This window comes from Dactylosporangium sp. NPDC000521 (genome assembly GCF_042898305.1).
Taxonomy (GTDB): Bacteria; Actinomycetota; Actinomycetes; order Mycobacteriales; family Micromonosporaceae; genus Dactylosporangium.
This window is the reverse complement of sequence record NZ_JBIAYW010000007.1, coordinates 228,334-585,137: the sequence shown is the minus strand read 5'-3', so window position 1 is coordinate 585,137 and position 356,804 is coordinate 228,334. Positions and strand designations below refer to the sequence as shown.

At 72.1% G+C, this 356,804-nt stretch carries 305 protein-coding genes, 1 tRNA gene, 7 pseudogenes and 2 riboswitches (1 of these 315 running past the window's edge); of the genes and pseudogenes, 156 read left to right on the top strand and 157 right to left on the bottom strand.

The genetic code is table 11. The features are described from left to right. Positions 1-348 precede the first annotated feature (348 nt). The gene (locus tag ACFY3L_RS25560) at positions 349-975 is read right to left on the bottom strand and encodes a TetR/AcrR family transcriptional regulator (protein WP_389328830.1); all 627 of its coding nucleotides are present in this window, start codon (positions 973-975) and stop codon (positions 349-351) included. A gap of 298 nt (positions 976-1,273) precedes the next feature. Between ACFY3L_RS25560 and ACFY3L_RS25555 the strand changes: the two genes are divergently transcribed. The 13 genes from ACFY3L_RS25555 to ACFY3L_RS25495 all read left to right on the top strand — a co-directional run bounded on the left by ACFY3L_RS25555 (position 1,274) and on the right by ACFY3L_RS25495 (position 14,741). Then, complete coding sequence (locus ACFY3L_RS25555; RefSeq protein WP_389328827.1) at positions 1,274-2,128, top strand: fumarylacetoacetate hydrolase family protein; 855 nt, start codon at positions 1,274-1,276, stop codon at positions 2,126-2,128. A 61-nt stretch (positions 2,129-2,189) separates the two neighbouring features. Then, the gene (locus ACFY3L_RS25550) at positions 2,190-3,614 is read left to right on the top strand and encodes an amidohydrolase family protein (RefSeq protein ID WP_389328824.1); all 1,425 of its coding nucleotides are present in this window, start codon (positions 2,190-2,192) and stop codon (positions 3,612-3,614) included. A gap of 103 nt (positions 3,615-3,717) precedes the next feature. After that, on the top strand, positions 3,718-4,881 hold the full coding sequence (locus ACFY3L_RS25545) for a sugar ABC transporter substrate-binding protein (protein WP_389328821.1): 1,164 nt from the start codon (positions 3,718-3,720) through the stop codon (positions 4,879-4,881). A gap of 1 nt (position 4,882) precedes the next feature. Beyond that, positions 4,883-6,427: a sugar ABC transporter ATP-binding protein gene (locus ACFY3L_RS25540; protein WP_389328818.1), complete on the top strand. Its 1,545-nt coding sequence runs from the start codon at positions 4,883-4,885 to the stop codon at positions 6,425-6,427. Then, positions 6,424-7,473, top strand: coding sequence for an ABC transporter permease (locus ACFY3L_RS25535; protein WP_389328815.1), 1,050 nt, complete (start codon positions 6,424-6,426; stop codon positions 7,471-7,473). The genes ACFY3L_RS25540 and ACFY3L_RS25535 overlap by 4 nt, the downstream gene beginning before the upstream one ends. A 40-nt stretch (positions 7,474-7,513) precedes the next feature. After that, positions 7,514-8,449, top strand: coding sequence for an MBL fold metallo-hydrolase (locus tag ACFY3L_RS25530; RefSeq protein ID WP_389328812.1), 936 nt, complete (start codon positions 7,514-7,516; stop codon positions 8,447-8,449). 2 nt (positions 8,450-8,451) lie between these two features. Beyond that, the gene (locus ACFY3L_RS25525; RefSeq protein ID WP_389328810.1) at positions 8,452-9,189 is read left to right on the top strand and encodes a CoA transferase subunit A; all 738 of its coding nucleotides are present in this window, start codon (positions 8,452-8,454) and stop codon (positions 9,187-9,189) included. After that, complete coding sequence (locus ACFY3L_RS25520) at positions 9,176-9,835, top strand: CoA transferase subunit B (protein WP_389328807.1); 660 nt, start codon at positions 9,176-9,178, stop codon at positions 9,833-9,835. The genes ACFY3L_RS25525 and ACFY3L_RS25520 overlap by 14 nt, the downstream gene beginning before the upstream one ends. Next, positions 9,832-11,010 (top strand): thiolase domain-containing protein, encoded by a 1,179-nt coding sequence (locus tag ACFY3L_RS25515; protein ID WP_389328804.1) that lies wholly within the window; start codon positions 9,832-9,834, stop codon positions 11,008-11,010. The genes ACFY3L_RS25520 and ACFY3L_RS25515 overlap by 4 nt, the downstream gene beginning before the upstream one ends. A gap of 2 nt (positions 11,011-11,012) precedes the next feature. Further along, positions 11,013-12,176 carry a CaiB/BaiF CoA transferase family protein gene (locus ACFY3L_RS25510; protein ID WP_389328801.1) on the top strand — a complete coding sequence of 388 codons (1,164 nt, stop codon included), beginning with the start codon at positions 11,013-11,015 and terminating at the stop codon, positions 12,174-12,176. Further along, on the top strand, positions 12,173-13,048 hold the full coding sequence (locus ACFY3L_RS25505) for an HpcH/HpaI aldolase/citrate lyase family protein (RefSeq protein WP_389328798.1): 876 nt from the start codon (positions 12,173-12,175) through the stop codon (positions 13,046-13,048). Before ACFY3L_RS25510 ends, ACFY3L_RS25505 begins: the two co-directional genes overlap by 4 nt. Positions 13,049-13,310: 262 nt before the next feature. Further along, the gene (locus tag ACFY3L_RS25500; RefSeq protein ID WP_389328795.1) at positions 13,311-14,378 is read left to right on the top strand and encodes a cellulose binding domain-containing protein; all 1,068 of its coding nucleotides are present in this window, start codon (positions 13,311-13,313) and stop codon (positions 14,376-14,378) included. 54 nt (positions 14,379-14,432) lie between these two features. Then, positions 14,433-14,741 (top strand): DDE-type integrase/transposase/recombinase, encoded by a 309-nt coding sequence (locus ACFY3L_RS25495; RefSeq protein WP_389328792.1) that lies wholly within the window; start codon positions 14,433-14,435, stop codon positions 14,739-14,741. A gap of 29 nt (positions 14,742-14,770) precedes the next feature. Here ACFY3L_RS25495 and ACFY3L_RS25490 read toward each other — a convergent pair whose 3' ends face one another. Both ACFY3L_RS25490 and ACFY3L_RS25485 read right to left on the bottom strand, forming a co-directional pair. Next, on the bottom strand, positions 14,771-14,977 hold the full coding sequence (locus tag ACFY3L_RS25490) for a hypothetical protein (protein ID WP_389328789.1): 207 nt from the start codon (positions 14,975-14,977) through the stop codon (positions 14,771-14,773). 292 nt (positions 14,978-15,269) lie between these two features. Further along, positions 15,270-16,610, bottom strand: a complete 1,341-nt coding sequence (locus ACFY3L_RS25485) for a ricin-type beta-trefoil lectin domain protein (RefSeq protein WP_389328786.1) — start codon at positions 16,608-16,610, stop codon at positions 15,270-15,272. 376 nt (positions 16,611-16,986) lie between these two features. Here ACFY3L_RS25485 and ACFY3L_RS25480 point away from each other — a divergent pair, with 376 nt between their 5' ends. Beyond that, positions 16,987-18,447, top strand: a complete 1,461-nt coding sequence (locus ACFY3L_RS25480; protein WP_389328783.1) for a M1 family metallopeptidase — start codon at positions 16,987-16,989, stop codon at positions 18,445-18,447. Between the two features lie 441 nt (positions 18,448-18,888). On the opposite strand, the gene ACFY3L_RS25475 is transcribed toward ACFY3L_RS25480, so the two are convergent. The 5 genes from ACFY3L_RS25475 to ACFY3L_RS25455 form a co-directional block, all read right to left on the bottom strand. Then, positions 18,889-23,847: a carbohydrate-binding protein gene (locus tag ACFY3L_RS25475; protein WP_389328781.1), complete on the bottom strand. Its 4,959-nt coding sequence runs from the start codon at positions 23,845-23,847 to the stop codon at positions 18,889-18,891. A gap of 9 nt (positions 23,848-23,856) precedes the next feature. Then, positions 23,857-24,618 (bottom strand): cobalt transporter, encoded by a 762-nt coding sequence (locus tag ACFY3L_RS25470; protein ID WP_389328778.1) that lies wholly within the window; start codon positions 24,616-24,618, stop codon positions 23,857-23,859. Continuing rightward, complete coding sequence (locus tag ACFY3L_RS25465) at positions 24,615-25,307, bottom strand: hypothetical protein (RefSeq protein WP_389328775.1); 693 nt, start codon at positions 25,305-25,307, stop codon at positions 24,615-24,617. Before ACFY3L_RS25465 ends, ACFY3L_RS25470 begins: the two co-directional genes overlap by 4 nt. Before the next feature lie 399 nt (positions 25,308-25,706). Further along, complete coding sequence (locus ACFY3L_RS25460; RefSeq protein WP_389328772.1) at positions 25,707-26,276, bottom strand: SMI1/KNR4 family protein; 570 nt, start codon at positions 26,274-26,276, stop codon at positions 25,707-25,709. Between the two features lie 118 nt (positions 26,277-26,394). Further along, positions 26,395-27,432, bottom strand: a complete 1,038-nt coding sequence (locus ACFY3L_RS25455; protein WP_389328769.1) for an NAD(P)-dependent alcohol dehydrogenase — start codon at positions 27,430-27,432, stop codon at positions 26,395-26,397. Positions 27,433-27,618: 186 nt separating this feature from the next. Here ACFY3L_RS25455 and ACFY3L_RS25450 point away from each other — a divergent pair, with 186 nt between their 5' ends. Beyond that, the gene (locus ACFY3L_RS25450) at positions 27,619-27,798 is read left to right on the top strand and encodes a hypothetical protein (RefSeq protein ID WP_389328767.1); all 180 of its coding nucleotides are present in this window, start codon (positions 27,619-27,621) and stop codon (positions 27,796-27,798) included. Positions 27,799-27,946: 148 nt separating this feature from the next. On the opposite strand, the gene ACFY3L_RS25445 is transcribed toward ACFY3L_RS25450, so the two are convergent. Beyond that, positions 27,947-28,483, bottom strand: coding sequence for a cyclophilin-like fold protein (locus tag ACFY3L_RS25445; RefSeq protein WP_389328764.1), 537 nt, complete (start codon positions 28,481-28,483; stop codon positions 27,947-27,949). Between the two features lie 90 nt (positions 28,484-28,573). Further along, on the bottom strand, positions 28,574-29,449 hold the full coding sequence (locus ACFY3L_RS25440) for a helix-turn-helix transcriptional regulator (protein WP_389328761.1): 876 nt from the start codon (positions 29,447-29,449) through the stop codon (positions 28,574-28,576). Positions 29,450-29,550: 101 nt separating this feature from the next. On the opposite strand from ACFY3L_RS25440, the gene ACFY3L_RS25435 reads away from it, so the two are divergent. The 9 genes from ACFY3L_RS25435 to ACFY3L_RS25395 all read left to right on the top strand — a co-directional run bounded on the left by ACFY3L_RS25435 (position 29,551) and on the right by ACFY3L_RS25395 (position 36,437). Then, positions 29,551-30,834 (top strand): multidrug effflux MFS transporter, encoded by a 1,284-nt coding sequence (locus ACFY3L_RS25435; RefSeq protein ID WP_389328758.1) that lies wholly within the window; start codon positions 29,551-29,553, stop codon positions 30,832-30,834. Positions 30,835-31,103: 269 nt separating this feature from the next. Further along, positions 31,104-31,982 (top strand): helix-turn-helix transcriptional regulator, encoded by an 879-nt coding sequence (locus ACFY3L_RS25430; RefSeq protein WP_389328755.1) that lies wholly within the window; start codon positions 31,104-31,106, stop codon positions 31,980-31,982. A gap of 204 nt (positions 31,983-32,186) precedes the next feature. Next, positions 32,187-32,840, top strand: coding sequence for an alcohol dehydrogenase catalytic domain-containing protein (locus tag ACFY3L_RS25425; RefSeq protein ID WP_389328752.1), 654 nt, complete (start codon positions 32,187-32,189; stop codon positions 32,838-32,840). Further along, a complete protein-coding gene (locus ACFY3L_RS25420) occupies positions 32,837-33,214 on the top strand; it encodes a DUF2255 family protein (RefSeq protein ID WP_389328749.1) in 378 nt (125 codons plus the stop codon). Before ACFY3L_RS25425 ends, ACFY3L_RS25420 begins: the two co-directional genes overlap by 4 nt. Positions 33,215-33,228: 14 nt before the next feature. Beyond that, a complete protein-coding gene (locus tag ACFY3L_RS25415; protein WP_389328747.1) occupies positions 33,229-34,005 on the top strand; it encodes a carboxymuconolactone decarboxylase family protein in 777 nt (258 codons plus the stop codon). Beyond that, entirely contained in the window at positions 34,002-35,018 is a 1,017-nt protein-coding gene (locus tag ACFY3L_RS25410; protein WP_389328744.1) for an aldo/keto reductase, read from the top strand. Before ACFY3L_RS25415 ends, ACFY3L_RS25410 begins: the two co-directional genes overlap by 4 nt. A gap of 47 nt (positions 35,019-35,065) precedes the next feature. After that, a complete protein-coding gene (locus ACFY3L_RS25405; protein WP_389328742.1) occupies positions 35,066-35,263 on the top strand; it encodes a hypothetical protein in 198 nt (65 codons plus the stop codon). A gap of 92 nt (positions 35,264-35,355) precedes the next feature. After that, a complete protein-coding gene (locus ACFY3L_RS25400; RefSeq protein ID WP_389328739.1) occupies positions 35,356-36,237 on the top strand; it encodes an SDR family oxidoreductase in 882 nt (293 codons plus the stop codon). Positions 36,238-36,266: 29 nt separating this feature from the next. Continuing rightward, positions 36,267-36,437 carry a hypothetical protein gene (locus ACFY3L_RS25395; RefSeq protein ID WP_389328736.1) on the top strand — a complete coding sequence of 57 codons (171 nt, stop codon included), beginning with the start codon at positions 36,267-36,269 and terminating at the stop codon, positions 36,435-36,437. 104 nt (positions 36,438-36,541) lie between these two features. Here ACFY3L_RS25395 and ACFY3L_RS25390 read toward each other — a convergent pair. Next, a pseudogene (locus ACFY3L_RS25390) lies at positions 36,542-37,953 on the bottom strand (acyltransferase). 94 nt (positions 37,954-38,047) lie between these two features. Beyond that, positions 38,048-39,880, bottom strand: a complete 1,833-nt coding sequence (locus ACFY3L_RS25385; RefSeq protein ID WP_389328733.1) for an AMP-dependent synthetase/ligase — start codon at positions 39,878-39,880, stop codon at positions 38,048-38,050. Positions 39,881-40,117: 237 nt separating this feature from the next. Here ACFY3L_RS25385 and ACFY3L_RS25380 point away from each other — a divergent pair, with 237 nt between their 5' ends. From ACFY3L_RS25380 to ACFY3L_RS25370, 3 genes and pseudogenes are all read left to right on the top strand, one after another. Beyond that, positions 40,118-42,556 carry a phosphoketolase gene (locus ACFY3L_RS25380; RefSeq protein ID WP_389328730.1) on the top strand — a complete coding sequence of 813 codons (2,439 nt, stop codon included), beginning with the start codon at positions 40,118-40,120 and terminating at the stop codon, positions 42,554-42,556. Positions 42,557-42,854: 298 nt separating this feature from the next. Continuing rightward, complete coding sequence (locus ACFY3L_RS25375) at positions 42,855-43,220, top strand: two-component system response regulator (RefSeq protein WP_389328727.1); 366 nt, start codon at positions 42,855-42,857, stop codon at positions 43,218-43,220. Between the two features lie 252 nt (positions 43,221-43,472). After that, a pseudogene (locus tag ACFY3L_RS25370) lies at positions 43,473-43,715 on the top strand (AAA family ATPase); the annotation flags it as partial. A 125-nt stretch (positions 43,716-43,840) separates the two neighbouring features. On the opposite strand, the gene ACFY3L_RS25365 reads toward ACFY3L_RS25370, so the two are convergent. Together ACFY3L_RS25365 and ACFY3L_RS25360 are read right to left on the bottom strand one after the other, a co-directional pair. Then, entirely contained in the window at positions 43,841-44,731 is an 891-nt protein-coding gene (locus ACFY3L_RS25365) for an NAD(P)-dependent oxidoreductase (RefSeq protein ID WP_389328724.1), read from the bottom strand. Between the two features lie 578 nt (positions 44,732-45,309). Further along, complete coding sequence (locus ACFY3L_RS25360) at positions 45,310-45,741, bottom strand: MarR family winged helix-turn-helix transcriptional regulator (RefSeq protein WP_389328721.1); 432 nt, start codon at positions 45,739-45,741, stop codon at positions 45,310-45,312. Between the two features lie 82 nt (positions 45,742-45,823). Here ACFY3L_RS25360 and ACFY3L_RS25355 point away from each other — a divergent pair, with 82 nt between their 5' ends. After that, entirely contained in the window at positions 45,824-46,750 is a 927-nt protein-coding gene (locus tag ACFY3L_RS25355; protein WP_389328718.1) for a zinc-binding alcohol dehydrogenase family protein, read from the top strand. 837 nt (positions 46,751-47,587) lie between these two features. Here the strand turns inward: ACFY3L_RS25355 and ACFY3L_RS25350 are convergent. Next, positions 47,588-49,861 (bottom strand): ATP-binding cassette domain-containing protein, encoded by a 2,274-nt coding sequence (locus tag ACFY3L_RS25350; RefSeq protein ID WP_389328715.1) that lies wholly within the window; start codon positions 49,859-49,861, stop codon positions 47,588-47,590. A gap of 51 nt (positions 49,862-49,912) precedes the next feature. Between ACFY3L_RS25350 and ACFY3L_RS25345 the strand changes: the two genes are divergently transcribed. Both ACFY3L_RS25345 and ACFY3L_RS25340 read left to right on the top strand, forming a co-directional pair. Further along, complete coding sequence (locus ACFY3L_RS25345) at positions 49,913-50,248, top strand: hypothetical protein (RefSeq protein ID WP_389328713.1); 336 nt, start codon at positions 49,913-49,915, stop codon at positions 50,246-50,248. 139 nt (positions 50,249-50,387) lie between these two features. After that, positions 50,388-50,969 (top strand): hypothetical protein, encoded by a 582-nt coding sequence (locus ACFY3L_RS25340; protein WP_389328711.1) that lies wholly within the window; start codon positions 50,388-50,390, stop codon positions 50,967-50,969. Here ACFY3L_RS25340 and ACFY3L_RS25335 read toward each other — a convergent pair. Next, positions 50,966-51,700 carry a GNAT family N-acetyltransferase gene (locus ACFY3L_RS25335; protein ID WP_389328709.1) on the bottom strand — a complete coding sequence of 245 codons (735 nt, stop codon included), beginning with the start codon at positions 51,698-51,700 and terminating at the stop codon, positions 50,966-50,968. The genes ACFY3L_RS25340 and ACFY3L_RS25335 overlap by 4 nt on opposite strands. Before the next feature lie 71 nt (positions 51,701-51,771). Here ACFY3L_RS25335 and ACFY3L_RS25330 point away from each other — a divergent pair, with 71 nt between their 5' ends. Together ACFY3L_RS25330 and ACFY3L_RS25325 are read left to right on the top strand one after the other, a co-directional pair. After that, on the top strand, positions 51,772-52,431 hold the full coding sequence (locus ACFY3L_RS25330; protein ID WP_389328707.1) for a DUF4184 family protein: 660 nt from the start codon (positions 51,772-51,774) through the stop codon (positions 52,429-52,431). Further along, positions 52,428-53,090 (top strand): DUF4253 domain-containing protein, encoded by a 663-nt coding sequence (locus ACFY3L_RS25325; RefSeq protein WP_389328705.1) that lies wholly within the window; start codon positions 52,428-52,430, stop codon positions 53,088-53,090. The genes ACFY3L_RS25330 and ACFY3L_RS25325 overlap by 4 nt, the downstream gene beginning before the upstream one ends. Positions 53,091-53,096: 6 nt before the next feature. Here ACFY3L_RS25325 and ACFY3L_RS25320 read toward each other — a convergent pair whose 3' ends face one another. Next, positions 53,097-54,107, bottom strand: a complete 1,011-nt coding sequence (locus ACFY3L_RS25320; RefSeq protein ID WP_389328703.1) for a zinc-binding dehydrogenase — start codon at positions 54,105-54,107, stop codon at positions 53,097-53,099. A gap of 172 nt (positions 54,108-54,279) precedes the next feature. On the opposite strand from ACFY3L_RS25320, the gene ACFY3L_RS25315 reads away from it, so the two are divergent. After that, positions 54,280-55,677, top strand: coding sequence for a trehalose-6-phosphate synthase (locus tag ACFY3L_RS25315; RefSeq protein WP_389328701.1), 1,398 nt, complete (start codon positions 54,280-54,282; stop codon positions 55,675-55,677). Between the two features lie 751 nt (positions 55,678-56,428). Here the strand turns inward: ACFY3L_RS25315 and ACFY3L_RS25310 are convergent. The 3 genes from ACFY3L_RS25310 to ACFY3L_RS25300 form a co-directional block, all read right to left on the bottom strand. Further along, a complete protein-coding gene (locus ACFY3L_RS25310; RefSeq protein ID WP_389328699.1) occupies positions 56,429-56,869 on the bottom strand; it encodes an NUDIX domain-containing protein in 441 nt (146 codons plus the stop codon). Positions 56,870-56,873: 4 nt separating this feature from the next. Further along, complete coding sequence (locus tag ACFY3L_RS25305; RefSeq protein WP_389328696.1) at positions 56,874-57,623, bottom strand: tetratricopeptide repeat protein; 750 nt, start codon at positions 57,621-57,623, stop codon at positions 56,874-56,876. A gap of 242 nt (positions 57,624-57,865) precedes the next feature. After that, on the bottom strand, positions 57,866-59,512 hold the full coding sequence (locus ACFY3L_RS25300) for an HDOD domain-containing protein (protein WP_389328693.1): 1,647 nt from the start codon (positions 59,510-59,512) through the stop codon (positions 57,866-57,868). A gap of 111 nt (positions 59,513-59,623) precedes the next feature. Here ACFY3L_RS25300 and ACFY3L_RS25295 point away from each other — a divergent pair, with 111 nt between their 5' ends. The 4 genes from ACFY3L_RS25295 to ACFY3L_RS25280 all read left to right on the top strand — a co-directional run bounded on the left by ACFY3L_RS25295 (position 59,624) and on the right by ACFY3L_RS25280 (position 69,413). Continuing rightward, complete coding sequence (locus ACFY3L_RS25295) at positions 59,624-62,272, top strand: glucosidase (RefSeq protein ID WP_389328691.1); 2,649 nt, start codon at positions 59,624-59,626, stop codon at positions 62,270-62,272. Then, positions 62,269-64,203: an amylo-alpha-1,6-glucosidase gene (locus ACFY3L_RS25290; protein WP_389328688.1), complete on the top strand. Its 1,935-nt coding sequence runs from the start codon at positions 62,269-62,271 to the stop codon at positions 64,201-64,203. The genes ACFY3L_RS25295 and ACFY3L_RS25290 overlap by 4 nt, the downstream gene beginning before the upstream one ends. Before the next feature lie 30 nt (positions 64,204-64,233). Next, positions 64,234-65,163 carry a hypothetical protein gene (locus tag ACFY3L_RS25285; protein WP_389328685.1) on the top strand — a complete coding sequence of 310 codons (930 nt, stop codon included), beginning with the start codon at positions 64,234-64,236 and terminating at the stop codon, positions 65,161-65,163. A 374-nt stretch (positions 65,164-65,537) separates the two neighbouring features. Next, positions 65,538-69,413 carry a ThuA domain-containing protein gene (locus tag ACFY3L_RS25280; RefSeq protein WP_389328682.1) on the top strand — a complete coding sequence of 1,292 codons (3,876 nt, stop codon included), beginning with the start codon at positions 65,538-65,540 and terminating at the stop codon, positions 69,411-69,413. 51 nt (positions 69,414-69,464) lie between these two features. Here ACFY3L_RS25280 and ACFY3L_RS25275 read toward each other — a convergent pair whose 3' ends face one another. Further along, on the bottom strand, positions 69,465-70,100 hold the full coding sequence (locus ACFY3L_RS25275; RefSeq protein ID WP_389328679.1) for a methyltransferase domain-containing protein: 636 nt from the start codon (positions 70,098-70,100) through the stop codon (positions 69,465-69,467). A gap of 230 nt (positions 70,101-70,330) precedes the next feature. Between ACFY3L_RS25275 and ACFY3L_RS25270 the strand changes: the two genes are divergently transcribed. The 3 genes from ACFY3L_RS25270 to ACFY3L_RS25260 all read left to right on the top strand — a co-directional run bounded on the left by ACFY3L_RS25270 (position 70,331) and on the right by ACFY3L_RS25260 (position 72,936). Then, positions 70,331-70,780, top strand: coding sequence for a hypothetical protein (locus tag ACFY3L_RS25270; protein ID WP_389328676.1), 450 nt, complete (start codon positions 70,331-70,333; stop codon positions 70,778-70,780). Between the two features lie 95 nt (positions 70,781-70,875). Further along, positions 70,876-71,346: a uridine kinase gene (locus ACFY3L_RS25265; protein ID WP_389328674.1), complete on the top strand. Its 471-nt coding sequence runs from the start codon at positions 70,876-70,878 to the stop codon at positions 71,344-71,346. A gap of 33 nt (positions 71,347-71,379) precedes the next feature. Beyond that, positions 71,380-72,936 (top strand): TIGR03086 family metal-binding protein, encoded by a 1,557-nt coding sequence (locus tag ACFY3L_RS25260; protein WP_389328671.1) that lies wholly within the window; start codon positions 71,380-71,382, stop codon positions 72,934-72,936. A 6-nt stretch (positions 72,937-72,942) separates the two neighbouring features. Here ACFY3L_RS25260 and ACFY3L_RS25255 read toward each other — a convergent pair whose 3' ends face one another. The 6 genes from ACFY3L_RS25255 to ACFY3L_RS25230 all read right to left on the bottom strand — a co-directional run bounded on the left by ACFY3L_RS25255 (position 72,943) and on the right by ACFY3L_RS25230 (position 76,312). Then, positions 72,943-73,617, bottom strand: coding sequence for a hypothetical protein (locus ACFY3L_RS25255; protein ID WP_389328668.1), 675 nt, complete (start codon positions 73,615-73,617; stop codon positions 72,943-72,945). 68 nt (positions 73,618-73,685) lie between these two features. Beyond that, positions 73,686-74,168: a hypothetical protein gene (locus tag ACFY3L_RS25250; protein ID WP_389328666.1), complete on the bottom strand. Its 483-nt coding sequence runs from the start codon at positions 74,166-74,168 to the stop codon at positions 73,686-73,688. A gap of 24 nt (positions 74,169-74,192) precedes the next feature. Beyond that, complete coding sequence (locus ACFY3L_RS25245) at positions 74,193-75,191, bottom strand: serine hydrolase domain-containing protein (RefSeq protein ID WP_389328663.1); 999 nt, start codon at positions 75,189-75,191, stop codon at positions 74,193-74,195. 41 nt (positions 75,192-75,232) lie between these two features. Next, positions 75,233-75,421 (bottom strand): hypothetical protein, encoded by a 189-nt coding sequence (locus ACFY3L_RS25240; RefSeq protein WP_389328660.1) that lies wholly within the window; start codon positions 75,419-75,421, stop codon positions 75,233-75,235. Continuing rightward, a complete protein-coding gene (locus ACFY3L_RS25235) occupies positions 75,384-76,151 on the bottom strand; it encodes a hypothetical protein (RefSeq protein ID WP_389328657.1) in 768 nt (255 codons plus the stop codon). The genes ACFY3L_RS25240 and ACFY3L_RS25235 overlap by 38 nt, the downstream gene beginning before the upstream one ends. After that, complete coding sequence (locus tag ACFY3L_RS25230; RefSeq protein ID WP_389328654.1) at positions 76,148-76,312, bottom strand: hypothetical protein; 165 nt, start codon at positions 76,310-76,312, stop codon at positions 76,148-76,150. The genes ACFY3L_RS25235 and ACFY3L_RS25230 overlap by 4 nt, the downstream gene beginning before the upstream one ends. Positions 76,313-76,351: 39 nt before the next feature. Here ACFY3L_RS25230 and ACFY3L_RS25225 point away from each other — a divergent pair, with 39 nt between their 5' ends. Continuing rightward, entirely contained in the window at positions 76,352-76,981 is a 630-nt protein-coding gene (locus tag ACFY3L_RS25225; RefSeq protein WP_389328651.1) for a DUF998 domain-containing protein, read from the top strand. Positions 76,982-77,324: 343 nt separating this feature from the next. Here ACFY3L_RS25225 and ACFY3L_RS25220 read toward each other — a convergent pair whose 3' ends face one another. From ACFY3L_RS25220 to ACFY3L_RS25205, 4 genes are all read right to left on the bottom strand, one after another. Beyond that, positions 77,325-77,837, bottom strand: coding sequence for a GNAT family N-acetyltransferase (locus ACFY3L_RS25220; protein WP_389328648.1), 513 nt, complete (start codon positions 77,835-77,837; stop codon positions 77,325-77,327). Between the two features lie 133 nt (positions 77,838-77,970). Further along, positions 77,971-79,149 (bottom strand): GNAT family N-acetyltransferase, encoded by a 1,179-nt coding sequence (locus tag ACFY3L_RS25215; RefSeq protein ID WP_389328646.1) that lies wholly within the window; start codon positions 79,147-79,149, stop codon positions 77,971-77,973. 287 nt (positions 79,150-79,436) lie between these two features. Further along, on the bottom strand, positions 79,437-80,711 hold the full coding sequence (locus tag ACFY3L_RS25210; protein WP_389328643.1) for an MFS transporter: 1,275 nt from the start codon (positions 80,709-80,711) through the stop codon (positions 79,437-79,439). A gap of 1 nt (position 80,712) precedes the next feature. Then, positions 80,713-81,372 carry an ArsR/SmtB family transcription factor gene (locus tag ACFY3L_RS25205; protein WP_389328640.1) on the bottom strand — a complete coding sequence of 220 codons (660 nt, stop codon included), beginning with the start codon at positions 81,370-81,372 and terminating at the stop codon, positions 80,713-80,715. 99 nt (positions 81,373-81,471) lie between these two features. Between ACFY3L_RS25205 and ACFY3L_RS25200 the strand changes: the two genes are divergently transcribed. Beyond that, positions 81,472-81,972 (top strand): hypothetical protein, encoded by a 501-nt coding sequence (locus tag ACFY3L_RS25200; RefSeq protein ID WP_389328637.1) that lies wholly within the window; start codon positions 81,472-81,474, stop codon positions 81,970-81,972. A gap of 41 nt (positions 81,973-82,013) precedes the next feature. On the opposite strand, the pseudogene ACFY3L_RS25195 reads toward ACFY3L_RS25200, so the two are convergent. From ACFY3L_RS25195 to ACFY3L_RS25175, 5 genes and pseudogenes are all read right to left on the bottom strand, one after another. Continuing rightward, positions 82,014-82,250, bottom strand: a pseudogene (locus ACFY3L_RS25195) (BTAD domain-containing putative transcriptional regulator); the annotation flags it as partial. Further along, entirely contained in the window at positions 82,247-82,753 is a 507-nt protein-coding gene (locus ACFY3L_RS25190) for a GNAT family N-acetyltransferase (protein WP_389328634.1), read from the bottom strand. The pseudogene ACFY3L_RS25195 and the gene ACFY3L_RS25190, both read right to left, overlap by 4 nt. A 99-nt stretch (positions 82,754-82,852) precedes the next feature. Then, positions 82,853-83,680, bottom strand: coding sequence for a hypothetical protein (locus tag ACFY3L_RS25185; RefSeq protein ID WP_389328631.1), 828 nt, complete (start codon positions 83,678-83,680; stop codon positions 82,853-82,855). Positions 83,681-83,717: 37 nt separating this feature from the next. After that, positions 83,718-84,101 (bottom strand): DUF4247 domain-containing protein, encoded by a 384-nt coding sequence (locus ACFY3L_RS25180; protein ID WP_389328628.1) that lies wholly within the window; start codon positions 84,099-84,101, stop codon positions 83,718-83,720. Between the two features lie 59 nt (positions 84,102-84,160). After that, entirely contained in the window at positions 84,161-85,099 is a 939-nt protein-coding gene (locus ACFY3L_RS25175; RefSeq protein ID WP_389328625.1) for a GlxA family transcriptional regulator, read from the bottom strand. 95 nt (positions 85,100-85,194) lie between these two features. On the opposite strand from ACFY3L_RS25175, the gene ACFY3L_RS25170 reads away from it, so the two are divergent. Then, positions 85,195-85,857: a DJ-1/PfpI family protein gene (locus ACFY3L_RS25170; protein WP_389328622.1), complete on the top strand. Its 663-nt coding sequence runs from the start codon at positions 85,195-85,197 to the stop codon at positions 85,855-85,857. Between the two features lie 2 nt (positions 85,858-85,859). Next, positions 85,860-86,156, top strand: a complete 297-nt coding sequence (locus ACFY3L_RS25165; protein WP_389328619.1) for a hypothetical protein — start codon at positions 85,860-85,862, stop codon at positions 86,154-86,156. Here ACFY3L_RS25165 and ACFY3L_RS25160 read toward each other — a convergent pair. Next, complete coding sequence (locus tag ACFY3L_RS25160) at positions 86,137-86,916, bottom strand: NAD-dependent deacetylase (RefSeq protein WP_389328616.1); 780 nt, start codon at positions 86,914-86,916, stop codon at positions 86,137-86,139. The genes ACFY3L_RS25165 and ACFY3L_RS25160 overlap by 20 nt on opposite strands. 110 nt (positions 86,917-87,026) lie before the next feature. Between ACFY3L_RS25160 and ACFY3L_RS25155 the strand changes: the two genes are divergently transcribed. Beyond that, positions 87,027-88,253 carry a glutamate-cysteine ligase family protein gene (locus ACFY3L_RS25155; protein ID WP_389328613.1) on the top strand — a complete coding sequence of 409 codons (1,227 nt, stop codon included), beginning with the start codon at positions 87,027-87,029 and terminating at the stop codon, positions 88,251-88,253. Positions 88,254-88,297: 44 nt separating this feature from the next. Here ACFY3L_RS25155 and ACFY3L_RS25150 read toward each other — a convergent pair whose 3' ends face one another. Then, the gene (locus tag ACFY3L_RS25150; RefSeq protein WP_389328610.1) at positions 88,298-88,897 is read right to left on the bottom strand and encodes a TetR/AcrR family transcriptional regulator; all 600 of its coding nucleotides are present in this window, start codon (positions 88,895-88,897) and stop codon (positions 88,298-88,300) included. Between the two features lie 94 nt (positions 88,898-88,991). Here ACFY3L_RS25150 and ACFY3L_RS25145 point away from each other — a divergent pair, with 94 nt between their 5' ends. Continuing rightward, positions 88,992-89,945, top strand: a complete 954-nt coding sequence (locus ACFY3L_RS25145; protein WP_389328607.1) for an NADP-dependent oxidoreductase — start codon at positions 88,992-88,994, stop codon at positions 89,943-89,945. Between the two features lie 4 nt (positions 89,946-89,949). Here the strand turns inward: ACFY3L_RS25145 and ACFY3L_RS25140 are convergent, their stop codons facing one another. Next, the gene (locus ACFY3L_RS25140) at positions 89,950-91,404 is read right to left on the bottom strand and encodes a TerD family protein (RefSeq protein ID WP_389328604.1); all 1,455 of its coding nucleotides are present in this window, start codon (positions 91,402-91,404) and stop codon (positions 89,950-89,952) included. A gap of 14 nt (positions 91,405-91,418) precedes the next feature. Next, positions 91,419-92,804 (bottom strand): IS607 family element RNA-guided endonuclease TnpB, encoded by a 1,386-nt coding sequence (gene tnpB / locus ACFY3L_RS25135; RefSeq protein WP_389328601.1) that lies wholly within the window; start codon positions 92,802-92,804, stop codon positions 91,419-91,421. A gap of 264 nt (positions 92,805-93,068) precedes the next feature. Here tnpB and ACFY3L_RS25130 point away from each other — a divergent pair, with 264 nt between their 5' ends. Then, positions 93,069-93,665 carry a VOC family protein gene (locus tag ACFY3L_RS25130; protein WP_389328598.1) on the top strand — a complete coding sequence of 199 codons (597 nt, stop codon included), beginning with the start codon at positions 93,069-93,071 and terminating at the stop codon, positions 93,663-93,665. Positions 93,666-94,274: 609 nt separating this feature from the next. Here the strand turns inward: ACFY3L_RS25130 and ACFY3L_RS25125 are convergent. Both ACFY3L_RS25125 and ACFY3L_RS25120 read right to left on the bottom strand, forming a co-directional pair. Then, positions 94,275-97,304: an FAD-binding and (Fe-S)-binding domain-containing protein gene (locus tag ACFY3L_RS25125; protein WP_389328595.1), complete on the bottom strand. Its 3,030-nt coding sequence runs from the start codon at positions 97,302-97,304 to the stop codon at positions 94,275-94,277. Beyond that, positions 97,301-99,073: a thiamine pyrophosphate-dependent enzyme gene (locus ACFY3L_RS25120; protein WP_389328592.1), complete on the bottom strand. Its 1,773-nt coding sequence runs from the start codon at positions 99,071-99,073 to the stop codon at positions 97,301-97,303. Before ACFY3L_RS25120 ends, ACFY3L_RS25125 begins: the two co-directional genes overlap by 4 nt. Positions 99,074-99,296: 223 nt before the next feature. Between ACFY3L_RS25120 and ACFY3L_RS25115 the strand changes: the two genes are divergently transcribed. Continuing rightward, complete coding sequence (locus ACFY3L_RS25115; protein ID WP_389328589.1) at positions 99,297-99,827, top strand: MarR family winged helix-turn-helix transcriptional regulator; 531 nt, start codon at positions 99,297-99,299, stop codon at positions 99,825-99,827. A gap of 193 nt (positions 99,828-100,020) precedes the next feature. Beyond that, the gene (locus ACFY3L_RS25110; protein WP_389328586.1) at positions 100,021-102,768 is read left to right on the top strand and encodes a beta-L-arabinofuranosidase domain-containing protein; all 2,748 of its coding nucleotides are present in this window, start codon (positions 100,021-100,023) and stop codon (positions 102,766-102,768) included. A 48-nt stretch (positions 102,769-102,816) separates the two neighbouring features. Here the strand turns inward: ACFY3L_RS25110 and ACFY3L_RS25105 are convergent, their stop codons facing one another. Next, entirely contained in the window at positions 102,817-103,314 is a 498-nt protein-coding gene (locus ACFY3L_RS25105) for an HIT family protein (RefSeq protein WP_389328582.1), read from the bottom strand. A 103-nt stretch (positions 103,315-103,417) separates the two neighbouring features. Then, on the bottom strand, positions 103,418-104,656 hold the full coding sequence (locus ACFY3L_RS25100) for an FAD-dependent monooxygenase (protein WP_389328579.1): 1,239 nt from the start codon (positions 104,654-104,656) through the stop codon (positions 103,418-103,420). A 118-nt stretch (positions 104,657-104,774) separates the two neighbouring features. Between ACFY3L_RS25100 and ACFY3L_RS25095 the strand changes: the two genes are divergently transcribed. Both ACFY3L_RS25095 and ACFY3L_RS25090 read left to right on the top strand, forming a co-directional pair. Continuing rightward, positions 104,775-105,950: a CapA family protein gene (locus ACFY3L_RS25095; protein ID WP_389328576.1), complete on the top strand. Its 1,176-nt coding sequence runs from the start codon at positions 104,775-104,777 to the stop codon at positions 105,948-105,950. 95 nt (positions 105,951-106,045) lie between these two features. Continuing rightward, complete coding sequence (locus ACFY3L_RS25090) at positions 106,046-106,336, top strand: DUF2283 domain-containing protein (RefSeq protein ID WP_389328573.1); 291 nt, start codon at positions 106,046-106,048, stop codon at positions 106,334-106,336. 208 nt (positions 106,337-106,544) lie between these two features. On the opposite strand, the gene ACFY3L_RS25085 is transcribed toward ACFY3L_RS25090, so the two are convergent. Next, positions 106,545-106,919, bottom strand: a complete 375-nt coding sequence (locus ACFY3L_RS25085) for a hypothetical protein (protein WP_389328570.1) — start codon at positions 106,917-106,919, stop codon at positions 106,545-106,547. Between the two features lie 257 nt (positions 106,920-107,176). On the opposite strand from ACFY3L_RS25085, the gene ACFY3L_RS25080 reads away from it, so the two are divergent. Then, positions 107,177-107,890, top strand: a complete 714-nt coding sequence (locus ACFY3L_RS25080; RefSeq protein WP_389328567.1) for a DUF2625 family protein — start codon at positions 107,177-107,179, stop codon at positions 107,888-107,890. Positions 107,891-108,157: 267 nt separating this feature from the next. Here ACFY3L_RS25080 and ACFY3L_RS25075 read toward each other — a convergent pair whose 3' ends face one another. After that, positions 108,158-108,718 carry a TetR/AcrR family transcriptional regulator gene (locus tag ACFY3L_RS25075; RefSeq protein ID WP_389328564.1) on the bottom strand — a complete coding sequence of 187 codons (561 nt, stop codon included), beginning with the start codon at positions 108,716-108,718 and terminating at the stop codon, positions 108,158-108,160. Between the two features lie 103 nt (positions 108,719-108,821). Here ACFY3L_RS25075 and ACFY3L_RS25070 point away from each other — a divergent pair, with 103 nt between their 5' ends. Continuing rightward, on the top strand, positions 108,822-109,760 hold the full coding sequence (locus tag ACFY3L_RS25070; protein WP_389328561.1) for an NADP-dependent oxidoreductase: 939 nt from the start codon (positions 108,822-108,824) through the stop codon (positions 109,758-109,760). Positions 109,761-109,817: 57 nt separating this feature from the next. On the opposite strand, the gene ACFY3L_RS25065 is transcribed toward ACFY3L_RS25070, so the two are convergent. Beyond that, the gene (locus tag ACFY3L_RS25065) at positions 109,818-110,210 is read right to left on the bottom strand and encodes a tyrosine-type recombinase/integrase (protein ID WP_389328558.1); all 393 of its coding nucleotides are present in this window, start codon (positions 110,208-110,210) and stop codon (positions 109,818-109,820) included. 71 nt (positions 110,211-110,281) lie between these two features. On the opposite strand from ACFY3L_RS25065, the gene ACFY3L_RS25060 reads away from it, so the two are divergent. Continuing rightward, a complete protein-coding gene (locus tag ACFY3L_RS25060) occupies positions 110,282-110,971 on the top strand; it encodes a hypothetical protein (protein WP_389328555.1) in 690 nt (229 codons plus the stop codon). A 338-nt stretch (positions 110,972-111,309) separates the two neighbouring features. Here ACFY3L_RS25060 and ACFY3L_RS25055 read toward each other — a convergent pair whose 3' ends face one another. The 3 genes and pseudogenes from ACFY3L_RS25055 to ACFY3L_RS25045 form a co-directional block, all read right to left on the bottom strand. Next, positions 111,310-111,759, bottom strand: coding sequence for a DUF1152 domain-containing protein (locus ACFY3L_RS25055; RefSeq protein ID WP_389328552.1), 450 nt, complete (start codon positions 111,757-111,759; stop codon positions 111,310-111,312). Positions 111,760-111,903: 144 nt separating this feature from the next. Continuing rightward, the gene (locus ACFY3L_RS25050) at positions 111,904-112,176 is read right to left on the bottom strand and encodes a hypothetical protein (protein WP_389328549.1); all 273 of its coding nucleotides are present in this window, start codon (positions 112,174-112,176) and stop codon (positions 111,904-111,906) included. 37 nt (positions 112,177-112,213) lie between these two features. Then, positions 112,214-112,306: pseudogene (locus ACFY3L_RS25045) on the bottom strand (DNA-binding response regulator); the annotation flags it as partial. Between the two features lie 250 nt (positions 112,307-112,556). On the opposite strand from ACFY3L_RS25045, the gene ACFY3L_RS25040 reads away from it, so the two are divergent. Then, positions 112,557-114,173: a cellulose binding domain-containing protein gene (locus ACFY3L_RS25040; protein ID WP_389328546.1), complete on the top strand. Its 1,617-nt coding sequence runs from the start codon at positions 112,557-112,559 to the stop codon at positions 114,171-114,173. A gap of 558 nt (positions 114,174-114,731) precedes the next feature. Here ACFY3L_RS25040 and ACFY3L_RS25035 read toward each other — a convergent pair. Further along, complete coding sequence (locus tag ACFY3L_RS25035) at positions 114,732-118,223, bottom strand: DUF4132 domain-containing protein (RefSeq protein WP_389328543.1); 3,492 nt, start codon at positions 118,221-118,223, stop codon at positions 114,732-114,734. A gap of 32 nt (positions 118,224-118,255) precedes the next feature. Further along, positions 118,256-120,604, bottom strand: a complete 2,349-nt coding sequence (locus ACFY3L_RS25030; protein ID WP_389328540.1) for an ATP-binding cassette domain-containing protein — start codon at positions 120,602-120,604, stop codon at positions 118,256-118,258. 87 nt (positions 120,605-120,691) lie between these two features. On the opposite strand from ACFY3L_RS25030, the gene ACFY3L_RS25025 reads away from it, so the two are divergent. Further along, complete coding sequence (locus ACFY3L_RS25025) at positions 120,692-120,817, top strand: hypothetical protein (protein ID WP_389328878.1); 126 nt, start codon at positions 120,692-120,694, stop codon at positions 120,815-120,817. On the opposite strand, the gene ACFY3L_RS25020 is transcribed toward ACFY3L_RS25025, so the two are convergent. Then, positions 120,801-121,817: a PaaX family transcriptional regulator C-terminal domain-containing protein gene (locus tag ACFY3L_RS25020; RefSeq protein WP_389328537.1), complete on the bottom strand. Its 1,017-nt coding sequence runs from the start codon at positions 121,815-121,817 to the stop codon at positions 120,801-120,803. The genes ACFY3L_RS25025 and ACFY3L_RS25020 overlap by 17 nt on opposite strands. A 165-nt stretch (positions 121,818-121,982) precedes the next feature. Here ACFY3L_RS25020 and ACFY3L_RS25015 point away from each other — a divergent pair, with 165 nt between their 5' ends. Next, complete coding sequence (locus ACFY3L_RS25015; RefSeq protein ID WP_389328534.1) at positions 121,983-123,320, top strand: PHB depolymerase family esterase; 1,338 nt, start codon at positions 121,983-121,985, stop codon at positions 123,318-123,320. A gap of 18 nt (positions 123,321-123,338) precedes the next feature. Then, positions 123,339-123,464, top strand: coding sequence for a hypothetical protein (locus ACFY3L_RS25010; protein ID WP_389328531.1), 126 nt, complete (start codon positions 123,339-123,341; stop codon positions 123,462-123,464). An 81-nt stretch (positions 123,465-123,545) separates the two neighbouring features. On the opposite strand, the gene ACFY3L_RS25005 is transcribed toward ACFY3L_RS25010, so the two are convergent. Beyond that, positions 123,546-124,502, bottom strand: coding sequence for a helix-turn-helix transcriptional regulator (locus ACFY3L_RS25005; protein ID WP_389328528.1), 957 nt, complete (start codon positions 124,500-124,502; stop codon positions 123,546-123,548). A 59-nt stretch (positions 124,503-124,561) separates the two neighbouring features. Between ACFY3L_RS25005 and ACFY3L_RS25000 the strand changes: the two genes are divergently transcribed. Together ACFY3L_RS25000 and ACFY3L_RS24995 are read left to right on the top strand one after the other, a co-directional pair. Then, positions 124,562-125,098, top strand: a complete 537-nt coding sequence (locus ACFY3L_RS25000; RefSeq protein WP_389328525.1) for a DUF664 domain-containing protein — start codon at positions 124,562-124,564, stop codon at positions 125,096-125,098. A gap of 81 nt (positions 125,099-125,179) precedes the next feature. Further along, the gene (locus tag ACFY3L_RS24995) at positions 125,180-126,571 is read left to right on the top strand and encodes a hypothetical protein (RefSeq protein WP_389328522.1); all 1,392 of its coding nucleotides are present in this window, start codon (positions 125,180-125,182) and stop codon (positions 126,569-126,571) included. A gap of 56 nt (positions 126,572-126,627) precedes the next feature. On the opposite strand, the gene ACFY3L_RS24990 is transcribed toward ACFY3L_RS24995, so the two are convergent. From ACFY3L_RS24990 to ACFY3L_RS24980, 3 genes are all read right to left on the bottom strand, one after another. Further along, positions 126,628-127,785: a hypothetical protein gene (locus ACFY3L_RS24990; protein WP_389328519.1), complete on the bottom strand. Its 1,158-nt coding sequence runs from the start codon at positions 127,783-127,785 to the stop codon at positions 126,628-126,630. Continuing rightward, positions 127,782-128,282, bottom strand: coding sequence for a SigE family RNA polymerase sigma factor (locus ACFY3L_RS24985; RefSeq protein WP_389328516.1), 501 nt, complete (start codon positions 128,280-128,282; stop codon positions 127,782-127,784). Before ACFY3L_RS24985 ends, ACFY3L_RS24990 begins: the two co-directional genes overlap by 4 nt. Positions 128,283-128,424: 142 nt before the next feature. After that, complete coding sequence (locus tag ACFY3L_RS24980) at positions 128,425-129,834, bottom strand: S8 family serine peptidase (RefSeq protein ID WP_389328513.1); 1,410 nt, start codon at positions 129,832-129,834, stop codon at positions 128,425-128,427. Between the two features lie 229 nt (positions 129,835-130,063). On the opposite strand from ACFY3L_RS24980, the gene ACFY3L_RS24975 reads away from it, so the two are divergent. From ACFY3L_RS24975 to lepB, 8 genes are all read left to right on the top strand, one after another. Beyond that, the gene (locus tag ACFY3L_RS24975) at positions 130,064-133,213 is read left to right on the top strand and encodes a BTAD domain-containing putative transcriptional regulator (RefSeq protein ID WP_389328510.1); all 3,150 of its coding nucleotides are present in this window, start codon (positions 130,064-130,066) and stop codon (positions 133,211-133,213) included. A 41-nt stretch (positions 133,214-133,254) separates the two neighbouring features. Further along, positions 133,255-134,112, top strand: coding sequence for a CPBP family intramembrane glutamic endopeptidase (locus tag ACFY3L_RS24970; protein WP_389328507.1), 858 nt, complete (start codon positions 133,255-133,257; stop codon positions 134,110-134,112). Beyond that, positions 134,112-134,762, top strand: coding sequence for a hypothetical protein (locus tag ACFY3L_RS24965; RefSeq protein ID WP_389328504.1), 651 nt, complete (start codon positions 134,112-134,114; stop codon positions 134,760-134,762). The genes ACFY3L_RS24970 and ACFY3L_RS24965 overlap by 1 nt, the downstream gene beginning before the upstream one ends. A gap of 5 nt (positions 134,763-134,767) precedes the next feature. Continuing rightward, positions 134,768-135,661 carry an NAD(P)H-binding protein gene (locus ACFY3L_RS24960; RefSeq protein ID WP_389328501.1) on the top strand — a complete coding sequence of 298 codons (894 nt, stop codon included), beginning with the start codon at positions 134,768-134,770 and terminating at the stop codon, positions 135,659-135,661. A gap of 87 nt (positions 135,662-135,748) precedes the next feature. After that, the gene (locus ACFY3L_RS24955) at positions 135,749-136,987 is read left to right on the top strand and encodes a WD40/YVTN/BNR-like repeat-containing protein (RefSeq protein WP_389328498.1); all 1,239 of its coding nucleotides are present in this window, start codon (positions 135,749-135,751) and stop codon (positions 136,985-136,987) included. A 49-nt stretch (positions 136,988-137,036) separates the two neighbouring features. Continuing rightward, positions 137,037-137,432, top strand: coding sequence for an MmcQ/YjbR family DNA-binding protein (locus ACFY3L_RS24950; RefSeq protein ID WP_389328495.1), 396 nt, complete (start codon positions 137,037-137,039; stop codon positions 137,430-137,432). A 229-nt stretch (positions 137,433-137,661) separates the two neighbouring features. Then, positions 137,662-138,117: a tellurite resistance TerB family protein gene (locus tag ACFY3L_RS24945; protein WP_389328492.1), complete on the top strand. Its 456-nt coding sequence runs from the start codon at positions 137,662-137,664 to the stop codon at positions 138,115-138,117. A gap of 564 nt (positions 138,118-138,681) precedes the next feature. Further along, positions 138,682-139,305 carry a signal peptidase I gene (lepB, locus tag ACFY3L_RS24940; protein WP_389328489.1) on the top strand — a complete coding sequence of 208 codons (624 nt, stop codon included), beginning with the start codon at positions 138,682-138,684 and terminating at the stop codon, positions 139,303-139,305. 39 nt (positions 139,306-139,344) lie between these two features. Here the strand turns inward: lepB and ACFY3L_RS24935 are convergent, their stop codons facing one another. Both ACFY3L_RS24935 and rox read right to left on the bottom strand, forming a co-directional pair. Beyond that, positions 139,345-139,578, bottom strand: coding sequence for a CGNR zinc finger domain-containing protein (locus ACFY3L_RS24935; RefSeq protein WP_389328872.1), 234 nt, complete (start codon positions 139,576-139,578; stop codon positions 139,345-139,347). A 122-nt stretch (positions 139,579-139,700) separates the two neighbouring features. Next, positions 139,701-141,134, bottom strand: a complete 1,434-nt coding sequence (rox, locus tag ACFY3L_RS24930) for a rifampin monooxygenase (protein ID WP_389328869.1) — start codon at positions 141,132-141,134, stop codon at positions 139,701-139,703. A gap of 351 nt (positions 141,135-141,485) precedes the next feature. On the opposite strand from rox, the gene ACFY3L_RS24925 reads away from it, so the two are divergent. Beyond that, positions 141,486-141,608 carry a hypothetical protein gene (locus ACFY3L_RS24925; RefSeq protein WP_389328486.1) on the top strand — a complete coding sequence of 41 codons (123 nt, stop codon included), beginning with the start codon at positions 141,486-141,488 and terminating at the stop codon, positions 141,606-141,608. Positions 141,609-141,618: 10 nt separating this feature from the next. Here ACFY3L_RS24925 and ACFY3L_RS24920 read toward each other — a convergent pair whose 3' ends face one another. From ACFY3L_RS24920 to ACFY3L_RS24900, 5 genes are all read right to left on the bottom strand, one after another. Next, positions 141,619-142,764, bottom strand: a complete 1,146-nt coding sequence (locus ACFY3L_RS24920) for an RNA polymerase sigma factor (protein WP_389328483.1) — start codon at positions 142,762-142,764, stop codon at positions 141,619-141,621. After that, positions 142,761-143,168, bottom strand: a complete 408-nt coding sequence (locus ACFY3L_RS24915; RefSeq protein WP_389328481.1) for a YciI family protein — start codon at positions 143,166-143,168, stop codon at positions 142,761-142,763. The genes ACFY3L_RS24920 and ACFY3L_RS24915 overlap by 4 nt, the downstream gene beginning before the upstream one ends. A 67-nt stretch (positions 143,169-143,235) precedes the next feature. Next, positions 143,236-143,757: a hypothetical protein gene (locus ACFY3L_RS24910; protein ID WP_389328478.1), complete on the bottom strand. Its 522-nt coding sequence runs from the start codon at positions 143,755-143,757 to the stop codon at positions 143,236-143,238. Next, the gene (locus ACFY3L_RS24905; protein WP_389328475.1) at positions 143,754-144,515 is read right to left on the bottom strand and encodes a hypothetical protein; all 762 of its coding nucleotides are present in this window, start codon (positions 144,513-144,515) and stop codon (positions 143,754-143,756) included. Before ACFY3L_RS24905 ends, ACFY3L_RS24910 begins: the two co-directional genes overlap by 4 nt. Next, positions 144,512-145,222 (bottom strand): ABC transporter ATP-binding protein, encoded by a 711-nt coding sequence (locus ACFY3L_RS24900; RefSeq protein ID WP_389328473.1) that lies wholly within the window; start codon positions 145,220-145,222, stop codon positions 144,512-144,514. Before ACFY3L_RS24900 ends, ACFY3L_RS24905 begins: the two co-directional genes overlap by 4 nt. A gap of 112 nt (positions 145,223-145,334) precedes the next feature. Here ACFY3L_RS24900 and ACFY3L_RS24895 point away from each other — a divergent pair, with 112 nt between their 5' ends. From ACFY3L_RS24895 to ACFY3L_RS24870, 6 genes are all read left to right on the top strand, one after another. After that, complete coding sequence (locus tag ACFY3L_RS24895) at positions 145,335-146,177, top strand: sensor histidine kinase (protein ID WP_389328470.1); 843 nt, start codon at positions 145,335-145,337, stop codon at positions 146,175-146,177. A 14-nt stretch (positions 146,178-146,191) separates the two neighbouring features. Further along, positions 146,192-146,839, top strand: a complete 648-nt coding sequence (locus ACFY3L_RS24890) for a response regulator (protein ID WP_389328866.1) — start codon at positions 146,192-146,194, stop codon at positions 146,837-146,839. Positions 146,840-146,900: 61 nt separating this feature from the next. Then, positions 146,901-148,127, top strand: a complete 1,227-nt coding sequence (locus tag ACFY3L_RS24885) for a sugar efflux transporter (RefSeq protein ID WP_389328467.1) — start codon at positions 146,901-146,903, stop codon at positions 148,125-148,127. A gap of 36 nt (positions 148,128-148,163) precedes the next feature. After that, the gene (locus tag ACFY3L_RS24880; RefSeq protein ID WP_389328464.1) at positions 148,164-148,844 is read left to right on the top strand and encodes a GPP34 family phosphoprotein; all 681 of its coding nucleotides are present in this window, start codon (positions 148,164-148,166) and stop codon (positions 148,842-148,844) included. A 47-nt stretch (positions 148,845-148,891) separates the two neighbouring features. Continuing rightward, a complete protein-coding gene (locus ACFY3L_RS24875; RefSeq protein WP_389328461.1) occupies positions 148,892-150,079 on the top strand; it encodes a winged helix DNA-binding domain-containing protein in 1,188 nt (395 codons plus the stop codon). 26 nt (positions 150,080-150,105) lie between these two features. Then, positions 150,106-150,654: a hypothetical protein gene (locus tag ACFY3L_RS24870; protein WP_389328458.1), complete on the top strand. Its 549-nt coding sequence runs from the start codon at positions 150,106-150,108 to the stop codon at positions 150,652-150,654. 153 nt (positions 150,655-150,807) lie between these two features. Here the strand turns inward: ACFY3L_RS24870 and ACFY3L_RS24865 are convergent, their stop codons facing one another. After that, on the bottom strand, positions 150,808-153,033 hold the full coding sequence (locus tag ACFY3L_RS24865; RefSeq protein ID WP_389328455.1) for an ATP-binding protein: 2,226 nt from the start codon (positions 153,031-153,033) through the stop codon (positions 150,808-150,810). Positions 153,034-153,199: 166 nt separating this feature from the next. Here ACFY3L_RS24865 and ACFY3L_RS24860 point away from each other — a divergent pair, with 166 nt between their 5' ends. From ACFY3L_RS24860 to ACFY3L_RS24850, 3 genes are all read left to right on the top strand, one after another. Continuing rightward, positions 153,200-153,655: a carboxymuconolactone decarboxylase family protein gene (locus ACFY3L_RS24860; protein WP_389328453.1), complete on the top strand. Its 456-nt coding sequence runs from the start codon at positions 153,200-153,202 to the stop codon at positions 153,653-153,655. Between the two features lie 26 nt (positions 153,656-153,681). Further along, a complete protein-coding gene (locus ACFY3L_RS24855; RefSeq protein ID WP_389328450.1) occupies positions 153,682-154,119 on the top strand; it encodes a hypothetical protein in 438 nt (145 codons plus the stop codon). Positions 154,120-154,225: 106 nt separating this feature from the next. Further along, entirely contained in the window at positions 154,226-155,017 is a 792-nt protein-coding gene (locus ACFY3L_RS24850) for a class I SAM-dependent methyltransferase (protein WP_389328447.1), read from the top strand. On the opposite strand, the gene ACFY3L_RS24845 is transcribed toward ACFY3L_RS24850, so the two are convergent. From ACFY3L_RS24845 to ACFY3L_RS24835, 3 genes are read right to left on the bottom strand one after another with little or no spacing between them, the layout of a single operon-like run. Then, on the bottom strand, positions 155,018-155,440 hold the full coding sequence (locus tag ACFY3L_RS24845) for a hypothetical protein (protein ID WP_389328445.1): 423 nt from the start codon (positions 155,438-155,440) through the stop codon (positions 155,018-155,020). An 11-nt stretch (positions 155,441-155,451) separates the two neighbouring features. Further along, entirely contained in the window at positions 155,452-155,709 is a 258-nt protein-coding gene (locus ACFY3L_RS24840) for a hypothetical protein (protein ID WP_389328442.1), read from the bottom strand. Beyond that, positions 155,709-156,086, bottom strand: coding sequence for a DUF2089 domain-containing protein (locus ACFY3L_RS24835; RefSeq protein ID WP_389328439.1), 378 nt, complete (start codon positions 156,084-156,086; stop codon positions 155,709-155,711). Before ACFY3L_RS24835 ends, ACFY3L_RS24840 begins: the two co-directional genes overlap by 1 nt. A gap of 133 nt (positions 156,087-156,219) precedes the next feature. Between ACFY3L_RS24835 and ACFY3L_RS24830 the strand changes: the two genes are divergently transcribed. After that, positions 156,220-156,813: a hypothetical protein gene (locus ACFY3L_RS24830; protein WP_389328436.1), complete on the top strand. Its 594-nt coding sequence runs from the start codon at positions 156,220-156,222 to the stop codon at positions 156,811-156,813. Positions 156,814-156,819: 6 nt separating this feature from the next. Here the strand turns inward: ACFY3L_RS24830 and ACFY3L_RS24825 are convergent, their stop codons facing one another. Next, positions 156,820-157,395 carry a CGNR zinc finger domain-containing protein gene (locus tag ACFY3L_RS24825; RefSeq protein ID WP_389328433.1) on the bottom strand — a complete coding sequence of 192 codons (576 nt, stop codon included), beginning with the start codon at positions 157,393-157,395 and terminating at the stop codon, positions 156,820-156,822. 99 nt (positions 157,396-157,494) lie between these two features. On the opposite strand from ACFY3L_RS24825, the gene ACFY3L_RS24820 reads away from it, so the two are divergent. The 3 genes from ACFY3L_RS24820 to ACFY3L_RS24810 all read left to right on the top strand — a co-directional run bounded on the left by ACFY3L_RS24820 (position 157,495) and on the right by ACFY3L_RS24810 (position 162,239). After that, the gene (locus ACFY3L_RS24820) at positions 157,495-158,223 is read left to right on the top strand and encodes a metallophosphoesterase (RefSeq protein WP_389328430.1); all 729 of its coding nucleotides are present in this window, start codon (positions 157,495-157,497) and stop codon (positions 158,221-158,223) included. Continuing rightward, on the top strand, positions 158,223-158,828 hold the full coding sequence (locus tag ACFY3L_RS24815) for a LysE family translocator (RefSeq protein WP_389328428.1): 606 nt from the start codon (positions 158,223-158,225) through the stop codon (positions 158,826-158,828). The genes ACFY3L_RS24820 and ACFY3L_RS24815 overlap by 1 nt, the downstream gene beginning before the upstream one ends. A gap of 348 nt (positions 158,829-159,176) precedes the next feature. After that, positions 159,177-162,239: an ExeM/NucH family extracellular endonuclease gene (locus tag ACFY3L_RS24810; protein ID WP_389328425.1), complete on the top strand. Its 3,063-nt coding sequence runs from the start codon at positions 159,177-159,179 to the stop codon at positions 162,237-162,239. Positions 162,240-162,295: 56 nt separating this feature from the next. On the opposite strand, the gene ACFY3L_RS24805 is transcribed toward ACFY3L_RS24810, so the two are convergent. Continuing rightward, complete coding sequence (locus ACFY3L_RS24805; protein WP_389328422.1) at positions 162,296-163,444, bottom strand: endonuclease; 1,149 nt, start codon at positions 163,442-163,444, stop codon at positions 162,296-162,298. Positions 163,445-163,694: 250 nt separating this feature from the next. Here ACFY3L_RS24805 and ACFY3L_RS24800 point away from each other — a divergent pair, with 250 nt between their 5' ends. Next, positions 163,695-164,027, top strand: coding sequence for a hypothetical protein (locus ACFY3L_RS24800; RefSeq protein WP_389328419.1), 333 nt, complete (start codon positions 163,695-163,697; stop codon positions 164,025-164,027). A gap of 16 nt (positions 164,028-164,043) precedes the next feature. On the opposite strand, the gene ACFY3L_RS24795 is transcribed toward ACFY3L_RS24800, so the two are convergent. Then, a complete protein-coding gene (locus ACFY3L_RS24795) occupies positions 164,044-165,012 on the bottom strand; it encodes an aldo/keto reductase (RefSeq protein WP_389328416.1) in 969 nt (322 codons plus the stop codon). An 87-nt stretch (positions 165,013-165,099) separates the two neighbouring features. Here ACFY3L_RS24795 and ACFY3L_RS24790 point away from each other — a divergent pair, with 87 nt between their 5' ends. Continuing rightward, a complete protein-coding gene (locus ACFY3L_RS24790; RefSeq protein ID WP_389328413.1) occupies positions 165,100-166,221 on the top strand; it encodes a threonine synthase in 1,122 nt (373 codons plus the stop codon). Here the strand turns inward: ACFY3L_RS24790 and ACFY3L_RS24785 are convergent. Next, positions 166,214-167,746, bottom strand: a complete 1,533-nt coding sequence (locus ACFY3L_RS24785; protein WP_389328410.1) for an ankyrin repeat domain-containing protein — start codon at positions 167,744-167,746, stop codon at positions 166,214-166,216. The two genes, ACFY3L_RS24790 and ACFY3L_RS24785, sit on opposite strands and share 8 nt — an antisense overlap. A 31-nt stretch (positions 167,747-167,777) precedes the next feature. After that, a tRNA-Arg gene (locus tag ACFY3L_RS24780) sits at positions 167,778-167,850 on the bottom strand. A 151-nt stretch (positions 167,851-168,001) separates the two neighbouring features. Here ACFY3L_RS24780 and ACFY3L_RS24775 point away from each other — a divergent pair. From ACFY3L_RS24775 to ACFY3L_RS24765, 3 genes are all read left to right on the top strand, one after another. Continuing rightward, the gene (locus ACFY3L_RS24775; protein ID WP_389328407.1) at positions 168,002-169,354 is read left to right on the top strand and encodes an SWIM zinc finger family protein; all 1,353 of its coding nucleotides are present in this window, start codon (positions 168,002-168,004) and stop codon (positions 169,352-169,354) included. After that, entirely contained in the window at positions 169,351-172,227 is a 2,877-nt protein-coding gene (locus tag ACFY3L_RS24770) for a DUF6493 family protein (RefSeq protein WP_389328405.1), read from the top strand. The genes ACFY3L_RS24775 and ACFY3L_RS24770 overlap by 4 nt, the downstream gene beginning before the upstream one ends. 231 nt (positions 172,228-172,458) lie before the next feature. Beyond that, positions 172,459-173,145, top strand: coding sequence for an MOSC domain-containing protein (locus ACFY3L_RS24765; protein ID WP_389328402.1), 687 nt, complete (start codon positions 172,459-172,461; stop codon positions 173,143-173,145). 2 nt (positions 173,146-173,147) lie between these two features. Here the strand turns inward: ACFY3L_RS24765 and ACFY3L_RS24760 are convergent, their stop codons facing one another. Together ACFY3L_RS24760 and ACFY3L_RS24755 are read right to left on the bottom strand one after the other, a co-directional pair. After that, positions 173,148-173,516, bottom strand: coding sequence for a hypothetical protein (locus ACFY3L_RS24760; protein WP_389328400.1), 369 nt, complete (start codon positions 173,514-173,516; stop codon positions 173,148-173,150). After that, positions 173,513-173,785, bottom strand: coding sequence for a hypothetical protein (locus tag ACFY3L_RS24755; protein ID WP_389328398.1), 273 nt, complete (start codon positions 173,783-173,785; stop codon positions 173,513-173,515). Before ACFY3L_RS24755 ends, ACFY3L_RS24760 begins: the two co-directional genes overlap by 4 nt. Positions 173,786-173,918: 133 nt before the next feature. On the opposite strand from ACFY3L_RS24755, the gene ACFY3L_RS24750 reads away from it, so the two are divergent. Further along, positions 173,919-176,108: a DUF4132 domain-containing protein gene (locus ACFY3L_RS24750; RefSeq protein ID WP_389328395.1), complete on the top strand. Its 2,190-nt coding sequence runs from the start codon at positions 173,919-173,921 to the stop codon at positions 176,106-176,108. Between the two features lie 174 nt (positions 176,109-176,282). Then, positions 176,283-178,661: an ATP-binding protein gene (locus ACFY3L_RS24745; RefSeq protein ID WP_389328392.1), complete on the top strand. Its 2,379-nt coding sequence runs from the start codon at positions 176,283-176,285 to the stop codon at positions 178,659-178,661. Between the two features lie 242 nt (positions 178,662-178,903). Here ACFY3L_RS24745 and ACFY3L_RS24740 read toward each other — a convergent pair whose 3' ends face one another. Beyond that, the gene (locus tag ACFY3L_RS24740; protein ID WP_389328390.1) at positions 178,904-180,136 is read right to left on the bottom strand and encodes a HEAT repeat domain-containing protein; all 1,233 of its coding nucleotides are present in this window, start codon (positions 180,134-180,136) and stop codon (positions 178,904-178,906) included. A 124-nt stretch (positions 180,137-180,260) separates the two neighbouring features. On the opposite strand from ACFY3L_RS24740, the gene ACFY3L_RS24735 reads away from it, so the two are divergent. Continuing rightward, positions 180,261-181,199, top strand: coding sequence for a GNAT family N-acetyltransferase (locus tag ACFY3L_RS24735; RefSeq protein WP_389328387.1), 939 nt, complete (start codon positions 180,261-180,263; stop codon positions 181,197-181,199). Here the strand turns inward: ACFY3L_RS24735 and ACFY3L_RS24730 are convergent. From ACFY3L_RS24730 to ACFY3L_RS24720, 3 genes are read right to left on the bottom strand one after another with little or no spacing between them, the layout of a single operon-like run. Then, a complete protein-coding gene (locus ACFY3L_RS24730) occupies positions 181,175-181,426 on the bottom strand; it encodes a hypothetical protein (RefSeq protein WP_389328384.1) in 252 nt (83 codons plus the stop codon). The two genes, ACFY3L_RS24735 and ACFY3L_RS24730, sit on opposite strands and share 25 nt — an antisense overlap. Positions 181,427-181,434: 8 nt before the next feature. Then, positions 181,435-182,649, bottom strand: coding sequence for an NAD(P)-binding domain-containing protein (locus ACFY3L_RS24725; protein ID WP_389328381.1), 1,215 nt, complete (start codon positions 182,647-182,649; stop codon positions 181,435-181,437). A 10-nt stretch (positions 182,650-182,659) separates the two neighbouring features. Beyond that, positions 182,660-183,208: an OsmC family protein gene (locus tag ACFY3L_RS24720; protein ID WP_344499896.1), complete on the bottom strand. Its 549-nt coding sequence runs from the start codon at positions 183,206-183,208 to the stop codon at positions 182,660-182,662. 87 nt (positions 183,209-183,295) lie between these two features. On the opposite strand from ACFY3L_RS24720, the gene ACFY3L_RS24715 reads away from it, so the two are divergent. Genes ACFY3L_RS24715 through ACFY3L_RS24705 form a run of 3 tightly spaced genes read left to right on the top strand, consistent with a single transcriptional unit; the run spans position 183,296 to position 186,302 of the window. Next, positions 183,296-184,501: a homoserine O-acetyltransferase gene (locus ACFY3L_RS24715; RefSeq protein WP_389328378.1), complete on the top strand. Its 1,206-nt coding sequence runs from the start codon at positions 183,296-183,298 to the stop codon at positions 184,499-184,501. Further along, positions 184,498-185,814 carry an O-acetylhomoserine aminocarboxypropyltransferase/cysteine synthase family protein gene (locus tag ACFY3L_RS24710; protein WP_389328375.1) on the top strand — a complete coding sequence of 439 codons (1,317 nt, stop codon included), beginning with the start codon at positions 184,498-184,500 and terminating at the stop codon, positions 185,812-185,814. The genes ACFY3L_RS24715 and ACFY3L_RS24710 overlap by 4 nt, the downstream gene beginning before the upstream one ends. Continuing rightward, positions 185,814-186,302, top strand: a complete 489-nt coding sequence (locus ACFY3L_RS24705) for a CoA-binding protein (RefSeq protein ID WP_389328372.1) — start codon at positions 185,814-185,816, stop codon at positions 186,300-186,302. Before ACFY3L_RS24710 ends, ACFY3L_RS24705 begins: the two co-directional genes overlap by 1 nt. Before the next feature lie 40 nt (positions 186,303-186,342). Here the strand turns inward: ACFY3L_RS24705 and ACFY3L_RS24700 are convergent, their stop codons facing one another. The 3 genes from ACFY3L_RS24700 to ACFY3L_RS24690 all read right to left on the bottom strand — a co-directional run bounded on the left by ACFY3L_RS24700 (position 186,343) and on the right by ACFY3L_RS24690 (position 188,232). Beyond that, a complete protein-coding gene (locus ACFY3L_RS24700; RefSeq protein ID WP_389328369.1) occupies positions 186,343-186,864 on the bottom strand; it encodes an RDD family protein in 522 nt (173 codons plus the stop codon). Positions 186,865-187,085: 221 nt separating this feature from the next. Then, entirely contained in the window at positions 187,086-187,832 is a 747-nt protein-coding gene (locus tag ACFY3L_RS24695; protein ID WP_389328366.1) for an SDR family oxidoreductase, read from the bottom strand. A gap of 28 nt (positions 187,833-187,860) precedes the next feature. After that, positions 187,861-188,232, bottom strand: coding sequence for a cupin domain-containing protein (locus tag ACFY3L_RS24690; RefSeq protein ID WP_389328363.1), 372 nt, complete (start codon positions 188,230-188,232; stop codon positions 187,861-187,863). 114 nt (positions 188,233-188,346) lie between these two features. Here ACFY3L_RS24690 and ACFY3L_RS24685 point away from each other — a divergent pair, with 114 nt between their 5' ends. Continuing rightward, complete coding sequence (locus ACFY3L_RS24685; protein ID WP_389328360.1) at positions 188,347-188,919, top strand: hypothetical protein; 573 nt, start codon at positions 188,347-188,349, stop codon at positions 188,917-188,919. 127 nt (positions 188,920-189,046) lie between these two features. Further along, positions 189,047-189,559 carry a hypothetical protein gene (locus ACFY3L_RS24680; protein WP_389328357.1) on the top strand — a complete coding sequence of 171 codons (513 nt, stop codon included), beginning with the start codon at positions 189,047-189,049 and terminating at the stop codon, positions 189,557-189,559. Here ACFY3L_RS24680 and ACFY3L_RS24675 read toward each other — a convergent pair. Further along, on the bottom strand, positions 189,556-190,023 hold the full coding sequence (locus tag ACFY3L_RS24675) for a hypothetical protein (RefSeq protein ID WP_389328354.1): 468 nt from the start codon (positions 190,021-190,023) through the stop codon (positions 189,556-189,558). The genes ACFY3L_RS24680 and ACFY3L_RS24675 overlap by 4 nt on opposite strands. After that, positions 190,020-190,955 carry a methylenetetrahydrofolate reductase gene (locus ACFY3L_RS24670; RefSeq protein WP_389328350.1) on the bottom strand — a complete coding sequence of 312 codons (936 nt, stop codon included), beginning with the start codon at positions 190,953-190,955 and terminating at the stop codon, positions 190,020-190,022. The genes ACFY3L_RS24675 and ACFY3L_RS24670 overlap by 4 nt, the downstream gene beginning before the upstream one ends. A 138-nt stretch (positions 190,956-191,093) precedes the next feature. On the opposite strand from ACFY3L_RS24670, the gene ACFY3L_RS24665 reads away from it, so the two are divergent. Then, the gene (locus ACFY3L_RS24665) at positions 191,094-191,834 is read left to right on the top strand and encodes an ABC transporter ATP-binding protein (RefSeq protein ID WP_389328346.1); all 741 of its coding nucleotides are present in this window, start codon (positions 191,094-191,096) and stop codon (positions 191,832-191,834) included. A 23-nt stretch (positions 191,835-191,857) separates the two neighbouring features. Further along, on the top strand, positions 191,858-194,416 hold the full coding sequence (locus ACFY3L_RS24660) for an FtsX-like permease family protein (RefSeq protein WP_389328343.1): 2,559 nt from the start codon (positions 191,858-191,860) through the stop codon (positions 194,414-194,416). 19 nt (positions 194,417-194,435) lie between these two features. Here ACFY3L_RS24660 and ACFY3L_RS24655 read toward each other — a convergent pair whose 3' ends face one another. Together ACFY3L_RS24655 and ACFY3L_RS24650 are read right to left on the bottom strand one after the other, a co-directional pair. After that, positions 194,436-195,083: a response regulator gene (locus ACFY3L_RS24655; protein ID WP_389328340.1), complete on the bottom strand. Its 648-nt coding sequence runs from the start codon at positions 195,081-195,083 to the stop codon at positions 194,436-194,438. Then, entirely contained in the window at positions 195,071-196,234 is a 1,164-nt protein-coding gene (locus ACFY3L_RS24650; protein ID WP_389328337.1) for a histidine kinase, read from the bottom strand. Before ACFY3L_RS24650 ends, ACFY3L_RS24655 begins: the two co-directional genes overlap by 13 nt. A gap of 86 nt (positions 196,235-196,320) precedes the next feature. On the opposite strand from ACFY3L_RS24650, the gene ACFY3L_RS24645 reads away from it, so the two are divergent. Then, positions 196,321-197,808, top strand: a complete 1,488-nt coding sequence (locus ACFY3L_RS24645) for a phenylacetate--CoA ligase family protein (RefSeq protein ID WP_389328334.1) — start codon at positions 196,321-196,323, stop codon at positions 197,806-197,808. Positions 197,809-197,838: 30 nt separating this feature from the next. On the opposite strand, the gene ACFY3L_RS24640 is transcribed toward ACFY3L_RS24645, so the two are convergent. The 3 genes from ACFY3L_RS24640 to ACFY3L_RS24630 all read right to left on the bottom strand — a co-directional run bounded on the left by ACFY3L_RS24640 (position 197,839) and on the right by ACFY3L_RS24630 (position 200,680). Next, entirely contained in the window at positions 197,839-198,762 is a 924-nt protein-coding gene (locus ACFY3L_RS24640) for an ion transporter (RefSeq protein WP_389328331.1), read from the bottom strand. 144 nt (positions 198,763-198,906) lie between these two features. Further along, entirely contained in the window at positions 198,907-199,131 is a 225-nt protein-coding gene (locus ACFY3L_RS24635; protein WP_389328328.1) for a hypothetical protein, read from the bottom strand. A 301-nt stretch (positions 199,132-199,432) separates the two neighbouring features. Further along, a complete protein-coding gene (locus ACFY3L_RS24630) occupies positions 199,433-200,680 on the bottom strand; it encodes an amidohydrolase family protein (protein ID WP_389328325.1) in 1,248 nt (415 codons plus the stop codon). A gap of 88 nt (positions 200,681-200,768) precedes the next feature. On the opposite strand from ACFY3L_RS24630, the gene ACFY3L_RS24625 reads away from it, so the two are divergent. After that, positions 200,769-201,425, top strand: coding sequence for a trimeric intracellular cation channel family protein (locus ACFY3L_RS24625; protein ID WP_389328322.1), 657 nt, complete (start codon positions 200,769-200,771; stop codon positions 201,423-201,425). A 78-nt stretch (positions 201,426-201,503) separates the two neighbouring features. Here ACFY3L_RS24625 and ACFY3L_RS24620 read toward each other — a convergent pair whose 3' ends face one another. Next, the gene (locus tag ACFY3L_RS24620) at positions 201,504-203,090 is read right to left on the bottom strand and encodes a polysaccharide lyase family 1 protein (protein ID WP_389328319.1); all 1,587 of its coding nucleotides are present in this window, start codon (positions 203,088-203,090) and stop codon (positions 201,504-201,506) included. Between the two features lie 120 nt (positions 203,091-203,210). Next, positions 203,211-204,074 carry a LysR family transcriptional regulator gene (locus ACFY3L_RS24615; protein ID WP_389328316.1) on the bottom strand — a complete coding sequence of 288 codons (864 nt, stop codon included), beginning with the start codon at positions 204,072-204,074 and terminating at the stop codon, positions 203,211-203,213. A 69-nt stretch (positions 204,075-204,143) separates the two neighbouring features. Here ACFY3L_RS24615 and ACFY3L_RS24610 point away from each other — a divergent pair, with 69 nt between their 5' ends. After that, complete coding sequence (locus ACFY3L_RS24610; RefSeq protein WP_389328313.1) at positions 204,144-204,671, top strand: hypothetical protein; 528 nt, start codon at positions 204,144-204,146, stop codon at positions 204,669-204,671. Between the two features lie 39 nt (positions 204,672-204,710). Here ACFY3L_RS24610 and ACFY3L_RS24605 read toward each other — a convergent pair whose 3' ends face one another. From ACFY3L_RS24605 to ACFY3L_RS24595, 3 genes are all read right to left on the bottom strand, one after another. Then, positions 204,711-205,427, bottom strand: a complete 717-nt coding sequence (locus ACFY3L_RS24605; RefSeq protein ID WP_389328310.1) for a VOC family protein — start codon at positions 205,425-205,427, stop codon at positions 204,711-204,713. A 30-nt stretch (positions 205,428-205,457) separates the two neighbouring features. After that, positions 205,458-205,952, bottom strand: a complete 495-nt coding sequence (locus tag ACFY3L_RS24600; protein ID WP_389328307.1) for a flavin reductase family protein — start codon at positions 205,950-205,952, stop codon at positions 205,458-205,460. A gap of 72 nt (positions 205,953-206,024) precedes the next feature. After that, the gene (locus tag ACFY3L_RS24595) at positions 206,025-207,320 is read right to left on the bottom strand and encodes an NtaA/DmoA family FMN-dependent monooxygenase (RefSeq protein ID WP_389328304.1); all 1,296 of its coding nucleotides are present in this window, start codon (positions 207,318-207,320) and stop codon (positions 206,025-206,027) included. 158 nt (positions 207,321-207,478) lie between these two features. Between ACFY3L_RS24595 and ACFY3L_RS24590 the strand changes: the two genes are divergently transcribed. Further along, the gene (locus tag ACFY3L_RS24590; RefSeq protein ID WP_389328301.1) at positions 207,479-209,155 is read left to right on the top strand and encodes a nitrate/nitrite transporter; all 1,677 of its coding nucleotides are present in this window, start codon (positions 207,479-207,481) and stop codon (positions 209,153-209,155) included. Here the strand turns inward: ACFY3L_RS24590 and ACFY3L_RS24585 are convergent. The 3 genes from ACFY3L_RS24585 to ACFY3L_RS24575 form a co-directional block, all read right to left on the bottom strand. Continuing rightward, positions 209,103-210,461 (bottom strand): WD40 repeat domain-containing protein, encoded by a 1,359-nt coding sequence (locus ACFY3L_RS24585; protein WP_389328298.1) that lies wholly within the window; start codon positions 210,459-210,461, stop codon positions 209,103-209,105. The genes ACFY3L_RS24590 and ACFY3L_RS24585 overlap by 53 nt on opposite strands. After that, positions 210,458-210,964, bottom strand: coding sequence for a SigE family RNA polymerase sigma factor (locus ACFY3L_RS24580; protein ID WP_389328295.1), 507 nt, complete (start codon positions 210,962-210,964; stop codon positions 210,458-210,460). Before ACFY3L_RS24580 ends, ACFY3L_RS24585 begins: the two co-directional genes overlap by 4 nt. Before the next feature lie 91 nt (positions 210,965-211,055). Continuing rightward, complete coding sequence (locus ACFY3L_RS24575; protein WP_389328292.1) at positions 211,056-213,488, bottom strand: SpoIIE family protein phosphatase; 2,433 nt, start codon at positions 213,486-213,488, stop codon at positions 211,056-211,058. A 423-nt stretch (positions 213,489-213,911) separates the two neighbouring features. Here ACFY3L_RS24575 and ACFY3L_RS24570 point away from each other — a divergent pair, with 423 nt between their 5' ends. Further along, on the top strand, positions 213,912-215,648 hold the full coding sequence (locus ACFY3L_RS24570; RefSeq protein WP_389328289.1) for a S8 family serine peptidase: 1,737 nt from the start codon (positions 213,912-213,914) through the stop codon (positions 215,646-215,648). Between the two features lie 725 nt (positions 215,649-216,373). Here ACFY3L_RS24570 and ACFY3L_RS24565 read toward each other — a convergent pair. Beyond that, on the bottom strand, positions 216,374-217,159 hold the full coding sequence (locus ACFY3L_RS24565; RefSeq protein WP_389328286.1) for a hypothetical protein: 786 nt from the start codon (positions 217,157-217,159) through the stop codon (positions 216,374-216,376). 256 nt (positions 217,160-217,415) lie between these two features. Between ACFY3L_RS24565 and ACFY3L_RS24560 the strand changes: the two genes are divergently transcribed. The 3 genes from ACFY3L_RS24560 to ACFY3L_RS24550 all read left to right on the top strand — a co-directional run bounded on the left by ACFY3L_RS24560 (position 217,416) and on the right by ACFY3L_RS24550 (position 221,253). Continuing rightward, positions 217,416-218,759 (top strand): extracellular solute-binding protein, encoded by a 1,344-nt coding sequence (locus tag ACFY3L_RS24560; protein WP_389328283.1) that lies wholly within the window; start codon positions 217,416-217,418, stop codon positions 218,757-218,759. A gap of 78 nt (positions 218,760-218,837) precedes the next feature. After that, positions 218,838-219,641 carry an SAM-dependent methyltransferase gene (locus tag ACFY3L_RS24555; protein WP_389328280.1) on the top strand — a complete coding sequence of 268 codons (804 nt, stop codon included), beginning with the start codon at positions 218,838-218,840 and terminating at the stop codon, positions 219,639-219,641. A 121-nt stretch (positions 219,642-219,762) separates the two neighbouring features. After that, complete coding sequence (locus ACFY3L_RS24550) at positions 219,763-221,253, top strand: methyl-accepting chemotaxis protein (RefSeq protein WP_389328277.1); 1,491 nt, start codon at positions 219,763-219,765, stop codon at positions 221,251-221,253. 50 nt (positions 221,254-221,303) lie between these two features. On the opposite strand, the gene ACFY3L_RS24545 is transcribed toward ACFY3L_RS24550, so the two are convergent. The 3 genes from ACFY3L_RS24545 to ACFY3L_RS24535 all read right to left on the bottom strand — a co-directional run bounded on the left by ACFY3L_RS24545 (position 221,304) and on the right by ACFY3L_RS24535 (position 223,547). Then, positions 221,304-221,450, bottom strand: coding sequence for a hypothetical protein (locus ACFY3L_RS24545; RefSeq protein WP_389328274.1), 147 nt, complete (start codon positions 221,448-221,450; stop codon positions 221,304-221,306). 213 nt (positions 221,451-221,663) lie between these two features. Next, on the bottom strand, positions 221,664-222,872 hold the full coding sequence (locus tag ACFY3L_RS24540) for a globin domain-containing protein (protein ID WP_389328271.1): 1,209 nt from the start codon (positions 222,870-222,872) through the stop codon (positions 221,664-221,666). Positions 222,873-222,938: 66 nt separating this feature from the next. Continuing rightward, complete coding sequence (locus ACFY3L_RS24535; RefSeq protein WP_389328268.1) at positions 222,939-223,547, bottom strand: DUF4142 domain-containing protein; 609 nt, start codon at positions 223,545-223,547, stop codon at positions 222,939-222,941. 305 nt (positions 223,548-223,852) lie between these two features. On the opposite strand from ACFY3L_RS24535, the gene ACFY3L_RS24530 reads away from it, so the two are divergent. From ACFY3L_RS24530 to ACFY3L_RS24520, 3 genes are all read left to right on the top strand, one after another. After that, a complete protein-coding gene (locus tag ACFY3L_RS24530; RefSeq protein WP_389328265.1) occupies positions 223,853-225,124 on the top strand; it encodes an ABC transporter substrate-binding protein in 1,272 nt (423 codons plus the stop codon). 86 nt (positions 225,125-225,210) lie between these two features. Next, complete coding sequence (locus tag ACFY3L_RS24525; protein WP_389328863.1) at positions 225,211-226,095, top strand: carbohydrate ABC transporter permease; 885 nt, start codon at positions 225,211-225,213, stop codon at positions 226,093-226,095. After that, the gene (locus tag ACFY3L_RS24520; protein ID WP_389328262.1) at positions 226,092-226,994 is read left to right on the top strand and encodes a carbohydrate ABC transporter permease; all 903 of its coding nucleotides are present in this window, start codon (positions 226,092-226,094) and stop codon (positions 226,992-226,994) included. Before ACFY3L_RS24525 ends, ACFY3L_RS24520 begins: the two co-directional genes overlap by 4 nt. Before the next feature lie 124 nt (positions 226,995-227,118). On the opposite strand, the gene ACFY3L_RS24515 is transcribed toward ACFY3L_RS24520, so the two are convergent. Then, entirely contained in the window at positions 227,119-227,496 is a 378-nt protein-coding gene (locus ACFY3L_RS24515) for a hypothetical protein (RefSeq protein WP_389328259.1), read from the bottom strand. A 196-nt stretch (positions 227,497-227,692) separates the two neighbouring features. Here ACFY3L_RS24515 and ACFY3L_RS24510 point away from each other — a divergent pair, with 196 nt between their 5' ends. Further along, complete coding sequence (locus ACFY3L_RS24510; RefSeq protein WP_389328256.1) at positions 227,693-228,565, top strand: GyrI-like domain-containing protein; 873 nt, start codon at positions 227,693-227,695, stop codon at positions 228,563-228,565. 130 nt (positions 228,566-228,695) lie between these two features. Here ACFY3L_RS24510 and ACFY3L_RS24505 read toward each other — a convergent pair whose 3' ends face one another. Both ACFY3L_RS24505 and ACFY3L_RS24500 read right to left on the bottom strand, forming a co-directional pair. Next, a complete protein-coding gene (locus tag ACFY3L_RS24505) occupies positions 228,696-229,256 on the bottom strand; it encodes a hypothetical protein (RefSeq protein WP_389328253.1) in 561 nt (186 codons plus the stop codon). A 90-nt stretch (positions 229,257-229,346) separates the two neighbouring features. Then, positions 229,347-230,345, bottom strand: coding sequence for a GlxA family transcriptional regulator (locus tag ACFY3L_RS24500; RefSeq protein WP_389328251.1), 999 nt, complete (start codon positions 230,343-230,345; stop codon positions 229,347-229,349). Between the two features lie 181 nt (positions 230,346-230,526). On the opposite strand from ACFY3L_RS24500, the gene ACFY3L_RS24495 reads away from it, so the two are divergent. Further along, complete coding sequence (locus ACFY3L_RS24495) at positions 230,527-232,290, top strand: hypothetical protein (RefSeq protein ID WP_389328248.1); 1,764 nt, start codon at positions 230,527-230,529, stop codon at positions 232,288-232,290. A 52-nt stretch (positions 232,291-232,342) separates the two neighbouring features. On the opposite strand, the gene ACFY3L_RS24490 is transcribed toward ACFY3L_RS24495, so the two are convergent. The 4 genes from ACFY3L_RS24490 to ACFY3L_RS24475 form a co-directional block, all read right to left on the bottom strand. Beyond that, entirely contained in the window at positions 232,343-233,176 is an 834-nt protein-coding gene (locus ACFY3L_RS24490) for an SDR family NAD(P)-dependent oxidoreductase (protein ID WP_389328245.1), read from the bottom strand. Further along, positions 233,173-235,170 (bottom strand): prolyl oligopeptidase family serine peptidase, encoded by a 1,998-nt coding sequence (locus tag ACFY3L_RS24485; RefSeq protein WP_389328243.1) that lies wholly within the window; start codon positions 235,168-235,170, stop codon positions 233,173-233,175. Before ACFY3L_RS24485 ends, ACFY3L_RS24490 begins: the two co-directional genes overlap by 4 nt. Then, a complete protein-coding gene (locus tag ACFY3L_RS24480; protein WP_389328860.1) occupies positions 235,151-235,450 on the bottom strand; it encodes a RidA family protein in 300 nt (99 codons plus the stop codon). The genes ACFY3L_RS24485 and ACFY3L_RS24480 overlap by 20 nt, the downstream gene beginning before the upstream one ends. 173 nt (positions 235,451-235,623) lie before the next feature. Beyond that, the gene (locus tag ACFY3L_RS24475; RefSeq protein WP_389328240.1) at positions 235,624-236,385 is read right to left on the bottom strand and encodes a hypothetical protein; all 762 of its coding nucleotides are present in this window, start codon (positions 236,383-236,385) and stop codon (positions 235,624-235,626) included. A 103-nt stretch (positions 236,386-236,488) separates the two neighbouring features. On the opposite strand from ACFY3L_RS24475, the gene ACFY3L_RS24470 reads away from it, so the two are divergent. Beyond that, positions 236,489-237,445, top strand: a complete 957-nt coding sequence (locus ACFY3L_RS24470) for a LysR family transcriptional regulator (RefSeq protein WP_389328237.1) — start codon at positions 236,489-236,491, stop codon at positions 237,443-237,445. A 194-nt stretch (positions 237,446-237,639) separates the two neighbouring features. Here the strand turns inward: ACFY3L_RS24470 and ACFY3L_RS24465 are convergent, their stop codons facing one another. Further along, on the bottom strand, positions 237,640-239,088 hold the full coding sequence (locus ACFY3L_RS24465; protein ID WP_389328234.1) for a fibronectin type III domain-containing protein: 1,449 nt from the start codon (positions 239,086-239,088) through the stop codon (positions 237,640-237,642). A 352-nt stretch (positions 239,089-239,440) separates the two neighbouring features. On the opposite strand from ACFY3L_RS24465, the gene ACFY3L_RS24460 reads away from it, so the two are divergent. Both ACFY3L_RS24460 and ACFY3L_RS24455 read left to right on the top strand, forming a co-directional pair. Further along, positions 239,441-239,950 (top strand): hypothetical protein, encoded by a 510-nt coding sequence (locus ACFY3L_RS24460; protein WP_389328231.1) that lies wholly within the window; start codon positions 239,441-239,443, stop codon positions 239,948-239,950. A gap of 780 nt (positions 239,951-240,730) precedes the next feature. Further along, positions 240,731-241,651, top strand: coding sequence for a cation diffusion facilitator family transporter (locus ACFY3L_RS24455; protein WP_389328228.1), 921 nt, complete (start codon positions 240,731-240,733; stop codon positions 241,649-241,651). Between the two features lie 90 nt (positions 241,652-241,741). On the opposite strand, the gene ACFY3L_RS24450 is transcribed toward ACFY3L_RS24455, so the two are convergent. Genes ACFY3L_RS24450 through ACFY3L_RS24435 form a run of 4 tightly spaced genes read right to left on the bottom strand, consistent with a single transcriptional unit; the run spans position 241,742 to position 244,880 of the window. Continuing rightward, the gene (locus tag ACFY3L_RS24450; RefSeq protein WP_389328225.1) at positions 241,742-242,818 is read right to left on the bottom strand and encodes an ABC transporter ATP-binding protein; all 1,077 of its coding nucleotides are present in this window, start codon (positions 242,816-242,818) and stop codon (positions 241,742-241,744) included. Continuing rightward, positions 242,815-243,639, bottom strand: coding sequence for an ABC transporter permease (locus ACFY3L_RS24445; protein WP_389328858.1), 825 nt, complete (start codon positions 243,637-243,639; stop codon positions 242,815-242,817). Before ACFY3L_RS24445 ends, ACFY3L_RS24450 begins: the two co-directional genes overlap by 4 nt. A gap of 18 nt (positions 243,640-243,657) precedes the next feature. Then, on the bottom strand, positions 243,658-244,470 hold the full coding sequence (gene modA, locus ACFY3L_RS24440; RefSeq protein WP_389328222.1) for a molybdate ABC transporter substrate-binding protein: 813 nt from the start codon (positions 244,468-244,470) through the stop codon (positions 243,658-243,660). Beyond that, entirely contained in the window at positions 244,467-244,880 is a 414-nt protein-coding gene (locus tag ACFY3L_RS24435) for a molybdopterin-binding protein (RefSeq protein ID WP_389328219.1), read from the bottom strand. The genes modA and ACFY3L_RS24435 overlap by 4 nt, the downstream gene beginning before the upstream one ends. A gap of 353 nt (positions 244,881-245,233) precedes the next feature. Between ACFY3L_RS24435 and ACFY3L_RS24430 the strand changes: the two are divergent. Then, positions 245,234-245,410, top strand: a pseudogene (locus tag ACFY3L_RS24430) (class I SAM-dependent methyltransferase); the annotation flags it as partial. A gap of 206 nt (positions 245,411-245,616) precedes the next feature. Here ACFY3L_RS24430 and ACFY3L_RS24425 read toward each other — a convergent pair. The 4 genes from ACFY3L_RS24425 to ACFY3L_RS24410 all read right to left on the bottom strand — a co-directional run bounded on the left by ACFY3L_RS24425 (position 245,617) and on the right by ACFY3L_RS24410 (position 249,713). After that, a complete protein-coding gene (locus ACFY3L_RS24425) occupies positions 245,617-245,997 on the bottom strand; it encodes a DUF779 domain-containing protein (protein WP_389328216.1) in 381 nt (126 codons plus the stop codon). Further along, on the bottom strand, positions 245,998-247,521 hold the full coding sequence (gene adh / locus ACFY3L_RS24420) for an aldehyde dehydrogenase (protein WP_389328213.1): 1,524 nt from the start codon (positions 247,519-247,521) through the stop codon (positions 245,998-246,000). Positions 247,522-247,599: 78 nt separating this feature from the next. After that, positions 247,600-248,886 carry a transcriptional regulator gene (locus tag ACFY3L_RS24415; RefSeq protein ID WP_389328210.1) on the bottom strand — a complete coding sequence of 429 codons (1,287 nt, stop codon included), beginning with the start codon at positions 248,884-248,886 and terminating at the stop codon, positions 247,600-247,602. A 272-nt stretch (positions 248,887-249,158) separates the two neighbouring features. Then, a complete protein-coding gene (locus tag ACFY3L_RS24410; protein WP_389328207.1) occupies positions 249,159-249,713 on the bottom strand; it encodes a PadR family transcriptional regulator in 555 nt (184 codons plus the stop codon). 82 nt (positions 249,714-249,795) lie between these two features. Here ACFY3L_RS24410 and ACFY3L_RS24405 point away from each other — a divergent pair, with 82 nt between their 5' ends. Next, a complete protein-coding gene (locus ACFY3L_RS24405) occupies positions 249,796-250,800 on the top strand; it encodes a hypothetical protein (RefSeq protein WP_389328204.1) in 1,005 nt (334 codons plus the stop codon). A gap of 266 nt (positions 250,801-251,066) precedes the next feature. On the opposite strand, the gene metE is transcribed toward ACFY3L_RS24405, so the two are convergent. The 7 genes from metE to ACFY3L_RS24370 form a co-directional block, all read right to left on the bottom strand. Next, positions 251,067-253,304, bottom strand: coding sequence for a 5-methyltetrahydropteroyltriglutamate--homocysteine S-methyltransferase (gene metE, locus ACFY3L_RS24400; RefSeq protein WP_389328202.1), 2,238 nt, complete (start codon positions 253,302-253,304; stop codon positions 251,067-251,069). A gap of 114 nt (positions 253,305-253,418) precedes the next feature. Beyond that, a riboswitch (cobalamin riboswitch) is annotated at positions 253,419-253,632 on the bottom strand. 119 nt (positions 253,633-253,751) lie between these two features. Beyond that, the gene (locus tag ACFY3L_RS24395) at positions 253,752-254,798 is read right to left on the bottom strand and encodes a ribonucleotide-diphosphate reductase subunit beta (RefSeq protein WP_389328199.1); all 1,047 of its coding nucleotides are present in this window, start codon (positions 254,796-254,798) and stop codon (positions 253,752-253,754) included. Next, on the bottom strand, positions 254,789-257,191 hold the full coding sequence (locus tag ACFY3L_RS24390) for a ribonucleoside-diphosphate reductase subunit alpha (RefSeq protein ID WP_389328196.1): 2,403 nt from the start codon (positions 257,189-257,191) through the stop codon (positions 254,789-254,791). Before ACFY3L_RS24390 ends, ACFY3L_RS24395 begins: the two co-directional genes overlap by 10 nt. A 124-nt stretch (positions 257,192-257,315) precedes the next feature. Beyond that, positions 257,316-257,536, bottom strand: a riboswitch (cobalamin riboswitch). Between the two features lie 159 nt (positions 257,537-257,695). Next, a complete protein-coding gene (locus ACFY3L_RS24385; RefSeq protein ID WP_389328193.1) occupies positions 257,696-258,439 on the bottom strand; it encodes an SGNH/GDSL hydrolase family protein in 744 nt (247 codons plus the stop codon). A gap of 220 nt (positions 258,440-258,659) precedes the next feature. Beyond that, on the bottom strand, positions 258,660-259,241 hold the full coding sequence (locus ACFY3L_RS24380) for a hypothetical protein (RefSeq protein WP_389328190.1): 582 nt from the start codon (positions 259,239-259,241) through the stop codon (positions 258,660-258,662). A gap of 9 nt (positions 259,242-259,250) precedes the next feature. Beyond that, positions 259,251-260,153, bottom strand: a complete 903-nt coding sequence (locus ACFY3L_RS24375) for a C39 family peptidase (RefSeq protein WP_389328188.1) — start codon at positions 260,151-260,153, stop codon at positions 259,251-259,253. 259 nt (positions 260,154-260,412) lie between these two features. Continuing rightward, the gene (locus tag ACFY3L_RS24370; protein ID WP_389328185.1) at positions 260,413-262,386 is read right to left on the bottom strand and encodes a DUF4118 domain-containing protein; all 1,974 of its coding nucleotides are present in this window, start codon (positions 262,384-262,386) and stop codon (positions 260,413-260,415) included. Positions 262,387-262,776: 390 nt separating this feature from the next. Between ACFY3L_RS24370 and ACFY3L_RS24365 the strand changes: the two genes are divergently transcribed. The 3 genes from ACFY3L_RS24365 to ACFY3L_RS24355 all read left to right on the top strand — a co-directional run bounded on the left by ACFY3L_RS24365 (position 262,777) and on the right by ACFY3L_RS24355 (position 268,105). Beyond that, positions 262,777-263,139, top strand: coding sequence for a hypothetical protein (locus ACFY3L_RS24365; RefSeq protein WP_389328182.1), 363 nt, complete (start codon positions 262,777-262,779; stop codon positions 263,137-263,139). Positions 263,140-263,277: 138 nt separating this feature from the next. Next, a complete protein-coding gene (locus ACFY3L_RS24360) occupies positions 263,278-266,688 on the top strand; it encodes an ATP-binding protein (RefSeq protein WP_389328179.1) in 3,411 nt (1,136 codons plus the stop codon). A 67-nt stretch (positions 266,689-266,755) separates the two neighbouring features. Continuing rightward, positions 266,756-268,105, top strand: coding sequence for an FAD-binding oxidoreductase (locus tag ACFY3L_RS24355; RefSeq protein ID WP_389328176.1), 1,350 nt, complete (start codon positions 266,756-266,758; stop codon positions 268,103-268,105). 16 nt (positions 268,106-268,121) lie between these two features. Here ACFY3L_RS24355 and ACFY3L_RS24350 read toward each other — a convergent pair whose 3' ends face one another. The 4 genes from ACFY3L_RS24350 to ACFY3L_RS24335 form a co-directional block, all read right to left on the bottom strand. Beyond that, positions 268,122-270,041, bottom strand: coding sequence for a multicopper oxidase family protein (locus tag ACFY3L_RS24350; protein WP_389328173.1), 1,920 nt, complete (start codon positions 270,039-270,041; stop codon positions 268,122-268,124). A 153-nt stretch (positions 270,042-270,194) separates the two neighbouring features. Then, positions 270,195-273,137, bottom strand: coding sequence for a M36 family metallopeptidase (locus tag ACFY3L_RS24345; RefSeq protein WP_389328170.1), 2,943 nt, complete (start codon positions 273,135-273,137; stop codon positions 270,195-270,197). Positions 273,138-273,553: 416 nt separating this feature from the next. Continuing rightward, positions 273,554-274,204 carry a dihydroxyacetone kinase subunit DhaL gene (dhaL, locus tag ACFY3L_RS24340; RefSeq protein WP_389328167.1) on the bottom strand — a complete coding sequence of 217 codons (651 nt, stop codon included), beginning with the start codon at positions 274,202-274,204 and terminating at the stop codon, positions 273,554-273,556. Then, positions 274,201-275,337, bottom strand: a complete 1,137-nt coding sequence (locus ACFY3L_RS24335; protein WP_389328855.1) for a dihydroxyacetone kinase subunit DhaK — start codon at positions 275,335-275,337, stop codon at positions 274,201-274,203. The genes dhaL and ACFY3L_RS24335 overlap by 4 nt, the downstream gene beginning before the upstream one ends. A gap of 42 nt (positions 275,338-275,379) precedes the next feature. On the opposite strand from ACFY3L_RS24335, the gene ACFY3L_RS24330 reads away from it, so the two are divergent. From ACFY3L_RS24330 to ACFY3L_RS24285, 10 genes are all read left to right on the top strand, one after another. Next, the gene (locus ACFY3L_RS24330; RefSeq protein ID WP_389328164.1) at positions 275,380-276,792 is read left to right on the top strand and encodes a pyridoxal phosphate-dependent aminotransferase; all 1,413 of its coding nucleotides are present in this window, start codon (positions 275,380-275,382) and stop codon (positions 276,790-276,792) included. A 2-nt stretch (positions 276,793-276,794) separates the two neighbouring features. After that, the gene (locus tag ACFY3L_RS24325; protein WP_389328161.1) at positions 276,795-277,748 is read left to right on the top strand and encodes an ABC transporter substrate-binding protein; all 954 of its coding nucleotides are present in this window, start codon (positions 276,795-276,797) and stop codon (positions 277,746-277,748) included. 13 nt (positions 277,749-277,761) lie between these two features. Then, positions 277,762-278,712: an amino acid ABC transporter permease gene (locus ACFY3L_RS24320; protein ID WP_389328158.1), complete on the top strand. Its 951-nt coding sequence runs from the start codon at positions 277,762-277,764 to the stop codon at positions 278,710-278,712. Beyond that, entirely contained in the window at positions 278,709-279,494 is a 786-nt protein-coding gene (locus ACFY3L_RS24315; protein ID WP_389328155.1) for an amino acid ABC transporter ATP-binding protein, read from the top strand. The genes ACFY3L_RS24320 and ACFY3L_RS24315 overlap by 4 nt, the downstream gene beginning before the upstream one ends. Before the next feature lie 51 nt (positions 279,495-279,545). Further along, positions 279,546-280,433: a dihydrodipicolinate synthase family protein gene (locus tag ACFY3L_RS24310; RefSeq protein ID WP_389328152.1), complete on the top strand. Its 888-nt coding sequence runs from the start codon at positions 279,546-279,548 to the stop codon at positions 280,431-280,433. A 46-nt stretch (positions 280,434-280,479) separates the two neighbouring features. Next, on the top strand, positions 280,480-281,214 hold the full coding sequence (locus ACFY3L_RS24305) for a GntR family transcriptional regulator (protein ID WP_389328149.1): 735 nt from the start codon (positions 280,480-280,482) through the stop codon (positions 281,212-281,214). Beyond that, positions 281,124-282,551: an aldehyde dehydrogenase (NADP(+)) gene (locus ACFY3L_RS24300; protein WP_389328852.1), complete on the top strand. Its 1,428-nt coding sequence runs from the start codon at positions 281,124-281,126 to the stop codon at positions 282,549-282,551. Before ACFY3L_RS24305 ends, ACFY3L_RS24300 begins: the two co-directional genes overlap by 91 nt. A 97-nt stretch (positions 282,552-282,648) precedes the next feature. After that, a complete protein-coding gene (locus tag ACFY3L_RS24295; RefSeq protein ID WP_389328146.1) occupies positions 282,649-283,491 on the top strand; it encodes an MEDS domain-containing protein in 843 nt (280 codons plus the stop codon). Further along, positions 283,488-284,441, top strand: coding sequence for an anti-sigma factor RsbA family regulatory protein (locus ACFY3L_RS24290; protein WP_389328143.1), 954 nt, complete (start codon positions 283,488-283,490; stop codon positions 284,439-284,441). Before ACFY3L_RS24295 ends, ACFY3L_RS24290 begins: the two co-directional genes overlap by 4 nt. Positions 284,442-284,515: 74 nt before the next feature. Beyond that, entirely contained in the window at positions 284,516-285,151 is a 636-nt protein-coding gene (locus ACFY3L_RS24285; RefSeq protein ID WP_389328140.1) for a superoxide dismutase family protein, read from the top strand. A gap of 29 nt (positions 285,152-285,180) precedes the next feature. Here the strand turns inward: ACFY3L_RS24285 and ACFY3L_RS24280 are convergent, their stop codons facing one another. After that, positions 285,181-285,915 (bottom strand): hypothetical protein, encoded by a 735-nt coding sequence (locus ACFY3L_RS24280; RefSeq protein ID WP_389328137.1) that lies wholly within the window; start codon positions 285,913-285,915, stop codon positions 285,181-285,183. Between ACFY3L_RS24280 and ACFY3L_RS24275 the strand changes: the two genes are divergently transcribed. Next, on the top strand, positions 285,910-286,197 hold the full coding sequence (locus ACFY3L_RS24275; RefSeq protein ID WP_389328134.1) for a CGNR zinc finger domain-containing protein: 288 nt from the start codon (positions 285,910-285,912) through the stop codon (positions 286,195-286,197). The two genes, ACFY3L_RS24280 and ACFY3L_RS24275, sit on opposite strands and share 6 nt — an antisense overlap. An 89-nt stretch (positions 286,198-286,286) precedes the next feature. Here ACFY3L_RS24275 and ACFY3L_RS24270 read toward each other — a convergent pair whose 3' ends face one another. Continuing rightward, positions 286,287-286,958, bottom strand: a complete 672-nt coding sequence (locus ACFY3L_RS24270) for a hydrolase (RefSeq protein ID WP_389328131.1) — start codon at positions 286,956-286,958, stop codon at positions 286,287-286,289. A gap of 274 nt (positions 286,959-287,232) precedes the next feature. On the opposite strand from ACFY3L_RS24270, the gene ACFY3L_RS24265 reads away from it, so the two are divergent. After that, entirely contained in the window at positions 287,233-300,975 is a 13,743-nt protein-coding gene (locus tag ACFY3L_RS24265) for a hemopexin repeat-containing protein (RefSeq protein ID WP_389328128.1), read from the top strand. A 16-nt stretch (positions 300,976-300,991) separates the two neighbouring features. On the opposite strand, the gene ACFY3L_RS24260 is transcribed toward ACFY3L_RS24265, so the two are convergent. Both ACFY3L_RS24260 and ACFY3L_RS24255 read right to left on the bottom strand, forming a co-directional pair. Further along, entirely contained in the window at positions 300,992-301,198 is a 207-nt protein-coding gene (locus ACFY3L_RS24260; RefSeq protein ID WP_389328125.1) for a hypothetical protein, read from the bottom strand. Positions 301,199-301,312: 114 nt separating this feature from the next. Continuing rightward, positions 301,313-301,453 (bottom strand): hypothetical protein, encoded by a 141-nt coding sequence (locus tag ACFY3L_RS24255; RefSeq protein WP_389328122.1) that lies wholly within the window; start codon positions 301,451-301,453, stop codon positions 301,313-301,315. Between ACFY3L_RS24255 and ACFY3L_RS24250 the strand changes: the two genes are divergently transcribed. The 11 genes and pseudogenes from ACFY3L_RS24250 to ACFY3L_RS24200 all read left to right on the top strand — a co-directional run bounded on the left by ACFY3L_RS24250 (position 301,437) and on the right by ACFY3L_RS24200 (position 312,755). Next, positions 301,437-304,247, top strand: a complete 2,811-nt coding sequence (locus tag ACFY3L_RS24250) for a hypothetical protein (RefSeq protein WP_389328119.1) — start codon at positions 301,437-301,439, stop codon at positions 304,245-304,247. The two genes, ACFY3L_RS24255 and ACFY3L_RS24250, sit on opposite strands and share 17 nt — an antisense overlap. Positions 304,248-304,395: 148 nt before the next feature. After that, complete coding sequence (locus ACFY3L_RS24245; RefSeq protein ID WP_389328116.1) at positions 304,396-304,698, top strand: urease subunit gamma; 303 nt, start codon at positions 304,396-304,398, stop codon at positions 304,696-304,698. Positions 304,699-304,853: 155 nt separating this feature from the next. Continuing rightward, positions 304,854-305,144: pseudogene (gene ureB / locus ACFY3L_RS24240) on the top strand (urease subunit beta); the annotation flags it as partial. A gap of 108 nt (positions 305,145-305,252) precedes the next feature. Further along, entirely contained in the window at positions 305,253-306,968 is a 1,716-nt protein-coding gene (locus tag ACFY3L_RS24235) for an urease subunit alpha (RefSeq protein WP_389328113.1), read from the top strand. A gap of 32 nt (positions 306,969-307,000) precedes the next feature. After that, positions 307,001-307,564 (top strand): urease accessory protein UreE, encoded by a 564-nt coding sequence (gene ureE / locus ACFY3L_RS24230; protein WP_389328110.1) that lies wholly within the window; start codon positions 307,001-307,003, stop codon positions 307,562-307,564. Then, positions 307,561-308,268 (top strand): urease accessory protein UreF, encoded by a 708-nt coding sequence (locus ACFY3L_RS24225; protein ID WP_389328107.1) that lies wholly within the window; start codon positions 307,561-307,563, stop codon positions 308,266-308,268. The genes ureE and ACFY3L_RS24225 overlap by 4 nt, the downstream gene beginning before the upstream one ends. 45 nt (positions 308,269-308,313) lie before the next feature. After that, positions 308,314-308,940 (top strand): urease accessory protein UreG, encoded by a 627-nt coding sequence (gene ureG / locus ACFY3L_RS24220; protein WP_389328104.1) that lies wholly within the window; start codon positions 308,314-308,316, stop codon positions 308,938-308,940. Further along, on the top strand, positions 308,937-309,854 hold the full coding sequence (locus tag ACFY3L_RS24215; protein WP_389328101.1) for an urease accessory protein UreD: 918 nt from the start codon (positions 308,937-308,939) through the stop codon (positions 309,852-309,854). The genes ureG and ACFY3L_RS24215 overlap by 4 nt, the downstream gene beginning before the upstream one ends. Positions 309,855-309,966: 112 nt before the next feature. Continuing rightward, positions 309,967-310,968 (top strand): urea transporter, encoded by a 1,002-nt coding sequence (gene yut / locus ACFY3L_RS24210; protein ID WP_389328098.1) that lies wholly within the window; start codon positions 309,967-309,969, stop codon positions 310,966-310,968. Between the two features lie 86 nt (positions 310,969-311,054). After that, a complete protein-coding gene (locus ACFY3L_RS24205; protein ID WP_389328095.1) occupies positions 311,055-312,476 on the top strand; it encodes a Fic family protein in 1,422 nt (473 codons plus the stop codon). Positions 312,477-312,509: 33 nt separating this feature from the next. Further along, positions 312,510-312,755: an acyl-CoA thioesterase gene (locus tag ACFY3L_RS24200; protein ID WP_389328849.1), complete on the top strand. Its 246-nt coding sequence runs from the start codon at positions 312,510-312,512 to the stop codon at positions 312,753-312,755. Here ACFY3L_RS24200 and ACFY3L_RS24195 read toward each other — a convergent pair. The 3 genes from ACFY3L_RS24195 to ACFY3L_RS24185 are packed head-to-tail and all read right to left on the bottom strand — an operon-like array spanning position 312,744 to position 315,376. After that, positions 312,744-313,787, bottom strand: a complete 1,044-nt coding sequence (locus tag ACFY3L_RS24195; RefSeq protein ID WP_389328092.1) for a phosphotransferase family protein — start codon at positions 313,785-313,787, stop codon at positions 312,744-312,746. The two genes, ACFY3L_RS24200 and ACFY3L_RS24195, sit on opposite strands and share 12 nt — an antisense overlap. Further along, on the bottom strand, positions 313,780-314,967 hold the full coding sequence (locus tag ACFY3L_RS24190) for an acyl-CoA dehydrogenase family protein (RefSeq protein ID WP_389328089.1): 1,188 nt from the start codon (positions 314,965-314,967) through the stop codon (positions 313,780-313,782). Before ACFY3L_RS24190 ends, ACFY3L_RS24195 begins: the two co-directional genes overlap by 8 nt. Next, positions 314,957-315,376 (bottom strand): SDR family NAD(P)-dependent oxidoreductase, encoded by a 420-nt coding sequence (locus tag ACFY3L_RS24185; RefSeq protein ID WP_389328086.1) that lies wholly within the window; start codon positions 315,374-315,376, stop codon positions 314,957-314,959. Before ACFY3L_RS24185 ends, ACFY3L_RS24190 begins: the two co-directional genes overlap by 11 nt. Positions 315,377-315,437: 61 nt before the next feature. On the opposite strand from ACFY3L_RS24185, the gene ACFY3L_RS24180 reads away from it, so the two are divergent. The 3 genes from ACFY3L_RS24180 to ACFY3L_RS24170 all read left to right on the top strand — a co-directional run bounded on the left by ACFY3L_RS24180 (position 315,438) and on the right by ACFY3L_RS24170 (position 317,806). After that, complete coding sequence (locus ACFY3L_RS24180) at positions 315,438-316,031, top strand: TetR/AcrR family transcriptional regulator (protein ID WP_389328083.1); 594 nt, start codon at positions 315,438-315,440, stop codon at positions 316,029-316,031. Between the two features lie 165 nt (positions 316,032-316,196). Further along, positions 316,197-316,673 carry an SPW repeat protein gene (locus ACFY3L_RS24175; protein WP_389328080.1) on the top strand — a complete coding sequence of 159 codons (477 nt, stop codon included), beginning with the start codon at positions 316,197-316,199 and terminating at the stop codon, positions 316,671-316,673. A gap of 230 nt (positions 316,674-316,903) precedes the next feature. Next, positions 316,904-317,806, top strand: a complete 903-nt coding sequence (locus ACFY3L_RS24170) for a DMT family transporter (RefSeq protein WP_389328077.1) — start codon at positions 316,904-316,906, stop codon at positions 317,804-317,806. 18 nt (positions 317,807-317,824) lie between these two features. Here the strand turns inward: ACFY3L_RS24170 and ACFY3L_RS24165 are convergent, their stop codons facing one another. Genes ACFY3L_RS24165 through ACFY3L_RS24155 form a run of 3 tightly spaced genes read right to left on the bottom strand, consistent with a single transcriptional unit; the run spans position 317,825 to position 321,834 of the window. Continuing rightward, positions 317,825-319,714 (bottom strand): 1-deoxy-D-xylulose-5-phosphate synthase, encoded by a 1,890-nt coding sequence (locus ACFY3L_RS24165; RefSeq protein WP_389328074.1) that lies wholly within the window; start codon positions 319,712-319,714, stop codon positions 317,825-317,827. Positions 319,715-319,740: 26 nt separating this feature from the next. Then, entirely contained in the window at positions 319,741-320,649 is a 909-nt protein-coding gene (locus ACFY3L_RS24160; protein WP_389328071.1) for a DMT family transporter, read from the bottom strand. Between the two features lie 18 nt (positions 320,650-320,667). Continuing rightward, on the bottom strand, positions 320,668-321,834 hold the full coding sequence (locus tag ACFY3L_RS24155; RefSeq protein WP_389328068.1) for a glycosyltransferase: 1,167 nt from the start codon (positions 321,832-321,834) through the stop codon (positions 320,668-320,670). Between the two features lie 108 nt (positions 321,835-321,942). On the opposite strand from ACFY3L_RS24155, the gene ACFY3L_RS24150 reads away from it, so the two are divergent. Further along, positions 321,943-322,695: an SDR family NAD(P)-dependent oxidoreductase gene (locus tag ACFY3L_RS24150; RefSeq protein WP_389328065.1), complete on the top strand. Its 753-nt coding sequence runs from the start codon at positions 321,943-321,945 to the stop codon at positions 322,693-322,695. A 31-nt stretch (positions 322,696-322,726) separates the two neighbouring features. Here ACFY3L_RS24150 and hpnH read toward each other — a convergent pair whose 3' ends face one another. The 8 genes from hpnH to ACFY3L_RS24110 all read right to left on the bottom strand — a co-directional run bounded on the left by hpnH (position 322,727) and on the right by ACFY3L_RS24110 (position 332,223). Beyond that, positions 322,727-323,731, bottom strand: a complete 1,005-nt coding sequence (hpnH, locus tag ACFY3L_RS24145) for an adenosyl-hopene transferase HpnH (protein WP_389328062.1) — start codon at positions 323,729-323,731, stop codon at positions 322,727-322,729. Further along, positions 323,728-325,284, bottom strand: coding sequence for a 4-hydroxy-3-methylbut-2-enyl diphosphate reductase (ispH, locus tag ACFY3L_RS24140; protein WP_389328059.1), 1,557 nt, complete (start codon positions 325,282-325,284; stop codon positions 323,728-323,730). Before ispH ends, hpnH begins: the two co-directional genes overlap by 4 nt. After that, on the bottom strand, positions 325,281-327,191 hold the full coding sequence (gene shc, locus ACFY3L_RS24135) for a squalene--hopene cyclase (RefSeq protein ID WP_389328056.1): 1,911 nt from the start codon (positions 327,189-327,191) through the stop codon (positions 325,281-325,283). The genes ispH and shc overlap by 4 nt, the downstream gene beginning before the upstream one ends. Further along, on the bottom strand, positions 327,191-328,204 hold the full coding sequence (locus tag ACFY3L_RS24130) for a polyprenyl synthetase family protein (protein ID WP_389328053.1): 1,014 nt from the start codon (positions 328,202-328,204) through the stop codon (positions 327,191-327,193). The genes shc and ACFY3L_RS24130 overlap by 1 nt, the downstream gene beginning before the upstream one ends. Next, on the bottom strand, positions 328,201-329,595 hold the full coding sequence (hpnE, locus tag ACFY3L_RS24125) for a hydroxysqualene dehydroxylase HpnE (RefSeq protein WP_389328050.1): 1,395 nt from the start codon (positions 329,593-329,595) through the stop codon (positions 328,201-328,203). Before hpnE ends, ACFY3L_RS24130 begins: the two co-directional genes overlap by 4 nt. Next, entirely contained in the window at positions 329,592-330,461 is an 870-nt protein-coding gene (hpnD, locus tag ACFY3L_RS24120) for a presqualene diphosphate synthase HpnD (RefSeq protein WP_389328047.1), read from the bottom strand. The genes hpnE and hpnD overlap by 4 nt, the downstream gene beginning before the upstream one ends. Beyond that, a complete protein-coding gene (gene hpnC, locus ACFY3L_RS24115) occupies positions 330,458-331,327 on the bottom strand; it encodes a squalene synthase HpnC (protein WP_389328044.1) in 870 nt (289 codons plus the stop codon). The genes hpnD and hpnC overlap by 4 nt, the downstream gene beginning before the upstream one ends. A 176-nt stretch (positions 331,328-331,503) precedes the next feature. Then, positions 331,504-332,223, bottom strand: coding sequence for a polysaccharide deacetylase family protein (locus ACFY3L_RS24110; protein WP_389328041.1), 720 nt, complete (start codon positions 332,221-332,223; stop codon positions 331,504-331,506). A 112-nt stretch (positions 332,224-332,335) separates the two neighbouring features. Between ACFY3L_RS24110 and ACFY3L_RS24105 the strand changes: the two genes are divergently transcribed. Both ACFY3L_RS24105 and ACFY3L_RS24100 read left to right on the top strand, forming a co-directional pair. Next, positions 332,336-333,439: an AI-2E family transporter gene (locus tag ACFY3L_RS24105; protein ID WP_389328038.1), complete on the top strand. Its 1,104-nt coding sequence runs from the start codon at positions 332,336-332,338 to the stop codon at positions 333,437-333,439. Between the two features lie 52 nt (positions 333,440-333,491). Beyond that, positions 333,492-335,414, top strand: a complete 1,923-nt coding sequence (locus ACFY3L_RS24100; RefSeq protein WP_389328846.1) for an amino acid transporter — start codon at positions 333,492-333,494, stop codon at positions 335,412-335,414. A gap of 11 nt (positions 335,415-335,425) precedes the next feature. Here ACFY3L_RS24100 and ACFY3L_RS24095 read toward each other — a convergent pair whose 3' ends face one another. Together ACFY3L_RS24095 and ACFY3L_RS24090 are read right to left on the bottom strand one after the other, a co-directional pair. Then, positions 335,426-335,770 carry an STAS domain-containing protein gene (locus ACFY3L_RS24095; protein WP_389328035.1) on the bottom strand — a complete coding sequence of 115 codons (345 nt, stop codon included), beginning with the start codon at positions 335,768-335,770 and terminating at the stop codon, positions 335,426-335,428. Between the two features lie 89 nt (positions 335,771-335,859). After that, positions 335,860-336,378 (bottom strand): winged helix-turn-helix transcriptional regulator, encoded by a 519-nt coding sequence (locus ACFY3L_RS24090; RefSeq protein ID WP_389328032.1) that lies wholly within the window; start codon positions 336,376-336,378, stop codon positions 335,860-335,862. Positions 336,379-336,452: 74 nt separating this feature from the next. Between ACFY3L_RS24090 and ACFY3L_RS24085 the strand changes: the two genes are divergently transcribed. Next, a complete protein-coding gene (locus ACFY3L_RS24085) occupies positions 336,453-337,049 on the top strand; it encodes a dihydrofolate reductase family protein (protein WP_389328030.1) in 597 nt (198 codons plus the stop codon). Continuing rightward, complete coding sequence (locus tag ACFY3L_RS24080; RefSeq protein ID WP_389328027.1) at positions 337,043-339,109, top strand: MBL fold metallo-hydrolase; 2,067 nt, start codon at positions 337,043-337,045, stop codon at positions 339,107-339,109. Before ACFY3L_RS24085 ends, ACFY3L_RS24080 begins: the two co-directional genes overlap by 7 nt. A 9-nt stretch (positions 339,110-339,118) precedes the next feature. Here the strand turns inward: ACFY3L_RS24080 and ACFY3L_RS24075 are convergent, their stop codons facing one another. Together ACFY3L_RS24075 and ACFY3L_RS24070 are read right to left on the bottom strand one after the other, a co-directional pair. Further along, on the bottom strand, positions 339,119-340,771 hold the full coding sequence (locus ACFY3L_RS24075; protein ID WP_389328024.1) for a lectin: 1,653 nt from the start codon (positions 340,769-340,771) through the stop codon (positions 339,119-339,121). A gap of 272 nt (positions 340,772-341,043) precedes the next feature. Then, positions 341,044-341,988: a LysR family transcriptional regulator gene (locus ACFY3L_RS24070; RefSeq protein WP_389328021.1), complete on the bottom strand. Its 945-nt coding sequence runs from the start codon at positions 341,986-341,988 to the stop codon at positions 341,044-341,046. Between the two features lie 113 nt (positions 341,989-342,101). Here ACFY3L_RS24070 and ACFY3L_RS24065 point away from each other — a divergent pair, with 113 nt between their 5' ends. Continuing rightward, positions 342,102-343,499 (top strand): MFS transporter, encoded by a 1,398-nt coding sequence (locus ACFY3L_RS24065; RefSeq protein ID WP_389328018.1) that lies wholly within the window; start codon positions 342,102-342,104, stop codon positions 343,497-343,499. Here ACFY3L_RS24065 and ACFY3L_RS24060 read toward each other — a convergent pair. Continuing rightward, on the bottom strand, positions 343,468-343,833 hold the full coding sequence (locus tag ACFY3L_RS24060; protein WP_389328015.1) for an ester cyclase: 366 nt from the start codon (positions 343,831-343,833) through the stop codon (positions 343,468-343,470). The two genes, ACFY3L_RS24065 and ACFY3L_RS24060, sit on opposite strands and share 32 nt — an antisense overlap. 122 nt (positions 343,834-343,955) lie before the next feature. Between ACFY3L_RS24060 and ACFY3L_RS24055 the strand changes: the two genes are divergently transcribed. Then, a complete protein-coding gene (locus ACFY3L_RS24055; RefSeq protein WP_389328012.1) occupies positions 343,956-344,615 on the top strand; it encodes a TetR/AcrR family transcriptional regulator in 660 nt (219 codons plus the stop codon). A 52-nt stretch (positions 344,616-344,667) separates the two neighbouring features. Here the strand turns inward: ACFY3L_RS24055 and ACFY3L_RS24050 are convergent, their stop codons facing one another. Then, positions 344,668-345,054 carry a hypothetical protein gene (locus ACFY3L_RS24050; RefSeq protein ID WP_389328009.1) on the bottom strand — a complete coding sequence of 129 codons (387 nt, stop codon included), beginning with the start codon at positions 345,052-345,054 and terminating at the stop codon, positions 344,668-344,670. Between the two features lie 1,162 nt (positions 345,055-346,216). Next, positions 346,217-346,400 (bottom strand): annotated as a pseudogene (locus ACFY3L_RS24045) (LuxR C-terminal-related transcriptional regulator); the annotation flags it as partial. Between the two features lie 527 nt (positions 346,401-346,927). Here ACFY3L_RS24045 and ACFY3L_RS24040 point away from each other — a divergent pair. The 3 genes from ACFY3L_RS24040 to ACFY3L_RS24030 all read left to right on the top strand — a co-directional run bounded on the left by ACFY3L_RS24040 (position 346,928) and on the right by ACFY3L_RS24030 (position 350,435). Beyond that, a complete protein-coding gene (locus ACFY3L_RS24040; protein WP_389328006.1) occupies positions 346,928-347,146 on the top strand; it encodes a hypothetical protein in 219 nt (72 codons plus the stop codon). Further along, on the top strand, positions 347,147-347,659 hold the full coding sequence (locus tag ACFY3L_RS24035; protein ID WP_389328003.1) for a DUF6879 family protein: 513 nt from the start codon (positions 347,147-347,149) through the stop codon (positions 347,657-347,659). Between the two features lie 658 nt (positions 347,660-348,317). Continuing rightward, on the top strand, positions 348,318-350,435 hold the full coding sequence (locus tag ACFY3L_RS24030) for an ATP-binding protein (protein WP_389328000.1): 2,118 nt from the start codon (positions 348,318-348,320) through the stop codon (positions 350,433-350,435). Between the two features lie 114 nt (positions 350,436-350,549). On the opposite strand, the gene ACFY3L_RS24025 is transcribed toward ACFY3L_RS24030, so the two are convergent. The 4 genes from ACFY3L_RS24025 to ACFY3L_RS24010 are packed head-to-tail and all read right to left on the bottom strand — an operon-like array spanning position 350,550 to position 355,684. Next, on the bottom strand, positions 350,550-351,194 hold the full coding sequence (locus ACFY3L_RS24025) for a response regulator (protein WP_389327997.1): 645 nt from the start codon (positions 351,192-351,194) through the stop codon (positions 350,550-350,552). Then, positions 351,182-352,405, bottom strand: a complete 1,224-nt coding sequence (locus ACFY3L_RS24020; RefSeq protein ID WP_389327994.1) for a sensor histidine kinase — start codon at positions 352,403-352,405, stop codon at positions 351,182-351,184. The genes ACFY3L_RS24025 and ACFY3L_RS24020 overlap by 13 nt, the downstream gene beginning before the upstream one ends. A gap of 19 nt (positions 352,406-352,424) precedes the next feature. Continuing rightward, positions 352,425-354,929 carry an FtsX-like permease family protein gene (locus ACFY3L_RS24015; RefSeq protein WP_389327991.1) on the bottom strand — a complete coding sequence of 835 codons (2,505 nt, stop codon included), beginning with the start codon at positions 354,927-354,929 and terminating at the stop codon, positions 352,425-352,427. Continuing rightward, positions 354,926-355,684: an ABC transporter ATP-binding protein gene (locus tag ACFY3L_RS24010; RefSeq protein WP_389327988.1), complete on the bottom strand. Its 759-nt coding sequence runs from the start codon at positions 355,682-355,684 to the stop codon at positions 354,926-354,928. Before ACFY3L_RS24010 ends, ACFY3L_RS24015 begins: the two co-directional genes overlap by 4 nt. A gap of 218 nt (positions 355,685-355,902) precedes the next feature. On the opposite strand from ACFY3L_RS24010, the gene ACFY3L_RS24005 reads away from it, so the two are divergent. Both ACFY3L_RS24005 and xylB read left to right on the top strand, forming a co-directional pair. Next, positions 355,903-356,085 carry a hypothetical protein gene (locus tag ACFY3L_RS24005; protein ID WP_389327985.1) on the top strand — a complete coding sequence of 61 codons (183 nt, stop codon included), beginning with the start codon at positions 355,903-355,905 and terminating at the stop codon, positions 356,083-356,085. Continuing rightward, on the top strand, positions 356,082-356,804 hold the 5' portion of the coding sequence (xylB, locus tag ACFY3L_RS24000) for a xylulokinase (protein ID WP_389327981.1). Its footprint extends 663 nt past the window's final position; the window shows 723 of its 1,386 coding nt (coding positions 1-723); the start codon lies at positions 356,082-356,084; the stop codon falls past the right edge of the window. Before ACFY3L_RS24005 ends, xylB begins: the two co-directional genes overlap by 4 nt.

Sequence of the window (356,804 nt, the reverse complement as noted above, 5' to 3'; positions counted from 1 at the left end):
ACAGGACCACCTCGGGCGGGTACGGCAGCGCGTGGGAGAGCCTGTCGATCAGCAGCTCGCGCACCAGGTCGTCGCGGGCGACACCGCCGACGAGCGCGGGCAATCGGCCCGGCCCGCCGCCGGCTGCGCCTCACCTTGCCCACCGACGCGCTGGTCATGGGCATGATCGGCGCCGCCGCGAGCGTGGCCGTGTGAGAGTGCATCCGAGCCGCTGTGCCGCCTTGATCACCCGGAGCAGGGTGATGGTGTCCCGGGCGATGCCGCCGTCGCCGCACGGGGCCTGCCCGGGCGTCCTGGGCGGGGGCCGCGAGCGGCACCCCGACAACGGCTTCGCCTCGGGGCGGTCCATCACGATCTGACGCCGAGGCCATTGAGGACGACGTCGAGGAACTGCATGAAGGCGACCTGCAGGTCGAACGGTGGCTCCTCGTCGGTGCCCTCGCACCAGTCGTAGAGCAGGCCGAAGTAGCTGCTGTAGAGGACGGTCGCGATGCGGTCGGGGTCGACCGCCGCCGCCAGCTCACCGCGGTCGGCGGCCGCTCTGATCAGGTCCGCGAAGATGTCGATCAGTGCGTGAGGGTCGACGTCGAACGGCCCGCCGCACTCGCGCCATCCCATGAGCATCCGGCGGGTCAGTGCGCGGTCCTCGACGTTGAGCTTCGCCAGCTCGTCGAAGTAGTGGCGCAGCACCACGGGGAGTTGGGGCTCGGCGAGCACGCTCTTGGACAGACGCTCGTGGACTCGGTTGCGCCGGCGGTCGCCCCACTCCCGGATGAAGTCGCGCTTGCGCGGGTAGTGATTGAACGCGGTCTTGCGTGCGACATCAGCGCGATCGGCGATGTCGTCGACGGACGTGGAGCTGAAGTCCGACTCGAGAAAGAGCTCGCGGGCGGCCTCGTAGATGGCGTCGTGCACCTGCCGCCAACGACGCTGGCGACGATCCTGCGGGACGTCGAGCGTCGCGTCTCCTGCCATGCCCTCGGCCTTTCACTCGGATGCAACGTTCAATCGAAGTGTAAACATGCGGCCACCTGTCAAGCGACGCTGAGGCCGATTGTTACGGCGAAACAGTCCCGAAACGACCCTTGACAAGCTGTGAGCGCAGCCACAACTATACATGCACTCGGGTGTAACGACACTTCCCAGTGCAGATTGAGAGCCGGACATGCGAGTTGTACGGGTTCCCGGACGAGCGGACAGCGGCGAGGGCGATGACCGCGTCGGTGTCGTCCTCGACGAGGGGCTGCGTCTCCTTCCCCGCGGCGCGTCGGTGGTGGACAGCCTCGTCGCGCTCGGCGCCGACGCCTCGGCCGCGGCGCTCTCGGACGCCGAGCCGTCTTCGCAGCGTGAGTACCTCGCGCCGTTGGCCGGAGCGGTGAGCCTTCGCGACTGCGTCGGATTCCTCGACCACGTCCGTAACGCGCGGCTTGCCCGTGGGGTCAGCGAACCGCTGCCCCCGGCCTGGGCCGTACGACCCGCGTTCTACTTCGCCAACCCCCGGTCCCTGCTTTCCGCGACCGCCCCGGTGGCGCTCCCGCCCGGCACGGAGGCCTTCGACCTCGAGCTCGAGGTCGCAGCGGTGATCGGCCGGCCCGGCCGCGACTTGACGCCTGACCAGGCGGCCGGGTGCATCGCCGGCTACGTGCTCTATTGCGACTGGAGCGCGCGCGATGTGCAGTCGGAGGAGCGGACGATGCAGATCGGTCAGGGGAAGGCCAAGGACTCCGCAGTCTCTCTGGGGCCGTGGATCCTCACCGCCGACGAGGCGGCCGGTCTGCGCCGGCGAGACGGGCTCGACATCGAGGTCAGTGTCCACATCAACGACGAGCTCCTGATCGGCACCCGGTTCCTCGGCATGGACTGGTCCTTCGAGGAACTGGTCGCCTACGCGTCCGTTGGCGCGGACGTCCTGCCTGGTGACGTCGTCGCCTCCGGAACCGTTCCGTGGGGCTGCCTCATGGAGCACTCGGCCAAGCCGGACTTCCGGGGCTGGCTGCGGGCCGGGGAGCGGGTGCGCCTGGATGCCGGACCACTCGGCCGGATCGAGACGACCATCGCACCGGCGCCGCCTCTGGCGTCCTGGCGGCAAAGCCGTCTCGACGCCCGGTCCCTGAGCGTTCCTGCGTGAGAGGCACGACCGACTCCGTCGGACCGGGCGGGCAACCACAACCATTCGCTAGGAGACACCGTTGAGCAGAAGCACCGTCTACCGCGGCGCGCAGGTCCTCGTCGGCGACCCGCGCCTTCGCGACGTCCGCCGCGTCGACGTCGAGGTCCGCGACGGCCTGATCGTCGGACTGGGGCCGGACCTCGATGCATCGGACGCCGAGTCGGTCGATGTCTCGTGGGCGTGGATCATGCCTGGCCTGGTCGACACCCACCATCACCTGTGGCAGTCGACGATGCGTGCGTTCACCTCGGACTTCACGCTCGACGACTACTTCTGGACCATCCGGCGCAACCACTCGGCGCAGCACCGCGCCGTGGACGTGTACAACGGCACGCTGGGCGGTGCTGTCGGGCTGCTGGAGGCCGGCACCACGTGTACGGTCGACTTCTCTCACTGCATCCTGACCCCCGAGCATGCCGACGCCGGCGTCGCCGGCTTCCAGACGGCCGGGATCCGCGGGGTATGGTGCTACGGCTTCTACCACCAGCCCATGGACGACCCGTGGTTCAAGAGTCCGGAAGAACGTCACGCGGATGCCCGTCGGGTGCGGGCCACCCACTTCGCGGACGACAGCAGCCGAGTCCGGTTCGGGGTCTCGCCGACGGAGATGGTGCGCGTTCCCTTCGAGCAGATCGCCATGGAGATCCGGGTCGGCCGGGAGCTGGACGCCCTGATTCACCCGCACACCAACACCCGCTTCCGGCCCGGGTACCCCTCGGACATCCGGCAGTGGTACGAGGCCGGCCTGATCTGGGAGAAGCAGCTGCACTCCCACTGCAACACGGCGGATGCCGACGACCTGAGGATTCTCGCGGATGCGGGTGCGGCGGTCAGCGCGACTCCCGAGACCGAGCTGGGCATGGGCCTGGGACAGTTGATCCTGCGGGCGTCGGACCGGGCGGGAGTGACCACCGGCATCGGTGCGGACATCCAGTCCAACAACAGCCCTGATCTGTTCACCGCCATGCGGATCGCGATCGCGGCGGAGCGTGGCCGCTACCACCAACCTCTGATCGAGGCCGAAGGTACGTCCGCGCTCCACGAGGTCGCCCTTCGTACAGAGGACGTCCTGCACTTCGCGACCCTGGGCGGCGCGCGCGGTCTCGGACTGGGTGACGTCTGCGGCTCGATCGAGGTCGGCAAGGCCGCCGACCTCCTGTTCATCCGGACCGACACGCCGCGCCTGCGAGCGGTGACCGACGTGGTCAACGCGATCGTCATGCACGTGGGTGTCGGGGACATCGACACCGTCATGGTCGGCGGCGAGGTGGTCAAGGAGGGCGGCCGGCTCCGCGAGGACCTTCGCGAGGCGGCCGTGCACGCGCTCGACGAGTCCGGAGCGTGGCTGGACCAGGTCATCCGCAAGGGCGGCGGCTGGCGGCCGGACAAGCCCGAATGGATGGGCACGCCGGACGAGCACCGCCTGTCGAACGCCGGCACCTGATTCCCACGGCTTCCTCGCCGTACGACACCCCGTGCCAGGGCGCGCTGCCGAGCAGCGTGTCCTGGCGAACGCCCCGATACCTCGAACGATCCCGAGGAGAAGCATGTCCATGTCTCGACTGCGCCTGTTTGCCGCTGTGGTGGCACTGGGCGCCGTGCTCGCAGGCTGCGCCGAGGCCGATCCGTCGCAGCGCGCCGGGCAAACCACCGACGCCGTACTCGATGAGGCGCGCGCCCTGGTGGCGGCGAACTTCGCCGGAACAGACCGCGACCTGCCGGCGAGTGGTCCGGCCGCCGTGCGGGGAAAGAACGTCGTGGCGCTCGCCTGCTCGGCGACCGCCCCCGGGTGCGCGCTGCCGGCCCAGGGTTTCCTCGACGCCGCCGCCGCGCTCGGGTGGACCGCGAGGCTCGTCGACGGGAAGCTCGACCCGTCGGTCTACAACACCCAGATCCGTGCCGCGGCAACCGCGGGAGCCGACGCCATCGCACTGTTCGGCGTGGACTGCGCGGCTGCCGAGGGCGCCATCCGGTCGGCGCAGGAGGCGGGCACCCTCGTGTTCGCGGGGAACGCGCTGGACTGCAACGACACCTACGCGGGTGGGGGCAAGGCCATCTTCGACGGCAACCTGATCTGGGGCCCCGAAGGCACGGACTACGGCACCTTCCTCGACGAGCACGTGGGTCCGTCGATCGCGGCGTGGGTGATCGCCGCGACCGACGGGAAGGCGAAGATCCTCCAGCTGCGCCAGGACGACAGCGCCACCACACGGCACACCGGTGAATCGGAGTTCAAGGCCCTGAGCAAGTGCGGGGGCTGTGAGGTCAACACCGTGCCCTACACCGGCGCGGACCTTCTCGGAGGCAAACTTCAGGCCAAGCTCAGCGCGGCACTGCAGCGGCATCCCGACGCGGATGTCGTCATGGTCCCGGCCGACGCGGCCATCTCCCTCGGCGTCGGTGCCGCGGTGGAACAGGCGCGGGCCGGTGGCCGGAAGATCCTCCTCGTGGGCCACGAGGGTGTGCCTGCCTCGATCAAGCTCATCAAGAGCGGCCAGCAGTCGTTCGCCCTGGGCCGTCCGTGGCCGTGGACCGGCTGGGCCACCGCCGACGCGATGAACCGTCACTTCGCGGGCGCGAAGCAGGTCGACCCCGGCTTCGGCTTCGGTGCGATGGACGCGGAGCACCTCCCGGGCGGCGACGTGTACGACGGGAACCCGGACTCGGTGGGCTACCAGGACAACTACCGTCGGATCTGGGGAGCTTCGTGACATGGGTACGGGGACTCTTTCCGGGCCGCCCGCTCCCGCGCTCGAGTTCGTAGGAGTCACGAAGACGTTCCCGGGAACGCGTGCGCTCAGCGACGTGTCGTTCGCGGTCCATCCGGGTAGCTTTCACGCACTGGCCGGCGGCAACGGGTCGGGCAAGTCGACCCTGATCAAGATCCTGGCCGGGGTCCATCAGGCCGACCCGGAGGGCGAGGTCCGCTGCGGCGGGTCCTCGTCGGCCGCCGACTCCGTCTCGCCGTCGTGGTCCCACCGGGCTGGGGTGCGGTTCGTCCACCAGGACCTCGGGCTCTTCGACACCATGACGGTGGCCGAGAACCTGTTCGTCGGGCGCAGCTACCCCCGGACGGCCGGCGCCATCGCCTGGGCGGCGATGCGCCGCATGGCTCAGGAGTGCCTCGACCGGCTGCAGGTGCCCGTAGACGCTCGCGCCCTGGTCGGGAGGCTGCGTCCGGCGGAGCAGACTCTGGTGGCCATCGCGCGGTGCCTGTTCGACAGCGACGACGGCGGCGTGTCGCTTCTGGTCCTGGACGAGCCCACGGCTCGGCTGCCTCAGGCCGAGGTCGACGAGCTGCTGAGCAGGCTCGACGGGTACGTCGCGAACGGCCAGAGCATCTTGTACGTCTCCCACCGGCTCGACGAGATCCTGGAGCATGCGGACACCGTCACCGTGCTGCGCGATGGGCGCAACGTAGCGAGCCGGCCTGTGGCCGGCCTGGATCGCGCCCAGCTCACAGCGTTGATCGTGGGGCAACAGCGGGACCTGGTCGAGCAGCGCGAGCGGCGCCCCGTCGATGCGGAGGTCGCGGTCTCCGTGCGTGGCCTCACGGGTGGCCCCCTGCGCGGGGTCGACCTGGAGGTGCGGCGCGGCGAGATCGTGGCCGTCGCCGGTCTGGTGGGCAGCGGGCGTACGTCGCTCGTCGAAACCATCTTCGGCGTGCACCCGGCTGCCGAGGGCAGGGTCGAGGTCAATGGTCGGCGGCTGCGCCCGGGCAGCATCCCGGATGCGGTGGCCGCGGGCCTCGCGTACGTGCCCGAGGAGAGGGCCAAGCACGCGGCGTTCACGAACCTCGGCCTGGAGATGAACCTGTCCGCGGCCAACCTGCGCACCTACCGCCGCGGCTGGCTGCGGCGTGGGCCGGAGCTCGCGGACGCTGCCGAGGACATCAAGCGGTACTCCATCCGTGCCTCAGGGCTACGCGCCGCCCTCGGCCAGCTGTCGGGGGGAAACCAGCAGAAGGCGATCCTCGCCCGCTGGCTGCGGATCCGTCCCGCTGTGCTGCTGCTCGACGAGCCCACGCAGGGCGTGGACGTCGGCGCGCGGGCAGAGATTTACGCCCAGATCGAGAAGGCGGTCGACGAAGGTACCTCGGTGCTGCTCGTCACGTCGGATCTTGACGAACTGTTGCACCTCGCCGACCGGGTGGTCGTGCTCGCCAACGGCCGCGTCACCGACACCGCCCGGCAGCGGGACGTCACCCGGGAATGGGTGGCCACCCGCATGTTCGACGCTGCTCAGGAGACCTCATGACACTCAGCCCCGATACCCGTGAGGACAAGGTCCAGGCTGTGCACGACGACGCGCCCACCCCGGCGAACCGGTCACGACGAATCACCGCTCGGCCGCTCGAGTTGGTGGAGCGGTTCGGGCTGGTGCTGCTCCTCGGCGGCATCGTCCTCTTCTTCTGCCTGTGGTCCCGGACGTCCGACGTCTTCCCGACCGTCGCCAACGCCCGCAACATCGCGGCCAACGAGTCCGTCCTCGTGATCGCCGCATTGGCCGCGCTCATTCCCCTCGTCGCCGAGCGGTTCGACCTCTCCGTGGGTGCGGTGGTCGCGACCACCTCGATCGCGACCGCGAAGATGGCCACCGAGTGGGAACTGCCGCTCGCCCTGGCGATCGTGGGCGGCGTGCTCGTCGGCACCGCGATCGGCCTGGTCAACGGCTTCCTCATCGCCTATTTCAACGCCAACTCCCTCGTCATCACCCTCGGCATGTCGACCCTGCTGGCCGGCATCGGGGTGCTGTGGGCGGGATATCAGACCCTGCTGGGTGTGCCCCGGCCGCTGCTCGACTTCGGCAACCTCTCGTGGTCGGGCATCCCCCGGCCGGTGTGGCTGCTGGCCGTCACCGCTCTGGTCGTGGCCTTCATGCTGGGATTCACGCTGTTCGGCCGGCGGCTGCTCGCCATCGGCTCGAACGAGTCCGCGTCGCGGCTCGTGGGCATGCCGGTCGCTCGCACGATCATGCTTGCCTTCGCCTGTTCCGGCGCGGTCGCCGGCGTAGCCGGTGTCCTGCTTCTGGCTCGTACGGGCAGTGCGGCCGCAGGGGTCGGTGCCGGCTACACGCTGCCCGCGCTCGCGGCGATCTTCCTCGGGTCGACGACGATCCGCCCGGGCAGGTTCACGGTGCCGGGCACGCTCGTGGGCGTCTTCTTCATCGCGGTCAGCATCAACGGCCTGACGCTCGCCGGCGCCCAGGACTGGGTCGAGCCGGTCTTCAACGGCGCAGCTGTCGTCCTCGCGGTCTCCGCCGCGGCGGTCATCGCCAAGAAGCGCCGGCGCGGCGCCCGATAGCACCGCCCGACAAGCAAACCATCCTGTCTGAAAGGTTTCGATGAGCATCCAGCACGACAACACTCCCGGTGAGCTGGTCCCTGTGTCCGAGGGAGTGTACGCATGGCTCCAGCCGGACGGGACCTGGTGGATCAACAACGCTGGTCTGGTCGTGGGGGAGGAGCGGGCACTCCTCGTCGACACGTGCACGACGGAGCGGCGTACGCGCCGGCTGCTGGACGCGGCCGACGAAGCTCGTGGTGACAAACCGCTCACCCACGCGGTCAACACCCATCATCACGGTGACCACACGTTCGGCAACTCGCTGCTGCCCGAGTCGACCTGCCTGGTGGGCCACGCTCGGATGCGAGCGGGCTTCCTCGTCGACCGGACGCTCGAGTCCTTCCCGCCGTTCTGGTCGCCGCGGCCGGACTTCGGCGGACTTCGCCGGCGAGCGCCCGACGTCACCTTCGAGTCCCAGCTCACGGTGCATCTCGGCGGGCGGGATGTGCAGCTGGTACACCCCGGCTTCACGGCGCACACCGACGGTGACGTCGTCGCCTGGGTGCCTGACGTGCGGGCCCTGTTCGTCGGTGACCTGCTCTTCCCGGGTCACACACCGATGATCATGGCGGGGGAGCCGTCCGGGGCGATTCGCAGCCTGGACTGGATGGCGTCCTTCGAGGCCGACAAGGTCGTGCCCGGGCACGGACCGGTGCTCGATGCGGGCCAGCTCGGCGCGGTCCTGGCCGACCACGAGCGCTACTACCGCTTCGTCCTGGCCGAGGCCAGGCGCGGTGTCGCGGCCGGCATGCCTCCCCTGGAGGTCGCCCGGACCACGGACCTTGGCGAGTTCAAGGACCTGCTCGACCCGGAGCGGTTCGTACTGAACGTCCACAGCGCCTACGGGGAGCTGACCGGCGCGACGGTGGACCGGTTCGCGGCACTGGCCGACTGCGTCGCCTGGCTGGGCGCCCCGATCCACACGAAGGCGTGAGCGTGACATCCACCAAGCTGCGGGCGTCGGTCACCGAGAGCCTCGCCGCCGTCCTGCACGACGGCGGCACGCTCGCCGTCGGCGGGTTCGGGCTCTGCGGCAACCCGTTCGGACTCATCGAGGCTGTGCGCGATCTCGGCGTGCGAGGGCTGACGGTCGTGTCCAACAACATGGGCGTGGACGGCAAGGGCCTGGGCCTGCTCATCGAGAGCGGCCAGGTCACCAAGGTCGTCGCGTCGTACGTCGGCGAGAACCGCGAGTTCGCCCAGCGCTACCTCGACGGCCGGCTCGAGGTCGAGTTCGTGCCCCAGGGCACCCTCGCGGAGCGACTCCGCGCCGGCGGCGCGGGGATCGCCGCGTTCTACACGCCGACCGGCGTCGGGACGGTGGTGGCCGAGGGCAAGCCGCACGCCGAGTTCGACGGCAAGACCTACATCCTGGAACGCGCCATCGTCACGGACGTCGCCCTGGTCCGGGCCCACATCGCCGACGCCGAGGGCAACCTCGTCTACCGCAAGACGGCGCGCAACTTCAACCTCGCCGTCGCAACCGCCGGGCGCGCCACCTTCGCCGAGGTGGACCGCGTGCACACCGACTACCTCGACCCCGAAACCGTCGGCACCCCGGGCATCTTCGTGGACCACGTGGTGCTGGCGCCCGAGCGGCCACCCGAAATCGAACAGCGGACCGTCAGAGCCCGGCCGAACACGGAAACCGAGGACCACCATGTGGACGCGTGACGAGATGGCGGCCCGCGCCGCCGCGGAGCTGCGCGACGGTGCCTACGTCAACCTGGGCATCGGGATCCCGACCCTGGTCACCAACCACGTGCCGGACAGCGTCCGGGTCACCTTCCACAGCGAGAACGGACTGCTCGGGATGGGTGAGTTCCCGTGGGAGGGCGAGGAGGACGCGGACCTGATCAACGCGGGCAAGCAGACCGTGACTGCGCGACCGGGTGCGAGCTTCTTCGACTCCGCCGCCTCCTTCGCCATGATCCGCGGCGGTCACCTGGACCTCGCCATCCTCGGCGCGATGGAGGTGTCGAGCAGGGGCGACCTGGCCAACTGGACGATCCCGGGCCGACTCGTGAAAGGCATGGGCGGCGCCATGGACCTCGTCGCCGGAGCAAAGCGCGTGCTGGTGCTGACCGACCACCTGGCCAAGGACAGATCGCCGAAGGTGGTCGAGCACTGCTCGCTGCCACTCACCGGTGCCGGAGTCGTCGACCGGGTGATCACCGACCGCGCCGACTTCGACATCCGGGAAGGACGCCTGGTGCTGACCGCTTTGGCGCCCGCCGTGACGCTGGCTGAGCTCAAGGCGATCACCGCCCCCTTCGAGACCGACATCAACCTCCCCCGAGCCACAGGAGGCGATCGATGACAACGTCGATGCCCGCAGACGTGCTCATCACGGGCTGGGCGCACTCGAAGTTCGGCAAGCTTGAGGAGGGGATCGAGTCGCTCGTGGTGAGCGTGGCGGTCGAGGCGATCGCCTCAGCCGGGCTCGAACCCGAGCAGATCGACGCCATCTACTACGGCCAGTTCAACGCGGGCATGCACCCGCTGGCGTTCGGGTCGTCGCTGGCGCTGCAGGCCGGTGACGGGCTGTGGGGGAAACCGGCGACCCGGGTGGAGAACGCGTGCGCGTCCGGCGCGGCCGCGGTCCACCAGGGAATCCTGGCGCTGCGCGCCGCCGCGGCCCGCAACGTCCTGGTGATCGGTGCCGAGAAGATGACCCATGCCGGTGCGGAGCTGGTGGGCGCGTGCCTGCTCGGCGCGGACTACGACACGGCGGGCGGCACCTCGTCGACGGGCTTCGCCGGACTGTTCGCGAAGGTCGCCGACGAGTACTCGCTGAGGTTCGGCGACTGTTCCGACACGCTCGGTACGATCGCGGCCAAGAGCCACCACAACGCGCTCGACAACCCCTACGCGCACCTGCGCAAGCCGCTCGACGAGGCGTTCTGCCGAACCGAGTCGGCCGCCAACCCACGGGTCGTGGGCATCCTGCGCCGGACCGACTGCTCACCGGTCTCGGACGGCGCGGCCGCCGTCGTACTCGGTCGCGAGCGCTCGCCGGCGGCGCGCCATCCCGCGGTGCGCTTCCTCGGCGTAGGGCAGGCCAACGACTACCTGCCCGCCGACAGGCGTGACCCCGTCGCGTTCGCCGCGAGCCGGGTGGCCTGGAACCGGGCGATGGCGATGGCCGAACTTGAGACCGGGGACCTGTCGTTCCTCGAGGTGCACGACTGCTTCACCATCGCCGAACTGGTGCTCTACGAGACCCTGGGGCTCGCGGCTCCCGGGGCGGGTGCCCGGCTCCTCGACGACGGCGTCGTGTTCCGCGACGGGGCACTGCCCGTCAACCCCTCGGGCGGGCTGAAGTCCAAGGGACACCCGGTCGGTGCCACGGGCGTCAGCCAGCATGTGCTGGCCGCCATGCAGCTCAGTGGTACCGCCGGCGCGCTCCAGCTCGGTCGGGCCAGCCGTGCGGCGGTGCACAACATGGGCGGGCTCGCGGTCGCCAACTATGTGAGTGTCTTGGAGGCGGTGTGACCATGGCACCGGCAAGCCGACGTCCTCTGGACGGCGTCACGGTGGTCTCGATCGAGCAGGCAGTCGCCGCGCCGCTCGCCACCCGTCACCTCGCCGACCTCGGGGCGCGCGTGATCAAGATCGAGCGGCCCGGCGCGGGCGACTTCGCGCGCGCGTACGACGAGACGGTCGAGGGGCTCTCCAGCCACTTCGTGTGGCTCAACCGCAGCAAGGAGTCCGTGGTCCTCGACCTGAAATCCGAGGCCGGCCAGCGGGCGATCCAGGCGCTCGTGGCCCGCGCGGACGTGTTCGTGCACAACATCGCTCCCGAGGCCGCCGCGCGGCTGGGGCTCGACGCCGCCACGCTCCGCTCGACGTACCCCGGCCTGGTGCACGTGTCCGTCTCGGGCTTCGGCCCGAACGGTCCGTACTCGAACAAGAAGGCCTACGACCTGCTCATCCAGTGCGAGGCGGGTCTGGTGTCCATCACCGGGACGCCCGAGACGCCCAGCAAGGTCGGCATCCCGGTCGCCGACATCGCGGCCGGGATGTACGCCTACGCGGGCACGCTCGCATCCCTTGTCCGCCGCGGGCTCACGGGTGAGGGCGCGACGGTCGAAGTGTCGATGCTCGAGGCGCTGGCCGAGTGGATGGGATTTCCCCTCAACTTCACCATGTACGGCGGAGTCGCCCCGTCCCGCACAGGGGCGTCGCACGCCGCCATCGCGCCGTACGGGCCGTTCCAGTGCGCTGACGAGCAGGTGTTCTTCGGGGTCCAGAACGAGCGGGAGTGGTCCTCGTTCTGCCAGAACGTGTTGGGCGACTCCGCCCTTGCCGACGACGTGCGATTCGCGGCGAACATGCGGCGGGTCGAACACAGAGCGGAGCTGACGAGCGTGATCGAGGAACGGTTCGCCGGTCTCTCGGCGGATGAGGTGACCGCACGCCTCGACGCTGCTGGGGTCGCCAACGCCAGGCTCCGGGAGCTGTCGGGCCTGCTCGAGCATCCCCAGCTCCTGGCTCGTGCGCGGTGGCGCGACGTGGGCTCCCCGGCGGGCATGCTCCGCCAGCTGCTGCCCCCGGCCCTGCCTGACGGGCTAGAGCCGCCACTCGGGCCGATCCCGGCCCTGGGGGAGCACACGGAAATGGTCCTGGCCGAGCTCGGCCTCGACAAGGCCCGCGCATGACCGGAACGGACGCGGACCGGCATGGTCCCCGCGACCATCATCACCTCATCGAGACGGCCCGGTCGTGGCTGTTCGTGCCGGCGTCACGCCCCGCGCTCTTCGACAAGGCCGCCGCCAGCGGCGCGGACGTCGTCATCCTCGACCTGGAGGACGCGGTGGCGAGCCCGCAGAAGGCAGCGGCCCGCAACCACGCGGTCGACTGGATCGCCGGTGGCAACACCGCCGCGGTACGGATCAACGCCGCGGACAGCTCGCAGCATCTCGACGACGTGGACGCACTCGTCGGGCTCACAGCGCTCGCGGCGGTGATCGTACCGATGGCGGCTTCGAGCGACGTCCTGCGTTCGCTTCACGAACGCCTCGGACCTGAGGTGGCGCTCGTGCCGCAGGTCGAGACCGCCACTGGTCTCGTCGGAGTCCATGACCTTGCCAAAGCCCGCGGAGTCGTACGCATGGCGTTCGGCCACCTCGACTTCGCCTTCGACGTCGACGCCTCGCCGAGCAGCCAGGCCATGACCCTGGCACGGTCGACCCTCGTTCTCGCGTCCCGCGCGGCCGGTCGGGTGGGACCGATCGACAGCGTGACGACGTCACTGGACAGCGAGACCGACGTCAGCGAGGACGCGACATTTGCGCGGTCGCTCGGCTTCACCGCGAAGCTGTGCATCCATCCCAAGCAGGTGGCGCCGGTCAACCATGCCATGAGCCCCACAGCTGACGACGTGGCCTGGGCGTCGGAGGTGGTGAACCGCGCGTCGTCCGGCGCCGCTATACGGATTCGCGGACAGATGATCGACCGGCCGGTGCTGGCCAGGGCGCAACGGATCCTGCGAGTCGCCGGGCGCCGCGGTGAGAACCGCGAGTCCGAGTGATTTGTCGCTGTTCACCAGTGATGTTGTCCAAGACTTGAACAATCTCCTGGTAGTTGCGGTTGCGGAGCCGGGCCCACCGTCCGCTCCGGCCTGTGGAAGTTTCGTATCGATCGGCGCCCGCTCCCTTGCAGGCATCGACGCATGGTAATCGAGTGTTGACGCGGTGGCCGGGCCGTTCCTAGGGTCCGGGTCAGGCGGGCCTGAGGTGCTGTCGACCTCGGCGCACGCCGGTCCTCGATCCTGCGTCGGAAGGATGAGAGTCATGGCTGTCTCCGGGCGCTCCGCGGCCCTGGCCATCATCGGGGGTGCGGCGAGCACGGCCGCGCTCGCGCTGCTGATGACACCGGCGATGGCCGGTGGCGCGCCGCCGCAGTCCGCCGCCCCGGCGGCCGCTCTGACGGGCTCGTGCGGCGCCACCGCGCACGTGGACTCGCAGTGGTACGGCGGCGAGATCGTCACCGTCACGATCACCAACACGTCGGCGGCGGCCGCGACGAAGTGGGCCGCGACCTGGACGCTCGCCACCGGCCAGCAGGTCGTGTCGGCGTGGAACGCCACCGTCACCACGATCGGCGGCATCACCACCGCGGCCAGCGCCTCCTACAACGGCGCGCTGGCGCCCGGCGCGTCGACGACCTTCGGCATGCAGCTGTCCGGCCCGGCCGTGGCTCCCACGCCCAGCTGCACGAACGACGCCCCCGGCACGTCCACCGGCGCCGACGTCACGCTCACCGGGGCCGACACCGGCCGCACCCTCACCCTGCAGGTCGGGCAGACCGTCGCCGTGCGACTCGGATCGCAGTACCTGCCGCCCACGGCAGGCGGCACCAACCTCGTGCAGCTCTCGTCGGCCGGCGGCTACCCGAGCGGCCAGCCGGTCGCCGCCCTGTACCGCGCGGTGGTGCCGGGCCCGGTCGACATCACCACCCACACGGACGCCGCCTGCTTGCACGACCCGTTGCCGTGCACCATCCCGATCGCGCTGTGGCAGGTGCACATCAACGTGGCCGACGTGCCGTCCACCGGCCAGACCGTCACCCTCACCCAGATCGACAACACCCGCCTCCTGAGCCTGCACGTCGGCGACCTGCTCGTGGTGCAGCTGCCCAGCATGTACCGGCCGCTGGAGCTGTCCAACCACGGCCTGCTGCTCCTGCGCGACACCACCGGTGGCTACCCCACCGGCCTGCCGCTCACCACCCGCTACACAGCCGCGATCCAGGGCCGGACCGACCTGGGAACGGTCACCGACAACGCCTGCATGCACCAGCCCACCCCGTGCCCGACGCCGGCGGTCCCGTGGACCGTCCATCTCACGGTCACCGCCTGAGCCAGCTCTGATTGCACCCCTTGGCACGGGTTGCCACCTTGCATCGCCCGGCTCATGCGCGGCGCCGGATGCCGGGGCAAGACCCCGCAACGCTGGCAGGTCACCACGACCGTCGACCCGGCCGCGGCGCACCGGCCCGACCTCGTGCAGCGAGACTTCACCGTGGACGCCGCCGCGGTCGACACCCGCTGGTGCGGCGACATCACCTACATCGACACCTGGGAAGGATGGCTCTACCTGGCCACCGTCATCGACCTGGCCTCCCGCCGCGTCGTCGGCTGGGCCACCGCCGACCACCTATGCGCCGACCTCGTCGACGCTGCCTCAACGACGCGCTGCACCGGCGGCCCGCCTCCGGGTTGATCTTCCACTCCGACCGCGGTGTGTTCCCCTCAGTCGCAGTCGTGTCCGCTTTTCGACTTCGATCCGCTCTTCGACTTTGTCTTGCTGCTGCCACCGCTCTTCCCGCCTGGTTTGCCGGCGATGCTCATAGTGATCGTGTCGCAGGCGCCGCCCGAGACGAGGTTGCAGGCGCTGAGGGCCGGCGTGAGCAGCAGGGCCGCGAAGGCGGCGATGATGGCTTTGCGGGTGCGGGTCATGGCGGCTTCCGTCCGTGGTTGGCGCTGTCCTCGGAATGATGCACGGCGTTGTCGATTCCGTAGATCAGGTCTCCGACACACGGATGCGGCGTTGCTCACTCATCCACCCAGCAGGGCGCGGACGGCGCCGTCGACCATGCGGCGCACGGCACACTCGACGGCGACAGCGGGATCGTGATGCCGCGCCCACGGTGACGCTGTGCACGGCAGCGCTGCTGGCCGTCGCGCGGAAGGGGCGCGGGGGCCTGTCCGCTCCCGCGCCCTGACCGTCAGCGTGCCCCTCGGCCGGCCGTCACGCGGCCTTCACGAAGTACTGTGCGGCCGTTCCGTTGCAGTCCCAGATCTGCAGTCGCGCGCCGTCCGCTGTCGAGCCTGACGGGGAGTCCAGGCACTTGTTGGAGTTCGGGTTGCGCAACTGGTTGCCTTCCTGGACCCAGTTCTGTGCGCCGCTGCCGTTGCAGTCCCAGAGCTGCACCTTCGTGCCGTTGGCCGTACCGGCGCCGGCGACGTCCAGGCACCGGCCCAACGTCCGCAGGGTCTGGCCGTCCCGGCTCCACTGCTGGTCCTTCGAAACGGCAGACCCCTGGCACGTCCACAGCTGCACGGCCGCGCCATTGCCGCCCGTGTCGTTTCCGGCCACGTCCACGCACTTGCCGCCCGGCCCGTTGATCTGCGTCGCGGGTCCGCCCGGCGTCGTGCCGCCGTCCTGGTAGTAGCGCACGTAGTCGATCGATGCGGTGAGCGGGAACTGGCCCTGCACAGGGTTCTGTCCGGGGTACGTGCCGCCCAACGCCAGGTTGAAGATGACATGGAACGGCTTGCGGAACTCCTCCAGGGTCGCCGGTGTCGTGTCGATCACGTGCGTTTGCACACCGTCGATGTACCAGCGGATCTGTGCGGCCGTCCACTCGATCGCATAGACGTGGAAGGCCGCGGCGTTGTTGACGGCGGGGTTCGCGACGTAGTTGGCGTTCTGACCCGCCGTCCACGGGAACACGCCGGTCCGCAGGTCCCAGAAGATGTTGTTCGTCACGGTCGCGTTCGCGTTCGCGTGTTCCATGATGTCGACCTCGCCGCAACTGGCCCAGTTGGTGGGCAGGCGGTCGTAGTACGTCTGCGCCGGGTTGTAGGCGCTCGTGGACGTCTCGTCGCACGCGTCGCCAAGCATCCAGAACGCCGGCCACGAGCCGGTGGCGGTCGGGAGCGCCATGCGCGCCTCGATGCGGCCGTACTGGAACGACTTCTTCGTGTCCGTCGTCATGCGGCACGACGTCTGGTAGAAGTTGCGGCCGTTGACCGTGATGGGCGTCGTGAGCCAGTTGGCGCGCATCACGAGGTTGCCGCCGGACTGCGTGCAGTTCTCGGGCCGGTACCACTCCCACTCGCCGTTGCCCCAGCCGTCGAAGGCATTGAGACCGGGGTTGAGGCCGTTACCGACGTTGTAGTTCCAGTTGGCGCTGCTGGGCGCGCCGGACCCGTTGAACTCGTCGGCCCACACGAGGTTCCACGCGGCGTGCGCGGGCTGCTGCTGGACGACCACGCTGCCGACGAGCGCAGTGACGGCCGCGGTGAGGAGCGCCACGAGGCGCCGGCGACGGGGCGTGCGGGGTGTGTGTTCCTGTTGAATCTCCACAGCGAATGTGCCCTTCTCGAGCAGGGGCGGAGATGGCGCGATTGGCGGAATCGCACCTGTTCATGCCCTCACGTGGCGGATGTGAGAGCGCTCTCAGCATCGTGATTGGCGGCAAACCTTGTTGTCAACAACCTGTCATGCCCAAGTAGCGAAATTCGTGCAAGACCCGACAAAAGCGCACAATGCGCGGCGTCCTGGCACGTGCCTGGTCGAAGTGTTCGGCCATCGAGATATCCATTGAGGAGTTGCGTCACGTCCGTTTCGTAGTCGCTCGCCGGAATCTCGCCGATGGTGCCGGCGGCGACCCTTCGTCGCGTTACCAAACCTCCACCGTCGGGGGCAGCGGCGTTGACGTCGGCTGTTTACGATCTTGCCCGTGCGTCGACCCCTCCTCCTCGCGGTGCCCCTGCTCGCCCTCGCGGCGGGCTGCTCACCCGATTCGTCCCCGTCCACCAAGACCAGCCCGAGCGTCACGGCGAGCCCCTCGCCGGCCGGGCCTGACTACGCCGCCTGGGCGGCCGGGCGGTCCGCGCCGGTCGTCGACCCGCTCTACCCGGCGTACGGCAACGCCGGGGTGGACGTGCTGCACTACGGGCTCGAGCTGGCGTGGGCGCCGGACACGAAGGTGCTCACCGGGCAGGCGACGATCCGGCTGCGGGCAGCGACCGACCTGCGGGACGTGCGGCTGGACTTCTCGGCGGCGTACACGATCGACGGGGTCACGCTGAACGGGGCGGCGGTCACGGGTACCGTCGCCGACAACGACCTCACGGTGCCCGGCACCATCGCGAAGGACGCGTTCGCGACCCTGGTCGTGAAGTATCACGGGACGCCGGCCACGGTGCCGATGCCGTCGCACCGGACCGACACCGAGCCGCTCGGCCTGACGGTGACCAAGGACGGCGGGCTGTGGACGATGCAGGAGCCGTACGGCGCGTCGACCTGGTATCCGGCCAACGACCAGCCGTCGGACAAAGCGCTCTATGACATCGCCGTCACCGTGCCCGACGGGTGGTCGGCGGTGGCGACCGGGGCGGCGAAGCCGCAGGAGGGCACCACGTTCCGGTACACGGCCGCAGACCCGGTCGCGGCGTACCTGACGACCCTTGCCGTCGGCAAGTATCAGAAGGAGACGGCGGAGGGGCCGCGCGGGATCCCGCTCACCTACTGGTTCCGGCCCGGCACCGACGACAAGGTGCTCCCGTCGCTGCGCAAGGCGCCGCAGCAGCTCGCGTGGCTGGAGCAGAAGTTCGGGCCGTACCCGTTCGCCAGCGCCGGTGTCGTCATGGTGCCGTCGGCGTCCGGCATGGAGACCCAGCAAATGATCACCATGGGCACGCCGGACTACGGCACGACGAAGCCCGCCGAGGTCGCGAAGTACTTCGAGGACGACCTGCTGCACGAGTACGCCCACCAGTGGTTCGGCGACTCGGTCGGGCCGACCAGCTGGAAGGACCTGTGGCTCAACGAAGGCTGGGCGACCTACGCTCAGCACCTGTACTCCAACGAGCGCGACAAGGTCAGCGCGAAGCAGTGGGAGGACTGGGCCCGCGGCGTCGACGCGCGGCTCCGCAGCCGGCTCGGCCCGCCCGGCAACCCGAAGGCGGAGAACTTCGCGGAGAGCAACGTCTACATGTGTCCGGCGCTGATGCTGCACCAGATCCACAAGCAGCTCGGCGACGACGCGTTCTTCGCCCTGGCCCGCGAGTGGGCGCAGCAGCACCGCGGCACGGCCCAGGACCGGGCCTCGTTCATCGCGTTCGTCAACAAGCAGACCGGCAAGGACTTCACCGCGCTGATCAACACCTGGCTCGACTCGCCGACCACCCCGAAGTAGCCAGGGCACGCTCAGCCGCCGCCGGGTCGCAGAGCGGCCCGCCGGGTCATCACCACCGGCGGGCCGCCGTCGAAGCGCCGCGGCCAGTCGGTGCGCGACTCCTCGGGGAGCTCCGGCCGCTGCGGGTCAACCCGATCCGCTCCGTCAGCAGCAGCGTCTGCCCTGCGGTGAACCGCTGCGCGACGTCGCACTGGAGCCGGTGGCAGTACCGGGTGGAGGCGCGCCAGGACCGCACGTCGATCCGCCGATCCAGCCGGTCGGGTCCAGGTGCTCAGGCGGGGAGCTGTCGTGTCCCTCAGCCTGTTTCTGGACGGCCCGCGTCACGCAGGAACGTCTGCAGTTTCTCGGTGGCGCGCATGGAGGAGTACCAGGGGGTCCGGGTCCTGCTGCTGGTGCGCCCGGCATCGGGGACGACACCAGCAGCAGGACTGCCTGGCTGATTTAGCTGACCAGCTTCCAGGGGCCGTTCTTGTCGCCCGGCTTCTGGTTGCGGGTGTACCACTTCGCCTCGTACACGTGGTTCTGATACGTCACCCGGTCACCGGCGTTGTAGACCCGCGTCGGTGCCCACGCCGCCGGGCCGCCACCCGGCGGCGGCGGGGCGATCTCCTCCCACGGGCCGTTCGGGTCGCCCGGTGCCTGGTTGCGGGTCCACCACATGGCACGCCACTGCTTGCCCTGGTACGTGGCGTACTCGCCGTTGTTGAAGATCCGCGACGCCGTCCACAGCGCGGCGCCGTCCTCGGCCATGGCGATCTCCTGCCACGGGCCGTTCGGGTCGCCGGGCTTCTGGTTCTGCGTCGCCCAGGCCGCCTGGTACACCTTGCCCTGGTAGGTGACCCGGGCGTTGAACTTGTACTGCGTGGTCGCGACCCAGGCCGGCGGCAGGTTCACCGTCACCGCGACGCCGGCCTCGGCCGGCTCGTAGCCGTCGGTGCCGAGGTAGGCCGCGGTCAGGTTGTGGACGCCGCCGGACAGGCCGGCCGGCAGGGTGAAGCTCGCCTTGCCCGCGGCGAGTTCCGCGGTACCGCGCGGCGTCGTGCCCTCGCGCAGCTCGACCTTGCCGGTGACCGGCAGGCCGCCGGCGGCCACGGTGACGTCCACCTTCGCCGCGGTGCCCCAGTCGACCGGCGCGGCCGTCGCCGTCACCTGCGGCTTGGCCTTGACCGTGCGGAAGACCGCCGGCTGGGCCACCGCCGCGCCGCCGTCGGCGCTCGTCGCCGAGACGATCCAGCCGTACGACGTGGCCGGCGCGAGCCCGGACCAGGTGACCGTCGCGGTCCCGTTCGCCGTGACCTCCTGCTGCGCGATCGTGCCGCCCGGCACGTACAGCGCGAGGGAGTCGGTGGCGAACGACGTCTTGCGGGTGGTGAGGTCGACCGGCAGGGTCAGGTTGTCCTCGGCCCCGTTGTACCGCGGCTTCGTCTGGCTGCCGTCGGCCCGGATGTCGTACTCGGTCGCCCCGAAGTTGTTCAGGAACGGCGAGTACGTGTCGATGTGCACCTCGGCCCGGGCGACGTCGAACTGCAGCAGGCGCAGGAAGCTCGCGCCGAACTGGAGGCGGTCGGTGGCCTTGTGGTCCACCGTGCCGTCGCCGTTGACGTCGATGTTGCCGTTCGCGTCGACCCGGCCGGGCCACAGGTCACCGGCGGACACCGTGTAGAACTGGTAGTCCGCCAGCAGTTCCACGACGTCGTGGGTGACCGTGACGCCGACCTTCGACTTCACGTTGGTGCCGACGCCGTGCTCGTGGCCGGCCAGCACCAGGAAGACGTTCGGGTTGGCCTCGACGACCTGCTTGTAGAGCGGCGAGCCGTCCGGCGCCGAGAAGTCCGCGCCGCGGCCGTCCGGGTTGACCGACGGCTTCAGGTAGTCGTGCGACAGCAGGATGCCGTTGCGGTCCTTGTACCGCTTGAACACCGAGTCGGCCCACCTGGCCTCCTGCGGCGTCACGCCGTAGGACAGGCCGACCGCGACGAAGTCCAGGCCGCCGGCGGAGAACAGCACGTAGTTGTTCTGGTTGTCCTTGCCGGGGATGACGCTGCCGTCGGCCGCGACCTGCTCGTCCCAGGCGTGGTACTCGGTGCCCGCCGGCCAGCTCTTGGCGACACCGTAGTACCGGCCGGCGCTGAACGTCTTGCTGAACCGCGAGTCCGGACCGGTCTCGGCGCCCAGCTGGTCGTCGTGGTTGCCGGCGATGACCTGGTTGACCACGCCGTTGTCGTCGAGCACCTTCTGGTACTCCGACGCCGCCGCGAGCTCCCGCTCGACCTGCTCGTTGAGGCCGGGCCGCAGCAGCGTGCCGTCCGGGTTCTTGGCGAGCGGGTCGTAGTAGTCGTTCTCGATGATGTCGCCGGTGTGCGCGGTGTACGCGATCTTGCGTCCCTCGCGGTTGTCGGCGATCCACTGGGTGGTGTTGCGGTACGCCGCGGCCCAGATCGCCTGCTCCTCGGCGGCCATCACGTCGGAGGGCTCGGCGCGGCCGTCCCAGTCGTCGTAGGTGCCGCCGGCCGCGCCCTCACTGAGGTACTGCGTGTCGGTGAAGTGCGCGAGCGCGAAGTCGTACGTGCCCGGGTCCTCGAAGCGGTCCTTGTCCTGCTGTGCCGTCGCGTCGCGGGGCGACAGGTCGTCGGCGAAGGGGTCCTCGCCGGTGACCAGGACGTGGACGGTCCCGCCGTCGCGGTGCTCGGCGCCGACCGGCGCGGCCAGCACCGTGGTGTGGCCGGCCTGCCCGCGGGAGCTGGTGAGCACCGTCCAGCGCTTGGCCGCCGGGTCCCACACGCGCAGCGCCACGACCCGCTCGGGGTCGATGCTGCCCTCCCACCGCAGGATGGGGTCCTGCGCGGTGCCGACGCTCAGGTCGTAGCGCTGGAACACCACGTCACGCCCGGACGGCGTGTCGATCGTCCGGCCGTCGAGCGGCTGGAGCGACGCCAGCTGTACCGCGGCGTCGTGGGCCACGTCGAGCGTGGTCGGCACCGACGTCGCCGTGCCCTGGTAGCCGCCGGTCGGCAGGACCTGGTCGGCCTTGGTGAAGGTCGCCGTGAGCGGCACGCCGGCCGGTCCGGGGATCTTCGCCGACAGCGTGGCGCCGGGCGCGTTGGGGTCCCCGACGGTCGCGGTCAGCTCGGACGGCACGTCCGGGATGCTCGCGCTGGTGAAGTGGATCTCCCGGGTGGCCGTGTTGCCGAGCACGTCGGCCACGGTGACCGCGATCGTGTGCGCACCGGCGGCCAGGCCTCGGCCGATCAGGGCGCCCTGCGCGACGGGCTTGCCGTCGAGCGTGATCACCGGCGTGCCGGCGACCCCGGAGGCGTCCTTGACCTGCACCACGAGCGCGACGGTCGACGTGAGCCGCTGGCCCTGGGCCGGCACGCTGTCGGCCACCTCCGGCGCGGTGTTGTCGACGGTGAACCGCCGGGTCGAGGTCTTGTCGCCGACGACGGCCGTGATGCTGTGCCCGCCGTCGCCGAGCTTGGTGGTGTCGACGTCGGCGCGCCGGCCGAGCGCGGGCAGCGCACCGCCGTTCTCGGCGGTGACGTCGAACAGGACGGTCTTGGCGAGCACGCCGTTGCTGCTGCTGCCGCAGGTGCCGTCGCCGATGTACACGGTCACCGGCTGGCCGGCCGGGTAGCTCGCCGAGCCGATCGTGACGGTGTTCTCGGCGATCTCGCGGCTCAGCAGCGTCGCCTTCGCGTCCGCCGGGGCGAGCTGGAAGTCGCGCAGCGTGAAGTCGTCGTAGTTGTCGCAGCCGCCGGCCTTGGCGCTGCCGTGGTCGCTACCGGCGACGAACTCGACGACGTTGACGCCGGGGACGAGCCACTCGTTCGGGAACGCGAGGTCGGCGACCTCCTTCTCCCAGATGCCGAGGTTCAGCGGGATGCCGTTGATCCGTACGACGTTGTCGAAGCCGCTGTCGGCGCCGTTGCCGCCGACGAACACCCGCAGGTGGGCATCGGTGCCCGCGCCGAGCGTGTCGATCGTGCGGGTGGTGGGGGCGTCGGCCACGTCGAAGTGGAACTCGGCCTCCTTGTTGGCGCCGCAGGTGCCGTCGCCCAGGGCGAGGGAGGCGGCGGTCGTCGCCTCCCTCGTCACCGCGCCGCTCGTGGCGGTGGTGACCAGGTACGTCGGGCCGGCGGTGACCGTCCCGGACGTGCCCAGCGTGAGGCTCACCGACGCCCGGGTGACCCGGAAATCGTCGTGGTTGGCGCACGTGGCCCCGTTGAGGGTGCCGTTGTAGTCGCCGGTCTTGAGCAGGATGGTGTTGTCGCCGGACTTGAGGTACCGGTGCGGCACCTTGAGCGTCGCGGTCTCGGCGCCGGCGACGCCGTAGTCGCCGCCGAGGTCGACCCGGTTGCCGTTGACGAGCAGGTAGTTGTGGTACTTCGCCTCGGCCGAGTTGCCGGCCTCGATGGTCAGCGCGAGCGTCGCGGTGCCGGCCGCGAGGGACTCCGCGTTCTCGGCCGGGCTGCCGTCGATGGCCAGCGACTGCACGCTGCCGGCGCCGGGCGCGCCGGCGAGTGCGGCGATGACCGGCCGGCTGCCGCGCACGAGCGAGCCGTCGGCCGGGGAGATCTTCGGGGCACCGGCGGGCGCGTTGTTCACGGCGACGAGCGCCTGCGCGGTGGCGCCGGACCTCGTGGTCGCGACGACCGTGTGGGCGCCGTTGCCGAGCGTGCTGGTGTCGAGGTCGACGCCCAGGCCGGCGGTCGAGCCGGGCTCGCCGGAGACGACGAACGTCAGGTCCTTCACCAGCAGGTTCTTGGAGCTGCCGCAGGTGCCGTCGCCGAAGCTGTAGCTGAACGCGTTCTGCTCGCCGTCGGCCACGACGCCGAGCAGGCTGAGGGCGAGGCTGCTCAGCGGGAAGTCGTCGTAGTTCGGGCAGCGCAGGCCCTCACCGAACGGCAGCGTCTCCACGCCCACCGCGTTGGCGTTGGTGGTGTCGACCCAGTTCGCGCCGGCGTGCACGGTGACCGTGTTGACGCCCGCGTGCAGCCAGGCGCCGGGGAACTCCAGGGCGCCGCTGCGTCCGCCGGGGATGTCCGGGAAGTAGACCCGGTCCGCCTCGGCGGTGTGGTCGTTGACGGTGATGTAGTTGTGGTAGCGGGCCTCGGTACCGTTGCCGCCCATGTCGAACGCGAAGCGCGCGGTGCCCTTCGTCGGCGTGGCCCCGACGGCCTTGCCATCGACGGTCAGCGCGACGACGGAGTCGTTCTCCACGGTCGGCTCGGCCTCGACCCGGACCCGCCCTTCGAGGGTCTGCCCGTCGCTCAGGTTGAGCACGGGCGCGCCGCCGGTCAGCGGCGGTGCGTTCTCGGCGACGGCGTCCGTGGGCACGGACCCGCCGGCGAGGACGACGGCGAGCGCGATCGAGAGCGCCCGCCGTAGTCGGTGCCTCATGGTTCTCCTTTATGTGACGGTGATGAGGTGCATCGCGGCGAACGCGACGATGCCGGCGCCGAAGACGGTGATGCCGCCGGCGGCGAGGACGGGGGCCACGCGGGCGGCGGCGTGGAGGCGCGGTGTTCTGGTGAGGACGGTGCGGCCGGCGATCGCGAGGACGCCGACGCCGAAGAGGACGACGGCCATGCCGGCGCCGAAGGTGAGCACGAGCAGCAGCGCGAACCCGGCGCGGCCGACGAACAGGCCGGTGGCGAGGACGAGGAACGCGGCCGGTGAGGGGGTGAGCCCGCCGGACATCCCGAGCAGCACCAGCCCGGGCCTCTTCACCTGGCCGTGCCCGTGGTCGTGCTCATGGCCGTGCTCGTGCGCGTCGTGATGATGATGGTGATGACCGTCGCCGTGATGATGGTGATGGTGATGACCGTGCATGTTGCGGCGGATCAGCCAGATGCCGGTGCCGATGACGAGCAGGCCCGCGACCAGTTGGAGCCAGCCGGTCAGCTGCTCCATCCGGACCAGGTCGGACAGCGAGAAGAACGTCCAGGCGACGCCGATGGCGAGCACCGACACGGTGTGCATCGCGGCGACCGTGCCGCCGAGCCAGGCGGCGTCGCGGACCCGGCCGCGGGAGCCCGCGAGGTACGCCGCCGCGAGGCTCTTGCCGTGCCCGGGCCCCAGCGCGTGTCCGGCGCCGGCCAGGAACGCGAACAGGAACGCGAGCGGCGCGATGCCCGGAGCGTTGACGAACTCCTGCAACCGGTCACTCATGCCGGTGCCCTCCTGCGCCGCATCCGACGGCCCACCAGCCAAACGACAGCGATCGCGACCAGCACGCCGGCGACGACCGCGCCGAGCTGGATCGCGGCACTGCTGCCGGACGCGGGCACGGTGGCCGGCGAGTCGCCGAGCGGCCAGTCGTGGGAGTCGGCGCCCTGGCGGTACACCGTCCGCTGCCCGTCGGGCCCGGTTGCCAGGGTCTGGTAGGCCGGGTGCAGGTCGGTCAGCGTCCGCACGGCGACCGACGCGGTCCCGACCGGCCCCGGGCAGGTGTAGTCGATCGTCACGCCCCGCTTGGCGAGGTCGTCGATCGGCTGCAGCACCCCTGGACAGGCCTGACGGTTGGTCTGGACCGTGATCCGTTCGAGAAGGTACTTCGCGAACGCCGGCGCGGGCGCGATCGCCGCCGCGTCCGTGTCGCGGTAGAAGACGGCGCCGTCGAGCATGACCCGGTCCTGCGGCAGGATGCCGAGCGACACCCCGAGCAGCGTCAGGTCGTCGGACCCGCCGACCCGCCACCGCACCCGCACGACGTCGGGCCGGTCGTCGCCGAGGCCGACGGCGACGGTCTGCGGGTCGCCGAACGGGTGCGCCGCCGCCGTCCCGGGAACGGCGAACCCGGCGAGGACCGCGAGCGCCACCAGGCACACCGCTCCCCGCCACTGCCGTCTTCCGCGCATGGCCAAGGCAGTACTCCGAATAGAGGATCTTGGTTCGCGCAGAGTCTTGCCGATCGTTGGCCAGCAGGAGGGAACACCCGGATGAACATTCGGGTCCGGGCAGTTTCGTCACACAACTGTCATGATTCAACGGCAATCCGGCCATCGGGGTCGCCGAGGCACGTGTAGCCGTATGCGGTGCAGGTCTCCGGCTCGTACTCGCAGATCCACCAGTCGCAGCTACCGAAGTAGTGCAGGGCGGCGAGCTTGTCCGGGGCGACGATGGGGACCTCGACGGCTGCGGGTGGTTCGAGCAGTGGCTGTTATCCGCGGCGCACCAGGACAATCCTCCGTGTCGTCAGAAAGTACCGAGAGTGTCGACGCGTCTGCCGCTGCAGACACTGGCGGCGCCCGACCCGCTCAGTCGTCCCAGCCGAGCTCGCCGTCGTAGGCGACGACCGGGCGCAGACCGGGATGGGCGGCACTGCCGGACATCCGACCACCGGTGAGCAGGGCGGTGGCCAGGTCGGCGACCTCGCTTGCCAGGTTCGGCCACGGCGGGACCTGCTGGTTTCGCGTGTCCACGTGGTCCCAGTAGAAGACCTCGCCGGTGGCGCCGGGGCTGTGGTCGACCATGATGCTGGCAAGTCCTTCATCGGTGGTCAGCGGCAGCCAGGTCGGCCGCCAAAGGTCGGGCCACTCGACGCGAGAGTCCCGCGTGACGTCGTTGATGGTGCGCCACCGCTCGGCGATCTGCCTCGTGTCGAGCATGCGGTGCACCGGGGCGAGCGGAAACGCGCCGTCGAATCCGGTCGAGCCGTTGTGCCAGCGCAGCAGAGCCTCGACCTCGGGCCGCAGCCGGAACCCCACGACCTCTTCCAGCGTGGCGATCTCGGCGGCGGTCGCCGGCGGTGCGAGCAGCGCGGCGGTCGTAGGTGTGTGTTGCTGCAACCATTGTTCGATCTGCTCAAGCGAGGTTGCGAGGCTCATGCCGACCATCATGACCGGCCGGGCCGACATTCGGGCCAGAGACGGGCGGGCGCGAGCGAACCACGTGAACAGCGGTCCTCGCGCCCGTGCCGTCTGTGCTGTCTGTGTCGAACTATGGTCAGGCGATGGTGGCGGCGTCGATGACGAAGCGGTACCGCACGTCGGAGGCGAGCACCCGCTCGTAGGCATCGTTGATCCGGTCGGCGGAGATGATCTCGATCTCGGAGCCGATGCCGTGCTGGGCGCAGAAGTCGAGCATCTCCTGGGTCAACGCGACACCGCCGATCATCGAGCCGGTGAGGTTGCGCCGGCTGCCCAGCAGGAACCCGTGGACGCTCATCGGGCCGGGTGCCACGCCGACGTTGACCATGGTGCCGTCGACGGTGAGCAGCCCGAGGTAGGCGTTGATGTCGAGGTCGGCGCTGACGGTGTTGATGATGAGGTCGAACCGGTCGGCGAGCTGCGTGAACGTGTCCGGGTCAGCGGTGGCGTAGTAGTCGTCGGCGCCGAGACGCAGACCATCCTCGCGCTTCTTGAGCGACTGCGACAGCACGGTGACGTGCGCGCCCATGGCGTGGGCGAGTTTGACAGCCATGTGACCGAGCCCGCCGAGGCCGACGACGGCGACCTGCCGGCCGGGACCGGCGCCCCAGCGGCGCAGCGGCGCGTAGGTGGTGATGCCCGCACACAGCAGCGGCGCGGCGGCCGCCGGGTCGAGCCCCTGCGGGACGGACAGAACGAAACCGGCGTCCACGACGACGTGGGTGGAGTAGCCGCCCTGGGTCGAGGTGCCGTCGCGGTCCGGGCTGGCGTAGGTGAACACGGTGCCGTTGACGCAGTACTGCTCGTCGCCGTTGCGGCAGTTGGCGCACTCCCCGCACGAGTTGACCATGCAGCCGACGCCGACACGGTCACCGACGCGGTGCTTGGTGACGTCGGCGCCGACCTCGGCGACGACTCCGACGATCTCGTGGCCGGGCACGACCGGGAACGGCTGCGGGCCCCACTCACCGCGCACCGTGTGGATGTCGGAGTGGCAGATGCCGGCGTACTCGATGGCGATGAGGACGTCGTTCGCGCCGACGGCACGGCGTTCGATGACGGTCGGGACCAACGGCTCGGCCGGGCCCGGTGCGGCATAGGCGTGCACGCGCATGACAGATCGCTCCTTGGATCGGGACTCGCCTCCGGTGGTCGTCACGGGGCGGGCGTCAGGTTCACTATCCATCAAACGCGCTGGACACCGGGGGTGAAAGGCACTGGTGAAACGTGTACTGGCAGGGCACCCCTGAGCCGGAGACGGCGACCTGGCCTGAGGACATGGACCAGCGCAGCCAGATCCGTGAGTGTTCCTGACCTGGTCCCGCCTGCGGTGCAGCGGTTGCTGTACGGCATGACAGACGTCCCGGCGCTGGTCATGAACGGTCGTGGTGACGTGCTGGCCACCAACCCGCTGGGTCGTGCCCTGTACGCGCCGATGCTCGAGGCTGCCGGCGGAGCCGTGCCGAAGCGCTCGACCTGACCGCCGACAATCTCGCCCTCATCGCCTACGGCACCGAACCGGGCAGCGACTCCGAGGACAAACTGCGCCTGCTGGCCAGCTGGTCCGCCGCCGACACCGCGGAAAGCAGCACCTTTTCGCTGACCGGGTCCAGCCCCGTGCCGGCGTGTCAGCTGACGACCGAGATGGTCACCCGCCCTGATGCCAGCTGGTCCAGGTGCTGTTTGGTGGCCTGGAAGGTCCCGAGGTGCACGGTGTCGTCGGAGTAGCCGACACCGTCGGCGTCGTAGAAGAAGGCAAGATTTCCCCATGGGGCGTAATAGACGAGATCGCCGGCGTTCGGATCCACCCCCGGTGTACCGGCGGTGTCCAGCTTCCTGGGCAGGTAGGCGATCTTTTCCTTGCCGGCGAACTCTTCGAGGTTCAGCTCCAGTGGCAGCAGGGACAGGAAGTCGCGGACCGTGGCGGTGTCCCGGCCGATGACGACGTCGACCGATGCGGCGCCGGTGGTGAACCGTACGACTGTGCCCTCGACGGGTCGGCCGGAGCGCCCGCCGACGACCGGCCCGGATGCGGCAGCCGATCCCGGCGTGGTCGCGGTCTGTGAGGCCGGGGTGGCCTGTCCGTTGTCCGCAGGATCGGCGGCGCAGCCGCCGAGCATGAGCAGCAGACCGGCGATGGCACTGTGCGTCAGGTGTCGCTGCATGACGGTCCCTTTCAGGTGCTGAGGACGTCGCCCGTCGCGGCGTGCAGTAGCTGCGGCGCCGTCATCGCCGACGCCGCGGGCTGGTATCGCTCAACGCTCCGACGGGGCGGGGATGGCTTCGGTGGTGGCGGCCCAAGAGGCGAGCAGCGCGAGCGCCTGGGCGGTCGGCGAGGCCGGCTCGGCGGCGTAGATGGTCATGCCGACGCCGTCCTCGGCGCGCAGGTCCATGGTCTCGTAGGCGAGTTCGAGGTCGCCGACAACGTGGTGGTGGAAGGTCTTGACGCCGGTGCCGTGGATGCGGACGTTGTGCGCGCCCCAGCGGCGGCGGAAGTCGTCGCTGCGGGTGGACAGCTCGCCGACCAGGTCGTGCAGGCCCTTGTCGTGCGGGTCCTTGCCGGCGGCGGTGCGCAGGTTCGCCACGAGCATGTCCGCGGCGAGGTTCCAGTCCGGGTAGAAGCGGCGCGCGGCGCTGTCCAGGAAGGTGAACCGGCCGAAGTTCGGCACCCCGGTGGCGGTGGCGTAGACGTCGCTGTACATGGCCCGGCCAAGCAGGTTCGCGGCGAGCAGGTCCTGCCGGTTGTTCACCACGATCGCCGGTGCGGTGATCGTGTCCAGGGTCCACTGCAGGCTCGGCCGTGGCGTCCAGCGCCGGGGCCGGCGGCTCGGACGGACCAGCACGTTGCTGCCGTTGGCCTCCTGCGCCAGGCGCATCAGGTGGGCGCGTTCGGCGTCGTCGAGCTGCAGCGCCCGGGCGATCGCCTCGAGCACCCCGGCGGAGACCCCGGCCAGGGCGCCACGTTCGAGCTTGGCGTAGTACTCGACGCTCATCCCGGCCAGGGCGGCGACCTCGCTGCGGCGCAGCCCCGGCACGCGACGCTGCCCGGCGGTCGGGACGCCCGCCCGCTCCGGGGTGATCTTCGCCCGGCGGGTGGTGAGGAAGTCGTGGACCTCGGCTCGGTTGTTCACCTGTCCGACGGTACGGCGTAGCGGGCTGAGCTGGGATGCACTGTTGGTACACCCCTCATCGGTGACTTCCTCCGCCCGCACGGTGAGGGTGTGCTTGGCGCATGAGTACGACGCTCCTCGAACATGCCGGGCCTGGCCGTGTCCGGCGGCAGGCCCGGCTGACCACCGCCCTGATCGCCACGGTCATCTTCCTGACCGCGATCGCGCCGCTGGCCACCGACATGTACGTTCCCGCCTTCCCCAGCGTCGCCGTTGACCTGTCGGCGACGGCGACGCAGGTGCAGCTCACGCTGACGACGTTCTTCGTCGGGATGGCGCTGGGTCAGCTCGTCGGAGGGCCGGTCTCCGACCAGTACGGCCGTCGCCGGCTGCTGATCGCGGCGATCCTGGCGATGACGGTCGCGTCGGTGGTGTGCGCCATCACCCCGTCGATCGGGGTGATGATGGCGGCCCGGCTGGTCCAGGGCTTCAGCGGCGGCTGGGCGATGGTGATCGGCCGGGCCGTCATCGTCGACCTGGCCCGCGATGCACACCTGGTCCGCGTCCTCAACGTCATCGCCGGTGTCGGCGGCATCGCGCCGATCGTCGGACCGCTGCTCGGTGCGGCCATCCTGCAGCTGTCGCACTGGCGGGTGTCGTTCTGGACGGTCGCCGTGCTGGGCGTGGTGATGCTCGCCGCAGTGCTGCTCGCCGTACCGGAGTCGCTACCACCCGAGCGTCGCCACGGCGGCGGCCTGCGCGCGTTCGCCGTGGCCGGGCAGCAGGTGCTCGCTCAGCGCCGTTACGTCGGCTACGTGCTGGTCAGCGGCTCGGCGATGGGGGCGATCTTCGCGTACGTGGCGACGTCGGCGTTCGTGCTGCAGTCGATGAACGGCATGACCCCGATCGGGTACTCGATCGACTTCGCCGCCAACGCCGCCGGGATGACCCTCGCCGCCCTCGTCGCCGCACGCCTCGCCGGTCGGATCGCGACCCGCACGGTCATCCTCGCCGGGCAGGTGGCCGCGCTGGCCGCCGGCGTGGCGATGCTGGCCGGTGCACTGTGGTTCAACACGCCGCTGCTGCTCGCCCTGGTGTGCTTCTTCACCCTGATGACCGCGCAGGGCCTGATCGGGCCGAACGGTGGCGCGCTGGCCTCGGCGGAGGTGCCGCAGCATCCCGGCACCGGTTCGGCGATGCTCGGGTTCGTCACCTGGGTGGCCGCGGGTGTCATCGCGCCGCTCACCGGGCTCGGCGGGCAGGACACCGCGGCGCCGATGGCTCTGCTCATGATCGCCTGCGTCGCGCTGTCCATGTTCGGTCTGCTGCTGGCCCGGCCGGCGAAAGCGCCGGGCACCGCAGAGGACGCCCGGCCAGCGGTCGCGGACTCGCCTCTGCACGGGTGAGCGCACGGCCTTGGCCCCACACGTTCTCTGGAAGGATGTTCATGCAAGCGATTGGACGTCCCGGGGCTCGAGGTCGCCGGCACGATCGACGAAGTCGGGGCGGCGTCGAGGGGCTGAAGCTTGGTGTGGTGGTTGCCGGCTTCGTCGACCGATGGACGGATGGCGATCATTTCAGGGAATCCGCACGCGTCGCTGGTGAGGGAGTTGCTGCTGTTCGGGGTATTGGCAGAACCTCCCAGACCGGCCGCGGTGGTCGTAGCGTCGAAGGCGTGGACAGCCGAGCCGAGATCCGGGACTTCCTCACCACCCGCCGTGCCAAGGTCACGCCGGACCAGGCGGGGCTGCCGAACTACGGCGGCCACCGCCGCGTGAGCGGGCTGCGGCGGGAGGAGGTCGCGCTGCTGGCCGGCGTGAGCGTCGACTACTACACCCGCCTGGAGCGCGGGAACCTGTCCGGCGTCTCCGACGGCGTCCTCGAGGCCCTGGTGCGGGCGTTGCAGCTCGACGACGCCGAGCGGGCGCACCTGTTCGACCTGGCCCGCACCGCCAACACCACGGCGGCGAACGCTCGCGGGCGGCGGCCGACGTCGCAGTTGCGGCCGGTGGTGCAGCGGCTCCTCGATGCGATGACGATGGCACCGGCGTACGTGCGTAACGGCCGCCTCGACATCCTCGGAGCCAATCCGCTGGGCCGGGCGGTGTTCGCGCCGCTGTTCGACACCGCGGCCGCCACGCCGAACATCGCCCGGTTCATCTTCCTGCACCAGGCCAGTCAGGAGTTCTACCGCGACTGGGAGACTCTCGCCGGGGACACCGTGGCGCTGTTGCGCGCCGAGGCCGGCCGCGACCCGTACGACCGGGCGCTGACCGATCTGATCGGGGAGCTGTCGACCCGCAGTGACGTGTTCCGGACCTGGTGGGCGGCCCACGACGTGCGGCTGCACCGCTCCGGCGTCAAGCACGTGCACCACCCGGAGGTCGGCGACCTCACCTTGGCCTATGAGTCCCTGGATCTGGTCACCGACGTGGGGCTGCGGCTCAACGCGTACACCGCCGAGCCCGGCTCGGCCTCCCAGGACGCGCTGAACCTGCTGGCCAGCTGGGCCGCGGCGCCGCGTGAGCGGCCCGCCGCCCGCCGAGCCGACTGAGCACGGGTGAGGGGTTCCGGCAGTACCTGGAACAGCAGCCACTGCCACATCAACTGCACCGCCGGTTGGATGGACAGCACAGGGGTAGCGGTTACCGCAGGTGGCCGGCACCGTGCGTCCGGACACGACCGGGCGGACCACCACTGCGGCACTCGCCCGCGGACCCGAGCGGGCTGCTGAACGGATATTTCGGAGGAAACAACCATGCGTGCAACGCTCATCTACGGTGCCGGTGACGTCCGGATCGAGGACGTTCCCGACCCGAGCCTGCGGGAGCCGACCGACGCGATCGTCCGGGTGGTGCGTTCCTGCATCTGCGGCAGCGACCTGTGGCCGTACGCGCCCCGCGAGGCCACGCAGCAGGGCGACCGGATCGGCCACGAGTTCCTCGGCGTGGTCGAGGAGGCCGGCCGGGACGTGTCCGGCCTGAAGGCGGGTGACCTGGTGGTGGCGCCGTTCGTGTGGGCGGACAACACCTGCGACTTCTGCCGCGAGGGCCTGCAGACCTCCTGCCGGCACGGCGGCGACGGCACCCACACCGTCCTGGAGTGCGTCGGGCTGAAGCCGGCCATCGAAACCGCGTTCGCCGTCGTGCGCAACGGCGGCACAGTCAGTCGGGTCGGCGCCCCGCAGTACCGGGACGTCCCCGCCGACTTCGGCGTGTTCTTCCGCAACATCACGCTGACCGGCGGCGTCGCCCCCGCCCGCGCCTACATCGAGGAGCTGCTCCCGGACGTCCTCGCGGGCCGGGTCGAGCCGGGTAAGGTCTTCGACCGCACTGTCGGCCTCGACCAGGTCCCGGACGGCTACCGGGCCATGGCCGACCGCAGCGCGCTGAAGGTGCTGATCCAGCCGTGAACGCCTGGACCGACGACGAGCTGCGCCGGGTCGGGGGCGCCGAGGAGTTGCAGCTGGCGTCCCGCCGCGGTGACGGCACCCTGCGTCCGTACGTGACGATGTGGGTCGTCCGGGCCGGTGACGAGCTGTACGTGCGCTCCGCCTACGGGCCGGACAACCCCTGGTATCGCCGCGCGAAGGCCACCGGTACGGGCCGGATCCACGCCGGCGGGGTCGAGCGGGACGTGACCTTCAGCGCCGCCGAGCCCGGCGTGCACGCGGGTATCGACGCGGCCTACCACGCCAAGTACGACCGGTACGGCCCGGCGATCGTCGGCTCCGTCGTCGGCGCCAAGGCCGTCCCGGTCACCATCCGCCTCGTACCGGCCTCCTGAAAGGCACCCTGGCTGTGGCACCCAACGAACAAGCCCGCAAGCACCACGACGAACTGTTCCCCGGGTACGTGTCGACCCTCGCGGTCACCGACCCGGAGCTCATCGAGTACTTCGACAACTTCGCCTTCGACGAGGTGCTCCGCTACGGCGACCTCGACACCCGCACCCGGCTGATGGTGCAGCTCGCCGCGCTCATTGCGGTGCAGGGGCTCGGCGAGTACCGGGTCATGCTCGGTGCCGCACTCACGGTGGGCGTGACGCCGGTGGAGGTCAAGGAGATCGTGTACCAGGCCGTGCCGTACGTCGGCATGGGCAAGGTCTTCGACTTCCTCCACGCCACCAACGAGGTCCTGACCGCCTACGGCGTCGAACTGCCCCTCGAAGGCCAGTCGACCACCACACCTGAGACCCGCATGGAACACGGCTTGGCGGTGCAACAGGAGATCGTCGGCGCCGACGTGGTGAACGCCATGTACGCCAACGCCCCCGCCGACACCGCGCACATCCAGCGGTACCTGTCCGGCAACTGCTTCGGCGACCACTTGACCCGTACCGGCCTCGACCTGCGCACCCGCGAGCTGCTCACCTTCGCGATGCTCATCGCGATGGGCGGCTGCGAGCCGCAGGCGAAGGGGCACCTCGCCGCCAACCGCAACGTCGGCAACGACCGCCAGACCCTCCTGAGCGTGGCCACACAGCTGCTGCCGTTCATCGGCTACCCGCGCACGCTCAACGCCATCCGGCTCATCGACGACGTCATGCCAACCATATCGGAAAAGGAAACATCATGAAGCAGCGCACCCTCGGCACCGGCCTCACCGTCTCGGAGATCGGCTACGGCTGCATGAGCCTCACCGGCGCCTACGGCCAGACCGGCGGACCCGCCCGCGAAGACGCGATCGCGCTGATCCGCCGCGCCGCCGACCTCGGCGTCACATTCTTCGATACCGCCGAGGTCTACGGACCCTTCGCCAACGAAGACATCGTCGGCGAAGCCCTCCAGCCGATCCGCGACCAGGTCCAGATCGCCACCAAGTTCGGGTTCGCGTTCGCCGAGAACGGCGTCGAACCGGGCGGGCTGTGCAGCCACCCCGAGAGCATCCGGCGGGCGGTCGAGCACTCGCTGCGCCGACTGCGCACCGACCACATCGACCTGTACTACCAGCACCGCGTCGACCCGCAGGTGCCGATCGAGGACGTCGCCGGCACCGTCAAGGAACTTATCGAGGCCGGCAAGGTGCGGCACTTCGGCCTGTCCGAGGCCGCCGCCGGCACGATCCGCCGCGCGCACGCGGTACAGGCGGTCGCGGCGGTGCAGAGCGAGTACTCGATGTGGTGGCGCGACCGCGAGCAGGACACCATCCCCGTCCTCGCCGAGCTCGGCATCGGCCTGGTGCCCTACAGCCCCCTGGGTAAGGGTTTCCTGACCGGCACGATCGACGCCACGACCACGTTCGCCGACAGCGACTTCCGCGGCCAGACGCCGCGCTTCCAGGGCGAGGCCCTCGAAGCGAACCTCGCGCTGGTCGAGGTGCTCAAGCAACTCGCCGCCGATGCCGGCGCCACCCCGGCCCAGCTGGCGCTCGCGTGGCTGCTCAACCAGCAGCCGTGGATCGTGCCCATCCCCGGCACCAAGAACCCGGCCCGGATGGCGGAGAACACTGGCGCCGCCGCGGTCGAGCTCACCGAAGCGCAGCTGGTCGAGCTGCGAGCCGCCGCCGACCAGATTCAGATCGTCGGCGCCCGCTACCCCGCGGCCCAGGACGCCATGACCAACCGCGACGCGCCCCTGCCCGCCGCGTAAGACCCGCCGACTGCCAGGCCAACCCGCAACAACCCGAAGGAGCGCAGATGAGTGCGCTGACCGATACTGCGACGCTGGCCGACGGCCGCCCGATCCCGGCGATCGGGTTCGGCACCTGGCTGCTGCAGCAACGGATCCATCAGCATGGTTCGGTACCAGCACGGGTGGGAACGCGGCTGGGGCAAGTCAGCGGCGGGGCCGGCGAAAGCCGTGCCCACTGTTGGTCCGACCCCGCCAGGCCATGATCAGCGGCACCAGGTACCGAAGGCCGTTTGGCTGTCGTGAGGCCGGGTAGGCCCGCGCCCGATGGGTTGAGTCGAGATCAGCAGGAGACGAAATGGGCAGCACACCCGCCAAGCCGACGCCTCCGTTTCCCGAGCAGGCGCAGTCGCGGCCGGGGTTGGACGCGCGGATGCAGCCGCGTCCGCACAACGAGTCGCCGGGATTGCGTGGGTCCGGCAAGCTGGTTGACCAGGTCGCCCTGATCACCGGGGGCGACAGCGGGATCGGCGCGGCCGTCGCGGTGCTGTTCGCGCGCGAAGGTGCGGACGTGGCCATCGTCTACCTGCCCGCTGAGGAGGAGGACGCGAACAACGTCAAGGCGCTGGTGGAGAAGGAGGGACGTCGTTGTCTGCAGCTGACCGGCGATGTGCGAGCCTCCTCGTTCTGCGGTGAAGCGGTAGAACGGACTGTGGCCGAGTTCGGCCGGCTCGACGTGGTAGTCAACAACGCTGCGGTGATGTACCAGCGCTCGCTGGAGGAGATCAGCGACGCTGAGCTCGAGGAGCAGTTTGCCACCAACGTGCTGGGCTACTTCTACCTGACGCGGGCCGCCCTGCCGCACCTTCCGGCCGACGGTCGCATCATCAACTGCGGTTCGGTGGCAGGTCTGGAAGGCAACCCGAGTCTGATCGGATACTCGGAGACCAACGGTGCGATACACACCATGACCAAATCCCTGGCGACCGAGCTGATCGAGCGGGGTATCCGGGTCAACTGCGTGGCGCCGGGACCGGTCTGGACGCCGTTGAACGCCTCCAGCCGTACTCCGGAGCAGATGGCCGGGTACGGCGCCCAAGTCGACCCGGTGCCGCTGGGCCGCCCGGCGCAGCCGGACGAGATCGCTCCCGCCTTCCTGTTCTTCGCCAGCAACGCCGACAGCAGCTACATCACCGGTGAGACCCTCGCCATTTTCGGCGGCCACGTCCTCGCCCGCTGACCAGCGGCCGGGATCGGCGGCAGTTCGGCGTGACGCCCGAGGGCGTCGTCGAGGTCCGGCAGCGCTACGAGGCCGGCACCGGCATGCTCATCACCGAACTGCGCACTTCGGCGGGCCTGCTGCGGCGTGCCGACGCGCTTACGCTGCGCTCCGGCGCGCGACGATCCGGCAGACGGCCGCGGCCTGGCGGCGGTGGATGACCGGCTTCGCGATGGCGGGCCGGTTCGTGCCAGGTCGCCCTCGGCCGGGCGGCCACCATGGCGGACCGGCTCGGCCTGCCCGGACCATCCGCATGGCGCACCCCTCATGGCCTCCACCGTGTCTGATGTGTACCTGATGTGCGCGTTTCGTGCTGATCGGGCTCGGTGTCTGTGGCGGGGGTCGCGGCGTGCAGGGCGCGGAGCACGATCGCGCCGATGAGGTAGCTGATCAGTGCGCGCGTTGGAATGCCGAACGGGGCGGGCTGCGTGCGGGGGTACAGGCTGTTGTCCAGCAGGCCGAAGGCGATCGCGGCGAGCCCTGCGACGGCCAGCAGCAGGCGTGGTGCGGGCCGAGCCAGAGTGGAGGCCAGCGGTCTGGGCATCCATCGAGGGCGGCGCCGGAGTTTACGGCCTGCGGACGATTCGACGGGTCCGAAGACGGCGACCAGGGGGGCGAGGACAATGGTGAGCGCGATCAGCCAAGGCAGGCGCCAGGCCCACCAGGACGCGGTGCCGGCGGCGGGGGTGGGGGTAGCACGCCGGCGGCGTTCAGCGCCACGACGAGCAGTATCGCGGCCACCATGTGCCACAGGAAGACCGTGAGGATCACCGCGTTGACCGCGATGACAGCCGTCCAGGGTCTGGTACGGCGCAGCCATCGCTCGGCTGCCGGCCGGACGAGCAGGGCGATGGCGAGTTGGGCGGTGAACAGGGCGAGCAGGGCCATGCTGGGTGGTGACATGTTGTGCAGCCGCTCCCCGGGCACGTTGATCATGCTGATCGGGTAGGGGCCGGGCACGGTGAGCACCAGGAGCACTGCCAGGCCGACGGCCAGCATTGCCCAGAGGGTGCGGGGGCGGGTGGGCAGGCGGTTGTCGCGCCAGAAGAAGCCGATCTGGTGGATGGCGAGCCAGCCGAACAGGAAGCTTCCGTTGCCCCAGCGACCGTCGCCGTAGAGCCGGGCCAGGTCGCCGGCGGCGACCAGCACGAGCAGGACTGTCGGCACGGCGGCGCCGTAGCGGTGATGCAGCGCCCACATGAGCGGGGCGAGGGCCACGATCGCGAGGTAGACCGACAGGAACCACAGCGAGATCCCGGCGAACCACACCGCCAGTCGCGCCCAATGCGGGTCCAACCCCGATAACTGGGCCAACCCGGCGCCGGCTGCGAGGATGAGGATCAGGGCGGTGGTGGGACGCACCAGCCGGGCCGCGCGGTGGACCAGCCAGTCTCCGGCGTGCCGGCCCGCGCGGTGGTGGGAGGTCAGGGAGGCGGCGTTGGCGTAGCCGCCGACGAGGAAGAAGATCGGCATGACCTGGACCAGCCAGGTGAGCGGGTGCGCCCAGCGAAGGTCGGGCAGGGCCGAGCGGCCGACCAGCTGGCCGTTCTGGTACTCCACGACGGTGACCAGCCAGTGGCCGAGCACCACGGCGACGATCGCGATCGCCCGCAGCAGGTCGATGAACCGCTCCCGGGAGGCCGGAGTCTGCTCGGCCATCCGCCGCAGCCCGCGCAGCGGTTTCATGGCTGTCAGGCCAGACCGGGCTGAGGGGGACGGGCGGCCGGAGGGGTCAGCATCTGGCATGTGCTCCTTCGCTGACGTGGTCGGGTCAGTGGCCGTGGTAGAGGGCGTCGATGTCGGCTGCGTACCGTTCGGCCACGATGTTGCGTTTGACTTTGAGGGTGGGGGTGAGTTCTCCGTCGGCTTCGGTGAATTCGCGTGGCAGGATCCGGAAGGTCTTGACCTGTTCGGCTTTGGACACTGCCCGGTTGGCGTGTTTGAGCGCGGGTTGGATTTCGTTGCGTAGTTCGGGGCTGTGCCGTAGTTCGGTGAGGGACGCCTGGGGTCGGCTGTGGGTGGAGCGCCAGCGGTTCCATGCTTGTGGGTCGATGGTGATGAGGGCGGCCACGTACGGGCGGCCGTCGCCGACGAGGATGCATTGGCTGACGAGGGGGTGTGTCTGGATGGCGTCTTCGATCGGTGCGGGGGTGAGGTTCTTGCCGGCCGCGGTGACGAGGATGTCCTTTTTGCGGCCGGTGATGCGGAGGAACCCGTCTGGGTCGAGGCTGCCGAGGTCGCCGGTGCGGAGCCAGTTGTCGGTGGTGAATGTGGCGTGGGTGGCGTCCGGGTTGTTCCAGTAGCCGGGGAAGACGACGTCGCCGCGTGCCTGGATCTCGCCGTCGTCGGCGATGCGGATCTCCACTCCCGGTAGGGGGCGGCCGGCGGTGCCGATGCGCTGTGCCGTCGGCGTGTTCACGGTCAGCGCTGGTGAGGTTTCGGTCAGTCCGTAGCCTTCCAGGATGGTGATTCCCGCGCCGCGGAAGAAGTGTATGAGGCGTTCGCCCAGTGGTGCCCCGCCGACGATCGCTGTGTGGCACCGTCCGCCGAGCGCTGCCCGGAGTTTGCGGTACGCCATCAGGTCGCACACGGTGTGGGCCAGGCGCAGCAGCGCGTTCGGGCCGCGTGGCGTGTCCAGGGCGTGGCTGTAGCGCACGGCCACCCGTTCGGCGACGGCGAACAGCGTTCCGCGGTGGGCTTCGGTGGCCTGCTGCCGGGCCTGTGCGTGCAGTTTCTCGAACACTCTGGGCACGGCGAGGATGAACGTCGGCCGGTGCCTGCCCAACTGCCCCAGCACGCCGGTCATGTCGGCGGTGTGGACCGTCGTCGCCCGCGCCTGCACTATGCCCACCTGGATCAGGCGGGCGAACGCGTGCGCGAGGGGCAGGAACAGTACCGTCGATGCCCCGGGGTGCAGCAGTTGCGGCAGTACTGCGAGCGCGCCGGTGGCGTCGCAGTGGATGTTGCGGTGGGTCAGTGTGCAGCCCTTCGGGCGGCCGGTCGTGCCGCTGGTGTACACGATCGTGGCCACGTCGGCATCGGTCACCCGGTCGCGGCGCGTGTCGAGCTGTGCCTCGTCGAGGGTGCGGCCCTGTTCGGCCAGGCCGATCAGGTCTCCGGCGTCGATCTGCCACGTCAAACGTAGTGCCGGCAGGCGGTCCCGGACGGCGATGACGGTCGTGGCGTGCTCATCGGTCTCCACGACGCATCCCACCGCGTCGGAGTCGGCGAGGATCAACTCGATCTGCTCGGCGCTGGAGGTGTCGTAGATCGGCACGGTCACCGCACCGATCGCCCACAGCGCGTAGTCCACGAGGGTCCACTCGTACCTGGTACGGCTGATCAACGCGACCCGGTCACCGTGCTCGACACCGGCGGCGACGAACCCGCGGGCGACGGCGAGCACGTCATCGCGGAAGGCCGCGCAGCTCACCGGCGACGCCCCGCCCCGCGGCGCGGATGGTGCCGGCCACGAGCGGGGATCGGCGTCGGGGCGCAGGAACTGCACCGCATCCGGGTCCTCACGGGCGTTGTCCCACACGGCTTGCGCGAGCACGGGCACCCGCTCGCGAGTGACCACCGGCTCGACCGCCACGTACTGCACGCCGCACCCCCCACTGTCACCACGCCCGGCCCTGGTTCCCGCTGTACCGCCATGATGCCGCCGGCACCAGCGCCGGACGGCGACGTTCGCCGGGAATGCCCAACTGAGGTGACGCAGCATTGCGCCCAGAGAGAGCGAGGTCGGCGGGAACCGTGTCCGGCTACCGTGGCTGCGTGTCTGGGACGCCTTGCGGGCTGTAGGTGACCGCGGGCCTGGAGGGTGAAAGGACGAGCGGACATGCAGCAGACGCAGACGGCGACACGCACGGTTCAACGGCCCCTGAATCCGAGTCAGCTCAGCCGGATCGACGCGTGGTGGCGCGCCGCGAACTATCTGTCGGTGGGGCAGATCTACCTCATGGACAACCCCTTGCTGCGCCAGCCGCTGCGTCCCGAACACATCAAGCCGCGCCTGCTCGGGCACTGGGGCACGACACCCGGACTCAACTTCATGTACGCGCACCTCAACCGCTGCATCAGCCACCGTGATCTCAACGCGATGTACGTGATGGGGCCCGGCCACGGCGGCCCGGGGCCTGTGGCGTCCGCCTGGCTCGAGGGGACCTACAGCGAGACTTACACCGACATCACGCAGGACGAGGCGGGGATGAAGCGGCTGTTCACCCAGTTCTCGTTCCCTGGGGGCATCCCGAGCCATGTCGCGCCCGAAACGCCAGGCTCGATCCACGAGGGCGGCGAGCTCGGGTACGCGCTGGCGCACGCCTACGGCGCGGCGTTCGACAACCCGGACCTCATCGTCGCCGCGGTGGTCGGCGACGGCGAGGCCGAAACCGGTCCGCTGGCGGCGAGCTGGCACTCGTCGAAGTTCATCAACCCGGCCCGTGACGGCGCCGTGCTGCCGATTCTCCACCTCAACGAGTACAAGATCGCCAGCCCGTCCGTGCTCGCACGGATCGAGCCGGAAGAACTCGATGACCTGATGCGCGGTTACGGCCACACGCCGTACGTCGTCGAGGGCTCGGATCCCGAGCAGATGCACCAGGACTTCGCGGCCGCACTGGACCGCTGCCTCGACCAGATCGCGGAAATCCAGCTGCGTGCCCGCCACGACGGCCGCACCGAACGACCCCGGTGGCCGATGATCATCCTTCGATCGCCGAAGGGATGGACGGGCCCGAAGGAGGTCGACGGACAACCCGTGGAGGGCACGTGGCGCTCACACCAGGTGCCGTTCGGCAACGCGCGGGAGGACGCGACACACCTGGCGCTGCTGGAGGAATGGCTGCGCAGCTACAGGCCCGAGGACCTCTTCGACCCCTCGGGCGTCCCAGTGCCCGAGATACGCGACCTGCATCCCCTCGGCAGCCGCCGCATGAGCGCCAACCCGCACGCCAACGGCGGCATCCTGATGCGGCAGCTGCGGATGCCGGACTTCCGTCACTACGCCGTCCCGGTCGAACATCCGGGCACCGGAGCAGTCGAGTCGACCCGCGTACTGGGTGAGTTCCTGCGCGACGTGATGCGCGACAACATGACCAACTTCCGGGTCTTCGCCCCCGACGAGAACAACTCCAACCGGCTCAGCGCCATACTCGAGGCGACCGACCGGACCTGGAACGCCAGGATCAAGGCGGGCGACGACAACCTCGCGCCCGACGGGCGGCTGATGGAGATCCTTTCCGAACACACCTGCCAGGGGTGGCTGGAGGGCTATCTGCTGACCGGCCGGCACGGGTTCTTCTCCTGCTACGAGGCCTTCATCCACATCGTCGACTCGATGTTCAACCAGCACGCCAAATGGTTGAAGACCACCAACGGCATCCCGTGGCGGGCCCCGATCGCCTCGCTGAACTACCTACTGACCAGCCACGTGTGGCGACAGGACCACAACGGATTCTCCCACCAGGACCCCGGCTTCATCGACCATGTGGTGAACAAGAAAGCGGAGACGATCCGGGTCTACCTACCGCCGGACGCGAACACGCTGCTGTCGGTAACGAGTCACTGCTTGCAAAGCCGGCAGTGCGTGAACGTCATCGTGGCAGGCAAGCAACCACAGCTGCAGTACCTGAACATGCACGACGCGATCGTGCACTGCACCAAGGGCATCGGCATCTGGCAGTGGGCGAGCACCGACGAGGGCACCGACCCGGACGTGGTGCTGGGATGCGCCGGCGACGTACCGACGATGGAGACGCTCGCGGCGGTCCAGATCCTGCGCGAGTGGTTTCCGGACCTGCGGATCCGGGTGGTCAACGTCGTCGACCTCATGCGGCTGCAGGACGACCAGACACACCCGCACGGACTGTCCAGCACCGAGTTCGACTCGCTCTTCACCACCAACCGCCCGATCATCTTCGCCTACCACGGCTACCCCTGGCTGATCCACCGGCTGACCTACCGGCGCACCAACCACGAGCAACTGCACGTACGCGGGTACATCGAAGAGGGCACCACCACCACACCCTTCGACATGTGCGTGCTCAACGGGATCGATCGCTTCGACCTCGCCATCGACGTGATCGATCGGGTTCCCCGGCTGCAGGCCACCGCCGGGCACTACCGGGAGCGTCTCAGGAACAAGCTGATCGAGCATCGGCAGTACATTCGGACCCACGGTGAAGACCTGCCCGAGGTCCGCAACTGGCAGTGGTCGCAGGAACCAGGACCCACTACAAGCATCGACAACCCGCCGCTGCGCGAACCTGAGCCCTGATCCCGCACGACAGCCGCGTCGCCACGGTGTACTGCCATCCGACCACGACGATCAGCCGATCCATCGCCCCGTTCGTCCTCGCGAGATCGGCGACGCCTGGTGCGTCTGGTGTCAGCGCCCGTGAGGTTCCCCGCTTTCGCGGAGCATGGTTACCTGCCGCCGCCGGGTGGTGCAGGCGTCACGGTAGCAGGCTCGTCGGCGAGCGTGACGCCGAGTTCGGCCAGCAGCGTCCACACCTTCGCGATGTGCGCCGGGGGGCCTACCGGAGTGGAGGCGGGAGGTTGGGTGGGTGGCCGGGATGGCCCTGATCGTGGTCGCCGACGACAACGCTGATGTCAGGTCGCTGATTGCTCTGGTGTTGCGACGGGCCGGGCACACCGTCATCGCCGTCGACGACGGAGTGCAGGCGCTCGCTGAGGCTCGTGCCCGTCGGCCGGGTTTGGTCGTCACCGACGGGTCGATGCCGCGGATGACGGGAGCCGAATTGTGCCGAGAGCTCGCCGCGGATCCCGACACTGCCGAGATCCCGGTGATGATGGTCAGCGGCTCCGTCGACCCGGCCGATCTTCACCAGGATCTGCCCTTCCTGGCCGCTGTCATGGCGAAACCGTTCGAGCCCGACGACCTGATCCGGCGCGTGAATTCTCTGCTCGAAGGCAAATGAACTGTTTCGTTGCGGGTGCGCGGTTCGGTGCCGCGCCGACCTTGACGGGGATTCGGTCAGTGGTTTCTGGTGAACTGTGGACACGCGTCGCCGGCCGCGACCGCGGTGGCGTTGAGCGTGTCACCGGGCATGGGAGTCAACCCCTGACCTTGGACACCTGGAACCTGGATCTTGAGTGGTCCGGGTGGATGGGAGTCGTTCCGGGCGTCCTTGCGGCGTACGCCCGGGCGGCCGCGGTGGCCGGCACGCCGCGAGGCCCACCCCGACGTGTTCAACACTCTGCTGCAGCTGCTCGACGACGGACGACTCACCGACGCGCAAGGGCGCACCGTCGACTTCCGCAACACCGTCGTCATCATGACCAGCAACCTCGGATCGCAGCACCTCCCGCAGGGCGTCACATCGGACGGGCAGCTCACCGACGAGGCCCGCGGCGCGGTCATGACGGCACTCCGCGAATACTTCCGCCCGGAGTTCCTCAACCGCATCGACGAGACGGCGACATCGCCGACCTACCGATGTGTCGACGACAGGTCGCGTACCACCTGGGCGGGTGCTGCTGCACCGTGTCGGATCCGCAGTTGGGATCCGCAGTGCGGAAAGTGGAGATGGCGGCAACCCTATTCGCTGTGCAGACCCGGTTCGTCTGCTTGTCCTCGTCTTGGCTGGTTGCGGAACCTGGGAAGGGCTGTGGCGTGGGAGGTCAAATCGACGAAAACGGGCGGCGGTGAAGTGGCTTCCGTCGCGGCCCAGAGACGGCGACGCCCGGCCGCCGAGATCGGCAGGTTGTCTTCTCCGCCGGCAGCCAGCAGCACATCGAAGTCGACGGCCGAGTCGCGAAGGGCACGCGGATTGTCGCGATCCAACGCACGCTTCACCACCGCCGCCATCGGACCGCGGGCCAGCAGATCGAGCGTGGTCTGGTACGAACAGCCCAGAACGTCAGCCAGGTCGAGGGCTTCACGCAGCCCCGCCTCGGCAGCCATGACGACCACATTGGTGATCAGTTTGTAAGCCACGCCGGATCCGAGCGGCCCGACACGAACGACCTGCCCAAAAGTGTCCAGGATCGGCTCGGCCAAGGCCGTCGCATCGTCGGAGCCGGCCAGCAGCACGGTCAGCGCGGCTTCTGAGGCGTACCGCACGCCACCGATGAGCGGAGCGTCGACGAGGTGAACGCCTGCCGGCATCTGCGATGCGAGCGACTGCAGCATGGCTGGAGTCGTGGTCGACAGGACGGCCAAGGCTGCTCCGGGTCGCATTCCGGCGAGAATGCCACCCTCCCCCAGATGCGCCCCCGGTATGTCGGCGGACATCACAGCACTCAGCACCACATCAGCGTCACGGGCTGCTGCCGCCGGGCTGTCAGCCCCGACAGCTCCCAGCGCCGTCATCGCATCAATCCGCTCCGGCACGACGTCGAAGACACCCACCCGGTGGTTGGCGCGCAACAGATGGGGGACCATGCGAGAACCCATGTCCCCGAGGCCCACGAAACCGACAGCGGCCATGGCATTCCTCCTCGTGCAGAGCGCCCGGCACCTGGCGCTACAGCGTCCTGATGATTCGGAACGCGTACCCGCCGCACCGCCGCCGATGTACCGGAGCACAGCGATTCACCACAAAGATCACCTGGGTAACGGATCTTGCCGTCAAGACCCTTCGCGCTGCACCAACCAACGTCCAGCGCGCGCTTGGTCGCTTCGACGACTGGCGCTATTGCATTGACGTGATCTCAACGAGGAATGGGTCTTCTCCAGGGACGACTCGGTCATAGCGGCTGGATCGGGCGGTGCTGGAGTTGGGCGTGGAGCCAGCGTCACGGTAGGCCTGCACCAGCGCACCGATACCGGTCGAATCGATGAATGCCACAACCGTCAGGGCGGGCACCAGCATGCGCGGCTTCCTGGACCAGCAGACCGTAACCGCAGTGCGCCGGCAGCCGCGACCGTGACTGCTCGCCGAGCCGCTTGCAGCGGGTCGACGCTCACCTGCGGCCTATCGACCGCGGCTCCGTCGACCTGAGCCGGCCGGCGTGGCGTGAACGGGCCGGCCTGTGCATGACAGGCGCGAATATTGTTCCTGGAACTCACTCGGCGTTGGTGGGCTCCAGCAGGGGGCGGAGCAGGTCGAGCAGCTGGACGCGCTGCTCGGGACGCAACCGGTGCATCGCGGGGGCGAGGGTGCGCTCGATCTCGGCGTCCAGGCGGTGCGTGAGTTCCCGGCCGGCCGTGGTCAGGAACACCTCGACGGCACGGCCGTCGTGCGCGCTGCGCCCACGGGCCAGCAGGCCGCGGCGTTCGGCGCGGTCGATCAGGCCGGACATCGTCGACTTGTCCAGGCCCAAGTACGCGGCGAGTTCCGTCACCCGCGGGCGCCGGTCGCGCAGGATGCCCAGCACCCGCAACTGCGTCAGCGACAGGTCGTGCTCGGTGCCGATGCGCGTGAGCACGGCCGTCACCTGGAAGGTGCTGCGCACCAGTGCGTCGATCAGCGCGTGCACGGAGTCCTCGGAAGTCACCTGACCATCGTAGTTGACATAGTTTGGATTACCAACCATCCTAGTGTTGTTGGGATTACCAACTAACTCCCTGGAGGTCTTCATGCGCGCTGCCGTGCTCACTGCGTTCGACGCCCCGCCGGTCTACCGCGACCACCCGGAGCCGGTCGCCACCGGCGACGGCGAGATGGTCGTCGAGGTACTCGCGGCCGGGCTGCACCACCTGACCCGCGGCAAGGCCACCGGCGCGCACTACAGCGGGGCCGGCGTGCTCCCGCTCGTGCCGGGTGTCGACGGCGTCGTGCGCGACCGGGACGGGCGGCTGCGCTACGCCGTGCTCGACGACACCCGGGTCGGGACGTTCGCCGAGCGCACCGTCATCGACGCTCGCCGCAGCGTGGTCCTGCCCGACGGCGTAGACCCGGTCCGCATTGCCGCGGCCATGAACCCGGGGATGTCCTCGTGGGTGGCGCTGCGTCGGCGTGTCGCGTTTCAGCCCGGCCAGCGGGTGCTCGTCGTCGGCGCGACGGGGAATGCCGGGCGGATGGCGGTCCAGATCGCGAAGTTGTTCGGGGCTTCGCAGGCGATCGCCGCCGGGCGGGACCCGGAGCGCCTCGCCGCGCTGCCCGCGCTCGGGGCCGACGAGGTCTGCACGTTCGAGCAGCTCGAGCGGGCTGCAGACGCCGACGTCGTCCTCGACTACGTCTGGGGCGAGCCGGCCGCCCGGGCGATGATCCCGATGCTCACCGCCCGGACCGACCGGTCGGCCCCGCTGACCTGGATCCAGATCGGGTCGATGGCCGGGCCGACCGCGCCGCTGCCGTCAGTTGCGCTGCGCTCGGCCCGCCTGCAGGTGCTCGGCAGCGGCATCGGGTCCGTGCCCGCCCGCGACTTCATCGCCGAGCTGCCGGAGCTGGCCGCGGCGGTCACCGAGGGCGCGATCGACGTGCGGGCCCAGGCCGTGCCGCTGGCCGAGGTCGCCCAGGCGTGGACCGCCAACACCGACGGCCGCATCGTCGTGGTGCCGTAGCGCAGCCGGTCAAGCACCCGTCTCTCTGGTGCGGTGCGGATGACAGCGTCGACCCGGGTCAGTGACCACGCCGTCGGCGAGGAGCTTTGGCGAGCTGACCCCCAGGTCGTCTGCCGTGGCGGCGGCAGACTCGGTCACGATCGCAGGTAGCCGGCATCGGCGAGCGTGCGCGAAGCGGTCCGCACGGCAACGTTGATCTTCGCGACGGCCAACCAGCGGGGGCGCCGATCTGCCGCAGGTGGCCGCGTTCACGGCCAGCCGCCAGACCACCGAGTCGATCTCGTCGACCGCTGGGAGCTGCACTGATGTTCGAACATCCCGCCGGCACGTCGGCCCGCGCCAGCAGCTGCCCTGTGCGGCAGGACCCGGTTTACCGTCACCGCTCCCGACCACCCGCGTGCATCCAGGTGCGCGCTGCCGGGAGCGCGCCGGCGCAGGTTGCCAGGACACCTGAACACCGAACGCCGTGGTCCGCTGGGCCGCGGTGAGGCCACCGATCCAGGCCGCGTGGGCCATGCCGCCGAAGCCCCGGATTGTCTGGCGCGGCGCCGACGGATTGATGTTCGCCGCCGCGGCCTCGGTAGCCCTCAGGACCGACGCCGCGACCGTGAGAACCGGCACCGTACCCATGGTTGTCAGGGCGACTCGGCGGCTCAGCAACCGTCGCTCGCCGCTCACCGGCTCCTGCTGATCCTGTGTCATGTCCAACAATCGCACCTGCGAGATGCCCTCTCGAGCAGGATGACGGAAGCCTGGAGAGCTCCCATCATCCCAGCGCGGAAGGCATTGCCCATACCCGTCGACTCGTCACGTCTCGGTGCCCTCGGTGGGTCGAGGTCAAGCGCCGACGTACTGGGCCAGGTGCTCGCCGGTGAGGGTGGAGCGGGCGGCGACCAGGTCGGCCGGCGTGCCCTCGAAGACGAGGCGGCCGCCGTCGTGGCCGGCGCCGGGGCCGAGGTCGATGATCCAGTCGGCGCGGGCCATGACGGCCAGGTGGTGTTCGATGACGATGACGGACTTGCCCGAGTCGACGAGGCGGTCGAGGAGCTTCAGCAGCTGCTCGACATCGGCGAGGTGCAGGCCGGTCGTCGGCTCGTCCAGGACGTAGATGCCGCCATTCTCCGCCATGTGGATGGCCAGCTTGAGCCGCTGGCGCTCGCCGCCGGAGAGGGTGGTGAGCGGCTGGCCGAGGGTGACGTAGCCGAGGCCGACGTCGGCCATGCGGTGCAGGATGGCGTGGGCGGCGGCCGACTTCGCGTGGCCGGCGGCGAAGAACGACTCGGCCTCCGTCACCGACATCGCCAGGACCTCGCTGATGTCCTTGCCGCCCAGCTTGTACTCGAGGACGGCGGCCTGGAAACGCTTGCCCTCGCACTCCTCGCAGACGGTGGCGACGCCCGCCATCATGGCCAGGTCGGTGTAGATGACGCCGTTGCCGTTGCAGTTGGGGCAGGCGCCCGCCGAGTTGGCGCTGAAGAGGGCCGGCTTCACCTTGTTGGCCTTGGCGAAGGCGGCACGGATCGGGTCGAGCAGGCCGGTGTACGTCGCCGGGTTGCTGCGCCGGGAGCCGCGGATCGCGGTCTGGTCGACGGAGACGACCCCCGCGCCCTTGGGCACCGAGCCGTGGATGAGGGAACTCTTGCCCGACCCCGCCACGCCGGTGACGACGACCAGCACGCCCAGCGGCACGTCGACGCTCACGTCCTGCAGGTTGTGCCGGCTCGCGTTGCGGATGGGCAGCGCACCCGTCGCCTTGCGCGGGTCGGCCTTCAAAGAAGCCCGGTAGTCGAGGTGGCGGCCGGTCAGCGTGTCGCTGGCCCGCAGGTCCTCCACGGTGCCCTCGAAGCAGACCGTGCCGCCGGCGCTGCCCGCGCCGGGGCCGAGGTCGACGACGTGGTCGGCGATCGCGATCGTCTCGGGCTTGTGCTCGACGACGAGGACCGTGTTGCCCTTGTCGCGGAGGCGCTGGAGCAGCCCGTTCATCCGCTGGATGTCGTGCGGGTGCAGCCCGACGGTCGGCTCGTCGAAGATGTACGACACGTCGGTGAGGCTCGACCCGAGGTGCCGGATCATCTTGGTGCGCTGCGCCTCACCGCCGGACAGCGTGCCCGACGGCCGGTCCAGCGACAGGTAGCCGAGGCCGATCTCCACGAACGAGTCCAGCGTCTGCTGCAGGGTCGCCAGCAGCGGCGCCACCGCGGGGTCCTTGATGCCGCGGACCCAGTCGGCGAGGTCGCTGATCTGCATCGCGCACGCGTCGGCGATGTTGATGCCGTCGATGCGCGACTCCAGCGCCGCCTTGTTGAGCCGGGTGCCGCCGCACTCGGGGCAGGCCGTGAACGTGACCGCCCGCTCCACGAACGCGCGCAGGTGCGGCTGCAGCGCCTCCTTGTCCTTCTGCAGGAACCCCTTCTGGACCTTGGGGATGAGCCCCTCATAGGTCATGTTGATGTTCTCGATCTTGACCTTCACGGGTTCCTTGTAGAGGAAGTCGTGCAGCTCCTGATCGGTGTAGTCGCGGATGGGCTTGTCGGCGTCGACGAAGCCGGACGCGGTGAAGATCCGCACGAGCCAGCCGTCGACGCTGTAACCCGGGATGGTGATCGCACCCTCGCTCAGCGACTTGTCCCGGTCGAACAGCTCGTCGAGGTCGATGTCGTTGGCGGTGCCCATACCCTCGCAGCGGGGGCACGCGCCGGCGGGCACGTTGAAGCTGTAGTGGAACGACGGCCCGGCGCTCGGCACGCCGAGGCGGCTGAACACGATCCGCAGCATGGCATTCGCGTCGGTCGCGGTGCCCACCGTGGAGCGGGAGTTGGCACCCATCCGCTCCTGGTCGACGATGATCGCCGTGGTGAGCCCTTCGAGCAGGTCGACGTCCGGCCGGCCCTGGCTCGGCATGAAGCCCTGCACGAACGCGCTGTAGGTCTCGTTGATGAGCCGCTGCGACTCCGCGGCGATCGTGCCGAACACCAGCGAGCTCTTGCCAGACCCCGACACCCCGGTGAACACCGTCAGCCGGCGCTTCGGGATGTCGACGCTGACGTCCTTCAGGTTGTTTTCCCTGGCCCCGTGGACCTTGATCAGGTCATGACTGTCTGCCACATGCACCGGGCCACCATAGCGGGACCCCCCGACATTTTCGGCCGCTACGTTGCGCTGATGACACGTTGGGAGAAGTTCGACGATGCGGGCGCGGTGTTGGCGCCGAGCCCGTTCGAGGAGTTCGACGTCGAGTTCGACGCGGCGCTGGTACGGCGCGGCGACGTCCACGTCGACGGCGACTTCACGGGCGGCGACCTGTACAGGCTGGCCGGCGTCGGCAGCACGGACGAGCTGACGGCGTTCGTGATCGACGGCGACCTCACCGTCGGCGGCACGCTGGACCTCGACGAGGACGCCCCGAGACGTTCGCCCTCACGGTCACCGGCACCCCGCGGGCGGCCGTCGTCAGCGTCGACGCCACGATGCTGTACGTCTACGGCGGCGCCGTCGTGAGCCGCCTGATCCACTTCGCGACGACCGACGGCACGCTGTCGATCGCCGGCACCACCGACTGCCCCCTCACCATCCACGATGGCGGCTCCTGGACGCGCACCACCGCCCGGACGACGACAGGCCGTGTGACTGGTTCGCGGTGCCGCTGGCGTTCGGGCGGCGGTTCGACGGGGCGATCACGCACTTCCGCGACATCGACCTGTTGCGGCGGCGGCGGTTCGTGTACGAGTTCCCGGTTGCCCGGCATCCCGGCTACGCACGGCGGCGCGGGTACTTCGACGGGTTGACGGAGTTCACGGCGCTGCGGACGGTCGACGACGCCGAGGACGCCGACTCGGAGCTGGGGGACGGCTACGTCGAGCCGCCGCTGCTGTACTGCGACGCCGGCACCGCACTGTGGCGGCGGATGGTCGAGGCCGGGGAGCTGTCCGGCGCGGACGCCGTCCCACCACGGCCGGTCGCGCTGGCCGACGCGGTCCTCGCCGTCGCCGAAGCCGCCGACCGCGGCGGCGACGTGCGGCTCATCGCCCTCTGGTACACCCTGGGCTGCGACATCCTCGTGGGCGGCCGGGTGACCGAGGGCGTCGCCGGCCAGGTGGGGCGGCTGCGGGAGATCGTGGCGCGGACCGGGGCGATGCCGGTGCCGCTGCCGCCCGCCGACGAGCAGGTGCTCGCGATGGACGACGAGCGCGAGACCTGGTGGTACCTCACGGTGTCCTAAGGAGTGGACGACCACCACGTCGCCGGGGACGTGACGGTGAAGCCGAGCGACTCGTACAGGGGGCGACCCAGCCGCGAGGCGGTCAGCGTGACCGGCACCTCCGTCAGGTGCGCGAGCGAGCCGAGCATGACGGCCCGCCCCACGCCACGGGAGCGGAACCTCGGCGGGGTGCCGACCCAGTAGTAACTGCCGAGCCCGTCGTCGAGGACGGTGACGCACGCCCCGGCGACCTCCCCGTCGAGCCGCGCGACGAAGACGTCCACGCCGGGCTGTTCGACCAAGGCGTTCGGGAAGAGTTCGCCGCTCTTGTACGGCGTGAACCGGCTCAGCTCGAAGCCGTCGATCACGGCACGCTCGGCCGACTGGAGGTCCACTTCGGCGCGGACTCGGATGACGTCCATCGCCGGCACGCCCACGGGCCCCGGCCCGCGCAGCATGACGGGCATCTGCCAGGTGCGCATGCCGAGATGGGTGAGGTCCGTCGCGCTGAACGGGTCCTCGACGTCGACCGGCCCGGGTGCCTGCGCCGCCAGCTCGGTGATCTCGGCTACCTCACCGGCGTCGAGCCCGGCCCGCTGGATCAGCACCCGCACGCCCGCCCGCGCGTCGCCGACCACGGCGAGGTATCCGGGGCGGCGGACCACCTCGTGCCCGCGGGCCCGCCCGGTCGCGGCCCAGAACGCGGCGGAGTTGCGCGCCTGCCGCAGCGGCGCCTCCTCGATCGTCGTCATGGTCCACATCCTTGCCGAATCTTCACGGTTCCGGCGCCCCGCCACCACCGGCCGTCGCTACCGTCGCGCTGGTGCCCCTGACGCTGCCCACCCACCCCGCCGCCGTGCTGCCGCTGAAGGTGTGGCGGCCGCGCTGGTTCGACGGGGTGGCGCTCGTCACCGGTTCGGTGGCGCCGGACCTCGCGTACGCGCTGGACGGCTCCGGGCTGCCGGTCTGGCCGCTGTCGCATCAGCCGGCGGGGCTCGTCGCGTGGTGCCTGCCGGCCGCCGTGGCGGTCGCGTGGCTGACGCGGCGGGCGGCGCCGGTGCTCGCCGCGCACCTGCCGGCCGCCGGTGACTACGGGGTGCTCGGGTCGCACCGGCCGGCGTGGCCGGTCACCGTGTCGTCGGCGCTGCTCGGCGCGGCGAGTCATCTCGCCCTTGACCGGCTGGAGTTCGCGGTGCCCTGGTCGGAGTACGTCATGCACGTGCTCGGCGCTGCCGGTCTCGCCGCCGTGGTCCTGTCGATCCGCCGTGGCCGGTTGCTGCGCCGCTGGCACGGCGACCCGCCACCGTGCCGCCGTCGGCCGCTGCCGTTCTGGACGGTGGCCTGCGCGGTGACGCTGCCGCCGGCCGCGATCACGCCGCTCCTGCCTGGCGCGTCCCTGCCGCACACGACCGGCGTCAGGCTGCTCTGCGCCGCCGGCGCGGGTCTGCTGGCCGCGTCGTGGGCGGTATCGTGCCGATCATGACAGCTCCGCAGGGGTTCCTGGTGCCCGGCGAGGACGCCCTCGAATGGTGGTGGCGGCTGCGGGTGCAGCACCGCGGCACCGGGCTGTGGCCGGTGCTGATGACACCGGAGACGCCGGAGGAGTTGACGCCGTTCGGGATCCGGACGCCGCAGGAGGAGGCGGCCCTGCGGTACGACGGCGCGGAGCTGCTCGCGAAGTGGCTCGAGTCGCGGCTCGCCGTCTACGGCGACTACGCCGAAACGGTCCGCGCCGAGCTGCGCGGTGAGGGCGAGTGGCGGCCGCGGCCGGAGCTGCCGGGGTTCGGCGTCGCCTACTACGCCGAGGAGGTGTTCGTCGCGCTGGTGCCCGTCGCGGCGCCGTGGCAGGTGCCGCTCGCGCTGCACTGCGGCGGGTGGAACGGCTACCCGGCGCCGGCCGAGCACGCGGCGATCCTCAGACACTTCCACGCCCGGTACGGCGCCGAGCTCGTCGCGATGACCAGCACGACCGCCGAGTTCAAGGTGCGGTGGCCGCCGCGGGACCGGGCCGGCGCGCTCAGGCTCGCCGCGGAGTACCGCGTGTACAACGACGGTGAATACGACTTCTACGGTGCGGACACGCTGACCGACCTGGCCTTGAGCCTCAGCCACGCGACGGTGTGGCGCGCCTGGTGGGACTGACCCCGGTTAGGGGGTCAGGACGAGCCGGCCGACCTGGCCACCGGTCTCGAGCGCACGCAGCGCAGCCGGAGCGTCCGTCAGCGGGAACGTCGCCGCGACGTACGGGCGCAGCCGGCCCTCGGCGGCGGCTGCGAACAGTCCACTGAGGACGGTGCTGGTCCACGCCGGGTCGGGTCGCCCCGCGGCGAACAGGTCCACGGCGCTGGCCCGGCGCCCGGGCGACGCCGCAGTCCACGCAGCGAGCTGGGCGGTCAGCGCGGCTTGCAGCTCCGCGGGGTCGCCGGTCATGTCACGGGTGAAGTTGTGCCCGTACGACACCAGGATCCCGGTCGGGCCGAGCTGCTCCCACGACTCGGCCAGGTTCGGCCCGCCGATCGAGTCGAACACCGCGTCGACACCGCCCGGCGCGAGCTGCCGCACCCGGGCAAAGACGTCCTCGGTCCAGTGGTCGACCGGCTCGAAGTCCAGCTCCGTGGTCTCGGCGAGCTGGCGGGTACTGGACACTCCGATGACCCGCGCACCGGCCCGCCGGGCGAGTTGGACGAGCACCGTGCCGACCCAGCCCGGTGCGCCTGGCACCACGACCACCTGTCCGGGCTGGACCCGGGCGACGTCGTGCAGCATGTACCGGGCGAGCAGGCCGGGATACGCGAGCGCCACCGCGTCCACGGCGCCGAGCGGCTCCGGCACGGACGTGAGCGCGCCGGCGTCGACGGTCACGTGGGTGGCCCAGGCACCGCCCGGCACGACGGCGGCGACGCGCCGGCCGATGAGCCGCGGGTCGGCCGCGTCGCCGGTCGCGATGACGACGCCGGCCAGGTCGCGGCCCGGCACCATCGGGTACGCGCGGCGGTCCAGGCACGTGCCCCGACGCATCAGCATGTCGTCGAAGGACATGCCGCTCGCCTCGACCTCGATGAGCGCCTCGTGCGGCGCCGGCACGGGCACCGGCCTCCGGCGCACCACCATGCCTTCGGGCTCGACGGGACCGGGCAGCACGATCTCGACGGCGGGCACGCCGGTCACCGTACGCGACGCTCGTCGTCCCGGAAAGGCGTCTCGAGCGGTCCTCCAGCGGTCCTCGAGCGATGCCTCTTGGTTGCCGCGGTGGCCGGCCTCACCTCACCCCCCGTTGGGAAAATCCGGGTATCTCGGTTTCCGGTGCGGCCCGTGCGGTAAACCCGGGGGTATGGCTGACGGATACTCGTTCGTCGTCGTGGCGAACCGGCTGCCCGTCGACCGCACCACCGACGAGCACGGCGCGTCCCAGTGGACGCGTAGCCCCGGCGGGTTGGTGAGCGCCCTCGAGCCGATCGTGCGCAGCTCCGGCGGCGCGTGGGTCGGCTGGACCGGCGCTCCCGATGACGACGACGGACCGGTCGAGGTCGACGGGATCCACCTTCGCCCCGTGCCGCTGAGCGCGGAGGACGTCGACCACTACTACGAGGGCCAGTCCAACTCGACGATCTGGCCGCTCTTCCACGACCTCGTGGAGCAGCCGGTCTACCGCCGGGACTGGCGGCAGTCGTACGAGGCGGTCAACCGGCGCTTCGCTCAGGCCGCGGCGGACGTCGCGGCCGAGGGTGCGGCCGTGTGGGTGCACGACTACCAGCTGCTGCTCGTGCCCGCGATGCTGCGGGAACTGCGGCCGGATCTGCGGATCGGCTTCTTCCTGCACATCCCGTTTCCGCCGGTGGAACTCTTCATGCAGCTGCCGCGGCGGGTCGAACTGCTCCGCGGCCTGCTGGGCGCCGACCTGGTCGGGTTTCAGCGGCCCCTCGCCGGGCAGAACTTCCTGCAGCTCACCGACCGGCTCCTCGGCCTTCGCCCGTCCGGGGATTCCGTGGAGTACGAGGGGCGCACCGTCGTGGCACGCGCGTTTCCCATCTCCATCGACATCGCGGAGATCGACCGGCTCGCCGCGTCGCCCGAGGTGCAGGAGGAGGCGGGCCGGCTGCGCGCCGAGCTGGGCGGCGACCGGCGGCTGCTGCTCGGCGTCGACCGCCTCGACTACACGAAGGGCATCGAGCAGCGCGTCGAGGCGTTCGGTGAGCTGCTGTCCGAGGGCGCGGTCTCCAGCGACGAGGTGGTCCTCGTCCAGGTCGCCACCCCGAGCCGCATGAGGGTCGCGCAGTACCAGCAGCTGCGCGAACGGGTCGAGCGCGACGTCGGCCGGATCAACGGCGAGTTCGGCGCGGTCGGCAAGGTGCCCGTGCACTACCTGTTCCAGAACCGGTCCCGCGAGGAGCTGGTCGCCCTGTACCTCGCCACCGACGTCATGCTCGTCACCCCGCTGCGCGACGGCATGAACCTCGTCGCGAAGGAGTTCGTCGCCGCCCGCCGCGACGCGCTCGGCGCCCTGGTCCTCAGCGAGTTCACCGGCGCCGCCGCCGAGCTCGACGAGGCGTTCCTGACCAACCCGCACGACGTCGAGGACCTGAAGCGCGCCATCCTCGCCGCCCTGGCCGCCCCACCCGCCGACCGCACCACCCGCATGCGCGCCATGCGCGCCCGCATCCAGTCCCACGACGTTGACCACTGGGCCCGCGAATTCCTGGACGCCCTCGGCGTCCCCGTTCACCAGTAGCCGGGCAGTACCTCGCTGATCCGGCCGAGGTCCTGCATCAGCCGATACGTCTCGCACAACACCTGTGGCAGCGGCACGCTGTCCACCCCTCAACGAATCGCCGCACGAACGACCACGCTCCGGCGTTGTTGACTCCATCGGCCATCGCGGTGACCGCGTCGAATCCTGCAGACACGCCGGAGTGTAACGGTTGGGGCAGCGGTGGGTCATGTTGCGTGGGTGGGCTGGACGGGGGTTTGGGGGGTTGGGAGAATGGTGGGGCAGCGCCTACCGGGGGGAGGCGGCACGTGCCACGACCCTACTTTTCTTTGTCAGCTCCAGACTCCGGCCGTTTGTCGGACCCTGGTTCGATCGACTCGGCGACGCGTCTCGCGGCTTCGGCCGCTGCGTGGGAGCGCCGGCGTGAGGAGAAGCGCCGCGTCAGGGCGGAGTTCGCCGAGGCTCGCGCGCACGGACTGAGGGCTCGCCACGCGGCGAAGCTGACCCGTCTGCGCAACGCCCGGGTGCTGGCCGGCGAGCCCGCGTCGGCGCCGTTGACCGGGGTGGCTGCGGACCGTGCGTCGAGTGGTGCCGCGCACGGAGTGCCGGCTCGTAACGCTCCGGCTCCAGCGTCCGTGCGTCCGGCTTCTGCGCCCGTGCGTCCGGCTTCTGCGCGCGTGGGTCCGGCGGGTGCGGCGGGCGTCGTGCGGCTTGGTGTTCACCACCACGCCGGCCGGTGGTGCGGGGCGGCGGTGTGTGGCTGCTGTGGGCGTCATGTCGTTCTCCCGGTGGGCGGAGGCCATGGCGCACTCAGGTACAGGGGCAGGATCAGCGCGGTGGTGACTGCCAGGTTGCGGTGCAGCAGCTCCTCCCGGGGGACGAACACCATCGCGCAGCCCTCGCCGAGGACGACGTCGTCCTGGCGGGCGCGCGTGGTGCCGTGGAAGACGTGGACCGTCACGGTGTGGGGGAAGCCCGGCTCGTACGGGCGAGGACCGCTCCACACCAACCGCAGTTCGCCGGTCGTCAGGCCTGTCTCTTCCAGCAGCTCGCGGCGGGCGGCGACCACGGGGGACTCGCCGGGCTCGACGTGGCCGCCGGGCAGGCTCCACTGGTCGGGTGAGACGGGGGTGTCCGGGTCGCGGTGCTGGAGCAGGACCGCACCGGTGGGGTCGGTGAGCAGGACGAGCGCGACGTCGTACGTGGCGGCCATACGATCAAGCCTGGCCGTCTGCGAGGAGGTCGCCGAGGGCGGACATGGCGCGGACGTTGCCGGCGTTGGCCGCCTGGCGGAGCCAGCGCTCCGCCTCGGGGAGGGCGCCGCGGTCGCGGAGGAGTTCACCCAGGCCGCACATGGCGAAGTCGTTGCCCGCCTCGGCACCGCGGCGGAGCCAGTGCTCGGCCTCGTCGATGGCGCCGCGGTCGCGGAGGAGGTCGGCGAGGCTGTCCATCGCGTAGGTGCTGCCGGCCTCCGCCGCGCGGCGGAACCAGGTCTCGGCCTGGCCGGTGTCGCCGACGTGGGCGAAGAGGCTGCCGAGGCGGCTCATCGCGTACTCGTCGTCGCCGGCGCGGCGGTACCAGGCCTCGGCCTCGACCGGGTTGTCCCGGGTCCGGTAGAGGTCACCAAGGTTGCAGATGGCGACGACGTAGCCGGTGCCGGCGGCGCGGCGGAACCAGGTCTCGGCACCGGCCTGGTCGCCGCGGCTCAGGTGGAGGTCGCCGAGGGTGCTCATGGCGAAGGGGTCACCGGCGTCGGCGGCGCGCTGGAGCCAGGTCTCGGCCTCGGCGGTGTCGCCGCGCTTCCGCAGCAGGTCGGCGAGCTTCACCATCGACAGGGTGCGGCCGGGGTCGGCGGCGACAGCCCGCCGGTGCCACGCCTCTGCCTCGCTCGGGTCGGCGGGCGGCTGGTCGGCGACGGCGGCGGCGCGGGCGTGTCGCAGCCATCGGCGCCAGGGGCTTCGGCTCACAGCGCCCATCGTCGCGCACCCACGCCACCGCCGGCCGTCCGTGCCGAGCGCCGCGCGGTCGTCGCGCCGCCCCCGAGCCGACGCGACGGCGCTGTGATGATGCGACGGGTCCGGCCGATGCGACGGCCCCGAGGTGATGCGACGGACCCGAGGCGATGCGACGGACCCGAGGCGGCGCGGCTGGGTGCGGCGGTGCTGCGGCCGGGTGCGGCGGTGGGCGGGTCGTTGTCGGGGGCGCGGGGTCAGCGCTTCTGTGGGACTGGGGGCGTGGTGCTGTTGGCGGGTTGAGGGTTGCGGAATTCGTTGGCGAGCTCGCTGAGTGTGGTGTTCGTCCAGCGCACCGCGGCGAGGTAGAAGGATGCCAGCGCGGCGGGGTCGTCTGTGGCGAACGACGGGGCGGTCCCGTTCGGGTGAGCAGACTCGGCGGGTCCGGCGCCCCCAGCGGGTCCGGCAGGTCCGGCGGGTTCGGTGACCCCAGTGAGTCCGGCGGGTCCGGCGGGTCCGGCGGGTCCGGCAGGTCCGGCGGATCCGGCAGGTCCGGCGGATCCGGCAGGTCCGGCGGGTCCGGTGGGTTCAGGAGGTCCGGCGGGTTCGGTGGGTACAGGAGGTCCGGCGGGTTCGGTGGGTTCAGGAGATCCGGCAGGTCCAGTTGGTCCGGCAGCTTTGGTGAATCTGCCCGATCCGGCAGGTTCAGCGAGGTCGGCGGGTCCGGTACGTCCGGCGGAGCGCTGGGGGTCGGTGGGGCCGGCCGGTTCGGTGGAGGTGGCGGTGTAGGCGCGGACGGTGGTGAGCACCCGGCCGAGGGGGCCGGCGCCGGTGAGGAGGGCGGCGGTGAGGGACGGGTCGAGGGGGACGCCGTTGAGGACGCGGGCGGTGGGTTCGTCGAACAGGTCGGCGACGGCGGACAGGAGGCCGCCGATGTAGGCGGGTTCGCCCGGCAGGGAGGCGGCCTCGGCGAGGAGCTGGCAGCAGCGGGCGCGGATCAGCAGGTCGCTCAGCTGCTCGGGGTCGGCCTCGGTGATGTCGGCGACGACCATCAGCGTGACCCACTGGCGCAGGCGGGTGAGGCCGAGGGCCACGACCGCGTCGCGGATGGAGGAGACGGTGCGGTTGAGGCCGAAGGAGGCGGCGTTGGTGGCCCGGAGCAGGCGCAGGCTGAGGCCGGCGTCCTGGCCGATCAGGGGGACGAGCGAGTCGACGTCGACGTCGTCGGAGCTGAGGGCGGCCATGATGCGCAGGCGGGTGAGGCGCGACGGGGCGAGCGCGACGGCGGAGCTGACGTGCGGGCGGCCCAGGATGTGGCCCTGGAAGAACTCGAAGCCCAGGGACATCGCCAGGTCGAGGGCATCGGGCGTCTCGAGCCGTTCGGCGATCAGCTGCAGGTGGGCGTGCAGGCGGCAGTTGACGACGGTCGCGCGGATGGTGGCCTCGTCGTTGTCCAGCATGTCGATCTTCACGTAGGTGGCGACGTCGAGCAGGCGTTCGTGGCTGGTGCCGAAGACGAAGTCGTCGAGGGCGATGGTGTACCCCTGCTCGTGCAGGGCGGTGACGCCGGCCAGGACCTCCTCGTCGATGTCGGTGGTCTCCAGCACCTCGAGGACGGCCTGGCTGCAGTCGAAGGGCAGCGGCAGCTGGCCGGTGAGGAAGTCCCGGGTCAGGTTGATGAAGCAGACCTGCCCGCCGGAGACCTCGTCGAGGCCGAACTCCGTGAACGCCGCGACCAGCACCCTGGCGGTGGCGTGCGCGTCGCGGCGGGAGGCGGTCGCCGCGGTCGCGCCGGCGCGGAACAGCAGCTCGTGCGCGACCACGGCACCGTCGCGGTCGTAGATCGGCTGCCGGCCGACGTGGACCATGTGCTCGTCGTCAGGCCCTGCCGTTTCCTGGCTCACCCCGTCATTTTCGCCCCGAAATCCCCTGATTACCGCAAAACGGAGGAATACGGATGCGGTCGCGCGCTGGAGGTGACGCCGTCCCGGGGCCGCCGGTGGTGTCCTGGCTGCATGAGCAATCCGGAGCGGGAGCGGATGGCGACCCCCGACCAGACAGCGGCCGGCGACCAGATGCCGGCCGACGCCGAGCGGGCACCCCTCGGCCTGAAAGAGCGCGCCAATCCGTGGTACCGGTGGGGACCGTACCTCAGTGAGCGCGCCTGGGGCACCGTCCGCGAGGACTACAGCGGCGACGGCACCGCATGGGAGGCGTTTCCGCACGATCACGCGAGGTCCAGGGCATACCGGTGGAGCGAGGACGGCCTGGGTGGCATCTGCGACCAGGAGCAGCGCCTGTGCTTCGCTCTCGGGCTGTGGAACGGGCGCGACCCGATCCTGAAGGAGCGCATCTTCGGCCTCACGGGCAACGAGGGCAACCACGGCGAGGACGCCAAGGAGTACTGGTGGTACCTCGACGCGGTGCCGAGCCACGCGTGGCTGCGCTGGCGGTACCACTACCCGCAGCGGGAGTTCCCCTACGAGCAGCTGGTCAGCGAGAACCGGCGCCGGTCGCGGGAGGAGCCGGAGTTCGAGCTGCTGGACACGGGGATCTTCGACGAGGACCGGTTCTGGATCGTCGAGGCCGACTACGCCAAGGCCGACCCCGACGACCTGCGGGTCCGAGTGAAGATCACCAACCCGGGGCCCGAGGCGGAGACGCTGCACGTGCTGCCGACCGTCTGGTTCCGCAACACGTGGTCGTGGGAGGAAGGCGGGGAGAAGCCGCGGCTGGCCACGGCGGGCGGCGACACGATCGGCATGGGGTCGATGGTGCTGCAGGCCGCGCCGGGACCTGACGGGTCGCTGCCGCGGCAGCTGTACTGCGACAACGAGACCAACACTTCTCGGCTCTACGGCGCGCCGTCGGGCACCGCGTTCCCGAAGGACGGCATCAACGACCACGTCGTGCACGGCGCCGACACCGTCAACCCCGCGTACGAGGGCACGAAGGCGGCCTTCTGGTATCAGGTGACGGTCCAGCCGGGCGAGACGGTCGAGCTGTCGCTGCGGCTCGCGCCGCGGGCCGACCCTGCCGCGTTCGGGCCGGCGTTCGACCAGGTCCTCGACCAGCGCAAGCAGGAGGCCGACCGCTTCTACGCCGAGCTCGCCCCCGCCGGCACCAGCGAAGAAGACGCGATGATCATGCGTCAGGGCTTCGCGGGGATGATCTGGGGCAAGCAGTTCTACAACTACGACGTGGCGAAGTGGCTTAGCGGCGACCCGACGCAGCCGCCGCCGCCCCCGGGCAGGCAGCACGGCCGCAACGCCGGCTGGCGGCACCTGGACGCCTCCGACATCATGTCGATGCCCGACCCGTGGGAGTACCCGTGGTTCGCCGCGTGGGACTCGGCGTTCCACGCGGTGGCGCTCGCGCACCTCGACCCGGCGTTCGCCAAGTACCAGCTGCTGCTGCTGTGCAGGGAGTGGTTCCAGCACCCGAACGGCGCGATCCCCGCGTACGAGTGGGCGTTCGAGGACCTCAACCCGCCGGTGCAGGCGTGGGCGGCCCTGCAGGTGTACAACATCGACGGCCGCCGCGACCTGGAGTTCCTGACCCGCGTCTTCTCGAAGCTGGTGCTGAACTTCACCTGGTGGGTCAACCGCGAGGACGAGGACGGGCGGAACATCTTCGAGGGCGGGTTCCTGGGGCTGGACAACATCGGCCCGATCGACCGCTCGCATCTGCCGCCCGGGTACCGGCTGGAGCAGTCCGACGCGACGGCGTGGATGGCGTTCTACTGCCTGAACCTGCTGGAGATGGCCCGCGAGGTGGCCGCGCACAACCCGGCGTTCGACGACCTCGTCGTGAAGTTCCTCGAACACTTCGCGCTGATCTCCGAGGCGATGCACGACAACGACCTGTGGGACGAGCAGGACGGCTTCTACTACGACGTGCTGCGCCGCCCCGACGGCAGCAGCGAACCGCTGCGGGTCCGGTCGATGGTCGGCGTCATCCCGCTGTTCGCCACGAAGGCGCTGTCGCACGAGGACTTCGCCCGGGTCCGCCGGCTGTCCAAGGGCTTCGCCTCGATGCCCGAGCATCAGGTGGTGCCGGGGACCGACGGCACGGTCGGTGTCGGGGTCGCGGCGCACGGCCGGACCCGGCGCATCCTGCCGCACCTGTTCGACGAGCAGAGCTTCCTGTCGCCGTACGGGCTGCGGGCGCTGTCCAAGTGGCACGCCGACCATCCGTTCAGCGTCGAGCTGCCCGGCTGGTCCGCGACCGTCGGCTACGAGCCCGCCGAGTCGAGCACCGGCATGTTCGGCGGCAACTCCAACTGGCGCGGACCGCTGTGGATGCCGCTGAACTACCTCGTCCTGCGCACCCTGGAGGACTACCACGCCAACCTCGGCGACGCCGTGAAGATCGAGTACCCGACCGGGTCCGGGCGGCAGTGCACCGCCGGTGAGATCGCCGAGGACCTCCGTCAGCGGATGCTGGCACTGTACCGGCGGGGCCCCGACGGCCGCAGGCCGGCGTTCGGCTGGATCGACCAGTTCCAGCACGACCCGCACTGGCGCGACAACCTGCTGTTCTACGAGTACTTCCACGCCGACAACGGCGCGGGCCTCGGCGCCACCCACCAGACCGGCTGGACCGGCCTGCTGGCGGAGATGATCGCACGCCCGTCGGTGCAGTCCACGGGGGCCCGCTCATGATCAGGTTCGGCCGCCAGGTGTGCGGCGATCTCGACGCGGCGGCCACCCGCGAGTGGCTGGTCACCGACGGCCTGGGCGGCTACGCGATGGGCACCGTCGCCGGCCTGCGCACCCGCCGCTACCACGGCCTGCTCGTGGTGGCGGCACCGGGCGCCGCCTCCCGTTCCCTCGGCCTCGCCGCGCTCGACCCGGTCGTGCGGGCCGGCGAGCGGATCTTCCGGCTCGCCACCGACGAGTGGGCCGGCGGCACCGTCGACCCCGCCGGCCACACGCACCTCGCCGAGTTCCGGCTCGCCGACGGCGTGCCGTGCTGGCGCTGGGACCTCGGCGACGTGGTCCTGGAGCGGGAGATCGCGATGGCGCACGGCCGGTCCGCCGTCGGTGTCGTGTTCCGCGTCCTGCGCGCACCGCGCCCGGTCGAGCTCGAGCTCACCCCGCTGTGCACCTGGCGGGACGTGCACGGCGAGCGCCACGCGTGGGGCGACCCGCAGGTCACGCCGGTCGCCGGCGGCTTCGAGTTCGAGGGCGCCTACCGGGTCGCCGGCCCGTCGTGGCGGCCCGGCGGCGAGTGGTACCGCGGCGCCTACGCCCGCGAGGAGGCCGCCCGGGGGCTGAACCCGGTCGAGGACCTGTGGGCCGCCGGCCACTTCACCGCCACGCTCGCACCCGGCGAAACCGCGTCCGTGACCGCCTTCGCCACCGCAGAGCCGGCCGTCGTCGCCGGCGGAATGCCGAACGCCGCCGGAATGCCGGCCGGGGTCATCGACGGTGACGTGCCGTCGGCGGTGGAGATCGTCGCCGCGGCCCGGCGTCGCGCCGTCGCGCTCGGCGGGGGCGACTCCGTCGGGCGGCAGCTGACGATCGCCGCCGACCAGTTCGTCATCGACACGCCGACAGGCCCGTCGGCCGTCGCCGGCTACCCGTGGTTCGGCGAGTGGTCCCGCGACCTGATGACGTCGTTCGAGGGGCTGTTCCTCACCACCGGCCGCGGGGAGCAGGCCCGCCGCGTCCTGCTCCGCGCCGGCGCGACCGTGTCCGACGGCATGCTCGCCAACACCGCCGACACCGGCACCCTCGAGTACAACACCGCCGACGCGGCGCTGTGGTTCCTGCACGCCGTCGACCGGTACGCCACGGTCACCGGCGACCTGGACACCGTGGCCGACCTCGCCGGCGCCATGGACGAGGTGCTGGACCTGCACCGCCGCGGCACCCGGTTCGGCATCGCCGCCGACCCCGCCGACGGCCTGCTCACGCAGGGCAAGCCGGGGTTCGCGCTCACCTGGATGGACGCCCGCGTGGGTGGCGTCCCGGTCACCGAACGCCAGGGCAAGGCGGTCGAGATCAATGCCTTGTGGGTGAACGGCCTGGCGAGCACCGCCGCCCTCTTCGACCGGATCGGCCGCGGGCACGACTGGACCGCGGCGGCGTCGCGGGCCGCCGCGTCGTTCGAGCGCCGCTTCACCCGCCCCGACGGTCTGGGCCTGTTCGACGTCGTGGACGGTGCCGCCGGCGACGACCCCGCCATCCGGCCCAACCAGCTTCTCGCGGTGGCGTTGCCGCACGTACCGGCGGCGAATCCGGACATCGTGGAGCTGTGCCGGGCGGCGCTGCTGACCTCGCTCGGCCCGCGGTCGCTCGCCCCGGGCTCCCCGGGCTACCACGGCCGCCACCGCGGCGGGCCGCCGGACCGCGACCACGCGTACCACCAGGGGACCGTCTGGCCGTGGCTGATCGGCCCGTTCGTCGACGCGGCCCGCCGTACCGGCGCCGACACCACCGGCGTCCTGGACGGGCTGGAGCTGCACCTCGAGGAGTGGGGCCTGGGCTCGGTGTCGGAGACCGCCGACGGGGACGCCCCGCACGCGGCCACCGGCTGCCCGTTCCAGGCCTGGTCGGTGGCGGAGCTGCTCCGCGCCCGATCGCTGTAGTCCCTACGACCGGCGGTTTTGGATGGGCGGGTGACGTTCGCCAGGGTCATCGTCGCGGCGGTCGCGGCCCTCGGGCTCGCGGCCGCCGCCGGCTGTTCGGGTGGGCGAGGGCACGAGCTGGTCTCGTCGGACGCGGATCAGTACTCCAGCCCGGTCTGGGTGGGCGACACGATCTACTTCCTCTCGCGGCTGCAGGACCACGACGACCCGCCGCCGTCATTGATGCGGGTCCGTGCCGGCGGCCGTCCGGAACGGGTGACGGTCGAGCACCCGGACTGCCCGGATCCGCGTGGCCGGAGCGGTGGCCTGAGCGCCAGGGTGCGGAAGGTCGTGGCGGTCAGCGGTCACGAGCTCGGGCTGGTCATCACCTGCGGGGACGGCGACACCGACGCGCCCGCGACGATCGTGCGGTGGGACGCCGGCACCGGGCGGTCGGCCGTCGTCGGCAGGATCGAGCGTGCCGGCGAGGTCGCCTGGTCGGGCGGCAAGGGCACGGTGTACTACCCGACGCCCTCCTGCCCGCAGACCCCTCCGGCGGGAGGACTGCGGTCGACGTGCCTGAGCGAGCCTGACGCGATGCTCGGCGCCGTGGCCGCCGACGGGTCGCTCGTCTACCTGACCACCCGGTGCGGCACCGACGCGCCGGGGCCGGAGTCCGTCTTCCCCGTCTACTCCCTCTGCCGGCGCGTCGGGCGGGGGCCGGCGTCGACGGTCGCCCGGGGCGTGCGGTCGCCCGCGGCGCTGACCGTGCACGGCGACCGGATCGTGATCGCCGGAGAGGCGAACGGCAAGGCCGGCGTGTGGCTGGTGAAGGACGGCCGGTTCGAGCGGATCGCCGGGGGCCGCTACCGGGCCGCGGCCTTCAACGCCGACGGGACACGGCTCGCGGTCGCGTACCGGGACAAGGGATGGTTCTCGATCACCTGGTCGTTGCGGGTCATCCCGGTGCCGCGGGCGTAGAGGGGCTGCCTGAATAAACAGTGGTCTATGCAGAACCGTTGCCAGGGGGTGGCGAGTCTGCTTAACTGGTCGGCACCTCGGTGAGAGAGCGCTCTCTGGAGCGCTCGCCGCGGTGGAAGGAGTAACCCCCGCCCCCAACAGGCCCGGTCGCCACCGCCAATGGCGACGGGCAGCACCGCGGCACCGCGCAGCCTTCGGCGAGGCGCGTGGTGTGCGGCACCTTCGCGTGGCATCGATGCCCGTGAGACACCCCAATCCACCCGCCGGAGCGGGCGGCGCTTCACCGTGCCCGCATGCCGGAAGCCCTATCAGGGATCGGACGTGATCGGCGCACGTCGTTCGCTGCTTTCTTCGTAGGAGAGGTGCAACCGATCATGTTCCGCAGAGTGCTGCTCTGCGTCGCCCTCGTGCTGGCCGCGGCAGGATTCAACATCGCCCCGGCGTTCGCGGCCGACTTCTCGGTGCTGATCTTCAGCAAGACCGCGGGGTTCCGGCACGACGCGATCCCCGCCGGGATCACCGCGATCCAGCAACTGGGCACGCAGAACAACTTCACCGTCGAGGCGACCGAGGACGCGACGCAGTTCAACGACACGAACCTGGCCCGCTTCAAGGCGGTCATCTGGCTGTCGACGACCGGCGACGTGCTCGACGCCAACCAGCAGGCCGCGTTCGAGCGGTACGTCCGCGCCGGCGGCGGTTACGTCGGCGTGCACGCGGCGGCCGACACCGAGTACGACTGGGCCTGGTACGGCAACCTCGTCGGCGCCTACTTCTCCAGCCACCCGGCGATCCAGCCGGTCACGGTCCGCATCGAGGACACCGCGCACCCGTCCAACGCGGGCATCCCGGCGAACTGGAACCGCACCGACGAGCTGTACAACTACCGCACCAACCCGCGCTCGCAGGTGCACGTCCTGGCGAACCTCAACGAGGCCACGTACACGGGCGGCACCATGAACGGCGACCACCCGATCTCGTGGTGCCGCGCCTACGACGGCGGCCGCTCCTGGTACACCGGCCTCGGCCACACCCAGGAGAGCTACACCGAGGCGAACTTCCGCACGCACCTGCTCGGCGGCATCAAGTACGCCGCGCAGAACATCGGCAACTGCTCGGTGCAGTCCTCCGCCGGCACGTTCAACCAGGTCAACCTGGCCAAGGGCGTGGCGGAGACCGGCGAGCCGATGGGCCTCACCGTCCTGCCGAACCGGGGCGTGCTGCACACCGCGCGCGACGGCGTCATCCGGTACACCGACGTCAACGGCAACACGAAGGTCGCCCTGACGCTGCAGGTCTACACCCACGACGAGGAGGGTCTGCAGAGCATCAAGGCGGACCCGAACTTCGCCACCAACAAGTGGGTGTACGTCTACTACGCGCCGCCGCTCAGCACCCCGGCCGGCGACGCCCCGTCCACCGGCACGGCGGCGCAGTTCGCCCCGTTCAACGGCTCCAACAAGCTGGCCCGGTTCACCGTGCGGGACGACTACACGATCGACCCGAACTCGCAGGTGACGATCCTCGACGTGCCGACCAGCCGTGGACTGTGCTGCCACGTCGGCGGTGACATCGACTTCGACGCCGCCGGCAACCTGTACCTGTCCACCGGCGACGACAGCAACCCGTTCGACTCCGGTGGTTACGCGCCGCTGGACGAGCGGGCCGACCACAACCCCGCCTACGACGCGCAGCGCACCGCGGGCAACAGCAACGACCTGCGCGGCAAGGTGCTGCGCATCAAGCCGGGCGCGACGGGCGGCTACACCATCCCGGCCGGCAACATGTTCGCCCCGGGCACCGCGAAGACGAGGCCCGAGATCTACGCGATGGGCTTCCGCAACCCGTTCCGGATGAGCGTCGACAAGGCCACCGGCGTCGTGTACCTCGGCGACTACGGCCCCGACGCGGGCACCGCCGACCCGAACCGGGGCCCCGCGGGCACGGTCTCGTTCGAGCGGATCACCCAGCCGGGCTTCTTCGGCTGGCCGTACTGCTCCAACTACAACACCCCGTACAACGAGTACGTGTTCCCGACCGGCCCGTCGCTCGGCACGTACAACTGCGCCGGTGGCCCGACGAACAACTCGCCCAACAACACCGGCATCACCACCCTGCCGGCGTCGCAGGCCGCCTGGCTGCCGTACGGCGGTCAAGGCCCCTGGCGGCCCGAGCTGGGTGGCGGCGGCCCCATGGCCGGCCCGGTCTACAACTTCAACCCGAACCTGGTCTCCGACGTGAAGTTCCCGGCCTCCTACAACGGCCAGGTCTTCCTCGGCGAGTTCACCAGCCGCTGGATCAAGGCCGCCGCCATCAACGCCAACGGCACGGCCGGCGCGATCACCCCGATCCCGTGGACCGGAACCGCCATCATGGACATGGAGTTCGGGCCGGACGGCGCCCTGTACGTGCTCGACTACGGCACCACCTGGTTCGGCGGCGACGCCAACTCGGCGCTCTACCGCATCGAGTACAACAGCGGCGGCAACCGGTCACCGATCGCCCAGGCGGCAGCGACCCCGTCCTCCGGCCCGGCGCCGCTGACCGTGCAGTTCAGCTCGGCCGGCAGCAACGACCCGGACGGCGACGCGATCACGTACGCCTGGGACTTCACCACCAACGGCAGCACCGACTCCACCGCGGCCAACCCGACGTTCACGTACCCCACGAACGGCGAGTACACCGCGACGCTGACGGTGCGGGACACCGGCGGCAGGACCGCGACGGCCAGTGTCGTCGTCGGGGTCGGCCGGCCGACGATCCAGCTCATCACCCCGGCCGACGGCTCGGTGTTCCAGTTCGGGGACCTGGTGCCGTTCGAGGTGAGGGTCACCGACCCGAACGCAGGCACCATCGACTGCAACCGGGTCGTGGTCAACTACGTCCTGGGCCACGACAGTCACGGTCACCCGATCACCAGCAAGAACGGCTGCACCGGGTCGATCCAGACCACAGTGGACGGTGAGCACGACCCCAGCTCGAACATCTTCGGGGTCATGGCCGCCGTGTACACCCCGGTCAGCGGCACCGCGGTCCAGGACCAGCACCAGCTGCAGCCGCGGACCCGGCAGGCCGAGCACTACAACACGATGAACGGCGTCCAGCTCGCCGCCAAGGCCAGCGCGCACGGCGGCAACGCCGTCGGGTACATCGAGAACGGCGACTGGATCTCCTTCAACACGTACAACCTGGCCGGCGTCAACAGCATCAAGGCGCGGGTCGCCTCGGCCGGCACCGGCGGCACCATCACCGTGCGGACCGGCTCGCCGACCGGCCCGGTGGCCGGCACCGTGCAGGTCGCCCCGACCGGCGGCTGGGAGACCTGGGCCGACGTCACCGGGACGATCAGCCCACCGGCCGGCACATCTGCGCTGTACCTGGTGTTCACCGGCGGCGCGGGGTCGTTGTTCGACATCGACGACTTCACCTTCAACTCCGGCACGACCCAGCCGCCGTCGTCGAACCTGGCGCTGAACAAGCCGGTGACGGCGTCCAGCGTCGAGAACGCCGGCACCCCGGCGTCGGCGGCCGTCGACGGCTCGCTGACGACGCGGTGGGCGAGCGCCTTCTCCGACCCCCAGTGGATCCGGGTGGACCTCGGCCAGTCGTACTCCATCAACCGGGTGAAGCTCACCTGGGAGGCGGCGTACGGCTCGGCGTACCAGATCCAGACGTCCGCGGACGGCACGACCTGGACCACCATCAAGTCGGTGACCGGCGAGAACGGTGGCGTCGACGACAACACCGGCCTCACCGGCACGGGCCGCTACGTGCGCATCAACGGCACCGCGCGCGGCACGGCATACGGCTACTCGCTGTTCGAGTTCGAGGTGTACGGCGGGACGGTCACCCAGCCGCCCGCCACCAACCTCGCGCTGAACAAGCCGGCGACGGCGTCGAGCGTGGAGAACGCCGGCACCCCCGCGTCGAGTGCCGTCGACGGCTCGCTGACCACCCGCTGGTCGAGTGCCTTCGCGGACCCGCAGTGGATCCGCGTCGACCTCGGTCAGTCGTACGCGATCGGCCGGGTGAAGCTCACCTGGGAGGCCGCGTACGGGTCCGCGTACCAGATCCAGACCTCGGCCGACGGGACGAACTGGACGACGGTGCGCTCCGTGACCGGCGGCGACGGCGGCGTCGACGACAACACCGGCCTCGCCGCCACGGGCCGCTACGTGCGCATCAACGGCACCACCCGCGCCACGGCGTGGGGCTACTCGCTGCTGGAGTTCGAGGTGTACGCCAGCTGACGGTATGACGGCACAACCGGGCGCGGGGATCGTCGGCGGTCCCCGCGCCCGCTACTCGACGTCCGGCCGGCGCAGCGTCAGCGACTGGAACCGGTGACCGCGGCCGACGCCGACGGGGTGGAAGTCCACGACGTCGAACCACGCCGAGGCGAAGCCGAGCAGCTGCTCGTCGGTGCGCCACGAGAAGAAGCGCGGCGGCACGTGCTCGTCGTCGGCGATGGGCCCTTCGGCGCTCTCGGTGCCGCCCCACACGCCGACGAAGAACAGCCCGCCGGGGCGCAGGAGCGCCCGGACCGCCGCCAGCACCGCCGGCAGGTCGTGGTTGGGCACATGCAGCAGGCAGTTCATCGTGAACACCGCGTCGAACGACCCGGCCGGGAAGTCCAGGTGCAAGAGGTCCATGACGTGCGCCTCGAGGCCCTTGGCGCGGCAGTGCTCGACCATCAGCGGCGAGAGGTCCGCCGCGACGACCGTGAGGCCGGCCTGCTGGAAGTAGACGCTGTCCTGCCCCGTGCCGGCGCCGACCTCCAGCAGCCGCGCCCCCGGCGCCAGCCGGTCACGGAACGCCTTCCGCTCCGTCACCTTCCACGGTTCCTTGGTGAGCCCGTCACGCCAGCTCGCGCGCGCGTCGTACGCCTCGCGCAGGGGGCCGAGCACCTCGTCGTACCGAACACTCACGGCGGTCATTGTCGCCGATCCAGGTGACGGCCCAGGCCGCGGTCACCGGCGCCGTGGCGGGTACGGTCGGCGACGTGCCCGAACTGATCGTGCCCGATGCCCGCCTGCACAGCGCCTGGCTCGAGGCGCACGCCGAGTGGGGCCCCGGCACCCACGAGGACCCTCGAACGGGCCGGCGGCGTCTTCGAAGGCATCCGTGACACCCCGTTCGGCCCGGTCCGCCGGTACGGTTTCGCGGCATGACCGCGCATCGCATCAGCCACCCGGTCTTCGGCACGGTCGAGTTCGACCCGGCCGACCCGGAGTGCTCGTGGGAGACGACGGCCGGCAGCGTTCGTGTGGACCTGACGTTCGCCGGCGCCGTGGTGTCCCCGGACGCCCTGGACGAGGTCGCCCCGTTCGTCGCGGAGCTCGCCAGGTTCGACGCCCGCGCCCGCGCCGCCATCGAGGACGACGTCGACGCGGTCCTCGGCGACTACCTCGACTTCGACGGTGCCGAAGCCCTGCCGCACACCACCCCGGACACCTTCCCGGCGGCGCTGCGCCTGGTCCGCGTCGGACTGTACCCCGGCGACCCCGAGACCCGCGCGGTCTTCGACTACACCCTCGGCCGCGACCTCACCGACCATCTCGTCGCCGTGCGGTTCGGGGCAGGTCGTACGGTCGGCGCCGTGGCGGTGGAGAGCTGACCGGCCACGGGGACGGCGCCCGGATCCTGGCCATCGCCGGGCCGGCGGGCGCGGGCAAGTCCACCATCGCCGACGCCACCGCCGCCCTCCTCGGCGTGCCGGTCATCCGCCTCGACGACTGCTACCACACCGATCCCGCCCTGGCGCCGTCACTGCCCCGGTACGAGGGTCCGGGTCGCGTCGTCAACTTCAGCGACCCTGCCGCCATCGACCTCGCCCGGCTGCGGCATCACCTCGCCGGGCACACGGATGCGGGCGCGGCGACCGTCATCGTGGAGGGCATCTTCGCGCTCACCTTGCCGCCGCTGCGCGCCGCCGCCCGCTGGAAGGTGTACGTCGACACACCGCCGGACATCAGCATCGCCCGCAAGACGCTCCGGAAGTTGGCCGAAGGCCGCGACCCCGCGCTCGTGCTCCGCGGCTACCTGGAGCACGGGCGCGCCGCGTACATCACCCACATCGCACCGGGCACGCACATCGCGGACCTCGTCGTCGACGGCACCGCCGCCGTTGCCGAGGCCGCCTCCGTGGTCGTCCGGCATGTTCGGGCGGCGGCGGGCGGTTGACTCTCCCACGGTGGGAGAGTCGAGGGTGTGGTGGTGGATGACGACGCGCTGTGGAGCATCGGGGAGCTGGCGAGACGGACCGGGCTGCCGGTGAAGGTCGTCCGGCACTGGTCGGACATCGGGGTGGTGCCGGCGACCGGGCGGAGCGCGGGTGGGTACCGGCGGTTCGACGCGCAGGCCCTGGCCCGGCTGGAGCTGGCGCGGACGCTGCGGGAGCTCGGGCTCGGGATGGCGGCGATCCGGGAGGTCGTCGACCGGGAGCGCAGCATCGCGGAGGCGGCCGCCGTGCACGCCGACGCCATCGAGGCGCAGGTGCGGGCGCTGCGGCTGCAGCAGGCGGTGCTTCGGTCGGTCGCGCGGCGGGCGGCGACCGCCGAGGAGCTCGCCGAGCTGACCCGGCTGGCGCGCCTGTCCGCCGAGGAGCGCACCGCGATCGTGCACGGGTTCGTGGCGGAGGCCGTCGGCGGGCTGGACGTGCCCACGTTCCGGGACGGGCTGCTCGCGGCGGCGCCCGACCTGCCCGAGCAGCCGACCGACGAGCAGCTCGACGCGTGGATCGAGCTCGCCGCGCTGGTGCGGGCGCCCGCGCTACGGGCGGCGCTCGCGCGGATGGCCGCGTACGCCGCCGAGCACGCGCCCGGCGAGCACGACAAGGAGGACCTGGCGGCGGTCGAGCGGCTCACGGACCTGTGGGTGGAGCGGGTCACGGCGGCGATGGACGCCGGCATCATGCCCGACTCGCCCGCGGCGGACCCGGTCGTCGCCGGCATCGTCGAGGCGTGGATCCCGACGCAGGCGCGCACCGGCGTGCCCGCCGGCGGCGACGGCGAGGCGGCGCGGGCGAGGCTGCTGGAGCAGCTGGAGGTCGCCGCGGACGCCGGCGTCGAGCGGTACTGGCAGCTGCTCTGCGTCATCAACGGCTGGCCGGTCCGGCCCAGCATCGCCGAGCCCGGCCGGTGGCTGACGACCGCGCTGCGGGCGAACCCGGCATCCGGCGCCCGCGCCGCCGCCATCGCCGCGGTCCTGGAGGAGGAGAGCGACCCGGAGGCGATGCTCGCCGCCTGCGAGCGGGTCATGGCGGCGGTGGAGGAGCTCGTCGCCGAGGTGCCCGCCGACCGTTTCGGCGACGGTACGCCCTGCGCCGGCTGGGACGTACGGACGCTGCTGAACCATCTCGTCTACGAGAACCTGCTGTGGACGGGGCTCGCCACGGGCGCGCCGCGCGGGGACTTCGACGCCGACCATCTCGGCGGCGACCACGTCACGGCGTTCCGGTCCGCCGCCGCGGGGACCCTCGCCGCGTTCCGGCGGCCGGGGATGCTGCGGGAGCGGTTCGGGCCGGCGCCCGGCTGGCGGCTGGTCGAGCAGGTCGTCATCGAGATGCTCGTGCACGGCTGGGACCTGGCGAGCGCGCTCGGCCGGCCGACGGACCTCGTGCCGGACATCGCCGAGGCGGTGCTGCCCGCGGTACGGGCGATGTACGGCGACCTGCCCCGCACCCCCGGCGGGTCGTTCGGCCCGGAACAGTCCCCGCCCGCGGACGCGACCGCGGCGGACCGGCTCGCCGCCTACCTCGGGCGCCGCCGGTGACGCGGGTCAGCCGCCCTTCTGCTCCGTGGCCGGCGGGCGCAGCCGCACGGCGACAATCTTGGCGCCCTTGCCGTCGTACGCGGTGATGAGCGGATACCGGTCCTCCGGCAACGGCGTGGTACGCCCCTCGCCATTCGGGACGTTCGACGGGATCGGCTTGCCGCGCCGCTGCACCCAGAAGATGGTGACGGCCGGGTTTTTGCTCCACTTCGCGTACTTCGCCTCGACCGTCTTGCCCTCGGCCTGGCTGGTGATGCGGGTCGCCTCGGCCCACACGGCGCCGAACTCGATCAGCGTGCCGTCCGGCGTGACGCACTGCCTGAGCCCGAACACCCGCCCCGGCTCGACCGGTCCGGGGTTCGCGAACCAGGCGACGCCGCCGGCGCAGCCGGTGTCGAGGCGGACCTCGCCCGTGCCGGTGTCACGCCACGCCTGGTCCAGGTACGGCTGCTCGGCCGTGCCCCAGAAGTACAGCACCATCTCCTTGCCCTTGATCACGACCCCGGTCGGCACGGTGTCGCCGACCGGCAGCGCGCTGGGATTGACGGTGACCGGCACCGGCGACGGCGTCACGGGCCCGCCGGCCTGCTCGCCACCGCTCCTGGCCGCGCAGGCGGCCGCCCCAACGACCATCAGGCAGGTCGCGACCACGCCGCTCACACCGATGACCACCTTGCGCATGCGAACCTCCTCGGCCGTGCCCCGTGCATCCAATGACGAGGTGACCGCCGCCGATGGTTGCATCGACGCTATTGGTCGCCGCGCATCACCAGTACGAGCGAAACCCCCGGCGCGGTCCCGGTCGTCCGCAGGCACCAGGCGGCGAGCAGGTCCAGGGAGTCGGTGAGCTCTTCGCGGACCTCGTCGGCATCCTCGACCGGCTCGCCGTCGAGGTCGGCGAACGCGTCGTCGGGCAGCTCCTCCAGCCGCTCCTGCCAGCCACTGGTCTCGAACTCGGCGGTGAGCACCGCCGGCGGCAGCGCCGTCACGACCGGCCAGGCCGGCCCGCCGAGGTTGGACGTCTCCCAGAGCCGCGCGAGGGTCGGCAGGCCCAGCGCGTCGAGGACCGGCCGCCAGTCGAGGAACATGGTCTCCTGCAGCCAGATGGTGCGCTGCTCGTACACCGGAACCCCGACGGCGACGACGACCTCCGCGAGCGGGATGCCCGCGTCCCGCTCGGCCGCCAGCCGGTCCATGGCGACGGCGAACCCACGCACTTCACGCTCCGACACGACCCGGACGATAGCGCCCGGTCGTCACGCGAGCGCGGGCAGGATCACCTGGTCCAGCAGGTTGAACGGGGTCCGCCACTGCTCGGGGTGGTCGTAGTTGCCGGCGGTGACCGCCACGACGAGGTCCAGCTCCGGCACCACCGCGAGGCGCTGTCCGCCGTTGCCCGCGGCCTGTGCCACCGTGCGGCCGGCGACGGACTCGAGGTACCACTGGTACCCGTACCCGGCGCCCCAGTCGGTCGTGAACCGCGGCTCCAGCATCGCGCGGATCCACGCCGCGGGCACGAGCTGCCGCTCCTCGCGCAGCACGACCTGCCGCCCCTCGCGCAGCACGACCTCGCCGATCCGGGCCAGGTCGCGTGGCGCGAGCCGCAGCCCCGACGCCGCCGACGCGACCCCGTCCGCGCCTTCAAGCCACTCGAACCGCTCGATGCCCAGCGGCTCGAACAGCCTGGCGCGCGCGAACTCCGGCAGCGACCGGCCGGTCCCGTCGGCGATCAGCCGGCCGAGCAGCGCGGTAGCGCCGCCGCAGTACGCCCACCTGGTGCCGGGCGGCTCCTGGACCGGCCGCTCCAGCACGTACCGGTACCGGTCCGGCGCCAGCTCCATCGCGATCTCGGCGTTGGCCGGGCTGTCGTACGGAATGTCCTCCCGCCACTCGAGCCCGAGCGTCATCGTCAGCGCGTGCCCGACCGTGAGCCGCGCCCGCGCCGGATCGGCGCCGAGATCCCCGTGCTCCGGGAACTGCCGCAGCAGTGGCGCGTCAGGCTCGGGCACCCGCCCCTCACCGAGCGCGATCCCGTACAGCAGCGCCGTCACACTCTTCGTCACCGACCGCAGGTCGTGCAGCGTCTCCGGCCCGAACTCCACCACCCCGAGCGACCGGTTCCAGCTCAGGTCCGCACCGCGCCCGTAGTACTCCAGCACGGTCTCCCCACCCCGCACCGCCACCACCCCGTGCAGCCCGTCGAGCTGCCCGGCCTCCAGCGCCTCGTCCAGCCGCTCCCGCAACCGCGTCGTCATCGTTCTGGAGTAGCACGCCCGCGCGATTCCGTGGGGGCACCTCAGCGACCGGCGAACCGCTCCACCACCCCGAAATGCTCCCGCCGCCGCGCCCCGGCGGTCAGCATCCACGGCTGGAACGTGCCGCCCGGTTGGGTCACCTGGACGACCAGCCCCCGCCCGGCGTAGGTTTCGGCGCCCCAGTCGAGCCAGTCACGGTTCGGCACCGGCACCCGCTGGAGCCCCGCCACCAACCGGTCCTTGTCCTCCCGCGAGATTTTTGCCGTACATCGTGTACCGCCCGATGACCGTCGCCTCGAAGAGCGCCGTCGCGAGCAGGAACCAGCTCAACGACAGCGGGTTGCGCTCGACACCAACCCCTCGGCGCAGGAACCACACCGGCGGGTCGTCGCCCCCGGGCTCGGTAGCCATGGTGAAGACGCCCTGGTTCTCGGTGCCGAACAGCAGCCTGCCGTCGTCGCCCAGTCGCAGCTCGTGCGGCTCGAACAGGAAGTCACGGCCGCCGAGCAGCTGCGACCGGCCCGCGACGGCGGCGTGCAACGCAGTCAGTGGTGGCGGCGTCGGTACGGCCGGCTCCGGTCTCGGCCCCGTCGCCGGCGCCACGTCGGCGTACCAGCTCGTGACGAACTCCTGCAGCGCCCCGACCGGATCGTGCGGCAGCAGGCGCAGCCATCGCACGTCCGGCGCCGCCGGACCCGGAGGTGATGGAACCGCCGACCGGATCCGGTCCAGGACCGCGACCGGTAGCGGGGTGGTGAGCGCGAACCGCTGGGTCAGGACCCGGAGCGCGGCAACGTCGTACGATCCGCCGCTCAGCTCCAGTGCCCCGAGCCGGACGCAACCGCCCGGCATCCGGACGTAGGCCGCGACGGGCATCGCCGACCGCTGGTCGCCACGCGGGAAGCCGTCCGTCAGCAGCAGCTGGTGCAGCTCGTCGGGGAAGGGGGCGGTCACCGTCACGTGCGCGGCGTCCTGGACACCGGTGCCGTCGGGTGGTCTCCCGGCTCCAGCAGCAGCACAAGACGGTCGCGGCCGAGCACGTATGTCACCAGCGGCAGGCGGTAGATCCGCGGGTCGTCGCCCGCCGCTGCCAGGACCGTATGCTCCGCGACCACGTACACGGGGCGAACCGTAGCGCACGGCGTGGCAGGCTGGACGGGATGAAGACTGTCGGGGCGTCCTCCGGGCTGGGTGTGCTGTGCGTCGCGGCGTCGGTCGTGTTGTACGGGCTGCTGCACGTGCTGCCGCCGTCGGCGGGGCTGGACTGGACGACTCGCACGATCAGTCAGTACGCGCTGCTGTCCAACGGCTGGGTGTTCGATGTGGCGACGCTGCTGCTGGCGGCCGGGTCGGTCGCGGTCGTGGTGGCGCTGCGGCGGGCCGGGCTGGTGCGCCGGGGTGCCACGGTGGCGCTGCTGCTGTGGGTGGTGGGGCTCGTCGGCGTCGTGTGGTTCGAGAAGCACAACTGGGCGTCGGGGCCGTCGCTGAGCGGGGACGTGCACCGCGCGGCGAGCCTGGTCGCGTTCCTCAGCCTGCCGGCCGGCGCGCTCCTCGCCGCGGCGCCCCGGATCCGCGACGCCGCGGCGCGCCTCGTCGCGGTCGGCGGGGTGGTGTCACTGCTGTGCTTCTCGCCCATCTTGTGGGCGCTGGTGTCCGAGCCGTGGACGGGCGTGCGCTGGTGGCGGGCGATCCCCCTGGGCGGCGTGGAGCGCGCGCTCGGCCTCGCCGAGGTGACGACCGTGCTGCTGCTGGCCTGGTGGGCGGCCCGCGCCACCCGCCACCGGGACTGAATTCCGAGGCAGCCGCTGTAGTCGACGACACGCCCCGGTCCGTCGTACCGGGGAAGCGCCGGCGCCGGAGCGGGATCGGTGTGGTGGCAGTCGTCGAGGCGGATGACCGGCACGCCGAGGAGGGTGGCGGTGCCGTCCGTGATGGCGGCCCGGGCGCTGGCGTCGAACCTGGCGAGCTCCGCGACGAACGGGGCGACCTCATCCAGGGCGTCCGGGGACACCACGGCGCCGGCGAACGTCAGGTCGACCCGAACGCTGCCGGCCGTCGTCTCCCACGAGCACTCCGGGTCGGCCGGGTCGAACTCGACCGTGCCGAAGACCGGGTGGCTGATGCGGTGCGCGGTCATGCCGGGAAACCGTACCGGCGGACCGGGCCGAACGGGGTGTCACGGATGCCTTCGAAGACGCCGCCGGCCCGTTCGAGGGTCCTCGCCGAGGCCTCGTTGTCGACGGCGCAGACGGTGAACAGGCCGGTCAGGCCGAGGGCGCGGGCGTCGTCGAGCGTGCGGGTGAGCGCCCACGTCGCCAGGCCGCGCCGGCGGGCGGTGGGGCGGATGCCGTAGCCGATGTGGCCGGCCCAGCGCACGTAGTCGTCGTCGCCGTGGCGCAGCGCGATCGCGCCGAGCACGCGGCCGTCCTCGACGATCCACCGGTGCCGGCAGCGGTGGCGGGGCGATCCGTCCGGCACCGAACGGGCGGCGAGGCGGGCCACCCATGCGGCGAAACCGGCGGGAGACTGCACGTCGTCGGTGGGCGCGAGGCCGAACCCGTCCTCGTGGGTGCCGGGGCCCCACTCGGCATGCGCCTCGAGCCAGGCGCTGTGCAGGCGGGCATCGGGCACGATCAGTTCGGGCACGTCGCCGACCGTACCCGCCACGGCGCCGCACCGGGAGCGCGATCGGGTCGACGCCGACGGCACGGCGGTGCGTTTGGCGCACCGCGAGGGCCCTGCACCTGAACGGTTCCCGGCCTGAATCGCCGGGATCTCGTCATGGCAGGTAGAAGGTGAGCAGGTCGGCTAGCACCGGTGGGAACAGCGCCCGCATCAGGTCGGCGTTCGGGCCGGGGTAGACGTCGGCGTGCCGGGCGGCGAGGCCCGCGATGCCGTGCGGGCCGAAGAGCAGCGGGGCGACCAGGTCCGGTGCCACGCCCGCACCGCCGTGCGACGCGGGGCTCTGCATCGGGCCGCCCGCGACGACCTCGGTCACCGCGCCGCCGGCGCGCCGCAGCCGTACGTGCCGGCGGAAGAACGACACGACGACGTCGTCCTCGCCGTCGTGGTGCCGCAGGCGCGCCGACAGCACGGGTCTGAGATGGTCGAGCAGTGCCACGACGTCGGGGATCCGCAGGTAGTAGTCGTTCGCCTCGGGTGGGGGCGGTGCGAGGTACGGGGCGAGGACGCCGGCGCGGTCCTTCGCCTCGAACGACCCGCCGCCCGCGAGCGTGGCGGCGTGGGCGAGCAGCGCGGCGACCGCATCCGGTTCGGCGGCGGCGACCTCGCCCAGCACCACGCCTTCGTCCGGTGGCGTGAGCCGGGCCGTGCCGATCATCCGCTCGTCCCGCACCACCACGACCTGGCTGCTGCCCGCCCGTGCGACGAGCGCCCGCCAGCACAGCGGCGAGTGCGGCATGCTCACGTCGTGCCCGCGCTGGACGGCGTCCTGCAGCCGGGCCATCGCCACGATGTCGCCCGGCCCCGCGACCCGCACCGTGCACCCCGCGGGCATCTCCGGCACGGTGTGGACCGCTCTGCTGCGCGGGATCGGGATGCTGTACTGATAGCCGAACTGCCGGTAGAAGTACGGGATCCCGATCATCACCTGCAGCAGGTGGCCGCGGGCGGCGGACCGCTCGTGCGCCCAGCCCATCAGCGCCCGGACCAGCCCGCGCCCCTCGTACGCGCGGTCGGTCGCGACCAGCTCCACCTGCCCCGCCGGGATCGCCACCCCACCGAGGACGACGGTCTCGTCCAGCAGCGTCGCCGTCGACACGACCCGGTCGCCGTCGACGACCACCGCGCACGCGTCGAACCCGCTGTCGGCGTCCTGCACCACCAGCTGGTGGTCCTGCCGGTCGGCGGCCTCGCCGCGGTCGGCGAGCAGCGCCCCGATCTGTTCGAGATCCGCGGGCCGTGCCGCCCGCACCACCAGTCCACCGGCCAGCTCCACGCCGCCCACCGTACCGCGCCCGTGGTACGGGTATCGGACACCCACAATCGGGGTTTCGTACAGCAGTGACATGTCGCGATCTATGTGACGAGTCCGCGGAGGTAAGCCAGGAACGCCGCGACCTGACTTCGTCCAGCAACTCCCGCCTCCGGGCGGGGTCTGCGCCGGTTACCGGAACGGCCAAGGGGTCGAGAAGAGGGCCGATCCGAGCACCTGGTGGATCATCTGCATTGCGCAGGAAGGTCACGCCTCGGGAGTTTTCCTTGCAGGACCAGTCTGTCGTCGCGTCATCCGGGCGTTGGTTGATCGAGTGATGTTGCTGGCGTGGTTGATGGTTGGGGGATCGGATTGGTTGCTCGGGTCAGAAACAGCAGCATGAGTGCGCCGGCGGCGCAGTAGCCGACGCCTTGGAAGGCGATGACAGGGATGATGCCGAGCTGGCTGGCGAGGACACCGGCGGCGAGTGTCCCGGCGAGCATCGCGGCGCCTTGGATCGCATTGACGAGGCCGAAGATCCGCCCGCGGTGGGCGTCGTTGGTGGTGGTCTGGAGCAGGGTGAACAGGCCGGTGATGGTGAGAGCACCGGGCAGTCCGATGGCGATCATGAGGACGAACGCCGGCCAGAGCGCCTGGGTGTGGAGCGGGTAGAGGAACAGCGCCAGGTCCAGCCCGCCGAAGGCGAGGGCGCCGTAGCCGAGAAGGTGGCGCGGCGGGAAGCGGTTTCCAGCGGCGGCGACGGTGAAGCCGCCGATGATGCCGCCGACGGCCTGGCTGGACAGGATCAGACCGTAGGCTTCGGCATCGCCGTGCAGGATGTCGCGGACGAACGGGGCCATGAGCGTGCCCATGATCGCCTCGCCCGATCCGATGATCAGCACGAAAGTGAGGAGGAGGCGCAATGCTGGGTGGTGTGTGGCGATTCGTGCACCATGGGTGAGCTCGCGGATCGCATGGTGTGCTGGCGCCGGTCGAGACGCGGGACCGGCCGGGAGTCGGATCCGGGCGAGGATCGCCGCGGCGACGGCAAAGCTGGCCATGTCGATGAGGGTCAGTGCGGTGATGCCGCCCAGCCCGGCGGCGAGACCGCCGAGCGCAGCGCCGGCCAGCCGGGCGATGTCGCGGTTCTGTCCGTTGAGCGCGTTGGCGGTCACGAGGTCCCACGACGGCACCGTGTGGGGCACCATGGCCGCCTCGGCGGTGATGAAGAACTGAGCGAGGCTGCTCTGCGCGACGGTGACCAAGTAGATGATCCAGACCTGGTCTCTGCTGTGGACAGCGAGGAGGGGCAGCAACCCGGTGGCCAGGAGCACGTTGGTGACGACCATGGTGCGGCGGCGGTCCCACCGATCGGCGTAGACCCCGGCGAGCGAGCCGAGCGCTATCTGCGGGAGCAGGGCGGCCAGCAGAGTGGTGGCCGAAGCGAGGGTGGAGCCGGTCAGTGTGTAGACGTGGTAGGCCAGGCCGGTGCGCAGGATCCAGTCACCGGTCAGCGAGAGGAGCCCTGCCGACAGCAGCAGCCGCAGGTCGCGGTAGCGGGTCAGTACCCGCCACAGCGTGCGCATCTCAGCCGCCGGTGGCGGTCGGTTCGACCGGGACGCTGATGAAGGTCAGGTTCACCGGTTGGGCGTCGGCGGGTCGGGCGGCGTCTTCGCCGAGGCGGCGCCGTTCGACGAGTGGGGTGATCAGGGCGTCCAGCGCCTCATGTAGCTCGGTGAACTCTTCGACCGTCAGGTAGACCAGGCTCTGGGCGACGCCGGCGTTGCGCTGCCATCGGGGGTCGTACTGGTCGCGACGGCGGTGCCATGCGGCGAGGTGTTCGACGCCGCGTTCGGCCACCATCTGGTCCAGAACGTCGACCGCGGCACTGGCTTCGTCCTGTCCGGTCCGTGCCGCCGAGTATGACGTGGTGGTGACCTGCCATGGATGGTCCCGGTTGTTGGTGGTGTCGGCCGGTTCGACGAAGCCGTACTTGGCGAGCTGACGCAGGTGGTGGGAGGCCAGCGCCTGACTGACGCCCAGCTGCCGGGCCGCCTGCGCCGCGGTTGTCGGGCCTTGCCGGCCGACCAGCTCGTGCAGCTTGATCCGAAGTGGGTGGGCCAGCGCTCGGATGGTCACCGGATCGTCGAGGATTCGCTGGGTGTGGCGCGATTCCAAAGACATGCTTGGAGTGTGCTGCCACCCTCCTGGCAATGTCAAGCAGATGCTTGGAATCGGCTCACGCAACGGCGTTCATCGCTCCTGTACTGGAGGACTCGCCAGGGTCGGCAGCACCTGGCGGAGACGACGCCGGCTGGAGCACCGGATGCCGTTACTGTGGCCCGCGTGACGGGATTTGACTGGCCGGCGCTGTCGGCGGCCCGCAACGCGCGGATCGACGCGGTGCCCGGCATGGTCCGCCACGCGTTGAAGGTCCTCGAAGACCTCCTGGAGGAGTCGGACCACGCGTGCACGTTCACGCTCGACGACGCGCCGCTGGTGCCCGGCGGCGTCCAGGCGAGCGTGCAGACGCTGCTGCCACAGGACTGCACGGTCGCCGCGCTGGCCCCGGTCGACGACTGGTCCACAGTGGTCGGTGCGGCGCTGCCGGGCTTCTTCGTGCCGGCGCGGCAGCCGGACGCCTGGGCCGGGCCGGCGGCGCCACGGACGGTCGCCGACGGGCTCGCCGCCTGGGTGACGGCGCTGCTGGCACGGCTGTGGCCGGGCACCGCCGAGGCATGGGAGCTCACGGTCGAGTGCCGCGGCTGGTACGAGGCGGCCTACGTCGACCTGGTCGTCCTCGCGGACGGCCGGGTCTGGCTGCTGCACCTCGGGGTCAGCGACTGAGGCCGAGCCGGAACCACGACCGCAGGAGGGTGTCGGACGGCTCGATCGTCGTGCGCGAGGACCTGCGTCTCGGCGGCGCGCAGCTCCGGGCCGGGCTCGACGCCGAGCTCGGTGATGAGGTGATGGCGGGCGCGCCGGTACGCGGCGAGCGCGTCCGCCTGCCGCCCCGCCCGGTTCAGCGTCGTCATCAGCACCGCCCACGCGCGCTCCCGCAGCGGGTGCTGCTCGACAAACTCGGTGAGCGCGGGCCCGGCGGCACGCGGGTGACCGCCGCTCAGCGCAGGTCCTTGCGGAACACGACCTCGTGCCGGGTGTAGCCCATGCGCCGCTCGTAGAACGGCATCGACGTCGGGTTGTCGACGCCGGTCTCCAGCGCGATCACCGCCGCGCCGCACTCGACGGCCCACCGCTCGACCTCGGCCATCAGGGCGGACCCGACCCCGCCGCGGCGGGCCCTGCCGGCCACCGTGAGCGCGTCCACGTGGACCCGGCGGTGGGCGAGGTCGCGCTGCAGCTGCCAGTGCGCGGTCGGCAGCGGCTCCTCGACCCGCGCCACCGCCGCCCCCACGATGTCCCCGTCCAGGTCGGCGACGAGCATCAGCACCGTCGGGTCGTCCGCGTACCGCGCGTGCAGCTCCTCGTGCCACTCCACGAGACCGCCGGCCTGCGGCTCCTGCGCGGTGGCCGGGTCCAGGCCGGCGAAGAACGCGCCGCTCTCCTGCCACAGCCGCGCCCGCCCGGGGCCGTCACCCGCCCGTACCCGCCGTACCACCATCACCATCCGACCATCGTCATCGACCCGCGCCCCGGGTGTCGCCGCATTCGCCGTGAAACCCGAGGCCGGGGTCCGGTCTGGGTCCGGCCGGGGTCCGGCCGGGTTTCAGGGACGTGGCGGGCGGGCGCTGCTCTTCAGGGGCGCGGCGGGCGGGCGCCGGTCTTGAGGGACGCGGCGGGCGGGGGCAGGTCTTGAGCGCGCGGCGGCGCGGCGGCGGGCGTGGACCAGCAGCCCGGCGCCCGCCCCGCCGGCGAGCAGGAGCAGGCCCGCGACGGTCAGTGCCGCGCCCCGGTCCCGCCGGAAGTCACCGTCGACCTCGGGCAGCGAGGCCGGCGGGCCGGTCGCCGTGCCCGCCGGCAGCGCGGCCTCACCCCGGACCTCGGCCACCGCGAGGGGGAGCGCGACGGCCGCGGCCACCGTCGTCGCCGCGGGACGCCGCTTGAAGGCGTCGCCGTCGAAGCCGAGCCGGGCGAGCTGGGCCGCGGCGGGCAGCGGGCCGCCGACGCCGCCCGTGGCGACCGTGACCTGCGGGTGGATGCCGCCCCGGCCGCGGTACGTCATCGTGACCCGCAGCTCAATCCAGCGAGGGCAATGCTGGGCGTCGTCCGTCACCCGCACGCCCACCCCCGCGTTCGATCCGGTGCTCACGTCGCGGGTCCGGGTGCCGGCGCCGACGTGCACGACCTCGGTGAGGAGCCAGCCGAAGCAGAGGCCTCGGGCGGATGCCGCCCGGTCGAGCTCATCCACGGCGCGTGGCAGCGTGCCGGGGTCCGGCGCCGCGATCGGCGGGCCCGGCGGTTGCCGGAGCGTCTCCGACACCCACCGCAGCCCCTGCCCCAGCCCGATCACCGCGCCGAGACACGGCACGAGCCCGGCCGCGAACACGGCGACGACGACACCCGCGTTGCGCGCGGCGGCGCTGAAGCGGCTCATCCCGCCCCACCCAGAGCGACGACGGCGGCGGCGCGGGTCACCATGCGCCGTCCAGCTGGGCCTGATACCGCGGGTACGCCGTCGACGTGGCCTCGACGACGATGAGGGCGCCGCCGCCGGCGTCGGGCCGGATGACGACCAGGTCGGCGGAGTAGCGCAGGTAGACGCCGGTCGGGTCCACGTGCCGGGCCGCCGGGCGCCACGCCCCGGTCAGGTCCGAGGTGACCGTGCTGGGCGCCAGCCGCGTCACGTACGCGACCGCCCGGGGGCCGGGCTCGGCGCCGGGCGCCGGGGTGTAATGCCGCGCGATGTACCCGCGCGGGGAGCCGTCCCCCGCGGACACGGCCCTGCCGCCCACGGCGAACCCCGCCGCGAGCAGCACCGCCACCACGACCCAACTCCATCGACGCCAATGTCTCATCGCCATCAAGGTAGCCGCGCCGCGCTCGCCGGCCCGCACCGCGGTGGGGGAGGGGCGGGTCAGCTGAACGAGTGCCGGTAGGTCTGCGGGCTGACGCCGGTGGTGCGTTTGAAGCGCTCACGGAACGCGGTCGGCGAGCCGAAGCCGACCTCGGCGCCGATGCGCTCGACGGAGTGGCGGGTGGTCTCCAGGAGGTGCTGGGCCTGGCGGACGCGGGCGCGGTGCAGCCACTGCAGCGGGGTCAGGCCGGTCTGGTCGCGGAAGCGGCGGATCAGGGTGCGGGTGCTCATCCCGGCCTGCGCGGCGATGTCGGCGAGGGTCAGGTCGCGCCGCAGGTGCTGCTGCAGCCAGGTGAGGAGCGGCTCGAGCTCGGCGCCCTGTGGGGTCGGCGGATGGTCGTGGGCGATGAACTGCGCCTGGCCGCCCTCGCGTTCGAGCGGCACCACCGACAGCCGCGCGGCGTTCGCGGCGACCGCGGAGCCGTAGTCGCGGCGGATCAGGTGCAGGCACAGGTCCAGGCCCGCCGCCGCGCCCGCGGAGGTGAGGATCTGTCCATTGTCGACGTACAGCACGCCGGGGTCGACGTCCACCGACGGGTGCGCGGCCGCGAGGCTGTCGGCGGCGATCCAGTGCGTGGTGGCCCGCAGGCCGTCGAGCAGGCCGGCGGCGGCGAGCACGAAGCTGCCCGCGCAGATCGAGGCGATCCGGGTGCCGTTCGCCGCGGCGGTACGCAAGGCGGCACGCACCGGTGGCGTCAGCGCGGCGACCGGGTCGGCGGTGCCGGGCACGATGACCGTGTGCGCCTCGCGCAGGGTGTCGAGGCCCCACGGCGCGGTCATGGTGAACGCCCCCGCGTTGACCTGCGGGCGCTCGGCACAGACCCGGACCTCGTAGCCGGGGGCGCCGCCCGGCAGGCACGTGCGGGTGAACACCTCGATCGGGGTGGCCAGGTCGAACGGGATCACCCCGTCGAAGGCGAGCACGGCGACGGTGTGCATGCCCGGCACCGTACCGCACGGGTTGGCGAAATCCCGTCGGAAGTGGTCACGAATGCCACTGGGGCGGCCGCCACCAGGTCCCTAGCGTGAGTCGCATGCATGCGCAGATAGTCCTGTTCGACGGCTTCGACCCGTTGGACGTCATCGCACCGTACGAGGTGCTGCACGCGGGCGGCGTCGCCGCCGGCGGGGCCCTGACCGTGGCGCTCGTCTCCGCCGAAGGCCCCAGGGAGGTGGCGAGCGGCACCGGCGGCCTGGCGCTGCGGGCGACCGCGGCCCTCGACCCCTCGCGCCCGGGGCTGGTCATCGTGCCCGGCGCCGCCGGCCGCGTCGGCGACCCCGAGGAGGAGCCGTCGGACGACTCCATCCCGGTCCTGCTGGGCCGCACCCTGACCACCGACCTGCCGGGGCTGCTCAAGGCGGCGATGGACGACCCGGCCGTGACCGTCGCCTCGGTGTGCGGCGGCTCCCTGGTGCTCGCCATGGCCGGCCTGCTGGAGGGCCGCCACGCCACCACCCACCACCTCGGCCTGGACCTGCTCGACGCCACCGGCGTGCACGCCGTCCACGCGCGGGTCGTCGACGACGGCGACTTCGTCAGCGGCGCCGGCGTCACCTCCGGGCTCGACCTCGCCCTGTACCTCCTGGAGCGCGAGATCGGCCCGCGGATCGCGCACGCGGTCGAGGAGCTGTTCGCCCACGAACGGCGCGGCACCGTCTGGCGCGACGCCGGCCCTCAGCCTTCGGAGGTGGGGTGACCGTGACGGCCGAAGGCACCTGGGACCTGACCATCGCCACGCCCATCGGCAGGATCAACGCCACGACGGTGATCCGCCGCGACGGGGAGACGCTGACCGGTGTCGCCGCCGGCGAGGGCGAGGAGGTCCCCCTCACCGACGTCACCCTCGACGGCGACCGGCTCACCTGGAAGCAGGCCGTCACCAAGCCCCTGCGGCTCAACCTGGTCTTCGGCGTGACCATCGACGGCGACACCCTGTCAGGCACCGCCAAGGCGGGCCGCCTCCCCGCTTCGAAGGTCACCGGCCGCCGTCGATGACCGCCTCGACCTCGGCGTACAGGGCGGGCAGCAGCCGGGCGGCGGTGCCGCGCAGGTTGACGTCGCAGATGTCGTCCAGCGGCGTCCCGTCCGGGTTGATCTGGATGACGGTGGCGCCGGAGCGGGCGGCGACCACAGGCAGCTCGGCCGCCGGGTACACCACCCCGGACGTGCCGATGCTCAGCAGCACGTCGCAGGAGGAGGCCGCCTCGACGGCCGCCGCGAAGGCGGCCCTGGGCAGGGCCTCGCCGAACCACACGACGCCGGGCCGCACCAGCGCGCCGCACGCCGTGCACCGCGGCGGCGGGACCGGGCCGAGATCGTCGGTGATGTCGTCGTCGCCGGACGGCCCGTCGAACGGGTGACCGGCGACGCAGCGGGGCGCGAAGAGGCTGCCGTGCAGGTGCACCGGGTCTTTGGAGCCGGCCCGCTCGTGCAGGTCGTCGACGTTCTGCGTGACGACGACGGTGCCGGGCACCAGCTCCTGGAGGGCGGCGGCGGCCACGTGCCCGGCGTTGGGCTCGGCCCGGCGTACGGCGGCGCGGCGCCACTCGTACCAGCCCCAGACGAGCGCGGGGTCGGCCTCGAACGCCTCGGGGGTGGCCAGCTCATGGGCGTCGAACCGGGACCACAGGCCGGTCAGAGCGTCGCGGAAGGTCGGCACGCCGCTCTCCGCGGAGATCCCGGCCCCGGTGAACACGACGACCCGGCCGGCGGTCGCGATGCGCTCCGCGACGCCGTCCGGCAGGACTCGCTGCATGCGCGAGATCCTGCCATAGAGGCTCGTCGAGCCGGGGACATCTTACCCACCGTCGCTCCCGATGTGCAGGTAGTGATTCCGGGGCCGGTCCGGCGGTACGATCCGTCGGTATGAGGACCGCACCGCACCCGATCGATGCGGATGCCGGGATCCGGCGGGTCGACGACGCTGAGAGGTACATCGCGTCGATCTGCTTCAAGACCGGCCCACCCGCGCCCGTCGGTGTCGAGATCGAGCACATCGCCCACACCCCCGATCACCCGGCCAGGCCGCTGGACACCGCGGCGCTCGCCACCGCACTCGCCGGGCACGCCCCGCCCGCCATCGACCCCGAAGGCCCGCACCTGCCGCTGCGGCACGGCGGACGCCTCGACCTCGCCCCCGGTGGGCAGATCCGGCTCGTGGCCCGCGCGCAGCGCACGCTCGCCCGGCTGCACACCACGGTCAACGCGGAGCTCGGTCAGCTCGCCGACCTGGTCAGCCGTGGCGGCCTGCGGCTCGCCGGTGCCGGCATCGACCCGCATCGCAGCGCCCGGCGGGTCCTCTCCTCCCGCCGGCACGAGGCGATGGCCGCCTCCTTCGCCCGCCGCAGCAGCGACGGCCGCACGATGATGTGCGCCACCGCCGGGCTGCGCCCCGAGCTCCCCGCCGGTCCCGCCGGCGGCCTCGCCGACCGGTGGGCCGCCGTGCACGAGGTCGGCCCGACGCTGCTCGCCGTGTTCGCCAACTCGCCCGTGCACGCCGGCCGGGACACCGGCTGGGCGTCGACGCGGATGCGCACCTGGTATGGGATCGACCCCGGGCGGGCCGGCACGGTGCCCGTCGGCGCCGACCCCGCGCAGGCCTGGGCACGGTATGCGCTGCGGGCCCCGCTGCTCTGCGTCCGCCGGCCCATGGGCAGCTGGGCGGTGCGGCCGGGGATCACGTTCGCCGACTGGGTCAACGGTGCGCTGCCGGGGCCACCGACCTACGACGACCTCGACTACCACCTCGGCACGCTCTTCCCGCTCGTGCGGCCCCGCGGCCACCTGCAGGTCCGGTACCTGGACACGCAGCCCGGCGGCGACTGGTTCGCCCCGGTCGCGGTCCTCGCCGCGCTGCTCGCCGACCCGGCCACGATCGACACGGTCCGCGGCCTGTGCGCGCCGGCCGCGGGCCGGTGGGTCGAGGCGGCCCGCTACGGCCTGACCGACGCCGTCATCGCCCGGACCGCGCCCGCGGTCCTGGACCTGGCGCTGCGCGTCCTGGAGCGCGACGGGCTGCCCGGCGGCCTCCACGACGAGGTGGCGGGCACCGTTGAGCACCGCTTCCGCCAGGCCTGGCCCCACCTGCACTGACACATCCGGTAGACCCTGCGCGACCCGCGCGCAGGTCTACCGGATCAGGCAAGCGTCGGTGGTGGCTCCGGAAGCGGATGGGCGCCCTGCGGGCGGAGGCCGTCGAACAGGATGCCCAGGTAGCGGCGCCACAGGTCCGGCGAGGCGCCCGGCGCGTAGCCGGCGACGTAGTTCGGGGCGCACATCAGCAGGATGACGTCGGCGCCGGTCACGTCGGGGCGCAGCGCGCCGGCGGTCCGGGCCCGGTCGACCAGGTCGTGGATCACGCGGTACATCCGCTCGCGGGCGCCGGTCACCGCGGGGTCGGCGTCGCCGGCGCCGTGCAGGAACGACAGGTCACGCTGCTGGCGCTGGTGCGCGGCGGCGGTCATGAACGCCAGCAGCGCCAGGCCCGGGTCGGCCTCGTCGAGCAGGCGTTCGCCGGCGGCCGTCAGCTCGTCGACGCGGTCGAGCACGATCGCGGCGATCAGGTCGTCCTTCGTCGGGAAGTGGCGGAACACCGTGCCCTTGCCGACGCCGGCGCGCCGGGCGATGTCGGCCACCGACGCGTCCATGCCCCGCGCCGCGAACTCGTCGGCGGCCGCCGCCAGCAGCGACGCCCGGTTGCGCACGGCATCGGCGCGCACGGGCCGGCTCGAGGTCATGGCGGCCATCGTACAAGTTGACCGACCGGTCCGTTTACGTCTAGCCTCGAATCATCCGGACCGGGTGGTCCGGCTAACGCGACCGGAGGATGACATGCGGGCAGTGATCGTCGGGGACTACGGGCCGCCGGAGCGGTACACGGTCGGCGAGCTGCCGGTGCCGCGCCCCGGACCGGGTCAGCTCCTGGTCCGCGTCGCCGCCGCCTCGATCAACCCGGGCGACATCGTCATCCCGGGCGGCCAGTTCCGCGACGCGGCGCCCCTGATGTTCCCGCACGTGCCGGGCAACGACTTCGCCGGCACGGTGGCCGAGGCAGGCCCGGGCGTGACCGGCTACGCCGAGGGCGACGAGATCTTCGGCTACGCCGCACCCCGGGCGCTGCGCCCGATGCTCGGCCCGCGCCCGTCGATGAGCACCGGCTCCCTCGCCGAGTACGCAGTGGTCGAGGCGGACACGCCGTTCATCGCGCACCGCCCCGCCGGTCTGGCGGCCGAGCATGCCGCGGCGCTCGCCACCACCGGCCTGGCCGCGCGGGCACTGATGGCCACGGCCGGCGTCCGCCCCGGCGAACGGGTGCTGGTCGTCGGCGCGACCGGCGGCGTCGGCACGACACTCGTCCCGCTGCTCGCCGCGGCGGCCGCCGAGGTCGTGGCCACCGCGACCGACGAGGACGCCGCCCTGCTGCGCGACCTCGGCGCCGCAGCGACGATCGGATACGCCGAAGGCGGCTACCCGTCAGGCGTCGACGCCGCCTTCAACCTCACCCTGCCGGGCGACGCGCTGGCCGGCGTCGCCGCCACCGTCAGGCCCGGCGGGCGGCTGCTCACCATCACGTACCCGGTGCCGCGGCAGGACTGGATCGGCCGCGACGACGTCGACCTCAGGTTCGTCCTCGACATGGAAGGCGTCCACGGCGGCATGCGCGAGGTCGCGGACGCCGGCCTCCGGGCGACGATCGGGCGCCGTTACACCCTCGCCGAGGGCGCGCAGGCGTGCGTCGACTTCGCCCGCCGGCACACCACCGGCAAGCTCGTCGTCGTCATGTGACCCGTCAGGTCTTCGGCCCGGCGGCCACCCACTCGAGCCCCCAGTTGTAGGCGAGGTCGACGGCCTGGTTCCGGAACTGGCCGGGCGCCGGGATGATGTACCGCGACTCGCGCCGCACGACGAGCTCGCCGTTGACGTTCTCGATGAGGAACAGCACGCCGGCCCGCGACATGACGGTGCACTCGTCGAGGCGCATCTCGATCGGGGCGCCGTGCTGCGGGAACAGGGTGGCGACCGCGTCGAGGCCGGCGAACGAGTCGGCGCCGTCGTAGATGCTGGCGTAGACGAGGATCCGGCGGAACTTGTCGGTGTGGTCGAGGTTGATGGTGAGGTTCTCACCCGCCTCGTTGGCACCGGTGCGGTCGTCGCCGTCGAGCATGATGTACGGCGCGTCGTTGAGCTGACCGAACTGGTTGTCGAGCGGGTGGACGATGCCCTTCCGCCCGTCCACGAGCTCCCACAGGCAGCACAGGTCGAGGTCGAGGTCGGGCAGGTGCGCGGTCTTCTGCTTGCCGAAGAGGCCGCGCTTGCCGAGGGGGCGCATGCTCCAGTTGAGGTTGACCCGCAGCGAACCGGACCGGCCGCCCTGCTTGGCGAGCGACACCGTCGGCGCCTGCTTGGTGAGCGTGACCTTGCTCAGCCGCACCGGCGCGGGCGGCGCGACGGGCGGCGCCGGGGGAGCCGGCGGCGCGACGGGTGCCACGGGGGCAGGGGGCGGGGGCGGGGCGACCGGCGGGGGCACCGTCGCGGGCAGCCCGATCCGCTGCGGCTGCCCGTCGGGCCCGGTCACGGTCACCGAGGGCCACCCCTGCGTGGCAGGAGCCGGCGGCGCGGCCGGAGCCGGCGGCGCGACAGGAGGCGGCGGCGCCATCGGCAGGTTGGAGGTGGGCGGCGGGAAATTGGCCGGCTGCGCGGGAGCAGCGGGCGCGGGCGCGTCGTCGACCGAGATGCCGAAGTCGCGCGCCAGTCCAGCCAGCCCGGAGTCGTACCCCTGACCGACCGCCCGGAACTTCCACTGGCCGGCCCGCCGGTACAGCTCCCCGAAGATGAACGCGGTCTCGACCGTGGCACCGGGGCTGTCGAACCGGGCGACCTCCGCACCGCTCGTGGCGTCGAGCAGCCGGATGTGCAGCCCCGGCACCCTCCCGAACGTGCCACCATCGGCGGAGGCGGCCAGCACGATCCGCTCGATCGCGGGCTCGACCCGGCCCAGGTCGACGAGCACCGTGTCGGTGACCTGGTTCCCCGCGGTCGTCTTGCCCTCGTGCCGGACCGCGCCGGCCGGGTGCGACGGCTGGTTGTAGAACACGAAGTCGTTGTCGTCACGGACCTTGCCGCCGCCGGTCAGCAGCAGCGCGGAACCGTCCGCGTCGGGCACTCCCGGCCCGCTCTGCCATCCCAGCACGGCCCGGACCACCGGCGCGTGCACCTGCGTGTTGGCGCCCTTGAGCATCGACATAAGCCCATCCTCCGTTACTTGCAATGCGTCGTGATGAACGCATGACCAGCAGTCCCGCCTTGCGGTGAGACAGTCCCGGCCTGACCCGCGGATACGGTGCCGGGTTCACGCTTCACAGCCACCTGCCCGCGTGGGCGGGTCTTGCGGTCGGCTCCACGTGCTGCCACCGAGCCACTCCCGGCGGTGTTGAGCTGGGCCGCCAGGGCGGCAAGATTCAGTGAGGCGTTCTGGTCGCGGTCGATGACCAGGCCGCATGTGTCGCAGGTGTATACGCGCTCGTGCAGGGCGAGCTTGGCTTTCGCCGCACCGCAGCCCGAGCAGGTCTTCGAGGACGGAAACCAGCGATCAGCGACCAGCAACCGGCCACCGTTCCAGATGGTCTTGTAGGCGAGCTGGCGGCGGACTTCAGCGAACCCGGCGTCAGCGACGTGCCGCGCCAGCCGCCGGTTGGCGAGCATGCCGGTGACATTGAGGTCTTCCACCACAATCGTGCCGTGCTCGCGGGCCAGATCGGTGGTGAGTTTATGCAGGCCGTCGCGGCGCAGATTCGCCACGCGGGCGTGTGCGCGGCCGAGCCGGTCTGCGGCACGCTGCCACCGCTTCGACGGACGCCGCCCGATACGCCGGTCGGGGCCGGCTTTCCTCGACAGTGCCCGGCTCAAGGCCCTGAGGCGGGTTTGTGCGGCAGCCAGGTGGCGCGGGTTTTCTATCAGTTTGCTGGTGGACAGTACTGCAAGGTGCTTGATGCCGAGGTCAACACCGACCACAGAGCCTGGTCGGGCCGGTGCGCGCACGGCGCGTTCGACCTCGACGCAGAAAGCGACGTGCCAGCGTCCGCAATGGCAGCGTACGGTTGCGGACCTGATCCGGGCAGTACCGTTGTCGAGGCGACGGGCGAGCTTACGGGCGGACTCGTGCAATTTCAACCGGCCGAGCCGGGGCAACACCACATGCATGCGGTCCGGCTCAACCCGGATCGCCCCAGTGGTGAACCGCACCGACGGCGTGGAACGGCGGCGGGACTTGCAACGAGGAAACCCGACCGGTCGCCCAGCACGCTTGCCGGACCTGGAGTCGACCCAGTTCTTCAACGCGCGGGCGAGCGCGTCCAGGCCGGTATTGAACGCCTCCTTTGACACCTCCGGCCACCACGGCGCGATCTGGTTCTTGACGGTGTTCCATGCCTTGCGCAGTGAAGGCAATGACCACGACAAGCATTCGGTGAGCTGACTGTCCGGCACGCCGTAGGTCCGCCCTGCCGCCCGTTGGTCCATGACGGCTTTGACCCGCGACAATGCCCAGTTGTGTGCGACTCTTGCGGCCCCGGCGTGCGCGAGGATCGCCCGTTCCTGGCCCGGGGTGAGGTCGAGGGCGAACCGGTACGCCTGTAGGGTCTTCACACCGGTTCCTTGGCTGATGCCTCTGCGGCGCGGCGGGCCCAGCTGACGGTACGTCGGCCGGACAGACGGGCGCACAACGTCCACGCCGTCATGTTCACGTCTGTCACTGTAGTGGACCAACACCAGTCCTGAGGACCGCAATACCGGATTTGTCCGCCTCGTCAGAACCCCACAGTACGACGCGCACCCGGTCGTGGTGGAGAAGGCGGCCGGGCGGGGGAGGTAGATGCGCGGCGGAGTGGGCAGTGAGCGGGCATGGTGGACATGAAGCTCGAAATCGTCGTGCTGCCGGTCTCGGACGTCGACCGGGCCAAGGCGTTCTACCTCGGGATCGGCTTCCGCGAGGACGCCGACTTCACCGGTGCTGACGAGTTCCGGGTCGTGCAGGTCACCCCGCCCGGGTCGACCACGTCGATCATCTTCGGCGACCGGGTCACCGACGCGGTGCCCGGCTCGGTGCGCGGCGTGCACCTGGTCGTCGACGACGTCGTCGCGGCGCGGAAGGAGCTGGCGGCCCGCGGGGTGGACGTGAGCGAGGTGTTCCACGACGCCGGCGGCGTCTTCCATCACGCCGGCACGGAGGCGCGGGTGCTGGGGCCTGATCCGCGGCGGCAGTCGTACGCGTCGTTCGCGTCGTTCACCGACCCGGACGGCAACGGGTTCGTCCTGCAGGAGATCACCCGCCGCCTGCCGGGCCGCGTCGACCACGCGATCTTCGGCTCGGTGGGGGAGCTGGAGCACGCGCTGCGCGAGGCGGCGGCGGCGCACGGGCGGCACGAGCAGGAGATCGGCCGCGCCGACGAGAACTGGCCCGCCTGGTACGCCACGTACATGGCCGAGGCCGCAAGCCTCAGGACCTGACCGGCGTCAGGGCCGGACCAGCGCCGCGGCGAGCCCACGGCGGGCCGGCGCTCAGACGGCCCGTGAGCTCCGCCGGGCGTTGGTCAGCCGATCCCGGTACTGCTGCGCGCGCTGCTGGTTGAGGGCCAGGCCGTGCCCGGGCTCGACAGGTTCGGCGCCAGGGTGCCGCCGGGGCCGGGCGCGCCGGCGCCGTCGAAGAGCATCGACTCGATGCGCGCGTGGTCGTGGAACCATGCCAGGTGGCGCAGGTTGCTGGTGGCGGCGACATCGCGGTGCCGGGCCTTGAGGTCCGCAGGGCGATGTCGACGGCGGAGATGGCGGTGGCGGCGACACCGGGCCGGCCGATGTTGCGCACGGCCCGGTGCGTCGACTGGTAGGCGGCGGTCACGTCGAGGGCGCGGCGTCCGGTGACCACCGGGGCGAGCGTCTGCTGGGCGGCCGGCGCCGTGCAGCTGGCGCCGAACCCGGTCTGCCCGCCCGCGGTGACGGTGACCGCGTCCCAGGCGATGGTGCCGTCGGCCTCCGGGGCGTCGGTGGGCATATCTGTACACCGCCGCGGCCATCCGCTCGACGGTCACGACCGCGCCGGCTCCGCGGGCGTCTCGACGGTCACGTCCGCACCGCTCTCGCCTCGGGACGCACCGACAGCGCGTGTTCGGGCCGCTCGCCCGCCGGCACGCCACGCAGCGCGGCGTTGACCACCTCGGCGAGGTGCAGCGCGTGCCGGCCCGTGCCCGCCTCCTCGATCTGGGTGCGGCAGGAGAAGCCGTCCGCGAGGATGAGCGTGTCCGGCGCGGCCGCCCGGACCGCCGGCAGGAGGACCTGCTCACCGACGGCGAGGGAGACGTCCCGGTGCTCCGGGGTCATGCCGAAGTCCCCGGCCAGCCCGCAGCAGCCGGACGCCAGCTGCTCGACGTCCAGGCCGACCCGGCGCTGCAGCTCCACGTCGGCGTCGTGGCCGAGCACAGCGTGGTGGTGACAGTGCGTCTGGCTGATCGCGTGCGGCCGGTCGCCGTCCTCGCCGCGCAGCTCGGGCAGCGCGATGTCGTGGTCGGCGACGAGCAGCTCGGCGAGCGTCCGCGTCTGCTTGCGCAGCCGCAGCGCGTCCTGGTTGTGGCCGAGCAGCTCCAGCGTGTCACCGCGGAACACCGACGTGCAGGAGGGCTCCAGTCCGACGACCGGGACACCCGCCCGCAGCCACGGCGCGAGCGTGTCGACGGTGCGCCGCAGCACCCGGCGGGCGACGCCGAGCTGTCCGGTGGAGATCCAGGTGAGCCCGCAGCAGACCGGCCCGCGGGGCAACTCCACCCGGAAGCCGACCGCCTCCAGCGCGCCGACCGCGGCCGCGGCGATGCCCGGTGACAGGTACGTGGTGAAGGTGTCCGGCCACAGCAGCACCCTGCCGCGCAGACCGGTGCCGCCGGGCGCCCGGTTGCGCATCCACCGCTGGAAGCTGGCCCCGGCGAAGCGGGGCATGTCGCGCTGCGGGTCGATGCCGCCGAGCCGCTTGACCAGGCCGCCGAGCACGGGCGCGTGCGTGACGGCGTTGGTCAGGCCGGGCGCCAGCATCGCCAGCCGGGCCGCGACCGGCAGCCAGCCCAGCGAGTAGTGGGACCGGGGGCGCATCCGCCCGGCGTAGTGATGGGCGAGGAACTCGGCCTTGTAGGTGGCCATGTCGACGTGCATGGGGCAGTCGCGCTTGCAGCCCTTGCAGGCCAGACACAGGTCGAGGGCGTCGGCCACGGACTGCTCCCGCCAGCCGCCGGTGATCGTCTCGCCGCGCAGCATCTCGAACAGCATCCGGGACCTGCCCCGGGTGGAGTGCTCCTCGTCGCCGGTGACCTGGTAGCTGGGGCACATCACGCCCTTGTCCGGCTCCGGCCGGCGGCACGTGCCGACCCCGGCGCAGCGCAGCGCGGCGCGGGAGAAGCTGCCGCTGTCCCCCGAGTAGCGGAAGTAGGTCGCCGGCTCGGCGGGCGAGTAGCCGGCACCGAGGCGCAGCTGGCCGTCGAGCGGGTTGGCGTGCACGACCTTGCCGGGGTTCATCCGGTTGTCCGGGTCGAAGATCGCCTTGAACTCCTCGAAGGCCTGGACCACGTCCGGGCCGTACATCCTGGTCAGCAGTTCGCCGCGGGCCTGCCCGTCGCCGTGCTCGCCGGAGTACGACCCGCCGTAGCGGGAGACGAGGTCGGCGGCCTGCTCCACGAAGGCGCGGAAGTCGGCCACGCCGTCCGCGGTGACCAGGTCGAACGGGATCGACGTGTGCAGGCAGCCGTCGCCGAAGTGGCCGTACAGGCTGGCCGCGTCGTAGCCGTGGCGGTGCAGCAGCCGCTGGAAGTCGCGCAGGTAGTCGCCGAGCCGCTCCGGCGGCACGGCGGAGTCCTCCCAGCCGGGCCAGGCGTCTGGTCCGCCGCCAGGGGTGCGGGCGGTGGCGCCGAGGCCACCTTCGCGGACGGCCCACAGCTGCTCCTGGTGCTCCGGGTCGTCGAAGACCTTGACATCGACGTCGCCCAGGTCGTCGAGCATCCGGTGGATGCGGTCCCTCGCCTCCTCGACGCTGTCGGAGCCGATGTCGACCATCAGCCAGGCGGCACCGCGGCCGGTGTGGTTGGTCGGCTCGGGCAGGAGCCTCAGCGCCTCGGGGCGCATGTGTTCCTCGCCCTCGTAGCGGATCAGCTTGTCGTCGAGCCCTTCCAAGGCCATCGGGGAGTACCGGTTGATGGTGGGCACCGCGTCGGCGGCGGCGGCGATGTCGGGGAATGCCATCAGCACCAGGATGTGCTTCGGCGGCTCGGGCAGCAGCCGCAGCTGCGCGCGCAGCACCGTCACGCAGGTCGACTCGGTGCCGACCAGCGCCTGGGCGAGGTTCATGCCGTGCTCGGGCAGCAGCGCCGGCAGGTTGTAGCCGGAGATGCGCCGCGGCAGCGACGGGAAGGCGCGGATCTGCTCGGCGTACCGGTCGCGCAGGTCACGCACCGCACGGTAGATCTCGGCGCGGCGGCCACCGGCGGCGAGGATCTGCCGGTACTCCTCGTCGGAGGTCTCGCCGACCCACATCCGCTCGCCGTCGTAGGTGAGGATCTCCAGCCGCTCGACGTTGGCGGCGGTCGTGCCGCTCCACTGGGCGGTGGAGCCGCACGAGTTGTTGCCGACCATCCCGCCGATCGTGCAGTGGCTGTGCGTGGCGGGCTTCGGCCCGAAGACCAGCCCGCCGTGGTGCCGGGTGGCGGCGTTGAGCTGGTCCAGGACGAGGCCCGTCTGCACCACCGCCCGCCGGTGTCGCGGGTCGATGGACTCGATCGCGTTGAGGTGCTTGGAGAAGTCCATGACCACGGCGACGTTGCAGCACTCGCCGGCCAGGCTGGTGCCGCCGCCGCGGGACAGCACCGGCGCGCCGTACTCGCGGCAGGTGGCCACGGTGGCGACCACGTCGTCGAAGGTGCGCGGCACCACCACACCGATCGGGACCTGCCGGTAGTTGGAGGCGTCGGTGGCGTAGAGGGCGCGGGTGCCGTCGTCGAAGCGCACGCCGCCGCGGATCCGTTGCCGCAGCGCGGCGGCCAGGCCCTGAACGTCGACGTCGGCACCGCCGGCGGGCCGGGCGGCGCGGACCCGGGGCGCCGGCAGCAGGGTGGTCACCTGTCCGCCTTCAGCTGCTGGATCTTGTCCTTGAACAGGGTGGTGGCGATCGACGCCTTGTGCGGCTGGCCGTGCAGGAACGCCTGGGCGAACTTCTTCGCCTGCTCGTAGCTGACCTTGCCGGGCATCGGCGGCTCGTTCGGGTCGACGGTCACGTCGACCAGTGCCGGGCCGCGGTGGGTGAACGCCTCGACCAGGGCGGCGCGCAGGTCGCCGGACTTCTCGACGCGGGCGCCGAAGGCGCCGCACCCGTGGGCCCAGGCGGAGAAGTCCGGCTTCGGGTCGCCGAAGCGGACCCCGTGCTCGGGGTAGCCGAGCACCATCTGCTCCCACAGGATCTGGCCCAGCGCGTTGTTGTTGTTGATCACCACCTTGATCGGCAGGTTGTAGCGGCAGGCGGTGTTGAACTCGGCCATGAGCATCGCGAAGCCGCCGTCGCCCTGGTAGGCGATCACCTGCCGGTCGGGGTAGGCGTGCTGGATGGCGATCGAGTAGGGCAGGCCGGGCGCCATGGTGGCGAGGTTGCCCGACAGGTAGAACTCCCGCCCGCCGCGGATGTGCCAGTGCCGCGCCGCCCAGGTGGCGATGGTGCCGGAGTCGCAGCACAGGACCGCGTCCTCGTTCGCCAGCTCGTCCAGGCAGGACGCGAGGTACTGCGGGGCGATCGGGTCCCGTTCGCCGTTCTCCAGGGCGTGCATCTGCTCGTTCCAGTCGCGCATGAGCGTCTGGTACCGCAGCAGGTGCGACCGGTCGGCGCGGCGGGTCAGCCGGGGGATGAGGGCCTGCAGGGTGGCTTCGACGTCGCCGATGAGCGGCACGTCGGTCGGCAGGCGCATCCCGGCCCGGGTCTCCTCGATCTCGACCTGGACGACCTTGACCTTGCCCGGCTGCGGGAGATGCTTGGTGTACGGGAAGTTGGTGCCCAGCATGATGAGGGTGTCGATGTCGTCGATCAGCTCCTCGCTCGGGGCGGTGCCCAGCAGCCCGATGCCGCCGGTGGTGTAGGGCGAGTCGTCGGGGAGCACCATCTTGCCGGACAGGCTCTTGATCACTGGGGCGGCGATCGTGTCGGCCAGCCGCTCCACCAGCGGGCCCGCGCCGCGCGCGCCGATACCGACCAGGATGGCCGCCTTCGTCGAGGCGTTGATCACCTCGGCGGCGCGGGCGACGTCCTCGTCGCGTGGCCGCACCGAGCTGGGCAGGTACACCGGCGCCGTGGCCGGCGGCTGGGCGGGCACCACGTGCTGGTACGGGTCGGCGTTGGCCGGCGCCACCTGGATGTCGTTGGGGACGCACAGGTGCGCGACACCACGCCGGGCGTACGCGTGCCGGATCGCCACGTCCACCAGCGCGGGCAGCTGCTGCGGGTTGACGATCAGCTGGTTGTAGACGCTGACGTCCTCGTACATCCGGGTCAGGTCCACCTCCTGCTGGTATCCGGTGCCGAGGACCGACGTCTCCTGCATCCCGGTGATCGCCAGCACCGGCGCGTGGTCGAGTTTCGCGTCGTAGAGGCCGTTGGCGAGGTGGATACCGCCCGGCCCGGACGTGGCCAGGCACACCCCGATGCGTCCGGTCGCCTTCGCGTAGGCGGCGGCCATGAACGCGGCCGCCTCCTCGTGGTGCGTCAGGACGAAGCGCACCCGGTCGGCGTTGCGCCGCAGCCCTTCCATGATCCCGTTGATGCCGTCGCCGGGGATGCCGAAGACCGTGTCGACGCCCCAGTCGGCCAGCCGGGAGATCAGTACCTCGGAGGTGATGGTTTCCATGTGACGTTGTCCCTTCCGGTGATGGCCGGTCCGCGCCACCGGACAGCCGGGTTTGGTGGGTGGGCGCCTCGGGACCGGGGCTGACGGGGCGCGGGCCTGCCCGCACCGGCACTGCCTACCCTTCCCGCCCGAGTCGGGAGCTGACGGCACCGGTCCGCATACCCGTGCACTGGGCATCCATGCCCGATGCATGAAATTTTCGTGACCGGGCAAGATTGTGGATGTGACCGCACCCGAGCACGTCGATGCCGATCTCGCCGAGGCCTTCCTCACCGCGAGCCGGGTCCTCGTCGCCATCGCCGTGCGTTCGCTGGACGCCGGCGACGCCGACATCAGCCTGCCCCAGCACCGGGCGCTGGTGCTGCTGGCCGCCCGCGGCCCGCAACGCATGGTCGACCTGGCCGAGCTGCTCGGCGTCAACAGCTCCACCGCCACGCGCCACTGCGACCGGCTCCAGCGCCGCGGCCTCGTCCAGCGTGACCCAGCCGCTGGCGACCGGCGCGCGGTTCAGGTCTCACTCACCCCGGCAGGTCATCACCTCGTCGAGCGGATCACCGACGCCCGCCGGCGCGAGATCAACCGAATCCTGAGCGCCATGCCCAGCCACAGCCGGCCGAAGCTCCTGCTCGCCCTGCGCGACTTCGCGGGAGCCGCCGGCGAGGTCCCCGACCAGCACTGGACCCTGGGCTGGGGCACCGAGCGGCCCACGCCGCCGGCCGAGGCCGCCGCTCGGCCGGTCGTCGCCTCGCCCTGACCGCCGGCGCCCCGCGGCAGTTCGATCATGTCCCGGGCTCTTGAAGGTTGCCGATTCCTCTGGCAGTCTCGTCATGCCGCCGCGATGTTAGCGCTCACTTCATCCGCTGTACCAACAGCGCCACCGCGCCGCGCAGACATGTGAACGCTCACAGATCCACCGCCGCCGTCACGGTTCGAAAGGATCACACCCCATGCCCCACCCCAGCGTCAGCCGCCGCCGGCTGCTGCAGACCACCGGCGCCGTCGCCGCCGCCTCGGCCGCCGCGCCCCTGCTCGGCGGCGCGACCACCGCGGGCGCCGCCCTCGCCCCGGCGCGCCCCGACATCGGCGCCGCGGCCTCCGCCTTCGACCTCGGGCAGGTGCGGCTGACCGCGGGCCGCTTCCTGGACAACCAGAACCGGACCCTGGCCTACCTGCGGTTCGTCGACGTCAACCGGCTCGTCTACAACTTCCGGGCCAACCACCGGCTGTCCACCGCCGGCGCCGCCGCGACCGGCGGCTGGGACGCGCCGAACTTCCCGTTCCGCACCCACATGCAGGGCCACCTGCTGACCGCCTGGGCCCAGGCCTACGCCGTGCTCGGCGACACCACCTGCCGCGACAAGGCCAACGCCATGGTCGCCGCGATGGCCGCCTGCCAGGCCAACAACGCCGCCGCCGGCTTCAACACCGGCTACCTGTCCGGCTTCCCGGAGTCCGACTTCACCGCCCTGGAGGCCGGCACCCTCAGCAACGGCAACGTCCCCTGGTACTGCATCCACAAGACCCTGGCCGGGCTGCTGGACGTGTGGCGGTACATCGGCAGCACCCAGGCGCGCGACGTGCTCCTCGCCCTCGCGGGCTGGGTCGACTGGCGCACCGGCCGGCTCAGCGCGAGCCAGCTGCAGAGCATGCTGGGCGTCGAGTTCGGCGGCATGAACGCGGTCCTCGCCGACCTGTACCAGCAGACCGGCGACGCGCGCTGGCTCACCGCGGCTCAGCGCTTCGACCACGCGGCCGTCTTCAACCCGCTCGCGTCCAACACCGACCAGCTCAACGGGCTGCACGCCAACACCCAGGTGCCGAAGTGGATCGGCGCCGCCCGCGAGTACAAGGCGACCGGCACCACCCGGTACCGCGACATCGCCGTCAACGCCTGGAACATCACCGTCAACGCCCACACGTACGTCATCGGCGGCAACAGCCAGGCCGAGCACTTCCGCGCCCCCAACGCCATCGCCGCCTACCTGACCAACGACACGTGCGAGCAGTGCAACACGTACAACATGCTGAAACTCACCAGAGAACTCTGGCTGCTCAACCCTGACATCGCCGGCTACTTCGACTTCTACGAGCGGGCGCTGCTCAACCATCTCATCGGCGCGCAGAACCCCGCCGACAGCCACGGCCACGTCACCTACTTCACCCCCCTGAAGCCGGGCGGCCGCCGCGGCGTGGGCCCGGCGTGGGGCGGCGGCACGTGGAGCACCGACTACGACAGCTTCTGGTGCTGCCAGGGCACCGGCGTCGAGACCAACACGAAGCTGATGGACTCCATCTACTTCTACAACGGCACCACGCTGACGGTGAACCTGTTCGTGCCGTCGGTGCTCACCTGGAGCCAGCGCGGGATCACGGTCACGCAGACCACGACGTTCCCGGTCAGCGACACCACCACGCTGCAGGTCACCGGCAGCGTCGGCGGCTCCTGGACCATGCGGATCCGCATCCCGTCGTGGACCTCGGGCGCGACCGTCAGCGTCAACGGCACCGTGCAGAGCATCGCGACCACGCCCGGCACCTACGCGTCACTGACCCGGTCGTGGACCTCCGGCGACACCGTCACCGTCCGCCTGCCGATGGCGGTGGCGGTCCGCCCCGCCAACGACAACGCCAACGTCGTCGCCGTCACCTACGGCCCGGTCGTCCTCGCCGGCAACTACGGCAACACCGCGCTGTCCTCGCTGCCCGCCCTCACCACGTCGTCGGTGACCCGCACCGGCAGCGGCTCGCTCGCCTTCACCGCCACCGCCAACGGCACGACCGTCGCGCTCAACCCCTTCCAGGACGCGCACGGCTACAACTACACCGTCTACTGGAGCGCCGACGGGCAGGGTGGCGGCTCCGGCGCCGTCAGCTACCGCCTGGTCAACGCCGCGAGCGGCCTGGTCCTCGGCGTACAGAACATGTCGACCGCCGACGGCGGCCTGGCCCTGCAGTGGACCGACAACGGCACCGCCGACCACAACTGGGAACTCGTCACCGACGGCACCGCGGTCCGCTTCCGCAACGTCAACAGCGGCCGCGTGCTGGGCATCCAGAACATGTCGACCGCTGCCGGGGCGGTCGCCCTGCAGTGGGCCGACAACGGCACCGCCGACCACCGCTGGACGATCGTCGACAACGGCGACGGCAACCACAAGCTCCGCAACGTCAACAGCGGCCTGGTCCTGGGCATCCAGGGCAACTCGACCGCCAACGGCGCCCAGGCCGTCCAGTCCGCCGACGACGGCAGCGCCGACAACCTCTGGCGCCTCCTGCCCGGCGGCGCGCGCCGCATCCAGAACCTGGGCAGCGGCCTCGTCCTCGGCGTCACGAACATGTCGACCGCCAGCGGTGCCCTGGTCCTGCAGTGGGGCGACACCGGCACCGCCGACCACCTGTGGACCGCGGTCGCCGACTCCGGCGGCTACATCCGTCTCCGCAACGCCAACAGCGGCCTGGTCCTCGGCGTCGAGAACGCCGGCACCGCCAACGGCGCCAGAGCCGTCCAACTGGCGGACACGTCGTCCTCCGATCGGCGTTGGCGGCTGCGGTACGGCGCGAACGGCTACTTCCGCATCCAGGCCGCGAACGGCGGCCGGGTCCTCGGCGTCAACGGCGCCTCCACCGCCCAGGGCGCCCAGGTCCTCATCTGGGACGACAACGGCACCAACGACCACCTCTGGCGCTTCATCTGACCGTGGCCGTGCGTGGCCGGCGTACGTGCCGGCCACGCGCGCCGCGCGTCAGCGACCGACCGCGCCACCGGCCGTCGACCCGAAGTACCCGCGGAGCTTGTCCGCGTACGGGCGGCGCTGCTCAGCGGGGGCGAAGTCCGGCTCCGGGTGAGTGAAGTAGAGGTTGTCGCCGGTGTACCGGGGAAACACATGGACGTGGTAGTGCCACCTGTCCTGGTTCCCGGCGGGCTCGTTGTGCTGGCGCACTGAGGTCCCGTCGCAGCCATACGTTCGCCGGACGGCGATCGCGACCTCGCGAACCAGGTCGTGGACCGCGTGACCGTAGCGGGACGGCAGGTCGTACAGGTTCTCGTGGTGCGCGTTCGGCACGACCAGCACGTGCCCGTGGTTCCCCGGCCACCACCGCGGCGACACGAACGCGGTCGCCAGCTCGTCGCGCCGCACGACGTCGTCCTGCGTCCGGTGCTCGTCCCCACCACCCGCTACCAGCCGGCAGAAGGGGCACTCATAGTCATCCGGCTCGTGGTTGAACATGACGCCCTTCATGGTCGGCAGGATCCGGAGCGCCCCACCGTACCCGCCGGGTAGGTTCCGGTGCGGCAGCGGATGGTCGAAGATCCCCGGGGACACCAGATGCGCGGAGGGCCGCTCAGCCTTCGATGAGCGTCGCGATCCGGCGCGCGGTGGTTCGGTCCCGCACCAGCACGCCGAACACGTCGCGCAGTGCCTGGCCGGTCTCGTCGCCGGCTTCGAGCGCGACCTGCAGGCGGGTGAGCGCGAGGGTGCGTTGCGCAGCAGGGTGCCGCTCCGACTGGTAGGCATCGAGCAGGGCCTGTGGCGCTGCGCCGCGCAGCACCGCGGCGAGGGTCTTGCCGAGGGCGACGGCGTCGAGCAGACCGGCGTTGATGGCCGAGCCGCCGGCGCTGAAGATGTGCGCGGCGTCGCCGGCGAGGAAGACCCGGCCGTCGCGGTACCGTTCCGCGTGCCGGCTGTTCGCGACGACGCTCCTCGCGGCATGGGCCGACGTGAATGGCAGATCGGCACCCAGGACGCGGCGAAGGCTCGCCCGCAGCTCGTCGTCGCTCAGCTCATCGGTCGGCTCGCTGTCACCTCGCGGTTCGTGCGTGCTGACGATGTACACGTCATCCGGGGCCGAACGGTCGAGCGCGTCGACAGGGGCGATGGTGATCGACCCGTGTCCGGTCCGGTTCGGCTGGAACGGCACGAGCCGGCCGATGCCGCGCACGTCGATGCGGCCGCCGACCCGGGCCACAGCTTCCGCCGGGATGGTGACCCGGGCCAGCCGGGAGATGTCGGTGCTCGTGATGCCGGGGAAGCCGATGCCGAGGCTCTTGCGGACGAGGCTGTGGGCGCCGTCGCAACCCACGAGGTACCGGGTGCGCAGCTCGACGGGCGAACGTTCGGCGGCGGTCTGGACGGTCACACCGTCGCCGTCCTGCTCGAACCCGGTGACCTCGCGTCCGCGCAGCACCGTGGCACCGAGGCGCACGGCGCGCTCCGCCAGCAGGCTCTCCAGCCGGTGCTGTGGCACCGGGAGCACGTGCAGTGGACCGCGCAGCAGGCCGAGCTCGAGGGTGAACGGGCCGAAGCGGAACCGCGGTGGCCGTACCACCCGCAGCCCGGCGCCGCGCAGGAGCTTGCGCCGCCGCAACTCCAGCGCGGCCCGACCCACAACGCCGTTCCCTTTCGGGATCTGGGCCGGCTCGGCTGCGCGGTCGAGCACGACCGCACGCACGCCTGCGCCGGCGAGGTCGCCGGCGAGCAGCAGCCCCGTCGGCCCGGCGCCGACGACGACCACGTCAAGGACCGATGCGCCAGTCAGAGACGACATGTCTGTCAACCTAACTTGACACGCAACCTCTGTCAACGAGGGTTGACAATTGGTGGCTCGGTATTGCGGACTGACGGGCGGCACGGGTGGTTTTCCGGGTGATCGGTAGCGATGACGGTCAAGCTGGGCCCTGGCCTTGCCACGATTTCGTTTCGTGCGAAGCAAACGTCCTGTCTCGGTCTGCCTGGGCCTCGTCATCGCGGTCGTCGCCGGGGCCGGTGGCTGCACGAATGCCGCCGATCCGATCGCTGTCGAGCGATCGGCGTCGCCATCCGTCGCGTCCCCGGCGCGCCCCACGACGCTCAGTGTGGTCGCAGCGGGGGACCTGTTCGTGCCGCCCGACCTGACCGCACAGGCCGCCGCGGACGCACGCGCGGCCGGCAAGCCCGGCCACGACTTCACACAGATTCTTGCCGCGGTCGCCCCGACCGTCCGGTCGGCCGATCTCGCGGTCTGTCATGTGGAACAACCCCTCGCCCCACCAGAGGGCCCGTTCACCGGGTATCCGACCTTCAGCGCTCCTCCGCAGCTCGTCGACGCCGCGGCCGACGCCGGCTTCGACACCTGCTCCACCGCCTCGAACCACACGCTGGACCACGGGGAGGAAGGTGTACGGCGCACGCTGGACAACCTCGATCGGGTGGGACTGCACCACAGCGGATCGGCGCGCTCCGAGGCGGAAGCCGCCAAGCCCAACGTCTTCAGCGTGCGCGGCGTGAAGGTCGCGCAGCTGGCGTACACGTTCAGCTTCAACGGCATCAAACGTCCCCAGGACAAGCCCTGGATCGCCAACCCCATCGACGTCCCGAAGATTCTCCAGGAGGCGCACGCGGCCAGACAGGCCGGCGCGGAGATCGTCATCCTGTCCATGCACTGGGGGTGGACCGAATACCAGAACACGCCGGACCCCGACCAGATCAACCAAGCCACGCGGCTGCTCGCCAGCCCGGACGTAGACCTGATCATCGGCATGCACGTCCACGTCGTCCAGCCGCTCGAGAAGATCGGCGACAAGTGGGTCGCGTACGGCCTGGGCAACCTCTTGTGTCGATTCTCGGACGGCGCGCCAGAGAACACCCAGGACTCGGTCGTACCCCGGTTCACGTTCACCGAAGTCGCCCCCGGAACCTGGCGGGTCACCGACGTCGCGGTACACCCCATGTTCATGGCATACCACCCGCAGGCCCGCTTGGTCGACGTCGCGACAGCGGCGGAGGGCGTCGCGCCCGGCACCGGCTACGCCCGCGTCCTGCAGCGCATCTCCGGATACGTGAACATGCGCGGCGCCGCGGCCGCAGGCTTACGGATGGTAGGCCCGACCGGCCACTGAACCGTGTGAGTCGCGAGCCTTCCCCCGCCGCTGACGGCTGGGACGACAAACGGCAGCCATCCATCACCGTGCGTCGCCCGCGACCATGAACAGCAGTGCGCCCCCTGCGGCAGATCAGTGCGGTTGGTGCTGTCCGCACGGACGGGGCGGTGTGGTCGAATGCCTACATGCGGATGACGTATGACCGTGATGCGGACGCTGCCTACCTTGCCATCGAGGACGAAGTTGCTGCCGGATCGTCGGTGGAGAACGTCGTCGTTGAGCGTCCCGGCCGGGGCGACATCGTTCTGGACTTCGACGCCGACGGCTGCCTGCTCGGGGTCGAGATTATCGGCGCCGCGGGACTTCTCCGCCCGACCGCCGTCGCCGCAGCCGTGCAGATGTAGGGCCTGGCTGCGGCGTACGGTGCCGGACGAGTCTTCCTGACCGCGTCAACACGGTGTGCGGCTTCTGTGCCGCTGCGGTGACCTGGGAGCGGCTGCCGGCTCCATGGCCGACCGGGGGCACCAGCCGCCGGAGTCGCCGCAGGTCAGGCGACGAGCGCCTGGCGCCATGAGCGGACATCAAGATCGTTCTTGTCCGGCCGTAGGGTCCTCATCCGGTCCGCTTGAAGTCGTCGGGCCGCTCGGCGAGCTTGCGTTCCATTGCTTCCCACAGAACTTCGTGATCGTCCACCACGATCATGCTCATGTACTCGCGCAGCAGGACCGAGTACTCGGTCACGAACGCCCGGGCTGGCAGCCGCCGGATCCAGGCGCCAAGGTGCGGCAGGCCGAAGTAGTCGTGTGCCGTGGCGGCCTGCTCGATTTCCATGGCCGTATGCTGCTCGACCGCGCTCTCGGTGCCGTTTGCAGAGATCGCGGTGAAGAGGTCCACCACCGCCCACAGATGCCGGTCGCCCGCCAGTCCATCCGCCGGCGGCGCTGCCGCGCACACTCTGTTCCACACAGCGCGCGGGTCAAGCTCCATCCAAAGACTCTTGCACAGCCTCGGTATGCCCGAGGGCCGCGCCCGACCCACTGCCAGACGGGGTTCAACAGACACGACCAGCTGCATGCTCACCAGCACAAGCAGTGAGTCGTCCTCGCGCCGCGGCGTCAGGATCTCGACCGCGCAGCGTAACGATCATCAAGTCGATCGGCGCCTGCCCTGCGCAGAAGCGGACGTCAAGATCCTATGGTTGACTGCTCACCGCGTTGGCGCATCGCGCACGGCGTGATGATCGGATGCGCAGTACGGAAGAACTGATGGCGACGCCCGATCCGGCGTGGCCGACGCTGGAGGCGGAGCTACTGTCCAATCCGCAGATCACCATTCTGCCGGTTGCTGCCGGGGCCGGTCGGGACTGCTTGTACCGGCTGCAGGTTTCTGCCCGGTCGCGGCTCGGTGCTTTGGCGTTGCACACAGGTGGGTTGCTCGTCGATGACGGCTGGCTGAGGGTGCTCGGCGGCGGCGATGAGGCTGGCCTGCCGTCATTGGCGCAAGCCAACGGCTTGCCCGGCGATGGTCGGCCGCCCGCTTCGCTCCTGGTGGGTCCTGACGTCCTCGGCGGGAGATTCGAGGTCAACGGCGCCGATCCAGCGGCGCTCGGTCGTCCCGGAAACGCCGGCGAGGTGTGCTACTTCGGCCCGGACACGCTGGCATGGGAGTCCCTCGGGGCAGGTCACGGCGCCTGGCTGTCATGGATCGCCGAGGGTGGTACAGCGCAGTTCTACGCGTCGTTGCGGTGGACGGACTGGCAGGCGGAAACCCGCGCGCTGCCGCTGTCGCACGGCATCACGGTTGACCCGTTCCTGTGGTCCCGCGAAGCGCACGAGGATCTCACCGCAACCACCCGTGGTCCGGCCCCGATGGCCGAATTGTTCTCGCTGCAGGACGAGTTCGCCGCGCGATTCGCCGAGGAACCAGACGCCACGGCGTTGCACATCCGCGTCGACTGAGCCGCCGGCCCGCGACGACCCGACGTCGGCCTGCGCGACAGGCGCTCACCACCAGGACGGCAAGCCTCAGCGTCACCGCTCCCGTCACCGGTGGTGGCCAGCACGGTTCCACCGACGCGCAGCAGTCCCAGCAGAAGAGTGCGGTCAAGGGCTGCTTCTGAAGATCTGTCGAGACACCTGCAGCGTTTCGGTGTGGCGGCTCATGAGGAAGCTGCGGTCGGTGGTATCCGTGGAATCGCTACGTCGGGAAGGACCCGCGTGAGGTGTCTACGAGGCGCGCAGTCCGGCGAGGATGAGGCCGGCGAGCTTGGAGATCACTCGGGCGCTTGCCGTCGGCGGTAGCTGCCGTAGTGAGGCGATGGCGATGAGGCCGGCCCGGACGTCGTCAGCGTCGACACCATCGCGGAGCAGGCCCGCGGCCTGCGCGCGGGCGACCAGCACGTTCAACGCATGGGTGTGTTCCCGGCGTTCTTTCTGGAGAGTGGCGCCCACGTCGCCGGATCCCAACAGCGCCTCGTTGAGCGCCCGGTCGTGAATCTGCCGATCGGCAAACTCGAGGACTGTGCCAGACAGCGCCCGCCACGGGTCGGGGTCGTCGAGCGCGTGGCGCATCTGCACGCCGCAGGCGTCGACGCGTTCGGCGAGGACCGTGGTGACCAGATCGGCGCGGGTCGGGAAATGCCGGTAGAGGGTCGCCACACCGATCCCCGCCCGTCGGGCCACCTCTCGCATGGGCGCCTCGAGCCCGGCTACGGCGAACGTCTCCCGTGCTGCCGCCACGACCCGTTCACGGTTGGACCGGGCGTCGGCACGCTGCTTCTGAGTCATCTTCGGACGTTGTCCTTCTCACTTCGCCCGAGGGCGGAACGGCTGCTCCGTTTCCGGTCTACGGTACGGCAGCAACCATGCTGTCGAGGCAGAGGAGCCGCCGATGTTCGCAGTGCAGTTCGGCCGGTTCGGCGGTCCGGAGGTACTTCACCTCGGGGTGGCCGACGCGCCGCAGCCGCAGACCGGTCAGATCCGCATACGTGTTCGGGCTGCCGGGGTGTCCCCGGCCGACATCGGTCTTCGGTCGGGCCGCACTCCGATGAGTGCCCGGTTGCATCTGCCGCACATCCCCGGCGTCGACGCGGCCGGAGTCGTCGACGAGATCGGCGACGGCGTTGACGGCGTGGTCGTGGGCGACCACGTCTTTGGTGTCGTGGACCTGGCGAAGCTCGGCGGAGCCAGCGCGGAGTTCGCGGTGCTGCAGCTCTGGGCCCAGAAGCCGGCTGCTATGCCATGGTCGCAAGCGGGCGCAGCGGGCTCCAGCGTCGAGACGGCCACCCGTGCTCTCGATCTGCTGGAGCTGCAGCCGGGGATGACCCTCCTGGTCGACGGCGCGGCCGGTGGCGTGGGTAGTGTTGCCGTCCAGCTGGCCGCGGCCCGCGGCATCCGGGTCATCGGCACCGCCCGCGCCGGCAACCATGACTTCCTCACTCAGCTGGGGGCGACGCCGATCACCTACGGGCCTGGCCTCGCGACCCGGATCAGCGCGCTGGGTGCGGCTCGCGTGGACCGCGCACTGGACATCGCCGGCGCAGGGTCGCTGACGGAACTACTCGAGTTGACCGGTGGCCCGGCAGCGGTGGTGACCCTAGCCGACTTCACCGCCCCCGAGCACGGCGTCCGCCTGTCCATGGGACAACTGGCCGGTGAGCCCGACGGCCGATACGGCCTGTGCGCCGCCGCGGAGCTATTCATCCAAGGCCGGTTCACGGTGCCGATCGAGGCTGTCTTCCCCTTCCAGAAGGCGGCCGACGCACACGAGACGGTCGAGCACGGATCCCGCCGCGGCAAGATCGTCCTGAGCGTCGACGACGCTCACTGATCCTCCAGTCGGCGCGGCCCAGGAGCATCCGCTTATCGGCAAAGTCGCGAGCTTCGGCTACGTGCCGGAGGCCATGTACGCCGCGAGGATGTAGTTGGGGTGCCGGTCGAGGTTGTTGCGGGCCCGGTCGTAACGCATGGTGGTGCGTGGGTCGGCATGGCGGGTAGCGATCTGGACGTCGCGGAGGCTGACGCCGGCGTCGAGCATCGTGGTGACGAACGTATGGCGCAGCTGATGTGCGGGTGCATTCGCGGCATCCGGACGCCAGCGGTCGCGGCCAGGTGCTTGAGTCGGCGGGTCGCGGCGTGCCGGTCCATGCGGGTGCCGAGGGTGCTGCGCAGGATCGGTCCGTCGGTGCGGCCGAGGTGCGCGGCGGCCGCCGCGCGCAGAACGAGCTCGTTCGGGGACCCGCCGCTGACGGCTGGGACGGTGATGGCAGCCATACGTCACGATGCGTCAGCCGCAGCGATGAACCAGTGCGCTCGCCGCGGCAGATGCGCGCACAGCGGTAGCATGCGGTCGTGCTGTCGCTGCTGTCGTTGTCGATCGAAAGGGCGTTGCTCGCGCGGTCGGCCGAGCAGGTACGCGTGATCGTTCATGTCGACGGCGTTGACATCAGCCACGCTGACGGCAACGACGGCCCAGACCCGTGGGATGCACTGGTGCCGGTGAACCGCTTCGTGGCGACCGACGACTTCACGACCGCGACGATTGCCTGCTGCCCGAGTTGTGGCCCGGAATGCTGCGCGATCGAAGCACGTGTGCGCCGCGAGGGCGATGTCGTGCGCTGGGAGTTGGGTGACCGGCGCGGCGTTCGTTGGGTGGGCGAGCGGCGAACGATCGTGTTCGATGCCGCAGCCTACGATACCGAGGTTGCCCGCATCGAGGCCGACCGCAGCTGGGAGACGGCGACGCACCGGGCCGGGCGGCTCATCCTCGCCGGCGTTGACCTGCCATCAGGGGTCGAGGGCGTGCGGGTCGCCGTGATCGGCACCGGCGAACTCGAGGTGTGGCTTGAGGAACCGGACGAGTACCAGATCTGGGTGTACGCCCCCTGGAACGCGCAGCGACCGGACGACAGCGCCGCCGCGGTGCGGGCGGTGCTCGCCGGACCCGCCGCCGACTGGCCCGCGCGGTGGCAGAGCATCAAGTCGGGCCGTGAGGACCCGCCGGCATACGCCGGCCTGTCCTGGCGGCGCGCCGACTGGTGACTGCACGACGCCCATTGGCACTCGGCCTCAGCCGCCGTGCGGCGCGGTGACGATCGAGGTTGTGATCGTCGGGGGTCTGCCAGCACAGCACGCGCACGCCGTCCTTGCTGTTGATCCTGCCCGGCTACCGGTGGAACGGATCAGCCCAGTACGGCAATCCGCGTGCCAGGATGCAGACGAGGAACGTGCACGCACATCGGTAGATCCGGGAGCTGGGCGACCTAACTCGCCGTGACGTCCCGTAGCGAGCTGATTGCGGCAGATTTGCGCGTGGCATGGGGCCGGGGCCGATGTGGCTGGCTGCGTCGCGGGTGTGGTGGTGGGTTCCTGCAGCCGGGTCAGTGCGGGAGGTTTCGGTGGGGGCGTAGTTCGGTGGTCTGGCGGTATTCCTCGATGGCCTGGCTGACCTGCCAGCGGTTGTGGGTGGACTCGATCCAGTCCCGGTAGCGCAGGCGGTGAGCCAAGGCGTTGAGGTCGACGGTGAAGTAGACGGCCATGAGCGGGTTGACGAACAACCTGCTGCCCCGGGTGCGGTCGGTGAACTGGACGTCGCCGAACTCGCCGCGCAGTGCCGCGGCGATCTGGCCGTTGACGCTCGGGTGCCGCCAGGTGACGGACTGGGCATGGGCGACCGCGTCCAGGAACGCCGTACCTTCAGCACTGTCGCGTGGGATCGACACGGCGGCGAGGTAGCCGCCGTCGCGGTCGAGCGCGGCCAGGTTCTCCAGGACGTGGGCGTGGCACACGCCGTAGTGGGCGTCGATGCCGAAGCCGACGCAGACCACCACCCGGTGGCGACGTCGTCGAGTCCGGCCACGGCGGTGAGGCTGGTGCGTCCTCTTCCGGGGTGCCCAGGCCGGCCTCGTCGCCGTGCAGCAGGATGTCGGTACCGCCGTCGATGAGCACCACCGCGTCGACGCCGAGATGGGTGATCAACGTTCGGTAGGCGGCGCGCAGCGGCTGGTCCCCGGTCCGGGCGAACGCGTACACCGTCGAGGGCAGCCCGCGACTGTCGAGCCAACGGGCCAGGGCGCGTTCGGGAAATAGTCGCCGAGACCGACCGAGTCGGGGCGGATCGCGGCCACACCGTCGCCGAGCCGATCAGCGGCGGCGAGCAGGTCGAGGTTGGCGAAGCTCAGGTTCGCCAGATACACCTGCTTACCGGCGGCGGTGAGCGCGAACGCCAGCGGCAGCCCGGCATACACGTCGAACCCCCCACCCGCGCCGGCGACCAGCGATCGGGGCGTCCTTGAGCAGGTACCCGACCGCGCCGGCCTCGACCGCCCGCAGCACGTCGCCGTCCGTGTCGTACGTGGTGAGGACCAGGACCCGGGTGCTTGAGAACCGTCCGACGATCCGGCGTCGATGGACGGGCGGATCCAGTTCGGCGCGGTGCTCGCCGTACGCGAAGGAAACCAGCATTCGTCGTCACCGCGCGAACTGAACCGACTAAGTTGCTGGCTTGACCGGCGATGCGCGGCGTCGTAACCTGACTGCGCTTAACCGGTTATGCTGATCGTGTTCAATGCCCGCGGCGGCGCCGGCCGCGGGACACCCCCGCCAGATCGGCATCGAAGGAATTCACATGAACCGACCCGCCCGCCGCCGGTGGCCCGCCGCGCTGACCGCCGTCCTCCTGGCACTGGTCGGCGCCGTCGTCACACTGACCGGTGTCAACCAGGCGTCCGCCGCCACCGCCTTCGTCCAACGCTGCGGCATCCGCTTCTGCCTCGGCGGCAAGACGTTCTACTTCGCCGGGACCAACACCTATGACGTGTTCACGTACGGTGCCGGGTCCGGCGACACCGAGACCCAGTACATGGACAAGGCCAAGATCGACGCGCACATGGCCAACCTGGCCGCCGACAAGGTGACCGTCCTGCGCCTGTGGATGTTCAGCATGGAGAGCTGGCACGGCTTCGAGACCGCCAAGGGGGTCTACAACGAGCAGCAGTTCGCCCTGTTCGACTACGTCATCGAGTCGGCCCGCACGCACAACATCCGTCTCATCCCGGTCTTCGACAACTACTGGGAGGCGTACGGCGGGATCGACCGCCGCCTCCAGTGGGAAGGCCTGTCCGGCGGACAGCCCGGCCGGGGACAGTTCTTCAACAAGTCGAAGTGCCCCGGCTGCTTCACCAGTTACAAGAACTACGTGTCCCACGCGCTGAACCGCACCAACCACTACAGCGGCGTCAAGTACAAGGACGACCCGACCATCATGGCGTGGGAGCTCATGAACGAGCCGCGCTACGAGAACCAGACCCCCAACGAGAACACCAGCGGCACGACGCTGCGCGCCTGGGTCGACGAGATGGGTGCGTTCGTCAAGGGGATCGACCCCAACCATCTGCTCGGCACGGGCCTGGAGGGCCACGAGACGCGGTACGGCTTCGGCGGCGACGAGGGCAACCCCTTCGTCTACATCCACCAGTCGCCGTACATCGACTTCACCTCCGCGCACCCGTACCCGACGGAGTCCTGGGCGAACCTCGACATCGAGCAGACCAAGACCCTGGTCCGGGCCTGGATCAACGACTCGCACAACCTCGTCGGCAAGCCGTTCTTCATGGGCGAGTTCAACGTGCACAACGTCGACCGGACCGCCTGGTTCAGCGCCCTGTACAGCGACTTCGAGGCCGCCGGCGGCGACGGCAGCGCGTTCTGGTGGTACTCGGCCACCAGCGTCGACGGCAAGTTCGGCGTGATGAAGGGCGCCCCGGAGCTCGCCCCGTTCCGCACCCACTCCGCCAACATGATCACCAAGAGCGGCGGCGTCGTGCCGAGTGTGTCGATCTCCCCGTCGCGGTCCACCTCCCCGTCGGCTTCAGCGTCGCCGTCGGCGTCGCGGTCGCCGAGCGGCAGCCCGCAGCCGGCCGGCCCCTGCAGCGTCCACTATGGACTGTCCGACTGGGGCAGCACGTTCAACGGCGACGTCACGATCCGCAACACCGGCACCGCACCGATCACCGGCTGGGCCCTGCGGTGGACGTTCCCGGGCAACCAGGTCGTGACGAACATGTGGAACGCCGTGCCGACCCAGACCGGCAACCAGATCACCGCCAGGAACCCCGCCGACTACAACGTCACCATCCCGGCCGGCGGCAGCCTGAACTTCGGCTTCAGCGCCACGTCGGTCCCCGGCACCAACGGCATCCCGTCCACCTTCACCCTCAACGGCGCCACCTGCACCAAGGTCTGACCAGGTGGGGGCCGGTCCGCCGGCCCCCACCTTCCGCTCACCCGGCCGCAGCCCCGGACGACGCAGATGGCCAGCGGCGGCGGGGGGTGGAGTGGGTGTGACGTGCACTGGTTGTGAAACTGACGGCGGTGTGGAAGCACCGAATGATGCCCTCGACGGCGCTGGACCATGTGGGGACGGCGGCCGGTTACCGGGATGGATTGGCGACCCCGCACGCGGACAACAACTACGAGTGCCGACCGCCCCCGTGATCGAAGGACAGTTCTGGCCGTGCTGACGGCCGCTGCGCGACTTCGATCACGGCAACCCTGGCCACGACCGACCCACAGGGAATGCGCGACGCCGGAGGCGAGGTTTGTGGTCAGGTGCGTTTGCGCTGGTTGTGAACCACGACGGCGGGTGCGGCGTCTGCGGCCGGTGGGATGTGCGCTGGTTGTGAAAGGCCAACGGCACCGAATGACGCCCTCGACGGCGCTGGGACCATGCGAGGACGGCGGCCGGTTAGCCAGATGGATTGGCGAATCCGCACGCGGACAGCAACCACCAAGACCGCGGACGTCATGGCTGTTGGGGAGTGAGGACCTCCGTCAGGTCACGGAGCATCTCGGAGGCGGTGACAGGGTCGAGGGCGTCGAACGTGCGGGTCAGGTTGCGTGGGACCCACGTGCCCCAGGGGTGGTCGTTGAGCCAGACGGTGGTGAGTTTCTGGTCGGTGAAGATGTCGTGGGCGCCGATCGGGATGCCGGGGTCCAGGTCGATGACGATGGCGCGGTTGTCCGGGGCGGGGCGCCAGATCCAGCACTGCACGCCGGCGTCCTGGGGCTCGCCGCGCTGCCAGCCGCGGCGCTCCAGGCCGAGGATGGTCTTCGTAGGGACCTTCAGGTCGGCGAACCTGGCGAGGCTGGTCGACGCCCGCTCGTCCGCCGTCAGCGCGTGCACCGCGCGGCCGAGCTGCGCGAACGGCTGCAGGATCTCGTAGTCGGCGAACACCGACACCCAGGCGGGCAGCTCCGCGCCGAGCAGGACGGGGTGGGCGAGTGCGACCGCAGCCGTCGACGGGAGGGCGAACGCCTCATCGTCCGCGTCGGCGAACGTGCCGTCCTCAGCGACCCGAAACGCGACCGTCCTGCCGTCGTCCGCGACGCGGGGCGTGCCCGTCCTGCCGTCCACGGCGACGCGGGATGCGGTCTGGTCGCCGCCCCCAGCCGGAAGGTGCGCGGTCCACACCAGGCGGCGGGCGATGTGCCGGAGCAGCGGGTGCGCCACGACGTGGTCCTGGAACGACGCGGCGGTCCACCGGCGCTGGCTGACCATCGCGGCCTCCAGGCGGCGGATCTGGTCGGCGGCGATGGTCCGCACGTCCTTCTTCAGACCGCTGTATCGCTGGTACGCGGCCGGCGCCAGCTCCTGGTCGTCGCGCACTCCCGGCTTCGGCAGGTCCTTGCGCCGCCCAGCTGAGCGACCGCCGCCAGTCGCCAGACTGCCACTGCCGCCCGCCGCCGGACTGCCACTGCCGCCCGCCGCCGGACTGCCACTGCCGCCCGTCGCCGGGCCACCGGCGGCGCCCGCGGCCGGTGCGTCGATGACGTAGGGCTTGAGGTGCTCGTCGAAGCCGACCACGAACTGGCGCGGGCCGTAGTCGAGCAGAAGGGAGCCGGAGGCGTCGAGGCCCAGGTCGGGGACCAGGCGGTCGGCGAGCTGCTCCTCGGTGAGGCCGAGCGAGGCGGCGACCTCGGCGACCTTCTCCGCCGCCCGCTCCTTGAGGCCCTTGAACTTGGCCTTCTGCGCGATCCCGCTCAGGTGCGCGAGGGCGAGGTCGGAGCCGATGCCGGCGAGGACGTCCAGGCCGGTGACGGCCTTCGCGTGGCCGCCCTCGCCGGGCCAGGCGCGGATGATGGGGGAGAGGCGGCGGACGGTGTCGTCGTCGCCGAGCCACTGCAGGGCGAGCAGGGGCCACGGCTCCTTCGGCGGGGCGCCGACCGACTGCCACTGGGTGAACACGGCCCAGGCGAACTCGGCGAGGGAGCGCCGGTCCAGCTGCTCGACGACGAGCGGCACGCCCGCATACACCTCGTCGGGGCGGGAGATGGCGAGCATCGTGCACAGGTGGCGGGCCGGCTCGTCGCCGAGGGCGGCGGAGCGGTCCTTGAGCAGGATGCGGGGCATCAGCGAAGGGTCGGCCCAGGCCGGCAGGTCGGGGATCTTCGCCGGCAGGACGTCGAGGGTGCTGCCGCCGAGCAGCGTGTCCAGCGCCGCGGCGGCGTCGGGGCCGAACGAGGCGCCGGCGGCGAGGACCTCGTCGCGATGCCGTACCGCGACGATCCGCAGCGCCTCCTCGGCCGTCTGGCGGTCGGGGCCGGTCGGGCCGACCGCGAACGGGGTCAACGCACGGGCGGCGTAGGCCGGGTGCCGGTCGAGCCAGGCGAGCACGAGGGCGCGCAGCGACTTGAGCCGCCGCAGCGAGCGGGCCATGTGCGTGGCGACCTCGGGTGAGGCGAACGGCAGCAGCAGCTCGGTGCACGTCCCGGGCTGTGCGTCCGCGAGGTGCAGGGCGGCCGGCAGCGCGGCGAGCCCGAAGCGGGCGGCGATCTGCGGGAACCACTGCGGTGCGTCCCAGACCCGCTGGGGGCGCCAGCCGGGCAGCAGCTCGGCGACCACGTCGTCGGGGGCGGTCAGCATGAGGGTGACCTCGTGGTGCCCCTGCAGGCCGCCGGCGCGATAGTGCCGCACCGCGGTCTCGATCGAGGTGTCGAGGGCCCACCAGGTCGCATTCGGCACGCGCCGCGCGGCCCAGGCTTCCCGCTCGCCCGGCGCCCATTCGAGCACGGGCTCGGCGGTGAAGGTGAGGCCCGGCACGACCGCCGGGCGGGCGACCGTGCGCCGCACCGTCCACCGCGGTGTGACCAGCAGCTCGGGCAGCGCCGACGGCGACGCCAAGGGCACGGCGCTGTCGTCGGCCAGGACGGCCTCGACCCGCGCCTGCGAGGCGGGCGGCAGCGAGACGCCGGCGACGAGGTCGCGGTGCGCGAGGACGTGCACCCGCAGCATGTCCTGCGCCGCGCGGCCGCCGTCGGCGGCGAGGATGCGCAGCGCCCGCTCCGGGAAGCGGCGGGCCGCGTCGAGGGCGGCGAGCGGCACATACTTGCGGTCGAGGCGGGCGACCAGGGCCGCGAACGCCTCGTCGGTCGGGAACAGCGCCAGGGTGTTCACCAGCCGCTGCTGGATCTCGGCGTCGACGTTGCCGGTGTCCAGCCACTCCAGCAGATGCGGTGTGACGGCGGGCCCGGCGCCGTCCACGACGGTCGCGAGGGCCTCGGTGTCGCGGGCGAGCCACCAGCCCCCGGAGGGTGCCGCCGCGGCCAGGTGCGCGCTGTCGGACGCCGCACACCACAGCAGCTTGGCCTGGTAGTTGTCGGTGGTGCCGGCCAGCGCCGCGGCGATGCCGTCGACCCAGTCCCGCTGCGTGGGGACGAGGAACGCGGCGGCCGCGCGCCGGTAGGCCGAGCGGTCCCGGTGACCGGCGAGCATCGCGACCACCGCGGCGTGGTCGTCGTCGGACGCGACGGCCAGCGCCGCCCTGACCCGCCCGGCGAGCGCGACCCAGTGCGGGAAGTAGCCCCAGCCGGGCTGGGTCCGCCACGTCACCTGCGACGGGACCTGGACGCCGTTGTGCATGTAACCGCCGGTGTCCAGGTCGACCGTCTCCATCACGGCGGCCGCGGCGAACAGCAGCCCCCGCGAAGGGATCCACAGGTCGGCGAGCCGGGCCAGCCGGCCCGTGTCCTTCCACGAGACGTGGCAGGCGACGAGCGCCGCGACGACCCCCGCGCCGGCGGCGGGGCCGGTGGACGGGTCGGCGAGATACGCCCGCGCGGCCGCCACGAGCGAAGGGTCGCTGTCGGGGTGGTCGAGCCGGGCGTCGATCACGCCCCGCGCGGCGGAGATGAGCTCCGCTCCCCGGGCCCGGTCGTGCTTGAGTGCGGGCCCAGGGGTGCCGCCCCGACGCGGGATGAACACTTTGCGCCAGGAAGCCGGAAACTCGAAATCCACGCCGTCACACTAGCGACGGGGTACGACAAAATTCAGGCGCCGACGTACTCCGCCAGGTGCTGGCCGGTCAATGTCGCCCGTGACGCCACCAGAGCGGCGGGTGTGCCGGTGAACACGACCTGTCCGCCGTCGTGCCCCGCTCCGGGCCCGAGGTCGATGATCCAGTCGGCGTGCGCCATCACCGCCTGGTGGTGCTCGACGACGATCACCGATTTTCCCGCGTCCACGAGCCGGTCGAGCAGCCCCAGCAGGTGCGACACGTCGGCGAGGTGCAGGCCCGCGGTCGGCTCGTCCAGCACGTACACGCCGCCCTTGTCGGCCATGTGCGTCGCCAGCTTCAGCCGCTGCCGCTCGCCCCCGGACAGTGTCGTCAGGGGCTGCCCGATCGTCAGGTACCCGAGCCCGACGTCGACCAGCCGGCCGAGGATCACGTGCGCCGCCGGCGTGTGCGCGTCGGTCCCGGGGCCGAAGAACTCGAAGGCGTCGGCGGCCGACATCGTCAGGACCTCGCTGATGTCGCGGCCGCCGAGGTGGTAGTCGAGGACGGACGCGTCGAAGCGCTTGCCCTCGCACACTTCGCAGACGGTGGCGACGCCGGCCATGACCACCAGGTCGGTGTAGATGACGCCGTTGCCGTTGCAGTTGGGGCAGGCGCCTTCGGAGTTGGCGCTGAACAGCGCGGGCTTCACGCCGTTGGCCTTCGCGAAGGCCTTGCGGATGGGTTCGAGGAGTCCGGTGTACGTGGCGGGATTGCTGCGCCGGGAGCCGCGGATCGGGCTCTGGTCGACGGACACGACGTCACCGAAGGCGGGCACGGAGCCGTGCACCAGCGAGCTCTTGCCGGATCCGGCCACCCCGGTGACGACACAGAGCACGCCGAGTGGGATGTCGACGTCGACGTCGCGCAGGTTGTGCGCGTTCGCGCCGCGCACCTTCAGATACCCGGACGGCGGCCGCACATCGGGCTTCAGGGCGATGCGGTCGTCGAGGTGCTTGCCGGTGAGGGTACCGCTGCCGCGAAGGCCGGACAGGGTGCCCTCGAAGCAGACCGTGCCGCCCCCGGCGCCGGCGCCCGGGCCGAGGTCGACGACGTGGTCCGCGATCGCGATCGCCTCCGGCTTGTGCTCCACGACCAGCACCGTGTTGCCCTTGTCGCGCAGCCGCAGCAGCAGGTCGTTCATCCGCTGGATGTCGTGCGGGTGCAGGCCGATCGTGGGCTCGTCGAACACGTACGTGACGTCGGTCAGCGGCGAGCCGAGGTGCCGGATCATCTTGACCCGCTGCGACTCGCCACCGGACAGCGTGCCGGAGGGGCGGTCGAGCGACAGGTACCCCAGCCCGATCTCGACGAAGGAGTCCAGCGTGTGCCGCAGGGCCGCGAGCAGCGGCGCGACCGACGGCTGGGACGAGGACAACGAGCTGACCCACGACGCCAGGTCGCTGATCTGCATCGCGCACGCGTCGGCGATGTTCTTGCCGTCGATCTTCGACGAGCGGGCCTCCTCGCTGAGCCGGGTGCCGCCGCACTCGGGGCAGACCCCGAACACGACCGCCCGCTCCACGAACGCCCGCACGTGCGGCTGCAGCGCGTCGACGTCCTTGGACAGCATCGACTTCTGGATCTTCGGGATCAGCCCCTCGTACGTCAGGTTGATCCCGTCGACCTTGATCTTCGTCGGCTCCTTGTGCAGCAGGTCGTTGAGTTCGCGCTTGGTGTACTTGCGGATCGGCTTGGCCATGTCGAAGTAGCCGCAGCCGCTGAAGATCCGGCCGAACCACCCGTCCATGCTGTAGCCGGGGATCGTGAGCGCGCCCTCGCTGAGCGACTTGCTGTCGTCGTACAACTGCGAGAGATCGATGTCGTTGACCTTGCCGCGACCCTCGCAGCGGCCGCACATGCCGCCCGTGATGCTGAACGCGCGGCGCTCCCTGACCGTCTGCCCGTTCTTCTTGACGGTGACGGCCCCGGCGCCGCTGATCGAGGCGACGTTGAACGAGAACGCCTGCGGCGAACCGATGTGCGGCTGCCCGAGCCGGCTGAACAGGATGCGCAGCATCGCGTTGGCGTCGGTGGCCGTGCCGACGGTCGAGCGCGGGTCCGTGCCCATCCGCTGCTGGTCGACGATGATCGCGGTGGTCAGCCCTTCGAGCACGTCGACGTCGGGCCGGGCGAGCGTCGGCATGAACCCCTGCACGAACGTGCTGTAGGTCTCGTTGATCAGCCGCTGCGACTCCGCGGCAATCGTGCCGAAGACCAGCGAGCTCTTGCCCGAGCCGGACACGCCGGTGAAGACCGTCAGCTGGCGCTTCGGGATCTCGATGCTGACGTCCTTGAGGTTGTTCACCCGTGCGCCCCGCACCCGGATCAGCTCGTCGGCCATCACGTCTCCTCTGTCGTCGGCTGCCGTCCACGCTAGTGGGAGTTCATCGGGCCGACTTCTCGATTCCTGATCTGATTTCCTGATCTGATGGGGTCGAGGCGCCGTAAGTTTCATGCGCCGGTCGAGCGGCTGTACCAGGGCCGCTCCCCGAGCTCCGGCGGCGACTACGGCCTCCTGCCGTACCGGCCCGGCCTGCTCACGCTGCGCCACTAGCCTCCGCGACCCGGCCGGCCGCAGAGGTGGTGGCCGGCCGGGCACCGGAGCCGACGCCGGCGAGGAGGTCCGCCACGGTGTGCGACCGCACGGCCGGCGGCGGCCCGTCGGCGTACCGCCCGGCGACCGCCCGCACGTGCTCCTCGGCGGTGCCGGCCAGCCCGTCGTACACGGCGGTGAACACCTCGAGGGCCGCCGCGCGCGGCCAGCCGGCCGGCAGGAGCGCCACCGGCAGCCGCGGGTCCAGCACGGCGAAGCGCCGGTAGGTGTCCATGACCTCGGTCCGGGCGCGCACCGCGTCGGCGCCGCCGACCCGCCGGGCGGCGACGTCCGGCAGCAGCGGCCGCCACCGCCGCAGGAAGGTCTCGTAGTGCGCCGCGATCGCCGCGACGTCCCAGGCCCGCAGCGGCTCGCGGCCGGTCATGGCGCCGAGCTCGACATGCCGGGCCCGGAACGCGGTGACCGTGCCCGGCGCGACCCCGGCGACCTGCGCGGTGGAGTCCGGCGTCAGCGGGTGCGGCGAGATCCACAGCCCGTCGTACAGCGGCGCGTACCCCAGCCACCGCAGCTGACCCCGCAGCGCCCGGCGGCGGGTGCGCTCCTGCTGCGGCAGGGAGAACGCGATCAGCGTCCACCACCCGTCCCAGGGCTCGGCCGCCGCCGCGGACCGCACGATCCAGCGCCCGCCCTCGGACAGGTGGGTGACGGCGGCCGGCGCGAGCCGGTACGAGCTGTGCCGCCCCTGCCGGCTGCCGTGCAGCACGCCGCGGCGGGCGAGCCGGCTGATCGCGGCGCGGGCGCCGGCCTCGCTGACCCCGGTCTCGGCGAGCAGCGCCACGATGGCCGCCGACGGCAGCCAGGTGCCGGTGCACATGGTGTAGTCCGCGAGCAGGGTCACCGCCAGGCCCTGCGGTGCGGGGCCGGACTGCCGCCGGGGCAGCCGGACCGCCGCGGCGTCCTCGTCCGGGAAGATCTCCTCGATGTCGAACGGGCTGGACACGCGACCTCCGGCGGTAGAGCGGGACCGGTCGACTGTAGCGAACCGCATCGATTGACACTTGTATCGACCCGGGGCAAACTAAGTGCCGCGCATGGTTGGGAGCCGCGCTGTCCTCATCGATCGAACTGTCCGCGACACGGGTCGCGGCATCGGAGGAGATGGCGCATGCACATCACCTGGAAGCTCCTGATCGCCCCCGCCGCGGCGGTGCTCGCCGCCGGCCTGAGCCTCGTCGCCCTGCGACCCGCCTACGCGGCGACCCTCACCGAGGTCACCAACTTCGGTGCGAACCCCGGCGGCATGCGGATGCACGTGTACGTGCCCGACACCCGCCCCGCCAACCCGGCGATCGTGGTGGCCATGCACGGCTGCGGCGGATCCGGGCCCGGCTTCTACTCGGGCAGCGAGTTCGCCTCGCTCGCCGACCGGCACGGCTACATCGTGATCTACCCGACCGCCACCCAGCAGGCCGGCTTCGGCAACTGCTTCGACACCTGGTCCGACACCGCCAAGCGGCGTGGCGCCGGCAGCGACCCGGTCTCGATCATCTCGATGGTGACCTACGTCGAGCGGCAGTACGGCGGCGACCCGAACCGGGTCTACGCCACCGGCAGCTCCTCCGGCGGCATGATGACCAACCACATGCTCGCCCTCTATCCGGACGTGTTCAAGGCCGGCGCGGCGTTCATGGGCGTGCCGTTCAACTGTTTCACCGGCGCCGCGGACTACCCGCCCGGCAGCAGCCGCTGCACCGGCAACGGCGGCCTGGACCGTACCCCGCAGCAGTGGGGCGACGCCGTACGCCAGGCGTACCCCGGGTACACCGGACCCCGCCCCCGCATGCAGCTGTGGCACGGCACCAATGACACCCTCGTGCCGTACCGGCTGCTGCAGGAGGAGATCGAGCAGTGGACCGACGTGTTCGGGTTGAGCCAGACCCCCACGTCGACGGACACGCCGCAGTCCGGATGGAACCGCCGCCGCTACGCCGACGCGTCCGGCACGGTCCAGGTCGAGGCGTACAGCATCCAGGGCGCCGGGCACAGCCTGCCCTCCGGCGGCATGGCCGCCTACGCCCTCGCGTTCTTCGGCCTCACCACGCCCGGCGGTGGCCCCAGCGGCTCGCCGAGCGCACCGGGATCGGCGAGCCCGTCGGTGCCACCGGTGTCCAGCCCGCCCGGCGGCACCGCCTGCCGGGTCACCGACGTCGTCAACCCGTGGAACACCGGACTGACCGAGAGCATTACGATCACCAACACCGCCGCCACCGCCGTCAACGGCTGGGCGCTGGCGTTCACGCTGCCCGCCGGGCAGACCGTCACGTCGAGCTGGAACGCCACGATCAGCCCCGCCAGCGGCCAGGTGACCGCCCGCAACGTCAGCTACAACGCCGTGCTCGCCCCCGGCGCGTCCACGACCATCGGCTTCCAGGCGACCCACACCGGCAACATCGCCCGACCGGGCGCGTTCACCCTCAACGGCGCCGCCTGCACGCTCGCCTGACACCCTCGGAGGACCCAGATGGAGCTCTCCCGTCGCCGGCTGCGCGCGGTCGCCGCCAGCACCCTCGGCCTCGCCCTGGCCGCCGCCGGCGTCGTCGAGTTCGACGCGGTCGAGTCGCGATTCAGCGCGATGCTCCTCGGCTGACAGCACCGGCCCGGTCGGCGGTCGCGCGCCGACCGGGCCGTCCAGCCTGACCAAACCCTCCGCGGGGACCGCGGCCGTCCGTCAACCCGGGGCAGGCCCGGCGGCGTCCAGCAGCCGGCGGCCGATGGCGCGGGCCGTGTGGCGCAGCTCAGGGCCGCCCACGATCCGGAGGTCGCAGGGCAGGGCGGCGAGCTGCTCGGCGTACCACCACGGGTTGCCGGTGGAGCCGATCAGGCGGCAGGACGCGTCGTCCAGGGGCTCGAGCCGCCCGAGCGCCGCCGGTACGCGACCCGACAGCTCGCCGAGCGGGCGGTGCAGGACCAGGTCGGCGGTGTATTCCCAGCCGACCGCGAGGTGCTCCTCCAGCACCGCGACCGGGTCGAACGGCGCCGGCGGGTCGAAACTGGTGTCGAGCGGCGCGACGTCCAGCATCCGGTCGATGCGGTACGCCCTGCGCGCGCCGGACCCGTGCGACCAGCAGATCAGGTACCAGCGGCCGTGCCGGACGACGACGGCCCACGGGTCGACCTCGGCGTCCCACTGCGAGCCGGACTCCCCGCGGTACACCACCCGCAACCGCCGGAAGTCGGCGCATGCCTGCACGAGTGCGGCCGTGACCTGCGGGTCGGGCCGGGCGGCGGCGCGGTCGGGAGCCGGGGCGGTCGCCCGCCGCACCGCGTCGGCCTGGGCGGCGACCTGCTCGGGCAGTGCCCGCACCAGCTTGCCGAGCGCGGCGCCGACGGGGCTCGCCGGGTCGCCGGCGTCGTGGTGGCCGTCGAGGACCGCCATGACCAGCGCCAGGGCCTCCGCGGCGGTGAACGTCAGCGGCGGCAGTCGCAGGCCACGACCCACCCGGTAGCCGCCGTAGGGCCCGCGGACCGACTCGATCGGGAACCCCGCGTCGCGCAGCACGCCGATGGACCGCCGCGCCGCGCGCTCCGACACGCCGAGCCGCGCCGCGAGCCGGTCGGCGGTGATGCCGGGGCTCGCCTGGACGAGCTCCAGCGCGAGCAGCGCCCGGGAGGCCGGACTTTCCAAGGTCGCCCTTCCGCGAATCCGGACGTGAAACGTCCGGAACCGATCCTACCGTGACCGGCATGATGCTGAATGAGCCGCCGCCGGACGCTGGCGAGGCGGAGATGCTGCTGTTCGCCCTCGAACGTTCCCGCGCCCAGTTCGCCTGGAAGGCGGGTGGGCTGGACGAGACGGGACTGCGGCGCGCCCAGCCGCCGTCCACCCTGACCCTCGGCGGCCTGCTGAAGCACCTGGCGCTGGTGGAGGAGCTGTACACGATCGACTTCACCGGCAAGGCGCCCGGACCGCCGCTGGACTCGCCCGAGGCGGCCACGGACCCGGACTGGGTGTGGCGCAGCGCGGCCGGCGACAGCGCCGCCGAACTGTACGAACTGTGGCGCGGCGCGGTGGAGCGCTCGCGGGCCGCCATGGCCGAGGCGCTGGCCGACGGCGGCCTCGACCAGCCCGCGAAGTACCGCACGTGGGACGACGGGTCGGCGCCGAACCTGCGGCGGCTCGTGGTCGACCTGCACGACGAGTACGCCCGCCACGTCGGCCATGCCGACCTGCTGCGCGAGGCCATCGACGGGCTGGTGGGGGAGGACCCGCCGCTTTCGTGATCCTTTAGCTTTCGTGAAGACTCCCTCATGCGCCGTCACACCGCTTGCCGAAAAGGTTTTCAGGCTCGAATGTGGACGGACATGGAGCTCAGAGCAAGGAGCCGCCTGATCGTCGGTGTCGTCGCCGGTACGGTGGCCGCCGTCGCACTCGCCGCGGGTCTGTACGTGACGACGGGCGGGGACGACGACGGCGGGCGGCCGCAGGTCCAGGCGGCGCAGCAGGGCGGGCTGCCCGCCGACGGCACCGGCGGCGCCGGTCTGGCGAGCGCCGGCCCGTCCGCCTCGACCTCGACCTCGGCCTCCGCCTCGCCGCAGACCGCCGGTGCCTGCTCCCGTCCGGTCGGCGCCGCGCCGGTCGTGAAGGTCACCGACGTCGCCACCGGGGTCCGCGTCACCGGCTACGGCCGCGAGGGCGACACCGACCCGCTGCCGATGGCGATCGCGGCGGCGCCCGGCGGCGGCTCGTGGCTGGCGTGGCTCGGCACCGACGGCCGCGTGTACCTCGGCCGGCTCGGCTGCGACGACAAGCTCACCGGCACCCCGACCAGCTTCACCGGCATCGACCTGCAGGACGTCGCCGCCGACGCGAACGGCGGCGTGCTGCTGCTCACCCGCAAGGGCAACTGTGGCGGCGGGACCCTCTGCGGCGGCTCGTCGAGCCCGTGCAACACCATGCACATGATCCGGTTCGACAACTCCGGCAAGCAGGTGTGGGAGCGGCAGGTGACGAACCTGACCGGCGACCGCACCGGCTACGACGACGGCGCCAGGTTCGTCTGGTGGTACCAGCACCACGGCCGCCTCGCGTACGACGGCACGAACTACGCGGCCTACTTCGGCGTCGCCATCACCGTCAGGAACGGCGCGTGCGTCGACATCCACGAGGGCGACCGCATGCAGGTCGTCGGGCCTTCGGGAGCCCTCGTGCCGGGGCACGGCAGCTTCGAGGTGGGGTGCAGCCACAGCTGGACGACCCGCATCGCCTGGGACCCACGGGTCTCCCGCTTCGCGATGGTCTGCGCCACCGACAACGCGTGCCGGATCGCGCAACCCAACCCGTACCGGACCGTCGCCGCCGGCACGTGCGACGGCACGCTCTTCGGCGGTGACCTGGTCCTCGCCGCGTCGAAGGGCTACTGGACCGCGTGGAGCCAGGGCGGCAAGGCCCGCCTCGAGCGCTTCAGCACCGGCGCGTCCGAATCCACCGTCACCACCTCGGCGAAGACCGCGCATCCCCACCTGGTGGCCTACGGCTCCGGCCGGATGCTGCTGGCGTGGGAGTCGGGCTCGTCGATGACGGCGCAGGTGTACGACACGGGCGCCGCTCGCGCTGTCGGCGGCACGTTCACCATCGACGCGAAAGACCACGCGTACCAGGCGTTCAAGGCGTACCCGGACGGCAGCGTCGCCTACGCGGCGGCGGGCGCGAACGCGACGACGATCCGGATCGCCCGCGTGCAGCCGATGGCCTGAGTTTTAAGGTGGGGCGCCCCTCGCACAAGACGCCCCACCGGCTCTCATCCGGCCTCTCAGCCGACCGGGCGCTCCGGCCAGGTGCCGAGGTCGACCAGGTCGTCGCTGAACGTCGCCCCCTCGGCGAGCGCGATCGCGTCATGCTCGGTGACGTTCTCACCGTGCATGCTGACGAACAGGCTGCGCCCGTCGGCGTCGGGCACCGCGAGCTGGTGGCCGGGTCCGCTCAGGTACCACATCGCCGGCCGACCGCGGACGGTCCGGTTCGGCACGAACTTGCTGCCGTCGGCGTCCCAGTCGCTGACGTTGCCGTAGGTGAGGATCAGCGAGTCACCGGACGGCCCGCGGAACGACACGGAGCCCGACTGCCACGACCGGCCGTCCGCGCCCGCCGGACCCATGGCGGTCGTGCAGCTGTTCCACTCGGTGCCGGCCGGGACGGCGCTGACCCGGATCGGCACCGCGCACCGCAGGGACCGGTCGAGGTGCACGCCTGTCGCGGCGGCAGTGACGACGGTGGCGGCATCGGCGGTCTCCATCGTGAGCACGGCCCACAGCCCGTCGACCGGTTGCCACCACAGCACCCACGTGACCTTCCCCATGGTCCACCCGTCCGGGAACTGCTGGATCGTCCCGGCCCGGCCGGCCACGGTGACCGCGACCGGCGCCGGGCTCGTCGGCGGGGCCCCGCCGGCGGCCAGCCCGCCGAGCTTCGCCTGGTCCAGGTCCTGGCTGAGCACCACGGTCGCGGTGTGGTCGGTGGTGGCCTCCCGGGTGCCCGAGCCGGTCCAGATCTCGGCCCGCTCCACGCCGGGGCCGGACCGCCACCAGGCGCCGGTGCCGCCGAACACGGTCAGGTCGACGTCGAAGTGCAGCACCGCCCGGTCCGTCCCGACCGTGTCCGGTCGCTGCGCCGCACCCGGCACGTTCGCCACCGGCAGGGCCGCGGCCCTCGGACTCGACCTGTTGGCCGACACGTTCGGCGGCGCGGCGACCGTCGATCGACCGTCAGCACCGGGCAGCAGCTGCGGCACGGCAACTCCGCCCACGGTGAGGGCCGCGGCGGTGCCGGCCGCGGCGAACGTGAGCCTGCGCCGCCGGGCGGCCCTGACCCGGGCCATGGTGCCGGCGCGCAGCGCGGCCACATTCACGTCCCCCTCGCCGTGCGGGCGCATGGCGTCGGCGATCGAGTCCGCGAGCTCCGTGTGGTTCATCCGGTCCTCCCCGTGAGTGCCGGCTCGGTCGCACCGAGCCGGAGGCGCAGCGCCTGCAGTGCGCGGGCCGCGTGCGTGCGCACCGTGGCCTGGCTGCAGCGCATGATGTCGGCGATCGTGGCGTCGTCGAGGTCCTCGTAGTAGCGCAGGACCAGCACGGTGCGCTGCCGATCGGGCAGCCGGCGGATGTGCCGCCACATCGCGTCGCGCTCGACCGTCTCGGTCCCGTGGTCGCCGGGGGCCGGCCCGTCCAGCGGCTCGCCGACCGCGGGCTCCCGGTTGCTGCGCCGCCGCCACCATGAGTGCGCCGCGTTGGCGATGACCCGCCGCACGTACACGTCGGGCTGGTCGGTGCGCAGGATCCGGCCCCACCGCGGGTACGCCTTCGCGAGGGCCTCCTGCACGAGGTCCTCGGCGCGGTGCGGGTCACCGGTCAGGACCCGGGCGAACCGGACCAGACTCGGCCCCCGCACCGCGATGTACTCCTCGAATGTCACGCTGGGAACCTCCTTCGCGGGTCCAGACGCAACACGGCCCTCCGCTTGTTGACACGCCTTCTGTCGCCGATGCGACGCATGCGGGAAAACGCGGCAGCCGCCACCGAAGACGGTGACGGCTGCCGGATGGAGCGGGGTGGCGTTACCGCACGGCGTTGTAGGCGTTGATCTCGCCGGCGCCGTAGAACCCGTTGCGGTTACCGCCGGAGCAGGTGGCCTCGTAGCCGGTCAGCTTCGGGACCGGGTTGTAGACGCCGCTGGGGCACGGCAGCGGGACGGCGGTGCGCTCCAGGAACGAGGCAAGGGCGCCGGGCGTGAGGTTCGGGTGGGCGGACAGCGCGAGCGCCGCGACGCCCGCGGCGTGCGGGCCGGCCATCGAGGTGCCCTGCTTGTAGCCCCAGCCGTTGGTCTTCGTCACCGTGTTGAAGGTCGTGGACAGCACCGCGTCGGTGATCGTCGACGGGCTGCCGCCGGTGCGGAAGCGGGTGTCGCCGCCCGGCGCGGTCACGTCGACGACGCCCTGGCCGTACGAGGAGTAGTAGCTCTTCTGCTTGGTCGGGCCGACCGCGGAGACGGTGAGCACGCCGGGCGCCTCAGCGGGCAGGTCGACGCATGCGCCGGTGATGGTGCGGTCCTCGACCGGGTAGCTGCCGTCGTTCGGGCTGCCGCTGTCGACGAACTTGTGCTGCAGGTCGACGTTGGAGTTGCCGGCCGACGCGACGTTGAGCACACCCTTGCTCGCCGAGTACCGCAGCGCGCGCTGGACGGCGGTCCAGACCGGCCGCTGCCGCTCGTCGTTGCGGCAGTTGAACTCCCACGGGTCGATGAAGTAGCTGTTGTTGGTGACCCGCATGCCGTGCTCGGCGGCCCAGATGAACCCGCACACGGCGGCCTCGGGGTAGATGAACCCGTCGTCGTTGACGACCTTCACGGAGGCGACCTTCACGCCGGGCGCGACACCCGCCACACCGACGCCGTTGATGGCCGCGGCGATGGTGCCGGCGACGTGCGTGCCGTGGTCGGACGTGGTCGGGTTCCAGGCGGCCTCGGTCGTGTCGACGACGCCGCCGACGCAGGAGGCGCTCTTGTCCTTGGCGATCTGCGTGACGAGGTCCGGGTGGGTGCTCGAGATGCCGCTGTCGAGCACGCCGACGACGACGTCAGGGCTGCCGATGGTGACCCGGTGCGCCTGCTGGACGTCGATCTGCTTCATGTCCCACTGCTGGCCCCACAGCGGCTCGCCCGTCGGGTCGCCGGTCGCCTGCAGGGTCGCGGAGTCGACGACGGCCACCGTCTCGTCGTCGTCCAGCGCGGTGGCGAGCCCGCCGGTGGAGGCGACCGAGTCGACGCCGGCCCCGGCGACCGCGGACTGGAACGCCGGGTTGGTCGTGCGGGCCACCAGGACGCCGATCTGGTCGTAGCGCGCCACGACCGTGCCGCCGGCCGCGGCGACCCGGCTCACGGCCCGCGCGTTCGACTGCCCCTGCGGCGCCAGCACCAGGTACGTGCTCTCCGGCCCGACCGCCCACGCCGTCGACGATGTGGTGGCCACAGCCACACCGCCGGCCCCAGCAGCCAGGGCCGACACGACCGCCAGCGTAGTTCGACGAGAAAGTCTCACCGTGTTCCCTCCGTCAGGAATGTCCGGTTGACAACGCGACGCGGTAGCGCCGCTCGCCGAAAACAGCGCTCCACCGCCCGCCCGCGTTACAGTCGACGCCCCGTCGTTGTCCACCGAATGGGGGACAAGAAAGCAGGAAGTGCCGCGTACCGTACGCGGAATGCAGCAGGTGCGGGTGCTGGGGCCTACGGCGGTCGTCGGGGAGGGCGGGCAGGAGATCGAGCTCGGCGCCCGGCGGCATGCCGAGGTGCTGGCGCTGCTGGCGGCGCACCGCGGGCGCCAGGTGAGCACGGAGGTGCTCGCGGACCTGGTGTGGCGGGGGGATCCGCCGCCGTCGGCGGCCACCACGCTGCAGGGGTACATCTCGCGGCTGCGGCGGATGCTGGAGCCGCAGCGGACCGGCAACGCGGCGCCGAGGTCGATCGTGACGGTCGGGGACGGGTACCGGCTGGCCCTGCCGACCGACGCGGCGCGGTTCGAGACCGATCTGAAGGCGGCGCGGGAACTGCTCGACGCGGAGCCGGGCCGGGCCGCGGAGCTGCTGAGCGCGGCGCTCGGGCTGTGGCAGGGCGAGGCGTACGCGGAGGTGCGCGACATCGAGGCGGTGCTGCCCGAGGTGCACCGCCTCGAGGAGCTACGGGTCGTGGCGCGGGAGGCGCACGCCCAGGCGCTGCTCGCGGCCGGGCAGGACGCGGAGGTGGTGCCGGACCTGCGGCGGCTGGTAGGCGAGCACCCGATGCGGGAGCGCGGCCCGGCGCTGCTGGCGACCGCCCTGTACCGCAGCGGCAGGCAGGCGGACGCCCTGGCGGTGCTCCGGGACCTGCGGGAGCGGCTCGTGCGGGAGCTGGGCATCGACCCCGGTCCCGAGGTCGCGGCGCTGGAGAAACGCCTGCTCAACCAGGATCCCGCCCTGATCGCGAAGAAGCCGGCAAGTCCGAAGGCGGGCGCGAAGCCCTTCGCCGGGCGGAAGGCGGAGCTGGCGGCGCTCAGGCAGGCCTGGGAGCGGGCACAGGCCGGGGGCACGGCGACGGTCGTGGTCCGCGGGGAGGCCGGCATCGGCAAGACCCGGCTGGTCGAGGAGGCGTTCGAACGGGCGAAGTGGGGTCGCTGCCCCGCCGCGCCCGGCGCCCCCGCGTACTGGCCGTGGGCGCAGATCCTCGGCGGGCTGCCGGCGGTCGACGCGGCGATGGAGGCCGGACGGTTCGCGTTCGGGCTCGACCTCGCCGGCAGGCTGCGCGAGATGGCCGCGAACCCGGCCGGCGGGCGGCGGGAAGGGGCCGGCGACCCAGCCGTCGTCGTGCTCGACGACGCGCACTGGGCCGACCCCGACTCGCTCGTCGTGCTGGAGATCGCGCTCGACGCGCTCGGTGACGCCCGGCTGCTGCTGATCCTCACCGCCCGGGACGACCCGCCGCGGGCCCCGGAGGAGCTCGGCAGGGTCCTTGCCGGCATGGCCCGCCGCCGGGGGCACCTCGACCTCCGGCTCGCCGGCCTGACCGGCGACGAGACGACGGAGCTGCTGGCCGGCCACCCGTTCGCACCGGGACAGGTCGCCGCGCTCGCCGCCCGTACCGGCGGCAACCCCTACTTCCTGGGGTCGCTCGCGGCGCTCGGCACGGACGCCGAACTGCCCGGCGACGTGCGTGACACCGTGCGGGCCAGGGTCGCGGCACTCCCCGACGGCGGCGGGGACCTGATGGCGGCCCTCGCGCTCGCCGGCAGCGACCTGCGGGTCACCGTCGCCGCCGCGGCCGCCGCGCGCACACCGGAGGCGATCGAGCAGGCCCTCGCGGCCGCCCTGCGCGCCGGCCTCATCGAGGAGCCGACACCCGGATGGCTGCGCGTCGGTCACGACATCGTCCGCGAGGCCGTGGCCGCCGACATCGGGCCGGTCCAGCGCATCACCCTGCACACCCGCCTCGCCGACGCCCTCACCGAGAAGGGCGCGCCCACCGCGAAGAGCGCCGTCGCGGAGCACCGGCTGGCCGCGCACGACGAGCGGGCCGCCGGCGCCGCTCTCGACGCCGCGCGGGAGGCCCTGGCCCGGGCGGCCCTCGACGACGCCGCCACCTGGGCCGCCCGGGGACTGGCCCAGGCGACTGAGGACGACGTGCGGGCCGACCTGCACCGCGTCGCCGGGATCGCCGCGCGCCGCGCCGGGCGCCTCGAGGTCAGCGAAGCCGAGCTGCGCGAAGAGGCGGACATCGCGCGCCGCCGGGGCGACTGGGTGCGGTTCGCCGAGGCGGCGCTGGAGTCCGCGCCCGGCGGGATCGGCGGCTACTGGGCGATGTTCGGCATGATGCTCGGGCCGAGCGCGCTGCTGCAGGAGGCGCTGACCCAGCTCGACGCGGTGCCGGCGCCGCTGCGGGCGCGGCTGCTCGCCGCCGAGGCGACCCAGCGGGCCGGCACCGACCGGCCCGGCGCCGCCGACCTGGCCGCCCGCGCCCTGGCGGAGGCCGGCGACGACCGCGACGCCCGGGCCCGCGCGCTCGTCGCGTCGATCCAGGCGGCCTGGACCCCGGACACCGCGCCGCAGCGGCTCGCACAGGTCGAGGAACTGCTCGCGTTGAGCGCCCACGACGCCGGGCTGGAGGCCACGGCGGTACATCTGCATCGGTGCGTGCTGCTGGAGCTGGGGCGGCTCGCGGAGTCGACCAGGGCGGCCCGCCGGTTCACGGCGATCGCGGAGCGCGCCCAGGACCCTGACCTGGAGCTGCTCGACCGGTGGTGGCTGGCAGGGCTGCAGCTCATGCGCGGTGACATCGAGGCGGCCCGCGCGACCGCGGAGGCGGCGACCGAGGCGGCGGCCCTGGCGTCACCGGCGGCGGCCGCGCTCAGCGTCCTGTCCCGCTCGACCGTCGAAGGCATCGCCGCGTGGCACGCCGGCCGGCTGATGGACGTGGTCGGCGACGCCGCGGACCTCGCCGCCGGCACCGACCCGGCGTTCCTGCTCGTCGTCGCGCTCGGGCACGCCGAGGCCGGGCACCGTGACGTCGCGCTGCCGCTCATCGACCGGCTGCTCGCCGCCCCGCCCGAGGGTCAGCGCCGCACCCCGTGGGCCGTCATACTCAGCGCGGCACTCCTCGCGCTCGGCGACGAAGAACGCCTCGCCCGGCTGGTGCCGACACTGCGCTCGTACGGGCAGCAGATCGTCGTCCTGTGGCCCGGCGTCGTCGTGCTCGGACCCGCCCAGCTGTACCTCGGCGCCGCGCTGCACGACCCGCGGCTGCTGACGGCGGCGCTGGAGCAGGCCGAGGCGCTCGGCGCCTGGCCGTTCGTCGATCGGGCGCGTCGGCTCCTCACCAGTTAGGCACCAGCGACGCACCAACGCAGCGGCGCACCGTACACGGCATGACCACTGCCAAGTCCGAAGCGGTCCGCTTCGTAGTCCTACAGTTGCTGCTCGCCCTCGGCACCACCGCCGTCGCCGTCACCGAAGGCGTCGACGTGCGGCGGATCGAGGAGGCGTCGGCCCTCGGCCAGGCCGCCACCTACGGCACGGCCCTGACCCCTCTGATCGCCGCCTTCGTCGCCCGCCGCGGCTTCAAGGGCTGGGGCTTCCGCCGCACGTCGTGGCGCACCATCGCCGTCGGGTGGGCCGTCGGCGCCGCGGCGGTCCTCGTCGCGTACGCCGCCGTGTGGGCCACCGGCGCCGGCCGGTTCACCGGCGACGCGGGCACCGCCGCCCTCGCCGGGACCGTCCTGGTACTGCCGTACATCCTGCTCGCGCTCGCCGAGGACATCGGCTGGCGGGGGCTGCTCGTCACCCGCCTCGCCGAGGTCGTCCGGCCGCGCACCGTGTACCTCGTCAGCGGCTTCCTGTGGAGCCTGTCGCACGTGTGGCTGCTGCTGTTCCTCGGCGGCACCCCGGAGGGCGTCGCACCCCTGTACGCCATCGCCATGTTCACGGTCGGCACCACCGCGTTCGGGTCGATCCTGGCGTCGATGCAGCTGCGCTGGGGCATCTGGCCCGGCGCGGTCGCACACGCGGCATTCAACGCCGTCATGTACCACTTCGCCGAACCCTCCACCGCGTCCACCGGCACCGCCACCAACTGGATCGCGACCGAGACGGGCCTCGCCTACGCCGTCGTCATGCTGCTCGCGGCGGCTGCCTGGTTCGCGGTTGCGGCGGCGCACCAGCGGCGCACCAGCGGCACCGGCGACGCTGCTGTGCACCAACCGGAACTCATTCGTAGGAGCTCATAATGAACCCGCTCACCCTCCGCCGGCTCAGCGGCGCCGCCGCCGTCGCCGCAGGCCCGCTGTGCATCATCGGCGGGCTGCTCCACCCGATCGACGAAGGGCACGCCCACAGCCCAGAGGCGCTCCTGCAGCCGCACACGCTCGGTTCGGCGGCGCTGCTCGCCGGCACGGTGCTGCTGCTGATCGCGCTGCCCGGGGTGTACGGGTGGGTGGCCCCACGGGCCGGGAAGCTCGGCCTCGCCGGCTTCGTGCTGTACTTCCTCGGCAACCTGCTCAGCGCCGTGCCGCACCTGGTGCTGATGACGTTCGCCGCGTCGGACCTGGCCGAGCACCACCCGGGCATGATCTCGGAGCAGGAGGCGGTCATCGCCGCGCCGGCGTTCGAGACCGAGCAGATCGTCGCCGGCATCGGCCTCGTCGTCGGGCTGCTCGTCTTCTCGATCGGCCTGGTCCGGGCCCAAGGCCTGCCCCGCTGGGTCGGCTGGACGGGGATCGCCGGTGCGCTCGCCGTCTTCGTGCCGCTGCCCGTCCTGCCGGTGGTGACCGGCCTGCAGATCGAGCTGCTGCGCGGCGTCATGCTCGCAGGTCTCGGCCTGCTCGCGATCCGGTCCGCCCGGTCGGTCACCGCCGCCGCCGAGCCGGTCCTGGTGTGACCGCCATGACCGTGCTCGTGGCCGGCGCGACCGGCAGCATCGGCAAGGAGGTGGTGACGGCGCTGCTCGCCCGCGGCGCCACGGTGCGGGCCCTGGTACGCACCGCCGGGCGGGCGGAACTGCTGCCCTCCGGCGTCGAACCCGCCGTCGGCGACCTGCGCGACCCGGCGGCCGTCACAGCGGCGCTGACGGGTGCGGCGGCGGCGCTGTACATCTCCCCGCACGACCCCGACGAGGAGCGGATGGCGGACGTGTTCGTCACCGCCTGCGACGCCCTCGGCGTCCGGCTCGTCTTCGCCGGGGTCGCCCTGACCGCCCGCAGCAGGCTGGCGAGACTGTCCATGGAGGCGCTGGTCAGCACGTTCCTTCCGCACTACCGCGGCAAGCTGCGGGTCGCCCGCCGGGTCGCCGCGGCCCGGCGACGACCGACCGTGCTCGGTGTCGCGAACTACTTCCAGAACGACGACGTGGTCCGCGACGAGATCCTCGACGGCCGGTACCCGCTGCCGACACACCGGTCCGGCGTGAACCGCGTCGACCTCCGCGACGTCGGCGAGGTCGCGGCCCGGGCGCTGACCGACGACACGTTCCCGGTCGGCACGTACGCCCTCGCCGGACCGGAGTCCGTCAGCGGCGCGCGGGCCGCGCAGGTGTGGAGCGAGGCGCTCGGCCGCCCGGTGCGCTACGACGGCGACCGCCCCGACTGGCCGGACGTCCTCGCCCGCCATCTGAGCGGGGCGAAGCTCGCGGACTACCGGCGCTCGTACGGGTTCCTCGCCAGGTTCCACCTGCCGGCCCCGGCCCGCGACATCGCCGGGACCGCGGAGCTGCTCGGCCGGCCGCCCCGCACCTACGAGTCGTACGTCCGCGACACCGCCGGCAGCTGGACCGCCGGCTGAGCTTTGCTTCGCCATCTCCCACCGTGCCCACCACCGCTGCCGGGCGCGGGGACGGTGGGAACGGCGCTGGTCTGGGAGGATTCGGGGATGTACCGAGCCGTCCGGGCCGTCGTGGTGGTGACCGTACTGATGCTGGGTGGGGCGGCGTGCGGGCAGAAGGTCGCCGACACCGACGGGCGCAAGGGTCTCGGAAAGGTGCCGGCGACCGAGCTCGGATTCGTCAGGCACGGTGGGGCGGTCGAGTGGCCCGCGGTGTCCGACTGGATCCCGCAGGGGCAGGGGCTGCGGCGGTTGCTGCCGGTCGGCGGGTGCGTGCTCGGGATCGGCACGTTCCAGAACGGGTTCCGGGCGGTCGGGGTGAACTGGACCGGCAACGAGGCGTGTGACCGGCTGAAGCTCGACCCGGCGCCGGGCGGGAGTGACGCCGGCGGGGACCGGCCGGCCGGGAAGGGCGGCGGATGGGCCGGTGGCGGGGTCGGCGGGGACGGCTTCGTCGTCGAGGACGGCGGCGTCCTCGCCGCGGGCGGCTCCGGGCTCTACCGGTTCCGCGACGGCGAACTTCAGGAGCTGGCCAGGATCGACCTGTCGGCGGCAGGGTTCGAGGGGCAGGGCTCGCGGAGCCTGGTGAGCGGGATGGTCAGGACCGGCAGCGGCAGGATCATCGTCAACGCCGACCTGACCACGAAGCCGGAGCAGCCGCCGGCGGTGCTGGTCTCCGACGACGCGGGCGTGACGCTGCGGCGGGTCGACCTGCCGGCGGCGCCACGGCAGGGCAGGGCGCAGCGGCAGCTCCTCGCGGTGCTGGCGGCGGACGGCGACACCGTGGTCGCGATCGGCTACGGGTGGGACCAGCCGGGGGCGTGGCGGTCCACCGACGGTGGCCGGACCTGGCAGGTGTCCACAGTGGACGGGCTGCCGGCGAGCCTGATGCTGACCCGGCTGGTGAGGGCGGGCGACCGGTGGCTGGCGTTCGGCGGGGTCGAGGGCGGCGCGCAGCAGGACTCCACGCTCGTGCTGACCAGCACCGACGGGCTGACGTGGACACGGGGCACGACGGAGGGCATGGGTGCCGGGCGGGTCTCGGACGTCACCGTCGACCAGGACGGGACCGTCGTGGTCGCCGGCGTCATCGACGACTCCCGGCCGCACAAGGCGGACGAGCGCAACGACTACTGCGGCGTCGTCTGGATCGGCGACGGCGCCGGAGCGTGGCAGCGCGGGGAGCTCGGCTGCGGCGACGCCCCGCCGCAGGCGGTCGCGACGCTGCGCGACGGGCGGGTCCTCATCACCGGCAACCGGGACCTGTGGCTGCGGGTGGCGGCGTAGCCCCGGGTCTTTCCCGATGCGCGGCAACTGGTCCGGCTATGGTCGCCTGGTGGCCCACCCCATCATGTTCGACGACGCCGACCCGATCCTGGGCCGGGTGCGGGAGCTCGCGCTCGCCCTGCCGGACGCCGCGGAGAAGATCTCGCACGGACACCCGGCGTTCTACACGACGAAGGTGTTCGCCTACTACGGCGGCTCGATCAAGGTCGACGGCACCTACCGGCAGCACGAGCGCTCGGTGCTCGTGCTCGTGGACCCGGCCGAACGCGAGGCGCTGCTGGAGGACGCCCGCAGCTATGTCCCGGCGTACCTCGGCCCGTCCGGCTGGATCGGCGTGGACCTGGACGACGACACCGACTGGGACGAGATCGCCGAGCTGCTGGACGCCAGCTACCGGCGCACCGCCGGCCGCCGGCGGGTGGCCCGCTTGGACGGGGGCGCCTGAGGCCGCGTCGCATGGCGGCTCGTGGTCTCCGTGCTGCTCATCGAGCGTCAACCTCGCATCCGGGTGAATTGTCGTGGAGTTTCCTGAATTTTCCGCGCGGCAACCCGTGTTGCGGCAGCGTCGTCTGTACGGGGTAGCGCCTGCTCGCGCACAGCGCGCTCGCAGGTTTCTGTCAGACGGCGCGGGTAGGGTTCCCGGCGGGGGCTTCGAACGATGGGGGATGGCAGTCATGGGATTCTTCGACCAGCTCAAGAGCCGGACGCAGGAGATGAGCGGGCAGCTCAAGACGCGGGCCGGCCAGTTCAAGAGCAAGGAGTTCGCCAACGCGAGCATGGCGATGTGCGCGCTCATCGCCGCCGCTGACGGCAGCATCGACCCGGCGGAGCGCCAGCGCACCGAGGGCGTCATCACCAGCAACGACATCCTGGCGGTCTTCCCGCCGGACGAGCTGCGGCAGAAGTTCGCCTTCTACGCCGACCGGCTGACGCGCGACTTCGAGTTCGGCAAGGTCGAGGCGATCGCCACGATCGCGAAGCTCAAGTCGAAGCCCGATCATGCCCGCGCCGTGATCCAGATCGGCATCATCATCGGCGGCGCCGACGGCAACTTCGACGACGACGAGAAGAAGGCGGTCCGCGAGGCGTGCTTCGCCGTCGGCATCCCGCCGGCGGAGTTCGACCTGTAGCCGGCGCCGCCACGCGCCGACCCGGCCGCGCCGTGCCGCCCCGGCATGGTGCGGTGCGGTCGCGCTGAGCCGCATTGCCGAGGTGCGGTAGCGCCGGGCCGCATCGCCAAGGTGCGGTCGCGGTGGTCCTCATCCCGGCGATGATCGTCGTGGCGGAGTCCGTGTCGGAGCGGTCCGGTCGCGGTGGGGCTTTGGTCGGCCCGGAGCGCTCGGCCCACTTCCGCGCGGGTGCGTCGCTGGCGTGCGTCGGTCTGGGGTGCTGGGTCCACTTCCGCGCGGGTGCGTGGCTGGCGTGCGTCGGTCTGGGGTGCTGGGTCCACTTCCGCGCGGGTGCGTCGCTGGCCTGCGTCGGTTTGGAGCGCTGGGCGCGCTTCCGTGCGGTCGTGCACCGGCCTGTGAGGCATGGGTGGTGGCCGGTCGCGCGTCGATGCGTCCGGTGCCGGTCAACGCCTGGGATGCCGGACGACGTGGGTCGGCGCGATCACCGTGCGTGCGGACAGCAGTGCGGAGCGAAGTCGGGTCGCCGACACCGCACCCGGGCGGACAGATCCATTGGCATCGACGATGTACGCTGCGGCCGTGCCTGCAACGGGGAATGTGAAGAGCAGGCGATCGCGCTGGACGGCGAACATCGTCATGCTGGTCGTGGCGGCGCTGGTGGCGATCGTCGTCCGCACCTATCTGGTCCAGACGTTCTACATCCCGTCGGGATCGATGGAGCAGACGCTGATCATTGACGACAAGGTGCTCGTCAACAAGGTGCTGTACCGCTTCCGCGGCCCGGAGCGGGGCGAGATCGTCGTCTTCCGCCCGCCGGTCGAGTGGTCCGCCGGTTCCGACGAGGACTACATCAAGCGCGTCATCGGTGTCGCCGGCGACCGCGTCAAGTGCTGCGACGACAAGCACCGGGTCACCGTCAACGGCACCGCGCTCGACGAGGACTACCTCTACCCGGGTGACGAGCCGTCCATGACCCCGTTCGACGTCACGGTGTCCGCCGGCCGCCTGTTCGTGCTCGGTGACCACCGCAGCGCCTCCGCCGACTCGCGCGCCCACCTCGGCGCCTCCAGCGGCACCATCCCCGTCGACCGTGTCGTGGGCCGCGCCTTCGTCACCTGCTGGCCCCTCCCCAGATGGCGTACCCTCTCCGTGCCCTCCACCTTCGCCCGCGTGCCCGACCCGCACTGACCACCGCCGGCGCCGCGGTGACCGGCCGTCGGCAGCGGGTCATCCGCCGGCTCGGTTCCTGGCCCGACGGCGATGCACGGCGTCGTGGTTGCCGCACCGGGCCGAGCAGTACTCGCGGCGCCCGTTGCGGCTGGTGTCGGCGAACACCGTCACGCAGGGCGGCCGAACGCAAACGCCGTCCCTCTGTCTCCACCACGAAGATCGCCAGACCGCGATCTGGCTGGGCCTGCTGGCCGACCGGATCCTCGTCGACGGCGACCCGGTGTCCGGCATCCGGGCCACCCGTCTCACATCCAGCGCATCTGGGCCGGCGGCATCGAGCACCCCGCGAGCTGACACCGCCGCGCCGCCCGCTGGTATGGCCAGTCCGCCATGCCAGCGGGCGGTGGATGTCCTCAGGCGAGTTGGCCGGCGGGCCTGCCGAACCAGCGGGAGAGATGGGCGTCCAGGTCCCGCTGATCGTCGCCGATCCAGGCGACGTGCCCGTCGGGGCGGAGCAGCAAGCACGGGACATCCAGTGCCGCGGTGGGGTCCGCGAGATGATCGACCCGGTCCGACCAGCCGCCGGCGGTCAGGCGTTCGGTGCGGTCCAGCAGCAGCCCGCGGCCGTGGTGCAGCAGATCGTAGAGGCGGCCCTGCTTCACGTCGATGTCGCGCAGGCGGCGGCCGAGCAGGTCGGGGCCCGCGCCGAAGTCGTACCGGACGCCGATCGCGGTGATCTTCTCGATCAGGTAGCGGTTCACCTCGTCGAAGTCCATCAGCTCGGTGAGCAGCCGCCGTACGGCCTGCGGGCCCGGCTCGGTGGACAGCAGCTCCATCTGGGCGCGGGTGTTGTCCAGCACGTCCCCGGCGACCGGATGCCGTTCGGCCTGGTAGGTGTCCAGCAGCGTCTCCGGCGCCCAGCCGCGGATCTGCGCGGCCAGTTTCCAGCCCAGGTTGAACGCGTCCTGAAGGCCCAGGTTGAGGCCCTGCCCGCCGATGGGTGGATGGATGTGTGCCGCGTCGCCGGCCAGCAGCACCCGCCCGACCCGGTACCGGTCGGCCAGCCGGGTGGCGTCCCCGAAACGGGACAGCCAGCGCGGGGAGTGCACGCCGAAGTCGGTGCCGGCGACGGTACGCAACCGTTGTCTGAAGTCCTCGAGGGTGGGTGGCTCCGCGCGATCGCTGACTCCCGCGGCGGGGACCACGACCCGATAGACGCCGCCGCCGAAGGGCTGGAGGCTGAACCGCCGGTCGGTCTTGACGATTTCGGTCACCTTGGCGGCGATATCCTCCGGCGGCGCACCCAGCTCCACCTCGCCCATCAGCGTGTCGTTCCGCGAGGGCTCGCCGGGGAAGCCGACGCCGAGCAGCTTGCGCACCGTGCTGCGGGCGCCGTCACAGCCGACGAGATAGCGCGACCGCAGCCGTTCCCCGCCGGCCAGCTCGACGGTCACGCCTTCGTCGTCCTGATCGAGACCGGTCACCGCGCAACCGCGCCGAACCTGCGCACCCAGGTCGATCGCGTGTGCTTCGAGCAGGTCCACGATGACCGGCTGCGGGATGCCCAGCAGATACGCGTGCGCGGAGTCCAGGCCCTCGGGCTCGGGCTTCGTGATGGCGGCGAAGAAGCCGGCGGCCGGCCGCCGGCGTCCGCGTTCGAGGACGCGCTCCAGCAGCCCGCGCATCGCGAGCAGTTCGAGGCTGCGGATGTGCAGACCGACGATGCGGACGAACGAGACCGGTTCGGTCTCCTGCTCCAGGACGAGGACCCGCACGTCGTGCAGCCGCAGTTCGGCGGCCAGCATCGCGCCGGTCGGCCCGCACCCGGCGATGATGACGTCGTACATGAGAGGCGGGCAGGACTGAGCATCCATGGGTGTTGCCTTTCGGGAGTGGCGAGGCGCTCCCGGCGACACCTACGTCAATCGCCCGACCGTGACGGCAAGGGGGAGCACCCACATCGATACAGCCTTCATGGGTCTCACCTCCTCGGACGGTGTCGCGGTCACGTGCAAGCTACAAGCCCGGGCAGCGTCCCGTCCAGTCCTTATCGGCCACGAGCCATGGCGACGCATGAGTCGGGCGGGCGGTTGCACGGCGGCGCGTGCAGTCGGATGTTGATCAGCTGTGGTGCCGGCGGCCGGTGGTGCTCGTACCGTGGCGGGCTGCACCGCAAGGATCAACCCAGAGGAGTGGAAATGCGGCGGAGATTGGCTCGGATCGTGGTCGTGGCACTGGTTGCGGCGGTGGCGTCGGTACTGGTCACGGGCGGGACGGCGCAGGCGTACGGAAAGGTGTCGGTCCAGGACTTCCACTTCTGACCGGCACCGGCTAACGGCCCAGGTGGCGGGCGCGGGCGGCCTGGCGGGTGAGGTGGTCGCGCTCCGGGACGCTGGTCGCGGCGCGGGACGCCTCGGCGTAGAGGTCCGCGGCGCGGGCCAGGTCGCCGGCGCGTTCGTGGAGGTGGGCCGCCACCGCCGCGTAGCGGGGGACGGCGGGGTCGACGCCGGCCAGCGCGGCCAGGCCTGCTCGCGGGCCGTCGGCCTCGCCGACCGCGACGGCGCGGTTGAGGCGCACCACGGGGCTGTCGCCGGTGAGGGGCAGCAGCTCGTCGTACCACTCGACGATCTGCACCCAGTCGGTCGACTCCGTGGTGCGCGCGTCGGCGTGCAGGGCGGCGATCGCGGCCTGCGCCTGGTATTCGCCGAGCCGGTCCAGGGCCAGCGCCGCCTGCAGGATCTCGACGCCCTCGGCGATGAGGGCGGTGTCCCAGCGGGACCGGTCCTGCTCGCTCAGCGGCACCAGCCGGCCGTCAGCGCGCGTACGGGAGGCGCGCCGCGCGTGGTGCAGCAGCATCAGCGCGAGCAGGCCGGTGACCTCCGGTTCCCGGGTCAGTGCGAAGAGCTGGCGGGCGAGCCGGATCGCCTCGGCGGCCAGGTCGACGTCGCCGCTGTAGCCCTCGTTGAACACGAGGTACAGCACCCGCAGCACCGTGCGGAGGTCGCCGGGGCGGTCGAGGGGCTGGCCGGCGATGCGGCGCTTCGCGCGGCTGATCCGCTGCGCCATCGTCGCCTCCGGCACCAGGTACGCGAGGGCGATCTGCCGCGTGGTCAGCCCGCCCACGGCACGCAGCGTGAGAGCCACGGCCGCGGCGGGTGGCAGCGAAGGGTGCGCGCACAGGAAGTACAGCTGGAGCGTGTCGTCGGTCTCGGGCGCCGGCCCGGCCGGCGGCTCGACCTGCACGGCCAGCTCCCGGTCCCGGCGGGACGCCTCGGAGCGGGTGGCGTCGACGAACTTGTGCCACGCGGCGGCGACGAGCCACGCCTTCGGGTCGCGCGGCGGGTCGTCCGGCCACAGCTTCAGGGCCCGGATCAGCGCCTCCTGCACGGCGTCCTCGGCCGACGCGAAATCCGCTCCGCGCCGGACGAGGACACCGATCACCGCGGGTACGAGCTCCCGCAGCAGGGACTCGTTCACTCGGCGACCGTGGGCGGCTCGGTGTAGAGCGGCCGGACCTCGAGCCACTCGCGGATCGGCGTGCCACCGGGGCCGGGAGCGGCGGACAGCTCGCCGGCCAGCTCGACCGCGCGGTCCCAGGACTCCACGTCGATGACGTACCAGCCGGCGATGAGGTCCTTCGTCTCGGCGAACGGGCCGTCGGTCACCGGCGGGCGGCCCTCCCCGTCGTGCCGGATGAAGGTGCCCTCGGGGGCCAGCGCCTGCACGTCGACGAGCTCGCCGGACTTCTCCAGCCTGGCCCCGAAGTCGCGCATGTACTGGATGTGCGCGTCGACCTCCTCCGGCGTCCACTGGTCCATCGGCGGGTACTCGACCGCGGGGGACGGTCCGCCACGGTAGTGCTTCAGCAGCAGGTACTTCACGTCGTGCTCCTTCGGACTCGACCGGTTGTCCCCCTGGGACGGAGCCGGCTCCCCGTTCTCGACACCGTCAGGCGTCCCGCCGCGAAAATATGTACCCCGCGAGCGCGCCGGCACCCAGCGTCCACGCCGCCAGGGCAGCGAGATCCCGCGCGGGGTCGACATGCGCGAGCGGGCCGACGTAGTACACGACGAGCAGCAGCACCACGGCGGCCTCGGCGCGGCGGACGATGGTGCCGGCGGCCGCGGCGAGCAGGGTGGTGAGCGTCAGGTGCGCGGCCGAGTGGAGGGCGACCAGCGTGGCGACCGGCAGCGTCACCGCGGTGAGCGCCACGACCTTCGCCGTGTACAGGGGGAGCCGGCGCGGCATGGCCAGGAGGGTCGCGCGGATCTGGTCGCCGCCCTGGTGCTCGGACGCGGTGGCCAGGACGCCGAGGACGAGGAACCCCGCCTGGACGTAGCGGACGGGCTGCGCCGCTTCCAGGGACGCCAGCAGCACGGCGACCGCGACCGTCAGCAGCACGGTCAGCCGCAGCGACGGCAGCGTCAGCAGCTTGCGGAGCTCGGCATGCGGAAGCGTCAGGAGCGTCACGGGTCACGCCGGTGGAACAGCACGGCGCCGGCCGCGAGCAGGGCCGCGATCCATGCCGTCATCACCAGGCCGGCGGTGACCGGGGCGATGCGGACCGGGAAGTCGGGCGTGTGGAGGAACATCTGCGCGCCGACGATGTCCGGCAGGTACGCGGCCGCGTCGGTGACCTTCGTCAGTAGGTACGACACGGAGACGACCGTGCTGTTGACGATGAGGAACGTGAGCGGCACGATCCCGTTGCGCGTGATGAGCGTGATCGCGAACGACAGCAGGGCGATCAGGGTCCAGTAGAGGACGGCGGCGGCGATCCGGCCGGGTGCCGGCGCGGACACCCGGTCGCCGTGCAGGGCCTCGGTGAGCGTGAGCGCGGCGCCCGCGGTGATCGCCGCCTGCGCCGCGGCGACGAGGACGAGCGCGGTGGTCTTCGCGGCGAGCAGGCGCAGCCGGCCGGGCACGGCGGCGAGCGTCGCGGTCAGCTGGCGGGCGCGCGGGGCGTCGTGGCCGGTGTTGGTGTATTCGCTGCTGATGATGACCACGCCGAGCACCATCGGGCCGATGAGGCCGACGCCGAGATCCTGCAGTCCCAGGTCGGCCGTGTCGGTGATGGTGCCGTCGTCGAGGCCGCGGCGGATGTACGGCGCGTTGAGCAGCACGATGACGGGTGCGAGCAGGGTGCCGAGGACGATGCCGATCCAGGCGGTCGGCAGGCCCAGCAGCTTGCGGACCTCGGCCGTCACCGCCCAGCGGAAGGCGCTCACCACGGCGCACCCCCGGTGGCGGTCAGGGCGAAGAACGCGTCCTCGAGGGTGGCGTGGTCGCCGGTGACCTCGGCGAGACCGCCCTGCACCAGGATCCGGCCCTGGTGGATGACGACGACGTCGTCGGCGATCTCGGCGAGCTCGCCCATGAGATGGCTGGACAGCAGGACGGTGCCGCCCCGTGCGGCCCGGTCCCGCAGGAACTCGCGCATCCAGCGGATCCCGGCGGGGTCGAGGCCGTTGACGGGCTCGTCGAGGACCAGCACCGGCGGGTCGCCGAGCAGCGCGGTCGCCAGGCCGAGCCGGCGGCTCATGCCGAGGGAGTAGCGGCCGGCGCGCTTGCGGGCGTCGCCGGCGAGGCCGACGACCTCGAGGACCTCGTCGGCGCGGGAGCCCGGCAGGCCGTTGCTGGCCGCGACCCAGCGCAGGTGCGCGCGGGCCGTCCGGGCGCGGTGCGCGCCGCTGCCGTCCAGCAGGGCGCCGACGACCGTGAGGGGGCGGTCGAGCTCGCGGTACGGGCGGCCGCACACGAGCGCGGTGCCGTGCTCCGGGCGGTCCAGCCCGAGCAGGATCCGCAGCGTCGAGGTCTTGCCGGCGCCGTTCTGCCCGAGGAACCCGGTGACGCGTCCGGGCCGCGCCTCGAACGTGACGTCGTGCAGGACCCGCGCCCTGCCCTTGCGTTTGCTGACGCGATCGATCGTGATCATAAGCCGAGTCAACCGGGGCGCCCGGCCGCGGGCATCGGGCCGGGCTCGGATCGTCGGGGCGGCCTGCGACCACGGGCCGTCAGACCCTGGTCTGAGCACTACAGTCGGCGGCGTGAACGCCCATCCGCGTCCGTCGGGACGCTCCAGCGTCCTGCCGGTGCTCGTCATCGTGGGCGTGGTGCTGCTCGCGGCGATGTGCACGGTCGGCGGGGACGGCCCGGGCCGGGTCGTGCTGCCGTGGGCGATGGTCGCCGCCGCGCTCGCCGCCGCCGTGTGGGCGGTGCGCCGCGCCCGCGCCGACCGGGTCGCCTACGAGTCGCGCCTGACCGCGTGGGCCGCGTCGGAGGCGGTGCTCGCCGAGCGGCTGCGGATCGCCGGTGACCTGCACGACATCGTCTCGCACGGCCTGGGGCTCATCACGGTCCGCGCCGCGGCGACCCGGCACCTGCCGAAGCCGGCGGAGGTCGAGGCGGCGCTCACCGACATCGAGGACGCGAGCCGGCACGCGACCGCGGAGCTGCGGCGGATGCTGACGGTCCTGCGCGAGCCGTCCGCCGCCGGGCTGCGCGCGCCGCTGGACGGGCTGGACGACCTGCCGGCGATCGTCGACGCGGCCGCGGTCGCCGGGCTGCGGACCCGGCTCACCGTCGACCCGGAGCTCGGTGGGGTGTCGCAGGGCGTACAGGTGGCGGTGTGCAAGACCGTCCGGGAAGGGCTCAGCAACGCCGCGCGGTACGCCGGCCCCACCGACGTCCGGGTGACCGTCCACCGCGACGGGCGGTTCGTCGTGGTCGCCGTCACCGACGCGGGAGCGGCCGACCTCGCGTGGCGGGCGACGCCGGGCGCCGGGCACGGTCTCGTGGGCCTGCGGGAGCGGGTGGCCGCCCTCGACGGCACCCTCACCGCCGAGCCGGTCGACGGCGGCTTCCGGCTGACCGCACGGATCCCGGAGTGACGGACATCCGGGTCATGCTGGCCGACGACCAGCCGCTGCTGCGTCACAGCCTCGCGATGATCATCGACAACGAGGCCGGCCTCCGCGTGGTCGCCGAGGCGGGGGACGGCGCCGAGGCCGTATCGCAGGCTCGCGCCGCCAGACCCGACGTGATCCTCATGGACGTGCGGATGCCGCACCTCGACGGCCTGCAGGCGACCCGGCGGATCTGCGCGGACCCGTCGCTGGCCGCGGCGCGGGTGCTGGTGCTGAGCATGTTCGAGCTCGACGAGTACGTCTACGAGGCCCTGCACGCGGGCGCCTCCGGCTTCCTGCTGAAGGACGCCCGGCCCGCCGAGCTGATCGAGGCGATCCGCCGCACGCACCGCGGTGAATCGCTCTTCGCGCCGTCGATCCTCACCAGGCTCGTCGCGCACTACGTCGCCGCGCCCCGCCCCGACCGGCCGACCCAGGCGCTGCGGCGGCTCACGGGCCGGGAGGTCGAGGTCCTGACGCTCATCGGGGGAGGACTGTCCAACGACGAGATCGCGACCGCGCTGACGATTTCGGTGAAGACGGTCAAGTCGCACATCACGCATCTCATGGCGAAGCTCGCGGCGCGGGACCGGGCGCAGCTGGTGATCGCCGCCTTCGATGCGGGCCTGGTACGGCCGCGCACCTGAGGCTCGTGAAACACGGGAAACCGGGTCGCGAAAAAAGAGACTGTAGCGGTACAGTCCCGACATGATTTTGGCCGCTCCGCCGCGCCAGCGGCCGCTCAGTCGTGCCCTCCTGCCACTCGGGCTGATGTTCTTCGCCGTCGGCATCTCCGTGGCCGTCGTCTTCCCGTTCCTGTCGCTGTTCCTGAGCACGGCCGTGCACGCGAGCCCGGTCCAGGTCACCGTGTTCCTCGTCGCGTCACCACTGACCGGCGTGCTCATCTCCTCCGCGCTCGGCCGCGCGTCGGACCGGTGGCCGATCCGCCGGAAGCTCCTGATCGGAGCCGCCCTGTTCGGGGTCGTGGGCAGCCTGATCGCGATGTTCGTCCGCGACTACTGGGTGCTGTTCGCGCTGTGCATGACCGCCTACGCGTTCGCCGGTTCGCTGTTCCCGCAGTCCTTCGCGTACGCCAGGCAGATCCTCGAACGGGACAGCCCCGGGCAGGCGGCGATGGGCATCAGCGCGCTGCGGACCGTGTTCTCCCTGTCGTGGGTCGGCGGCCCGGCGCTCGCCGCGGTCCTGCTGGATGTCGGCGGTTTCCGGCTGGTGTACGGCATGGCCGCCGGGACGTACGCGCTCGCCGCCCTGGTCGCGGTGGTCTGGCTCGAGGAGGTGGCCGCGCCGGCGGTGGTCGAGGCGGCACCCGCGGCCAACGCCCCCGCCAGGCCGGGCCTGCCGCGCTGGGTGCTGCCGCTGATCATCGTGGCGTTCGTGCTCATGCAGGTGCCGATGACGCTCGGTGTGCAGGCGCTGCCGCTGTACATCGAGCAGGACCTGCACAGCGACGCGTCCCGGGCGGGGCTGATCCTCGGGCTCTGCGCCGCCCTGGAGATCCCGCTGATGCTCGGCCTCGGCGCGCTCACGACCCGCTTCAAGCTGCAGACACTGATCCTCGTCGGCGGCGCGTGCGGGACCGCCTACTACGCGATCGCCTGGATCGCGCCCAACCTGTGGGTGCTCGCCGCCGGACAGCTGGTCAACGCGCTGTTCATCTCCGCGATCTCCGGGGTCGGCATCACGTATGTCCAGGACCTGTTGCCCGGCCAGCCGGGGCGGGCCACGACGCTCTACACCAACACGTTCCCGATCGGGTCGATCGTCGCCGGCCCGCTGTTCGGCGTGGCCGCGCACTTCGGCTACCGGTCCGCGTTCGGGATGAGCACCGCCCTGTGCGCAGCCGGGTTCCTGCTGCTCGTCGCCACCGCCGTGCGAGTCAGGCCGTCGCGCGCCGCAACGTACCCGACACGGTAATGCGGGACGAGCGGACGCGCGCTACCGTTCCGAGCCATGAGTTCCGTTGCACTGGCGGAGGAGTTGCTCCTGCTCGCCTACGATGACGACACCGGGAAGGCCACCGGCTCCCACATCGGCCTCGACCTCGGCATGGCCGCGGGCGTCCTGGTCGACCTGGCGCTCGCCGGGCGGCTGGCGTACGCCGGGGGGATGATCGTCGTTGTCAAGGACGAGCCGACCGGCGAGCCGATCGCCGACGAGGTCCTCGCCCGGATCGTCGGCGACACGCCGCACACCCCGGCGTCGTGGCTGCAGCGGCTCCGGCACGGCCTGCGCGACCGGGTCCTGGCCGACCTGTGCTCCCGCGGCATCCTCACCGACGTCGACGAGGTCCAGCTCGGCTTCATCCACGTGCACCGCTACCCGATGGTCGACGCGACCGTGGAGACCGAGCTGCGCGCCCGCCTCGGCCGCGCCCTGACCGGCGACGACGTCCCCGACGAGCGGACCGCGGCCCTCGCGGCACTGGTCGCGGCGGCGCGGATGGAGCCGGCGCTCTACCTGTCGGGCGACGAGATCGCGGCGGCGCACCGGCGGCTGGAGGAGATCAGCGACAACGCCGGCTTCACGGGCACGATCAGCATGGAGGAGTCCTCGATCCGCCCGTCGGTCGCGCTCGTCGTCAGCGTCCTCGTCCAGGCCATCCAGACCGCGCTCGGCACCGCCCGCACCTGACGCTTCGTGACGTTGTGACGGCGGGCCGCCCGGCCCGCCGTCCGGCGATGCTGTGGCAGCATGTCCGGGTGCGCCACGTGTCCGACGACCAGCGCCGGGCCCGGCTCGCGGTCCGGCACGCGCTCGCCCCGGACTTCAGGGTGGCGACCCCCGAGTCCGTCACCGAGGCGATGACCGTCCTGCACGCCACCGAGCCCGCCACGGTCCACCTGTCGTGCCAGGCCCGGTCCACGGACCTGCGCCCCGCCGACGTGGACCGCGCCCTGTACCAGGAACGCACCCTGGTCAAGCAGCTCGCGATGCGCCGCACACTCTTCGTGTTCCCGCGCGAACTGCTCCCGGCCGTCTGGCCGAGCGCGTCCGCCCGGGTCGCCGCCGGCGAACGCAGCCGCCTGGTCAGGGACATCGCCGCCACCGGCCTCGCCCCCGACGGCGACGACTGGCTCGACCGCGCCCGCACCGAGGTCCTCGCCGCGCTCGCCGCCGCCCCGGACGGCCTGCAACCGACCGAGATCCGCCGCGCCGTGCCGATGATCGACGTCACGCTGGACATCACCACCGCCGACCCGCGCGTGTCGACCCGCGTCCTGACCTACCTCAGCGCCGCCGGCGACATCGTCCGGGCCGTCAACGCCGGCGGCTGGCACCTGTCCCGCCCGCGCTGGACCCTGATGTCCTCGTGGCTGCCCCCGGCGGACGCCTGCGGTACCTGGGCCGCGGCGGCGGACGGTTACCGGGAGATCGTGCGGCGCTGGCTGTACACGTTCGGCCCCGGCACCGAGGACGACCTGGTCTGGTGGCTCGGCGCCACCAAGGGCATCGTCCGCGCCGCCCTGACCGCCCTCGGCGCCGTCCAGGTCTCGCTCGGCGGCGGCGGCACCGGCTGGCTCCTGCCCGACGACCTCGACGACCTTCCCGACCCCGGCCCGTGGGCCGCCCTGCTGCCCGTCCTCGACCCGACCGTCATGGGCTGGCAGCACCGCGACTTCTACCTCGGCCCGCACCGCGCCGGCATCTTCGACCGCCGCGGCAACGCCGGCACCACCGCCTGGTGCTCCGGCCGCGTGGTCGGCTGCTGGACCCAGGACCCCGCCGGCGTCGTGCGGCTCCACCTCCTGGAGGACGTCCCCGCCGCCGCCCGCCGCCTGCTGGCCGCCGAGGCGGACCGCCTGACGCAGTGGTCCGCGGGCTTCCGCGTCCCCACGATCTACAACTCCCCGGCCATGCGCGCCTGAGCGCCCGCCACCGGTACCGTGAGCCGATGGGGGACGCGATCAACGTCATCGATCTTGACCGGCCCGAGGAGCGGACCACGGGACCGTCGGCGGTCGCGCGGTGGCGGCGCAGGGTGCCGGCGAAGGCATTGGCGCTCGTGCTGCTCGGCGTGCTGGCCGGCGCGGTCGCCGGGCAGCGGTGGGAAGCCGCGCGGCAGGAGGGCCGGCGGGCGGCGGAGGTGTCGCTGTTCGTGACGGTGGCCGGGATGGAGTCGGGCGCGGGCGACGGCGGCCGGCTGACCATCGAGGGCACCGTGGCCGTGCTCAACGGCGGGCCGAGGCCGGTCCAGGTGGCCGGCGCGGGCGTGGTCGCCGACGTCATGGTCTGGGGCGAGCACCGGATCGAGCCGGGCGCGGCGGCCTGGTTCCGGGTCAGCGCCACCATCACCTGCGCCGAGGACGCCGCGAGCCGGCCGCTGCCGGTCGGGCTGGTGGCGGTGACTGAAGACGGGGTCCGGCGATCGGTGACGACCGCGATCCAGCTGAACGGCAGCAGCTGGCTGGAGGTTCAGCGGCGCGCCTGCCCTCGGCATTGACCGGGGTCGCCGCGGTGCCGTACGCCGATCGGGCCGCCGAAGACAAAGCCGGCAACACGGCCGGCGACACGGCGCGGCTCTGACGCTGACAAACCAGGTCGGGCCAGGCGGTGCGGTACACCTGGAACGGCGACGACCTCCAGCGGTGAATGCCTAGTCGAGAAGGGCCTCGCGGGCGAGTCGCTCGTCGTGCGGCCGGGCCAGGTCGCGCGCGAGGGCGATGATCCGGTCGAGCAGCGCCACGGCCTCGTCGCGGCGGCCCGCGGCGCGGCACGTCTCGGCGTAGGCGTGCAGGCAGTCGATCTCCAGCTGCACCTCGGCGAGGGGTTCGAGCAGTTCGAGCGCGCGCCGGTGGTGGTCCAGGGCCTCGTCGAGCGAACCCTGGACGCGCAGCGCGACGCCGAGGGCGTTGTGACACAGCGCCTGGTTGTGCGCCAGGTCGTGCTCCTCCGCGAGCCGCAGCGCGTCACGCAGGGTGCGCAGCGCCACCTCCGGCTCGTCGGTGGCGAGGCCGAGCGTGACGAGCCCCGTGATCCGGCCCGGGCCGGCGGCGAGCGCGACGGATGCCTGGGCGAGCTCGACCGCCTCGGCGGGGCGGCCGAGCCGCAGCGTCACCCAGCCGTCGATGGCCAGGGCCTGCGCCTGCCCGGCGGGCCGGCCGAGCTTCTCGAAGAGTTCGCCGGCCCGCCGCAGGTGCGCCTGCGCCGCCTCGAGGTCACCGAGGTCGCGGCGGGCCATGCCGATGCGCAGCGCCAGCCCGGCCGCGAGCTCGTCGTCGGGCGCACCGGCCCGTTCGGCCTCCTCGTACGCGGCCATGGCTTCGGTGAGCCGGCCGGCGGCGGCGCGGGTGTAGCCGAGGTCCGCGAGCAGCGCGGCCCGCTGCCCTTCCCGGCCGAGCCGGCCCGCGGCCGCGGCGGCCGCCTCCAGCAGGCGGGCTTGGTCGTCGGTGCCGCGGTGGCGGAAGAAGTAGACCCGCATCAGCTGCGGCAGCTCGGCGGCGACCTCGTCGGCGCCGGTCCGCACGGCCGCGTCGACGCAGGCGACCAGGTTGACGTACTCCAGCTCGAACCAGGCCATGGCCTTCGCCGGGTCGCCGGGCTCGGGCCGCGGGCGGTGCGGTGACGGCAGCGTCCGCTCGTGGGCGACCGCCTGCGCCAGGTAGTGCTCCAGGGCACGGCGCAGCGCGGCGCCCGCCTGGGGCTCCTCGTCGTCGGCGAGGTCCGCGGCGTACTGGCGGATCAGGTCGTGCATCCGGAACCGGCCCGGCGAGACCTCCTGCAGCAGGTGCGCGTCGACGAGCTCGTCGAGGACCGCGCCGACGCCGGTCCGCAGGCCGGCGAGGGCACCCGCCACCGACGCGTCGAAGTCGGCCCCGGGCAGCACGCCCAGCAGGCGGAACACGCGCCGCTGGGTCGAGTCGAGCTGCTGCAGCGACATGCCGAAGACCGCGTCGAACCGGCCGGTGGAGTCCCGCAGCCGCTCGGCGAGGACCGCGACCGTCCAGCCGGGCCGGTGCCGCAGCCGGGCGCCGGCCATCCGCAGCGCGAGCGGCAGCCCGGCGCACTGCTGGAGCACCTGGCCGACCGCGTCCTCCTCGGTGGCGGTGAGCCCGGCGGCGCGGCCGAACAGCCGCGCGGCGTCGCCGTCGGCGAGCGGTTCGAGCGACACCGGCGGCACCCCGTCGAGGCTGACGAGCCGGTTGCGGCTGGTGACGAGGACCGCCGACCTGCCCGCCCCGGGCAGCAGCGGCCGCACCTGCTCAGCGTCGACGGCGTTGTCGAGCACGACGAGGGCGCGCCGCCGCGACAGCTCGGACCGCCACAGCGCGGCGCGTTCGGTGAGGCCGGCCGGCGGCTGGGTGACGTCCAGCGCGGCGAGGAGCCGGCCCAGCGCCGCCGGTGGGTCGAGCGGCTCCTGCCCCGGCGTGAACCCGTGCAGGTCCAGGTACAGCCCGCCGTCCGGGTACGCGCCGGCGAGCCGGTGCGCGACGTGCACCGCGAGGCTGGTCTTGCCCACGCCCGCCATGCCGTCGACGGCGACCGCGCCGGCGGTCCGCAGCAGCTGCTCGACGAGCGCCGACTCCGCCTCCCGGCCGGTGAAGTCGAACAGGTCGGCGGGCAGGTCGTTGCGCCGGGGCGGGGGAGCGGCGCCGGCCTTGGACGCCTCCGCCCACACCGCGCGCAGCGGCCTCGGGTCACGCCCGACGGCCCGGCACAGCGCGACGACCGCCTCCCACGGCGGGACCAGCTGACCCGACATGTACCGCGACAGCGACGAACTGCTCAGGCTCGCCTTCGTCGCGAGGGCGCGCAGGCTGAGCCCGCTGAGCTCCTTGATCCGGGCGAGCTGCGCGACAAGGTGTTCCTGCGGGCTCGACACGTGCAACACCGTACCCGTCCCGCCCCACGAGGTCGGTTCGACGGGGGGTCTGCCCAGCTCAGCGGCGTTGCGCGTGTCCCACGGTGTCCCACGGACGTCGAGGCGGCGGGTGCGCCGCTGGTCAGATGACTCCTGTCAGCGAGAGCACACAGCAAGGGAGTTCGCGATGTCGACCGAGCGCATGCCGAACCCGGCGGTCCTGATCCCCGGGGCGATGGACGCCCTGATGGCCCTCAACGGCGCCATCGCCGCCGCCGGCGTGGACGCGAAGGTCCTGGCGCTGAGCCACCTGCGCGCCAGCCAGATCAACGGCTGCGGCCCGTGCGTCGCGGGCGGCGCCGCCCAGGCCCGCCGGCACGGCGCCGGCGACGACCAGGTCCACGCCGTCGCCGCCTGGCGGGAGACGCCGTGGTTCAGCGACGAGGAGCGGGCCGCCCTGGCCCTCACCGAGGCCGTGACCCGGCTCGCCGACCGGCCCGACGCCGTGCCCGACCAGGTGTGGGACATGGCCGCGAAGCACTTCGACCACAAGGAGCTGGCGGCGCTCCTGCTCAACATCGCCGTCACCAACGCCTTCAACCGACTCAACGCACCCACCCGCCAGCAGGCCGGGCAGTGGTGACCCCCAACTTCTGGAGAGGCACGATCATGGCCAAGAGCACCGAGAAGTACGACGGCTTCACCACCGCCGAGCGCACCGCGATGAAGGACCGGGCGAAGGAGCTCAAGTCGACCGCCCGCCGCGGCGCCAAGGCGGACACGGAGAGCGAGGTCCTGGCGAAGATCGCCGAGATGGCCGACTCCGACCGCACCCTCGCCGAGCGCCTGCACGCCATCGTGAAGGAGAGCGCCCCCACGCTGACGTCGAAGCTCTGGTACGGGATGCCCGCCTACGCCCGCGACGGCAAGGTCCTGTGCTTCTTCCAGAGCGCCGCGAAGTTCAAGACCCGCTACGCCGTGCTCGGCTTCAGCGACGAGGCCCAGCTGGACGACGGCACGATGTGGCCGACGTACTTCGCCCTGACCACCCTCACCGCCGACGCCGAGACCCGCATCGCCGCCCTGCTCAAGCAGGCCGTCGGCTGATCCCACCCGCCGTTGCCGGGTCCGCCGTTCCGCCGTTCCGCGGTTCCGCCAGAAGGCCCCCTCCCCAGGGGGCCTTCCGCGGTGCGGGACGGGCATGATGCGTGACATGCGGAGCAGGGTGTTCGGTGAGGTCGCGGAGCTGTACGACGCCGGGCGGCCCGGCTACTGCGACGACATGGTCGACGAGGTCCTCACCTACGCCGCGCTGGGTGCGCGGCCGGCGGCCGAGATCGGGGCCGGCACCGGCAAGGCGACGGTCCTGTTCGCGGCCCGTGGCGTCCCGGTCGTCTGCGTGGAGCCCGACGAGCGGATGGCCGAGGTGCTCCGTCGCAACACCGCCGGGCACGGTGACGTGACGGTCGAGGTGAGTGCGTTCGAGGAGTGGCAGCGCGCCGGCCGGCGCTTCGGGCTGCTGTACGCGGCGACGTCCTGGCACTGGACGGATCCGGGCCGCCGGTGGGATCTGGTGCACGCCGCGCTCGAGCCGGGCGGCACCCTGGCGCTGTTCTGGAACCTGCACGGCGTCGTGGACGCCGGGCTGCAGGCGGAGCTGGCCGAGATCGACCGCCGGCACAATGTGGAGCACTCGCCGCACGACGTCGTCGCGTCCTTCTACGGCGACCAGCCGGGGGCTTGGACCGGTGAGGAAGGATGGCCGCTGCAGGAGTGCCTGCGCGACGGGCGCTTCACCGACCTGCGGTCACTGCGGTTCCGGGAGCACGTCAGATACGACACCGGTCGTTACCTGGCCTACCTGACTTCAATCTCCGCCTACCGGATCCTGCCTGTCGCCGACCGTGAGCAAGCCCTCTCGGAAACGGCCCGGGTGCTGGAAGCCAACGGCGGCGGGATCGACATGGTGCGGCTGAGCGACCTGTTCCTCGCCCGGGCCGCGTAGTCACTCGCAGAAGACGCGGACCTTGGCGTCGGGCTGGTCGACGTCGACGGTCATCTCGTCGAGGTGCTCGATGAGGGCCTCGAGCTGTTCGGGCTTCAGCTGGGTCAGGTCGAACGGCACGCCCGACTTGTGCATCTCGGCGTTGGCGTGCTGGAGCGCCTGCGGCGGGATGAGCGCCACCAGCTTCACGCCGGCGCGCAGCAGCTGCAGCGGCACGCGGACGTTGACGCGGCCCGGCTCGCCGCCTTCGAGGGTGTCTACCAGGACCCGCAGGTACTTGGGCCTGCCCTTCGGCCGGGCGTCGGGAAGGGCCGCGACGGGCGGCTGGTCGCGCTCCAGTGCGGCGATGAGCTGCTCCGCCTCGTCGACGGTGATCTTGCCCTCGGCGAGCATGTCGAGGATGTCCTTGCGCTGCTCGTTCATCGGAAGCTCTCCTATCGGACGGTGACGAGGAAGGCCGTGTGGCCCTGCTCGATGTCGACCCGGGTGCCGGGTAGTGCTGAGACGACGCGCCAGCCGGTCCCGAAGGCCCGCGGCACGCTGATGTGGAAGATCAGGCAGGCGACGACCCCGGCCAGGGCGGCGAGGACCACGAGCGGCGCCAGGATCAGCGCCACCGGCAGCACCGGGATCCAGAGCCGGAGGGGGCGGTGGCGCGGACGGTCGACCCGCACCGTCAGCAGCTGCGGCATCACGTGCGACCCTCCAGCTCGGACAGTGCCTGCTGCGCGGTGATCTCGCCGCGGCGCAGCCGGTCGATGACGTCGGACCGTGGCGGCGCCGGATCGGTCTCGACGAAGTCGAGGGACTGGGTGATCCTGTTCAACCGCGCCTTGATCGTCGGGTAGCTGACCCCGAAGATCCGCTCCATCTCCTTGATGGAGCCGTGGCACCGCACGAACGCCGTGACGAAGACCTGGTCCTCGACATTGAGCTGGGCCAGCTGCGGCAGCTCGAACCGGCCCTCGATCGCGACCTCACTGTCGGCCAGCCGCACCCGCTCCACGACGAACGGCCGCCCCCGCGTCAGGCTCGTGAGCTCCTGCCAATCCATCGCCTGCTCTGTCATACCTGAAGTATGCGTGCCTCAAGGATTAATTTTCAAGAAGTTGATCTTAAGATTTTTAATTGCCACCTTGAGAGGGGGAGTCGTGATCCTGACAGCCGGGAACGACGCCGCCCGGCGGCCGGTCAGAGCTGCCATGAGACGCAGATTCGCCGCCGTTGCCGCCGCCCTGACCGTCCTCGCCGCCGCGGGCTGCGATGGCCGGGCGGCCCGGCCGAGCCCAGGACCAGAGCTGACGGCGGCATCGGCGGCACCGACGACCGCGCCCGTCGAAGGGCCCGTCCCGTTCAGCGTCAAGCTGGGCGCGGGCCAGCGCCTGATCCCGCTGTCGCCGGGGGCGCAGGGCTGCCCGGGCGTCGACACCCGGATGTACCTGGGCGGCAGCCGGCTCGTCCGGTTCACGGCCTACGCGACCAGCTGCCCGCTGCCGAGCGACACCCGGCGCATCAACGGGCGGCACGGCGTCTACCGCAGCACCGCGGACATCCCCGCCGACCTCCGCGCCGGCGCGACCAGCATCCAGACACCGCTGGGCGAGGCGACGGCGTTCACCCAGGACTACTCGGAGTACACCAACTCCAGCAACCACTACCGGGAGCCGGTCGTCGTGATCACGCTCGCCCGGCCGGCGGACCCCTCGTACCAGACGCTCACCGTCATCGCGGAGAAGGGCACGCTGCCGATGGACGAGCTCGCCACCGTCCTGCGAGAGCAGCTGCTGGCACCCTGACGCCCCTCAAACGGAGTCGTGGTGGCGGCGGTAGTGGCGGGCGACGCGGGCGCGGTTGCCGCAGGACGGCTTGCACCAGGCCTGGCGGGGGTCGCCCTGCAGGAAGTAGCGCACGCAGCGCGGGGCCGGGCAGGCCCGCAGCCTGGCCGCGTCCGGGCCGGCGAGGAAGTCCATGGCGGCGTGGGCCAGGACGGCGAGGAGCCGGTCGGCGGGGCCGGCGGCCGGCATCGCGTACTCGACACGGGCCGGCCCGTCGTCGGGCCACGACAGGGCCGGCGGCCCGAGCGCCCGGGCGGCCAGGTTGACCCCTGCCAGGGCGGCGTCGACGGGGAGCAGCGTCGTGGCGTCGGCCTTGCTCGGCGGATCCGGCGCGACGGCCCGCGCGAAGAGTGACCGCACGGCCCGGCGCAGCGCCGTCACCCGGACCCGCAGCTCGTCGTCGGCGACCACGCCGGCGTCGGGCGCGGCGGCCGCCAGCCACGCGGCGAGGCCCTGGACCGTCTCGAGGTCGTCGACCGAGCCGCCGTCGCCGTCGTGCCGGATGGTGCTGACCAGGCTCAGCACCAGGTCCCAGTCGCTCACCGCACCATGCTAACGCAGTCCGGGATTGAATCCATTAGCTGGACCGCCTACAGTGCCTAACGTCAGATGTACGCGATCCCGTTAGTTCAGGGAGGCTCCATGGCACTGCTCGCCCACATCAGCGACCTGCACATCGACGGCACCGAGCGCGGCGAGGACCGGGCCCGCCGCGTCCTCGAGCACCTCCGCGGCCAGCCCGTGGACGCTGTGCTACTCACCGGTGACATCGCCGACCACGGCGCGGAGAGCGAATACGAGACGGCCCGGCGGCTCCTCGCCGGCGGCCCGCCGGTGCTGGCCTGCCCCGGCAACCACGACGACCGCGGCGCCTTCCGCAAGGTGCTGCTCGACGCGCCGGCCGCCGCCACACCGGTCAACCGGCTGCACCGGGTCGGCGACCTCGCCGTCCTGCTGTGCGACTCGACGATCCCGGGCCGTGCCGAGGGCCGCCTCGACGAGCAGACCCTCGCCTGGATGCGGTCCACATTGGACGATCTTGGCGACGCCCCGGCGGTGGTCGCGTTCCATCACCCGCCCGTGCCGCTGCATCACCCGCTGCCGGACTCGATGGCACTCACCGAGCCGCACGCCCTCGCCGCCGTGCTCGACCGCCACCCCAACGTCATCGGTGTGCTGACCGGTCATGCCCATACGGCGGCCGCGACCACGTTCGCCGGGCGGCCGGTGTTGTGCGCGCCGGCGGTCACGTGGACCCTGCGCCTGCCGTGGGAGGGCGACGACGTGGCGGATCTCGAAGCGCCGCCGGCCCTGGCGTACCACGTCATCGACGGCGACAGGATCGTCACCCACTACCGCGTCGTGCCGTGATGGAGCCGGCCGCGGTCGCCGGGTTCGTGCTGGCCGTGGCGCCGCTCCTCGCCGCGCCCGGAGCGAGCCTCGCCCTGCTCGCCGACAGCGTCGCCGCCGGCCGGACGAGCGACGCCGCGCTGGTGATCACGGGCACGGTGACCGGCCTCTACGTGCACGCCACGCTGGCCGCGGCCGGCCTGTCGGCGCTGGTGCTGCGATCCGACGCCGCCTGGCGGGCGGTCCAGCTGGCCGGCGGCGTGTACCTGGTCGGGCTCGGGCTCTGGACGCTCCGGACCCGGCGGCCCGCCGGCACGACGGGAGACAGCCAGGGCTCGGCGTTCCGGCGCGCGCTGCTGGCCAACGTCCTCAACCCCAAGGCCGCCGCCATCGTCCTCACGCTGATGCCGCAGTTCATGGACGACCGGACCGCCATCGGCGTCCAGTACGCGGTGCTCACGACCGCCCAGGCACTGCTGCTCACGGCCTGGTTGACGGCCTGCGCCGCCGCGCTGTCCCGCGGCCGGCGCGTGTTCGCGCGGGCGGTGCTGACCCGCCTCGGGGCCGCCGCCCTGCTCGCCGTCGGCGTTTGGACGGTCTACCTGGGGACGCGGCCGCACTCGTAGGCGACGAGCTTCGCCACCGAGCGGTTGATGTGGGACTCACCGTGTGCGGGCCGACCCGCGGGTGCTCGGTGCCGCGACCCGCTGTCAGCCGGACGGGGGACTGTCAATGTGCGCGTACCACAGTACAGGCGACGGAAAACCCTTGACCGTGGCGGCGGTACCCCTTCATTGACAGCGGGACCGGCGTCAATCCAGAGAAGCTGTCTTAGGCTGTCACACGCCGTTCAGCTCTCGTCCGCCGGCAGGGCCTAGCGTCCTAAGGTCGGCCCCCAACGACGGAGCCGAATCATGCCCACCTGGAGGTCCGGGTCTATGTCCCGTGCGGTCATCCGACGCACAACCGTCGTCTTGTCCCTTACCTTGGCCGGCGCAGCCTGGCCGTTACTCGCCGACCCTGCCGCCGCGAACCCGGCCGGCACGGGTCTGGTCATCAGTGAGGTCTACGTCAATGGCGGCTCGTCCGGCGCGAGCTACCTGAACAAATTTGTCGAGCTGTACAACCCGACGTCCGCCCCGATCCCGTTGAGCGGCACGACGCTGCAGTACCGGGCGCCCACCAGCACCGTCGTGCCGAGCGGGTCGCAGGTGTTCACGCTGACCGGCAGCGTGGCGGCGCACGGGCACTTCCTGATCATGCTGCCGGGCAACAACGCCACCACCAACCCGGGCGCGCCGCTGCCGACGCCCGACCTGTTCACCGGCACCAGCGTCAACCCGGGCGCCGGCGGCGGCACGCTGTACATCGCGGCCAGCGCCGCCGGCGTGCTGCCCACCGACGCGGCCGTCATCGACCGGGTCGGCTGGGGCAACAGCAACGCCCCCGAGGGCACCGCCGCGACCGGCAACTCCCTGGTCCTGAGCTACCAGCGGGATGCGGCCGGCACCGACACGGACGTCAACGGCACCGACTTCCACACCGCCACCCCGGTGCCGCAGAACGCGGCGTCCGACGGCGGCACCACGACGGTCACGGTCACCAGCCCCGGCAACCAGAGCGCCACGGTCGGCACCGCGATCACGCCGCTGACCCTGAGCGCGTCCGGCGGGACCGCGCCCTACACGTGGACCGCGACGGGCCTGCCCGACGGCCTCACCATCTCCAGCGGCGGCGTCATCGAAGGTACGCCCACCGCCGCCGCCACCGCGTCGGTGACGGTCACCGCGACCGAGTCGGGCGGCGCGAGCGGCTCGGCGACCTTCACGTACGCCGTCACGACGACCACGACGGTGCTGCCGATCGCCGCCATCCAGGGCACGAACACCGACACGTCGCCGCAGGTCGGCCGGAACGTGACGACCGAGGGCGTCGTGACCGCCGTCTACGCGACCGGCGGGTTCAACGGGTTCTACCTGCAGACGGGCGGGTCCGGCGGCGCCGAGGCCGACGACGCCACCCCGGGCGCCTCCGACGCCATCTTCGTCTTCGGCTCCGTCGCGGCGGGCCAGGTCCACATCGGCGACAGCGTGCGGGTCACCGGCAACGTCGTGGAGTTCCAGGGCACGACGGAGATCTCCTCGCCGACGGTCACGCAGCTGGCGAGCCCGCTGCCGGCCGTGGTGCCCGGCACGGTTCCGTGGTCGTCGCTGACCACGGCCGCGCAGAAGGAGGCCCACGAGGGTGAGCTGATCGCGCCGCAGGGCACGTTCACCGTCGCGGACAACTACGACGCGAACTGGTACGGCTCGTTCACGCTCGCCGCCGGTGACGCGCCGCTGCGCCAGCCGACCGACGTGGGCCGGCCGGGCAGCGCCGAGGCGCTCGCCGCGGTCGCCGACAACGCGGCCCGGAGCATCACCCTCGACGACGGCTCCAGCGTCAACTACAGCGGCTCCGCCAACACGGGCACCCCGCTGCCGTGGCTGACGCCGACCAACGCGGTCAGCATCGGGTCGAAGGTCACCTTCCACCAGCCGGTGATCCTCGAGTACCGCTTCTCGCTCTGGAACTTCCAGCCGCGGCAGCGGGTCACCGACAACGGCGCCGCCGTCGCGACGTTCAGCGACACGCGCACCGGCAACCAGCAGCCGGCCAACGTCGGCGGCACGGTGCGCCTGGCGACGTTCAACGTCGAGAACTACTTCCCGACGACCGGCGAGTCGTACGTCGCGCAGGGCTTCGGCACCTGCTCCTACCACGACGACCGGGCCGGCACCCACATCGCCGTCGACAAGTGCGTCGGGCCGGGCAACGCGGCGGGCGTCCGCGGCGCCGCCAACGACGCCAGCTTCCAGCGGCAGCAGGCGAAGATCGTGACCGGCATCAACCGGCTCGGCGCCAGCGTCGTGTCGCTGGAAGAGGTCGAGAACTCGGCGAAGTTCGGCAAGCCCCGCGACGCCGCCCTCGCCCAGCTGGTCGACGCGCTCAACGCCGCCGCCGGCGGCCCCGTGTGGGCGTACGTGCCGTCGCCGGCCGTCCTGCCGCCGCTGGCCCAGGAGGACGTGATCCGCAGCGCGTTCATCTACAAGCCGGCGGACATCGCGCTCGTCGGCACGTCGGTGATCCTCACGACCGCGTCCGGCCCCGGCCAGCCGTTCTCGATCGCCCGCGAGCCCCTCGCGCAGGCGTTCAAGAAGGTCGGCGCGACCGACGCCGACGCGTTCCTCGTCGTCACGAACCACTGGAAGTCCAAGGGCAGCGGCGATCCGCTGTACCCGGGAGACGCCGAGGACACGTCGTCGCCGGCGAAGAACCAGGGCTCGTTCAACGCGACGCGGGTCCGTGAGGCGGAGGAGACCGTCGCGTTCGCGAACCAGGTCGCGACCACCGTCGGCACCGACCGGGTCTTCCTCGTCGGCGACCTCAACTCGTACAACCACGAGGACCCGATGCAGGTCCTGTACGACGCCGGCTACACCGACCTCGGCTCGGCCTTCGACCCGAACGAGTCGACCTACTCCTTCGACGGCCTGCAGGGCTCCCTCGACCACGTGCTGGCCAACGCGGCCGCCCGCACGCTGGTCACCGGCGCCGACGTCTGGCAGATCAACGCGCAGGAGGCGGTCGCCTACGCGTACAGCCGGTACAACTACAACGCCACGCTGCTGTTCAACGGCGGCGACCCGTTCGCGGCGTCCGACCACGACCCGGTCGTCGTCGGCCTGAACCCGCCCGTGACGCCGCCGGCCCCGGCGTGGAGCGCCTCGACGGTCTACAACGCCGGCGACAAGGTCTTCTACCAGGGCTCGGTCTGGCAGGCGACCTGGTGGACGAAGAACCAGGCCCCGGGTGACCCCTACGGCCCGTGGCAGCAGATCTCGACCGCCCCCGACGGCACCGCGATCTGGACCGCGTCGCGCATCTTCACCACCGGCGACGTGGTGCTGTACCAGGGCAAGAAGTACGAAGCCAAGTGGTGGACCCGCAACCAGGCCCCGGGCGACCAGTGGGGCCCCTGGAAGCTCCTGCCGTAACGCTCTCGCTGTAAGAACGGGGCCGTCCTCATCCCGGGGACGGCCCCGCTCCGTGTTCAGCCCCAGATCGCGGCGGCCCACTCGGGGTGGTCGATGAACGGGTTGCGGTTGTGCTGCCAGGCCGCGTAGATGCGGTCGTTGCGGCGGCGTTCGAAGGCGTCGGGCGGGTCCTGCTGGTGCCACTGGAGTAGGACCGACAGCTTGCCGATGTACGGGGCCGTGCCGTTCGCGGTCGAGTTGTTGATCTCCAGGTTGGGCCAGCCGTCGTCGCCCTCGTAGCGGATGGCCATGTACATGATCATGCGAGCGACGTCGCCCTTGACGGCGGCGCGGGGCTCGAAGGAGTCGCTGTCGGTGAGGCAGCCGGGTGCCTCACTGACCGCGGAGCCGCCGAGGTCGAAGTCCTTGTTGCCGCGGGCGGAGTTCACCGACACGTCTTCGGGGCGCAGGTGGTGCACGTCGGTGCCGGGGCCGGTGGCGGTACCGAAGTCGCCGTGGGACTTGGCCCAGACGTGCTCGCGGTTCCAGTCGTTGGCGCCGCCGCCGTTCGTCGACTTGCTCTGTGACCGGCCCGAGTAGATCAGGATGACGTTGGCGCTGTTGTTCGGGTCCTGGTCGGTGTCCTTCAGGGCGTCCCATACCTGGTCGTACGTGAGCTTCGTCTGCGTCTTGATGATGCCGTGCAACGCGTTGCGCAGGGCCGTGCCGGTCTTGCCCGCGGCGGCGGCATAGTAGGTCTCGACGGGGCCGGTCGGGCCGGTGGTCGGGCTGCCGGTGGGTGTGGTGCCGGCGAAGGCCATCGAGGTCGGGGACTTCAGGCCGCCGTGCGAGAAGTACGCGGTCAGCTGCCCGGCGACGACGAGCCGGCGGCCCATCACCGACGGGTTCGTCTGCAGCCCGAACTGTGCCCGGTATGCGGCGGTGATCTGCACGTACAGCATCCGCGAGGTGCCGGTCTCGCTCGCGGAGTCGGCGAGCGCGAGGGCCGTGTCGCCGGTGAACCCGGACCGCAGCACCGTGTTGGTCGCGGTCGGCTGCCCGACCACGTACCCGGCGACGGAGGCCGACCGGCCGTCCTGCGCCGCGAGCGCCTGGCTCACCGACAGGTCCGCGGCGACCGCCACGGTCGAGGTCATGACCACGGCGGCGCCGGCCGCGGTCAGGGTCAGAGCAAGTGCCGTCGCGATCCGCCGCGTTCTCCACATGGCCAGAACCTCATCTCGCAGCCGTGTGGAGACATCGTAGGTTGCCGATGTGTCGGGCCGCGTGGCCCGCAGGGGGCGGGCGGGTTACATGTAGGGTGCGGGCGTCAGGTCACGAGGAGGGTGCCGCCGGCCTTGACGCGGCGCACGACCGGGGCGGTCTCCACCGAGGCCACGCCGTCTCGGGGTCGGCCTGTGCACGCCGGTCCTGGCGTCGGCGGCCCTCGCCGTCGCGCCCCGCGACCGGGCGGGCATGGCCAACGGCGCGTCGAACACGTTCCGCCAGCTCGGCTACGCGCTGGCCCTGCCCGTCTATGCCACCGTCGTCACCGCCCGGGCCGGCGAGGTCCTCGGCGACGCCACCACCGCCCGGCGCCTTACCGGCGGCGGCTACCAGGACCTGGTCCGGCAGGTGCCGGCGGACGTGCTGCGGTCCGCGTACGCCGCCGGCCTCGACCGGATCTTCCTCATCAGCGCCGTCATCGCCGGCGTTGCCGGGGTGGCGGTCCTGGCCCTGCTCCGCCCGCCCGCGGCTCCGGCTGCCGAGCCGGACCGGGTGCAGACACCGTCGGGCGTCGCGGCCTGACCTCCGGCCGGCGCGCTCACCACCAGAAGTTGTCCTGCGGCGTGTAGGCGGCCTCGAGCGTGGTGAGCTCGCCGGCAGTGAGCTCGAGGGTGAGAGCGGCGACCGCGTCGCGCAGGTGGTGCGGCTTGGTCGCCCCCACGATCGGGCAGGAGACGACCGGCTTGGCCAGCAGCCAGGCCAGGGCGACTTGTGCCATCGGCACCCCGCGGGCCTCGGCGACCCGCTGGACCGCATCGACGACCGGCCGGTCGACGTCACGGTCGAACGCCTGCGCGACGGTGTCGGACGAGGACCTCGCCGTCCGCGCGCCCCAGGGTCGCGCCGCCCTGCCCTTCGCGAGCGGCGAATACGGCGTGAGACCGACGCCCTGGTCCAGGCACAGCGGGATCATCTCCCGCTCTTCCTCGCGTTTGAGGATGTTGTACTGGTCCTGCATCGCCGCGAACGGTGTCCATCCGCCGAGCACCGCGACGTGCTGCAGCTTGGCGAACTGCCAGGCCCACATCGACGAGGCACCGAGGTAGCGGACCTTGCCGGCCTGCACCAGCGTGTGCAGCGCGGCCATCGTCTCCTCCGCCGGTGTCTCGGGGTCGAAGCGGTGGATGTAGTACACGTCGATGTGGTCGGTGCCCAGCCGCCGCAGCGACGCGTCGGCCTGCGCCAGGACGGCCTTGCGGGACAGGCCGCTGCCGCCGGGGCCGTCGTGCATCCTCCCGCTGACCTTGGTGGCGAGCACGATGTCGTCGCGCCGCGAGAACCGGCGGATCGCGCGGCCGACGAACTCCTCCGACGTGCCGCCCTGGTAGACGTTCGCGGTGTCCCAGAAGGTGACGCCGAGCTCGACGGCCTGGCGGAAGAACGGCGCCGCGGCGTCCTCGTCCAGCGTCCATTGATGCATGCCCGCGGCGGCGACGCCGTAGCTCATGCAGCCCAGCCCGACCCGGCTCACCCGCAGACCGGTCCGGCCCAGCCGTGCGTACTCCATCGTGCTGCCCTCCTGATCCAGCAAAGCTTCGCACACGCACCTTGCCTGGACTGTTCGTCCAGCATCTGGACGTTTACTATCAAGTGCGTGACGCTGGAATCCCTGTCGCTGCGCTGCGGCGCGTGCGGCCACACCGAACCGCTGCGCGGCCTGGCCTGGCGGTGCGCGAAGTGCCACGGCGTGCTCGACCTCGCCGGGTTCGCCGCGGCCCCGCCGTCCCTGGCCGACCTTGCCGGGCGGGGCGCGAGCCTGTGGCGCTTCCGGGAAGCCCTGCCGATCGACGAGCCGGCTGACATCACCATGGGCGAGGGGATGACGCCGCTGGTCGGTGCGCCCGGGCGGCCCGGGGTCACGCTCAAGGTCGACCACCTCATGCCGACCGGGTCGTTCAAGGACCGGGGCGCGGTCATGGTCGTGGCGCTGGCCGCCCGGCTCGGCGTCCAGCGGCTCATGGCCGACAGCAGCGGCAACGCCGGGACCGCCGTCGCCGCGTACGCCGCCCGTGCCGGAATCGCCTGCGACGTCTACGTGCCCGCCGACACCTCCGCCGGGAAGGTCGGGCAGCTGCGCGCCTACGGTGCGACCGTGCACCAGATCCCCGGCAGCCGCGAGGACACCGCCCGGGCCGCGGCGCTCGCCGCCGACGAGCCGGGCGTGTTCTACGCCAGCCACGTGTACCACCCGTTCTTCGTGCACGGCACCAAGACCTACGTCTACGAGGTGTGGGAGCAGCTCGGCGGCCGGCTGCCCGACACGCTCGTGCTGCCGGCCGGCAACGGCACCCTCGTCCTCGGCGCGCACCTCGGCTGCGCCGAGCTCCTCGATGCGGGGTACATCGGGCGGCTCCCGCGCATCGTCGCGGTCCAGGCCGCCGGCTGCGCCCCCCTCGCCACCGCGTTCGCGGCCGGGCTCGCCGCCCCGGAGGACGCCGGCACGCAGGGCACCGTGGCGGAGGGGATCGCGATCGCGCGTCCGGCCCGCGGCGCGCAGATCCTCGCCGCCGTCCGCGCGACCGGCGGCGACATCGTCACCGTGACCGACGAGCAGGTGCGGGCCGCGCACGCCGCCCTGGCCCGCTCCGGCCTCTACGTCGAGCCGACCTCCGCCGTCTGCTGGGCGGCCATCGAAGCCGGCAAGGTCGAGCCGCAAGGGACCGTCCTGGCGCCGCTGTGCGGCAGCGGGCTGAAGTCCAAGCCGCCGGCTATGTGACCGGCTCGAACACGGACGACAGGTCCTGCCAGGACTGGCGCGACCGGGCGATGTACGCGGGCCAGGAGCCGTGGACCGTCTCGGCGCGCGGGTCGGCGCCCTCGGCGAGCAGGCGGCGCATCAGCTCCGGCGGGCCGCCGTTCATCACCGCGAGGTAGAGCGGCGTCCGGCCGATGCGGTCCCGGGCGTCGACAGGGACACCGGCGGCGAGCAGGACCGGCAGCACCCGCTCCCAGTCGACCCACATCACCAGGTGCAGCAGCGACCAGCCGTTGGCGTCGCGCATGTGCGGGTCGATCACACCGCGGTCGAGGCCGTCGAGCAGCCAGTCGGTGTCGCCGTGCTGCATGCGGTGCTTGATCTGCCGGCGCTGCGCCCGCAGCCCGTGCGGCAGCCGACCGGCGCCGGTGGTCCAGGTCTGCTGCACCGCGTAGCAGCCGGAGCTGGCGCCGCCGAGGGACCGCAGCATCCGCTCGCGCAGCTGCTCCTCCTCGTCGTGGTCGGGCAGGCGCAGCGCACCGCCTTCGACGCCGACGTGGTGCCATTCGCCCTGGCAGCGCACCCGTACCGTGGTCTGGGCCGCGTCGTGTCGCGCAACACCGTGGGCCGCCACCGACCCCGGGAACAGCGCCTCGCGGACGAGCGGGTGCAGGTCGGCGGGGCGTTGCAGGCCGGCCGCGATGAGTGCCAGATCCGGCGGGACGGACCCGGTCAGGATCCGCGTCGGCACCTCCAGGTATTCGCTGACGTCGAGGGCCTCGGCGGTCATCCCGTCGACGGTCAGGGTCAGCGACGCGCCGTACAGGGTGGCGACCTGCTGCACGCCGAACGCGGCCGCGGCGGCCCTGGCCTCGTCCGCCACCCCGACCGGCAGCGTCGGCGGCGCCGAGGGCCGCTGCAGGGCTTCGGGGTCGACCCCGCGCACGTCGATGCCGCACTCGCGCCACGCCCCTTCGAGGTCCCCCGCGAGAATCCGCTGATGGATCCTCTCGGTTGCGGCGGCTTCGTCGGTACCGGCGGCGAACGCGTTCCTCGGCAGCGCCTTTCCCTCCGGGGTCAGGAACGGCATCCTGTCCGCGGACCCGCCCCACGCCTTCCGTACGGCGGCGGCTTCGCGCACGTCCCAGGTGTAGCGGGGCGCGACGAACCAGCGCTCGTGCTCCAGTTCGGCCAGGGTGGTCACGGTCAGCAGTAGCCGCTGCGGCCCGGTCGGCGATTTCGGCAGCCGTACCTTCAGCAGCGGCGCACTGTCCGCGCCGGTCCGCGGCGGGAGGATCGCGCTCACCATCGGCTGCAGCGTGCTCATCCCGCCGCGGTGCCTCGGCAGGTGCCACCACAGCAGGTCGAGGCTCAGATGCCGAAGGTCGTCGCTGTCGTACTCCGGGGCGATGTCGACGTCACAGCGGGCGAGCTCGGCGGCACGCCGCCAGTCACCGGCCGCCCGGGCCCTGGCCGCCGCGTCCACGACGTCGTGCGGCAGCGACTCGGCCCTGATCCGGCGCCACTGCGGCAGGTCGTTGCGCACTGTGTGCACACCTCCACGCGGGTCTGAGGCGGCAGGCCGACCGGATTCGAACCGGCGTCTTCCAACTTCGCAAGGTGGTGTGACGACCTCTGCACTACGGCCTGCCGACCGCGAGCCTAGGCCACGATCCGCGTCGCCCGTCCGCCCGGGGTGGCGCTCCGTCCCACCGGCCGGGCCGGCCTGATCGGACCTCCGGGACGGCTCCGGCGGCGGGCTCGGAGAAAAATGTCGTACCCGGGAGCTAGGTTGTCGGGCATGAGCAACGCCGTGCAGTCGCTGAGCTATCTGGCCCCGTCGGCGCTCCACGACGGAGGGCTGCAGCTGCAGACCGCCGGTGGGGTGGCGCAGCGCGCCGTCACCGCCAACCCCCGGTTCTTCACCGGGTTCCTGACCACACCCGCCGCGGCGGCGGCCGGGCTGCTCGCGGTCGCCGAGGTCGCCCGCACCCGCTACTTCCAGCCGCTGAGCCCGGCCAGCCTGGACCCGGTCGTCACCGGCAGCCGGGACCGGCTGCGGTTCGAGTCGTTCTCCGGCTGCTGCGGCGTCTATGCCCGCCTCGACGTGCTGCCCACCGGCCTCGACGGTGAGATCGTCGACCACGGCACCACCAATGTCGACGTCAACACGCCGCTGCGGCAGGCGCTGCAGCGGCTCACCGGCGCCGACCCGTTGCACGTCAGCGTCGGCCCCGACGACCTCACCGTGTCCACGATGGACGGTGCCGTGGTGGAGAAGAAGGTGCCGCTGCCGTCGCGCTGGCTGCGCGGGTTCGCCGAGGTGCAGGTCATCGCCTCCGGGTTCGACCCGCGCGCGGAGCTGTCCGCGGCCGACGCGACCGCGTTCCTGCGCCGGCTCCCGGCCGGCGGCGACCGGTCGGTGCTGTGGGCCGTCCCCGCCGGCCGCTCGCTGCGGCTCACGTCCCGCCCGGTGCCCGGCGCCGTCTGCCTGCCCGGGCCCGGCCGGCTCGCCGCGCTGAAGCCGGTCCTGCGCTTCGCCAGGCACCTGCGGGTCTATGGTCCCGCCGTCACCGCCGGCAGCGGGCCCGTGTCGAGCACCTGGGAGCTGGACACCGGCGAGCTGCGACTGTCGCTCACGCTGTCGCCGCAGCCCAGCCGCGGCTTCTCCGGCGAGGGCGCGGTCCTCGCCGCGCTCGCCGGCGACGACGTCACCGATGACGCCGAGCTGATCGCGACGCTGCTCGCCTGGGACCCGACGGTCGACGTCGACGCCCTCGCCGAGCAGGCCGCGATGCCGGCCCCGCGGGTCAGGGCGGCGCTCACCCAGCTCGGCACCGCCGGCCAGGTCGGCTTCGACGTGTCGGAGGCGGCCTACTTCCACCGGGTGCTGCCCTATGACGCGCAGCGCGCCGAGCGGCACAACCCGCGGCTGGTCGGCGCCCGGGCGCTCGTCGAGACCGGCGCGGTGACGCTGGACGAGTCCGGGGCGAGCGTGCGCAGCGGCGAGGAGACCTACCGGGTGCGTGAGGTCGGCGGCGCGCTGCACTGCACGTGCCCGTGGTGGGCGAAGTACCGCGGCGGGCGCGGCCCCTGCAAACACGCCCTCGCCACCGAGCTGGCCCGCGCCGCCGCCCCGGCGGTGACCCGGTGAATCTCTTCGCCCGCCGCCGCTCCGGCCCGATCGAGTGGCCCGACCTGCTGCCCATGCTGCAGAAGGGCAACTTCGCGGCCACGGTGGAAGCGTTGCGCGACCTCGACGAGCCCCACCGTGCCGAGCTGGGCCGCAAGCTCGTCGCGCTGCGCGGGGACGCGGGCACCTGGTTCAACCCGCAGCAGGCCACCGCCTATGCGGTCGCGGCCGTCGGCTGCGCGTCGACGGCCGCGAAGGCCGTCACCGTGATCGCCCGGCGCGGCTGGCCCTGGTCGCCCATCCAGCCGCAGCCGGTGCTCCGCGCCGCGGCCGACCGCGGCGTGCCGTGGCTCGGTGAGCTCGCGACCAGGCTGGCCGCCAAGCTGCCCCGCGACGGCGGATCGCTGCCCCCGTGGCGCCTCGTCGCGGACCTGGTGGTCGCCACCGGCGTGCCGGTCCCGACCAGCGAGCGGTTCGTCGACGGCTGGCTGCTGTCGCTGCAGGTGACGGAGCACGACAAGGCCATGCTGGACAAGCTGCGGAGCAGCCCGTTCACCGACGTGCTGCTGCCGCACGCGTTCGAGCGCGACCAGATCGCCTTCACCGTCGGCCGCCACGACCCGGCCAGCGGCAAGTGGATCACGTTGCCCGGCATCCTCTTCGCCGTCGCCGCACTCGTCGAGGAGGGGCGCTTCCCGCGTGCCGACATCCTCGACCGCTGCCTGGACGCCCTGCTGGCCAGCCGTCCCAAGTCCGTGCTGCACGCCTTCGTCAGCTTCCACGACGAGCTCGCCCCGACGGAGGCCGAGGTCGCCGAGCGCACCACGATCTACCTGAAGCTGCTCACCGACGCCATGGGTTCGGTGGCGACGATGGCGCAGAAGGCGCTGAAGACCGCGGAGGCGGCCGGCACGCTGGAACTGGAGTCGCTGCTCGACGCGTCCCGTACCGTCCTCACCCGCAGCGAGAAGGGTCTCGTCAAGGCGCAGCTGATCTGGCTGGAGAAGCTCGCGAAGCGCCACCCGGCCCGCATCGCCGAGTTCGCCGAGGTGTTCGCCGTCGCCGCCGACCACCCCGACGTCCAGACCCGCGACCGTTCGGCGGCGTTCCTGGCGAAGCACGCGGTGGCCGGGGTCGTGGACGTGCAGGTCGTCTCGCCCGAGCCGGACCTGCTGACCGCGCCGGTCGCCGCCGCCGACATGCCCGAGCCGATCGCCTCGCCCGACGAGCTGGCGGAAGAGATCGCCGCGCTCGACCAGACCGACTGGCAGACGGTGCCGTTCGAGCGGGTGCTGGCGGCGGTCGTCCGCATGCACGCCGCCGACCCCGTCGGGCTGCGCGCCGCGATCGCCCCGGTGCTGCAGCGGGCCGGCAACCGGATCGGCGACGGCTGGTGGGGCACCGACGGCCACCGGCGCACAGTCGCGATGGTCACTGCGGCGCTCAACAAGGCCGCCGGGCTGCCGTTCGTCCTCGACGACGCGGCCCGCGCGCTGAAGGGCACCCCCGCCGACTTCCGCCTCGGCAACGCCTATGCCAAGCTGCAGGGCGTACTGACGCTCCGGCTGGCCGAGATCGTCGTGCGGCTGTCCACCGACCCGGTCCCGTCCCTGGTCGCGACGCCGACCCTGGTCAACGGGCTGATCGACCCCGCCGCGCTGGTCGAGCGGCTCGCCCGCGCTGAGCGGGAGGGCTGGCAGCCGTGGAAGCGCGACCTGCGCCAGGCGCTGTACCGGCTGCCCACCGGCGTCGACGACGACACGCTGCGGCAGGCCCGCGCCCTGACCTCCGACGCCGGCCGGGCCCTCGTCGAGTGGCTGGAGAACGGTGGCGTGGGCCGGCCAGACGTCCGGGTGGTCCGCGTGCACCGCCAGCGCGCCGAGCGCGGCCGCTATCTCGAATGGCTGCCCGAGTCCCGCTTCTACGCCACCTCGACGCCGGACCGGTCCGGCCTCGATCCGTACTGGCTGACCGAGCTCACGGCGCCCCCGGTCGTCAACGGCGACAGCAGCAGCGGCCTCGGCCTGGCCGCGCTCTGGCCGGCGGTGCTGCCGTCGCAGCGGGAGGTCGTCGCCGCGTGCCTGCTGCCGCTGATCGCCGGCGCCGCCGACCTGGACTCCGGCCGCGGCGATGCCAAGCTGCTGCCGCTGCTCGCCGACCTCGCCGGCCCGGTCGGCCCCGCGACCCTCACCGCCCTGGCCTACGGTCTCGCCGCCTCCCAGCCCGACGAGCGCATCGCCGCCCTTGACGCGCTCGTGGCCCTCGGCGCCGCCGACGGTTTCGACGGCGGCGAGCTCGGCGGTCAGCTGGCCCGCATGGCCGGCACGAAGCTGATCGTCCTGAGCCGCGTCGTCACCCAGCTGGAGGACGCGGGCCGCATCGCCCCGGCACTGACGTGGCGGATCGCGGCGGGCGCGCTCGGAGGCCTGCTGCCGGCGGAGACCGGCAAGCCCGCGCCGGGTCCCGCCATCACCCCGCCGGCGTCCGCCGTACCCCTCACCAGAGCCGCCGCCAGAGACTCGATGACGGCCTCGGATTCAGCCGCTGCTTCGTCCTCGACCGCGGCTTCGGCGTCGGGTTCGGCCTCGACTACGGCGTCGGGCGCGGGATCGGGTTCGGCGTCGGGCGTGGGGTCGGGGTCGGGTTCGGCGTCGGGCGCGGGGTCGGGTCCGGCGTCGGGTGCGGCTGTCCGGAGCGGTGGGGGAGGCGTGGACGGCAAAGCGCACGTCACGCCCCGCGGGCTGCCGGACCTGTTGACGCTCGCGTCGAGCACGGCGGCGGCGTCCGGTTGCCGGGGGGAGGTGCCGGGCCTCGCCGACCTGGCCGCGCGGAAAGGCTCGACCCGCCTCGTCGTCGAAGCGAAACGCCTGCACCGGACCCTGACCACGCCCTGACTCCTGCCGCCGCACCCCGCGGTCGCTGCGGCACCGTTGTGTTGCGGGGGTGTCGGCGCTGGTCGGCGGTCGGTGCTGGGCCGCACTGGGGGGTGGTCGGGGCTGCGTCGCGGGCCGGGTGTGCGTTCGGAGCAGGCGGACCTCTTCGCAGGAGTGTCACGCGGCGTCGGACGTGGCGGCGGGGCGGAAATTGGGCGGCGGGTATCTGCCACGGTCGGTAGCTTGCTGGGCGTGAGCAGGATTCTCTCGGTCAACCTCGCGGTGCCGGAGGCGAACCCGGCCAAGGGTGGTCTCACCGGCATCAACAAGCGGCCGGTCGAGCACCTGGTCACCGTGCGCGCACCGGGCCCCAAGACGACCGGGCTGCACAGCGGCCTGGTCGGCGACCAGATCTACGACGTCCAGAACCACGGCGGCGACGACCAGGCGGTCTACGCGTACGCGCGGGAAGACTACGAATGGTGGCAGGCCCGGCTGACCCGCCGGCTCGCCAACGGGCTCTTCGGAGAGAACCTGACCACGGAGGGCGTCGACGTCAACGGCGCCGTCATCGGCGAGCTGTGGCGCATCGGCCCGCGGCTGGTCCTGCAGCCGACGTTCGGCCGGATTCCGTGCTCCACGTTCCAGCACAAGATGGGCGAGCCGCGCTGGTTGAAGACGTTCACCCGGGCGGTCCGCCCCGGCGCGTACCTGCGCGTGGTGGAGCCGGGCGAGGTGTGGGCCGGCGACCCGGTGACCGTGGCGGACCGGCCGGCGCACGGGGTGACGATCGCTGCGGCGTTCCGCGCGTACATGACCGAGACACACCTGCTGCCCGGCCTGCTCGCGATCGAAGGCCTGCCCGACGACCTCCGCGCGACGTTCGAGGAACGCCTTCCCAAGCGCCGGCGGTCACGTTCCACGACATCCGGCGACTGAGCTCAGCAGAAGGCGATGGCTGATCCGGTCGCCACGGAGAGCTTGGCCGCCCGCAGGAGCTGCAGGCTGACGTAGGACTCGACGCCGTAGCGCTGCCATCCGCCGGTGGCCGGCTCGTCGCCGTCGGTCGCCTCGAAGACCTCGTCGGAGTGGGGGTCGAGATCTTCGGGAAGGTCGAGGGCCCGGGCGATGCGACGGACCTCCTCCAGCAGGCGCACCGAGGAGCCCAGGTATCCGCCAGCTACGTTCTCGTCGACGATGACGTGGCCGAACTCGACGGGGACGTAGAAGCCCTCGCAGTCGGAGTGGTGGATCAGGTGGTCGAACGGACCTGGGGGATCGGACGGCGACGCGGCGTAGGCGGCAGTCAACAGCGGGTCGTCGTCGCGCGCTCACCCTCGGCCAGCGGCTCGGGCAGGCGGTCGTTCGCCGCGAGATGGACGGCGAGGCGGCGGACCGCGTGCAGTCCTGAATAGCCCCACATCTCGAACTCCTCGTGGTCGGCGCCGGCGGGCTCGTGCCAGGAGGCGGCTCCCGCGAGTCGCAGCGCCGCGCCGATCGCCGTGAGGTCTGCGAGGATTGCGTCGTCCTCCTCGGTGAAGTCGTCGGCGAGCACACCGACGACCATGTTCAATCCCATCGCGACGTCCTCCGCGTCGGCCCGGTGCGGGTCGGCTCGATCATGGAACGAGCGTATCGATCCGGTACGGTCGCCGGGCCGGACCGCGGAAGGTTGTGCGGCCGGCGGCGGGGACGAGCGGGGAGGCCGGGCGATGGGGACAGCGCGGGTCGTGGTCGAGGGGCTGGTGTGCAAGGAGCCGGCCGTCATGGCGTGGGAGGACGGGGAACGGGACCTGTGGTGGTCGCGGGCCGCGGCGCTCGACCACGGGCTCGAGCGGCCGGGCTGGGATGCGGCGGCCGCCCGCGCGGACCGGGTCTCCGACCTGACTCCACCGCAGGTGGTGTGGTTGTTCGCGAAGGGGCCGGAGGCGCCGGCGCGGGCGCTGCTCGGCAAGCTGGTGACGCTGCGGCACCGGCAGCGGGTCGATCTGTGCCGGGTGCTCGTCGCGCGGTTCGAGCTGGACGCGCTGCCGTTCGTGCGTGGTGAGGCGAAGGAGCACGCGGACGAGCTGGGTGTGCTGCTGCTGCCGTTCCGGGCGCCTGAGGTGGCCACGCTGGTGGCGGGGTGGCTGCGGCACCTCGGCTCCGCGCGGCTGTGGGCGCGGTTGTGGCTGCGACGGCATCCCGGGATCGCGGCGCGGGCGTTGATCCCGGCCGCCGCAGGACGCTCAGCCCGGGACCGGCAGCAGGCCGAGGAGGCGCTGCGGTTCCTGGACGGGATCGGTCACGGGCCGTCGATCGCGGAGGCCGCCGGGGAGTACGGGCCGGACGTCGCCGCCCTGGTCGCCGCCGCGCTGGAGCGGTCGGCGCCGCGGGCGGCGCGGAAGGGGAGACCGCCGGCGTGGACGCTGCCGGAGCAGCTGCCGGAGATCCGGCTGGCCGGCGGCGGGACGATGCCGCCGGACGACGTGGCGCGGCTGGTCGACGGGCTGACCCGGTCGCGGCTGGCGGATCCGCCCGAGCCGCCTCCCGGCGATCCCGACCCGCGAGCCGGCGGACCCACGACAGGCGTGGAGTCGTCGAAGTCGCGGCAGCCGCTCGTACACCTGCCGGATCCGGAAACAGGAGCACTCATCGCGGGCTGTGACCGAGTGAGCCTGGCGGAGTTCGGCCGGGTGCTGCTGACGGCGTGGGTGGCGGCCGGGATGCCGCCGTCGGAGGCGTGGGTCGTGCCGGCGCAGGCCCACGTCGGTGACGACTCCACAATGGACATGCTCGCGCCGCTGCGGCGGTCATGGTCCCAGGGCGGCCGGTGGGAGCGGTCGGTCGAGGGGCTCGCGGTGCTGGCCGCGGCCGGCACCGACGTGTCGCTGCGGCATCTGCTGGAGGTGGAGGAGCGGCTGTCGGCCGGGCCGACGCACGACCGGGCCGGCGACTACCTGGCGCAGGCCGCCGCGCGGCGCGGGCTGACCGTCGCGCAGCTGGCGGACCGGCTGGCGCCGGCGCACGGACTGGACACCGGCGTCACCCTCGACTACGGGCCGCGCGCGTTCACGGTGGGCGTCGACGAGCACCTCACGGCGTTCGCCGCCGACGCTGACGGGCGGCGCCTCGCCAGGCCGCCGAAGCCGGGCGTCAAGGACACGAACCCCGAGGCGTACCAACACTTCCTGCGCCTGAAGAAGGACCTGCGGTCGACCGCGGCGGCGCAGGTCGCCCGCCTGGAACGGGACATGCTCGCCCGCCGGCTCCGGCCCGCCCGCGACCTCCCGGCCGTCGTCCTGCCGCACCTGGTGCTGGGGCCGATCGCGCGGCGGCTGCTGTGGGGTGAGTACGGGCCGCGCGACCACCTGGTCCGGGCGCTGCGGATCGCCGAGGACGGCAGCTTCACCGACCTCCACGACGCGACGGTGTCCGTCGGCGGCGCCGCGTGGCTCGGCGTCGTGCACCCGGCCGAGCTGGGCGGGGACCTGGCCGGCTGGGGGCAGGTGTTCGCCGACTACGAGATCCTGCAGCCGTTTCCGCAGCTGTACCGCCCGGCGATGGCGCTCACCGGGGCGCAGCGCGAGGCGACGAGCCTGACCGGGTTCGGGCCGGTGCCGACGGACCGGATCGTGCACCTGCTGGGCGGCAGCCGGTGGCAGGGCAACGGGTACCACCTGCAGCAGCGGCTGCACACGCAGCTCGCCCACCGGCTGCCCGGCGGCCTGACGGTGCTGGTCGAGCTGGACCCGGGGGTGGAGACGTCGGCCCGCAACACCGTGCACGAGCAGCGCGTCATCGAGATCTGGGCCGACGACTCGTGGTCGGACCACTGGCAGGTCGCGCGCCGGATCCCGATGGGACGCTGCGACCCTGCCGCCCTGTCGGAGGCGCTCGCCGTGCTGTACGCCGCGGCCTGAAGGGCCTGCAGCGGATGGCGGCACCGGTGCCCTCGTGTCTCCGGTGCCGCCATCCGCTGTAGTTCATCGTCGCCGACGAGTGGACGCAGCTCCAGGACGTTGGCCGGAACTTGGTCGGAACTTGTCATACCTGTGGCGTAGCGTGGCGGCAGCGGCGGAACACGCGGTCTGGGGATGGCGATGGTCGAGGTCGGCGGGGCGTTCGGAGCGCTCGTGCGTGCTCACCGGCAGCGCCTGGGGCTCACGCAGGAAGAGCTGGCGACGAAGGCCGGGCTGAGCGTCCGCAGCATCGTGAAGCTGGAGGGTGGCCGGGTCGGGGTGCCGCGGCCGCCGACGGTGCGGCTGCTGGCGCTGGTGTTCGGGCTGACCGGCGCCGACGCCGAGGACTTCCGCCGCTGCGCGGCCGGGGTCGCCGTCGAGCCGCCCGCAGGCGCGCAGGTGGGTGCCGGTCGGGTGCCGGCGCAGCTGCCGCCGGACGTGTCGGCGTTCACCGGCAGGGCGGCGCAGCTGGCCGCCCTCGACGCGCTGGCGGTCGCCGCCGCCGACCAGCCGACGACGGTGTTCGTCGCGGTCGTGACCGGGCCCGCGGGCGTCGGCAAGACGGCCCTCGCGGTGCGGTGGGCGCATCACGTCCGCGACCGGTTCCCCGGCGGGCAGCTGTATGTCAACCTCCGCGGCTATGACCCGGCCCGGCCGATGGCCGCCGGTGACGCCCTCACCAGGTTCCTGACGGCGCTGGGGGTCGCCGCCGAGGACGTGCCGGTCGACGAGGACGACCGGGCCGCCCGGTTCCGCACCGAGGTGGCCGACCGCCGGCTGCTGCTCCTGCTGGACAACGCGTCGTCGGCCGAGCAGGTCCGGCCGCTGCTGCCCGGCACCGCGTCGTGCACGGTGCTGGTGACGAGTCGCGACACGCTGCCGGGGCTCGTCGCCGTCGATGGCGCCCGACGGGTCGAGGTCGGCCTGCTGACCGCCGGTGACGCGGAGGTCCTGCTGCGGCGGCTGATCGGGTCGCGGGCCAGGTCCGCGCCCGACGCCGTCGCCACCCTCGCCGAGCAGTGCGCCCGGCTGCCGCTGGCGCTGCGGGTCGCGGCCGAGCTGATCGCGGCCCGCCCCGAGTCGACGCTGGACGACCTGGTCGCCGAACTGCACGACCAGCGGCGCCGGCTCGCCGTCCTCGCCGCCGGAGAGGACCCGCGGGCGTCGGTGCCGGCGGTGCTGTCGTGGTCGGTGCGGCACCTGCCGCCGCCGGCCGCGCGGGCGTTCGGGCTGCTGGGGCTGCATCCGGGGCCGGACTTCGACGCGTATGCCGCCGCGAGCCTGACCGGTGCCGGCCTCACGGACACGCGCGACGCCCTGGCGCTGCTCGTCCGGGCGCACCTCGCCCACCGGACCGGTCCCGGGCGCTACGGGATGCACGATCTGCTGCGGGCGTATGCGCGCGAGCACGCCGAGGCGCCGGCCGAGGCCCGCCGGCGGATGTTCGACTTCTACCGCGCGACCGCGGCGCGTGCCGTCGCCGCCCTGTTCGCGGGTCCGCAGGTGCCGGAGACGGCGTCGCCGGCCGTGCCGCTGGGCGACCGGGACGCGGCCCGCGGCTGGCTGGAGGCCGAGCGGGCGGCGCTGCTCGCGCTCGTGGCCGAGTCCGCCACGGGCGGGCAGCCGGCGCACGCCGTCGCCCTGGCGGCGATCCTGGCGCGCTACCTCGCCGGCGGGCCGCCCGCCGACGCGGTCGCCGTCCACGGTCTCGCCGCCGACGCGGCGCTCGGCGACCCGGCGCGGGAGGCGGCGGCCCGCGACGCCCTCGGCCTGGCGCTGCTGCGCCAGGGCAGGCCCGCGACCGCCGCGGCGCAGTTCGACCGGGCGGAGGCCCTGTTCGCCGACCTCGGCGACCTCGCCGGCCAGGCCCGCGCCGCCCTCGGCCAGGGCCTCGCCGAGGGCCAGCGGCACCGGCTCGAGGCCGCCGCCGCCAGGTTCGAGCACTCGCTGCACCTGTTCGAGCAGGCCGGCGACCGCGCCGGCGAGGCCTGCGCGCTCAACAACCTCGGCCTCGTCGAGGAGCGCATGGGCCGCTATGGTCCCGCCGAGGCGCACCATCAGCGTGCGCTCATGCTGTATGAGCAGCTCGGCAGCCTCCGGGGAAGGGCCGCCGCCCTGACCGACCTGGGCATCGTCGAGCACCGGCTCGGCCGGCCGGAGCAGGCCGCCGCGCACCACCGCCAGGCCCTGGAGCTGTTCCTCGACGGCCGCGACCGCCTCGGCGAGTCCTGGGCGCGCAACGGCCTCGGCGAGGCCGCCATGACCTTCGGCGACGCGTCCACCGCCCTCACCCACCACGCGGCCGCCCTCGCCGCCGCGACGATCGCCGCCGCCCGCGACCAGCAGGCCCGCGCCCACCTCGGCCTCGGCAACGCCCACGAGGCCCTGCACGACCTGTCCAGCGCCCGCGCACACCACGAGGAGGCGGTCAGGCTGTTCACCGACCTCGGCATGCCCGAGGCCGACGACCTCCGCACCCGCCTGCCCGCACCCCCCGAAGAAGGTCCACGCTGACGACACCCTGCCGCGCCTCCGGAGCGTCGTGGACGGGTCACCCAACCCGCCGCCGCTTTCGTTTCGGCAGCAGGCCTGGGCGCTACGATGCCGGCCGGGCTACCGAGCCGAGCCCGTGATTCCGCCCGACGCGGAGCGCCGCGTCTGAAGGAGCCGCACAGCCGGGTGGTCGACGGGTCGATTCCGGCACCTGGAACGTCGGTCGTTCGGCAGTGAATCTCGCCAGCCGGGTGCCCTGCCGATCAGAGCGGCAGGGCGCCCGTTGGTGGGTCGAGGTCGGCGCTGCTTCTGACGAGCGTGAGCACGCCGTGGCCCTCGCGCGCGTTGTGCGGACCGTTCGGTGGTGTCGACATCGCCGCAGCCACGGTGAGCGCGTCGACCGATCTGTTCGCCCGCTCGATCGGCAGGCGGGCGCCGACCCTGGCGGTGTCGTCCTCCGGGTCGAACCACCGCCGGACCTGACCGTCCTCGCAGATCAGCCAGGCGGACTCGCGTTTGCTGCCGCCGTAGAAGTAGGCGTGCGCGGCGCCGAAGGCGGTGCTGAGCTCCCGGCAGGCGTCGGGATACCAGTGCCAGGCCCCCCACCGGCCGAACCACGGACCGACGGCAAGCGTCCACCCGTCGAGCCGTGCCGTGACGAAGACCCTTGCCGCCCACTTGCTGCCGGGCGGGGTCCAGCGCACCGCGTCGTGCCGGGCCGCCGCGTATCCGAGCCGCATCGTCGCGGCTCGTGCCTGGACGAGGTCGAGTGCGTCGAGGACCGCTGCCTGATCTGCGGGCACGGCCAGCCAATGTCCCCGGATCGCCAGGCCTTCCGGTGTACCGCCGGCCTCTGCACGCAGCTTGACGCGCAGCAGCCGCTCGACGGCGGTCCGGTCCCTGGGCGGCAGGCCACGCTCCCCGGCGACCTCGGCAAGGACTCGCAACGCACCCGGCCGCAGCCTGCCCGGTCCGTTGGAGCGGATGTGCTGCAGGGGCGGAACGGCCCGTTCACCCAGGTGGACGAACACCTTCGTGACCGCGGCACGCACGTCCGGATGTGTGTCTGCCAGCAGCTCCACCAGCGCGCTGAAGATCGCCCGGCTGAACGTTCTGCGGTGCTCCATGGCCAGGACCGCTGCCGTCCGCACCTGCGGTGCCCGGTGGGCCAGTGCGCCGATGAGGTCCTCGTCGAGGCTCCCGCTTCGATTGCCGCCGCCGAGCACGGTTCGCAGTGTGAAGGCGCACCATTGGCGGGCGGCCTTGGTCCGTGCTCCGGTGACGCCGGCGATGAGCGGCCCCACCGCGGGACTGCCCATCCGTTGCAGGATCAGCGCCACGTCGTACGAGTGCGCGGACCTTTCCTGCCGGAGCGCTGCGACGAGCGAGGGAGCCGCCTGCGGGCCGGCAGCGTCGAGCTGGGCCTTCGCGTCCGCCCGCCGGGCCGCGTCCGGCTCGCTGAGTTGGGCGATCAGCGCCTCCAGGTTCATGGTCACCGAACCTACCTCGGCCAGGACCAGGCCACCGCGCGGCCCGTAGGTCGAGATCGTGGCGGGTCGCGGGGCAGAATGACGTGTGATCAGGGTGGCGGCGGCCGACGTTCGGCTCTTCGAGCGGGCGATGACCAGTTTCCGGGTGGCGCCGGGCGGTGGCCGGGCGTTTCTGGGCAGCCCGGGCACATTGGCGTTCGTGGCCTCCGAAGGCGCGGAGATCTTCGGATGGTGCTGGGGCTATCACCTGGTCCGGCCGGATGCGTCCTCGATGCTCTACCTCCATCGACTGGAGGTGGCGCACGAGCACCGCCGGCGGGGGATCGGCAGGGCACTGCTCCGTGCGTTCATGACGGCCGGCGCGCAGGCCGGTGCCGGCAGGATGTTCTTGACGACGGGCGAGGCGAACGCCCCCGCCCGGGCGCTGTACGAGTCGTTGGGCGGTGGTCTTGCCGCGCAAGGTCCCACGGTCAGCTACTGGTTTCCGTTGCCGCCGGGCTCGGCGGGCGTTCAGTCGCCCGGCTGCCGGGCTCTGCTGCTCACCGGCGTCGCCGGGGTGGGGAAGTCGACCGTGGCGGACGCGGTCGGACGGGTGCTGACGGGGGCCGGTCATGTCACGGCGGTGGTCGACACCGACCTGCTGGCTCAGTTCGGGCCGCCTCCGGGCGTGAGCCCTGCGGGTGCGGGGTTCTACGACGAGCTCAAGTGCGTCAACCTGGCCTCGGTGTGGGCGAACTTCAGGGCCGCCGGCGCGCGGTTCGTCGTCGCCGCGGCCGTCATCGACAGCGTGGCCCAGCGGGAGCGGTATTCGCAGAGTCTCGCGGGCTGCGACGTCCGTGTGGTCAGGCTGACCGCTGATGTGGACACCGTCCGTGACCGCCTGCGCCGACGGGACACGGGCCCGGAGCTCGAACGGCATCTGCGGGCGCTTGACCGGCACGAGTCCTCACCGGCCGAGGGCGCCATCGAGGACTGCACGGTCACGAACGACCGCACCCCCGCCGAGGTCGCCGCGGAAGTTCTCGTCCGAGTGGGATGGGCGGATCAGGTCAGCTTCCGGCGGGTGTGACGCCGGTCCGGCCCGCGACGCGCCCGCCAGCGGCGATCGGCTTCAGCCTCGGCGCGGTCATCGGCCTGCACCTGCCCGCCGCACATCCCGGCACCGTCGGCACACTCATCGCGCACGAGCCGATCGCGCTGCGGTTCCTGACCGCCGCCGAGGATGGCCGCGGCGAGGAGCAGTCGCAGGACGTGGAACCCGCCGCGCAGGTACGCGAGCGGGACCAGGAACGGCAACGGTTCGATCAGGGGCGCGCCGCCAGGTGGGCGGCGAGGTGGGAGACGACGGAGCGGGCGTCGTCCTCGATGCCGTGGATGAAGGTGGACTTGCGGCGGCGCAGGACCGGCAGGCCGAGGGCGTAGAGGCCGGGGCTGGGCAGGACGCCGCCGTCGTGGTCCAGGTTGCCTTTCGCGTCGAGGACGGGGACGTCGAGCCAGTCGTACACGGGACGGAAGCCGGTCGCCCACACGACGCTGCGGATCTCGCCGGAGGTCAGGTCGAGCTGCAGCCGGGACGACGCCGGCACCCGGGTCGGCGGCAGGGGCTCGGAGGGTGGGAGGCCGGCGAACGCGGAGAAGGAAGCCAGCAGGCGCTGCTGCTTGAGGTCCGCGAGGGCGAACACGTTGCGCAGGCCGCCGGAGAACAGCGCGCGGCCGTCGCGGAGCCCGGCCCAGCGGCCGACGAGCTGGACGCCGAGGTCGGTGAGGGCGTTGAGGTCGAGCGTCGAACGGTCGGGCGTGCCGGCGAGCTGCGGCGACGGCAGCCGGCGGGCGCGGGTGAGGTCGTCGATCTCGTCGTAACGCTGGTCCCACACCCCGGAGGCGTCCATCCACCAGAGGATGTCGCGGTCGCGGTACGTGCGGGGCAGCCGCGTGTGCTCCCCGACGGCGAGGGTCACGGGCCGGCCGGAGCGCTGCAGCTCGGCGGCGAGCTGCACGCCGGTCGCCGAGGCGCCGACGACGAGGACGCCGCCCTCCGGGAGCTTGGCGGGCGCGCGGTAGTCGAAGGGCGTGAACTGCTCGACATCGCCCGGGATCGCCGAGCCGAACGCCGGCACCACGGGCCGGTTGCAGGCACCGCTCGCGATGACCACGGTCCGGCAGCGGAACGAGCCCTGGTCGGTGACGACCTGATACTCGTCGTCGACCCGCCGCACCGAGGTCACCGTGGTGCCGGTGCGGACGGGAGCGGCGGTGGCGGTGGCGAAGCGATCGATGAAGTCGACCACTTCGCCCATCGTCATGTACCCGTCGGGGTCGGCGCCGTCATAGGCGAACCCGGGCAGGCGGGTCAGCCAGTTGGGCGTCAGCAACCGCAGGGAGTCCCACCGCTCGCGGCGCCACGAGTTGGCGACCTCGCCGCGCTCCAGCACGACGTGGTCGATGGACCGCTCGCGGAGGAAGTGGCTGGCGGCGAGGCCGGCGTGCCCTGCGCCGATGACGACGGTGGTGACGTTCAACGTGGAGACCTCAGGCCACTTCGACCGTGACGTCGGTGGGGTTGGTCAGCGCGTCGAAGACCGCGGACCGCTTCTGCGACTGCGCGACGAGCGCCTGGATGTCCTCCTTCGACGCGTCGGCGTCGATGGTGAACGTCACCTTGATGTCGTTGAAGCCGTTGCGGACGTCGGCGTCGGCGCCGAGGATGCCACGGATGTCGTGCTTGCCCTCGACGACGGCGTCGACGGAGCGCAGCTGGATGCCGCGGTTCTGCGCGACCGACGCCACGCCCGCGGTGAGGCAGCCGGCGAGGCCGACGAGCAGGTACTCGATCGGGGTGATGCCGTTGTCCTCGGCGGCGAAGACCGCCGGGTGGTCGGCGTCGAACACCGACTCGTTCTTGTGGCTCTGCTCCTGGCCGAGGCCGTAGAACTGCTGGACCCGCGTGGTGCTGTGCACGCCGTGGTCCCACTTCGAAGTCGCCCGCCAGGTGAACTGCGCGGCCTCGGGCGCGCTCTGCAGCGCGGTGCGCGCCTCGAGCAGTGCCTGCACGTTGACGCCGTTCTCAACCGTGGTCATCGGATGAAGCTCCCTTCAAACATCCATAATCCCCATCGGGATGGTTGACAGTACCTCGGCTTCGGGGTCACGGCTATGATCGCCATCATGAGTTCAGCCTCGACCCGTGCGGCCGGCTCGGTCGGCGTCGTCGAGACCCAGTATGCCGACCTGCCCGGGCCGGTCCAGCTCGACTGCGGCCGGAAGCTGTCCGGGGTGCGTGTCGCATATGAGACGTATGGGACTCTGTCCCCCGAACGGGACAATGTGCTCCTCGTCTGCCACGCGCTGAGCGGCGACGCGCACGCTGCCGGGGAGTCGAGCAGGCCGAGGGAGAGCACCCGCGACGGCTTCGGCGCCGAGGACCGCGACGGCTCGGCCGGCAAGGGTCTCGGATGGTGGGACGGGATGATCGGCCCGGGCAAGGCGTTCGACACCGACCGGTATTTCGTCGTGTCGACGAACCTGCTCGGCGGCTGCGGCGGCACCACCGGACCGTCGTCGATCGACCCGGAGACCGGCCGGCCGTATGGCGCGGACTTCCCCGTGATCACCGTCGCGGACATGGTGCGGACCGAGCGTGCCCTCCTCGAGGTGCTCGGCATCGAGCGGCTGGCCGCGGTCGCCGGCGGGTCCCTCGGCGGGATGCAGGCCCTGCAGTGGGCGGTGCTGCACCCCGACCTGGTCGACGCGATCGTCGTGATCGCCAGCACGCACGCGCTGCACCCGCAGGGCGTGTCGTGGAACGCGATCGCCCGCGAGTCGATCATGCGCGACCCCGGCTGGCAGGGCGGCCAGTACTACGGCACCGGCCGGGCACCCGATGCCGGCATGGGCGTGGCGCGGATGGTGGGGCACGTCACGTACCTGTCGGCGCAGTCGATGGGCGACAAGTTCGGCCGGCGGCTGCAGGCCTCCGACGACATCCGGTACACGATCACCGACGCCGAGTTCCAGGTGGAGAGCTACCTGCGGCACCAGGCGGAGACGTTCGTGCGGCGTTTCGACGCCAACACGTACCTCTACACCTCCCGCGCGCTGACGTACTTCGACCTGGCCCGCCAGCACGGCGACGGGTCGCTGGAGCGGGCGCTCGAACAGGTGAGAGCCCGGACGCTGCTGATCGCGTTCACCTCCGACTGGCTGTATCCGCCGCAGGCCTCGCAGGAGATCCACGACGCCCTGAAAAGCACGGGCAAGCCCGTCGAGCTGCATGTCATCGACGCGCCGTACGGGCATGACTGCTTCCTGCTGGAGGAAGCCCGGCAGACGCCCCTGATCCGCGCATTTCTGAACCTGGAAGAGGCACCGTGACCGACAAGCCCCTGCGGGCCGAGGAGGCCCGCGAGTTCGGGTTCGAGACCCGGCAGCTGCACGCCGGGCAGCGCCCCGACCCCAACACGGGCGCGCGGGCCGTGCCGATCTTCCAGACGACCAGCTACGTCTTCGAGGACCCCGAGTCCGCCGCCGCGTACTTCAACCTGCAGGAGTACGGCAATACGTACAGCCGCATCATGAACCCGACCGTCGCGGTCTTCGAGGAGCGGATCGCGAATCTCGAGGGCGGCAGCGGGGCGGTCGCGTTCGCCAGCGGGATCGCGGCGCAGGCGGCGGCGCTGTTCACCCTGCTGCAGCCCGGTGACCACGTGGTGTCGTCGTCCGCGCTGTACGGCGGGACCGTCAACCAGTTCAAGCACCTGCTCCGCAAGATGAGCGTCGAGGTGACCTGGGTCGACCCGGACGACACCGACGCCTGGGCGAAGGCGGTCCGCGACACCACCAAGGCGTTCTTCGGCGAGACGATCGGCAACCCGTCGGGCAACGTCCTGGACATCGAGGCCCTGGCCCGCATCGCGCACGAGCACGACCTGCCGCTGATCGTCGACAACACGTTCGCCACGCCGTACCTGTGCCGGCCGATCGAGTGGGGCGCCGACATCGTCATCCACTCGGCGACGAAGTTCATCGGCGGGCACGGCACCAGCATCGGCGGCGTCGTGGTCGAGGCCGGCACGTTCAACTGGTCCAACGGGCGCTTCCCGGTCGTCGCGGACCCGTCGCCGGCGTACCACGGGCTGCAGTTCCACGAGACGTTCGGCACCTACGGGTACCTCATGAAACTGCGCGCGGAGACGCTGCGCGACCTGGGCGCGGCGCTGTCGCCGTTCAACGCGTTCCTGTTCCTGCAGGGCCTGGAGACGCTGTCGCTGCGGATGGACCGGCACGTCGCCAACGCCCGGCGCGTCGCGGAGTTCCTGGAGTCGCACGACCTGGCCGCGAACGTCACCTACCCGGGGCTGCCCGGCAGCCGGTACCGTCCACTGGTGGACAAGTACCTGCCGCTGGGTGCCGGCGCGGTGTTCTCCTTCGAGTGCGCCGGCGGCCGCGAGGGCGGGCAGGACCTGATCCGCGGCGTGCAGCTGTGGTCGCACCTGGCCAACGTCGGCGACGCGAAGAGCCTCATCATCCACCCGGCGAGCACCACGCACCGCCAGCTCAGCGACGACGAGCTGCGCGCGGCCGGGGTCGCGCCGGGCACGGTGCGGCTGTCGGTCGGCACCGAGTCGGTCGACGACCTGATCTGGGACCTGGAGCAGGGCTTCGCGAACGTCAAGGCAGGTGGCTGATGACCTCCCTCGATCTCACCGGGTACCAGGACCCGCTGACGATCCAGCGGGTGCTGCACGGCGCCAGGACGATCGCGATCGTCGGGCTGTCCGGCAACGAGCTGCGAGCGAGCCACTTCGTCGGCTACTACCTCAAGCGGCACGGCTACCAGGTGATCCCGGTCAACCCCCGCGAGCCGCGGATCCTCGGCGAGACCAGCTACCCGAGCCTGACCGACGTGCCGGTCCCGGTGGACATCGTCAACGTGTTCCGCGCGCCCGACGCGCTGCCCGGCATCGCCCGCGACGCCGTCGCGATCGGGGCGGGGTCGCTGTGGACCCAGTTCGGGGTCGTCAACGCCGAGGGCGCCCAGATCGCGACGGACGGCGGGCTGACGGTGATCATGGACCGGTGCCTGAAGGTCGAGCACGCCCGCTACGTGGGGCGCATGCACTGGCTCGGCTTCAACACCTCCCGGATCACGTCGGTGCGGGGCGGCCTGCAGTAACGGCGGACGTGCGGATCACCGGCCGCGCCCGCCACCGGCGTCATCGTCCCAGCGCCCGCCTCGTGAGACCGCGCCACCGCGACTCGCCGTGCGCCACCAGGTCCGTCCCAGTCACGGACCCGGCCGGGCGGACGGAGACGACGACCGTGGCGGCGACATGGTCGTGCCAGCCGCGCTTCCACGGTCCGGGGTCCAGCAGCGGGGACAGGTAGAACAGCAGCCCGCCGAGGCCGCACGACAGGCAGCCGGCGATGGTCAGGAAGAACGTCCTGCTGAACGCCGAGCCCCAGCCGGGCTCGTCGCCGTCGAGCCGGACGACCCGCAGCCACATCACCCGTTTGCCGATGGTTTCGCCGTACGCGCCGAGCATCACGAACTCGTAGCCGCACAGCACCCCGAGGCCCAGCACCGCCAGCATCGCCGGCAACCGGCTGCCGTCCCCGAGGAGCAGCACCGCCAGCCCCAGCACCAGCACCGCGCCGGCCAGCACCCCGGTGTCGATGAGCCGCGCCACGGCCCGGTCCCTGACCGTCGCCGGTGCCATCGGCGGCCCCTCCTCCACGCGTCCGATCATGCCAGCGGCCAGGTCCCGCGTCCCCCGAAAGCGACATTCCGGGTGACCGGCGCCGAGCGGTCCGACGCGTCCGTGGTGACTCGTAGCGGGCGGCCCGGCTCATCCGGGAAGGCCGGCTCGCGGAGGCCGCCGCGCGGAGGCCGCCGCGCGGCCGGTGGAGGCGCGCGCGGCGGTCGAGTGCGATCCGGATGCGGCGTTCTGGCGGCGGTTCAGCGGACAGGGACGCGGGCGGACCAGTCCCGGAAGTGGGTCGGGGCGATGACGGCGCCGGGGCGGGGGATGAGGGCGTCGCCCGGGACGGCGGCGAACATGCCGGCCGATGCGTCCGTGACGACCGTGCGGGTGTCGTGGTGGGCGGCGAGGACGATACGGCCCAGCTCGTCGAGGGTGAAGACCTCGGGGCCGGCGACGTCCCGGGTGCCCCGCAGCGGCTCGCCGACGCTGACGTCGGCGACGGCGCGGGCCACGTCGGCGGCGGCGATCGGCTGGATCGGGGTGGCCGGCAGGCGCACGGTGCGCTCGTCGGAGGTCCACGACAGCACCGTGTCGATGAACTCGAAGAACTGGGTGGAGCGGACGATGGAGTACGGCACCGGGGCGGACTTCAGGATGTCCTCCTGCATGGTCTTCGCCCGGTAGTACGCGAGCTCCGGCACGCGGTCGACGCCGACGATCGACAGGAGGACCGCGTGGCCGACGTCCTCGGCGACGGCCGTGCGGAGCAGGTTGTCCATGGTGGTGCGGAAGAACGCCGCCGCCCTGTCGTCGAACGTCGGCGAGCTGGTCACGTTGACCACGACGTCGGCGCCGCGGAGGCCTTCGGTGACGCCGCGGCCGGAGAGCAGGTCGAGACCGGTGGACAGTGCGTGCGGCACGGCCCGATGGCCACGCGAGGTGAGGATGTCGACCACCTGCGAGCCGATGCGGCCGGTGCCGCCGATCACGGCGATGTGCATGATGTCCTCCCTACGAAGCGACGAAGCGTCAGAGCTCGGACGGGTCGACGAGCGTCAGCATGGGCTCGCCCGGTGTGCAGAACATGGTGACGGTGAAGCGGAGCGGGATGTCGTCGCGGTTGTTGCCGTCCTGGTAGTGGATGACGTCGCCGCCCGGCTCCCAGAACGCCTCCCCGGCCTTCAGCACCCGTGCCGGCGAACCCTGCAGCTCGAACACCATCTCGCCCTCGAGGACGTAACCGAACGCGGGCCCGGGGTGCCGGTGCGGCGGCGTGCCGGGGTCGCCGGGCGGGAACTCCACGACGACCGTCATCACGTGCGGGTCAGCCGGGATCCACGGCGGTTTCGCCTCCTGCACGACGGTGACCGCCGACTTCCAGGCATCAGAGGGAGTGTTCATGCCCGCGCACTACCCGGCCTCGACGAGCCCACACAAGCCGTCCGCGAGAGGGTGAGGCCGACCCGTTCCGCGCCGCAGTAGCGTCGGATCCGGCCACTTCGGAAGGGATTCGTGATGTCCTCAACCACAGCCCTGACCATCGCCGTCGTCGTGATCGTGGTCCTCATCGTCGCGCTCATCGTGGTCAGTTACGGGCGGCACCGTCGCACCAGCGAGCTCAAGCGACAGTTCGGGCCCGAGTACGACCGGGCGGTCGGCGAGCAGCCGAGCCGCCGTGCGGCCGAACGCGACCTGGAGCAGCGCCAGCGCCGCCACGACGAGCTGGAGCTCAAGGAGCTCGATCCCCGGCAGCGGCAGCGGTACGCGGAGCAGTGGGAGCGCATGCAGGCCCACTTCGTGGAGGAGCCGGAGGCGGCGACCCGCGAGGCCGACGAACTGGTGACGATGGTGATGCACGAGCGCGGATACCCGACCGAGGACTTCGACGCGCGCGTCCAGAACCTCAGCGTCGACCACGCCGAGACGCTCGGCCACTATCGCGAGGCCCACGAGATCAACCAGGTGAACGAGCGCGGCCAGGCGTCGACGGAGCAGCTCCGCCAGGCGTTGATGCACTACCGCCTGCTGTTCGCCGAGCTGCTCGGCGACACCTCGGGCGGCGGCCGGCCGATCCCCAGGCACGGCTGAGGCCGCGGCGAAACGGCCGAGGCCGCGGCGAAACGGCTGAGACCGCGGCGAAACGACCGAGGCCGCGGCGAAACGGCTGAGACCGCAGGGACATGGCTGAGACGCAGGGATGTAAGGAGGCGCGACCGTGACCCGAGACGACTACGCACCCAGGGAACGGGACGACTACGCACCCAGGGAACGGGACGACTTCGCACCTAGGGAACGGGACGACTACGCAACCGGGGGACGAGGCGACTACGCACCCAGGGAACAGGCTCAGGAACCGCGGCCGACCGGGGCGTTCCAGACGCCGCCCGCGACGCCGCCGCCCGCGACCACCACGGCGGGCGCGCCAGGGGGCACGGCGGCACCGCAGCCGGAGGGCGCCCGCGACCTGAGCATCTGGGACACCGACAAGGCCGACGAGTTCCGGCAGCGCTGGCACGACGTGCAGACCCACTTCGTCGAGGACCCGCGCGGCAGCGTCACCGAGGCGCGCCAGCTGGTCGACGACGCGGTGCATGCCCTGTCCGCCAGCGTCCACGACCGCGAGGAGCAGCTCGAACGCGCCAACGCCCGGTCCTCGGACAGCACCGAGGGGATGCGTGACACGATCCTGCAGTACCACCAGCTGCTGGACCGCATCCTGACGGTCTAGAACGCGGCGAGCTCGGCGGCCGCCGTCTCCAGCGTCGCGTCGGTGCCGTGCGCCAGCATCCGCACGAACGTGGCGTCCCCGGCCGCCGCGGCCCGCCGGACCCCTTCCGCCATCCCGTCGCGCCAGACCGCGCCGTCCGGCGGCACGAACGTCGCGACGGCGGCGTGGTAGTCGCGCAGCCAGCCGGCGACCTGCCGCAGCGCGTCGTCGCTGTGCACCCAGCCGGGCCACGGCCGCCGCGCGCCGACGACGGTGCCGGGCAGGAAGGACAGCACCTCCCGGCCCTGGTCGTCGAGGCCGAGCGCGCGCGGCGCACGGTCGAACCCGGCGGTCTCCAGATGCCGCAGCAGGGAGTGTACGGCCGGCGTCCACACTCCTGCGGCGCGCCGGACGGTGTCGCCCACGCGGACCGCGCCGTTGTCGAACCCGCCGGCGAGGCGCTGCCCGGCGCCGCCAACGGTCAACGGCGCTCCCGCAGCAGCGCCGCGACGTCGGCCGCCAGGCGGATCGTGGCCTCGATCTCGGCGCGGCGGATCGAGACGCTCTCGACGTTGAAGCCGTACGGCATGCCGAGGTGCTCGCAGAAGTCGGCGAGGTCCCGGGCGATCGCCATGGCCTGCCGGTAGGACTCGGCGAGCGGGTCGTCGGCGAAGCGGATCGAGTTCTGCAGCCAGCGGGGCACGTCGACGCCCAGCCAGCGGACGAACTCGAGCGTCTTGAGCGACCCGCACAGCGACAGCGTGAAGACGATGGTGCGCGGCGCCGTGCCACGCTCCCGGCACGCGTAGAAGTAGTCGGAGAGCAGGTTCTTGGTCTCGTTCACGTGGTACACCACCTGCGAGACGAAGAACGAGCAACCGCGGTCCTGCTTGGCCAGCATGCGCAGGTGCTCGTCGCCGCCGCGGGCGTGCCGCTCGCCGATGACCACCGCACCCAGCGGCAGGTCGGGGCGGACCTCCTGCCGCACGGCGTGGGCGCGGCGCATGTCGGTGCGCACCGACTTGTCGCCGGACGACGCGCCGACGAAGACGCTGAGGACCCGGCTCGTGTCGGCCCGCCGCAGCCAGTCGGCGAGGTCGTCCTCGTGGTACTTGCCGACGCAGCGGTAGATGATGGCCGGCTTGTCCCAGCCGCCGAGGTGCTCCGCGTGGAACACGGCCGGGTCCATCGTCGGCAGGTACGGAAACGGCCGCTCGTCGGGATTGCGGTCCGACTCGTCGTCGATGTCGTACAGGATGAGGCCGTCGACGTCGAGCCCGGCGAGCCGGTCGAGCGTCACCGCGGCGATCTCCTTGACGCGCTCCTCGCTCTCGCTGCGCCGCGGCGGTGTCAGGCTGAACAGCAGGACACCGGACCGCGCCTCCGCCAGCTTCTGGTGAAGACCACTTCCAGGCATGCCATCACCTTACGAGCCCACCCCGCCGCGGACGACGTCGTCCGGCTCACGCCCCAGCGGCACTACAGCCAGCTGTACCACGGATGCGGTGGTGCGGGGTATCGGCGCAGGTCGGCGCCGTTCCTAGCATCGGAGGACATGAGATCAACAGCGGGGTACGCGGTGCGGCTGGACGCGGTGTCGAAGGAGTACGGGGCGGGCAGGCACGCGGTGCGGGCGCTCGACGGGGTGACGGCCGGGTTCGCGCGCGGGACGTTCACCGCGGTCATGGGGCCGTCCGGATCCGGCAAGAGCACGCTGCTCAACTGCGCGGCCGGCCTGGACCGGCCGACGTCCGGTCAGGTGCTGCTGGGCGACACGGTGCTGTCCGGCCGGTCCGAGACCGAGCTGACCGAGCTGCGCCGGGACCGGATCGGGTTCGTGTTCCAGGCGTACAACCTGCTCGGCGCGCTGAGCGTGGCGGACAACGTCACGCTGCCCCTCCGGCTGGCCGGGAAGCCGGTCGACCGCGGGCGGCTGGCGGGCGTCCTCGCCGCGGTCGGGCTCGCCGAGCACCACGACCGGCGGCCGAGCGGTCTCTCCGGCGGCCAGCAGCAGCGGGTGGCGGTCGCCCGGGCGCTCATCACGCAGCCGGACCTGGTGTGCGCCGACGAGCCGACCGGCGCGCTGGACAGCCGCAGCGGCCGCCAGGTCCTGGAGCTGCTCAGGCGGGTCGTCGACGACCTCGGGCAGACGGTGCTGATGGTCACGCACGATCCGGTCGCCGCGGCGCAGGCCGACACCGTGGTCTTCCTCGCTGACGGGAAGCTGGCCGGCGAGCTGCACCGGCCGTCCGCGGAGCGGATCGCGCAGCGACTGACGCACCTGGGGGACGCGTGAGCCGCCGGACGCTGTCGCTGGCTGTGTCGCTGGCTGTGTCGCTGGCCTGGAGCACGGTCAAGGACCGCAAGGGCGGGTTCGTCGCGGCGTTCGTGGCGGTGGCGTCCGGCGCGGCGGTGATCACGGCGTGCGGGATCCTGCTGGAGAGCAGCGAGCGCTCGGGGGCGCCCACCGAACGCTACCGGGCGGCCGACGTCGTGGTGGGAGCCCCGCAGGCGCTGCCGGTGGCCGACGACGTCGACCCGAGGTTCGCTGAACGGGCCACCCTGCCGGCCGCCACGGTCGCGGAGATCGCGCGGGTTCCCGGTGTACGGGCGGCGGTCGCCGACGTGAGCGTCGCGGTGAGCTTCGTGACAGCAGACGCGACGGCCGACGTGACGGTGGACGGGCCGGGCGGGCGCCCGGTGCTGGGGCACGGCTGGGGATCCGCCGTCCTCGGCCCGGTCACGATCAGCGCCGGGCAGGCGCCGGCCGGTCCGCGGGACGTGGTGCTGGACGCCGCGCTGGCCGACCGGGCCGGCGTCGCCGTCGGCGCGGACGTCCGGCTCGCGGTCGGCTCGAACACGACCACGTACCGGGTGACCGGCATCGCGGGGCGGTCCGGAGGCCGGCAGGCCGCGGTCTTCTTCACCGACGAGCGGGCCAGGGAGCTGACCGGCCGGCCGGACCGGGTGGACGCGATCGGCGTGCTGGCCGCTCCCGGTGCCGGTGACCTCGCACGCACCGTCGGGAAGGCGGTCCCGGGTGTGGTCGTCTACGCGGGCGAGGACCGCGGCGAGGCCGAGTTCCCCGACATCGGCGGGACGCGGTCGTTCATCACCGAACTGTCGCTGGCGTTCGGCGGCAGCATGGTCGTGGTGATCATGGTCGTCGTCGGGAGCACCCTCGCGCTGTCCGTACGGCAGCGGCTGCGGGAACTGGCGCTCCTGCGGGCGATCGGCGCGACCCCGAAACAGGTGCTCCGCATGATCGCCGCGGAGACCATGCTGGTGGGCACGCTCGGCGCGGTGCTCGGCGTGGTCCCAGGCGTCGGGCTGGCCTTCCTCCTGCGCGGCGTCTTCGCCCGCGCCGGTGCGGTGCCGGACGACTTCGAGCTGTCGATCGGCCCCCTGCCGCTGCTGGCGGCGACGGTACTGTCCCTGACCGGCGCCCGCCTGGGCGGCTGGCTCGCGGCCCGGCGCGCGGCCAGGCTCAGGCCGGTCGACGCCCTCGGCGAGGCCGTCGTGGAGCCGCCCAGGCTCGGCCGGGTCCGGCTGGCCGCCGGCCTGCTGCTCGTCCCCGCCGGCCTGGCCATGGCGATCGTGCCGCCGTTGCGGGTGCCCGGCGAAGGGGGCGTGGAGGGTGCCGCGTTCTCGGCGTTCCTGCTGATCTTCGCCGTCGGGCTGCTCGGGCCGCGGCTGCTCACCGGCGCCGTGCGCGCCCTGACCCCCTGGCTGCGCCGCGGGTCGGGCGTCAGCGGGTTCCTCGCGACCGCGAACGCGCGCGCCAACTCCCGGCGGCTCGCCGCGGCGACCACCCCGCTGATCATCGGCGTCACCCTCGCGGCCGGGCAGCTCTTCAGCGGCACCACCGCGAGCGCGGCCGCCCAGGAGCAGGCCGAGGACGGGCTGCGCGCCGGCTACGTCGTCACCGCGACCTCGGCGGGCGTGTCGCCCGAGGTCGCCGCCGGGCTGCGGGACGTGCCGGGAGTGGCGGTGGTGACCCCGGTCGTGCGGACGCGGACCCTCGCCTTCTTCGGGTCCGGCGACGACCGCCAGATCCGCGGCTACGCGGCGCAGGGCGTCACCGGCGACCGGCTCGCCGAGACCCTGGACCTCGGCGTGATCGAGGGCGACGTCGGGGACCTGCGGGGCGACACGGTGGCGTTGAGCCGGATCGCGGCGGGCACCCTCGGCGCGACGCTCGGCGGCACCGTCGACCTCCGGCTCGGCGACGGCACGCCCGTCACGCCGACGGTGGTGGCGATCTACGAGCGGGGTCTCGGCCTCGGCGACGTCACGCTGCCGCACGACCTCGTCCTGGCGCACACCACCGACCGGCTGGACCTCGCGGTGCTGGTCGCGGCGGCGCCGGGCACCGACGGCCGGGCGGTCGGCGACGCGCTGCGGTCCGCGGTCCGGGACCTGCCGACGGTCCGGGTCGGCGACCGGGACTCGTTCGTCGCCGCGCGACAGGACGCCACTGCCGGCGAGTCGGTGGTCGGCCTCGCCCTCAACGCGGTGCTCCTCGGCTACCTCGCGATCGCGGTGGTGAACTCGCTGGTGATGGCGACCGCGGCACGCTCCCGCGAGTTCGCGCTGCTGCGCCTGGTCGGCGCGACCCCAGGGCAGGTGCGCGCGATGATGCGCGGCGAGACGAGGATCGTCGTCGTGGCCGCGGTGGCCTTCGGGACGCTGGCCGTGCTCCCGTCGCTGGCCGGCACGAGCCTCGCACTGACCGGGACGCTGATCCCGTCGGTCCCGCCGCTGATGTACGGGGGGATCGTCGCCGTCGCGGCGCTGCTCGGCTGGGCGGCCGTCATGACGTCGACCCGGGTCGCCATGCGGCCGGCGCCGGTCGACGCGATCGGTGCCCGCTCGTGAACGCCGCGGCTCCCGGCGCTCACCGGCCGGCGGCGTTGAGGTAGGCGAGGACGGCCAGGACCCGACGGTGGCCGCTGTCGGTGACGGCGAGGCCGAGCTTGGCGAAGATGTTGCCGATGTGCTTGTGCACGGCGTTGTCGGTGATGACGAGCCGCGCGCCGATGGCCGTGTTGTCGAGCCCCTGCGCCATCAGCCCGAGCACCTCGCGCTCGCGGGGCGTGAGGGCGTCGAGCGGGTCGCCGGCGCGCTGCACCAGCTGGGCGATGACCTCCGGGTCCATCGCGCTGCCGCCGTCGGCGACGCGGCGCAGCGCGTCGACGAACCCGTCGACCCGGCTGACCCGGTCCTTGAGCAGATAGCCGACGCCTCCGCCGGCGGTCGCGAGCAGCTCCGCGGCGTACTGCTGCTCCACGTACTGCGACAGCACCAGCACCGGCAGCCCGGGGTGCTCCCGCCGGGCCTGCAGGGCGGCCCGGATCCCCTCGTCGCGGAACGTCGGCGGCAGCCGGACGTCGACGATCGTCACGTCGGGGCGGTGCTCCCGCACGGCGGCGAGGAACCCGTCCGCGTCCTGCGCGACGGCCGCGATCTGAAAACCGGCCCGGCCGAGCAGCAGCTCCAGCCCGGTGGACAGCAGCACGTTGTCCTCGGCGATCACCACCCGCACGGCAGCTCCACGGTCACGGTCGTCGGCCCGCCGGCCGGGCTGTCGACGACGACGGTGCCGTCCAGCGCGAGCACCCGGCGGCGGATCCCGGCGATGCCGGTGCCCCGCCGCTCGTCGGCGCCGCCGGCACCGTTGTCGGTGACCACCACCGTCAGCCGGTCCGCGGTGCGGCCGACCCGGACACCGGCCGCGGTCGCGCCGCTGTGCTTGGCGACGTTGGTGAGCGCCTCGGCGACGGCGAAGTAGACGACGGCCTCGACGGCCGCCGGGACCCGCTCGAAGTCGCCGATGTCCAGCCGGGCCGGCACGCCGCAGCGGGTCACCACGGCCGTCAGGGCGCCGTCGAGCCCCCGGTCAGCGAGGATCGGCGGGTACACGGACCGGATCACCTCGCGCAGCTCGGCCATCGCCTCCTCGGTGCCCTCGTGCGCGTCCCGGAGCAGTCCCTCCACGAACTGCTCGTCCCGCGGCCGCTCGGCGAACGCCTGCCGGGCGACGGCCAGCCGCATCGCGATGGCGACGAGCCGGGCCTGGGTGCCGTCGTGCAGGTCCCGCTCGATCCGGCGCAGCTCGGCGCCGTGCGCGTCGAGCACGTCCGCCCTGGTCCGGGTCAGCACCGCGACCCGCTCGGCGAGCTGCTCGTCCGCCGGGCGCGACTGCACCGCCACGCAGATCCGGGCGTGCAGGCGGGCGACGGGCGGGAAGGCCAGGTACGCCACCGCGGCGAGCAGGACGATCTGCAGCGGGCCGAGGGTCAGGGCCGTCGCCCAGCCGGTGACGGGGACGTCGATGAAGAGCCGCGGCCGGTCCGCGTACCCGAACGCCCACCACAGCGGCGTGGCGATCAGCGCGACCACGATGTTGCCCACGCACAGCAGCGCCGGCAGCCCGAACACCACGCCGGTGACCGCGTTCACCGGCAGCCAGAGCAGGGCGCCGGCAGTCCGACCCGTCGCCGCGTCCGCCCACGCCGCTCGCGGCGAGAGGCGCGCCCCTGCCGCCGGGTCGAGCAGCCGCCGGGCGCGGTCGCGGTGCCAGCCCGCCCACCACCGGGCGAGCCGCGGCACGCACAGCAGCGGCAGCGCGAGCACGGTGACGACCCCGGACAGCAGCGAGCCCAAGAGGTACACCCCGCCCCGCCGCGCCCGCACGGCGTCGAGTCTGCCGAATGATCGCCGGGCCCGCCAATACAATCGGCCGGGCCTGCAGCGGACGGAGTGCGGACGGAGTGCGGACAGTGGATGACAGGGCGCAGCGGGTCCTGGCGGGCCTGCGCGAGTTCTACGAGGCCCCACCCGGCGCGGCGGCGGCGGAGGACGGCGCCGAGCGGGCGGTGCGGCTGTTCCACGAGGTCGCCGCGAGCGTGCCCGCGTACCGGTCGTTCCTGCGGGAGCGGGGCGTCGACCCGGCCGGCGTCGCCACGGCGGCCGACTTCGCGCGGGTGCCGCTGCTGACGAAGGCCGACTACCACCGCAGGTTTCCGCTGCCGGAGCTGTGCCGCGGCGGGACGCTCGACGGCGCGGAGACGGTCGCCGTGTCGTCCGGGTCGTCGGGGCAGCCGACCGTGTGGCCGCGCTCGGTGCTGGACGAGCTGGTCGTCGCCCGCCGGTTCGAGCAGGCGCTGGTCGGCAGCTTCCGGGCCGACCGCCGGCGCACGCTGGTCGTGGTGTGCTTCGCGCTCGGTTCGTGGGTCGGCGGCATGTACACCGCCGCCGCCTGCCGGCACCTGGCCGCGAAGGGCTACCCGGTCACGGTGGCGACGCCCGGCAACAACGTCGACGAGATCCTGCGGGTCGTCCAGGAGCTGGGGCCGCAGTTCGAGCAGGTGGTCCTGGCCGGGTACCCGCCGTTCGTGAAGAACGTCGTGGACGCAGGGCGGGAGCGGGGCGTCGACTGGCCCGCGTACGCGATCAAGCTGCTGCTCGCCGGTGAGGTCTTCAGCGAGGAGTGGCGCACGCTCGTCGGCGCCAGGGCCGGCATGGCGGACCCGCTGTCGGACTCGGTCTCCCTGTACGGCACCGCAGACGCCGGCGTCCTGGGCACGGAGACCCCGCTGAGCGTGGCGATCCGCCGGTTCCTCGCGGGCCGCCCCGACGCCGCCCGCGCGCTGTTCGGCGACCCGCGGCTGCCGACGCTCGTGCAGTACGACCCGGCGACCCGCTACTTCGAGACCCACGAGGGCACGCTGCTCTTCACCGGCGACGGCGGGATCCCGCTGATCCGCTACCACATCGCCGACGAGGGCGGCCTGCTGTCACACGAGGCGATGCTCGCGTACTGCGCCGGCCTGGGCTTCGACCCGGCGGCCGGCCTGGACGGCAGCGCCGCTCCGCGGCTGCCGTTCGTATGGGTGTTCGGCCGGTCGCTGTTCACCGTGTCGTACTTCGGCGCCAACATCTACCCGGAGAACGTGACCGTCGCGCTGGAACGCGACGGGATCAGCGACTGGGTCACCGGCAAGTTCGTCCTGCAGGTGCTCTCCGACAGCGACGAGGAGCGTCACCTGTCCGTCGTGGCGGAACTCGCGCAGGGCGAGACCGGCGACCCCGGAAGGGCCGAGCTGCTGGCCGGCGCGATCCGCGCGGAGCTGCGACGGCTCAACAGCGAGTTCGCCAACTACGTGCCGGCCGCCTACCAGACGCCGCGGGTCGAGCTGCGCCCCACCGGCGACCCCGAGTACTTCCCGCCGCAGGTCAAGCACCGCTACACCCGCCCGGCCCGGTGACCCGGCCGCGGTGGGGTTTGTGTGCCGGCCTCAGCCAGGTGCGTCGCCGGTCGCCGGTTGCCGGCGCGGGACCAGTGCGTCCGGGTCGGCCGTGGCGACCGGCCGGGCGAGGTGCTGCTCGAGGGCGTCGACGGCCGCTCGTAACGATGCCAGCTGCGCCGCGACCGTCGCTGCTCCGGGCTGCTCGGCGGGGTCCTCCGCCGGGGCGGGGGCGGCGTTCGCGGTGTCACGCTCCTCCTGGTGAGCGTCCTGCAGCGCGTTGAGCACGACGCCGACGAGGAGGTTGGTCAGCAGGAAGCAGGCGGCGACCATGTAGGAGACGTAGTACAGCACCGCCCACTCGGTGACCGCGCGACCGGTCTGCAGGGTGTCGGTGATGCCGTCGAGGGACAGCAGCAGGAACAGGGTCAGCATCGCCTGCCCGACGGTGCCGTAGCGGGCGGGGTTCGCGTCGGCGAACATCATCCAGCCGAGCATGGCGTAGCCGTACAGCAGCAGGACGGTGACGAGCAGGAAGCTGCCCAGGCCGGGCAGGCTGCGCCGGATGCCCACCAGGATGACCCGCAGGCTCGGGAAGAGCCGGAACGTCCGCACGATCCGGGCCAGCCGCAGCATGCGCAGCACGGTCACGTTCTCCCGCACCCCCGGCAGCAGCGGCGAGAGCAGGATGAACAGGTCGAAGAGGTTCCAGCCGTCGCGGAAGAACGCCCGCGGCGCCGGCAGCTGCGCACCGAACCGCACCAGCAGCTCGGCCGCGAAGCACACGATGCAGCCGTACTCGACGGCCCGGAGCACGTCAGCGGCGGCGCGGTGCGCACCGTCATAGGTCTCCAGGCCGAGCACCGCCGCGTTGATGACGATCACCGTGAACGAGGCGACGGTGAACCAGCGCGCGTCGACCAGCGCGCGGCACGCGGCGGCGACACGAGCCACCGACGGATGGATGGTGTTCATGGACGGGCCGGACCCCCAGGGACGGTGACCTTCAACCGGCACGCAGCCTACGACATGATCGACATGTCGGGATCGACGGCCGAACCTTCCGAAGGAGGCATGAACCCGGCCTGCGGATTCACTCACGCGACCCCGGGTGACGGGTCACTCGCCTTCCTTCGAGTCGTCCGAGGTCATCGCCTCCTGACCGGGAGCGGACGGCAGGAAGACGTGCTGATGGCCCCGGCCGATGTCGACGTTGAGCTGGTCGAGTTGCGTGGCGCCGACCGACCAGCCGGCTACCGCCAGGTCACGCTGGCGGCCGGCGAGGCCCAGCAGCGCCGCCCGGTCGGCCTCCGGGGCCTTGACCGCCGCGGCGTAGGTGTCCACCGCGAGGTCGAGCTGCCGGGCGCCGCCGGCGAGGCTGCCACGGGCGATGTTGACCGCAGTCCCGGCCGACGGCGGATTCGCGAACTCCTCGACCCCCTTGCGCGTGACCGTCTTCCACCCGTCGACCTTGCCCTGCTCGACCAGCGGCCCTGGCGCGCCGCCGGGAGGAAGCGCCGTGGTGACGATCGATGCTATCGACTCGAACGACAGCCGGAAGGTCCCGAATTGCCGACCTCGCAGCGACCGGCACCTGCCGGTCGCGCACTCCGAGGCAGGTGGATTCCGGCGGAACGGCAGTCCGTCACGGTGCGTCGATCGGGCGGTGCACGGCGCCGTCGTGCATGACGAAGTCGACGGCCCCGGTGGCGTCGATGTCGTCGAACGGGTCTCCGGGCACGGCGATCAGATCGGCGGTGGCGCCGGGCGCGATCCGGCCGAGGTCGGGCCGCCGCAGGAGGTCGGCGGCGGTGCTGGTCGCGGCGCGCAGCGCCCGCAGCGGGCTGATGCCGGTGTGGACCATGGCGGGGAACTCCCGCCAGTTCTGCTCGTGCGGGAACATGCCGGCGTCGGTGCCGAACGCGACGCGCACCTCGCTGGCGGCCACATTGCGGGCGCTGTCGCGCAGCTGATCGGTGTACCGGCGGAACTTCGCCCGCTCGGCCGGGTCCTTGCCCAGCCAGTACTCGTCGTCGTCGAGGTGCTCCAGCGCGTCGGAGACCATGAACTGGGTGGGCACGAGGAACACCCCGCGTCCCTGCATCAGCGCCAGGGTCTCGGCGGAGGCGAGGTTGCCGTGCTCGATGGAGCGCACCCCGGCCCGCACGGCACGGGCGACGCCCTCGTCGCCGTAGGCGTGCGGGGTGCACGGGACGCCCAGGTCGGCGGCGGTGGCCACCAGGGCGTCCATCTCCTGAGAAGTGTAGGTGGCCTGCCCTGGGTCGTCGGTGGGTGTGCCGAACCCGCCGGTGGCCCCGAACTTGATCCAGTCCGCACCGGCCCGGATCTCTTCGCGAACTGCGCGGGTGACGGCGGCGGGCCCGTCGGCGAGCACCCCGATCTCGTGGCCGTGTTCGGGTGCGAGCAGGGTGGAGATGTCCCCGTGGGCCGCGCGGGCCGAGATCAGGTGTGGGGCCACGAGCATGCGTGGCCCGGCGATCAGGCCTTCGGCGATGGCGTCGCGGAGGTGGATGGTGATCGGTTCGGTGGCGAAGGTGGCCAGGTCGCGCACCGTGGTGAAGCCGCGGTCGAGCAGATCCCGCAGCACCGGCAGGGCACGCAGGGCGATGACCGTGGCCGGGTCGGCCACGAATGCGGTGAGCAGGGCGGACGGGTCCACCGTGGTGTGGATGTGACAGTCGATGAAGCCGGGCAGCAGCATCCGGTCGCCGAGGTCGACCACCTGCCTCGTGCCACCCGAGACCCGCGCGCCGACCTCGGCGATCCGGCCGCGGTGCACCAGCACCTCGGTGTGGCCGGATGGCGCCTCGGCCCGTCCGTCCCAGCATCGTCCGGCTACGACGACGGTCCCGGTCGAGGTGTCCGCGGTCATGGGGCTCTCCGTGGTTCGCTCGCTCGCTGAAGGTGGTTCGCTCGCTCAGCGCGCACTTCCCCCTCAGCGCCGGGGTATGCGGGCGGGCGTGACCTTTGAACCGCCGGTGCTGCTCGTCCTGGACCTCGCCGGCACCTTCGCCTTCGGGCTCAACGGTGCGCTGACCGCGGTGCGCACGGCACGGCTCGATGTCGTCGGCGTCGTCGCGCTCGGCATGATCACCGCTCTGGGTGGAGGGGTGATCCGCGATGTCCTCATCGACTCGCTACCGCCGGCGACGTTCCGCGACTGGCGCTACTTCGCCTTCGCCGCGGTCGGCGCGCTGGTCGCGTTCGCCCTCAGCCGGCGGCTGCATCGCCTGGAGACACCGATCGTGGTGCTCGACGCGGTCGGGTTGAGCGTCTTCGCCGTCATCGGCGCCGGCAAGGCCCTGGACTTCGGGCTCGGCGTCGCGCCCGCGGTCCTGCTCGGGACGGTGACGGGGGTGGGTGGGGGCACGATCCGCGACATGCTCGTCCGGCGGATCCCGTCGGTGCTGCACAGTGACCTGTACGCCATTCCCGCGCTGGTCGGCGCCGCGATCACCGTCACCGCCGTCCGGGCGGGCTTCTACGGCGTGCCGGCTGCGCTGGCGGCAGCGGCGGTCTGCTTCCTGATCCGCATGGCCGGCGTGCGGTACGACCTCAACGCACCTCGGCCACCCGGAGCCTCAGGGGATCGGGGTTCGCCCAGCGACGACAGGTAGGCGGGGGCTGGACGTGCGAAGACCGCACGGCGGGGCCGGACGGATCCGGCCCCGCCGTGGATCAGCGATACCCAGGGATCAGGCGTAGGTCTCGAACTCGGCGACCTTCGGGGTGCCCGTGGCGCTGGTGATCTCGAAGGTGACCTTCTTCAGCGAGGTGCGGGTGAAGGTGATGACGCCCGCGCCGGTACCGGAGGCGAGGACCGCACCCGTGTCACCGTTGAGCACGCGCCAGTTGCGGATCACACCGCCCGCGCCGGACGCCTCGCGGATGTTGATGCGCGAGATCGCGGTGGCCGAGCCCCACTTGATGGAGATGGAGCCGGTCGTGCCGGACGGCGACCAGAACGTGCTCATGCTGCCGTCGCGGACGTCGCCGTAGCTGGTCCCGTCGGCCTTGCTGGAGCCGTCGGAGCCGGCGCCGATGCTGAGGTTCGTGCCGCCCTGCGTGGGTCCCGGTGAGGACGGGCCGGGGGAGGACGGACGCGGCGACGACGAGGTCGGCCCGGCGGAGGTCGGACCGCCGGTCGGGCTGGTCGGCGTGCAGCTGCCGTTGGAGACCTGCAGGCCCTTGTTCGCGCCCGCGGTGCGGCTCACGACGTCCGGCACGCAGCTGGCCGGGTCGAGCGGGAAGCTGTACGGGATGCTGACGCTGGTGTTGGACGTCGGGTTCGGGCCCGCCGGGTTGGTGTCGGTGCCCTTCGGCGACCAGGTCACGTTGTCGAAGATGTTGCCCGCGACCTGCCAGTAGCCGGCCTCGCTGGTGTAGAACGTGCCGATGACGTCCTTGGAGTTCTTGAAGTAGTTGTTGTCGATGCGCGCCCGCGCGCCGGCCCGGGAGTTGATGCCGGACTCGTTGAGGCTGACGTAGGAGTTGTTGTAGATGTGCGCGATGCCGCCGCGCAGCAGGGGCGTGCGGGAGTCGATGTTCGTGTACGAGTTGTGGTGGAACGTGATGTAGCTGTTGCCCCGGTCGCTCTCGCTGGAGCCGATGAGGCCGCCCCGGCCCGAATTGCGAAGCGTGCTGTAGGACAGCGTCACGTACTGCACGTCGTCCTTGAGGTCGAACAGGCCGTCGTAGCCCGCCGACTCGCCGCCGGACGCCTCCAGGGACACGTGGTCGACCCAGACGTTGCGGACGGTGCTCTCCATGCCGATGGCGTCGCCGCCGTTGGACGTGGGGGAGCCGGACTTCTTCACGTTCTTGACCGTCACGTTCTGGATGATGATGTTGCTCGAGTCGCGGATGTGGATGCCGAGCTGGTCGAAGACCGCGCCGCCGCCGACACCGATGATGGTGACGTTGCTGATCTCCTTGAGCTCGATCTTGTCGGCGGCGGTGTTGCAGCTGCTGCCGGAGACCTTGGTCGTGTTGCCGTGGTTGATCGTGCCTTCGACCTGGATGATGATCGGGGTGCTGCTGCTGGCCCGGTTGCACAGCGCGGCGTGGATGGCGGTGCCGGTGGTGGCCCGGACCGTCTGCCCGCCGGCGCCGCCGGTGGTCCCGCCGTTCTGGGTCGCGAAGCCGGTGACGCCACCGGTGGCCGCGGACGCCTCCGGCGTGGACAGGGCGACGCCGACCGCGGTGCCGACGATGGCGGTGGCGGCCGCGGCCACGCCGGCTCGGAGCGCGAGGCGGCGGGGTGTTCGGGTCTTTGAGCTCATTCGAAGCCTCCGGGTGGGGGTGTGAAGCATCGGCGGAACCCGATACTAGGAAAGCGCTTTCCTCCGCGACAAGGGTTCTGATGTGCAGGTTTGTTGCAGGAATCCTGAACCGTGAAATTTTCAGGCGCGGGAAAGAATGCGCTGCACGATCCCGGTGACTCGCGGGTCTGACATCGCTGCCGGTTGATGCACCAGGTGATACGTGATAGGCGGCAGGTCCCGGACCGGACGGGCGACGACCCCCGCGGGCGGCGGCACGCAGCCGTTGACGACCGCCAGCCCCACGCCGAGCGCGACGAACTGCGCGATCAACGGCCAGCCCTCGGCCTCCACCGCGACCGTCCAGCCGGCGCCGGCGGACCGAAATGCCTGCTCCAGCAGCACCCGGTGGGGCCGGTGCTGCGGCGGCACCACCATGCGCACGCCGTCCAGGTCACGCAGCCCGACGGTCCTGCGCCGGGCCAGCCGGTGTCCTTCGGGCACGAACAGCATCTGCGGGAACGTCGCCAGCTCCGCCACGGTCAGGTCCTCGGGCAGCACGTCCAGGACGCTCACCCCGAGGTGCGCCTGGCCGGTCCGCACCGCGGCGAGCATCTGCCGGTGGTCGCAGTTGATCAGGCGCAGCCGGGTCGGCTCCTCGGCGAGCACCGCCCGGATCGTGTCGCCCAGCAGGTACAGGTAGGCACCCTGGCCGGCGGCGAGCACGACCGGCCGGTGCGGCGCGTCGCCGGCGAACTCGGCCAGGAACTGCGCGAGCCGCTCGTCGTGCGCGCGGGCGAACCGGGCCACCGCCTCGCCGTCGGCGGTGAGCACCAGCCGCCGCCCGACCCGGTGATACAGCGGCCGGCCCAGCTCCCGCGCCAGCTTCCCGATCTTCACGTGCAGGGCGGGCTGGGAGATGCGCAGCCGCTCCGCCGCCCGGGTGAAGTTGAGGTGATCGGCGAACACCGCGAACGCGGCGAGGGCGTCCGGCGACACGGCCATAGACCCAGACTATAGTCGCGCCGGCAAGAATAGTTCCGCGCTAGCGCCGCGACGGCGACGCTGAACCCCATGAACACAGCAGGCAGCAGGCTCGGCGTCGACATCGGCCGGGTCATCATCGGCGGGTCCGGCCCGGGCGGCGGCGACACCCAGTTCTTCAGCGGCGACACCGCCAGGATGCTGGCCACGCCGGCGGTGCCCGGCGCGTTCGAGGCCCTTGCCCGTCTCGTGCCCCGCTTCGAGCAGGTGTGGCTGATCTCCAAGTGTGGCGAGCGGGTGCGGCGCCACACGCGGCTGTGGCTCGACCATCACGCGTTCGCGGCCCGGACCGGCATCCCTCGCGAGCACCTCCGGTTCTGCCTGCGGCGGCCCGAGAAGGCCGTGCACTGCGCGGAGCTGGGGATCACGCACTTCGTCGACGACAAGCTCGACGTGCACGAGGCGCTGCGCGGCGTCGTGCCGCACCGGTTCCTGTTCGGCCCGCAGCCGCCCCCGGCGCCGTCGTGGCTGCACCACACCGAGACGTGGGACGCCGCCGGGGCCGCGATCCTGCGCAGCCTCGATCAGGCCTCCGACCGGGCACCGGCCCGGCGGTAGGCGACGCTCAACGAGGAGGCTGAGCGGCCGGGCCGGGGTTCAGCCGGGCTCCGCGCACAGGCAGAAGGGCTTGCCGACCGGGTCGAGGAAGACGCGGAAGGTCTCGCCGCCGGCCTGGAGCCTGGTGGCGCCCAGCGCCAGGGTCGCCGCCTCGGCCTCGTCCAGGTCGCCGACCAGCACGTCGAGGTGGACCTGCTGCGGGTGGGCCGGGTCGGGCCAGCGGGGCGGGGTGTAGCCGGCGACGCGCTGGAACAGGACCGGGCGGTCGCCGTTGTCGCCGATCTGCGCGAACTCGTCGTCGTTGTGGGTGAGGGGCTTGCCGAGCAGCGCGGTGTAGAACTGGCTGAGGCTCCACGGGTCCGCGCAGTCCACGACCGGGCCGAGGAGGGTGACGCCGTCGTTGCCGGGCTGCCAGCAGAGGTCGAACGGGTGGCCGGCCGGGTCGGCGACGGTGATCCAGCGGTCGTTGCGGCGCAGCAGGGTGCCGCCCAGCGCCAGGACCCGCTCGAGGGCGGGCTCGAGTGCGGGGACACGGAGGTCCAGGTGCGCCTGCTGCGGGCGGTCCTGGCCGGGCCACAGCGGCGGGCGGTGGTCGGGGGCGAGCTGGAAGCCGACCTTCCACCCGTCGTTCGCGCGCAGCGACACCCAGTCGTCGTCGGCGTGGGTCTGCTCCCAGCCGGCGAGCTCGGCGTAGAACGCGGCCAGGCCGCGGTAGTCGGCGGCGTCCAGCACGACGACGTCCAGCGTTCCGATCATCCGTCGAGCATATGACCGCCGCCGCGGGCGTTACGCGGCGCGCTGCAGGCGGCCGAAGGTGCTGGCGTGGAAGACCAGGGGCTCGCCGCCGTGCTCGGCGTGCAGGTCGTGGATGCGCAGCAGGACGATGTCGTGGTCGCCCGCGGGCAGCTCGCGTTCGATGCTGCAGTCCAGCCAGGCGCAGGCACCGTCGAGCAGGATCTCGCCGGAGTTGCTGGCCCGCCATGTCGCGCCGCTGAACCGGTCGCCGGTGCGGGCGCTGAGCTGCCGGCCGAGATGCTCCTGGCCGGCGCTGAGGACGCTGACCCCGAGCCGCCCGGCGCGCCGGAGCACCGGCCAGGTCGTCGAGGTCTTCGCGATGCACACCGACGCGAGCGGCGGGTCGAGCGACACCGACGTGAACGAGCTGGCGGCCAGTCCGATCGGGACCCCGTCGACGAGCGCCGCGATGGCGGTCACGCCGGTCGGGAACGCGCCGAAGACCCGGCGCAGGTCGGTCGGGTGCAGCACCGTGTGCACGCTCATGTTGGGCCTGCCTTTCCTCGCTTCGGCTGAGCTCAGTCTATCAAAAAGCCTACTATTTCGATAGGATTAGCTTCACAATGTGGACAGGGGCGGCAGGCCGAGGTTCTCCCGCAGGGTGGGCCCGAGGTAGTCGTCCTTCACGATGCGGCGCCTGCGCAGCTCGTGCAGCAGTCCGTTGACGACGAAGTCGTGCTGCCGAGGGTCCGACAGGCCGCCGACGGACATGACGTCGAGCACGCCGGCGCGGAACCGCTCCTCGACGGCGTCGGCGATCTGCTCCGGGGTGCCGGCCTCGGCCCAGTGGCCGGTGTCCTGCGCCGCGACGATGAGCTCGCGCAGCGTGTACCCGCTGCGGGCGTACCCGCCGAAGATCTCGACCCGGCCGCGGCGGCGGTGCACCGACGACACGTCCGGCAGCAGGTGCTCCGGCAGCGTCTCGTCGAGCTTCGCCTCCGACAGGTCGACACCGCCGCCGAGCATGTCGGCGACCAGCGCCCGGCCGGCCTCGAAGTCGATCGCCTCGTGCCGCTCGCGGACCAGCCGCCGCGCCTCCTGCTCGGTGGCGCCGAACGTGGCGTGCAGGGAGCTGAAGATGAGCGGCAGGCCTTCCGGCCGTCGATGCGCGGCGGCGAGGGCGCGGACCCGGTCGGTGTACTCGCGGGCCGCCGTCAAGCTCGACAGCGCGGTGAAGACGACCTCCGCGTACCGCGCGCCGAGCTCGATGCCCGCCGGCGACTGCCCGGCCTGGATCTGCACCGGCCGGCCCTGCGGCAGTGGCGGGATGTTCAGCGGGCCGGCGACGGTGAAGTACTGCCCGGCGTGGTCGATCGGACGGATCTTGTCGGGGTCGAGCACGGCCGTGCCGTCGGGACCGAGCCGCAGTGCGCCCGGCCGCCAGCTGGCCCAGAGCGCGTTGACGACCTCGAGGGTCTCCGCGGCGCGGGCGTAGCGCGCCTCCGGCCCGGGCAGCGGGTCGGGTCCGAAGTTCTCCTCGCCGATCGACGACGTCACCAGGTTCCAGGCGGCGCGGCCGTTGCTGACGTGGTCGAGCGTGCCGAACAGCCGGGCGAGGTTGAACGGGTGGTGGAACGTCGTGGAGACCGTCGCGATCAGCCCGATCCGCGTCGTCACCTGGCTCAGCGCCGCGACGTAGACGAGCGGCTCCTGTGCGCCGATCGTGCCCTGCGCGCCGAAGGTCAGCAGGTCGGGCACGAACAGGGCGTCGAACCTGGCCGCCTCGGCCAGCTCGGCGACCCGGCGGGCGGTGTCGAGGGTGGACCTTGCCGGGTCGAGCGCCAGCTCGTAGGTGCCGGGGTGCCCGCCGGCGGCGGTGACCGTGGCGAGCGTGCGGGGCGGGCGGGCCGTCATGACCGAACCATATTCCTATCAACCCAATAGGGATATATGTCAGACGTCACATCGCGGGGGTGCGTAACCGGCGACGTCCCCAGGTCGTTGAGGAGTGAGGTCCAGCAGACGAGGTGGGCCGGTCGAGCGTCGCGTGGGGGTGTTGGGCTGATGGCACGATGCTGATGCGGCGGGCGGATCCCCCGGGACGGGCGGCGCCCGCGAGCTGGGCCGGCGTCACGCTCGCCCTGACCGTCACGGGCTACGTCCTGCACTACTGGACGTGGATGCTGATCGGACCCATGGGCCCGCAGCTCGGCTACCGCTTCGGGCTCGACGCCGGCACCTGGGCCCTGCTCGGCATCGTGCCGCTCGTCGTCGGTGTGCTGGTGCGGGTCCCGGCGGGGATGCTGGCCGACCGGTTCGGCGCCAGGATCGTGCTGCCGGTGGTGAGCGTCGTCGCGGCCATCGGGGTGGCCGCCCTGACCGTCGCCGACGGGCTCGCGGCGCTCATCGCCGTGGCGTGCACCATCGGCGTCGCGGGTGCGGGCCTGCCCGCCGCCGCGGCCGCTGTCGTGCGTGCCGTCGCGCCCGGCCGCCGCGCATCCGCGTTGAGCCTCTTCGCCGCGGGCATGTGCCTCGCCGCCGCGACAGGGGTCGCGGTGCGGGCCACGGTCGCCATCGACCGGGGGCACGGCCTGCTGATCCTGGCCTGCGCGCTGCTCGGCCACGCCGGGTTGTCCGCCGTCGTGCTGCGCGACCGTCCCACCGCCGGGCAACGTCCGGCGGGTGCCTGGTCGGCCGTCGCCGCCCTGGTGCGCCGGCCCGCCACCCGCCATCTCACCATCTGGTACGGCGTCTCGTGCGGCGGCCTCGTCGCCCTCGACGTGTACCTGCCGGAGTACCTGCACAACACGTTCGGCGTCGGCTGGACCGCGGCCATGCTGGGCGCGGCGGCCGCGGTCGGCCTCGGCGCGATGGCCGGGTCGTTCGGCGGATGGTTGTGCCGGCGGCGCGCCCCCACCGCCGTGATCGGCGTGTGCTTCACCGCTCTTGCCGCGCTGCTGCTGGTCCTGGCGTTCGAGCCGCCACTCGCCTGGGTCGCGGGCCCGGTCCTCGGGGGCGTCGCGGTCGCGCTGGGCACCGCGTTCGGCAGTGTGCTGGCGCTCATCGGGCGCACCGCGCCGCCTGCCCACGCCGGCACCATCACCGGCGTGATCGGCGCCGCCGGCAGCGGGGTCGGGCTCTTCCCGCCGCTGCTGCTCAACACCATGCACGACCTCAACGGCTCGTACACGATCGGGCTGATCCTGCTCGCCACCGCCGCGGTCTGCGGCGCGGGCAGCCTCCGCGCCCGGCGCGCCTGGATCGGCGCCGCCGTCGCCTTCCCCGCGCCGGCCGCTGTCGCGTCGCCGGCCGATGCCGCGTCGCAGGCCGCCACGACGATCGTGTCGCTGGACGGGCCGCAGGTCCGCGCGTACTTCGGCGACGCCACCGCCGTCCTCGCGGCCCTCGCGACCCGGCACGAGGTGGCGGTCGTCTGCCGGGACGGCGGCACGGGCCTCGGCTTCCAGCTCGTCGCGGGCCTGCGCCGACACCTGCCGGCGCACACCGTGCTGGCCATCACCGCCGAGACGCCGCCGCACCCGCACGAGACGGCGGCGATCGCGGAGATGATCGACGCGGGGACGATCCCGCTCGTCCTCGTCGACGACGTCGACCCGACGCCGACCGCGCTGCTCCTCGCGGCGGCCGTCGACGCCGACCAGGTGCTCCAGCTGGGCCTCGACCGGGTCGAGGGCCTCATCCCGTTCCAGCGCCTTCCCACGACGCACCTGCCTCTCGTCGGCGGGTGAGCCGGCGGTACAGGAGGAACACCACGACGACCAGGGACAGGCTGCCGCCGGCGGTGGTCAGGGTGAACCACCCGGGCCACGGCCCGCGGTCCGGGTCGGCGGGGCGCACCACCAGGGACGGCAGCAAGCCGGTCGCCATGCGGATCTCGTACGCCTGGCACGTCTGCATCCCGAACTCACAGCTCTGCCCGGCGTCGAACCGGCTCAGCAGCGTGCCGGGCAGCCCGGCCGCCAGTGGCACGTCCCGCAGTTCGCCGGCGCCCTTGCCGGCGGCGACCAGCGCGACGATCCGGTCGCCGGACCGCCACCCGAGCATCTCCTCCGCCGCGACCGGCTCCGGCACCGGCCCGCTGCCGGTGGCGTCGACGAAGACGATCCGCCGGTTGTAATACTCGGTCCCGTTGCCGCCGCCGGACGTCGTGGCGCCGGTCGCGGCGAGGAGCCGGCCGTCCGGCGACCAGGCGGCGTTCATGGTGAGGACGTGGTCGGCCGGCAGGTCGACGGTCCGCGTCACCGTGCCGTCGAGGTCGACGATCTCGACCTGGGGCCCGGTCTGGACCGCGATCCGCTGCCCGTCGGGCGCGAACGACGCGGCGAAGACCGGGGTCACGCCGCCCAGCGTGCGGTGCCGGCCGGTGGTGAGGTCGACCAGCACCAGCACGCCGGTCCGGCGGGACTCGCCGAGGGTGTCGTTGTACGGGTCGCCCATCGGCATCGGCACCGCCGAGTACGCCAGGGTCCGCCCGTCGGGGGAGAACGCGAGCGGCACCGCACCCGTCGGCGCGGGCAGCGGGACCGCCCGCCGCCGCCCGGTGCGCAGGTCGATGAGGGTCAGCGCGTCGACAGCGGTCAGGTCGTCGGTGACGACGGCGGTCGTCCCGTCCGGCGACAGCAGCCAGGGCCGGATGCCGCGCCGCCCCTCCGCCGCGTCCAGCTGCCGGTACGTGTCCCGGTCGGCGCCCAGCGCCAGCGGCTGGAACTGGTTGAACAGCTCGCCGTTGCCGAACTCGAACAGCATGACGGCCCGCCCGCCGGGGGAGCGGCTGACGGTGCTGGTCAGCGACGAGTACGGCGCGATGTGGTCGGGCAGCGATGGTGCCGCGCCCGGCGCGGCCGGCACGACGGCCACCGGCCGCACGAGCGGCAGCAGCCCCAGCCCACCGGCCAGCAACGCCAGGACGGCGATCACCGCGGCGGCCCGGCGACGCCGCACGGACCTGCGCCCCCGCGCGACGAGGGTGTCGACGTACTGGGGCGGCAGCGGCGGCTCGTCGAGCGGCACCGACTGGAACAGCTGCTCGCTCACCGGGCCTCCCAGGCGTAGTCGGGCATGAGGCGGCGCAGCGCCGCGAGAGCGTAGGACGTCTGGCTCTTCACCGTGCCGGTCGAGCAGCCGAGGGCCCGCGCGGTCTCCGCGACGTCGAGCCCTTCCCAGTACCGCAGCACCAGCACCGCCCGCTGCCCCGGCGCCAGCCTGGCCAGCGCCGCTCGCACGTCGACCCGGTGCTCGGTCGCCGGCGCGGGCAGGTCCTGCAGGTCCGGCTCGGCGTCGGTGAACAGCCGCACGTTGCGCGCCCACCAGGTGCCGCGCTGCTGGAGGTACACGTTGACGAGGACCTGCCGCACGTACGCGTCCGGCGAGTCCGCGGCGCTGATCCTGCCCCAGTGCCGGTACAACTTCAGGCACGTCGCCTGCACCAGATCGTGCGCCTCGTGCCAGTCCCCGCACAGGTGGTAGGCGGTCCTGCGCAGCGCGAGCACCCGGTCGCTCACGTACTGCACGTAGGCGTGCTCCTCGTCGGCCCGCATCCGGCTCCCTCCCGCTCACCTCCTGGATCGCAGCACCGACCGGATCGGTTGTGCCCGCCGCCGGAAATTCTGCGCCGCCGGCGGAGACCTGTCAGGCGCGGGGAATCTCGAACCAGACGAGCTTGCCGCCGGTCGGGACGAGCTCGGAGCCCCACGCGGCCGCGAGGTGCTCGATGATGTGCAGGCCGCGGCCGTTGTCGCTGTCGGCGTCCGTCGGGGAGGTGCGCCGCTGCGGCGGGCGGATGCTGGTGTCGTGGACGGTGACCCGCAGGTTCTCGTCCAGGCGCAGCTCCACGGTCACGTCACCGACGGTGTGCTGGATCGCGTTGGTGATGACCTCGTCGAGCAGCAGCAGCGCGTCGTCGATGATCGGTGCCTGCTTCCACGCGGTGAGCACGTCGGCGGCGAAGCGGCGGGCCGCGGACGCGCTGATCGCCTCGCCCCGGAAACGGCGCCGCGCGGACGGCGGCCCGACCGGCGCGGCGTCGCTGGTGAGGCAGAGGAGGGCGACGTCGTCGGTGCGGGGCCGTGGGCCGACGTCACTGCCGAGGATGTGGTCCAGGGTGCCGCCGGGGTCCCGGGTCGGCGCGCTGTGCAGGGCCGCGAGGAGCTCCCGCAGCCCCTGGTCGATCGGGTGCCGGCGGTCCTCGACGAGGCCGTCGGTGTAGAGCAGCAGCGTCGCCGCCTCCGGGAGCAGCAGCGTCGTGTCGAGGTAGACCGCGTCCGGGGTCACGCCGAGCGGCGGGCCGGGGCGCAGCCGCAGCCGGCGGACGCCGTCGGCGGTGCGCAGCATCGGCGGGGGATGTCCGGCGGTGACGGCGGTGGCGGTGCCCTCCGCGAGGTGCACCTGCAGGTAGCAGCAGGTCGCGATGGTGTCCGGGTGCAGGTCCAGCAGCAGCCGGTTGACGTGGTGCACGACGCTGGCCGGGTTGTGGTGCTCGCTGGCGTACGCGCGCAGCGCGTTGCGGACCTGGCCCATCGTCGCCGCGGCCGCCGCGCTGTGGCCGGCGACGTCGCCGATGACGACGCCGACGACCCCTTCGCCGAGGTCGATGATGTCGTACCAGTCGCCGCCGACGTCGACGCCGTGGGTCCACGGCAGGTACCTGGCCGCGTGGCGCAGCCCCGGCACGCGCGGCAGCGTCGCGGGCAGCAGCGCCCGCTGCAGCGCGGACGCGAGCGTGGTGCGCGCCTCGAAGAGCAGCGCCCGCTGCAGCGCCTGGGCGCCGAGGCCGGCGAGGGCCATGAGCGTCGCCTGCTCGTCGTAGTCGAACTCGCGCGGCTTCCGGTAGCCGACGACGAGCGTGCCGAGGACCTCACCACCGACCGCCAGGGGCAGGAACGCCCAGGCCTGCCGCTCGCCCGCCGGCACCGCCACCTCGGGGTCCGGCTGCGCGGCGTGGAACTGGGCGAGGGACGTCAGGTAGAGCGGCTGCCCGGTCCGCGCGACCGCCGTCGCCGGATACGGGTGGTCCAGCGGCAGCTCCCGAAGCCTGTCGACGACGTCGGGCTCGTAGCCGTCGTGGAACCGCAGCTGCAGCTGCTGCTCGTGCAGCAGCAGGAGGGCGAGGCCCTGGCCACCCGCCGACGGGCGCAGCACCGAGCCGATCGCCGCGTACACCTCGGCCGTCGTGCTCGCCGCGACCAGCGCCGTCGTCGCCGTCTGCAGCGCCGTGGCGCGGGCCGCCGCCTCCGTCGCGCGGGCGGCGGCCTGCTCGGCCTCCGCGGCGGCGGCGGCGAGGTGCCGCTGCCGCTCGACCTCGTCGGTGATCTCCCGGAACGACACCGCCACGGCCGGCGTGCCGGCGTCGGCCCGCGCCCGGGCGACCTTCACCTCCCACACCTGGTCGACCTGCGGGTACGGCCGCTGCTCCAGCCACGGCTCGCCGGTCTCGGCGACCGACCGGTACCGGTCGAACAGGCCGTCGTCCCAGCTGCCGGGTGACACCTCGCTGAGTGGGTGCCCGATGACCTCCTCGGGCGTGAGGCCGGCGAACTTCGCGCCGAGCTGGTTGACGTAGTCGCAGACGAAGTCGACGATCGCGCCGCTGCCGTCGGTCACCGCACGCAGCAATGCGAATCCGTCGAAGGCGGCGTCGAGGGCGTCATACAGCCGGGTGCCACCTGTCGACTGCGGCGCCACCGTCAGCTGCCGCAGGTCCACGAACCGCACCCCGATCCCGTCGCCCCACGGGCTGACCCGCATCTCGAAGTGCCCGGTCAGGCTCGGCCGGTCGTAATACACCGTGCGGGTCACGGGCTGCTGCGTCTCCACGACCTCCCGGTAGCGCGGCACCGTCCCGTTGTGCACGGTGTCCGGCCACAGCTCCCGGAAGCGCCGGCCGATCAGCTCCTCGCGGGGCCTCCCCGCGAACCGGCAGCCGGCGTCGTTGATGTACACCATCTCGAAGTCGACGATCTCGCCGTCCTCGCGCACCGCCGTGGCGAGCACCCAGCCCTGCCGGTCGTCGTCGAGCATCGCCAGCAGTCGCGCGTCGCGCAGCGCACCGCCGTCCTCGCCCAACGAGCCTCTCCTTCGTCCCGATGCGTCCCGCTTCCCGATGCGTCCCAGGACGCCCTGTCATCCTCCCGCATCTGCCGACCGGCGTCGAACCACCGCGACGCACACCACTCGCGCCGGTCAACGCACGCTGACGGCCAGGTACCGCTCGCCGGTGCTCGCCTTGCCCCACAGCGCTTCGTCGTGTGGTGCCCAGACGTCGACGTCCCGCCCGGGCGTCCCGCTCTCTTCGATGCGCATGCCTGGGAGTGTTGCAGACGACCGGCTCGGGTGCAGAACGGGTGCGGGCCGGGTGCGAATTCAGTGCAGAATCGGGCGATGTGGCTGTGATTACCACGAATACGGACGGGACCGGCTGATCGGACGACACTGACGGGCTCGTGGTGGGCGCACGATCGAATGACCGCACCGTCTGATGGAGGTTTGATGCGTTCAGGTTCCCTGATCCGGGCCGCTGTCGCCGCGACCGCGGCGACCGGTCTGCTGGCCGGGCCGCTCGTCGGGCCGGCGTCCGCCGCCGTCCGCGCCGGGCACACCGCCGACGCGTCGGTGGCGGTGATCGTCCGGCATGACGGGAGCGGCGGGGCGGAGGCCGCCGTCGCCCGGGTGGGTGGCACCGTCGGGCAGCACCTCGACCTGGTCGGGGCGTTCACCGCGACGATTCCCGCCGGCGCGCTCGCTGTCGTGGGCGCCGCGCCGGGTGTACGGGCCGTCACGCTCGACGGCGCGGTGCGCCTGCAGGGCGAGGAGTGGAACGCCGACAAGGACCAGCACTCGATGTACAGCCTGACCCAGTCGATCGGGGCGCAGGACGTCTGGTCGGCCACCGACGCGACCGGCGCCAAGCTGACCGGTCAGGGCGTCGGCGTCGCGGTCATCGACTCCGGGATCGCGCCGGTCGCGGGGCTCGACGCGCCGGGGAAGGTCGTCAACGGCCCCGACCTGTCGTTCGAGTCGCAGACGCCGGCGCTGCGCAACCTGGACACGTTCGGGCACGGCACCCACATGGCGGGCATCATCGCCGGCCGTGACAGCGGGGTGGCGGCCGGCAAGGAGCCGGACAAGAAGCGGTTCGTCGGGGTCGCGCCGGACGCGCACCTGGTCAACATGAAGGTCGCCGCGGCCGACGGCGCCGTCGACGTCTCGCAGGTCATCGCGGCGATCGACTGGGTCGTGACGCACAAGGACGACCCGGGCCTCAACATCCGGGTGCTCAACCTGTCGTTCGGCACCGACTCGACCCAGGACCCGCGCCTCGACCCGCTGTCGTACGCGGTGGAGGCGGCCTGGAAGAAGGGCATCGTCGTCGTGGTGTCCGTCGGCAACGACGGCCTCGAGGAGACGCGCGTCGGGATGCCCGCGCAGAACCCGAACGTCCTGGCCGTCGGCGCCGCCGACCCGCTGACCACCGCGGACCGCGCCGACGACGTCGTCGCCGACTTCAGCACCCGCGGCAACGCGACCCGCCACGCCGACCTCGTCGCGCCCGGCAAGTCGGTGGTGTCGCTGCGCGTGCCGAACGCCTTCATCGACGCCGCGTACCCGCAGGCGCGCATCCCCGAGGACGCCGACCAGCGGTACTTCCGCGGCAGCGGCACCTCGCAGGCCGCCGCGGTCGTGTCCGGCGCCGCCGCGCTGCTGCTGCAGCAGCGCCCCGAGCTCACCCCCGACCAGGTGAAGCAGCTGCTGACGGGCACCGCCGACGCCATGCAGGCCGGCGACCAGGTTGCCCAGGGCGCGGGTCAGCTCGACATCGCCGCCGCCGTGAAGGCGCCGACCCCGGCCGCCACGGCGCAGGGCTACCAGCCGGCGACGGGCCTCGGCTCGCTGGAGGCGTCGCGCGGCACGTCGCACGTCGCCGACCCCGACACGGGCACCGAGCTCACCGGCGAGGTCGACATCATGGGCCAGGCGTGGACGCCGGCCGGCTGGGCGCAGGTCTGCTCGACGGGGACCGCCTGGAACGGCGACACGTGGAACGGCCGCACCTGGTCGGGCCGCACCTGGTCGGGCAGCAACTGGGCCGGCCGCACGTGGTCGGGCCGCACGTGGTCCGGCGCCGTGTGGGACGGCCGCACGTGGTCGGGCCGGACCTGGTCGGGTCGCACGTGGTCCGGCCGCACGTGGTCGGGCCAGGCCTGGTCCGCGAGCGTCTGGGGCTGACGGGTCCCGGCTCACCCGCTCCCGGTCGCAGGGTCTTCCAACTCCGCGACCGGGAGCGCCTTGCTGTTCTGCGCGCGGCCTTGAGTGATGCGTGGCCCTGGTGCGCAAGGTGTCGCGCGGCCAGGTCCGGGCCTACATGGTGGTGGCGGGCCGGCGGGGCGCGGGCATCCGCACCGGGACACGGCGGCGGGTGGTGGCGCCGGTGCCGCCCAGCCAGCGCAGCCAGCGGACGGCGGTGCGGATCCGCTTCATCGCGGCCCGCCCTGGGGCCGGGGCCGGAGCCGGAAGACGAGCGGCGGCGCCACGTCGCCGGCCGGACCGCCACCCGGGACGGGGACGGCGACGACGACGTACGCCGAGTCGTAACGGTGTCTGTCTGCGGTGGATGGACGCTTGCGGGCACGCGGGGTCGACATCACGGTTCCTCACGAAGTGGTTCGGTGGCGAACGCATCCCGCGTCGCGCGGGGGTCGCTGGAGGGAAACGGGCGTGAGTCAGGCGGGACAGCTGGCCGACCACACTCGACCGAAGTCGATGTGGTCGCGGGTCCACAGTGGCGTGCTGGCCATGGAAACAGTGCAGCAGCGTCGATGCGCGGCTGTCAACGACCCGTCACGCTCGTCACGAAGACGGCCGCGGGCGTGGACTAATTGCTATCTAGTCGATAGGATTACGGGGAAACCCTCGTGGGGTGCGGCAGCCCACCGCACCCCACGAGGGTGGTGTTACTCGAACAGCTCGTAGACCGAGTCCGGGGCGGGGATAGCGTCGGCCGGCTCGGTGACCGGCTGGACCGAGCCGAACCCGGCGAACGTCAGCCGCATCGACAGCTCCGGGTCGATCGCGTCGCCGTCGACGGTGAAGTCCGTGAGCCGGCCCTTGGCGTCGACGGTCGCGGTGAACGGGACCGCCTTGGCCTTCGTGCCGGCCTTGCGCACCGCGTCGCTCGAGGGGGCCAGGACGGTGTCGGCGGCCGTCACGTCGACGGTGCCCTTGTAGTGGGTGGCGTCGGTGCGCTCGACCTCGCCGAGGCCGTCCTTGCACAGCTCGGTGAGGCCCAGCCGGGGTGCGCCGGCCGGGTCGATCGGTAGTGTCGCCGAGGCGCCGACCTTCGACCGGTCGATGCGCAGCCAGTGCGCGGGGTCCAGGCCCCACTCCTTGTTGAGCAGCGGGCCGAAGTCGGCCTTGACCCACAGCTCGGGCGCGACGACGGTGTACGCCACGGAGATGTCGAGCTTCTCGACCCGGCCGCCCATGGACATCATGGCGGCCTTGTTCGCGGGGTCGATCCTGCCCTCGCCGGTCTTGTTGCCCTGCTTGATCTTGTAGGTGTGCGAGGTGCCGTCCAGCGCGTCCACTGCCGCCAGCAGCCCCTCCTTCGGTGGCAGATCGGCCGTGGGTGCACCGAGGATCCGGCCCGCCGACGGCGTCCCGACCTGCGTCTCGACCGTGCAGCCGGTCAGGCCGCTCGCGGTCAGGGCGAGCACGAACAGCACAGTTATGTGTCTCATCTGGCAAAGGCCTCCGTGTCAGGGGCGCACCCCCAGGCTCGGAGGCGCAGCCGCACGGACGGTATCGGCCCGCCGCCACAGCTCCGACCGGCCGGAAACCGGGCTGGCGCAGGTCAGCATGATCAGCCCCGATTCCGTGATACGACTTCTGTCGACTTTCCGTCGCCGGCTCGGTGCTCCAGCTCCGCCTCCGGCTCCGTGCTCAAGCTCCGCGCTCAGTGCTCAAGTGGCGGGCCGTGGTGCCGATGAATGGGGCGTGCTCAGGGTCCTGGCGGTCGCCGTCGTCGCCGCGCTCGCGATGTCCGGATGCGCCGGAAGCGGTGATGGCGCGAAGGAGTCCGTCGGGTACGCCGCGGACCAGCCGCCCGTCACGATCGACTTCTGGTACATGCCGTCGGGCGGCCCGCTGCAGGAGAAGGCCGTGGCCGAGGAGGCCAAGGAGTTCCACGCCGCGCACCCCAACATCACCGTCAACCCCGTGCGGATCGTCTGGGAGGACGCGCTCACCCGGCTGAGCACCGCGTCGGCGAGCGGCGAAGGGCCCGACGTCACCCAGCTCGGCACCACCTGGGTCGGCGGCTTCAGCCAGCTGGGGGCGCTGCGCCCCTACACGGCCGCCGAGGTCGACGCGGTCGGCGGGCAGACGGCGTTCACCGCCGCCAGCTGGAGCTCCAGCCATCTCATCGGATCCCCGGACACGACGGCGATGCCGTGGCTGGTCGACGTGCGGGCGCTGTTCTACCGCACCGATGTGCTCAAGGCCGCCGGTCTGGACGCGGCCACGGCGTTCGCCACGTGGGAGTCGCTGGAGGCGTCCCTGCAGCGGATCCAGGCCACCGGCGGCGGGGTCGCGCCCCTCGCGATCGGCAACGAGAACACCTTCGGCATCATCCACAACGTGGCACCGTTCGTGTGGAGCGCGGGCGGGGACCTGCTCGACGCGGCCGGCACCGCGTCGCGACTGGCCGAGCCGGCGGCCGTCGACGCCGTGCACTACTACCAGCGGCTGGTCGCGCGGTTCAACGACCCGCAGGTGGCGCAGATGGTCAACAACGACGTGCCGGCCGCGTTCGCCGCCGGTCGCGGTGCCGTCACCATCGACAACTCCCAGTCCGTCGGTGACTTCCTGGCCGACCCGGACCGCCCCGGCCTGCGGGCCGGCTGGGCGACCGCGCCGCTGCCCGCGGGCAAGGCCGGGCGGTTCGGCTTCCTCGGCGGCTCCAACCTGGCGATCCTCAAGGACGCGAAGCACCCCGGAGCCGCGTTCGAATGGGTGCGGTTCCTCACCGGGAAGCAGAGTCAGCAGCGGTACGCCGTGAGCACCGGCCTCTGGCCCGCGCGCTCGGAAGCGGTCGCCGGGACGAAGCTGGAGACGGAGCCCGCGTACGCCGCGTTCCGCGAGATGATCGGCCACGGCAGGATGTACCCGTCGGTCGCCGCGTGGATCGTGGTGGAGAGCGTGATCGCCAAGGACTTCGCGGAGCTGTGGCACGCGCCGGGGGAGCTGACCCGCGACCAGGTCCGGGCGATCCTGACCAGGACCAGCGCCGACATCGACGAGACCCTGCGCGATCCGGGCCGCACCGGCATCGGCGAGTAGGCCGGTCGGTTGTTGGTGCTGTTGTGACGAACCACTAAGTTCGGTCACGACACAGCACGCCGCCTGGAAAGGACGCCGGTGGACAGCAGCGAGCAGAGCCGGATCGACACCACTGTGCCGCACCCCGCGCGGCGGTACAGTTACTGGCTCGGCGGCAAGGACCACTTCGCCGCCGACCGGGAGTCCGGTGACGCGATCGCCGCCGCCTTCCCGGCCGTCGTCGCCCTGGCCAGGGCCAACCGGGCGTTCCTGCGCCGCGTCGTGCACTTCCTGGCGGAGGCCGGTGTCCGGCAGTTCCTCGACCTCGGCACCGGCCTGCCCGCGCCCGACAACACGCACGAGGTCGCGCAGCGGGTCGCCCCCGAGTCGCGGGTGGTCTATGTCGACAACGACCCGATCGTGATGGTCCACGCCCGGGCGCTGCTGCAGGGCGACCCGCGCGGCGCGACCGCCTACCTCGAGGCCGACGTCCGTGACCCCGACGCGATCCTGCACCACCCGAGCCTCCTCGAGACGCTCGACCTGACCCAGCCGGTCGGCGTCCTGCTGATCACCACCCTGCACTTCGTCCACGACGACGAGCAGGTCGCCGCGATCGTCAAGCGCCTGGTCGACGCGGTGCCGTCCGGCAGCTACCTGGTGATCACCCACGGCACGATGGACTTCAGCACCCCGCAGGGCATCACCGCGTATGAGCAGATGTTCGCCGCCGGCCGCACCGACGTCCGTGCCCGGCCCAGCACCACCATCGAGCGGTACTTCGAGGGTCTGGAGATCGTCGAGCCCGGCATCGTCCCGGTCGGCGACTGGCGCCCCGACACCGATGAGCGCCCGGTCAGCGAGGATCTGCAGATCTACGCGGTGGTCGCCCGGAAGCCGTAAGGTGACAGGGTTCGGGGCCGATTGGTTGTTGTACAACCATTGCACCGACCGGAGGGTCACGTTGGGCCTGCTGCGAGCACGTGGTCGAGTCCAGGAGTCCACCGCCGCGGTCCCCAGGGACGTGGAGGCACTGGAGCGGCTGGTCGTCGCCCTGGAGCGGGCGACAGACGAGGCGTCGACCTGGCGGATCACGGTCGAGTCGGTGGTCGGCTCCTACGGGTTCCTCTACGGCGCGGTCTGGCTGCCCGGGCCGTCGGGCTCCGCTCCGGGGGCAGCCGGTGGGCTGCGGCTCGACTTCGAGACCGGCCCGATCGCGGGGCAGTTGAAGGCGGTCCCGGGCACGGCCGGCGGGCTGGTCGGCCGGGCCTTCCAGGGCCGCCGGCCGATCTACACCGACGACACCCGCGGCGTCCGGGACTGCCCGCGCTGCGAGGCGGCGACCCGGGCCGGCGCCGTCGCCGCCGTGGTGATCCCGGTGGTCAAGGCCGGCGAGGTGATCGCGGTCCTCGAGTGCTACTCGCGGCACGAGCTGCGCATCGACGGGCCGCGGACCGAGAAGTGGAACGCGATCGCCCGCATCGCCGAGCAGGCCCGCACCCAGGCATGCAACGCGGTCCAGCTGCGGCAGCTCGCCGACGACCGGCTCGCGGTCACGACGGTCGTCGCGGCGCTCGGCTCAGCGCACGACTCGCAGAGCGTGGTCCGGGCCGCGCTGGACACGGTGCGCAGCGCGTTCGGCTGGGCGTACGGCTCCTACTGGGAGATCGACCCGGCCGGCCAGGAGCTGCGCTTCCAGATGGAGTCCGGCTCCGCCGGCGACGAGTTCCGCCAGGTCACCCTGGCGGCCACCTTCACTGAGGGCGTCGGCCTGTCCGGCCGCGCGTGGCGGGCCCGTGACCTGGTGTTCATCCGCGATCTTGCCGAGTTGACGGATTGTGTACGGGCACCGGCCGCCCAACGCGCGGGCGTCAGGTCGGGCATCTGCTTCCCGATCATGAGTGGCGACCGGGTCATCGGCACGATGGACTTCTTCACCACCGAGTACATCGAGCTGAGTGAGTCGAGGGCGTCGGCGCTACGCAACGTGCAGCAGCTCGTCTCGCAGCGTCTCGACATCCGCCGTGCGCAGGAGACCGCCGCCACCAACGCCCACGACCTGCTGGACTCGATCTCCCGGCTCCGCTCCGCCAGCCAGGACGCGACCCGGGTCGCGCGGGAGGCGGTCGCCCGGGCCTCGGAGATGACCACGAGCGTCACGGCGCTGAGCGAGTCGTCGACAGCGATCGGTGACGTCATCAAGATCATCTCATCGATCGCCGACCAGACGAACCTGCTGGCCCTCAACGCCACCATCGAGGCCGCCCGCGCCGGCGACGTCGGCAAGGGCTTCGCGGTCGTGGCCGGCGAGGTCAAGGATCTCGCCCGCGAGACCGCCACGGCGACGCAGAAGGTCGCCGAGCAGATCGCCGGCATCCAGACCAACGCCCAGTCCGTCACCGACGGCATCCACGTCACCAGCGACACCATCGGCCAGATGGACACCGTGCAGGCCCGCATCAACGAGGTCCTCGAGGACCAGGCGCGCATGGCGAAGGTGCTCGAACGCGGCTGAGGTCCCCTGAACGATGAGGGCCCGGCCGGATCGGCCGGGCCCTCATCTCGTCACTTCTGCGAGCCGGACTTCGGGGGCTTCTGCGACAGCGCGCTGCCAGCGGCTCGCTTGTCCGCGGTGGTCGCGTCGGGGTCACGCAGGACCTCGCTCGCCGCCGCGGCCGCCTTCTCGCTGGTCTGCTTCGTGTTCTCAGCCATGAATACCGCTCCTCGCAATCGTTGCCGATCGGCGCCGCGCCGGGGGAGTGCGCGACGCACCACTTAGGGGAGTGGTTGCCCGCTACGGCGCCGGTTCAATCAGCCCGCGTGGATCGCGGCGCTCACGGTGGGCGCTTCGAGGTCGGGCCGGCAGGTCCTGACCATGCGGTGGTGGCCCCGCCCGCGTTCGTAGCCGACGTCCGCGAGGTGCCGTCACTCGGTGTCGGCCTGCCACAGGTCGGGGCCGAACATCTCGTACTGGATGTCGCGGGGTGGCACGCCGCGCTCGATCAGCTGCGTGCGGACGCTCTGCAGGAACGGCAGCGGGCCGCACAGGTAGTAGACGGCCTCGTCGGGCAGCGGGATCTGCGAGACGTCCATCATGCCGGCCGAGACGCCCGCGCCCGGCAGCTCGGTGTACGGGATCTGCTCGTACCAGACGTGCAGCGCCGACAGGGGCAGGCTGGACAGGTCCTCGACGATCTGCCGGCGCAGCGGGAAGGACTCCTCGTCGGTGTCGGCGTGCAGCAGGGTGACGTGCAGGTTGGAGCCGGCGGCGACGAGGTGGGAGAGCATGCCGGCCATCGGGGTGATGCCGATGCCGGCGCTGGCGAAGACGACCGGCCGGCCGGAGTCGTCCAGGACCACGTCGCCGTAGGGGACGCTCATGGAGATCTCGTCGCCCACCTGGACGCCGTTGTGCAGCAGGTTGGACACCTCGCCGTCGGGCTTGCCGCCGCCGTGGACCCGCTTGACCGCGAAGTAGCGGTGCTCGCCGTCGTCGGCGCGGGTCAGGCTGTACTGGCGCGGCTGACGCACGCCGTCCGGCATGAGGAGGTTGACGCTGACGTACTGCCCGGGCAGCGACGTCTTGACGGGCCGGTCGTCGGTGCGGCGCAGCACGAAGCTCGTGACGTCGTCGGTCTCGCGGGTCTTCTCGGCGACCCGCCACTGCCGCCACACCCGCTCGGGGGTGACGCCGCGGGCGCTGTAGAGGCCGCGCTCCTGGTTGATGAGGGCGTAGGCCATCAGCCAGTACACCTCGTCCCAGGCCGCCGCCACCTCCGGGGTGACGGCGTCGCCGAGGACGTCACCGATCGCCCACATCAGGTGGTCGTGCACGATGGCGTACTGGTCGGGCCGGACGCCCAGCGACGCGTGCTTGTGCGAGATGCGCGTCAGCAGCCGGCCCGGTGGCCGCAGCGGGTCGTCCAGCAGGGTCTTGGCGAACACCGCCACCGACCCGGCCAGGGCCTTGGGCTGTGAGCCCTCCGCCTGGTTGCCCCGGTTGAACAGCCCGTCCTCGAGCTCTGGATGGGCGGCGAACATGTGGGCGTAGAAGCGGTCCGCGATCTCCCCGATGTGCTGGCCGACGACAGGCAGCGTGGCCTCGACGACCGCCCGGGCTTGGTTCGACAACACCGCTGCGTTCTCACCGGTTCGTGGGGCGTCAAACCTGGTCGGGCCGACCCGTGCGGCCGTTGCGGGTCATGACGGCGTGGCCGCCGGTGCCGAGCAGTTGAGGTTGGCGAGGTTCTTGCTCGCCATCTGCAGGTGCTGGCTCAGGACCGGCAGCTGACCGGCGGCGAACTGGCGGACCTGCGCGCTGTCCGCGCTGACGGCCTCGTGGTCGAACGTGTGGACGTCCAGCGCGTGCAGGGCGTAGATGGCCGGCGCGTATGAGCAGTCGAACGTGCCGCCCTGCGTGTTCGACCAGATGTGGATCAGGTTCTGCTGCGGCGAGCCGGCCGGGGCGGACGTGGTGATGCCGAGTCCCTGATCGAGCGCCTGCAGCTGCCGCGGTTCCTTGCCGTGGTCGGTGACCATGCGCTGGCCGAACGAGCGGACGGCCGCGCTCGCGCCCCTGGTGGCGGCGAGGTGGCCGGTCGTCACCTCGAACTGGGCGCCCTGGGCCGCCTGGTCGAGGAACATCCGGTCCTGGGTGCTGAGCGGCCCGGCCGGTGACTGGGCGGTCGCTGTCGGGCCCGGTGGCGGCGGACCGCCTGGTGCCGGGGTGGCGGCGTGCGCCGCGGCGGGTAGGGACGCCAGCGCGGCACACGCGGCCGCGGCGATTCCGGTGACGAAGGTTGTTCGCATGGCATCCTCCCTGCGGGGTGAGCTGCTGGCTACAGCGCCGCACTACCCGCCGGGGACACCGCCTACCAGGGCGCGGCGCATCGCAGCACCGTCCGTCGGTTGTGAGAAGCCCAGGTGAGGGGTTTCGTCAAGGCGCGTCAAAAGTCCGGTCGATGTGGCGTCACATCACAGTTTGATTGCCGTGAGTTGACAGAACCACCCGCACGGGACGAAGGTTCGGGCAGGTCTATCAATCATGGTCAAACATGTTCGACCACACACCGACATCTCTCGACACCCCGTGTAATCCCCGCACAGGAGGACACATGCGCGTCAAGACGCGTGCGCTCGTCACCGCTGCCGGCCTCGCTCTCGCCCTCGCGGTGAGCGGCTGCGGCGCCGACGACGGCGACGGCACCAGCGGCACCGGCAACAAGAAGGTCGAGGTCTTCACCTGGTGGGCCGACGGCGGTGAGAAGGCGGGCCTGGACGGGCTCGTCGCGCAGTTCAAGACCGACTGCTCGCAGTACGAGTTCGTCAACGGCGCGGTCGCCGGCGGTGCCGGCTCGAACGCCAAGCAGGTCCTCGCGTCCCGCCTGCAGCAGAGCGACCCGCCGGACACGTTCCAGGCGCACGCCGGCGCCGAGCTGTCCGACTACATCAAGGCCGGCCAGATCGAGGACCTCAGCGCGCAGTACAAGGAGTGGGGCCTGACCACGGCGTTCCCGAAGGGCCTCGTCGAGAGCCTCACCGTCGGCGGCAAGATCTACTCCGTGCCGGCGAACATCCACCGCGCGAACGTGCTGTGGGCCAACAAGACCGTCCTGGCCAACGCGGGCATCACCGCGCCGGCGAAGTCGCTGCCGGAGTTCTTCACGCAGCTGGACACGCTGAAGGCCAAGGGCATCGCGGCACCGCTCGCGCTGGGCAAGGACTGGACGCAGCAGATGCTGTTCGAGGCCGTGCTCATCTCCGACCTCGGCGCCGACAAGTTCAACGGCCTGTGGAACGGCAAGACCGACTGGGCCGGCGCGGACGTGACCACCGCGATCAACGACTACAAGAAGCTGCTCACCTACAGCAACAAGGACCGCGACACGTTCGACTGGACCGACGCGGAGAAGCTGCTCATGGAGGGCAAGGCCGCGTTCCAGCTCATGGGTGACTGGGAGGCCGCCGACCTCGACGCCAAGAACTTCAAGGACTACAGCTACTCGGTGTTCCCGGGCAACGGCGACGCCTACCAGTGGCTGGCCGACTCGTTCGTGCTGCCGAAGAACGCCAAGAACGCCGAAGGCACGAAGTGCTGGCTGAAGACCCTCGGCTCGGCGGCCGGGCAGAAGGCGTTCAACGTCAAGAAGGGCTCCATCCCGGCCCGGACCGACTCCGTCGCGACCGACTACCCGGCCTACCAGCAGGCCGCGATCGCCGACTGGGCCAAGGGCACCCCGGTCCCGTCCTGCCCGCACGGCTCCGCCTGCTCGCAGGGCTGGCAGGGCGCGGTCGGCTCCGCGCAGGGCAAGTTCTCCAGCGACGGTGACGTCGCGAGCCTGCAGAAGGCGCTCGTCGCCGCGGCCAAGCAGTTCGCCGGCAAGTAGATCGGTTTCCGCACCGGGGCGCCCGCTCGTGAGCGCCCCGGTGCGCCGGTGATTGGAGAGCGTTGAGCACCAAGAACACGGCCCGGATGCGCCGCTGGGCGCCGGGCCTGCTGCTGCTGTCCCCCTCGCTCGTCGTGCTCGGCGTCTTCGTGTACGGCCTCATCGGCTGGACCACGAAGCTGTCGCTGACCGACGAGCACGACGCGTTGGGCAGCAAGGGTTTCGTCGGGCTCCGCAACTTTGTGGACCTTTTCACCGAGGACATCAACGGCCGGTTCGTGCACTCGCTCAAGAACCTGCTCGTCTTCACCGTCGTCTTCATGCTCGGGGCCCTGCTGATGGGCCTGCTGTGGGCGTTCCTCCTGGAGCGCGGCGTGCGCGCCGAGGGGTTCTTCCGGGCGGTGTACCTGTTCCCGATGGCCGTGTCGTTCGTCGCGTCCGGCGTCGTGTGGCGGTGGCTGATGAACTCCGGCACCGGCGACGCCGCCGGCGGCCTGAACCGCATCTTCGCCGACCTGCACCTGGGCTTCCTGCAGAACCCGTGGTGGACCGACCCCGACTGGGGCATGGCCGCGATGGCCCTGCCCGCGATCTGGCAGCTGTCCGGCTACGTGATGGCCCTGTTCCTGTCCGGGTTCCGCGGCATCCCCGCCGAGCTGCGCGAGGCCGCGGCGATGGACGGCGCCTCCGGCTACCAGCTCTACCGGCACGTCATCTTCCCGCAGCTCACCCCGACCGCGCTGTCGGCGCTGATCATCCTCGGGCACATGTCGATGAAGATGTTCGACCTGATCATGTCGGTGTCGGGCGCCCAGTGGATCACCGAGGTTCCCGCCGTGTACGTGTGGCAGACGCTGCTCACCAGCGACTACGCCAAGGCCGCCGCGATCTCGGTCATCCTGCTGCTGCTCGTCGCGATCGTCATCGTCCCGTACCTGGTCTACAACAACCGCGTGGAGCGCCGCTCATGACCGCCACCATCCCACGCGACGCCGCCGACGCCGTCACCACGCCGTCCCCGTCCCGCAGGCCGGGCGGAGGGATCAACCGCCGCTCGCCGTTGGGCCGGCTCATCACGTACGGGCTGCTGCTGCTCTTCCTCATCGTGGTGCTGATGCCGGCGTACGTGCTGATCGTGACCAGCCTGAAGTCCGGCCGGGAGATCGGCGTCAACGGCCAGTGGAACCTCCCGCGCGAGTGGACGTTCGCGTCGTGGGAGAAGGCGTGGACCTCGCTGCGCCCCTCGTTCGTCCGCACGTTCGAGCTCGCCGTCCCCGTCGCGGTCATCTCCTCGATCCTGGGCGCCGCCAACGGTTTCGTCCTGTCCCGCTGGCGCTTCCCCGGCGCCGACGTGGTGTTCACGCTGATCCTGTTCGGCATGTTCATCCCGTACCAGGCCGTCATGATCCCGCTGCGCTCGATCGTCCACGACATCGGCCTGCCGCCCGGTATCCCGACCCTGGTCTTCGTCCACTGCGTCTACGGCATCCCGATCTGCACCCTGATCTTCCGCAACTACTACGCCACCACGGTCCCCGTCGAGCTCATCGAGGCGAGCCGCGTCGACGGCGCCGGCATGCTGCGCACATTCGGGTCGGTGATCCTGCCGCTGTCCGCGCCCGGCTTCGTGGTCACGGTGATCTGGCAGTTCACGTCGGCCTGGAACGACTACCTGTTCGCCATCTTCATGTCCAACACCCGCAACGGCCCGATCACCATCGCGCTCAACGCTCTCGCCGGCGCCCAGTCCCCGGACTACGCCGCCTCGATGGCGGGCGCGCTCATCGCGTCGCTGCCCACCCTGCTCGTCTACATCGTGCTGGGCCGCTGGTTCATCGGCGGTCTCATGGCAGGCTCCGTCAAGAGCTGACGCTGTGCCTCGCGACGGTGCCCGGCGCATCCGGGCCGAGCACCGTCGCGGGGTGCCGGCGCCCTTCGACCGGGGCGGACAGCGCGGTGCGCGCCGGGTCCGCGTCGGCGCCGGTGCCGGGTCATCAGCCGGCGGCCCCGCGGTCCGCGAGGGCGGCGACGACCTTGGTGAGGGCCTCCTGCTGCGCCGGTCCGAGGTCGCCGTCGATCTCCAGCTCGACGTCGCCGGCGGTCAGCCTGATCCGCTTCGCGGCGTGACGGTTGATGAACGCGACCGCGATCTGGCTGATCGCGGTGACGGTCGCGGCGGAGAACACCCCGGCGACCGCGAGCTGCCCGATCGTCTGCGCGGTGCCGGACTTCGCCCGCTCCGGCGCCGGCGCGGTGACCGGCACGGCGCCGACACCCGCACGCCACAGCTCCGCGCCGAAGAGCCGGGCAGCCTCGTCCTGCGCCTGCGGGTCATCGGGGAACAGGCTTACAACGGTCAGGGTCACATCCATGCGGACCATTGTGCGGGCAGCGTCCCGCGCCGCTGCGTCACGACACCGGGAACGAGGTCGATGCCGGCGCACTTTGCCGTCGCCGGGGCGTCGTGGTGTCCCGTGGCGGTCCGCTGCTGGATGATCGAATCGGTCCGCAGGTATCGGGCGCGGACCGCCGCTGCTCGGACAGGCTGGGTGTCGAAGGGAGACCACGGTGATCGCAGCGCTCAACCGGCTCGTGGACCACGTCGAGCGGCACCTGACCGGCGACGTCGACGTCGCCGGGCTCGCCGCGGCGGCCGGCACGACGGAGTATCACCTGCGGCGGATGTTCTCGTCGCTGGCGGGGATGCCGCTGTCGGAGTACGTCCGGCGGCGCCGGATGACCGTCGCCGCCGCCGACGTGGTGCAGGGCCGGGACGATCTGCTGAGCATCGGCGTCCGGTACGGGTACACCTCGACCGAGGCGTTCGGGCGGGCGTTCCGGGCGGTGCACGGCGCCGCGCCCGGCGACGTCCGGCGGGACGGTGGCCCCCTTCGCACTCAGCCGCAGGTCAGGTTCCGCCTGACCGTCGAAGGGAGCAACCCCATGGACGCCCGGATCGTCGAGCGGCCCGCGTTCCGGCTCGTCGGCCACGCGGCCCGCGTGCCGCTGATCCACCGCGGCGTCAACCCGCACATCCAGGAGCACATCGACGCCCTGCCGCGGACGGAGCACGCCCGCCTGAAGGCGCTGAGCGACACCGAGCCGGCCGGCCTGCTGCAGGTCACCGACGACGTCGACCCCGACGCCGCCGAAGGCACGGAGCTGACCTACCTGCACGGCGTCGCCGTCGCGCGGGAGTCGGCCCTCCCGGACGACCTCGACGCCATCGAGGTCGCGGGCGGCCGGTGGGCCGTGTTCCGCACCAGCGGCCCGTTCCCGCAGACCTTGCAGACGACCTGGGCGGCGACCGCCACCGAATGGTTCCCGTCCAACCCGTGGCGCCTGCGGCCAGGCCCCTCCATCGTCTCGATCCTCGATCGTACCGACGACTTCACCACCGCGACGTGCGAGCTCTGGCTGCCGGTCGAACCGGCGCAGTGAACGGCTGACCATCCACCCGCGGCCGGGCTCGGCGCATCCGGCCCGAGCACCGTCGCGGGGGCTTCAACGGTCGTGCGCCCGGACGCCAGGACGGCGGCCGCACCGCCGACGCGACGTCTGGGGCAGACCTTCACGCGGCGAGGCCGAGCACGACCAAGCCGAGGCCGAGCGGCAGGTCCAGCGCCAGGCACGCCTCGGCCAGCGAGCGGGAGACGACCGTCCCGCGGCGGTGGTGCAGCCCATCCCATGCGGCGTGCGCGGCCAGGACGAGCCCGGCCACGACGAGGCCGGCCCGCGGGTCGAGCGCCAACGCGCCGAGCGCGAGACCGCCGTACACGACGCCGGCGACGCTCTGCGTGACCACCTGGCGGCGCGGGCCGCCGCCGACCAGGGCGACGGCGACGAGCACCGCAGCGGTGGCGCCCAGCAGCACCCATCGCCCCGGCCCGGCGATCTCTCCGACGGCGATGACGACGCTGCCGGCGGGCACGGCCGCCCACGCCATCCACGGCCGGTGCAGCGCGGCCGCGGCGACGTAGCAGAGCGCGGCCACCCACACGCAGGTGACGGCCGTCTCGCGGTCGGCGACGGTGAGCAGCACGGCGGTCGCCGCGGCCAGTCCGGCCGCGGTCGGCCACCGGCGCGACAGCCACGAGGACGCGTCCCGGTCAACGGCTTGAGAGGAGGTCATGCCCTCACTGTGACCGTGCCGCGGTCAGGTGCGGAGGTGCGCCGGGCTTCGCGGCAGGAATCCTGGAGCGCCGGGCAGGCGGGACCCGCATCAGGGGTCCGAGCCGGGGACGGGCGCCGTCGACACCGACCGGTACTGCGACGGCGGCACCCCGTACTGCGCGACGAAGGCCTGACGAAGGGTCTCCAGCGACGTGAACCCGCACCACTGGGCGATCAGCCCGATGGGGTGGCCGGTGGTCGACAGCAGCCGCGCGGCGGTGTCCAGCCGGGTGCGGCGCACGAACCGGCCGGGTGGCATGCCGAGGTGCTCGATGAACAGCCGGTGCAGCTGCCGTGCGCTCACCCCGCAGTGCCTGGCCAGCGTCGCCGTGTCGAGCGTCGTCGCCAGGTGCGCGGTGACATGGGCGACGGCCTTGCGGACCGTCACGTGGTCCGGGTCCGGCGCGCTGAACACGCTCATCTGCGCCTGGTTGCCCGGCCGCTGCAGGTAGGTGACCAGGGCCTGCGCGACGACACGGGCCAGGTCGGGCCCGCAGTCCTCGGTCACGAGCGCCAGGGTCAGGTCGAGGGCGCTGGTGACACCGGCGGACGTGGCGACGCGCCCGTCGCGGATGAAGATCGGCCGGGGGTCGACCCGCACGGACGGGAACCGCCGCGCGAGCACGTCGGCGTAGTGCCAGTGCGTCGTCGCCCGCCGGCCGTCGAGCAGTCCGGCGGCCGCGAGCACGGTGGCGCCCGTGCACACCGACGCCACTCGCCGGGCGAGTGCGGCGAGCCGCCGGACGTGTGCGACGACCGCCGGGTCGGCCGCGGCGGCCTCGTGCCCACGGCCCCCGGACACGACCAGCGTGTCGATCGGCCCCGTCGCGCGCTGCAGCGACCCGCTGCTGTGCAGCTCCAGACCCGAGTCGCAGCGGATCGGCCGTCCGCTCGGGGAGATCAGCTCCGTCCGGTACAGCGTCCGCCCCGCGATGCGGACAGCCAGGTCGAGCGTGGACGTGACACAGGCAATGTCGAGCAGCTCGGAGCCGTCGTACCCGACGACTACGACCCGCCGCGCAACACCGTCCCTCGATGCGACCGCCATCACCGCATCCTGTCAGACCGCCCCCGCCGACCTGCCGCCCCGAGCGAGCGCCGCGCCGCGCCGACGCCGTTCGCCACGGCACCGGAGCACCTGGACGGCGTCAATTACGGCTCGCGCCTACAAATGTCCACTATGGACGTCGGGACGGTGGATCGCGGTGCGCGGAACTACGATCCGAGCCGTGCCATCGTTGCGAAGCATCACCTCATCAGCCGTGGTTCTCCTCGTCGCGGCCGGCGGATTCCTCGTCGCCACCGCCGCTCCCGCGGCCGCCGGGACCACCACGCAGATCCCCTCGGACCGCGCGGCGTACACCGACGCCTTCCAGCCGTCCACCCCTCACGTCGACGACCCCCTCGGGCAGCCGGTCGGGCTCTGGCGCGACGGCGCCGGCAAGTACCACCTGTCCCGGGCCTACTTCACGTTCGACCTCTCGGCCTACGCCGGTCTGACCGTCACGTCGGCGGCGGTACGGATCCCGGAGTTCTTCGTCGCCGACTGCGCCAGGCCCTCCGGCGTCGCGCTGTACAAGGCCGCGCCCTTCACCGCGCCGACCTGGTCGCAGCCGCCGGCCCAGCAGGGCCTGCTGGACGCCACCGCCGAGTACGCCGGGGCAAACCCCACCTGCCCCGGCGTCGCGTCGTGGGACGTCACCGCCGAGCTCACCGCCGCGCTCGCCCAGGGCCGCCCGGCACTGTCGGTGGAGCTGCGCCTGCCTGGCCTGCTCGAGCTGGACCCGGGGCGGCACCGGCGGTTCACCCCGACCGCCGCCATCGACCTGGTGTACAACCGGCCGCCCCGCGAGCCGGTGCCGCTTTTCATCGACGGGACCTTGTGCGGCACCGTCCCCGAGCTGCAGTCCACCAACCCGGCGCCGCTGATCACCGCCGGCGTCAACGACCCCGACAACGACGCCGTCACCACCACCTTCGCCGTCTGGCCGCAGGACGACCCGACCCGGCGCACCGAGTTCCCTGGCCCGGCGGCGACAGTGCCGGCCGGCGTCCTGGACCACGACGGCGCGTACATGTTGTCGGCGCGGGCCGTCGATTCGAGTGGGGCCGCGTCCGTCTGGACCCCGGGGTGCAGGTGGCAGTTCGACGGCAACCCGCCGGCGAACGCCCCGACCGTCGCCGCGTCCGGGCCCCAGCCGGGCCGGCCGGGGGTCGCCACCGTGTTCACCTTCTCCGCGAACGGTGACCCGGACGTGGTCGGCTTCAAGTGGGGCTTCGACGCCGCGTCCAGCGCCGTGGTGCCGGCCGGTCAGCCCGGCGGCAGCGCCACCGTGCCGTGGACGCCGACGGTGTCCGGGGCGTATCACCTCGTCGTGGTCGGCGTGGACCGGGTCGGTCACACGTCCCCGGCGGCGACCTTCGACTACCAGGTCGCCACCGACGCGCCGACGATCGAGGACCACGACCCCGAGGCGCCGTTCAACACGTACCGCACCATCACCTTCCACCCGGTGGCCGCGGACGTCGTCGACTACGTCTACAAGTTCAAGGACACCGTCGAGCACGTCGTGCCGGCCGGCCCCGACGGCACCGCCACGGTGGAACTGCTGATGAACATGGCCGGCGGCGCACCGCTGACGGTGTACAGCCGCGGCGCCGACGGCACCCGGTCGGAGAGCAGAAGGGTGCTGTTCAACCCGCGCAGCTCGCCGACCGTCACGTCGGAGCAGTACCCGATCGGCGGTCCGGTCGGCGCCGTAGCCGGCACGCCCGGCGTGTTCGTCGTGACGTCGTACGTGCCGGGGGTGGTGTCGTACTCGTACCGCATCGACGGCGGGCCGAAGAACACCGGCTTCACCGACAGCAACGGCGTCCTCGTCATCAACTACACGCCGGCGACGCCCGGGTCGCACTCGCTCGTCATCGGCTTCGGCACGATGACCGATGGCCTCATCGTCGACGGAGGGCAGTACACCTTCATCGCCGGCTGACGTCACCACCGAGGCCCCCGCTGCCGGCGGGGGTCTCGGCGGTGGCCGGCATTCAGAGTGACGGCGCCGTGGTGAGGTCGATGCTGAGCCGCCAGAGCCGCGTTCTGACGTCCTGCTGATAGGCGGTGGGATGGGCACGGGCTTCCGCGGTGCGGTCGAAGAAGCGGCCGGTGGTGCCGGCCAGATCGGGGAGCGTGACCAGGCGCCAGGTCGCGTCGGTGCCGGATTCGAGCGTGTCGATGCTGTGACCGAGACCGGCCAGCACCATCTTGGTCGGCATGTACGTGGCCGGATGCAGGCTGTTGACGGTGATGGGTTCGTCGCGCAGGCGTTCGGCCAGTTCGAGTCCGGCGATGATCTGGGCGAGCTTGCTCTGCCGGTACGCCCGCACCCCGGTGTAGCCGTGTTCGAGCATGACGTCGTCGAAGTCGATCGGGTGCTGGCCGATGGAGGCGACGTTGACGATCCGGGCGCGCGGCGCGCGGCGTAGGAGGTGCAGCAGCCGCAGGGTGAGGTCGAAGCCGGCGAGGTGGTTGACGGCGAAGCGAAGTTCGTGACCGTCGGCGCTGAGCTGCCGGTGCTGCTCTCCGGGCCCTCCGAAGCCGACTCCGGCGTTGTTGACCAGCGCGTCGAGCCGGTCGGTGACCGACGCCACGTCGCGGGCCAGCCGGCGGACCTGCGCGAGCTCGGACAGGTCCGCACAGACGGTCGCCGGTTGCGGGCAGCCGTGCCGGCGACGCAGCTCCGCGGCGGTGTCGCGAAGCTTGCCGGGATCGCGTCCGTGCAATACGAGCCGGGTGCCGTCGGCCGCGAGCCGGTGGGCCAGGGAGCGCCCCAGGCCATCGGTCGCGCCGGTGATCATGATGGTGGGCACGTCGATCGTCATGGATCGCCTGCACCGTGGGCCGGCGTGGGTGTCAGCGGCAGCCGCGCGACGCCTGGTGGGTCGAAGCCGAGCAACTGGCCGTAGAAGCTGAGCTCGGCGTCCAGCGCGGCGGCGACGGTCTCCGGCTTGCTGAAGACGTGCCCTTCGTCGGTGAAGACGAGCAGGGCGTGCGGCACCTGCCTCGCGGTCAGCGCATGTGCCAGCGCCCGCGCCTGCTCCAGCGGGACGACCGGGTCGCGCTGCCCGTGCAGCAGCAGTACCGGCCGGGTGACCGCGTCGATGTGGGACAGGGGTGACCGGTCGCGGTAGGCGGCCTGAGCCTCGGGCAGCCGCCCGATGAGCCCGTCGAGGTAGCGGGACTCGAATTCGTGTGTGTGGCGTGCGAAGTGGCCCAGATCGGCGACGCCGGCGTAGGAGACACCTCCGGCGAACGGCGAGCCCGGCCGCGCCAGTGCCAGCAGCGTGGTGAGTCCGCCCGCGCTGGCACCGCGGATGGCGATGCGGGACACGCGACCGTGCTCGAGGAGATCGCAGGCGACGGCGATGCAGTCGGTGACGTCGGCGACGCCCCATTGTTCCCGCAGCGCGGTGCGGTGCCGCCGCCCGCGTCCGCTCGATCCGGTGTAGTCCACGGCGACGAACGCGAGGCCGCGGCTGGTGAAGTAGGCGACTTCGGGCTGGTGATGCTGCGGAAAGGATGCGGTGGGGCCGCCGTGGGCCCACATGATGGCCAGCGGCGCGGTGCCCTCCGGCAACCGGCACAGCGGCGAGGTCGGCGGGTAGAAGTACACCGGCACCTCCCCGTTGGGGGTCGGGACGGTGGAACGGTGCGGTCGCGGTGTCCAGACCGGCTGCGGCTGCAGCGGTTCCGCGAGGACGGTCCAGGCGCCGGTCACGGTATCGACCTTGACGAGGGTGGGTGCGCGATCGTCTGCCGCCGCGACCCCGGCGACGACGTCACCGCCGGCGTCGAGCCACGGCAGCCAGTTCGTGAACGGGCACTCGATCGCGGCCGCGGCACCGTCCGGGTCGAGCACGACCAGTCGACCGCCGGACACCACCGCTGTGCGGCCGCCGGGAACGGAGACGTGGCTACGCAGGCCCAGCTGCCACAGTGGAACACCGCACTCCTGGGCCACCGGCCACATCGGCGCCGGCTCGCCGCCCGCGGCAGGGCGGGTGGCCGGCACGGCGACGAGATTCCACCACCCGGTCCGGTCGGTTGCCGCACACACCGTGAGATCGTCCATCCACGACGGGGCCAGGACCGATTCTTCCGGCCCGCCGAGAACCACCGTCACGTCGCGGATGGCGGGATGCCCCTGATGAAACGTGAGGGCCGCGGTCCGCAGCAGCGTCCCGTCCCAGGGCATCAGCGGATGGTCCCAGGTCAGAAACGCGATGCTACGCCCATCCGGTGAGATCGCCGGTGCCGCGACGAAGTCCGACCCGGTCCACAGGTCCACGACGGCACCGGATCCGTCGAGCGCCACCGCGACCAACGCGGAGCTCACCGTGGCCCGGTGGCGCTCGGCGACGCACACGATCCACCCGGTGCCGGGAAGTTCGGTCGGCTGCGCGTATCGGTCGGCGAGACCGGTGTCCGGTGTCAAGGGCAGGGCCGTGTCGCCGTCCACCCGGTAGAGGCGCTGATCGGCGAAGTTGCTCGTCACCAGGGTCTCGCCGACGACCGTCCAGCCCTGTCCGCCGTACTCGTGCACCCGGGTGCGCGCGTCGAGCCACCGGGGAAGCACCTCGCGCACCGAACCGCTGCGGTCGTGGCGGAACACACCCATCCGGCCGGTGGCCCCAGGGGTGGTCTGCGCCCACCACACCGTGTCCCCGCCATCGCGGACGGCAACACCGGCGTAGCCGACCTTGTCCGCTGCGGCGGCCGCCGCGGTGATCGGGCTGGGCCAGGTGCCCGACGGGAGCACGGACCGGCGCGCACTGGTCGCTGGGGGCGCCGCGTCGTCAGCGGACCGCGAGGGCATCGATCTCCACCCGGAACGCTGGGTCGATCAGGCCATGGACCAGCACCAGCGTGCTCGCTGGTGGTCGGGACAGGTCGATGTGTCGATCACGTACGCGGCGAAACGCGGCAAGGTCGGCGCGCTCGGTCAGATACACGGTCAGCTTCACGACGTCGCGCATGCCGGCGCCGGCCGCGGCGAGCGCGGTGGCCAGGTTGGTGAAGACCTGGGCGACCTGCCGTTCGGGATCGCCGGCACCCACCAGGTTCCCGTCCGCGTCCAGTGGTACCTGACCGGATATCAGGATGCTGTGTCCGTGGTGGACGACCGCGTGGCTGTACCCGTTGACCGGGGGAAGCCCACTGGGTCGCACGTAGTGCTCCTGCTGCATGTGTGTCTCCGTCTCTGTGGATCGATGGCTTCGCCGCGGAACGCACCGTCCCGGCCGGCCGCGGCGACGTGGTCACGGTCCGCTCATCGCACGACCCGCAGGCGTTCGGTGCTCACCGTGCGGCAGTCCATCTCGAAGTCCAGGCCCACCACCGGGGGTCGCGCGAGATGCCACGTCACGCCGCGGTGCGGTGCGAATCCGGTGGCGACCGGACCGGTCAAGACCGCATGGATGTCGTGTGTGGAGTACACCTGCACGACGTGTGGCGCTCCGGCGGACACGCCGAGACCCGCCATCCGGCCCGTCAGCTCGTCGAGTACGAACCGCGCTTTGTCCAGCAGGCCGCCGGGCGTCGTGTCTCCCGGGGCGATGACATGATCGTGGTAGTTGTCCAGGCCTTCGGGGACCTCGGCACTGCCGGAGACGACGAAGTCGGTGACCGGGCCGACGGCGGCCGGCACGGTGAAGCAGAACGCATGCATGCTCGGCTCGTCGACCAGTCCTGCGGGTGGGCACACGTTGGTGCGGGCGACCGGGCTGCTGTCACCGTGCAGCTGAACGCCGAAGGCCGCCAGGGCACCCAGGTAGCGGCCGTTGAACGCGGTGAACTCCGCCTCCGTGAACGGGGCCGGCGTGCGCAGCTCGCAGGCGCACAACGCTGCCGCCGGCTGGCCGGCAGCGTTGATGATCTCCGCGGCCATGCGCAACCCGTCATTCAGTGCTACGGGTGAGGAGAACTGCACCCGAGTCAGGCCGTGGCCCTCGGTGCCCACCACGCCCTGGGAGTACTGCCTGACGCCCGGCAGGAAGGCGTAGCCGAACGGGGTCGGCACCAGATCGGACACGGCACATCCTCGGGGTCGGCGGAAACGGGTTGGCCGCGCGGTTCGCCGCTCGCGGTCCACCGACGAGCCTTGCATTCGCGAATCAAGATGACCAGAATGACTTGTGGCATGGATCTTGCGAACTATTCGCAAGATCATCAGCAGGATTCGAGGTGACCCGCTGCACTCGACCGAATCATCGGCGCTGCGCTACTTTCGCGAGGTCGCGCTCACCGGCTCGGTGCTGCGTGCCGGTGCGAACCTGTTCGTGGCGCCCAGCGCCGTCAGCCGCCAGATCCGCCTGCTGGAGGAGGACCTCGGCGTCCCACTCTTCACCCGCGGATCCCGCGGAATGACCCTGACCGCCGCAGGGCATCAAGTCCTGGAGTTCGCGACGGACACCCACCAGCGCGCCGCCGACCTGCGGTCGGAACTCGACGCTGACCGGCACGGCGTGCGCGGACACGTCGTCATCGCCACGGTCGAGGGTCCGCTGGGCCAGTACATCCCGGACACGCTCCAGGCGCTGGCCTCCACCCACCCCGACATCCGCATCGATGTCCGCGTCGCCGGCTCCCACGACGTCGGTGCCGCCGTCGCCGAGGGCGCCGCACACCTCGGATTCATCTTCGGAGCGCCGACCCGCTCGGACGTCATCACGCTGAAGGACCAGCCGTTACCCCTGTCCGTGATGGTCCGCCCTGACCACCCGCTCGCCGGCCTGCCGGCCTGCTCACTGCGCGACGTCGGCGATCATCCGGTGGCCCTGCCCGGAACACGCTTCGGCATCAGGCAGGAGGTGGACCGGGCCTGCGCGGAGACCGGTACCCATCTGAAGATCAGCTACGAGGCGGACTCGCTCGCCCTGCTGCGAGGCATCGCGGCACGGACCATGACGGCGATCTTCATGACCGCCGAGGACACCACCGCCGAACTGGCGCAGGGCACCCTGGTCCGCGTCCCCCTCACCGACCGGCGGTTGACCAGAACCCGCCTGACCCTGGTGAAAGGACTGCAACCCTACGGTTCTCCCGCCGCGAGGACCGTCAGCGACGCATTGCTCGCAGCCATGAACGACTGATTCGCGGGTGCGTCGAGGGCGGCGCGTGCATCGGCGGCGTGCGGGAAGCCGAAGCCGGTGTACGGGGCGAGGCGCATGCCTGGAATACCTACCATCGCTCGATGTGGCTGGCGGCGCCGCGATCTCCAGGGACGGCCGCAGGGTGGTGGGCCCGAGAAGCTGGGCCCACCACCCTGGCATGCCGGCGGCCGGCGTTACGGCGCGACGAGGAACGGGGTGATGACCTCGACCGGGCCGGACGGCGCCGACTCGTCGCCGTTGGCGTTGACCGCGGTCAGCCGGTACAGGTGGCGTTCGGCGCCCCGCGTGCGCAGGGTCACCGCGCCGCCCGGGTAGGTGCCGACCACCGTCGCGCCGTCGTAGAGCCGGTAGGACAGCCCGGCCGAGGCCGTCCACGACAGCGGGATGTCGGCGTAGTACCCGTCGGCGATCGTCGCCCGGCCCGCCTGGAAGCCGGCCGGGGCCGCCGGCCGGTCGACCGGCCCCGGCAGCGTGGTCACCGTGACCGGCGCCGAGGCGGGCGTGTCGGCGCACCCGGTCAGCAGGCCCGCCACGCGCAGCCGGTGCGTCGAGGCGGGCGCCAGGCCGGTGAGCACCGCGGCCGGCTCGGTGACGGTGGCGACGACGGTGTCGCCGTCCAGCACGGTGTACGAGGTGGCGGTCGACTCCAAGACCCAGTCGAGGCGGACCGTGGACGCGGTGACGGCGGAAGCGCTCACCCGCACCGGGGCCGGTGGCTGGGCCGGGCAGGGCTCGGTCGACGGCGACAGCACGGGGCTGTGCTCGGACTCGTTGCCGGCCACGTTCAGCGCCGCCACGGTGTAGCGGTGCCCGGTGCCGTGCAACAGGCCGGTGACCGTCACCGACCGGGTCCAGCTCGTGGCCACCCGGTAGGCGCCGTCGTAGATCGCGTACTGGTGGACGTAGGACCCGTCGGTCGGCCCCGACCAGGCCAGCCCGATGGAGCGGTCGGTGCGCCCGGTGACGACCAGGTCGCGCGGCGCCGCCGTGGTGTTCGTCGTGCCCGGCAGGGTGCGGGTGGTCGCGTACCCGACGGTGGGCTCCTGCGAGCTGCAGCCGATCCGCCGCAGCGCGACCGCGTACGAGGTGTCCGGGATGAGACCGCCGACCCGCAGGCTGGTGCCGGACACGATGCCGTAGTCGCGGCCGTTGACGGACAGGGCGAGCAGCGGCGACGACCGGCCCACGGTCCAGCGCGCCGACAGGCCGGAGGAGGTCACGTCGAACACGGTCAGCGGCGCGGGCTCGTTGCACTGCGGCGCCATGCCGGGCGTCCACGTGGTGCCCGTGAACGGCGCCGACGGTGCCGACTCCACACCGGCCGCCGAGACCGCGGTCACGGTGTACGTGTGGGTGGTGTTGACGCCGATGTACTGCATGGGCGCCGACGTCGTCGCGGTGCGCCGCACGACCACACCGCCCTCGTACACCCGGAACGACGCGACCGCGGGAGCGCCCACCGGCTGCCGCCACGACAACGAGATCCCGGTGTTGGCCACCGACCCGGTCAGGTCCGCCGGCGCGAGCGGGACGGGCCCGGTCGCGGCGGTGGCGCCGGATACCCCGGTGAGCCCGGCCAGCAGCACGCCAAGCGCGGCCGCCCGAACGAGAAACCTACGCATCGACGATCCTCTCTAGGGGAAACGTCGGGAAACGGTAAACAAACCTTCCTGTTGCTGTCAATCGTCCCACCGGCTCTGACGCCTTCACCAATGGGTCAACGGCGCCATCCGCGCCCACGGCCCAGGCGGCCGCTTCCGGCACGGGTTCGTCGTGGAGATCTGGGCGCAGGAGGGCTGAGGCGGCATTGATGGAGGTGCCGTTGCGGAGGATGACGACTGCTCGCTGCACTCGGCGGCGAACACGCTGTCGGCCGCGGCCTCGTTGTGCGGGAAGGCGCTACCTGGCCGGCCGGTGCCGAACTCCGGATCTTTCCGCGGCGGCGCATCCCCAGGCGGCGCGTATCGTGACGGCGTGCAACTGCATGGGATCGAGACCGCGGACGGTACCACGGCGACGCTGTGGTTCACCGCCGGCGGTGTGTACGTGATCAGCCGCTCCGCCCGTCAGCGACGCCTGTTCCGGTGGGCCGGCGGAGCGGCGTTCGCCGCCCTGGCCGTCGCGATGACGGGGATGGGCATCGGCGGGGCCGTCAGTGCGCGTGCCGGCGTCGCGCTGTTCATGGGCGCCGGGATCCTCGCGGTCGTCGCCGTTGCCGCGGCCGTGACGGGGTGGGTGCTGTCCGCGAGGATCGGGCGGGCGATACGCGCCGGCGTGGCGCCGCCGGACCTGCCGCTGGCCGGCATGGCCTGGGCGCGCAGCACCGACGAGGGCGGGCGGGTGTGCGTCACGGTCGGCATGACCGGCGGGGAGGTCCACGAGTTCGCCGCCGCCGGCATGGCGGGCGCCGACCTCGTGCGGCAGTTCGGCCGGCTCCTGGACGCCGGCGGTGGCCCTCCGGCCACGACCGAAGACGGGCGCTGAGCGCCGCGCGGCCCGGCCGCCTGTTGCGGCAGCACGCGCAGACGGTGGAGTGCTGGCCGTCGTGCTCGTCGGCCGACGGTGGTCCCGGCGGTGACCGTGGCCTGATCGACCTCGCCGGCGCGGACCATCACCCACATCTCCTGCCGCGGTCGCCGGCGTGGTCGACGCGTCGGGCCTCGCGCTGGCAGCAGGGGCGGTGCGGCGGGCCGGGCCGCTGCGGCGGCGCTGTGCGGTACAAGCGACGACAGCGCGACCTGATGATCGCCTGACGAGGCGGAGTGCCCCGCGAACGCCTGCGCGGCGAGCCCGGCCACGGCGATCGCGGCCGGCGGCACGACCGTGCGGACCTCGAGCGCGACCCGCGCCGCGACGGCGACCACGACCCGCGCCGCGACGGCGACCACGACCGCGGCGGCAGCGCTGGCCGCACCGGCCGCAGCACGGACCCCGGGCGGCGGCCGTCGCCGCGAGGATCGCACCCTTCGTCAGCCTCACCCAGGCCCCCTGATGGCACGGAGCTGGAACCGGCGGGCGAGCACCGCGATGAGTACCAGCGCCGCGATGGTTGTCGACAAGAAGACCTCCGGCAGGGGTTACGGTCAGATGGCGGGCCCGGCCGGGGCGTCGGTGCGGCCAGCACGCGAGGGCGGCGGCGATCGCGATGAGGCCACCGAGCGGGCCGACGACGAACGCGACGCCCGCCGCCGGATCGGCGCTTCCGCGTGTTCTCAAGACATATTAGTATGCGCATGTGAACATGAATGGCGCGGAGGTGACCTGATGGGGCACGGGCACGACCACGGCGCGCAGGTGACCGCGACCGGCCGGCACCGCGGCGCACTCGCCGGAGCCGTCGCCGTCTCGGTGGCGATCTTCGCCGTCGAGGTCGCCGGTGCGCTCATCACGGGCAGTCTCGCGCTGCTCGCCGACGCCGGGCACGTGCTCGCCGACGCCGGGGGAGTGGCGCTCGCGCTCGGTGCGACGCTGCTCGCGGCCCGCCCCGCGACCGGCCGCCGCACGTTCGGCTGGGCCCGGGCGGAGATCCTCGCGGCCGCGGTCAACGGCCTGATCCTCGCCGGGATGGGTGTGTACGTGTTCGTCGAGGGCGTCCGCCGGCTGTTCGAACCGGCCGCGGTCGAGCCCGGCGGCATGGCGTTGTTCGGGGTCATCGGCCTGGTCGGCAACCTCGTCGGGGTCGCCCTGCTGTGGCGGGCCCGCAACGCCAGCCTCAACATGCGCGGCGCGTTCCTCGAGGTCGCCACCGACACGGTCACCTCGGTCGGGGTGCTCGCCGCGGCCGCGGTGATCGCGACCACCGGGTTCACCCGGGCCGACGCGATCGTGTCCGTGCTGATCGGCCTCGTCATCGCCCCGCGCGCGGTCCGGCTGCTGCGAGAAGCGGCCAACGTGCTGCTCGAAGCGACCCCACCCGGCATCGACCTGGACCAGATCCGCCGGCACATCGTCGACCTCGACCACGTCCTGGGCGTGCACGACCTGCACGTGCACGCCGTCACGTCAGGCCTGCCGGTGCTGACCGCGCACGTCGTCGTCCGCGACGAGTGCTTCCAGGACGGCCACGCCCCGCAGCTGCTCGACGCGCTCCAGGCCTGCGTGGCCGGACACTTCGACGTGGCCCACTCGACGTTCCAGCTGGAGCCGGCCGGCCACGCCGGTCACGAACACCCCACTCACCGGTGATTGGCGCCCGATGCCGTAGCGAAGCGGCCGGCACACCCCGCCGGGCACACACTGCGCGACTTCCGTTGCGGCCGGTGGGCACCGGCACCGTCAGGTAGCCGGCCCGCTGGCGGGGTAGGCGTGGGTCTCGGTGGCCTTGACGGCGGCCCACAGCTGCCGGCCCGGCGCCAGGTTCAGGTGCGCGGCGGCGGCCGGGGTGACGTCGGCCGCGGCGGTGATCGGCCCGGCGAGCTGGATCCGCAGGTTGTCGCCGTGGCGCTGGATGCCGGCGACGGTCGCGCTCCAGGTGTTGCGGGGGCTGCCGTCGGGTCGGTGCGGGTGCAGCGCGACCGCGGAGGGCCGGAACACGACGAACGCGTCGCCGTCGAGCCGGTCGGCGGTGGCAAGGTCGAACCCGCCAAGGAGGTGGACGGTGTGGCCGTCGGCGCGGCCGCGGTACAGGTTGAGGCCGACGAGCCGGGCGACGTAGTCGGTGCGCGGCTGGGCGGTGATGGTGGCGGCGTCGCCCTCCTGCACGACGTGGCCGTCCTCGACGATGACGAGCCGGTCGGCGAGGACGAGCGCGTCGAGCGGGTCGTGGGTGACGAGCAGCGCGGCACCGGCGTGCTCGGCGAGATGCCGTTGCAGCTCGGCGCGGGTGTCGAGCCTGGTGCGGGCGTCCAGCGCCGCGAGGGGCTCGTCGAGCAGCAGCAGCGCCGGGTGTACTGCCAGGGCGCGGGCCAGGGCGACCCGCTGGGCCTGCCCGCCGGAGAGCTGGCGGGGCTTGCGCTTGGCGTGCCCGGCCAGCCCGACCCGGTCGAGCCAGGTGGCGGCCTGTTCCCGGGCAGAGCGCCGGTCGACGCCGTGACGGCGGGGGCCGAACGCGACGTTGTCGAGCGCGGTCAGGTGCGGGAACAGCAGGTAGTCCTGGAAGACAACGCCGATGGGCCGGCGCTCCGGCGGGGTGAAGCGGCGCCGGTCGGGCCGGTCGAGGTCGACGCCGTCCACGGTGACGTGCCCGGTCGTGAGGGGCTGGAGCCCGGCGAGGGCACGCAGCGCGGTGGTCTTGCCGGCGCCGTTGGGGCCGAGCAGGGCGACGACCTGCCCCGGGTCGATCCGCAGGTCGAGGTCGAGCTGGAACGTGCCCCGGTCCACGACGAGGTGCGCGTCGACGAAGGCGCCGGTCATGGGCTGGTGATCCAGCGGTCGCGGAGGCCGGCGAGGATGGCGACGGAGACGGTGAGCAGGATCAGGCTCAGCACGATCGCGGCGTCCAGGTCGGTCTCCAGGGCCAGGTAGACCGCGAGGGGCATCGTCTGGGTCGTGCCGGGGAAGTTGCCGGCGAAGGTGATGGTGGCACCGAACTCGCCGAGCGCGCGGGCCCAGCACAGCACCGCGCCGGCGGCGATGCCGGGCGCGACGAGCGGCAGCGTCACGTGCGTGAACGTGGTCCAGCGGCCGGCGCCGAGGGTGGCGGCGGCCTCCTCGTAGCGGCTGTCGGCGCCGCGCAGCGCGCCCTCGACGGCGATGATGAGGAACGGCATCGCCACGAACGCCTCGGCGATGACGACCCCGGTGGTGGTGAACGGGAGCGTGATCCCGAACGTGGTGTCGAGCCACTCGCCGAGCAGCCCGCGGCGGCCGAAGACGAGCAGCAGCGCCACGCCGCCGACGACGGGCGGCAGCACGAGCGGGACGGTGACCAGGGCCCGCACGAGGCGCCGGCCGGGGAACTCGACGCGGGCGAGGAGCCAGGCGAGGGGCACGCCGAGGAGCACGCAGACCAGGGTGGCGAGGGTGGCGCACTGCAGCGACAGCCGCAGCGCGGTGAGCACGCCCGGCTCGGTGAGCCGCTGCGGCAGCGTCGTCCACGGAGCGCGGATCAGCAGGCCGACCAGCGGGAACGTGAGGAACAGCAGGCCCAGCCCGGCCGGCAGGAGCAGTCCGGCCGGTATCCGCTGCCGCCGCTGCGGCGCGGCCGCCGGCCGCGCCGCCGTGGCGGAGTCCATGATCGGCATCGCCGGAGTCTACGGCGCCTGGAAGCCGGCGGTCGTGAGGACGGCCTTGCCCTTGTCGGACAGGACGTAGGCGACGAACGCCTGCGCGCCGGCCGGGTTCTTCGCCTTCTTCAGCACGATGATCGGGTAGTCGTTGATCGCACCCGCGGACTCGGCGAACTCGACGCCCTCGACGTCGGCCGCGGCGGTCTTGGCGTCGGTCCGGTACACCAGCGCCGCGTCGACCTCGCCGAGCTTCACCTTCGACAGGGCGGCCTTCACGTCCTGTTCGAGGGTCACCGGGGTGAGCTTCACGGCGGCGGTGTCGAGGGCCTTCTTCGCGGCGGCGCCGCACGGCACCTGCTCGGCGCACACGGCGACCTTCACGCCGGGCTTCGTCAGGTCGGCGAGGCCCTTGATCGCCTTCGGGTTGCCCTTCGGCACCGCGATGACGAGCTGGTTCTTCACGAACGTGGTGGCCGTGCCCTCGCCGCCACCGGCGTCGGTGACGGTCTTCATGTTCGCCGGCGCGGCGGAGGCGAACACGTCCGCGGGTGCGCCCTGGTTGATCTGCGTGGCGAGGGCGGAGCTGCCGGCGAAGTTGAAGGTGACCTTCGTGCCGGGGTTGGCGGTCTCGAAGTCCTTGCCGATGGTCTTGAACGACTCGGTCAGCGAGGCGGCCGCGAACACCGCGATGTCGCCGGTGACCGCGGCGGCGCTGCTGGCGCCGCCGGCGGACGGCTGCGCAGCGGCGGTCTTCGTGTCGTCGGCGCAGGCGCTGATCCCCACGACGGTCAGGGCCGCGAACGCGGCCAGGCTGGTGCGGATCCAACGGGACCTCACGAGCCGTTCCTCCCCTTGTTGGCGACGGCCGGGGTGGAGCGCTCCACCACGACCGTGGTCGACTTGATCACTGCGACGGCCACCGACCCGACCTGCAGGTCGAGCTCGTCGACGGCTTCCCGGCTCATCAGCGACACGACCCGGAACGGGCCGGCCTGGATGTCGACCTGCGCCATCACCGTGTCCTTGACGATGGCGGTGACGATCCCGCGCAGCCGGTTGCGCGCCGAGGAAGCGCCGGTGTCGGTGCCCTCGGTGCGGACGAACTCGGCGAGATCGACACCGTCGATGAGCCGGTGGCCGTGCTCGTCCCGGCTGGCGGGCAGCCGGCCCGCGTCCACCCAGCGCCGGACCGTGTCCGCGCTCACGCCCAGCAGGTCGGCCGCTTCACTGATCCGGAACACTGTCACCGGCTCACCCTAGCGGCCGCATGTGCGGGAGCAAACCGGCTATCAAGCTCGCTTCTTCGAGAGCCTGGTCTCATCTGGCCCGCATCTGCATGATGGAGTGATCGACGGGGCAGTGGGACGACCGCCGATGTCGGCGGTGAGCAGGCACGACGGTGGGCGGAGGTCCTCGGTCTGCTGGTCGAGGTCGTGCCGCCCGGCCGGTGTGATCGTCGACAGCTTCGAGGGTCACAGCGGCGCCGTGGCCGACCGGCTCGTGGCGCCCCTGCGTCCGGCTGCTGGACGGCACCCCGCCCGGCGAGGAGGCCGCCGTCGCGGCCGGGCGGCACCGTCATCGGGCTGGACGTCACCCCGCAGTGGCTCGCCGTCGCGCGGCCCCACAGCACTGCGGGGGATTGGTCCTCGGCGACGCGCGCCGGCTGCCGTTCGCCGACGCCGGCATCGACGCGATCTTCGCCGCCGGGCTGATCATGCACCTGCCCGATATCGACGCCGGCCTGCGGGAGCTCGCCCGCGTCACCCGGCCCGGCGGGAGGCTCGTGCTGTTCCACCCGCCCGGCCGGCCGCCCTCGCCGCCCGGCACGGCCGGTGCGGCGCCCAGTCCTTGGCGGAAGGCGCGCTGCGCGCTTCCGCCGCCCGCACCGGCCGGCGGATCGCCGGCTATGACGACCCGCCGCACCGGTTCCTGGCCATCGCGGAACGCGCGACCGGGTAGCTCCGCCCGGCCGCCGAGGCCCGCCTACGGGTTGAACACGGCATTCTCCTCGGCGGTGAGCAGCCGCGACCGGATCAGGAAGCGGACGCCCTCGGGAGCCTCCAGGGAGAACCCGCCGCCGCGTCCCTGGACCACGTCGACGGTGAGGTGGGTGTGCCGCCACGCCTCGAACTGCGCGGCGGACATCCAGAACGTGACCGGCTCCGGCACGCCGTCGATCCGCAGCTCCTGCAGCAGCACGTCCGATCCGCCGGTGCGGAACTCGCCGTCCACGTAACACATCGGGGAGCTGCCGTCGCAGCAGCCGCCGCTCTGGTGGAACATCAGCGGGCCGTTGACGGCGTACAGCTTGCGCAGCAGCTCCGCCGCGGCGTCGGTGACCGCGACGCGGGACAGCTCGCCCACCTAGAAGAACCCGAGCTTCTTGGGGGAGTAGCTGACCAGGAGGTTCTTGGTCTGCTGGTAGTGATCCAGCATCATCTTGTGGTTCTCCCGGCCGATCCCCGAGCCCTTGTAGCCGCCGAAGGCGGCGTGCGCGGGGTATGCGTGGTAGCAGTTGGTCCACACCCGGCCGGCCTGGATGGCCCGCCCGGCCCGGTAGGCCCTGGCACCGTCGCGGGTCCAGACGCCGGCGCCCAGCCCGTACAGCGTGTCGTTGGCGATCTTGATGGCGTCGTCGAAGTCGGCGAACGGCGCGACCGACACCACCGGGCCGAAGATCTCCTCCTGGAAGATGCGCATCGCGTTGTTGCCCTGGAAGATCGTCGGCTGCACGTAGTACCCGCCGGCGAGCTCGCCGCCGAGGTCGGCCCGCGCGCCGCCGGTGAGGACCTTGGCGCCTTCCTGCCGGCCGATGTCGAGGTACGACAGGATCTTCTCGAGCTGGTCGTTGGACGCCTGCGCACCGATCATGGTGGCCAGGTCGAGGGGGTGGCCCTGCACGATCTGCTCGGTGCGGGCGACGGCGTCGTGCAGGAACTGGTCGTAGTGGCCCTGCTGGATCAGCGCGCGGGACGGGCAGGTGCAGACCTCGCCCTGGTTGAGGGCGAACATCGTGAAGCCCTCGAGGGCCTTGTCGTAGAAGTCGTCCTGGGCGGCGCTGACGTCGTCGAAGAAGATGTTGGGGCTCTTGCCGCCGAGCTCCAGCGTGACCGGTTTGATGTTCTCGCTGGCGTACTGCATGATCAGCCGCCCGGTGGTCGTCTCGCCGGTGAACGCGACCTTCGCGACCCGGGCGCTGGACGCGAGGGGCTTGCCGGCCTCGACGCCGAACCCGTTGACGATGTTGACGACGCCCGGCGGGAGCAGGTCGCCGATGAGGCTCATCAGGTAGTGGATCGAGGCGGGGGTCTGCTCGGCGGGCTTGAGCACGACGGCGTTGCCGGCCGCGAGGGCGGGAGCGAGTTTCCAGGTCGCCATGAGGATCGGGAAGTTCCACGGGATGATCTGGGCGACGACGCCGAGCGGCTCGTGGAAGTGGTACGCGACGGTGTCGTCGTCCAGCTCCGACAGCGACCCTTCCTGGGCGCGGATGGCGCCGGCGAAGTAGCGGAAGTGGTCGATCGCCAGTGGGATGTCGGCGGCGAGGGTCTCCCGGACCGGTTTGCCGTTCTCCCAGGTCTCGGCGACGGCAAGGGCCTCGAGGTTCGCCTCCATCCGGTCGGCGATCTTGTTGAGGATGTTCGCCCGGTCGGCGGCCGAGGTCCGGCCCCAGGCGGGTGCGGCGCCGTGGGCGGCGTCGAGGGCGAGCTCGACGTCGTCGGCGGTGCCCCGGGCGACCTCGGTGAACGTCTGGCCGGTCACCGGGCTGGGGTTCTCGAAGTACTGCCCCTTCGCCGGCGGCACGAACTGCCCACCGATCCAGTTGTCGTAGCGCGGCTCGTAGCGCATCTTCGCGCCGGACGTGCCGGGCGCGGCGAAATCGGTCATCGTGGGTGACCTTCCGTCAGCTGCCGCCGTCCCTCGTTGGACGGTTGGGCCGTGACGGGCACGGTAGTTTCGCGGACGTTACTTGAACGTTGCGTCGGCACTCAGCCCGTATTCGTCGCGCAGCTGCCGTACCCGCGCATCGGCCACGCCGCGATGTGCCGAGGGGTGCGGCGCGACGGCGGCGAGCCGCTCCCACACCTGGAGGTCGTCGAAGCCGCTCCGGTCGGCCCAGGCCCGGACGAGGTCGGCGTCGGACGAGGCGAGCACCGCCGAGCGGAGCTGGGTGTGCAGCCACTGCCGTTGCCGGGCCACCCCGGGCGCCTCCGAGCTCGGCAGCAGCGGTCCCGGGTAGCCGGCGAGGGCTCGGTCGAGGTGGTCGCTCCGCAGCGCGGCCGCCACGTCGGCGAAGTCCGCGCCGACAGCCGTGCGCAGCCGGTACGGGCGCGAGAGGAGCAGGTCCCCGACGACGTGCCGCAGCCGGTTCAGCTCCACCCGCAGCGTTGCCGGGTTCGCCTGGTCGTCGTACAGCAGGCTGAGCAGCTGCTCACCGCTCAGCCCGTCCGGGTGCAGGACCAGCATGATCAGCAGCTCGGTGTGGCGGCGCTGCAACCGGATCGTCCGCCCGTCGAGGTGGAGGATGCCGTCGCTGCCGCCGAGCGCGGACAGTCGTGCGCCGGGCGCCCACAGCCGGGGTGGTGCGTGGAGCTGCCGGGCGAGCTCGGCCTCGGAGGCGCGGGCCGCCGAGCGGACCAGCGCCAGGCTCAGCGGGTTGGCCACACCGTGCCCGCCGGTGATGTCGACGACGCCCAGCACCTGCCCGGTGACCGGGTCGTGGATCGGCGCGGCCGAGCACGTCCACGCCTGCACCGACGGCAGGTAGTGCTCGGTGGCGAAGATCTGCACCTCGTGGTCGAGTGCCAGCGCGGTGCCGGGAGCGTTGGTGCCGGCGTGCGCCTCGTCCCACCGGGCGCCCTCGACGAAGTTCATCCGCTCGGCGCGGGCCCGGGCGACCCGGTGACCCTCCACCCACAGCAGCTGGCCCGCGGCGTCGGACACCGCCATGAGGTAGTCGCCGTCGTCCGCCGTGTCGCCGACGAGCTGCCGCAGCACACCGATGACCCGGGAGAGCGGGTGCGCCGCCCGGTAGGCGGACAGGTCGTCGTCAGCGAGCAGGACCGGCGGGCTCGCGTCCTGGCCGACCCGCGCCGCCGACGACCGCTGCCAGGACCTGGCCACGACGTCCCGCAGCCCCGGGCCGGTCCCGGCGAACGCGCGGGTGGACAGGAACCGCTCGTGGGCGGCCGCGATCTCACGGGCCCGCCGCTGCGGGTCCGTGCCGACGTCGGCGAGCCACGCGTTTCCCATCAGCTCCCGCTACTTGGCGCCCTGCCAGGCAGGACCGCAGGTCGCCGCCGGGCTCGTCCACCAAGGGTGCATCCGCCGCGGGGGCTGCGCAACCTGCCCCGCCGGTGCAAGTCACCTGCCGCGTGCCCTCCGTATGTGCGCGGCGCTCCGGAGCCGCACGAGCGATCAGGGCGCGGTGACGGTGTTGCGAAGGCCGCCTGCTGCCGCCTGCTGCCGCCGGATCGCCGTGTCGAGATCGGGCCCGAGGCCGCGGTGGTCCACGGTGCCACCGATCAGTGGGCGCCGTCCGGTGACAGCGGCGCGGCCGACCGGCCGATCGCGTCGAGGAACCGCACGGCGGCCTCGGTGTTCTCCAGTCGCCACGTGAGTAGGGTCTGGTCGAAGCCGGACGCGGCGGCGTGCCGGCGTCGCAGTGTGTCGCGCACCGGGACCAGGATGTCGTGCTGCGCGGCGATCAGGCCGGCGGGGTCGTCGCCGCGGCGGGTGAGCAGGGCCAGCTTCGCCAGCAGCGTGGAGCGCATGTCCCGCACGTGCCGGACCGGCTCGTGCAGCCACTCGGCGACCGCCGCCGATCCGGCCGGGGTGATGGCGAGGATCGAGCGTTGCGGGCCGCGGCTGCCCGCCTCGGTGGTCTCGACCTGGAGCAGGGCGAGCCCGGTGAGGCGGTCCAGGCAGCGGTAGACGATCGGGCGGGGGATGTGCCACACCCGGCCGAGCGCGCCGTCCTCGGCGGTGAGGGCGGCGATCGCGAAGCCGTGGGTGGGCCGCTCGTCGACGACGGTGAGCACGACCCAGTCGGCGAGGGACAGCGACGGCAGCTCACCCATCGCGTCAGCCTACGGCGCGGGGTTCCGTCCGCGTCGCATCCTCAGTAGTCTCATTGCGACTACCAGTTCAGGGAGGTGCGGCGTGATCGCGGGGCACCTCGGCGACGGCACGCCGATCCACGCGCCGGTCGGCGTCCTGCTCAGCGACGGCGACCGCGTCTGCTGCCACCTGTGCGGGCGCTGGTACCTGTCGGTGGCCAGCCACCTGCGGGTGCACGGCTGGACCAAGGCCGCCTACATCGCCGCGTTCGGCCTGGAGGTCGGCAACTCGCTGGCGGGCCGGCTGACCCGGCAGCGGCGCGCGGAGGCGCTGCGGGCCCGCCAGCGTCGCGAGCCGGCCGTCCAGCAGGCGCAGGCGGCGGCCCGGGTCCGGGCGCGCAGCGGCGCCCTGACGGCCGCCGCCGCAGAGGCCGCCCGGGGCCGGCCGCATCCGCAGGAGCGCCTCGCGAAGACCCTCGCGGCCCTGGCGGGTGTTCGCCCCGCGGCCCGCGCCGAAGGCAACCGGCAGCGGTCCGAGCAGCACCTGTCCGACGTCAGCGCGAAGGTCGCGGCCCAGTTCGGGTTCGCGTCCTTCGCCGGCTACGTCCGGGACCGTCTCGCGAGCGGACGGAGCCTGGCCGCGATCAGCCGCGAGGCCGGGCTGCACAAGGACTGGCTGTCCCGGCACCTGCCCGCGATCGCGCCGGACCTCGCCGCGCAGCGCACGCGGATCCGCACCCACCCCGGCGATGCCCGGCTGCTGCCGGCCGCCCGGGCCGCCGGTCATGCCGGCGTCGGCGCGTACCTCCGCCACCGCCACCTACGGCAACACCGCACGGTCGCCGCGATCGCCGCCGAGGCCGGGGTGACGCGCTGGTCGGTCCTCGCGGCGATGGAGCGGCACGGCATCGCCGCGGTCCCGCACGCGACGAAGCGGCACCGGGCCGCGAGCCGCAGCTCGAGCGCCGCCGCACCGTTCGGCTTCACCTCGGTCGCCGCGTACGCGGCGCACCGGCGAGCGGAGGGCGCGACGTGGCGGGCCCTGGCCGCCGAGTCCGGCCTGCCCGAGTCCACGCTGCAGCGGCACGCCTCGGGCCGGGGCGCCTGACGGCGGTGCACCAAGAGCGTCCATTGTGGACGGCGACGGCGATCCGGAGCCGAGCCGGACGGCCGCCGCCGGGCTGAGCACATCCAGGACCTCCCAGGAGAACCCGCCCGGGAACGCCTTGTGGAAGATGCGGTGCGAGGACTCCAACGACTCCTGGCCGGTGCGGTAGAACGGGCCCTCGCCGATGAGGATGCTCATCACGCTGTGCCGAACGGGGCCGAGCGGGCGCCTCGGAGTGAGGCGCCCGCCCGGGCGGTAGTGGATCGTCAGTCGCCGCGCAGTTCGGCGGCGGCCGCGACGAGGCGCCGCAGCGACGCCTCCACCTCGGCGTAGCCTCGGGTCTTCAGGCCGCAGTCGGGGTTGACCCAGAGCCGGTGGGCCGGCACGGCGGTGACGGCACGGCGCAGCGCGCCGGCGACCTCGTCGTGGGACGGCACGCGCGGGGAGTGGATGTCCCACACGCCCGGTCCGACGCCGCGGCTGTACCCGATGGCGGCGAGGTCGTCGAGGACCTCCATTTTCGAGCGGGACGCCTCGATGCTCGTGACGTCGGCGTCGAGCGCGTCGATGGCGGTGATGACCTCGCCGAACTCGGAGTAGCACAGGTGCGTGTGGATCTGCGTGCCGTCCGCGACGCCGCTGGTCGCCAGCCGGAACGAGCCGACGGCCCAGTCGAGGTACGCCTTCTGGTCGGCCTTGCGCAGCGGCAGGGTCTCCCGCAGGGCGGGTTCGTCGACCTGGATCACGGTGATCCCGGCCGCCTCGAGGTCGGCGCACTCGTCGCGCAGGGCGAGGGCGACCTGGTCGGCGGTGTCTGCCAGGGGCTGGTCGGTGCGCACGAACGACCAGGCGAGGATGGTGACGGGGCCGGTGAGCATGCCCTTGACCGGCTTGCTGGTCAGCGACTGCGCGTAGGCCGACCACTCGACGGTCATCGGTGCCTTGCGGGCCACGTCGCCGTAGATGATCGGTGGGCGGACGCAGCGGGACCCGTACGACTGCACCCAGCCGTGGTCGGTGGCGGCGAACCCGTCGAGCTGCTCCCCGAAGTACTGCACCATGTCGTTGCGTTCGGGTTCGCCGTGCACGAGGACGTCGAGACCGAGGTCCTCCTGCAGGCGGATGACGCGCTGGACCTCCTCGCGCATCCGGACGGTGTATCCAGCCGCGTCGAGGGTGCCTGCCTTGACCGCGGCGCGGGCCTCGCGCAGCTCGGCGGTCTGCGGGAACGACCCGATCGTCGTGGTCGGCAGGTCCGGCAGCAGCAGCCGCTCCTGCTGCACCCGCGCCCGGACGGCATAGGAGCCCCGCCGCCGGTCCGCCGGGGACAGCGCGTCGAGCCGGGCCCGGACCGGCGCGTCGCGCCATGCGGCGGGGACCGGCGGCAGCGGCGCGGGCAGGTGGGCGGTGCCGTCGCGGACCGCCCGGCCGAGCAGCACGACCTCGTCCACCTTCTGCCGGGCGAAGGCGAGCCGCTCGTGCAGCGCCGGGTCGAGCCGGGTTTCGACGGACAGGTCGACCGGCACGTGCAGCAGCGAGCACGACGTGGACACTGCGACGTGGTCGGCCAGGGCGGTGACGGTCGCGCCGCGGACGGCCGCGGTGCGCAGGTCGGTGCGCCAGATGTTGTGACCGTCGACGAGCCCGGCGACGATCGTCTTCCCACCGAGCGGTCCGGACGCGGCGAGGCGTTCGAGGTTGCCGGGGCCGGCGACGAGGTCCAGGCCGATCGCCTCGATCGGGGTCTGCAGCAGTGCCGGGAGGGCGTCGCCGAGTTCACCGAAGTAGGTGGCGACGAAGAGCCGCGGCCGATCGGTCAGCGAACCGAGGCGGGTGTACGCGCGGCGCAGCCCGTCGATCTCCTGCGGGGTGCGGTCCGCGACGTACGCGGGCTCGTCCAGCTGCACCCAGGTCACGCCGGCCGCGGCCAGGACCGTGAGGATCTGCGCGTACACCTCGACGAGGTCGTCGAGCCGGGCGAACGGGTCCGCGCCCTTCGCCAGGAGCAGGAACGTCGCCGGGCCGACCAGCACCGGCCGGGTGGTGATGCCGAGACGGCCCGCTTCCGCGACCTCGCCGAGGGCCTTGACCGGGTTGGCCGCGAACACGGTGTCCGCGTCGATCTCCGGCACCAGGTAGTGGTAGTTCGTGCCGAACCACTTCGTCAGTTCCATGGCCGGCTCGGCCTCGACCCCGCGGGCCATCGCGAAGTACGTGTCCAGCTCGGACAGGCCGAGCCGGGCGAACCGGGCCGGGACCGCGCCGACGGCGACGGCGGTGTCCAGGACGTGGTCGTAGTAGGAGAACGTGTTGGACGGGATCGCGTCCAGCCGGGCGTTGCGCAGCGTCTGCCACACCTCGGCCCGCAGCCCGGCCGCGGTCTCGTCCAGGACCGCCGCGTCGATGCGGCCCGCCCAGTACGCCTCGACGGCCTTCTTCAGCTCCCGGTTCCCGCCGATGCGCGGGTAACCGAGGACGGTGCTCTGCCCGAATGCGGTGCTCACCACAGGGCTCCTTCCCTCGAAGTCGCGACGACCTCAAGGGAGGGGAGGAGGCAGGGGACGGCGCGTCCCGCTTCCGCCCTGACCCTCCCGAGGGGTCGCCGGCGGCGCACACCGGTCGGTGTGCGCGGTGCGGGCAGGTCTTCGGACTCGCGGGCATGACCACGGATGGTCGCCTACTGGCCGTCGCTTCCCAGACCTCACGGTCCAGTGCTCGATGACGGCGGTCGTTCCCACTCACCGCTGCGGGGCAGTCCCGGTGTCGCACCGGGTTCCCTCTTACGACGCCCCGTCCTCACGAACGGCGCGAACCAGCACTGCCGACCATCCTACGGGTGCCCGGCGGTTCCGGAACCCGGCCACCCACCATGTGACACAGCGATTCGTCACAACTGTGCGGTGCCGCTGCCGTCCTGCGCGACGCGGCGCAGGACGGCAGCGGACCGCCGGTCAGAAGTCGTCGTCGAAGCTGACCGTGCCCGTCACGCCCACCTGGTACGCGGAGACGCGGCGTTCGAAGAAGTTCGACAGCTCCTGCACGTCCTGCAGTTCCATGAACGCGAACGGGTTGCGGCTGCCGTACAGCGGCGCGATGCCGAGAGTGGCGAGCCGCCGGTCGGCGACGTGCTGCAGGTATTCGCGCATGTCGGGCAACGACATGCCGGAGATGCCCTGTTCCAGGAGGTCGGCGGCGAACTGCACCTCGCACTCGACGGCCTCGGCGAGCATCTGCCGGACCTGGTCCTGCAGGTCAGCGTCGAACAGGTCGGGCTCCTCGGCGCGTACGGTGTCGACGACGTCGAACGCGAACGCCATGTGCATCGACTCGTCGCGGAAGACCCAGTTCGTGCCCGAGGCGAGGCCGTGCAGCAGGCCGCGGGAGCGCAGGAAGTACACGTAGGCGAAGGCGCCGTAGAAGAACAGACCTTCGATGCACGCGGCGAAGCAGATGAGGTTGAGCAGGAACGCCCGCCGGTCGTCGCGGGTCTTCAGCTCGCGCAGCTCGAAGATCGAGTCGATCCACTTGAAGCAGAAGTCGGCCTTACGGGCGATCGACGGGATGTTCTCCACCGCGGCGAACGCCGCGGACCGTTCGGCGTCGTCGGTGACGTAGGTGTCGAGGAGGTTGAGGTAGAACTGGACGTGGACGGCCTCCTCGAACAGCTGCCTGGAGAGGTAGAGCCGGCCTTCCGGGCTGTTGACGTGCTGGTACAGGTTGAGCACGAGGTTGTTGGCGACGATCGTGTCGCCGGTGGCGAAGAACGCGACGAGGCGGGACACGAGGTGCCGTTCGGCGGGGGAGAGCTTCGTCAGGTCGGCGAGGTCGCTGTGCAGGTCGACCTCCTCGACGGTCCAGGTGTTCTTGATGGCGTCCTTGAACCGGTCGAAGAACCGCGGGTACCGCATCGGCCGCAGCGTCAGGTCCATGCCCGGGTCGAGCAGCGTCGGCCGCACGCCGGCGATCAGGCGGGGTTCGGGGATGGCGGTCACTGGCATGCCTCGCACGATTCGGGGTTCTCCAGGGAGCAGGCGAGCGCCTCGGCGCCCGGGACGGTGAGCAGGGGCACGACAGCGGGCTTCACCGGCGCGACCGCCACGGTGGCCTGCTGGATGCGCGTGGCCGGGCGGGACCGCAGGTAGTACGTGGTCTTCAGGCCGGCCTTCCACGCGTACAGGTACATCGAGGAGACCTTGCCGATGGTCGGTGCGCTCATGAACAGGTTCAGCGACTGCGACTGGTCGACGTAGGCGGCGCGGGCCGCTGCGAGGTCGATGAGCGCCCGCTGCGGGAGCTCCCATGCGGTGCGGTACAGCTCGCGCACGTCCGCCGGCAGCTCGGCGATGTCCTGCACAGACCCCTCGGCCCGCTTGATCTGCTCGCGGACCGCCGCGGTCCACAGCCCCCGTGCCTTGAGCTCCCGCACCAGGTACGTGTTGATCTGCAGGAACTCCCCGGACATCGTCTCGCGCTTGAACAGGTTCGACACCTGCGGCTCGATACACTCGTAGCAGCCGGCGATCGACGCGATCGTCGCGGTCGGGGCGATCGCGACGAGCAGCGAGTTGCGCAGGCCGGTGGCCGCGACCCTGGCACGCAGCGCGGCCCAGCGCTCGCCCTCGGCGGGCGCGCCCCACAGGTCGGGGTGCAGCGCACCGCCGGCCGCGCGGGTCTCGGTGAACGCGGGGTGCGGCCCGAACCGCTCCGCCAGCTCCGCCGAGGTCTCCAGCGCGGTCAGGTAGATCTCCTCCTGGACGCGGGTCGACAGCTTCCGCGCGGCGGGGGAGTCGAACGGCAGCCGCAGCGTGAAGAACGCGTCCTGCAGGCCCATGAGCCCGAGGCCGACCGGCCGCCACCGCGGGTTGGACGCGGCGGCCTGCTGCGACGGGTAGTAGTTGATGTCGATGACCCGGTCGAGGAACACGACCGCCGTGCGGACGGTGGCGCGCAGCTTGTCCCAGTCGATGCCGCCGGCGCTCTCGCTGGTGAGGTGCGCGCCGAGGTTGATCGAGCCGAGGTTGCACACCGCAGTCTCGTCGTCGCTGTTGACCTCGAGGATCTCGGTGCACAGGTTCGACAGGTGGATGGTGTTGCCGGGTGCGCCCGTCTGGTTGGACAGCGTGTTGGACCGATCCTTGAACGTCATCCACCCGTTGCCGGTCTGCGCCAGGGTGCGCATCATCCTGCCGTACAGATCCCTGGCCTTGACGGTTCTCACGGCGTGCTTCTCGGCCGCCCGGTACGCCTCGTCGAACGCCGCACCGAACAGGTCCGGCAGCTCGGGAGCGTCGGACGGGTCGATCAGTGACCAGTCGGCGTCGGCCTCGACCCGGCGCATGAACTCGTCGGGGATCCAGTTGGCGAGGTTGAGGTTGTGGGTGCGGCGGGCCTCCTCGCCGGTGTTGTCCCGCAGCTCCAGGAACTCCTCGACGTCCGGGTGCCACGGCTCCAGGTACACGCACGCCGCGCCCTTGCGCCGGCCGCCCTGGTTGACCGCGGCGACCCCGGCGTCGAGCGTCTTGAGGAACGGCACGATGCCGTTGGACCTGCCGTTGGTGCCGCGGATCAGCGCCCCTCTGCCACGGATCCGCGACCACGAGATGCCGATCCCGCCGGAGAACTTCGACAGCTTCGCCACCTGGTGGTAGCGCTCGTAGATCGAGTCGAGCTCGTCCCTGGGCGAGTCGACGAGGAAGCACGACGACATCTGCGTGTGCGCGGTGCCGGAGTTGAACAGCGTCGGGGAGCTCGGCAGGTACGCGAGCGAGGACATGAGCCGGTAGAAGCCGATCGCCTCACCCGGCGTCGTGGACAGCCCGCAGGCGACCCGCAGCAGCCAGTACTGCGGCGTCTCCACGACGAGCCTCGACGAAGGGTGGCGCAGCAGGTAGCGGTCGGCGACGGTCCGCAGCCCGAAGTACTCGAAGCGCAGGTCGCCGTCCGGGTCGACGGCGTCGTCGAGCTTGCGGGCGTTGCGGGCCACGAACCCTGCCGTGGCGTCGCTGATCAGGCCCTGCTGGTGCGCGTGCCGGACCGCCTGGCTGAAGCTCGCCACGCCCTGCCCGCGGACCTCCTTGTCGACGTACGCAGCGAGCAGCCTCGCCGCCAGGCGTGAGTACTGCGGCTCCTCACCGATCAGCTCCGCCGCCGTCTGGATCGACAGCTTGTCCAGCTCCGCCGTCGTCGCACCGTCGTACAGGCCGCTGATCGTCTTCGTCGCGACCCGCAGCGGGTCGACCTCGTCCAGGTCGGCGACCCACCGCTCGACCGCCTTCACGATCTTGTTGACGTCGACCGGCTCCAGCTCGCCGTCGCGCTTGCGGACCCGCATCGCGTGCCGCCGCTGCTCCGGCGCCTTCCCCGTCGCCACCTGGTCCTGCGTCACCGTCATGTGTCCCCCTCGTCGCCTGCTCATCACCACCGGACGAGCGCAGGGGGAAGCCGCCACAGAAGGGCGCACAGCGCCCGGCGATGGCGTCAGCCGTCCCACGCGGCATCCGACCACCGCACGCCGTCCCGGCGCACGGTGCGCTGGCAGGTCTTCGGACTCGCGGGCATGACCCAGGATCGATCCGGGGCCGCCTACTGGCCGTCGCTTCCCAGGCCTCGCGGCCCAGTGCTTGATGACGGCGGTCGTTCCCACTCACCGCTGCGGGGCAGTCCCGGACTCACACCGGGTTCCCTGTTGCCACGACCGCCCCGGAAGGGCGGCCGAACCAGCTGCAAGCGACACCATATATGGGTGCGGGTCGGAATTCACAACCCAAGATGCTGTGCCGGCGTGTCGCGCCGTGCGCAGGGCCCTCAGCCGCGGCGACCACCCAGGTCCGCCAGTCCGGCGGGGTGCGCCTTATGCCGCAGGGTGTAGGCGGTCACCCGCGAGGCGCCTGCCCGCTCAGGAGACGCTGGTCCATGCCGGATACTTCGCCGCGCGTCCGTCGCCGGACGAGCGGCCACGGACCCGGCGCAGCACCCACGGCAGGACGTGCTGGTGGTAGTACCGGGCCTGGACGATCAGCCCGCGGGACGCCGCCGCGGTGTCGTCGAGCCGGTGCTCGGCGTCGGCGACACCCAGGGCGGCGAGGACGAGGCCCGCGACCCGGCGGTGGCCGGCGGCGTTGAGGTGCAGCCGGTCCGCCGACCAGTACCCGGCCCGGCGCAGCTCGGTGTCGCCGAAGCAGTCGACGAACAGCACGCCGTGGCGGGCGGTCAGCTCCCGTACCGCCTCGGTGAGCTGCTCGGCGCGGCGGCGCAGCACCCGTCCGAGCGGCAGGTGGTCCGACGGGTCGGCGCCGCTGAGGACCATGAGACGGACCCCGGCTTCGTCGCAGCGCTCGATCGCCCCTTCGATGAGCCGCACGAGGTACGGAAGGTCCGCGCCGCGGCGCATCATGTCGTTGCCGCCGCCGTTGAGCGAGACCAGCGTCGGCGGCGGCGACATCGCCAGCGCGGCGTCCAGCTGCGTGGTCACGATCGGCTCGAGCAGCCTGCCCCGGATCGCCAGGTTGGCGTACTGCCACTGCGGGTCGGCGGCGCCCAGCGCGGCCGCGACCAGGTCGGCCCACCCGCGCGGGATGCCGTCCGGCCGCTCGTCGCCCATGCCCTCGCTGAAACTGTCCCCGATCGCCACGTACCGCATGACCCGACGATACCGAGCCGATCATCGCGGCCCGATCAGGGTTGTCCGTACCGGAATCTTCCGGAAATGTATTGACGACATCGAATGGGCGCAGGCTGGTAGAACCTGGTGTCCGGCACGGCGGGAGACCGGACGCGGCCGTGAGCCGCCGGTCTCCCGCTGTGCCGAGCCGATCGCGCTGCTGAGAAACGGTGCGGTAGGGCCGGCCGGGCGACGACCGTCAGGCCGGCGGTGGCGGGGGAAGCGACGGCCGGGACCGGGCGTATTCGGCGAGGTCGCTGAAGAACTCCGCCGTGGACATGCTCTTGCCTTCCTTGCCGATCGGTGACGGCTGCAGCGGCACGAGCAGGTCCTCGGCGGACGAGTGCAGCCACAGCGCCGTCAGGTACAGGCTGGGAACGCGCAGCAGGCGCAGCTCGAAGCCGGCCGCCTCGAGCTTGGGCAGCTTCCGGACGACCTTCATGGCCTTGTCGGTGGCGTCGACGAACGGACCTTCGTTGACGTTGGCGAACCGCTGGGTCCCGTCCGGTGCGGGCATGGTCTCGGCGCTGGCGACGACCTGCCCGCCCGATTCGACGAGATAACGCCAGCCGGCCGGCTCGGCCCGGTCGAGGCCGCCTCCCGCGGCGATGTCGTCCGCCCCGAGGGTGAAGACCTGATGCGGGCTGGACACGTCCAGCTGGTCCGCCCGGGCGCCGCGGAGCGCCTTGGTGTGGAAACCACCGTGGGCGGCGATGGTGTGCAGCCTGGATTTGACGTGGTCGTGTGCGCCCGACGGCGGTTCGGGCAGGTGCAGCGGCATGTGGTCCCCTCAGCGCTTGGTGGTGTACGAGTAGCGCCACGTCCCGATGTTCTGGTATCGGGCGCAGAAGTCGTCATAGGTCCAGGTGGAGCTGCCGTAGCCGGGATCGGCGACAGTGACGTACTCGACGCCGTTGATCTGTTTGCGGCCGTGCACCGCCAGGACGTGGGAGTTGCCGTCCCGCCAGACGACATCGGCGATGAACGGTGCGCCCTTGGCGAGCTCGTCGGAGATCTGCGCGACGGTCAGCGTGGTTCGCAGATCCTGATTGAGCCGCCCGAGGCGCTGCATCGGGGTCTGCGGCCAGTTGCCCCGGTTGCATGCTCCGGCCCCACCCGCACCGCAGCAGTCGTTGCGTCCCCACTCGGTGTTCGCCAGCGTGCATTGCGTGAGAGTGGTGGCCGGATTGTAGAACTTCTCGACGCTGACCGTGCACGCCGACCAGCACCAGTAGGTCTGCTGCTGTCGCTCCATCACGAAGTCCAGCAGCTGGTCGTCGCGGGCCAGAAAGAACGATTCGTGCGCACCGCCGTTAGCGTTGAGCTGGCAGTTCACAATTCCGCCGCCGCCGTCGGTGCGGGTGGTGACGCCCGAGCCGACCAGGCGCAGAAATGTGCCGGGAAATGCGGTCGACTCGAACGAGAATGAGCCGTTCGACTGGGCCCGGAGGTTGAACTTGTGGTTCGCGCCGCCGTTGGCGTTGAACTGGCAGTTGACGGTCCCACCACCGGCTCCGGTGGTGGGGACCCCGGTGCCGTCCATGCGCAGGAACACGTTCGGGGAGGCGACCGATTCCACCGAGTAGGAGCCGTCGGCCTGGGGGCGGAGCACGAATCGTTCCTTGGCACCGGCATTCAATTGGCAATTGACGGTGCCGCCCGGTCCGGCACCGTTCACCGAGGTGCCGTCCATGCGGAGGTACACGTTGTCAAAGAACGTGGATCTGATGGTGATCGGCGCACTCCCGAGAGTCGCTAGATCGGCTTGCGTCAATGGCACAGTGACCTCTCCTTTGGTTTCGGAATGTCATTGACCTTAGCCGGAATCAATATCTCATTCGACCGTTGTGGCGTTGATGTGCTCTCGGGCGCGTGTTGCGACGAAAGTGGATAGAACGTGCCAACAGCGCTGAGAATCGTCATGTGTGGGCATTGAGCCGCCGGAGCGGGAGTCAGGTCCGGCGCTCGTTCGCGCCCCGAGCGCAGCCCGGCAGCGTGGCGGAAGAGCACCGCGCCGCGCGCGGTGGAGCGCCGTGGACGTCTCCGTGTTCGAGGTTTCCGTGATGGAGCGGGATCTCGGCCGTCAGGGTCGTTCCGTGCCTCGGCGGGCTGACGACGGTCAGCCGGCCGCCCAGTGCTTCGACCCGGTCCTGCAGGCCGATGAGCCCGGTGCCCAGGCTCATGTCGGCACCCCCGACGCCGTCGTCGCGGATGGACAACCGGATCGTCGTGTCGTCCGCCCTCGCGGCGACGAAGACGACGGACGCCCGGGAGTACTTGGCGGCGTTGGTCAGTGCCTCTGCCACGACGAAGTACGCGGCCACTTCGACCCGCTCGGGCAGGCGCTGCCCGATGTGCAGGTCGACCTCGGCCGGCAGCGGGTTCCTGCGGGCGAGGGCCCTGAGGGCCGGCGCGAGACCGCCCTGCGACGACAGCGCCGGGTGGATGCCGCGGCTCAGCTCGCGCAGGTTCTGGTGCATGTCGGTCAGGCCCTGCACGCCCTGGCGCAGCAGGTCGCGGACCGTGGTCAGCTCGGCCGGCACGGCGTCGGCGGCCATGCGCAGTTCCAGCGCGAGCGACACGAGCCGTTGCTGGGCACCGTCGTGCAGGTCCCGCTCGATCTTGCGGCGCGCCTCGTCGGCCGTGGTGACGAGCCGGGCGCGGGAGATGATGAGCTGGGCCCGGTTGTCGGCGTTGGCGATGGCGGTGGCGACGAGGTCGGTGAAGCCGTGGAGGCGTTCCTCGGCGTTGGCCGGTATCGGTTCCCGCCTGGAGGACATGAGGACGGTCACGCCCCACAGGTCGCCCTCGACGAGGATGGGCACGCCGACGGCGGAGTGGACCTCCATGGTGCGCTCGGCCGGCGCGATCGGGCTTGTCGCCGTCTCGTCGTCGTCCACCCGGGCATTCCGCCTGGTGTGCAGGATCGTGGCGGTGATGTTGTCTCCGGTGATGTTGACGTTCGTCGGCGGCAGCGCGTTGCCGGATTCGTCGCAGCCGGACACCCGGGTGCCGGTGCCGTCGGGCTCGTAGCGGACCAACGCCGCGGCGAAGCCGTGGAAGAGGTGGCACAGCTCCCGCGTCACCGCGGCGAACACCTCCGCCGGTGCGGCGCCGCACGCGACGAGCGTCGCCACGCGACGCAGGGCGGCCTGCTGCTCCATCAGCTCCGCGGACTCGCGCTCGCTCGCCCGCAGCGAGGTGAGGATGCGCTCCCGGTCCCGTACGGCGCGCATGACGGCCTTCAGCGACGGGAGGAGCCGAGCGCCGACGCGTTCCATTGTCGCCGGCGGGGTGCCGGCCGGCAGTCGCAGGACGCCCGGCACGGTGCCCCGGTCGTCCAGCGGAATGACGATGTCGGGTCCTTCGCGCGGCGCGTCGCCGAGCTCGATCGCCGCGCGCGGCAGGTTGAGCAGGTCCGCCAGGTGCCGCGAGGCCACGGCCAGCGCGCCGGGCACGTCGTCGCTGCTGAGCGTGGTGCGCGCCAGTTCGGCGCCGAAGTCGGCCTCGGCTCTTCGCTGGGATGCCTCGACCGCGCGCGACCGGGCCAGATCGGCGATGCCGCTGATGAGGATCGCGGCGACCATGAACACGACGACCTGACGCAGGTCACGCCGCAGCGTGAGATGGAGCCCGGCCGGCGCGACCAGGAAGTAGTTGTAGGCGATGGTACTGACCGCCGCCGTCGCGACACCCGCCGTCGCGCCCCAGACGGTCGCCATGATGAGAACGCCGAGCAGATAGATCTCGCCGCTCTGGCCGGTGCCGGCGGCCGGGCGCAGCGCGAGCAGCACCAACGTCTCGACCGCGATCAGCATCACGGCGACCGGGATTCCCAGCGGTGCCGGCGGCGGGGCCGTCGGCAGCAGCCGCGCGAACGTCGCCCGCACCCGGCTGGCGACACTTGGCTCGCGGTCCAGCGCCACCGAGACCGGATACCGCGCACCGCGGCGGTCCGCATCGCCCCGCCACCGGCTTGCACGTTGAAACATGGCCTTCGCCTCTCTGCGACGCCCCGTCCAAACGTACGCCGCGCGGATTGAACGGTGGCCGGGGATGTGGCCGGGGATATGGTGCGTTCGGTGTGGTTTGGCGGCTGTTCGGGGTGGTATCAGACCAGTTGGTCCAGAAGAGGAGGGGCCATGTTTCATCGAATCGGCCTTGCGCTCAGTGCCGCCGTGCTCACCGCAGCGGGTGTGGCCGGTGTACCGGTGGCGGCGAGCGCCCAACCCACCCCGGCCCCACCTGGCGGTGGTGTCGCGACCACAGCACCCAGTCCGGGTCCGACAGCAGGCGAGCAGCGGCAACACGGGGACATGCTCAGGGGCGTCGAGCACGGCGAGGGCACCGTCCAGACCAAGAACGGACTGGTGCACGTGGCCATGCAGAAGGGCACGCTCACGTCCATCTCGGAGTCGTCGGTCACCGTGAAGTCGGCCGACGGCTGGACCAGGACGTGGACGCTCGGCAGCGACCTGCGGGTCTTCGAGAGCCGGCACACACTGCAACCTGGTGTTCTGAAGGCCGGCTCGAACGTCACCATCGCCGGCACGACCAGCGGCACGGGTGACAGCGAGACCTACACCGCCCGGTTCGTGCGGCTGCACGAGCACGGCGGCATGCAGCCGTCGGCCCCGGCGACACCGCCGGCCGGAACGCCATCACCAACTGGCATGTAACGCCACCCACGCGTCGTCGTCGGCGACCGCCCGCCTTCGACCAGGGCCTCAGGTGAGGCGCGGCGTCGTCCGTCTGGAGCTGGTTCGGGGATCGCTCGGCCGATCTGCCGGGTCGCTGAGACGGCTATCGTGGCGTCGGTGACGCGGCTCGACTTTCGAATCCTGGGCCCGATCGAGGCGCGGACGCGGGACGACGAGCCGATCGAGCTCGGCGCCCGCAAACAGCGCGCGGTGCTGGCGATGCTCCTGCTCGAGCCGGGCCGCGTGGTTTCGGCTGACCGCATCGTCGAAGGGCTGTGGGCCGGCGAGGCGCCGGCGAGCGCCACCGGCACCATGCAGGCGTACGTCTCGCAGCTGCGCCGCGCCCTGGAGCCGGACCGGCCGCCGCGCACGCCGCCGGCGGTGCTGCTCACCCGGGATCCGGGCTACCTGCTGGCGGTCGACGGCGAGCAGGTCGACGCGGTCCGCTTCGCCGCCCGCGCCGAGGCCGCTCGCCAGGCCCTCGGCCGCAGCGACCTGGTCGCGGCCGAGCGGGTGCTGGGCGAGGCGCTGGGCGAGTGGCGCGGCGAGGCGCTGGCCGACCTCGCCGACGAGGCGTTCGCCGCCGCGGCCGTGACGCACCTGCACGAGCTGCGTGACGCCGCGCGGGAGGACCTGGTCGACGTCTGGCTCGGCACCGGCCGCAACGGGGCGGCGATCGCGGAGGCGCAGGCGATGCTGGACCGCCGGCCGTTCCGCGAGAGGTCGTGGGGGCAGCTGATGCTCGCGCTGTACCGCGAAGGCCGGCAGGCGGACGCCCTGGCCGCGTTCCGCCGGGCCCGCGCGCTGCTCGACGAGGAGCTCGGGCTGCCGCCCGGGCCGGAGCTGCGCGCGCTGGAGGCGACGATCCTGCGCCACGATCCGTCCCTGGCGCCGTCGCCGGCGCGGGTGGCCCTGACCGTCACCGGGGCCGCGGCGCCGGCCCGGCGTGCGGCTGAGGCCGCGGCGCCGGCAGGGCGGCAGGCCGCCGAGCCGCTCGTGGGGCGCAGCGGCGAGGTGCGTCACGTCACCGAGCGCATCGAGCTGGCCCGGGGCGGGGCCGGCGGTGTACTGCTCGTCGCCGGCGAGGCAGGGCTGGGCAAGACCCGCCTGGCCGAGCGCGCGGCCGAGCTCGGCGGCGAGTCCGGGCTCGACGTGGCATGGAGCCGGTGCGTCGAGGCGAGCGCCACGCCGGCCTTCTGGCCGTGGACGCAGGTGCTGCGCGCCCTGCCGGAGACCGACGCCGTGCGGGACCTGCTCGACGTGCTCACCGGGCGGGGCGAGAACCGCTGGCGCGCCGAGGACCCGGACACTGCCCTGTTCCACCTGCATGAGGCGGTGGCCGACGTCCTGCGCACGCACGCCGCCGCGCGGGCGCTGCTCATCGTCATCGACGACCTGCACGTCGCCGACGCCTCGTCGCTGCAACTGCTGGCGCACCTCGCACCGGCGCTGCACAGGCTGCCGATCCTGGTGCTCGCCACGCTGCGCCCGGAGTCGGCCGACGCCGGCCCGGCGCTGCGCGAGACGCTGGCGCTGCTGGCCAATGAGCGCGGCGCCGAACGGCTGCGGCTGGGCGCGCTGACCGCTGACGACATCGCCGAGTACACGGCCGGCTTCGCGCCAGGGTACCGGGACCGGTCCGGCGGCACGGTCGCGGCCGCGCTGCTGGAGCGCACCGGCGGTAACCCGTTCTACCTCAAGGAACTGCTGCGGCTGCTGGAGAGCGAGCACCCCGGCGGGTGGGGCAGCGCGCAGGCGGTTGCCGGGACCGGCGTGCCGGAGAGGGTGCGGGACGTCATCACCCGGCGCCTGTCACGGCTGCCGGAGCGCACCCGCGCGCTGCTGGAGACCGCCGCGGTGATCGGGCGGGACGTGGACCCGCTCCTGCTGGAGGCGGCCACCGAGGAGCGGGGGGAGGACGTCATGGCGGACCTCGAGCCGGCGGTCGAAGCGAGCGTACTGCTGGAGGTGCCGGAGGGCTGGGACTACCGCTTCTCCCACGCCCTCGTGCGGGACACGGTCTACGGCGGGCTGAGCCGCCTGCGGCGGGCGCGGCTGCACCGGCAGGTCGGCGAGGCGCTGGAGGCGTTCGACCGCCCGGACGACCCGGAACTGCTCGGCCGCCTGGTGCATCACTTCACGATGGCCGCGCGGCTGGGTGTCGCGGAGCGCGCGGTGCGGTACGCGACCCGGGCCGCCGAGGTGGCGATGGCGCAGCTGGCCTACGAGCAGGCCGCCCGGTACCTCGAGTCCGCCCTCGGCGCCCTGGACCCGACCCGCCCGGGTGCCGCCGCGCAGCGGTGCCGCCTGCTGGTGGACCTCGGCGTCGCGCGGCGGGCCGCGGGCGATGTGGCAGGCACCCGCGCCGTGCTCGACGAGGCGCTGACGCTGGCTCGCCAGCTCGGCGACGACGAGCTGGCGATGGACGCCGCGACGCTGTTCGGCGGGGTGACCCTGTGGTTGTGGCGGCCATACCTGACCGTCGACGAGCGGATGATCGGCATCCTGCGCGAACAGCTGGACCGGCTGGACCCGAACGACCGCTACCGGCGCGCGGTGCTGCTCGGCACGCTCGCCGTCGAGCTCTACCACAGCCCCGACCGTGAAGCCGGCGAGGCCCACGCCGCGGAGGCGGTGCGGCTGGCGCGCGAGCTCGGCGACCCCGAGCTGCTGACGCGCACGCTGAACAACTTCTGGCACGTCGCGTGGGTGCCGCAGCGCGACCGGGAACGCCGCGCCACGGTCGACGAGCTGCTGACGATCGCGTCGCTGCCACACACCGTCGAGGTGACCGCACGGCTGCACCGGATGATGACCGAGGTGATCGCGGGCGACATCGCGGGGTTCGACGCCGACCTCGCCCGCTGCGTGCGGCTGGCCGAGGACATCCGCACGCCGGTACTGCCGGCGCAGGTGCGGTATGCGCAGGCCGGTCGCGCGATGCTGGCCGGCCGCTGGGCGGAGGGCGAACGGCTCGTGGGCGAGGCGTACGCGCTGCAGGAGCACACCAGTCTGTGGGGCACGCAGTGGATCCGGCTGGCGTTGCTGTACACCAGCCGGCGCTTCCAGGGCCGCCCGGGCGAGCTGCGCGACGAGCTGGTGCGCTGCGCCGATGAGCCGCAGTACGAGCTGCTGCGCCCGACCGCCGTGCTGGCCGCCTGCGAGTCCGGCGACGAGAACCTGGCCCGGTCGCTGGTCGAGCGTTGGGGCACGGCGCGGGAGCAGCTGTGGGGCTGGGAGTTCGTGGCGTTCCAGTGGGCCCTGATCGCAGCACGCCTCGGCACGCCCGACCCGCGCGAGCTGTACGACGAGATCGCCCCCTTCGCCGACCGGTGCTGCACCGTCGGCAGCGGATGCGCCACCTGGGGCTCGATGCACTTCGTCCTCGCCGAGCTGGCGGCCCGGCTCGGCGACCGCGACGCGGCGCTGGACCACGCCCGATCGGCCCGCGCCGCCCACGAGCGGCTCGGCGCGGCACACCTGATCGCGGCCAGCGACGCGCAGCTGGCGACCCTAGAGAAGCACTAGCGGCGCCCAAGCGCCGACGAGCCGCGATCCAACCACGGGCCAAGCGGGCTCCGGCACCGTACCCGGCATGACCATCGCACTCACTGATCTCCCGGTCACGGCCGGGCCCGTCTTCGTTCCCGGCGACGAGGGCTACGCGGCCGAGGTCGCGTCCTGGAACGTCGCCACCCACCACGAGCCGCTCGTCGTCGTCGGTGCCACCAGCGCGCAGGACGTCGCGGCCGCGGTGCGCTGGGCCGGCACCAACGGCCTGCCGGTCGCGGTCCAGGCGACCGGGCACGGCGCGGTGCGCCCGGTGACCGGCGGCCTGCTCGTCACCACCGGCCGGATGACCGCCGTTTCCGTCGACCCGGTGACGCGCACCGCCCGCGCGGCCGCCGGCGTGCGCTGGAAGCAGGTCGTCGAGGCGGCCGCGGCACACGGCCTCGCGCCGCTGAACGGCTCGTCGACGCACGTCGGCGTCGTCGGCTACACGCTCGGCGGCGGCGCCGGGCCCCTCGGACGCCGGTACGGCTTCGCCGCCGACCACGTCCGCTCCGTCGAGATCGTCACCGCGGACGGCGCGTTGCGCACCGTCGACGCCGACCACGAGGCCGACCTGTTCTGGGCGGTCCGCGGCGGCAAGGGCAACTTCGGCATCGTGACCGAGATCGAATTCGGGCTGTTCGAGGTCGCCGGGTTCTTCGGCGGCGGCATCTACTTCCCGGGCAGCCACGCCGCCGACGTCCTGTACGCGTACCGGGCGTGGACGGCCGGGCTGCCGGAGGAGATGAGCACGTCGGTGGCCCTGCTGCGGCTGCCGCCCCTGCCGCAGTTGCCCGAGCCGCTACGCGGCGCGTACGTGGCGCACCTGCGAGTGGCGTACCTCGGCACACCCGAGGACGGCGCCGCGCTCCTCGCCCCGATGCGTGCCGCGGCGCCCGCGATCATCGACGACGTGTCATGGCTGCCGTACTCGGCCGTCGACGCCGTGCACCAGGACCCGGTCGACCCGGTCCCGTCCCGCGAGCGCGGCGTGCTGCTGAACGAGCTGACCGCGCAGACCGTCGACCACGTGCTGGCGGTCGCCGGCCCTCAGGTGGACGTACCGCTGATGATGGTGGAGATCCGGCACCTCGGCGGCGCGTTCGCGCGGACGCCCACCATCCCCAACGCCGTGAGCGGCCGCGGCGCGCAGTACTCACTGTTCGCCATCGGGCTCGGCCTGCCCGAGCTGGCGCCGGTCGTGGACGAGGTCACCGCCCGGCTGCTCGCCGTGGAGACGATGCCGGGCGGCCTCATGAACTTCTCCGGCCACGCCGGTCCGGAGGCGCTGCTGGCCAACTGGGCGACCGCCGACCGGGACCGGCTGCTGCGCATCAAGCGCTCCTACGACCCGACGAACGTCTTCTCCAGCGGCCAGGCGCTGGTCGGCTGAGCCGGGCCGCAGCGGTTCACTCCGGATGGTTCGGCGTGCCGGAGCCGGTCAGGAACGGGCTGGTGACCCCGGTGTAGCCGAGGTGGAGGATCATGCCGTTCGCGGCGTGTTCGAGGTCGTGACAGTGGTCCATCCACAGGCCGGGGTTGTCGGCGCGGAACGCCACCCGGTACGTCTCGCCAGGTCCGACGTCCAGGGTGTCCACCCACCACGGGCTGCCGGTGGTGGCCCGGCCGTCGCGGGACAGCACCAGCATGTGGTGGCCGTGCAGGTGCATCGGGTGGTGCTGGCCGCTGCGGTTGACGTAGGTCACCTCGACCAGGTCGCCGCCGGCGACCATGAGCATCGGCACGTCCGGGAACGAGGCGCCGTTCAGGGTGTACCGCACCGCCGGGCGGCCGTCGTAGAAGCCGAGCCGCTCGTCGACGCGCAGGACGAACCGCCGGTCGAAGCGGCTGTCCGCCGCGAACGGGGTGGCGGTCCGGGCACCGTAGCGGGCCGGGTCCAGCAGCGCCGGCTCCGGCGCCGCACGGTCCGGCCCAGCATCGCCGCGCGGGCTGTAGACGATGCCCGGCCCGTCCGCGCGCAGCGTCACCGGGGCGTCGGGCATCGTGAACTCCACGTCGTAGCGGGCGCCGCCGCCGACGAGGATCCGGGCCCCGGGCAGCACGCCCGGCTCGTGCACGTCGGTGCCGTCGATCGCCACGACGCGCACCGGCGCGCCGGTCACGGCGAACGTGGCGGGCTTGCCGTCGGTGTTGACCAGCCGCAGCCGCACCGGCCGCCCGACCGGCACCGACCGCCGTTGCACGCCGGCGGCCAGGCCGAGCGTCGCCACCCCGTCCTCGTCGCCCCAGGTGTGCCGCAGCACCGTCTCGTCGACCGCGTCCTGCTGCGCCGGCGCGTCACGGGGCAGCACGACCAGGGCGCCGAACAGGCCGCGCCGGACCTGCACGGAGGACATCTCATGGGAGTGGTACCAGTAGGTGCCGGCCCGCGATGCCCGGAAGCGGTAGACGAAGCTGGCTCCGGGCGCGACCGCGTCCTGCGTCACCCCGGCCACCCCGTCCATGGCGTTCGGCACGTCGACGCCGTGCCAATGCACGGTCACCCCGACCCCGGGCAGCCGGTTGACCAGCGTCACCTCCACCAGGTCGCCGTGCCGGACCACCAGCTGAGGGCCGGGCGTGACACCGTCGAACGTCCACGCCGCCACCCGTGCGCCGGAGTCCAGCCGTACCGTGGCCTCCTGCGCCGTCAGCGTGAACCGGCGCACGGTCGCGTCGCCTGAATCCGCACCGGTCAGCTCGGTCACGCTGATCCCGCCCGGGTGCCGGTGCCCCGCCGCGGTGCCGCCGCCGTCGTCCACGGCGCCGCCGGTCATGCTGCTGCGTGCCGGCAGCGCGCTGGCCGTCGAGAGGGCCACCGTCGCCGCGGCCACCGACGCGACACCGGCGGCCGCCCGCACCGCTGCCCGCCACCGCCCGGCCCGTGCCGGCGCAGGACGGCGCGGCAGCCTCCGGTACGCATAGCCCAGCATCGAAGCCGCGATGATCGCGCCGCCGGCGGCTGCCGCCGGGCCCACCCCGGCCAGCAGCGCCATGGCGGCCACCGACACGGTGCCCGCGGCGCCGGCCACCGCGCCTGCTCCACCCGACCACCGGCCGGGGCGCCGCCAGGCGAGGTACGTCGTCGCCGCCACCAGCAGCGCAGGCACCACCCACACGAGCCGCGGCCCGGCGAACTCCCACCCCCAGCGCAGCAGCACCACCCCGGCCGCGAGCCGCAGCACGGCCGTGCCGAGCAGCACCGTGAACGCCGCGACCGACGTCCGTGACGGGTCTCGCCTTCCCGTCGCGGCCCACCACGCCACCACCGCGACCGGCAGTTGCACCAACGCGATCACCATGTCGGCGTAGTGCACCCACAGAAACATCCGAACCCCCTCTACCCGGCACGATATGCGCAGCACCCGCACCGTCGCGGCAGCGCCTGCCCGCGCCCACCGGTGGGCAGGCCGTCAGAGCCCCGCCGGATCACGCGCGCGGGCCCCGCCGGACGACGCCGACGGGGCCCTGGACGGTGCCGGCTACTGCTCCGGCGTGATCTTGCCGCTGGAGCCGAAGACCTGCACCTCGGCGATGCGGACCTCGTTGCGGAACTGGCTGTTGGCAGCGCAGTCCGTGTTCGCCCGCGGGTCGTTGTCCTGCTCACCGGCGTACAACGGGTTGCCCGTGCACTGGCTGGTCAGCACGACCACGCGGACGTGCGTGGCCAGCGTCGGGTGGATCTCGAAGGCGCGCAGGTTCAGCTGCGGCGCCACCGGACGCCAGGCGCCGCCCGGGAAGGCGTCGTCGGCGCTGCGGTACGCCTCCGTGTAGCTGGAGTCCTTGCTGCAGTCAGCCTTCGTGGCGTCGCAGGTGAGGACCGCGAACGAACGCAGCGCGCTGAACCGGTTCTGGTTCGCCGTGCTGGCGTCGACGTCGCCCCGCAGCGCCGGGCGCAGCATGGCGCTGACGTTGAGCGACTGGACGTTGACCGGCTTGTCGCCGGCCAGGTCGATCGTGACCTGCTTGCCGGCCACGCCGTTCACCGATGCCCAGTTGGTGCCCTCGGTCTCGTCGTTGACCTTGTCGAGGTTGACGCCGTCGCCGGACGCCACCGCGCCGAGCGCCGAGGAGGCCACGTTCTGCGGCAGCTTCAGCTTCAGGTCCTGCGCCTTGCCGGGCTTGAAGGAAGCGGTGAACTTCTGGCTGCCCCAGCCCTTGCCGTTGACCACGAAGTGGAACTCGGTGTTGGGCAGGATCTGGAACGTGTCCGGCAGCGGGGTCGACGGGTCGGTGTCGGCCACCGGCGTCACCCGCGCCTCGTAGTCGCCGACGTACAGCGTGACGTTCGCGCCCGAGGAGCCGGCCATCGTCCGCAGGCTCACCGTCGCGTTGTCGGCGTAAGGCGAGTGGAAGCTCGGCGTCGGGTCGGTGTCCGACGACGTGCCCGTCGCGCCCTCACCCAGACCGGACTCGGCGAACGCCTTCCAGATGATGTCCTGGTTGGCCCCGCCGAAGCGGACCAGGTCCGCGGCCAGCATGTTGTCGCGCATGCTGATCATGGTGGCTCCGCTGGCCGCCTGCAGCAGGTACGAGTCGAACATCAGCTGGATCCAGCGCCGGTTGCCGGGGCAGGAGGCGGCGTCGACGGCACCGTCGGCGCACTTCTGCTGCAGCTCGGGCGTGCCCAGGCCGTAGCGGTTGACGAACTCCTGCCGCACCCGAAGGTTGGTGGCCACCCAGATCTCGCCGTCGGCGTGCACCTCGGGGCCGACCAGGTCGAACCCGAAGTCCGAGTAGTTCAGCGGGCTCTTGCTGGCGTCGTAGTCGCGGATGCCCTCGTGCACGTTGCCGGTGACGTACGCACCGGTGACGAACGGGGTGTCGCCGGCGGCGCGCAGGCCGTTCTCGAACAGGTACTCGGCCGCCACCAGGTCGCCCCAGCCCTCGCCCATCGAGCCACCCTGCGTGCCGGTGATCCCGTTGTTCGGGCCGGCGATCATGCGGTTGGTGATCGCGTGGGTGTACTCGTGGCCGATGACCGTCATGTCGTAGTCGCCGTCGACGCACGGCGGGTACGCCGAGCCGGCCACGGGCTGCCACAGGTACATGTTGGTCGTCGGCGCCTGGCCGTCGCGGCCGGTGCTCTGGTTGGCGTTGTTGCGGCTGCCGCTGAGGGCACCGGACTGCGCGCGGCCCTGCTCCGGGTCGTTACCCAGGCCGCCGGGCTGGATGTTGACGACCTGCATGTTCCACGTGGCCTCGGTGAAGCCCAGGTGGTAGCTGAAGTCGTGCATCCGGTTGTGCATGGCGAACAGGTTCGCCACGGCCGCGTCGCCGTCGTTGCGACCGGCCGAGGTGAACACCTCGGGGTTGCACTTGGCCTCGTGCCACGCGTCGGTGAACTGGTAGTTGTAGTTGCGGTCCGTCCGGGTCGCCGCCGGGAAGGCCGCGACGCCGCCGCCCCACTGCACCACGTTGTTGGCCGAGTTGCCCGACGAGGTGAACGTCGGCTGGCCGGTCAGCTGGTTGACGTCCCAGGCCTTGCCCGACGCGGCGTCCTTCACGGGCTTGATGCAGTTGGCCGCCGGGGTGAAGCACCAGGTCACCCGCGGGTCCGTGCCCGCCGGGAGCGTCGTCGGCGCGGTCGCCGGGAAGACGGCCCAGGTCGGGTTGTCGGAGTCGAAGTCGACCATGTCCTCGCGGACCAGGATGCCGCCTGTGCGCGCGTCGACGAAGGTCGTGTACGCCGTCGGGTTGTCGGCGTCGGTGGAGACCAGGCTCACCTGGTAGGCGGCGCGCACCCCGTCCTCGGGAGTGGGCACGCCGACCTCGAGGACGTCGGGCTCGCTGACCTGACCGGCCGTGAGCCCGGCGTCGGCCAGCGCGGCGGCGACGGCGTCGGCCGCCGACAGCGTCGCCGGCTCCGGCGCGGCGGTGTCCCGCGTCAGCGACGACGTGACCCGCACGACGTTGCCCTTGTCGATCAGGATCGACACGAGCCCGTCGTGGCCGGCCGGCAGGTCGCCGAAGCGCTGGCGCAGCAGCACGACATCGCCGGTGCCGAGCTTCTGGACCAGCAGGGGCTCCATCGCCGCGACGGCCGGGGCGTCCAGCGCGTACAGGTCCTGGTTGTCGAGCAGGTACTGGCGGGCCGCGGCGACCGGGTCGCCGTTCAGGCCGGTGGCCAGGGCCTTGTCCGGGCCGACGGCCTCGGGCTCACCGAGCGAGTTCCAGCGGATCTTCGCGGCGCCGACACGGTCGGCGGCCGCCTTCTGCTTCGCGGTCGGCGCCTTGCCGCCGCGGCGGTTGTCGACGTCGCGCGGGCCGTGCCCGTCGACGTCATGGGCTTTTCCGGGGTTGGGCTTGGGATCGGCAGCGGCGGGCGCGGCGGTCACCGCGCTCGTCGCCACGACGGCGGCGGCAGTGAACGCGGCTAGCGTCCTGCCCCGCCAGCGCCTGGGGTTCAACCCAGATGTGCGCACGATCGGTTCTCCTCTGGTTGATGGGGGCGCGTGTTGCTTCATGGGGGCGCCAGTGGATCTCGTACGGCCTATCACGATCCCTTGCAGGGACACCAGGTTGCGCGCGGTCCGGTCCACAATGGACAACATGAGAATGGCTCGCGGGTGCCGGCGGTCGTCGCGGCGCTTCGGGCGACAACGGGCAATTCGATCAACGGGCGCGCCCGGCGATTTACCGGCATTTCCGGACACATTCGATTTGTGCGAATGTTTATCAGGCGCAATGACCGACATTCGGCACATCCCGATGATCGGCGACCATCCGCGCCGCAAATTGCATGATGCCACATGGCAAAGCGACAGTTGTCACGCTCATGGCCCGCAAAAAAGGGAGGAGCACGAAGTGCTCCTCCCTTTTCGTACGGGCCCGGCTCGGGTCAGCCGGTTGTCGCGCCGTTCGCCGGCGTGACCACGTCCGCGGCGGACAGGGTCGTCGAGCCTGGTTCGGCCGCTTCCGCGACCTCCCTGACGAGCAGGGCGATGCCGATCGCACCGGGGTCCGGGGCTCCGACCGCCCGCTCGCCGACGTAGCTGGCGCGTCCCCGCCGGGCGGTCAGCGTGGCGGTCCGGTGGGCGCCCTCCGAGGCCGCGGCCGCCGCTTCGGCGAGCGATCCGCCGGCCTTGAGGGTCGCTACGGCCGGGAACAGTGCGTCGACCAGCGTCCGGTCCCCGGGGGCGGCCTCGCCGACCCGCTGGATGGCGTCGAGGCCCGAGGACAGGCCCTGGGCCACCGCCTGCGCGGACATGGAATCGCCGCAGGCCACCGCGAGCTGGGCGAAGAGCAGGCCGAGGAGGGGGCCGCTGGTCCCACCGACCTCGTCCAGGAACACGGCGGCCGCGGCCTGCAGAGGCTCCTCCGTGCCGCGCGTGAGCCGGGAGACCACCGCGGCCATGCCGTCGCGGAGGTTGTCGCCGAAGTCGCCGTCACCGGAGGCGAGATCGTAGGCGGTGAGTTCGGCGTGGAACTGGGCGGAGCGGTCGGCCAGGGCATGCAGGAACCGGCCCTGTGCGGTGTCTGGATTCGTCACGCGAACCTTCCGTTGAACGTCGGCGTCGAGCACGGTGCGTGCCAGAGTGCTGCGGTTTCGTCGTCGGCACGGGTCAGGGTCAGCGAGAATCCCGGCATGTCGAGGGCGGGCACGTAGGTGCCCACGAGGCGCCCGACGACGCGCTGCCCCCTCTTGTCGAGGACGTCACACAGGTGCTCGTAGATGGCGAACAGCTCCAGTTGCGTCGTCCCGCCGAGTCCGTTGACGACGGCGATCAGGTCGTCCGGCCCGTCCGGCAGCCCGGCCAGGAGCTGATCGGTCATCCGGAAGACGAGAGGGGCCAAGGCCGGCCGGTCAGCGACTTCCGGAGCCCGCTCGCCGTGGATCCCCACGCCGTACTCGAGCATGCCGTCCGGGACGGCGAACGCCTCCGCTCCGGTCTGAGGTGAGGTCAGACCGCCCGAGGCGACCGCCAGGCTGCGTGACCGGCCCGCGACGCGCTGGCCCAGCGCCATCAGTGAGCGCAGGTCGTCGCCGCGATCGGCGGCCGCGCCGAGCACCTTCTCGACCACGACGGTCGCCCCGGTGCCGCGACGTCCGGTCGCTGTCTGATCGCTCTCCGTCGCCAGGTCGTCGTCGATCAGGACGCGGCCGACCTCGATGCCCTCTGCCCGCAGGCGCTCGGCGGCGATGCCGAAGTTGATCCGGTCGCCCGTGTAGTTCTTGACGATGTGCAGGACGCCGCCGGGCAGCGCCGCACGCCGGCTGGCTTCGAGAATCTGGCTGTTGTGCGGGGAGGCGAAGATCCGGCCGGGGGCCACGGCGTCGAGCATGCCGACGCCGATGAAGCCGCTGTGGAGCGGCTCGTGACCGGACCCGCCTCCGGAGACCAGCCCCACCTGCCGCCTTGGATCGCGGTGGAGCCCGACCAGGCAGACGGGGTCGTTGACCAGCTGGACCAAGTCCGAGTTGGCCCTTGCGAAGCCGGCGAGGGATGCGGCGAGCGCCGTCGGCTCGCCCTGGATGAAGGATCGGCTCATCAGTCTCCTCATGCTGAGAGCGGTCGCGTCCGCGCGGTCTCCCAGTAAGCGCGCGTCGGCAAGACCTGGGGACAGGATGGCAAACGATATGCCACAACTGAAGTCTTGCATCTGATGTATCACATGTGGCATGCTCACGAACTACATCGACCGGCGAAGGACCCCTTCGACGAGGTGTACGTGTCACTGGCGCGCCGGCACAACCAGATGCGGCGCCAGATCGAGCGGTCGACGCGCCACCAGCAGCGAACCCTCAGCGCGCGGGGCCATGGGTCCAACTGGGCCCGATCAAGCACGCAGTCGTGCCGGCCCCGGAACATCCGAGAGCGAGCAATCGAAATTGAATCGAGTCACTCCTATGGGGAAACTGTGAAGCCAGAGAGCGCAGGGTTCTCGCCGCTGGCGCTGCGCACCCCGCGGTCGGGAATTCGCGAAGTGCTCGAGGTCGCGCTGACCCTCCCCGATGTCAGCCACCTCGAAATCGGAGAGCCTGCGTTCGCGACGCCGCAGCACGTCGTCGACGCGGCCTGCCAGGCCCTGCGGGACGGATGGACCAAGTACACGTCCAACGAGGGCGTGCCCGCGCTTCGTGAGGCATTGGCGGCGAAGGTGACCCGGGTGAACGGGATTCCAGCCGAAGCGTCGCAGATGATCGTCACGACCGGAGCCGTGGAGGGCCTCTACGCCTCGCTGTTCGCCCTCTGCGACGAGGGCGACGAGATTCTCCTGCCCGACCCCGGCTGGTCCAACTACCTGAGCATGGCTCATCTGATCCGGGCGCGGGCCGTGGGCTACTCCCTGGTGGAGGCCAACGGATACCTTCCCGACCCCGACGAGATCGAGTCGCTCATCACGCCGAGGACCAAGGTACTGCTCCTGAACTCCCCGTCGAACCCGGTCGGCACGATCATCGACCGCACCCTCATGCAGCGTCTTCTCGAGGTGGCCGATCGTCATGGCCTGTGGGTGATCTCCGACGAGTGCTACGACCAGCTCTCCTTCACGGACGGCTTCGTCTCGGCGGCCGCGGTCGCCGACAACGGCCGGATCATCACCGCACACAGCTTCTCGAAGACCTACGCCATGACCGGCTGGCGGATCGGGTACCTGACGCTGCCTCCCGGGGTCGCCGGGCTCGTGGCGAAGATCCACGAACCGATCGTCAGCTGTGTCAGCTCGGTCGGGCAGGCGGCCGCCCTCGCGGCGCTGACGGGGCCACAGGACTTCATCGCGGAGTCCGTCGGCGCCTACCTGCGCAACCGTGATCTCGTGATCGCCGACCTCCGGGGCTTCGGGCTCGAGCCGGCGGTGGTCCCCAGCGGGGCCTTCTACGTCTGGCTCAAGGTCCCGGGCGTCGAGGGCGGATCGAAGCGGCTCGCACTCGACCTGCTGCGAGAGGCGCGCGTGGCGACCGCCCCCGGCACCGCGTTCGGCGTGAACGGCGACGACTACCTGCGGATCTCGTTCGGCGGGACCCGTGACGACGTCCGCACCGGAGTCGCCCGCCTCGGTGAATACCTCTCAAGCGTCCAAGCTTCCCGCCGCCACGGTCCAGTGGGCGTCGGCCCGGCAAGAGAAAGCGCATGATCATGAATCTCAGGAAAGCCATCGCGGCCGCTCCCGTGGCCATGTTGTTGCTCGTCGGCTCGCTCGCGGCCTGTAGCGACGCGAACGAGATCCCTGGAGCCGCGAGCAGCGACTCCGCCACCTCGACCCAGAACGCCGGACCGCAGCAGCGGGGCGCCGCCATCGCGGCCGCGGTCTCGAAGGACGCGCAGGCGTCGGCGAAGCTGCCGGGCGGCCTCACGAAGATCACGGTGGGATCGAACCTCCAGTCGCCCCCGGCGACGTTCCTGGCCGCGGACGGGAAGACTCCCGTCGGCTTCGAGGTGGACCTCATCAACGCGGTGGGCAAGCGCCTCGGCGTGGAGGTGTCGATCCAGAACATGCAGTTCGACACGCTGATCTCGAGCCTGCAGTCGAAGCGCGTCGACCTCACGATCGCCTCGATGAACGACAACAAGACCCGCGAGAAGGCGATCGACTTCGTCACCTACTTCAACTCGGGCATGTCGATCATGGTCAAGAAGGGGAACCCCTCGCAGATCAAGGGCCCTGAGGACCTGTGCGGCAAGAAGGTGAACATGGCCCCGGGGTCCTCGCAGGAGGCGTGGGTCAACCAGGTGAACCCCACCCTCTGCAAGGGGAAGGACCCGATCGCCGCCATCCCGAACACCTCGGACCAGCAGCGCCTCAACGACCTGAAGCTCGGACGCGTCGACGCGCAGCTCAATGACCTGCCGAACGTCAGCTACATCGCCCAGACCTCCGGCAACGGCAACGACTTCGAGGCGGTGGCCGCGCCTCCGATCAACGGAGCGCCCTACGGCATCGGCTTCAACAAGGAGTCCATCCAGCTGCGTGACGCGACCCAGGCGGCCGTCCAGTCGCTGATCGACGACGGTACGTACGCCAAGATCCTGGACGTCTGGGGCGTCGCCGACGGTGCGCTGAAGAACTCGCAGATCAATGCAGGCTCCTAACCTGAAGGCTCCTGTGAGCGGCGGCCTCGTCGACGAGGCCGGCGAGCATGCTCCCCGCCAAACCGTGCGTCGCAGGCACCCGTGGCGCTGGGTCACGGGCGCCCTGATCATCGCGATCCTCGCCCTCGTCGTCGCCGGACTGGCGGGGGCGCGGATCGACTGGGCCGGCGTGGGGATCTACCTGCGCAGTCCGATCTTCATCCAGGCGATGTGGGCGACGGTCGTGCTCGCCGTCGTGTCCCAGGTGATCGCTGTGGTGCTGGGCGTCGTGCTCGCCGTCCTGCGCATCTCGCCGAACCCCGTGGCGAGCTCGGCGGCCGCGTTTTTCATCTGGATCTTCCGCGGCGTCCCGGTGCTGCTGCAGATCCTCGTCTGGTACAACCTTGCCCTGATCATCCCCCGGATCGCGGTGGGTATCCCGGGCACGGACGTGATGTTGATCGACCGGTCGACGAACGACGTCATGACGCCCTTCGTCGCCGCGATCCTCGGCCTGGCGCTCAATGAGGCCGCGTACATGGCCGAGATCGTCCGCGGCGGCATCAAGAGCGTCGACGCGGGTCAGATCGAGGCGGCGGGCGCGCTCGGGATGTCCCCGGGCCGGACGATGCGCAGGGTGATCCTGCCCCAGGCGATGCGCGTCATCATCCCGCCGACGGGCAACGACTTCATCAACATGCTCAAGACGACGTCGCTCGCCTCGGTCATCACGTACCCGGAGCTGCTGCGTGCCGCGCAGAACGTCTCCGCGGTGAACCTGCAGGTGATGGAGACGCTCTTCGCGGACGCGTTCTGGTACATGGTCATCGTCAGCATCACGAGCGTGCTGCAGCACTTCGTGGAGCGCAGGTTCGACGCCACGGTGGGGCGCCAGTCGGGTTCGGCCTCACTAAAGTCGATCATGCGCAGTGTCGTCCGGCCACCGTTCATGCGGGGGCGGGCGCCGAGGGAGGTGACCGAGTGACTGCCGCGAATCCCAGGCCACTCGTCTCGATCCGCGGTGTCGAAAAGTCGTTCGGCGCCGTGCGGGTGCTGCAGGGCATCGACCTGGACGTCCAGCGTGGCGAGGTGGTGTGCCTGCTGGGAGCCTCCGGCGCCGGAAAGAGCACGCTCCTGCGAGCCGTCAACCACCTGGAGAGCATCGATGCCGGAGAGATCTGGGTCGACGGCGAGCTGATCGGCTACGAGCCACACGGATCCGTGTACCGGGAGCTGACCCCCGCGCAGGCCGCCCGGCAGCGCATCCCCATCGGCATGGTGTTCCAGCGATTCAACCTCTTCGCTCACCTCAACGTCGTGGAGAACATCATCGAGGCGCCCTGCGGCGTGCTCGGCGAAGACCGGGGCACGGCCCGTGCGCGCGCCGTGGAGCTGCTCGAACGAGTCGGCCTCACGGACAAGCAGAAGGCCTACCCGGCCCAGCTCTCGGGCGGGCAGCAGCAGCGGGTGGCGATCGCACGCGCGCTGGCGATGCGACCGAAGCTCATGCTCTTCGACGAGCCGACGTCCGCGCTGGACCCGGAGCTGGTCGGTGAGGTCCTGAAGGTGATGCTCGACCTCGCGGCCGACGGCATGACCATGATCGTGGTCACCCACGAGATGTCGTTCGCGCGTCAAGCGGCGGACCGGGTCATCTTCATGCACGACGGGCGGGTCATCGAACAAGGCCCGCCTGAGCAGTTCTTCACGAATCCGAGTCATGACCGGACAAAGCAGTTCTTGCGGAGCATCCGTCACGCCGACTGACGAGACGGCAGTCCCCTGCAGCCAATACGACGAGAACAGGAAACGTACTTCATGGGCAACATCGATCTGCACGGCATGATCTCCACCGTCGTCACGCCATTCGACGAGAACGACGAGGTCAACTACGACCTCCTTCGCCAGGACGTCCGCTACCTCCTGCAGCAGGGGATCACGGCCATCTGCGCGTGCGGCAGCACGGGCGAGGGCCAGACACTCTCGCTCGAGGAGAGCAGGGAGATCTGCCGGGTCGTCGTCGAGGAGGTCAACGGCCGGATTCCGGTCGTCGGCGGCATCATCCAGAACTCCACGGCCCAGGCGATCCGCTACGGCAAGGCTCTCAAGGAGGTCGGCGTCGACGTCCTCCAGGTGACGCCGGTCCACTACGTCTTCGCCCCCTCCGCGGACGAGACGGTGGCCCACTTCAAGGCGATCGCCGACGAGGTGGGGCTGCCGATCATCCTCTACAACGTCGTCCCGTGGTCGCTCGTGCCGGTGGAGACGGTGGAGAAGCTCACGGCGCTTCCCGAGGTCATCGCCATCAAGCAGTCGGGCGGGGACATCCACCTGCTCGCCCAGCTCCTCAACCGCGTCCGTGACCGGATCAAGGTCCTGGCCGCCCTCGACGACCTGCACTACCCGGCCTTCGTCATGGGTGCCCACGGGGCCCTCGCGGCGATCCCCACGGTGACGCCCGCGCTGAGCGTCGAACTGTGGAACGCCGTGCAGGAAGGCGACCACGCGCGGGCGCTGGAGCTGCACGAGCGGATCCTCACCGTCTGGACGGCCATCGACGGCCCCAACCTGCCGGCGCGGATCAAGGCGGCCCTCGACCTGCAGGGCCGGCCCGTGGGGTTCCCCCGCATGCCGTTCAAGCCGGCCACCGAGGAGGAGCGCGAAAGCATTCGTGTTGCACTCGTGTCGGCCGGAGTGGTCGGCTAGGATGACGCGCTTGCACAGCGCCAGATGATCGAGTGGGGTTACCGGGATGGCGGGGAACAAGGCGATGACACATCGGGTTGTGGTCGAGTCCCTTTCGGACCAGCTCTACCGAGTCGTTTGTGATCGCATCGTCACCGGCGCATATCCGCCCGGCAGCCGTCTCGACCCATTGGCCATTGCGAATGAGTTCGGCGTGTCCCGCACCCCTGTGCGGGACACGCTGGCCATGCTGGAGCGTGACCGGCTGGTCGAGACCCGTCCCCGTTCAGGCACGTACGTGGCGCAGCCGACCATCGACGACGTCATCGAAGTATGCGACGTCCGCAAGGGCATTGAATGGGTCGCGACGTTCATCGCGACGGAGCGCATGCCGATGGACCAGATCGAGAAGCTCCGTGAGGAGACGGCCAAGGCCATCGAGGCGGCAGAACAGGGCGATTTCGAGCCGTTCTTCCTGAGCGACACGCATTTCCACCGGGGAATCATCGAGGCGACCGCGAATGCGCGGCTGATGCAGGTCCGGTCGTCCATCGAGCCCTTCGGTCAATGGCTGCGCGTGATCGGTGCCACGGGCACGCACCGGGTCGCCGACACGCTGGGCACCCACTTGAAGATCCTTGAAGCGATGGCCCTCCGCGATGCTGCCGCCGCGGCCGAAGCGGCCGCGATCCACCTCGACGAGGTGAAGGCCTGGACCATCGAAGACATGACGTCGCTGGGGTTGCAGCACACCACCCCGCAGACAACAGCAAGAACCGGAGCATCAAGATTAGCGACCTAGAAATTGCCCTGTCCGCCGCGGCCGCGTGTGCCGGGGCGGCCGGGAACGCGACACCGCACGAACGGGCGAATTGGCTTCGGGCAGCAGCCGACCGGCTGGAAGGCGATCGCGACAGGCTCATCGAACTTGCCCGGACCGAGACCCGACTCGACCACGGCCGGCTGTCCGGCGAACTCACCCGCACGGTGTTTCAGGCGCGGCTCTTCGCCGATGAACTCGAGGCCGGAAACCTCACCCGCGAAACGGCGGATCCGGCGGACCCGGACTGGGGACCCCCACCACGCCCGGCGCTGACGCGTCGATGGGTGGCCATCGGTCCCGTCGCCGTGTTCGCGGCCAGCAACTTCCCGTTCGCCTTCAGCGTCTTCGGCGGTGACACGGTGAGCGCGCTGGCGGCCGGCTGCCCCGTCGTCGTCAAGGCCCACCCCGGCCATCCAGAGCTGTCGCGTGCCGTGGCGCGCGAAGTGATGTCGGCGCTCACCGCCGCCGGGGCGCCACAGGGAACCCTGTCGCTCGTCGAGGGCATCGAGACCGGCAGGGCACTCGTGGCCGATCCGCGGATCAAGGCGGTCGGCTTCACCGGCTCACAGGCGGGCGGCCGGGCGCTCTTCGACATCGCGGTCGGGCGTGCGGACCCGATCCCCTTCTACGGTGAACTCGGCGCGACGAACCCGGTGGTCGTCACACCCGACGGATGGCGCGACCGCCGGCATGAGATCGTCGCCGGCTTCGCGGCCTCGTTCACGCTGAGCGCGGGGCAGTTCTGCACCAAGCCGGGAGTGCTGTTCGTCCCCGGCACGGACGACTTCGTGAAGTCGATGCCGGAGGTCTTCCCCGGGCCGATGCTCAACCCGCAGATCGAGGAGCGGTTCCACGACGCCGTCACCGAGCTGGCCGCCATGCCCGGCGTCGCTCAGCTGTGGCAGGGGCCCGAGACGGGGGACGGCCCGAGGGCCGAGCTGTACGGGCTGTCCGGGGCGGATGCCCTGGCCGACCCGAGCCCCCTGATGCACGAGTGCTTCGGCCCCGCCGCGTTGCTGGTCGAGTACTCGTCCCTGGACCAGCTGAGCGAGCTCCTCGATCGGCTCTCCGGCACGCTCACCGCCACGATCCAGGCCGGCGACTCCGACGATGTCGCCCGGACCTGTGTCGCGCCCCTGGCGGCCATCGCCGGACGGGTCATCTGGAACCAGTGGCCCACGGGCGTCGCCGTGACCCACGCGCAACAGCACGGAGGCCCCTGGCCGGCAACCACGGCCCCGTTGTCGACCTCCGTCGGCACGGCGGCGATCCAGCGGTTCCTGCGGCCCGTGGCGTTCCAGAACTTCCCCTTCTGACCGTCAGCAGCGCGCGGCGCCGGAGGCTCATGGACCCCGCGGTTCGGCGGTTTCCGGCGCTTGGGCGCGCTGAGCTGGGCGCGTGTACTGTGGGGCGATGCGCCGGACCGGGTTTGTCGACGCGGTCGAAGGCCTCAGCAGCCACGATCACATGTGCTGGGTGTTCGGCACACCCGACGAGTTCCGTTCGGTCGCGGGGCGCTTCCTGGCCGACGGGCTGGCCGGCGGGCAGCGGGTGCTCTTCAGCGCCGACTGGGCCGGCGGTGGCGACCTCGACGGGATCGACGGTTTCGCCGCCGCGCGCAGGGACGGCGCGGCGCAGGTGCGGGACCTCAGCGGCTACGGCGGTGCGGCGCTGATCGACCCGGACCTGCAGGTCAGGACGTATGCGGAGGCCACCGGGCAGGCGCTCGCCGACGGTTTCACCGGGCTGCGCGTCGCCGCCGACGTGACGCCGCTGGTCGCCTCCGTGGCGGCACGCGCCGCGTTCGCCCGGTACGAGTTCCTGGTCGACGGTTACATGGCGCGGCACCCGATGTCGGCGATGTGCGGATACAACCGCGGCGAGCTGGACGAGCACGCAGTGGTCGAGCTGGCCGGGATGCACCCGCTCGCCCCGCCGTCCTCGACGCCGCTGCGGCTGTTCGCCGCCGACCCGCGCGTCACCGGCGCCACGGCTGTCCTTGCCGGTGAGGTCGACGTCACCGGACACGCACAGTTGCGGACCGCGTTGGACCGTGCCCGTCTCGCCCCGGGCGGCGGCACCGTCACCATCGACGCGCGCGAGCTCACCTTCATCGACCATCGGGGGCTGGCCTGCATCGCCGACCACGTCCGTGACCGGGGCGCCACGACGGAGCTGCTCGTCGGCCGGCGCAGTCCGGTGCTGATGCTGGCAGGCCTGCTGGGGCGCGACGACCTGCGGGTCGTGGTCGCATGAGGACAGGACCCGCGACCGGGCATGACGGGATCTTCCACGAAGCCGCGTTCTACGCCTCCGACGAGGAGTTCCTCGCGGTGGTGCTGCCGTTCCTGACGGATGGTGTGGCCGCCGGCGAGCCGACCGTCTCCATCTTCGGCGAGCACCGTCAGCGGCTGCTCCGCTCCGTGCTCGGCACCGGCAGCGGCGTCGTGTTCATCGACGGCACTCACCACTACCGGCGCCCGGCCGCCGCGATCCGGCGCCACCGCGACATGCTCGCCGACTACGTCGCGGCCGGCGCGACACAGATCCGGATCACCGGTGACGTGCCGCACCCGGGCGTCGGGGTGCCGTGGGAGTGGTGGGCCCGTTACGAGGCCATCGTCAACGAGGTTTACGACGAGTTCCCGATGTACGGCTTGTGCCCGTACGACACCCGCACCGCGCCGCCGGAGGTCCTCGACGACGTCCGCCGCACGCACACCCATGTCGTGACGCCGGGAGGGCAGCGGCAGCGCAGCACCACCTACCACGACCCGAAGGCGTTCCTCGCCACCGCGGTCAGGATGTGGACCGACCCGGTCGAGGCCGGCCCGCCCGCCTGCGAGCTGGCCGACCCGATGCCCGCTCAGGCCCGCGCGGCGATCGCCGACCTGCAACGCATCGCCGTGCTCGGCGACGACGACCTCAACGGCCTCGTCATGAGCGTCAGCGAGGTGGTCACCAACGCGCTCATCCACGGCCGCCCGCCGGTGTGCATGCGCGCGTGGGTGCGGCCGGGCCGGATCGTCGTCACGGTCACCGACAGCGGTCCAGGACCGGCCGACCCGGCGGCGGGGCTGATGCCCGCGGGTGGGCCGGGCGGGCTCGGCCTGTGGCTGGCACACCAGATGTGCGCCTACGTGTCCCTGCGGCGCGGGCCGGACGGTTTCACCATCCGCCTCATCGCCGAGGACTCGGCGGACTGACCGGTCCGTCGCACCTTCGGGTGTTTTGCCCGGTGGCGGCGGTTTTCGTGGCAAACGACGCGTATGACTGAGCCATGCGTCGTCGTGCCGTCCTCGTGCTGCCTGCCCTGGTGCTCCTTCCGGCCGTGCTCGCCGGGTGCGGCGACGACGCCCGGGACGACGCCGTGCCCGCCGTCTCGGCACCGGCCGGCGCCGTTGCCCCGACAGGCGGCGGGACCGCCGGGGCGACGGCGACCGGAACGTTCGCGCCGTACGCCGCCGGTGCCACCGCCGTCACCTATGATCCCGCGCTGGTCCCGCCCGGCGCGGTGGCCACTGTCACGCTGAGCCCGGCGGGGAGCGGCACCACGGTGCGGCTCGCGGTGACCAGGCTCCAACCCGGCCGCGGCTACGGCGCCCACCTGCACGTCAAGCCGTGCGGCCCCACCGGCGACGCGGCCGGGCCGCACTACCAGCACCATCCCGACCCGGCCGCCTCGGCCTCACCGCCGTCGGTCGACCCGAGCTACGCCAACCCGGCCAACGAGGTCTGGCTGGACTTCACGACCGACGGCAGCGGTGACGCCACGACCACCGCCACCCAGCCGTGGACGTTCGACCCTGCCCGCGCGCCCCGTTCGGTGATCATCCACGCGCAACCCACCAAGACCGCTCCGGGTGTCGCCGGCACCGCCGGTGCCCGGCTCGGCTGCCTCACGCTTCCCGGCTGACGTCACGACGCCACCCAGGCGAGGACCCCCTACTGCCGCTCGACGCCCGGCAGCGGCAGCACGGAACCAAGGTCCTCGTCGGGACCGGTCCACTGGGTGTCGCGCTCGAGCATCCCGGTCAGCCGCTCGACCTCCGGTAGCAGCCGCGCCGCGAACACGATCTCGCCGAGGCCCACGCACGCGGCGGCGACGACGAGGCCGGTCGTCGGGGCGACGGCGACCGCCATCGCGGCGACCAGGCCGCACAGGGCCCGCATCCGCAGGCAGCCGCGGGCGGGGCTGGGGAACTTCGGCGCGGCGCCGGCGTCGGCGGCGGCCGCGACACCGAAGGCGAGGCTGATCGCCGCGACCGCCACCGTCGGGTCGTACGCCGGCAGCTGGACCACGATCACGCCGGCCACCGCCAGCAGCGCGGCACCGGCCTGGATCAGGCGGGACCCGCCGTACCGGGCGCGGAGCAGCTGCCCGCCGCCGAACCGGCCGAGCGCGACGAACAGCAGCCACGAGCCGGCAGCGGCGGCGCCGAGCATCCGTACCGGCGACGGCCACAGCGCCGCGAGGGCGGCGAGCAGCAGGCCCAGCACGCCGAAGCTCGTCACCGCCCACCAGCCGAGCACACCGTTCAGCGGGCGGGCCTGGCGCCCCGCGGTGCGGAGCCAGTCACGGGCCTGTCGCGGCGCCGCCCGGAGGGCGGCACGGCTCGGAGCCCGGAGGGCGGCACGGATGTGGTGGGCGTCGGCGTCGGCTACGACGGAGGGATGCATGAGCCGCCTCCTTCGGTCGGGGTCGGCTACCTCGTACCCGCCGCGGGGGTCGGTCGAACGCGGGTACAGCCACCATCGTCGCTGGAGCCGGTGGCGTCGGTCACCAGATCCCGGGGCACGACACCCGAACGGGACCGTGCCGCCGGGAGGTCAGGCCGTTGCGAGAGCCCCGCCTGCTGCCTGTTCTTCGTGCAGCACCATCCACGCCGGCGCTACTGCCACGAGTCCTGCGCCCACCGGGACCGGCAGGCCAGGTACTACCGCCGCCGCTCACCGGCCTGAAGGCGGCCGGCGTACACCTCCCGGCGACGCCGGGCGGCCCGTTCGGCAGGGCCGCCCAGTCGCCGCCGCAGGCACGGAATGTGGCTCGGTCACCGCGCGCCCACGGGGACCTGGAGCCGCTTGCCGCGCCCGCGCATCTCCTCGTACCAGCCCCAGTCCTCGTTCTGGTCGATGACGGTCTGCAGGAAGCCCTCGACCGTCTCCGTGCGGGCCCAGTCCCGCTGGAGTTCACACGCCACCGAGTTCCACGTCGTGGGCTGGGCGCCGGCATGGTTGATGCGCTCGAGCGCGTTCTCGTGCGCCTCGATCGTGGTGCCGCCGAGCGCGTCGACCACCGGGAACACCTGGTATCCCTCGTTGAGCGCGTCCAGGCTCGGGAACAGCAGGCACGCTTCCGTCCACAGTGCGCACATGATCAGCTTCCGGCGCCCCGTGGCCTTCACCGCCTCCAGGAATTCCTTGTCCTCCCACGCGTTGATCTGCGTCCGGTCGTACGAGGGAACGTCGGCGATCTCGTTTCTCAGCTGCGGGATCGTGTCCGGGTTCACGCCGGACTTCACGTTGACGGTCGAGAGGATGGTCGGCACGTCGAACACCCGGGCGAGGCGCGCGAGTGCGATGACGTTGTTGACCATCCGCCCCGTGTTCATGGACCGGACCGTGTAGATCTGCGGCGGCTGGTAGTCGATGATCACGAGGGCCGCGTTCCCCGGGGTCAGCAGGTGGTCCTTTGCCGGGTCACGCTTGGGCAGGCTTGCCATGGCGTCCTCCTAGCTGTGGGCGAGCCGGAAACCGGCTGGTCCGCCTTTCGCATGTGGTTGCCTCTGTCGTTCTGATCCGACCCGCTCGCAGGTACCCGCACCCTTCTGGATCATGCGGCGACATCTCGCCGCAGTCGGCGGCGACGCCAGAGCCGGCTGACGGTGCCGGAGGCCTGAGTGACAGGTACCCGACTCGCCGTATCTCCGGGCGTCGTGTCCCCGTCATTCGGCGGCTGACACGAACGGCCGCGTGCCCATCGGAGGAGGAGCGCACATGCATCCGAACGGTTCCCTGCCCGACTACCAGAAGCTGTTCGGTGACCTGGACTTCCGCGGCGGCGACGAGGCGCGGTCGGTGTACTCGCCGGCCGCGTACCTCGCCGACCTGCTGCAGCTGCTCACCGGCAGCGACCTCGCCGGCCGCCGCCCGGACCTGAGCGCCGTGCACCTCGACGGCGTGAACAGCTACACCGAGGTGCCGTACCTCGACATCGTCAACGAGATCCTCGCCGACGAGCTCAGCGGCGACAACGGCGAAGACGACAGCGGCGATGACAGCGGCAGCGGCGGCGAGGGCAACGGGGCGCAGCGGGCACACGACGCGCTCGCCACGCTGCGGCACCCGTTCGCGCTGCCGTTCTCGCTGCGGCACGAGCGGCTGCGCCGGCTGCTGCACCACCTCGGCACCACCCCGCTGGAGCTGTATCGCCAGTTCGCGCCGGGGGAGGACGCGGACGTCGTCGCCCGCGAGTACCTGGAGCTCACGCAGGACGAGGTCGACCTGTACAGCACGGCGCTCGACGACGCGGACCTGAGGATCTGCTACGGGCTGCGGGACGCCGAGACCTACACGGACCTGGCCCAGGTCGACCGCTTCCGCCAGGCCGTCACGCTCACCCACGAGGAGCTGCTGACCCTCCTGCACGGCGACCTGGCCGAGGCCGAGTCCGCGAACGCGTGCTTCGTCCATCAGGGCGACGAGGTCGTCACCCTCGCCGCCGACGAGCGGAGCCTCGCGACGAAGACACCGAACGGGCCGGTCCCCACGGCCTGGTACGAGCGGGTCAACCGCTTCGTGCGGCTGGCCCGCCGGCTCGGCATGACGTTCCAGGACCTCGACCTGGTGCTGCGCTCCTGCTGCGGCAACCGGCTCGACACGATCGCGCTGCGCCGCATCGCCGCGCTCCGGTACCTGCAGCGCGGCCTCGACCTGCCGCTGGACGTCGTCGTCGCGCTCGTCGCACCGGTGAACGCGCTCGGCACCGGCGCGGGCACCACCCCGCTGGACCTGTTCAACCGGGTCTTCAACGTGCCGTACGTCGCGACCGAACGCACCGTCGTCAAGGGCTCCGCGCACCTGCCGCCCGCCTACGCCGGCCTGCCCGAGCTCGCCGCCCCGCACGACCTGCTGGGGAGCGCGGCGGGCGCGGTGGCGTACCGGCGGCGGACCGGCCTCACCGACGCCGACGTGCGGGCGGTCGTCGCCCGCTACCGGTCCCGCTCGACCGATGGCGTGTCCGGCCCGCTGGACCTCGGCCGCGCCGGCACCGACGCGCTGACCCTGCTGTACCGCGTCGGGCAGCTCACCGCGGCATTGGACGTGACCGTCGAGGAGCTGTTCGACGTCCTCGACGCCCTGGAGAGCGACCCGTCGCTGCGCCGGCACCCCGCCTTCCCGATCCTGCTCGACCCCGCGACGCACGAAGCGACGGACGAAGCGACGCACGAAGCGACGGACGTGTACCGGATCCTGGCCGGCACAGCCGTCGACGCGGGGCTGTGGCTGGCCCAGATCCTGCTCGGCGTCGTGCGCTGGATGCAGGCCACCGGCCTGGACAGCCGCGGCCTGCTCGACATCCTCGGCGTCGGCCCCGAGCGCCGCGGCCCGGCCGCCGACGAGGAGCGCATCGTCCTCCTCGACTCCCTGCGCGCCCAGTTCGAGCCCGTGCGGCTCACCCCCGAGGCGTTCCGCTCCGACCGCTTCGGCGCCAGGGCCGCGCAGGTCATCCACGACGTCGTGACCGGCGCGGACGGCGTCGTCTCGCCCGCCGACCCGCGGCTGCTGCGCCTCATGGACGCGCGCGCGGCGGCCCATGCGGCCGTCACCGACCTGGGCCGGGTCACCGCCGACGACTTCCGCGGCATCGGCCTCGACGAGCGCTTCGCCGCGAAGATCCACACCAACCTGGTGCTGCGCGGTTACCTCGACCCGTCCGGCACCCTCGACCCCGCCCGGCTCCCGGAGACGCCCGAGGAGCTGTGGCTCACCGGCGACTTCAGCGCCTACGCCGACGCGCTCGCCGCCGACCTCGGCGCTGCCGTGGAGAGCGCCGCCGAGGACGAGCCCGCCGCCCTGTACCCGTCGGACCTCGCCAAGTACACAGAGCTCAGCGCCGCCGAGCAGGCCGAGCTGTACGACAACCTGATCTTCAACGGATACCTCGACGCCGACGGCCGGATCCTGGAGGCCGGGTTCGAGACCGCCGACGCCGACCTCGCCGACCTGGTCGAACCGGTCTACGGGCGGCTGCTGGACGTCGCCGACCGGTTCCCGGCCGCCTGGATCACCCTCGACCCGGCCGTGTTCGCCGACGTGCCGCTGTCCGGCCAGCAGCGCGACGCGCTCGTGGAGAGCCTGCGCTTCAACGGCTATCTCGACGCGGAGGGTGCCTACACCGACCCTGCCGGGACCGCGGAGCTCACCCTGCCCGAGCTGACGATCGACGTGGCGTTCCACCCGTACCGGCGGCAGATCCTCGACGCCGTCCAGGGCCAGCTGATCGCCGCCCGGACCGCGATGAACACCCTCACCCCGGACGACTTCCGCGACCTCGGCGACGCCGCCGCCGCGCAGCGGGTCACGGACCTGCTCGACGAGGGGCTGCTCGTCGACGGGCGGATCCCCGACGACGCCGCGCCCGGCCTGACCGACCCGGCCGCCGTGCTCACCCTCGCCGGCTGCACCGAGGCCGAGAACCTGCTGGTGCTGCACCGCCTCGCCGAGGTCGTCCGGGACGCCGCGCCGTTCCGCGTCGACCCCGCGGCCGTGACCGCGCTCGGCTTCACCGACGAGCAGCGCGACGACCTGTTCGGCCTGCTGATCGAGGCGGGCGACCTGACCGGGCAGCTGAGCGTGCCCGCAGACCGGGTGAACTGGTTCGGCCACGTCCACCACGCCCTCGACTTCGCGTTGCCGGGCTACGCCGACTACAGCCGTGACGTGTTCTTCCTCCTGCACGCCGTCGCGCTCGCCACCGGCGCCGCGACCGACGAGATCGTCGCCGTGCTCACCACGGCCGAGGCCGCGCAGCGCACGGCGGTGTTCGCGACGCTGCAGGACGCGCTCGGCGTGCCGGCCGCGACCGCCGAGGCGATCTGCGCCGCGGTCGTCGGCGGCGCCGCCGGCACCCTCGACCTGCTCGTCGCGCCCGCGCTGGACGACCCGGTCGGCGCGGCCATGGACCCCGAGGTGCGCCGCGCGGTGCGGCGCGTCCGCGGCTTCGCCCACCTGGCCGCCCGGCTCGGGCTCGGCGCCGACGAGGTCGCCGTCGCGTTCCACGACCAGGACCTGGCCGGCAGGTTCGCCGAGCCGCTGACCCTGCCGCCCGGTGTCGACCGCATCGACGCGCTGCTGGAGGGGCCGGACGGCGACGTGTACCTGTTCCGGGAGCGGAGCTTCTGGCTGTACGCGCCGGGCTCCGACACCCCAGTCGACCCGCGGCCGAAGGCGCTGACCGAGCTGTCGGACCGCTTCGGCGGGCTCGTCGCGGTCGACGCGGCGTTCACCGACGCCGACGGCACCGCGTGGCTCGTCGGGCGCGACGACGCCGGCACGTCCCGCACCTTCGTCCGGCCGCTCGGGCATCCCCGCTGGACACCGCGGACCCAGGTCTGGGGCGCGGTCCGCAACGCGTTCACCGGCGACACCCGCATCGACGCCGCGTTCGTGGACGAGGAGGGCCGCGCCTACCTGTTCCGCGGCGACCAGTACGTGCGCTACTCCGGCACCGACTACAGCGTCGTCGACGAGGGCTTCCCGCGCCGGCTCGGCGAGTGGTGGGAGGGCGAGCAGCGCCGCGACGGCGACGCGCCGCTCCCGCCGCGGTTCCGTTCGGCGCTGGACGCCGCGTTCCTCGGCGCCGACGGCGTCACCTACCTGTTCTCCGGCGACCGGTTCGTGGCGGTCGGCGGCACCGGCGCGATCGAGGAACGGCCGATCGCCGCCTCGTGGGGGGCCGTCGTCAACCACGTCGCCGCCGCGGAGCGCATCGACGCCGCGTACGTCGACGGCGCGGCGCTGTACGTGTTCGCCGGCGACCAGGTCGTGCGGCACAGCGACAGCGTCGAGAACGACGGCCTGCGCGTCGACAGCGGCTACCCGCGCCGGATCACCGCGCACTTCGGCACGCTCCCTGCCGTGTTCGAGACCGGCATCGACGCCGCCCTGCCCGAACCGGACGGCCAGGTCGTCCACGTGTTCCGCAACGGCAGGACGGCGGCGGTCGGCGCGCCCGACGCGGGCGTGGTCCCGACCGCGCAACGCTGGGGCGTCCTCGGCCCGGTCCTGCCCAGCCGCACCGTCGACGCGGCCCTGCTCGGCCTCGACGGCCGCACCTACCTGTTCAGCGGCGGCCAGTACCTGCGCTACTCCAGCGCCGACTACGCGACCGTGGACGCCGGTCACCCCCGCGGGATCGCCGCCGACTGGGGCGGGCTGACCTGTGTGGACGCCGCTTTCGTCATGGACGGCGCCACCTACCTGTTCGGCGCCGGCGGCAAACTGTTCGACCTGCCGCTGGACGAAGGCCCCCGCACCGAATGGTCCCGGGACCGGCTCGCCCCCGTGCACCGCGCCGACCTCGAGGCCGGCCGGCTGCCGGGCGCGCTGCGCGACCGGCTCGCCGAACACGGCATCACCGTCGCGGACGACGCCGTGGTCACCGGCGCCGGCGCGGACTGGCAGCTGACCGCCGCGAAGGGGCTGCGCCTGACGCTGCGCAAGGCCGGCCGGCGTCTCCAGGTGCACGTCACCCCCGACGCCGAGGACCCGTCGCGCCCGTACTGGGAGGAGCCGCGGCTCCCGCAGCCGTTCTTCGTCAAGTACTCGACCCGCGACTACACCACCCCCGACGCCGGCTACCCGCGGCCGATGAGCGAGAACTGGTGGAACCTGCCCGACGAGCTCGCCGCCGACGACGGGCCGTTCACCCGCGTCGACGCCGTCTTCACCGCCGCCGACGGGCGCATCCACCTCTTCGCCGGCGACCAGTTCGTAGTCTTCGACGCCAAGCGCCGCTGGTGGTCGGCGCCGAAACCGATCGCCGCCGGCTGGGACAGCCTGCCGTTCGGGCGCGTCGACGCCGCGTTCATCGGCGCCGACGGGCGCACCTACGTGTTCAGCGGGCCGAAGTACGTGCGCTACTCCGGCACGTACACCCGCGTCGACGACCGCTACCCGGCGCGGATCACGTCGCTGTGGGGCAACGTCGCCAACACCATCGCCCGGACGGGCCGGGTCGACGCGGCGCTCGTCGTGCGGCGGCCCGCCGCCGTCGAACAGCCGCTCACCGACGGCTCCCTGGACACGGTGGAGCCGCCCGTGGAGGGCGCCGTCGTGCGGCGTACCTACCTGTTCTCCGGCGACCAGTACGTGCGCTACACCGACCGCGCCGACGGCACCCGGCCGCCGACCGTCGACCTCGGCTACCCGCAGGACCTCGCCGCGCTGCGCCACGAGCCCGGCTTCGAGCACCTCGAGGTCGAGCTCGCCGGCGTCGACGCCGCGTTCGCCGATCGCGGCAACGTCTACCTGTACAGCGGCCGCGACCTCCACGTCGTGTCCCTGGACGGCTACCGCCGGCACCCCGGCACGGCCGTCGCCGAGGTCGGCTGCGCCTTCGTGGAGGACGGCACCGTCTACCTCGAGCACACCGGCGGCTGGCACCGCTACAGCTCCCTCGAGGGCACCACCGTCGTGGCCGAGCCGGCGCTGCCGCGCGGGCTGCGGACCGTGCCGCAGGAGTACCGGACCGGCCTGGACGCGGTCCTGCCCGGCACCGACGGCACCACCTACCTGTTCCAGGGCGCCACCTGCTACAACACCACCCTCGACCGGGCCTACCCGATCGCCGAGGAGTGGGGCCGCCCGCGCAACACCATCTACCACGACAACGCCGTCGACGCGGCGTTCGTCGCCGGCAGCGGCAAGACCTACGTGTTCAGCGGCGACCAGTTCGTCGTCTACAGCGGCGTGGACTACCTCGACGCCGAGGTGTCCGCCGGGCCGCTGCCGATCGAGGAGCACTTCGCCGGGCTGACCCGGGTGACGCTCGCCTACGTGCGCGACGGCGTCACCCACCTGTTCGGACCGGTGGACGACACCGGCCTGATGCGTCTGGTCACGTACTCCGGCAAGGAGTACGACCAGCCCGACGACGCCGAACCGCGCTTCGTCGACGCCGAGTTCTGGGGTGTACCGCCGCAGTACCGCCCGGCCGGCTTCACCGCACCGGACGCGGTGCTGTTCACCGGCGACGCGATGCTGCTGCTCACCGGCGGCTCGGTGGTGCAGTACGACGAGGTCGACCGGGTCTGGTCCGCGCCGCGCCCGCTGGAGCGCATCTGGCGCGGCATCGGCGCCGTCGACGGGTTCACCACCGCGTTCACCGGCCGGGACGGGGCGACGTACTTCTTCTTCGCCCACGAGTTCGCCCGCTACCAGGGCCGCGCGTTCTCGCCGCGGCAGCCGATCCAGGAGCGGTGGGGCCGCACCCGCAACGCGTTCCTGTCCGGCGCCGTCGACGCCGCATTCGTCCACCGCGGCGAGGTGACCTACCTGTTCGCCGGCGAGCAGTACGTGCGCTACTCCACGTCCGACTACCGCTGGGTCGACCAGGGCTACCCGAAGCCGATCGCCGGGAACCTGCGTGACGAGGAGCCCTTCGCGGCGCTGCCGCTCGCCGTCGCGGACTTCGACGCCGTCGTCGCGAACGGCCGCAACACCTACCTGTTCAGCGGCCGCGACTGCCACGTCGTGTCCGCCGCGCCTTCCGCCGGGTACGACATCGGCGTGCTCGGGCAGGTGCGCAACACGATCGTCGACCGGCAGCGCGTCGACGCGGCCCTCGTCACCGGCCAGTACACGTTCCTGTTCGCCGGCGACCAGTACGTGCGCTACACCGGCGCCGACTACACCCACGTCGACGACGGCTACCCGCGCACGATCGGCGCGGCGCTCGCCGACGACCTGGGGATCGAGGCGCTGCCGGAGGAGTTCCACACCGGGATCGACGCGGCGATGCGGGCCCCCGACGGCTGGACGTACCTGTTCGCCGGCGACAAGAGCCTGCGGTCCGGCACCGGGGCGAACGCCGGCACCGTCGAGCTGAGCCCGGTCGCCGGCGCGTGGGGCGTCCTGCGCAACGACATCACCGCCGCCGGTGGGCCGCGGGCGGCCTTCGTCGCGCCGACCGGCGAGCTCTACCTGTTCGCCGGCCAGCAGTTCGTGCGCTATGCGGTGCCCGAGCCGCCGGACGAGTCCGGGCTGCCCGTCCCGGCCGCGTACGCCGCCGTCGACGACGGCCACCCCCGCCTGATCCACGACGCGTGGGGGAGCCTGCCGGTCGACTTCGAGGATGGCATCGACGGCGCGTTCACGCTGCGCGGGCGCACGTACCTGTGCGCGCAGGGCCAGTACGTGCGCCAGGCGGACGGTGCCGTCCCGCAGCCGTTCACGCACCGGTGGGCCGACATCGCCGACTACCGGCTCGGCGACCTGCGGACCATCACCCGCTTCGCCGCGCTGGTCCGCGCGCACCGCGGCGGCGGCGTCGACCTCGCCGCCGCGCTCGCCCCGGCGGCCCGGCCGGCCGCGGACCTGTTCCGCGTCGTCGCCGACCTGTTCGGCTGGGACGTCGAGGAGCTGCGCTGGTGCCGCCGCAACAGCCGGTTCCTGACCTCCGACGAGGAGCGTTTCGAGCTGGAGTTCCTGCTGGAGGTCGTCGAGCTGTTCGGGTTCACCGGCTCGCTGGGCGCGGCCGCGTCGAAGCTGCGGACCGACGTCTGGGCCCGGCTGCATCCAGACGGTCCGCAGCCCACCGCCCCGGACGCTCTGGACGCCGCCGCCGAGGCGCTGACCGTCCTCCTGGCCCGCAAGACCGGCCCGGACGGATGGCCGGCGCTGTCCCGGACGCTGCACGACGAGTTGGCCGTGCGGCTGCGCGACGCGCTCGTCGGCGCCGTCCTGGCCCGCGATCCCGGACCCGCCGCATGCCCGCGGACCAGCCGCGACCTGTTCGAGCGCTACCTCATCGACGTCGAGATGGGCGCGAAGGGGATGACGTCGCGGGTACGGGAGGCGATCGCCGCCGTGCAGCTCTACGTGCACCGCTACCTGCTCAACCTGGAGCCGGCCGACGGCGGCGACGAGCAGCGGCAGCGCGTCAAGCAGTGGTGGACGTGGATGCGCAACTACCGGGTCTGGGAAGCGAACCGCAAGGTCTTCCTGTACCCGGAGAACTACCTGCGCCCGGAGCTGCGCGACACCAAGACGCCGGCGTTCGAGGCCCTGGAACGCGACCTGCTGCAGGGCGAGATCACCGCGCTGAGCGTCGAGAAGGCGTACAAGCGCTACCTCGACGAGTACACCGAGGTCTCCCGCCTCACGATCGCCGGCGGTTACGTCTACACCAAGGACCAGCTGCCGGACGGGCCGCGCCGGCTGGTGCTGTTCGGCCGCACGAAGACCGACCCGCGCCGCTACTACTACCGGCGGGCCGAGTTCGGCAGCCGGGAGAAGCTGTCCGCGACGTGGGAGCCGTGGCAGCCGGTCGACGTGCGCATCGACGCCGACCTGGTGCACCCCGTGCACGCGTTCGGCCGGGTCTTCGTCTTCTGGACCGTGGTCGAGCCCGTCGCCCTGGACGACCCGTCCAGCGGCACCGTCGTGGCCCGCGCCAGCGGCGACGAGCAGCACGTCACCGCCGAGGCGAAGTCGACCCGGGTCCGCATCGTGTACTCGTTCCTCAACCTCAACGGCGAGTGGGTGCCGGCGCAGACGCTCGGCACCGGGCCCGCGGAGGCCGGCTCGATCGGCGACGTGCAGCTGCTGGTGCTGCCGCGGATCAAGCCCGGCACCGGCCGCATGTCGGTCGTCGTGTCGTGCACCTACACGGCCACCCCGCCGGCCGCCGCGCCGGTCACCGCGGAGGGCACCGCGGATGCTCCGCCGCCCGCGCCGAAGCCGGGCGCGGTCCTGTACGAGCTCAACCCGGAGCTGTACGCGGAGCGGCTGCCCGTGCCGGTGCCCACCGCCGACGGCACCACCCCGGCGGAGATCGCCGCGTCGATCCTCGAGGCGATCAGAGCCGCGGCGGCCGTCACGGGGGTGACGCTGCCCGGAGCCGTCCCCGCGCCGGTGGACGCGGACACCGACGCCGCCTGGACGGAGCTCGCCACGGCCGTGGCCGCCGCGTCCGCCGCGAAGGCCGCCACCGCCGACCGGGTCGCGAACATCTTCATCGACCAGGTGCGCCCCTCCGACGTGGTGCGCTTCGACGCGCCGACGGGAGCGGAGTCGTGGCCGTGGTTCAGCGTCGACCACAAGGGCGGCAGCTTCCTGTGCCGACCCGTGACCATCGACCGGGTCGACGCGACGCCGGTGGCGCTGGCCAGGAACAGCCTGCGGTTCCCCGGCTGGACCACGGTCGACGCGGCCGTCGAACTACCTGGCGGCACCGCCGACGTCCCCGGCACGCAGCTGTTCTTCTCGACCGCGCGGGCCCGCTCGCTGACGGTCCCGCCGGTCGGCCGGATCCCGGCGATGGTCCCGATCGGCGAGCAGTGGGGCCTGCCCCGCACGGTGCTGCCGGCCGCCGACGGCGTCGTCGACGCGGTCCTCGTCCGCGGCGAGTCGACGTTCGTGTTCACCGGCAGCCAGTACGTGCGGTTCACCGGCACCCCGTTCGGCAAGATCGACAAGGGGTACCCGCGGGCGATCCTCGGCAACGACGAGACGCTGCCGCAGTGGGACCGGGTCGACGTCGCCTTCACCCTGCCCGGCAACGTCGAGGTGTTCCTCAACCAGACGCTGGAGCAGTACGTCGTCGTCACCGACGGCAAGCTCGGCACCCCCACGACGTGGAAGGACCACTGGGTCCGCAAGCACCTCGGCGGCATCGACGCCGTCATGGTCACCGACACCTACGCGTTCCTGTTCGCCGGCGACCGGTACGCGCGGATCAACCACACCAAGAAGCCCGGCAAGGGCAACTGGTTCGACACGCCGGACAAGGACTACCCGCGGCAGATCGCCGGCAACCCCGACAACATCCCGGCCGACGTGCGCATCGACGCGGCCGCCTGGCGCGACGGGACCGCCTACTACTTCGACAACACAGAACACCGCTACGCCGAGGTCCCGTCCCGCGGCCCGCGCAGGATCCGGGCGACCTACACCGCGCCCAGCTCGATCGCCACGAACCAGATCGTCGACGCGGCGTGGGTCGGCGGCGGCAAGCTGTTCCTCAGCCATGGCGACGAGTACGTCCGGTACACGCTGAACCCGGACAACTCCGTGCCCGAGTGCATCGACGACGGGTACCCGAAGCGGCTGCCGGTGCCGGTCGACACCGTCCTGCCGCGCGGCGCCGACCTGTACGTGTTGAGCGGCCCGCTGTACACGAAGATGCCGGCGTCGCGGGAGCCGTCGAGCATGCCGGGCTTCCGGCCGGTCGCCGGCGCCTGGGGCGAGCTGCCGGCGTTCGACGCGGCGCTCAAATCCACGACCGGCCTGTACCTGTTCGTCGGCGACACCTACATCCGGCACGACCTGGACGGCGAGCCGCCGCGGCCGTACGAGCTCGCGACGCTGCCGTTCGAGATCGTCCGGCTCACCACCGGCACCGCCTCGGACCTCAACCGGCGGCTGCTGTCCGGCGGGGTGCCGGCGCTGCTCGACCTCGCCACGCAGGAGACCGACGAGGTCGCGTTCAGCACCGACCCGCAGGCGGCCGGCGCGATCCGGGTCAGGCCGGCGCTGGTCGACCCGGACCGGCTGCCGTCCGGCTCGCATCTGGACTTCCGCAGCGCCAACGGCCTCTACTACTGGGAGATCTTCTTCCACGCGCCGCTGCTCATCGCGCACGCCCTCAACGGGGCGCAGCGCTTCGAGGACGCCCGCCGCTGGTACGAGTACATCTTCGACCCCACCCACCCGCGCTCCTACTGGCGGTTCCTGCCGTTCCTCACCATCGACCCGGCCGCGCTCGCCGACAGCCTGACCGCCGAGTTCGAGGTGGCCCGCCGGGCCGGGCTCGACGTCGGCGCGCTGGTCGCCGAGCGATCCCCGAAGCTCGGGCCGTCGCTCGAACCCGTCGTCACCGCGCTGCGGGCGCTCGCCCTGCCGGTCGCGGAGCACCGGGATCCGCGCACCGCGCAGGAGCTCGCCGCGCTCGGCACCATCAAGTCGGCCGCGACGCACAAGCGGATCGCGGACGCGCTGGCCGCGCTCGGCGCGAGCAAACCCGCGAGCCTGGAGGAGCGGACCCTCATCGCGGCCGACCTCGGCCCGCTGTTCGAGGCCAACCGCGACGAGGACGACCTGCTCAATGCCTACCGGGAGGACCCGTTCGACCCGCACGCGATCGCCGCGCTGCGCCCGGTCGCCTACCGCCGCGCCGTCGTCATGGGCTACGTCGACAACCTGCTCGACTGGGCCGACATGCTGTTCCGGCAGTACACGCCGGAGAGCGTCGACGAGGCGCGCATGCTCTACGTGCTCGCCCACGACCTGCTCGGCGAGCGCCCCGAGCGCCTCGGCGTGCGGGTCCTGCCGCCCGCGCAGACCCTCGGCGCGCTCGGCACCGCGGACCTCACCGGCTACTTCACCCGCGGCGGCGTGATGCTCACCGGCCCGGGCGAGGTGCACGCCGGGGTCGGCGACGCGTACTTCTCCATCCCGGAGAACAGCGCCTTCATGGAGTACTGGGAGAGGGTCGACGACCGGCTGCACAAGATCCGGGAGTCGCTGAACATCCTCGGCATCAGCCAGCCGCTGCCGCTGTTCGCGCCGCCGATCGACCCGATGGCGCTCGTGCGGGCGGCGGCCGCCGGAGCGGGGCTGGACCAGGCCACCGCCGCCACGGCCGCCCAGCCGCCGCACTACCGCTTCTCCGCGGTGTACCGCCGGGCGCAGGAGGCCGCCGACAAGCTCGGCCAGCTCGGCTCGGAGCTGCTCAGCGTCCTGGAGCGCGGCAGCGCCGAGGAGCTGAGCCTGCTGCAGAACCGGCAGGAACAGACCATCCTCACCCTCGGCCTCACCGTGAAGGAGGCGCAGATCCGCATCGCCGAGGAGAGCGTCGCCGAGCTCACCGCCGGCCGGGCCGGCGCGCAGGAGCGGGCCGCGCACTACGACGCGCTCATCGCCACCGGCATGACGGCGCTGGAACGCGCGCAGATCGCCACGATGTCGATCGGGGCGGCGATGCACATGTCTTCCAGCGTCCTGCAGATCGCCGGCGCCATCAGCCACGCACTGCCGCAGATCAAGATGGGTCCGTTCATCATGGGCGCGGAGGCCGGCGGCGATCAGGCCGGCAACTCCCTGGACTCGTCCGCGCAGATCCTGCAGTCCCTCGGCGAGGGCTTCCAGGTGATCGGCGAGGTGCTCGGCGTGTCCGCGCAGTACGAGCGGATGTCCCAGGACTGGACGCTGCAGCTCGCCACCGCCCGCAACGACCTGGAGCAGCTGGAGCACCGCATCATCGCGGCCCGCGACCAGCTCAGCGTCGCCCGGCGCGAGGCGGACATCCAGACGCGGCAGATCGAGCACGCCGAGGCGGTCGCCACGTTCATGCGGGACCGCTTCACCAACGCCGAGCTCTACGGCTGGATGGCCGCGCGGCTGTCCGGCCTGTACTTCCAGGCCTACAGCCTCGCCTACGACCTGGCGAAGGCCGCCGAGCGGGCCTATCAGTTCGAGCAGGGCGTCACCGACAGCTTCATCCGGCCGACGTACTGGGAGAGCCGCCGCAACGGGCTGCTCGCCGGCCAGGGCCTCGCGCTGGACCTGCAGCGGCTCGGCAACGCCGCCCTCGACGGCGACGGGCGCGCCCTGGAGATCACCCGCCAGGTGTCGCTGCTGGACACCGACCCCGTCGCGCTGCTGCGGCTGCGGACCGCCGGCAGCACCGAATTCGCGCTCACCGAGGCCCTGTTCGACCGGGACTTCCCCGGCCACTACCGGCGCCAGATCCGCACGGTCACGGTCACCTTCCTCGACGCGGAAGGTCAGCCGGTCGGCGCCAACGCGACCCTGACCCAGCTGAGCAACAAGACCGTCCTCACGGCCGACCCGGCCGCCGTCAAGCACCTGCTCGACCCGAAGGGCGCGCCGCCGCCGGCGATCCGGGCCGATTGGCGCCCCAGCCAGCGGATCGCGCTGTCCCAGGTGGAGTACGGGCGGGACAACAACGGCCTGTTCGAGCTGCGCTACGACGACGAGCGCTACCTGCCGTTCGAGGGCACCGGCGCGGTGTCGACGTGGCGGCTGGAACGCTCCGCGCACCGTGCCGCCGACTTCGCCGACGTGCTCGTCACCGTCAAGTACACCGCCGAGCACGGCGGCGCGCTGTTCGCCGACGCGGTCAAGGGCATGCTCAAACCCTTCACCGCCGCCCGGTTCTTCGACGTGGCACGGGAGTTCCCCGAGGAATGGGCGGACTTCGCCGGCAACGGCGCGGACCGGCTGGTGCTGCCGTTCAACACCCACATGTTCCCCGACATGGCCGGGCGGCGGATCACCGGCATCGCGCCCGCGTACGAGCTGACCAACGGCACCCCGGCCCGCCTGGTGCTCAACAACGACCCCAGCCTCACGCTCACCGAGGCGACGATCCTGCCCACCCCCGGCCTCACCGTCCGCGACGACGGGCCCGGATGGGAGTTCTCGCTCGACGGCGACAAGGCCGACCTCGGCAACGTCGGGCTCGTCCTGACCTATCAGGCCCGCGTCCAGTAGGGAGACTGACAATGACCTATCCACGTTCCACGAGCTCGTCCGGGTCGAGCCCGAACCGGCGGCTCCCGGCGCCCCGGTACACGTCCCGGACGACCGTGAACCCCGGCACGACGACCCGGACGGGCTCCTCCGGGTACTCCAGCCCTGTCGCGTCGTCCTCGTCGCGGACCGGGTACGGGTACCGGCCCTCGTCGTCCTCTGAGCTCCGGTCGACCTCGTCCACGTCCTACACGCCGTTGCGATCCTCGCGGCTGCCGGCGTCCTCCTCCCGGCTCCCTTCGACCTACACGCCGTCGCGGTCGCCTTCGTCGTACACGTCGTCGCGGTTGCCTTCGACCTACACCTCGTCGCGGTTGCCGTCGTCGTCGTACACGCCGGTCCGTACGTCGCGGTTGCCGTCGTCGTCGTACACGTCGTCGTACACGCCGTCGCGGCTGCCGTCGTCGTACACGCCGTCGCGGTTGCCGTCGTCGTACACGCCGTCGCGCCTACCGTCCTCCTCGTCTTCCCGGCTGCCCGCGTCCTACCGGACCGTCCGCGAGGTCGAGGCGTCACGGCGGGCGGAGTCGCGGCCCGTTCGCCTCACCACCCGTACACCGGCGCAGCGCACCACACCGGTGGACACCAGGCCGGCGGTCACCGCGCCGCCCCCGCCGCCGCCGTCGAACAAGGCGGCGCCCTCGCCACCGCCGCCGCCGGTCCGGGGCCCGGCGGCCGGTGCCGGTGCCGCGAAACCGGCGAACGCCGCCGACGACCTGTCATACCAGGAGCAGATCAGGTCGAAGCGGGACCGGGCGAAGAACACCGACCCGCGGCAGGTCATGCGGCAGCGGCTCGGCGAGATCGACGTGCTGCTGCGCTGGCACGAGGGCCTGCTCGTGCCGGTGGCGGACGCGCAGGAGATCCTGGCGCTCGAAGGCATCGTCACCAGGGCGAAGGAGGCGCTCAAGGCGCCGGACCAGGCGCTGCCGGGGGACCTGGTGGCCGAGGTCGCCGGCGGACTCGCGAGCGCCAACGCGATCGGCCTCCGGCAGCTGCGGGAAATGGACGGCGCCAAGCTCGAGGCCAAGGTGGTGGAGGCGAACCGGAAACGGGCCGCCGCCGCGAAGCTGGACCAGCAGGCGCCGGCGGCCCCCGATCCGGCCGCCGCTGCCACACCGTCGCTCAAGGCGCAGGTCCAGGCCATAGTGAGCACCATTCCCAAGGGCAAACACGTCAGGGACAACGCCGAATGGGCCAAGCGGTTGATCGCCGCCGGCCAGTACAACGCCGCCGCGTACGTCATCGAGCACACCTGGCTCATCGGCAAGCGCCGGGACGTCGCCGCCAAGGCCGCCGAGGAGGACAAGAAGAAGCGCCGGGAGGCGCTGCGCAAGCCCGACCTGATCAAGTCGATCATCGAGGGCCTGTCCAACGGCCAGCTCGACGAGGCCCGCACCCTGCTGGACGAGCTCATCAACAACACGGTGCTGCCCGCCGCGGAGGGAGGGACGCTGCTGAAGCAGCTCATCGACGAGGCGTTCCGCACCGGCGCCGCGCAGGCTCTGGCCACGACGGCGCCGGACATCGTCGCGAGCCTGATCGTCGGCGCGATCAAACTGTCCGAGCTCAAGGACGAGAAGCGGGTCGTCGACGTCACCCGGGACCACGTCGCCGCGCTGCGCGGCCAGCTCAGCGGGGAAGGGGCGCGCGCCGTCGCGACGAGCGCGCTCACCAAGCACTGGCGCAGCGGCGCGGCCGCGGAGCCGGACACGTTCAGCTGGCTGCTCGCGAACATCGACCCGGCCGACTGGAACGACGTGGAGAAGGGCCTCGCCGCCCGGGCGTACAACATGCTCTGGCACGCCGGGCAGTACGACGACATGCTCCGGCTCATCGACATGGACGTCAGCACCCACCTGCCGGCCAGCGACGGCTCGGACACCGGCCGCAACCGCGAAGGCGTCTGGAGCGGATGGGTGCAGCCGCTGGAGCACCTGCTGGGCAACTACGTCCGGCTCGCCGACCCCGAGATCATGAAGGGGGTGACCGACCCCGCCGAACTCAGGAAGGTGCTGGGCGCGAGGCAGCTCCTGGAGAGGATCGCCCCTCGGGCCGACACCACGATCCTGACCACCTGGAAGGAGGTCGTGGCGAGCCAGCTCATCCAGGGGTTCGAGGACGCCCCCGGCACGATCTGGGGCTTCGAGGACGTCCGGCTGCCGTACGTGCAGGCCGCCCACGACACCACGAAGGGCAAGCAGCCGCTGCGGATGATCGAGATCTGGGACGCGGCCGAGCAGGCCCTCAACGCCGTGGGCTACCCCGGCTTGCTGGCGGATCCGGAGAAGGTCATCGCCGACTGCGTCACCGCCGGGCTGGCGAAGCTCGAGACCAACCTCAAGGAGAAGCCGCGCGAGTACTACGGCCGGGAGTCGGCCGCCTTCAAGCAGCAGTTCGAGGAGCAGGCGGGGGCGTACCTGCGGTTCCTGGCGAAGCAGACGCCCAAGGCGAAGATCGCGACCGCCGAGCTGAGCGGCAAGAAGCCCGACAAGTGGATGGGCGCCCTCGGCTGCAAGGCCGGCCTGTGGTGGGCCGCGGAGAAGGGCGAGCCCGTCTACTACGTCCTGGACGGCCTCAACGAGAAGGACGCGATCAACTACAAGACCTGGAAGACCAAGAAGATCAACGCGCGCATGGAGAACCCGCTCAAGGTCCAGGCGTTCGGTGAGGTCATCACCCTGTCGGAGATCAGGGAGATCCTCAACCACTGGGACGACGAGGACCAGAAGCTGCGCAAGGTCATCAAGATGGTCGAGAAGGGCAGGATCCTCGAAGGCGACGACCTCAAGAAGGTCGACGACTGGGCGAAGGAGATGAAGGCGAACGACTCCGCCACGAAGTCGGCGACGTCGCGGATCAGCCCGACGAAGGAGGCGCTCAAGCCGAAGCTGGAGGGCCTGGAGATCAACCCGAACCTCATGGCCCTCGACGCGCCCGTGCTGAAGCAGATCGCGCTCCAGGTCGACCTGGTGAGGATGGCCGCGGACGCCCACTACGAACTGCTGTCGGGCGCCCTCGCCGACTGCAAGGTCCTGTACGACAACAACCTGCTGCCGAAGAACTTCGCCGAGTACTACGCCGAGATGCTGAAACTGCCGCTCGGCGACCAGCGCGAGGAACTGGCGAGCAAGCTGATCACCGGCTACCTCACCGAGGACCAGGTCGCGTCCGCCCTCCTCCAACCGCTGCGAACCGCCGTCGAGAAGTGGGCCATCACCCCGAACCGGTAACCATCGACCGCAGCGGCCGGCCACGCATGCTTCGTCAGGGCGTGGCCGGCCGCTGACATGGCCTTCGTCCGGTGCAGGTGAACCAGTGCGGTGGGGCGGCTGCCTACGGTCGGTTGGGAAGCCCGTTGTTGTCGGGAAGGGGCCGGCTGTGTATTTGACGCCTCGGGAGTTGGACAAGCTGACGATCCTGACGATGGCGCAGGTCGCGTCGGCGCGTCGGGAGCGTGGGTTGCGGCTGAACCATCCGGAGGCGGTCGCGGTGATCGCCGCGGCCGCGCTGGAGGGCGCGCGGGAGGGTCGCACGGTCGAGGAGGTCATGGCTCATGCGCGGACGGTGCTGACCCGCGACGACGTGATGGACGGTGTGGCGGACCTGGTGCCGTTCATCCAGGTGGAGGCCGTCTTCACGGACGGCAGCCGGCTCGTGACGGTGCACGGGCCGATCCAGTGACGGCCAAGGGAGGCGGCAGCATGGCTACCGGTTCGAAGACGACGAAGCCGGCCAAGGCGGCGAAGCGCGCGCCCAATGTGCGGTCGCGCCGGGAGGACGAGACGCGGCCCGGGCCTGCCGCACACGGTTCGCCGGTGTCGAAGGCGATCCGGCCGATCGGCGGCTATGTGCTCCGGGAGGAGCCGCTGGAGCTCAACGCCGGTCGGGAGACGGTGCAGGTCGAGGTGGCGAACACCGGGGACCGGCCGATCCAGGTGGGCTCGCACTTCCACTTCTTCGAGGCGAACCGGTCGCTGGCGTTCGACCGGCCGCAGACCTTCGGGATGCGGTTGAACATTCCGGCGACGACGGCGGTGCGGTTCGAGCCGGGTGACAGCCGCACGGTGGAGCTGGTGGCGTTCGGGGGCCGGCAGCGGGTGTACGGATTCAACGGCCTGGTCAACGGCTGGGCCGGAACCGGCCCGCAGCCCGGGTATCAGCCGCGGCGGACCGAGGCGGAGATGCTCGCCGAGTTCCGCGGCTTCCGGACCGGGCACCACCAGGAGGGGTAGCGCGTGGAGATCTCGCGGCAGCAGTACGCCGACCTGTTCGGCCCGACCGTCGGCGACCGGATCCGGCTGGCCGACACCGACCTGTACATCGAGATCGAGCAAGACCTCCGAGTGTTGGGCGACGAGGCGGTCTACGGCGGCGGGAAGACGCTGCGGGACGGCATGGGCAGCGACAACCAGCTCACGTCCGCCGGCGGTGCCCTGGACCTGGTCATCACGAACGTCACCGTCGTGGACGCCGTCCAGGGTGTCGTCAAGTGCGACGTCGGCATCAAGGACGGCCACATCGTCGGGCTGGGGAAGGCGGGCAATCCGTCCACGATGGACGGTGTGAGCCCGGATCTGGTGGTGGGCGCGGCGACCGACGCGATCTCCGGCGAGCACCTGATCCTGACCGCGGCGGGGATCGACTCGCACGTGCACTACATCTCGCCGCAGCAGGCGTACGCGGCGTTGAGCAACGGGGTGACGACGTTCTTCGGCGGCGGGATCGGCCCGACCGACGGGACGAACGGGACCACGATCACGTCCGGCGTGTGGAACCTGGAGATGATGCTCCGGGCGGTCGAGGAGCTCCCGGTCAACTACGGCTTCCTGGGCAAGGGCAACTGCGCCGGCCGAGCTCCGCTGGATGAGCAGCTGGCCGCCGGGGCCGCCGGGTTCAAGATCCACGAGGACTGGGGGTCGACGCCCGCGGTGATCCGTGCGGCGCTGGCCGCGGCGGACGACTTCGACGTCCAGGTGAGCATCCACACCGACACCCTGAACGAGTCGGGGTTCGTGCAGGACGCCATCGCCGCGTTCGAGGGCCGGACCATCCACACGTTCCACACCGAGGGTGCCGGTGGCGGGCACGCGCCGGACGTCATGGAGGTCGCCGGCGAGCTCAACGTGCTGCCGAGCTCGACGAACCCGACCCTGCCGTTCGGGGTGAACTCGCAGGCCGAGCTCTACGACATGATCATGGTGTGCCACAACCTGAACCCGAGGATCCCGTCGGACGTCGCGTTCGCCGAGTCGCGGGTACGGGCCGAGACGATCGCCGCCGAGAACGTGCTGCACGACCTCGGCGTCATTTCGATGATCTCCAGTGACTCGCAGGCGATGGGCCGGGTGGGGGAGACGTGGCTGCGCGCGGTGCAGACCGCTGACGCGATGAAACGGGCCCGGGGACCGCTGCCGGAGGACACCGGCGGCCACGACAACGCCCGCGTGCTGCGCTACGTGGCGAAGGTGACCATCAACCCGGCGATCACCCAGGGGGTGTCGCACGTGCTGGGCTCGGTCGAGCCGGGCAAGCTCGCCGACCTGGTGCTGTGGGAGCCGGCGTTCTTCGGCGCGAAACCGAAACTGGTCCTCAAGGGCGGGGCGATCAACTGGTCGCTGATGGGCGATCCGAACGCATCGCTGCCCACACCGCAGCCGGAGATCTACCGGCCGATGTTCGCCGCGCACGGCACGGCCCGGACCGAGACGTGCGTGACGTTCCTGTCCCGGGCCGGGTTCGAGGCCGGCGTTGCCGGTCGGCTCGGCCTGCGCCGGCAGGTCATGCCGGTGTACGGCACCCGGACGCTCACGAAGCGGGACATGATCCGCAACGGCGGCACCCCGCGCATCGAGGTGAACCCGGAAACGTTCGCGGTCACCGTCGACGGCGAACATGCCACGGTCGCGCCGACGTCGTCGGTCGCCCTCGGCCAGCTGTACTTCTTCAGCTGACGTCCGACTTCATCGATGCAGAGGAGTGCAGGTTGTTGATCGAGTCCCTGCAGGGCAATCTCGACGACGCCCGCTGGCAGGGGAGCGGTGCGCCGGCCTGGATCGACGAGCTGGTGCTGGACCAGTGGCAGGCCCAGAAGAACCGGCTGCGTGCCACCACCCGCGACGGCACGGACGTGGCCCTGTCGCTGCCGCGCGGCACCCGGCTCCGCGACGGTGACGTGCTGTGGTCCGACCCCGCCGGATCGTCCGTCATCGTCGCCCGGCCGCTGCTCGGCGAGGTCATGGTCGTCGATCTGCCCAGGCCCGGCCCCGGCAGCACCGACACCGGGATCCAGGCCGCCGTCCGGGCCGCGGTCGAGCTCGGGCACGCCCTGGGCAACCAGCACTGGCCCGCAGTGGTCAAAGAGGGACAGCTGTTCGTCCCGGTGACCCTGGACCGCACCGTGATGGACTCGGTGATGCGCACCCACCGGTTCACGATGATCAGCTACCGGTTCGTGCCAGGCGCCGAGGTCATCCCGTACCTGGCGCCGCACGAAGCCCGCCGGCTGTTCGGCGCGGTCGAGCAGCACACGCACCACCCGGTGCGGTGACCGCCGCACCCGAGGTCTGCGACGTCGCCGCGCTGATCTGCGCGGTACAGCTGGGTGACTCGCTGTTCCCGGTCGGCGCGTTCGCGTTCTCCGCCGGCCTGGAGACCGCCGTCGAACTCGGTGTCGTCCACGACGCCGGCACGCTGACCCGGTTCGCGCGGGGGATCACCCACCAGGGTGCCGGCGGTGACGGCGTCGCGCTGCTCATCGCCCACCGCGCCGCCGTCCGCGGCGACCCGGCCGGGATCCGCGCCGCGGACGACGCGGTGTACAGCAGGAAGACCAACGAGGAGCCACGGGTGCAAAGCGTGCGGATGGGCGGAAAGCTCGCCGACGCCGGAGCGGTCCTCACCGACGTGCCGCTGCTGCACGAATGGCGGGCCGCGATCGGTGCCGGTGACACCCCCGGCACGTTCCCCGTCGGGCTCGGGCTGCTGTGCGCGTGTCTCGGCGTGCCCGAACAGGCCGCGTTCGCGGTGCACCAGCACGGCACGGCGGCCATGCTCACCGGCGCCGCGCTGCGCCTCATGCGCCTCGACCATCTCACGGCGCAGCAGGTGCTGCGGGAGCTCAACCAGCACGCCGCCGCCGACTATCAACGCGTACGCGAGCTGGCCCTGACCGACATGTCGTCGTTCACGCCGCACCTGGACATCCTGACCGCCGCGCACACCCGCGCACACGTCCGGATGTTCATGAGCTGACCGGCCGGCACCGCACCCACCACTCACATCCATCGAGGGGGAACCGTGAAGAAGATCAGCCGGATCGGCATCGGGGGACCGGTCGGCAGCGGCAAGACCGCCATCATCGAAGCCATCGTCCCGTACCTCGTCCGGCACGGCCTCAAAATCCTCGTCGTCACCAACGACATCGTCACCACCGAGGACGCCAAACACGTCCGCCGTGCCCTCACCGGCGTCCTCGTCGAAGACCGGATCATCGGCGTGGAGACCGGCGCCTGCCCGCACACCGCAGTCCGGGAAGACCCTTCGATGAACCTGGCCGCGGTCGAGGACATGGAAGGCCGGTTCCCCGACACCGACGTCGTGCTCATCGAAAGCGGCGGCGACAACCTCACCCTCACCTTCAGCCCCGCCCTCGTCGACTTCTTCATCTACGTCATCGACGTCGCCGCCGGAGACAAGATCCCGCGCAAGAACGGCCCGGGCATCAGCCGCTCCGACATCCTGGTGATCAACAAGACCGACCTCGCCCCGCACGTCGACGCCGACCTCGACGTCATGGCCCGCGACGCCGCCGCCCTCCGTGGCGACAAACCCGTGATCTTCACCAACTGCCGCGCCGGCACCGGCATCGACGAACTCGTCGCCCGCATCAGGGACGACGCCCTCTTCGACCTCGCCATGACGTGACCACCCCGACGACCATCCCGCCGGAGCTCGCGCCGTTTCAGGACCAGCCGGCCCAACTCCCGGCAGGGACCACCGGCAAGCACGGCATCCTGCGCCTGCGGCTGCAACCACGCCGCGGCCGCACCGAACTCGTCGAGCTCTACCGGCAGACGCCGCTGCTCGTCCAGCAGGCCCTGCACTACGACGAGACCCTGCCCGACTGCGCCTGCATCGTCGTGGTCACCACCGGCGGTGGCGTCGTGCAGGGCGACCGCTACGACATCGACATCCGCCTCGACGACCACGCCCGCACGCACCTCACCACCCAATCGGCCACCAAGCTGCAGCAGATGGACGCCAACCACGCCAGCCAGCGGCAGGCGTTCACCCTCGGCGAGCACGCCTACCTCGAGTACCTCCCCGAACCGGTCATCCCGTACCGCGGCAGCCGCTTCCACGGCCACACCACCGTCGTGCTCCCGCCGACCGCCACCGCCCTGATCGCCGAGATCGTGCTGCCCGGCCGGACCCACCACCACGCCGCCGAACACTTCGGCTACGACCTGCTGTCCCTCACTGTCGACGCCGCGCGACCCGACGGCCGCCGGCTCTGCGGCGAGAAGTTCGTCATCGCACCGGGCCAGTGGCACCCCGGCCACCCGGCCGGGATGCACGACTACTCGGTGCTCGGCTCCGTCTGGGTGCTCACCCCACCCGCCACGGCGGAGCAGATCATGCCGCACCTCACCGCCGGCACGGACCCCGCGGCGGGTTGGGCGGCCGGCGCCGCACTCCTGCCCAACCACGCGGGCCTGGGCTACCGCATCCTCAGCCGCGACACCGACGCCGCCAGACGACTCGTCCGCACCTGCTGGGACGCCACCCGGCGCGCCGTCACCGGCCGGCCCGCGCCGCCACCGTTCGCCTGGCGATGACCCGGCACCACCACCGCCGCTCCGCGGCGCGAGCGACCCGCTGACAGTCGGAAGGACCGCCACGATGCCCGCCTCCACCCGATGGCACACAGCCGTGGAGCACCGTCCCGCCGTGCGGTTCCTCGACACGGTGCTCCGCGGCGCCGGCCAGGTCTTCCTGCAGGACCATCCCACCACCGGCCTGCTGTTCCTGATCGCGATCGGCTGGGCCGCCGTCACCGGCCGCCACCTCGACGTGCTCGCCGGCGCCGTGACCGGCCTGATCGTCGGCACCCTCGCCGCCGCGCTGCTCAGAGTGCCGGACGCATCGATACGGCAGGGTCTCTACGGGTTCAACGCCCTCCTCACCGGCATCGCCCTCGCGACGTTCCTGCCCAACACCCCGCACCTGTGGGTGCTGCTCGTCATCGGCACCGCCGTCACCACCGTCGTCACCCTCGCCATCGGCAACATCGCCAAAGCCTGGGGCGTGCCACCCCTGACCGCCCCCTTCGTCCTCACCACCTGGCTGCTGCTCCTCGCGGCCTACCAGTTCCACCACGTCGACGCCACCCACCTCGGGCCTGCCTCACTCCCGGCCCCCATCCCCGCCGGCGCCGCCCACGCCGAGCTGTCCACCACATCGTTCGTCACCGCGATCCTGCGCGGCGTCAGCCAGGTCTTCCTCCTGGACAACTGGGTCAGCGGCCTGATCATCCTCGCCGGACTCGCCGCCAGCAGCGTCTGGGCCGCGCTCTACGCGCTCGGCGGCAGTCTCATCGCCACGATCACCGCACTCTGGCTGGGCGCCAACGCCGACAGCACCCTGAAGGGTCTCTACGGCTTCAGCGCCGTGCTCACCGCCGTCGCCCTCGGCACCGTCTTCTACCCCACCGTCATCCGCACGGCGGTCTACACGCTGTTCGCCATCCTCTTCACCACCGCCGTCCAAGCCGCACTGAACACCTGGCTCCAACCCGTCGGCATCGCCACCCTCACCGCCCCCTTCGTCCTGACCACCTGGCTGTTCCTCATTCCACGGGAAGACCGCAAACCCGTCATCGCCCAGACCCGGCTCACCGACCGGCTCCTCAGCCGGCAACCGAGCGAGCCACAACTCCCACCGATGGCATGACCCGCCGCGGCATCGCCACCCGCGCGGCGGCACGGGCGTCCGCACGGGGCATCCTCCTGGCGGGTGCCGTGGCACGATGACGGGCGATGACGATCGAGCCTGCCGGCCCGCCGCTGCGGATCGAGACCCTGACCTGGACGGACGTCGACCCCGACCGGCACCCGTTCGACCCGGACACCGTGCTCGACGTGGTGCGCGCGGTGGCGCCGGCAGGCGGTGTGCCGGCGCCGTACCGGTACCGCCCCGGCCGTGGCTTCGATCGCGCCGCGGACGAGGCGCGCGGGGAGTGGCAGCGGGCGATGAACGTCGCCCTCGTCGGGCACTACGGGTCCTGGGCCTGTGGCTGGACTGCTCAGATGGGCGGTCACACGGCCGACGGTGCGCTGATCCTGCGGTGGAGCGGTGCCCGGGACTCGATCACGACGCCGGAGGAGACGCTCCGCGCCGTCGCCGGGGCGCTGCTGGACTGGCGGATGTTTCTGGAAGACCTGGCCGAGATCTTCGCGGGGCACCTGCCGCTGCCGGTCGAGCCCCGCGCGGCGTTCGCTGCCTGGGAGGCCACGGCCGCCAGCCTGGTCGCGACGGTGGCGGCGCGGTCCGTTGCGGACGAGCACTGGTACCCCGTCTGCATCCTGGCCCTGAAGTGGTTCCTCGCCGTCGCCGAGGTGCCGGGCGAGGGGCACGACGCGCTCGTCGACACCGCGATCGGCGGGCGGTTCTGGAGCTTCGTCTCCCCGCTGGGCGCGGAGGTGACCGACGTGGCGGAGTCCCTGGCGGCGGCGCTCACCGGCATCACGCCGCCACCGGACGACGCGTGGCCTGACACCTGGCCGCAGGACTGGCCGAGCCGGCGCAGCACCGAGCTGCCCACCGCCGCGCGGGCGCCGCGGGCCGAGCCGACGGCGGTGGTTCACGACTTCCTCGCGAGCTGGCGACAGGTCCGGCAGGCGGCCCGGTGGGAGGACGCCGCCGGGCACGTCTCCGGGCCGGCGCGCACCGCACGTGACGGCGTCGCCGAGCACCTCGCGCGACGGAGGTACGGCGCCGGCCGTGCCCTTGCCGCGCTGCAGCTGGTGCGCGCGGACGCGGCCGAGGGCGGGCCGCTCACGTTCGCGCGCCTCGCGGCGTGGCAGCGGGAGGTGCTGGGCGTGGACAAGGCACCGTTCCGCACGACGGCCGCCTGGGCGAGGGCCGGCAGGGAGCTGTACGCGTACCACGACGACCTACCGGCGGCGTTCGAGGCGTGCCTCGCCGAGGCCACCGACCCCGCGGTACCGCTGCCGTCGCGGGCCGCGCGGGTCTACCTCGACGTGCTGTTCTTCCACCCGTTCGCCGACGGCAACGCGCGGTCGGCGGCGCTCGCGCTGTACTTCGTGCTCGCCCGCGAAGGTGTGGTGCTGGACCGGGCCGCGCCGCTGCTGATGACCCGCTGGCCGGCGTCCGACCCCCGCGGCGCCGAAGGAGTGGCCGGATTCGTCGCCTCGCTCATCGAGCAGACCCGCCGATGACGATCGACCAGCGCCGCTACGGCCGGCTTCGTCATCGCCCGGCTGGAGTGCGACTTCCGCATCCCGGTCGCGCTCTCCGACGACGCGCTCGACGTGGGGCTGACCGTCGAGAAGGTGGGCCGGACCTCGATCCAGGCCACCTACCGGCTGCGCCGGACCGAGGACGCGGCCGAGGCGGCGATCACCCGTCAGGTGCTGGTGCTGATGGAGAACGGGGCGCCGCGCCCGGCCGGCGATGTCGAACGCACGTGGCTGCTGCAGTGCGGCTCAGACGCCTGACTCGTCCAGCCGGCGCAGGCCGCGGGCCACGAGCACCGGCACCGCGTCACCGACGTCGTCGTAGCCGGCGGTGACCGTCTTCCCGCCGAGGAACCGTGCGTGCACGCCCTCCAGGATCACCGCCAGCTTCATCGAGGCCAGCGCCAGGTGGAACGGCAGCGTCGTCAGGTCGCGACCGGTCAGGCGGGCGTACCGCTCGGCCAGCTCGTGGGTCCGCGGGAAGCCCTCGTGCGCTGTCACCCCGGCGGCCACCGGGATCAGGCCGCGTTCGTCGTCGCCGGGGTCGTGCCAGTAGGACAGCGCCACGCCGAGGTCGGCGAGCGGATCACCCAGGGTGCACAGCTCCCAGTCCAGCACGGCGGTGATCCGCGCCGGTCCGGTCAGGTCGACGACCGTGTTGTCGAGCCGGTAGTCGCCGTGCACCAGCGCCGAACCGGTCTGCGCCGGCAGCCGCTCCGCGAGCCGGGCCAGCAGGCGGTCCATGTCCGGCAGGTCACGGGTCCGCGACTTCTCCCACTGCCCGCCCCAGCGGCGCAGCTGGCGTGCCGCGTACCCGTCCGGCCGCCCGTAGTCGGCCAGCCCCACCGCCGCCGGTTCGATCGCGTGCAGGTCGGCGAGCGTGGTGATCAGCCGGTCGGCCAGCTCGGACCGCAGTGCGGGGGGCAGCTCCGCGGTGTCCGCGGCGGTGCGCAGCACCCGCCCCCGCGCCTCGGTCATGACGTAGAACGGGCGGCCGAGGACCTCCTCGTCGGTGCACAGCGCCAGCGTCTGCGGCACCGGCACGGCCGTGCCGCCCAGTGCGGTGAGGACGCGGTGCTCGCGGCGCATGTCGTGCGCGCTCGGCAGCACCTCGCCCAGCGGTGGCCGGCGCAGGATCACCGCCTCGCCGCCGGCGGGCACGATCCGGTACGTGATGTTCGACAGCCCGCCGGAGATGAGCTCGGCGTCCCAGTCGCCCGTGAAGCGCTCCGGCAGGTGCTCGCGCAGCCACGGCCCGATCCGGTCGGACGGCAGTCCTGGAAGCTCAGGCATCGGCGGTCCTCTGGTGCTCGGCGCGCCGCACGACCCGGCGGGCGATGGACATGCGGTGCACCTCGGAGGCGCCGTCGTAGATGCGGAACGCGCGGATGTCGGCGTAGATGCGCCCGATGACGAGCTCGTCCGAGGTGCCCATCCCGCCGGCCAGCTGCACCGCGCGGTCGACCACCCGGCAGGCCGCCTCGCTGATGAAGACCTTGGCGCGCGACGACTCCTCGGTGCCGCGGGCGCCCTCGGCGATCTGCCAGCAGGCGTGCCACAGCAGGGCCCGCGCCGCGGCGAGGTCGATCTCGTTGTCGGCGATGAGCTGCTGTGCCATCCCGTGACTGGCCAGCGGGGCGCCGAACAGCTCCCGGCCGAGTGCCCGGTCCAGGGCGATCCCGTGCGCCCGGCGGGCGGCGCCGAGCCAGCGCATGCAATGGGTCAGCCGGGCCGGGGCGAGCCGGACCTGGGCGTACCGGAACCCCTGTCCCGGCTCCCCGAGCACCGCCTCGTCCGGGACGAACGCGCCCTCGAACGTCACCTGGCAGTGGCCGCCGGGCATGGTGGCGTCCAGGGTCCGCGCGTGGGCGCCCACCGTCATGCCCGGGTTGTCCGCGTCGACGAGGAACATGCTCGCGCCGTCGCGGTCGTCGTGCCGGGCCATGACGATGGCGAAGGCCGCGCCGTCCGCGCCGGTGATCAGGTGCTTGTGACCGGTGATGCGCCAGCCGCCGGGCGCGCGGGTGGCGGTGGTGCGCAGCGCGGCCGGGTCCGAGCCCGCGCCCGGTGGCGGCTCGGTCATCGCGAAGCAGGACCGGATGTCACCGGCGGCCAGCGGCCGGAGGTACGCCTCGCGCTGATCGCCGGTGGCCACCGCGTCGAGCAGGTGGATGTTGCCCTCGTCGGGTGCCGCGCAGTTCAGCGCGAGCGGGCCGAGCAGGCTGGTGCCGGCCTCCTCGAGCAGCACCGCGGCCTCGTCGAAGCGGAACCCGCCGCCGCCCAGCTCGGTGCTCGCCTGTGGCGCCCATACGCCGGCCTCGCGCGCGGCCTGCTGCAACTCGGCGCGCAGCGCGTCGGTGACTCCGCCCGCGAACGCGTCCTGCTCGCGGGGGATCACCTCGTCGCGGACGAACGCGGCGATCCGGTCCCGCCACTCGGCGGTCCGCTCGCTCAGCGAAAAGTCAAAGCTCATGGCCCCTCCCGTCGCACGCCCGCCACAGCTGCGGCCCAGGCCTGGTCATCAGGATGTCCGGAACGACGGCGGTGCGCGACAGGCGGCACACGCCGGTCACCAGCTCGGCGACGTCCTCGGCCCGGATCATCGCGGCCGGGTCGAGGCGGTCGTGCACCCACGCCGTCATGTCGGTGTCGACGTATCCGGGCGAGATCGCCGTCGCCGTCACGCCCTGACCGCCCTCGCTCACCGTGACCGACTCGCAGAACGAGATCAGGGCGGCCTTGCTGGCACGGTAAGCGGCCAGCTCCGGCTCCGCCACGACACCGGTGAGCGCGAAGCCGTCGGCGGCGAGCCGGCGCGCCACCGCGAGCCCGATCCCGCGCGAGGCCCCGGTCACCAGCGCCGTCCGCTTGCTAACCATCATTAGCGCAGTTTAGGTATGCTGGTGCGACCGAAGTCAAGCGATAGTGACGAGTAGGCTAACGATGATTAGCGAGCCGGGCCTGGAGGTGGCGGAGATCCGCCGTGCCGCGCTGCGCCTCTTCGCCGAGCGCGGCTACCGCGCCACCACCATGGCCGACGTCGGCGCCGCGGTCGGTGTCCGCGGGCCGAGCCTCTACCGGCACGTCAAGTCCAAACAAGACCTCCTGGCCGCCGTCATGGTCGAGACCATGGAGGCGCTGCTGGACGCGCAGCGCGCCGCCGCCGGTGCCGGGGGCGACCCGGTCCTGCGGCTGCGCCGGATGGTCGAGGCCCACGTCCGCTACCACGCCGGCCACCGTGACCAGGCCTTCGTCGGAAACCGCGAGATCGGCAACCTGGACCAGCCGGCCCGCGACCAGATCCTTGCCATGCGGGCGACGTACGAGCGCACCCTGCGCGGCGTGATCGAGGAGGGGTGCGACGCGGGCGTCTTCGCCGTCGAGCACCCGCGGCTGGCGTCCTACTCGATCCTCGACATGGGCATCGGTGTGGCGGCATGGTTCCGCCCGGACGGCCCGCACAGCGTGGAGCAGGTCGCCTACACCTACGCGGACCAGGCCATCCGCATGCTCTCGGCGGCACGCCCGGAATCATGACCCCGCGAGGTGGCCGGCCGACGTCAGGCGGACAGCACGCAAGGCGCCTGGATCACCCGTTTTACCGCTCGAAGGTGGGCGGATCGATGTGCATTCGGATGGGCGAAGGGTAGCTGGAACGGTAGACGGCGCAGATGAGCTTCAGTGAGCTTCAGGAGGTGCGTCATGTCGGAGGCATCGAACTACCGGACGTTCTCGGAGCATCCGGACGTCGCCGAGATGCGCGAGCGCTACGAGCGAGTCACCGCCAGCAGCGGGGCGATCGTCATCGACGGCCTCGTGCTGCTGACAGGCGCCTGGCTGGCGATCTCCCCATGGATCGTGCACTTCAACGCGTCCGCGCCCAGCGTGATGATCAACAACCTGATCCTGGGGGTCATGGTGAGTGTGATCGGGCTCGGCCTGACCTGGTCGCCGGCGCGGATGTACCGGCTGAGCTGGGCGATGGCGGCGATCGGTGTCTGGGTCATCATCGCGCCGTTCGTGACCATGCAGTGGAACGCCGGCGTCGTCTGGAACAACGTGGTGACCGGTGCCGTGACGCTGCTGCTCGGTCTGGCCGCGGTGGGCATGCTCTTCACGTCGGGTCGGACCGGAAGCCGTTCGGGAGGCAGATCGTCGATGTCGGAGCGCCAGCGCTGAGCTCCGGCAATCACCCAGCGGTGGCGACGGCCCGGTCCGTGTCGCGAGTAGCGTGATGCGTGGTGGCAGCCGGTGGCGCTCGTCGCGGTTCAGGCGTCACCTCCGCATCCCCGGGCACCATCCCGGGCTCCGTCTGACGCATCGAGCCCGGTTCGACGACGCGAGGAGGAACGACGGGTATGACAGCGGCACCGGATGTCCGGCACCGCGCCGTCGGATAGCTCGCGGCGATGATCTACGTCCTGGCGGTGTGCGCCGCGGCGCTGAGCGGCGTCGGCAACGCCATCCAGCAGCGCGCGGCGGTGCGTGCACCGGCCGGAAGCACCCTGCACTGGCGGCTGCTGGGGTACCTGCTCCGGCAGCGGCTGTGGCTGACCGGTCTCGCGGTCGCCGTGGCCGGCAACATCATGACCGGGGTGTCGCTGGGCCTCGGCACCGTCACGCTGGTGGAGCCGCTGACGGTCACGTCGCTGCTGTTCGCACTGCCGGTCGCGGCGATCTGGAGCCGGTACCGGCTCGGCCCCCGTGAGTGGATCGGCGCGCTCGCCGTCGTCCTCGGCCTGGCCGCCTTCCTGCTGGCCGGCCAGCCGGAGCCGGGTCAACGGGCGGATGCCCCGCTGTGGCAATGGGGGCTCGCCGCCGGGGCGATCGGGTCGATCACCTGGGGGCTGGTCCACGCGGCCCGGCGGATGCGGCCACAGCACGAGGCGTCGGTGCTCGGCATCGGTGCCGGGATGCTGTTCGGGCTCCAGGCGGCATTGACCAGCACCGCCGCGCACCGGCTGTTCGACGCCGGGTTGCCGGCGGTGCTGAAGTCCTGGACGCCGTACGCGGTCGTGGCGGTCGCCGCCGTCGGCATACTGCTGGCCCAGAGTGCGTACAAACTGGCGCCGCTGTCGGTCTCCTATCCGGCGGTGACCGCCGCGGAGCCGCTGGCCGGGGTCGCCATCGGGGTCGGTGTGCTCGGCGGCGCGTTGCGGATCGGGCCGCTGGTGATCGTCGTGCAGGTCCTCGCGCTGGCGGTGATGATCGCCGGCATCTACGCGGTGGCCGCTTCGCGGCTGGTCGAGGCGCACCACCACCATCGGCTTCACCCTCCCCATCTGCATGCCGGGTCCGGTCCACACCGCTGAGCGGAGAGGCCCGGTCCGTCACCGCTGGGCCGGGTGCCTCCGGAGCGGGCCGTGGTCCGTCCCGTGCGTGTCCGCCAAGCCGTCGAAGACCGCGGCGGCGATCCCCGCCGGGTCGAGTCCGTAGCGGCCGAGCAGTTCGTCGCGGCCGCCGTGCGGCACGAACCTGGTCGGCAGCCCGACGGTGCGCACCGGCGTGGTCACGTCGCGCCGGGACAGGTACTGCGCGAGCGCCGCGCCCACCCCGCCCGAACGTACGCCGTCCTCGACGGTGACCACCAGGCGATGCGCGCGGGCCAGGGCGGCCAGTGCGGGGTTGACCGGGCGCACCCAGCGCGGGTCGACCACGGTGCACTCCTCACCCGTGGCGGCCACCAGGTCGGCCGCCGCCGTCGCGGCGGTGGCCAGCCCGCCGACCGACACCAGGAGAGTGCCCGCCCGGCGGGGTGCGCGGAGCAGATCCAGGCCCTCGATCCGCGCCACCGGCGCCACGTCGGCGGCCACGTCGGCCTTCGGGAACCGCACGACGGTCGGGCCGGGGTGCGACACCGCCTCGCGCAGCGCCCGGCGCAGCGTCGTCGCGTCGCGCGGCGCGGCGATCCTCAGGCCGGGGACGACGCCGAGCATGGCGAGGTCCCACATCCCGTGGTGGCTGGGGCCGTCCGGACCGGTGATGCCGGCGCGGTCGAGGACGAACGTGACCGGGAGGCGGTGCAGCGCCACGTCGTGGAGCACCTGGTCGAACGCGCGACCGAGGAACGTGGCGTAGATCGCCACGACCGGGTGCTTGCCGCCGAGCGCGAGTCCGGCGGCGGCGGTGACCGCGTGCTGCTCGGCGATTCCCACGTCGACCACCCGGTCCGGGAACACCCGGCCGAGGGCGGTCAGCCCGGTCGGTCCGGTCATGGCCGCCGACATCGCGACCAGGTCGGCACGCTCGGTGGCGAGCTCCAGCAGTTCGTCAGAGAACACGTCCGTCCAGGTGCGTGCGGGCGGCCTGGCCGGGCGCCCGGTCGCCGGGTCGCTCACCGGCACGGTGTGCATCCGGTCGGCCTCGTCGGCCTCGGCGGGCGGATACCCCAGGCCCTTGCGGGTCACGCAGTGCACCACGACCGTCCGGCCGCACGCCCGGGCCTGGTCGAGCGCCGCGTCGAGTGCGGCCGGGTCGTGGCCGTCGACGGGACCGATGTAGGCCAGGCCGAGCGCCCCGAACAGGTCGCCGCCGCCCCGTTCGCCGCCCCGGTCGCCGCCCCGTTCGCCGCGCCGGAGCCGTTCGAGGTGTGCGGCCACGCCGCCGATGGTGGGCGCGTAGGACCGGCCGTTGTCGTTGAGCAGGATCACGACCCGGCCGGGCGATGCCGCCAGGTTGTTGAGCGCCTCCCACGCCAGCCCGCCGGTGAGCGCACCGTCGCCGACCACCGCGACGACCGCCCGGTCGGCGCCGTCGAGCGCGTAGGCGCGGGACAGGCCTTCGGCGTACGCCAGGGCGGTGGAGGCGTGCGAGTTCTCGACGATGTCGTGCGGCGACTCCGCCCGGTTGGGGTAGCCGGATGGCCCGCCGGAACTGCGCAGGAAGCCGAACCGGTCCCGGCGTCCGGTGAGGATCTTGTGGGTGTACGCCTGGTGGCCGGTGTCGAAGATGATCCGGTCGTGTGGTGACCGGAATGCCCGGTGGACGGCGATGGTCAGCTCCACCGCGCCGAGATTCGGGCCCAGGTGGCCGCCGGTGCGGGACACGGAGTGCACCAGGAAGGCGCGGATCTCCGCCGCCAGCTGGACGAGCTCCGCATGGCCGAGCGCCCGGAGGTCCTCCGGGCCCGTGATCAGATCGAGCAGCGGCGTCGCGGTGTCCGGGGACGCGGCACCCGACGCGGGACCGGAATGATCCGGCGATTCTCCAGAGTCGATCACAGCGCATCGTCCTTCCTGTGGGAGCGTCAGCTCGGGTCCGGTCCGCGCTGCGGTGCCGGGCCGGCGTGTCCGTCCGCCGCCTGCTGATGGTGGCGATCCGACTGGGTGGTGGCGGCCATCCAGATGCCACCGAGCATGGCGAGCACGGCGACCACCTGGATCGCGAGCCGCGGCCCGTCGGTGGCGATCTGCTCGTGGAACGCGGTGACCCCGATCGCGACACCGACGGCGGGGTCGGCGATGGTGATCGCCATGAGCGGCACGGCGATCCGCGAGCTCTGGAAGGCGTTCTGGTTGAGCAGCACCGCGCCGAGCCCGACGACGACGAGCGCGTAGGTCTGCCCGCGGGTGAGGACGGAGACCGGATCCGTGGTCAGCTGTTCGGTCAGCGCCTTGAGCAGCGAGGCGGCGGTGCCGTAGAGCACGCCGCTGGCGACGCCGAGCAGCACGGCCCGCAGGCCGTTGGGGGCCCACCACGCGGCGGCCAGGCACACCCCGAGCAGCGGCCCGGCCCACAGCGCGACACCGATCCAGTCCTTCACCGACGGCTCGGCGATGCCGGGGCGGGGATCGGCGGCGATCAGGAACGCGGCCAGGCTGGCGCCGCCGAGCGCCACCACGGCGTAGTCGCGCGTGTGGACGGGCCGCCGGTTGAGGGCCGCCGCCAGCGGTATCGCCAGGAACAGGCCGGTGATCAGCAGCGGCTCGACGAGGATGAGCGGCCCGAAGGTGAGTGCCACGGCCTGCAGCGCGGTGCCGATGCCCTCGGGCACCCAGGCCAGCAGCCACCTGGGTCGCCGCACCAGCCGCAGCAGCAGTCGCGGGTCGCCCGGTGGCGCCCGCTCCTCCTGCTTGGCCTCACTCTGCTCGAGCGCGGCCCCGACGGCGAACGCGGCGGCCGAGGCCAGCGCCGTGACGACCGCGATGACGGTCATGGCGCCCGCCCACGGCGCTCACCGGGGGCCGGCATCGGCACCCGCGAGCGTCAGCCGTCCGCCGGCGGCGATCCCGGCGATCCCGGCCGCCGGATCCATGGCGAACAGCGCCATCCCGGCGGCACGGGTTCGCCGGCCCGCCTCGCCACCGGCGGCGTCGGCGAGCGCCCGGCCGAGCTCGTCCGGGCTGCGCACCAGCGTGGTCACCCCGGCCGCGGCCATGGTGGCCGCGCTCGCCCTGCCGTGGCCGGGCAGCGGCCGGTACGTGAGCACGGGCAGCCCGCAGGCCATCGCCTCCAGCGCGGTGAGCCCGCCGCCGTTCTCCACGAGCACATCGGCGGCGCGCAGCAGCTCCGGCATGTCGTCCACCCAGCCGAGGACGGGCCCGGTCCCGGCCCGCGCCATCCGTCGCCGCAGCACCGCGTTGTGCCCGCAGACGGTGACCGGGACGGCGGCGCCGGTGGCCGCGATCTCGGCGGCCGTCGCGGCGACCTCACCGACCCCCCACGCGCCGGCGACGAGCAGCGCGATCCGGGCGTCCGGCGGCAGGCCGAACCGCTCCCGGGCCCGCCGCCGCTGCGCCGCCGACGCCGGGCGGCACCGGGGTGACACCACCCGGCCGGCCACCCGGACGTCGCCCGCCGCGTGGGCGAGCGCCTGGACCCGGCTGGTCTCGTGCGCCACGAAGTGGGCGTCGACGCCGGGGGAGAGCCAGATCGGGTGCGCGGCGAAGTCGGTCAGGTAGGTGATCACCGGCGCGGTGAGGGGCCCGTCGCGGCGCAGCGGGCCGAGCAGCTGGCTGGCGATCGGGTAGGTCGACACGACCGCGGCGGCGTCAGTGGGCAGCGCCCGGAGCATCCGGGAACGCGCCGGGCGCAGCAGGGCGCGGGTGACCGGTCCGGCACCCCGGAACCGGCAGGCGACCGCGAACAGGCCGTCGTAGATCCACGGCAGCCGCAGCAGCAGGCCGTGGTACGTGCCGCGCAGCAGCCGCCCGAGCCGCCACGGCAGGACGTCGGTGAGGTCCAGGCAGTCGACCTGGAAGCCCAGCGCACGCAGCCGGGCCGCCAGCTCGCGGGTGGTGCCGTCGTGCCCGGCGCCGACGCTGGCGGAGATCACCACGATGCGGCGGTGCGGGTCCGCACGGACCGGACCAGACTCGGTGGTTGACACGGTGGTTGACACGGGAGGCGATCTACCGCGAAACCGTGCGGTTCTAACCCGCCGGGCCTGCCGGGCAGCAGCCGGAATGCGGCCGGACGCGCGGCCCGGGGCCGGAAGAAGGGAGATCCGATGCGGATCGCGGGCCGGGTCGCGCTCGTCACCGGTGCCTCGTCGGGGATCGGCTGGGCGGCGTCGCTGCGGCTCGCCGCCGCGGGCGCCCGGCTCGTCCTGCACGGCCGGGACCGGCAGCGGCTGTCGGTGCTGGCCAGCCGCACGGGCGGGCTGCCGGTGCCGGGCGACCTCGCCGAGCCGGAGGAGGCCGACCGGCTGGCCGCGGCGGCGCAGCGGCTGGCCGGCGGGGTGGACATCCTCGTCAACAACGCCGGCGTGGGCTGGGCCGGGCCGTTCGACGCGATGGCGCCGTCCGACATCGAGCGGCTGGTCGCGGTCAACCTGGTCGCGCCGCTGCGCCTCACCCGGGCGCTGCTGCCGGCGATGTGCGCCCGCCGGGACGGGTGCGTGATGTTCGTGACGTCGATCGCCGGCCGGACGGGCGTGGCCGGCGAGGCGGTCTACGCGGCGACCAAGGCCGGTCTCGACACCTTCGCCGAGAGCCTGCGGCTGGAGACGCGGGGCTCGGGCGTCGGGGTCGGCGTGCTGGTGCCAGGGGTCGTCCAGACCGAGTTCTTCCAGCGCCGGGGGCGGCCGTACGAGCGGCGCAGCCCCCGGCCGCTGCCCGTGGACCGGGTCGCGGACCTGCTGGTCCAGGCGATCGCGACCGGCAGCGCCGAGCGTTACGCGCCGGGCTGGTTGCGGCTGCCGGTCGCGGTGCGTGGGGCGGCCCCCGGCCTGTACCGGCGGCTGGCCGCCCGGTTCGGCTGACGGCACCGGGCCGCGCCCTCCCCGGTGCGGCTCACCCCGTCCGCAGGGCCCGCAGCGACTGTTTGAGCGACGACATCGTCGCCAGCACGGCCGTCGGCTCGTAGCCGCAGTGGGCCATGCAGTTGGCGCAGCGCGCGTCGCGGCCGCGGCCGTAGCGCTCCCAGTCCGTGGTCTCCACCAGCTCCCGGTACGTTTTGACGTATCCGTCGGCCATCAGGTAGCAGGGTCGCTGCCAGCCGAACAGCGAGTACGACGGCACCGCCCAGGCCGTGCACGGGAAGTCGACCCGGCCCTCCAGGAAGTCGAGGAACAGCGGCGAGTGGCTGAGGCGCCAGCGTCGTCGCCGGCCGTCGGCGAAGGCCTTGCGGAACAGCTCACGCGTCTGCTCGACCCCGAGGAAGTGCTCCTGGTCCGGGGCCTTCTCGTAGGCGTACGCCGGGGAGATCATCATTTCGTCGACCCGCAGCTCGTCGTTGAGATGGTCGAGCACGTCGATGACGGTCTGCGGGGTGTCGGTGTTGAAGAACGTCGTGTTGGTCGTGACGCGGAACCCGCGCCGCTGCGCCTCCCGTACGGCGGCCACGGCCTCGTCGAACACGCCGTCCTTGCACACGGAGGCGTCGTGCCGTTCCCGGAGGCCGTCGATGTGGACGGTGAACGAGAAGTACCGCGACGGCCGGAACTTGTCGATCTTCTTCGGCAGCAGGACCGCGTTGGTGCACAGGAACACGTACTTCTTGCGCTTGACGAGCTCGGCGGTGATGGTGTCGATCTGTGGGTGCATGAGCGGCTCGCCGCCGGCGATGGACACCATCGGCGCGCCGCACTCGTCGATCGCGGCGAGTGCCTGCTCGACGGGCATGCGCCGCTTGAGGATGTCGGCCGGGTGCTCGATTTTGCCGCAGCCGGCGCACTTGAGGTTGCAGGCGAACAGCGGCTCCAGCTCGACCAGCAGGGGAAACTTCTCGCGGCGTCGCAGCTTCTGGGCGACCAGGTACCGGCCGATCCGCATCCGCTGCCGCAGGGGAATGCTCATTGTCGTGCCTCCTTGGGCAACATGAACCGGACGTCCTCGCTCACCGCGGTGTGCTCGTGGGCCGCCTGCGCACCGAGCCCGGACAGCGCGCCGACCACCTCGTCGACGAGCACGGGCGGTGCCGAGGCGCCGGCGGACACGCCGACGGTGTGGACTCCGGCAAGCCACCGCAGGTCGATGCCAGACTCGCCGTCCACCAGGTAGGCGGGCGTCCCGGCACGTTCGGCGACCTCGACCAGGCGGCGGGAGTTCGACGAGTTGGCGGAGCCGACGATGATCATCGCCTGGCAGCCGGCGGCGACCTCGGACACCGCGCGCTGCCGGTTGGTCGTGGCGTAGCAGATGTCGTCCGACGGCGGCGCGGCCAGGTCGGGGAACCGGTCCCGCAGCGCCGCGACGATGTCGGCGACGTCGTCGACGGCGAGGGTCGTCTGCACCAGGTAGGACACCCGCCGCGGGTCGTCGACCCGCACCCGCTCGGCGTCGCGGACGTCCTGGACGAGGCGGATCCGGTCGGGCGCCTCGCCGATCACGCCGTCGGTCTCCTCGTGACCGGCGTGCCCGATGAGCAGGATGGTGTCGCCGTGGTCGGCGAACCGGCGGGCCTCGCTGTGCACCTTGGTGACGAGCGGGCAGGTCGCGTCGATGGCGGCCAGCCGCCGGGTGGCGGCGGCGGACCGGACCGCGGGCGAGATGCCGTGCGCGGAGAACACGGTCACGGCTCCCTCCGGGATGTCCTCGACGTCGTCGACGAAGACCGCGCCCCGTGCGGCGAGGTCCGCGACCACGTGCGTGTTGTGCACGATCTGCTTGCGGACGTACACCGGCGGTCCGTGCAGCTCGAGGGCGCGTTCCACGACGAGGATGGCGCGCTCCACCCCGGCGCAGAACGAACGGGGTGCGGCGAGCACGACCCGGCGGACGGTGGTGGCCGCCGCCCACTCGTCCAGTCCGGCGGCCACGGCCGGCAGGGCCGCCAGCGCCGTGCGCAGCTGCCCCAGGGTGCCCGGCTGGAGCAGCGCACCGGTGTCGGCGACGACCCGCACGCAGGCCGCGGGCCGGTCTGTGGGCCGGTCTGCGGGCCCGGCGAGCAGCCAGGCCGACTCCAGGTCCACGGCCAGCGCACCGGTGGCGGCGAGCCGGTCCCGGGTCGTTCCCCGGGCCAGCCGCTCCGTGCTGACCACCGGGCCGGTCCGGACGGTGAGCCCTTGCCGGCGCAGCGTGCCCGCGAGCATGCCGGCCGCGGGGAGCACGGTCGTCGCCGGCTGCGGACCGGTGACCCACGGGGCGGCGCGGACCTCGGTGGCCACGACGACATCGCCGGGCTTCAGCGCCGCGTCCAGCCCACCGCCGACACCGGCCACGGCGAGTGCCCCGGCGCCGGTCATCGCGGCCGAGCGGGTGGCCCGTTCGGACCGGCGGCGCCCGACCCCGGTGTGCAGGACGGTGCCGGCCGGGCCGGGCAGGGCCCGGCGCAGCGCCGCCGCTTCCATGCGCATCGGTCCGCAGAGCACCCAGTCACCATCCGTCCGCTGCCGTTCCGGCGTGCTCATCGGTCCTCCTGTGGGGTGTCCCGCAGCACGCGGCCGAGGGCGCTGATCGGGAACACGAGCCGGTACAGGTGGTAGTTGATGAAGAAGTCGCCCGGGAAGCCGGTGCCGGTGTAGTGCGGCTCGTCCCAGGTGCCGTCGGGGCGCTGGGTGCGCAGCAGCCACGCCACCGCCCGGCGCGCGGCGGGCGCGCGATGCTGACCGGCGGCGTGCAGCGCCAGCAGCGCCCAGGCGGTCTGCGACGCGGTCGACACCCCGCGCCCGCGCATGGTCACGTCGTCGTAGGAGCGCATGTCCTCGCCCCACCCGCCGTCACCGTTCTGGTGCAGCAGCAGCCAGTCCAGGGCGCGCAGGACCGCCGGGTGCTGCGGCTGGATGCCGGCGGCGACCAGGGCGGGGACGACGCAGCCGACGCCGTACACGTGGTTGGCGCCCCACCGGCCGAACCAGGAACCGTCTGCCTCCTGGGCCCGCAGCAGCCATCGCACGCCCCCGCGGGTGACGGCCGAGCCGGTCAGGCCCTGGGCGCACAGCGCCTCCACGATGTGGGCGGTGACGTCGGCGCTGGGCGGGTCGATGACCTCGCCGAAGTCGCAGAACGGCAGCTCGGCGACGATCGCGCGGTCGTTGTCGGCGTCGAAGGCGCCCCAGCCGCCGTCGCGTGACTGCATGCCGGCCAGCCAGCGGGTGGCCCGGTCCAGCACGGCATGGTCCCGCAGCGGGGTGCGCCGCAGCGCCAGGATCACCTCGGCTGTGTCGTCGGTGTCGGGGTAGCCGTCGTTGTCGAACTCGAACGCCCACCCGCTCGGCGGGACGTCCGCGCGGCGCACGGCCCAGTCGCCGCGGGCGGTGATCTCCTCCGCCACCAGCCAGCTCCCGGCGCGCGCGAGCGCGGGATCGTCGTCCGGGAGCCCCGCGTCGGCGAGCGCGGTGACCGCGAGCGCGGTGTCCCACACCGGCGACTGGCACGCCTCCAACCGGCGGATCGTCCCGTCGGGGGTCTGCTCACGGACGGTGAAGCGCTCCAGTCCTTCGATCCCGGCCCGCAGCACCGGATGGTTGAGCGGATATCCGAGCAGGTGCAGGGCGATGAGCGAGTACACCCACGGCGGCTGGATGCCGCCCCAGGAACCGTCGGCCTCCTGCCTGGCCACGATCCACTCGGCGGCACGGCGCAGCGCGTGGCGGCGCACCGAGCGGGCGGCGACCCGCTCGTAGCCGCGCGCGGCCAGGTCGAGACGGTGCAGCCAGCCGGCCCGGCGCGACAGCGGCGGCGGTGGCGGCGGCCGCCGCCCGGTGCGCAGCTCGGGCAGCGAGAAGCCCAGCGGCCGGACGGGCCGGGTGGCCCGCACGACCGACAGCGGCACGATGGTCTGCCTGGCCCAGCACGCGAAGTCGTACACGTTGAACGGCATCCAGGCGGGCAGCAGGACGAGCTCCGGCGGGATGGCGGGCACCTGGTGCCACGGCCACTCGCCGAACAGCGCCAGCCAGATGCGGGTGAACACGCGGCTGCGTTCGACACCGCCGCGGGCGCGGACGAACGCGGCGGCCGCCGACATGTGCGGCGCGTCGGGCTCGTCGCCGGCGAGGCGCAGCGCCGCGTACGCCTCGATGGTGGTGGACAGGTCGCCCGGCCCGCCGTGGAACGTCGCCCAGGCGCCGTCGTCGAGCTGCCGGGAGCGGATCCAGCGGGCCGTCTGCGCGGTCAGCTGCTCGTCGGAGATCCCGAGGAACCGGCGCAGCAGCAGGTCCTCGGCCTCCATCGTCACGTTGGTCTCCAGCTCGCCCTTCCACCAGCCGGCCGCGTCCTGCAGGCCGAGCAGGTGCGCCGTCGCCCGGTCCAGGCCGTCCCTGGCCTGGTCGAAGAGCTCGTCGCCGGCCGGGACCTGCGTCAGCACCTGGGTCATCAGTGGTCACGTCCAGTCACGAGGCGGGCGAGGTCCACCAGGTCGCCGTGCACGTCCGCGGGCAGGCCGAGGGCGGCGAGCTCGTCGATGGCGCGGGCCAGGTGCCGGTCGGCCTCGTCCTGGACCCAGTCCCGGGACCCGGACTCCTCCAGGAGCCGGCCGGCGGTCACGAGGTCGGCCTCCCGCAGCTCGTGCGCGGACGCGTACAGCGACCGGAACGCGTCGCCGGCGGCGGTGCCGGAGGTGAGCGCGTGCACGATCGGCACCGTCTTCTTGCGCGCCCGCAGGTCGGACCCGACCGGTTTGCCGGTGCGCGCGGGCTCGCCCCAGATGCCGAGCTGGTCGTCGACGAGCTGGAAGCTCATCCCGAGGTGCGTGCCGAAGCGGGACAGGCCCTGGGTCAGCGCCGCGGGCGCGCCGCACAGCAGCGCCCCCAGCGTGCAGGCGCAGGACATCAGCGCCGCAGTCTTGTCGGCGGCCATCGCGAGGCACTCGTCGAGGCTGACGTCGTCCCGGCGCTCGAACTCCAGATCGGCGGCCTGCCCGGCGATCAGCCGGTGCACGTCGGCGTCCAGCCGCCGGGCCGCCTGCGCGCTGCCCGGCCCGTCGTCGCCGGCGAGCGCGTCATGCGCGAGGACCATGAGGGCGTCGCCGGCGAGGATCGCGGCGGCGGTGCCGAACACCGCCCACGCGGTGGGGCGGTGGCGGCGCATCGTGTCCTGGTCCATGACGTCGTCGTGCAGCAGTGAGAAGTTGTGGGCGAGCTCGACGGCGGCGGCGGCGGCCGTGCCCCGCTCGGGCGGCTGACCCGCGGCGCGGGCCGACAGCAGGGCCAGGGCCGGGCGGATGCCCTTGCCGCCGGCGGCGGTGGGTGCCCCGTCGGCGTCGCAGTAGCCCAGCTGGTAGGCGCCGACGCGCCGGTTGCGGGGATCGAGGCGACCGAGGAGGTCCCTGATCCGGGGTTCGACCAGGGCAGGTACCTGATCGAGACAGGCAACGGGTGCGATGGTCAACGTGTGCCCTCCAGGTTTCGGTTCGAAGACACGAGGTGGGCGAGCACGACGTCGGCGGCGCGGTGACCGCTGCGGACCGCGCCCTCCATCGTGTCCGGCCATCCCGTGTCGGTCCACGCGCCGGCCAGGACGAGGCCGGGCAGGCGGGTCGCCGCACCGGGACGCAGTGCGCGGGTGCCGGGAGCCTGCCGGAACGTGGCGTGCGGCTCGCGGGTGACGAACGATTCCAGGACCCGCGCCGGCAGCGCCGCCGGGAAGAGCCCGGCGACGGCGGAGGCGTAGGTGGCGGCCAGCCGCCCGGCGGGCACCGTGACGGTGTCGTCCGCGGCGGAGATCGAGACCACGAGGTACTGGCCGCCGGACATCGACGGCGGCGTACGGTCGAAGATCCACTGAACCGGGGACTCGACCGCCGCGGCGAAGGGCAGCCGGGTGACGACCGAGTCGTAGCGCAGATGGACGTTCACGATCGGGGCGCTGCCCAGCCGCTGCCAGCCGGCCCGGTCCTCGCAGGCCGCGGCCGGCACCAGCCGCGCGGCCGCGGGGTGCGGAACGGCCAGGACGACCGCGTCGGCGACGAGCTCGTCCCGGCCCGCGCGACCGCCGGCGCCGCCGATCGCGAGCCGGAACCCGGCGCTGTCCGGCTCGACCCGCTCCACCCGGCTCCCGGTGTCCACCCGCACGCCGAGCCGGGTCAGCAGCCGCAGCGCGGGCCGGCCGTGCAGGCTGGACAGCGGCGCGGTCGGACGCCCGATGTCACCGGCGTCGGCCCGCTCCAGCAGCCCGGTCCGGAACACCCGCGCGGCGAGGGCCAGCGACGCCTGCTCCGCGGGCGTGTTGAGCGCGGCGACGGTGATCAGGTCCCACAGCCGGTGCACCGCGCGGGCACCCTGGCCGTGCTCCGCGAGCCAGCCGCCGAAGCTGATCCGGTCGTTGCCCGGATCGTCGGGGTCCACCGCGCGCAGCGCGTTGGCCGCCCTGATCGCGCGCCACCGCTCCCGCACGTCCAGCAGGGAGTACCCGGCCAGGCCCGGGAGCAGGTGGGCCGGGGCGGGCAGGCCGCGCGCGCGGGCCAGCACGTGCGGCGCCCGCCCGGGCGACAGGATCGGGACGGAGAACCGCGGCTGCAGCTGTGTCAGGCCGGTGCTGCCGAGGCGGTCGAGGAGGGCACGGTACCGCTCGTAGCAGCGCAGGAACACGTGCTGCCCGGTGTCCACGACGAGACCGCCGTGGTCGAACGAGTACGTCGCCCCGCCGAGCTCGCCGCGCCGCTCGAGCAGCGTCACCCGGTGCCCGGCGTCGGCAAGGCGGACGGCGGCGGTGATGCCCGCGAGCCCACCGCCGACGACGCACACCTGGCGGCCGGCGTCCGCCGCCGGTCCCGGCGTCATGCCGTCCGCCGGGCGAGCGCGCGGACGGCGACCATGGCCTTCGTCCTGGGCGGCACGGACAGCCGCTTCCGGGTCACGGCCATCGGATCGCTCACGATGCGGGCCAGCAGCCGGTGGTAGATGCCGGCCATGGCGGCGGTGCAGGCGGCGCTGCGCGCGTCCAGCATCGGCAGCAGCCGCAGGCCGGTCTCGTACCACCGCTCGGTACGCTCGGCCTCGAAGCGCACGAGGGCGCTGAAGCGGTCGGGCGGGTCGGCGAAGCCGTCACCCTCCAGCTCCAGGTTGCAGCCGAACCGGTCGAGGTCGTCCTTGGGCAGGTACACCCTGCCGCTGCAGCGATCCTCCCGCAGGTCGCGCAGGATGTTGGTCAGCTGCAGGGCGATGCCCAGCCCGTCGGCCAGCTCGGCGGCCCGGCCGGGCGCGCCCGTGTCGAACACGCCCAGCGACAGGCGCCCGACGGAGCCGGCCACACACCGGCAGTACCACAGCAGGTCGTCGATGGTGGCGTAGGTGGTGCCGCGGACGTCGGCCGCGCAGCCGTCGATCAGCTCGTCGAAGGCCTCCAGCGGGATGGGCAGCCGCCGTGCGGCGTCGTGCAGGGCCAGCAGCACCGGGTCGTCCGTGGCCGTCTCCGGCAGGCGGTGCAGCGACTCGCGGACCCCGTCGAGCCGGGCCAGCTTCTCGTCTGAGGGCAGCCCGCCGTCGCCGATGTCGTCGATCCGGCGGGCGGTGGCGTACACGGCGGACAGCGCGCGCCGCTTGTGCGCCGGCAGCAGGCGGATGCCGTAGGAGAAGTTGCGGGCGTCCCGGCGGGTGATCTCCTCACACCGCCGGTATGCCTCGTCGACGGTCGCGGCCGCACTCACCTGGCGCTCCTGACCATCGCGGCGAGCCAGGACGCCGCGATGTCCCGCCTGCGGGGCCGTGGCGGCGCGGGCAGCGGGTCGTGCCCGCAGCGCTCCAGCGCCCGCAACGTCGCGTACCCACCGGCGAGATAGCCGCCGACCGCCACCCGGGCCCAGCCGTGCAGCGTCGTCAGCAACGGTGCACCGGCGTCCAGCCACGCCTTCGCGCGATCGGCCTCGAACCGGACGACCGCCCGCAGCGCACCGCTCGCCGTGGCCGCGGCCAGGTCGGTCTCGGGGACGCCGAACCGGTCGAGGTCGGCCGCGGGCAGGTAGACGCGGCCGCGCCGGTGGTCCTCCGCGATGTCCTGCAGGTGCTCGACGACCTGCAGCGCGGTGCAGATGCGGCCCGACAGCTGCAACTGCGCCGGGCCGGCCTGATCGAACACGTGCAGGACCAGTTCGCCGACTGGGTCGGCCGACAGCGAGCAGTACCGCACGAGCTCCTCGACGGTGGCGTAGCGGGTGACGACCTGATCGACCCGGTTCGCCTCGATCAGCCGCAGCAGTGGCCCGGCGGGAAGCCGGCACGCCTCCACCGTGGGGGCGAGCGCGCACAGCACCGGGTGCTGCACCGGCTGCCCGTCGTACATCCGGCGGACCTCCGTCTCGAAGACGTCGAGCATCGCCGTCCGGTCGGCCGCGGTCACGCCCACGACCGGCTCGTCACCCAGGTCGTCGACGAACCGGGCGTAGCGGTACAGCGCCAGCAGGTGCCGACGGGTGGTTCTGGGCAGGATCCGCAGCGCGACCGGGAAGTTCTCGGCCCGGGCGCGCACCTCCAGCGGGACGGGCAGTTCCGCCGGTGCCTTTGTCGCACTGCTCATGTCAGGCATCCGCCCCAGCGCCGGAGGTGGCTTGCAACACCGCGAAGAGATCCATGCCGCGCATGGCGGCGCGCTACCCGCAATCACGCGCTCATAACCGGCACCGCAGCTTGCGGCTGCCCGGCGCGGCGTCTGGCTCGCACCTCGCCCCGTCGCCCTTTGCACGGGGCAGTCCGTCAGGCAACGTGGTGGCTCATCCGGGCGAGTCGAAGTCCCTGCCGCTCGCACTCGCCGACGACCGCGCCCAGCGCGCCGAGGGCCGACCGCCAGGCGCCCGGCGCCGCCGCGCAGTCGCTGTCGTGCAGCAGCAGGGTGGCGCCGCCGTGGATGCCTCCCGACCGGAGGTGGGCGAGCACCGTGCCGGGGGTGGCGCCAGCCTCCCAGTCGCGGCCCCAGGCGCTCCAGAGCACCGGGCGCAGGCCGAGCCGGGCCGCCGCGAGCAGGCTCCCCGCGGACAGGATCCCGTACGGCGGGCGGAACCAGGCGGGCCGGACCCCGCAGGTGCCGAGGATCAGATCGGCCGTCCGGGCGAGCTCGTCGTAGACGCGGCCAGGCGTCATCCGGAGGTGATCGCGGTGGGTCCAGCCGTGGACCCCGATCTCGTGCCCGTCCTCCTGGATCCGGCGCAGCAGGCCGGGTGCCCTCGCCGCCATGGCACCGAGCACGAAGAAGGTCGCGGGGACGCGCAGCCGCGCCAGCGATCCCAGGAAGGCCGGCGTGGACGCGGGGTCGGGACCGTCGTCCAGGGTGAGCGCGACGGTGCCCGGGCGGCCGACGCCGTTGAGCGCCCGCAGGTGCCGGCGCGCCAGGGGCAGCGCCGTCACCGCGGGACCGGCGTGCAGCGCCACGACGGCCGCGGACACACCCGCCGCCGTCGCGATGAGCCGTTTGCGCATGCGGACCTCCACGCTCGCCTGTGGCCGGGGCGGCTACCCCTCGGCGAGGCCTCGAAACGGCGCGCCGCGCGGGTATGGGATTCGGAGACTCCGGGCGGGGTACCGCGACACCATGCGACCGGACTCGGTGCGGCTGGCCGCTCGTGTGCCCGGATGGCTGCTGACCGCCGCCGCGGTGATCGGATGCCTGCTCGTCGTCGGCGCCGGCATCTACGCGCTCATCCGCCTCCTCGTGGTGATCGCCCCCGTTGTCCTGGCGATCGTGGCGGCGCTGCTGCTCAGCGCGCTCCTCGGGCCGCTGGCCCGGCGGTTGCGGGCGCTGCGACTGCCCGCCTGGCTGGCCTCGCTGCTGACGGTGCTGCTGCTCCTGCTCGTCCTGCTCGGCAGCGTGGTGCTGATCGGCGTGCGGGTCCTGAGCCAGTTCAGCGACCTGCGGCGGCAGCTGGCCGCCGGCCTGCGCCGGCTGCACGACATGCTGGTGTCCGGACCGCTGCACCTCGACGAGCGGCAGATCACGGAACTGACGAACGCGGGGGAGCGGGCGCTGCGCAGCGCGATCCCCGGCCCGGCGGCAGCGGCGAACGCCGCCGAGATCCTCACCGCTGGCGTGCTGACCCTGCTGCTGCTGTTCTTCGTGCTCCGGGACGGACCGACAGCGTGGCAGCGGGCCACCACGCTCGTGCCACAACACCGGCGGACCAGGGTCACGGCCGCGGCGGCGGCCGGCTGGCACTCCGTCACCTGGTACGTGCGCGGCATCGTCGTGATTGCGCTGGTGGACGCGATCGGCATCGGCATCGCGCTGGTCGTGCTGCGGGTGCCCCTCGCCCTGGCCCTGGTCCTGCTGACCTTCATCGCTGCGTTCGTACCGATCGTCGGAGCGACCGTCGCCGGCACGGTCGCCGTGGCGGTGGCCTTCGTGGCCCGCGGCCCGACCACCGCACTGCTCGTCCTGGCCGCGGTCCTCCTCGTCCAGCAGCTCGAAGGCCACCTGCTGCACCCCCTGGTGATGCGCCGGGCGGTCCGCCTCCACCCGGTGGTGACGCTGCTCGCGATCGGCGTGGGCACCCTCCTCGCCGGCATCGCGGGCGCCGTCGTCGCGGTGCCGACGTGCGCGTTCGTCTACCACGCCGTCGCCGGCTACCGCGCCGCCGCCCGGGCGGAACTGGCGCTGCCCGCCCCACCCACCGACGACGACACCGACGCCGAGGAGTAGTCATCCGTCATCGGCTACTACTTCAGGGCTTGCCGGGTAGTGGCCCGCCGTGATGGACAAGGTCCGCGCCTGGCTGCTGTCGGGGATCAACGACCGTTCGTTGCAGCACGCGGGGCCGGGCGCCAGGCCGGCCGCGGACCGCCGGCACTCGTGGTGGAAGGTGATGTGCCTGACGGGTGTGGACTACTTCTCCACCCTGGGCTACCAGCCGGGGATCGCCGCGCTCGCCGCCGGGCTGCTGTCGCCGGTGGCGACGGTGGTGCTGGTGCTGGTCACGCTGCTCGGCGCGTTGCCGGTGTACCGGCGGGTCGCGCAGGAGAGCCCGCACGGTGAAGGGTCCATCGCGATGCTGGTGCGGCTGCTGCCGTTCTGGCAGGGCAAGCTGTTCGTGCTGGTCCTGCTCGGGTTCGCCGCCACCGACTTCATCATCACGATGACGCTGTCCGCGGCCGACGCCACCGCGCACCTGGACGAGAACCCGTTCTGGCCGGCGGCGCTGCGCGACCACGAGGTCCTGGTGACCCTCGTGCTGCTGGCGCTGCTCGGTGCGGTGTTCCTCGTCGGGTTCACCGAAGCGGTCGGCATCGCGGTCGCGATCGTCGGGCTGTACCTGACGCTGAACGTGGTCGTCGTCGTCGAGGGCCTGTGGCTGATCGTGACCCGCCCCTCGGCGGTCACCGACTGGGCGGCGGCGTTGACCGCCCGGCACGGCAATCCGCTGCTGGTCGTGGCGATCGCGTTGGTGGTGTTCCCGAAACTGGCGCTGGGCCTGTCCGGGTTCGAGACCGGGGTGGCGGTGATGCCGCACGTGCGCGGCGACCCGGGCGACAGCGAGGAGGAGCCGGCCGGGCGGATCCGTGACACCAGGAAGCTGCTCACCGTGGCGGCACTGATCATGAGCGCGTTCCTGCTCACCAGCAGCGTCGTCACCACGGTCCTGATCCCGCCGGCCGAGTTCAAGGCGGGCGGGAAGGCCAACGGCCGGGCGCTGGCGTACCTGGCGCACGAGCACCTCGGTCCGCTCTTCGGCACCGTGTACGACCTGTCCACCATCGCCATCCTCTGGTTCGCCGGCGCGTCGGCGATGGCCGGTCTGCTGAACCTGGTCCCCCGGTACCTGCCCCGCTACGGCATGGCGCCTGACTGGGCCGGTGCGGTGCGGCCGCTGGTCCTGGTGTTCCTCATCATCGCCGTCACGATCACCCTCTACTTCGGCGCCGACGTCAACGCCCAGGGCGGTGCCTACGCCACCGGCGTCCTCGTCCTGATCACCTCGGCCGCGGTCGCCGCCGCGCTGTCCGCCCACCGGCACCGCCAGCACCGCACGTTCACGTCGTTCGTGGTCATCGCGGCGGTCCTCACGTACACCACGATCGCCAACATCGTGGAACGCCCGGACGGGGTGAAGATCGCGGCGTGTTTCATCGTCGGTATCGTGGTGGTGTCGGTGCTGTCCCGGATCAACCGGTCGTTCGAGCTCCGGGTGACCGACCTGCGGTTCGACGCGACCGCCAGCACCTTCATCCACGAATGCGCCCGGCGTACGATCCGCCTGGTCGCGAAGGAGCCCGCGCGGCGTGCGGCGGTCGACTACCGGGAGAAGCTCCATCAGATCCAGGCCGACAACGACATCCCCGACGCCGCCGACGTGATCTTCGTCGAGGTGTCCATCACCGACGCCTCAGACTTCGCGTCCGCCGTCGTCGTGCGTGGCGAGGTCATGCACGGCCGCTACCGCGTCCTCGCCCTGGAGAATCCGGCCGTCGCGGGTGCGATCGCGGCGCTGCTGCTCGGCATCCGGGACCGCACGGGCCGGCGCCCGCACATCTACTTCGAATGGACGGAAGGCAACCCGGCCGTCAACTTCCTCCGCTTCCTGATCTTCGGACAGGGCGAGGTCGCACCGGTCACCCGCGAGGTGCTGCGCCGGCAGGAGCCCGACCGCATCCACCGGCCGCACGTCCACGTCGGGTAGCGAAGTCCGGCTCACGGGTACCTTGGCCGCTTTGGCGGCTCCCGCCCGGCGACGTCCAAGGAGTCGGCCAGGCCGCTGCGCCGCAGGCGTTCGTGTGCGGTCGCGCTGACGGCGGCGACGACCAGCCGGTACCCCACCTGCCCGCCGACGCGCAACGCGGCCGCCAGCGCGCCCACACCGGCGGAGTCGATCAACGAGACCTCGGTCAGGTCGATGCCGACCAGCGACGGATACCACTCCAGCGCCGCGGCGAGGGCACGGTGGAACACCGCCACCCCATGGCTGTCGAGCATGCCGTGCAGCACGATGAGCACCCGTCCAGCGGCCTCATTCTGCACCTCGAACGACAGAGCCACCACGCTCTCCCCTCACCGGCGAGGAACGTCCTTCACCCAGTAACACCGGCGGCTGGGGGGCTTGTACATTGTTCGAACGGTTCGTCTTGTCAGTCCTGTTGACCGGCCGCGCCGAGGCGTTCCTGCTCAGCGGCGGAGGCGGCGTACACGGCGTTGAGGCGATCGAGGGGTCCCGGGCCACTGCGTTGCTTCGGCGGGGCGTCCAGGTGCCGCTCCCGGAGCTCGTCCATGAGCTCCTCGATGAACCCCGGACCCTCGTCACGCATGAGCTGCTGCCGGCTGCGGAGCTCGTCGCTGCCCGGGCGCCAGTCGAGCCCCCAGTTGCCGAGGGCGTAGATGATCGGCAGCGTCTGGATGCCGGCTTCGGTCAGGCTGTACCGGGCGCGCTGCCCCCGGAACGCGGTGCCGCGGGTGAGGATGCCCGCCTCGACGAGCCGCACCAGCCGGTCGGCGAGGATGTTCGAAGCGATGCCCTCGATCGACCCGGTCAGCAGCGCCCGGAAGTGGCGGCGGTCGCCGAAGATGACGTCGCGCAGCACGATCAGCGACCAGCGGTCCCCGAGCACCTCGACGGCGGCGTTGATCGGACACCCGGACCGTGGCTCCACGACTCCTCCTTGACAGGCAATTCGCCACCAATATAGTGGTTGCAAATCGCAATCACTAGGGGGTGGGGGAGAGGATGGGTCGCTTCGTCTACTGGATGAACGTGTCCCTCGACCTGCGGATCGAGCAGGTCCCCGGGGACAACGGTGCCGGCGACTGGCTGCGCATCGGCGAGGAGCTGCACCGCGAGTTCAACGCGCGGGCACGAGCGCTCGCGCTCATGGTCCAGGGCCGGGTCGTCTACGAGACCATGGAGGAGTACTGGCCCCGGGCGCGCGAGGACGCGTCACTGCCGGAGGTCATGCGCGAGTACGGCGAGATCTGGACCACCGCGCCCAAGATTCTGGTCTCCCGCACCCGCCACAGCGCCGGTCACAACACCCGGATCATCGGCGGAGACGACGCGATCGAGCAGCTCGCCGCGCTGCGGGCCCAGACCGACGGCGCCATCGGCGTGGGCGGCGCGACGCTCGCCACGCAGCTGCTCCGGGCGGGACTCCTCGACGAGCTGCTGCTCTTCACCCACCCCACGGTCCTCGGCTTCGGCAGGCCGCTGTTCGACGACTACGACCTGCCGATCGACCTCGACCTGCTCGAGCAGCGATCGTTCGAGCACGGCGTCACGATGCACCGCTACTCGGTGCAGGACGCGAAGGAGGCGGGCTCGTGCTGAAGCAGATCGCGGACGGTGTGCTGGTCCACCAGAGCGAGTTCCTGCAGAGCAACGCCATCGTCGTGCAGGGCCGCGCCGGTGTACTGCTCATCGACCCCGGCGTGCAGGACCACGAACTCGCCTGCCTCGCCGACGACCTGTCCACCTCGGACCAGACCGTCGTGGCGGGCTTCTCGACGCACCCGCACTGGGACCACGTGCTCTGGCACGCCCGGTTCGGTGCGCCCCCTCGGTACGGGACCGCCCGCTGCGCGGCCACCGTCCAGGAAGAGCTGACCGATCCGGGGGCCAAGGCCGCCATCGTCGAGCACCTGGCCGAGACCGAGATCGCCGGCAAGGTCCCGCTCGACCTGTACGGCCTCGTCACCGCCCTGCCCGCCGGGACGACGCAGGTCCCATGGGACGGCCCGCAGGTCCGGATCATCGAGCACCAGGCGCACGCACCGGGGCACGCGGCGCTGGTCATCGCCGAACGCGGGGTGCTCGTCGCCGGCGACATGCTCTCCGACGTCCTGATCCCGATGCTCGACCTGTACGGCGCCGCCGCCGACCCGGTCGAGGACTACCTCGCGGCGCTGCGGCTGCTGGAAGACGTGGCGGCCGGCGTCGACGTCGTCGTCCCCGGCCACGGGTCGGTCGGCGGAGCCGATGAGGTGCGCGCACGGATCGAGCGGGACCGGGCGTACGTGCACGCCCTGCGCGACGGCCGGACTCCCGACGACCACGGATCGGCCCATCGGCCAAGCCCGGCTGGGAGTGGGTCAGCGACGTGCACAACGGGCAGGCCCACCGCCTCGCCTCGCGCCCCTGAGCCTCGTCCGTACACTCGCGGCGGTCACGCCAGCGACCAGACGGGGGAACCGACGATGACAGTGCCCGTGCCGGACCTGCCGCCGCCGCACGACCTGTGGGCCGAGCCGGCCATGCTGTCCGCCCTGACCGCCGGCCGGCCGGCCAGCATCATGCCCGGCTATGACCTCACCGCCGACGGCCTGCGGATGCGCGACATCGGCAACGGCTGGTGGGCGCTGCTGCCCGTGACCGGCGGCCGGGCGGTGCTCTACGGGCTCGACCTCGACAACAGCGAGATCGAGCTGTGCCGGGAGCCCGTCGACCTGCTCGCGGGCGGCCCGGCGTGGCTGCCGTGGCCCCGGCTCCAGGCACTGCTCGCCAGCGAGGTGATCGGCTTCATGTACTGGTGGGACGGCGCCGCATGGAGCCGCGCCCTGTACCCGCCGGACCTGCGCGAGGACGGATGCCGGATCCTGCTCGAGGAGGCGGCCACGGCGCTCGCTTCAGCGGTCGAGCAGCTCACCGACTCCTCGGCGGACCGGCAGCACGTGCTGGCCCGCCTGCGCGCCGCGGCCCATTCGCGCACCGCCGACCTGGCCCTGTTCGCCGCGGTGGAGCACGCCCGTACATCGGCGCAGGAACCGGCGATCGACCCCGGCACCGCCCTCGAGGCGGCGACCCGGGCCGGGCTGACACCGGGCGGCACCTGGCCCGAACACCCCGCCGGCGACGGCGAACCTGCCGGGCGCACGGTGCCGTTCAACGGCCCCGACCAGCACGCCGCCCTCGTCGAGCGCGTCATGCGCTCCGCGCCGGAGCAGCCACGCCCGGCGCCCGCCGACGGCGACGCGCTGCGGGACCTCACGGCACGACTGCGCGCCGACGGCACCGCCGTCCTGACCGTGCAGTGCGGCCCGCGGCACCGCACGTCGTTCAGCACCGAGTCCGGCCAGGTCTCCGGCGCGCTCGCCGACCTCGTGACGGCGTTGCGCGAGGCCGACGCCGACCCCGACTCGGGCCGCTGGCTCTACCTGCGCGTCGACGTCACCGGACCCTCCGCGACGGTGCAGCGGGCCTACGACCACGTCCCCGACTGGTGGCGGCCGCCGTACCCCTCCGTCGGAGTGCCCCTGCTCCTGCTCCGCGAGGAGATTGCCGGCCGCACCGAACAGTGGCGTCCACAGTGGACCGCGCTGCTCGACGCGTCCCTGGCCCGGTCAGGCGTGCCGGCCCACCTCTGCCGCCCCGCTGCGCCGCCGGGCACATGACGTGATCCGCTACGCGGGTACCTGGTCGAACTGCTCCCAGGCGCCGATCGCGGTGCGGTTGGCGATCAGCGCCGCGGCGCCGGCGTTCTCCGCGCAGACGTAGCGGTTGTTCACCGTGGCGAGCAGGCTCACCGTGCCGTCGCCGTTGCGGATCAGCCGGAACGTCTCCCACGGGCCGGCCGCTGTACGGTTCGCGATCAGCGCCGCGGCACCCGCGTTCTCGGCACAGACGAGCCTGGCGTTGACCAGGGCGCGCAGCGCGACGTTCCCGCCGCCCAGGTCGACGAGCTCGAACCGCTCCGCGGCACCGACGGCGGTGGCGGCGGCGAGCAGGGGCGCGGCGCCGTTGTTCTGCGCGGAGACATACCGGTTGTTCGCCCGGGAGCGCAGCGCGACCGCGGTCGGCGGCGGGGGCGTCGACGGGCCGCCGGCGACCGGCTGGGTCGGGCGGGTGGCGGTCAGCGGCGTCTGCCGCTTGAACATCCGGCCACCGTCGGCGGTGATGCGCAGGTAGTAGTCGGACGAGCAGGCAACCCCGTCGGCGTCCAGCGCCGGTCGGCCGAAGTTCGTCGGCTGCATCGAGGCGTTCTCCGCCGTCTTCGCGATCTGGTTGCCCTCGTTGAACTCGTCGAACATCGACACGTACAGCCCCTGCGCGCCGAGCCGGGTCATGTTGTAGATGTGCCGCCAGTAGAAGTCGCCGTGGGCGCGGGCACCGGCGGACAGGTCGCCGGGCATGACGCACGGCTGGTAGTCGATGCCCCTGGCGTTGCAGTCGGCCTGGTCGCCGACGTTGACATTGTTGTAGTACGAGTCGAGGCCGGCGATGTCGCCGGTGCGGCCGACCATCCACGGCGAGATCATGTTGAACGCGTGGTACACGTCGAGGAAGCCGGGGCGGGAGTCGTTGACGCCGGTGCGCCACCAGGTCGGCACGCCGCCGATGACGTAGCAGCCCTGGGCCTTGAACCAGTTGACGACGTCCAGGCACGGGCCCGGCGCGAACGGGCGGCCGGCGTCGGCGAAGCCGAAGCCCCAGATGCACACGACCGGTTTGCCGTTCTGCCGCGCGTACGCCGGTGACGCGGTGTAGGCCGACATCTTCGTCGTCCAGTCGGTCTTGATCTGCGACTGCATGTCGGTCCAGCTGGTGACGTCGTACATGATGTAGAACTTGCGGCCGTACGCCTCGGCGGCGCTGCGGATCTTGACGGTCATGGCGTCGCGGATGGGTCCTTCGCCCCCGAACGGGTTGAAGCGCTGCAGCGCGGCCGTGTCGCAGCCGTAGTCGCGCATCCACCTGAAGTGGGTGTCGACCGTCTGCTGGTCGTAGGACGAGAACAGCGTGGCGGGCTGCCCGTTGCCGAGGTTCGCGTACGCCGTCGGGTAGGTCTTCGTGTACTCGCGCATGTCGGGCCACGACACGAGCGTGGTGTTGCCCGGCGACGGCGGCTGGCTGTTGTTCGCGCTGTAGTGCCACCAGGCGTTGATCGGTGACCCGTCGCCGCGGCAGGCGAACCAGCCCTGGTACCCGACGGAGATCTTGCCGACGACGTCGCCGGGGGCGCTGGCCGCGTCGGCGGTGCCGGCGACGTAGGCGGTCGCGCCGAGGCCGGCGACGGCCAGCCCGGTGGACAGGACCTGGCGGCGGGACAGGCTCATGGGAGGTTCCTTCCAGAGGGAACGCGGGGAGGAGCGCGCCGACGCACCTGCTGGGACGGGACCTCCGTGAGGGAGGGGAGGGTTCCTCGCCGCTGACGACTGTCGCAAGCGCATGGCGGCCTGTCAATGCGTACATCCGATGAATGCCGTGCCCAAGGCAGGCTTCAACCGCACCAAAGGCAAACGTAAACCGCGCAGACATCGGTGGTGTCAGCCAGCTCTTCGGCAGGGCCGTGAACCTCGCATCGTCCGGCCGGCGCCGTCGGCTGAGGTCAGGTTCGGCCCGACTCTGGTTCGGGGAGCCAGGTGTCGCGCGGATCGCCAGGTACGGCAGGCCAATCCGGAGCCAGCTCGTCGACCGCGGCGTGCAGGGCGCGCAGCCCCGGATGGTCCGCGTCGGCGCGCCAGGTCATCGCCCAGGGGAACAGCGGGACCGGCTGGACGATCGGGCGGAGCACGCCGCCCGGCACCGCCGGCTGGGTGCTCATCACGAGGATCGGGCCGTTGCGGTCGACGAAGTGCTGAGCCAGCTCGTCGACGCCGTGGACGTGCGGGTGCGCGCCGGCCGCGTCGATGCCGAACGGCGCGAGCAGTTGCAGCATCGCGTGCTCCCAGCCCGGTGTGGCGTGGCTGCCGGCGCGGTAGCACACGCCGGCGCCGCGTAGCGCACGCAGCGGGACGGCGTCGAGCTCGGTGAGCGGGTGATGCTCGGGCAGCAGCACCGCGACCGGCTCGTGCCGGACCGGACGGTGCCGTAGGCCGTCGACGTGCTGCGGGGCCCGGCCGAACGTGACGTCGAGCCGTTCGGCGAGCACCAGCGGCACCGCGTCGTCGGTGCCGGTGTGGAACCGGGCGAAGAGCTCCACCTGCGGCGCGATGCGGCGGGCGGCGGCCAGCATGAGCGCCGGGGTGAGGCCGGCACCGACGACGTCGACGGTCAACGAGCGCGGTTCGCCGTGCAGCTCGCGCAGCGTGGCGTCGTGCAGCGCGAGCAGCTCCCGCGCCCGGGTCAGCAGCGTCTGCCCGGCGGGGGTGAGCACGACCCGCCGCGTGGTGCGGTCGAGCAGGCGCACGCCGGCCCGCTCCTCCAACCGCTGGACGTTGCGGCTGAGCGCCTGCTGCGCCAGGAACAGTCTCCGCGCGGCGCGGCTGAAGTGCAGCTCCTCGGCCACCACGACGAAGTGGCGCAGCAGCCGGATGTCCAGATCCTCGGGCACCCGTCAGTTGTACTCGATTCACACACGTACTGCGTCAATCGCCGCTGAACAGGTGTTGGAGTCCGGAGCACCGGCGGGGCCACGATCGGATCACCGATGAGAGGTGGTTCGCGGTGGGCGCACGGGGCGCGGTGACGATGCAGTACGCGGCAGCGGGTGCGCTGAGCGCCATGTGGGGTGCGTCGCTGCCGACGATCGACGCCCGGCTCGACCTCGGTGCGGGCCGGCTCGGCGCGGTCCTCATGGCGGTCGCGGTCGGTGCGCTCGTGGCGATGCCTGTCGCCGGTCGGCTGGCAGATCGGTGGACCGGTCGGCGGCTGCTGCGGCTGACCGCGCCGGGTGCGGCCCTCGCACTGGCCGGGCCGGCGCTGTCCGGCTCGGTCGAGCTGCTGGTGGTCGCCGCCGCCGGCCTCGGCGTGCTGCTCGGCGTGCTCAACGTCGCGCTGAGCGTGCAGGCGGTGGCGGTCGAGCGCGCGGCCGGCCGGCCGGTGATGGCGACGATGCACGGGACCTGGACGCTCGGCGCGGTCGCGGCGGGCGGGGCCGTCACCGCGGGCTTGCGCGCCGGCGCGGACGCACGGGTGTTGCTGCTGCTCGGGGCGCTCGTACTGGCGGTGGCGGTGACCGTGGCAGGACGCGCACTCGTCGAGCCGCCGGCCTCTGCGCCCTTGCCGGACGCTGTGACGCCGCCGTCTGCTGTGACTGGGCCGGACGCTGCGCCGTTGCCGGATGCTGTGACGCCGTCGGATGCTGTACCGCCGCCGGGCGCTGCGACGTCGTCCGCGGTTGTTGTCGCGCTCGGGTTGCTCGGCGCCGCCGCGTTCGTGGCCGAGGCGGCCGCGACCGACTGGGCCGGGTTCCACGCGACCCGGGTGCTCGGCGCGGACACCGCGACGGGCTCGCTCGCGTACACCCTGTTCTTCGCCGCGATGACCGCCGTCCGCCTGGTCGGTGACGCGGCCCGGTCACGGCTCGGCGCCGGCCGCACCATGCGGCTGGCCGGCTGCACCGCCACCGCGGGGTTCGGCCTGGTGCTCCTGGCCGGTGCGCTCCCGGCCACCGCGTCGGCGCGGGTCGGGTGCGCGCTGACCGGCTGGGCCCTCACCGGCGCCGGGATCGCCGTGGTGTGGCCGGTGGTGACGAGCACGCTCGGCGCCGCCGGCGGACCGGCGCGGCAGCTGTCCACCGTCACCGCCATCAGCTACGGCGGCGGGCTGGTCGCACCGGCGCTCATCGGCTTCGTCGCCTCCCGTGCGTCGCTCCCGGTCGCGCTGCTCATCCCGGCCGTGCTGGCGGCGGTGATCGCGGTCGCCTCGCCCGCCGTGCTCGCCGCCACCACCCGCCGCCACGTGCACCACGTCATCTCGTCGACACGAAACGACCCGCACGATGACACTCCGGATACCCGGCAGCAGGCTGTCCTACGGGGTTCGCGGCACCGGGCCGCGGCTGCTGTTCATGGCCGGCTCGGCGACGGTGTCAGCGCACACGCGGATCCGGGCCTTCGGTGATCCCCCAGGTCTCCGCGAGGCGGCCGTCTTCGATACGGAAGATCTCGATCAGCGTCGGCTGCGCGCCGCCGTCCGGGGTCGTGATCCCCTGGACGGACGAGCGAATGGCAACCTTGTCGCCGTCCACCAGAACGTCCTCGGCGACGACGCGCATGTCAGGGAACTGTGTCACGACCTGGCGCCAGACGTCCTTGCCCGCCTCGAATCCGATGGTGCCGAGCGCGTGGCTGTAGAAGTCGGGGGTGAACAGGCTCTCGGCCTCGTCGAACTGCCGTGTGTTGAAGCACTCCTGCATCCGCAGGACCAGGGCGCTGGCATCGTCGCGCGTGATCATCGCGTGGTCTCCCTCGTGGCTGGCGGGTCCGGTCCGGCGAGGAACGACCACCATAAGCGGTGCGCCGCCCCGGTTACTGCCGCCAGCATACGGTGCGCCGCCCCGGTTAAGCTAGGCGTGCCATGTCCAGCCAACCGCCCGAACGGGCCTCAGCGGAGTCGTCGGCAGCTCCCGGCAGTGACCGGGCGCTGCGAGCCGACGCGCGTCGCAACCGCGAACGGGTCCTGCGCACGGCGCAGCGGCTGTTCGCGACGGAAGGCCTCGGCGTGTCGCTCGACGAGATCGCTCGCCGCGCAGGTGTCGGCCCCGGCACGGTCCACCGGCACTTTCCCAGCAAGGAAGCGCTGTACCTCGCCGTCGCGACCGACGAGTTCGAACAGCTCGTGACAGAGGCGGAAGCACTCGCAACGACCGACGATCCCGAGGCTCTGTTCACGCAGCTGTCCCGGATGATCGCCACGGGCGCCGAGAACGTCACCGTCAAGAGCGCCCTCGAAGCCGCGGAACTCGACCTGCGCACCGCCGCCCCGAAGGTCGCGGCAGACCTCACCCGCCATGTCGCAGACCTGCTCGATCGCGCACACACAGCCGGCGCCGTGCGCCCGGACGTCACGGTCGACGACGTGATGGCGCTCGTCGCCGGCGCCTTCAGTGCGATCCGTCACGCCAAAGCCGAGACCAGCCGCGAGCGCACGGCGCACATCGCCCAGATCATCCTCGACGGGCTACGACCGCGACACCAGCCCCGATCCGCCACCACGACCGCGAAGAGCCAGTCGTGATCGCGCCGGGCGGGCCGCCACGGTGTTCGACGCCCCGCCCGCCGCGAGTCGACTACATGCCGGGCACGGTCTTGTGGTTGACGTACGCGACGACGGACACCGACGTGCCGTCCTCATGCAGCAGGTACGACGAGGAGAGCTCGGCAGGCTCGCCACCGGTGAGACTGGGCGCGGACCAGTCGGTGCGGACCAGCAGGTAGTGCTCGTCGAGGCGCTGCTGATCGGTGGTGGTGAGCTCGGCGGGTCCGTATCCTGCGGCGGCGAACATCTGGGCCCTGCGAGGCAGGATCGCGAGGAAGTCCGCCCGGGAGACCGGCCGGGCACCGCCCGCATCGGCGAACAGGAACGGGTCCGCGAACAGCTCCGCGCTGCCCCCGCTGGTGAGCCCGACCAGGAACGCGTTGACGTTCGGCTCTACGTCGTCGGCTGAGGTCGCCATGTGTGTCCTTTCGAAGGTGTGCACCCACGGTAGGCACAAAGGCAACTAATCATACCATAGTTGGACATAAATCTCCAGTACCGGCCGGCCCAATTCCGGATCACCGTTTCGTCCATTCCGATGCTGCGCCGCGCTGCCAACACCGTACGGGCATGGCCGACGGATAGATCTACGTCAGTGCAGCGCGGCCCGGTCCGATGCGCGACGCCGCGGCCGGCGCACATTCGGACGCGGGCGTTCCCGGGTACGCGGTGAGCAGGCCTGCAAGAGCATCTCGCGCTTGTCGGCGTCTGGAACACCCCGCCTGCGCGGGAACACATCGCACGCTGCGGCGACCGTCAGGGGACCGCCCCGGGCGCGGGGAATACCTCATTATTGCCCTGCAATTCGAACTCGACGACGGACCATCCCTGCTTACGCGGGGAACGCGACCCGTTCCTGCCGGGGTTGTGCGACCACACCTGGAACTACCCCCGCATGCGCGGGGATCATCTCTACGTCGGCAGGAGTCGCCATGTGTGTCTGGACCACCCCCGCGTGCGCGGGGAGCACCCGGACGGGATGAACCCCGTTCGGGGTAGCGGGTGGGACCATCCCGCGTGCGCGGGGAGTACCTGCTGGGCTTCGACGGCAGACCCGACGTCGGGACCGCCCCGCGTTCGCGGGAGCACTGCACCGATGCGGCCCGCTGGAGTCACGACTCGGGCCCCCCGAGCACGCGGGGCGCACGAGGACGTCAACAACCAGCCGATGGTGGTCCGGGACCAACCCCGCGCGCGGGGAACACATGGTGTACCGGGCGAGGCAGCGCACGCCGAAGGGACCACCCCCGCATGCGCGGGGAGCGCAGGACGCGACCGCCCCGACATGGATGCCGTTCCGGACCACCCTGCGCGCGAGGGGAGCACCACGACGTGTTTCGGTGACGGTGCCGGACAGCGGACAACCCCCACTTGCGCGGGGAGCACGACCTTCGCGCACCCCTGAACGACTACCTCCCGGGACCGCCCCGCGTGCGCGGGGTGGTCCGCGTTGCCCGACCCGTGCATCGGAGGCGGCCGGGCGCTCCTTGCGCACGTGGGGATGGTTTGCCGCCAGAACCCGTGCGAACCCGAGTTGCGTCGTACCACCGTTCCCCGCAATGACTGCTTCAGGAGGCTGGTCAGCTGTTGAGGTACGCGAGGACGGCGCGGACGCGGCGGGGGCGTCGTCGGCTGGGGGAGGTCGAGTTTGGCGAAGATCTTTGTGATGTGTTTCTCGACCGAGACGGGCGCCAGGACCAGGGTCGCGCAGATGGCGGTGTTCGACAGGCCCTGGGCCATGAGGTGCCGGACTTCGCGTTCGCGGGTGAGCGAGGCTTTCGACAGCGGCGACGGCGAGGCCCACGGCGGCACCATGCACCAGTTCAACGGTCTTGCATGCCAGAAGCTCGCGATCGTCGGAGTGAGCCACGGCGCCGTCCGGCGAGCCGGCGTCGAGCGGTATCTCGGGACGACTCGATCCGGCGCGAACGGAAGTTGCGCGAGGCGCGATCGCTGCTGTTCGCTGCGGTCACCAGAGCCAGTAACGGACTCACCATCAGCTGGCACGGCAGGCCGAGCAGGCTGTTGCTGGCGTTACAACGCCGACCGGTGACTGAGGCGCCGCCTTCGATGATGCGGCATCCTGTGCGGATCGAGCAGCGAGGCCTGTTCGATCAAGCTAGACCTCGAAACCAGCATTGATTGTGGTAATCGAGTCCGGCAAAATGTCACTACTTGCACCGACCAAGAAGAGTTCAGGCTTGTGGCGGATAGTCCTTGACCGGCCGAACAGTGAAGGGGGAGCCTGAACCCGAAGTGGCTCTTCACTACATCTTGGCGCGGAGGTTGCCATGGGACTCAAGTTCATCGGCATCGACCCGGACACCAACGGGGGGAACTGTCCTTCGGTGTGGGTTGATGAAGCCACCGGTGACCTGCTGCTGCAAGGATGGGAGGTCACTGACCGTTCCATGCTCGACGAAATCAACATCATGAGCCCAATCGCCTCGCATGAGAAGGTTGTCAGGCTGCCGGCACGCATGCGAGCGATCATTCAGGAGGCACTGTAGTTGGCGGACGATCCAACATTCGAAGAGCTGTTTGCCAATTGTCACCGGTCTGCCGTTCATATGGAGATGCGGGACACGTACACGCCCGACGACGAAGTCTATCTTCGTTGGAAGATGAATGAGCGGGTGGACATCCGGAAAGAGTTCAAAGACTGGTACGACTTGATGGTATCCACCACGGCACGAGGGGTCGCTGTCCGGAGACTCCGGATCGTATCGGAGCCGATTACTGATTTTCTTCGACATGAGTACGAATCAACTGCGGATCTCAATCTGGCGGCGGGTGAGGACGTACGGTGGCTGCCCAGGCGGCAGGCCTCTGACCTGGCGTTTCCAGGTAACGACTTCTGGGTCTTCGACGATGAGATCGTACGATTTGGACATTTTGCCGGTGACGGGACCTATCTCGGGATGGAGATCGTAACGGAACGGACCGTTGCGCAATTTTGCGTCACGTCATTTGAAGCGGCCTGGGCGCGTGCCATTGAACATCGGAACTACAGGCCGACGTAGGCATCGTCGTAGTCCCATGTGGCACTCGGAGCGCGTCGTGCATCGCTGACTGTGTGGTGCGCGACGCCTTCACCTTTGCCCTTGCTCCGGCGCGGCTTCTTCGTCTCCGCCGTCGACCGGCCGAGTTGAGTCGTGACCCAAACTGATTGGTCCCGAGAATTCCCGTCCTTGGAGAACTGATCCGTGAATTGTGCCGCCCGATACTGTGTTGTGCGTAGTGCCGCCTCGCGTGTCTCTGCTGTCGCGTCGAGATGTCCGACCGGCGCGCGCTCCCAGCTCTGGACCGAACAGGGTAATGGCAAGCCCTGCCAATCCGAGGAAGACCCCAATCACGCTGGCGACTCGGTCGGCGTCCTCAAGGCCAACGCTCGTGAAATACCAGGCAAGGAGGCTGGTCGCGGTTACTGTCAGAAGTATTCCGATCAAGCGAACTCTGCGACTCGACATTCAAGCAGTATGACCACTGTGATTGGTGTCCGACAAGTATCAGGGACTTGTGGATCATCGGAGCGCCTGGATCGACCCGCCGTGTCGGTTCCAGGTTTGGGCAGTGCTGGACGAGTGTCATCGGCCGACTCGGAATTCGGGCCTTGGGTCGGGTCCGGCAAGCACGTCCGACCTGCCGTCCGGCGAGACCATGGGCATTCGCTGGCGCCGCATGTCTGACCTGAAGCGGAACGTCAATGACTTTTCGGGTGATGCTGAGAACGTCATCCAGGTCGGGTCGATGCACGGTGACATCAACGTTCACTCAGGCCGCAGGTTGCTGCCCTCACCGCATCAGCTCCCATCGGCACCATCGACGTTCATCAACCGGATGGTCGACCTGGCGAAGCTTGACCATTCGATGCAGGTGACATCTGCTCCCTTGATCGCCGCAATCGCTGGGCTTCCGGGTGTCGGCAAGACGGCATTTGCCCTGCATTGGGCGGATCGCGTTCGCGGTCAGTTCCCGGACGGTCAGCTCTATATTGACATGCATGGGTACGGGCGATCGCTGCCGCTCACTCCCGCGCACGCTCTTGACATCTTTCTGCGGGCATTGAATGTCCAGCCAGACGAGATCCCCGACGGCGTTGGGGATCGCGCCTCGTTGTTTCGGTCGGTCATCAACGGCCGGCGCCTGCTCATTATGATTGACAATGTTGCTTCGTCTGACCAGGTTCGGCCACTCCTGCCCGCCGTGCCGGGATGTTGTGCGGTCATCACCAGCCGCAGCTCGCTCCAGGGTCTCGTTGCTAGGGATGGGGCAATGCGGATTCGTTTGGACACGCTCTCGCTCGACGACTCCGTGTACCTTCTCGCGGAGCTGCTGGGTGCCGACGTCGTCGCGAGACACCCCGCAGATGCGGTTCGGGTCGCAGACCTGTGTGGGCGACTTCCGTTGACGCTAAGGGTAGTTGCGGAGCGCGCGGCGAGCCTGGCGGGCTTCTCGTTGGCGGATCTGGTCGTCGAACTCGAAAGTGAGCGAAGCAGGCTCGATGCTGTCGCCTCCAGCGAAGACGAACTGAGCGATGCGCGTGCTGTCTTCTCCTGGTCATACAGCGCCTTGTCGGACGATCTCAGGAGAGTATTCAGAGTGCTCTCGCTGCATCCAGGGTCCGAACTTGCCGTAGAACCGGCGGCCGCCCTTCTCGGGCTTGATGTGGCATCTGCAAGACGGAGTCTTCGCGATCTGGCAAGCGTGCATCTCGTGGAGGAGGTAACGGCAAATCGATTCCGTTTCCATGACCTGCTCAAGTCGTACTCGCTCGAGCGCGTCCGGGCCGAGGAGTCGCAAGTGCGTCGAACAGTTGCTGTTCGACGCCTGCTGACGTGGTACCTGCACGTGGCCGACGCTGCGAGGTACGCGGTTCTTCCCTACTCGGTCGTGGTGCCTCTTGTTCCAGTCGGTGAGCTGGAGCTGCCTGACGGGTTCGAAAGTGGGCCTGCTGCCATGACATGGTTCGAGGCCGAGCGCTTCAACCTCATTGCGCTGCTCCGGCACGCTCACGAAGTAGGGCAATATGACATATGTTGGAAGATGGCGATGGCGTCCAGTGCCCTCTTCGAGATCGGGTCCTACTGGTCCGACTGGGAAGACAATCACAGGTTGGGGTTGGCGGCGGCCGTTGCGCTCGGTGATGAATTCGGGGAAGCGGCCAATACGCAATTGCTCGGAGATGCCGCATGGCGCCTAGGTGGGCTGGAGGATGCCCGTGTGCGATACAGCCGATCTGCGGAACTGGCTCATCGCCTCGCAATCGGCTGGCTCGAAGGATTTGCCTTCAGGGGCCTCGGTCTTGTTGCTGAGGAGCGCGGAGAGTTCGGAACAGCGCTCGGGCACTATCATGACGCGATTGTCGTGTTCCGGGAGCATGATGTTCGCCGAGGGGTGGCCATGTCCATGCTCAGCCTGGGCAAATGCAAACGCGAGCTCGGAGACTTGGGCGAAGCCATCGCGATGCAGAGGCAAGCGATCTCGATCTTGAAAGAGATCGGTGATGTGTGGTCGGTTGCATGGGCGTCACTCGCCTTGGCGCAGAGTTTGGCCGATGCGAGCAATGTCGACGAGTCAACTGACGCACTCAAGTCGGCGATAACAGTATTTCGCAGATTTCAGGACTATCGTGCTGAAATTGCGGCCAGTCTGACGGCGGCGGACCGTTATGAGGAGATCGGTAATCCAACTCAGGCGATTGAGCATCTCGTGAGAGTGGTAGAACTTTACAGTATCCTCGGAGATGCGCGCGCCGGTGCAGTGGAGGAACGTATCAGACTGTTGGAGCAGTCGTAGGAACATTCAGTGGAGAGCGCGCTCTGGCGCATTTCCGGCCCAATGCCTCTGAATCGACCAACTCCCATGACGATGCGTGCTTCCGTGCCTACGGGATGGTTCCGCGGAGACCGGTCAGCTGTTGAGGTACGTGAGGACGGCGCGGACGCGGCGGTGGGCGTCGTCGGCGGGCGGTAGGTCGAGTTTGGCGAAGATATTCGTGATGTGCTTCTCGACCGAGACGGGGGCCAGGACCAGCGTCGTGCAGATGGCGGTGTTCGACAAGCCCTGGGCCATGAGATGCAGGACTTCGCGTTCGCGGGGTGTGAGGCCTTCGACGCCGTGGTTGCGGGCGTTGCGGGTGAAGAGTTGGCGGACGACTTCGGGGTCCAGGGCGGTGCCGCCGGCGGCGACGCGGTCGACGGCGTCCAGGAACTCGTCCAGGTCGGTGACGCGGTCCTTGAGCAGGTACCCGACGCCGCCGCGGCCGTCGGCGAGCAGGTCCGCGGCGTAGGCGCGTTCGACGTACTGCGACACGATGAGGACCTTCGCCGACGGGTCGGCGGAGCGGAGTCGCAGCGCCGCGCGGAGGCCTTCGTCGCGGAAGCCCGGTGGTAGGCGGACGTCGACGATCGACAGGTCGGGCTGGTGTTCCGTGACGGCATCGACGAGGGCGTCGGCGGTGTCGACGGCGGCGACGACGGTGTGGCCGGTGTCGGTCAGCAGACGGATCATGCCGTCGCGGAGGAGGAGCAGGTCTTCGGCGATCACGATGCGCATGGCAGCTCCGCGTGCAGGACGGTTGGCCCGCCGGGCGGGCTGGACAGGGTGAGCGTGCCGTCGAGGGCCTCGACGCGGCGGCGCAGGCCGTCGATGCCGGTGCCGTCGGGGTCGGCGCCGCCGCGGCCGTCGTCGGTGACCGTGACGTGCACCGTGTCGCCGGTACGGCGGATCTCGACGACTCCGGTCGACGCCGATGCGTGTTTGGCGGCGTTGGTGAGGCCTTCGGCGACGACGAAGTAGGCGGCCGACTCGACCGCGGCAGGGTAGCGGTCATCGCTCGAAGAAGAGACGTTGACCGTGACGGGGAACGGGCTGTCGCCGGCGAGGGCGGCGAGCGCGGCGTGCAGGCCACGGTCGGTGAGGATCGGTGGGTGGATGCCGCGGACGAGGCGGCGCAGCTCAGCGAGAGCATCGTCGAGCTGCCGGCGGGCGAGGGCCACGTCGGATGCGGCGTCGCCGTCGGTGCGCAGCTTGCGGGCGGCCAGGGCGAGCGTCATCCCCGCAGCGACGATGCGGGCCTGCGCGCCGTCGTGCAGGTCGCGTTCGATGCGGCGCAGCTCGGCGGCCTGGGCGTCGACGACCCGGCGGCGGGTCTCGGCGAGGCGGGAGGCCTGCTCGACGAGCCGGCGGTGTTCGCCCGGTGCGAGCAGCGCGGCGGCCAGCCGGGCGAGGGCGGTCGCGAGCGTACGGACGATCCAGGCGGCGACCGGGAGCAGCGCCAGCCCGAGGACGGTGAGCCCGAACCGCCCCGGGACGGTGGTCATGAGCGGCTTCATCGGCCAGGGCGCGTGCGGGTTCGGCACCGCCCACGCCCACAGCGGCGCGACGATCGACGCGAGGTCGACGATCGCCACGACCAGGCCGGCGACCCCGCCGGCCAGGCCGAGCGGGAACAGCACCACGAGCCAGGCGAGGTCCCGCCAGGTGGCCGGCTGGGAAGCGACACCGGCGACCTTGGAGCCGGTCACCGGCACGTACGGGGCGGAGATCGGCGCACCGAGCACCCACCCCGCCCGGCGCCGCTCCACAGAGGCCAGCGCGCGGGTGACCCAGGCAGCCCCGAGGAACGCCGGCCCGCCGAGCTGCGTGACGGCCAGCACCGTGACGACCACCGTGGCGGCGACGCTCCAGACGAACCCCACCACCCCGGCGATCGGTGCGGTCGCCAGGTAGGCCAGCGGCCGCACCGAACCCATGATCTTGCGCATCGTTGCAGATGGTACGGGGTCAGACCCGGCTCGCCAGCGTCCGCCGCCGCAGCATGAGCCGCGTGGGCAGGAACCCGGCGATCAGACCGAGGGCGGCGACCCCGCCGGCCATCGCCGCGTACGTGACGGGCTCGACGAACACCCGGAAGACGCCGTCCTGGGCGATGCTGAACGCCCCCACCACGATCCCGGTCACGGCCGCGCCGAGCAGCAGCCCGACGAGGACGGTGACGACGGCCTCGGCGCCGGCGAGCCGGTGCAGCTGCGGGGTCGTCGCCCCGATGAGGCGCAGGTCGGCGTACTCGCGGCGGCGGGCCGTGGCGGCGATCGCGAACGTGTTGATGACGGCGATCGCGGTGAACCCGAGCGAGATGACGACCATGAGCTCCCAGGCGCCCTGCTGGTTGGACGCGTCGCCGGGCGGCGCGGCGTCGAGCGTCGGGGTGAGGCGCAGCGCGGGGAACTCGGCGCGGATCCGTTCGTCGGTGCCCGGCGTGTACCGGAGGCCGACCGTGCGCACGAGCCCGCGCGGGTCGTGGGCCGCGACGAGGTCGGCGGGGATGACGAGGTCGCCGAAGCCGCGCGCCCGCTCGTACACCATGGAAAGACGCAACTGCTGCTGCTGGCCGTCGGGAAGCCAGAGCGGGACCTGGTCGCCGATCCGCCAGCCGTACTGCCGAACCAAGGCCGAGCTTGCCCCGAAGCTCCCGGCGAACCCGTCGGTGATGTACGCGCCGGCGACGACGCCGAGGTCGAGGGCGGCGTCGGTGCCGGTGACGAGGAGGCCCTGCGCCTGGTAGTCCTCGGGCTTGCCGCCCTGCGCGACGATCACCCGGGTCGGCAGCTGCGCGGCCGCGCCGGTCACGCCGGGCAGTGCGGCGAGGCGGCGCACGGCGTCGAGCGGCAGTCCGCCGGTACCGACGACCTGGGCCGTGGCGGGCGCCTGGCGGGCCACCTGTTCCTGACCGGCCAGCCGGCTCGACAGGGCGCCGTTGAGCAGCATGACGGTGTTGATCGCGAACATGAGCACGAGCGGGACGGCGACGGCGGAGACCCGGCGGTACTCGGCGCGGGCGACGAGCCCGGCCAGCCCGAACGGCCGGGCGACGATCGTGGTCAGCAGGCGGACGAGCAGCGGGCCGACGGCGGCGACCGCGCACAGCAGCAGGGCGGAGGAGATGAAGCTCATCCCCATGCCGAACGGCCCGTCCAGCGGCACGAACGTGAGCACCGCGACGGCACCCGCGGTCGCGACCAGCGCGGCGAGGATCCGCACCACGAGGCCGCCGGTGGGCGCCGTCGCCGTCTCCACGAGCGCCTGGGTCGGCGCGATCCGCACGGCCCGCCGCCCGGCGATCCGCGCCGCGACGAACGTGACGAGTACCCCGGCGGCCGCCGCGAGCAGCAGCACCGGCACGTTGGTCTGGACCTCGAACTGGGCCGGCACCGCGCCGAGCGTCTGGAACCGGGCGGCGACGACCTCGGCGAAGAGCACGCCGAGCGGGGCGGCGGGCAGCGCGGCGACGGCGGCGAGGACGACGTTCTCCAGGCCGAGGATGCGGCGCAGCTGCTTCGGTGTGGCGCCGATCGCCCGCAGCAGCGCCAGCTCGCGCAGCCGTTGCCGGACGCTGAGCGTGACGGTGCCGGTGAGGACGAAGATCGCCGCGAACGCGGTGATGCCGATGACGAACCCGAAGATCGAGATCGGGCCGATGTAGTCCGGCAGCGCACCGGGCAGGTCGGCCCGGACCCGGTCGGCGCCGGTGAGGACGTCGGCGGCGCCGGCGGCGGCGCGGACCTGCGCCGGGTCCACCGTGCCGAAGATCCCGACCGCGGTCGGCCCCGGCAGCCCCGAGACGGCCGCGACGTCGGCGTCGGCGAGGAACAGCGCACCCTGCGCGGGCAGCCCGTCCCGGCCGGCGGGTGCCGCGACGCCGCTGACCCGCACCGTGCGCGCCCCGGTGCGCGTGGTGACCAGCAGCTCGTCGCCGACCGCGACGTGGCCTCGCGCCGCGAGGTCGGCGTCGATCACGGCGTCGCCCGGGCCCGGCTTCTGGCCGTTGTTCAAGGTGTACGGGGTGAGCACCGCCGACGCCCAGCCGTGCCCGATGACGGGCGCGTCGTCGGCGCCCCGCAGCGGCCGCCCGTCTTTGGTGGTTGCCTGCACCGGGAACGCGTAGTCGGCAACGGCTCCGGTGACGCCCGGCAGGGCGCCGACCCGGCCGGCGAGGTCGACCGGCAGGGTGCCGGCACCGGTCAGCCGCTCGGTCTTGACCTTGCGCTTGACCTTGGTCTTGCCTTCCTTCTTGTGCTTCGTGGTCACGGTCTCCAGGCTGATCTCCCGCTCGCCCGCCACCACCACCGAGGCCGCGGCGAACCGGTCCGCCGGCGGCTTCGCGGTGAGGACGGAGAACAGCAGCAGTCCGCCACCGGCGAGCAACGCCACGGCGAGGAGCGCGGCGACGAACGTGCCGAGGTACGCGCCACGGTGCTTGCGCAGGGTGGCGATCGCGAGGCGGGTCATCGGGCGCTCCCGGTCGTGGTCGTGACCTTGCGGTCGGTGACGGCGGTCATCTGGGCGGCGACCTGCGCCGCCGACGGGTTCGCCAGCTCGGTCACGATCCGGCCGTCGGCGAGGAAGACCACCCGGTCCGCCCGCGCGGCCGCCGCCGGGTCGTGCGTGACCATGACGATCGTCGTGTGCAGGCCGTCGACCGCCTCGCGCAGCAGGTCGAGCACCTCCCGGCCGGTCGTCAGGTCCAACGCCCCGGTCGGCTCGTCGGCGAAGATCACCTCGGGCCGGGCGGCGAGCGCCCTTGCGAGGGCCACCCGCTGCCGCTGCCCACCGGACAGCTGCGCGGGGCGGTCGTCCTCCCGCCCGGCGAGCCCGACCCGGCGCACGACCTCCCGCGCCCACGCCCGGTCCGGCCGTACCCCGGCGAGCCGCTGCGGCAGCAGCACGTTGTGCCAGACGGACAGGGAGTCGATCAGGTTGTACGACTGGAAGACGAACCCGACCAGCTTCCGGCGCGCCTCGGTGAGCTTCGGCTCCCGCAGCCGCCCGATCTCCTCACCGGCCAGCAGCACCCGCCCCGAGTCCGCCCGGTCCAACCCCGCCGCACACTGCAGCAGCGTGGACTTCCCCGAGCCGGACGGCCCCATCACCGCATTGAACGTGCCGGCGCTGAACGCCACCGACACCCCGTCGAGCGCCCGAACCCCAGCGCCCGGGTACGTCTTCGTCACGTCGAACAACTCGACGGCCACCGTGTTTCGCATGGACCTCAGCGTTGTCGAGCACGCTCGATCAGGGCACACGGCCGACCCTGATCTTCATGGTAGGGCTGTCCCTACCATCGGTAGCCTGTGCCGATGCGACGATCGCCTGCTCCGTTCCGGCCGCCGGCGCCATCGCCCGAACGGGGTTTGGAAGGGCATTGAACTAACCGGTTGATGTGCGTAAAGTCGCCTCAACCGCGAACAACGGAGGCACCGCCATGAGTGGCTTCACGCCTGCTCCGCAGGACAAGTCCTCGTTCGGATCGTGGACGGTCGGCTGGACCGCCCCCGACGACTTCGATGACGCCACCCGCGCCCCACTCGACCCGGTCGAAGCCGCTGGCACGGTGTTCGAGCGCCTCGATCGACTGGCTATGGAACACCTGCTGGGCGTGCGATGACACTGGTTGCCGGGGTCGACACGTCGACCCAATCGACCAAGGTCGTGGTGTGCGACGCGGACACCGGCGAGGTGCTCCGGGAGGGCCGCGCGCCGCACCCTGACGGTACCGAGGCCGATCCGCGCCTGTGGTGGGCCGCGTACGAGCAGGCCAGCGCCGGGCTGCTGGACGGTGTCGCCGCGATCGGCGTCGGCGGGCAGCAGCAGGGCATGATCTGCCTCGACGAGGCCGGCGAAGTGGTGCGTCCCGCCGTGCTGTGGAATGACACCCGCTCGGCGCGCGCCGCGGTCGACCTCACCGACGAGTTCGGCGGCCCGCAGGCGTGGGCCGATGCGGTCGGGTTGGTGCCGGTGGCCAGCTTCACGGTCACCAAGCTGCGCTGGTTCGCCCGCGCCGAGCCGGAGCTCGCGGCTCGGACGACCACGGTGCTGCTGCCGCACGACTGGCTCACCCACCGGCTGCGTGCGGACGGGGGCGAGCCGACGACCGACCGCGGCGAGGCCTCCGGTACCGGGTACTGGTCGCCGGCGACCGGGGAGTACCGCCGGGACCTGGTGAAGCTTGCCTTCGGCCGGGACCTGGCGGTGCCCCGGGTCGCCGGGCCCGCCGAGATGGTCGGCGAGACCGCGTCCGGCGCGGTGCTCGCCGCCGGCACCGGTGACACCATGGCCGCGGCGCTCGGCGTCGGCCTGCGGCCCGGCGACGTGGTCGTGTCGCTG

Bases quoted from the DNA above. Each gene is read 5' to 3' on its own strand.
- ACFY3L_RS25560 (WP_389328830.1), bottom strand. From the start codon at position 975: ATGGCAGGAGACGCGACGCTCGACGTCCCGCAGGATCGTCGCCAGCGT.
- ACFY3L_RS25545 (WP_389328821.1), top strand. From the start codon at position 3,718: ATGTCCATGTCTCGACTGCGCCTGTTTGCCGCTGTGGTGGCACTGGGC.
- ACFY3L_RS25540 (WP_389328818.1), top strand. From the start codon at position 4,883: ATGGGTACGGGGACTCTTTCCGGGCCGCCCGCTCCCGCGCTCGAGTTC.
- ACFY3L_RS25535 (WP_389328815.1), top strand. From the start codon at position 6,424: ATGACACTCAGCCCCGATACCCGTGAGGACAAGGTCCAGGCTGTGCAC.
- ACFY3L_RS25530 (WP_389328812.1), top strand. From the start codon at position 7,514: ATGAGCATCCAGCACGACAACACTCCCGGTGAGCTGGTCCCTGTGTCC.
- ACFY3L_RS25520 (WP_389328807.1), top strand. From the start codon at position 9,176: ATGTGGACGCGTGACGAGATGGCGGCCCGCGCCGCCGCGGAGCTGCGC.
- ACFY3L_RS25515 (WP_389328804.1), top strand. From the start codon at position 9,832: ATGACAACGTCGATGCCCGCAGACGTGCTCATCACGGGCTGGGCGCAC.
- ACFY3L_RS25510 (WP_389328801.1), top strand. From the start codon at position 11,013: ATGGCACCGGCAAGCCGACGTCCTCTGGACGGCGTCACGGTGGTCTCG.
- ACFY3L_RS25505 (WP_389328798.1), top strand. From the start codon at position 12,173: ATGACCGGAACGGACGCGGACCGGCATGGTCCCCGCGACCATCATCAC.
- ACFY3L_RS25500 (WP_389328795.1), top strand. From the start codon at position 13,311: ATGGCTGTCTCCGGGCGCTCCGCGGCCCTGGCCATCATCGGGGGTGCG.
- ACFY3L_RS25495 (WP_389328792.1), top strand. From the start codon at position 14,433: ATGCGCGGCGCCGGATGCCGGGGCAAGACCCCGCAACGCTGGCAGGTC.
- ACFY3L_RS25490 (WP_389328789.1), bottom strand. From the start codon at position 14,977: ATGACCCGCACCCGCAAAGCCATCATCGCCGCCTTCGCGGCCCTGCTG.
- ACFY3L_RS25475 (WP_389328781.1), bottom strand. From the start codon at position 23,847: ATGAGGCACCGACTACGGCGGGCGCTCTCGATCGCGCTCGCCGTCGTC.
- ACFY3L_RS25470 (WP_389328778.1), bottom strand. From the start codon at position 24,618: ATGAGTGACCGGTTGCAGGAGTTCGTCAACGCTCCGGGCATCGCGCCG.
- ACFY3L_RS25465 (WP_389328775.1), bottom strand. From the start codon at position 25,307: ATGCGCGGAAGACGGCAGTGGCGGGGAGCGGTGTGCCTGGTGGCGCTC.
- ACFY3L_RS25460 (WP_389328772.1), bottom strand. From the start codon at position 26,276: ATGAGCCTCGCAACCTCGCTTGAGCAGATCGAACAATGGTTGCAGCAA.
- ACFY3L_RS25455 (WP_389328769.1), bottom strand. From the start codon at position 27,432: ATGCGCGTGCACGCCTATGCCGCACCGGGCCCGGCCGAGCCGTTGGTC.
- ACFY3L_RS25445 (WP_389328764.1), bottom strand. From the start codon at position 28,483: ATGCAGCGACACCTGACGCACAGTGCCATCGCCGGTCTGCTGCTCATG.
- ACFY3L_RS25435 (WP_389328758.1), top strand. From the start codon at position 29,551: ATGAGTACGACGCTCCTCGAACATGCCGGGCCTGGCCGTGTCCGGCGG.
- ACFY3L_RS25425 (WP_389328752.1), top strand. From the start codon at position 32,187: ATGCGTGCAACGCTCATCTACGGTGCCGGTGACGTCCGGATCGAGGAC.
- ACFY3L_RS25410 (WP_389328744.1), top strand. From the start codon at position 34,002: ATGAAGCAGCGCACCCTCGGCACCGGCCTCACCGTCTCGGAGATCGGC.
- ACFY3L_RS25405 (WP_389328742.1), top strand. From the start codon at position 35,066: ATGAGTGCGCTGACCGATACTGCGACGCTGGCCGACGGCCGCCCGATC.
- ACFY3L_RS25400 (WP_389328739.1), top strand. From the start codon at position 35,356: ATGGGCAGCACACCCGCCAAGCCGACGCCTCCGTTTCCCGAGCAGGCG.
- ACFY3L_RS25380 (WP_389328730.1), top strand. From the start codon at position 40,118: ATGCAGCAGACGCAGACGGCGACACGCACGGTTCAACGGCCCCTGAAT.
- ACFY3L_RS25375 (WP_389328727.1), top strand. From the start codon at position 42,855: ATGGCCCTGATCGTGGTCGCCGACGACAACGCTGATGTCAGGTCGCTG.
- ACFY3L_RS25365 (WP_389328724.1), bottom strand. From the start codon at position 44,731: ATGGCCGCTGTCGGTTTCGTGGGCCTCGGGGACATGGGTTCTCGCATG.
- ACFY3L_RS25355 (WP_389328718.1), top strand. From the start codon at position 45,824: ATGCGCGCTGCCGTGCTCACTGCGTTCGACGCCCCGCCGGTCTACCGC.
- ACFY3L_RS25345 (WP_389328713.1), top strand. From the start codon at position 49,913: ATGACACGTTGGGAGAAGTTCGACGATGCGGGCGCGGTGTTGGCGCCG.
- ACFY3L_RS25335 (WP_389328709.1), bottom strand. From the start codon at position 51,700: ATGACGACGATCGAGGAGGCGCCGCTGCGGCAGGCGCGCAACTCCGCC.
- ACFY3L_RS25325 (WP_389328705.1), top strand. From the start codon at position 52,428: ATGACAGCTCCGCAGGGGTTCCTGGTGCCCGGCGAGGACGCCCTCGAA.
- ACFY3L_RS25315 (WP_389328701.1), top strand. From the start codon at position 54,280: ATGGCTGACGGATACTCGTTCGTCGTCGTGGCGAACCGGCTGCCCGTC.
- ACFY3L_RS25310 (WP_389328699.1), bottom strand. From the start codon at position 56,869: ATGGCCGCCACGTACGACGTCGCGCTCGTCCTGCTCACCGACCCCACC.
- ACFY3L_RS25295 (WP_389328691.1), top strand. From the start codon at position 59,624: ATGAGCAATCCGGAGCGGGAGCGGATGGCGACCCCCGACCAGACAGCG.
- ACFY3L_RS25290 (WP_389328688.1), top strand. From the start codon at position 62,269: ATGATCAGGTTCGGCCGCCAGGTGTGCGGCGATCTCGACGCGGCGGCC.
- ACFY3L_RS25280 (WP_389328682.1), top strand. From the start codon at position 65,538: ATGTTCCGCAGAGTGCTGCTCTGCGTCGCCCTCGTGCTGGCCGCGGCA.
- ACFY3L_RS25275 (WP_389328679.1), bottom strand. From the start codon at position 70,100: ATGACCGCCGTGAGTGTTCGGTACGACGAGGTGCTCGGCCCCCTGCGC.
- ACFY3L_RS25270 (WP_389328676.1), top strand. From the start codon at position 70,331: ATGACCGCGCATCGCATCAGCCACCCGGTCTTCGGCACGGTCGAGTTC.
- ACFY3L_RS25255 (WP_389328668.1), bottom strand. From the start codon at position 73,617: ATGCGCAAGGTGGTCATCGGTGTGAGCGGCGTGGTCGCGACCTGCCTG.
- ACFY3L_RS25245 (WP_389328663.1), bottom strand. From the start codon at position 75,191: ATGACGACGCGGTTGCGGGAGCGGCTGGACGAGGCGCTGGAGGCCGGG.
- ACFY3L_RS25225 (WP_389328651.1), top strand. From the start codon at position 76,352: ATGAAGACTGTCGGGGCGTCCTCCGGGCTGGGTGTGCTGTGCGTCGCG.
- ACFY3L_RS25210 (WP_389328643.1), bottom strand. From the start codon at position 80,711: ATGCGCACGCTGTGGCGGGTACTGACCCGCTACCGCGACCTGCGGCTG.
- ACFY3L_RS25190 (WP_389328634.1), bottom strand. From the start codon at position 82,753: ATGGTGATGGTGGTACGGCGGGTACGGGCGGGTGACGGCCCCGGGCGG.
- ACFY3L_RS25185 (WP_389328631.1), bottom strand. From the start codon at position 83,680: ATGAGCCGCTTCAGCGCCGCCGCGCGCAACGCGGGTGTCGTCGTCGCC.
- ACFY3L_RS25180 (WP_389328628.1), bottom strand. From the start codon at position 84,101: ATGAGACATTGGCGTCGATGGAGTTGGGTCGTGGTGGCGGTGCTGCTC.
- ACFY3L_RS25175 (WP_389328625.1), bottom strand. From the start codon at position 85,099: ATGCACACCGTCGCCGTGCTCGCCTTCGACGGGGTGATCCCGTTCGAC.
- ACFY3L_RS25170 (WP_389328622.1), top strand. From the start codon at position 85,195: ATGCATGCGCAGATAGTCCTGTTCGACGGCTTCGACCCGTTGGACGTC.
- ACFY3L_RS25160 (WP_389328616.1), bottom strand. From the start codon at position 86,916: ATGCAGCGAGTCCTGCCGGACGGCGTCGCGGAGCGCATCGCGACCGCC.
- ACFY3L_RS25155 (WP_389328613.1), top strand. From the start codon at position 87,027: ATGAGGACCGCACCGCACCCGATCGATGCGGATGCCGGGATCCGGCGG.
- ACFY3L_RS25150 (WP_389328610.1), bottom strand. From the start codon at position 88,897: ATGACCTCGAGCCGGCCCGTGCGCGCCGATGCCGTGCGCAACCGGGCG.
- ACFY3L_RS25145 (WP_389328607.1), top strand. From the start codon at position 88,992: ATGCGGGCAGTGATCGTCGGGGACTACGGGCCGCCGGAGCGGTACACG.
- ACFY3L_RS25140 (WP_389328604.1), bottom strand. From the start codon at position 91,404: ATGTCGATGCTCAAGGGCGCCAACACGCAGGTGCACGCGCCGGTGGTC.
- ACFY3L_RS25130 (WP_389328598.1), top strand. From the start codon at position 93,069: ATGAAGCTCGAAATCGTCGTGCTGCCGGTCTCGGACGTCGACCGGGCC.
- ACFY3L_RS25120 (WP_389328592.1), bottom strand. From the start codon at position 99,073: ATGGAAACCATCACCTCCGAGGTACTGATCTCCCGGCTGGCCGACTGG.
- ACFY3L_RS25110 (WP_389328586.1), top strand. From the start codon at position 100,021: ATGCCCCACCCCAGCGTCAGCCGCCGCCGGCTGCTGCAGACCACCGGC.
- ACFY3L_RS25105 (WP_389328582.1), bottom strand. From the start codon at position 103,314: ATGAAGGGCGTCATGTTCAACCACGAGCCGGATGACTATGAGTGCCCC.
- ACFY3L_RS25085 (WP_389328570.1), bottom strand. From the start codon at position 106,919: ATGGAGCTTGACCCGCGCGCTGTGTGGAACAGAGTGTGCGCGGCAGCG.
- ACFY3L_RS25080 (WP_389328567.1), top strand. From the start codon at position 107,177: ATGCGCAGTACGGAAGAACTGATGGCGACGCCCGATCCGGCGTGGCCG.
- ACFY3L_RS25075 (WP_389328564.1), bottom strand. From the start codon at position 108,718: ATGACTCAGAAGCAGCGTGCCGACGCCCGGTCCAACCGTGAACGGGTC.
- ACFY3L_RS25070 (WP_389328561.1), top strand. From the start codon at position 108,822: ATGTTCGCAGTGCAGTTCGGCCGGTTCGGCGGTCCGGAGGTACTTCAC.
- ACFY3L_RS25040 (WP_389328546.1), top strand. From the start codon at position 112,557: ATGAACCGACCCGCCCGCCGCCGGTGGCCCGCCGCGCTGACCGCCGTC.
- ACFY3L_RS25030 (WP_389328540.1), bottom strand. From the start codon at position 120,604: ATGGCCGACGAGCTGATCCGGGTGCGGGGCGCACGGGTGAACAACCTC.
- ACFY3L_RS25025 (WP_389328878.1), top strand. From the start codon at position 120,692: ATGGGGTCGAGGCGCCGTAAGTTTCATGCGCCGGTCGAGCGGCTGTAC.
- ACFY3L_RS25015 (WP_389328534.1), top strand. From the start codon at position 121,983: ATGCACATCACCTGGAAGCTCCTGATCGCCCCCGCCGCGGCGGTGCTC.
- ACFY3L_RS25010 (WP_389328531.1), top strand. From the start codon at position 123,339: ATGGAGCTCTCCCGTCGCCGGCTGCGCGCGGTCGCCGCCAGCACCCTC.
- ACFY3L_RS25000 (WP_389328525.1), top strand. From the start codon at position 124,562: ATGATGCTGAATGAGCCGCCGCCGGACGCTGGCGAGGCGGAGATGCTG.
- ACFY3L_RS24995 (WP_389328522.1), top strand. From the start codon at position 125,180: ATGGAGCTCAGAGCAAGGAGCCGCCTGATCGTCGGTGTCGTCGCCGGT.
- ACFY3L_RS24990 (WP_389328519.1), bottom strand. From the start codon at position 127,785: ATGAACCACACGGAGCTCGCGGACTCGATCGCCGACGCCATGCGCCCG.
- ACFY3L_RS24975 (WP_389328510.1), top strand. From the start codon at position 130,064: ATGCAGCAGGTGCGGGTGCTGGGGCCTACGGCGGTCGTCGGGGAGGGC.
- ACFY3L_RS24970 (WP_389328507.1), top strand. From the start codon at position 133,255: ATGACCACTGCCAAGTCCGAAGCGGTCCGCTTCGTAGTCCTACAGTTG.
- ACFY3L_RS24965 (WP_389328504.1), top strand. From the start codon at position 134,112: ATGAACCCGCTCACCCTCCGCCGGCTCAGCGGCGCCGCCGCCGTCGCC.
- ACFY3L_RS24960 (WP_389328501.1), top strand. From the start codon at position 134,768: ATGACCGTGCTCGTGGCCGGCGCGACCGGCAGCATCGGCAAGGAGGTG.
- ACFY3L_RS24955 (WP_389328498.1), top strand. From the start codon at position 135,749: ATGTACCGAGCCGTCCGGGCCGTCGTGGTGGTGACCGTACTGATGCTG.
- ACFY3L_RS24945 (WP_389328492.1), top strand. From the start codon at position 137,662: ATGGGATTCTTCGACCAGCTCAAGAGCCGGACGCAGGAGATGAGCGGG.
- lepB (WP_389328489.1), top strand. From the start codon at position 138,682: ATGTACGCTGCGGCCGTGCCTGCAACGGGGAATGTGAAGAGCAGGCGA.
- ACFY3L_RS24935 (WP_389328872.1), bottom strand. From the start codon at position 139,578: ATGCCGGACACCGGGTCGCCGTCGACGAGGATCCGGTCGGCCAGCAGG.
- rox (WP_389328869.1), bottom strand. From the start codon at position 141,134: ATGTACGACGTCATCATCGCCGGGTGCGGGCCGACCGGCGCGATGCTG.
- ACFY3L_RS24925 (WP_389328486.1), top strand. From the start codon at position 141,486: ATGCGGCGGAGATTGGCTCGGATCGTGGTCGTGGCACTGGTTGCGGCG.
- ACFY3L_RS24900 (WP_389328473.1), bottom strand. From the start codon at position 145,222: ATGATCACGATCGATCGCGTCAGCAAACGCAAGGGCAGGGCGCGGGTC.
- ACFY3L_RS24890 (WP_389328866.1), top strand. From the start codon at position 146,192: ATGCTGGCCGACGACCAGCCGCTGCTGCGTCACAGCCTCGCGATGATC.
- ACFY3L_RS24885 (WP_389328467.1), top strand. From the start codon at position 146,901: ATGATTTTGGCCGCTCCGCCGCGCCAGCGGCCGCTCAGTCGTGCCCTC.
- ACFY3L_RS24880 (WP_389328464.1), top strand. From the start codon at position 148,164: ATGAGTTCCGTTGCACTGGCGGAGGAGTTGCTCCTGCTCGCCTACGAT.
- ACFY3L_RS24875 (WP_389328461.1), top strand. From the start codon at position 148,892: ATGCTGTGGCAGCATGTCCGGGTGCGCCACGTGTCCGACGACCAGCGC.
- ACFY3L_RS24870 (WP_389328458.1), top strand. From the start codon at position 150,106: ATGGGGGACGCGATCAACGTCATCGATCTTGACCGGCCCGAGGAGCGG.
- ACFY3L_RS24860 (WP_389328453.1), top strand. From the start codon at position 153,200: ATGTCGACCGAGCGCATGCCGAACCCGGCGGTCCTGATCCCCGGGGCG.
- ACFY3L_RS24855 (WP_389328450.1), top strand. From the start codon at position 153,682: ATGGCCAAGAGCACCGAGAAGTACGACGGCTTCACCACCGCCGAGCGC.
- ACFY3L_RS24850 (WP_389328447.1), top strand. From the start codon at position 154,226: ATGCGGAGCAGGGTGTTCGGTGAGGTCGCGGAGCTGTACGACGCCGGG.
- ACFY3L_RS24845 (WP_389328445.1), bottom strand. From the start codon at position 155,440: ATGAACGAGCAGCGCAAGGACATCCTCGACATGCTCGCCGAGGGCAAG.
- ACFY3L_RS24840 (WP_389328442.1), bottom strand. From the start codon at position 155,709: ATGCCGCAGCTGCTGACGGTGCGGGTCGACCGTCCGCGCCACCGCCCC.
- ACFY3L_RS24835 (WP_389328439.1), bottom strand. From the start codon at position 156,086: ATGACAGAGCAGGCGATGGATTGGCAGGAGCTCACGAGCCTGACGCGG.
- ACFY3L_RS24830 (WP_389328436.1), top strand. From the start codon at position 156,220: ATGAGACGCAGATTCGCCGCCGTTGCCGCCGCCCTGACCGTCCTCGCC.
- ACFY3L_RS24820 (WP_389328430.1), top strand. From the start codon at position 157,495: ATGGCACTGCTCGCCCACATCAGCGACCTGCACATCGACGGCACCGAG.
- ACFY3L_RS24815 (WP_389328428.1), top strand. From the start codon at position 158,223: ATGGAGCCGGCCGCGGTCGCCGGGTTCGTGCTGGCCGTGGCGCCGCTC.
- ACFY3L_RS24805 (WP_389328422.1), bottom strand. From the start codon at position 163,444: ATGTGGAGAACGCGGCGGATCGCGACGGCACTTGCTCTGACCCTGACC.
- ACFY3L_RS24800 (WP_389328419.1), top strand. From the start codon at position 163,695: ATGGCCAACGGCGCGTCGAACACGTTCCGCCAGCTCGGCTACGCGCTG.
- ACFY3L_RS24795 (WP_389328416.1), bottom strand. From the start codon at position 165,012: ATGGAGTACGCACGGCTGGGCCGGACCGGTCTGCGGGTGAGCCGGGTC.
- ACFY3L_RS24775 (WP_389328407.1), top strand. From the start codon at position 168,002: ATGAGCAACGCCGTGCAGTCGCTGAGCTATCTGGCCCCGTCGGCGCTC.
- ACFY3L_RS24755 (WP_389328398.1), bottom strand. From the start codon at position 173,785: ATGGGATTGAACATGGTCGTCGGTGTGCTCGCCGACGACTTCACCGAG.
- ACFY3L_RS24750 (WP_389328395.1), top strand. From the start codon at position 173,919: ATGGGGACAGCGCGGGTCGTGGTCGAGGGGCTGGTGTGCAAGGAGCCG.
- ACFY3L_RS24745 (WP_389328392.1), top strand. From the start codon at position 176,283: ATGGCGATGGTCGAGGTCGGCGGGGCGTTCGGAGCGCTCGTGCGTGCT.
- ACFY3L_RS24735 (WP_389328387.1), top strand. From the start codon at position 180,261: ATGACCAGTTTCCGGGTGGCGCCGGGCGGTGGCCGGGCGTTTCTGGGC.
- ACFY3L_RS24720 (WP_344499896.1), bottom strand. From the start codon at position 183,208: ATGACCACGGTTGAGAACGGCGTCAACGTGCAGGCACTGCTCGAGGCG.
- ACFY3L_RS24715 (WP_389328378.1), top strand. From the start codon at position 183,296: ATGAGTTCAGCCTCGACCCGTGCGGCCGGCTCGGTCGGCGTCGTCGAG.
- ACFY3L_RS24705 (WP_389328372.1), top strand. From the start codon at position 185,814: ATGACCTCCCTCGATCTCACCGGGTACCAGGACCCGCTGACGATCCAG.
- ACFY3L_RS24695 (WP_389328366.1), bottom strand. From the start codon at position 187,832: ATGCACATCGCCGTGATCGGCGGCACCGGCCGCATCGGCTCGCAGGTG.
- ACFY3L_RS24690 (WP_389328363.1), bottom strand. From the start codon at position 188,232: ATGAACACTCCCTCTGATGCCTGGAAGTCGGCGGTCACCGTCGTGCAG.
- ACFY3L_RS24685 (WP_389328360.1), top strand. From the start codon at position 188,347: ATGTCCTCAACCACAGCCCTGACCATCGCCGTCGTCGTGATCGTGGTC.
- ACFY3L_RS24670 (WP_389328350.1), bottom strand. From the start codon at position 190,955: ATGCCTGGAAGTGGTCTTCACCAGAAGCTGGCGGAGGCGCGGTCCGGT.
- ACFY3L_RS24665 (WP_389328346.1), top strand. From the start codon at position 191,094: ATGAGATCAACAGCGGGGTACGCGGTGCGGCTGGACGCGGTGTCGAAG.
- ACFY3L_RS24640 (WP_389328331.1), bottom strand. From the start codon at position 198,762: ATGAACACCATCCATCCGTCGGTGGCTCGTGTCGCCGCCGCGTGCCGC.
- ACFY3L_RS24630 (WP_389328325.1), bottom strand. From the start codon at position 200,680: ATGACCGCGGACACCTCGACCGGGACCGTCGTCGTAGCCGGACGATGC.
- ACFY3L_RS24620 (WP_389328319.1), bottom strand. From the start codon at position 203,090: ATGAGCTCAAAGACCCGAACACCCCGCCGCCTCGCGCTCCGAGCCGGC.
- ACFY3L_RS24615 (WP_389328316.1), bottom strand. From the start codon at position 204,074: ATGGCCGTGTCGCCGGACGCCCTCGCCGCGTTCGCGGTGTTCGCCGAT.
- ACFY3L_RS24610 (WP_389328313.1), top strand. From the start codon at position 204,144: ATGAACACAGCAGGCAGCAGGCTCGGCGTCGACATCGGCCGGGTCATC.
- ACFY3L_RS24605 (WP_389328310.1), bottom strand. From the start codon at position 205,427: ATGATCGGAACGCTGGACGTCGTCGTGCTGGACGCCGCCGACTACCGC.
- ACFY3L_RS24600 (WP_389328307.1), bottom strand. From the start codon at position 205,952: ATGAGCGTGCACACGGTGCTGCACCCGACCGACCTGCGCCGGGTCTTC.
- ACFY3L_RS24595 (WP_389328304.1), bottom strand. From the start codon at position 207,320: ATGACGGCCCGCCCGCCCCGCACGCTCGCCACGGTCACCGCCGCCGGC.
- ACFY3L_RS24590 (WP_389328301.1), top strand. From the start codon at position 207,479: ATGCTGATGCGGCGGGCGGATCCCCCGGGACGGGCGGCGCCCGCGAGC.
- ACFY3L_RS24580 (WP_389328295.1), bottom strand. From the start codon at position 210,964: ATGCGGGCCGACGAGGAGCACGCCTACGTGCAGTACGTGAGCGACCGG.
- ACFY3L_RS24570 (WP_389328289.1), top strand. From the start codon at position 213,912: ATGCGTTCAGGTTCCCTGATCCGGGCCGCTGTCGCCGCGACCGCGGCG.
- ACFY3L_RS24565 (WP_389328286.1), bottom strand. From the start codon at position 217,159: ATGAGACACATAACTGTGCTGTTCGTGCTCGCCCTGACCGCGAGCGGC.
- ACFY3L_RS24545 (WP_389328274.1), bottom strand. From the start codon at position 221,450: ATGGCTGAGAACACGAAGCAGACCAGCGAGAAGGCGGCCGCGGCGGCG.
- ACFY3L_RS24535 (WP_389328268.1), bottom strand. From the start codon at position 223,547: ATGCGAACAACCTTCGTCACCGGAATCGCCGCGGCCGCGTGTGCCGCG.
- ACFY3L_RS24530 (WP_389328265.1), top strand. From the start codon at position 223,853: ATGCGCGTCAAGACGCGTGCGCTCGTCACCGCTGCCGGCCTCGCTCTC.
- ACFY3L_RS24525 (WP_389328863.1), top strand. From the start codon at position 225,211: ATGCGCCGCTGGGCGCCGGGCCTGCTGCTGCTGTCCCCCTCGCTCGTC.
- ACFY3L_RS24520 (WP_389328262.1), top strand. From the start codon at position 226,092: ATGACCGCCACCATCCCACGCGACGCCGCCGACGCCGTCACCACGCCG.
- ACFY3L_RS24515 (WP_389328259.1), bottom strand. From the start codon at position 227,496: ATGGATGTGACCCTGACCGTTGTAAGCCTGTTCCCCGATGACCCGCAG.
- ACFY3L_RS24505 (WP_389328253.1), bottom strand. From the start codon at position 229,256: ATGACCTCCTCTCAAGCCGTTGACCGGGACGCGTCCTCGTGGCTGTCG.
- ACFY3L_RS24500 (WP_389328251.1), bottom strand. From the start codon at position 230,345: ATGGCGGTCGCATCGAGGGACGGTGTTGCGCGGCGGGTCGTAGTCGTC.
- ACFY3L_RS24490 (WP_389328245.1), bottom strand. From the start codon at position 233,176: ATGACGATCGACGTGCCCACCATCATGATCACCGGCGCGACCGATGGC.
- ACFY3L_RS24485 (WP_389328243.1), bottom strand. From the start codon at position 235,170: ATGCCCTCGCGGTCCGCTGACGACGCGGCGCCCCCAGCGACCAGTGCG.
- ACFY3L_RS24465 (WP_389328234.1), bottom strand. From the start codon at position 239,088: ATGCGTAGGTTTCTCGTTCGGGCGGCCGCGCTTGGCGTGCTGCTGGCC.
- ACFY3L_RS24455 (WP_389328228.1), top strand. From the start codon at position 240,731: ATGGGGCACGGGCACGACCACGGCGCGCAGGTGACCGCGACCGGCCGG.
- ACFY3L_RS24450 (WP_389328225.1), bottom strand. From the start codon at position 242,818: ATGACCGGCGCCTTCGTCGACGCGCACCTCGTCGTGGACCGGGGCACG.
- ACFY3L_RS24445 (WP_389328858.1), bottom strand. From the start codon at position 243,639: ATGGACTCCGCCACGGCGGCGCGGCCGGCGGCCGCGCCGCAGCGGCGG.
- adh (WP_389328213.1), bottom strand. From the start codon at position 247,521: ATGACCGATTTCGCCGCGCCCGGCACGTCCGGCGCGAAGATGCGCTAC.
- ACFY3L_RS24415 (WP_389328210.1), bottom strand. From the start codon at position 248,886: ATGGGAAACGCGTGGCTCGCCGACGTCGGCACGGACCCGCAGCGGCGG.
- ACFY3L_RS24410 (WP_389328207.1), bottom strand. From the start codon at position 249,713: ATGGGTGAGCTGCCGTCGCTGTCCCTCGCCGACTGGGTCGTGCTCACC.
- ACFY3L_RS24395 (WP_389328199.1), bottom strand. From the start codon at position 254,798: ATGCCAGTGACCGCCATCCCCGAACCCCGCCTGATCGCCGGCGTGCGG.
- ACFY3L_RS24390 (WP_389328196.1), bottom strand. From the start codon at position 257,191: ATGACGGTGACGCAGGACCAGGTGGCGACGGGGAAGGCGCCGGAGCAG.
- ACFY3L_RS24385 (WP_389328193.1), bottom strand. From the start codon at position 258,439: ATGCGGTACGTGGCGATCGGGGACAGTTTCAGCGAGGGCATGGGCGAC.
- ACFY3L_RS24380 (WP_389328190.1), bottom strand. From the start codon at position 259,241: ATGCCGCTGCACCTGCCCGAACCGCCGTCGGGCGCACACGACCACGTC.
- ACFY3L_RS24375 (WP_389328188.1), bottom strand. From the start codon at position 260,153: ATGGACGGCACCTCGGTGAACGGTGCCGGACCGGGCGGCACCGTCAAT.
- ACFY3L_RS24365 (WP_389328182.1), top strand. From the start codon at position 262,777: ATGCTCAGGGGCGTCGAGCACGGCGAGGGCACCGTCCAGACCAAGAAC.
- ACFY3L_RS24355 (WP_389328176.1), top strand. From the start codon at position 266,756: ATGACCATCGCACTCACTGATCTCCCGGTCACGGCCGGGCCCGTCTTC.
- ACFY3L_RS24350 (WP_389328173.1), bottom strand. From the start codon at position 270,041: ATGTTTCTGTGGGTGCACTACGCCGACATGGTGATCGCGTTGGTGCAA.
- ACFY3L_RS24335 (WP_389328855.1), bottom strand. From the start codon at position 275,337: ATGCCACATGTGATACATCAGATGCAAGACTTCAGTTGTGGCATATCG.
- ACFY3L_RS24325 (WP_389328161.1), top strand. From the start codon at position 276,795: ATGAATCTCAGGAAAGCCATCGCGGCCGCTCCCGTGGCCATGTTGTTG.
- ACFY3L_RS24310 (WP_389328152.1), top strand. From the start codon at position 279,546: ATGGGCAACATCGATCTGCACGGCATGATCTCCACCGTCGTCACGCCA.
- ACFY3L_RS24305 (WP_389328149.1), top strand. From the start codon at position 280,480: ATGGCGGGGAACAAGGCGATGACACATCGGGTTGTGGTCGAGTCCCTT.
- ACFY3L_RS24295 (WP_389328146.1), top strand. From the start codon at position 282,649: ATGCGCCGGACCGGGTTTGTCGACGCGGTCGAAGGCCTCAGCAGCCAC.
- ACFY3L_RS24290 (WP_389328143.1), top strand. From the start codon at position 283,488: ATGAGGACAGGACCCGCGACCGGGCATGACGGGATCTTCCACGAAGCC.
- ACFY3L_RS24285 (WP_389328140.1), top strand. From the start codon at position 284,516: ATGCGTCGTCGTGCCGTCCTCGTGCTGCCTGCCCTGGTGCTCCTTCCG.
- ACFY3L_RS24275 (WP_389328134.1), top strand. From the start codon at position 285,910: ATGCATGAGCCGCCTCCTTCGGTCGGGGTCGGCTACCTCGTACCCGCC.
- ACFY3L_RS24280 (WP_389328137.1), bottom strand. From the start codon at position 285,915: ATGCATCCCTCCGTCGTAGCCGACGCCGACGCCCACCACATCCGTGCC.
- ACFY3L_RS24270 (WP_389328131.1), bottom strand. From the start codon at position 286,958: ATGGCAAGCCTGCCCAAGCGTGACCCGGCAAAGGACCACCTGCTGACC.
- ACFY3L_RS24265 (WP_389328128.1), top strand. From the start codon at position 287,233: ATGCATCCGAACGGTTCCCTGCCCGACTACCAGAAGCTGTTCGGTGAC.
- ACFY3L_RS24205 (WP_389328095.1), top strand. From the start codon at position 311,055: ATGACGATCGAGCCTGCCGGCCCGCCGCTGCGGATCGAGACCCTGACC.
- ACFY3L_RS24195 (WP_389328092.1), bottom strand. From the start codon at position 313,787: ATGCCTGAGCTTCCAGGACTGCCGTCCGACCGGATCGGGCCGTGGCTG.
- ACFY3L_RS24190 (WP_389328089.1), bottom strand. From the start codon at position 314,967: ATGAGCTTTGACTTTTCGCTGAGCGAGCGGACCGCCGAGTGGCGGGAC.
- ACFY3L_RS24185 (WP_389328086.1), bottom strand. From the start codon at position 315,376: ATGATGGTTAGCAAGCGGACGGCGCTGGTGACCGGGGCCTCGCGCGGG.
- ACFY3L_RS24180 (WP_389328083.1), top strand. From the start codon at position 315,438: ATGATTAGCGAGCCGGGCCTGGAGGTGGCGGAGATCCGCCGTGCCGCG.
- ACFY3L_RS24175 (WP_389328080.1), top strand. From the start codon at position 316,197: ATGTCGGAGGCATCGAACTACCGGACGTTCTCGGAGCATCCGGACGTC.
- ACFY3L_RS24170 (WP_389328077.1), top strand. From the start codon at position 316,904: ATGATCTACGTCCTGGCGGTGTGCGCCGCGGCGCTGAGCGGCGTCGGC.
- ACFY3L_RS24160 (WP_389328071.1), bottom strand. From the start codon at position 320,649: ATGACCGTCATCGCGGTCGTCACGGCGCTGGCCTCGGCCGCCGCGTTC.
- ACFY3L_RS24150 (WP_389328065.1), top strand. From the start codon at position 321,943: ATGCGGATCGCGGGCCGGGTCGCGCTCGTCACCGGTGCCTCGTCGGGG.
- hpnH (WP_389328062.1), bottom strand. From the start codon at position 323,731: ATGAGCATTCCCCTGCGGCAGCGGATGCGGATCGGCCGGTACCTGGTC.
- ispH (WP_389328059.1), bottom strand. From the start codon at position 325,284: ATGAGCACGCCGGAACGGCAGCGGACGGATGGTGACTGGGTGCTCTGC.
- shc (WP_389328056.1), bottom strand. From the start codon at position 327,191: ATGACCCAGGTGCTGACGCAGGTCCCGGCCGGCGACGAGCTCTTCGAC.
- hpnE (WP_389328050.1), bottom strand. From the start codon at position 329,595: ATGACGCCGGGACCGGCGGCGGACGCCGGCCGCCAGGTGTGCGTCGTC.
- hpnC (WP_389328044.1), bottom strand. From the start codon at position 331,327: ATGAGCAGTGCGACAAAGGCACCGGCGGAACTGCCCGTCCCGCTGGAG.
- ACFY3L_RS24110 (WP_389328041.1), bottom strand. From the start codon at position 332,223: ATGCGCAAACGGCTCATCGCGACGGCGGCGGGTGTGTCCGCGGCCGTC.
- ACFY3L_RS24105 (WP_389328038.1), top strand. From the start codon at position 332,336: ATGCGACCGGACTCGGTGCGGCTGGCCGCTCGTGTGCCCGGATGGCTG.
- ACFY3L_RS24100 (WP_389328846.1), top strand. From the start codon at position 333,492: ATGGACAAGGTCCGCGCCTGGCTGCTGTCGGGGATCAACGACCGTTCG.
- ACFY3L_RS24085 (WP_389328030.1), top strand. From the start codon at position 336,453: ATGGGTCGCTTCGTCTACTGGATGAACGTGTCCCTCGACCTGCGGATC.
- ACFY3L_RS24075 (WP_389328024.1), bottom strand. From the start codon at position 340,771: ATGAGCCTGTCCCGCCGCCAGGTCCTGTCCACCGGGCTGGCCGTCGCC.
- ACFY3L_RS24060 (WP_389328015.1), bottom strand. From the start codon at position 343,833: ATGATCACGCGCGACGATGCCAGCGCCCTGGTCCTGCGGATGCAGGAG.
- ACFY3L_RS24055 (WP_389328012.1), top strand. From the start codon at position 343,956: ATGTCCAGCCAACCGCCCGAACGGGCCTCAGCGGAGTCGTCGGCAGCT.
- ACFY3L_RS24050 (WP_389328009.1), bottom strand. From the start codon at position 345,054: ATGGCGACCTCAGCCGACGACGTAGAGCCGAACGTCAACGCGTTCCTG.
- ACFY3L_RS24040 (WP_389328006.1), top strand. From the start codon at position 346,928: ATGGGACTCAAGTTCATCGGCATCGACCCGGACACCAACGGGGGGAAC.
- ACFY3L_RS24030 (WP_389328000.1), top strand. From the start codon at position 348,318: ATGTCTGACCTGAAGCGGAACGTCAATGACTTTTCGGGTGATGCTGAG.
- ACFY3L_RS24025 (WP_389327997.1), bottom strand. From the start codon at position 351,194: ATGCGCATCGTGATCGCCGAAGACCTGCTCCTCCTCCGCGACGGCATG.
- ACFY3L_RS24020 (WP_389327994.1), bottom strand. From the start codon at position 352,405: ATGCGCAAGATCATGGGTTCGGTGCGGCCGCTGGCCTACCTGGCGACC.
- ACFY3L_RS24015 (WP_389327991.1), bottom strand. From the start codon at position 354,929: ATGACCCGCCTCGCGATCGCCACCCTGCGCAAGCACCGTGGCGCGTAC.
- ACFY3L_RS24010 (WP_389327988.1), bottom strand. From the start codon at position 355,684: ATGCGAAACACGGTGGCCGTCGAGTTGTTCGACGTGACGAAGACGTAC.
- ACFY3L_RS24005 (WP_389327985.1), top strand. From the start codon at position 355,903: ATGAGTGGCTTCACGCCTGCTCCGCAGGACAAGTCCTCGTTCGGATCG.